The following is a 453,447-nucleotide window of genomic DNA, read 5'->3' on the forward strand; positions in this document are numbered from 1 at the left end:
TCGGCAGGCAGTTCCAGCACTTCGAAGTCGTCTTCCAGGCGGGCCTTCCAGTAGTCGATCTGCGCCTGCATCTGCCCCTCGGCCAGCCACTTGCGCTGCCAGGCGGCGAAGTCGGCGTACTGCACCGGCAGCGGCTCGACGGCTTGCGCCTGGCCCGTGGCGGCGGCGTTGTAGGCGGCGGCGAACTCGCGCACCAGCAGGCTCATCGACCAGCCATCGGAGACGATATGGTGCAAGGTCAATGACAGCAGGTGCTCCTGCGCATGCACCTTGAACAGCCGTGCGCGCAGCAGCGGGCCGTGCTCCAGGTCGAACGGGACGAAGGCTTCGGCTTCCAGCTTGCGCATCTGCGCGGCGTGGTCCTGGCCGCTGAGGTCTTCGAAACCGATCGGTACCGTGGCAGCCGGCAGGATGCGCTGCCAAGGCAGGCCGTCGGCCTCGACGAAAACAGTGCGCAACGATTCGTGGCGGGTTACCAAGGCATCCAGCGCAGCCTGCACGGCGCAGTGGTCGAGGTGGCCCTGCATGCGCACGGCCATCGGCGTGTTGTAGGCCAGGCTTTCGGGGTTGAGCTTCCAGAACAGCCACTGGCGGTTTTGCGAGCGGGACACCGGCAGGGGTTGCTGGCGATCGAGGATCTCGATGTCCAGGCCTGCGCCCTGCTCGCCTTCGGCCACTGCCTGGGCAAAGGCCTGCAGGTCGACGGTGTCGAACAGGCTGCGCAGCGGGATATCCACGCCCAGCTGCTTGCGTATCCGCGATATTGCCTGGGTGGCCAGCAGCGAATGGCCGCCAAGGACAAAGAAGTTGTCACCCAGGCCTACCTGCGGTACTTGCAGGACTTGCGCCCAGATCTGTGCCAATTGCGTTTGCAGCGGGGTCTGCGGCGCTTGATAGGCCACCTGGGTGGCGGCGGGTTCCGGCAGCGCCTTGACGTCGACCTTGCCGTTGACCGTGACCGGCAGGTGCTCCAGCACCATCAGGTGGGTCGGCACCATGTGCTCGGGCAGCAGGCTCTTGAGGCTGGCGCGGATCGATTCCTGCCAGGCCAGGCTGTCGGCCGGCATCTGGCTGGGCACCAGCCAGGCAGCCAGTTGCAGTTGCGGCGCCTGGCCATGCACGCGCACCAGGGCATTGGCGACACCGCCCAGGGCACGCAGCTGGTTTTCGATTTCGGCCAGTTCCACGCGATAGCCACGGACCTTGACCTGGCCATCCATGCGCCCGGCGAACTGCAGGTCGCTGCCTTGGCGAACCCAGTCACCGCTGCGGTACAGGCGCTGGCCGTGGCCGTTCGGGTCGGGAACGAAGCGCTCGGCGGTGAGTGCCGGGCGGTTCAGGTAGCCACGGGCCAGGCCGGCGCCACCGATGTACAGCTCGCCCTTGGCTTTGGCCGGCAGGGGTTGCAGGCAGCGGTCGAGCACCGCGACGCGGGTGTTGGCCAGTGGCTGGCCGAGGCTGGCCTGCCCGTTCAGTTCGGCGACCAGCACACCGACGGTGGTCTCGGTCGGGCCGTAGTGGTTGAACACCTTGAGCGCCGGGGCCAGGTTGCGGACCTTGCCCAGCAGGCTCGGGCTGATGGCCTCGCCGCCGAGCACCAGGCACTGGGCCGGCAGCGCCGAGCGGCCAGCCACCAACATGGCCTCCAGGTGCGACGGTACGATCTTCAGCGCGTCTACCTGGTGCTCGGTCAGGTAGGCGGCGAAGCCTTCGGCATCCAGCACCTGCTCGCGTAGCAGCAAATGCAGGGTGTGGCCGCCGCACAAGGCGCCGAACAGCATGGTGTGGCCGAGGTCGGCAGCCGGGGTCGAGACCTGGGCCATGCTGCGGATACGCTCGAGCGGCAGGCGCGCGGCGATGCCTTCGACGTAGTTGGCCAGGGCGCCGTGGCTGATCGCCACGCCCTTGGGCTGGCCGGTGGTGCCGGAGGTGTAGATCACGTAGGCCAGGTTGGCCGGCGCCGGGGCGATGCGGGCGGCGCTGCCGCTGCCGGTTTGCGCCCAGTCCAGGCGCTGCACGCCCTCGGGCAGTTCGGCCTGCCAGTTACCGGGCGCCAGTACAAGGCGCGTACCGCTGTCGGCGAGCATGTAGGCCAAGCGTTCGGCCGGCTGCTCGGGCTCCAGTGGCAGGTAGGCGCCACCGGCCTTGAGCACGCCGAGGATACTGGCGAGCATGCCGACACTGCGGTCGGCCAGCACGCCGACCAGTGTGTCCGGCCCTGCTCCGGCTTCCACCAGCCGGCCTGCAATTGCTTCGGCGCGGGCATCGAGTTCGGCGAAGCTGGCCTGCTCGCCCGCAGCCATCACCGCCGTGCGTTCGGGGTGGCGGCTGGCGGCCGAGGCAAAACGCTGGTGAACCAGCAGCGTTGCGTCAGCCTGCGCAGGCGCGCCAATGGCAGGGGCCAGGCCTGGCAATGGCAGCTCGCCGACTGCGCCACCCGCTTCGTCGGCCAATGCCTGCACCAGGGCCAGCCACTGCTCGCCAAGGGCTTCGACGGTGGCCGTATCGAACACGTCGGTCGCATAGGTGAACGCTGCGTGCAGTTGCCCCGCTCGCTCATGGGTGTCCAGCGCCAGGTCGAAGCGGGCGCTGTGCTTTGCCAGGTTGACCGGCGCCAGGTGCAAACCGGAGCGGGTCTCGATGGCCTGCACATCCGCCACCTGCGCCTGGTGGTTGAACAGCACACGGAACAGCGGGCTCTCGCTGCTGCGCGGCAGGTCCAGGGCTTCTACCAGTTGCTCGAACGGCAGGTCCTGGTGGCTTTGCGCGCCTAGGGCGGTTTCGCGCACGCGCTGGAGCAGGCCGGTGATGTCCAGCAGTGGGTCGATTTCGGTGTGCAATACCTGGGTATTGATGAAGCAGCCGATCAGCCCTTGGCTTTCGGCGCGGTTGCGGTTGGCGATGGGCACGCCGACACGGATCGCCGACTGGCCGCTGTAGCGCTGCAGTAGCAGCTTGAAGGCGGCCAGCAGGACCATGAACAGGGTGACGTTATGCTTGCGTGCCAGGCCGCGCAGCCGTTCGACGACATCCGCGGCGATGGGGAACTCGTGACGCGCGCCACGATAGCTGGGGCGGCCCTCGCGGCTGCGGTCCAGTGGCAGCTCCAGCGGCGAATGGTCATCGCCCAGGCGCGCCTGCCAGTAGGCCAGCTGGCGCTCCTGCTCACCGGCCTGGAGCCAGCTGCGCTGCCACAGGGCGTAGTCGCGGTACTGGATCGGCAGCGGTTCCAGGCGGGCTTCGCTGCCGGCCACGGCGGCGTCGTACAGGTGCAGGAATTCGTCGATCAGCACGTTCATCGACCAGCCGTCGGCGACGATGTGGTGCAGGGTGAGCAGCAGTATGTGCTCCTCTGCCGCCAGTTGCAGCAGGCGCACACGCAGCAGCGGGCCGCTGGCCAGGTCGAAGGGGGCCAGGGCTTCGGCTTCGGCGATGGTTTCGATGGCGGCCTGACGGGCGCCCTCGTCCAGGCCGGCCAGGGCATCCTGGTGCAGCTGCAACGGGGCGGCGCTGGCCTCGACCTGCTGGCGCACGTCATCGCCGTCGGCGACGAAGCGGGTGCGCAGGGTTTCGTGGCGGGCCACCAGGGCATCGAAGGCGTGCTGCAGGGCGGCCAGATCCAGCGAGCCATTCAGGCGCACGGCCATGGGCAGGTTATACGCCGCGCCTTGCGGGTCGAGCTGCCAGAGGAACCACATGCGCCGCTGGGCGTACGACAGCTGGTCACGCTCGGCCACCTCTACCCCGGGCGCAATCGGCAGCACGGAAAAATCCATGCCCTCGCCCTGCAGCGCCTTGAGGAACAGGCGGCGCTTGTCGGGGCTGAGTTCGATGAAGCGGCGGGCGAGCTTGAGCGTTTGGTCGGCATTCATGTCGAGCGGTGTCCTGGCAGTCGAGCGGTAACTGTCAGACGAAGGTGTGGGGGGGTGATTTAGTGTGTATGGCACCGGCTGCGCCGGTGATCGCCGGCAAGCCAGCTCCCACACCGACCGCGCTGGGAGATTGCCCAGATCTTCGGGTTGCACAGTCACATAGGGAACAAGGTTCGAGAGGGTGTCACATTCACTGTGGGAGCGGGCGCGCCCGCGAAGGGCCTAACGCGGTGTATGGCACCGGCTACGCCGGTGTTCGCGGGCGCGCCCGCTCCCACAGAGCCCCGCTAAATCAATGACTTATGTGTTGTTCTATGGAGCGGGCATGCCCGCTAAGAGACCGGCATTGCCATCAATAAAATAACGTAGTCCAAATCTCTATCCCTTGTAGGACTCTTCCTAAACCCCCGCCACCCCGAAAATACCCGCCAACCGCCTGCTAGGTTCCTGGCTTCCACCTGAAAAAGAGGCGAGCCATGAGCATGCGCATGAACATCTTCGGCCGATACCAAGGCCTGGACGGCGACGAAACCACCACAGGCGCCATCTGCATTGCCAGCCAAGCGAGGGGCCGTGTGCATGGCAGCAACTGGCTACTTCAAGGCGACCCGACCACACCCTGCCCGCTATGTGGACAAACGGGCACCATCGTCGAGGGCGAAGTCCGCTGGCGGCAGGATGGTATTCCCACGGCTCTGGACGGAGCACTGGTGCAATGCGGGTGCCCACAGGGCAGCAATCGCCTGGTTGCAAGTGGGTACGCACCTCCGGCTTCGCGCGGGGCACCCGCATCTGAGCCTGTTCGTGAGGCACCAGCACACGCCCAGACGCGTAACACAATAAGAAGTACCTATCAGCCTGAGGCGGTTCAGCCCTCGCCCATTCCTCAAGGCATGGAACCCGGCTTCTACATCGTTCCGCGCTGCATGTCATACCAGGAAGTCCTGGCAGAGCTGGGCGCGCCGCAGGCCAACCTGCCTCGGTCAATTCTGGAGCGGCTGAATCCGACCTATCAGCAGGGGTTCAAGGCGGGCGAGATCTTTGTCATTGGCGATGGTTACAGTCGCCCGGCCTGCACCCGTGAAGAGCAATATGCGATGAGTGCGGCTAAACAGGCGCGAGAGGACTTGGCAGATCTCACGCCGGAAGAAGCTGACTTCATGATGCGTCACTTGCCTGAAATAGCAGGTTTGTTGAGCAGTACCAGCTTGGCAATGGGAGTGAGCGGCGCCATGATGGCTCAGGCGCTAGATGATCTTAGCGCGACGTTGCGCAAGATCGAAGAGCTGCACCAGCATCAGTTTTCCAAGCATGGACATCTACGTAGTCCGGAGTTTTTTGCTGAACGTAGAAAGCTACTCGGACAATTGGATGCGCAACTGAAGATGGGCTTTCTTAACAAGCACATGAACCTCGGAAGCCATGACAGATTACGGGGCGACTTAGGCATTTCCTCAAAAAGCCTAGTACATCACTGGAGCAAGGCTGGAGCACCCGGGGGCATCCGTGGATATTCAACGCATCTGGACAAGTTGACACGTTTATCTAACTACCTAAAAAAAGGTGGATATGTAGGGCTGGCGATCGGTGGTGGATCGTCTTGGCTGAAAACTCAAGAGGTATGTAGATCAGGCAATTCTCAATCATGCAGAAAAATAAGATTCACTGAGATAGGCAACTTTTCAGGAGGACTAGCAGTAGGTGCCGCTGCGGGAGTAGCTGGAAAAGCGATAGCAGGCTTTGCCTGCGTGAGCCTTGGGCCCATAAGTGGAGCAGCATGTGCCATTGCAGTCGTCGGTGCTAGTTCGTACGCCGGGAGCGTAGCTGGCATGAGCATGGGCGAGTACATAGGGGAAGAGCTCTATGAATTAACCGAACATGAATGAATTTCTGGAGTCTCTCTGGGGTCTGGGATTTCTGGCCATGCCTTTCGCACTCTCTTTAGCAGGACTGTCAATGACAGCGCAACTCGCTTACCTGCCTAACTACCGGAATATCCAGCACGCCTTGAGTAGAAGTGAATGTTTGAAACGAGCTACGCATTGGTGGGGAGAACGTAGTTTTTATTCAAGGGTATCAGTCGTAGCCACACTGAGCGGAATCGCGCTAGACCCCGAATTCTTCTTGAAAAGAGGACTTCTCGATCAAAATGATGCTTCTAGTTTTCCAACCAACTTAAAAACCAAAATGCGTATTGCATTCTGTTTATTGCTAGCAGCATTTGCCTGGGCAGTGTTAGCCGCCGTACTGATCAAACTGAAGCGCATGCAATTCTGGAGTTAACTCGACCGAAGCATAGCCCATGGGAGAGGCCGAGTGCTGCAAGGGAACATACAGCAGCGATAGACAGCTGTATGTTCCCTTGCAGCACCAAGGCTCTGTGTAAAAAGTCTTGAGACGAAGGTAAGGCAAAGCAAGCACAGCCGAGGAACGGACTGGTGCAGTCATAGGGGCATTACCACAACAAAACATGTAGTCCAAATCCCTATTCCTTGTAGGCCCCTTCCTAAATCCCTTCCACCCCGAAAATACCCGCCAACAGCCTGCTAGGTTCCTGGCTTCCACCTTAAAAAGAGGCGAGCCATGAGCATGCGCATGAACATCTTCGGCCGATACCAAGGCCTGGACGGTGACGAAACCACCACAGGCGCCATCTGCATTGCCAGCCAAGCCAGGGGCCGTGTGCATGGCCGCAACTGGCTGCTTCAAGGCGAGCCGACTAGACCCTGCCCGCTATGTGGACAAGCGGGCACCATCGTCGAGGGCATTGCAGGCATGGGCGGCGGCGAAGAATTAGGTGAAGTAATCTTCGAGGTCTTTTAAGATGATTGATCATCTGGACATAAAATTAAGGCTATTTATAGTAGCCTCACCTTTCTGCCTCGGCTTGACCGCACTTGCAATGGACTTTCACATTGCAATTTCTCAGCAATATAAACAAATGGTCACAGCACTTCACCGAAGCCCATGTCTTTCATACGCCATAACCCTTTGGGGAGAGAAAGGCATACGTTCAAGAATGCTGGTGATTTTCATGGTAGCAGGCGCCATCACTTTCCCAATTTCAAGTATTCGCAGAGGCCTACTTGACAAAGAAGATTATGAGCAATTCCCCAAGCCATTGAAAACCAAAATAGTTATCGCATCATGGTTAAGCACAACCGGATTCACTTGGCTAGTCATAAACTACTTCATTATTTAGCCACAACAGAGACAACGCAATGCACCATCTGAGAGTTCGCCAAACAATAGGCAGTCAATGTATGCGAAGGTGATGCGTGCGGGCTGCAAAATTCACAAATAACTTGGGCAAATGTTATGTGGTTAATTGCTTGCTGGATGCCTATGGCCGCGCTCTTTGGATTCTTGTCAGGTTACGCACCATTCACGAAATAACTCGATCAGCCAGACCTTGCTTGCTGGAACCTGCCCCAGATGAACCCATTCCCACAGGAGTTGTGCATACCCTGAGGCATGCACAATCCCTGTAGGAGCGGCTTTAGCCGCGAAAGGGCCAGCCCAGCCAATACAAGGATCAGCGCAGCAAACCCAACTCGGCATCATCCAGCAGCGCCTTGGCCATGGCTGCGAAGTAATGCGAAGCCCAGAGCATCTGCTGATCGCCATCCATCAAGCCGGTCAGTGACAAGTCGCGAGCATAGCCCATCAGTTCCGAGGCTTGCTCCCGGGCGCTGCGGCAGGGGATGCCCTCAGCGATACGGAACAGCGGATGGGTTTGGCCTTCGCCTTGGTAGAAGTAGGTAACGCCGGGGGTGGTTTTGGTTTCGTTTGTCATGGGTTCTCCTGAATGTAACGACAAACCCTGAAATGCTTACTACAGGTTTCCACACCCGATCGCTGAACCGTCAGCGACGGGCACAGCCTAGAGAGCGGGATTTGCAGGAACAATCAGACGCATGTCGACAGAGGTTGTAGGATATTTCGCAGGGGTGGAGTTGCCAGTCCCGAGGCGTAGGAAGAGTCTGGGATTGTTGTAGGTTGCTGGGGGCATGTCTTGAGAATGCATCTGGGCTGACAGGTGTTCGCCATAACCCTTTCAGTGCCTATGAGATCGAGCGCCGCCCGCGCGGCGCTTCGCGGGACAAGCCCGCTCCCACATTTGTTGCAACGTGCCGAACCTGTCAGGCCATGGTTGCCAGCCTTGGTGGGTTGACTGGATTTCTGAGTTGGCATTGCTGCCGCATCACCTGTCTCAAGCCATGCACCCAGGCTGACAACGCCTCTCCCACAGGCATGGCCACGTTGCAACAAATGTGGGAGCGGGCTTGTCCCGCGAAGCGCCGCGCGGGCGGCGCTCGATCTCACAGACACCACACCTCTCAAGGCAGGCACATGGCAGCCCTCACTCCCGAATCAGCCCAACCCCTCGCTATACCCCTGCGCCATCGCCACCACCACCTTGCGCTTGCCGGTAAACGGCGACCGCGCATGCGCCGCAAGCATGTTGTCCAGCATCAGCACATCGTTTGCCTGCCACGGAAAGCTGATGGTGCATTCGTCCAGCACCCCGCGCACTTCATCGAGCAGCGAATCCTCGACGGTAGTACCGTCGCCGTAATACACGTTACGCGGCAGGTCCTCTTCCTCGACGATGTCCATCAACGACTCGCGCACTTCTGGCTGCAGGTTCGACACATGGAACAGGTGCGCCTGGTTGAACCACACATCCTCCCCGGTCACCGGATGGCGCGCCACCACCTGGCAGCGCTGGCGGGTGCGCAATTCGCCATCATCCTTCCAGATGCACTCGATGGCATGCGCCCGGCAATAGGCCTCGACCTGGCGCGGGTCTTCAGTGTTGAACACCTGCGACCACTCCACATCAAGGCCGTTGCCGTAGTTGCGCACGTACATCAGCCCCTTCTCCACCAGCCGCTCACGAATGCGCACCGGCATGCGCCGGTACACCTCGCGGCTGTCGGCAATCGGCGTCTCGCCACCGGTCTCGGCGGGGATCACGCTGTAGAACCAGATTTTCATTGGCCATTCCAGGGTATAGGCCTGCTCGTTGTGCAGGGGGATGCTCTGGTGCGCCGGGTACTCGGTGGAGGTGTACACGCCCTTGGTCACGTTGCTGCGCGGGGTGGAGCCAAACTCGTAGTTGAGCAGCGGGTGACCGAAAGAAGCAGCGAACTGGCGGAAAGCTTCGGCACCACCCACCTCGAAGCCGCGAAACAGAATACCGCCAGCCTGCAGCAGGTGCCGGTCCACCAGCGGCTGCAACTCGGCAAAGGCTTCCAGCAGGTCGAGACCCGGCTCCGGCGCGCGCACCAGCAGCGGCAGGTTGCCGCGTGCAGCGTCCAGGGGTTCGATCGCAAAGCTCAGCAGTTCACTCATGTCCGGTCACCTCAGGCCAGGGCCGCATAGGCGGCGAAATCGGGATGTGCGCCATGGCGGCGCCTGACTGAATGAACGAGCGGGCGCCAGGGAAATTCAGCTGGGCCGTACGCACAGGTAAAGCCGGCGCGCGCCGGTTCGTCTGAACGATGTGCACCCTTCTATCGCCCAGGAACCGTACATGACTCGCCAGCTTCTGCTCCTCGCCCTGCTCGCCGTGGCCCCTGCCGCGTGGTCGGCAGAGCCATGCGCCGTGGAAATCCATGGCACCGACCAGATGACCTTCGACAAGGCCGCCATCACCGTGCCCAAGGCCTGCGCCGTGTTCACCGTCACGCTCACCCACCCTGGCGACATGCCGAAGAACGTGATGGGCCACAACTGGGTGCTGAGTACCCAGGCCGACATGCAAGGCGTGCTCGACGACGGCCAGAAAGCCGGCGAGGCACTGGACTACGTGAAGCCCGGCGACACCCGGGTGATCGCCCACACCCGCCTGATCGGCGGCGGTGAAACAGACAGCATCAGCCTCGACGTCCGGTCGCTGAAGGCAGGTACCGCGTACAGCTTCTACTGCTCGTTCCCGTTCCACGGCACCTTGATGAAAGGCTCCCTGACCCTCGGCAGCTGACCCGCCCCCACCTCACCAGCGAGATCACGCTTCATGAAAACCTCCTCCCCCGGGGCCATCCGCGAATTGCTGGGCCTGCTGAAACCCTACCGCCCGGCGGTAATCGTCTCGGTGCTGCTGGGCATGCTCGGCGGCCTGGCCGTGACCGCCCTGCTGGCCACCGTCAACCAGGGCCTGCATGCCGCTGGCGGCATGAGCCAGGGCGTGATCCTGGCCTTCGCCGGCCTGTGCGTGCTGGCCTTGGTCAGCAGCGTGGCGGCCGACAGCGGTACCAACTACGTTGGGCAGAAAGTCATCGCCAGGCTGCGCAAGGACCTCGGCGCCAAGGTGCTGTCAGCGCCGATCGAGCAGATCGAGCGCTACCGCACCCATCGCCTGATCCCGGTGCTGACCCGCGACGTCGACACCATCAGCGACTTTGCCTTCGCCTTCGCCCCGCTGGCCATCTCGCTCACCACCGTGACTGGCTGCATGGCCTACCTGGCCTGGCTGTCGTGGCCGATCTTCCTCATCACCCTGGCGGCCATCGGCATTGGCAGTGGCATCCAGTACGTGGCCAGGCAGAAAGGCGTGGCCGGCTTCAACGCCGCCCGCGATGCCGAAGACAACCTGCAGAAGCACTACTCGGCCATCGCCGAGGGCGCCAAGGAGCTGCGCATCGACCGCCGCCGCCGCCACGCCATGCTGACCCGTAACATCCAGGGCACCGCCGACTTCATCGCCAACACCCATATCCGCGCCATCAACATCTTCGTCGCGGCCAAGAGCCTGGGGTCGATGCTGTTCTTCGTGGTCATCGGCCTGACCCTGGCCCTGCAATCGCTATGGCCGAGCAACGACCCGGCGGTGATGAGCGGCTTCGTGCTGGTGCTGCTGTACATGAAAGGCCCGCTGGAAACCTTGATCGGCAACCTGCCGATCCTCGGCCGCGCCCAGGTGGCGTTCCGCCGCATTGCCGACCTGTCCGAGCGCTTCTCCTCGCCCGAGCCGCACCTGCTGCTGGAGCCGCCGGTCAAGCGCACCGCCCCGGCCAGCGCGCACCTGGAACTGCACAACGTCGAGTACGCCTACCCGCCGGTGGACGGCAACGAGCCGTTCCGCGTGGGGCCGGTGAACCTGAGCATCGAACCGGGCGAGATCCTGTTCATCGTCGGTGAGAACGGCTGCGGCAAGACTTCGCTGATCAAGCTGCTGCTCGGCCTATACACCCCGCAACGCGGCGAAGTGCGCCTGAACGGCAAGGCCGTCGGCCCGGAGGGGCTGGATGACTATCGCCAGCTGTTCACCACGGTGTTCGCCGACTACTACCTGTTCGACGACCTGCCCGAGCATGAACACAGCCTGCCCAGTGATGCCACGCGCTACCTCGAGCGGCTGGAGATCGCCCACAAGGTGAGCGTACGCGACGGTGCCTTTACCACCACCGACCTGTCGACCGGCCAGCGCAAGCGCCTGGCACTGGTCAATGCCTGGCTGGACGGGCGACCGGTGCTGGTGTTCGACGAATGGGCGGCGGACCAGGACCCGACCTTCCGCCGGGTGTTCTACACCGAGCTGCTGCCGGACCTGAAGCGTTTGGGCAAGACCATCATCGTGATTTCGCATGATGACCGGTATTTCGATACGGCGGACAAGGTGGTGCACCTTAGCCGGGGGAAAGTGGTGGAGGCGTTGGAGCCGGCTTGAGACAGCAAAGGGGGGGCTGCGCGCCCCTCATCCACCACAATCTATAATCGTTCTATAGTCTGTCTATAATTCCCTATAAACACCGCGCCTCTCAGATCTATAATGCCTCTATAATCAATCTATAATCGACTATAAATTGAAACGGAGGGGCCGAGATGCCTGAAACTGTCTATTACCGCCCGGCGCTTGCGTCCCGCCTGTCGAAATTGATCCTGCAAGTCGCCGTGGGTAGCGCAGCAAGCTCTGGTGTGTTTCTCGCTGCGCCACGACGTACCGGGAAATCCACCTTTGCCCGCGAAGACCTGCGCCCGGCCCTCGAAACAGCCGGGGCCATTGTGCTGTATGCCGATCTGTGGAAAGACCTGACCAAGGATCCCGGGCAAGTCATCGTAGAAGCGGTGCGTGAGGCGGTCGGGCGTAACGAAGGCTTCATCACGCGGCTGGCAAAGTCATCTGGCATGGAGAAGGTCACTGTCGGCGGCCTGAATTTCAGCGTGGACAAGATCGGGCTGGGGCAAGATGTCGACCTGACCACCGCCCTGGCGGCGCTCTCCGATGAGTCCCGCAAGATCATCGTGCTGATCATCGACGAAGCACAGCATGCAATCACGACCGAGCAAGGAATAGCGGCGCTGTTCGCCCTCAAGGCAGCCAGAGACGAACTCAACAGTTCGAAGCACCATGGCTTGCGCATCGTCTGCACCGGTTCAAACCGGGACAAGCTGGCCATGCTGCGCAGCAGCAAGGACCAGGCGTTCTTCGGCGCCTCCATGGTGCAGTTCCCGACCCTGGACCAGGACTTCATCGACTGGCTGTGCGCCAATATCGACCTGCCATGCGCACTCGATTCAACGGAGGTGTTTCAGCTCTTCAAGGAAAGCGGCTATCGCCCAGAGCTATTGGGTGCGGCCGCGGATGAAATCCGCTTCGACTTCGGCATTGAACCCGAGGCCATTCCGGCACGGTTCAGAGAGCTTGTCCAGGCACAAGCCAATGACTTGAACGCAAACCTGAAAAAGGTGATCCACAGCCTCACGCCTATCCAGGCTGCGGTTCTACGTGTCATGTGCGCAAAGGGGAACGACTACGCGCCGTTCGAGGCCCCGACCATGGCACTGTACGCCAAAGCGATGGAACAGGCTGGCGTGGATGCGAGCGAAGTGAAGGCCGAGGTACCGGGGGTGCAGCAAGCGCTTATCGCCTTGCAGGACAAGAATCTGGTGTGGAAAGCATCGCGGGGGGTGTACGCGGTAGATGAACAGGTGATAGTCGATATCGTGCGAGCGGACGGTTTGCTGGAAGGTCTTGCCTGAGTGGTTTTCTGAGAGGACGCCGGGGGCGCTTTGCGCCCCTATCGCGACACAAGGCCGCTCCTACAGGAGTACTCGATCACCTGTAGGAGCGGCCTTGTGTCGCGATGGGCTGCAAGGCAGCCCCAACAGGCAGAAATCAGAACAGCCAGTGATACAACAGGTACACCACCACCGCCGCCAGCACCGGCCGCAGCACGCGGTAGGCCTTGGGGTTGGCGCGCTTGAACTGCTTGACCTGGCTACTGATCCGGTTGCTGAAGCGCTTGCTCCAGGCGTAGGCCTGGTTGATCCCGCCCACACGCTCGTCGTCGGTGTTCTGCGGCGCGGTGGCACGGCCGAGGAAGGCGCTGACCTGGCGGTTGATGCGGGTCATCAGTGGGCTGCTCAGCGGGCGTTCGATGTCGCAGAACAGGATCACCCGGGTAACGTCGGTCTCGTTCTTGACCCAGTGCACGTAGGTTTCATCGAACATCACGTCCTCACCGTCACGCCAGGCATATTCCTCGCCATCGACGTAGATGCGGCAAGCATCGGAGTTGGGGGTGGACAGGCCCAGGTGGTAGCGCAGGGAACCGGCGAACGGGTCGCGGTGCGGGTTCAGGTGGCTGCCGCCGGGCAACAGGGCGAACATCGCGCCCTTGACGTTGGGGATGCTGCTGACCAACTCGACAGTACGCGGGCACAGGGTTTCGGCAGAAGGCAACGGTTTGTCGTACCACTTCAGGTAAAAGCGCTTCCAGCCTTTCTTGAAGAACGAACCGAAGCCTGCGTCGTTATCCTTCTCGGCGGCGCGGATGTAACCTTCGTCGAACAGGCGCATGGCCTCTTCGCGGATTTCCTGCCAGTTGTCCTTCAGCACATCCAGCTCGGGGAAGCGCTGGCGGTCCAGGTAGGGCTTGGACGGTACGCCGGAAAACAGGTACATCAGGCTGTTATAAGGGGCGAACAGCGCCGAATGGTTGACGAACTGGCGCAACACCGGCAAGCGAGCCTTGCCGCGCAGGTGCACGAACAGCACGCTGCCAAAAAACACCAGCAAGACACCCGCCTTGGCTGCAAAGGAAAAGGTCATGCTTTCACTCCTTGAGGAAGAAACAGGGCCATTCGCCCTGCTCTCCGATAAATCATCCTGCCATCATAAACTGATGCCGCCGGGGTAAAAACAGCCTGGGCGGCAACTCAATCATGAAGATTTTGCAATAAACCAAGCCGCCAAACGTTGCGCCGGATCAGCGGCAAGGCCATTACTGCTGGTTTTCCTGCTCGCTGAACAGGTCGCTGAACAGCATGCTCGACAGGTAGCGCTCGCCGGAGTCCGGCAGAATCACGACGATGGTCTTACCCTGCATTTCCGGCTTTTCGGCCAGGCGCACGGCCGCTGCCATCGCCGCACCACAGGAAATGCCACAGAGGATGCCCTCTTCCTGCATCAGGCGGATGGCCATGGCCTTGGACTCTTCGTCGGTCACCGTTTCCACCTGGTCGACGATCGACAGGTCGAGGTTCTTCGGCACGAAGCCGGCGCCGATGCCCTGGATCTTGTGCGGGCTGGGCTTGAGCTCTTCGCCGGCCAGGGTCTGGCTGATAAGCGGCGAGGCCACTGGTTCCACCGCCACCGACAGGATCGCCTTGCCCTGCGTGTGCTTGATGTAGCGCGAAACACCGGTGATGGTGCCGCCGGTGCCGACCCCAGCCACCAGCACGTCGACCGCGCCGTCGGTGTCGTTCCAGATTTCCGGGCCGGTGGTTTTTTCGTGGATCGCCGGGTTGGCCGGGTTTTCGAACTGGCCCGGCAGGAAGTACTGGGCCGGGTCGGAGGCGACGATTTCGTTGGCTTTCTCGATGGCGCCCTTCATGCCCTTGGCCGGGTCGGTCAGCACCAGCTCGGCCCCCAGCGCCTTCAGCACCTTGCGGCGCTCCAGGCTCATGGACGCGGGCATGGTCAGCATCAGTTTGTAGCCACGGGCTGCGGCGACGAAGGCCAGGCCGATGCCGGTGTTGCCCGAGGTCGGTTCGACGATGGTCATGCCCGGCTTGAGCTTGCCGCTGCTTTCGGCGTCCCAGACCATGTTCGCGCCGATGCGACATTTGACCGAATAGCCCGGGTTACGCCCTTCGATCTTGGCCAGGATGGTCACGCCGCGCGGGGCAATGCGGTTGATCTGCACCAGCGGCGTGTTACCGATGGAATGGGCGTTGTCTGCAAAGATACGGCTCATGGCAGGGGTCCTTGGCATGAAAAAAAGCAGGGAAAGACCTCAAGGGTAAGCCCGCACCGGTGGCCCGTAAAGCCTGTTCGAACTCACGCGGACTCGTTGCGGTCAACCGCATATCCTGCGTTGGAGACACTTCGATGAGAGCCCGTTATCGCTGGCCGTTGATCGGCCTGGCCAGCCTGATCGTGCTGTTGCTGGTGCTGCACCTGGCCCTGCCCTATCTGGTGCGCGACTACCTCAATGACAAACTGGCCGACATGGGCGACTACCGTGGCCAGGTGGCCGATGTGGACCTGGCCTGGTGGCGCGGTGCATACCAGATCAACGGGCTGAAGATCGTCAAGACCACCGGCAAGGTGCCGGTACCGTTTCTCGATGCACCGCTGATCGACCTGTCGGTGAGCTGGCACGCCCTTTGGTACGACCGCGCAGTGGTTGCCGAAGTCATATTCGACCGGCCGGAACTCAACTTCGTCGATGGCGGCAACAAACAGAACTCGCAGACCGGTCAGGGCACCGACTGGCGCCAGCAACTGGAAAAACTGCTGCCGATCACCCTGAACGAGGTTCGCATCGACAACGGCGTGCTGACTTTCCGCAACTTCAACTCCAAACCACCAGTCAACCTCAAGGCCACTCAGCTCGATGCGAGTATTCGCAACCTCACCAACATTCGTGACGAAAAGGGCCGACGTGATGCCAGCTTCGATGGCACGGCGCTGATCGTAGGCGACGCCAAGGTGGAAAGTCGCGCCACCTTCGACCCGTTCAGCGATTTCGACGACTTCGAGTTCCGCCTGCGCGCCACGGGTATCGAGCTGCGCAAGCTCAATGACTTCGCCAGCGCCTACGGCAAGTTCGATTTCAATGCCGGGCACGGCGATGTGGTGATAGAGGCCGAGGCGACCAACGGGCGATTGAACGGGTACATCAAGCCACTGTTGCGGGATGTGGATGTGTTCGACTGGCAGCAGGATGTGCAGGAGAAGGACAAAGGCTTCTTCCGCTCGGTCTGGGAAGCGCTGGTAGGTGCAACCGAGACAGTATTGAAGAACCAGCCGAAGAACCAGTTCGCGACCCGGGTAGAGCTCAGCGGCAGCGTGCACAAACAGGATATCAGCGCCTTCGAGGCGTTTCTGCAGATACTGCGCAACGGGTTCATCGAGGCGTTCAATGCGCGGTATGAGCGTGATGCGCCGGATTCCGACTAGGATCGAGTGACGGGGCATTCAGGGACTGAATACCTGGTCTGCGTTTCCAGTCGGCGAACCCCGCGTTATAGTCGGTGACAAATCGAAAATATGTGCTGCCTGTGCTGGCCTCTTCGCGGGTAAACCCGCTCCCACAGGTATTCCACAAACCTCAGAAAAGGTGGGGTAACTGTGGGAGCGGGTTTACCCGCGAAAGGGCCGGTGCAGGCTTCCAGCAGAGGACAGACCCATGAAGTTCGAAGGCACCCGCGACTACGTCGCCACAGACGACCTGAAACTGGCGGTAAACGCGGCCATCACCCTCGAACGCCCCTTGCTGGTCAAGGGCGAACCCGGCACCGGCAAGACCATGCTCGCCGAGCAGCTGGCAGCCTCGTTCGGTGCGCGCCTGATCACCTGGCACATCAAGTCCACCACCAAGGCCCACCAGGGCCTCTACGAGTACGACGCGGTCAGCCGTCTGCGTGACTCCCAGCTGGGCGTGGACAAGGTCCACGACGTGCGCAACTACCTGAAAAAGGGCAAGCTGTGGGAAGCCTTCGAGGCCGAGGAACGGGTCATCCTGCTGATCGACGAAATCGACAAGGCCGACATCGAGTTCCCCAACGACCTGCTGCAAGAACTCGACAAGATGGAGTTCTACGTTTACGAAATCGACGAGACCATCAAGGCCAGACAGCGCCCGATCATCATCATCACCTCCAACAACGAAAAGGAGCTGCCGGACGCCTTCCTGCGCCGCTGCTTCTTCCACTACATCGCCTTCCCCGACCGCACCACCCTGCAGCAGATCGTCGACGTGCACTACCCGAACATCAGCCAGTCGCTGGTCAGCGAGGCGTTGGACGTGTTCTTCGACGTGCGCAAGGTACCAGGCCTGAAGAAAAAGCCGTCCACCTCCGAACTGGTCGATTGGCTCAAGCTGCTGATGGCCGACAACATCGGTGAAGCGGTGCTGCGCGAACGCGACCCGACCAAGGCCATTCCACCGCTGGCCGGCGCGCTGGTGAAGAACGAGCAGGACGTACAACTGCTCGAGCGCCTGGCCTTCATGAGCCGGCGCGGCAACCGCTGACAGGAGCCGGGCCATGCTGCTCAACCTGTTCAATGAAATGCGCGCGGCCAAGGTGCCGGTGTCGGTACGCGAACTGCTCGACCTGCACCAGGCCCTGCAAAAGCGCGTGGTGTTCGCCGACATGGACGAGTTCTACTACCTCGCCCGCGCCATCCTGGTGAAGGACGAGCGCCACTTCGACAAGTTCGACCGGGCCTTCGCCGCCTACTTCAAGGGCCTGGAGAACCTCGACCGGCACATCGAGGCGCTGATCCCCGAAGACTGGCTGCGCAAGGAATTCGAGCGTTCGCTGACCGACGAGGAACGCGCGCAGATCCAGTCGCTGGGTGGCCTGGACAAGCTGATCGAGGAGTTCAAGAAGCGCCTCGAAGAGCAGAAGGAACGTCACGCCGGCGGCAACAAGTGGATCGGCACCGGCGGCACCAGCCCGTTCGGTTCGGGCGGCTTCAACCCCGAGGGCATCCGCGTGGGCGAGGCCGGCAAGCGCCAGGGCAAGGCGGTGAAGGTGTGGGACCAGCGCGAATACAAGAACCTGGACGACCAGGTGGAGCTGGGCACGCGCAACATCAAGCTGGCTTTGCGCCGGCTGCGCAAGTTCGCCCGTGAAGGCGCCGCCGAAGAGCTGGACATCGACGGCACCATCGACCACACCGCGCGGGATGCCGGGCTGCTGAACATCCAGATGCGCCCCGAGCGGCGCAACACGGTGAAGCTGCTGTTGCTGTTCGACATCGGTGGTTCGATGGACGCCCACGTCAAGGTCTGCGAAGAACTGTTCTCGGCGTGCAAGACCGAGTTCAAGCACCTGGAGTACTACTACTTCCACAACTTCGTGTACGAGTCGGTGTGGAAAAACAACCTGCGCCGCACCTCGGAGCGCTATTCCACCTTCGACCTGCTGCACAGGTACGGCGATGACTACAAGGTTGTGTTCGTTGGCGATGCGGCCATGGCGCCCTACGAGATTACCCAGCCGGGGGGCAGCGTGGAGCACTGGAACGAAGAGGCCGGGTATGTGTGGATGCAGCGTTTCATGGAGAAATTCAGGAAGATCATCTGGATCAACCCGTACCCGAAGCAGGCCTGGGACTACACCGCATCGACCCACCTGGTGCGGGACTTGATCGAGGACAAGATGTACCCGCTGACCTTGCAGGGGTTGGAGGAAGGGATGCGTTACTTGTCCAAGTGATTTTGCCAGTGCCGGCTCTTTCGCGGGTCAACCCGCTCCTACAGGTCCCGCACAGGCCTCCCGGCTTGCGCCGTACCTGTAGGAGCGGGTTTACCCGCGAAGAGGCCGGCTGCCTTATCGCCAACGGTCCAGGTAAGCCTGCTGCTCCCGCCACGCCTCATCCTGCACCACCGCCCGGAACCGCACCACCGCGCCCGGCATGCACTGCGCCAGTTGCGCCAGCGCCAGCGGCGTCAATGCCCCCAGCCGCGGATAACCGCCAATGGTCTGCCGGTCATTGAGCAACACGATCGGCTGCCCATCCGGCGGCACCTGTACCGCCCCGAGCGGAATCCCCTCGGAAATCATCGGCGCGCCCTGGTAGACCAACTGCGGCCCCAGCAGGCGGATGCCCATGCGGTCGGCACGGCTGTCCAGCGTCCACTCGCGGTTGAACGCCTCGAACAGGCTGGTACCGCTGAAGTCACCGATCTGTGCGCCGATCACCAGGTCAAGTACAGGCTTTTGTGGGTACTGTGGCCGCAGCGCTTCGGGTACCTCACGCAGGGTCGGCGAAGTGCCTGAGAATGCCAGAACCTGGCCTTTGCCAAGCCCAGAACCCTGACCATCGATACCGCCAAGTTCTTCCCGCACAACGGTGGCACAACTGCCCAGCACATCCTCGCCGAGGAACCCGCCAGGCGCCGCCAGATACGCTCGCACGCCCTGCTTCGGCTGCTTCAGGGTCAACCGCTGGCCCTTGACCAACGCAAAGCTGCGCCAGGGCGCCAGCGGCTGATCATCGACACGCGCATCCAGGTCGGCACCGGCCAGGGCCAGCACACAATCCTGCTCGGCGACCACACAGAAACCACCTAGCGCCACCTCGACCACCGGCGCCGCCAACGGGTTGCCCAGCAGCCAGTTGGCCCAGTGCATCGCCACCCAGTCCAGCGCCCCGCCCTGGGTCACGCCCAAATGGCGTACGCCAAAACGCCCAGCATCCTGTAATTGGCACAGCGGAGTACTGGCCTCGATCTTCAACTGCTTCATGCTTGTGCCTCCACATCACCGCCCAACGCCACGAAGTCGCTGCGCGAAACCGGCACGAAGCGCACCCGGTCACCGGGTTGCAACAGGCTGTAGCCCTCGCGTTCACGGTCGAACAGGCGCACCGGGGTACGCCCGATCAGGTTCCAGCCACCCGGCGATACCGCTGGATAGGCCGCCGTCTGGCGCTCGGCAATGCCGACGCTGCCGGCCGCCACGCGCTTGCGCGGGGTGCTAAGGCGCGGGCTGGCCAGGCGTTCGTCCACCAGACCCATGAAGCCGAAACCGGGGGCGAAACCCAGGGCGAACACCGGGTACTCGCGCTCGCTGTGCAAGCGGACCACCTCTGCTTCACTCAAGCCACTGCGGGCCGCCAACACCGGCAGCTCCGGGCCGACGCTGGCGTCGTACCACACCGGGATCTCATGGCGGCGGCCACCGCTGCCCGTGTCTGGCTGCAAGCCCTCCAGCGCACGGATGATCAGTGCCCTCGCCTCACCCGGTGGCAGGTCGAACTGCACCATCAGCGTGGTGTAGGACGGCACCAGGTCCAGCAAGTGCTTGCCGAACGTCGCGTGCAAGCGCTGGCTGGCGGCAAGCATCCACGGCATGTTGCCCTCGTCGATACCATCGAACAGGCGCACCATCAGGCTGTCGATGGCCACGACTTCAATACGGGGTTTCATCGCGACTCCAGGGCATCGAGAGCCTGGCGAATCTGCCGCACAGCCGCCACCGAACTGTCGTTGTCACCGTGTACGCACAGGGTACTGGCTGCAAGCCTCAGTGCACTGCCATCGTCCGCGACGAGCGTATCGCCGCGGGCCAGGCGCACGGCCTGCTCCACCACCAGCGCCGGGTCGTGGTGCACAGCGCCGGGCAGGCGACGCGACACCAGATGGCCGCTGGCGGTGTAGGCGCGATCGGCGAATGCTTCGAACCACAGCGGCACGCCAATCTCATCTCCCAGGGCCTGGGCGGCGCGGTTGTCGGCGGTGGCCATCAGCATCAGCGGCAGGTCTGCGCCATAGGCCGCCACAGCCTCCAGTACGGTGCGCAGCTTGAGCGGGTCGGCCATCATGTCGTTGTACAGCGCACCATGGGGTTTCACGTAGGCCACGCGGCCGCCCAACACTTTGCAGATGCCGTCCAGCGCACCGATCTGGTAATGCAGCAGGTCGCGGATTTCCTCCGGGCTGCAGGCCATGGAGCGGCGGCCGAAGCCGACCAGGTCCGGGTAGGCCGGGTGCGCGCCGATGGTCACCCCGTGCTCCAGCGCCAGGGCCACGGTGCGGCGCATGATGCCGGGGTCGCCGGCGTGGTAGCCGCAGGCGATGTTGGCGCAATCGATGTAAGGCATGACTTCGGCATCCAGGCCCATGCGCCAGCTGCCGAAACTCTCGCCCATGTCGCAATTGAGTAGCAGGCGTTCCACTGCACGGCCTCCGTTGTCGTTGTTCATATGCCTACCTTAACGCGCCTGCAGCTGTTTGCCGCGGGTTTCCGGCAGGCTCAGCGCCGCCACGATCACCACCCCGTAGGACACGGCGGAGAACACGCCGATACCCAGGCCCAGCGGTACTTTCTGGCCGAGCACGCCGATCAGCAGCGGGAACAGTGCCGCGATGACCTTGCCGATGTTGTAGCAGAAGCCCTGCCCCGAACCACGGATACGCGTGGGGAACAGTTCGGTGAGGAACGCGCCCATGCCGCTGAAGATACCCGAGGCGAAGAAGCCCAGCGGGAAGCCCAGCCACAGCATCACGCCGTCGCTGACCTGCATTTGCGTATACAGCAGCACGATGACGAACGAGCCCACGGCGAACAGGATGAAGTTTTTCTTGCGCCCCAGCAGGTCGGACAGGTACGCACTGACCACATAGCCGACATAGGAGCCGACGATCACCATGGCCAGATAGCCACCGGTACCCAGCACGCTCAGGCCGCGCTCGTTCTTGAGGAAGGTCGGCAGCCAAGAGGTAATGGCGTAGTAGCCGCCCAGTGCGCCGGTGGTCAGCAGGGAAGCCCGCACGGTGGTCCAGAGCATCCCCGGGGCAAAGATTTCGTAGAACTGCGCAGGTGCCTCGGCGTTTTCCACCGACTTGGCCTCGCGATATACCTCGGGGTCCTTGACCAGGCGGCGGACAAAGATCACGAAGATCGCCGGTACCAGGCCTAGCAGGAACAGCGCGCGCCAGGCCTGCTCTGCCGGCAGCCAGGAGAACAGCAGCGCGTAGAGGATGGCGGTGAGGCCCCAGCCAAGGGCCCAGCCGGACTGCACCATGCCCACCGCCTTGCCACGGTCCTGGGCGCGGATCACCTCGCCGATCAGCACCGCGCCGGCGGTCCACTCACCGCCAAAGCCGAAGCCCATCAGGGTACGGGCGATCAGCAGCTGTTCGTAGTTCTGGGCGAAGCCGCAGAGGAAGGTGAAGAAGGCAAACCACACCACCGTCAGTTGCAGGGTGCGCACGCGGCCAATGCGGTCGGAGAGAATGCCGGCCACCCAGCCACCCACGGCCGAGGCGATCAAGGTGCTAGTGTGGATCAACCCGGCTTCGGTGGTGGTGATGCCCCACAGCATGATCAGCGTCGGAATGACGAAGCTGAGCATCTGTGTGTCCATGCCGTCCAGGCCGTAGCCGATCTTGCAGCTCCAGAACGTCCGGCGCTGCTGTGAGTCGATGTCGCGATACCAGGCGAAGGGCCCGGACGAAGATGGGGAGCTGACCTGCTGCTGCACGCCGGTGGGGTTCATGCTTGCCTCGGCTTGTTGGTATTGTTTTATGGGCGACAATGAGTCGCGGCCTGGCTGCCATTGTTCAGACGCCGCGCCATTTGCGTCCAACGAGAAAAACCGCCGGTCTGGAACAAGAAAAACTGATCATGAACCTTCGCTTCCTCGAAACCTTCGTCTGGGTCGCCCGGCTCAAGAGCTTCCGCCTGACCGCGGAAAAGCTGTTCACTACCCAGGCCTCGGTTTCCAGCCGCATCGCCGCGTTGGAGGCCGACCTGGGCGTGAAGCTGCTGCTGCGCGACTCACGTGGCGTCAGCCTGACCCCGGAAGGCGGCAAGGTGCTGGAATATGCCGAGCGCATGCTGGAAACCGCCAAGGCCATGAAGCAGTCGCTGGACAGCGACCGGGCCAAGGTCGGGCGCATCCGTATCGGGGTGATGGACACGGTGATCCACACCTGGATGAGCGCACTGGTGGCGGAGCTGACCGAGCGTTACCCGCAGGTGGAGATCGAACTGGTGGCCGACACCGCGCTGAACCTTCGCGAGCAATTGCAGAAGGGCTTTCTCGACGTGATCCTGCAGACCGACCTGCTGCGCGAGCAATCGATCCGCAGCCTGGACCTGGCGCGCTACCCGATGGGTTGGGTGGTGGCCGCCGGCTCGCACCAGCACCGCGACTATGCCTCGCTGGCCGAGCTTGGGCGGGAACGCATCATCACCTTCTCGAAGAACTCGCGGCCGCACCAGGAAGTGCTGAGCCTGCTGCAGGGCGCGGGGGCCGAAACGCCACGGCTGAACTGCGTGAACTCGGTGGCGGCGATTACCCGGCTGTTGCGTGACGGTTTTGGCATTGGTGCGTTGCCACCGGCGCTGGTGGATGCCGAGTTGAGCCGGGGTGAGCTGGTATTGCTGCAGGGGCTGCAACCGCCGCCGAGCCTGGAGCTAGTGGTGGCCTGGCAGACCGGGGTGGCGTTGGTGGATGAAGTGGTCGGGGTTTGCCGGCAGGTGCTGGAGCGGTATGCGCGGGATGTGGGTGGGCAGCGGATTGTGTTGGTCTGACAGATTTGCAGTGTTTGTGCTGGCCTCTTCGCGGGTAAACCCGCTCCCACAGAGTCACCACAGGGCTTGAGGGCTGCGCAGTACCTGTGGGAGCGGGTTCACCCGCGAAAGGGCCGGCACAGGCACAGCAAAAATCAGCGCCAGCTCTCTTTCACCGCCCCACGCCGCCCGCCCAGGATCACCCAGCCAATCGCCAGCAACAGGCTCTCGACCACGAATGCCAGCACAAACCCTGCACCAAGCCCCCAGCCAACCGCCTCGGGCACCAGCAGGATCTGGTAGCTGTAGCCATTGAGGGTTTCTTCGCGCAACTGCGGGTCGGCCTGTACCAGCACGTGCCAGGTACGTTGCGCCCATGGCGCTTGCAGCGCCTGCCATTCGTTTTCCAGCAGTTCGTTGCGGATCATCAGGCTTTCAATGCTGTTGGCATCACTGTTGAACACTGGGTCGTCGCTGCTGCGGTAATGCCGCAGCAGCGCCTGCAGGTCGCCATTGAAGAAACGTTCGGCGGTCTGCCGGAAGCCGTCGAGCGCCTCGCGGGATTCGAACAGGTGCGCCTCGACCCGCTGGCTGTAGTCCTTCACCAGCCCCGGGACCTGGATACCGGCCAGCAGGCCGAAGGTGAACAACAGCAACCGCAGGTAACTTCTGAACATGCCGCGTCCTTAGCTCTGGCCGTGCGCCACGCACTCGCCGTGCCGCCACAGGGCCCACTGACCCGGCTCGTAACGCTGCCAGGTCTCGTTCTCGGTCAGGGCCTCGGTGGCGATCACCGTGACCACGTCGTTAGGGGTGGTTTCGGTGTGAAAATCGACGATCAGGTCGACGTCCTTCAACCGCGCCGCACCAAAAGGTGCCCGGCGGGTAATGTGCACCAGCTTGGTTGAACAGAAGCAGAATAGCCAGTCGCCGTCGCTGAGCATGCAGTTGAACACGCCCTGGCCGCGGTAGCCGGCACAGGCTTCGACCAGCACCGGCAGCAGCTGTTCCACCGGAACGGGCTCGGGGAAGGCGCTGCGGATGCGGTTGAGCAGGTCGCAGAAGGCCGCCTCGCTGTCGGTATCGCCCACCGGCCGGTAGAAACTGGCCTGGCCCTTGAAGTCGCCCAGCTGGCCGTTGTGCGCGAAGCACCAGTTGCGGCCCCACATCTCTCGCACGAACGGGTGGGTGTTGGACAGGCATACCTTGCCGACGTTGGCCTGGCGGATATGGCCAATGACCACTTCGCTCTTGATCGGGTAACGCTGCACCAGGTTGGCCACTTCCGACTCGCTGCTGGCAGCCGGGTCCTGGAAAAGGCGCAGGCCACGGCCTTCGTAGAAGCCGATGCCCCAGCCGTCACGGTGCGGGCCGGTACGACCGCCGCGCTGCATCAGGCCGGTGAAGCTGAAGACGATATCGGTGGGGACGTTGGCACTCATGCCCAGCAGTTCGCACATAGGCGTGTCTCCGCTTACAGACGGGGCTCGACCCGGCCGCTGCCGCGGGAGACGGCTGGGGCGACAGGGGGTGGCGCATCACGGTAACGGTCGCGGCGCTCTGCGGTCAGCGGGGCCTGGGCGCCAAGCTGGTCATCTTCGGCAGCCTGGCGCTGGGCAGCGGCCTCGACCTGCGCGCGGCGCTCGCGGGCGCGTTTCTCCAGCGGAAAGCGCAGCAGCACGAAGAGGAAATACAGGGAAAACGCGCCCATGCCGTACATGGCGAAGTCGGAAACCGCGCGCCAGGCGTTGTTGCCGACCTTGAAGGCGACGTCGAGGGCGGTGATGGCAATCGCCGGGGCGAAGCTGTCCTTGACCGGGTCGACGATGGTCGGGGTCAGCAGCAGCACCGCCAGCACCACCCGCAGCGGTTCGCGCAGCCAGCGCCACATCCAGCCGGTGAGCTTGAAGCCCACCATCAGGCAGCCCAGGGCGGCAACGGCGTAAAGGCCCCAGGCGAGGGTGTAGTCGTTCTCGGTCATGGTGTTCGTGCAAGCCAGGCAAAGAGATGCCTATGATAAACACTTTTCCGGGCGCAGACAGCGTTTGCCTGTGCCGGCCTCTTCGCGGGCTTGCCCGCAAGGAGGCCGGCACAGGCAACCCCAATCAAGAGATCCTCAATGCCAACCAAGCCCCAACCCCCGATTGCCCACCAGGCCCAGGCCACCGACCCGTACGCCTGGCTGCAACAGCGTGACACCCCCGAGGTGCTTGCCTACCTGCAGGCCGAAAACGCCTACCAGGAAGCCTGCCTGGCCGACCAGGCGCCGCTGCGCGAACAACTGTTCGAAGAGATCAAGGGCCGCATCCTGGAAACCGACCTGTCGCTGCCGGCGCCCTGGGGCCCCTACCTGTACTACACCCGTACCACCGCGGGCGACGAGTACCCGCGCCACTATCGCTGCCCGCGCCCGGCCGACGACTCCAACACGGTCGATGAAAGCCAGGAGCAACTGCTGCTCGACCCCAACGCCCTGGCCAATGGCGGTTTCCTGTCCCTCGGCGCGTTCAACGTCAGCCCTGACCACCGCCTGCTGGCCTACAGCCTGGACACCAGCGGCGACGAAATCTTCACCCTGTACGTGAAGGACTTGGCCAGTGGCAGCGTCACTACCCTGCCCTTCGACGACTGCGACGGCAGCCTGACCTGGGCCAACGATAGCCAGACGCTGTTCTTCGCCGAACTGGACGACACCCACCGCCCGTGGCGCCTGCGTCGCCACACCCTGGGCAACGACGGCGCGCAGACCGTGTTCGAGGAGCCCGATGGGCGCTTCTTCCTGCACTGCTACCGCACCAGTTCCGAACGCCAGCTAGTGCTGCTGCTCAACAGCAAGACCACCAGCGAAGCCTGGGTGCTGGACGCGGAAACCCCGCAGGCACCGTTCACCTGCCTGGCGCCACGGGTCGAAGGCCACGAGTACTTCCCCGACCACGGCCAGCTCGACGGCCAGTGGCGCTGGTTCATCCGCACCAACCAGGACGGCATCAACTTCGCCCTGTACCACGCCCCGGTCGCACCAGTGCCCAGCCGTGAGCAATGGCAGGTGCTGGTAGCGCACCGCGACGCGATCATGCTCGAAGGCCTCAGCCTGAATGCCGGCGCGCTGACCCTGAGCCTGCGCGAAGGCGGCCTGCCGATCATCGAGGTACGCCCGCAGGGCCTGGCCCCCTACCGCGTCGAACTGCCCGACGCGGCCTACAGCCTGTACGTGCAGGACAGCCTGGAATTCGCCAGCCCACGCCTGCGCCTGCGCTATGAAGCCCTCAACCGCCCGGCCCAGGTACGCCAGCTGGAGCTGGCCAGCGGTGCCCAGGCGGTGCTCAAGCAAACCCCGGTGCTGGGGCCGTTCGATGCCGACGACTATGTCAGCGAGCGCCTGTGGGCTACCGCAGCGGACGGCACCCGGGTGCCGATCAGTCTGGTGCGCCGCCGACAGGACCTGGGCCAGACCGTGCCGCTGTACCTGTATGGCTACGGCGCCTATGGCGAAAGCCTCGACCCGTGGTTCTCGCACGCGCGCCTGAGCCTGCTGGAGCGCGGCGTGGCCTTTGCCATCGCTCATGTGCGTGGTGGTGGCGAACTGGGCGAAGCCTGGTACCGCGCCGGCAAGCAGGAGCACAAGCACAACACCTTCAGCGACTTCATCGCCTGTGCCGAGCACCTGATCGCCGAGGGTGTCACGGCTGCCGACCGCCTGGCCATCAGTGGCGGCAGCGCCGGTGGCCTGCTGATGGGCGCGGTGCTCAACCTGCGCCCCGAGCTGTTCCGCTGTGCGATTGCCGAAGTGCCGTTCGTCGACGTGCTCAACACCATGCTCGACCCCGAGCTGCCGCTGACCGTGACCGAGTACGACGAATGGGGTAACCCTGAGGAGCCGGAGGTGTATGAGCGGATCAAGGCCTATGCACCGTACGAGAACGTGAAAGAACAGGCCTACCCGGCGATGCTGGTGGTGGCGGGCTACAACGACAGCCGCGTGCAGTACTGGGAAGCGGCCAAGTGGGTGGCGCGGCTGCGCACGCGAAAGACCGACGATAACCTGCTGCTGCTCAAGACCGAGATGGGGGCTGGGCATGGCGGGATGAGCGGGCGGTATCAGGGGCTCAAGGATGTGGCCCTTGAGTACGCGTTCGTGTTCGGCGAGCTAGGTCTGGCTTGAGAGAGCCGGGGGCGCTTTGCGCCCCTTTCGCGACACAAGGCCGCTCCTACAGGGATAGCGCATGTCCTGAATCCTGCGCGATCCCTGTAGGAGCGGCCTTGTGTCGCGATGGGCTGCAAAGCAGCCCCAAAATCCCACAGCCAACACGGCCCATTCAGTCAATCATCCTGCACCGGCTGCTTCGGCGGGTCCTGGCGCAACCCCGGCAATGGCTGGTCTTTCGGCGGCCCGGGCACGGGCATCGGCGGTAACAGTGGCGCCCCCGGCTGGCTGTCATAGGCCTTGGGCGGCGTACTCGGGGTAATCTGCGGATATGGCGTGGGCGTAGGCGTACCCGGTGCACCGGGCACCGGCGTGCTCAACCGGGGTGGCGTGCTGGCAGCTTCGGCCATGGACAGGCCGGCCAACAACAGCACAACGAGGATCGCGCGAAACATCAGCAACCTCCTGTCGGGAACCTTCCTACAGGCTACGCCTAAATCAAAGCTTTCGCCTGTCCGCCTGCCCCGCAAGCGCGCTAGACTCAGCGCATAACCGTCATTTGCCTGATCAGAACAAAGGAAACACCATGAGCTCCACCTCTTCCGCCGCCGCCACCGCGCGCCTGGACCGCATCCTGGCCGATGCCAAGCGCGACAAGGAAATGGGCTACCGTGACAAGGCCCTGAAAATGTACCCGCACGTCTGCGGCCGCTGCGCCCGCGAGTTCTCCGGCAAGCGCCTGAGCGAGCTGACCGTGCACCACCGCGACCACAACCACGACAACAACCCGCAGGACGGCTCCAACTGGGAGCTGCTGTGCCTGTACTGCCACGACAACGAGCACTCGCGCTATACCGACCAGCAGTACTTCAGCGAAGGCTCCACCAGCACCCCGAGCATCGCCAAGGCCACCCACAACCCGTTCGCCGGGCTGGCGGGCATGCTGAAGAAAGACTGACCATCGATTCACCGCCCCGCTGCTACCGGGCAGCCCGTATAATCGCGCTTTTTTTCGCGAAGGGCCCCGGTACGTGGCAAACAAACGATACAGCTGCATCGGCCTGTTCAACCCCAAGTCAGCAGAAAACGTCGGCTCGGTGATGCGCGCCGCGGGTTGCTATGGCGTCAATTCGGTGTTCTACACCGGCAAACGCTACGAGCGTGCCCGTGACTTCGTCACCGACACCAAGCGCGTGCACTACGACATCCCGCTGATCGGCATCGATGACCTGCAGCGCATCATCCCGCTGGGCTGCACGCCGGTGGCCGTGGAGTTGGTGGAAGGCGCGCGGCCATTGCCGGAATACACCCACCCGGATCGGGCCATCTACATCTTCGGGCCGGAAGACGGCAGCCTCAGTGCCGATGTGCGGGCATGGTGCGAAGAGACCATCTACATTCCGACCGAGGGCTGCATGAACCTCGCAGCGACGGTGAATGTGGTGCTGTATGACCGCATGGCCAAGGGGCTGAATACCCGTTCGGGGCCCAGGTTCAAATAGCCGACTGAACGATGGCGGCGGCCGACAGGTCACCTGCATACACTTCAGACGGAGACCTTGCCATGCTTGATATCCATTCGGCAGCGACATCGCAAGACAAGAACGTTCACGGCCTGGAGCGCGCCAGTTCGCTGGCTGGCGGCGCGTTGATGGTCAGCAAGGGGCTGCGCCACGGCGGCCTGGTCGGGTTGTTGCAGATCGCAGTTGGCGGCTTGGCACTGGCTCGGGGCTTCAGCGGGCATTGTGCGACCAAGGCCTGGTGGCAGCGGCACCGGCAGGAGTATCACCGCTTGCGTTCGGACATCGAGCGCAGTGCTGCGGAACTGGAGGCGTTGAAGGCCAGTGCCGAGGCGGCGACGCGCGGGGTGACGGTAACCGGGAAGGATCCGTTGGCCAGTTGATTTTGCACCGCCTGTGCCGGCCCTTTCGCGGGTAAACCCGCTCCCACAGGATCACCAAGGCTTCGGCCTCTTCGCCGTACCTGTGGGAGCGGGTTTACCCGCGAAGAGGCTGGCACAGGTACAGAAATGGCTAGCGCAACGCCTTGCTCTGCAACACCTCTGAGCGCCGCCCCAGCACGTTCTCGCTGATCTGCACGAAGTCTTCGGTGCTGACGCTGGGCAGGCGCATCAACCCGCGTGCGACATCGTCCAGCGAGCGTTTGGCCTGGGTGTGGATGCGGATTTCCTTGTCCAGCGCTTGCAACAGCATCACTCCGCGCGCCACCTGCGCCGGGGTGGCATGCTCGCCCTTGAGCCGGGTGACCTTGGCGCCCTGCTTGCTCAGGCGCGCCTGCCAAGCCTCGTAACGGTCGTCACTCACCCCGCCCGAGCGGCGCAGCAACTCGCTGGCATAGTAGTCGTTCAGGCTTTCCACCAGCCAGTCACTGCCATCGCGCCCATGGATCTGCGCAAACAGTTGCACCACTTCGCGCAGCAACGGGCTGCTGCCATTCTCGCTGACCACCGGCCGGGCACTGTGCAGGTACAACGAGCCCTGCGCGGCGGTCGCCCCACGCCACATGCCGTCGCGAGCGCCGACCAACAGCAGCTTCGGCGGGTTGCGCGGGAAAACCGCCTGCAATTGCGGCCAGACAAAGGTCAGCATGGTCAGGTTGTCCATGCGCCGCATACCCTGCCCCACCGGTGCGGCCACGGTGACCTCGGTTTCGCCCAGGCGGGCGCGGCGGCTGCCCAGGTCGCCGGCGAGCATCCAGCCTGTGGGGCGGTCGAACAGGCGCGAAACGTTGTCGATGCGGAACTTGTCCTTGCCGATGCGCGGCCAGGAGGTCTCAATGCTCTTCCAGCCCTCCGGCAGGTCGAACGCCAGCCGCGCCACCAGTTCGGTGCCATCCTGCTGGTCGAGGCGCGCAGGCGGCACCAGCTGGTCGCCCAGGAACAGCGCCCAATGCGGGGTGATGCGCGATGAATAGGCGCCGCTGCCGCGTTTCTGGTCCAGTTGCACGCGGTAGCTGAGGCTGGTCTTGCCGGCCGCCGGTTGCCACACGCCGCGCTGGCCCTGCAGTTGCCATTGGCCATCAGCCTGGAAGCCGCTGTAGGCCCCAGCCTTGCCCAGATCGAAATCCAGACTGCGCACGGCACTGCCTTCGGCCAAGGTTAGGCGGACCTCCGCCTGGCCGCTGGCTGGCAACAGGCGCACCTGATAGTCGAGGTCGACCTTTTTCGCCCAGGCCGGCGAACTGGCCATCAGGCCAAACAGCAACAACAGCTGGCAACGCATACAGAAACTCCTTGTTTCCCCGTGGCAGCGGGCCGCGCCGGTCAGCTGGCGCGGAAGATCAGGTGGTCTTCCCAGTCGTCTTCGTGCACATCGTGTTCACTGAGCATGCGCCCCGACTGGGAAATGCGCTGTTCATGGACCTGCTGGCGATCGCCGCAGACCAGGTGGTGCCAAGCCGGCAGGTCCTTGCCCTCACTGACCAGGCGGTAGCCGCAGGTACTCGGCAGCCACTTGAACTGGTCGGCCTTGCCCGGGGTGAGTTGTATGCAGTCAGGTACCTGGGCGAAACGGTTGGGGTAATCGCTGCACTGACAGGTGTGCAGATCCAGCAGTTTGCAGGCGATGCGCGTGTAATAGACGCTGTTGTCGTCCTCGTCCTCGAGCTTTTGCAGGCAGCAAAGGCCGCAACCGTCACACAGCGACTCCCACTCTTGCGGGCTGAGTTGTTCGAGGGTCTTGCGCCGCCAGAACGGCGCGTTTTCAGCGATCATGACACGGGTTTCCTGCATTCATCTTGGGGCCACGGCGCGCGGCGGCGCCAGTCTAGAGCCTGGCCTTCGGCAAAGCCAGACCGCTTGTCAGTCGCGACGCGACGCAGTAGCGTGCGCGTTTACCGCCCTTTTGCAGGAGCCGCCATGAGCGCCAACCCCCGCATTGCCGATTACGCCATCAACGAGCAGTTCATCAACCGCTGGTCGCCACGTGCCTTCACCGCCGAGCCGATCAGCGAAGAAACCTTGCTGAGCTTCCTCGAAGCTGCACGCTGGGCGCCGTCGGCGAACAACTCGCAACCTTGGCGCTTCCTCTATGCCCGCCGTGACACGCCGAACTGGGAGCGTTACCTGAACCTGCTGGTGCCGGCCAACCGCAGCTGGGCGCAACAGGCATCGGCGCTGGTGCTGGTGATTTCCAAGACCACCTACGCCGCCCCGGGCGCCACGGAAGAAAAGCCGGCGCTGTGGCACACCTTCGACACCGGCTCCGCCTGGGGGCACCTGGCCCTGCAAGCCAGCATCAGCGGCTGGCATACCCATGGCATGGCCGGTTTCGACCAGGAGCTGGCGCGTCAGGAGTTGAAGGTTCCTGAAGGCTACGTGCTACATGCCATGGTGGCGATCGGCAAGCTGGGCGACAAGGCCAGCCTGAACGAAGCGCTGCAGGCGCGTGAAGTCCCGAGCCCGCGCAAGCCACTGAGCGAGCTGGCTGCCGAGGGTGATTTCAGCCTGTAAGCCTTGCATTGGCTGTACCGGCCCTTTCGCAGCACAAGGCTGCTCCTACAGCACAGTGAAAAAAACCTGTAGGAGCAGCCTTGTGCTGCGAAGAGGCCGGTACAGGCACTACAAAATCAATAGCCCCGGGCGAAGTCCACTTCTCCTCGCAACCCCTGCCCTGCCGTGAACGCCCGCACATTCTCGACAAACAACCGCACCATCGCCGTCGGCGAGGTGGGTGCCGAGCTGTGCCCGGTCAGCAGCAAGCCCCACGCCGTCCAGAACGGGTGTTGCCTGGGCAACGGCTCCTGCCGGCAGACATCGATCACCGCCCCCGCCAGGTGCCCTTCCTTCAGCGCCTCGACCAGGTCAGCGTCGACCACCGCCGCCCCACGCCCGGCATTGATGAACAGCGCCGTGGGCTGGAAGCACTTGAACAGTGCCGCGTCATACAGGTCGTGGGTGGCCGGGGTATCCGGCAGCAGGTTGAGCACGTAGTCGACCTGGCCAACCATGCGCGGCAGGTCGGCCAACGCCACTACCTCGACGAACGGCGCCTGCTCGCGGGCGCTGCTGGCAACGCCATACAGCACCACGCCAAACGCCTGCAGGAACTCGGCCACCCGCTGGCCAATGTCGCCAGTGCCGACGATCAGCACCTTGCGCCCTTCCAGGGTCCGCCCCTGGCGGTCGTCCCAACGACGCTCGACCTGGCTGACCAGCCGCGACAGCACCTCGCGCTCATGGCCGAGCATGTAGGTGAGCATGTACTCGGCCATCACCTGGCCAAAGATGCCCACGGCGCGGGTCAGGCGATAGTCGCGCGGCAGGCCCTCGGCCAGCAGCGGGGTGATACCGGCCCAGGTGGACTGCATCCAGCCCGGCTTGTGGCCCTGGCGCAGCAGGCTCGCCAGCAGGTCCGGCTGGCCCAGCCACACCGGGCACTGTGGCGCCTGGCGTGCCAGTTCGGCGGAGTCGCCGCTGGTCAGGACTTCCAGCTCAGGCGCGGCTGCGCGCAAGATCTCGGCGTATCGAGCATGATCATGCTCAGCAATCAGTACTCGCATGATCAGGCAGGGTCGTTACGGCGCAGCAACTCTTCGGGCAGGTGCTCGATGTAGTCGTCCTCCGGCGGCGGCATCTGCAGGTGGTAACCCTGGTTGTCGAGGTTTTCCAGCACCTTGGCGATATCCTCGCGGGCCAGCTTGCGCTCGGGGGTCAGCACCAGGTCGAAGGCGTGCACGGGGGTGCCGAAGAACGGCAGCAGGCCTTCGGGCACGCGCTCCAGGCCGTCGGCCTTGAGCACGTACAGGTACATTTCGTTCTTGCGGGGGCTCTTGTAGATAGAGCAAATGCGTTTCATCGGGTCTCTCCGGCGCCTGCCAGGCTGTCCAGCAGGGCCTGGCCCATGCGCTCACGGCGCCAGCCGCGCAGCGAATCGGGCAATTGATAGGGGCCATTGGGGTAGCCGCTCTTGAGCAGCGCTTCCAGGGCTTTCTTGCGCAGCATTAGCTCGGGGGCAATGCCCAGGCGCTCACCTTCGGCCTGGCCGATGGCACGCAGCTGCTTGAGGATACCTGCGGCCTCGATCGGCAAAGGCTCGGGCAAGGCCTGTGGCCATTGCTCGGCTGGCAGGCTGGCGGCACGCTTGATCAGCTGGATGAGGAACTCACCGTCCTGACGAATGGTGCGCGGATGCATCTCGTCGATCTTGGCCAGCGCCGACAGGTTGCTCGGCTGGCTCTTGGCCATGGGCCACAGCGAGTGCTCCTTGAGGATGCGATTGCGCGGTACGTCGCGGTTGCGCGCTTCACGCTCGCGCCAGGCACACAGCTCACGCAGCACTGCCAGTTGCTGGGGGGCCAGCTTCCAGGCCAGCTTGACGTCGCGGTACAGGCTTTCGGGCTCGACCTCGCGGCGCAATGCGGCCACCAGCTCGGCGCCGTCCTCCAGCACCCAGGCGTACTTGTCGTCACTCAGGCGCGGGCGCAACACGGTGAACAGCTCGGCCAAGTGCACGGCATCCTCGGCGGCATAGCTGACCTGGGTTTCCGAGAGCGGGCGCTGCAGCCAGTCGGAGCGGGTTTCGCCCTTGGGCAGGTCGATCCCCAGCACTTCCTGCACCAGGCGCGAATAGCCCATGGAGAAGCCCAGGTTCAGGTAGCCGGCGGCCAGTTGGGTGTCGAACAGCGGCTGTGGCAGCTTGCCGGTCAGGCGCAGCAGCACTTCGAGGTCTTCGCTGCAGGCGTGCAGCACCTTGACCACGCCGCTGTCATCCAGCAGTTCGGCCAGGGGTTGCCAGTCGCCGATCAGCAACGGGTCGATCAGGAAGGCACGCTTTCCGTCGCCGATCTGGATAAGCCCGGCTTTCGGGTAGAAGGTGTCGACCCGCATAAATTCGGTGTCGACGGCGACAAAGGGCAGCTGATGCCAGTCGCGGCAGTGTTCGGCCAGGCTCTGGTCGTCACGGATCCAGTGTATTTCGATGGCCACGAGGCTCTCCCACTAACATTGGCGCGCAGTATATACGGCGCGGGCACTGCTGGTGAAACCTGCGCCATCCCTGGAATGGATAAACGGTGCAGTCAGACTCAGCGCTTGGCCGCCAGCCACGGCCGGCAGCTGGCGAACATGTCCAGCGATTGCTGGTAGACCTCGGTACGCACCTGCAACAGGCCGAGCATCGAGTGGAACAGGTTGTCCTGCGACAGCGGCGCATCGCTGAGCTTGGCCAGGCAATCGGTGTCGACGCCGAAGTCCTCCTTGTAGCTGTCGGAGAACCAGGTCAGCAACGGCACGTGCTTCTGCTGCTCGGGGGCGATGGCGTAAGGCGTGCCGTGCAGGAACAGGTTGTACTCACCCAGCGACTCGCCATGGTCGGACAGGTAGATCATCGCCGTGTCGACCTTGTCCTGCTTGCTGCGCAGGGTATCGATCAGCGAGGCCAGCACCTTGTCGGTATAGGCCAGGGTGTTGTCGTAACCGTTGACGATTTCCTGTTCGCTGCACTGGTCCAGCGCGTTGCTCTGGCACACCGGGGCAAAGCGCTGGTCGGCGCCGGGGTAGCGCTTGAAGTATTCAGGCCCGTGGCTGCCCATCTGGTGCAGCACCAGCACGGTGTCCTTGTCGAGGTTGTCGATCAGCTCACCCAGGCCCTGCAGCAGGATCTGGTCATGGCATTCACCATCAGCGCACAACTGCGGGTCCTTGAGTTTGCTGACGTCGATAAACTGCACGCGATCGCAGGTACCCTTGCAGCCCGATTGATTGTCACGCCACTGCACCGCCAGGCCGGTCCGCTGGAGGATGTCCAGCAACCCTTCGCGGTTCTTCGCCACGCGGGCATCGTAGTCCTTACGCTTCATGCCAGAGAACATGCACGGCACCGAAACGGCGGTTTCCGTGCCGCAGGAGTGAACATCGGAGAACGCCAGCAGGCCCTGCTCCCTGGCAAGGTTCGGTGTGGTATCGCGGTTGTAGCCGAGCACGCCGAAGTGATCTGCCCGCGCACTTTCACCCACAACCAGCACAGTCAGCGACTTGCGTTCATGCTTTTGCCAGGCAGCGTCACGCTTGGCATCTTCGCCGTAATGCTGGAAGGGCCGTGATGCGGTACCAACGCGCTCGCTGACATAGCCGATGGAGGCACCCACGATATTGCTGGGGGTGAGCATCAGGCGCAGTTCGTGGTGGTTGCGAAACAGCGACGAAAGGCCCTGGTAGTTGACCAGTGCCACCGAGCCCAGGGCCACCACGCAGGCACCGCCAACCACCAGCTTGCCGAGCAGTTCACGGTGCCAGGCGCGATAGGCGATCGGCGCCTTCCACAACAGCAGCGAAGGCACTACACCGAGGCCCAGGATATACAAGGCAAACTTCAACGAAAGCAGGTCACGCACTTCCGCCACGTTGGTTTCCGCAATATTGCGGAACATGCCCGCGTCAATAAGTACGCCGTACTGGTTCATGAAGTAAGCCACACCCGCGCCACTCATGAACAACACGATAAGTATTGGCTTCAATACATAACGGAAGGCGAACAACGTGAGGATCAGGTTGAACGCGAACAGCATCAGCACGGCAAACGCCAGGCTCAGCCAAAGCCCCGGCAAACCGGGCGGCACGACCTGTTCGAGATGCTGCCAGAGGAAGACATTGAAGCCTATCAGCAGGTAAAGGCTGGCCAGCAGCGTGACCCATTCAGTCCGCAGGGATTTGAAGTTGAGCATCAGTGTTCGCAATCAAGAGTGATTATCAGCCCGAGGGCCTGCGCGGCACCGGGGAAACTTGGCTGAACTCTAGAAAGCGTGCCATCAATATTTTGTGAAAAAGACGCCAACAAATTCGTGAGCAGGCGCCTTTTTTACATTAAAAGAAGTTCATTCAGCGCTTGTTCAGCCTGCCAGGCGTTCCTTGGCGTACGGCTCGCGGTCGATGTCCAGCACTTCCACGCACAGCTGGATGTCCAGCCCAGGTTGCTTGGGGATGGCCTCACGCAGCACATCCAGCAGGCTGGCGGACAGTTGCTTCTTCACCTCGGGCGAGCGCCCGCTGAGGATGGCCAGGCGCACATGGGCAAAGGCACGCTCGCCCGGCGCAGTGCCCACTCGATAGTGCTTGAAGGCTTCGGCGCGGCTTTTGATATCGGCCTCGTCGGCGAACTGGCCACTGCCGACCAGGGCATGGTTCAGGCGCAGCAGCAGGACGTCGACATTCAGCTCACGCAGGTTGTCGCTGTATTCCAGGTTCAGGTGAGGCATGGCGCAGGTTCCGGGTCACGGGGGAGATGCGACAGCCTACCCCAGTCCCCTACCTGCGCAAAGACGACTATCCTCAAAGGTCAGAACCATCCGCCAACCCCGACAGAGGTGAAGAAATGCCAGTTCCGCATGATCTGCTCGCTGACCTGCACGTTACCGCTGATGCATTCCAGGCGCTCATGGACAAGGACCAGACGCTGCACTCACTGCACAAGGAATACAACGCAAAAGACAAAGAGGTGGTCGCTGCCGAAGGCAACGGCACCAACGACGAAACCGTCAACCGCCTGCGCAAGGAGCGCTTGCTGATCAAGGACAAGATCGAACGGATCATTCATCCGCCCAAATCCTGACAGGAATTCATTGAATCCACCGGCCTCTTCGCGGGTGAACCCGCTCCCACAGGTACAGCGCCAGACCTGAAGGCAGCGGAGTTCCTGTGGGAGCGGGTTTACCCGCGAAGAGGCCAGCAGCCCTCACATGGCAGCCGCAGCCTTCAACGCCCCATCCAGGTCGTCGACCAGGTCGCGATAATCCTCGATCCCCACCGACAACCGCAGCAGGTTCTCGCTGATCCCCATCACGCCCTTCTGCTCCGGGCTCAGCGAGCAGTGCGACATGCTCCAGGAGTGGTTGATCATGCTTTCCACCCCGCCCAGCGAGTCGGCCAGCACGAAGATCTGCAGCGCCTCCACCAGGCGGTTGAGCGCGGCGCGGTCGCCCTTGACCTTCATCGCCACCACCGCCCCGCCACTGCGCATCTGCCGTTTGCACAGCTCATGCTGCGGGTGGCTCTCCAGCCCCGGGTAATACACCTGCTCGATCTGCGCGTGGCTTTCGAGGAAGCGCGCCACCTGCAGGGCATTGGCACACTGGCGCTCCATGCGCACATCCAGGGTCTTCAGACCGCGCAGGGCCAGGTAGCAGTCGAACGGCCCCTGCACTGCGCCAATCGCCATGCTGATGCGGCGCAGGCGCGCCAACAGCGCATCATTGGCAGCTACGACCACGCCACCGGTGAGGTCGGAGTGGCCGCCGATGTACTTGCTGGCCGAGTGCATCACCAGGTCCACGCCCAGGGAGATCGGGCGCTGGTTCCACGGCGAGCAGAAGGTGTTGTCGATGCAAGTGAGGATGCCCCGTGCCTTGGCCAGGTCGCACACCGCCTTGATGTCGACCAGGTGCAGCAACGGGTTGGTCGGCGATTCGATCCAGATCAGCTGGGTTTCCGGCTTGATGGCGGCGGCCACCGCCTCGAGGTCGTTGAGGTCGACGTAGGTGGTGGTCAGGCCCGAGGTGCGGCTGCGGTAGTCTTCCATGATGCGGAAGGTACCGCCGTACACGCCGTTCATCACCACCACGTGGGCATCCTTGGGCAGCAGCTCCAGCACGGTGGCGGTGGCGTTCACGCCCGAGGCGCAGGCGACCGCGCCAACGCCCTCTTCCAGGGCGGCGACACAGGTTTCATAGGCATGCCGGGTGGGGTTGCCGACGCGGCTGTAGGAGTATTCCGGTTTGTCGTCCAGGCTGCTCTTGGTGAACGAGCTGGCGGTGACGATCGCCGGGAAAATAGCGTTATCGGCGACGCTGAACTGCTCACCGGCGTGAATGGTACGGGTGGCGAAATTGCGCGGCTTGTCGGACATGGTCAGGCCCATTGGCAGAGTGAAAGCTGCAACTATCGCACAACCCAAATCTTCTAGCCTTGGGGTAATCTGTGAAATATTTTTCTCCACGGCCCACGCGCGATATGGACAGCTTCGACCAGCACATTCTCACCCTGCTTCAGCGCGACGCCTCGATCTCGCTCAAGGACCTGGCCGAGGCCGTCAACCTCTCCACCACGCCGTGCTGGAAGCGGGTCAGGCGCCTGGAAGAAGACGGCTACATTGTCGGCCGTGTCGCCCTGCTCGACCCGGAACGGCTGGGGCTGGGGCTGACGGTGTTCGTCCAGCTCAAGACCCAGCGCCACGACAGCGCCTGGCTGGAGCAGTTTGCCGCGACCGTGACCGGGTTCGAGGAAGTGATGGAGTTCTACCGCATGTCGGGGGACTGGGATTACATGCTGCGGGTGGTGGTGGGGGATATTGCGGCGTATGACCGGTTTTATAAAAAGCTGATCACCAGTACTGATGGGCTGTCGAACATCACTTCCAGTTTTGCCATGGAGCAGATGAAGTACACCACGGCCTACCCGGTGCATCGTTCCTGATCGGTGCTGGATTCTTCGCGGGCTTGCCCGCGAAGAGGCCAGCACAGGCAACCGATCAATCCGCGGCAAGCACCGCCGCAATCCGGTTCCCCGCCTTGGCTTTCTCGACCTTGATCGCCACGAACTTCGAGGTCGGGGTATAGGTCCCCTCGCCATAGCTTTCCAGCGGCACCAGCGGGTTGGTCTCAGGGTAGTACGCCGCCGCCTGCCCCTCGGGCACGTCATACGCCACCAGGCGGAAGCCCGACACCCGCCGCTCCACGCCATCTTCCCACAGCGACACCAGGTCCACATGCTCGCCCGGCTCGAAGCCCATCCGGCGGATGTCCACCTCGTTGACGAACACCACTTCACGCAGACCGAACACCCCACGATAACGGTCATCCAGGCCATACAGAGTGGTGTTGTACTGGTCATGCGAACGCAGGGTCTGCAGGATCAGGTCGGGCTTGTCACCGCGCGCCAGCACCTTGGCATTCACCAGTTGCTCCGGCAGCCGGTGCGGGCTGAAGCGCGCCTTGCCTGTGGCCGTGCGCCAGGTACGGTCGGCGGCATTGTTGCCCAGGTGGAAGCCGCCCGGGTGCTGCAGGCGCTCGTTGAAATCGGTAAAGCCGGGGATCACATCGGCAATCATGCTGCGGATGCGGCCGTAGTCGGCAACAGCGTACTCCCAGTCGATCGGCTGCTTGCCCAGGGTCGCCTGGGCCATGCCGGCGATGATCCACGGCTCCGAGCGCAGGTGCGGCGAGCGCGGGCGCAGCTGGCCGTGGGAGATGTGCACCATGCTGAAGGTGTCCTCCACGGTCACGCCTTGCGGCCCGCTGGCCTGCATGTCGATTTCGGTACGGCCCAGGCACGGCAGGATCAACGCATCGCGGCCAGTGACCAGGTGCGAGCGGTTGAGCTTGGTGGAAATCTGCACGGTCAGCGCGCAATTGCGCATGGCCGCATGAGTGCGCGGCGTATCCGGCGTGGCCTGGGCAAAGTTGCCGCCCAGGCCGATGAACACCTTGGCCCGCCCCTCTTCCATGGCCTTGATCGCCAGCACGGCGTTGTGCCCGTGGGCACGCGGCACGCGGAACCGGAAGCGTTTTTCGATGGCATCGAGCAGCGCCGACCCGGGCTTCTCGTCGATGCCCATGGTGCGGTCGCCCTGCACGTTGCTGTGGCCGCGCACCGGTGACAGGCCGGCACCGGGCTTGCCGACGTTGCCGCGCAGCAGCTGCAGGTTGACGATTTCCTGAACGGTCGGCACCGAGTGGCGGTGCTGGGTGACGCCCATGGCCCAGCACATGATCACCCGTTCGGCCTTGCGGTACATGCGCGCGGCCAGTTCGATCTCGGCCTGGGTCAGGCCCGACTGCTCGACGATGTGCTCCCAGGGCGTGGCATCCACGGTTTCCAGGTATGCGTCGATGCCACTGGTGTGCTCGGCGATGAAGGCATGGTCGAACACCGCCGGTTCGCCATTGGCCTGGGCTTCGCGTTCCCACTGCAGCAAGTACTTGGCAATGCCGCGCATCACTGCCATGTCGCCGCCCAGAGCCGGGCGGAAGTAGGCCGTGTTGGTTGGTTCGGAGCCATTGCTGAGCATCTCGAACGGGTGCTGGGGGTGCTGGAAGCGCTCCAGGCCGCGCTCCTTGAGCGGGTTGAAGCAAACCACCTGGGCACCACGCTTCACCGCTTCACGCAGCGGTTCGAGCATGCGCGGGTGGTTGGTGCCGGGGTTCTGGCCGATGACGAAGATGGCATCGGCCAGTTCCAGATCGTGGAACACCACGGTGCCCTTGCCAACGCCGAGGGTCTCCGACATGCCCACGCCGCTGGCTTCATGGCACATGTTCGAGCAGTCGGGGAAGTTGTTGGTGCCGTAGGCGCGGACGAACAGTTGGTAGAGGAACGCCGCCTCGTTGCTGGCCCGGCCCGAGGTGTAGAACTCGGCCTGGTCGGGCGATTCGAGTGCGCGCAAGTGTTGCGCAACCAGCGCAAAGGCTTCTTCCCAGCTGGTTTCGACATAGTGGTCGGTGGCCGCGTCGTAGCGCATCGGGTGGGTCAGGCGGCCCTGGTACTCCAGCCAGTAGTCGGTCTGCTCGGCCAGCGCACTGACGCTGTACCTGGCGAAGAATGCCGGGTCCACCGAGCGGCCGGTGGCTTCCCAGTTGACTGCCTTGGCGCCGTTCTCGCAGAACTTGACCATGTCGTTTTCCGGCGACTCGCCCCAGGCGCAGCCGGGGCAGTCGAAGCCGCCGTTCTGGTTGGTCTTGAGCATGGCCCGCAGGTTCTTGAAGGCATTGTCGCTGCCCAGCCAGCTCTTGGTCACGCTCTTGAGCGCCCCCCAGCCGGCGGCGGCGCCTTTGTAGTCCCTGATATGTTGGTCCTGGCTCATGCGATGAATCCTCACGCTTCGATGCTTTTTTTCAGCCTATGGAGCGTGGGGTAGAGCCGTCCAATCGAAAGATCTTACGGGGTGATAGGCGGTTTCGATCATGGGCTGGAACCGCGCCACGGCCTTCGCGGGTGAACCCGCTCCCACAGGCCCCCCACAGGTTTCGAGCCCTGCGCTTTACCTGTGGGAGCGGGTTTACCCGCGAATTGGGCGACGCGGTCAACACTTTGAAATACGTGGCCTGCAGCCATGATAGAGGCCATCGATCAATCGGTCGGACAAAGCAATTTGACGGCCCTGCGCCCAAGTTATAGCTTGGATCGAGTCCCAATCCATTCGAGCGCGAACGTGGAACAGAACAGCCGGGCCCTGATCGACGGCTTCAACCGGAAAATCGACTACCTGCGGATGTCGGTCACCGACCGCTGCGACTTCCGTTGCGTGTACTGCATGGCCGAAGATATGCAGTTCCTGCCGCGCCAGCAAATCCTCAGCCTCGAGGAACTGCTCCAGGTGGCCGAGCGCTTCGTCGCCCTTGGTACCCGCAAGATCCGCCTGACCGGCGGCGAGCCGCTGGTGCGCCAGGGCATCGTCGACCTGTGCGGGCGCATCGCCGCCCTGCCCGGCCTGCGCGAGTTGTGCCTGACCAGCAACGGCTCGCAACTCGGGCGCCTGGCCCAACCGCTGTTCGACGCCGGTGTCACGCGCCTGAACATCAGCCTCGACAGCCTGGACGCCGAGCGCTTCAAGCAACTGACCCGCACCGGCGACTTGCACCAGGTGATCGCCGGCATCGACGCCGCCCGCCAGGCCGGTTTCAAGCGCACCAAGCTCAACTGTGTAGTCCTCAAAGGCCGCAACGACCACGAACTGGTCGACCTGGTGCGCTTTGCCATCGACCGCGAACTGGACATCACCTTCATCGAAGAAATGCCCTTGGGCGTGATCAGCGAACATGAACGCGGCGAGTCGTTCTGCTCCAGTGACGAAGTACGTGCGCTGCTGGCCGAGCAGTTCACATTGGTCGAATCGACCGAGTCGTCCCAGGGCCCCGCCCGCTACTGGCGCCTGGCCGAAGCCGCCAACACTCGGGTCGGCTTCATTTCGCCACACAGCCACAACTTCTGCGCCACCTGCAACCGCGTGCGCCTCACCGTCGAGGGCCGCCTGCTGCTGTGCCTGGGCAATGAACACTCGGTGGACCTGAAGCAGGTGCTGCGCGCCCACCCCGGCAACCCCGAACGCCTGGAAAAGGCCATTCGTGACTCCTTGCACCTCAAGCCCTACCGCCATCATTTCGAAGTCGGTGGCGACGTGCAGATCCTGCGTTTCATGAACATGACCGGCGGCTAGGCAGCCGTCTCTGGATTTCCATGATCGTCCACCCCACCCCCGATGTGCTGCGTGTGCTGTTCACCCTCAAGGGTTCGATCGTCAAGCGCATCGCCCTGCGTTGCCTGACGATCACCCTGCTGGCCGCGCTGATCGTGTTGGTCGAGCGGCATTTCCCGGCGTTTTTCTACCCGGTCAGCGCCACCCCGTTCACCTTGCTGGGCCTGTCACTGTCGATTTTCATGAGTTTTCGCAACAACGCCTGCTATGACCGCTGGTGGGAGGGGCGCAAGGCCTGGGGCAAGCTGATCATCGAAACCCGTTCGTTCGTGCGCGAAAGCCTGGTGATTACCGACGAAACCCTGCGTGCCGAACTGTTGCGCAGCCTGTGCGGCTTTGCCCATGCGCTGAATGCTCGGCTGCGCAGCGAGGACGAACTGGCCGCCGCCCGGCCCTGGCTGGCCCGGCCCGATGCAATCAGCCCGCACAACGTGTGCGACGCCATCCTGCGCGAAATCGGCGGGCACTGCTCGCGGCTGGCAACACAGCAGCAGATCAGTGACTGGCGCTACAGCCTGCTGGAGCAGCGTCTGGTGGGGCTGACCGAAGTGCAGGCTACCTGCGAGCGGATCAAGGGCACGCCGTTGCCGTTCCCCTACACGCTGCTGCTGCACCGCACCATCTACATCTTCTGCCTGTTGCTGCCGTTTGCCCTGGCCGAGCCGCTGGGCTGGCTGGCGCCGCTGTTCACCACCATCGTGGGGTACACGTTCTTCGGGCTGGATGCGATTGGCAACGAACTGGAAGACCCGTTCGGGCGCGATGAGAACGACCTGCCGACCGATGCCATGGTGCGGACCGTGGAGCGCGATGTGCTGGCGGGGTTGGGGGAGCAACAGCTACCGCCGGTGTTGTTGCCGGTGGACCATGTATTGAGCTGACTGAATGCAGTGGCCTGTGCCGGCCCTTTCGCGGGTAAACCCGCTCCTACAGGGCCCCCACAGGTTTCGAACCCTGCGCGATACCTGTGGGAGCGGGTTTACCCGCGAAGAGGCCGGTACAGGAGAAAACTCAGCCCCGGCTTGCACAGGCCTCGATCGGTTTCAGGTGCTTGACGAAGTTGCACGGCCGGTGCCGCGCATCCAGCTGCTCCGCCAGGATGCCCTCCCACGCCGTACGGCAGGCCCCGGTGGAGCCCGGCAGGCAGCACACCAACGTGCGGTTGGACAGCCCGGCCAGCGCCCGGCTCTGCACGGTCGAGGTGCCGATATCGAGAATCGACAGGGCCCGGAACAGTTCGCCAAAGCCATCGATGCGCTTGTCCAGCAGGCACTCGACCGCTTCCGGCGTGCTGTCACGCCCGGTAAAACCGGTACCGCCGGTGATCAGCACCACCTGCACCTGCTCGTCGGCAATCCAGGTGGCGACCTGGGCGCGGATCTTGTAAAGGTCGTCCTTGAGCAACGCCCGCGCCACCAGGCGGTGGCCGATCTCCACCGAGCGGCTGGCCAGCAGCTCACCGGAGGTGTCGTTGTCGTAGGTACGGGTGTCGCTGACAGTCAGCACGGCGATGTTGAGCGGTACGAAGACCGCATCGGGTTGGACGCGCACGGTGGGGCTCCTCGAGTGGCATTGCCGCCACGCTAGAGGCATGGCCCGGGGGCGTCCAATCGATATGGCGTACCGACTCATCAATGACATCTATCGCAGACGTGGGTTAAGGTCTGCATAACCCGATACCAGGCACCTCCATGGACATCAAGCAGCTCAAATTCCTCATCGCCCTCGACCAGACCCGCCACTTCGGCCAGGCGGCGGCGCTGTGCCATATCACCCAGCCGACGCTGTCCATGCGCCTGCGCAACCTGGAGGACGAGCTGGACCTGGTACTGGTCAAGCGCGGCCAGCGCTTCGAAGGTTTCACCGAAGCGGGCGAGCGAATCCTGGCCTGGGCCCGTACCCTGCTCGCCGCGCACGATGGCTTGCAGGCCGAAGCCGCCAGTTGCCGCGGCCAGGTGGTCGGCAGCCTGCGCCTGGGCACGGTGCCGCTGGCCAGCTTCAACCCCATGCACCTGCTGCTGCCGCTGCGTGAAAAATACCCCGAACTGCACTTCCAGATCAGCTCGCTAAGCTCGGAACAGGTGATCGACGGGCTCAGCCGCAACCAGCTCGACCTGGGCATCTGCTACCTGGACCAGGTCAACACCAGCTTCTTTGAAGTGATCGAACTTGGCACCACCACCATGGGCCTGCTGCACGATACCCGGCACTTCCAGTTCGCCAGCGACACCCTGCGCTGGGACGAGCTGGGCGACATTCCGCTGGGCCTGCTGAGCAAGGGCATGCACTACCGCCAGTCGCTGGACCTGAGTTTTCGCAGCCGTGGCCTGGAGCCGAATGCGGTACTGGAAAGCGACTCGAGCTTCCAGCTGATCCAGGCCATCAACACCGGCATGTGCTGTGCGGTCATGCCACTGGACTGCGGGCTGGAAGACCTGAGCGAGCACCTGCGCATCCTGCCGGTGGCCGACGCCGCCATCCACAGCCCGGTCGGCCTGCTGCTGCGCCGCAGCGAACCGCGTTCGGCAATTGCCGAGCAGTGCTTCGATGAGGCGCGGGCGCTGTTTCAGGCCAACTGAGTGCTGGTTGCCTGGCGGTACTGGCGCGGGGTGAAGCCGGTCAGTTGCTTGAACTGGCGGCTGAAGGCGCTGTGGTCGGTATAGCCGCAGCACATCGCCACTTCAGTGATCGGCAGTTCCGAATGCAGCAAACGGTGGGCGTGCTCCAGGCGTGCCTTGTGGATCATCTGCCGTGGCGTGAGGTGGAACACCCGCTTGCAGTAGCGCTCCAGCTGGGCCACGGAAATGCCAGCGATACGGGTCAGCTCGCCCATGCTGATCGGCTGGTGGAAATGCCGCCGGATATGCTCGTCCACCGCCGCCAGGCGCTGGTAGGCAGGATGGCTGTCGGCGGCTGACTGCAAGTCGACCGAGATGCCGACCAGGCCAATGATATCGCCGGCACGGTTGTACAGCGGGCGCTTGTGGGTCAGGCACCAGCCAGGCTCGCGGCTGCCGTAAAGATGCAGCTCCAGCTGGTCTTCCAGCACCAAACCCTCCTTGAGAACGCGACGGTCCTGCTCGGTGTAGCCGGGGCCCAGCTGTGCCGGGAACACTTCGGCGCTGGTCTTGCCCAGCAGCGGTTGCAGGCGCTTGAGGCCACAGCGCTGGACCAGGGTGTTGTTGGCCAGCACATAGCGGGCGGCCGGGTCCTTGATGAAGATCGCGGCGTTGGGGATGGCGTCGAGGATCGGCAGCAGCAGGGACACACCGGCGAGCAGGGCCTCGAGGTTGGCGGGGCGGTGCTGGTCGAGGGACTGGTACAGGGTTGCCAGGGGAGTGTCGGTCATCTGCTCTCTCTCGGTTTGCTGTGCCGGCCTCTTCGCGGGTAAACCCGCTCCTACAGGTACTGCGCAGCCCTCGAAGCTGCGGAGATACCTGTAGGAGCGGGTTTACCCGCGAAGAGGCCGGCACAGCAAGTAAATGTCTACAACCCTTATGCGTTAAGGCTTACAGCCTATCCACCACCCTTCCCTCATACCACTGCTTTTTCGCAACTGTGCCGATTTCGTCATCCCCCCTGCAGAAAAACATCAAGAACCGCCGCCCCGATCGGTCCACTCTATGCCCCACGCAAGCCGCCCCAAGTCCTACAAGAGCGCGGCCCAAAAAGCCGCATCTCGTGACATCAGACCTGCCTATCCAATAACCAACAAAAAGGCGAACCCATGTCAGGCAAATTCAAAAAACAGTTGTCATTGCTGGACCTCACCTTCATCGGCCTAGGCGCCATCTTCGGCTCCGGCTGGCTGTTCGCCGCCAGCCACGTCTCGGCCATCGCCGGCCCGGCCGGCATCCTGTCCTGGTTCCTTGGCGGCTTCGCCGTACTGTTGCTGGGCATCGTCTATTGCGAACTGGGCGCTGCCCTGCCGCGTGCCGGGGGCGTGGTGCGCTACCCGGTGTACTCCCACGGCCCGCTGCTGGGCTACTTGATGGGTTTTATCACCCTGATCGCCTTTTCCAGCCTGATCGCCATCGAAGTGGTCGCTTCGCGCCAATACGCCGCCGCCTGGTTCCCCGGGCTGACCAAGGCCGGCTCCAGCGACCCGACCGTGCTCGGCTGGCTGGTGCAGTTCGCCCTGCTGGGGCTGTTCTTCTTCCTCAACTACCGCAGCGTGAAAACCTTCGCCAAGGCCAACAACCTGGTCAGTGTGTTCAAGTTCATCGTGCCGTTGCTGGTGATCGGCGTGCTGTTCACCTTCTTCAAACCGGAAAACTTCGAGGTCCAGGGCTTTGCCCCGTTCGGTCTGTCCGGCGTTGAAATGGCGGTATCGGCCGGTGGCATCATCTTCGCCTACCTGGGCCTGACGCCGATCATTTCGGTGGCCAGCGAGGTGAAGAACCCGCAACGCACCATCCCCATCGCGCTGATCCTCTCGGTACTGCTGTCCACCGCGATCTACGCCCTGCTGCAACTGGCCTTCCTCGGCAGCGTGCCGACCGAAATGCTGAGCAACGGCTGGGCCGCGGTGACCAAGGAACTGGCCCTGCCCTATCGCGACATCGCCCTGGCCCTGGGTGTGGGCTGGCTGGCCTATCTGGTGGTGGCCGACGCGGTGATCTCGCCCAGCGGCTGCGGCAACATCTACATGAACGCCACCCCGCGCGTGGTCTATGGCTGGGCGCAGACCGGCACATTCTTCAAGTACTTCACCCGTATCGACGCCGAGTCCGGCATCCCGCGCCCGGCGCTGTGGCTGACCTTTGGCCTGTCGGTGTTCTGGACCCTGCCGTTCCCGTCCTGGGAAGCGCTGATCAACGTGGTTTCCGCCGCCCTGGTACTGAGCTACGCCGTGGCCCCGGTCACCGTCGCCGCCCTGCGCCGCAACGCCCCCGACATGCCGCGCCCGTTCCGGGTCAAGGGCATGGGCGTGCTCGGCCCGCTGTCATTCATCATCGCCGCGCTGATCGTGTACTGGTCGGGCTGGAAGACCGTGTCGTGGCTGCTGGCCCTGCAGATCGTGATGTTCGTGCTGTACCTGCTGTGTGGCCGCTTCGTGCCGACCCAGCACCTGTCGCTGGCCCAGCAAGTGCGCTCGTCGGCGTGGCTGATCGGCTTCTACGCGGTGACCATCCTGCTGTCGTGGCTGGGCAGCTTCGGCGGCCTGGGAGTACTCGGCCACCCGTTCGACACCGTGGTCGTGGCCGCTTGTGCGCTGGGCATCTACTACTGGGGCGCGGCCACCGGCGTGCCTGCCCACCTGGTGCGCCTTGAGGGCGAGGATGAAAGCGAAGCCTCCTCCGAAAGCTACCCAGGCCAGCGTCCTGCCGCCGTCGCCTCCTGACCCACTCTCGAATGGATATGCCCATGAAACACGTTCACGTCATCGACTCGCACACCGGCGGGGAACCAACCCGCCTGGTGATGAAAGGCTTCCCGCAACTGCATGGCCGCAGCATGGCCGAGCAGCGCGATGAACTGCGCGAGCTGCACGACCAGTGGCGCCGCGCCTGCCTGCTGGAGCCTCGCGGCAACGATGTGCTGGTCGGTGCACTGTACTGCCCACCGGTATCGGCCGACGCCACGTGCGGGGTGATCTTCTTCAACAACGCTGGCTACCTGAACATGTGCGGGCACGGCACCATCGGCCTGGTCGCCTCGCTGCAGCACCTGGGCCTGATCGCACCGGGCGTGCACAAGATCGATACCCCGGTCGGCCAGGTCAGCGCCACCCTGCATGAAGACGGCGCCATAACCGTCGGCAACGTGCCGTCCTACCGCTACCGCCAGCAAGTGCTGGTGGACGTGCCCGGCCATGGTCCGGTGCGCGGCGACATCGCCTGGGGTGGCAACTGGTTTTTCCTCGTCTCCGAACACGGCCAGCGCATCGAGCTGGGCAACCGCGAGGCGCTGACCGAATACACCTGGGCGATGCTCAAGGCCCTCAAAGCCCAGGGCATCACCGGTGAAAACGGTGCCCCCATCGACCACGTCGAACTGTTCGCCGACGACGCCAACGCCGACAGCCGCAACTTCGTGATGTGCCCCGGCAAGGCCTACGACCGCTCGCCCTGCGGCACGGGCACCAGCGCCAAGCTGGCCTGCCTGGCCGCCGACGGCAAGCTCGACGAAGGCCAGACCTGGGTACAGGCCAGTATCACCGGCAGCCAGTTCCAGGGCCGCTACGAGCGCGACGGCGAACGCATTCGCCCGTTCATCACCGGCCGCGCCTACATGACCGCCGACAGCACCCTGCTGATCGACGAACAGGACCCGTTCGCCTGGGGCATCTGACCCCGGCTATTTCCAAAAAAACGAATATCGCGAGGAGTGACAACAATGACCAACAACATCTTCACCGGCACCATGCCCGCCCTGATGACCCCCTGCACCGCCGAGCGCAAGCCGGACTTCGACGCCTTGGTACGCAAGGGCCGCGAACTGATCGAGGCCGGTATGAGCGCCGTGGTGTACTGCGGCTCGATGGGCGACTGGCCGCTGCTGACCGAAGCAGAGCGCCAGGAAGGCGTGGCGCGCCTGGTGGCCGCCGGCATCCCGACCATCGTCGGTACCGGCGCGGTGAACACCCGTGAAGCAGTATCTCACGCCGCCCACGCGGCCAAGGTTGGTGCCGCCGGCCTCATGGTCATCCCTCGCGTGCTCAGCCGCGGTGCCTCGCTGATTGCCCAGAAGCACCACTTCTCGGCCATCCTGGCAGCCGCACCGAAGCTGCCGGCGGTGATCTACAACAGCCCCTACTATGGCTTCGCCACCCGCGCCGACCTGTTCTTCGAACTGCGCAGCGAGTTCCCCAACCTGATCGGCTTCAAGGAGTTCGGCGGTGGCGCCGACCTGCGCTACGCCGCCGAGCACATCACCTCCAAGGATGACGACGTGACCCTGATGGTCGGCGTCGACACCCAGGTGGTACATGGTTTCGTCAACTGCAACGCCACCGGTGCCATCACCGGCATCGGCAACGCCCTGCCGCGTGAGGTGCTGCACCTGGTGAGCCTGAGCAAGCAGGCGGCCAAAGGTGATGCCAAGGCCCGCCGACTGGCGCGTGAACTGGAGGCGGCGCTGGCGGTGCTGTCGTCGTTCGATGAAGGCTGCGACCTGGTGCTCTACTACAAGCACCTGATGGTGCTGAACGGTGACAGCGAATACAGCCTGCACTTCAACGAGACCGACGTGCTGACCGACGCCCAGCGCAACTATGCCGAGCAGCAGTACGCGCTGTTCCGCAGCTGGTACGCCAGCTGGTCGGCTGAGCAGAACCTGGCCTGATCACCTGATTCCAGGCCGAGCCGCAGCCCCTGTGGGAGCGGGTTCACCCGCGAACACCGGCGAAGCCGGTGCCAGGCACCGAGTCGCCTGCTTCGCGGGTAAACCCGCTCCTACAAAGGCCGCGCTCTCTCTTGATATTGATTCCAAAGGAGGCTCCATGACCCTCACAGGCAACCTGCTGATCGGCCAGACGCCGGTAACCGGCAGCCGCGAAGCCATCCGTGGCATCGACCCGGCCACCGGCCAGACACTGGAACCGGCCTACCTCGGCGGCACCGGCGAACACGTGGCCCAGGCCTGCGCCCTGGCCTGGGCGGCGTTCGATGCCTACCGCGAAACCTCGCTCGAGCAACGGGCACAATTCCTCGAAACCATCGCCACGCAGATCGAAGCGCTGGGTGATGCCCTGATCGATCGCGCCGTGGCCGAAAGCGGCCTGCCAAAGGCGCGCATCCAGGGCGAACGTGGCCGCACCTGCACCCAGTTGCGCACCTTCGCACGTGTGGTGCGGGCTGGCGAATGGCTGGACGTGCGGGTCGACAATGCCCTGCCTGAGCGCCAGCCCCTGCCGCGTGCCGACCTGCGCCAGCGCCAGGTGGCCCTGGGGCCGGTGGCGGTATTCGGCGCCAGCAATTTCCCATTGGCCTTCTCGGTAGCCGGTGGCGACACCGCCTCGGCCCTGGCCGCCGGTTGCCCGGTGGTGGTCAAGGCCCACGGCGCCCACCCGGGCACCAGCGAGCTGGTCGGCCAGGCAGTCGCAAAGGCCGTGAAGCAATGCGGCTTGCCGGCCGGTGTGTTTTCGCTGTTGTACGGCTCCGGTCGTGAAGTGGGCATTGCGCTGGTCAGCGACCCGCGCATCAAGGCCGTTGGCTTTACCGGCTCGCGCAGCGGTGGCATTGCGCTGTGCCGGGCGGCCCAGGCCCGCCCCGAGCCGATCCCGGTGTACGCCGAAATGAGCTCGATCAACCCGGTGTTCCTGTTCGACACCGCCCTGCAGACCCGCGCCGAGGCACTGGCACAAGGCTTCGTCGCCTCGCTGACCCAGGGCGCCGGCCAGTTCTGCACCAACCCCGGCCTGGTGATTGCCCGCCAGGGGCCGGCGTTGCAGCATTTCATCGACGCCGCCAGCGAACACGTGCGCCAGGCTGCGGCGCAGACCATGCTCACCCCGGGCATCTTCAGTGCCTACCAGGCCGGTGTCGGCGCCCTGGCCGCAAACGCCAATGCCCAGGCCGCCGCCAGTGGCCAGGCCGGGCAAGGCCCCAACCAGTGCCAGGCGCAGCTGTTCGTGACCCAGGCCGAAGCGTTCCTCGCCGACCCGGCGTTGCAGGCCGAAGTCTTCGGCGCGGCGTCGCTGGTGGTGGCCTGCGCCAACGATGAGCAAATGCGCCAGGTGGCCGAGCATCTGGAAGGCCAACTGACCGCCACCCTGCAACTGGACGATGCCGACATCGACAGCGCCCGCGCCCTGCTGCCGACCCTTGAGCGCAAGGCTGGCCGCATCCTGGTCAATGGCTGGCCGACCGGTGTAGAGGTATGCGACGCGATGGTCCACGGCGGGCCGTTCCCGGCCACCTCCGATGCCCGCACCACTTCGGTGGGCACGGCGGCGATCCTGCGCTTCCTGCGCCCGGTGTGCTACCAGGACTTCCCCGATGCCCTGCTGCCGCAGGCACTGAAACACGGCAACCCGCTGCAGCTTCGGCGCCTGCTCGACGGTAAACGGGAAGGCTGAGCATGGTCGAAACCGCTGAAACCGATATCGCCGTGGTCGGCGCCGGCATTGTCGGCGTCGCCTGTGCCCTGCAACTGGCCCGCCAAGGCCGCCGGGTAACCCTGGTCGACCGCCAGGCACCCGGTCGAGGCGCGTCCTACGGCAACGCCGGGCACCTGGCCACCGAGCAGGTATTCCCGATTGCCGACCTGTCGATTCTCAAACGCCTGCCGCGCATGTTGCTGGACCCGATGGGCCCGTTGCGCCTGGACTGGAAGTACCTGCCCAAGGCCATGCCGTGGTTCACCCGCCTGCTGCTCAACCTGCGCCCTGGCCCGTTCCAGCGCAGCGTGGCCGGCATCCGCTCGTTGAACGAAGGCAGCCTGGGTGCCTGGCAGCGGCTGCTGGGCTCGATCGGGCGCGGCGAACTGTTTCAGGAAGATGGCTCGCTGCTGGTGTTCGAGCGGCCGGAGTCGCGCCAGGCCCTGGAGGCCTTGCGCGCGCGCATGCAACAGCAGGCGGTGGCGGTGGACTTCTGGTCGGCCGACACTGTGCGCGAGGCAGCGCCGCAACTGAGCCCGTCGTTGCTGGGTGGGCTGTTCTTCCCACGTACCGGGCACTTCATCGACCCCTACCGGGTGGTGTGCGAACTGTTCGAAGCGGCCAAGGCCAGTGGCGTGCGTTTTGTCCAGGCGCAGGTCGATGGCGGGCGGCTGCACAGCGGCGGGGTCAGGCTGGCCAGCGATCAGGGCACGCTCGATGCCCGCCAGGTGCTGATCAGTTGTGGTGCGCATTCCGCGCGGTTGACCGCCACACTGACAGGCAAGCAGGTGCCGCTGGACACCGAGCGCGGCTACCACCTGATGTTGCCTGGCGAGCATCAGCGTTTGCCGTTTGCAGTCACATCGCTGGAGCGCAAGTTCATCATGACGCCCATGGCCGAAGGCCTGCGCCTGGCCGGCACGGTGGAGTTCGCCGGGCTGGACGCGCCGCCGAGCATGCAGCGGGCTTGGCAGTTGCACCGGTTGAGCAAAGGGTTGTTCAGGAGGGACCTGAGTGTTGAGGGAGCGACGCCTTGGATGGGCTTCCGGCCTTCATTGCCAGATTCGTTACCGGTGATCGACCGGGTGTGTGATGGGCGGGTTTTGTTGGCATTCGGGCATCAGCACCTGGGTTTGACCCAGGCGGCGGTGACAGCGGAATGGGTGGGGCGGTTGGCTGACAGGGAGAGTGGGGCTGATATGGCGGCTTACCGGTTGGACCGGTTTTAGCCTGTGCTGGCCTCTTCGCGGGTGAACCCGCTCCCACAGGGATCGCGCAGGCCTTGAGGGCAGTGGAGATCCTGTGGGAGCGGGTTTACCCGCGAATGGGCTGCAAAGCAGCCCCCTTCATGCCTCAGCGATAACGCTCGAGCCAGTGCGCATACGGTGCAGGCAAGGTCCAGGAGGCTTTCTCCACGCCCAACTCCTTGGCCGCAAAGTAAGCCCAGTGCGGGTCTGCCAGGTGCGCACGCCCTACCGATACCAGGTCCAGCTGATTGGCTTGCAGCGCTGCTTCCGCCAGTTTCGGAGTACCAAAACCCCACGCCGAGGTTACCGGCAGCTTCGCCTCACGACGCACGCGCTCGGCAATCGGCCCCATGAACGCCGGGCCCCACGGGATATTGGTGTCGGGAATGGTGAAGCCGACACTCACGCTCAGCAGGTCGAGGCCGCCAGCCTTGAAACGGCGCGCCAGTTCGATCGACTCTTCCAGCGTCTGCTCATCCCGGCCGTCGTACTCCAGCACACCAAAACGCGCGGTCAGGGGCAGGTTCTCTGGCCATACCTCACGTACCGCTGCCAGGGTTTCCAGCAGGAAGCGGCTGCGGTTGTCGAAGCTGCCACCGTAGGCGTCGGTACGCTTGTTGGAGTGCTCGGAGAAGAAACTCTGGCCCAGGTAACCATGGGCAAAGTGCAGCTCGATCCACTCGAAACCGGCATCGCGCGCACGGCGGGCGGCATCGACGAAGTCCTGCTTGACCCGGGCGATGTCGTCCAGGGTCATCTCGCGCGGCACTCGTGGCAGGTGCGCGCCGAAGGCGATGGCGGACGGGGCAATGGTTTCCCAGCCGCGAGCGTCGTCGGCGGCAATGTGGTCGTCACCCTCCCACGGGCGGTTGGCGCTGGCCTTGCGCCCGGCGTGGGCAATCTGGATACCCGGCACGGAACCGGCGGCCTTGATTGCCTGCACCACCGGCACGAAAGCCTGGGCGTGGGCATCGCTCCAGATGCCGGCGCAACCGGGGGTGATGCGCCCTTCCGGTGCCACGGCAGTGGCCTCGACCACCAGCAAGCCGGCACCGCCACGGGCCAGGCCGGCCAGGTGCACGTGGTGCCAGTCGTTGATCATGCCGTCCTCGGCCATGTATTGGCACATCGGTGGAATGGCAATGCGGTTGCGCAGGGTGACGTCCTTGAGGGTATACGGTTCGAACAAAGCGGACATGGGCAAGCTCCCGGGCTATCTGATTACGATTGTTCGATCATAATCGAACTATGGCAATTAATGATAGCCCCGTTATCATGACGACCATGCGAGCCTATCAACATCCCAATTCTGAAGACCTCACCCTGGAACGCCTGCTCTATGCCCTGAGCGACCCGGTGCGCCTGGGTATCGTGCGCCACCTGGCGGGCGTGGCCGAAGCCAGCTGTGGCGAGCTGGATGGCGGCCGGCCGAAGTCGAGCATGTCCCACCATTTTCGCGTGCTGCGTGATGCGGGGTTGGTGCATACCCGCAATGTGGGGACTACCCACATGAATTCGTTGCGTAGCGAGATGCTGGGGGAGCGGTTTCCCGGGCTGCTGGACTGCATTCTGCGGCAGCAGTGATTTTCCTGTGCCGGCCTCTTCGCGGGTAAACCCGCTCCTACAGGGTAATCACTGTCTTCAAGACCTGTGCGATCTCTGTGGGAGCGGGTTTACCCGCGAAAGGGCCAGAACAGGCAAAATCAATCTTCTTTCTTGCCCAGGGCAAACCGGCATACCTGCCCTCCCCTGAGCATGCACTCCTCATGGCTCACCTCGGCCCCACCCAAGGCCCCGATCAGCGCCAGGTCCAGCTCGCACACCACCGGGTGAGCCTTGGCCAGGTGATGGAACACGCAATTGTGCGCAACGATCTGCGGCTCGCCCCCCGAGCGGAAGAACACCTGTGCCTCGTACCCGGCATTGTTCATGTGCTCGACGATGCGTGCCTCATCCACCACTTGGTGCTCCAGGTCCGCCGCCAGCTTGCGCCCCAGCTGGCGCATCAGCGCCAGCAACGCCTCCTGCCCCAGCAAGCCGGCCACTTCCGCAATCAGCAGGTTGGCCAGCAACGGGTACTGCCGCGGGAACAGTTCGCGGGCCTGTTCGGTCAGCTCGTGCAGCTGCTCCGGGCGTCGCCCGGTGGGCCGGGTAGCGCCACGCTTGACCAGGCCGTCGCGCTCCAGCGCTGCCAGGTGCTGGCGCACCGCCGTGCGGGTGATTGCCAGGGCCTGCGCCAGGTCGTCGATGCTCATGCCGGCCGGCTGGAGCAGCAACGCATGGAGCAGGTCCTGTTGGGTACGGCCCAGGCCTTCGAGCATCAGAATTTGTCCGGGAACTGTTTGACCAACGCCGCAGCCAGAGCATCGGACAGGGTCAGGATATGCTCGCGCATCATCGCCCAGGTGCGCGCCTCGCCTACGTAGTCAGCGGCCGCCAACTGGTCGATCTGGGCCACGTGGTGTCCGCCGTGGGCGCTGAGCAGCGTCAGCAGGGTCGGCTCGGGCAGGTTCGGGTTGGCCTTGGCCAGAAACGCGGCGATGGCCTTGGCATTGCTGGTCAGCTCGTTGACCGCGGCTTGCTGGCCTTTTTTGTCCTTGGCCACGGTGGCGTCGCTGTAGTGCTTTATGGCGCCCCAGTGGCCGGCCAGCAGCTTCAGCAACTGATCGGCGGCAGGCTGGCCGTACAGCGGGGCAATGCTGTTGGCGATCCTGGTAGCGTCGGTGACCACTTCCTTGGCAGCGACTTCGGCCTCTTTGGCATTGCCGGCTTGATTGGCCACGGCATAGTTGCGCACCCAGAAGATGTGCTCGACCCAAAGGTCGCGCAGGGCCATGCGCGTGGTCATTGCAGCAGATTCGGCAGGTTTGGCGGCAGGGGTTTCGCTGGAGTAGGAGTAGCTTTGGCTCCATGCCGGCTGGGCGCACAGGGCGAGCAGCAGTAAGGCGGCAATCTTGATGTTCATGACGGCACCCTCCTGGAGGGGGATCGACTGACAAGATTAATTTAAGCATCAAAATATGTTTTTATTGGGGCTGAGCTGGGTTTCCGATCAGTGGTTTCCTGAGCTGGCCCCTTCGCAGCACAAGGCTGCTCCTACAGATACGGCGCCGTACCTGTAGGAGCAGCCTTGTGCTGCGAAGGGGCCGGACACAGGCAACAAAAAAGCCACGAGGTCTCCCCCGTGGCTTCTGTCACAACAATGGCCGCTTACAGCGCCATGTCGTTCTCAGGCTTGCTCTCGGCCGGCTGGCTCGGTGCAACAGTGGTGCCGACGCTTTCGTCGATCACCGGTGGCTTCTCGAGCTGCAGCACTTCAGCGGTGTAGTTCCACTCTTTCTGGGTGGCTGCCGCCGAGTCGTTCAGCTTGGTGCCGTAGCTTGGCACGATCTGCTTGATCTTGGCCTGCCACTCTGGGGTAGCGACCTTCTCCTTGAACACGGTTTCCAGCACGTTCAGCATGATCGGTGCAGCAGTCGAAGCACCTGGCGATGCACCCAGCAGGCCGGCAATGGTGCGGTCTTGCGAAGCGACCACCTCGGTGCCCAGCTTCAGCACGCCACCCTTCTCGGCATCACGCTTGATGATCTGCACGCGTTGGCCGGCCTGCCACAGGCGCCAGTCTTCCTTCTTGGCGTTCGGGAAGTAGGTACGCAGGGCTTCGAAGCGGTCGTCGTCAGACAGCATCAACTGGCCAGCGAGGTATTCCACCAGCGGGTACTGATCGATGCCGACCTTGGTCATCGGCCACACGTTGTGGGTGGTGGTGCTGCTCAGCAGGTCCAGGTACGAGCCGTTCTTCAGGAACTTGGTCGAGAAGGTGGCAAATGGGCCAAACAGGATCACGCGCTTGCCGTCCAGTACGCGGGTGTCCAGGTGCGGAACCGACATGGGTGGCGCACCGGTCGAGGCGATGCCGTAGGCCTTGGCCATGTGCTGCATGGCCACGGTCGGGTTCTCGGTCACCAGGAACGAGCCGCCTACTGGGAAGCCTGCGTATTCCTTGGCTTCAGGAATGCCCGACTTCTGCAGCAGCTTCAGCGCGCCGCCACCAGCACCGATGAACAGGAACTTGGCGTCGGTAGCCGATTCGCTACCGTCCTTCAGGTTCTTGTACTCAACGTGCCACGAGCCGTCCTTGTTGCGGGTGATGTCCTGCACTTCGCTGGACAGCTTCAGGTCGAAGTTTTCCTGGGTTTTCAGGTGGCCGACGAACTGGCGGGTGATCTCGCCGAAGTTGACGTCGGTGCCGATTGGCGTCCAGGTCACGGCCAGCTTCTGGTTCGGGTCGCGGCCTTCCATCATCAGCGGGACCCACTTGGCGATCTGCGCGTGGTCCTCGGAGTACTGCATCGGGCGGAACAGCGGGCTGGCCTGCAGCGCGTCGTAACGCTTCTTCAGGAACTTGATATTGTCATCGCCCCACACGAAGCTCATGTGCGGCGTGGTGTTGATGAACGAGTGCGGGTTCTTCAGCACGCCCTGGCGGACCTGCCACGACCAGAACTGGCGGGAGATCTGGAAGGCCTCGTTGATTTCGATGGCCTTGGCGATGTTGACGTTGCCGTCCTTGTCTTCCGGGGTGTAGTTCAGCTCGGCCAGCGCGGAGTGGCCGGTACCGGCGTTGTTCCAGCCGTTGGAGCTTTCTTCGGCCACGCCATCCAGGCGTTCGACCATTTCCATCGACCAGCTTGGCTCCAGCTCGTGCAGCCACACGGCCAGGGTCGAGCTCATGATGCCGCCGCCGACCAGCAGCACATCTACTTTCTTGGTTTCTGCGGCGTGCGCTTGCATGACGCTTGCAGCGACAGCCAGACCCAGCAAGGTCTTGCCAGCTTTCTTGAACATTGATCGATTCCAGTCAGGAGAACAGAGGGCGGGCCTGTGGCTGGCCCAGGTAAAGCATGTTCTGCAGCGCAGGCTTGTTGTTGATCATTGTTCAGCAGCCAGAGAACCAGAAAACGACTCGGCCTTTTGTCGAATTGACCGACAAGGCTGAATCGTTTTTCCGATTGTAACTTAAATGCCAGCACAAACAAATTGCCGGCCCGGGAGTCAAGGTGGCGGGTTGTCTCAGGCCTGTGCGCCCGTGTGGGAGCGGGCTTGCCCGAGAAAGGGGCGGCACAGGCCTGCGCAAATGCCATTCAAAAAACCGGTCACCCGATCGGAATTATTCGACTTACAGCCCCGCCCCACCGCTTTATCCTGCGCCCCAGACCCCGCCTCAATCCGATCAGAACAGGGCCGCCCATATGTCATTCAAACGCACCATCCACGCCGTCGACACCCACGCCGGCATCCCCATGCGCGTCATCACAGGCGGCGTACCGCACATACCCGGTGACAGCGTACACGCCAAGATGAAATGGCTCGAAACCAACGACGACCAGTTGCGCAAGCTGATGCTGCGTGAACCGCGCGGCTATCCGGCGCACTGCTGCAACATCATCGTCCCGCCAAGCCACCCCGAGGCCGACGCCGGCTACATCATCATGGAGCAGATAGAGTACCCGGTGATGTCCGGCAGCAATACCATCTCGGTGGCCACCGTGCTTTTGGAGATGGGCATGCTGCCGATGCAGGAGCCGCTCACCGAGCTGGTGCTGGAGGCCCCGGCCGGGCTGATCCGTATCAAGGCCCGATGCGAGGGCGGCAAGGTCAAGGCCGTCACCTTCCAGAACGTACCGGCGTTCGCCGCACACTTGGATGCCGAAATCGACGTACCGCACCTGGGCAAGGTGCGCGTGGACGTGGGCTGGGGCGGCATGTTCTATGTGATCGCCGACGTGCGCCAGTTCAAAGGCCTGCAACTGATCCCGCAGCACGGCGCCGAAATCGCCCGGGTATCGTCGATGATCCGCCAGGCGGCTATCGAGCAACTGCCGGTGGCACACCCCGACTACCCGGGCATCGGCATTACCATCTCGCAGCTATCCGGCCCCAGCGAAGACCCCAACGCCGACTGGAAGAACGCGGTGACCATGACCTGCGGCGAGTTCTCGTGGGACGACCCGGCCACCTGGACCGGGGCGCTGGACCGCTCCCCGTGCGGTACCGGCACCTCGGCGAAGATGGCCACCCTGCACGCCAAGGGCGAGCTGCCATTGCACCAGGACTTCCGCCATCAGGGCCTGCTCGGCAACATCTACACCGGCCGCCTGATCGATAAAACCAGCATCGGCGGCAACGAGGCCGTGGTACCAACCATCACCGGCAAAAGCTGGATCTACGGCCTGAACACCTTCGTGCTCGACCACGACGACCCGTTCCCCGAAGGCTTTACCATCGGTGATATCTGGGCCTGAACCCAGGCAGCGTTCAATGCACTGGTATCCGCGAGCCGGGCCTTCTGGCAAGACCTACATCTGAAGAGCCCACAAACAAAAACCCCCGGCCATGTAGATGACCGGGGGCCTTGGATCACGCCGCAAGCGTCGCGATCAGGGTACCGCCAAGATTACTGCTGCTGAGGCAGTTTATCGATCGGGCCGCAGCCACCGATGATCTTGGAGATGGAAACCGAAGGGTGGAACAGGTAGTCGTACGTGCAGTTTTTTGGCTGGTTGTAAACCTGGCCAGTGCAACCCGACAGCAGGGCAACACCCGAAACGACAGCAACGGCTACAGTAGCCTTGAACAGCTTTTTCATACTAAGTCCTTTAAATGAATCATCTTCGGCCATCGTCTGATGGCGCCGGGATGATACAGAACCCAGGCATCGGATCCAAGCCGCAAGGTGCACTGGCTAGTTGCACCTGTGCAACAATCGAGTGGCTCTGTATGAACTGTCCTAAGACATTACGGCTTTTTTACTCGACATTGCTGTGCGGCAGGCAATACTGCCGGCATTGTCCGCACGAGCTCAACTAATGCCGCTTCCAGCGTTGCGCTTCATAGCCTTCATTATTGGTGTATTCCTGATCACCTTGGCCGTCAGCATGGTAATCCCGATGCTGACACTGCTGCTGTACGACCGCAGCGATGATCTCGGCGCTTTCGTCTGGTCAAGCCTTATCGTGCTCTGCGCAGGCCTGGTCATGGTGGCCCGAGGCGCTCCCGGCGCACCGCAACTGCGCGCCAGGGACATGTACCTGCTTACAACGGCAAGCTGGGTTATCGTTTGCGCATTTGCGGCCTTGCCGATGGTGTTCATCCGGCACATCAGTTACACGGACGCGTTCTTCGAAACCATGTCAGGGATCACCACCACCGGCTCGACGGTACTGACCGGGCTGGACAATGCATCGCCCGGGTTGCTTATCTGGCGGTCTTTGCTGCACTGGCTGGGAGGCATCGGCTTTATCGGCATGGCTGTCGCGATCCTGCCCCTGCTGCGTGTAGGTGGCATGCGTCTGTTCCAGACCGAATCTTCGGATTGGTCAGACAAAGTGACACCCCGCTCGCATGTTGCGGCCAAGATGATCCTGATCATCTATGTGGGCCTGACAGTCTTGGGAACATGGGCGTTGTGGGCTGCCGGCATGACCCCGTTCGAAGCCATCAATCATTCGATGGCACTGATTTCAACCGGTGGTTTCTCTACCTCCGATGCCTCGCTGGGCCACTGGGGGCAGCCTGCGGTGCATTGGGTAGCCGTTGTCATCATGATCCTCGGCAGCCTCCCCTTCACCCTGTATGTGGCCACGCTGCGTGGCCATCGGCGCATCCTGTTCGATGACCATCAAGTCCGCGGTTTCATTGGCTTTCTCGTCTTCATCTGGCTCACGGTCGGAACCTGGCTCTGCTTGCACAGCGATCTGTCATGGTGGGATGCGTTCCGTATCGTGGCGGTCAACGTCACCTCCGTGGTGACCACCACGGGTATTGCCGTGGGCGACTACACGCTCTGGGGCAGCTTCGCCATCATGCTGTTCTTTTACCTGACGTTCGTCGGTGGCTGCTCGGGGTCTACCGCTGGAGGCCTGAAGATATTCCGTTTCCAGGTGGCCGCGGCCTTGCTTGTCAGCAGCCTGAAACAGTTGATCCATCCAAGGGCAACGATCTCGAAGAAATACAATGGGCACCCGATCGATGAAGAGATCGTGCGCTCACTGCTGACGTTTTCGTTCTTCTTCTCAGTCACCATCGCGGTCATCGCCCTTGGCCTCTCGCTGCTAGGGCTCGACTGGACAACGGCATTGAGCGGGGCCGCTACCGCCGTGTGCAACGTCGGCCCGGGGCTGGGAACGCTTATCGGTCCTGCGGGTAATTTCGCCTCGTTATCGGACGCTGCCAAATGGCTGCTAACTGTCGGCATGCTGCTTGGACGGCTCGAAATCCTGACCGTACTGGTACTCGTCTCTCCCGCTTTCTGGCGATTCTAGGCCAGAGGTTACCCGCCCATCTTCGCGCTCATTCACGGTCACGTCATAGCCTTGAGTAGCGGTTGTTCGGTAGACTACCGCACGGGTGCCAGCTGCACAGTGCAGTGGGGCAGGTTAAAGAACAGCGCAGGTCGGGCCGCCATGCGGGAGTACTTGCGCCTATGCAAAAAAAGGAATTGTCTCGCGCCCAGGAATTGGCCGAGCGTGCCTTCGCCAACCTTGAACGCTTTCTGCACATTGAAGCGGTCAGCGGCATCGTTCTACTGGTTGCAGCTATTGCTGCGCTTATCTGGGCCAACTCCCCGGCTGCCGAAAGCTACGACGCCCTTTGGCATACACCGTTGACGATCGGCGTGGGTTCGCTGATCTATTCGCAGTCGCTGCATTTCTGGATCAATGATGGCTTGATGACCATCTTCTTCCTTGTCGTGGGCATGGAGATCCGTCGCGAGATCCACGAGGGCGCACTGTCCAGCCTTCGGCAGGCCATGCTGCCCATGGCAGCCGCCATTGGCGGTGTAGCCGTACCCGCGCTCTTCTACCTGGGTTTTGGTCACGCTGCGGCGGAACAACAAGGCTGGGCCGTACCGACGGCTACGGATATCGCCTTTGCGGTAGGTGTCCTGGCGCTGCTCGGCAAGTCGATCCCGTCCAACGTCCGCGTGTTTCTGCTGGCCCTGGCCATCATCGATGACATCATCGCAGTGCTGATCATCGCGTTCTTCTATTCGGGCGGCCTCGATTACAGCGGTTTCGGGGTTGCGCTGATCGGCCTGCTGATGGTGATCGGGCTGCAGAAGATCGGAGTGGGTTCGGCCTACGCGTATATCATTCCCGGCTTTGTCACCTGGCTGGGCATCTTGTTGACCGGAGCCCACCCCACCCTCGCAGGCGTTGTGCTGGGCCTGATGACGCCAGTGGTCGCAATGCCGATGCGCGAGCGACCACTGGATGCAATCAGCCGATTCACCGGAGAGCTGCTGGGGCGCGCCAGGGCGCCCGAGCGCGATGCCAGCGACCTCATGGACCCGTTGAAGCGCCTGCGCCTGGCCCAGCGCGAACTGGTGCCGCCAGTGGTGCGCATGCAAGGCACCCTGCACCCTTGGGTAGCCTTCGGCATCATGCCGGTGTTTGCCTTGGCCAATGCCGGGGTAAATCTTTCGGGTGTCGATCTGTCCGCCGAAGCCCCACAGTGGGTCATGATTGCCGTCGCTGTCGCCCTGGTGGTTGGCAAACCCCTGGGTATCGTCAGCGTCAGCTGGCTGATGGTGCGCCTGGGCTGGTGCGCACTTCCTGCCGGGGTAAGCTGGCGCAGCGTGACCCTCGTCGGGCTGCTGGCAGGCATCGGTTTCACCATGTCGATCTTCATTGCCAATCTCGCCTTCGTCGACCCAGGCGCGCTGGGGGCCGCGAAACTTGGCGTGTTGTCCGCTTCGGTAACTGCGGCACTGCTTGGCCTGGCCTGGGGTGCACTCAGCATCCGTAAAGCGTCCGCCATGACCAAAGCAGGTTCGACAACCTAGAAAAACTGACGGGCGATCCACTTGTGCCAGACCTGCGGATCGCCCCTCCTGGCACGGCTACAACCTGGGTCGGGTAGGCCTGTTCGGCAAAACACGCCATACTCACGGCTTTCCAGGTCAGCCACGTGTGCACAATGCCCGAATCTGCCAGCCCTGAGCCTTCCTTCATCCGCCGCGCACGATGGCGAGAATGGCGCCAGCGACTGGCTTTCTGGATCGGTGCGCTTCTGGTGGGGCTTGTTGCGTTGGCATTCGCCTGGCTTGCCGATGCGGCGTTCGCTTCGTTCAAGCACCTTCTGGAATGGGCCCCGTGGTCGCCGTTACTCGTCACTCCACTTGGTTTCGCCCTCCTGGCCTACCTGACTCAACGATGGTTTGAAAGCGCCAGGGGCAGCGGTATACCCCAAGTCATTGCAGCCTTGGACATGTCTTCTGGCCGCCTGCGCGCCCGGCTGCTCTCGCTTCCCGTGGCTGCCGCTCGCATGACCCTGACGCTGGGTGCCCTGCTGGTCGGAGGGTCGGTCGGCCGGGAAGGCCCGACCGTCCACATCGGCGCTGCAGTGCTCTATACCTTCGGTCGACGTTTGGGTCTGCACGGCCGCCGCACCATCGCAGGCTTGATACTCGCCGGTGGGGCAGCAGGCATTGCGGCAGCCTTCAACACACCCTTGGCCGGGGTGGTGTTTGCCATTGAGGAATTGAGCCGCACGTTCGAACAACGCTTCAGTGGCCTGGTGCTAACGGCGGTGCTGATTGGGGGAGTCGTCACTCTGGGGTTGATGGGGCATTACGCCTATTTTGGAGAAATCAGCGGCCGGATGCCCGAGGGTTGGGGCTGGAGCGTCGTTCCCGCCTGCGCACTCCTGGGCGGATTGCTTGGTGGTTTCTACGCCAGGCTGGTGCTGCCCACCGACAAGGGCATGCTCGGCCGGATATCTGCGGTACGCGGGCGCAACCCCGTGCGCTTCGCTGCAAGCTGTGGGCTACTACTGGCCACGTTGGGCCTGATCTCTGGCAATCACGTATTCGGCACCGGGTACGAAGAAACCCGTGCGTTGCTGGAAGGTGAGCCGATCACGGATTCAAGCTTTCTGCTGTGGAAGTTTCTGGCCAATGTGGTCTCCTATCTCTCCGGGGTCCCTGGCGGGCTATTTTCGCCCTCGCTCAGCATCGGTGCTGCATTCGCGCTTCTGCTGGGCTTGCTACCAGATGTTGATCCTCAGGCATGCGCCCTGCTAGGAATGGGCGCATACCTGGCCGGGGTGACACGCTCACCGCTAACCGCCTCGGTCATCGTGCTCGAGCTGACACACAGCCCGGATCTGGCCATTCCCATGCTGGCGGCAACACTGATGGCATCAGCCATTTCTGGATGGGTGTCTCCGGCTTCTCTCTACCATGCCCTGGCGACGCAGATTACCGATAAGCTACATTCGTCGGCATCCTCCTCCACAGAACCCGCCAGCGTCCAGCCGACCGCTACTGAAAAAACTTGAGCAGCATCCATCCCCCCATGCAGAACATGACCAGATTTTCGGTAAGCGAAACTGCCCCGAGGGGAACCTTGCTGTTACCCCCTACACAGGCGCAGGTAAGCTCACGCTTCTGAATGTAAACGGCATAAAATACCGAAACCGCTCCCCCGCCTCCGAGCATCAGCGCCAACGGCCCGGACAACCACGCAAGCACCCCGGCAACCATCAGCAAGCCCACCAGCGCCTCGCCGTAGGGGTAAAGATAGGCATAAGGTACCCAGCGCCGAGCAAGCAGATCGTAGCCAAGGAACATATTGCTGAATGACTCGACGTCCTGAAGTTTGAGCATGGCTAGCAAAAACATGGTGATGGCCAGGAAGCCCTGTATCAGCCAAGGTGTGAAAAGCGTACCGTACGTCACCAGGGCCAAGGCGCTGGCCAACAGGAATGCAGCAACAAACACCGCCAGCACCGGACGGTAAGGGCTTCCTTTCGCGCTGCCTTTTCCAAGGTGCTGTCGTAACTCGTCATAGCCACCAATGTGTTGCTGGCCAATCCAGATCTGGGGCGTCGAATCAACATTTGACTTCTGCTTGAACTTCTCCGTTTCCTCCCGACTGGTGAGCCAATTATCCTCCACTGTATAGCCTGCCTTATTTAACAGATACTTCGACTTCGATCCAAATGGACAAAGATGCTCTGGCATGACCATGCGATAAAGTTCTGCTCTTTTTTTCACCTTGAGTTTTCTCCACCCTTCGCGGCGTGCTCACGAGTTTCGTGGTGCGGCACGTAGCCAAGATCTGGTCAGGTAACTCCAATTGCATCTGCAAGTAAGATTACGGACCGCTGTTCGGTAGAGCGGCTATCGGGATAGCACGTTTGGATCGATCGCCAGCAGTCCGATGAATGGCGCATAGCTGTAAGGGTGTACAACGCTTACAGCCATGCGCATCTAGCGCTTGCTTGCCATCACCCTGGAAATGACGTCAATAACCCGGTAAGCAAGACGCCCATCATGGCGCAAATCAAATGGCCATCATTTCAGAAGCGACTAATACTAAAGACTGATGTCAAGGTTTTGGGAGAGATTCGCATGCTACCGAGATACGTTATCGTCCCAGCTATACCCATTGAGAAAGAGATATTTCGCATCGGCTCCCGCTTTTACGCAGAGACTGTTCCTGGCGGCTTCGACATATATGACAATCAGAAAAAGGAACGTTTAAAGCCAACTTTCCCAACACGAGAGGCGGCAGAAATGGAATGTAAGAAAGAGAACTCCTGACAAAGGTTTGCACCTTAGTGGAGGGCTGAGCAAGAACGACGCAAGGAGTTTAACCCAGAAACGAAAAATCCCCGCAGACGCCAATCTGCGGGGCTTCATCTTGTATGGCGGAGAGATAGGGATTTGAACCCGCCCGAGGATCTCAATAGGCCTCCGGAGGCCAGCATAAACGGCTATTCTGGAGTTGTCGGATGGCCTGCATAGGCCTAAGACGCCCTAGGATTTGCCCTAATTGTGCCCTAAGAATTTATCACCCCTGGAGCATACGCATGAATGACCAAGCAAATTTTCTACGCAAGTCTAGCAGCGTAGAACGCTTGCAGTGACAGAGGAGGTTTAATTCGTCCGCCAAGAACTTCGAAAAGCTTACCTGACTTCAGAGACGAGGGCACCGATATGGCACGTCCGCCCGCCGCTTTTCTGCGGGAGTTAGTTTCCTCCAAAGCTCTGAGTAATATTACTTGGAAAAACCATAATTCATATTTCCCCCTAACCCATCTTCCCGAGCTAGACAAATCAAGAATCCGACGCCACTTAAGCATACCGGACACACTGGGAAGCTTACCGTTTGATGACACTTTCTTCTTAAACTCTTTGAAACCATCCTTGGTCACTTTAGGATCCCCCCCAACAAAGTAAACTATATCTTTGAGACCAGTAGTATTTCTCAAATTAGGCTTACAACCTTCTTCGCTAGCCGCCAAAATCCAGCTTACGAGGGATCGCACCTCAACATGGAACTTGCGAAGCCCTGTCTCGATATAGTTTTCTATCCGCGCAAATTCAGGATCAGCGCGAGAAACTCTCAACACATCCATGAGCAACACCCTAGCCGCCTCTGCTGACGTGAGCTCATTCTCCACCGAATAACTATCTGTTAGGTAGGTATACTGATCCAAAGCAGCCTGCGTCCCTAGATAGTCATCGTAGTCACGATCAATAAAGAAAAGGCAACCATCCAATAAATACCCATCCGACTTAATAGAGTCTCTTACCTCAACCACATTACCCTTACCACCGCAATCATAAATATGCACCTCCTTGCCAGCAATTATGCGCCTTGCTTCAGGCATATAAAATAGACTATCTTCCTCCCCTTCGAAAAAGAAATGAAATGTTTCCTGACGAGGATCATATAGAATTCTAAATTGATGCAACGCTACAATATCAGACTTCGCTTCCTCTGCTAGGTAAGTGGCGTAATCCTCCATATCACTCACCTCCAACAGACGCAGAGGTTTTTAAACGAAGATCAATCGCCGAGCCTTTCAATTCATTTTGATAAATAAACGGACTGTGAGTAACCGAAAATATAAAGCTACAACGAGGTGATTTGAGAATATCCGTCAGAAATCTTTTTTGCCATGGCACAGAAAGTGAAAGCTCAGGCTCATCGATGATGACAATCTGCCCCTCCGCATCATCCAAATATAGATGAGAGAAAAGAGACACAACTTGCTTTTCACCGGATGAAAGCATACTCAGCTCAAGTGGACGACCCGCTTCGTCAATGATCTCGACAGTAAACTTTGTATCATCATAAACCAGCTCTTTCCCCGGCCGCAGATATGCATTACACACATCAACGAATGCAATTATCTCTTTCTCTTGAAGTGATATATCAGCACTAGCACTCATCAAGCGCGAAAAATAGTGAGCCAAGTACAGATCATTGACTTCGAGGTCGAGACGCCGTTTTCCTTGCATATCGAGAATTTTAGTTCGGAGAAGATTTTTTTCTTCAGCCGACAGCACTTGCTCACTCACCCTGCCTAGAATCACAGCAAGAGCGTTCTCATCCAAATCGGAAATCTGAGAAGGTGAGTATTGATCCGCGGTTCCTCTAATAACGTCACGCAGATATAATCCGGACAAATCATTAAACTGAGCTAACGAGTAGTCACGCAGAAAACGAGTTTTCGAATCAATATTAGACTTCACGTCTTCCATGCCAAAGCTAACAAGATCTACATAGTGACTTGCGGATCTAGCGACTTTGAAGGGAGACGAACTACTCCCCGTTGCCCTGACACGCTCGTCCAAATCAGGAAAAATATCACGCAGGTCCTTTTCAATACGCCTATATGTTGGCAAATATAGTGTCCTGCCAGGCATTTTTGCGGCTAATTTTTTATCCACGTCCCCACGGGGTGATGCAAACAATTCTTCGTCACCCAGATTCGAAAGTCGCCGACGAATCGAAAATTGCAGTTGTCGCATTTCATCGGGCGCCACTCCCAAGTATGCAGCAATCTCATTTCGTTTTTTCGACGTGAGTCTTGGGCTGACCATTTCCTCAATCAGCCCAACACTACGAAGCCGATCTAGCAGAATAGCCACTCGGGAATGGGGATTTATATCACGAAAAACCTTATCCAATTGGGATAGGCCCAAGATATCTGCACGAAGAGCTCTTATTTCCTCCTCACCAAACCACAGTGCAACCTCGGTAAAATCATACTCACCTAGTCGAGCCCACTGCCTTGATATAAAAAAGTAAAAAATATTTGTAACGCAGCTTTTACCAATTCCATTTGGGCCAACTAAAATTAGAGCGTCTGACCCCAAGGGTAAATCCACATCGCGACTACCAAAAAGACCTTTAACTTGAAACCTCGTAGGCTTTTCCACGTTCCCTTCCTTGCGTCGTTTCTTCAATCGTATTTTCTGAAAGGTATGCAGCTCAATCCAGCCTACCCCCACCTTTCGGTGACGATATCACATTGTCATCACGAGTTGTGGAGGTGCCCGAGTAGCCCTGATGCGGCCCGCCTTGATCGCCTTGTGTACAAAAGACGGCTGGAAGCCTCGGCTGCACTGACTCACCCATCAACCAAGGGAAGAGATTTGAGCCCTTACGCGATACCTCAGCAGCCTGCCGTAAGCCAGTAGAACCAGATATGCTAACGCCATCGGTAGGTCCGCTTAGGCCTAAAGCGCTATTTGACTTGCCCTAAACTTTCCCTACCGAACTTAGACCCCGCCTGTAGCGTAGTTACGGATGAGTGAGCTTCCAACACAGCACACATTCTTGAGCTGCTGCTCTTCACGCATATCGTCATGAGAGCAGCGCTGGAAGAGCTGTCTCTCTGGGTATCAACACGTACTTACTAGCTGGCCCTACATCTCCGTCGAAGTAGTGCGCTGGTTTCAATATTTACAACTAGAAAAGCTGCTGCAGCTCTGAAGGCTGCCAGTTCATGATCACGAGTTCGCCGGTCACCTCCGCCTTGCACTGCCGCTGGTTCGTGTTGCTGTAGCGGATAGCCGAGGTAAGTCACGCCATCAGGGAGCTCTTCCGGTTTGATCAGGCCCAGGTCAACACGGCGGGTATTCAACTGCTTGAGTACCGCATCGTTACTCTGGAAGGCATCCTGCGCCTCCGCGCTCAGTACCGCGACGTTGACCGAACGGCCAGAGTCCTTGGCGATCAGGCGCCGCCATTGACGCATGTTGGCGATAGGATCGGACCCGGCAGCGTTCCAGCGGCCACTGGCCAAGGCGACCTTGTGAGTGTCTTCCATCAGGAAGTCGATGGTGTCATCAACCCCATCCCCAACCACACGGATTCGGCCAGTAGTCAGCGCCTGAGAGCACATCCATTCCTCGCGACGAATGATCTCGCCCTCAAGCTCCACCAGGTCACGGCCAAGCCGCTCGCCTGCTCGTTCAAGTGCGGTGCGCGTCGAGAACGGGGTTTCACCTGCCCCACGCTTCAGGATCTGCTCTGCCCGGGTGACACGCTTGGGCTGAATGTAAGGTGGCTGGTAGGTGGACGAGGCGAAGCCAGCACGCTGCGACACACTGCCAGGGAGGGTTGGGTGAACAAAGGGCGCCATCTTGCGCTGCCCCTTCACGATGTCGATTGTCACGGTTTCACACCCAGTTGCGCGAAAGCCCAGCCAGTGCAACAAGCGCGGAGGTGGCGGCATGACGACCAAAGCCCCCCGAAGCTGCCTTGTGCACGGCCCTTCTGGCTGCGGCAAGACTACCAATGCTCAGGCCATCGCGAAGGCACTCGGCCTGCGCGACGTCCTAGATAACTGGACACCGGGCAAGCCCGCTCCACTGCTCAATACGCTGGTATTGAGCAGTGAGTGCGATCCGATCTGGCATTTCAAAGCCCGTGCAATGACCTTCGACCAGGCGATGCAGATCGCACGTCAACAGGGGACAGTTGTATGACAGCTGCCCAACAGATCGTCATTGCCGAAGCGCAGCAGCAGCCCCTCCCCTTTTCACGTGATCTGTACCAGCGGGAGGCCGCATGAGCCCGCACCACCATGATTGGTACATGAGCGAGGCCGACGACGGCGGCCTGTATCACTGCCGGAAGTGCAGGCGGACCCATGATGGCTCAGTCCCAGAAGCTCACGGCTGTCCGGTGTCAAACGCCGAGCACAATGCAGCCGCTTGGCTCGGCCAGGCCGGGCTGTATCGCACTCGGTTTGACGCCGTGCGCAATTTCGAGCAGTCCGTCACGCCGGTATCCGCCAACGAACTGTTTGAGCTGGCCAGCAAACAGGTTCTCAGCCAGCTCAACGAGATCGAACGCCTGGATCGCCAAACGGCACGCGAGGTGCAGCTATGAACGACACCAATCGAATGGTTAGCGTGCCCAGTGAGTTACTGGAGCAAGCTCTTGACGCAGCAGCAGCTGTTGGCATGCAGGACGTAGCTGCCGAGCTGGATCGCATCCTAACTTCAACAACTGCAGAATCCGCCGAGCTAGTCAACGTGCTGCCAACAGTGGCTGTCGAGGGCGACCAACTGGTTATCCGCATCACCACCGAGTGCCTTTGGCACGCAGTCACTTGCGCACCGGAATGGCCGGTCGACTACAAGGGCGATCCGATCAGCATCCAGCACGGTACCTTATTGATACAGGAAATCATCCACGAACTGCAGCGTGAGGACGAGCAAGGAACCAACCAGATGCACCGTTTGCTTGACCAAGCCGCGCTGGACGCTATCAACAATGGCAGCGAGCCGGTGAGTTATGACTGATCGCATCCGCCCCCCCATGGCCTCACACAGCCTCGACCTTCCCGCCATCTGCGATGTGTGCGGCAAAGGCAGGTCGACGCGGCGACACCAGCGGTGCAGCCGAATCCGGCAACAGCGCGAGAGCGGCAAATGGGAATCGTACATGGCCAATGTGGCCGGGAAAAATCGTAAGCAGGCGCAGCACATGCGACCACTTCGGTAAGTCGGAGACTACTCAATGGCAAAGCCACAAGTTAAACCCATCCACGAAGCAAACAAACAGCCGACCGAAGCGGTTCAACTTCTCATCACCCCTGCCGTATGGATTCGGAAGGAGTTGTTATTCCCGGTCTTCGGATTGAGCACTGAGGCCGTACGCAAATATCGCGACCGTGGAATCTGGCTGGAAGAGAAACAATGGCGTACCGACCCAGCCAACGTCATTGTCTACAACCGTGTTGAAATCGAAAATTGGATGGCCGGCCGTCCATGAGTGTGAAACTCCCTGCAGGTGTCGACTCCCTACCAACGGGCGTCGACATCAATGGCAACCTCCTTCGGATCGCCTTCATGTACGAAGGTGAACGCCGCCGCGAGCCTCTACGCAATGTCGCAAAGATCAACAAAACTGCCATCGCCTATGCGGATAACAAGCGCAGAACCATTCTTGCCGAGATTAAGGAAAACCGCTTCGACTATGCGGCGCACTTTCCCGACTCGGTTTGGCTTAAGGCTAGACAAGAACTACCGAACGAGCCCGCCAAAAGAACTGTAGACGAAGGGATAGCCCAGTGGCTTGACGTTGACAAGGTCAAAAAAGCCCACAGTACGTATATAAACTATAAGAGCAAGTCCGAACACGTCAGGAAAAAGTTTACCGGCAGAACAATCGCAAGCATCCCCAAGAGCGAACTTGAATTATTCCAAGCCGAGCTACTTACAAATGGCCTCAAACCGTAAACCGTAAACCGTAAACCGTAAACCGTAAACCGTAAACCGTAAACCGTAAACCGTAAACCGTAAACCGTAAACCGTAAACGACATTTTCACAATAATAAGGGGGGTGTGGGGGGATGCGTTCAGCGATGAGATCATCAAGCTGAACCCTTTGGAGCGAATCGAGAATATCCAATCTGACAGCGATAGCGAATTTGCCGACCCATTCACCAGGAGCGAGATCGAGCGGATAGCCACCGCCGATCCGGAGCGAATGGCAGACAGCCGGATGATCGTCTTCAACTGTTGGGCCGGGCTGTCTCTGTCCAAATTGATTGCGGCCGGTGTAGAGGACGTCGACCTGGTGGCCGGCACTCTGACAATCCGGCGCGCCCTGGTCGCTGGGGAATTCAAGGTACCGAAGGAACGCTCGCGCATTCGAACGGTGGAGCTGATCGCGCCGGCCCTGGAGCTGCTGACCATGATCGTGGCGGACGCAAAGGATGCCGAACCTACGCACATCACTGTTGTGCAGCGAGACAACATCACGAAGAAGCATGAGCGTGTCCGCTTCCTATTCCGCAGCTCCACTAGCGGCCTGCTATGGAACGGCAAGACCGTCAGCAATTGGTTCACCTCCCACCTTGAGAAAGCAGGCATTCGCCATCGAGGTGCCAACCAGGCACGTCATACGTTCGCGAGCCAAGCACTGTCGAGCTACGTCCCGATTGAATGGGTCGCCCGCCAACTTGGCCACAGCGACACGACCATGGTGCGTAAGCACTACGGCCGCTGGATCTCTAAAGACACCAAAAGCATGGCGGATATTGTCTCCCGGATGATGGGATTTGCACTCACTTAGGGCTGCTCTGGATCAGCTGTCTCACGGGAAGAAATCTCACTTATCAACTGCTTCAAAGATTCTTCAGTATGAAAAGGCGGAGGCAACCGTTTAAGGAAGCCTTCCTCCAAAATATCAAAGTCAATTACTGGAAAGCCTTTTGCCTCGAAATAACCATCCAAAGCATTTTCAACCTCCAACACTGCTGCGTAAATCGAACCAATAACATCATCAATACACTTTAGGGCCTGTTCCGTCCGCCTATAAACCGCAAGAATCCTACCAGGCTCCACAACAGAAACCACTCGTGGGAAATCCACTTTAAAATTTCTACCTAAACTTGATGAATTCAAAGTATCGCGATAACCTGAATATGTCCTATTGCGACCCTTCATGTTATCAAACAATGCTTCATAATTATGACTGGCATTTAAAACAGCATGCACAGCAGTTTTAGCCTTCACTGCCAACAAATAATCTAAAATCTCAAGACCGACAACACCAGTCTCTTTTGCTGTTTCAGGCAGTTCAAGAACAGCAAGAAACCTAAACTCATGATCCTTGAACTTGTCAATTGAATTCTTCTTTATTGCTAGCAAATACTGAATTCTTCTGAGAAACTCCAGCTTTGTCATTGAAAGAATTCGATAGCCATCTCGAACCTCCTTACTTTTCTCCTTATACCCTTGGAAATAAAAAGCCGCATACGCACCTGCGATAGCACCTCCAAAACCTGTGGAGGCCGGCCCAACAACGTCCTTTAGTAAAGAAATTGTATTCTTATCGAGCCATGCCGCAGCATCGGGGGAAAAAGAAAGAAACACTAACGAAAACTGGAGAGCTAAATATAGCCCAGAAAAACCCCTATGAAGACATTCCACATATATACACCTTAGACCTGTGTCCTTTCAATCGAGTGCATGTAATTGCAACTTCACGCGCGACGAGAACAGTCTATAAACCGATCAGTAATCTATTCAACGCTGCCCTAGGCTGAGATCCACCACCGAGGCGCCATCCGGGCTCGCCCTAAGTTTGCGTGCCAAGCAAGATCGAGCTAGGGACCGTTTGAGCGGGTTGCCCGCGTACTCGGCCACAGGTATACAACCACAGTGAGCAAGCACTGCGGCCGCCAATGTCTAAGGACACCAAGAGCCTAGCTGTGATGGTCTCGAATATGATTGGACTTCTAATCAGTAGGCCCCAGTGATTAAATCCTCGGAGCCATACAGATCAAATCATTGAGCCAAGAGAACTATACAGGCACCCTCATGGTTCTCGATGATTTTACCAGCCTGAGAGTTGGCAAACGTGTGCATATAGGCATGATGCACAGTCAGTACTAGCTCCTGTAGGTCTTGGTCATCCTCGAGCTTTTCGACTTTCAGCCCGAAGCCTATTGCATCTTCGATGTGGAAATGGCGAGAGTGTGTTTTGGTTCCAGCATGATCATTGAGTGCCGCGACAATTCGATCAGCTTTTTCCACTGCGTGAGAATCGTCTTTGAACATTCCGGAAATCAACCACCCCTTGACGATCGCACCAGCCAACTCAATCGCCTTTTCGCACTCGCCCAAAAACGAAGGATGGTATTTGCTTACCACCGTTTGCCAAATCGGGGTTGTTGCCGGATCTGCCTTAACAGCCTCAATTGCTTTCTCAAACTCTTCTAAGACGCCATAAGCCGGGATACCACCAAACTGAGGATCGAACGGCCCTATATTAGATTGCTTACCCATCACTATGGGAGAGCAGGCGCATGCGATCATCGTGCCGGCAGACATGGATATCTGCGGAATAATTGCACGTATGTCCGTCCCGAACATTTGGCGCAAATAATGGACTATTGACTCAGCCGCCGATAAATCCCCACCAGGAGTGTGAAGTATCAAGTCCAATCCACGGTCGCGGTCAAGCCCATGAATAGCATTCATCAAGCCATTTTTGTCATCATCATTGACATGACCAAAAGCGTAGCCTGGCTTTTGCAGAAAGCCCGAATAATAAGCGATGACATTACGCTGCGTTTTTTGCTGCAACAAGCCCAGATATTTCTTTCTTACAATATCAATACCGCTTTGACCACCTTGCTGGGCAACGATGATTTCTTCTAAAACTTGAGTCCAATTTGGCATGTCATCATCCATAAAAAAGCCCGGAAAACCGGGCTTTCAAACAACAAGATAATTACTTGTTGTCGACTTTCTTGATTACGTTATTCGCAGAGGTGTTAGACGAATAACTAACATTCACGTCAGTCAGGATCGAGCATTTTTTGAACTGACGAGCGTAGGCCATAGCACCAGGGTACTGCGTACCAGGGTGGGGATTCACGCCCAAAAGTGCGAAACCGGCTTCGAAATCAGTGCGATTGGTCTGCATGCTCTGCTCCAGTGAGGTTCCCACCACGGGAACCCCGAAAAATTGGGTCGGTATGCTAGCAAAACGATAGCTGTGTTGAAAGCTTACCCATCAATTCCATCGAAAAAGGCGACGAACGTAGGTACGACCGCCATGTCCCTCGAAACGTTCCACGCCGTGAAACATATCGATAGGCAGAATGTAGCCGAAGCGGTGCCACTACGCCATAGTAATTTATGCCACTAATCGAAGGATCAATAGGTAGCCGAAGAGACCTTAGAAAGCCTGAAACCAATGGCCCCTACGATGGCCCTGCAGCATCCGGGATGACGACATCTGTCTCAACGCAAGGGCTGTAGCCACTACCCTATAAAAAGCGGCCTAGCGCGCCCTACAGCGTCCTAAAGAGGCCTCTATTTGCCCTAATAATGCCCTAAGCCAATAGGCTGAAACGACAAAGCCCCCGAAAACTTTAACGTTTTCGGGGGCTTCGCTTACTTCGCGTATGGCGGAGAGATAGGGATTTGAACCCTAGGTACTGTTGCCAGTACAACGGATTTCGAATCCGTCCCGTTCGACCACTCCGGCATCTCTCCAATGCCGCGCATCATACCAGCGTTCTTTTAAAACGCAAACCTTTTTTTAAAAAAAATCGCGTGGTATCAGGCGCTTGCGTGAACGCACCGCTTACAGCGGCACGCCCAGGCGCTTGGCAACTTCTTCGTAGGCTTCGATAACGTCGCCCAGGCCCTGACGGAAGCGGTCCTTGTCCATCTTCTTGCGGGTCTCTTTGTCCCACAGGCGGCAGCCGTCCGGGCTGAACTCGTCACCCAGCACGATCTGGCCATGGAATACGCCGAATTCCAGCTTGAAGTCGACCAGCAGCAGGCCGGCGTCATCGAACAGCTTGCTCAGCACTTCGTTGACTTTCAGCGACAGCTTTTTCATTTCGGCCAGCTGCTCGGCAGTGCCCCAGCCGAACGCGACAACGTGGGATTCGTTGATGAAGGGGTCGCCCTTCTCGTCGTTCTTCAGGAACAGTTCGAAGGTGGACGGCTCCAGCTTGATGCCCTCCTCCACGCCCAGGCGCTTGACCAGGCTGCCGGCGGCGTAGTTGCGCACCACGCACTCGACCGGGATCATGTCCAGCTTCTTCACCAGGCACTCGTTGTCGCCCAGCAGCTTGTCGAACTGGGTCGGCACACCGGCTTCTTCCAGTTTCTGCATGATGAAGGCGTTGAACTTGTTGTTCACCATGCCTTTACGGTCGAGCTGTTCGATGCGCTTGCCGTCGAACGCCGAAGTGTCGTTACGGAACAGCAGGATCAAGCGGTCGGCGTCGTCGGTCTTGTAAACCGATTTGGCCTTGCCGCGGTAGAGTTCGTCGCGTTTTTCCATGATTGGGCTCCGCTTGCTTGAGGTGTTGGGCTAGGCGATTTCGCGCCAGTCGAGCCCGTGTTCCTGATTCGCCACCTGGAGCCAGTCCGGGTCGCACCCAAGGGTGTCGACGAAGCACTGGCGAGCCAAGTGTGGCAGGTTGTTCTTGCTGCTGAGGTGGGCCAGCACCAGGTGTTGCAGGTTGCTCCAGCCCAACTCGTGCACCAGGCGCGCGGCCTGGTGATTGTTCAAATGTCCTTGCATGCCACCCACCCGCTGCTTCAGGAAGGCCGGGTAGTGACCGCGTGCCAGCAGGTCGCGGCAGTGGTTGGCCTCGATCAGCAGCGCATCGAGGCGCTGGTAACGCTCCAGCAGCAGCGCGTCGTATGAGCCCAGGTCGGTCAGCATGCCGAAGCGCCGCTGGCCGTCACTGACCACATACTGCAGCGGCTCGTAGGCGTCGTGCTCGACCCGCGCCGCGGTCACTTCCAGGCTGCCGATACGCAGGCTTTGGCCACAAGCGAGAAAACCGGCCACCTCCACCGGCTTGCGCATGCCGCGCAAGGTCCCCTGGCTGAGGTAGACCGGTACATTGTAGCGCCGTGACAGCAAGCCGACCCCATGCACGTGGTCGGCATGTTCGTGGGTGACCAGTACCGCACTGAGCTGGGCCGCCGACACGCCGAGCAGCGCCAGGCGCCGCTCGGTCTCACGCAGGGAGAACCCGCAATCGACCAGGATGAACGTGTCACCACTGGCGATCAGCGTGCCGTTTCCCTGGCTGCCGCTTCCGAGTACCGCGAAGCGCACTTAGCCCAGGTGGTCCTGAATGGCGCTCAGCACGCGGCGGGCGACATCGGCCGGGGCCACGGTGTTGATGTTCTTCTCGACCGTGACCTGCACGCTCTCACCCACCTTGCTCAGGCGAACCTGGTAGCGCTCGGCACGGGCTTCACGCTCTTCCTTGGTCGGTTCGCTGCCGAACATGCGGCCGAAGAAGCCAGGCTGGTTCTGCTTGTCTTCAGGCTTTTCAGACAGGTTGATGTAGTACAGGCCCAGGCTGCGGTTGATGTCCTCGACACGCCACTCGCCACCCTGCTCCAGGGCACGACCCACGCTGGACCAGGCGCGGTCCAGGTCGGCGCCCAGGTACAGCACCGGGTTGCCGCTGCCGTCTTCGCTCAGGCTGACGCGGCTTGGCGCGTCGAAATCGCGCGCGGCCAGCAGCGATACCGAACCGCCCTTCTCGGCGCTGCGGTTCATGCTGGCAAGCATTTCGTCGACCAGCAGGGCATCGGCACCGGTGTTGCTGGAGGTGGACGGGAAATCGGGCTCGGCAGTGCTGCCAGCAGGCCGCTCGACGCTGACCACATACACCTCGGAGGTGTTGCGCTGCACGCCAGGCTCCATGCGTACACGCACGCGCACTTCGCTGTCAGCGCTGCTGGCAGTGCTGGCCAGGCGCTGGCCGAGCGAAGCCGACAGTTCGTCGAAACGCTGCCAGGTGGTGTTGAATTCACCGGTCTGCGGGCGCTCTTCGGCGATGCGGAAGCCATTGTCCTCGAAGAACTGGCGAGCCACCGGCCATACCTCGGCCGGCGAATGCTGGGCCAGCACCCAACGGCTGCTGCCGCTGCGCTGCAGGCTGTAGTCGGTAACCTGGGCGGCGCCACCGGTCATCGGTTGCGGCCGCGGCACCTCGAACTCACCGGTGGCGCTGTCGTCGGCGACGTTGCGCGGGATCGGCAGCAGCGGGTCAAGGCGCTTGACGTTGCTGGCGTCCGGCGGCAGCTGCATCGGCGCAGTCGGGCGCGCCTGCAGGTAATCGCTGCCGCGGTCGCGGAAATAGCCATCCTCGCCCCACAGCCAGCCACACCCACTGGTGCTGGAAATGATCAGGGCAAGGGCGGAAAGACCAGCCAGTCGCTTCATGCGGTGTACTTCCTCTTAAACCAGTACGCCGGACTGGCGCAAGGCAGTACGGACTTTTTCGTGGCAGCCTTCGCTCAGCCAGGTCAGCGGCAGGCGAATGCCTTTTTGCATCAGGCCCATCTCGACGAGCGCCCATTTCACCGGGATCGGGTTGGCTTCGCAGAACAGGTCCTTGTGCAGCGGCATGAGTTTTTCGTTGATTGCGCGGGCCTTCTCGGCATTGCCCGCAAGGGCGGCCTCGCACAGGTCGGCCATTTCGCGCGGAGCGACGTTGGCGGTGACGGAGATGTTGCCTTTGCCGCCCATCAGGATCAGCTCGACGGCGGTCGGGTCATCGCCGGACAGGACGATGAAGTCCTTGTCGACGCCATCCAGGATGGCCTTGGCACGGGCCAGGTCGCCGGTGGCTTCCTTGATGCCGATGATGTTCTTGACCTTCGACAGGCGGATCACGGTATCGGCCTGCATGTCGCAGGAGGTGCGGCCGGGTACGTTGTAGAGAATCTGCGGGATGTCGACGGCTTCGGCGATGTGCTTGAAGTGCTGGTACAGGCCTTCTTGCGTCGGCTTGTTGTAGTACGGTACCACCAGCAGGCAGGCGTCGGCGCCGGCATTCTTGGCGTTCTGGGTCAGGTGCACGGCTTCAGCAGTGGCGTTGGCACCAGTGCCGGCGATGACCGGGATCGGTTTGTTGCTGCGCTTGACGCGCTCGACAACGTGCTTGATGACCAGGATGTGTTCTTCGACATCCAGCGTGGCGGACTCACCGGTTGTGCCGACAGCGACAATCGCGTGGGTGCCGTTTTCCAGGTGGAAGTCTACAAGTTTGTCGAGGCTGCCCCAGTCCACACGCCCTTGTGCATCCATGGGTGTGACCAATGCCACCATACTGCCCGCAATCATGTAACTGCTCCTGCCGGAAAAAGAGAGCGGTAATGGTACTGGGGGCATCGGCCTTGCACAAGCGAAGCAGGCGGGCGGAGCATTCCCCTCGGCGCCTTATTTCGCTACCCTTGATGCTTTGATCGGTGCAGCGCGGCCCGCCGGGCCGTCGACCTTGCTCCCCGCCAGCGTCCACGACCTCGCATGCGAGCCCCGGGCCCTGCCGACAGGAGGCTTTCGCCCGTCCTGTGCCGACCGCTCATCGCTTTAGGAATGCTGCATGTCCACCCCCACCGTCCGCGAACAATTCCTTGTCATCAGTGCCCTGGGCCCGAACCCCATGGAGCTGGCCAACGTCCTCAGCCGCGCTGCGTTCGAGAACCGCTGCGCGGTGGTTACCTCGCGCCTGAGCCGCCACGGCGAGACCAGCGCCCTGGTACTGCAGGTTGGTGGCAGCTGGGACGCCCTGGCACGCCTCGAAGCCATGCTGCCGGGCCTGGGCAAGAAGCACGGCCTGACCCTGGACGTGGTGCGCAGCGCCGACCAGGAAGTGCGCCCGCAGGCCCTGCCCTACGTGGCCTACGTCAGCGCCGCCTACCGGCCGGACATCATCAACGAGCTGTGCCAGTTCTTCCTCGACCACCGCGTCGAGCTGGAAGCCATGACCTGCGATACCTACCTGGCACCGCAGACCGGCAGCAGCATGCTCAACGCCCAGTTCACCGTGATTCTGCCGGCCGGCACCCAGATCAGCTGGCTGCGTGACCAGTTCCTGGACTTTGCCGATGCCCTGAACCTCGATGCGCTGATCGAGCCATGGCGTCCACAGAACCCAATGTAAGGAAACCGACCATGGCTGTAGCACTCGACCAACCCGTTGCCGACTTCCAGGCCCAGGCCACCAGCGGGCAAACCGTCAGCCAGGCCGAGCTCAAGGGCCGGCAGGTGGTGGTGTACTTCTACCCGAAGGACAGCACCCCGGGCTGCACCACCGAGGGCCAGGGTTTCCGTGACCAGCACGATGCCTTTGCCGCAGCCAACACCGTGGTGTTCGGCGTGTCGCGCGATGGCATCAAGTCGCACGAGAACTTCAAGGCCAAGCAAGGCTTCCCGTTCGAACTGATCAGCGACAAGGACGAAGCCCTGTGCCAGCTGTTCGATGTGATCAAGCTGAAGAAGCTGTATGGCAAGGAATACATGGGCGTTGACCGCAGCACCTTCCTGATCGACAAGGACGGTGTGCTGCGCCACGAATGGCGCGGAGTGAAGGTGCCCGGGCATGTGGACGCAGTACTGGCTGCTGCCCAGGCGCTGAACAAGGCTTGAGATTGATGGGGCTGCTTTGCAGCCCATTCGCAGCACAAGGCTGCTCCTACAAGGGTTTGCGCGGTATCTGTAGGAGCAGCCTTGTGCTGCGAATGGGCCGCAAAGCGGCCCCAATTGCATTCAGAGCATCGGCGAAACACTAGGCTCCTGCCGCGGCCAGGCATCCAGCACGGCCTTGATCAAGGTCGCCAGCGGGATGGCAAAGAAGATCCCCCAGAACCCCCACAACCCGCCAAACAGCAACACCGCGCAGATGATGGCCACCGGGTGCAGGCTCACCGCCTCGGAGAACAGCAGCGGCACCAGCACGTTGCCGTCCAGCGCCTGGATGATCGCGTACACCGTCATCAGGAAGATGAACTGGTCACCCCAGCCCCACTGGAACAGTGCGATCAACGTCACCGGCACGGTCACCACAACCGCACCCACGTAAGGCACCACCACCGACAGCCCCACCAGCAGCGCCAGCAACGCGGCGTAGTTGAGCCCCAGGCTGATGAAGGCGATGTAGGTAGCAATGCCGCAGATCAGGATCTCGATGCCCTTGCCGCGGATGTAGTTGGCGATCTGCCGGTTCATCTCGCTGCCCACCCGGTTCAGCAGGCTGCGCTGACGTGGCAGGTAGCCGCTGACCCAACGGCCGATCAGTTCGCGGTCCTTGAGAAAGAAAAACACCAGGATCGGCACCAGCACCAGATAGATCATGGCGTTGACCAGCAGCGGCAGGCTCGATAGCGAGAAGGTCAGTGCCCACTGGCCGAATTTGCCGATTTCTCCGCGCACCGACTCGATGGCATGCAGCACCTGTTCGTCCGACACCAGGTGCGGATAGCGCTCGGGCAGCAGCAACAGCAGCGACTGCCACTTGCCGAGCATGCCCGGCAGCTCGTTGAACAGGGTGATCAACTGGTGCCAAAGCAGTGGTACCAGCACCAGCATGAACACCGCCAGCGCGCCCATGAACAGGGCGAACACCAGCATCACCGCCAACCGGGTGGGTACCCGCAAGCGCTCCAGGGCATTGACCAGCCCCTGCATCAGAAACGCCAGCACCATGCCAGCCAGCACCGGCGCAAGCATGCCACCCAGGGTGAGTACCGCAGTAAAAGCCAGGAACAACAGGACCGCCAGCACCACCGCTTCCTCATCGGAGAAGTAGCGCTGCATCCAGTCGCGAAGCACTTTGAACATTGACGATCCTTGGAAAGACTCAGGCCTTGCGTAGCCAGTAAGTGTAGGTACCGGCCTCGGCCGTTTCCCGCAGCAGGGTATGACCGGCCAACTGGGCGAAAGTGCGGAAGTCGCGCTGGGAGCCGGCGTCGGTGGCGATTACCTTGAGCACCGCGCCGCTGGCCAGGCGGTTGAGCTCCATCTTGGCCTTCAGCAGCGGCAAAGGGCAATTCAGCCCGCTGGCGTCCAGTTCGGCGTCACAGGTCAGGGTTTCACTCATTGCGTGGCTCTCCAAAGGCATTGCCGGGCTGTATCTGGATTTGGCCGGCTAGGATAGCGCCACTGGTCGCCAACGTGTGAGCCCGCTACAGTAGGTATCTTTGACCGACGCGAGCTTCATGCATGAATCTACTGCGCCCTACCCTGCTGACGCTGGCCTGCCTGTTGGCCCTTCCCGGCCATGCTGACGACCTGCCATCACTGGGTGATGCCAGTTCCGCGATCGTCTCGCCGCAACAGGAGCACCAGCTCGGCCGTGCCTGGCTGAGCCTGCTGCGCGGCCAGGTCAACCAGCTCAACGACCCGCAGCTGAAGGACTACGTCGAAACCAGCGTGTACCGCCTGGCCGAAACCAGCCAGCTGCAGGACCGCCGCCTGGAATTCATCCTCATCGATAGCCGCGAGCTCAACGCCTTTGCCGCCCCCGGCGGCATCGTCGGGGTAAACGGCGGGCTGTTCCTCAACGCCCAGACCGAAGGCGAGTACGCCTCGGTACTGGCCCACGAACTGGCGCACTTGTCGCAACGCCACTTCGCCCGCGGCGTCGAGGCCCAGCAGCGCATGCAACTGCCGATGATGGCGGCGCTGCTGGCCGGTATCGTGCTGGCGGCCGGTGGCGGCGGTGATGCCGGTATCGGTGTGATCGCCGGCACCCAGGCGGCGGCGATCCAGGAACAGCGGCGCTTCTCGCGGCAGAACGAACAGGAAGCCGACCGCATCGGCATCCAGAATCTGGAAAAGGCCGGCTACGACCCGCGCAACATGCCGACCATGTTCGAGCGCCTGGCCCGGCAGTACCGCTACGACGCCAAGCCGCCGGAATTCCTGCTGACCCACCCGGTAACCGAGTCGCGTATCGCCGACACCCGCAACCGTGCCGAGCAGGCTCCCAAGGGCGGCGTCGAGGACAGCATGCGCTACCAGTTGATCCGTGCCCGGGTGGCGCTTACCTACGAAGGCACCCCGGGGCTGGCGGCCAAACGCTTCCGCGCCCAGCTGGACGAGGACCCCAAGCTGGACGCCGCGCGTTACGGCCTGGCCCTGGCGCAGATCAAGGGCGGCCAGCTGAACGAGGCGCGTGAACTGCTCAAGCCGCTGCTGGCCAAGGCCCCCAACGACATTACCTACAACCTGGCGCAGATCGATCTGGACATCACCAACAACCGCCTGGCGGATGCGCAGCAGCGTGCTGAACGCATGCAGGGGCTGTATCCGGGCAACTACCCGCTGAAGCAGGTGCGTGCCGATCTGCTGGTGAAGCTGAACAAGCCCGCCGAGGCGGAAAAGGTGCTGAACGAACTGGTGAAGAGCCGGCCGGATGACCCGGACGTGTGGTACGACATGGCCGAAGTGCGGGGCCTTTCGGGCAATACGATTGGCTTGCACCGGGCGCGGGCCGAGTACTTCACCCTGGTGGGCGATTTCGACCAGGCGATCCAGCAGCTGGATTACGCCAAGCGCCGGTCGGGTGGGAACTTCCCGCTGGCAGCACAGATTGACCAGCGCCAGCGCGAGATCATGGAGCAGCAGCGCATGGTTCAGGAAATGATGGGGCGCTGAATATTGAGGGAGCGCTTCGCGCTCCATTCGCAGCACAAGGCTGCTCCTACAAGGGAATGTGATCTCTTGTAGGAGCAGCCTTGTGCTGCGAATGGGCCGCAGAGCGGCCCCAGCAATCTCAGGCGTTACCGGACAACTTCAGGCGCGCTGCCTGGGTAAAGTCCAGCATCCGGTTCAACGGCTTGATCGCCTTCGGCACCAGCGCCGGGTCGACAAAGATCTCGTTCGTGCCATTACGCAGGCAATCCAGCACACGCTCCAGGGTGTTCATCGCCATCCACGGGCAGTGCGCGCAACTGCGGCATGCCGCGCCGTTACCGGCGGTGGGGGCTTCGACGAACTCCTTGTCCGGGCACAGCTGCTGCATCTTGTAGAAGATGCCGCGGTCGGTGGCAACGATGAAGGTCTTGTTCGGCAGGGTCTGGGCAGCCTTGATCAGCTGGCTGGTGGAGCCCACCGCGTCGGCCAGCTCGATCACCGCTTCAGGCGACTCGGGGTGCACCAGAATCGCCGCATCCGGGTACAGCGCCTTCATGTCGGCCAACTGGCGTGACTTGAACTCTTCGTGAACGATGCAGGCACCGTCCCACAGCAGCATGTCGGCACCGGTTTGCTTCTGGATGTAGCGCCCCAGGTGCTGGTCCGGGCCCCAGATGATGGTTTCGCCGTTGTCCATCAGGCTTTCGACGATTTCCAGCGCGCAGCTCGAGGTCACCACCCAGTCGGCGCGGGCCTTCACGGCAGCGGAAGTGTTGGCGTAGACCACCACGGTACGCTCGGGGTGCTGGTCGCAGAAGGCCGAGAACTCTTCTACCGGGCAGCCCAGGTCGAGCGAGCAGGTGGCCTCCAGGGTAGGCATCAGCACGCGTTTTTCAGGAGTGAGGATTTTCGCCGTCTCGCCCATGAAGCGCACGCCGGCAACGATCACGGTTTCGGCCGGGTGGTTCTTGCCGAAGCGGGCCATTTCCAGCGAGTCGGACACGCAGCCGCCGGTTTCTTCGGCCAGCGCCTGGATGACCGGATCGCAGTAATAGTGGGCGACCAGCACGGCGTTCTGGGCCTTGAGCTCGGCAGCGATGGCCGCACGGTATTCGGCCTCCTGCTCGGCTGTCAGCGGGTTTGGCTGCTTGGCGTCGAGGTGGGCCTGAACCAACAGGCGTTCGGAAATCTGGGTCATGATCGCTGGACCTGCAGGCGCGTGCGCGCGTCAAATCGAGTGTATCACCCGGCCCTGACAGATCGGCTAAGGGTGCCGGACGGCACAAAGGCCACCACGGCCCTCTGAGGGCGCGGATTATTATCGGAGGCCGAAGGCTACAGACAATCCAGCGAATTCTAAAGTGGTTTTTGTGTTGCCTGCTCTGGCCCTTTCGCGGGTGAACCCGCTCCCACAGAGTCTGCCAAACTCCTGTGGGAGCGGGTTTACCCGCGAAGAGGCCGGTACAGGCTTTCGATCAGCCCTGCGGCGACAGGGCCGCCAGGTGCGAGGCCATGAGCATCGCGAACTCTTCCACGGTCATCTTCTTGCCGTTGAAGTCGACCATGCCGTCGGCATAGTGCAGGCTGCTCACCACATCATTGCCCTGCACGGTGGCCATGCCACTCTGAAGCGCCATCATGCCGACCATTTCCCCGGCCTGGCTCGATTGCATGGCAATGGCCTGGGCGTCGCTCTGGCCATCCAGCAGTGCCTGCAAGGTTGCCAGGTCACCGATCATCGGCTTGGACAGCGACAGCTTGCTCTTCACCTCGGTGATCAGTTGCTTGCTCAACTGGTCAGGCGGCAGGTCGAAGCTGGCCGGGGCGGCGAAGCCCATCGACAGGTCGAAGCGGCTTTCACCATTGGCAGTCCTGAACGACAGGTTTTCCACCGCCACCCGGGGCTTGGCAGCCAGCAGTTTCTGCAGCTCGCCCTGGAACCTGGCCTTCTCCTCATCGTCCATCTGGATTTCCGGCACCGGCTGGCCAGCGGCAGCTGCGGCCTCGAATTCCGGCAGGTGCGCCTGGTACCACGTCGACAACGCCTGTAGCGCCGGCGCGTTGACCGACGTGATGCTCACCGCCATCTGCGCCTTGCCCACCGCACGGCCATCCCAGGTGATATCCCCGACCTTGTACTCCACCCGGCCACCCACGGTATCCGGGCCCTCAAGGGTTTGCAGGGCGTTCTGCTCCAGCCCCTTGACCACCAGCACCTGCTGTTTCGGCCCCAGGGTGACCTTGGTTTCGGCCAGCGCCAGGTCGACGTTGCCCACGTAGATGGCCTCGTGCGCGGTGGCCGCCAGCTGGCCGCCGACCTTCAGCCCATTGAGCTCGAAGGTGGCAGGCGGCTGGTCATCGCGTACCAGTTTCATCACGAACCGATCGGCCTGGCCGTGGAAGCTCGAGGCCTTGCCTTCCTGGTCACCACTGACTTGCAGTTGCATGCCCGAGAAGTCGAGGCTGTTGCCATCCGCTTCGTCGAGCTTGACCGGGGCCAGGTGCACCTGGCTGACCACATTGCCGTCGTAGCCCAGGCTGGTCTGTGCGCTGACCGGGGCCTGCTCGCCCGCTGCGGCGAACCATGCCGCGGTGGCGTCGTCCTTCTGCAGCGTGCTGTTGCTGACTGCCAGCACCGGCATCAGCTTCAGTGCCTTTACCCGCGACCAGGGGAACGGGCCGTGCTCGATCTGGTCGGTCACGCCAACGTCGAAACTCACCACTTCGCCTTCGCCCAGGTTGATATCGCGGGCCTTGAGCCGGTACTGGGCGGTACTACTGAAGAAATGCTGCTCCAGCGATACCCGTTCGATGCTCATGCTGCCACCGGTACTCACCAGGGCCTTCTTGAGTTCCGCGTTGCTGCGGACCAGGGCGTTGTCCAGCTCCGCAGGCAGCTGCTTGCCGGTGTACCAGGCGCCAGCGGTGGTTGCGACGGCGATGGCGATAGCCAGGCCGGAAAGGATGCCAACTGATTTCTTCATGAATAGAACCGATTGCTGTCCATATGGGCTTCGTAGGCGGCCAAGGGCCACACAGGACGCCAAGAGTACCACTGCCGCCCAGCCCTGGCGCTGGCCAGGCTCGATAAATCCGGTTTTTGGGAAACGCCTGACAGACCTGCCAAGGGAGACCGGCATTCGTTAATTTTTGCGAACACCAAAATTGATCATAACCGCGAAAAAACGCGCAAAAACCGAACAAAACCCCACTTTAATCGATAAATACTTCAATCCAGCAACATCTTGTCATGTTTAACTTGACACCAAGCTACCCATCGTTTTTTATTTTCACCACTTTGCGCGCTCCCCCGCGCCCCCGCTGCTCCAACAATAAAGGTGAACAACATGGAGCCCACCCGCTCGCCCTTGCCGCATGCGCAGTACACCGTGCCCGCCGTTTACGCCCAGCCGCAGGAGCCATGCCAGCATGCAGCCTGACCACAGCGCTTCCGGCAACGGCCAACTCCGTAAAACCCTGCGTCTCTGGCACGTGATCATCATCGGTCTGGCCTACCTGACCCCGATGACCGTGTTCGACACCTTCGGTATCGTTTCCGGGATTACTGCCGGCCACGTACCCAGCGCCTACATCCTGGCACTGGCCGGGATCCTGTTCACCGCCGTGAGCTATGGCACCCTGGTAAGGCGCTTCCCGCAGTCGGGCTCGGCCTACACCTACACCCAGCGCGCGATCAACCCGCACGTCGGCTTCCTGGTCGGCTGGTCGTCGTTGCTGGACTACCTGCTGCTGCCAATGGTCAACGCCTTGCTGGCCAAGCTGTACCTTTCGGCCATGTTCCCGGAAGTACCGGAGTGGATGTGGGTGGCCGGCTTCGTCACCCTGATCAGCCTGATCAACATGCGCAGCGTGAACCTGGTGGCGCACTTCAACCTGCTGTTCGTGGCCGTGCAGGTGGCGATCATCGCCGTGTTCATCTACCTGTGCGTGCGCGGCCTGGACCAGGGTGAAGGGCTAGGTACCGCCTGGAGCCTGCTGCCGTTCGCCGACAATCAGACCCAGCTCAGCGCCCTGGCCGCCGGTGCGACCATCCTGTGCTTCTCTTTCCTCGGCTTCGACGCGGTGACCTGCCTGTCCGAAGAAACCCGCGACCCGGGCAAGACCATCCCTCGCGCGATCTTCCTCACCGCCCTGATTGGCGGCCTGGTGTTCATCACCGTGTCGTACTTCATCCAGGCCTACTTCCCGACCATGTCCCGTTTCCACGACCAGGAAGCGGCACTGCCGGAAATCGCCCTGTACGTCGGCGGCAAGCTGTTCCAGTCGATCTTCATCGCCTGCACCGTGATCAACACCATCGCCTCGGGCCTGGCCTCGCAGACCAGCGTATCGCGCCTGCTGTACGTGATGGGCCGCGACAATGTGATCCCGGCCAGCCTGTTCGCCCGCCTGCACTCGCGTTACAAGACGCCAGTGCTGAATATTGCGGTGGTGGGGCTGATTTCGCTGTCGGCGATCTTCTTCGACCTGGTCACCGCCACCTCGATCATCAACTTCGGTGCGCTGGTCGCGTTCAGCTTCGTCAACCTGTCGGTGATCAACCACTGCTACCTGCGCGAAGGCAAACGCCAGGGCCTGGCCAACCAGCTGACATACCTGGTGGCACCCACCATCGGCTTCTGCATCATCGTATCGCTGTGGCTGGACCTGAACGCACACTCGCTGCTGTTCGGTGGCGTCTGGGCACTGCTCGGCCTGCTGTACCTGGCCTGGCTGACCAAAGCCTTCAGGGACTCCCCACCCAACTACATCGCTGAATGACCCATGCTGCCGACAACGCCCGCGCCTGATCGCGGGCGTTGCATTTGCTCGAAAAGGAAAGCCCTCATGCCGCTGCGTCGCCTCTCCATCCAGTGGAAGATCACCCTGCTCACCGGCCTCTGCCTGCTGGCCATCGTCGCCCTGCTGGTAACCACATCGCTGGCCCAGGCGCGGCGCAGCGCGGCATTGGTCAACCAGGCCAATACCGAAATGCTCGACAGCAGCGCACGCCTGCGCCTGCAGGCCCATGCCGAAACCCAGGCCCTGCGCATCCAGCGCTATTTCATGGACGCCTACCAGTACGGCAATGGCTTTGCCCGCCTGGTGCAGGTGCTCAAGGCTCGTGGCGGCAACGACCTGCGCGCCGAACTGACGCGCCAGGCCCGCGCCAGCCTGGCCGGCAACCCGGATGTGATCGGCCTGTACCTGGTGTTCCAGCCCAACGCACTGGACCCGGACAGCCAGTACCTCGGCCAGGATGCAATGGGCAGCAATGAGAGCGGGCGCTTCTCGCTGTACTGGTCACAACCCAGCCCCGGCACCCTGGAGCTTGAAGCCATGCCGGAATCGATGCTCGGAGACGCCAGCATCGGCAGCAACGGGGTAGCGAAGAACCGCTGGCTGACCTGCCCGCAGGACACCGCCAGAACCTGCATGCTCGAGCCATATCTCGACGAGGTGAATGGCCGCCAGGTACTGATGACCAGCATCGCCCTGCCGCTGCTGGAGCACGGCAAGGTGGTCGGCGTGGTCGGTCTGGACATCGGCCTGGCCAACCTGCAGCAGTTGAGCGTGGACGGCCGCCGGGAGCTGTTCGACGGCCAGGGCCAGGTCAGTATCGCCAGCGCAGCCGGTTTGCTGGCCGGCAACAGCCGCGACGACAGCAAGCTCGGCGAGCCGATGGACAAGGCGGTAGCCGACGGCCTGCTACGTGTTGCCCACCCGTTCACGCCAATCCCTGATGCAGCCCCTTGGCAGGTATTGCTGGAACTGCCGGAAAGTGTGCTGCAGGCGCCTGCCGTCGCCCTCAACCAGCGCCTGGATGCGCACAACCACAGCGCCAACCTCACCAGCCTGCTGGTTGGCCTGGGCGCTGCGGTAGTCGGTTTGCTGCTGGTGTGGCTGACCGCACGCGGGGTGACCCGGCCAATCCTGGCCGTGGCCGCGCGCCTGGAAGACATCGCCAGCGGCGAAGGCGACCTTACCCGCCGCCTGGACTACGCCCGCCAGGACGAACTGGGCCAGCTTACCGGTTGGTTCAACCGCTTTCTCGACAAGCTGCAGCCAGTCATAGCCCAGGTCAAAGGCTCACTGCAGGAAGCCCGCGGCACCGCCGACCAGTCGGCAGCCATCGCCAGCCAGACCAGCAGCGGCATGCAGCAACAGCACCGCGAAATCGAACAGGTGGCCACCGCCGCCAATGAAATGAGCGCCACCGCCCTGGATGTCGCCCATAACGCCTCGCAGGCGGCCCAGGCCGCACGCGCTGCCGACCAAGCCAGCCGCGAGGGCCTGCAGCTGATCGACAGCACCCGGCAGGGCATCGACCGCCTGGCCGCTGGCATGAACACCGCCATGGACGAGGCGCGCGCGCTGGAAGGCCGCAGCGGGCAGATCGGATCGGTGCTGGAAGTGATCCGCACCATTGCCGAGCAGACCAACCTGCTGGCGCTCAACGCCGCCATCGAAGCCGCCCGTGCAGGCGAAGCCGGGCGTGGTTTTGCCGTGGTGGCAGATGAAGTGCGTGGTCTGGCCCAGCGTACCCAGTTGTCGGTGGAAGAAATTCGCCAGGTCATCGAAGGCTTGCAGCAAGGCACCCAGGATGTGGTGGGCGCCATGCACGAAGGCCAGCGCCAGGCCCAGGACAGCGCCGCGCGGATGGAACAGGCGCTGCCGGCGCTACAACGTATTGGCGAGGCAGTGGCAGTGATCAGCGACATGAACCTGCAGATTGCCTCGGCGGCTGAAGAGCAGAGCGCCGTAGCCGAAGAGGTGAACCGCAATGTGGCCGGCATTCGCGATGTGACCGAATCGCTGGCAGGCCAGGCCGATGAGTCAGCGCGGATCAGCCAGGCCCTGAACCGGCTGGCCAACCAGCAGCAGGCGCTGATGGAGCAGTTCCGCGTCTAACCTGTCAGGGCCTCTTCGCGGGTAAACCCGCTCCCACAAGGCCCGGCGCTGCCTTCAAGGTCAAAGCATAACCCTGTGGGAGCGGGTTTACCCGCGAAGAGGCCAGCACATACAACATAGCAGCAGGGCTATTTACCGAGCACAATCATGCAAACCCCAACCAGATCTTCCTTCTTCGACATCACCAGCGAACAGGGCCTGTTACGCACCTCGATCGCCGTCACCCTGTTCATCGCCGTCATCGGCATCGCCTTCGGCCTGGCCTCCGGCTCGTTCTCCATCGTGTTCGACGGCGTCTATTCGCTGGTCGATGCCAGCATGAGCGGGCTGTCGCTGGTGGTGGTCAGGCTGATTACCGCGCACACCACCAGCGTGCAGATGTCACGCAAGTTGCGTGAGCGCTTCACGATGGTGCTGGCGCTCAACGGCATCCTGCTCAGCGGCGTGGCCATCTATGCGCTGATCAACGCCGTCAGCAGCCTGCTGCAAGGCGGGCGCCACCTGGAGTTCGGCATCGCCATGGTCTACGCGGTGCTGACCGTGATCGCCTGCGTGACCATCGCTGCTGTCGAGGCCCGCGCCAACCGCAAGCTGGGCTCGGACTTCGTGCGCATGGACGTCAAGGGCTGGGTGATGTCGGCCAGCATTACCGCCGCGCTGCTGATCGCCTTCTGCTTTGGCTATGCGGTGCAAGGCACATCGCTGGAGTGGGTGTCGCCGTATATCGACCCGGCGGTGCTGGCGCTGGTCTGCCTGGTGATCGTGCCGTTGCCGATGTCGGTGGTGCGCCAGGCCATGTCGGAAATTTTCCTGGTGACCCCTGGCGACCTCAAGCTGCACGTGGATGAAGTCGCCAAGGCCTTCGTCGCACGCCATGGGTTGCAGTCGTACCGCGCCTATGTGGCCAAGGTCGGGCGCTCGCGGGAGATCGAACTGTATTTCATCGTGCCGAAGGCCATGGCCGCGAAAACCATTGATGAATGGGATGCGTGGCGCAACGAGATCGGTGATGCCGTGGGTGGTGAAGGGCCGGACCGCTGGCTGACGGTGGTGTTTACCGGGGATCCCGAGTGGGCTGAGTAAGCTGGGGGCGCTTTGCGCCCCTTTCGCCGGCAAGCCAGCTCCCACCTCGACCGCATTAGCCCCAAGTCATGCGCAAGCCCTGGGAGAGCTGGCTTGCCTGCGATGAGGCCAGTACAAGCAGCCGAAAACGAAAAAGCCCGCCACCGTTGCCGGTAGCGGGCTTTGACGTACTGCATTTGGTGGGTCGTGTAGGATTCGAACCTACGACCAATTGGTTAAAAGACAATTGGGATCTAGGCCGATAATTCCACCTAGGGAGGGGTTTTCAGCACCATTCCGCGCCTAGGCACGCAGCCTCTAATGAAATCCACATTAGAGGCATGGCAATGACACATCCGAAGAAAGCAAAACGAGCAGGTAAGGTTTCAACCAAAGGCGGCACCGGTAAATCCACCGGCTCCACCAATCTGGGGGCATTCACAGCAGACGCTGGGTTGCGCACCCTCCTCATCGATCTGGACCCCGTCCAGCCTTCCGCATCCTCCTATTTCCCCCTGGAGTACACTGCCCCGGGCGGCATTTTCGAGCTGCTGTCGTACAACGAGACCGACCCGGCCAAGATCATCTCCCGCACGTCGATCAAGAATCTCGACGTCATCATTTCGAACGATGCCAACAACCAGCTCAACAACCTCATACTGCAGGCGCCTGATGGCAGACTGCGACTAGCCAACCTGATGTCGGCTTTCGATGCCGATTACGATCTCATCCTCTTTGACACCCAGGGCGCCCGCTCTGCGATGCTGGAGATGGTCGTTCTTGCATCTGATATCATCCTCTCCCCCCTCCCCCCGAACATGTTGGCCGCGCGCGAATTCAGCCGTGGAACCATCCATATGATGGATGGCCTGCGCAGTTACGCTCGTCTCGGCCTCACCATTCCCCACATCAACATCATCATCAACGGCCTGGATGAAACTGCTGACGCGCGCGAGATCCACCGCACCGTCCGTGAAATCTTCGACGGGAACCCAGACTACACCGTCCTGCAATCGATCATTCCAGATGCCGTCATCTTCAAGAAAGCCGCGAGCCAAGGCGTGCCGGCGCATCGGCTTGAATATCGTCAACCTTCGAACCGTAAGTCGCCGGCGGCGCTGAACATCATCCGCAGCTTGGCGATCGAGGCCTTCCCTGAGTGGACGGACCGCTTCGAGGCAATGACCGAAGAGCGTGTAGCCCAAATCGTCAAAGAAGGGCGCTGAGATGGCCAAGAGACCCATCGTCATCACCGATGCCAGCGACATCACTACCGAACTGGTTCTGCAACTCGGGAGAACGCACTCCGCCAAGGACCTTCGCAGCGTCCAAACCCGGCTCACCTCCATCGCAGGTGATCTGCGCAAGTTCGGGTATCACTGGAATAAAGAGTCTGGGCTACTCGGAAAACTCGGAGAGCACCTGACCGATGCTCAACGGCAGCTTCTGCTCGACGCATCGCGCCTGGTTGAATCCATCGGCAACAACGTTACTCATGCCAAGGAAAAACTTGTTCGGACCGAGAAGGACACGAAACGCCGGCAAGATGCCCGTGATGCACTGGCGAAGCAGCTCGTTGCGCGTACATTCCCCTTGCCCACCGAAACCCATGAAGAACGGCTCGAGACGATCAAGGCTGCACTCATCCTGAATCGTGCACGACAGTTCCATACCTCCTACAACCCATCTGAATTCAACCTCTACGTCAGGAGCGATCTGAAGACGCCTGATCGACTCTACGGGGCCTCACCTGAGCAACACCGGGTCGGGAATATCCAAACACTCCGTTACTTCATGATCAGCGACCTGACCAGCCACCTTGCTTATGACGATGGTTCGTCGGTTGAGGAACGTCTGCGACTCCTGCAGGAGAAAGTGGCCGAAGCTGTTGGCCTGGCTGCCTTGACAGCAGACGAACGCGAGACCCTGCGCCTGTGGAAAGAGGCTCTCTCCCCCGATGGGGCGAAGCAGGAGGGCCAAGCATGAACAACGTCAGCCAACAGCAGCTCGACCTTCTCTGGCACACCTTGGGTCTGTCCGCCGAAAACAGACACCGGCGCACAGTTAGCCGCAATTACTTTCTCACAAGCCCAGGTTGCAGCGATGCACGACAGCTCGACGTGCTCGTCGCAGCAGGGCTCATGTCGTGCGGAAAGCCTCCAGCTTTTTGTCCCCAGGATGAAGTTGTTTATCGCGCTACGAGTCAGGGCCAGCACTTCGCAGAGACCAGCCTCCCTCCGCTACCAAAACTCACTCGGTATGACGAGTTTCTGGATGCAGACAGCGGGCTTGAGTTTCACGAATGGCTCGGGATCGAAAAACCCACGATTGAGCATCGTTGTAAGTCATTCGGCTACAGCGAAGTGGGCAGCCTGATCTCTATAGAGTCCGGCTGTCGCATGAGCTCAAGCCGTGCTACGGGCGAGTGGTGCAAGACCAAGAAAGACGCCAAGGCCAGTTACAAAGCGGCCTTAGCGGCTTCGAAGGCTCATCGCGCGGAGGCTGCATGATGAATCCTGCCTCTATTTCCCAGTTCGCTGGCACGCTTTGCCTGTACCTCATGAACTGCTCTGTGGCACTGGCGACCGCCTATGGCTTGGGTTCGATCTTCAAAGCCCCGCTCGCCGAAATCGCTCTGCAGGGTTCGGTCTACTCGGCCTATGCGCTCGGCACGGTCGGGACGCTGAATCTCCTGGTGCTGATCGCATCAGCTATGCGTGGACAACCTCGCCAACTTGGGGAGGGCTCCTGATGGACAAGCAGAAGATCCTCGACAAAGTCACCAAGCTGATGGCCTTGGCCAACAGCCCAGGGGCAAACACGAACGAGGCAGCAATCGCATTGCGCCAGGCCCGCTCGCTCATGGCCCAGTACAACATCGACGCAGACGAACTGCGGGCCAGCCAAGTTCTTGAAGCAAGTATCCCCACGGGCACACGTCGATCCCCAGCGGATTGGTTGCATGCCCTCGCCGGAACATGTGCAGCCGCATTCGACTGCAGCCACCTCTCTTACTACCACCCATTGAAGGGTTACTGCTTCAAGTTCCTGGGCAAGGGTATCGGTCCGGATCTGGCTGCCTATGCCTACAGCAGCCTCGTCCTGCAGTTACAGAAAGCACGTCGCGAGCATGTCTCGCAGCAGAAACGGTGCCAGCTGAAGACCAAACGACGCCGCGGCCAACTGTTTGCGGAGGGTTGGATTGGAGCAGTGGCCTACAAAGTTCGAGAGTTCGCGGGTGACCTGGCTCCGGAGATCAAGGCTGAGATCACGGCCTACTTGACCGTGCATCACCCTGACTTGAAGCAAAGCGACATCACGCCAAGCGAAGCCAAAGGCCACGATCGTAGCTCTCTGTACGCAGGTATTCGGCAAGGCCGGCATGCTCAGCTCCACCACGGAGTTGGCCGCACCGAACAGCCTGGCATTTCCCACGGGGGTGCCAGATGACCGACCTGAGCTATTCACCTCCTCACTCCATGGAGGCGGAACAGGGCGTCCTGGGCGGGCTGATGCTGGACAACGAAGCCTGGGATCTCGTCGGTGACCTACTGCAGGCAGATGACTTCTTTCGGGGCGAACACAGGCTGATTTTCACCGCTATCCAAGAACTGTCAGAGAAAAACAGCCCTTTCGACGTGGTCACGATTTTCGAGCAGATGGCCGTCCCCGAGGAGGTTGGAGGACTTTCCTACCTGGCAGAGCTGGCCAAGAACACCCCGTCTGTAGCGAATATCCAATCGTATGCGGAGATCGTGCGTAATCGCGCACACCTTCGTCGCATCATGTCCCTGTGTTTCCAGGGGACACGGGATGCAGCTGAACTTGCTGCTGACGCGGCGGAGGTTCAGGACACGCTCGAGCAGAAGCTGTTCGCGCTGGGCGAAGGTCGCGTTGTACGTGAATTCGCCAACATGAACGAGGCACTGCTCTCTGTCGTCGACAAGATCGACGCGAATTTCAACGGTCATGTGACCGTAACGGGGGTGCCAACAGGCATCACCGATCTCGATGAAATGACGCGCGGCCTGCAGCCAGCAGACCTGATCATCGTCGGCGCGCGCCCATCCATGGGCAAGACCTCGTTCTGCTTGAGCATCGTAGATGCCGCGCTGAACAGTAAGCCTGACGAGATCGTGCTGGTTTTCAGCATGGAGATGCCTACCGAGGCCCTCATCTACCGAATGCTGGCAATTTTGGGCCACATCGACCTGAGCAGGCTCCTGTCCGGTCAGTTGCAGGACGAGGACTGGCCCAAACTCTCCGCCGCCGTGCATCGCATGAGCGCATACGGCAACCGTCTGGTCATCGATGACAGTGCAAACCTCACTCCTGCTGCGATGCGCGCCAAGGTTCGACGCGCTAGCCGGCGCTTTGGGAGGCCCTGCTTGATCATGGCGGATTACCTGCAACTCATGCGCTGCCCTGGGCAAGAGAACCGGGCCAATGAGATCAGCGAGATATCTCGTTCCCTCAAGGGAATCGCGAAGGAATTCAACTGCCCCTTCGTAGCTCTTTCTCAGCTCAACCGGGCTCTGGAGCAACGTCAGAACAAACGACCAGTCAACGCCGATCTGCGCGACAGCGGAGCGATCGAGCAAGACGCCGACATCATCCTCTTCGTGTACCGAGACGAGGTGTACAACGAAAACACCGAGTTCAAGGGGATTGCCGAGCTGATTATCGGCAAACAACGCCAAGGGCCTACGGGCTATGTACGCGCAGCCTTTATCGCCAACCAAACTCGCTTCGCAAACCTCACTGCTGACCATTGGCAAGGAGCTGCCGCATGACGCTCACAGAATCCCATCTGATTACGCATGGCTGCCTTAACTGTGGCCGGCACTTCGCGCTTCATCAGGTACGGCAGGTGCATCCTGCTGAGCATACCCCTGAAGGTGAGGCAGAGGTTCTGGTATGCCCGGTCTGCGGCAGCTATGACCCCGTTCCTCTCTCGGAGGTGCCCAATGCAGGCTGAGCAGATCTACCCTTCGATCCCTGCAATCGCAAACACCGACCAATCGGCCTTGGCATTCGCGCACCAGTCTGGCGTAAACGCGGTTTGGCTGGATGCTCTCAGCCAGGTTGTCTCACGGCTCACCCAGTTCGGTGAAACCACGGTGCCTGTTGAGCTGAATGAGGCTCTGCAAGAGCTTGCACAGCTGCAGTACGTCGAGCTGGAAAGCCATGATGCTGGAACGCTGGCAGCGACCCTCCTTGGCCAACCAGCCCTGCTGACCAATTACTTCTGGTCAGTATGGGTACCAAGGCACCTCCTGAGCTGCGGTCTGAAGGTTGCAGTAACCCCCCATCTGACCAGCTCCGTGGACGAGGCTCATCACTGCACCGTGGTCTTCCGGATTCCTGGATCGCGCGAGACTGCACGTGAGTTCCTCACCGACCTGGCCACCCAATATCCGGGCTGCACCCCGGAAATCGTGGCCATCCAAGCGGGTGATGCACTTTGCCCGAAGGAGGCCGGATCCAATGCGTAACCTTCTTCGCGGCGCCCACGACAGTGTCCGCCGGCTTGCTGAGTTTGCCCTCTCCGAGGGCTGGACTCTCTCCAGGTCCAATAGCGGCCACCTGAAGTTCAGCAAGTCCGGCTTCGCACCGATTTTCACTTCCTGCACACCTAGCGACCACCGTTCCGAGCGCAACACCCGGGCGTTGCTTCGACGTGCGGAAGTCCAAAACAGCTCCTCGCGGGGGATTCAATAATGCCGATCCGACACGTAATTATTCACCAGCTCGACAAGCAGCCCGACGGCAGCCCCGCCGTCCTTCATGCCCGTGACACTGAGCTCCCACCGTCCGATGCTATCGTGAGTCTCCAGGGCGACCTGAACGACAGCTACAACGCCAAGCAAGGCAAAGCGTGGGGCTTCTTCCATGGGGAGTCGGGTGCGTACCCATTCAGCGGTTGGCTGAAACAGTACCTGGAGGAGCAGCAAGACTTCACCAGCTTCAGCCGTGTGTCTGTCGAACACCTGCAGAAACTGCTTGAAGAGGTCAACCTGTCCACCGGTGGCCACGTGTTCTTCAGCCATTACCAACAAGGCTTGACTGAGTACTTGATGATCGCTGTCCTCCAGCAGGTCGAAACCGTCAGCCTGGACGGTGATCTTAATGTTGTAGCCTCTCGCTACCTGGACACCAGCAACTTCTCCTGCGCGGCCCGGATCAACCTGAGCGAGTGGCGCAACAACCCTAACTCGAAGCAGTACATTTCCTTCGTTAAAGGCAAAAACGGCAGGAAGAGTTCGGACTACTTCCGCGACTTCATCGGGTGCCAAGAAGGCGTCGACGGGCCAGGTGAAACCCGCACGCTTCTCAAGGCATTCACCGACTACGTCGAGAAAGAGGATCTCCCAGAAGAAAGCGCCCGGGAGAAAACCCACGCGCTGCTCGACTATGCCACCACCCAAACGAAGCTGGGGCAGCCCCTCTCTCTTCAAGAGCTGTCCCAGACTCTCGATGAAGACCGCCCTCAGGCGTTTTACGACCACATCCGCAATAGCGACTACGGCCTATCCCCTGAGATCCCGGCCGATAAGCGCACACTCAACCAGTTCCGCCGTTTCACCGGCCGCGCCGAAGGTCTGTCGATCAGCTTTGAGGCGCACCTGCTCGGTTCCAACGTCACCTACGACGCCGACACCGGCTCGCTGACGATCAAGAACCTGCCCACTCAGCTCACCGACCAACTCAAACGCCGCCAGTAAGGAGAACCACCATGAACGCAACCAATTCCCGTACCGCTGACAAGTTCGTGGTTCGCCTGCCGAATGGCATGCGTGAACAAGTGGCAGAAGTCGCCCGCAAGAACCATCGTTCCATGAACAGCGAAATCATCGATCGCCTCGAGCAATCGCTACTCAACGGTCAATTTGAGCCGGCGCAGAAAGCCCAGGGCGACGGCGCCAACGCAGAGGAGTTGAGATCCGAGCTGACCCGCGCATACCGGATCATCGATCGCCTGTTGCAAAATGCTGTTCCAACTCAAGACGACATTCAGGAAGTGCTGCACCTGGTTCGCCACTCTCCTCTGGCTCACCCGCACGTTGCTGCGGTAGGAGCTTGAGATGGCCGCTACAGACCTCAAAGCCAAGCTTCTCGCTCCAGGCTTCACCCCTACAGGCACCACCGCGGCCATGAGTGACCCTATCGCGGACACCCCATTGGTGCTGACTGTCGAGCAGGTCCTCCCTTGGGAGGATAACCCTCGTACCACTCGCAACCCACGATACGATGAACTCAAGGAGTCGATCCGCCACCGTGGCCTCGACACCCCTCCGCCTGTAACACGCAGACCTGGAGAGGAAAAATACCGGATCCGCAACGGTGGGAACACGCGAATCACAATTCTGAAGGAGCTGTTCCAGGAAACTGGCGACGAAAGGTTTCAGAGGATTAATGTTCTGTTCCGCCCATGGGATCAGATCCGAGGCGAGATCGTGATGCTCACCGGTCACCTGGCCGAGGATCTCAAAGGTGAGCTCAAATTCATCGAGAGAGCTGTCGCGGTGGGTCGAGCGAAGGCGCTTTATGAGGAGGAAAGCGGCGAGACCATTTCCCAGCGCGAGCTCGCTCGACGCCTATCTAAAGATGGGTACCCTATTTCTCAGTCCCATATCAGCAGGATGCTGGATACCCTGCAATTTTTGCTGCCTGCAGTGCCTGGTTTGCTCTACTCCGGTCTCGGTATCGACCGGATCACGAAAATAATCGCGCTGAGAAAATCTGCATTGGCTTGCTGGGACAAGCATTACAGCAATGAAGGCGTTGACTTCGAAATGCTGTTCCAGGACGTCCTTGCCCAGTTCGAGGGAGAAGCGGAAGAATTCCTGTTCCAGCGCTTCCAGGACGAGCTCATCGGCACGATGAAAAAATCGCTGCAGCTCGGCTACGAGGACATTCTGCTGGAGATTACCCAGCAGCAGGATAAGCTCCGTCGCTCAACGCCAGTGGTAGAAGTGCCGAGTACCGGCAAGTCCAGTAATCATCCCGCCAGTCTTTTGGGTACTGGTACAGCTTCACCGGTACCGGTACCGGCATCGCAACAGCTACCTGAAGCTACTGGGAGTTCGCCGAAGCCTTCTCAGCCTCCCCACCAGCCAGCTGCTCCAATGCCGGGAGCTTCGCTCACACCAGAGCAAGAGCAGGAACGGATTGCAGGGCATATCGCGTCCCCAACGAACCTCAGCCAGCGGGTGATCGAGACAAAAGCGAAGGTTGCCGCCCTCAGCGGGGAAACGCTGCCCGATTTCAACTCGAACTGCCTGGTCGCCATCCCCGTGCAAGCCGGCGGACTGCACCCCATTACCGACCTCTGGTACATCGAGCGTCAGATTGACCAACCTGGCGAGTTGCGCAACCAGGTAGCCCAACTGGCCGTGGAGATCCTCGAATCTGTCAACGGCCCTGGCGATATCCAGGTAATCGATGGAGGGATCGGGTTCAAGTACAAACAGCCGGAGACCGAAGTTGAAGTCACTGCAACAGCTCAACATACGCTGACACTGCTTCAGTCATTGAGCGGTGCGATGGCTATCGCACTCAAGATGCTGAACGAGCAACCAAACCCTGCCAGTGCATTGGGCGAATTTGAGTTTGCTGCCGGCCTGGGCCAACTGCTGCTGGGCCAACCTCTGGGTGCTGAGCAGGCACCAGGTGACGAAGGTCGTTTGAGTGACGGTGCGCTGGTCAAGTTATTCCGCATCATTCGGCTGGCTCGACGCCTGATCGACTTGGAAATCGAAGAGTTCAAACGGTCCTCGCCAGTCCAGGACAACTGAACACTCGATGAGATGAATGGGAGGGAGTCTCAATGTCCAAGTCAACACTTAACGAAGCGGTTCTCTCACAGCTGCTTGACCTCATGCGTAACGGTCAACTTCAGCGCTGTGTAGAGATGGGAGTTGAACCAGAGGTGCTGGGCCAGATCCAGCACCCAACAGTCCTCAGTTTGCTCCGCAATACCCCTGTTTCATGGGTCAACGTGTCAATCAACAGCTCAATGATCCTCAAGCTGCTGACCGGCGCCGCGCGTACAGAAGAGGAAACTCGGCTTATCGAGCGCGCGATCCGGCTGGGGGCCACGACCAGCTTGCTCGGCAAGTTCTTCGGGCTCACACCTCAAGAGATAGCCTTGCAGCGTACCGTCATTGGGGTGCGTGCCCCACGCGGTCGATGGCCAGAGCTCTCTGAAGATCAGGATCACCATATTTGGCATCGCTGGACCAAGTTGATGGATGAGCACCGCGTCGAGCTCGAGGACAGCTTGGCCATGCTCGACGTGGCCATGCTGGTTGCCGAGGAGCTGAGCACGGACGGTCTCACGCTTGCGCAGATCTGGTCACGGATCACTCAGTGGGTCGAACAAGGCTTGTATCCAGGCAGCACTGAACGCTCCCGAGTCACTGAGCGACGACAGCTCACCCTTTTGGATGAGGGCGGCCTACGTCATGTCGATGAAAGCGGCACCGCCTCTATCCATCCTGGAGAAGGCGATCAGAGAAGATGAAGCTCACACGGTTCCCGATTTCCACGCTCCTAGATTCGGCCTCGGGGCAACTCGAGGCCCATGTGCAGAAGAAGAGAGCTGAGGACACCGCCCCTACTGCAGCGCCTGCTACACCCTACTCCGGGATAATTTTCAGCGGAAATCCGCATGAAACGGTCCCGCGTAAACTCCTACTCGACAATCGGTTGACCCCCTTGGAACGCAATTGCTGGCAAGTCTTTCGACTGCTGGTCAATGAAGATGGAATCACGGCTTTCCCCACCTATGACCAACTGCGGCCCTACCTCGGCATGAATCCAGGTAAACACGCCTCTAGAGAAACCGTGGCAAAAGCCTTGACGGTGCTCCGTCTGACCCGCTGGTTAAGCCTGGGCCGGACGGTGCGGAATGAGATCAACGGCCAGGTTCAGGGGAACGTCTACCTCCTACACGACGAGCCTGTCACGCCGGCGGAGGCCCTGGAGTTCGACAAGGACTATATGACCTTGCTGATGCAATCCATGGAGCATCAGAACAAAGCGATCAAGGACATCGCGGCAATTACCTGGAGAGAATTCACCAGCGATCCAGACGTTGGGCGACGACTTCCCTCGCGCATTGACACGATTAGCGATCGACTGAACGCCCAGACCTGGGCAGTTGAAACCAAACAAAATGCACTGCCTGCGCCTGAGTTCGGAATCCGAACTCAGCAAGACTTAGCCGTGGATGGACTGAGTTCGGAATCCGAACTCAGTACGAACTCAGCGAAACAGGGGGCCCTCCCCCTCAGTTCGGATTCCGAACTCAGCCTGAAACCACTGAGTTCACCCTCAGTTCGGATTCCGAACTCAGCTAGTACGTATACAAATACAGACAAGTCTGTATCTAAAAGCTCTGTACAACCGCGCGAGAGTGCAGGTGTGAACTGGTTACTTGCCCTAGATCTCCTCAAGCCAGAGGACCGTGTGAAGGCACGTGAGATCATGGGGCCGGTACCGGAGAATCTCCGAGAGGCGGTGATCAACCAGTGGAAGCATCGCTGTACTAGCGGGAGTGTCGCCAAGCCCCTCGCGTACCTGACGAGCCTTGCAGGCAAGGCCATACGGGGTGACTTCAACGCAGAGTGGAGCCCTACAGCGCCTGCTGCAACTCCGACGTCATCGCCAGCGGCCAGCGTGGTAGCACGGCCCACTCAGCCCGCCGTTCCCAAGCCGGCACCGACAGCGACTGCGATGCAGACAGCAAATTCCGCGCTGACCTCGCTGCAGGCCCTGCTTGACCCTCGACGCCGCGTGGAGCCCACCGATGAGTGATTGGATGGGTTCTACGATCACCCTGGGATTTGCCTCTGTTGTGATTGGTATGCTGGCGGGCCGCGTTTGTACCTGGGGCGCTTGCTGCCTACCTGCACTCCTCAAGCGCCAATGGCAGCGGGATGCACGGGAACTGCTGGGGCTGGATTCAGAGAAACATTCCGACCTTCAACCGGCCAGAACCCCTTCGCGAGTAATCTGGACCGCGCAGATTAGCTGCGCTGCGTTGTCACTCGTGGTGACAATGCATTTTGGGCCAACTATGCAGGCCTTCTGTGCCCTGCTGTTTACCTGGATGCTTCTGGCTTTGAGCTTGATCGACAGTGAGCACCACCTACTGCCGGATTCGCTGGTAATACCAGGACTCTGGGCCGGCTTAGTCCTCAACTCCTTCGGACTGTTCACGGTACTGCAGGACGCTCTTTGGGGGTGTGTCGTTGGCTTTGGCTTCTTCTGGTCTGTGAGTCAACTAACCGGACTAATCACTGGCCGAGAAAGCATCGGTAGAGGCGACATTAAGCTGTTGGCATTGATGGGTGCGTGGGGTGGCCTACAGGTACTTGGCTGGACTGTAGTTTGCTCTCTGCTAGGTGCAGGTCTAGCCGCAATGCTTCTCATACTCCTGGGAAAGCGATCTACCGACGCAAGAATTCCATTTGGTCCGTTCATCTCCGCCGCAGGCTGGAGCGCATTTGTGATTCTAACTCATTGATTAATAACCCATGGACCATTAGTCGAGTGATGCGGCCCGCATCATTCACCGGCATCGACACCGGCGCGAGCCAGGTCGAGTGGTTCCACCGGAATCCCCTGATAGTGAGGCCCGCATCATTCACTGGCACCGACACCGGCGCGAGCCAGGTCGAGTGGTTCCACTGGAACCACCTGACAGTGATGCGGCCCGCATCATTCACCGGCACCGGCACCGCCGTGAGCCAGGTCGAGTGATTCCACTGGAATCGCCTGATAGTGATGCGGCCCGCATCACTCACCTGATTCGACACCGGCGCCGAGGCCGGGTCGAGTGGTTCCACCAGAATCCCCTGATAGTGATGCGGCCCGCATCATTCACTGGCACCGGCACCGGCGCGAGCCGGGTCGAGTGGTTCCACCAGAATCCCCTGATAGTGATGCGGCCCGCATCATTCACTGGCACCGGCACCGGCGCGAGCCAGGTCGAGTGGTTCCACTGGAACCACCTGACAGTGATGCGGCCCGCATCATTCACCGGCACCGACACCGGCGCGAGCCAGGTCGAGTGATTCCACTGGAATCGCCTGATAGTGATGCGGCCCGCATCACTCACCTGATTCGACACCGGCGCCGAGGCCGGGTCGAGTGGTTCCACCAGAATCCCCTGATAGTGATGCGGCCCGCATCATTCACTGGCACCGGCACCGGCGCGAGCCAGGTCGAGTGGTTCCACTGGAACCACCTGACAGTGATGCGGCCCGCATCATTCACCGGCACCGGCACCGCCGTGAGCCCGATCGAGTGTTGTCACCGGCACCACCTGGGAGTGTTGCGGCCCGCAACACCAGGATGGTGTGCGCCGACTATGACAAATCCAGCACCCCGGGTTCTTCATTTATTACTGCGCGCCCAACAGCCTAAAAGCAGCATGGACATCGTTCACCCACCTTATATAAGGAAACCATGTCCATGGCTGACAACTATCAGCTCAACATCGGCTCCCTCAGGAGCCAGGTCCAGCTGACTCTCCACACCCACCATGCTGCCCGAATCTGGCTGGGCCGCCAGAAGACCGATGACAAACACAGCATCCTCGGGCTGGCGGGCTTCTGCCTCAAGATCAACCAGATCGACCGTGGAGCGGCCCAGGACGACCCATACTCGGACTGGTGGATGATCAGGATCGAAGAGAAGATTCAGGAAGTGGACGATGCCCTGAAGGCCATCGACAGCCGCCTGGATGAAGTGATGGCCCAGTTGCCCAAGGCGCTCGAAATCGGTGAGAACCTCTCCATTCAACCGCTGAAGCTGCCACTCTTCATTTCCAACCCGCTGGGCTTCAAGGGCGTCCATCTACTGACTCAATACGACGAAGTCGTCCGCCGCATCCTGCTGGCTCAGCACGTCGCCATGATCGGCCGCCGCGATGGCGAGATCTGGATAGACGAGGGTGCTCACCTGCTGCGCAGTCTTTTTGGACTGGCCCAGCTCCATCGATTCTCCGGTGCATCGCGTGACGACTTCGCCGCCAACAATGCACGGGCTGAAAACGCGCGCGAGATGTACAAGCGCTACGGCGACATCCCCCAGGACATCCTGGAAGGCACCCGCAGGTCGAACTTTGCCCCGCCCATCCGCCGTGGTTCCGCAGACCCGGTCGAGGATCTGGATGACGATCTCGAAGGCGAGGCCTGATCCTGATGCGTTTGGACCCCCAACCCATGGAGGCCCTGCAACAGGGTGCCTTCAAACCGCTGCAACAGGGTGCCTATCAGGCGCTGCAACAGAGTGCCTCACTAAAAGGCCTTTTAAAGCCCTTTAAAGGTAAGGGGGAGCTGATCCAGTTGGCGGAGCATTGCGCATCGCTGGAGGCAGGGTTGCGCGCCATTACCCAGGAAGTGCTGGCCCAGGTCCGTCAACATCCATTCGCCCTGCTGCCCGTCAGGCTCATCGAGCAAAACACAGCGGCTGGCACAACCTTTCTTCGCTGGCAAAGCGTGCAAGGTCGGCGCATGGGTGTCGGCGTATGGGCCCAGATGATCCACGCCCCCAAAACACCAACCCACTTGCTGCAGGACCTGTTTGCCCTGGAGCAACACCGAATCACCCTGAACATGCAGATCAGCCTCATCCACTCAATCGGCAAACAGGCCGCCGAGTGCGCAGAAAAAATGGGGCAGGCCGAGGCCGAATATCAGGCTCGACTGCAGCAGGTCATGAACCCACCTCAACACTGAACGGAGATACACCATGGGTACACCAGTAGTTTGGGAAGGCAACGTCGGCAACGCTGCCGAGCACCGGTCGTTCGCCAACGGCAACAAAGATCCGCGGCACATGCTGCGACTCAATGTGATGTTCGACAACTCGATCCCTGATGGCCAGGGTGGCTACAAGGATCGTGGTGGCTTCTGGGCCAACGTCGAATGGTGGCACCAGGATGCCGAGCGGTTCGCAGCGCTGTTCCAGAAGGGCATGCGCGTTGTGGTGATTGGCCGCGCGATCATGGACAGCTGGACGGATAAACAAAGTGGCCAGGAGGTGTCTGCGCTCAAGGTCGAAGCCAGCCGGATCGCGATTCTTCCACATCGCATCGAGCACGTATCTCTGTCTGGCGGCGGCGGCGGTCAGCGTCCGACCAACCAACCGCAGGGTCAGGCGCGCAGTCAGACCAGCGGTGGCCAGGCTCAAAACGTGCCTCAGCCGAGCCCCGAGGACATGCGCCACTACGGCGAAGGCTTTGACGACGACATCCCTCTGTAGCCCCCCCTTAATTTGGCGCGCCACATCGCGAAGCTCCTGGTGACAAGGATGTCACTACGAGCTACCCCTCCCTTCGATGAAGCTTCGCCGTAGAAACCCAACTACATCTTGGCAGGCATTTTTCAGGCGCCGTTCGTGAAGTTGCCGATGACAAGGACAGCGCCTCGCCACCTATTTCCGCTTCGAGGTAACGTCCCGTGCACCACGACTACCCGGAATATCCATCCGTCAAAGCGACGGTAGACTCCTCGCGCTACATGGAAGCCGTACATGCTCTCGAAGGCGTTCCCCAGGTCTTTTGCGACGGCGAAACCATCCTCCTGCCCGAGGCTGAGGTGAAGGCCATCGAAATGCTTCGCTCCCAGTTCAAGGCCACCTTTGAGTATGGGCAGGCCGAGGAGTATCAGTTTGCGACCAAGGCCCGGGATGCAGGAGTGACGGCTGAGCTCCTGCGACTTGGGCAGGCAGTTTGCGACATCACAGGCCAACACGCTGAGGTGATGGTTCGTGCCGCATTGGAGGACCCCAGCGCGACGCTGCTGGCTTGGTCGGCACTCTACCGCTCAAGCATGATTCCCCACTAGGTCTGGCACACGGGCATTGGTGTGGGGCCTAATTTTTCCGCCGCCATTCGTGAAGTTTCTGGGAGCCAGAACAGATCGACGCGACCGCCCACTCGACACTTGGCGTCAGATGCCACACAACTCCTGGCGGCCAGAACCTACTGCCCAGGGTCGCGCGCCTCGGGAAGCTCCCGCAACCAGGACGGCAAGTCGTGGCCGAAGGGGCGCTGCAAGCAGCGCTTGCCCAGGTCAGGAGGCGGTTGAAATCGTCGCATTGGCAAATTACCATTTCCTGAAGGCATCTCCACCCTACAGCTGCTAACGTGTTTAAAAATTAGCTACTGGAGTCGAAAAAAGCGCCTTGTCGCGAGGCTTCCGGTATCAAGAATGTTTGAGGCGTGATCTGCCCGGCAGGTGCAGGGGCACTGATGAGGAGCATTCGATGCAGCATGTAGTGGCCCAGGAGCGAAAAGCGGATAGGCGCCAGTTCAACAACCCCCATCCTGCGGTGGAGGCTGCCGGAGTGGAAGCCGCCGAGAAAGGGCTGCCCGTGTATGCTTGTCCCTACAAGCACCCCGCCATGTTGGCCTCTTGGCTTAAAGGGTACAATCGAGCCCAGCAGCTCATCCTCAGCCTCTGACCTCTTGCTCTTACAGCCTCCAGCTTGCGGTGGCCTTCACAGCCAACCTGCTGATTTTGTCTTGACACCCCTCCGCCTTCTCCCTAGAATCACCGCCCAATCGCGCCTGAACCTCTGGTGCTGGCTTTGTCCAGTATTATGTTTGGGCCTTCTTTTATCTGGAACATGGATGTTGCAGCAGCTAGCCCCTCCTAAGCCATTCAAAAATTATTCCGAACTGGTTGAGCTACTGATTACCAGAGGCATGCTCGTACCTGACCCCAACCGAGCAGAACGGAAGATTTCACAGATCGGCTATTATCGGCTCAGTGGTTACTGGCAGCCCGCGCGCGACTTTGATAGGGACGAGCAACAGAATGTCCTTATCTGCCAAGTAACACGCAAACCGCGTAGAAAAAGCAATTTTCTACCTGACACAACCTTCAATGACGCCGTCGATCTTTATCTTTTTGATAAGAAACTTAGACAACTCATGCTTGACGCGATTGAACGGATTGAGATCCAGGTCAGGACTGTAATTGCTCACGAGGTTGGCTACCACTCACCAATGGCGTATACGGACTCGCAGTTCATTCGCCCTAAACAGACCGAAGACTGGAATGACCGCAAAACTAACCAAAAACGAAATACTTGGTTAGAGTGGCAAAAACGCCAAAAAAATCTGTTGGATCGTAGCCAAGAAGACTCCATTGAATGGCATAGACGCGCGCACAAAGCTATTCCGTTCTGGGTAGCTGTGGAGGCATGGGATTTTGGTACACTATCGAAATACTTCGAAATCCTCAAAGGCAACCATCAAAATCGCATTGCGGCTCGACTAGGTATTAGTGATACCCACGTGCTAACTCAGTGGCTACGAGAGATAAATACCTTGCGCAACAGGTGCGCACATCATACTCGTATTTGGAACCAAGTAGCGGCCAACCCGCTCTCCGTTCTTGACAACCCTTATTTTCAAAACCTGGCGCTTGACCAAAATGCCCGATCTCGAATATTCGGGCTAATCAGCGTCATCTGGCTGCTTGTTCAACGCTTGGGGCCAAGTTCAAGCTGGATAAAACAGGTCGCAGATCTACTCGACTCTAAGCCCTCCTTGCCTGGTTGCCAATTCTCCTCACTTGGGCTTCCAGAAGCTGGATTCCCCAGGAAGCTCTTTGGAATCTGATCAAGGAGACTAAATTGCACCACTCCTCATCACGCAATTCATAAAAGCAATCCCAACGAATTCCCGCCCTTTCAGTTGACCATTTCGCGTTGTGCCGCCTCCGGCCGGCGGCAAGAGTGCGCTCTGTTCGAACTGTTCAGGGTCACCTTATGAAACTCATGATCATCGAGGCACCGGGCAAGCTGAAGAAGCTAGGGCCCATGATGAAGAAGATCCGGCCTGGCGAGCAATGGACGGTTGTAGCCACTGGTGGCCACATCCGAGACCTCCCTGAAAAGGGGATGGACGAGACGATGATCACCACTGGGGTGCTCAAGAACCTCCGGCCGGTGTACGAGATGCTGCCCAAGAGTGCCCGCAACGTCAGCACGATCCGCAAGGCGCTAAAGGACGCCACCGAGGTTTATATTGCCACTGACCCGGATCGCGAAGGTGAAAGCATCGCCTGGCACATTCAGCAGGCGCTGCGCATCAGCGAGTACAAGCGCGTCACCTTCAATGAAATCACACAGAATCGTGTGCGGGAGGGTTTGGCTAACCCCCGCAAGATCGACGGCCAGCTCGTTGCTTCACAACAGTGCCGTAGGGTGCTCGACCGCTTGGTGGGCTACCCCGTCACTCAGGAGCTGCGCCGAGTCATGGGGCAACCCACGTCTGCGGGCCGTGTACAGTCACCTGCGCTCTACCTGGTTGTACTGCGCGAACGGGAGATCCGCAACTTCAAGGTCATCCACCACTTCGGCGCAGAACTGACCTTCAGGGACGAAGCTTCCAGCTTGGCCTGGACTGCCGCATGGCAGCCGGTGCCGGATTTTGCCAGCAAAGAACACCCTTACGTCCAGGACGGCACGCTCGCCGCCCGGGTCGCCGCCACCCGTGCAGTTATCGTGGAATCGTGCGAAGACGGCAAGAAGCGGCGTCCGCCGCCCGCACCGTTCATTTCGTCCACTTTGCAGCAAGCCGCCAGCGTGGCGTTGAAGTGGGACCCCGACAAGACGATGCAGATTGCGCAACGCCTGTACGAGCAGGGTGTCATCACATACCACCGGACGGACAACCCCAACCTGGCCGATGAGGCCATGCCTGACATCCAGGCTGTCGCACGACGCCAGGGGCTCGACGTTGTAGACGAACGCCGGACGTTCAAGGCAGCAGACAGCGCACAGGAAGGTCACCCTGCGATCGCGCCAACCGCTTGGGATGATGAGGTTGCGGGAGAGTCTTCCGATGAACAGGCGCTGTACAAGCTCATTCGGATCCGCGCACTGGCCAGCCAGCTCGCCGATGCCATCTACGACGTGCGTACCGCAAAGTTGCTGGCCAAGGGGCCGGATCAAAGGCCGCTGCGCTTCGCTGCGACGGGTAGCTCGGTAGCCTATCTCGGCTGGATGAAGCTCCTGCAGCAAGACGACACGGATGAGGAGTCGACCGACCTGCCCAAAAATCCAGTGCCGGCGCTGCAACCTAAGCAGATCCTCAACGTACTCCAGGGCGAGGTGTTGAACCAGAAGACCAAACCGCCAGGGCGCTTTACTAAGGCCAGCTTGATCAAGGAACTGGAGCGTCGTGGGATTGGCAGGCCCAGCACCTTCTCCGCGATCGTTAAAAACATCACCAGCAAGGGCCTGGTCGTCGAGGAAAAGCGCAAGCTGGTACCAGGACCGCTGGGAGAGGCTACCGTCGCCCAGCTGGAAGGCCGATTCAGCTTCCTCGAGCTGGCTTTCACGAGCACGCTGGAGAAGGACTTGGATCGAATCGCCCGCGGTGAGGATAGGTACGGCCCTGTGGTCGCCAAGTTCTACGAGCACCTCCAGAGTGAGCTGGAAAGCCTCCGACAGGCGCCCACAGTGGCGATGAAGGCGCGGTCGCCTGAATCCTCATCGGGCGCCCAGGACGGCTACTCCTGCGGCAAGTGCGGGATGCCTCTCGCGCGCCGACAGAAGCGCGGCGATGGCGGTTACGACTTCTGGGGATGCACCGGGTTCAAAGCGAACAACTGCCGCGTGAGCTACCCCACAGTGGGCGACAAACCTGATATGACCAAGCCCAGGGGCATGTAGGCGAAATGTTTCGAAGGCGGTAATCCATTTCTCCTGTAGCAGGTTTCCCCCAACTGCCAATCTGCTCGCTCTTACGGGTGCGGGTAGGCGCACCTTGAATGATGACGAGTTGACTACTCATCCTCCCGGAGGTGCTTGTGGCCCGTTCCAAGAAAGTCATTGACCGGTTGAAGGCCGAGCAGGCGGACAATCCGAAGGTCCCTCATTATGAATCCCGGCCAGGCGAGTCGTGCTGGCCGTTACAACCTGACGACATCAAAACCGCTGGGTACTGGAAGCAGGAACGCAGACGTGTGCCGAAGGGCTCAGAGCCTGCGGCGTACGTAATCAGTGGCCAGGGAGGGTCGCTTCATGGCTCAGTACTCTTAACCCGATGGGTGCCTGCCTACCACCTGGACCAGACTGTGCCGATGAAGTCCAAGAGCGCGGACGCCAATTGAAACGGCCACGCCTCCTCAATAGCCAACCAGTGTTGCTCGAAGCCGCCGTATTCGACGGCTACGACATGGGCATCCTCATGCCTTACATTGAAGGCGCAAACAAGGTCATGTTCGCACGGAGCGGGTTCTTCATTCGCCGCAGTGATCACCCGCTCTGCCGCTACTGGCGCGTGCCCAAGGCCAAGCTCATCGACGAGCTGGACCTGGTGTACCACCAGCTGATCGAGCTGGCCGGTGGCAAGGTCACTGAGTCATGGCAGGCCTTCCGCCAGAAGATCGAGAGCGCGCTGGCCAACCCACGCCGGGACGCGTTCATCTCGGGAATGCTACTGCGAATTGCCCCGCTCGCCGACGGCGGTGTGCTGCTGTCCGGAGATTATCATCCTGGAGTAGTTGCAGTGGCCCGCCGGATGCGGGGAGTGTTCCTGGGCAAATCCAGCTCGTGGCGAGTCAACGCCACCGCCGAAATCCTGCGCAGCAACCTGGTCCTGGAGCTCGGTCTTGTGGAGGAGCAGTTCGAGATCCTGGACGTGGTACAGGAGCTCCTGGGCGATGGCTCTGTGGTTCCAGCAGCAGACATTCCACGCATCAGCCTGGGCGGTGCTCCTCAGGAACCCTCGACAGCCGCCAGCGGTGAGGAGAGCTCCAACGACATCTACCTCGCTGCCGTCTCGCCGATTGAACGCACCGAGTTCTCAGATGCCACGATCGCCCAGGCCCTGGTCGGCTATTCCCTGCTCGATCACCAGCCTGCTGGCATCGCTCACCTGCTCCAGCGCACCAGCGCACTGCTGGCTGATGATATGGGCCTCGGCAAGACGCGCCAGGCCATTATCGCGGCGCATATCAGTGCAGCCGGTCGCCCGATCCTGGTGGTGACCCTTTCCTCGTTGCTGATCAACTGGCAGCGCGAAATCCTGGCGGTCTACCCCGACGCGACAGTCGCTGTGCAGAAGCACGACCCGCTGGTCCAATGGATGCTGATCAATTACGAGCGTCTCGGCGACTACGTGCTGCTGGCTGAGCATTACCACGTTCTAGTGGTCGACGAGGCGCACCAGTTGAAGGAGCCGACTGCCGAGCGTACACGCCATGGCTTCGATATCGCAGCCAAGGTGCCGAATCGCTATCTGCTGACAGGCACGCCTGTCCTCAATCGCGAGACAGAGCTGCACACCCTGCTACGTCTATCGGGGCACCCGGTCGGCCAGTTGCCCCTCAGCGATTTCTGCGAACGCTTCGCCGGCAGCCCAGAGTTCCGGCAAAACCTCCGGGCAGAACTGGGCGACTGGATGCTTCGCCGGCGCAAAGACGTTCTGCCCGGGCTCAAGGGTAAGCACCGGCAGTTGCTGCCCGTGGCGATGGGGGTGGAGGAGCGGAAGAAGTACGACAGCATTCGCCTCGAGGACAGGCCCATCTTTGCCAGGCTCGGCGCGCTTCGCCATTACCTGGAACAGGTGAAGGTCAGAGTCGCTATGGACCTGCTGGGCGAGCTGGACCCCGAAGACAAGGTCATCCTGTTCTGCGAGTTCAAACCCACCGTCGCGCGCCTCAAGGAGCTGTGCGATGCAGCCGGTATCGGGAACGTCACCCTGGTCGGCAGTGACACACTCACCAAACGCCAGAAGGCGATCGACAAGTTCCAGGGCGACCCCGACTGCAGGGCTTTCATCTGCACCACCCAAGCCGCCGGTACCGGCAACAACCTCACGGCCGCCAACTACGTCTTCTTCCTGGGCCTGCCCTGGACACCCGGACAACAGGATCAGGCCGAGGACCGGGCGTACCGGAATGGTCAGCTCAGGACGGTGATCGTGAAGATCCCCCTCGTGGAGAACAGCATCGATCAGCAGCTCTGGCAGATGCTCTTAGCGAAGCGCCAAGTCAGCTTGGAGCTCATTGAGCCGGAAGAGCAGCAGGACGCGCTGGCCAAGGCAATGCTTGCAGCGACTATCCAATAAGTAGGATCGCTTGGGAATCACAGTTTGAGCTCATGAATGATATAGCTCCGAAACTTAACCCTTTCAACGCGAACCCAATGACTACTACCAACCTAAATCCTTGGAAAACAGGCCGATGCATTGCTGCCAAACATGGGCCATCAGATTATACCGGCGTCTCTCTGTAACTTGGCGATATAGGAGTTCAACGCCTTAGCAAATACTGGCAGGGTCTCATTCACAAAAACCCAATCAAAAGTCAGTAAGGCGCTGGTCCATCCTACGCTGTAGATAACCCCATCCTCACCGATTTCTTTGTCCCCATGAGTCATGTTGAAGCTTTCGTGATCAAAGTGGGCACCATGCTTGTCTCTGTATCCCTTCGCGGCCTCTAGAAACTCATAAAACTTGACTTTAACGTCACCTGAGAAGGCCTCAGAAATCACCTCAGCGACAATCGGCTCCCAAAACGATTTCTTATTTCCCGCAATAACCCCGGGTTTACCCCAACCAGAATTAAAAATAGTGCACAACTTTATAATGATTTCTTCTGTGATTAATTCATCAATAAGGTGAACATCGTGAACATCAGGAAACAAGGAGCCATGCTCTGATTCAAAACTATCTAATGCCTCGCCCTCAAGTCGCAGACCAGTTTTTAATCTGCGACGTTCCTGATCATACAGCTCAGTAATATTTTTTGGCCTTCCAGTTCTGCAGAAGCGGTCTACTCGTTGCATAAGCGCCAGGAGATCCAAAACCCTAGCCAGTGCTATTTGCCACAAATACAACCTACCTAGTGTTTCTTTCATGGTTATCTTTTTTAATTTGGTATTGAAGCGGACATGATCGCCGACCTGGGCGGTGATGAAATGCACTTTAGGCCAAGAGATACTCTCAGCGATAGGCCGATCAGCCTTACGCCAAGAAAATCATGCCCCCCTGGCCGCTGCCGAGGGCACCCAAGACAACCCGTTGCACGAACTCATCAGCCCACCGGAAAAATCTGGTCCTGCGAGATATTGATTTCCAGCTGCGCGGAAAGCTATCGGCTGTCACCGTTGCCTTCAATGACTACAGGGGGCCTCATGATCAGGCAGTTGACCACTCTCTCGCTCGCCGCACTCGTTGCGGGTTGTGCGATTCAGAAGGCTGAGCAGCCGCCGAAGCCGGCGTTCGATAGCAGCCGCAATCCCGAATGGCTGTCTCCGGACATCTACCCGAACGGAGCAAGTCCGGAGAAGGAACCCGTCGTTCGGTATGGCCGCTACACCTTGGTGAGCACCCAACCCGACGCGAGCCAGCGCGACCTGATGGCACAGATCATCGACGTGACCATCCCATCGAGCATGAACCCCAGCGTTCGGGACGCCATGCTCTACGTGGTCGACCGGTCAGGTTACGCCCTCTGCCCGCCCAGCTCGCAACACGTCAACATCCTGTACACCCGACCTCTGCCAGCAGCCCAGTACAAGCTCGGCCCAATGACTCTGCGAAACACCCTGCAGGTCCTCGCGGGCCCGGCCTGGCAGGTGAAAGTCGATGAGGTGAACCGTCAGGTGTGCTTCGTGCTTCGCCCCGGTTACCAATTGCCAACCCCGTCGACGCCGGCAGGCCAACTCTACGCCGACAAAGCGCGGGCTCCTGGAACCAGCCCCGCCACACCAGCCTCGACGCCAGGCGTAGTCGTCGCCGCAGTGCCTACTCCCGCCCCCATCTCCACGACTACACCCGCTGTCGCAGCCCCAGCGGCAGTGGCTCCCGCGCTCCCCCCAATGGCACCCGCCAAGGATGGCTCTATCCCGGCTGCGATGGTAACCACCGCGGCTAAACCTTCGACACCTGCGTCCCCAGCACCGAATGCGCCCAACCAACTTGCAGCATCCAAGCCAGCGGCTGCCGTGACCACTACAGCAGTGGTGGCCCCGGCCATCGAGGTCAAGCCCGCCACACCACCCCGGCCGCTGCCCCAAGTATGGACGGCCGAAGTTGGATCAACCCTGCGCGATACCGTTGAAGAATGGGCCAAAAAAGCCCGGTGGCGGGTGATCTGGGCCCAGGAAGACCTCAACTATCCGATCGAGGCACCGCTGCACTTCGAAGGCCCGTTCCAGGAAGCCATTAAGCAGCTGTTCCCGCTCTACGACAATGCCCCGCGATCCTTCGTCGTCGACGGTAGCGAAGGCTCCCAGAGCGTCTTGTACGTCGCTGAGAGGAAGAAGAAATGAACAAGTTTTCTTGGGTCCGCTGGGCATTGACCCCGATCGCCTTGGCCCTGCTGAGCAGCTGTGCCGTGCAACGGGTTAATGAGTCGTTCGACCGAGCAGAGTTCCAGGGCCGCACGGCTGGCCAGTACACCAAGTTCCTGCAGAACCAGCAGCCACAACAAAACCGCGACACGGTCGTTTTCAGCAACAAGCCCTGGGTTTCCACTGAGCCGCTGGTGACCAGGCGCGGGCTCCCGTTCAGCCTGGACCGTGACATTGCCTATCGGCCTGCAGGCCCAGTGTCGATCACCGACGTGGCTCAGCTGATCACCAAGGAAACCGGGCTGCAGGTCATTGTAGCGCCTGACGCATTGAACCCCGGGATCCTCTCCTCGAAGTCTGCCGGCACTACCGCTCGCGGCGCCGCTCAGGCTGTACCTGATCCAGACAGCCTAGCGGGTCTTCTGCCAAATGGCATGGCGGGGGCAATGCCTGGCAGCGCAAGCTCATTCGACTTGGGCCTCGGCAGCGGAGGACTGATCTCCGGCCTGAACTACAACGGCAAAACCTCCGGGCTGCTTAACCAGGCCACCTCACGCCTGGGGCTGTCGTGGCACTTCGACCCTGAGCTGCAGGGCGTGCGCATTACCTACTTCGACACCCGCACCTTCGACGTCTGGACATTCGGCGACGAGTTGGAGATCGAGAGTACCGTCAAGTCGGGCCTGCTGACCTCCACCGGCAACGGCGACTCGGGCTCTTCGACATCTTCGGGGGGAGCCACGGGTGAATCCGGCAGCAACCAGAGCACCAAGTCGACGTACAAAACCTCACTGATGAGCGACATCGAGAGCAACGTCAAGGCCATGCTCAGCATGCAGCCTCCAGGGCGGCTGTATCTCTCTCGCTCTACCGGCACGCTCACCGTCAGCGACCGGCCGGAGGTGCTGAATCGAATTTCGGCCTACCTGAAAGATACCAACCGCAGCATCACTCGACAGGTGCTGTTCAACGTCAAGGTCTACGAGGTTAACTTCAGCGACAGCGACCAGACGGCTGTCAACTGGAGCGCTGTCTACAAGTCCATCTCCGGGAAATGGGGCTTCGGCCTGAGCAACACCGTCGCCGGCATCAGTTCCGAGGCGATCTCTGCCAGCGGCAGCATTCTGGATACGTCCAGCTCTCCGTGGGCAGGCTCCAAGGCCGTCGTGCAAGCCCTGTCAGAACAGGGGCGCGTCTCCGAAGTGCGCTCGCCATCGGTGACCACGCTGAACCTGCAGCCGGCACCGATCCAGATCGGCAACGTCCAAAGCTATGTCGCCTCCAGCTCGACCACCACCACCGCTTCCGTCGGTTCCAGCACCGCACTGACACCGGCGACGATCACCAGTGGCTTCAACATGATGCTGCTGCCCAAGCTCCTGGACAAAGAAAACATGCTGCTGATGATCACCCTCAGCATCAGCAGCAAGCCAATCTTCAAGGACTTCGAGAGCAACGACTCCAAGGTCCAGACCACGGACTACGACACCAAGAACGTGGCGCCCAAGGTCCGTCTGCGCAGCGGTGAGACACTGATTCTGACTGGGTTCGACGAGAACGGGGATGACGCCCGTAAATCCGGCGTTGGCAGTCCTAGCTTCTTTGGCTTGGGCGGTGGGCGAACCCGCTCGACGTCCCACAGCGCCCTGGTGGTACTGGTGACACCAATCGTCCTCCCGGACAACCTGTAAGTGGCGGCGCTCATGAACACCGATACACACAAACCTTCGAGCCGGGTGCAGACCATCCAGCACCGGGGGCGTGTCTTCGTCACTGGCATGCTCTGGACGCCCCTGGGCAACATGACCAGCTACATGAAGGAAGCCCGTCAGTATGGCCATGAGCACGGCCTGGACATCGTGGCTATCCGAAGAACGTCGCTCATGATCCAGGCGGGCTTTGTTTCCCGCTCCGCTGACGTTCACAAAGGCATGTACTCGCTGGCTGCGACCTTGGCTGGCCAGCTCGGTGATTCATGGATTGCTGCCTGGGCCGTCGACGCCGATCAAGATCGCTATGCCATCGTCGCTGTCCATGAGGGCAGGATCATCCCGGGTTGCGACCTGATTGCCACGGCATCGGAAGTCCGTAAACGGGTGTTGCAGCAACGCAGTCGCGGCATCCAGTTTGAGCGAGAGTTCTTACCAACCGAGTTTGGCATGGGCGGCGACCTCATCGACATCGATGAGCTGCTCCAGCCGTCCCGGCTCAAGCGTGAATACCGGCTGCGTCCACTCGTGTTCGGTATGTCCAAGCCTGAGCTGGCTCAGTTGCTCCTGGTGGCCCTCTTGATCGGTGGAGGGCTACTGGCCTGGTCACAATGGAAATCCCATCAGGCAGAGATCGCGCGTCAAGCTGCCATCGAGGCGGAGAAGAAACGCCTCGAGGAGCTGGCCGAGCTGCAGAGGCAAACAGGCACGGAACAACCCATCCAGGCGCTGGAGCACCCCTGGGCGAAACAGCCCTCGGTCACCGATTTCGTTGAGGCCTGCAGCAGGTTCATGAACCGATTGCCGCTGAGTATCCGCGGCTGGCCCTTCATGGAGGCAAAGTGCAACAGTTCACAGGTTATTGCGACCTACGAACGCGCAGGTAACAGCACCGCTCACGAGTTCACGATGGCTGTCGCAGAACTCTTCTCTATCCGCCCGGAGTTCATCAATCAGGGTAAGACCGGGCTGCTGAAATTCGACATTTCCCTTGATGCTGCCGGTGACGACGCCCTCATTGAGGCCAGAGATGCTCTGGAGAATTTGACCAGTTGGTTCCATGGTTTCTCTCAGGAACCGCAGTTGCAACCGATCCCCGTTGTTACGCCTCAGGAACCTGCTCTGCCAGGTCAACCCACGCCACCTCCGCCGCCGCCTCCCCAGTGGCAGCAGTACCAGCTGTCGTACACCTCTGGCGTGCTGCCCTACGACTCCTTCAATGGCGCTCCAACCCAAGGGCTGCGCCTGCAGGAGATCAAGACCGAATACAAGGCCGACCACCTGATCTGGTCAGTCACAGGAGTCCTGTATGCGAAATAACTTCAGCCTGATCCTGCTCACGCTCTGGATGCCAATTGCCGGAGCACAGACAGCGACAGATCTCTCAGCCATCAGCGTCGGCGAGCTCGGCAAGGTGCAGAGCGAAACCATCTTGTTCAAGGCAAAAGCCGAACGCGCGAAGGCAGAGCTCGAGGCAAACGGCACACTACCTAGCCCCCCCCAGCCAGTGACGCAGTTTCCTACTGTCGGGCTCACTCCCGCCATGACGGCTACATCCTCAGGGCCGCGCCAATCGGCATTGCCGGTGGTGAAAGAAATCAGCGGCTCCGGACAGAAATTACGGGCAAGCCTGATCTACAGCGACGGCAGCGAGCTTGACGCCAAGCCTGGCAGCGAGCTGCCGAACGGTTTCCGGGTCCAACAGATCACGCTCGATGGGGTCGTGCTGACCAAGGAGGGAAAGCGATACCCACTTGGATTCGGTAACCGGGTGGTATCTCAGCCACAACAGAGCCTCCCCGGCCTCCTGCCCGGCCAACCCTGAGGAGTATTGACCATGACCGAGCTATCCGCAGAGCCCGTCGATCTTGAGCCTGCCGAACTGACTTTGGCGCCGTTGCCAGTGGCGGTACTGACCGCCCCAGGCGGCCCTCATGCGATTAAGGAAGACTTGCGCCAGGTCCTGGCCATGACCGCCGATGGGAAGCTGTACATCTCTCCCCAACACGTCAGTGACCCCTACGTGATGGCATTCATGGACCAGCTTGAGCACAAAGGCATTGACTACGAAGTGGTCTTAGCCTCGATGACTGAGATCAAGACGCTGTATCAAGCCTCGGCGTCGAGGGGCATGAAGGCACTTGTCGAAACCCAGCGCCAAGCCCAGGTGGTGGAGTTCATGGGGGACGCCCACCGGCGCGGCGCCAGTGATGTTCACATCGTCGTTTCGCACGATGTCACCCGGATCAAGTATCGGCTGTATGGGGTCCTTCAGGAGGTACGCCAGGAAAAGAGCGACGTAGGGCGTGAATTCTGCGCTGCTCTGTACAACAGCATGTGCGATGTTTCTGGCGATTACTACCAGCCCCACATCGCTCAGGATGCCCGCGTCAGCCGTAAGTTTGTCGACCAACTGGGCTTGTACGGCGCTCGGGTTGCAACCCGGCCGCTGGTGGATGGCCCGCTGATGGTGATGCGTCTGCTGTACGACGATACCTCCAAGCAGAGCTTCGAAGAGCTCGGCTTCCTGCCTCAGCAGATCGAGCACTTCAGAAGACTGCGGAGCCTGCCTTACGGACTTAACCTGATTACTGGCCCAACAGGATCCGGAAAATCCAAGACCCTGCAGGTCAATCTCAACGCGCTGTATGACGAGACTGGTGGCTCCAGGCACATCCTCACGCTCGAGCATCCCCCTGAGTATCCGCTCAAGGCTAACCAGTCACCGATTTACGCCGGCGAGACTTGGGGTGACGGTATTACCAATGCCGTACGGCTTGACCCAGATGTCCTCATGTACGGTGAGTTGCGCGACCTGGCGTCAGCCCAGGCGGCGTACACCGGCGCCATGACTGGTCACCAGAGCTGGTCAACCCTGCACACGAACAACGTGATCGCCACCATCCAGCGCCTGATTGACATGGGCGTGGCTGATTACCTGGTCACCGATCCACTGCTGACCACTGGGATCGCTAACCAGTCATTAGTGCCGGTGCTCTGCCCTGCTTGCCGCATCCCGCTGCGTGAGCATAACCACGGCATCAGCAAGGATCTCTTCGCCCGGCTGAAGCAGCTGCAGATCGTCGACCAAGTCAATCTGGTCGGTGAAGGTTGTAGCAAGTGCAGGAACCTTGGGGTCGTCGATCGCACCGTTATCGCCGAAACCTTGCTGACCAACGTCAAGCTCATGGATACGTTCACCAAGCGCGGTGCAAGCGCTGCGCGCAGGTACTGGGTCAACGAGATGGGTGGCATCACCAAGATCGCCCACGGGATCATGAAAGTCACCAGCGGGATAGTAGACCCACGCGATGCCGAGCTCTTCGCTGGGCCGCTCGACTTCGACAGGCAGCTGATGGAGCAATCCGATGTTTGAATTGCTTCAGGACTTCTGGACAGGTGTACGGGAGGCCGCCCAGGGCTGGGCGGTCACCTTCTATGCAAAGCAGTTTGGGAAGAACGAGCGAATCCAGTTCTACGAGAGCCTGATGGGCGTCCTGGAGGACGGTATCCCGATCGAAGAAGCACTGGAGACCGTTGCCAAGGCGTTCAGCAATGACGGTAAAACGATGCATCCCGTGTCAGTCATTTGTGGTCAGGTGGCGATGCTAGTGCGGGGAGGAAAATCTCTCGCCGACGCCTGCAGGAGCCATTTGCCATATGACGAGGCTTCCCTGGTCGATACCGGGGAGAAAACCGGCAACCTTGTGGAGGCTTTCCGGGACTGCGTTCGGCTCATCGAGGCCCGCCAACGCATTTCTCGCCTGGTTGTCTCCGTCGTAGCGCTTCCATCGATTACCTGGAGCCTCATGGGGGCGCTGCTGTATGTCATCGCCACCTGGATGGTGCCGTCGATGGCTCAGCGGCAAGATCCAGAGCTGTGGACCGGCATCCCAAGTCTGCTCTATGTAATTTCCAAGGTAGTCACGAACTACGGACTTCTGATCGTTGCAGTCGTGCTGACCCTGGTCGTCGTCTCGTTCGTGACCCTCCCATACTTCTGCGGCCTGCAGGTTCGACCGAACAGCCCGGTTTGGAAAACGCAGCTCAGCTTGCTACTGCAGACCACCAGGCTGCGGCTCGAAGGCATTCCCCCCTGGTCAATCTACAAAGTCCTGCACGGCTCAATCTTCCTGCTGAACATGTCAGTGATGCTCCGCGCCGGGGTGGGCCAACTGAGTGCGCTCAGCATTCTCAGCCGGAGCGCCTCTCCCTGGCTGCGAGAAAGGATCGACGCCATCAACTACGGCGTCAGTTCGGGTAAAGACTTCGGTACAGCACTCAAATTAGCCGGGCACCAGTTCCCGGATCCGATGGCCATCCATTTCCTGCAGGTCTTGGCCACACGCCAAAGTTTCGCCGCATCGATGGAGAGGTTCGCCAATCGCTGGCTCGAGCAAATGCTCAAGCGGGTGGAAACGGTCTCGAAGTCCCTTACAGCCCTATCCGCAGTAATCATGGGCCTGCTCATGATCTTCGTGATGGTCGGCATCTTCCAGCTGGCCATAGGCCTGATGGACTCAATCCAACACTAAGCACACAGCCCAGAGGCAACCAATGACACTCTCTACCCCAAAAAACCAACGTGGCTTCCTGTCCATCGACGGCGTGATGTGGATCATGCTCATTACCATCGCCTTAGGTTTCATCGCCTGGATCGGCTACAAGATGCTGGGGAGTTCCGATGCCGCTGTAGAGCAAAGCAACATCACCACCATCATCACCAACGCCAAAAAGCTGAAGGGATCTTCTGGATATGGCACATCGGGGACTAATCTCGTGCCTTCGCTGATCGCTATCGACGGAACCGGCTCAATGGGCGTTTCGGGCACCACCCTGACCAACCAGTGGAACGGCGCCGTCACGCTTGTGAGCAATGGCATGACCTTCACCCTCTCCGAGAGCAACGTCCCCAAAGCGGCTTGCATCACGCTGACCACCAAGATCGCCAAGGACAAGCAGACCACCACCGCCATCAATGGTGGCTCGGCAACCAGTGGCGAGGTCCTTCCCGCCGCCGCTACAACAAGCTGCTCCAACGAAATGAACTCGATCTCCTGGACTACTTACTGAAGGCTGCCAGCGTGAGCTTGATTGCAGATGCTGAGTTCGTGGACCTCTATCTTGGCCATGATTTTGCCGATGTGAAGGGGCTGGCAGGTCAGCCCCGCAAGGCCGCCGCTCCTCCGGAGTGGTTGACCGAGATCCAGGAACTGAGGGCGCGGTGTCTGCATCAGTACGAGACAACACGTGAGCCTGAATTCGCCCTCGTGTTAGAGGATCGCGTGCTCTTGCGAGTGACGTACAACCTGGACGTCTTCACTAAGCCGTTTTTTGTGCTGAATCGGTCAAGAGCAACCATCATCCCTCTCGAGGATCTTGGGTTACCGGACCATATTTACGAGTGCCTGCTCGCCGAAGAAACCCGGGGCCTGGTGTACTTCGCTGGTGAGATGGGCACCGGCAAGACCAGCAGTGCTGCCTCGGCGGTGAAGGCCCGCCTGACATCACGCGGCGGCCTGGGCCTGACTGTAGAAGACCCGCCGGAAACGCTCCTCCAAGGCGAACATGGCTCTGGCCGCTGCATCCAGTTGCCGGTTTCCCGTATGCAAGGCGGCTATTCAGAAACGCTGATACGCGCTCTTCGAACTCGCGCTGACCTCATCCTGGTCGGTGAAGTTCGAGACACGGCCACTGCCGCTGAAGTCATCAAAGCATCCATCAATGGCCATCTCATTTTCTCCACTGGGCACGGCGGCAGCATCGGGAGCTCCATCCAGCGCCTGGCTGTACTTGCCGAGCCCATCATGCCGAATGCCCTGGAGGTGCTCTCACAGGGGCTGACTGTGGTCATTCACCAAACCCTCCTCCGTCCAGACCACGGACAGCCGCGACTCACACTCCAAACGCTGTCACTGACCCTGGATGACGCGCCGTCCATCCGCGAGAAGATCCGCAGCGGACATCTTCAGATGATCGAGCAAGACATCGTCACCCAATCGAACAGGAGTCTCTGGCATGGCCAGTAAACGCGGGCAGGCTGGATTTTTTACCATTGATGGCCTGTTCGGCCTGATAGTGATGAGCATCATGCTGTCTCTCGCGGGTTGGTGGATGCTCAATTACGGCAACCAGCAGGACTACCGGATCGCCGCGGAACACCAGCGGACTGTCGCTGACGCTTTTGCCAAGTACCTCAAGGACAACTACTCCGTGGTGCTCAGCAATGCTGGCCCGACTACGCCTGTCCAGGTCACCGTAGACATGATGCAAAACACCAAATATCTGCCGGCGGGCTTCAGCTCGACCAATAGCTTCGGCCAGACCATCGTCGGCCTGGCCAGGCGCCTCAACGCTAACCAGCTCGAGGCCATTGTGGTGACCACCGGTGGCCAGGTCATCCCGGAACTCGGCATTCGGACCATCGCTGAGCATCTTGGCGGGCCGGGCGGATTCATATCGTCACTCAAGCCCGGAGTCATCCAGGGTGTGCGAGGTGGATGGGAAGTGGCGCTCAGCAACTACGGCATCAACCCTGGGCAGGGACATACCGCGAGCGCGCTCTTCTTGATGGACGGCGAGCTGGCCAACGACTACCTCTACCGCAACGCTGTCCCAGGCCACCCTGAATACAACCGGATGAACACCGCGATCGATATGGGTGGCAACGACATCAACAATGCCCGCGCGGTCACCGCGACGAGCGACATCACCAGTAAGGACGGCTGGTTCAGAAGCCAGAACGACACTGGGTGGGTGAACGAGAAGTGGGGGGGCGGCATCTACCAAGCTGATGCAGACTGGGTCAGGGTTCTTAACGACAAGGGCCTGTTGACAGGCGGAAAAATCCGCGGCGGGACACTGCAGGCGGACGGACGTGTGACAGTTGGGGAGTATCTGGATATCGAGAGCACCGCTGTTGAAGGACAGGCGTGCCCGAAGATCGGCATCCAGTCGAAAAACAACCTGGGCGCGCCCCTTACCTGCCAGTGCCTCACACCTTCTTGCCAATCCGGGGTGTGGCGTTCAGCTGGCGGTGGAAAGGTTCTTACTGGATTTATCACCCACGGCCAGCAAATCCCTCTTCCAAGCGGCAGTACCCAAGATAGCTGTACTTGGTCGGCTTCCGATGCGTCAAACCCTCACCCTGCCCCGAGACCCGATTATGCTGGCGGTAATTACGCTTACGCTGATAGCAATCGGATCGTAACCTGTGGCTTCTATGACAAAGGTGCATTCAACCCAGGCGGTGCATGTAGCTATGTGATCGCATGTAACTAGACGCCTGAAGCTGCTACTAGGATCGCACGCATCGCGCGTACATACTTTGCCCTCTTGGGTATGAGCTATCAGCAGTTGATAGATACCAGAAACCATCAGCCCCTATGTAAATCTTCCCCCAATAACTATCGTAGTTATTCAAAGAAGCCATGCTGATCAGGGTGGGAAAGCAGAATCCTTCAGTGCTCGCAATCATGCGGACTGTTTGTTGGTAGCCGGCAATGTATTCGGCGGTCAGCTCAAATTTTGCTGCAGCCTGCCGCCACGCACCGGATTGGCAAACCTGTTAAGGCTTGCTGCAAGAGTAAGTTAGGCATGGATTACAGCCACCTATCTGGACACCTCCGATCAGGTTTGGAACCAGTCCCGTCGGGCAGCTATATCCACCGGTAAATCTATTCACGTACTGCCCGGTTATCCCAGTCATAAAGCCAGAACCTACACCATCTGCAGAACCGCCCGATTTCCACACCCCGGATTGGCAAACCTATTGGACACAAAAGAATGGAACTGCTGCTCCACCTGAAGCTATATCTAAGGCTGCGTCACTGAGGCGGAAAGTGAAGGCCGCTGCCGAGCCCCATTCACTAGTCCAGTAATAGACTCCATTATTGAGCCCCATTGATCTCAAAATGTGCATTTCCGACAGGCTTGCCAAATGCCATTTCTCACCCTTGGAACCGCAAACTTGGTTGGCGGCATACCAGGTGTTTGCTGGACTAACTTCATGTTTAAGTTTTCTATCACCACTGCCAGCCCACACCCCGGATTGGCAAGATGGTTACTTTTGGCAAACGTGATACCAATAGTATGGAGTTGCACCTGCGTAACTGAAACCTGTGAGGTTTGAGGAAAATCCCAACGGACAACTACATGCACCTGTTTGGGGGTTGGCAATACCACATCCTGATTCGGTCATTGACCCAACTCCTGTATATGCTCCCCCAAACCTTGCCGACACTGCTTTCCAAGCACCGGATTGGCAAGATGGTTATGCGTTACGTCGAACTGCTTGCCTGGCCTTGTAGTTTTAATAAGTTGTTCAAGTGTTGGTCTAGTGACGAAATTTGGTCGGAATCGGCCAAGCCTCGAGAAATCTGTCGCAAAGTCTCTAATGCTTTAGCAGACTCTGCAACAGCCTCAGAGTGTTCTTTGGTCGCCAACTGCTCAAGAAGAGCATGCTGTGAGCTCAAGCTGGAAATAGTGGCCTTGATGAAAACGAGAAAATCCAAACTATTCATCTCACCACTCCCTTATCGATGAGGTTATTGGTAGGTCTTTAACCCCAACCGTGTACCCATAGAAATTGTAATGGGTAAGGACCCCTGCATTCGCCACAGCACAGCTGACGCTACTGCCACAGAACACGTATCCGAAACCACCGCATACATTGGACCGACACTTGATGGTTCCAGAAAACAGACTACCCGTTACGCTACCGGTGCCGCTGTACCCAGTATTGCCGTTAATGCCGATTTGCCATCCGCCAAGCTCGCCCGAGCCGGCGGCTGTCCACACACCGGATTGGCAATAGGATTGCCCCAAGATGCCCAATCCACAAGGCCTGGGCAATCTCAAGACATCACCTAATCACCGCAAAAAAGTGTGAGCCCCATCTGAGGGGCAATTCTGGCTCAACGGGTCGAGCATGATTATTTCGCCCTCGTTAACCTGCTCCAGATACTGATCAGGAGCTGGAATAGGCTCCTTGTCCCTTAACGACACCATCAGATGACGTAGCAGCGCATCTTCCGCCACTCGCTTTGCCAACTCTGCAGTACCCCCAGCGCCTTGTACACCATCGAAGTCGAGCACCCGCACGGTGACGCCGCTGGGTGTTTCCGAAACGACAGCAGGATACGGCACCAGGTGATTGATGATCACCTGCTGGCCACGGTGCTTGTTCCCCTCAAGCTTTTTCACCAATCGGGACGCTTTCAAGTGGGTGTACCTCTTCAACATCGCCAGGCTCTTGTGACCACTGATCGCAGCAATTTCCATAATGTCGAGTGTGCCGAGCTCGAAGAGGCGCGAGCAGGCTTCATGCCGGAGGTCGTGGAAATGAAGGTCCTTGATGTCCAGCCGTTGCAGCATGATGCGCCAGGCCGACTTCAACCCATTAGCGGTATAGCCAAACACCTTGCCCTTCGTCCGTGCCCCGAGCTGGATCAACGCATCACGAGCTTTGAGGCTCAGGGGCACATCCCTCTTCGGGGCGAATAGAGAAAACGGAAAAAATCGTACGCTAAGGTTTTCCGGGCAGCCTTAGCGGCCGAAACTTCCCGTCCTCCAGCCTGCGGCTCTGCCGCCAGACATAATCGCCGGTCAGATTGATGTGCTCCCACCCCAGCGGCGACAGGTATTGCAGCAGCTCACCATCCACCGACTTCCCCGCATCGCCCATCGCCTGGGTGGCGCGCTCCAAGTACACCGTGTTCCACAACACGATGGCGGCCGTCACCAGGTTGAGGCCACTGGCCCGGTAGCGCTGCTGCTCGAAGCTCCGATCCCTGATCTCGCCGAGGCGGTTGAAGAACACCGCCCTGGCCAGGGAGTTGCGGGCTTCGCCCTTGTTCAGTCCAGCATGCACGCGCCGGCGCAGCTCGACGCTTTGCAACCAATCGAGGATGAAAAGCGTGCGCTCGATCCGGCCCAGCTCGCGCAGGGCCACGGCCAGGCCGTTCTGGCGCGGATAGCTGCCGAGCTTGCGCAGCATCAGCGAGGCGGTGACCGTGCCCTGCTTGATCGAGCTGGCCAGGCGCAGGATGTCGTCCCAATGGGCGCGGACGTGCTTGATGTTCAGGGTGCCGCCAACCATTGGGCGCAATGTCGGGTAGTCCTGGACGCTATTCGGAACATACAGCTTGGTTTCTCCGAGGTCGCGGATGCGCGGTGCGAAGCGGAAGCCCAGCAGGTGCATCAGGGCGAAGACATGATCGGTGAAGCCAGCCGTGTCAGTGTAGTGCTCCTCGATCCGCAAGTCGGACTCGTGGTACAGCAGACCGTCGAGCACATAGGTAGAGTCGCGCACGCCGACATTCACCACGCGGGTGCTGAACGGTGCGTACTGGTCGGAGATGTGGGTGTAGAACAGCCGCCCCGGCTCGCTGCCGTACTTCGGGTTGACGTGGCCGGTGCTTTCGCCTCGACCACCCGCCCGGAAGCGCTGGCCATCGGAAGAAGAGGTCGTGCCGTCGCCCCAGTGAGCGGCGAAGGTATGACGGTACTGGTGGTTGACCAGCTCGGCCAGGGCCGCCGAGTAGGTTTCGTCTCGGATGTGCCAGGCTTGCAGCCAGGACAGCTTGGCGTAGGTCAGGCCGGGGCTCGACTCGGCCATCTTGGTCAGCCCGAGGTTGATTGCATCGCCCAGGATCGCTGACAGCAGCAATGTCCGGTCTTTGGCCTCGGCACCGTCCTTCAGGTGTGTGAAGTGGCGGCTGAAGCCCGTCCAGTCGTCCACGTCCATCAGCAGTTCGGTGATCTTGATGCGCGGCAGCAAATGGCTGGTCTGGTCGATCAGCGCCTGCGCGGTATTGGGCACCGCGGAATCCAGCGGGGTGATCTTCAGCCCGGACTCGGTGAGGATGGCATCGGGCAGCTCGTTGTCCTTGGCCAGGCGGGTGACGGTGGCCAGCTGCTCGTCCAGCAGCTGCAAGCGCTCTTCCAGGTACTGGTTGCTGTTCGGGTTGATCGCCAGGGGCAGAGCCTGCGCATGCTTGAGCGCGGCGAACCTCTCTGCCGGCAGCAGGTAGTCGTCGAAGTCGCGGAACTGCCGCGAGCCCTTGACCCAGATGTCACCGGAGCGCAGCGCGTTCTTCAGCTCGGACAGGGCGCAGATTTCGTAGAAGCGCCGGTCGAGGCCTTCCGGGGTTATCACTAGCGGCTTCCAGCGCGGCTTGATGAAGGCGGTGGGCGCATCGGCCGGCACCTTGCGCAGGTTGTAGGCGTTCATCTCGCTCAGGGTCTGCACGGCTGCCAGCACGCCTTGCGCAGCCGGGGCAGCGCGCAGTTCCAGCACCTCCAGCAAGGCCGGCGTGTAACGGCGCAGAGTGGCGAAGTTCTCGCCGACCAGGTGCAGATGGTCGAAGCCTTCCGGCCGGGCCAGCAGCTCGGCCTCGCTGACGCTCTCGGTGAACTCGTCCCAGGGAATCACCGCCTCAATGGCGGCATAGGGATCGCTACCGCTTTCCTTGGCTTCCAGCAGAGCCTGGCCGATCTTCGAGTACAGGCGCACCTTGTCGTTGATCGCCTTGCCCTGCTTCTGGAACTGCTGCTGATGCTTGTGCTTCGCGCTGCTGAACAGCTTGACCAGGATACGGTCGTGCAGATCGACCAACTCATCAATCACCGTCGCGGTGCTCTCCAGCACCACGGCGGCCAGGGTCGCGTAGCGTCGCTGCGGCTCGAACTTGCCGAGGTCTTTGGGCGTCATCTGCCCACCCTCGCGGGCCAGCTTGAGCAGGCGGTTCTGGTGGATGTGTCGGCCCAGGCCTTCGGGCAAGTCCACCAGCTGAAATGTCTTCAGCCGCTCGATGTGTTCGAGCATGTGGCGGGAGTTCGGTTTCAGCGGTGCCTGTCGCAGCCAGGTCAACCAGGTGATGCTGCTGCCGGCCTTGAGCTTCAACAGCTCGTCCAGCTTGGCCCGATGCGAGTCCGTGAGTGGTTCGACCAGGGCGCGGTAGACTCGGCGATTGGCCCGCGCAATGGCCTCCGAACAAGCTCGATCAATTACGCTCAACGCCGGCAGAATGCGCCGCTTCTGTCGCAGGCTCTCCAGGGCCTGACCGGCCAGCAGTAAGCCCTTGTCGGTCTGCTGGGCCAACTCGGTCAGCTCGCGCACCAGGGCGCGGAAGTCGGACAGGCCGAACGGGGCCAGTTGTAGGTAGGTGCGCAGTTCCTGGGCGTGCTCGCGGCGAGTCACGTCGCGTTCGCCGTACTTCAACCAACTCGCCGGGTCGGCCTGAACTTGCTTGGCCACCCACTGGATGACCGGCTCGGGCGGCTCGCTGTCGGTGCCCAACGCATAGCCGGGGTAGCGCAGCAGGCTGAGCTGCACCGCGAAGCCCAGGCGGTTGGCGTCGCCGCGCCGCTGGCGGATCAGCGACAGGTCGGAGTCGTTGAAGGTGTAGTAGCGGATCAGGTCATCCTGGCTTTCCGGCAACGCAAGCAAGGTGTCGCGCTCCGTAGCCGAGAGAATCGAGCGACGCGGCATGGTTCAGTCGTCCTTGCGAAGGTACTGATAGAGGGTTTCTCGGCTGATGCCGAACTCGCGGGCGAGCTGCGCCTTCGGCTCGCCCGCAGCGGCCCGCTGCCGCAGCGTGATGGCTTGCTCGTCGGAGAGGGCTTTCTTGCGGCCCCGGTAGGCACCGCGCTGCTTGGCCAGGGCGATGCCCTCGCGCTGCCGCTCGCGAATCAGGGCGCGCTCAAACTCGGCAAAGGCCCCCATGACCGACAGCATCAGGTTGGCCATCGGCGAGTCCTCGCCGGTGAACACCAGGCCTTCCTTCAAGAACTCGATGCGCACACCGCGCTGGGTCAGCTTCTGCACCAGGCGGCGCAAATCATCGAGGTTTCGTGCCAGGCGATCCATGCTGTGCACCACCACGGTGTCGCCTTCGCGAACGAAACCGAGCATGGCCTCCAGCTGGGGACGCTGGGTGTCCTTGCCCGAGGCTTTGTCGGTGAACAGCTTGCCGACCTCGACCTGTTCAAGTTGGCGTTCCGGGTTCTGGTCGAAGCTGCTGACCCGGACGTAACCGATGCGTTGTCCCTGCAAGATGCCTCCATGGGCTGGATGGGCGGCAGGGCTTGCGTTGGTTTTTGGTTCCATTGCGCCCGAAGCCTTGAATTTGTCAGGCTGAAATCTATGACCTTGGCAAGCATGTGTCAAAGAATGTGAAAGCGGACTCTATTCTGACGGCGTGATGCGCCTTGCCTGACATCCAGTTAGGTGTCACTTTCAGAAGGCGACAGCACGAAATATCAAAAGTCGACCGCACGGTCTTTTCTGACGTTGGAGTCGCCTCAGAAAACGGAAAATAAAGCACGCTAAGGCGTAGTTCCCTCGGGCTACACCGCGTCCGCACTGCGCGGTTCTTTCTTCCCTTGCAGTGACGCAATCAGCGGGCAGGAAACGTTCCCCTTCCGCGCATGGCAGGCGCACACCAAATCAGACAGCACGGCCTCCATGCGCGCCAGGTCAGCCATCCTCTCGCGCACGTCCTTGAGCTTGTGCTCGGCCAGGCTGCTGGCTTCCTCGCAATGGGTGCCATCCTCCAGCCGCAGCAGCTCGGCGATCTCATCCAGGCTGAAGCCCAACCGCTGGGCTGATTTCACGAAGCGCACCCGCGTTACATCCGTCTCGCCATAGCGGCGAATGCTGCCGTAAGGCTTGTCCGGTTCCGGGAGCAAGCCCTTGCGCTGATAGAACCGGATGGTCTCCACATTGACCCCGGCCGTCCTGGCGAAAACGCCAATGGTCAGGTTCTCCAAATTGTTTTCCATATCGCTTGACTCCGTACATAACTACGGAAGTAAGCTTAAGCTATCCAATTCAGATTCGAAAGGACAAACGTATGTCTGAACCTCAAAACGGGCGCGGCGCGCTCTTCACTGGCGGGCTGGCCGCCATCCTCGCCTCGGCTTGCTGCCTCGGGCCGCTGGTTCTGATCGCCTTGGGGTTCAGCGGCGCTTGGATCGGCAACTTGACGGTGTTGGAACCCTATCGCCCCATCTTTATCGGCGTGGCGCTGGTGGCGTTGTTCTTCGCCTGGCGGCGCATCTACCGGCCGTCAGCCGCCTGCAAACCGGGTGAGGTTTGCGCGATTCCCCAAGTGCGAGCTACTTACAAGCTCATTTTCTGGGGCGTGGCCGTGCTGGTTTTGGTCGCGCTCGGATTTCCCTACGTCGTGCCATTTTTCTATTGATCACAGGAGTTCACCATGAAAAAGCTGCTTTCCGCCCTTGCCCTCGCTGCCGTTGTTGCCCCCGTGTGGGCCGCCACCCAGACCGTTACGCTGTCCGTACCGGGCATGACCTGCTCGGCCTGTCCGATCACTGTCAAGAAGGCGATTTCCAAGGTCGATGGCGTCAGTAAAGTTGACGTGACCTTCGAGACGCGCGAAGCGGTGGTCACCTTCGATGATGCCAAGACCAGCGTGCAGAAACTGACCAAGGCTACCGAGGATGCGGGCTACCCATCATCAGTCAAGAACTGATCATGAAAGACCCGAAGACACTGCTGCGGGTCAGCATCATTGGCACAACCCTCGTGGCGCTGTGTTGCTTCACCCCTGTTCTGGTCATTTTGCTCGGTGTGGTCGGCTTGTCCGCGCTGACCGGCTATCTGGACTATGTGCTGCTGCCTGCGCTGGCGATTTTCATCGGCTTGACCATCTACGCCATCCAACGAAAACGCCAAGCCGATGCCTGCTGCACCCCGAAATTCAATGGAGTAAAAAAATGACCGAAATCACCGTGAATGGCATGACCTGCACATCCTGCGCCACCCATGTCAAAGATGCTTTGGAAAAGATTCCCGGCGTGAATGCCGCTGTGGTGTCCTATCCAGAAAGCCGCGCGCAAGTCATGGCAGACACCGCCGTGAGCCACAACCAACTGCTGGCCGCCATCGCCGCATTGGGTTATCAAGGCTCGATCCGGGTTGGTGATTTCAAAGATGAACCAAAAATCCGTGATGCACTTGAGGGCGCCGGTTTGCATATCGCCATCATTGGCAGCGGCGGGGCCGCGATGGCGGCGGCGCTGAAGGCCGTCGAGCAAGGCGCGACGGTCACGCTGATCGAACGCGGCACCATCGGCGGCACCTGCGTCAATATCGGCTGTGTGCCGTCCAAGATCATGATCCGCGCTGCCCATATTGCCCATCTGCGCCGGGAAAGTCCGTTCGACGGCGGTATTGCGGCAACTGTGCCTGCGATTGACCGCAGCAAACTGCTGGCCCAGCAGCAGGCCCGTGTCGATGAACTGCGGCACGCCAAATACGAAGGCATCCTGGACGGCAATCCAGCCATCACCGTTTTGCACGGTGAAGCGCGTTTCAAGGACGACCAGAGCCTGGTCGTCCGTTTGAACGAGGGTGGCGAGCGCGAGGTAACGTTCGACCGCTGCCTGGTCGCCACCGGTGCCAGTCCGGCCGTGCCGCCGATTCCGGGCCTGAAAGAGTCACCCTACTGGACTTCCACCGAAGCGCTTGTCAGCGACACCATTCCCGCACGCCTGGCCGTGATCGGTTCGTCGGTGGTGGCGTTGGAACTGGCGCAAGCCTTTGCCCGGCTCGGCAGCCAGGTCACGATCCTGGCACGCGGCACCTTGTTCTTCCGGGAAGACCCGGCCATCGGCGAGGCCGTGACAGCCGCTTTCCGCGCCGAGGGCATCGAGGTGCTGGAGCACACGCAAGCCAGCCAGGTCGCCCATGTGAACGGCGAATTCGTGCTGACCACCGGACACGGTGAATTGCGCGCTGACAAGTTGCTGGTTGCCACCGGTCGGGCACCGAATACGCGCAGCCTCGCGCTGGACGCGGCGGGGGTCACTGTCAATGCGCAAGGGGCCATCGTTATCGACCAAGGCATGCGCACGAGCAACCCGAACATCTACGCGGCCGGCGACTGCACCGACCAGCCGCAGTTCGTCTACGTGGCAGCGGCCGCCGGCACCCGTGCCGCGATCAACATGACCGGCGGCGACGCAGCCCTCAATCTGACCGCGATGCCGGCAGTGGTGTTCACCGACCCGCAAGTCGCCACCGTGGGCTACAGCGAGGCGGAAGCGCACCACGATGGCATCGAGACCGACAGTCGCACGCTGACACTCGACAACGTTCCGCGAGCGCTTGCCAACTTCGACACACGCGGCTTCATCAAGCTGGTCATCGAGGAAGGTAGCGGACGGCTCATCGGCGTGCAGGCGGTGGCCCCGGAAGCGGGCGAACTGATCCAGACGGCGGTGCTCGCCATCCGCAACCGCATGACGGTGCAGGAACTGGCCGACCAGTTGTTCCCCTACCTGACAATGGTCGAGGGGTTGAAGCTTGCGGCGCAGACCTTCAACAAGGACGTGAAGCAGCTTTCCTGCTGCGCTGGATAAAAAAAGGAGGTTTTCAATGAGCGCCTACACCGTGTCCCGGCTGGCCCTTGATGCCGGGGTGAGCGTGCATATCGTGCGCGACTACCTGCTGCGCGGATTGCTGCGTCCGGTGGCGTGCACCCCGGGCGGCTATGGCCTGTTCGATGATGCCGCCTTGCAACGGCTGTGCTTCGTGCGGGCGGCCTTCGAGGCGGGCATCGGCCTGGACGCGCTGGCGCGGCTGTGCCGGGCGCTGGATGCTGCGGACGGCGATGAAGCGGCCGCGCAGCTTGCCGTTCTGCGCCAGTTCGTCGAGCGTCGGCGCGAAGCGTTGGCCGATCTGGAGGTGCAGTTGGCCACCATGCCGACCGAGCCGGCACAGCACGCGGAGAGTCTGCCATGAACAGCCCCGAGCGCTTGCCGTCCGAGACGCACAAACCGATCACCGGCTACCTGTGGGGCGCGCTGGCCGTGCTCACCTGTCCCTGCCATTTGCCGATTCTCGCCATTGTGCTGGCCGGCACGACGGCCGGCGCGTTCATCGGAGAGTACTGGGGTATCGCAGCCCTCACGCTGACCGGTTTGTTCGTCCTGTCTGTGACACGACTGCTGCGGGCCTTCAAAGATCGATCATGAGCGCTTCCCATTGAGACAAACCACGCTGTCGCTACGTTGCCTCATGCCGGCATCAAATTCGGCTGAGTAGCTTCTCGCCATCTGGACGTAGCTCACCCTTGGGTGAAACATGCCGATACAGGGTCTGCCGCGTGACGCCAAGTTCCTGGCACAGGTCGCCGACCTTGGTCTCTGGCTGACCCATTGCCGCCATCGCCAGCCGCAGCTTGGCGGCGGTCATCTTGAACGGCCGGCCGCCTTTCCGCCCGCGCGCGCGGGCCGAGGCTAGGCCGGCAATCGTGCGCTCCGCGATCAACTCGCGCTCGAACTCGGCCAGGGCGGCGAAGATGCCAAAGACCAGCTTGCCGGCGGCGGTCGTGGTGTCGATGGCCGCGCCGTGCCCGGTTAATACCTTCAAGCCGATGCCGCGCCCAGTCAGGTCGTGCACGGTGTTGATGAGATGTCGCAGGTCGCGTCCGAGCCGATCCAGTTTCCACACGACCAGTGTGTCGCCAGTTCGCAACGCCTTCAGGCAGCTCGTCAAGCCGGGCCGATCCTCGCGCATGCCGGATGCCTGATCCTCGTAAAGATGTACTGGATCGACCCCGGCGGCAATCAGCGCGTCGCGCTGCAAATCGGTAGCCTGGGAGCCGTCCGCCTTCGATACCCGCATGTAGCCTATCAGCATGTCGTACCTGTCACATATACGTTCGATTATGTGACAGTGTGAGCCAGAAAGTTCTCGCCGTCAAAAACTGTCACTTAACCCGTCATTTAGTCTAAGACCTGCAAACGGCCATTCAGGCTCGTAATGTGACAAAAACTCCGGCGGGATGCCCTCCTTGGTGAACGTGGCGCGCAAACGTTCCAGGGATTCGGGGTCGCGTCGCCCGTAGGACGCCAGTGTGAACAGCAAGCGGGCCGTCTCCGGGTTGTGTCGCGCTTCAATGATGGCCTCATCGATGGCCTGGGCTGCTCGTTGCCAGTGGTTGATGGGTTCCGGCTTCGGCACCTTCGCCGGCAGGCCGTTGGTGAAACCAGTGTGCGGCTCCGTCTGAAACAGCGCGGCCTGTTCCCCGCGCGGGATCAGCGCCTTTGACTCGATCAGCGTGATGGCGGTGGCCGCCGCCTCCAGCATCTGCCACTGCACCGCCGGGGCCAGAATCTCGTAGGGACGCCACAGACTCTGCCCGGCGCGCAGCGGATGGCCGCAGCGCTCCCAGACATGGCGGATGCTCGCCGAGCAACTGCCGCAGTGCGAGAGCGGCGTGTTCAGCTCATCAAGCAGGGTGCGCAGCAGCCGGAACCACAAGCCGGCGTGGACACGCCGACGCGGCAGCTCCACAAAACCCGTCGTCAGCGCCTGCCAGGTGCGCCGGTCCATGCAGGCGATTGCGTCATCGGCAGGGCGCGGCGCAGCATCGGCGATTTCCCACTGAAGATACCGGCCGGGCATGCCCCAGTAGGACTCCAGCCAGCAGCCATGCTGCGGGCAGCTCAGCATCAAGGGGAGCTGCCAGACGAGTAGCACAGCTTGATTCGTTGGATCGTTCAGACACTGCGGACACGCCCGGCGAATCGTCTGGCTCGGTAGCCAGGCACGCCAGCGAGTGATGGACCGCACCTTGCGGGTGCGCTTGGGCAGGAGCACCGCGCATTGGAATGTATAGGTTTCCAAGGCTGCTGGTACCGAATCGTCGAGACTGTCGAGCAGCCACGGCACCCAGCCTGCAAGACTCATGCTGCGCAACCGCTCCAGCTCGACGCCACTGCGCTGGCAGAGCGCCGTCAGCAACGACAAGGATGGTGCGGTATCCAGGTCATCAAGTTGGCTGTGACCAAGATCGTGGGCCAGCAGCTCGTGCACGTCCATCTGGTAGCAGGCGGCGACCCGGTTGAGCCATGAGGACAGGGCTTCGCCTTCCTTGGGTGCCGGATGCAGCGGCCAGCGCGGCGCGGACTTCACATCAGTTCCCGCTCGAACTGTCGCCGCCGCTCACTGGGGCCGATGTAGTCGGCCATGCTGAGCGTGCGGTGGTTGATCGCTTCCTCGCCACTCTCCACGGCGGCGACGGCCGCCGCCACCAGCAGATGTGCAAGCTCGCCGATGGTGCCTTCGCTCCGGGTGAGCAGGTAGCGGGCCATGTCCAGCGTGGCAATCGGGGATGGCCGCCGTAGCGGGAGTGACGCCGCGAAGCTGGCCAGCAGCGAGCAGCAGTCCTCATTGGCCTCCCACGGCGGCAGCAGCATCGGCTCGAAGCGGTTTTCCAACTGATCGTCCGAACGGATGGCCAGGTACGCCTCGCGCGTGCCGACCCCGACCAGGGGGATACGCAGCTCGTTGCCGAGGAAGCGCAGCAGGTTGAGGAACTCGCGCCGGTTAACGCTGTTGCCAGCCAGTACATTGTGCAGTTCGTCGATCACCAGCATGCGCACGCCGACCTTGCGCAGCAGGGCCAGCGCCAGTTGCTCCATTTCCGGCAGCCGTGGGCGCGGGCGCAGCGGCGCGCCCATCGCAGCCAGCAGCGCGACATAGAAGCGGATCACCGATGGCTCTGACGGCATCTGCACGACCAGCACCGGGATATGTTCTTGGTCAGCGTCGGTGCCGACCGGGTGCGCCCGCCGGAATTTCTCGACGATCATCGACTTGCCGTTGTTGGTGGGGCCGACCAGCAGCAGGTTTGGCATGCGTTGCTTGTTCGGCCACGCATACAGAGTTTCCAGCCGGTTCAGCGCCTCGACCGCGCGCGGGTAGCCGATCCAGCGGTCGGCGCGAATGCGCTGGATGCGCTCGTCTGCCGGCAGCCTGGCCAAACCCTGTGCCGCTGGCAGCAGGTGGGACAGGTCAATGACGGGATATTCGTCCACGGCTACCACTCCTCGATCTGATCGAACGGTTTGGCCGGCGGCAGGTTGTCTGCCTGCGGGTCAGCCATGTCCACATCCGGCGGTATGGGCTTGGCCGGTGGCTCCGACGTCTTGAGGTGCTGGCGGCGATCAGCGTCGCGCCGCGCCTTGCGCGTGGCCTTCTGGGCGGTGGTCACGATCTCGCGCATCTGCCCGATCATGCGGAACAGCGCCGACTCGTCCACCTGCTCGCGCCCGAGCTGACGCAATTTGGCCAGCGCCTGGCGTTGTTCCCAGAGGGTGACGGCCGGATGGGACAAGGTGCGGTAGTGGATCTCCAGATAGTGCTGACCTTCCGGTTCCAGTACCCAGATGCGGCTGATGTCGCGCGGATCGCGCCGGATCAGGAAGGCGGGCAAGCGCTCGCGCCGGGCAATCCACGGCTTGAGGGCGTCGGCGTAGTAGTGGATGTGGTCGATGACAAAGCCGGTGCGGGTCAGGGTGCGGCGGATCACCGGCAGGAAATCGACCAAAAACGCGGTGGGGCGGGTAACGACGGCCGGGACGCCAACGCGCTCCACGGCCTCGGCCCAGCGCGCGGCCGGCGGCTGGAGCAGGCCGTTGTGCACGGAGCCGTGATAGGTGCCTACCGCCAACGCGAGCCAGCGCTCCAGCTCGCGCAGCGTCAGGGTGGCCATCTTCTCGGAATCGTACTCGCCGCGCTGGCCGGGATTGGAGAAGGTCGTCCCCGGTAATTCGTCGTGGATCATCTGCATCGCCGTGCCGATGATCCGTTCCACGATGCCGCCGTAGTGCGGCTGGCCTGGTGGGCGATAGTCCAGCCGGATGCCATGCTGTTCGCAGCCACGGCGCAGCGCTTCGCTTTTGAACTCGGCCGCGTTGTCCAGATAGAGCAGCCTGGGCTTGCCGCTCATCGGCCAGTCCATTTCCACATTCAGCCCTTCCAGCCAGGGCCGCTTGTCGCAGGCGGCATGCGCGAGGCATAGGCCGACCGAGACGGCGGACGGCGCTTCCAGCGTGACCACCATGCCGAGTACGCAGCGCGTGAACACGTCGATGGCGAGGGTCAAATATGGGCGGCCAATCGGTTGCCGGTCGCGCTCGTCGACCACGATCAGGTCGATGACGGTGTGGTCGATCTGCACCTGTTCCAGCGGCATGGTGACTTCGGGCGGAATGCCACCCGCGCCTTGCAAGGGACGGGCAGCGTCCTGCCCGCCCCGGCTGCGGGCTATTTTCGCCGGGTGTAGTCCGGCAATCCGCTGGGCCACGGTGTTGCGCGCCGGCACCGGCAGCTTCTGGGTTTTGCACGCCTGCGCGACTTCGCGGTGGAACGCCGCCAGGCTGCGTTTCTGCTTGGTCAGGAAGCGCTTTTGCAGCAGCTCGCGGATGATGCGCTCGACCGGTTCCGGCAAGCGCCCCTTGCCTTTGCCGCCGCCGGATCGGCCGGGCGTCAGGTCTGTTACCAGGCCAGTACCCTGCCGGGCGCGACGGATCAGGACATATACCTGTCGCCGGGACAGGCCCAGCGCTTGGGCTGCCTCATCGGCGGCTTCATGCCCGACCACCTCAAGCGCTGCCAGTGGCCCGATGATTTCCGTCCGGTGCCGGGCTTGCGCCCATGCCTCGTCGGGCAGGGTGGCCACGCCTTGCGCGGCAATCGGTGGAGTGTCTGATGTCATGCCCAAACCTCGCTTTGGTGCACACGAGTATTGAGCATAGTCGAGATTGGTGCAGACGACTCCTGATATTGGGCTGTCAGGAGCCGTATGCACACCAGGCGTTACATCCAGTCAGATGGTGCGGTCGTCTTCTGAAAACGACAGAGCCATTCCTCGATAGAGTTCGGCAAAACCTTGGTTTTCCCGAACTAACCAGACGCCACAAGGGTTTGCGGGCAGGCGCTGGGCTTAAGTGCACTTTCTGTTCCGTTGCTCCCCAAACCCCGATATCACCCAGGTCGACAAACTGCTGCACGGTAACGAGAACGTCGTCTGCGCCGATGCCGGCTACACCGGCGTCGAAAAGCGCCCCGAACATGCGGGCCGCGAAGTGATCTGGCAGGTCGCAGCACGCCGCAGCACCTACAAGAAGCTCGATAAACGCAGCGCCCTGTACAAAGCCAAGCGCAAGATCGAGAAGGCCAAGGCACAAGTGCGAGCGAAGGTCGAGCACCCGTTTCGAGTGATCAAGCGCCAGTTCGGTTACGTGAAGGTGCGCTTCCGTGGCCTGGCCAAGAACACCGCTCAGCTGGTGACGCTGTTCGCGCTGTCGAACCTATGGATGGCGCGCCGACATTTGCTGACTACCGCAGGAAAGGTGCACCTGTAATGCGGAAAATGGCTGCTGCGAGGTGCTCGCGGCGGCCAAAAACGGAGAACTGAGCGGGTTACCTGGTCGATTTTGATCGACGGCCCGCTTTCAAAAGCAGCAAGGGCTGAAGTCGACCGGAAATACAGGGTTACTTCAGACCTTCCCTTATTGAGATAGGACGGCCGTTTATTATTCAGCTGTGGTCACTGGCCGTTTCCTATCATTGCTGCCGAAAACTAACCGGAGCATGAGTAACTCATTACGATTCTGAAAGGTTGCCCGGCCTATGCCGGGCAACGCAACAACTCAGCTTTCGTCCAACCCCCATATCCAGTGGGCATCGATCAACAGCGACAGATGGGTGCGCAGCGTATCCGCGTGGGCCTGCAGGGCGCTGGTAGACGATGCGACGGCTTGCCGGCGAGCCAGCAACAACGACTGCAGATCCACCTCGCCCAGTTCGTAGGCACGCTGCATCTGTGCTTCGTTCTGGGTCATGGCAGCGGCGCCATCCTTCGCGATCAGGTAGCTCTCGTAAGCACCTGAAGCCAGTTCGACGTCACGGGCAATCCCGGCTTCCAGCTCGCGTTTGGCCAGGTCGACATCCTCGCGAGCCGCATTCTCCTGGGCCAGCGCCTGGCTGTAGCGAGCACTGCGCGACCCGCTGGGGATCGGCATGCTGAAGCTGACACCGTAGATGCGCTCACGGTTGCCCTGCTCGGAGGCGGTGAATACCCCCAACGTAGGATCCGGCACCCTGTCAGCCTTCGCCCGGGCCGATTGCCCCTGATTTCTCAGCAGAGAGGCTTCGACCCGACGCAGCACATCGCTTTCGGCCAGGATCCGCTCGCGCCAGGTGTCGTACTGACCGAGTTCGGCCGAAGGAATGGGCAGATCAACCACTTTGCGCTCGATGCCAGGGAAGCGCCGCGACAGTGTTGCCCAGCTCGCAGCGGCTTTTATCTTGGCTTCGTTGCCTTGTCGCAGTTGCTCGGCCACTTCCGCCTTGACCAGGCTTACATCCAGCTTAGAGGCGTCACCCGCACGGTTGCGTTTTTCCGCCGCCGCCAGGCTTTCCTTGGCTGAGGCCAGGCCTTTATTGGCGATGGTGAGCGCGTGCTCCGACACCAGCCAATCCAGCCACAGGGTCATCAGTTCCCGCGCGGCTTCATGACGGACTTCGCCATAGGTGGCATCTGCCAATCGCAGCGTTGCCGAACTGATGTCCTGGTCGGCACTGGCCTTGCCAGGCAGGCGCACCGTGCGCTCGATACCCACGTTCCATTCGTTGTAGTTGGGGCCAGCGTCGGTACGCCGTTGCTGGCCGATTGCCGTGGCCGTCCATTCATAAGGCGAACGCCGGATGATGCCAGCCTCCAGCATGGCGGCATCCATGCTGGAGCGTGCCGAGGCCACGCGGGGATCGGCGTTGAGCAGCGACACCACCAGCGGCTTGGGCAGAATGTTTGCCGGAGCGGCAGGTTGCGCCACGGCCGTGCCACACACACTGATCAGCAGAGCCAGGGGAACAAGGCGCTTCATCACACGAACTCCCCAAAGTTACTGACCTGGACCGTCCAATAGCGCAGCCCGGTATTTGGAAACTCCTCCTTGAGGGATTGCAGCACCTCCGTGAGTTGCTGCCGTTCCACCACGAGTTGGATCTGCACAGCCTTGGCCCGCCCCATGACACGCTCCATCGGATTGAGTGCCGCGGTGGACAGCCCGTGCGCCGCAACCGGTGTGCTGGTGAAGATCTGGTTCCCCGTCACGACCAGGAGGTGGTCGATGAGCTTCTCCTCCAAGCTTGGGGTGCAGAGCAGCGTCAACCAGGTATCAGGCATCTTTGGCCTCCTTTTTCGCGTGGGCGAATCGCAGATAGAGAATCGGGAGCAACATGAGGGTGAGCGCGGTGACGGTGATCAAACCGCCGATCACCACGATGGCCAACGGCCGCTGGATCTCGGAGCCGGGCCCGGTAGCGAACAACAGTGGGACCAGACCGAAGGCGGTGATCGAGGCGGTCATCAGTACCGGGCGTAACCGGCGACGGGCACCCTGGAGCACCACTTCCCGCAGTGGCAGGCCTTCGCCATGCAACTGGTTGAAGTAACTGACCAGCACGATGCCGTTGAGCACCGCGATACCCAACAAAGCGATGAACCCCACCGACGCTGGCACCGAGAGGTACTCGCCAGTGACCCACAGCGCGACGATGCCGCCCACCAGGGCGAAGGGGATGTTGCTGAGGATAAGCAACGCCTGGCGCACGGAGCCGAAGGTCGAGAACAGCAGGACGAAGATCAGACCAAGCGCCACGGGAACGACGATGGACAGCCGGGCAGCCGCACGCTGCTGGTTCTCGAACTGGCCGCCCCAGCTGATGCGATAGCCGTTGGGCAGTTCCACCTGCTGAGCCACCAGCGCCTTGGCCTCCTCGACGAAGCCGACCAGGTCACGACCGCTGACGTTGGCGATCACCACGCTGTAGCGGCTGCCCATTTCCCGGTCGATCTTCACCGGGCCATCGGCACGCTCCAGTCTCGCCACGCTGCTCAGCGGAATGGTCTGGCCATCCGGCGTGGTGATCCGCACCGCGTTGAAGTCCGCCGGCGACGTGCGCACCGACTCGTCCGAGCGAATGAGGATCGGCGTGCGCTGGTTGCCTTCGATCACCAGGCCGGCCTGCTGGCCTTCGATCTGCACGCGCAGTGCATCCTGGATGGCCTCGACGCTCAGGCCGAAACGGCCAGCCTGCAGCCGGTCGATCTCCACGCGCAGATACTGCACACCGTCGTTCTGCACGGTGTAGACGTCCTGGTTGCCCTGCACAGTCTTGAGCAGCGACTCGATCTTGCCGCCCAGTTGGCTCAGGGTGCCCAGGTCAGGGCCATAGATCTTCACGGCGAGGTCGCCGCGCACACCGATGATCATCTCGGAGACGCGCATCTCGATGGGCTGGGTAAAGCTGTAGCCGATACCCGGCATTGGATCGAGCACCTTGCGGACCTCGTCCATCAGCTCTTCCTTGGTGTCCATCCGCCATTCGCTCATGGGCTTGAGCAGCAGGTAGGTATCGGTCTGGTTCAGGCCCATGGGATCAAGACCGATCTCGTCGGAACCGGCCCGCGCCACGATGCCCCGGATCTCCGGGACCGCTGCCATCAGCGCGGTCTGGATCTTCTTGTCCAGCTCGGCCGTCTGTTCGAGGCTGACCGATGGCAGTTTCTCGATACCCACGATCAGGTCGCCTTCATCCATGGTCGGCATGAAGGTCTTGCCCACCTGGGTGTAGACCAGGCCAGCGACGACCAACATGGCGCCAGCGATGATCGCGATCAGTTTCTGCCGGCCAAGCCCCCACTCCAGCACCGGGCCATAGATGCCCAGCAGCTTGCGGGCAAGCCAGGGGTCTTCGTGCTTGACCTCGCGCAGCAGGTAGGAGGACAGCACGGGGATCACGGTCAGCGACAGCAGCAACGATCCCGCCAGAGCGAAGACGATGGTCAGCGCCACCGGGACGAAGAACTTGCCTTCGAGGTCCTGCAGGGTGAGCAGCGGCAGGAACACCGTGATGATGATCAGGATGCCGGACGTCACCGGTACCGCGACCTCGCGCACCGCCCGGTAGATGATGTGCAGACGCGGCAGCTTGCCACCGGAAGGATCGGTGGCCAGACGCTGGACGATGTTCTCGACCACCACCACCGCGGCATCCACCAACATGCCGATGGCAATGGCCAGCCCTCCCAGACTCATCAGGTTGGCGGACATGCCGACGAAGCGCATCAGGATGAAGGTGATCAACGCCGCCAGCGGAAGTACCAGGGCAACCGTCAGCGCTGCGCGAACGTTGCCGAGGAACAGGGCCAGCAACACGATGACCAACACGGTGGCCTCGATCAGCGCCTTGGACACAGCCCCTACCGCTTTATCGACCAGCGACGAGCGATCGTAGAAGCTGGTGATGGTGATGCCTTTCGGTAGTGTGGCCTCCAGTTCCTTGAGCTTCAGTTGCACACCGGCGACCACTTGGCGGGCGTTGGCGCCAGCCAGGCCGAGCACCAGGCCTTGCACAGCCTCGCCCTTGCCATCCTGGGTCACCACGCCGTAGCGGGTCAGGGTGCCAAGGCGAACCTCGGCCAGGTCGCCAACCCGCACCGGGCTGGAGCTGTTGGAATTGACCACAACGGCCCGCAGGTCATCCAGGGTGCGGATGCTGCCCTCGCTGCGTACCAGCAGGACTTCGTCACCTTCACCCAGTCGGCCGGCACCGTCGTTACGGTTGTTGGTGTTGACCGCGTTGGTCAGCTGCTCAAGGCTCACGCCGCTGGCAGCCATGCGGATGGGATCTGGCAGTACCTCGAAGGTCCTGACCTGGCCACCGAGGGAGTTCACATCCGCCACGCCAGGTACGGTACGCAGCGCCGGCCGGATCACCCAGTCGAGCAGGCTGCGACGTTCGACCAGAGACAAGGTTGTACCGTCCACCGTGAACATAAACATCTCGCCCAGCGGTGTGGTGATCGGCGCCATGCCGCCACTGATGCCGTCCGGCAGGCTGTCGCTCAGGTTGCCGAGACGCTCGGAAACCTGTTGCCGCGCCCAGTAGATGTCAGTGCCATCCTGAAAATCGATGGTGACATCGACCAGGCCGTACTTGGTGACCGAGCGCAGGATCTTGGTCTTGGGAATACCGAGCATTTCCACTTCGATCGGCACGGCAATCCGGCTTTCAACTTCTTCCGGGGTCATCCCCGGTGCCTTCATGATCACCTTGACCTGGGTGCTGGCCACATCAGGGAAGGCATCGATGGGCAGCCCACGGTAGGCATACCAGCCCGCGCCGGTCAGCAACAGCGTCGCCAGCACCATGAACAGGCGCTGGGACAAAGAGAATTGGATAAGACGGCTCAGCATCACTCACCGTCCTCTTCAAGCCAGGCGCCTTTCAGCGCAATCACGCCGGCGACGGCAACCTGGTCCTGTTCGCTGATGTTGCCCTGGACACGGACCAGTTGCCCCGCGCTGGCTTCGACCTTGACCGGGCGGGCTTCAAAACCGTCGGGCGTGCGGACGAACACCACGGAGTCGGTCTTGTTGCGAGCGACGGCAGACAGAGGGATGTCCCAGGATTTGCCAGCGGCCTGAACCGGGATCTCCACGGTGACGAGCTCGCCGGGACGCAGGGCGCCGTTGGCATTTTCGATTTCGGCGCGCAGCACCACGAACTGGCTGGTAGCCGAGAGGGTCGGGCTCAGGTTGATGACACGCCCATTAATGCCCTTGTCGACCACCGTTACGCCCGCGCCCGGCTGAATGCCAATACTGGCCGCGGCCGGAATCTGCACGTCCAGCCACAGCGCATCGACCTGGGTGATGTTCAGCAGCGACGTGGCACCGTCGACCCGCTGGCCGGGCCGGACCGAGATGTTGCTGACAATGCCGTCCTGAACGGCGCTGAGGGTGATCCTGTCGGAAGGAATCCCGGAGCGGATGACCTGCTCGATCATGGCCGGGGTCATTCCCGCCAGGGCCAGTTCGGCCTTGGTCTGCACCAGAGTCGCTTCCGCTTCCTTCAGCGTTGCCTGGGCTTCCTGCGCCCGACGCTGCGGAATGATGCCCTCATCGAACAGCTTCTGTTCCCGGGTGTAGGCCTGCCGGGCCAGCGTGGCGCGGGCAGATGCCTGCAACAGCTGGAGCTGGAGCTGGCTCATCGCCGGACTGGACAGGCGCACGACCGGCTCGCCTTTGCGAACGGCCTGGTACTCGCCCACCAGCAGTTGCACCACCACACCTTCAAGTGGGGAACTGACGATCTGCTCCGCTTTCGGAGGCACGACAACCTGGCCGGGATATCGCGTGCTGACCGTCTGTTTCATGCTTTGCACAGCAGACGTCTTGATACCCAGCGCTTGAATCTGTTCATTGGCGACAGAGAACTTCTCAGCACTCATGGCAGGCCCTGAAATAATAAAAGCGATGGCGAAAGAGAGCCCCTTTACACTGCGCAGATAATGTTCGTTATTCATCGAAAGTTCCCCGTGAAGCGCCATGACATGGGCATGCTTTAGACCTGTCTTTGAGGATTTTTAAATCGCAAGGCGAGCGCGGTCGCAGGACACACATGAGTAACCCACTCGTCTGCTGCACCCTTTGCATGGAAGGAGATTGTCGTAGACTCCTCTACAGGTTCGATTCTAGAGGGGGGTGACTATCAGGAACGTTACCGCTGAATTACAAATTTGAAGGATTCCACCTCCCTCCTGATTTTCGTTTTAAGGATTCTCCGATCAAGTCAGCACAGGCCATCTGACCTGTGCTGAAATAGCCCTCCGTCCAACTGCCTTCTACAAGTCCGCCATCCCATGAGTCAGATGAGCTTTTCCGATTTCGAGTACGCCGGCAAGCGCAAGCAAACCCGTCGCGAGCGTTTCCTGGCCGAGATGGAACAGGTGGTACCGTGGAGTGGACTGGTGGCGTTGATCGAGCCTCACTACCCAAAGGCTGGCGGTGGCCGCAAGCCTTATCCTCTGGAAACCATGCTGCGCATTCACCTGCTGCAGAATTGGTTCTCTTTGAGCGATCCCGCCATGGAAGAGGCGCTGTACGAGATCACTTCGATGCGCCAGTTCGCTCGTCTGACGCTCAGCGCTCCGATCCCCGAAGACACGACGATCATGAACTTCCGGCACCTGCTGGAGAAGCATCAGTTGGCAGCCGGCATTCTGGAAACCATCAACAATTACCTGCAAGACAAGGGCCTGTCGTTGCGCCAGGGCACCATTGTCGACGCGACCATCATCCACGCGCCCAGTTCGACCAAGAACAAGGAAGGCAAGCGCGATCCTGAAATGCATCAAACGAAGAAGGGCAACCAGTACTATTTCGGCATGAAGGCCCACATCGGCGCGGATGCTGAATCGGGTCTGGTGCATCACGTTCATGGCACCGCCGCGAACGTAGCTGACGTGACGGAGGTCGCTCAGCTATTGCATGGCGAAGAGAATGTCGTGTGTGCGGATGCGGGTTACACAGGCGTGGAAAAGCGGCCAGAACACGAGGGACGGCAGGTGATATGGCAGGTCGCTGCCCGCCGCAGCACCTACAAACACTTGAGCAAACGCAGCGTGCTCTACCAAGCCAAGCGCAAGATCGAAAAGGCCAAGGCGCAAGTGCGTGCGAAGGTGGAGCACCCGTTCCGGGTGATCAAACGCCAGTTCGGCTATGTAAAGACTCGTTTTCGCGGCTTGGCCAAGAACACGGCGCAACTGACCACGCTGTTTGCCCTGTCGAATCTGTGGATGGTGCGCCGGCAATTATTGCCTGCTGCGGGAGAGGTGCGCCCGTGAGTCCGGATAACCAAGGCTTTGCCTTGGTTATCCAATAATCAGCGACTGAAAAGCGGGCTTTTCGGCATCCCTAAGCCGCCCATTTCCGACTGATGAGCAACTTGTTCGGAGTTTCCTTAAGATTGATTCATCGATGATCACCATGCTGGTTCGGTGCATGAGGCAATGACACTTCAAGAAATAAATGAATATTTTTTTATTTGACACCCGAATACTTTTTTAATTTGAGATAAACAAATAATGCGTGTTCTAGTAGTGGAAGACGAAGCCAAAACTGCCGAATACCTTCAGCAAGGGCTTACCGAAAGTGGCTATATCGTTGACCGGGCAAGTAATGGTGTCGATGCGCTGCACCTGTTCCAGCACAACACCTACGGCCTGGTCATCCTGGATGTGAACCTGCCCAAGGTGGACGGCTGGGACGTGCTCGACACGATCCGCAAGACCAGTCGGGTTCGCATCATCATGCTGACCGGTCGTGGCCGCCTGCACGACAAGCTGAAGGGCCTGGACGGCGGCGCCGACGACTATCTAGTGAAGCCGTTCGAGTTTCCGGAACTGCTTGCCCGCATCCGCTCGCTGCAGCGGCGTGGCGACAAGGTGGTGGACCACCCGACCTTGCGGGTCGCAGACCTTGAGCTGGATCCGGGTCGCCACCGCGCGTTCCGGGGTGACCTGCGCGTCGAGCTGACTACCAAGGAATTCGCCCTGTTGCGCCTGCTCATGAGCCACCCAGGGGAAGCCCTGACCCGCTCGCAGATCATTTCCCTGGTCTGGGACATGAACTTCGACTGCGATACCAACGTGATCGACGTGGCGATCCGGCGCCTGCGCGCCAAGATCGACGATCCGTTCGAGAACAAACTTATCCACACCCTGCGCGGTGTGGGCTATGTGATCGAGGAGCGTTCATGAAGCGCTTCAGCCTGGCCGCCAGGTTGGGACTCAAAGTCGGCTTGATGAGCGTGATACTGCTGGTGCTGCTCTCTATCGTGGGCTACCTGATGCTCGGCCAGGCGCTGGAGCGCACGGCGCAAAGCAGCCTGATCACCAAGATGGGTGGCATGGCCCATAACCTATCGACCGTCGCGGATCTGTCCGAGGTCACCGCAGACTCCCACCAGTTGGTCGACCTTGCGATGGGCCACAACAACCTGTTCGTCAGCATTTTCGATACGGCAAACAGCCGAATCCCCCTGCTGACCATCGGCTCGAAAAAGATAACCACCGAACTCACCAGCTTTCCTGCCAACGATCAAGTGGAGTTCTACGAGTGGAACAACGAACTGGGCATGCCCATGCTCAGCGTTTCCCAGCTCATGCGTCTGGCTGACGGTACCCAGGTCGGTGTGTACATGACCGTGGATGAATCCTCCGATGCCGAATTGCTCCGGGCGATGCTGAGCTGGGCCCTGATGGCGTCACCCTTCATCCTGGCGCTGATCATGGTCGTGGCCTGGTGGACGGTACGCCGGGGCTTGCTGCCGCTTACGCGCTTTCTGAAAGTCGCGTCGAAGATCTCCACCGACAACATGCAGCATCGGCTGCCTACCGACCGCTTGCCGATCGAACTGCTGGAGCTCGCGGACGGCATCAACTTTATGCTGCACCGCCTGGACGGTGGCGTGCAGCAGCTATCGCAGTTCTCGGACGACCTGTCCCACGAGTTGCGTGCTCCGCTCACTAACCTGATGGGCAAAGCACAGGTGGCCCTGTCACGACCACGCAGCTCGGAGGAGTACCGTGAGGTGCTGGAATCCTGCGCCGAGGAGCTGGATCGCATGAAAAGCATGGTGGCCGACATGCTTTTCCTGGCACATGTCAGCCAGCCTGCAGCCTTGGTGCAATTCGAGACGGTGGCACTGGTCGACGAGGTGCAGAGGGTCAGTGACTTGTTCAGCCTGAGTGCCGAAGAGAGCGGCGTTCGGCTCGATGTGTCAGGCAGTGTCGATGTGATCCAAGGCAATCGCCTGATGATTCAACGGGCAGTGTCCAATTTGCTCTCCAACGCCATTCGCTACTGCCCACAAGGGCAGGCTGTAGTGGTGAAGGTTCACCGTGAGCAGGAGCACATCAGGCTCAGCGTAGGCAATCCAGGCCAAGGTATTCCGGAAGAGCACCTGCCTCATCTGTTCGAACGCTTCTATCGGGTCGACAAAGGGCGTGCGCGCAGCGAGGGAGGCACAGGCCTCGGGCTTGCCATCGTGCGATCGATCATGAGCCTGCACCAAGGCGTGGCGAAGGTAGAAATAACGGGCTCGGGCTTTACCTGGTTCCACCTGAGTTTTCCGGTGAACCGTCTCTGAGCCCAAGGCGTCTTTCAACATTGTAATTCGCGCCTCACGTTGTCGTCAGAGACGCTTCTTTAAGCTTCAGGGGTATCGAAAATCTCACGATCCATTGAGATCCAAACCCCTGGAGTTTCTGAAAATGCGACTGACCCAAGCGCTTCTCATCGGTGTACTGGCTGTTGGTGTGACGACACCGGTATTTGCCGAAGATGGCTACGACCGCTCGATCGAATTCAACAAGAAATTCCGCGAGGACCAGAAACGCCTCTGGGGTGAAAAAGACACCGCAGACAAAGCCAAACCGGCAGAGACCAAAGAAAAGGAAAACGCTAAAAGCCCATCCTAGGCTCATGGATGTGCTGTTTCTCTACTTCCTCCTTCCCCCTCGATCTTGAGGCAGGCGCTTGACCGCCTGCCCCGGATCACCCTCAAGCGGCATCCTCCTCAACGCATCGACAGCTGGACAGCCAGCCCCGCCAGTGCACTCATCACCAGCACCTGGATCACACCGCGCTTGAAGTAGAACAGGGCAATAGCGGCGGCCGCGGCGATAAGTGCGGAGGCCCACTCGAATCCTCCCCCAAAGCCGTTGGGCCAGAGCACGTGGTAACCGAAGAACAACGCCAGATTCAGGATCACACCTACCACGGCGGCGGTGATCCCGGTCAGCGGCGCTGTGAACTTCAGTTCGTTGTGCGTCGACTCCACCAGCGGACCGCCGGCAAGGATGAACAGGAACGAGGGCAGGAAGGTGAACCAGGTGACCAGCACAGCCGCCACCGCGCCCGCCAGGAACGGATGGTCGGTGCCGAACATCGGGTGGATGTAGCTGCCAATGAAGCCGACGAAAGTCACCACCATGATCAACGGCCCCGGCGTTGTTTCCCCCAAGGCCAGGCCGTCGATCATCTGCGTGGGCGACAGCCAGCCGTAGTGACCGACCGCACCTTGGTAGACATAGGGCAACACCGCGTAGGCACCGCCGAAGGTGAGCAACGCAGCCTTGGTGAAGAACCACCCCATCTGGGTCAGAGTGCCTTGCCAGCCGAAGATGACGGTCAGCAACCCCATGGGGAGCATCCATAGCGCCGCACCGATCAGGATCAGCTTGAGCAGATAGCTCCAGCGGAAACGGGCATGCGCGGGTGGCGGTGTATCGTCATCGATCAGCGCAGGCCCGTAACTGGCCTTCCCGGAGCCATGCTTGCCAGCGGTCACGAACTTGTCCGGCAGCACTTTTCCGCCGATGTAGCCCAGCACGGCAGCGGCCAGAACGATCAGCGGGAACGGGACGTTCAGGGCAAAAATGGCGACGAAGGATGCTGCGGCGATCGCCCATAGCCAGCCATTCTTCAATGCCCGGGAACCGATGCGGTGCGACGCATGAACGACGATCGCGGTGACCGCCGGCTTGATGCCATAGAAGATCCCGGCAACCACCGGAACGTTGCCGAACTCGATATAGACCCACGACAGCCCGATCAGGATGAACAGCGACGGCAGCACGAACAGCCCGCCAGCAATCACCCCGCCCCAGGTCCGGTGCATCAACCAACCGATGTAGGTCGCGAGCTGCTGGGCCTCGGGCCCGGGCAGCAACATGCAGTAGTTCAGGGCATGCAGAAAGCGCTTCTCGCTGATCCAGCGGCGACGCTCCACCAACTCCTGGTGGAGGATGGAGATCTGTCCTGCCGGCCCGCCAAAGCTGATGAAGCCGATCTTCAGCCAGAACAGCAACGCTTCGAACAAGCCCACCGGGGTCGCTGGCTTGAGGGGGGCTTCGCCCGTGGCCAGCGTCGTCGTTTCAGCCATGACCGTTTTCCTCGTTGGCAAAGGCCGCCAGCAGCCCGTCGAAGATGCCGTTTGCCGCTGCCATCAGTTGGTTGTCATCGGTAATGCTCTCGCGCAGGCCCGCCAGGACACGCTCGATGCCGGACGCTTCCGCAGGCTGGCTGCCACCGACATCGAGGTAGTGAACCAGCGCGGCGATGCGTGAAAGGCCTGGAGCCTGCAGCACGAAGCTGTCGATCAGGGTTTCGAAGGTGACGCGGTGCCCGACATGGCTGAACGCGGCGCCATCGAAGTCAAAGCCCAGTGCATCGGCGGGGCAGTCGCTCGGGGATTCCAGCCAGAGGATTTCCGCGCCGCTGTCGATGAAGCGCTGGATGAGCCAGGCACAGGCCAGCCGGTCGACCCAGGGACGTCGACGGGTTGCCCAGCGACGCCCCTGGTAATGACTGTGGTCCAGCAGCGTGACGGGATGATCCTGAATGTGCGGTTCATCAGGTGAGAGGGCACGGCTGATTGCCGTCTCCAGCGCTTCCAGCGCGGTCTCCGTCTGCTGCTTCGCAACGCCGGGGAAGAAGTCGATCAGGGCCAACTGGGCGAAGCTCTTGCGCAGTTTTCTGACCTGGCGAGCGACCTGCAGGGCGTTCTCGGGAAGCAGTCCCTCCCTGCACGCGGCGACTTCGTCGCGCAGCTTGCTGTACTCCTCACTCCGGTCGAACAGGCCGGCGAAGCGAGTTTCTTCGTCCGGGAATGCCAGCAGAAACGCAGTGCCGCCGCTGACCGTCACATCGCGCTCCACGGACTCGAACGCCTCGCGGCCCGCGTCCTGCTCAGGCAACAGGTACACACCGTCGCGCAGCACGGCAGCGCCGCAAGCCTTCAACGCCCGCCAGGCACGCATACGTTCGGTCGCGTTGGCCGTGGGGAGTGCCAACACAAGAAGAAGCCAATTTTTCATGTAGAGAATCAAACATAAAATGTATGAATCTCTACTTTAGCTCTGTTCTCAGGAAAATGCACTGCCGGGATGAGGGTTCGATTCACTCACGTTGACCGTATCCCCCCAGGGGGGATACGCTAGAAACATGAATCACCCGCACTACCCGGAGGTAGCGCATGCTATCCGTTCTAAAAAATCGTACTTATCGACACCTCTTTCTGGCCCAGGTGATCGCCCTGGTGGGCACTGGTCTGGCGACGGTTGCCCTCGGGCTTCTGGCATTCGACCTGGCCGGCGCCCAGGCGGGAGCTGTATTGGGTACCGCGCTCGCCATCAAGATGGCGGCTTACATCGGCGTTGCACCGGTTGCCGCCGCGTTCGCCGAGCATCTGCCGCGCAAGGCGATGCTGGTCACCCTCGATCTGGTCAGGGCAGCGGTCGCGCTGATGCTGCCCTTCGTCACCGAGATCTGGCAGGTGTACGTGCTGATTTTCGTGCTGCAGTCGGCCTCTGCGGCGTTTACGCCAACCTTCCAGGCCACCATCCCTGACATCCTGCCGGATGAGCGCGAGTACACCCGGGCGCTTTCCCTTTCGCGCCTGGCCTATGACCTGGAAAGCGTGATCAGTCCGATGCTGGCCGCGCTGTTGCTTACGGTGGTCAGCTTCCACAGCCTGTTCGCGGGCACGGTGGTGGGCTTCCTGGTGTCCGCCGCGATGGTCGGTACCGTGGTGCTGCCCCTGGCGGCACGAGGACCCAAACGCAGCATCTATGAACGCACCACCAAGGGCATGCGGATTTTCCTGCGCACCCCGCGGCTGCGTGGCCTTCTTGCACTGAACCTGACGATCGCAGCCGCCAGCGCCATGGTCATCGTCAACACCGTGGTACTGGTGCAATCCAAGTTCGCGCTGCCCCAGAGCTCTACCGCCATGGCCTTGATGGCCTTCGGCGGTGGCTCGATGGTGGTCGCCCTGATGCTGCCCAAGCTGCTGGAACGACTGGACGATCGCAAGGCGATGCTGGCCGGCGGTGCCGTGCTGGTAGCCGGTTTGATCCTGGGTACCTTCGTCTCCAGTTACCCGGCGCTGATCCTGTTGTGGCTGGTGTTGGGTGCCGGCTACTCCCTGGCACAGACACCGTCCGGACGCATTCTGCGGCGCTCGTCCTCAGCCCAGGATCGACCTGCGCTGTTCGCCGCCCAGTTCGCCCTTTCACACGCCTGCTGGCTGATCACCTACCCGCTCGCGGGATGGTTGGGGGCAAGCGTCAGCCTGACGGCTTCGTTCATCGGACTGAGTCTGGTTGCCGCCGTAGCCTGGCTGGTGAGCAAGCGGATCTGGCGCCCGGAGTATGAGGAAGACGTGGTAGCGCACAATCACGATGACCTGCCGGAAGACCACCCGCACGTGGCCAACGGCAATGCGCATGCGCACTCGTTCGTCATCGATGACGATCACCGGAAATGGCCAAAGCCATAAAGCCCGCGTTGCACGGGTTCTATCGATGATCTTCGCGTAATCCAGAAAGAAACAGGGCCGCTTTAGCGGCCCTGTTTGCATCACTCGTGCGAGTGGCCGTGACCCGCATCGCCAGACTTCGATTCGGTATCAGTACCACCGCAGGCAGCCAACAGGCCGAGGAAGCTCAGCACAACGAGCGATTTGAGGATTTTGGTAGTCATCTTCAGCTATTCCAATTGAGATCAAAAAGTCGGGGCGAACAACAGGTTCGCCCCGGCGGGATTACTTCTTCACGTTCAGGTAGTCGCCAGTCGTGTTCAGCACGATGGTGACATCGGCGTTGGTGCGGTTACGCCAGAACCAGCCATGGGTGCCATCGAACAGCGCGGTCAGGTCGCCCTTGTCGCCTTTCACCTGACGCCCTTTGCTGTAGCTGTGGAAATCGCCTTGGGCGGCGTTGTAGATCTCACCGTGGGTGTCGTGGTTGACCGGGCCGGATGCGGTCCATTCATAGCTCACAGTGCTGCCCTTGAGCATTTCCAGCTTGATCTCCCGACCTTCGCCTGGCGTCAGGGTTACGGTGACCTGATCGGACTTGGCGTTGGCAGCAGGTTTGCTGGATACGGGAGCCGCGGGCTGAGGGGCTGCTGCCACTTGCTGTACGGGTGGCGCTACCGGTGCAGGTGCCGGTGCAGCAGCAACGACAGGAGCTGGGGCCGGAGCAGCTGCCGCTTTCGACGCAGCCTCGTCAGCCAAAGCCTCGGCAGCGAGGGTGATCTTGATCTCGCCCATTTGCGTCAGGCCCATGGCGCGGCCCAGGCCGGTCGGGTCGACCGCGTATTCCGAAGGCATCACCACGGTGACCAGCAGGCCCATGGCGACAGCCAGGGCAATGACGGTGGAACGAACGAGTTGGCGGCTGCTCGGCAATTCGCTTGCCGATGGGAGTGGAGAATTGAACATGATCAGGAGTCCTTAAGCGGTCAGAAACAGGCCGGAGATCTGGTAACCCATCAACAGGAAACCAGCACTCATCATTGCGACGTTGGCGGTATAGGCATGACGCCAGAAGCTTGGGGTCTGCCTCCAGAAGCCCATCAGGATCAGAATGGCGCTCAACGCCATCAGCTGACCGATCTCCACCCCTACGTTGAAGGCGATCAGGTTGGGGATCAGCCCATCGGGAGAGATCTCGTATTCCTGGATCTTGGTTGCCAGGCCGAAGCCGTGCAGCAGGCCGAAAATCAGCGTGGCGGCCTTGGTGTTCGGCTGATAGCCGAACCAGCGCTGGAAGGCGCCCAGGTTATCCAGGGCCTTGTACACCACCGAGAAACCGATGATTGCGTCGATGACGTACGAGCTGATGCTGACTTCCGTCAGCACGCCGATCAGCAGCGTCACCGAATGGCCGACCGCAAACAGCGTGACGTACAGGCCGACATCCTTCAGCCGGTAGAGGAAGAAGATGACGCCGAACAGGAACAGCAGATGGTCGTATCCCGTGACCATGTGCTTGGCGCCCATGTAGATGAAGGGGATCAGCATGACCCCGGTGCTTTCCTGGATGAAGCCCTTGTCACCCTCGGCCACGGCATGGGCCAGAGCTTCTGGCATGCCGATGAACAGCGAGGCGACGAGCAGGAACAGCAGATACAACAGGTGGCGTGAACGCATGGCGAACAGGCCCCCACCCTTTAGGGAGTGCGAATGCATGGATCAATCCTTTCTTGCAGTGATTGTTGGCCGCAGAGCGGCCTTGGTCAGGAAGCAAGCACAGGACGGGGTGGGCGTTCGATACGGAAGATGGGGGGCCAAGGCACGGAATCGCCCAGCATGGCCAGGTGTACCGAGGCTTCGAAATGACTGGAGAAGTGGATTGCAGCTGGTATCTGAGGCGTTTCGTGCTGGTGATCGGGCGTCAGGGGGGAGTGGTAGTGATCAGAGCACTGCGCACAACTCAGGGACGAGTCGTGGGAGTGATCATGAGTCAGGCTCTGGGCGCTCTTTGCCGTGATTTGCGAGAGGACGGAAAGTGAATAGGCATGACCGGTCCAGGCCAGCAGAAAGGCCATTGCCAAAGCCACGATCATGGTCGCTGAAAGAAAACGACGAGACATCCCAATGCTTATCCGGTTGAAACACGGTGTGAAATAGCGCGTTTGACCCAACCCCCCCAGGGGGATAGCATGCAGAGCGTAAAGTATCGCCGTCTGAGACTCAAGTCATGTCAGAACACGTTCACGACCAACCGCATGGTCACGCTCATACCCACCAGACTCACGACGCCATCATCAAACGCCTCAAGCGAGCGGACGGCCACCTGCGCAGCATCATCACCATGATCGATGAAGGACGTGAATGCGTGGACATCGCCCAGCAGCTCCATGCTGTTGAAAAGGCCGTGTGCCAGGCGAAGCGGACACTGATCCAGGACCACATCGACCATTGCCTGGAAGACTCGGTGACAGCCCTGAGCAAGGGCGACCGTTCGGCACTGGACGAATTCAAGCAAATCACCAAATACCTGTAGGCACGGTGCTCGGTTGTTGAATGTTTGAGTACGGCGGTTACCTCGGCCTGTTTCTGGCTGCATTCGGCGCGGCAACCCTGCTGCCCATGCAATCGGAGGCAGTGCTGGGCGGACTGCTGATATCCGAGCGTTTTTCCACAGCCATCCTGCTGGTGGTGGCCACCACAGGCAACGTACTCGGATCGGTTGTGAACTGGCTGCTGGGACGAGGTATCGAGGCTTATCGCGAAAAGCGCTGGTTTCCGGTAAAGCAAGCGGCCTTCGAAAAAGCCAAAGCCTCCTATGAACGTTACGGGTACTGGTCGCTGCTGCTCAGTTGGGTACCCATCATTGGAGACCCGCTAACCGTGATCGCCGGCGTGATGAAAGAGCCGCTCTGGCGGTTCGTCCTGATCGTCACGCTCGCCAAGGGCGGACGGTATCTGGTCCTTGCGATTCTCATCCTGGAGAACCTGAGTTGAGCGCGTACGAATCACCACCTTCGCGGGTTGAACGACACAACGGACAGGACCTCATCAAGTGGATCGCCCTGCTCACGATGGTGCTCGACCACATGCGTCTGGCATGGCCATCACTGGATAACCTGTTCATTCTGGGACGCCTCTCGTTCCCGCTGTTTTGCCTGGCGATCGCCGTGAATGTCTGTCGAACGGAAGTTGGCGCGTTGTTCACTCGCAGCAATGGCCGCTACCTAAGGAAGGTCTGAAGTAACCCTGTATTTCCGGTCGACTTCAGCCCTTGCTGCTTTTGAAAGCGGGCCGTCGATCAAAATCGACCAGGTAACCCGCTCAGTTCTCCGTTTTTGGCCGCCGCGAGCACCTCGCAGCAGCCATTTTCCGCATTAGGGGGCATGCCGAGATAAGGCAAAAATTAGGACATTCGTTCTGTAACCTGCTGTATCTAAAGGATTAACTTTGAGAGGCGCTGCTCAGTAGTGGCGGCTAAATATTGATCAATTATCTATGCCGAGATAATTGCAGATAATTCCCGCCGTCCGTACCCAGCGCGAGTTCATAAGATTGGAGAAATGCCGAGTTAGAGGGCCTGCGAACAGCTTTGGTCGAGGCTTTGCGCTTCGACGCATAACGGCTGCTTAGTACTGGGGGCTCTCCCAGAAGCGACAAAGGCGGCCTCAACGAGACCGCCTCAAACCAAGTTTCATCACCGGTACACGCACCCGGGAGAGGAAGCTCTTGGGCAGGTTTCAATAATAACACCGATCAAAGCGTCACTGCCAAAGCCCTCTCGCACTGCCGAGTAGCCTTCAGATAGTGTTCATTCGCTCTCTCTCGAAGCTACGGTGCGGATGGTTCGAGACCATCATGCGCAAACTCGGGGCCAAGATGACATTATCAAATGGCCAATTATCCTGGAGGCAGTTATGGAAAGGCTCCGCGAAAAACTGGATTTGCCGAGAGGCCACTACTATCTGCACGTCGCCGTACTGGCGGGCCTGCCGGTGTCGTTGATCTCCGATTTGGCAAGCGAGTTGGAGCGATCGCCAGCGCAGATCGCGCAGTGGATCACTGCGTCCCCCGGCAGTGCCGTGATGTCTATACAGGCTGGTGAGGTGTTCTGTCGTCTTATCGAGATCCTCGATGCGCTATTGGAGCTGTACGATGGGGATCTAGGAGGTGCGCTCCACTGGCTAACGGCACCGAATGTCGTGCTGTCCAATGAGAGGCCGGTCGAGGGGGTTTGGGGAGCAACGGAACAGAAAGTGCACTTAAGCCCAGCGCCTGCCCGCAAACCCTTGTGGCGTCTGGTTAGTTCGGGAAAACCATCGTTTTGTCGAACCATTGCATCGCCCTTTGTGATTGGCGTATAAACACACAAACACCTATTAGCGGAGAACGCTATGAATACCATTCGCTGGAATGTCGCCGTCTCGGCCGACACCGACCAGTCGCTTCGGATGTTTCTGGCCAGCCAGGGCGGCGGCCGTAAGGGCGACCTGTCGCGCTTCATCGAAGAAGCGGTACGGGCACACATCCTGGAGCTGAGCGCTGAGCAGGCCAAGGCCGCTAACGCCCATCTGAGTGAGGCAGAATTGACCAACGCGGTTGACGAAGCGCTCGACTGGGCACGTAAGCGCTGATGCGGGTCGTGTTGGATACCAACATCCTGTTCAGCGCCCTGATCTCGCCACATGGCGCGCCCGATGCGATCTACCGTGCCTGGCGGGCGGCGCGTTTCGAGGTGGTGACCTCGCGGATGCAACTCGATGAAATTCGTCGAGCCAGCCGCTATCCCAAGCTTCAGGCCATCCTACAGCCCGCCAAGGTGGGCGCCATGATCAATAACCTGCAACGGGCTGTGGTACTGGAGCGCCTGACCATCGAGGTCGAAGCCGATGATCCGGATGACTCGTTTTTGCTGGCCATGGCCTTGGCGGGCGATGCGGACTACCTGGTAACCGGTGATCGCCGCGCCGGCCTGCTGCAACGCGGGCACATCGAACGCACGCGGATCGTCACGCCCGCCGTGTTCTGCGTCGAGGTGCTGTGATCAATGCCGGTCGGTTTTCTGACTCAAGAGCAACGCGACGGTTTTGGCCGCTATGTTGATTCGCCCAGCCGTGAAGAGCTGGAACGTTACTTCCACCTGAGCGATGAAGACCGTGAAGCCATCCAGGTGCTGCGGGGTAGCCATAACCGTCTGGGTTATGCCGTTCTGCTGACCACCGTCCGCTTCGTTGGCGTTCTGCCGGACAAGCCCGCCGCCGTGCCGGTGGAAGTCCTGCAGGTGCTTTGCCGACAACTGGCGATTCCAGACCCCGACTGCCTCCAGCGCTATAGCGATCATCGCCGCTGGATACATGCCACCGATATTCAGAACCGCTTTGGCTATCGTCATTTCACCGATCCGGGCATCGGCTTTCGCTTGAGCCGCTGGCTGTATGCCCTCTGCTGGACGGGCACCGACCGGCCGGGAGTGCTGTTTGAGCGAGCCACCTCGTGGCTGTTCACACAGAAAGTCCTCCTGCCTGGTGTGTCTCAACTAGAGCGCTTTATCGCCCAGTTGCGCAGTCGGGTCGAAGAACGCCTCTGGTTTACGCTGGGCCGCAGCGTGACTGAGGAACAGCGATTGCAACTGCAAGACTTGCTGACGGTGGCCGAAGGCAACCGCAGCTCCCGGCTGGATCAATTGCGCTCCGGCCCGGTCATGGTCAGTGGCCCCGCGTTGATTCGGGCACTGCGCCGGCTCGATGACGTGCGCGGCATCGGCATCACCTTGCCGGCGGCGGCGCACATCCCTCCCAGCCGTATCGCCGCCCTGGCCCGCTTCGCCAACACGGCCAAGGTCACCGCGATTAATCGGCTGCCGGCGTCGCGGCGGATGGCGACACTGGTGGCCTTCGCACTCTGCCTGGAGGCGACTGCGCACGACGACGCACTGGAAGTCCTGGAGGCCTTGCTGCGCGACCTGTTCAGCAACGCGGAGAAGGCCGACAAGAAAGCCCGCATGCGCAGCCTGAAAGACCTGGATCGGTCGGCCGCGACGCTCGCCGCCGCGTGCAAGGTCGTGCTGGACAGCTCGATCAGCGATGACAACGTGCGCGCCCGGCTGTTCAACGACCTGCCGAGGACCACCCTGGAAAAGGCCCTGGAAGAGGTCAACGCGCTGATCCGCCCGGTAGATGACGTCTATTTTCTTGCATTGGAAGCGCGCTACCGCAGCGTGCGCCGCTTCCTGCCCGACCTGCTCAAGCACATCCGCTTCGGCTTCAGCCCGGCCGGCAAGGGCGTGGCGGCTAGTCTGGAGTGGCTGCAACTGAACCTGCCGCGCCGGAAGCCAGAGGATGACGCGCCGCAGGAGATCGTGGCCAAGGCTTGGCAGAAGCACATCACCCGCGAAGATGGCTCCCTCGACATGGGTGCCTATGTGTTCTGCACGCTCGATGCGCTGCGCACGGCCCTGCGCCGCCGCGATGTCTTCGTCTCGCCCAGTTGGCGCTATGCCGACCCGCGCCTTGGCCTGCTCGACGGTGCCGAATGGCTGGCGGCGCGACCGATCATCTGCCGGTCACTGGGCCTGACCATCGACGCCAAAACCACCCTGGACGCCTTGTCCGTCGAGCTGGATGCAACCTGGCTGGCAGTAGCCGCGCGCCTGCCCGACAACCCGGCGATTCAACTGAGCGAGAACACCGAGGGCAAGACCGAACTGTCGCTCGGGGCGCTGGACAAGCTGGACGAGCCCTGCTCGTTGCTGCAACTGCGGGCGGCCGTGTCTGACCTGATGCCGCGTGTCGATCTGCCGGAAATCCTCTTGGAAATCGCCGCCCGCACTGGCTTTTCCGAGGCCTTCACCCATGTCTCCGAACGCAATGCACGCGCCGACAACCTGGTCACCAGCCTCTGCGCGGTGCTGTTGGGCGGGGCCTGCAACACCGGCCTGGAGCCCTTGATCCGCACCGACAACCCGGCGCTGCGCCGTGACCGGCTGTCCTGGGTCAGCCAGAATTATATCCGCGACGACACCCTGTCAGCGGCTAACGCCATCCTGGTCGGAGCGCAAAGCCAACTGGAACTGGCCCAAGTCTGGGGTGGCGGCGAGGTCGCCTCCGCCGATGGCATGCGCTTCGTCGTACCGGTGCGCACCGTGCATGCCGGCCCCAATCCGAAGTATTTCGGCACCGGCCGGGGTGTCACCTGGTACAACCTGATTTCCGACCAATTCTCCGGCCTCAACGCCATCACCGTGCCCGGCACGCTGCGCGACAGCCTGGTGTTGCTGGCGGTCGTGCTGGAACAGCAGACCGAGTTGCAGCCGACGCAAATCATGACCGACACCGGGGCCTACAGCGATGTGGTGTTCGGGCTCTTCCGCCTACTTGGCTACCACTTCAGTCCGCGGCTGGCCGATGTCGGCGGTACCCGCTTCTGGCGCACGCGCCCGGACGCGGACTACGGCAAGCTCAACGGGCTGGCCCGCCAGTCGGTCAAACTCGACCTGATCGCCGAGCACTGGGACGACCTGCTGCGCCTGGCCGGCTCGCTCAAACTCGGCCGGGTGCCGGCGACTGGCATCATGCGCACGCTGCAAACGGGAGATAGACCCACCCGGCTGGCCCAGGCGCTGGCCGAATTCGGGCGGATCGAAAAGACTCTGCACACGTTGACCTATATCGACGACGAGTCCAAGCGCCGCGCCACCCTGACCCAGTTGAACCGAGGCGAAGGCCGGCACAGCCTGGCCCGCGCCGTGTTCCACGGCAAACGCGGCGAGCTCCGCCAGCGCTACCGCGAAGGCCAGGAAGACCAGCTCGGTGCTCTGGGCCTGGTGGTGAACATCATCGTGCTGTGGAACACCCTCTACATGACGGCGGCCGTGGAACGGCTCAAGCAGCACGGCTATCCAGTGCTGGAAGAGGATTTGGCCCGGCTATCGCCGCTGATCTACGAGCACATCAACATGCTCGGGCGGTATTCCTTTGCGGTACCGGAAGAAGTTGCGCGCGGCGAGCTGCGGCCACTGCGTAATCCAGACGACGACCTGTGATCCCCCTAAACGCTATGAGCAACACCCAAGCTGCTGCTGGATCGGCGGGCACTTCACCGAGCCGAACGAACAGAAAACGCAGCAATCCCCTGGGTTGGGGCGCAGCAGCGCCTTGCAGTTGCTGCACTCGTAATAGAACTGGCAGGCGTCCGTGGGCATGGTTTCCGGCTTGGCGAAGCCGCAGCGCGGGCAAGTCAGCACGGACTCAAGGACAATGGCGCTCATCGTGACCTCACTTCTGCACTGTGGAGGGGTATCCCGCGTTCGCGGTCGCCTCAGTCAGTGCCTCGGGCTGGGCCTTATCGGGATCGTAGGTGACGGTCGCCGTCTTCTGGTCGAAATTGACCTGGACGTCACTCACGCCGGACACCTTCTCCAGCGACTTCTTGACCGTGATCGGACAGAGTCCGCACGTCATGTTCTGCACGTCGAGCGTGACGGTTTTCGGGGGAGCCGCCAGCGCCACGAAGGGCAAGGCGAAAAGCACGGCGATCAGCAGTTTGCGCATGGTTAATCTCCTTCAGTAGAACAGCGGGGCGAGCCACGGCACGGCCAATAGGCCGAGCAGCAGCACGCTGACGATCCAGAACACGAGTCGCTGTCGCACGAGCGTGCGCGGATCGGCGCAGGGTGTACCTGGCGTACAAACCTGTGGCACCAGGTAGAGCTTGCGGAATGCCAATCCCAGGAACAGTAGAGTCAACCCGATGAAGAGGGGGCGTAGTGGCTCCATCATGGTCAGAGCGCCCACCCACGTACCGCCGACACCGAGTGCCAACAGCACCAGTGGCCCGACACAGCACACCGACGCACCGATGGCGGTCAGCGAACTCGCGACCAGCGAGCCTTTCCCGGTGAGTTGCATCCCCATTCCCATCTCCTGAGCCTGATTGCCTAGGTGCTATTCTAAACTCCGTACCAAAGTACGGAATCAAGGAGAAAGTGATGGCCACAGAGCTGACCATTGGCAAGCTGGCAGACGCCGCCGGGGTGAACGTCGAGACGATCCGCTACTACCAGCGACGCGGGCTGCTGGATGAACCAGCCAAACCCTTGGGTGGCCATCGGCGCTATCCGGTGGACATGGTGAAGCGACTGCGTTTCATCAAGCGGGCTCAGGCGCTGGGTTTCACGCTCTCGGAAGTCGGTGGACTGCTGACGCTGGATGAGTCGTGCGCCTGTGCCGAAACGCGAGCACGGGCTGCACGCAAGCTCGCGTTGATCGAGCAGAAGATGGCCGACTTGGTCGTCATGCAGCAACTGTTAGGCGAACTGGTGCAGCAATGTGATGCGGGAGACGGCGGAACGATCTGCCCGATCATCGAGGCACTGATCAGAGAGTAATGCCTGGCGGGTGAGCTGGAGATCGGAAAGCCCCTTTACGGTGGGATTCAGAGCTTACGTTGGTTTTTGGTTCCATTGCTCCCCAAACCCCAAGATCACCGAACTGCTGCTGGAGGTGGACGAATGGACGGGCTTCACTCGGCATTTCGCGCATCTGAAATCGGGCGACCCGGCCAAAGACAAGAACCTGTTGCTGACCACGATCCTCGCCGACGCGATCAACCTGGGCCTGACCAAGATGGCGGAGTCTTGCCCCGGCACGACCTACGCCAAGCTGGCTTGGCTGCAAGCCTGGCACATCCGCGACGAAACCTACGGGGCGGCGCTGGCCGATCTGGTCAACGCACAGTTCCGCCATCCCTTCGCCGAGCACTGGGGCGACGGCACCACCTCATCGTCGGACGGCCAGAACTTCCGCACCGGCAGCAAGGCCGAGAGCACCGGCCACATCAACCCGAAATACGGGAGCAGCCCAGGGCGGACGTTCTACACCCACATTTCTGACCAGTACGCGCCATTTCACACCAAGGTCGTGAACGTCGGCGTGCGCGATTCGACCTACGTGCTCGACGGCCTGCTGTACCACGAGTCCGACTTGCGGATCGAGGAGCATTACACCGACACGGCGGGCTTCACCGATCACGTCTTCGCCCTGATGCACCTCCTGGGCTTCCGCTTCGCGCCGCGCATCCGCGACCTGGGCGACACCAAGCTCTACATCCCGAAGGGCGACGCCGCCTATGACGCGCTGAAACCCATGATCGGCGGCACGCTCAACATCAAGCACGTCCGCGCCCATTGGGACGAAATCCTGCGGCTGGCCACCTCGATCAAGCAGGGCACGGTGACGGCCTCCCTGATGCTCCGAAAGCTCGGCAGCTACCCACGCCAGAACGGCCTGGCCGTGGCGCTCCGCGAGCTGGGCCGCATCGAGCGCACGCTGTTCATCCTGGACTGGCTGCAAAGCGTGGAACTGCGCCGCCGCGTGCATGCCGGCCTGAACAAGGGCGAGGCGCGCAATGCGCTGGCCAGGGCAGTGTTTTTCAACCGCCTGGGTGAAATCCGCGACCGCAGTTTCGAGCAGCAGCGCTACCGGGCTAGCGGCCTCAATCTGGTAACGGCTGCCGTCGTGTTGTGGAACACGGTCTATCTGGAACGGGCTGCGCACGCGCTGCGTGGCAACGGCCATGCCGTTGATGACGCGCTGTTGCAGTACCTGTCGCCGCTCGGTTGGGAGCACATCAACCTCACCGGCGATTACCTCTGGCGCAGCAGCGCCAAGATCGGCGCGGGCAAGTTCAGGCCGCTACGACCGCTGCAACCGGCTTAGCGTGCTTTATTTTCCGTTTTCTGAGGCGACCCCCTTCATCGCGAATTGCACCGCCCAAGACGATCTGCACTGAAATCAATACTTTCTGATGCCTCTTGATTAGAGATGCCAGCCATAATCATCTCATCGCCAACGCATACGGCGTTCGGCAGCCAACACACTCTCACTCACTACTGGAAGCTCAGACATGAAAACCATAGGCATTGAAAACTCGAAGTCCAGCGTACAGGCCCACTTAACGCTTGGAACCAAAACTATGGGGCTAGGTATCTATGGCGCGTACTTGGCTCTCGCTATTATTTACTTCTGGTTCGGCGGCATGAAATTTACCCACTACGAGGCCGAGGGCCTGGTTCCACTGGTGAGCAACAGCCCGCTTTTGGGATGGGTGTATAGCATTTTTTCGGTCGACATGTTCTCCAGCCTGCTCGGCATACTAGAGATTTCGATCGGCACTCTGATCGCAGGCCGCATGCTGTCGCCCAAACTATCCGTGGTAGGAGGCGCTCTGTCTGCAGGCCTGTTCTTCACAACCCTTAGCTTTATGTTTTCCACTCCGGGCGTCATTGAGCCTAGTTTAGGGTTTCCGGCGATTTCCGTTGCGCCAGGTCAGTTTCTGCTTAAAGACTTAGGGTTGCTTGCTGTTTCGATATTTGTGGCAGGCCATTCGCTGGTTGAACTGGAAAAACGTAAAATTAATGCATAATTTTTTCAATGGCTTAAGGCAGTAATGCCTTAGGCCTTTTTGCCATCATTTTCCCCCGCCAGATCTTTCAACCAGTCACGAGGGCTCAACCCCGTCTTGCGTCTAAATGCGCGAGACAGCGCCGAAGGACTTTCGTAGCCGACTTGAGCTGCAATCAGCGTAATCGAGCGCCCTTCTCGCATCAGCTTCTGAGCCAGGCTAACTCGCCAACTCAACAAATAATCAGCAGGCGTCTGTCCGATGACACTCTTGAAATGCACGGCATACGCAGCGCGTGACATATTTGACTCACTGGCCAGCTCTGCTATTGACCAGGCATGTTCCGGGGAGTTGTGCATCTGTAAAAGCGATCGGGCAAGCCGCATGTCGGCCAGTCCAGCCATCATTCCGGTGCGCAACTGGTGATGATCGAGCAGGTAACGGAGCAACAGAATGATTAGGAGCTCAAATAAGCGCTCAAGCGCGGCTTCCCTTCCACAATGCACATTTGCCGCCTCGGCAAACATCCACTCCAACGTGTCTGCCAGCATGGGCAGATCATCGAGTGCGAGCACCAAACAGTCCGGTAATGAAGCCGACAAAGGATTATCAATTCCGCCCTCAAACTCCATGGAAGCACACAACAACTTTGCGCCATCGGACTCACCCGCAAACAATTGATGCTTGGCGGGGCGTGGCATAAAAATCAAGCTAGGGCGAGTGAGCTGCAAATCCTTGCGATCGGGACCAAGCAACGTCACGCTGCCGGCCTGAAGCAGATGGATATAACCTCGCCGCTCGGCGCCATCGTAAGATGCAGAGCCGCATAGGTCGCCGTCATAGAACAGATTGGCCCGCACGCCGAACCGCGAGAGCAAATTAGACAAACGATCCATTGGCCGATCCTTGACGAGTCAGAACGCACAGACCATACCATTGTTGCCGCTGACCGAAAACTGACCCAGTAGAGGCTGTTCTGCCGACTGAAAACTGACCCAGGTGTTCAACTGCTTCTGCTCAATTTTTGAGCAGGAGAACACAGGGTGATCAGTATGGAAATGATGGGCAAAATTCGCCGGATGTATTTCCGCGACAAGCTGTCGCTGCATGAGATAGCCAAGCGCACCGGGTTGGCGCGCAACACGATTCGCAAGTGGGTCAGAGCACCTGAGGCCAAGCCGCCGGTCTACCAACGCCGCGCGATCTTCAACAAACTCAGCCCTTTTCACGCCACGCTGGAGCAGGCGCTAAAAGCCGATTCGCTGCGGCCCAAGCAACAGCGGCGCAGTGCCAAGGCGCTGTTGGCGCAAATCAAAGCCGAAGGTTATGACGGTGGCTACAGCCAGCTCACCGCGTTTATCCGTGCCTGGCGAGGGGGACAGGGCAAGGCGTCGCAGGCCTTTGTGCCGCTGACCTTTGCTCTTGGCGAGGCGTTTCAGTTTGACTGGAGCGAGGAAGGCTTGCTGGTCGGCGGCATTTACCGGCGTATGCAGGTGGCACATCTGAAGCTGTGTGCCAGCCGTGCGTTCTGGCTTGTGGCGTATCCGAGCCAGGGCCATGAGATGTTATTTGACGCCCATACACGCTCGTTCGGCTCCTTGGGCGGCGTGCCGCGCCGGGGCATCTACGACAACATGAAGACCGCCGTCGACAAGGTCAATAAGGGCAAAGGCCGGGCGGTGAATGCGCGCTTTGCGGTGATGTGCGCGCATTACCTGTTCGATCCGGACTTCTGCAACGTCGCCGCTGGTTGGGAAAAGGGCATCGTTGAAAAGAACGTGCAAGACAGCCGCAGGCGTATCTGGCTAGACGCCCAGGACTGCCAGTTTCACTCCTTCGAGGAACTCAATGCCTGGCTGGGCCAGCGCTGCCGCGCGCTTTGGAACGAGCTGACGCACCCTCAATACAGCGGGCTGAGTGTGGCCGAAGTGCTGGAGTTGGAGCGCGCTGAACTGATGCCTGTGCCAGCGCCATTCGACGGTTACGTCGAGCGGCCTGCGCGGGTCTCCAGCACCTGCCTGGTCAGCGTCGGGCGCAACCGCTACTCGGTGCCGTGTGAGTATGCGGGTAAGTGGGTCAGCAGCCGTTTGTATCCGACGCGAATCGAGGTGGTGGCTGACGACGCGCTGATCGCCAGCCATGTCCGCTTGCTGGATCGCGACCAGGTCAGCTATGACTGGCAGCACTACCTCCCGCTGATCGAACGCAAGCCCGGTGCGCTGCGCAACGGCGCGCCCTTTGCTGATCTGCCGGCGCCGCTGCGTCAGCTTAAGCACGGTCTGGGGCGTCATGCCGGCGGTGACCGGATCATGGCGCAAGTTCTGGCTGCCGTACCGGTCGCCGGGCTCGATGCGGTGCTGGTGGCTGTTGAGCTGGTACTGGAAAGCGGCAGCCTGAGCGCCGAACACATCCTCAATGTCGTGGCGCGCCTGGCCGCGACCGAACCACCACCCAGCGTCGAAACCCACTTGTCGCTCAAGGAAGCCCCCGTCGCTAACACGGCGCGCTACGACCGCCTGCGTGGCCAGACCGAGGAGATCGGTCATGCGTGATTTGATGGCGGAACTCAAGGAGCTGCGCCTGCACGGCATGGCCACGGCCTGGGCGGAGTTGACTGCGCAGGGTGAGTCGAACACAGCCTCGTCCAAGTGGCTGCTCGAACACCTGCTGGAACAAGAGCACACAGATCGCGCCATGCGCTCGGTGAGCCACCAGATGAACATGGCCAAGCTGCCGATGCACCGCGACCTGGCCGGCTTCGACTTCAGCGCCTCCAGCGCAGACGCTCGTTTGATCAGCGAACTGGCCAGTCTGGCCTTTACCGACACCGCGCAGAACGTGGTGCTGATCGGTGGGCCTGGCACCGGTAAAACCCACCTGGCCACTGCGCTGGCCGTGTCCGGCATCACCCGGCACGGCAAGCGCGTGCGCTTCTACTCCACGGTCGATCTGGTCAATCTGCTGGAGCGCGAAAAGCACGACGGCAAAGCCGGGCGGATCGCCCAAGCTCTGCTGCGCATGGATCTGGTCATCCTCGACGAACTGGGTTATCTGCCCTTCAGCCAGGCCGGCGGTGCGTTGCTGTTTCACCTGCTATCCAAGCTGTACGAACACACCAGCGTGGTGATCACCACCAACCTGAGCTTCGCCGAATGGTCGAGCGTGTTCGGCGACGCCAAGATGACCACCGCCCTGCTGGATCGGCTGACCCACCACTGCCACATCGTCGAAACCGGTAACGAGTCCTATCGCCTGCAACACAGTAGCTTGGCGGCCCAGGCCAAGATCAAATCACGGGAGCGAAAGCGTAAGGGCGGCCAGGAACCGGAGGACGATGAGCCGTTCTGATTTCATGGCGACGACGGCCTGCTACATGGCTGCGTGTGGCAGGTCTTAAACAACTGAACTGGGCTAGCGAAGGAGTGGGGGCAACAGCAGCTGCGCTGGTAGACTTATCCACAGTTGCTGGTAACAAAATCAGCAATCCGCCCTGGGTCAAATTTCAATCGGCAGGGTGGGTCAATTTTCCATCAGCGCCAACAACCACCCTTCTGGGAGTGGTGCTCAATGTGCTGTTGGCCTGGCCGGATTGCTGCTTCCGATCGGAGATGGTCAAACATCCTCGCACCCGAGACACGCTAGCCTTTGTGCCGGCGCTCTTCGGCGACGATGAACTGATGCCCAAGGAGCAGGCGCTGCTGAACCTATGCCTCGAGGAGAAAGCGAAAGGCCGCAAGGTCCTTGCATACACCGTCTACAGCGGGACGCGCGATACCACGTCCAGGCTGAAGAAGGTCCTCGAGCAGGCCGGTCTGCGCGTTGCGGTACTGCGGGCCACGGTTGAAACGGCTCGGCGCGAGGACTGGATCCTCGACCAGGTCGACCGCGGTATCGACGTGCTGCTCACCAACCCGGAGCTGGTCAAGACCGGGCTGGACCTGCTGGACTTCCCAACCATCGCGTTCCTGCAGACGGGGTACAACGTGTACACCCTACAGCAAGCCGCGCGGCGGTCGTGGAGGATTGGGCAGAAACATCCGGTCCGCGTGATTTTCTTCGGCTACGCCGGCAGCTCGCAGATTACCTGCCTGCAACTGATGGCCAAGAAGATCGCGGTGGCGCAGAGCACTTCGGGCGATGTACCGGAATCCGGGCTCGACTCACTGAACCAGGATGGGGACTCTGTTGAAATGGCTCTTGCTAGACAGCTTATAGCTACATGAAAAAAGGGCCACCAATCGGTGGCCTTTTTCCCTGAATGCTATTACTCCGATTCGTAACCGAAGCCACGACAAATCTCCCACACTGCGAGAAACGGAGTTAACATCTGATAACCAAACATCACTTCTTGTTGGCCAGTTTCATATAGATAACAAACATATTCAGTATACACTTCCCTCAAGAGCCCAGTAGTATGCGCCTCCAAATTGTGTGTAAATACCGCATCCACCATACTCGTCTTGAACCCATACCAATCCGGCAGTCCAGTTTCGACATGTATTGATCGCGAATCATTCAGAAGGCAGAACTCCAGCTGATCGCGGACGGCTCGAATCAAACGACCGGTAAAGTCACTTTCCATCGTCTCAAGCCAGTTAAAGCGCTGACCGTCTTTGGTTAGCTGGTTATAAATTAACTGAACTTCAGTCAGCCTCCCGGGTGCAGATCTTCCCCCTATCTCATCATCCTCAGCATACGTTCTCACCGAAGAAAATGGATTCATTGCCGCCACAACAATCATATTAGGATAGGGGAATAGACCCGCGATCTCGCTCCACTTCTGAGAGGCATAAACTATAGAATGGAACCCTTTGGACTCTAAAACCTGCGCAATAGAGTTGCTTATTTGATTCAGCGCATCTTTTGCGTACTGCGGAGGCTCGCTATATTCAGAGTCTATCCAGCCTTTAATCAGCGGAAACGACATGGTCACACAGGTCATGGAGTGATCATTGAATACGTTATTCTCGAACCATTTGTAGTAATTCTCATCAGGGTAAAATACATTAAGACAATAGCGCCCATCCTGACAAGAAGGAATAAGAGATACAATGTTCTTCTTATTCAGCAATAGCTCTTGAACGTATGCATCCTTTACCGTTCTGGTCTCCATCGGCGCAACCAACACAGTGGTGATTGCCGTCTCGTTAACTCCAGGAAATATCGAGCAGAAGTGATTTGCATAGGCTAAGAGTTCAGTAAAAGCTTGGCGTTCGGTTTGCTGCGACTTTTTCAACTCGATGATAGTGATGCCCGTAGACTCTGAGCACCCAAAAAGATCCACGCGAGTCGGATGAGGACCATTTTTTTCAAGCCGTAGCTCCTTAGCCGTTAAGACCAATTCTTCCAGCTGATCCAGAATTTCATTTATGGCACGTTCAACCTTTCGGCGTAGCAAGAAATGAAGCGGTGGAAATTCTTCGCCGTACCACTCCACCGGCTCCCTCCGCCCTGCAATCAAAGAGGAAAAATCTTCTCTATGGTTATTGAATATATAATCCCTGAATGCATTCTCACTTATATTCAGCATAGCAACCTCTTCGATGTAGTCAAAGCGGCGGGCTAACGGAAGAATAGACTGGCGTACTGCGATCGCAAGCTTCACCAGTTAGCTCCTCAACCATCCGATTTTTGGCATCTACCCAGCCTTGGAATACTGTACTACGCTCGTGAATCAAAGGGTGATTTGCGATTGAGGCCGCTATTAAATACGCGATGGCCTGCCCTGCCTCAACGCAGACAAACAAGGCGTGGTTGACTTGCCAGCTATTTTCTCCGTACACGCTAGTAAGCTCAAACCCATGCAAACCTTCTCCAACCGACCCGGAGTCAGACAGATGACCAATCACAGACTTGGTGTTAGGGTGCGCACCAAAATCTATTGAGGCCTCGTAATACCCCCAGACATAATCGGCCATCACCGGATCACTGCACTTTAAAATATCCACAGCTTTTTTAGCAGTAAATACATTCCGACACCTCTTTACAGCATTATCCGACGAATGTCTTTCAAGCCAAACATCAGCCTTGGTAGCGTCATTTGCTATGAGATAAGCGTAACAGGCAGACTCTAACGCAGCTCTAACTATTGGAAAAACGCAAACAACATGCCCAGACAAGGCCTCTCTAATCCCAGCCAGAAGCATGGTATATGCATTTATCATAAGCAAGTTTGCTGTCGGCTCTTGTGAGAGCGGAATAGAGAAAATCTCATCGTGAAAAATATCATCCATCTCAGCAATCAAATGCATGAGCTCAGGGGCTTCATTTGCGTGAGCCTGGGTATTTTCCAGTGTGGCAACCAAGTAATCGCGGACCCTACCAACCTTTATTTTCAATCGATCACCTTGCATATTTACAGATATGTGTATTTTGTCCGACTTTACCCAAAACGGTTAAACCGGTTTTATCAGCTCCGGCCCCTGATTGCGAACATTCCCGACCTGTTTGCTCACTGGGAACCATTGAAAGTCGGTACTATGCCGGCAGCCTGTTTGGACTATTTCTGCCAGCCGTTCAGTTGTTATGCCTGGATCAATCCATTCTCGGGCAAGCTCAGGAGTAAGCACTAACGGCTTACGATCATGGATATCCACCAAACCTTCATCAGCCGCAGCAGTCACGATAACGAAGCCACTGCGTTCATCTGGTTCCAGCCCTGGATGAACCTCGGCCAACGCCGCGAAAAACAATGACCTACCGTCCGCCGCTTGGATGTAGTAAGGCTGCTTGCGCTTCGGATCTGCAACATCGGGTATCCACTCGAACCACCCATTGGCCGGCGCCAAGGCTCGGCCATTCGGCCAAAGCGACTTGAAGAACTTCCCTGTCATCACCGTCTCGGCCCGCGCATTGATCGGGTCGACCCTCTTCCCCTTCGCCCAGAAAGGCGACCATCCCCACTTCACCCGATCGACGTTCAGTCCTCCCGGGGCGGGCCTTATCACCTCCACGCGAGTAGAAGGCGCCACGTTGTAACGGTTGATCCGCTCATGGTCATATCCGTTGATGACCACCAGATCGAGGGCCAACTGCCGCAGGTAGTCGTCCATGCTCTCGTAGATCGAGTACCTCCCACACATACCCACCTCGCTCGTTTGTCGGCTGCCAGGCATCCGCGCATTGACGTAGGAACGCTCTGACAGTTTACTGTATAAATATACAGATATCCTTTTGAGTTGATCTGCCATGACCATCACCTTCCTGGGCGCGCCGACGGGCGGCCTTATGCTGCTGCCGGTGTACTCCTTCCGTGTGCCGGCCGGGTTCCCTTCGCCAGCGGCGGATCACCTGGAGCGTCACATCTCCCTCGACGAGCTGTTCGACCTGCGTGCACCTCACGTGTATCTGGTGCAGGTGGAGGGCGACAGCATGCAGGGCGCCGGGATCTTCTCGGGCGATCTTCTCATCGTAGACCGCAGTAGGGAGGCCGAGCACGGCGATATCGTGATCGCCGCGATCAACACCGAGCCCGTCTGCAAACGCCTTTATCGTCGCGACGGCGTGCTGGTCCTGCAATCGGAGAATCCAGCCTACCCCCCGCGCCACGTTATGGAAGGCGACGACCTAGTCATCTGGGGTGTGGTTCGCTACAGCGTGCGCGATCATGCCCAGTGACCACCAGGTGTTCGCGCTGATCGACTGCAACTCGTTCTATGCGAGCTGCGAGCGCGTGTTCCGGCCGGATCTGGCCAAGACGCCCATCGTGGTGCTGAGCAACAACGACGGCTGTGTAATCGCCAGGTCATACGACGCCAAGCCGTACGTGAAGATGGGCGAGCCCTATTTCCAGGCCAAGGAGAAGTTGCGGCGGCATGGCATCGTGGCATTTTCGTCCAACTATGCGCTGTATGGCGACATGAGCGAGCGGGTTATGTCGCTGATCGAATCGATGGTGCCTGCGGCCGAGGTCTACTCGATCGATGAATGCTTCGCTGATCTCACTGGCGTGCAGGGGAGTCTGACCCAATTCGGCCGGGAGGTACGCGCCAAGGTGCTGCGCTGCACTGGCATCCCTGTCGGTGTGGGGATCGCCCGAACCAAGACTCTGGCGAAGCTCGCCAACCACACCGCGAAGCGGCTGCAGGCGCATACGGGTGGGGTGGTCGACATCACTGATGATTTCAAGCGCGACTGGGTACTGCGCAACACTGAGGTGAAAGAGGTCTGGGGCATTGGCCGGCGGATGACGGCACACCTCGAGGCGATGGGCATCTGCAGGGCCATGGACCTAGCGAAGGCAGATCCGCGGATGCTGCGTGACAAGTTCAGCGTGGTGGTGGAAAAGACAGCGCGCGAGCTCGCCGGCACGCCGTGCCTCGAACTGGATGAGGCTGATCCGCCGAAGAAGGAGATCTGCTGCAGCCGGATGTTCGGTAAGAAAATGACCGAACTGACACCAATCAAGCAGGCGGTAGCGACCTATGCAGCGCGAGCAGCCGAAAAGCTGCGCGCCCAGGGATCGGTGTGCAAGCGCATGCGAGTGTCGATCCGCACAGGCATGTTCAATCCCAACGAACTGCATTTGGCGAAAGGGGCGCTGGTTGAACTGCCTTACCCCACGAGCGACACTCTATTGCTCACGCGGGCAGCGACTGAGGCTGTGGAGAAGGTCTACCAGGACGGGTACCGCTACAGCAAAGCCGAGGTGCTGCTGCTCGATCTACGGCAACCAGGTGAATTCACTGACGATCTGTTCGCGTCAACGCAGCCAGTTGCCTGCGATCGCCTGATGTCGGTTATGGATGGCATAAACCTTCGGTACGGCAAAGGCACACTGAGGTCTGCCAACGTCCCCCGAAGCCCAGAGTGGGGTATGCGTCGAGAGCTCTTGAGCCAGTCGTTCACAACAAGGTTGGATGAGCTGTGGCGGGTTTACTGTAAGTGAATAACTAGTTAAGGTCTGGGAGAGCACACGCGCATACTTAATTGGCATTGCCAACTGGATAAATTAGCATCCAGTGTATATGCTCTCAAAAAATTCATCACCAACACGGCATACTAGATCAATAAGGAATTCCATGAAACTTCCAGGGCGAAATGAACGTTGCTGGTGCAAATCTGGGAAGAAGTTTAAACACTGCCACCTAGACATTGATCGCCAACCACCTGTAGCAGCACACACTGTCTTGCAAACCCTTGGCTCTTTCAAGAAAAATAAAAAATGTAGCGTACCGCAATCATTGCAGCACGAGTGCTCAGGCGGGATAATAAATGCCCACACCGTCTCAAAAAGCTCATCTCTGAAGGCGATAGCTAGAAACGGGCACGTATTAAAAATATCGATAGAACTAAAAGTTAATATCCCGCCAAAAATAAAATTGAGCGAGGTGGGTATAAATAGCGCCTCGACTTTTACAGGCTTCTGTGCCAGCCATGATAAAAAATTATTCTCAACAATCGAAGACCAACCGTTCAAGCCTGTACCATCACACTGCTTCCTGATTATGTACAGAGGCATTTCCAGAGAGATCTTCAGCAAAGAGTACGCCTCAAAAACCTTTGATTTCATGAGGATCCTAGACAGGGGAAAGAGCCTGGCTGAACAGGTCGTAATCCAGAATGCATCAGCCTTACTCGGGAATAATAACTCCTTAACAACAAGCGACCTAAAACACATAAAATCAAAGCTAGACACTATGTTAGTCACGGGCGACTACAGCGACTTAAACTACGCCGTATTCACACTTGAATCCCCACCACCGATAATGGGAAGTGCTATAGTTGGCCCGACATTCGACTTTGATGGATATGAAGCCCAGAAGATAACAAGCATTCCTGGCGACATGCCGGACTACATGACCATTAATTCATTCGCTAGTGACGGCAAAGGCTTCATTGTTTTATCCTGGCTTTCAGAACACTCTTTGACCTGCAACAAACTGATAAGACAATTCTTGGACAAGAAACTAACAGCCGACAGCCTGGCGGCCTTTATGGTGTTACTAATAGAGAACTTCTACATTTCACCAAGCTGGTGGGAATCACTGGATAACGGCACACAAGCCCTGATAAAAAATATGTACTCGCAAGGTGTAGAAACCCACACCGATGGCAACTCGATAAACATCGACCGCCCACTGCACTTCCCTGCAATAATAAATGTATCAATGAACCCCACGCTTTAGATCCAGCCATCATAAACTGAGCAGATGGAACCCGCGGCTGCCAGGACTTTGAAGGATCGGCGTATTCCATGATGCTCATTGTGAGCGCACGAGGGCGGCAGAGGGCGCTGGACTGTACGAGGGGCTTTTCAGTCCCGGCGCTCGCCAACAGAGGGTTTGCCCTTCGACATCGATCGAGAAATTCCACGCCGGCGGGCTAAGTATTTTCTGCTGAATCAGGATCATGGTTGCGCGAGGGTGTACTCGGCTTCGAGAGGACACCCATGAAACTGCCGATCCGAAAACACCTGCCCCTTGCTATGGGCCTGCTCATCCTGGGCGCCATCATCGCGTTCCAGCAGTACCAGCTGTCGACTCTGTCTCGCGCCGTGAATGGAGCAGCAGAAAAAGTCTCGATCGATGCACTCCAGAACAGGGTGAGCGCGATCGACGATCGGCTCGACAATGTGTCAGGCAAACCCCTGGTCACGATGGAAGACTTCCGTATAAGCCAGCAAGCGCTCTCGAGCCGGATCGATGCTGTGCAGGCCACAGCATCGCAGGCCCACGAGGCTGCAGCTGAAGCCACTCGCTCTTCCGCGACTGCGGGCGATCTCCTAGTACTGAAAGCCGACCTTGAGTCGCTCGACGGCAAACTGCAGAAAATGAGCAAGCCTCAGGCTCAGGCGACTGCACCAGCCCCCAAAACCTCCTCCAAACCGAAGGCGAAGCCCGCACCGGTTAAAGCCCCACCAATCCCGCAAGATCCTCCGCCCTTTCAGATGGTCGGCCTCGAATACCGAGGCGGAGAGCGTTTCCTGTCTGTTGCCCCCACTGGTAGCACGCGGCTGAGCCAGATCTACCTGATTCGGCCTGGCGAAGTGGTCAGCGGCAGCAACTGGCGCCTCAGGGCTGTAGATGAACGGACCGCAACCTTCGACGCCGGCGGAACAACCCGAACCCTGAGCATCCAGCCATGAGTAAAGCACCATGAATCTACCGATCGTTCGAGCCATCGCCTGCGCCTGCGCGTTTACCGCAATTGGCATTGAGGCCGCGCCGCTTCCTTCCGCCGCTGGAGGGGCCGCCTCCAGTGTTCAACAGCTCACCAGCGAAAGCACCCTGTCCCAGAACAAGCTCGATGATAGAGCCGCGCAGGAGTGGGGACTGACCCCCAAGGAGTACGAACGATATCAAGAGGTAATGCAGGGACCCCGGGGGGTGTATTCGCCAGGGCTTGACCCTCTCACCGCGCTGGGAATCGAGGCCCGATCAGAGAGCGAACGACGCCGGTTCGCCGAGCTGCAGGTCCAAGCAGAGCGCCAACGAGTCGATCGGGAGCTCGCCTACCAGCGAGCCTACGACGAGGCGTACCAGCGCATGTTCCCAGGCATCAAAGCCATTGAGATTTCGACCACCCCTTCGGGCCAGGCCGGATCCGGGAGCGGCCCAGCTCTGGAGGGCAACGGGCGCATGGCACTCTTCGTCAAAGACGACTGCCTACCCTGTATCAACCAGGTCAAACGGCTGCAGGCGTCACAGACGCCGTTTGATCTGTATTTCGTCGGCAGCCAGCAAGACGATGAAAGGATCCGCCGCTGGGCAATTCTCGCGGGTATTGACCCGTCCAGCGTTAAAAGCCGTCTGATCACACTGAATCATGACCAGGGCCGCTGGGTTCGCCTCGGGCTCGGTGGCTCGCTGCCAGCCGCCGTAACACAGGTGAATGGATCATGGCGTCGTCAGTGAGCGGGTGGCGGCTCTACGTTCTGTCGGTGGTTCTGCTCGCCGGCAACGCATGGGGTGTAGAAGATCCGCCAGCAGCTTACAAGGCGATCGGCATCAGACACGGGGTCCCGCCCGTTGTGCTCTATTCGGTGGCACTGCAGGAAAGCGGGACGCGATTGCGCGGGCAGCTTGTGCCGTGGCCCTGGACGTTGAATGTTGCCGGAACCGGCTACCGCTTCGCCACACGAGCAGACGCTTGCCAAGCTCTGATGATAGCGATTGTTAAGGCTGGACCCGCTCGAGTCGACGTGGGGCTGGGACAAACAAATATTCGCTTCAACGGGCATCGCTACCGCTATCCCTGCGAAGGCCTGGATCCATACAAGAACCTGGCGGTGACCGCTCAGATCCTGGCTGAACAAAAGGCTAAGGGTGGAACCTGGATCGATGCTGCGGGGCGGTATCACCGCCCTGCCGGGGGGGCGCCGGCCGCGAAGTACCGTAGCTATTTCACGAAACATCTTAGCCGGGTCACCGGCATCAAATTCGAGGTAGTGACCCCATGACATATCCCCACGCCCGGCGATCACACGCCGTGCAGGCCCTGGCCCTCGCGATCGTGAGCAGCCTGGCTCTGCCCTGCAATGCTGATCAGCAAGCGGTGCTCACCGTGGTGGAGGACCGTGGCGGCTCATCCGCACTGTCCTACTACCAAGACATTGATCCCGAGCCTACGCACACCACCCCAGTTGTGACTGGCGTCCGGGCGGGCGGGGCATTTCCGGTGTCGACTCCAGAACTGAGCCCCGGCCCAGTACATGGACGAGTGATCAACGCAGCAGGTCTGCAGCCGATGTTCATCGTTGGGGATGATCCAACGTCGCAGGCCTGGCTCAAGCAGAAGCTGTCGGCACTTCAAGGCCTGCAGGCAGTAGGCCTTGCTGTGAATGTCAGCAACGCTGCACGACTGCAAGAGATCCGCCGCTGGGCACCTGGGTTGCAGGTGATGCCTGTACCTGCCAGCGATATTGCTGGTCGCCTGGGGCTGCAGCACTACCCGGTGCTGATCACAGCTACAACCCTTCAGCAGTGAGAACCGGGATGCGCCCAACACGACTATCGCCAGTGTTCACACTGATCATCAGCCATCCCCTACACCGGCCCGGCCGGGAGCAAATGATTGAGCAGGTTCGCCATGTGAGCGAGCTGTACGGTGCTCGCTTGACAGGAATCTCCGAGCTCAACGAACACGCATTCGCCCAGCGCCTGGCCGAACGGCTGACACCGGACCAGGTTGAGCAAGCGCGTGCGGAAGTCGACGCCATGACATACACCGCGAGGACCTGAGATGGCGACATACACCCTTGAATCTCTGCTCCGGCCGCCGGTAGAGCTTTTCACTACTGCGGTCTGCTATGTGGCAGCTTCGCTTTGCATTTGCGCGCCCTGGGCTTTTGCGCTGACCCCACTATTTGGAATTGTCGCCGCGCTGGGTTTTATCTACCTGGGCACCATTCGGCTGCTGCAGGCGCGGAGGGTCCTAAGGTATCAGGCGAACCTCAGGCGACTTCCCCACTACACCATGACCAGCGCTGAAATGCCGATCAGCAACGAGCGCCTGTTCATCGGACGCGGGTTCCGGTGGACTCAGAAGCACACACAGCGCCTGGCCGACACCTACCTCCCTCAGTTCGCGGCATACGTCGAACCGACGAACCTTTATGAACGGGCGCGCTGGCTGGAGGAACGCCTAGAGTTCGCCCCCTTCCCACTGAAACTGATCACAAAACTCACTGGTTGGGATTCCAACTGGAACCCCGCTCGGCCTCTCCCACCAGTGGGTGGCCTGCCCAGATTGCACGGGATCGAACCAGATGAGCAGAATGTCAGTCTCCCTCTGGGTGAGCGCGTGGGCCACACACTGGTCCTGGGCACCACACGGGTAGGCAAGACTCGCCTGGCGGAAGTGTTCATCACCCAGGACATTCGCCGAACGCATCGCCGCGGGCCGCGAGTCCGCATGGGGCGACGGAGCCAAACCTCCCATCGATGGAGCCGGCGCCGGCGAGTAGAGGAACAGGCCGACCACGAGGTCGTGATCGTTTTCGATCCGAAGGGCGATGCCGACCTGCTCAAGCGCATGTACGTCGAGTGCAAGCGCGCCGGGCGCCTCGACGAGTTCTACGTGTTTCATCTGGGATGGCCGGATATCTCCGCTCGCTACAACGCCATCGGCCGCTTCGGCCGAATCAGCGAGGTGGCCACTCGCATCGCTGGTCAGCTCTCCGGCGAGGGTAACTCTGCAGCATTTCGGGAGTTCGCTTGGCGGTTCGTCAATATCATCGCCCAGTCGCTTGTCGCGCTCGGCCGTCGCCCTGACTACGAGCAGATCCGCCGGCACGTCATCAATATCGACGAGCTGTTCATTGAGTACGCACAGAAGTACTTCGCTGAACATGATCCGAAGGCCTGGCAAACCATTGTCGAGCTTGAAGGCAAGATCGATCGCAAGAACCTGTCTTTCGCCATGAAAGACCGCCCGCTGCGCGTGGTGGCCATCGACATGTACCTGACCCAGAAGCGCATCAACGATTCGGTTATGGATGGCCTGCGCAGCGCTGTCCGCTACGACAAGACCTATTTCGACAAGATCGTCGCATCGTTGCTGCCACTCCTGGAAAAGCTCACCACTGGGCGTATCGCTGAACTGCTTGCCCCCGACTACCTGGACCTCGCCGATGAGCGTCCCATCTTCGACTGGATGCAAGTGATCCGAAAACGCGCCGTGGTATATGTTGGCCTCGATGCACTATCCGACACCGAAGTCAGTGCGGCCGTGGGCAACTCGATGTTCAGTGACTTGGTCTCTGTTGCAGGCCACATTTACAAGCACGGCATCGACGACGGCCTGCCGGGGCATATGGCTGGGGGCAAGGTACGCATCAACCTCCACGCTGACGAGTTCAACGAGCTCATCGGGGACGAATTCATCCCGATGGTGAATAAGGCCGGTGGTGCCGGCATCCAGGTCACCGCCTACACCCAGACGATGAGTGACATCGAAGCGAAGATCGGCTCGAAGGCGAAAGCCGGCCAGGTGATCGGTAACTTCAACAACCTATTCATGTTGCGTGTTCGAGAAACCGCGACCGCTGAGCTGCTGACCAACCAGCTACCAAAAGTGCAGATCTACAACAGCACGCCGGCGAGCAGCGCGAACGACTCGGTCAACGGCAAAACCGCGTTCACCTCAAGCTCGCACGACCAGGTGCAGCTGGCGAGTGTGCCGATGATTGAGCCGGCCCACGTGGTGGGACTGCCGAAGGGACAGGCCTTCGCGCTCATCGAAGGTGGGAATCTGTGGAAAATCCGCATGCCGCTCCCCGCGAACGACCCAGATGAGGTCATGCCCGGCAACCTGCAGGAGCTGGCCGCCGGCATGCGGCGATCGGCAGCGTCCTCGAACGATTGGTGGGAAGCCCCTGGCTATCAAGAGCTGAAATCAGCTTTGCCCGAAGACCTGGTTGAAGATTTCCGCCAGGTGGCCACCGATGATGCAGCTTGAGGTGTAGCCAATGGCAGATGACGTATCAAAGAAGGCCGAACAGCAGCAAGAGCGACAGGAATCGCTGTTCAGCAAGATCTTCTGGTTCCCGATTACCTTCATCGGCGTAATGTTCAGCTCGCTGTTCCTCGCCATCGTGGTCGACTGGGTATGCCTGTACTTCTTCTGGCCAGAGGCCGGGTGGCGGCACGGTCAGCAAATGCTGGTCAGCGAGGTCGGCTGGTTGTCCAAGGGGCTGGTCCATAGCGCTGTCGTCCAAGAACCCGGGCGCACCGCGACCTGGCTGGTCACTGAAGCTTACGACTGGCTGGTCGTGAAGACCGGGATGCTTAGCTGGGTCCAGAGCATGGAGTCGATCGCTCAAGCCGGTCCCCGTAACGAGCTGGACATGCGCTATTGGGCCGCGCAGAGCGTCACAACGGTACAGAACTATGCCCTGGCTGCCCTCTTTACCGTCCTGGTGTTTTGCGTCCGCCTGGTCGTGCTGCTGATGACGGTACCGCTTTTTGCCATGGCTGCACTCACAGGCCTGGTCGACGGGCTGGTGCGGCGAGACCTCCGTAAATTTGGTGCCGGCCGAGAGTCCAGCTACCTGTACCACAAGGCCCGGGCAACGATGTTGCCGTTGGCCATTTTCCCCTGGACTTTCTACTTGGCGCTCCCGATCAGCATCAGCCCACTGCTGGTACTACTCCCCTGCGCTGCCTTACTCGGGGTGTCCGTGAGCATTACGGCCGCGAGCTTCAAGAAGTATTTGTGAGGAAGAGAACGATGCAATGGACACACGAGCAGTCGCCAATCATCCAGTCGGAAGCCCCGAAACTCCTTATCCAGGCCGGCGCTGGCAGTGGCAAGACCACAACGCTGGTGGGCTACGCGCAACACCACACCCGTCTGCGGATTCTCTATCTCTGTTACAACAAGTCGGTCGAGATCGCCGCGCGTGGCCGATTTCCGCGCAACGTGGTGAACAAAACTGCGCACGGCCTGGCCTACGCCGTCTATGGCACACAGTTCAGCCATAAGCAGACCAACAACTTGCGACTGACCGATATCGCCCGAGCGCTTGATACGCAGGACTGGGAGCTGGTCAGGGACGTGCTAACCACCCTCAACAACTATATGGCCAGCGCCGACGACCTGATCGAGCGCTGCCACTTTCCACGGTTCCGTGACCGCCCGATGCTTACCTCCGCCCAGGAGCGCTACCTGAACCAGGCGCTGGTAGCAGCGATGAGCATCTGGAAGCGCATGACTGACCTGCAGGACACAGCGGTGCAGATCACGCATGACGGATACCTGAAGCTGTACCAGTTGAGCAAACCCGACCTGAGCCAGCGCTTCGACTGTGTCCTGCTCGATGAGGGACAGGACGTAAACCCCGTCATCGCTGACATTGTGCGCATTCAGCGTATTCGCAAGGTGGCCGTGGGTGATCGTCATCAGCAGATCTATCGCTTTCGAGGGGCGGAAGACGCTCTAAATGCCAGCTGGATGGCCGGGGCGGAGAAGCACTACCTGACCCAGAGCTTCAGATTTGGGCCTGCAGTCGCCCATGTCGCCAACATCATCCTGTCCTACAAGGGAGAAACCAGGAAGCTGCAGGGACTGGGCGAGAAGACATTGGTGAAGAAGGCGTTGCCGGCCGGGCTGCCGCACAGGACATACATTCATCGGACCGTTATCGGGGTGATTGAAAACGCACTGTGCCTGGTCACCGAGAAGCCCAAAATCTACTGGGTTGGCGGCATTGACAGCTATTCAGTACGCGACCTCGAGGATCTGTTCTATTTCAGTCGCCAACAGCGCGATCTGGTCCAGAACAAAAAGCTGCTCCGTGACTACCGAGACTATGGCCAGTACGTGGAAATCGCCGAGGTTAGCCAGGACAGCGAGATGATCCGGTCCATCAAGATCATCAACATGTATCCGGATCTGCCTCAGCGAATCTTGGCCCTGCGCTCATGCACCGTGGACCAAGAGCTGGATGCAACTATCACCCTCACCTCTGCCCACAAGTCGAAAGGCCTGGAGTGGGACTTCGTCGGGCTCTTCGACGACTTCACGTCGGACCCGCTCTCACCTGACATCGATCCAGGTCGACGAGATGATGAGTTGAACCTCCTGTACGTTGCCGTCACCCGGGCGATGAAGATCCTCGCCATCAACAGTCTGGTGCTGTCCATCATGGAACGCTACGTGGACGCTCTCGCCCCAGGAGCGCGTCAAGCGCGCGGCTGATTAAATAAAGGAGTCACTATGAGCAAGAAATTCGAACACCGCGCTGACTATGTCGCTATTCCATTCAAAAACGCGACTAGCGGCGCTTGGATATTTAAGAGCACAGAACAGACGCTTGAGCCCGATGTTGCGTCTCTTTTGGCAGAAGAGGAGCAACTGCAGAAGAAGATGCTCGAGCTCGGAGCCCAAGGCTGGGAACTCGTCAGCACCCAGCCAGTGTGCCGGGGCGAGATCAAAGTGGGCAATCAAAATGCCCAGGCCTGGTCCTACGGGTTCCCAATGCCGGTCGGATATCTGCTCTTTTTCAAGCGCGAGTCAGTAGCCTGACCAATCAGGCGCTTTAGGCTTCATGATCATGCCCTGGAAGGAGGGCCAACATGGCGTTGGCCCTCCTGACCATCTCGACCAGCTCCACTGAGCTCACCTCTCGTCGGTGCTGAAGCATCTCGGCGGCCAAAACCGCTTTGTCGTAGCAACCTTCATCTCGGAAACGGGCACCCAGAAAGTCCGATACCCAAGCTTCAAACACCGGCGAGTTGGTGGTTTTCCGCGGCATAAGACTCCCCCACAGATCAGTTTTTCCCGTATGCCTACTCCTTGGCTTAACTTCGGCTCATTGTAATCGGTCTGGGCCGTTCAATCGCCCTACCAAAGTGGATCAATCCACTTCACCAAAGCGTGACCGGCTTAGAGAAAAAATTCTACGGACCTCAGATAAGTATTTCTTGAGGCGCCCCTCCACCTGGTCTCGGCATTCTGACGCCCACAGTCAGTTGCCCCAGAGCCCAGCCGTGAACAAGCCATCCCTCCTCCTTGTATCTCCTCGCCGAATCCTGCTTGGCGCGCTGATCAGCGTCAGCGGCGGCTTTTCACTAATACCGAGCGCTCAGGCGGCCGGTGCATCAGAACAGGCCAACATCGAGGTGATGATCCGGCAGCTGAACGCGCTGGAGGACTCGGCGCGGCGCAGCGCCACGATCGCCAGCGAACCTGGCCAGCGCTACTACTTCGACTATGAACGTCTGGCTGGCGACATCCAGCGCGTTCGCCAGGGCCTGCAAGAATACCTGACCCCAAGTCGCGCACAGCCGCGAGATCCGGCAGAGCTGGCTGGGAAATACACCCTCACCGGCGGGCGGATGCCATGAGCATGAGCGGCACTCAAGTCGCAGCTTTCAACGCTGCAAGCGGGGTCACCCCCCAGGCCAGCACCGTGCTGTTCGTAGGCACCGTCATCGCACTGTCGACCCTGTGGGGTGCCTGGGCGCTGTACAGCATCTACCGGGGCTGGGCGACTCAGAACATCGACAGAAACATTGCAGCCGCGTCGACCGTCAAGGTCATCGTCCTGCTGCTGATCCTCGCCACACTCGTTCTCAGCTAGCCAAGGAGCTAACCGATGTCTATCCGCACCATCACCAAGTCACTCACCGGCGCCGCCGCATTGATTATGGGCCTGCACCCAATCATTGCCGCTGCCGCATTACCAGGAGCACAAGCCCCAACACGCGGCGAGGGAACCAGCTGGCTGCAAACCATCCAGAACTACGGTTACGACGGTTTCATGCTGATCGGTCTCTTCCTGCTCGGAGCCATGATGGTGGGGGTCGCCTCCCATGCCTACGGCGTTTACCACGATATCCATGAGGGCAAGAAAAAGTGGCGAGACCTGGGGCTCACCGCTGTGGTCGGGATCTGCCTGATCGGCGTCGGCATCTTCATGGTCACCAAAGCTACTGGCGTCCTCTAACTGGTGATGCGATATGGCTGAGACCACTTACCTGAAGGATGGAACGCTCGATTTCCTTCCCCACAACCTTAATAGGCAGCCCATCGTCATGGGAGGTCTCACTGCGGATGAAATGTGGGGAACGGTCGGTGCTTGTGGAGGGGCCGGCGTGATTCTGGGCATCCCCGTGTCGTTCTTGTTCGGCAACCCAGCTCTCTTCATCGCTTGCGCTCTTGTAGGTGGAGCTCTGGGCTTGACCGTGGCAAGCCGGATCCTCCGGAAGATGAAACGCGGCCGCCCGGATACATGGTTTTACCGCCAGCTCCAGTTCTACAAGGCTCAACACCTCCCCTTCCTCGGTGGCCCCCAGTTGGTCATCCGGAAGGGAGCGTGGACATGCCGTCGTACAGGAAAGTAGGAATCTTCATGAGTTTTCGAAAACGAGTGGATGCTCAGCAAGCACACATTCTCAGCTTGCGAATCGCGGTAATTGTGCTGGGCGCAGTCAGCCTGTTCGCGTTTTACGGCTGGCACAAAGCCCCCGAAGACCTGACCGTGCATGTGCCGCCGGACCTCCGCTCCGGCAGTACTCGCAAATGGTGGGAGGTGCCACCAGAAAACGTGTATGCCTTCGGGTTCTATATCTTCCAGCAGATGCAGCGCTGGGAGAAGAACGGGGACGACGACTACCAAGACAACATCGAGCGTCTGGCGTCCTACGTGACCCCTGGCTGCAAGGAGTACCTGCAGAAAGACTACGAGATGCGCCGTAACGCCGGTGAGCTGCGCCGCCGTGAACGGAATGTCTCAGAAATCCCGGGCCACGGGTTGACCGACCCTGGCGTGCTACGCGTGGAAGAAATCGGAATCAACGATTGGACAGTCAATCTGGATCTACTCGCTGACGAGTCGGTGAACGGCGAGCGGGTCAAGCGTGCAATGACGCGTTATCCACTGTCCATCGTCCGGGCCGACGTCAATCCAGAGAAAAATCCGTTCGGGTTGATGTGGAACTGCTATGCGTCCAACCCGCAGCGCATCGAGGTTGATCTGCAAGCAGCCGGGGTGAAACCATGAATCTGCGCGCGTGCCTCCTTGTTCTGGGCCTCTCTGCAGTTGCCAATGTGAAAGCGGTAGAGCTGCTGCTGTGGGACCGTATCCCCATGGCAATCCCGCTAATTGTCGGTCAAGAGCGCATTGTGTTCGTCGACCAGAACGTGCGGGTAGGCATGCCTCCGCAGCTTGTTGGCCAACTGCGGGTCCAGAGCACTGGCGGCGCCGTCTACCTGCTGGCCAGCCAAGAAATTCCACCGACCAGGCTGCAACTGCAGAATGTGGCCACTGGCGAGATCATGCTGGTGGATATTGCCGCGACACCAGCGGCAGAGGGCCAAGCCAAGCTCGAACCCGCGAAGATCGTCGCCGGCGCGGCCCCTTCTACCTACTACGGCGATACCACCTCGACGCGAGCTCCGACGAAGCGATCCGCGACGTCGGAGGAGGAGGAGGAGGATGTTCCGCCGGCACCGCGACATGAGACACCTGCGCCGGTGGCCCTGACCCGCTATGCGGCGCAAATGCTGTACGCCCCACTCCGGACCGTTGAGCCTGTCGCCGGCATCAGCCAGGTGCGTGTTGATCGAGCCCTGGACCTCAGCACCTTGTTGCCGGTATTACCGGTGGAAGCATCGGTGCTGGGGGCTTGGCGCCTCGACAACAGCTATGTCACGGCAGTCAAACTCAGAAACCTGAGTGCCCAGCAGTTGACGATGAATGCAACAGAGCTGATGGGCAACTTCTCCACGGCGACATTCCAGCACCCGTACCTCGGAGCTCGTGGAAATGCCAGCGATACCACCACGCTTTACCTGGTCACACAAGGAAAGGGGCTGAAAGAGGCCCTGCTGCCGTCTTCGGTCAGCCAAATTGATCCGAAAGCAGGAGGGCGCCGTGGGCAGTCTGAAAAGTAATCCACTCCTCAAGTACCTGCTCATCCCCGTGCTGATCGGCGCGCTCATCATCGTGTTCAAGGGGGGGAGTAAAAAAGAGGAGCCGAAGGCTCCTGAAGATAAACCGATCATCATCGGAGGCGACACCGCACGCAAGCTAGGGGTGGACGGTGATACTCCGGCCGACACCCTCCGCACGGTGGTCGCTGAAAGTCGGGAGGTGAAAGACCAGATCGCGAAGGTGCTGACCGACAACAAGGAACTGAAGGACCAGAATGCAGAGCTCCAGCTCCGGCTTTCGCGCATAGATCAGAATGTCGACAACAAGCTGAATGATGCGAAGGGCGAGCTGCAGGAGCAGGTGAAGAACCAAAGCGTGGGCCTGTTGGACCAGTTCCAGCGTCAGTTGGATAACCTATCGCAGAACCCAAATGCCGCTGGGCAGGACCTCCCCATTGGGCTCGGAGTGATGCCAGGTGACGGCGCGGGTTTCGACAAAGGGACGAAGTCCAATGGACTCGTATGGGTTGAACCCACCGATGCCACTGCCTTGGACGCTAGCGGTAAACCCCTTCAGCCCGGCTCCGCCCAGACGGCCAGTAGCTTCAATTTTCCCACCAGCTTTGGGAGCACCCTGGACAAAGGCCAAACAGTTCTCAGCGCGACGGCCCAGAACGTCGGCGCTGATTTGTCTCCCCAGGATGCCCGCAAGCAAGTACGCAAAGCCTATACCTTGCCCCAGAACTCGACCTTGATGGGGTCGGTGGCCATGTCGGCGCTCATTGGCCGCGTACCGATCGATGGAACAGTCAATGATCCCTTCCCTTTCAAGGTCCTGATCGGTCCGGACAACCTCACCGCAAACGGCATCGAGATACCTGACGTCGTCGGTGCTGTTGCCAGCGGTACCGCATCAGGCGACTGGACATTGTCCTGCGTGCGCGGGCAAGTCCGGAGCCTGACGTTCGTCTTCGCAGATGGCACGGTCCGATCGTTCCCTGCCCCGGCAGAAGAGGCCAACGGCAGCCAGAACAACAACCAGAACAGCAGCAACGGTAACGGGCAGCCAGCGATCCAGGGCGGACTCGGCTGGATCAGCGACTCCTACGGCATTCCTTGCATCTCCGGCGAGCGCCGATCCAACGCCAAGGAGTACTTGACCAACCAGTCCCTGGTGACGGCCGCGGGCGCCGGCATCGCCAAACTGTTGAAGGCTGATGAGCAAAATAGCTCCACTACCTTCAGCAGCGGAGGAACTTCATTCGGGACCACGGGCTCCTCGGGGAACTCCGCCATGGGCGCGATTCTGACCGGTGGGGTCAGCGACATCCGCTCCTGGATGAACAAGCTCTACGGCGAAGCTTTCGCCGCCGTGTACGTACAGCCCGGGGCGAAGGTCGCCGTCCACTTGGACCAGCAGCTCGCCATCGACTACGAGATCAAAGGCCGCAAGGTCGATTACAACGCCGGAGCCAACCATGTATCCGCAAACCTTGACTAAGCCCCGCCTGCAGGCCGGCGCCTGGCTCGTGCTCGCCCTCATTCTAGGCGGATGCACGACTGACAAAGACGAGCTGCTCCCCCACGGGGAAGCCAACATGATGGACGTGTGGCAACACGGCACGTCTGGCGGGAGCTCTGGCAGTTCCAACAGCAGAATGTTGCTGGATGCGCGCCAAGAGCTGCGCCGACCGCTCGATGAGGCTCAGGTGGCCCGCCAACAGGCAAGTGCTGACGCCTTCAACCGCACGCCCCAGAACGAAATTTACAGCCAGTTCAAGCGCCTCCCGAACCCTGATCTGGTGATGTACGTGTTCCCACACCTGGCTGGTACGGATCCAGTCCCAGTCCCGGGGTACACCACGGTGTTCCCGATGTATCAACGCGTGCAGTACGCCATGCCAGGCGAGCGGACGGAGGAGTACTGATGCAGTTCATAAGCAAATTGCTGGGCAAAGGCCCTGCAACGCCTATCGAGCCCGTGCTCGGCCAGCCGACAACCGATACCGACCTTGTCGACGACTATCCCGCAACAGCCAGTACTGTCATCAACGAAGAAGACCGCCAGGCTGCGAATGACCGGTACATAGCTCGCCTGGAGTCCATGGGCATCCCTTCACCCATCGACTGGCAAAACCCTAAACGTCGGCCGGCGACAAAAACTGACGTGGCGAGGATATACGAGGTCAACCCGTCGTTCGTGGACATGCTGCCATGGGCAGAATACCTGCCCGAGGAAGAGGCCATGCTCCTCGAGGATGGCATTTCCAGGGCGGCGTTTTTCGAGTTGATCCCGATCGGGACCGAGGGACGCTCCGACGACTGGCTTCAACAAGCTCGCGATGCGTTGCAAGGTGTCCTGCAGGACAGTTTCGACGAACTCGAGAGCTCTCACTGGGTAGTGCAGCTTTATGCCCAGGACGAAACGGACTGGACCGACTACCTGCAAAAACTCCAGGCCTACGTCCAGCCCCGGGCTGAGAACACGGATTTCACCAAGCTCTACCTCGCGCTGTTCCGCCACCACCTCGAGTCTATCTCCAAGCCAGGTGGATTGTTCGTCGACACGGCAGTCAGCAACCTCCCGTGGCGTGGTCAGACACGGAAAGTCCGCCTGGTGGTGTATCGCCGAGTAAAGAAACAGGACGTCGTGGTGCGCGGCCAGGAGCCTGCCGCCTACCTCAAAGCGATCTGCGACCGTCTTAAAGGATCCCTGGCCAACGCCGGCGTGACAACCAAACGCATGGATGGCCATGCGATCAAGCGTTGGCTCGTAGGCTGGTTCAATCCACACCCAGATCACCTGGGGTCGACTGAGCGCGATATCCGACGTTTCTACGAAGAGGTGTGCCAGCCAGCCCGCGAGTTGCAAGAGGGTGAGCTGCCGGTGGCGAGCGGCACCGACTTCTCAGAGAACTTGTTCTACAGAGAACCGCGCTCGGATATCGACAGCGGTCTCTGGTCGTTCGACGGCATGCCGCACCGGGTTGTGATGCTGGATCGCCTGAAAAATGCCCCCCTCACTGGGCATCTGACCGGTGAGACCAAGCAGGCCGACTCATTGAACTCGCTGTTCGACCGGCTGCCGGAGGATACCGTGTTGTGCATCACCATGGTGCCGACCCCGCAGGATCTGCTGGAAGGGCATCTCGAACAGCTATCCAGGAAGGCTATCGGGGATACCCAGGCGTCCAGTCACACCCGGGATGACGTTGAAACGGCGCGGTCCCTTCTCGGACGAAAGCACAAGCTCTACCGGGGAAGTGTCGCGTTTTTCCTCCGTGGTCAGAATAAAGCCGTGCTCGAGGAGCGCACGACTAGCTTGTGCAACGTGCTCCTCGGCGCCGGCATGCAACCAGTCCAGTCACAGGACGAGGTAGCTCCTCTAAACAGCTACCTGCGCTGGTTGCCATGCAACTTCGACCCGAATGAAAACCGCGCCTTGGATTGGTACACCCAGCTTATGTTCACCCAGCACATCGCCAATCTGGCTCCAGTCTGGGGGCGCTCCACTGGCACAGGTAACCCGGGCTTCACCCTTTCCAATCGAGGGGGGGCAGCGCTGACCTTCGATCCGCTGAACAAGCTCGACCGACAAATGAACGCGCACTTGTTCTTGTTCGGCCCCACCGGCGCGGGTAAATCTGCCACAGCCAACTACCTGATCATGCAGGCCATTGCGCTCTACCGCCCTCGACTCTTCATCATCGAGGCCGGCAACAGCTTCGGCCTGCTGGGCGATTTCGCCAAGCGGCTTGGCCTGACCGTCAACCGGGTACGGCTCGCTCCGGGTAGCGGCGTGAGCCTCGCCCCGTTCGTCGACGCCGTGCAGCTCGTAAAAAACAAGGACCAGGTCAAGGTCTTGGATGCCTCGGACGTGGATGCATCGGACCAGCACCTGACCGACGCACTGGCGGGGATGGAGGACGAACAGAGGGACATCCTGGGCGAGCTGGAGATCACAGCCCGCCTGATGATCACTGGCGGCGAATCGAAGGAGGATGCGCGACTCACTCGGGCCGACCGCAGTGCCATCCGGCAGTGCATCATCAACGCCGCCGAGCTGTGCGTAAGTAAAAACCGTCCGGTGTTGACTGAAGACATCAGCGCAGCGCTGCAGGCGATGGCCAGCGACGACAAGCTCCCTGAAAGCCGGCGCAACCGGTTCATGGAGATGGCCGAGGCCATGGGGATGTTCACCATGGGCACCGAGGCTGAGATGTTCAACCGTCCTGGTACCGCCTGGCCGGAAGCTGACATCACAATCGTCGACTTGGCCACCTACGCTCGTGAGGGCTATCAAGCCCAGATGGCCATCGCCTACATCTCCCTGCTGAACACCATCAACAACATCGCAGAGCGGGACCAGTTCAAAGGCCGACCACTCATTGCCTTCACCGACGAAGGCCACATCCCATTGAAGGTGCCACTGCTCTCCCCGTATTCGGTGAAGATCACCAAGATGTGGCGAAAACTAGGTGCCTGGTACTGGATGGCAACCCAGAACGTTGACGACATCCCTCCAGAAGCATCCGCCCTGCTGAACATGATCGAGTGGTGGATCTGCTTGAACATGCCGCCTGACGAGGTGGAGAAAATCGCGCGTTTTCGTGAGCTCACGCCGGCGCAGAAGACGATGATGCTCTCGGCACGAAAGGAAAACGGCAAGTTCACCGAGGGCATCGTCCTGGCCAAGCGGATCGAGATGCTGTTCCGTGTGGTGCCACCCAGCCTGTGCCTTGCTCTGGCCATGACCGAGCCAGAAGAAAAGCGGCAGCGTTACGAAACCATGCAGGCGCTCGGCTGCGATGAGCTACACGCAGCACTGCAGGTGGCCGCGGACCTGGACCACAAACGCGGTATCACTCCCTATCCCATCACCTTACCCGAATCAAAGAAGGCCGTGGAGCGCGTGGCATGAGAGTCATGAATACCCTGACCCAGAACATCATTGATAGCCTGACCCAGCTGCTCAAAGAGCCCGGGCACGACACACTCCAGTCATTGTCGGTTTGCGCACCAGTGCTCATTGACGAGCTGCAACAGATCAAAAATAACGCCCTCGATCGTCGCGACATCATTCCGCTGGTTCAGTCCGTGTTGGATGAGTGGCTGAAGGAGCACCCTCAGCCTGACGGAGCCATTCACGATCTACAGGCCGCCCTGCAGAAGCTCGGCCAGCCTGAGGTCCCCCCTCATGCTCGGGGGGATGAGCATGCGTAAGAACAGGCTCAAACTCATCGTGGTCGGCATCATCGCGATCACTGGCCTCGGCGCTGGCTGGCTGCTGGCAAAGAACAACAGCGCACGCCCCGCCGATGAGACCTGGTATTTCGGTCCGTCCAGTGCCCGCTGGGTGATCACGGAGTACGCCGATCTGGAATGCCCATACTGCAGGGCATACACGCCACAACTGAAGCGATGGGTGAGCGAGCAAGAGAACGTGAAGCTCGCTTGGCATCACTTCCCTCTCGATAGTCATGGCCCTGCAGCAGTATCAGAGGCAAGGCTCGTTCAATGCGCGGGTTCATTGGGCGGGGCTTCGGCGTTCTGGGAAGCGATCGACCAGGTCCTGCTGCGCACACGTGGCAATGGCCAGGGGCTCGCTGATGAGTTGGAGGTACCTGGCATCTCTGCAGAAGGTCTTTCCACTTGCGCGAGGACAAGACTGGATATCCGAGCAGCCATTGAACAGCAATTGGCTGTGGCCAAGGGCCGGGGCATTGCCGCTACCCCTACGATCGAGGTCACCGACAGTTTGACGGGGCACAGCATGCGCCTGGAAGGTCCCGTGGATAGCGCCACACTGCTGTCGGTCGTGGATGACCTCGCAGCCCAGGCCACTGCGAGCAAGGAGTAGCCAGGGTAATGATCAAGATCACGGTCTCCCGCATCGACAATAATGACGAAGAAAGCAATCTACCAAGCAGGTTCTTCCCAAGCGCAGGCTCTGGCCATGGATGGTTTCAGCTTGAGTCGACCGGGGAAGAATTCCCCTCACACGATGAGCTGAGCTGGGCTCTCCAGGAGTGGAACGACGACTGCGTGCTCATGGACTATGACGCGACCACAGGCAAAGGTCGGTTCGTAATAGTCGACTGGTATGCCCCAGCGCCCGGGACCGTGATCGAGCTGCAGCTCGATATGAACCTGGAAGAACTTGATCCAGGTGACGAGGAATGGTTCGACTAGTTCACATTCTTGTAACGACCTGAGATCCGAGGGGAACGGACTTCCCTTCGCCCAGTCTCTGTCGGTGTGATTGTGGAGGTGAACGGGATGATGGAACTACAAGGTTTCGCCAGTAGACACAGCTTTTTGAGTGTTCAACTTGAAAAGCTCTATCAGCAGCTATCCGACTCACACGATGCCGTCGGCTTGTCGGCCTCCGTGACGCAACTCAACAACGATATTTGTGAACTGCAGCGGGATGTCATGGAGGCAGTAATACTTCGAAACCGATCATCCGCCGCAGTGACTTGGGCATCAGCGACCGGATACCCACAACTCACTCACGCTCTCGACGATCATGAGGATCTGGAGGAAGTGTGATGGTCAGCGTGAAACTACCGGTGAGACCCTGACGCAGTTCCTGAGGCATCCAATAGGCAAACTGCACCAGCCACGCGCCATCCTGCAGGCGATGGGTCTCCTGCCGAAACTTCTCAACCGATGCCTCATCAATCCCAAGAATGGCCGCCACTTCTTGGTTGGTGGGTATGGCGTCCTTCACCAGCCTGCCTCCTTGCGTCAAACCGGTATAGAAAATACTCCAGTGCCACCTGAGCGCCATCAACCGCTTATCGGTTGGCGAGTTTATCGCTCTCAATCCAAGAATGAGCGCGTTTAAGGGCCCAGGTCATCGCAGCCGTCATAGTCTGCCCTTTGCAGTCCATATGGCCCTCTTCGAGCAAAAGCTTTCCATCCAGAGCATAGATACCGAGAAATAGCTGAGTCAGGTGCTCGCGAGAGACCCGCACCTGAATGTTAATGAGGGAGCCGTCGGCCATCCGCTCATCGAAGTTCCTGAAGTGCAGATCGGGATCCGCCCACTCCCAGAATACTTGTCCTCTTTTGCGCATGTCCGTTCCAGTGTAAGTGCTGATCCGGGCAGTATGGAGTCACCTCAACGAGTCTGCCAGACCGAAAACGCCTCGCTTACGCCCGTGTGGGGATTCACCGAGAAATCCAAGTACCGTCAGATATCTATTTCCTACTGCGCCTGGCGGGCCGATCCGTTTTCCTGTACCCGTCCCCACTTCAGGTGCAGCCTCATGTTCAATATCCCCCCGCCTTCATCGCGAGTGATCCCGTTGTTCGTCGCCGCGCTGGCCACCGGTACCGCGCATGCCGAGACCTGGGCCATCACAGACGCGGCGCACCCACTCACCTCCGTACCGGCAGATGTGCGTGTCATCAAGCTCGATGATCAACAGCGCATCGAGGAGCAGTTGTCCAGGAAGCTACCACCCAACCCGCACCAAGCCGCGCTCGCCGCTAGGCAACTAATGGGCACGCCGGCCGGAGCTGCCCTTATGCAACAGCTAGCTGCCGCTCAGCAGGGCAATGCCGATGCCTGGAGTGTTGGGGTCTCGAAGGTGCCGGCAGTCGTTGTCGATCGCCGGTTTGTGATCTACGGCCAACCCGACGTGGCTGCTGCCATTCAGGCAATCAACCAGGCAAGGGGACGATGATGAGACGAATCTCGCGACTCACCTTGGCTGGGCTTCTAACCTCGGCGCTACCTTTCTCAGCCTACGCGGCCATCAGCTCAGCGGCGATTCTCGCCTCCACCACCTCGCCTACCTGCTTGGAATACAAAGTAGTCGGCATCTGCTACTGGCTGCTCTGCACACCCGTTGGCTGCACGGTCAAAACCTCAACCAAAGTCCGGCACTACATTCCGGACGCAGTGGTATCCGCCTATGCCAACACAGGGGGGAATCCGTGGACAGAGGTAAGCCCCATGGGGGCGCCGAATGCGACGGCGCAAGCCGGTAATGATGGGACTACCAACCACAACGCCGAGAACAACATCACCAAGTTCAAGGAGGCTGACGTCATCGGCCACCCTGGAGCTGCGGTATTCAGCCGATTTGTAAGCTCTTTTGGCTATTCCTGCCACGGCGCGACGACCCCCTACGTGCCCTACATGCTCAGCACCCTGGACACCCTCGCATGGCGGTACGGGGTTCCCGAATCCGTCTATCCAGAGGCCCTGATCCCCGGCATGCGGGAGGTCGGTGGACTTCTCTCGGCCGACATGTGGGGGAGCGTCTACCCACGGAGCGGGTTCATCCACCAGGTCGACGACTTCAAGGCCGGTGCAGTCATCGCCCAGCGTGCCGGTGACATCACGACGCGGGTAGGACAACCCCACGTATACCTGCCTATGCGCTCCCTGCCGGAGCCTGGCTACTGGCCTGCCGGGGAACTGAAAGAAGGTGATGCCAGCACAGGCAAGTGGCAGGAGCTGACGCCAACCATCAGCCCTACCTGCGCCGTGTTCCCCTCCCCTGGCCCGAATGCCGATGCAGTCGACGAAGCCTATGCCTGGGCCCTGTGGCGGCCCTATTCATGCTGCCAGCGCAAAGGCCAGACCTTCCTGGGAAGCACTGACTTCCAATGAGATAAGACCTGGAGAGCTATATGAACAAATTTACCATCGCCATCATTCTCGCTACTGGCATGGGCAGTACCTGGTGTATGGCTGAGGCCGCCGACCCAATCAAGGTGGAGTCCCAGGGCAGCGTGATCGGGGACGACGTGCTCTACAGTATCGGCGGCGGCAGCGCTGTCCAGATGGGCAGCGCTGGCCAGATGGAAAGCATCACCGTCGGCGCCGGCTGGCAGAACAACCTGGTCTGCGGAAACATGGACCTCAGCAACACCCTGCAGAACCAGCTGAACGGCGCAACACAGGGCTTCCAACAGATCATGGGCAGCGTCATCCAGAACGCGACCGGCGCTGTCACGTCGTTGCCGGCACTGATCCTGCAGCGGGCAAATCCCGCCCTCTACAACCTGCTGACCAACGGGATCCTGCAGGCGCGCCTCGACTACGACCGATCGAAGGGAACCTGCAGGGCGATGGCCGAACGGATGGCCGACATTGCCGGCGGCCAGATGGGGTGGGGCAAGGTTGCCGAAGGTCAGAAGATGGGGCAAGCCCTGGCATCGAGCAACGATGCCGTGGCAGTGGTCGACAAGGTCGAGCAAGCACCAGGATCGAACGGCGTGACTTGGGTCGGCGGTAAACAGGCCGGTGGCAATGGGCAGCAGCCCATCAAAGTGGTTGGGGATGTTGCCAAAGCAGGCTACAACCTCCTCAACAATCGCGCAGCTCAGGACACCTCGAGCATCCCGCAGTCCAGCTGCTCCAATGGACTGGTATGCGGCAGTTGGGAGTCTCCGGCCGAAGCCGCCCAGTTCGCAAACCGGGTCCTGGGTGAACAGCAGCTACAGACCTGTGAAGGATGCACGACTACATCGACTCCGGGTGTGGGCTTGACCCCGCTGATCCAGGAAACATACGACAAGAAGCTCGCGGCCCTGCAGGAGCTCTTGAAGCCCGGGACCCAGATCACCTCCGAGAAGCTGCGTGAAGCAAGCAGTGACTCCCTCCCCATTACCCGCGGCGTAGTTACTGCCCTTCGTGACGAGCGGGATCAGGCGGTGTTGGCCTCCCGCCTGGCATCCGAGGTCGCCTTGGCTGATGTCCTGGAGAAAGGTCTGCTGCTGCAGCGCATGCTGATTACAGGCAGCAAGGAACCCAACGTGAATGCGAACAAGCTCGCCGTTGAGGCCACACTCGGCCAGGTCGACACGCTTCAGCAACTCATCACCAACCTCAAGACCGAGCTCGACATGCGGCAGCAGCTCGCCAACAACTCTCCGATGAAGATCATCGAGCGCAGCAAGTCGCGCGCCGAAAGTTCCCGCTCGATCTACGAAGCGGCGCCTGAACAGGATCGCCTGATTCAGCTGCAGAAGCCTGCCGGCAAGGAGTGACCATGGCGGAAGATGTCGAGAAAAAAGCCCACCCCCTCAAAGTCCTCCTGGGAGGCGTGTTATTGAGCGTGGTGATGCTGTTGCTGAGCGTGTTGCTCGGCGTCATCGCGGTCAATCATCTGGGCGTGTTCGACACCTGGTTGAAGTGGCGTGAGGGCAATTACCTGCCACTGTTGCTATGGCGACTCGCCCTCTATGGCAGCATCGTCTTCGCGTGGGTGAAGCTCAAGGCGCGTCTGCCTGGGAGCGACGAAGATCAGTCGTCCAAGGGGGTTCAGCGGATCGAGTTCCTGGTACTCCTGTTGTTCGTGATCATCGAGATCTCGAAGGCGCCAATCACCTGGTCGGAGGTCCTATGACGCTCTATACGAACGACTACCTCGAGTATTACCTCACCCTGGTAGGGTGGATCATCAACAACGGGATCTGGGACATGATTTCGGACACGGGCCTTTTCGCCCTGCCCTTTATCATCATCGTGGCCCGTGAGTGGATCAAAGTCCGAGGAGAAGGCGCTGACGAGGGCAACAAGGGGGTGCTGTCCCTGGCTCGCATTGAAACCCAGCTGTACGTTGGGTATGTGGTTGTTTCACTGTGTGCTGTGCCAGCCATCTCCGTGGGATTTGACACTCTGCAGTTCGACCAGGCGCGAGGGAAGCAGTGCCAGGTACTGACGCCGGCGCCCTCGGAGACAGGCTGGAACACCACCTTCAGCTCGTTGGCCGGCAAGAGCGCGAAGGTGCCGGTGTGGTGGGCGCTCGTACACGCGCTGTCCAAGGGGTTGAATAGCGGCGCTGTTGCAGCAATCCCCTGCGGTACAGATCTCAGGCAAATGCGCATGGAGGTCGACGCGATGAGGATCGGCAATCCTCTGCTCGCGCAGGAGGTGGCAGACTTCACCCATGATTGCTTCGGCCCTTCCCGCGCGCGCCTGTTCATGCGTCAGCCCGACATTGGGTCGATCGCCAAAGACCAGAAGGCCCTACAGGACCTGAACTGGATCGGGTCCCACTACCTGCTGAACACGGCTGGTTACTACGACACGGATTACTCCAGAACACCCCGTACATCCTGGCCGTATGACACGAAACGAGATGATGGCATGCCCCAGGTTACCGGTGGTGGTGGGTATCCCACTTGCAAACAGTGGTGGTCTGACGGGAACATCGGCCTGCGGGACCGACTGAAAGCCCAAGTCGATCCTAGTTTGCTGAACCAGTTCCTCGGGTGGGCAAAGTGGCTGTCCCAGGAGGAAGTCACCGACTCGATGATTCGCCAGCTCGTGTCGCCTTCTAGCCAGGTCAACGGCGACGTCTACACCGATTATGGTGGACAGGTCGATGGAACCGTCTGGAACGGCCTTGCACGTGCAGGCGGAACATTGGGGGTCGCCGTCGGGTCGCTGGCCTTCTTCCCGGCGATGGACATGGTGCGCCAAGCCTTACCGATGGTAGTGGCCTTCCTCAAGATGGCCATGGTCATCAGCATTCCACTGGTGCTGATAATCGGTGCGTATCAACTGAAAGTTGCCATGACCATGTCAGTAACAATGTTCGCGTTAATATTTGTAGACTTTTGGTTCCAACTGGCAAGATGGGTCGACAGCACAATCATCGACGTTTTGTATGGTTCGGGCTCACCACACCTATCCTTTGATCCAGTGATGGGCTTGAACACCACCACTCAAGACGCGATTCTGAACTTCGTCATGGGTTCGATGTTCATCATCCTCCCGACCTTCTGGATAGTTGCTCTCGGCTGGGCTGGAGTGCAAACAGGGACGATCCTTAACGGTCTAACCAAAGGAACCGACGCTGTAGGAAAAGCTGGCAGCGAAGGGGGACAAATGGCTCAGAAGGCAGTGAAGTCAATCGGTGGGCAGTAGCGTTGATAAAAGCTTGGTCCTTTACTGAGACCAAGCTTTTCAAGGAAGATCCCGATCAAGACCGTCAGTACGCTCGCCCCACATATTGAGAGGGCAGCCCATAACTCCGTCCCGACCATAGGGGGCTTCTTTATCCTCGGAGAACATATCAACCTTATCCAGGTCAGCTTTGGAAAGTGCGTACAGGCCGAGAGCAAGTGAAATGACCGTCAGCAGCACCGACATAAGCCAGCTTATCGAGTTGGCTAAAATGAGCGCAATTACCATGGCGAGGACTACCCGCTTAACCCAACGGACTGTCGGATTCAAGTCATGCATGCAGAAGCGCGCCACACCTCCCAGGGCCCGGCCTAAGCGGAAGGCAATCGAGTGTTTGGCGGCTGCAGTCATGATTCAATCTCCTTGCCCTATGAGAGCATCTTGCCATCAGATATACGACAGCTTTGGCATTTTCGCAAGGGGTATGGCATAAAACGCCATCACCACTCATCAGGTTCACATCCATGGCCACCCACAATGTCGTCGTTCCACAGCCAATGGAGCAGTCCATTGATGAACTAGTCAGCACGGGTCGTTACCAGAACTTCAGCGAGGTCGTGCGTGCAGGCATCCGGATGCTGCTTGAGCATGAAGCAGCTGAGGCAGCCAGACTCGAAGCGCTGCGCAACGCAACATCAGTGGGCATCATGCAGGTCGAAGCAGGCCAATACGATGAAATCGATCCGGCCAATCTGGCAGCCTACCTCAATAATCTTGGAAGACTGGCGGGCGAAAAGCATGAGTAGGGCCATGGTTCGCATGTCCCCCCAGGCATGCATCGACATCGCCGATACGCTTCGCTTCACTGAGGTGAGGCTCGGTCAGTCCGTCAGGAGTCGGTATCAAGACCTGCTACAGCAGACGTTCCTCGCCCTAGCTGAACAGCCGACGCCGGTAGACAGCAAAATGCGTGATGAGCTTTCCCCGGGCCTTCGTAGCCTGCATCTGTCATTCAACGTGCTGCAGATGACTGACGGCCGCGTGATTAGACCTCGACATATCGTGTTCTACCGAGCTGGGACAGATCAAATCGTTGAGATACTACGAGTCCTCCACGATGCTATGGAGGTCGCACAGAATTTGAAACACCTGCATCAGCAGTAAAGGGTAAATGGCTCAACAGAAAATGGGCTTGAATGGATAATGGAATGGATCACAAGGGTAAAAGCCTTACCTGAAAGGGCCCAAAAACTGAAAGGGCGTCAAGGAGTTAGTCGATGAGTTTCTTAGGGAAAATGGTCCGCCTTGCGACGGTACACCCCCCGTTCATAAACAGCATGAGCAAGGACTTTAGAGACGAAGCAAATGCAGCTTTCGCCGCAAAGCTTAAACGTAGCAAGTTATACATGATCGGGGCTAGGCCACGGACAGAGTTTGGCGATGTACGAATCGTCGACACAGTAAATGACATTGCCCGGATAGAAATTAAGTTAGCAGGAGAGACAGTTGACTGGGGCTATATTAATCTGCAAGCAAATGTACCCCTTGGGGGAGCGGTACATGCGGCCTGGGACGACCAAATAATTCAGATCGGACACAACCGTCCAGGTCCTGGTGAGAAGATGCACTCACACACCTGGTATACCCCCGATTCAGTATACTGGGAAAAATCTAGGGGGAACCCAAACTTACAAGGATTCAACAATCACGCCATTGTTTGCAACTACGACCTACTTTATGTTGGGATAGCAAACAAGCAGGATAGTTTCGAGCGACTGCTAAATAAAGCTCATCAAGGTCGTGTTGAGATCCTTACAGAAGAACAGATTCGCTACCCAACCCCATCGAATCGAGTTTCAGACGAAATCGTATTATTCTTCTTCGACATTGATCCACTTATTATTCAGACATGGGCGCCTGAGGATGAAATGGATGACATGGTTTTGGATATTAATAGCTCGCGCACTATAGCAGATGCCGAAAAAGCATTTGTTAGCCTACTGAAACCCGAGTACAACAATGTTCAATTCAAAGAGTATCCAAGAGGAAAGGATGGCCTTTACGGTTCGGGCTTCAACGTCTATCAATACGTAATATTTGAAAATTTCACTTTTAACACACCATCTGGAACGTTTAATGGCTCAAGAAACGAATTTGGGCTGGGTAGCTCCGGGCACACCATCGTCGTAGAGGGGGACAACGTGACCCTCTACCCTCCCGAATGATGGCCATCTGCCAAGAAATCCGTTCCCCTCGGAATTCGCTTTACCGTTGATGCCATCTTGGCATTAAGAGAAAAGCCCGCTCCATGCACACCCCATGGAGCACCCTATGCAACTCCTCTCCTGGTTGAGCCGCAAACCGGCTAAACCAACACCAGAAGCCTCACCACAGGGCTTCCATCTGCCGGCGAAGGCTACTGCTCTCCTGCAGAGCCCACTCCGTCAGCAGCTCCTGGAGAACATCTGGCGCCGGGCTTCGCTCTCACGAGCTCAGTTCAATACCCTCTACCTTAAACCGCTCGAGCGCTACGCTGAGCTGGTGCAGCTGCTCCCTGCCTCTGAAAACCATCACCATGCCCACCTTGGCGGACTCCTGGACCACGGCCTGGAGATCGTGGCCTATGCCCTAAAGATCCGGCAGACGCACCTTCTGCCAATAGGCGCTCCACCGGAGTCCCAATCCGCTCAAGCAGAAGCCTGGACTGCAGCGGCCGCCTACGGCGCGTTGCTACACGACTTGGGGAAGATCGCTGTTGACCTCCGCGTCGAGCTCGAAGATGGCCGCGCATGGCACCCATGGCACGGCCCGATCAACCGCCCCTACCGGTTCAAGTATGTGAAAGGTAGGGAGTACCAACTGCACGGGGCTGCTTCAGCTCTTGTGTACATGCAAGTCCTGGACACCGGAATCCTGGACTGGCTCAGCGGTTTCCCTGAATTATGGAAGCAACTGATCTACCTTCTCGCCGGCCAGTACGAGCACGCCGGCATCCTCGGCGAAATGGTGATCCAGGCGGATAAAGCTTCCGTTGCCCAGCAACTGGGAGGCAATCCTGAACGCGCGCTGGCGGCCCCAAAGCAATCGCTGCAGCGACAACTGGCCGACGGTCTGCGATTCCTGGTGCGAGAAAAACTCAAGCTCAATCAGCCAGATGGACCGGCAGATGGTTGGCTGACGCAAGATGCGCTTTGGCTGGTGAGTAAGCCAGCAGCAGACCAGCTCCGGGCATACTTGCTGACCCAGGGTATTGAGGGAGTGCCAACCTCCAATGCTCCGTTCTTCAACATGCTGCAGGACCAGGCAATCATCCAGACCAATGCCCAGGATAAGGCGATCTGGAAAGCCACCATCGATAACGGCCGCGGTTGGAAGAACAGCTTCACCTTCTTAAAGGTCTCGCCGGTACTCGTCTGGCCGAATCCGGACGAACGCCCCCCTCTATACGGTGGCAGCCTCACCCTGGACCAGGAACCGGAGACAGTCGCGCAGGCGGGCACCAGTGCGGAAACCGTCTGTGCGGTACCGGATGAGCCAGTCGCCCCCTCGGGCGATGCAACTCAACCGCCGGCACGACCTCGAGCCCTAGTCCAGCCAACTCCAACCGAAGGGATCCGATCATCTGAGCGCGAAGAATTACTGTCACTGTATAGTAATATCACTGCGCCATCAGAAGAGCTAAGTGCTAGCCCAGGCTCAGCAGCCGCCTCCCCTCCTCAGCAAGGACTCGAAGAGGTAGAGCCGGCTGACGATTCTCTAGCAGCCACAGCAAGGAATGCTGCAATAAAAGATGTCACCACCATGCCTACGAGTAGTTCGCTGGGAGGAGCTTTCATCGCCTGGCTCAAAGCCGGGGTCGCCTCCCACAAATTGATCATCAACGATACCAAGGCCCTGATTCACACCGTCGACGACACAGCAATGCTCGTTACCCCTGGGATCTTCAAGCGATATGTGCTTGAGCACCCGGAGCTTGAGAGGATCGTCGGTAAACCGGGGACAGCGGCCTGGCAGCATGTACAACGCGCATTTGAGAAAGAGAAGAGCCACCAGAAAACCAGCAAGCAGCTGAACATCTGGACCTACGATGTAGTAGGCCCACGGAAGACCACGCAGCTGAGGGGCTACTTGCTTCTTGATCCGAAGCTGATCTTTGCTGAGCAGCCCCTGAACAACCCAAGCTTGCGACGAGTGACGGAAGGGGCCGCTGAATGACGCCCCAGAAATTGCTCCGGGAATACCTCGTCGATCACGACCTCCGGCCTGCCAGCGCGAAAATCTACGGCGCGGCAATGAAGAAGCTGGAAAAGAACTTCGGTAACGCTGTTGATGTGGAGACCATCGATCGACGGGACGTCCTTGCCTTAAGGAACAAGCTGATTGAAGGAGGTCTGTCGAAGCGCAGCTGGAACACTTACTCCAATCACCTCCGAACAATATGGGGGTACGGCATCGAGTACGGGATTCTTCCCAACACCGATGTGAACCCATTCAAGAAGACGACGGTAATTGCACCGAAGCGACAGAGCAAAATCATTGCCGGCGAAGCGATCGTCCGTGCAAGGCGGTGGCTCAGAAGTCTTGCTGACCAGGAGGAGTCGACTGGGGACCGGGCCAGAATCACACCAGCGTGGTTCTGGCTGGCAACTTTCGAGATGTTCTACTACACCGGCATACGGCTGAATGCACTGCTATGCATCCGGCTCAAGGATGTGGACTGGGATCGACGGCTGGTTCTCGTCCGCGGCGAAACCGAAAAAACACACCGCGAGTTTCGCATTCCCATCATGGATGGGCTAGCGCCGCACATTCAGCGCCTCGTCGATGAAGCTCGTCGAGCGGGCTTTGCCGCCGATGACCAGCTGTTCAACGTCAATCGTTTCTCCCGCCATTACAAGCGGCATGAAATGAACTCGGACCAGGTCGAGGCGATGTACAAGAAGCTGATCATCAGGCTCGGGGTGCGGATGACTCCGCACCGGTTCAGGCACACGCTTGCAACCGATCTGATGAAGCAGCCGGAAAGAAACATCCACCTGACCAAGAACCTGCTGAACCATTCGAACATCGCAACCACTATGAGCTACATCGAAGCCGACTATGACCACATGCGAGACGTACTGCACGAGCGCAGCATGCAGCAGGGGGCATTGAGGCTTGTACGTCGGGTGGATGAATGTAGTGCACCAAATTCGCGTCCTGGTGAAAGCGGTACCCGCACAGAGCCTGGTCGACGAATAACGATCGAAGAAGATGATCAAGGAGGTGGCTGCTCGGCACCAGAACGTCTGCTGATTGAGTTCAGGCAGAGCTGTGCCAGTGCTTTGCTACCGCCCGAAGATCTCTTTCAACCAAGCCTTCTGTTCAGCCTGATGGCATCGACAACAGGGTCTACACCTTTTGCTCGATCTCATTCTGCTGTCGCAGGCACTGTGTACAACGCCCGTGCCTCCCCGAAGTTCTGAACCGACGAATGGCAATGAGCCACTACATGGTTAGCTGAAGCAGGGCAGATAGCACATAACTGTTCCAGGTCACTGGTGCTAGGAAACTGGCGCCATGCCTTTGGCTGCGCGTGTTTTGGAGACGTCGCGAAGCGAGGTTTCGCGGAGGTGAGCAGCCCGCAAATCCCCTAAGTCATTGAGTTTTTTGGCCCAGGAACGAAAAAGCCCGCCATAAGTGGCGGGCTATTCCATATTGACATCACGCCGAAGCGAGCCTAAGGTTCGCTCCAGACGGCTGCAAGACTAGACATGGCTGTGGCAAGCCCCCCTCTCTAGCACTCACGAACCGCTGTGAATAATGGTGGGTCGTGTAGGATTCGAACCTACGACCAATTGGTTAAAAGCCAACTGCTCTACCAACTGAGCTAACGACCCGTTGGATGGCGCGTATAATACTGATTTCTAACGGGAAATCAACACCCCATCAGACTTTTTTCAAAAGTACCGCGTCGGGTCTTCGACACCAGCTGCCTTGAAGCCGTCGGCACGCAGGCGGCAGCTGTCGCATTTGCCGCAGGCACGGCCGTCATCGTCGGCCTGGTAGCAGGAAACGGTCAGGCTGTAGTCCACGCCGCGGGCCATACCGGCCTGCACGATCTGCGCCTTGCTCATGTTCTGCAGCGGCGCTTGGATGCGGAAGCCCTGCCCTTCGACGCCGGCCTTGGTCGCCAGGTTGGCCATGCGCTCGAAGGCTTCGACGAACTCGGGGCGGCAATCGGGGTAGCCGGAGTAATCCACGGCATTCACACCAATGAAGATGTCACGGGCTTCCAGCACCTCTGCCCAGCCCAGGGCCAGGGACAGGAACACAGTGTTGCGCGCCGGCACGTAGGTGACCGGGATGCCTTCACCCGGGGTTTCCGGCACGTCGATGCTGCTGTCGGTCAATGCCGAGCCGCCGATGCCGTCCAGGTTCAGGCCAATCACCTTGTGCTCGACCACACCCAGGTCGCGGGCAACGCGGGCGGCGGCGTTCAGTTCGGCGCGGTGGCGCTGGCCGTAGTCGAAACTCATGGTGTAGCAGCTGTAGCCTTCGGCCTTGGCCATGGCAACCACGGTGGCCGAGTCCAGGCCGCCGGACAACAGGATTACTGCGCGTTTGTCGGTCATGTGTGCTTGCTCCTCAATCAACGTCCGGGTTCGTCGTTCCACAGCAGCTTGTGCAGCTGCAGCTGGAAGCGTACGGGCAGGTTGTCGGCGACGATCCAGTCCGCCAGCTCGCTGGCGTTCACCTGGTGGTGGCTGGGCGAGAACAACACCTCACCGGCACGCTCGGCCAGGTTGTACTGGATCAGCTTGGAGACCGCCCAGTCATAGTCCTCACGGGAACAGATGACGAACTTGACCTGGTCGTTGCGGGTCAGCTGCTCGATGTTCTCGTAGCGGTTACGGTGCGACTCTTCGGAGCCTGGGGTCTTCAGGTCGACCACGCGGCTGACGCGGGTGTCGGTGCCAGCAATATCCAGCGCGCCGCTGGTTTCCAGCGACACTTCGTAACCGGCGTCACACAGGCGCTGCAACAGCGGCAAGGCGTTGGGCTGGGCCAATGGCTCGCCGCCGGTGACGCAAACGTAGCGCGGCTTGAAGCCGGCGACCTGCTCAAGGATCGAATCGAGGGTGCGAACGGTGCCGCCACTGAAGGCATAGGCACTGTCACAGTACTGGCAGCGCAGGGGGCAACCGGTGAGGCGCACGAATACCGTGGGCAACCCAGCCGTTCGCGTTTCACCCTGCAAAGAGTAAAAGACTTCGGTGATGCGTAATGTGTCTTGCATGCTCGCCACGGGCGTGACAGCTAAACAGGCTGCCCGCCTCCGTCAGGCACTGTCGCGGACTCGACATAGCGTTATCCGCAGCAGCGTGTTTACGAAAAAAGGGCATTGATTCTAACGAAAAAACCCGCGACAAGCGCGGGTTTCTTTCAAGCGGTACTGCTTAGAGCTTCTGCAGGTCACGCTGGGCCAGTTGCGCGGCGGAGGTGCCGGGGTACTGGGTGATGACCTGCTGCAGGATACCCTTGACCTTGTCGGTGTGGCCCATGCGGCGCTCGACGTCGGCCAGCTTGTACAGCGAATCCGGCACCTTGCTGTGCTTCGGATACTTCTGGCTGACCTGGGCAAAGGCCTGGCTGGCAGCCGGCAGGTCGCCCTTGGCCAGGTTCACTTCACCCAGCCAGTACTGGGCATTGCCGGCGTACTGGCTGTTGGGATACTTGCGCAGGAAGGCGTTGAACGCCTGGCTGGCCTTGTCGAAGTCTTTCTGCTTGATCAGGTCGAAAGCGGCATCGTAGTAGAGCTTTTCTTTCGCCGGATCACCGGGCTCGCTACTGGCGGCCGGTTGTTGCGCAGCAGCACCTGCTGCTGCATCGGGGGCGGCATTGGATGCACCACCACCGGAGGAATTGTCAGGGGTCGCGGCAGGCGCGGCGCCACTGTTGATGCGACGGTCCAGGTCCTGGTAACGCTCCAGGTTTTCCTGCTTCATGCGCGACACATCGTTCTGCAGCTCTTCGATGATGCCTTGCTGGCGGGAAAGCTGATCCTGCATCTGTTGCAGCTGCATGAACAGCTGGCCCTGTGCAGAGGCAGGGGCCGAAGCCCCTGACCCGGCATAGGCGCCGCTCGTGCCATAACCCGCAGGCGGATAGCTGCCTGCGTTGTCATCAACTACAGGGACCTCAGCCCAGGCCGCGAGCGGCAGGCTGAGTGCGAGGACGGTTACTACACGGCGGCACATACGCATAAGAACTTACTTACGCAGTTCTACGCGACGGTTCTGAGCCCAGGACTGCTCGTCGTTGCCAGTGGCAACCGGACGCTCTTCACCGTAGGAGACCAGTTCCAGCTGAGCAGGGGAAACGCCCTGCAGAACCAGGTAACGCTGAACGGCCTTGGCACGACGCTCACCCAGAGCCATGTTGTACTCGCGGGTGCCGCGCTCGTCGGTGTTGCCTTCCAGGACAACGCGGTTGCCGTTGGCTTTCAGGTCCTTGGCGTGAACGTCCAGGGCGCGCATGGCTTCTGGCTTCAGGTCCGAGCTGTCGTATTCGAAGTAGAAGGTGGTGATTGCGCGCAGGGCAGCTTCTTCGCTCAGGGAGCCGTCAACAGCGCCAGTGTTGGCACCGTAGCCAGCGTTCGGATCTACAGCAGCGCCTTCGCCTGCGTTGTCACCGCCCTTCGAGGAGCAACCTACAGCTACGGCCATGGCCAGAGCCAGCGCAGCAAATTTACCAAACTTCAGCATTTCCATCGTGAAACTCCTAATGAAACCCCAGTGTGTTAAGCAAAAGTATTACGCCGCAATCAGTTCAGGTAAGGGGACCAGGACGGTTCTCTGACTTCGCCTTGAGCGGTAGGAAGTGGGAGCCTCACGCGGCCATTAAGCGACACGAGCATCAAGACTCCCCGGCCCTGCTGGCGGGTGGCGTAGATTAGCATGGTGCCGTTTGGCGCAACAGTGGGAGACTCATCAAGACTCGTTTCAGAGAGAATCTTTACACTTCCGCGCTGCAAATCCTGGGCCGCAACTTTGAAGTTGGTGAAGCCCTGCTGGCGATGGATCATCACCAGGGTCTTTTCGTCCGCCGACAGTTTCGGGTTGGCGTTGTAGTTACCCACGAAAGTTACACGCTCGGCACCACCGCCACCGACCGACTGCTTGTAGATCTGCGGCTTGCCGCCACGGTCGGAGGTGAAGTACAGGGTGTTGCCATCCTTGCCCCAGAACGGCTCGGTGTTGATGCCCGGGCCAGCGGTGACACGGCTGATCTGGCGCGAAGCCACGTTCATCACGTAGATGTCCGGGTTGCCGTCCTTCGACAGCACGAACGCCAGGCGCGTGCCATCCGGCGACCAGGCTGGCGCACCGTTCAGGCCTTCGAAGTTGGTGACCTGCTCGCGGCGACCGGTATCGATGTGCTGGACGAAGATGCGCGGACGCTTCTGCTCGAACGAGACATAGGCGATGCGCTTGCCATCCGGTGCAAAGCGTGGCGACAGGATCGGCTCGCGCGATTGCAGCAGGGTGACCGCACGTGCACCGTCATAGTCCGAACGCTGCAGGGTATAGCGGGTGTTGTTGGTGGAGAAGCGCTCGGCCGTCACGTACAGCATACGAGTGGAGAAAGCACCCTTGATGCCGGTGAGCTTCTCGAACGACTGGTCGGCAATGTAGTGCGCCATGTCGCGCAGCTGGTCGACGCTGCCCGCCACGCTACCGGTCAGCACTTGCTGCTCGGTGGCGACGTTGAACAGCGCGTACTGCACCTGCAGGCGACCGCCCGACGGCACGATGCTGCCAACCATCACGTACTGCGCACCCAGCGCTTTCCAGTCACGGAAGATCACTTCGCTGGCCTGCGACGGCTGGCTGATCATGTTCTGCCGCGGAATCGGCGAGTAGTAGCCGGAGTTGCGCAGGTCGTTGCCGATGATGTCGGCCATGTCTTCCGGCAGCACGCTGCCGCCTTGCAGACCGAACGGCACTACCGCGATCGGCGTGGCCCGGTCGCTGCCGCTGGTGACCAGGATGTTCTTTTCCTCTGCCACGGCCATGCCTGCCACGCAGCACAGCATGACCAGCAGTCCTCTCAGACGTTTAATCACAACGCTAGATCCTCAGGTGTAAATGTCATCTTGAACGAACGATATTGGTTGAAATCGCTCGGCTTCATACCCTGCATCTCGGTCAGACGACCGATGTTCTTCACTGCTGCCACCGCCGAGCTGTCGTACGGGCCGTCACCACTGGACCGGGCCACGCTGACGCTGGTGATGGTACCGTCCGGCAACATGTTGATCTGCAGGACCACCGTCATGCCCTTGCGCGCGGAAGGCGGACGAGCCCAGCCCTCGGCCGCGCGCATGCGGATCAGGTCGTCGAAGTCGCCGGCCACCTGGTCACCCTGCTCGTCGGCCAGCGCCTGCTGCCGTTCGGTGGTGTCGGACAACAGCTCGGCCAGGGCCTGGGCTTTCTTGTCTTCCGCCGCCTTGCGGGCCGCTTCCTGTGCCTTTTTCTTCTGGGCATCTGCAGCGGCCTTTTTCTTGGCCTCTTCAGCTGCCTTCTTCTTCGCTTCCTCGGCTACCGCTTTCTTCTTGGCGTCCTCGGCTGCTTTCTTCTTGGCCTCTTCGGCCGCCTTTTTCTTGGCGTCCTCGGCGGCTTGTTTCTTCGCCTCTTCAGCGGCCTCTTTCTTGGCCTCTTCTTCGGCTTTTTTCTTTTCTTCCTCGGCCTTTTTCTTGGCGATGTCGGCCTGCTGCTTCTCGGCAGCCTTCTTCGCCTCTTCGGCCTTCTTGGCTTCGGCGGCTTTCTTGGCCTCGGCGGCCTTGGCGGCCTCGGCAGCTGCCTCGGCTTTCTTGGCTTCGGCGGCCTCGCGGGCCTCCTCGGCCTTTTGAGCAGCGTCGGCTTTCTTTTGTTCCGCGGCCTTCACGGCCTCCTGCTCGACCTTCTTCTGTTCCAGCTGCTCGACTTCGGTCTGGCGCGAAGCGGTTTTCTTCGCTTCCCCGGCAATCTTCTGATTGGTCTGGGTGGTCGCCTGGCTCTTGGACTTGAGCTGGTACAGGGTAGCCTGGACGATCGGCTTGGATGGCGGCAGCTCAGGCGTCATGGCAAAACTGACGAACAGCAGGGCGAACACCAGCACATGCAGGCCGATGGCCCAGATACTGGGCCAGAAGTAGCTTTCCGAGGCGGATGGCTCTCGCTGTTGCATCAGGGCGCCTCGGTAATCAGGCCAACGTTACCGACACCGGCCTTCTGCAACCCGCCCATGGCACCCATGACCGCGCCATAGTCGACAGCCTTGTCGCCACGAATGAACACCTGGGTCTGCTTGCCCTGGTCACGGCCGGCGGCAATGATCTTGGTCACCGCGTCGGTCATGGCTGGCAAGGTCATGGCCTTGTCCATCTGCTTGTCGGTATCGACTTCGCTGCCGAGGTTCCAGTAGTAGGTCTTGTCGGCCTTGATGGAGATGGTGAGGATCTGGACGTTGTTGTCCTGCGGCAAGGCTTCACTGGAAACCTTGGGCAGGTCTACCTTGACGCCCTGGTTGAGCATGGGCGCCGTCACCATGAAGATGACCAGCAGTACCAGCATCACGTCGATGTAGGGCACCACGTTCATCTCGGCGACGGGCTTGCGTTTGTGGCGAACTCGGGCCATGGGCTTCTACCTGATTACTCTTCGCTGGTGTGCACTTTGCGGTGCAGGATCGCCTGGAACTCGTCGGCGAAGGTGTAGTAACGGCCGATCAGCACTTCGCTGCGCGCCGAGAAGCGGTTATAGGCGATGACCGCCGGAATTGCCGCGAACAGGCCGATGGCGGTGGCGATCAGCGCTTCGGCGATACCCGGGGCAACCGTGGCCAGGGTGGCCTGCTGGGCACTGGCCAGGCCGCGGAAGGAGTTCATGATGCCCCATACGGTACCGAACAGGCCGATGTACGGGCTGGTAGAACCGACGGTGGCCAGGAACGGCAGGCTCTGCTCGAGTTTTTCTTCCTCGCGCGAGATGGCTACGCGCATGGCACGGGCAACACCCTCCATGACCGCGTCCGGGTCAACGCCAGGCTGCTGGCGCAGGCGCGAGAATTCCTTGAAGCCGGCACGGAAGACCTGCTCGACACCGGAATCCGGGTCTGGGTTGCTGCCTGCCTGACGGTACAGCTTGGACAGGTCGATGCCCGACCAGAAGCGCTCCTCGAAGGCATCCAGCGCACGACGACCGGCGCGCAGCATGGTGCTGCGCTGGAAGATCATGACCCATGAGGTGACCGAGGCGGCCACCAGGGTCAGCATTACCAGCTGTACCAGCACACTGGCATTGCTGACCAGACTCCACATGGAGGTATGGTCGACGACGTTAGCTTCCACGCTTATTCTCCTGCATTCGATTGAGTACCCGAGCCGTCCGCCGCAAAGGCGTCACGCAGCTCCGGGGGTATGGCTCGGGGTTTGAAAGTGTCGGCGCGCACGGCGGCCACCAGGAACTGCCCTTCGCAGAGCAGCGTTTCATCCTTTTCCCGCCAGACCTGCTGCACGAAGCGCAGGCTGGCGCGATTGAGTTCAAGTACTTGCGCGGTCACCCGCAGCTCGTCGTCCAGCCGCGCCGGCGCGTGATAGCGCGCTTCGCTGGAGTGGACCACGAACAGCAGGTTGTCTTTGGCCAACTGCGCCTGGGAAAAGCCCAGGTGCCGCAGCCGCTCGGTACGCGCGCGCTCCATGAATTTCAGGTAATTGACGTAATACACCACGCCACCGGCATCGGTATCTTCGTAATAGACTCGACAACGGTGTGCGAACGGTTCCAGGCCATTTTGCGCGCGCATACTCTAGTGCTTACTCCTCAGCTTGCCAATCCGCTGTGGCAACTGTTTTTTCTTCATTAATGTCTTATTGCCAGCGCACCCTCGGCATGCCAGCGGTAGGACCACGAAAAGCCGTTTTCGATCTGTCACTCATCGCCCGTTTCGGAAAAATCCCCACCCTCCCCCAGGCGCCCGGGCACGTTCAGGCCGAAGTGCAGGTAGGCATGTCGGGTGACCACGCGGCCGCGCGGCGTGCGCATGATGTAGCCTTGCTGGATCAGGTACGGCTCGAGCACGTCCTCGATGGTGTGGCGCTCTTCACTGATGGCTGCCGCCAGGTTGTCCACGCCGACCGGGCCTCCGTCGAACTTCTCGATCATGGTCAGCAGCAAGCGGCGGTCGGAGTGGTCAAAACCGCGCTCGTCGACGTCCAGCAGGTTGAGCGCCATGTCGGCCACGGCCTTGGTGATCTGGCCCTTGCTGCGCACTTCGGCGTAGTCGCGCACGCGGCGCAGCAGGCGGTTGGCGATACGTGGCGTGCCACGGGCCCGGCGGGCGATCTCGTAGGCACCTTGGTCTTCGATAGCCAGGCCAAGGATGCCGGCCGAACGGCTGACGATGGTGGCCAGGTCCTTGTCGCTGTAGAACTCCAGGCGCTGGACGATACCGAAGCGGTCCCGCAGCGGGTTGGTGAGCATGCCGGCACGGGTGGTGGCACCGACCAGGGTGAACGGCGGCAGGTCCAGCTTGATCGAACGGGCCGCAGGCCCTTCGCCGATCATGATGTCGAGCTGGAAGTCCTCCATCGCCGGGTACAGCACCTCTTCGACGACCGGTGACAACCGGTGGATCTCGTCGATGAACAGCACGTCGTGCGGTTCGAGGTTGGTCAGCATGGCCGCGAGGTCGCCCGGGCGCTCGAGGATAGGCCCCGAAGTGCTCTTGACCGACACGCCCATTTCCTGGGCGATGATGTTGGCCAGGGTGGTCTTGCCCAGGCCGGGCGGGCCGAAGATCAGCGTGTGGTCGAGCGACTCGCTGCGGCCACGGGCGGCCTGGATGAACAGCGCCATCTGCTCGCGCACCACCGGCTGGCCGATGTACTCGTCCAGCCGCAGCGGGCGGATCGCACGGTCCTGGACTTCTTCACGGTCGCGGCCACTGGCGGCGATCAGGCGGTCGGCTTCGATCACTTGGTAATCATCCCTTTCAGGCTGCGACGAATCAGTTCCTCACTGCTCAGGCCGGCCTTGTCCTTGATCGCGGCGATTGCCTTGCTGGCTTCCTGCGGCTTGTAGCCCAGCGAAACCAGGGCGCTGACGGCATCGGCTTCGGCCGTGGATGCGCTGGCGACCGGCAGCGGCCCGTCGGAGACCAAGGTGAACATGGCCGGGGACGCTTCCCAAGCCTTGAAGCGGTCCTTGAGCTCGACCAGCAGGCGTTCGGCGGTCTTCTTGCCGACACCGGGCACGCGCACCAGAGCCGAGGTGTCCTGAGCCTGCACGCAGCGCACCAGCTCGTCCACTTCCAGCCCGGACATCAGCGCCAGGGCCAGCTTCGGCCCTACGCCATTCAGGCGGATGAGTTCGCGGAACAGTTCGCGCTCGCGCTTTTCGGCAAAACCGTAGAGCAGGTGAGCATCCTCGCGCACCACCAGGTGGGTGTGCACGGTTACGGGTTCGCCCACCTTGGGCAGACGGTACAGCGTGGTCATGGGAACTTCCAGTTCGTAACCTACGCCGTTGACGTCGATAATCAGGTGCGGCGGCTGTTTTTCCGCCAGGGTGCCGCGCAAACGTCCAATCACGTTCCGATCCTTCCTCTCGGGGAGCCGGTCAAAGACCGCTCAACCCTATCAGCAAATGCAGCGGGTGAACGCATCACCCGAACAAAATGTGTATCAGCGCATGAAGCGCCTACAGACGCAAGCGCCCGCCGCGCCGCCGTGCCGTGGCCAGGCCATGCGGCACCAGGCTGGAACGGGTGTGGGCGTGGCACAGGGCGATAGCCAGGGCGTCGGAAGCGTCGATCTGCGGCTTCTGCGTCAGTTTCAGCAGGTGCATGACCATCATCATCACCTGCTCCTTGTTCGCCCCACCGGTACCGGCTACAGCCTGCTTGACCTGGGTGGCGCTGTATTCGGCGATTTCCAGGCCGGCTTCGGCGGCGGCGACGATGGCTGCGCCACGGGCCTGGCCGAGCTTGAGCGCCGAGTCGGCGTTACGGGCCATGAACACCCGCTCGATGCCCATGGTTACCGGGCCGTGCTGGGCGATGATTTCACCCACGCCACGAAAAACGATCTGCAATCGCTCGTGCAGCTCGCCGCTGCCGGTGCGAATGCAGCCCGACGCCACGTATTCGCAACCACGGGCGGTCTGGCGTACCACGCCATAGCCGGTGATGCGCGAGCCGGGGTCGATACCAAGAATCAGAGTCATAGTGCCTGTCGAAAAATTGATGCATCTCTGCAAACTGTACCGGCCCTTTCGCGGGTAAACCCGCTCCCACAGGTACTGCACCGACTCTGAATGTGGTGCAGTACCTGTGGGAGCGGGTTTACCCGCGAAAGGGCCGGTACAGGCGCTGACAAACTTGAAGAACTGGCATGGATCGCCAGGACACCTTAGCCGAGGTTTTCCATGATCTCATCGGAAATCTGGGCATTGGAGTAGACGTTCTGCACGTCATCCAGGTCTTCGAGCATGTCGATCAGCTTGAGTACTTTCTCGGCACCGTCCTGGTCGAGTTCGGCGCTGGTGGTCGGCTGCATGACGATTTCCGCGTCAGCGGCCTTGAAGCCCGCCTCTTCCAGGGCATTGCGCACGGCGTAGAAGCTGTTGAACGAGGTGAACACGTCGAACGAGCCGTCGTCGTTGGCCACCACGTCGTCGGCATCGGCTTCCATCGCCGCTTCCATCAGCGCGTCTTCTTCCACGCCCGGAGCAAAGCTGATCTGCCCCTTGCGCTCGAACAGGTAGGCCACCGAACCGTCGGTGCCCAGGTTGCCACCACACTTGGTGAAGGCATGACGCACGGCGGCGGCAGTACGGTTGCGGTTGTCGGTCATGGCCTCGACCATGATCGCCACGCCACCCGGGCCGTAACCTTCGTAGCTGAGCTCTTCGACGTTGTCGCTTTCGTTGGTGCCGGCACCACGGGCTACGGCACGATCAATGATGTCGCGGCTCATGTTGGCACCCAGGGCCTTGTCCAGCGCCAAACGCAGGCGCGGGTTGGATGCCGGGTCAGCACCACCCTGCTTGGCAGCGACCGTCAGTTCACGGATCCACTTGGTGAAGATCTTGCCTCTCTTGGCATCCTGGCGCTCTTTGCGGTGCTTGATGTTCGCCCACTTGGAATGACCAGCCATAACGACTCCGAATCCTTTGAATCACAAACAGCCCCGCCCCTGTACGGGGCGGGACGGGAAATTGCCTGCGCCGAAACGCAAAGGCGCATCCATGTGGATGCGCCCGGGGACTGCTTACTCGACCTTGGTCTGTTCGCGCAGTCGGATGTGCAGCTCGCGCAGGGCCTTGGCGTCGACCAGGCCAGGGGCCTGGGTCATGACGCACGCGGCGCTCTGGGTTTTCGGGAAGGCGATCACTTCACGAATCGACTGGGCACCGGTCATCAGCATGACCAGGCGGTCCAGGCCGAAGGCCAGGCCACCGTGAGGCGGTGCACCGAACTTCAGGGCGTCGAGCAGGAAGCCGAACTTCTCTTCCTGTTCTGCCGCTTCGATGCCCAGCAGGCGGAACACGGCCTGTTGCATCTCTTTACGGTGGATACGGATCGAACCGCCACCCAGCTCGGTACCGTTCAGGACCATGTCGTAGGCACGGGACAGGGCCACGGCCGGGTTGGCCTCGAGCTCTTCCGGGGTGCACTTCGGCGCGGTGAACGGGTGGTGCAGCGCGGTGAAGCTGCCGTCCTCGTTCTCTTCGAACATCGGGAAGTCGACCACCCACATCGGTGCCCACTCGCAGGTCAGCAGCTCGAAGTCGTGGCCCAGGCGGATACGCAGCGCGCCCAGGGCTTCGCTGACCACCTTGAACTTGTCGGCACCAAAGAACACGATGTCGCCGTCAACGGCGCCAACGCGGTCGAGGATGGTGTTGAGGTTGGCCTCGGGGATGTTCTTGACTATCGGCGACTGCAGGCCTTCGACACCCTTGGCGCGCTCGTTGACCTTGATGTAGGCCAGGCCCTTGGCACCGTAGATACCCACGAACTTGGTGTACTCGTCGATCTTGCTGCGCGGCATGCTGGCGCCGCCAGGCAGGCGCAGGGCGGTAACGCGGCACTTCGGATCGTTGGCCGGGCCGGCGAACACCTTGAAGTCGACATCCTTGAGCTGGTCGGCAACGTCGACCAGTTCCAGCGGGATACGCAGGTCCGGTTTGTCAGAGCCGTAGCGGCGCATGGCTTCTTCGAAGGTCATGTGCGGGAATTCGCCGAATTCCAGGTCCAGCACTTCCTTGAACAGCTTGCGGATCATGCTTTCGGTCAGGCCCATGATCTCGCTTTCATCGAGGAAGCTGGTCTCGATGTCGATCTGGGTGAATTCCGGCTGGCGGTCGGCACGCAGGTCTTCGTCACGGAAGCACTTGGCGATCTGGTAGTAGCGATCGAAGCCAGCGACCATCAGCAACTGCTTGAACAGCTGCGGCGACTGCGGCAGGGCAAAGAAGCTGCCGGCATGAGTACGGCTAGGCACCAGGTAGTCACGCGCGCCTTCCGGGGTGGCACGGGTCAGGATCGGCGTCTCGACGTCAAGGAAGCCGTTTTCGTCGAGGAAGCGACGGATGCTGCTGGTGATACGCGAACGCAGGCGCAGCTTGTCGGCCATTTCCGGGCGACGCAGGTCGATGAAACGGTAGCGCAGGCGGGTTTCTTCGCCGACGTCGGAGTATTCGTTCAGCGGGAACGGTGGGGTTTCCGCTTCGTTGAGCACGTTCAGCTGGTAGCCGAGGATCTCGATGGCGCCGGAAGCCATGTTGGCATTCACCGCACCCTCAGGGCGCTTGCGGACCTTGCCGGTGATCTGCACGACGTATTCGCTGCGCACGCGGTCGGCAGCGGCGAAGGTTTCGGCGCGATCCGGGTCGAACACGACCTGGGCCATGCCTTCGCGGTCACGGATGTCGAGGAAGATCACCCCGCCGTGGTCGCGGCGACGATGGACCCAGCCGCAAAGGGTGACTTCCTGGCCGTCCAGGCTCTCGTTCAGTTGGCCGCAATAATGGCTGCGCATCATGATGGTGGTTTCGCTTCTCGTGATTCGTGTATTCGGTGGAGGCCTTGGCCGCCCGGAGAGGGCTAATACTGCAAGACCCGGTCACAGCATTCAACTCAGTCGGCCTTGTCGCCGCCTGCCAGATTCTTTTTCGCCCCGGTCTTGAAATCGGTTTCGTACCAACCGTTACCGCTCAGGCGGAAGCCTGGCACCGACAGCAGCTTCTTCAGCGCTGGCGCCTGGCAGGCCGGGCAATCGGTCAGCGGCGCGGCGCTGATCTTCTGCAGCACTTCCATGCGGTGCTCGCAGGATGCACATTGATAGTCATAAAGGGGCATGGGTGTCTCTCGTCAACCACAACGCTGGCTGCCGGGGCAGCAAAAAGCGGGATTATATATGGTTAACAAGCACTGCGCAGCCCGCCAGGCGATCAGCGCACACTTGGCGGGTCCAGCAGCCAGGCGACGCAGATCACCCGGATCAGCCCACTGAAGTTGCGCACCCCGCCTTGTCGCAGGTGCACCTCACGGTCCACATAGGACAGGACCGCACTGACCGAGCAGCGGTTGGCCGCGGCGATGCGCTCCAGGATACCCCAGTAGACGGCCTCCAGCCGCAGGCAGGTGGAAAAGCCGTTGAGCCGCACCGAGCGTGACACGGGCTGGGTCTGCAACATGTCGAAATCCGCCTTGAACGGGTCGATGCACTGTTTACCCGGCCAACGCCCCAGGCCAGCCACACGCTTGCTTGCTTGCGTCATGCGCCACACTTCCTCGTCACAGGTACTAGGTGGCCTATGAAACGCTGATGGGCGAACTTAAAGCAGCGGCAAAATCTTCCTGCACAAATTGCGCTGGGCCTGTAGGAGCGGCCTTGTGTCGCGATGGGCTGCGAAGCAGCCCCGGAAATTTGTGCAATGCGCTCAAACCGTGGGGCTGCTTCGCAGCCCATCGCGACACAAGGCCGCTCCTACAAGGGCCGGTACAGCGTTGGGTATCTACTTGCCGTCGAGCAGCACCCGCAGCATCCAGGCGGTTTTCTCGTGCACCTGCATGCGCTGGGTCAGCAAGTCGGCGGTCGGCTCGTCACTGACCTTGTCCACCACCGGGAAGATGCTGCGCGCGGTACGCACCACGGCTTCCTGGCCCTGCACCAGCTGGCGGATCATCTCGTCGGCATGCGGCACCCCTTCCTCCTCCTTGATCGAGGAGTGCCGCGCATAAAATGCATAGGACCCCGGTGCCGGGAAGCCCAGGGCGCGGATGCGCTCGGCAATCGAGTCGACCGCCAGCGCCAGTTCGTTGTACTGCTCTTCGAACATCAGGTGCAGGGTGCGGAACGACGGACCGGTGACGTTCCAGTGGAAGTTATGGGTTTTCAGATACAACACATAGGTATCCGACAACAGGCGGGACAGCCCATCGACGATGGACTTGCGATCTTCTTCACTGATACCGATATCAATTGCCATGAAGTTCCCCTTTCCATAAGGCGTGAGACCCAAGCGGGTGCCGACCACTGTAGCAACACTTGGTGTACGCCGCATGTGACATGGCGCAACACATCGCCCATCGGGGACAGCGGTTTGAGTAGCCTGCGGCTTTACTGTTAAATAGGCATGGTGCCACCCGTGCGGATTGCCATTTGCCGGGTGCATAGGCTGGCCTGCCGCGTGTTCGCGCTCTATACCTCATGCGCACCGTGCTGCCAGCTCTTCCTGTGATCGGCCTTATCAACTGTGAGCCAACCCCATGTTCAAGATCGTCCATCTGGTGACGGGCGTGGCAGCCTTGCTGCTATCGCTCATGCCCAGCCTGAAAACCGATGCGTTACCCTTCCTGCAACAACCCGACGCGGTCTACCTCGCCCTGCTCGGCCTGCTCAACCTCGTACTGGCCCCCGTCGTGCCACTGTACTACCGTGGCGCGCGGCAACAACTGCAGCATCTGGCCTGCGCCCTGCTGGTGGTGGCTGTGGTGCTGCAGACCCTGACACTGCTGGCCCGCCCGGAAATGGGCAACCTGGCCGCACTGGTCTGCGCAGCGCTGGCCGTGGCCGTGCACCTGGCCGTAGGCTTTGCCCGCAGCGCACGCAAGGCACGCGCCAGCCAGCATACCGCGCAGGATGCCGGCAATCGTGATACCGGCACCGTGAAATGGTTCAACACGTCCAAAGGCTTCGGCTTCATCTCCCGCGACTCGGGCGATGATATCTTCGTGCACTTTCGCGCCATTCGTGGCGAAGGCCACCGCATCCTGGTGGAAGGCCAGCGCGTGGAGTTTTCCGTGATGCACCGCGACAAGGGCCTGCAGGCCGAGGATGTGGTTGCGGTAACCCGCCGCTGATCCTTTCTGCAGAAACCATTCCTTGTGGGAGCGAGCATGCCGCACCCACAAGGTTTGTGTGCATCCAGCGGCATATGTGCTGCAGTTTCAGGTATCAATAATGAGGCGGCGGTGCCTCGTCCCCTTCGCTGCCATACTGGCCAACCATCTCTTCGTAACGCTTGATCAGCTCGGCCATCTGCAACTGCAGCCGCTCGATCACCCGGCCCTGCTCGACCACCACGTCATTCAATGCCTGGATGGTGTCATCCTGAAACGCCAGGCGGGTTTCCAGTTCGACCACTCGTGATTCAAGCGACATGTCAGGCCTCCTGGTAACCGGCGAGCTGCAGCCCACGCAGGCGCTGGCGGATGGCTTGCACCTGGTCGTCAGTGTACGCCGTCGCCGGGCACTTGCCCCACACCGGTGCCGGCCAGGCCGCGTCGTCGCGCATGCGCACGATCACGTGCATGTGCAACTGACTGACCACATTACCCAACGTAGCCACGTTCATCTTGTCGGCGCTGTAGCTGGCTTTCAGCGCTTCGGCCAGACCGGTGGTTTCCTGCCACAACTGCTGCTGCTCTGCAGCATCGAGCTCGAACACTTCGCTGATGCCAGCGCGCTTGGGCACCAGGATGAACCATGGATAGTTGGCATCCTTGCTCAGCAGCAACTGGCACAGCGCAAACTCCCCCAGCACCAGCGAATCCTGCTGCAAACGCGAATCGAGGACGAACACGGCAAATCTCCTTCTGGCAGAACCAACCCGCTTCACGCGGAAAACAGGCCTGCAAGGATACCCTGCACGTTCCCGGTAACACAGCGCTACTTTTCGCACCAAAATGAGGCTACCGATACCCCACGCCCCACACTTGTCACCCCACGGGTGACGCTGCATGAACAAGTTGCGGTAACACATTGACTTTCATGACAGCTTTTCAAAATTTAATGATTCTTGACTGTACTACTGCATCAGGCGGTTCGCGCCCCGTGTTTACGGCACTTTCCGACCCCCGGTAGCAGGTTTTGTGAAAATTTCATGAAGCGTTGTGAATTTTGAGCACGCTTGTTGCATTCCTTTCACGCCAAGTCGGCACGACATCTGCATCGGCGGGTGAACGCGACAAATAACAACAGCGACAGTGGTTACCAGGGAGTTTCCCAACCGGAATCGGTATTTACAGGTTCATTACGGTGAAAGAAGCAGCGCTGGTGTTGACGGCCCTTAAACCGGGGCGTGATTTGCGACATGGAACTACCTAGAAGCGACATGGTGAAAAAGTTCCGAAAAGGATGCTTATACCCATATCGCCAAGAACAGTCAGCGTGCTATACATTTTCGCCGACATAACAAGAAAGAGCTGCCCCATATAACTAGAACACTTGGACGCAGCGGTACTCTTCCTAAAAACCAAAGGAGCAAATCACGATGCGCGTGATGAAGTGGAGCATGATCGCCCTGGCCGTTGCGGCAGGGACCTCGCAGTTGGCATTGGCCTCTTCCCAGGACGAGTCCAAAGGTTTCATCGAAGACAGCAAGCTGAACGTCAAGACCCGCATGCTGTACTTCAGCCGTGACTTCCGTAACAACCCAGCCGGCACCCAGAGCCGTCGCGAAGAAACCGGCCTGGGCTTCCTCGGCACCTTCGAGTCCGGCTTCACCCAGGGCACCGTGGGTGTGGGTGTCGATGCCATCGGCATGCTCGGCCTGAAACTGGACAGCGGCAAGGGCCGCGCCGGTACCGGCCTGTTCCCTACCGGCTCTGACGGCCGTTCGCAGGATGACTACTCCAAAGCCGGCGGCGCGGTTAAATTCCGCATCTCCGACACCGTGCTGAAAGTGGGTGACCAGTTCACCGCTCTGCCGGTCTTCGCCACCGACGACAGCCGCCTGCTGCCTGAAATCGCCCAGGGCACCCTGATCACCAGCAACGAGATCGAGGGCCTGACCCTGCACGCTGGTCATTTCACCAGCCTGACCGCCCAGGAGCAGACCAACCGCGACAGCTTCGGCCTGAAGGAAGCCAACGTGGTAGGTGGTACCTACGCCTTCACCGACAACCTCAGCACCAGCCTGTACTACTCGAAGGTTGAAGACTACTGGCGCAAATACTACGCCAACGTCAACTGGGCACTGCCGATCTCGGACAAACAAGGCCTGGTGTTCGACTTCAACATCTATGACACCAAGAGCGAAGGCTCGGCCGAGTACCGCGCATTCGATGGCGACAAGCTGGACAACCGCGCGTTCAGCCTGTCGGGCGCCTACAACATCGGCGCTCACACCTTCACCCTGGCCTACCAGAAAGTCACCGGCGACGGCGACTATGGCTATGGCATCGACGGCGGCGGCACCATCTTCCTGGCCAACTCCGTGGCCCGTTCCGACTTCAACGCCGAAGACGAGAAGTCCTGGCAGGCTCGCTACGACCTGAACTTCGCCGAATACGGCATCCCGGGCCTGACCTTCATGACCCGTTATGTACGCGGTACCGACGCCAACGTCGCCGGCACCAGCAACGGCAAGGAATGGGAACGCGACGTCGACATCAAGTACGTGCTGCAGAGCGGCCCGGCAAAAGACCTGAGCTTCCGCGTGCGTCAAGCCACCTATCGCTCTTCCGATGGCGTCTACTACGATTCCCCATCGATCGACGAACTGCGCCTGATCGTGGAGTACCCGCTGAGCATCCTGTAAGCCTGGCTTGCAGTGCCCCGCACCTGAAAAAGCCCGGCGATCACGCCGGGCTTTTTCTTGGCTGACAAGCGTCACGCCCTGGGGCATCCTGTACGCCTTCGTTTCGCCCCCGTACAATGCGGGGTCATTTCAATGTCTTAGGCAATCGACACGGCTCACCATGCGCACCAGTCAATATTTGCTCGCCACCCAGAAAGAAACCCCTGCCGACGCAGTGGTCATCAGCCATCAGCTCATGCTGCGTGCCGGCATGATCCGCAAACTGGCCTCTGGCCTGTACACCTGGCTGCCGATGGGCTTGCGGGTTATGCGCAAGGTCGAGGCCGTGGTGCGTGAGGAAATGAACGCCGCCGGCGCCCTGGAAGTGCTGATGCCCAGCATCCAGCCCGCCGAACTGTGGCAGGAATCCGGCCGCTGGGAACAGTATGGCCCCGAGCTGCTGCGCCTGAAGGACCGCCACCAGCGCGACTTCTGCGTCGGCCCGACCCACGAGGAAGTGATCACCGACCTGGCCCGCAACGAGCTGTCCAGCTATAAACAGCTGCCGCTCAACATGTACCAGATCCAGACCAAGTTCCGTGACGAGATCCGCCCGCGCTTCGGCCTGATGCGCGGTCGCGAGTTCATCATGAAGGACGCCTACTCGTTCCATGCCGACCAGGCTTCCCTGCAGGAAACCTACGACCGCATGCACCAGGCGTATAGCAACGTGTTCACCCGCCTGGGCCTGGACTTCCGCCCGGTTCAGGCCGACACCGGCTCCATCGGTGGCAGCTATTCGCACGAGTTCCACGTACTGGCAGAGTCCGGCGAAGACGACGTGATCTTCAGCGACAGCTCCGACTACGCCGCCAACATCGAGAAGGCAGAGGCCATCCCGCGTGAAACCGTGCGCCCCGCCCCTACCGAGGAGCTGCGCCTGGTCGACACGCCGAACGCCAAGACAATCGCCCAGCTGGTGGAAAACTTCGGCCTGCCGATCGAGAAAACCGTCAAGACCCTGATCGTGCGCGGCGCCGAAGAAGGCAAGCTGGTAGCACTGATCGTGCGTGGCGACCATGAGCTCAACGAAATCAAGGCGGCCAAGCTGGAACAGGTTGCCGACCCACTGGTCATGGCCACCGACGCCGAACTGCGCGAGGCCATCGGTGCCGGCGCCGGCTCGCTCGGCCCGCTGAACCTGCCGCTGGAAATCGTCATTGACCGCTCGGTTGCCCTGATGAGCGACTTCGGCATTGGCGCCAACATCGACGACAAGCACTACTTCGGCGTGAACTGGGAGCGTGACCTGCCGGTTCCACAGGTCGCCGACCTGCGTAACGTGGTCGAAGGCGACCCGAGCCCGGACGGCCAGGGTACCCTGGTGATCAAGCGCGGCATCGAAGTGGGCCACATCTTCCAGCTCGGCACCAAGTACAGCGAGGCGCTGAAGTGCCAGGTGCTGGGCGAGAACGGCAAGCCGGTAACCCTGTCCATGGGCTGCTACGGCATCGGTGTGTCCCGCGTGGTCGCAGCCGCCATCGAGCAGAGCTACGACGACAAGGGCATCATCTGGAACGACGCCCTGGCCCCGTTCCAGATCGCTCTGGTACCGCTGCGCTACGAAACCGAGGTGGTTCGCGAGGCGACCGACAAGCTTTATGCCGAGCTGACCGCCGCCGGCTACGAAGTGCTGCTGGACGACCGTGACAAGAAGACCAGCCCAGGCATCAAGTTTGCCGACATGGAGCTGATCGGCATCCCGCACCGCATCGTCGTCAGCGATCGCGGCCTGGCCGAAGGCAACCTGGAGTACAAGCACCGCACCGAGCAAGACGCCCAGTCGTTGCCGCTCGATGAAGTGCTGACCTTCTTGCAGGCCCGCGTTCGCCGCTGATAACCAATGCACGAGTGATCATGTTCAAGCGAAGTACCTTTCCCCTGGGGGGCGCCGCACTGTGCGGCGCCCTGCTCGTCAGCGGCTGCGCCAACCAGTTGTCCCAGCGCAGCGACCACGAGGAGCGCGTCGAGCGCAAACTGCTCGAGCACACCCTGCAGATCGATGTCGGCGAGCCGAAGGTGATGGAGCTTCCGCAACGACGTGTGCGCGTGCATGAGCAGAAGCGCTTCGAAGTCACCGAATTCGAAGTCACCCGCAGCTATGACCGCTATACGCCTTACCAGCCCTGGCGGGAGATCTACGAGATCCCGCTGGGTGCGGTGGCCGTGGTGGCAGGCGTGGGTGCCAACGTGGTCAATGTCTTCGCCCTGGGCAACCTCCCGGAAAGCATCACCCACGACTGGCTCAGCTACGGCGTGGACGGGCTCAACCCGTTCATGAACGTGCCGTCCAACGGCCGTGCCCAGCAGAACCTGGCCGGGATCAGCGAAGTGCAGAAAGGCAAGCGCGAGGAATCTACCAGCGTGCCCTGGAGCGAACGCCTGGTCGAGGTCAAGGCCGGCAAGATGACCCACGAGCTGACCACCGACAGGAACGGCGTGCTACGCCTGAACCTGCTCGACAGCCCGTTCTCCGAGCAGAACCTCAACCACATCGGTACCCTGCACCTGCAGGTGCTGGACGAGGACAACGCGGTACGTGGCGATGCCAGCCTGCTGGTCAGCGCCACCCTGCGCAACAAACTGCTCGAGGCCCATGAACTGATCTTCGATGACCTCGAAGATGACGATGTCGGCCAATGGGTTCACCGGGTCAAGCGCTTGTCCGAACTCGGCCTGGAAGAAGAAGCCAGTGAAATGGAACAGAGCCTGATCGAACTGACCCGCAACGATCCGGAGTTGCAGCAGGAGTTTCTGCAGTCGCTGACCAAGGCCACTGGCCGGTTGGTGGCCGACCCGGGCGCGCAGTAACACGTTGGGGCTGCCATGCAGCCCCTTCATTTCGGCGGGAACAGCTCCAACTGCTCATGCGCCCCGCGCAAGTCGCGCAACCTCACGCCTATCCCCAGCAAGCGCACCGGCTTGCCACCACGGGCAAACGCCTGCCCCAGCAATTGTCGATAACTCTCCAGGTCCCTGCCCGCCCCCGCCTGCTCCATGGTGGTCTGGCTGAAGTCATGGAACTTGACCTTGACGAAGGGCTTTTCCGGCCGGTAACTGCTGTCCATGCGGGCGATACGCTCGTTCAGGCTCTCCAGAAGTTCGGGCAGCCGTGCCAGGCAACTGGCCAGGTCCGGCAGGTCGGTGTCGTAGGTGTTTTCCACGCTGACCGACTGCCGGCGACTGTCATTGTGCACGGCACGCTCATCGACACCCCGTGCCAGCCCCCACAAACGCTCGCCAAAGCTGCCGAACTCGCGCACCAGTGCCAGACGCGACCATTCGCGCAGCTCCAGGCAGGTTTCGATACCCAACCGCGCCAGCTTGTCTGCCGTTACCTTGCCCACCCCGTGCAACCTGGCCACCGGCAGGGCGGCGACGAATGCCTCCACTTCGCCCGGGGTAATCACGAACAGGCCATTGGGCTTGCGCCAGTCACTGGCGATCTTGGCCAGGAACTTGTTTGGCGCCACACCGGCCGAGACAGTGATATGCAGGGTGCGGGCGACACGGCGGCGGATATCCTCGGCAATGCGCGTGGCGCTGCCCGAGTACCACTGGCTGTCACTTACATCCAGGTAGGCCTCGTCCAGCGACAGCGGCTCGATCAGCTCGGTGTAGTCACGGAAGATCGTGTGGATTTCCCGCGAGGCTTCACGGTAGGCCTCGAAGCGCGGCTTGACGATCAGCAGGTCCGGGCACAGCTTCAGCGCGTGCCGCGACGACATGGCAGACCGCACGCCGTAGGCCCGCGCTTCATAGTTGCAGGTGGCGATCACCCCACGGCGGTCGGCCGAGCCCCCCACCGCCATGGGCCGCCCGGCCAGGCGCGGGTCGTCACGCATTTCGATCGCGGCATAGAAGCAATCGCAGTCGACGTGGATGATCTTGCGCAAGGACATGGATGACCGTCAGCACTGTAAATTCATACAGATAGTATCGCATGCGCCCTCGGGTATGCAGCCTGTGCGCGACATTGCTCGATAATCGGCCTGAAAGCCCCGTCGCGCCTGAGCTGCGAGCCATATACAGACGCTAAGAGTTTGAACAGGAAAGGTTTTTTCAGAAAAAAGCTTGACACCCGCGGGTAAATCCGTAGAATTCGATCTCACAGGCGCGGGATGGAGCAGCCTGGTAGCTCGTCGGGCTCATAACCCGAAGGTCGTCGGTTCAAATCCGGCTCCCGCAACCAGATTCGAGAAAAGGCCACTGTTAACCCAGTGGCCTTTTTCTTTGCGTCAAATAATGCGCTGATAGAAATTTCAAAAAAATCAACGACTAGCGCTTGACACCCATTCTGGAAACTGTAGAATGCGCACCACTGACGCGGGATGGAGCAGCCTGGTAGCTCGTCGGGCTCATAACCCGAAGGTCGTCGGTTCAAATCCGGCTCCCGCAACCATATTCGTCAGAACAAACCCCGCCTGTTTAACAGCAGCGCGGGGTTTGTTGCTTCTCCCCTCCTGCTTTTCGTCGCCCCCGATTCTCCCGTCCTCCAGCCAACCCGCAGGCTTGAGAGGTCATGCCCAGGATGAACTATCTTTAACCCTGCCAGGCCGCTGAAAGCGCTCGAGGCCGGAGTAACATTGGATACGTTTTTCCTAAGGGACTTTCACTTGGCCACACCTTTCCCTCACCTCGCGCTGCATGCCCGGGGCAATCCATGACTTCGCACAATCCCGAATCCCCGGTGCCGCTTGCCACAACGCTGCCTGGCGCCGCCCAACGTTTGCCCTTGCTGGAGCGTCTGAGCCGTTACCGCCAGCCCATCGGCCTGGTAGTTACCCTGGTGTTGTTCACCATGGCCTTGGTCGCCTGTCGCCACCTGTTGAGCGAGCTGGACATCTATGCCTTGCACGATGCCATGCTCAGCGTGCCTACCCAGTCGTTACTTGGCGCCTTGCTGGCAACTGTGCTCGGTTTCGTGATTCTGCTCGGTTACGAGTGGTCGGCCAGCCGCTATGCCGGCGTGAAACTGCCCGCGAGCAGCCTGGTGCTGGGCGGCTTCAGCGCTTTTGCCATAGGCAACGCCATCGGCCTGTCGATGCTTTCGGGCGGTTCGGTGCGCTATCGCCTGTATGCGCGCCAAGGGGTTGGCGCAGGTGAAGTTGCACGGATGACCGTTTTTGCCAGCCTGTCACTGGGCTGCGCGCTACCGCCCCTGGCCGCCTTGGCGACCTTGAGCGACCTGCCGGCGGCCTCGGCCGCACTGGGTTTGGCGCCAGGCTTGCTGGCGGGTATCGCCATAGCGGTGTTGCTGGTGTGCAGCGTGCTGGTGTTCGGCCTGTACCGCCGACGCCTGGCTGAACAGCCACTGGCCAACAACCTGCTGGTACAACTGGGCCGCCGCACGCTGCGCCTGCCGGGCGCACACCTGGCGGCCCTGCAATTGCTGATCACCGCACTGGATGTCGCCGCTGCCGCCACCGTGCTGTATCTGCTGCTGCCCGAAGCACCGCCATTCGGTGCCTTTATCCTGGTGTACCTGCTGGCCTTGGCCGCAGGTGTGCTCAGCCACGTACCGGGCGGCGTCGGGGTATTCGAAGCCATACTACTGGCGGCTTTTGCCGACCAACTTGGCGCGGCGCCGCTGGCAGCGGCACTGCTGCTGTATCGGCTGATCTACGTGGTGCTGCCGCTGCTGCTGGCCTGCGCGCTGCTGCTGGCCAACGAGGCCCGGCGCCTGCTGTTCGCGCAACAGGCTATCAAGGCCGCTTCCGGGCTGGCTGCACCGATCCTTTCGATCCTGGTCTTCCTGTCCGGGGTGGTGCTGCTGTTCTCCGGTGCCACGCCCGAAATCGACACCCGCCTGGAGCACATGGGTTTCCTGGTTCCGCACCGCCTGATCGATGCTTCGCATTTTGGCGCCAGCCTGATCGGCGTGCTGTGCCTGCTGCTGGCCCAAGGCCTGCGCCGGCGCCTGTCCGCCGCCTGGCTGCTGACCACCGTGCTGTTGCTGGTCGGTGCCCTGCTGTCGCTGCTCAAGGGCTTCGATTGGGAAGAGGCCTGCTTGCTGACCCTCACTGCCGCCCTGCTCGCTCTGTTCCGCCGTTCCTTCTACCGCCCCAGCCGTTTGCTCGAGTTGCCGTTCTCGCCGGTGTTTCTGGTAGCCAGCGCCTGTGTGGTCGGCGCATCGGTTTGGTTGTTGCTGTTCGCCTACCAGGATGTTCCCTACAGCCATCAGCTGTGGTGGCAGTTCACCCTCGATGCCGATGCCCCGCGTGGTCTGCGCGCCGCCATGGGCAGCGCCTTGCTGCTGGCGGCCGTGGCCCTGACCTGGCTGCTGCGTACCGCACCACCGGTGATCCACTTGCCTGACGAAGAAGAGCTGCTGCGTGCCAACCGCATTCTGCTGGCATCCGACCAGCCAGATGGCGGCCTGGCGCTGACCGGTGACAAGGCGCTGCTGTTCCACCCTGGCAACAACGCCTTCCTCATGTACGCCCGTCGCGGTCGCAGCTTGGTAGCCCTGTACGACCCGATCGGCCCGGCCCAGGAGCGCGCCGAGATGATCTGGCAGTTCCGTGACCTGTGCGACCTGCACCATGCCCGCCCGGTGTTCTATCAGGTGCGCGCCGAGAACCTGCCGTTCTACATGGACATCGGCCTGACTGCGCTGAAGCTGGGTGAAGAAGCCCGGGTCGACTTGCGCCGTTTCGATCTCGAAGCCAAGGGCAAGGAAATGAAGGACCTGCGCTACACCTGGAACCGTGGCGGCCGTGACGGCCTGAGCCTGGAAATCCACGAACCCGGGCATGCCCCGCTGGCAGAGCTGAAGGAAATTTCCGACGCCTGGCTTGGCGGCAAGAACGTGCGCGAGAAAGGCTTCTCGCTGGGGCGCTTCAGCCCTGAATACCTGCAGCATTTTCGCATTGCCCTGATCCGCTTCCAAGGCCGCCCGGTGGCTTTCGCCAACCTGCTGGAAACCCATGGCAAGGAACTGGCCAGCCTCGACCTTATGCGTGCGCACCCCGAGGCCCCGAAGCTGACCATGGAATTCATGATGATCGGCCTGATCTTGCACTACAAAAGCCATGACTACGCCCGCTTCAGCCTGGGCATGGTGCCGCTTTCCGGCCTGCAGCCACGGCGTGGGGCGCCCTTGACCCAACGCCTGGGCTCGATGGTGTTCCGCCGTGGCGAGCAGTTGTACAACTTCCAGGGGCTTCGACGCTTCAAGGACAAGTTCCAACCGGACTGGGAACCCCGTTACATGGCCGTGCCGGCCGGGCTCGACCCGCTGGTGGCACTGGCTGACACCGCCGCCCTGATCGCAGGCGGCCTGACTGGATTGGTGAAACGTTGATGACCCGACGCTTTTGGCTGTACCTGCTGGTTCCCCTGCTGTCGGCTGCCCTGGGAGGCGCGCTGGCGTTCTGGCTATGGACGCGCCCGGCTCCCGAGGCACGCCTGGAACAACTGAGCATCAATGACACCCGCATCACCCGTGTGACCCCAGCCGCGCACCCCAAGGCCCGGGTGGCCATCGGCGTACCCCAGGACCAGGCGCTGACCGACAGGCAGCTGCTGGACCTGGCCCAGGCTGGCGAAGCGCAACTGGTGCAGGTGATCCTGCCGCCCAATGACTGCAGCAAACAACAACAGGCCCTGGACCAGGCCTTGGGCCAGTTACCGGAGAAGCCGACCCTGGTTGCCGGTATCGGCCCTGGCGCCGCCCAGGCTTGGCGCTGGCTGGCCAGCCAGAACAACGACAAGGCGCGGGCGATTTCCGTGGGCTTCAGCCTGGAACAGCCGGGCTGCCAGACAGTGCTGCCGAAGTCGGCCGCCCACGGCCACTGGAACGTCGCCTGGAACGATAACCCGGATGACGCCAGCGCCGCCTTCGTGCGCGACCAGGCCAATGCCGAAACCAGCATCAGTGACTACGACATCCACCTGCCACAAGTGCTCAAGGCCCAACTGACCCAGGCCCTGGTCGGCCACGACGGCAACGCCCTGGCCATTCCGGTAGTCGAGGTGCCAGCCGGGCAGACCACCGACACGGTCACCCTGTTCCTTTCCGGTGATGGCGGCTGGCGAGACCTGGACCGCGACGTGGCCGGGGAAATGGCCAAGCTTGGTTACCCGGTGGTCGGCATCGACACGCTGCGCTACTACTGGCAACACAAGACCCCGGAACAAAGCGCCGCCGACCTGTCCGAGCTGATGCAGCACTACAGACAGAAGTGGGGCACCAAGCGCTTCGTGCTGACCGGCTATTCGTTCGGTGCCGACGTCCTGCCGGCGATCTACAACCGCCTGCCGGCCGAGGACCAGCAGCGTATCGACGCGGTGATGCTGCTGGCCTTTGCACGCAGCGGCAGCTTCGAGATCGAAGTCGAGGGCTGGCTGGGCAAGGAAGGCCAGGAAGCGCCAACCGGGCCGGAAATGGCCAAACTGCCGGCGTCCAAGGTGGTGTGTGTGTATGGCGTGGAAGAAACCGACGAGAGCGGTTGCACCGACAAGACTGCGGTGGGTGAACGCCTGAAGCTGCCGGGGGGGCACCACTTCGACGAAAACTACCCGGCACTGGCCAAGCGCCTGATCGGTGAGATCGAGACGCGCCAGGGCAAGTCGAGTGTGGCTGAGCAGAACTGATAAGGCTTGCGGCCCATTCGCGGGTAAACCCGCTCCCACAGGTACAGCGCAAGCTTTGAAAGCTATGCGCTCCCTGTGGGAGCGGGTACTGCCTTGAAATCTGTGTTGCCCCTCAGATCTCGACCTGGGTCCCCAGCTCGATCACCCGGTTCAGCGGCAGGTTGAAGAAGCGCAAGTTGCCGTTGGCATTCTTCAGCAGGAACGCGAACAGGTTGCCCCGCCAGCGCGACATCCCCTCCAGCCGTGAGGCGATCACGGTCTCGCGGCTGAGGAAGAAGGTGGTGCGCATCGGGCTGAAGTCCAGGTCTTCCAGGTGGCACAGCTTCAACGCCGCCGGCACGTCCGGTTCGTCCATGAAGCCGAAGTGCAGCAACACGCGGAAGAACCCATCGCCATAGGCCTCCACTTCAAAGCGCTCCTGTTCCGGCACGCGTGGCCGGTCCTCGCTGACCACCGTCAACAGCACCATCTGGCTGTGCAGCACCTGGTTATGCAGCATGTTGTGCAACAGCGCATGGGGCACCGCATCGGAGCGTGCCGTGAGGAACACCGCCGTGCCTTCGACCCGGTGCGGAGGCTGAATGCGGATACTGCTGATGAACAGCTGCAGCGGCAGCGCGCCTTCGTCGATGCGCTCCATCAGGATCTGCTTGCCACGCTTCCAGGTGCTCATCAACAGGAACAGCACAGCGCCGGCCAGGACCGGGAAGGCCCCGCCCTGGATGATCTTCGGCACGTTGGCGGCAAAGAACAGCCCATCCACCAACAGGAAACCCATCAGGATCGGCACCGCCAGCACCGGCGGCCACTTCCATAGCAGCAGCATCACCGCCGCAACCAGGATGGTGGTCATCAGCATGGTACCAGTCACAGCCACGCCGTATGCCGCCGCCAGGGCACCGGATGACTCGAAACCGAGCACCAGCAGTACCACGCCGACCATCAGTGTCCAGTTGATCGCACCGATATAGATCTGCCCTTGTTCATCGCTGGAAGTGTGCTGGATCTGCATGCGTGGGATGTAGCCCAGCTGAATGGCCTGGCGGGTCAGGGAGAACGCCCCCGAGATCACCGCCTGCGAAGCGATCACCGTGGCCATGGTAGCCAGGCCGACCATCGGCAGCAGTGCCCAGCCCGGCGCCAGCAGGTAGAACGGGTTACGTGCTGCATCCGGGTCCTGCAGCAGCAACGCGCCCTGGCCAAAGTAGTTGAGCACCAGCGCCGGCAGCACCAGGGCAAACCAGGCCCGAGCGATCGGCTTGCGGCCAAAGTGGCCCATGTCGGCGTACAGCGCCTCGGCACCGGTCAGCGCGAGGACCACCGCGCCGAGAATGGCAACGCCCATCCCGGGGTGAACCACGAAGAAGTTGACCGCCCAGGCCGGGTTGAAAGCCTTGAGCACTTCCGGGCTCTGCGATATGCCGTACACGCCCAGCGAGCCCAGCGCCAGGAACCAGGTGACCATGATCGGGCCAAACAGCTTGCCGATCTTCTCGGTGCCGTGCTTCTGCACCAGGAACAGCGCCACCAGGATCACCAGCGAAATCGGTACAACCCAGTGATCGATACCATCAAACGCCAGGCCCATGCCTTCCACCGCCGACAGCACCGACACCGCCGGCGTGATCATGCTGTCGCCATAGAACAGCGAAGCGCCGATCAACCCGCACACCACCATCAACGTACGCAACCTCGGGTAGGCCGCCGTGGCCCGCCGCGCCAGCGCGGTCAGCGCCATGGTGCCGCCCTCGCCCTGGTTGTCGGCGCGCAGGATGAACATCACGTACTTGAACGACACTACCCATAGCAGCGACCACAGGATCAGCGACAGGATCCCCAGCACGCCGTCATGGTTGACCGGCACTCCGTACCCGCCGCTGAAGACCTCCTTGAGGGTATACAACGGGCTGGTGCCGATATCGCCATAAACCACCCCGACCGCCGCCACGAGCAGGCTCAACGACCGCGTCGCACCCTGCTTCCCCTCGTGCCCGCCCTCGGCGTGACTGCTTGCCTGAACCATCGACCACTCCCGCAGACGGCCTTGCAAGGCCAGTAAAATTCCCGATGCGCCAGGTGATACTGATACCCCCGGCGCAATGGCGCGAAGCATAGCGCAGCGTTCGTCGCATTTCTGCTGGTCAAGCGACCCTGCGCTCGCTAGAATTGCGCACTTTTTGATCAGAGGCGCCAAAAGCGCCCGTCAAGATCGCCCCCGATTCCGGCCGGGCGACCTGCATTCAATACCGAGGTTAGTCATGTCCACCACGCCCGCCACCCCCAAGGTAGGTTTCGTAAGCCTGGGTTGCCCAAAAGCCCTGGTCGATTCCGAGCGCATCCTGACCCAGCTGCGCATGGAAGGCTATGAAGTCGTGCCCACCTACGAGGACGCCGACGTAGTGGTGGTCAACACCTGCGGCTTCATCGACAGCGCCAAGGCCGAGTCGTTGGAAGTGATCGGCGAAGCGATCAAGGAAAACGGCAAGGTCATCGTCACCGGCTGCATGGGTGTCGAGGAAGGCAGCATCCGTGACGTACACCCGAGCGTGCTGTCGGTCACCGGCCCGCAGCAGTACGAGCAGGTGGTCAACGCCGTGCACGAAGTGGTGCCACCACGCCAGGACCACAACCCGCTGATCGACCTGGTGCCACCGCAGGGCGTCAAGCTGACCCCGCGCCATTATGCGTACCTGAAGATCTCCGAAGGCTGCAACCACAGCTGCAGTTTCTGCATCATCCCGTCGATGCGCGGCAAACTGGTCAGCCGCCCGGTCGGCGAAGTGCTGAGCGAGGCCGAGCGCCTGGTCAAGGCCGGGGTCAAGGAGATCCTGGTGATTTCCCAGGACACCAGCGCCTACGGCGTCGACGTCAAGTACAAGACCGACTTCTGGAACGGCCGCCCGGTCAAGACCCGCATGCTCGAGCTGTGCGAAGCCCTGAGCAGCCTGGGTGCCTGGGTACGTCTGCACTACGTGTACCCGTACCCGAACGTCGACGACGTGATCCCGCTGATGGCCGCCGGCAAGATCCTGCCGTACCTGGATATCCCGTTCCAGCACGCCAGCCCGAAAGTGCTCAAGGCCATGAAGCGCCCAGCCTTCGAAGACCGCACCCTGGCACGTATCAAGAACTGGCGCGAGCAGTGCCCGGAGCTGGTGATTCGCTCCACCTTCATCGTCGGCTTCCCGGGCGAGACCGAGGAAGACTTCCAGTACCTGCTGGACTGGCTGACCGAAGCCCAGCTGGACCGCGTGGGCTGCTTCCAGTACTCGCCGGTGGAAGGCGCCCCGGCCAACGACCTGGGCCTGGAAGAAGTGCCGGACGACGTCAAGCAGGACCGCTGGGACCGCTTCATGGCCCACCAGCAGGCCATCAGCGCCGCCCGCCTGCAACTGCGCATCGGCAAGGAAATCGACGTGCTGATCGATGAAGTGGAAGAGCAAGGTTCGGTTGGCCGCAGCTTCTTCGATGCCCCGGAAATCGACGGCAGCGTGTTCATCGATGGCGACCACGGCTTCAAGCCGGGTGACAAGGTACGTTGCCGCGTGGTGGATGCCGACGAATACGACATGTGGGCTGAACCCATCTAACGCAGCAGCTAACTGAAAAGCCCCTGCCCCGCCATTCCCCACAAGGAACTCCCGGGCCAGGGGCTTTTTCGTCAGAACGCGTGAAAAAGCATCAGGCCGCCCTCTGCATCCGGGCTGGCATCCGAGAAGCCTTTGACTGCATAGAGTTGCACTTTCCACTGCTGGTTGAGCTTGTGTGTCAGGAACAGGGTAAGTTCCTTGATCTGCGCGCCCGTCGAGACGACTTTCTGCCGCCAGTCGTAGGAGGCACCCGCCGAAGTACCTGCACCCACGGGCATGGCGAAGCCGAGACTGGCAAATATCGGGTCGTCGAAATCACTGTCGGGCGGGTCGCCGAACTTCTTCCAGCCCAAGGTCGCGAAACCGGTCACCGGGCCAAAGGCCTTGGCGATGTCGACCTGGCCGGTGTAGTCGTATTCACCGGTGCCCAGGCACTGGTCTTCATCGGCAGTGGGGAATTTGACCTTGCCGATCAGGTCCAGCATCAGGCCACCGTCACTGCCGTCGAGCAGGGCGTAACCGGCGCTGGCAACCGTGTCTCCCAGCCCGCTTTCCACATCCCGGCAGCCACCGGGCAAGGGGTCACCATTCGGGCCCACTTCAGGGTTGGTGATGCGCAGCCAGGGCACAGTGACCTTGTAGGTCATTGGGCCGGTTTCATACTTGCCGACCACGGGGATGTACCAGATTTCCGAGGTTGTACCCGTGCCATAGTCGCCACTTGAATAGTCCATACCTATGGCGGCGCTGAAGGTATCGCCCAGGACCGACGCGCTGGCGCATGACAGCAAGCAGGCGAAAAGAGGGAGCGTGGGTCTCATCTGCACCTCGGTATCCCGGACGGGAAGGGTGATCGCACTTACCCAGCCTAGTTGCCTAATGCCCGGATCGCTCTGGATGCTCCACTTTTTCGGCTTTCTCTACTGTCTCGGGTCTTTCGACCTTTTCGACCTTCTCTACTTTCTCGACCTTCTCAACTTTTTCTACCTTCTCGACTTTCTCAGGCTTTTCGATCTTCTCGACCTTCTCGACCTTCTCGACTTTCTCAGGCTTTTCGATCTTCTCGACCTTTTCGGGCTTCTCGGCTTTCTCGATCTTCTCTACTTTTTCTACTTTCTCTACCTTTTCAACCTTCTCTGCTTTTTCAATTTTTTCCACCTTTTCGAGCTCGACCTTCTCTACCCGGTCAGAGCTTCCGCTATTGCTGCTCTCGGGTCGCTCCATGGTGTCGACATGTTCCGACTTTCCGGACTTGTCCACGCGTTCAGTACCGTCCCGACCACTGGAATCGTCAACACCGCCGCGCCCGCTGTGGTCATCACTGCTTTCAATGCGATCACTGGTCGCATCTCGTCCGCCGTGCCCGCTGCCACGCCCCGAATGCCCCCTGTCCGGGTTGTCGGCGCGGCCGTCATCGAACTCCACGCGGGTTGCCCGCAGCTCGTGCTTGCCATTGAACACCCCGCTCACCCGCACACGTTGATCGAGCGCCAATGCCGCGGGCTGCTTGCCGACGATCACGGTACCCTGCCCCAGCGTCACCTTGATGCCTGCCACCACCAGTTGTTGAGCGTGGCTGCGCTGTACCAGCCCCTCGATCACCGCCGTCTGCACACGGCCAGCAAAAGGCAGGCTCGGGTCTGGGCGGGTTTGCGCCACTTCCAGCTGGCGTCCGGTCCACTGCCCACGTACCAGCACTTCCCTCGCAGGTGCCACACGGGTTCCCAGCTTCAGCCCCTGGAGGCTGCCGGCACGGTCTACCGCACCGATGGCACTGGCTTCCCTGAGCCCCGGCGCCCGTTCGATACGGCTGGCTACCACTTCGCCCCTGGCATCGCGCAGGCCACTGACCCTGACCGGATCGCCCGGGCGCAACCCTTCAGCCACCCGCGCCCCTGCAGCTAGCCGCACAGGTTGGCCCATGACCCGCAGGGGGGCCGATGCATTGGGCAGTGCCGTCAGCGGCCCTTCGTAAACGTTGAGGATCGAGATGCGCCCTGCTTGCAGGCCGCGTTTGCCGGCAAATGCCTCAACCGCGACAACCTGGCCGATTGCCAGGTGAGCGCTACTGGCAGGCGCACCGTTTTCACTCACCGGTACGTCCTTGCCAAAGTGCACTTCCAGGCCATTGACGCAGATCGAGGCGAACCCGGTGATGGTGCCGACGATGCCCGTGCCACCGGTACCGCCCGGGCGCAGGATCGGTGCGCCGGTACCACCTGCCCCACCGTGATCGAAGAAGGTGCCGTCCACACCGTCGGCCACCGCACCGGTCCCACCCGTGCCGCCGGGACGCTGCGGCAGCGGCGCACCGGTGCCACCCACTCCGCCGTTTTCGCTGCGTACACCGGTACCACCGACACCGCCCGTCCTGGCCCCGGTACCACCAATACCGCCGGGAAACTGCAAGCCCGCCGCCCCCGCCATACCCACTTCGTCACGGCTGACACATACCGGTGCTGCGGCCACCTCGGCAGGCGCCACCAGGTTCAGCCCGAAACCCAGGACCAGTGTGACCACACTGAGGCAGCGCGTGAGGGAAGTCATGGGTCGGGTGTCTTCGACAAATCGGGGTCGGTAGTTTCAGTGTAGAAATAAAGCCCTACCGTGATGCGCTGACGTTGCTCGGCGCTGGGCACATCGGCATCTTCCAGGTCTGATGCAAGCCGGCTGAAAGCAAGCAGCATCTGCATGCCGTCCTTGTCCACCGCTGCACGCAAATGGTCGACGCTGGCCGGGCTCAAGGCGTCGTAGTGCACACTGCGTTCAAAGAACGGCTGGCCGTCCCCACTCAGGTTGTGCACTGCTGCGCAGGCATGGTCATGCAGGTTGTGCCCAAAGTACGCGGCCTTTTCGTCGAAGCCCTTCTGCGGCACGAATGCCTGGGCCTCCAGGTGGACACAGTCCTTGTCGTCGAGCCGGACGATACCCAGGCGCAACCACTCATCCAGCACCACCCGCCCGCGGATGTCGGTGCTGATCTTCGCCACCAGCGCATCGAAGGAACGATCGCCGCCAACGCTCGCCAGACGCGGCAACGGCAGCGCCTGGCCAGGCTCCGAGCAGAACGGCTTGCCAGTGGTCCACATATTGACCAACTGTGCACCTAACGTAATGTTTGCCGGCAGCGCGGCGAGCGATGTGCCCCCCTCGCTACGCAAACGCCGGACATCCTTGCGATGCACGCCCGTGAGGAGGCTGATGCGGCTGTCGGTCGGCACTGTACCGTCCAGGCGAAACTCGCGATGGGCCACATCGACGAACACTTCCTTGAGCAGGTCGGCGAACATCGTGTAGGTGACCCCTTTGCGCAGCATCAGGCGCACCAGAGGACGCATGACACGCCGCAGTGCGCTTAACATCGAAGGGGGGATGGTAGGCGATTGCATTGAGCGCATTCCTTGACAGATGAACCCAGTATACGACGCGGGAAAAGATCCCACACCAACTGTGACCATATCCCTGACGAGATGAGGGATAGTCGTCGGCGCTCATTGCATTCGCGTTGAGTGGGGCTGCCGTGTATCCGAACCTGGCCTCATACAGGCCCGCCCCGTGGGCGCTGCATGAGACCGTTCAGAGCCAGTCAGCTCCTGCTGTTGTCATCACCCGGTTCGCCACCCAGATGGTCGCCACGATCATCACCAGGTTCGCCACCAACGTGATTGCCGTGGTCATCGCCAGGCTCACCGCCAACATGATTGCCATGATCGTCCCCGGGCTCACCGCCAACGTGATTGCCATGATCGTCACCGGGCTCACCGCCAACGTGATTGCCGTGATCGTCCCCAGGCTCACCGCCAACGTGATTGCCATGATCGTCACCCGCTTCAGCGTGGTTGCCGCTGCGCCCAGAGTTCGAGGAGCCGTCATGGCCGCGTCCACTGTTGCCGGCATGGCCATCTCCATCCCCACCAGCGCCGTGGCCGCCGCCTTCACCGCCATGGCCGCCACCACCACCGCCGTGACCACCACCGCCACCACCGTGGCCACCGCCGCCGCCACCATGGCCTCCACCGCCACCACCGTGGCCACCGCCGCCACCACCGTGACCACCGCCGCCGCCACCATGGCCACCACCCCCCCCACCATGGCCACCGCCGCCACCTCCGTGACCGCCTCCACCACCACCATCCTTGGCGTAGGCGCTGGAGCCATTGGAAATCGAGTCAGGGACCAGAACGATGGAAGTCGACAGCACGCCAGCAACGGCAGCCGCCAATATCGCTTTTTTGAACAGCACATGGATTTGCATATTTCGTCTCCAGGTCGTCGCCGTGAGAAACGCCAAATCAAGCCGGGAATCCTGTGTCAGGTTCTTGCTTTTCAATCTGTGGGAATTTTTCCCACAGAAAATTAATAGACCGCCAAACCCCGAGATTCAAGCAGCGCACGGAGAAGCCGACCGGTGGTTGGCCTGCTATGTTTGCCTTATCGTCATGGAGGAACACCGGCATGCATTCGGTACTGACGCTGCAAACCCCGCGCTTGAGTGACTACGGCGAACTGGTACAGGTGTGGGAAGAATCGGTACGCGCCACCCACGACTTCCTGCCGGATTGCTACATCGTCTTGCTGCGCGACCAGGTGCTGCGTCGCTACCTCGATGCAGTGATGCTGATCTGCTGCAAGGACCGCCAGCGCATCTGCGGCTTCGCCGGGGTCGCCAACGGGCGCGTGGACATGCTGTTCGTCGCACCGGAGTACCGTGGCAAAGGGGTTGGCAAGCGCCTGCTGCACTATGCGATCGACGAACTGAATGCCGAGCGCCTGGACGTCAATGAACAGAACCCGCAAGCCTTGGGCTTCTACCTGCATGAGGGCTTCGAGGTGATCGGCCGTTCGGAAACCGACGGCCTGGGGCAACCCTACCCGCTGCTGCACATGCGCCTGCGCAAAACGGCGTAAATGACACAGATTCCCAGCCCCTCTGCCGCGCGGGCAGGTACAATGCAGGTCTTTCCCTGCCTTTGCGAATTGCCGTCATGTCCGAACCCGTCCGCCTGTCCAAACGCCTTATCGAGCAGCTTGGCTGCTCCCGCCGCGAGGCCGAGCTGTATATCGAGGGCGGCTGGGTCACGGTCGATGGCGTGGTGGTCGAGCAACCGCAGTTCAAGGTCGAGCAGCAGCGCGTCGAACTGCTGCCGGGTGCCCGTGCCGAAACGCTGGAACCGGTAACCCTGCTGCTGAACCAGCCGGCCAGCGTGGACAGCGAGACCGCCCGCGCCAGCATGAACATGAGCAACCTCAGCGAAGCCCACCGCGAAGGCGTGCGCGCACTGCACGGGCATTTTGCCCGGCAGGCCTGCGTGGCGCCGCTGGAGCGCGGTGCCAGCGGCCTGCAGGTATTCACCCAGGACTGGCGGGTAACCCGCAAGATCGACGCCGACCTGCGCCGCCTGGAACAGGAATTCATCGTTGAAGTGCGCGGCGAGACCACGCCCCAGGCGCTGGAACGCCTGGCGCGCGGCGCCACCCGCAATGACCGCGAGCTGCCTAAAGCCAAGGCCAGCTGGCAGAACGAGACCCACCTGCGCATGGCCCTGAAAAACCCGCAGCCCGGGCAGATCGCCGAGCTGTGCGCCTACCTGCGCCTGGAGCTGGTAGGCATGCGCCGCATTCGCCTGGGTGGCGTATCGATGGGCAAGTTGCCCCTGGGCCAGTGGCGCTACCTGGCCACTACCGAACGTTTCTAAGCAATACGCCGCGCCACAGGTGCGGCACCTGAACAGGATTCTGCAACAATGAACCACAACGACGTCCTGCGCAGCCTGCGCTACATGCTCAAGGTGAATGACGCCAAGATGGCCGAAATCATCGGGCTATCCGGCCTCGACGTGCATCCACTGGTGCTGGCCACCTACCTGAAGAAGGAGGACGAGGAAGGCTTCGTGCGTTGCCCGGAACGGGTCATGGCGCACTTTCTCGACGGCTTGGTGATCCACCGTCGCGGCAAGGATGACAGCCGCCCGCCGCAGCCGATCGAGCTGCCGGTAACCAACAACCTCATCCTCAAGAAGCTGCGGGTGGCCTTCGAGCTCAAGGAAGATGACCTGCATGCGATCCTCAAGTCGGTCAATTTCCCGGTCAGCAAGCCCGAGCTCAGCGCACTGTTCCGCAAGGCCGGCCATGACAACTACCGCCCGTGCGGCGACCAGTTGCTGCGCAACTTCCTCAAGGGCCTGACCCTGCGCGTGCGCGGCTGATTGGCCATGCAGCATACGGTTACCCCGGTCGGCATCATCCGCTCCTGTTTCAAGGAAAAGTTCGCCATCCCGCGCCAGCCGCAACTGGCGCCCGCCGCACGAGGCGTGCTCGAGCTGCTGCCGCCGTTCGACCAGGGCGATGCGGTCGAGGGGCTGGAACAGGTCAGCCATGTCTGGCTGCTGTTCCTGTTCCACCAGGCACTGGAAGACAAACCCCGCCTGAAGGTGCGGCCACCGCGCCTGGGTGGCAACAAGAGCATGGGTGTGTTCGCCACCCGCGCCACTCACCGGCCCAATGGCATCGGCCAGTCGGTGGTGCGCCTGGAAGGCATGGAGCCAGGGCGCCTGCTGCTGTCTGGGATCGACCTGCTCGACGGTACGCCGGTGCTGGATATCAAACCGTATGTGCCGTACGCCGATAGCATCCCTGGCGCCAGCAACCAGATGGCCAGCCAAGCGCCTGTCGCGATCGCCGTTCAGTGGGTCGACAACGCCCTGCCCCAGGCCCGCGAACATGCACTGCGCCTGGGTGAACCGCTGGTGGAGCTGATCGAGCAGTGCCTGGCGCAGGACCCACGGCCGGCCTACCAGATGCCGCCGGCCGAGCGGGTGTATGGGGTGAAGTTCTGGGATGTGCAGGTAAGGTGGCATTACCCGCAGTCGGACGTGATCCGGGTACTGGAGGTAGTGAAAGATTGAGGATCACAGGCCCGGCCCTATCGCCGGGCCTGAAAGCACAATAATCACCCACAAAAAAGGCGACCCTCTGGTCGCCTTTTTCGTTTTACCGCAACGCTATCAACGAGCCGGGCCTTCAGCCACGCCCAGGTCGTCGGTCGGACGGGTATCGACCAGCGGCGCACCACCGGAGGCCAGCTCCGATGCCAGCTTGTCGTTGTCCATTTCCTTCACCCACTTGGCCACGACCACGGTGGCAACGGCGTTGCCAACCAGGTTGGTCAGCGCGCGGGCTTCGGACATGAAGCGGTCGATGCCGAGGATCAGCGCCAGGCCGGCAACCGGCAGGTGGCCAACGGCCGACAGGGTGGCGGCCAGGACGATGAAGCCCGAACCGGTAACACCGGCAGCACCTTTGGAAGCCACCAACAGCACCAGCAGCAAGGTGATCTGGTGAGTGATGTCCATGGTGGTGTCAGTGGCCTGGGCGATGAACACCGCAGCCATGGTCAGGTAGATCGAGGTGCCATCGAGGTTGAACGAGTAACCGGTCGGGATCACCAGGCCAACCACCGACTTCTTCGCACCCAGGCGCTCCATCTTGGCCAGCATGCGTGGCAGGGCCGACTCCGAGGACGAAGTGCCCAGCACGATCAGCAGTTCTTCACGGATGTAGCGGATCAGCTTGAGGACACTGAAGCCGTGGGCGCGGCAGATACCGCCCAGCACCACCAGCACGAACAGCAGGCAGGTGATGTAGAAGCAGGCCATCAGGTAGCCCAGTTGCACCAGCGAGCCAACGCCGTACTGGCCGATGGTGAAGGCCATTGCACCGAAGGCACCGACCGGGGCCAGTTTCATGATCATGTTGATGATGTTGAACATGACATGGGCGAAGCGGTCGATCATGTCCAGCACCGGCTTGCCATAGCTGCCCAGGCGGTGCAGGGCGAAGCCGAACAGCACGGAGAACATCAGCACTTGCAGGATGTCGCCGTTGGCGAAGGCGCCGACCACGGTGTTCGGGATGACGTTAAGCAGGAAGCCGACAGTGGTCTGCTGCGCGCCGGCGGCGGCGTAGGCAGCCACGCTGCTGGCGTTCAAGGTGCTGACATCGATGTGCATGCCAGCGCCCGGCTTGACCACGTTGACAACGACGAGGCCGATGATCAGGGCGACCGTGGAGACGATTTCGAAGTACAGCAGCGCGTAGCCGCCGGTCTTGCCGACCGACTTCATGCTCTGCATGCCGGCGATGCCGCTGACCACGGTGCAGAAGATGATCGGGGCGATGACCATCTTGATCAGTTTGACGAAGCCGTCCCCCAAGGGTTTGAGGGCGACGCCCGTCTCCGGATAGTAGTGGCCGAGCAGGATACCGATGGTGATGGCGACCAACACCTGGACATACAGGGATTTGTACAGCGGCTGACGTGTCGTCATGGCTAATTTTCCTCAAGTGTGCCGGTTCACCCTTCCCAGGGCGATGGGGCACCTGAATCGCTAACCCTCCTGCACCCGGAGGGATTTGTCGTTGTGTTCGAGCTGCCTGGGCAGGCCTCTGCGAGGATCAATAGCAAGGGTGGTGCCAAAATGCCCACGAAGGGTGCAAGTGCCGTATTTGCGAGGGATAAACGCCCAACGACGGGGCGAATTGCCTGAGGAAGGCTGGCGGATTTCCGCCCGGTGGCGGGATTTGTACAGGGGCATTGGCGGGAATCCGCCCATTGTGGTTTGCCTGTGCCGGCCTCTTCGCGGGTAAACCTGCTCCCACAGGAACCGCACAGGTCTCGAGTGCAGTGCACCCCTGTGGGAGCGGGTTTACCCGCGAAGAGGCCGGCCAAGCCAGCAAATCACTCGAGGTTGAAGGTGATCCTGAACGCAGCCCCCCCCAGAGGAGAATCCCCCAGGCTCAGCTCGGCGTCATAGCTGTCGACGATATCCTTGACCACTGCCAGCCCGATCCCCTGCCCCGGGTGCTGGCTGTCCAGGCGCTCCCCACGCTCCAGAATCCGCTCACGCTGGTCCGCCGGCACCCCCGGTCCGTCGTCCTCGATGCACAAGGTCAACCGCCCAGGCGCCTGCTCCAGGCTCACGCGCACCTGGCCCAGGCTCAGGCGGTAGGCGTTCTCCAGCAGGTTGCCCAGCAGCTCCAGCAACGCGCCCTGCTCCATCGGCACCTGCGCCGCATCGGGCAGTTGCAGCGTCACGTCCACCCGCTTGTCCCGGTACACCTTGGCCAAGGTGCTGCACAGGCTTTCGAGCAACGGCCGCAGCAACACGCTGTGGCGCACCAGGCCGCTCTTGCGCAGGCTGGCGCGTTGCAACTGGTAGTCGATCTGCTGGCTCATGCGCTCGATCTGGCTCTGCAGCACGCGCGCCTGCTCGCGCTCGCCGCTACGCTGCTGCAGGCTTTCGCCCACCCCTTGCAACACCGCCAGCGGCGTCTTCAGGCTGTGCGCCAGGTCATCGAGCGAATCACGGTAGCGCTGACGCTGCTCGCGCTCGCTGCGCAACAGGCGGTTCAGCGAGCCGGTCAGACGCAGCAGCTCCCGTGGGTGTTCGCCGCTCAGGCCATCCCGCACTCCCGACTCCACGTCGTCCAGCTCGTGGCTGAGCCGGCGCAACGACCGCAAGCCCCAGGTCAAACCGGCCCACAGCAGCACCAGCAGCGCCAGCAAGGCCGCGCCAAAGCCCAGGTAGAGCTTTTCGCGCAGGCCATCAAGGGTGTGCTGGTACTCGCGCACAGGTTGCAAGGCAACGATGCTGTAGGCGGCGCTCTGGCCACCCAGCAGCTTGATCTCGACGTCGTACACAAAGAACTCTTCGCCGTCGGCCTGGTGAATGCGGGCGAATTCGTTGCCGCGGCCGTCGTAGCGCGGGCGGTAGTTGATGTTTTGCGCGGCGGTTGCCCGCGACTGCCAGACCAGCTTGCCGTCGCGGTCGAAGATATAGCCGAGCAAGCCGGTGTACGGCAGGTTGTAGCGCTCGTCCGGCAGCAGCGTCGGCATCTGCAGTTGGCCGTGTTCGATACGCGCTGCGGAAATCAGCGTGGTCACATCCGAGGCCAGGCGTTGTTCGATCGACTCCTGCAGGGCCAGGCTGAAGGCCTTCTGCAAGGCCGGCAGCAACGCCAGCATGAACAGCAGCGCCAGCACCGCGGCCGCCAGCATCAGGCGCACCCGCAGCGAACGGATCATCGGCAGCGCTCGGTGAACAGGTAGCCCAGGCCGCGCACGGTGTCGATCGGTTTGAAGCCGTGCTCGCCCTCAAGCTTGCGCCGCAAGCGGCCGACCAGCACTTCGATGACATTGGGGTCGCGTTCCTCGTCACCTGGGTACAGTTGCTCCATCAGGCGGTCCTTGGCCACCACCTGCTGGTGATGGCGCATGAGGTATTCGAGGATGCGGTATTCGTAGGCGGTCAGGGCCAGGGGCTGCTCGTCCAGCGTCGCCTGCTTGCGGTTGAGGTCGAGCACCAGCGGGCCGGCGGCAATGGTCGACTGGGTGAAGCCGCTGGAGCGGCGCAGCAGGGCGTTCAGGCGTGCCTCGAGTTCTTCGAACTGGAACGGCTTGACCAGGTAGTCGTCGGCACCGGCGGCCAGGCCCTCGACCTTGTCCTGCCAGTTGCCCCGGGCGGTGAGGATGAGAATGGGGAAGGTCTTGTCCTGGCTGCGCAGGCGCGTGATCAGTTCCAGCCCGCTGATGCCGGGCAGGCCCAGGTCGATGATGGCCAGGTCGAAGTGGTATTGCCCGGCCTGGTAAAGCGCCTCCTCGGCATCGGCGACCGCCTCGACCACATGGCCGCCTTCGCCCAGGCGGGTGTAGAGGTGATGGCGAAGCAGGGCTTCGTCCTCGACCACCAGCAGTTTCATGTGCAGCTCCTTGATATGTATTGCCTGTACCGGCCCTTTCGCGGGTAAACCCGCTCCCACAGGTACTGCACAGGTTTGAAGAACTGCGCGATCCCTGTGGGAGCGGGTTTACCCGCGAAGAGGCCGGTACAGGATAACCCGGCTCGCCCGTCAGAACTTGTAGCTTGCAGCCAGGTAGGTCTGCGCGCTGCTGGTCAGGCGCAGGGTGCCGTCCTTCGGCCCGCCGTGCGCACCCACTTCGGTGGCGGCATTGGTACGCAGGTAACGGTAGCCCAGTTCCACAGAAGCCTTGTCGGTGATGTCCTGGATCACGCCGGCCTGCAGGCCATAGGCGTAACCGTAGTCGGTATCCCGGCTGGCCCCCGGCGAGTCCTGGGTCAGCTTGGTCACGCCCAGGCTGCCGCCGCCGAACAGCTTGGTGGTATCGCCCACCGGCAGGAACAGGTCGTAGCTGCCCAGCAGGTTTTCCTGGCGCAGCTTCAGGCCGCTGTGGTCGCCCGAGACATTGTCGTAAGTCATGTAGTAGCGGCCCTGGTCATTGATCTTGCCCACTCGCACGCCCCAGGTGTCGTCCTTGCCGATGATGCCGTCGGCGTTGAGGTGGTCGGTGTTGCGCTGCAGCAGGCCGGACTTGCGAACCTTGTCGCTGGTCTGGCCGTAGGTCAGGCTGGCGAAGTTGTCGTCAGCGGCCTGTGCGGTGGTGATGCCAGCGGCGCAGACGGCCATGGCGGCAAGCAGGGTGTTGAAGGTTTTCATGGCTGGATACTCCAGTTGAGTGCGCTGTTTCGGTCTGGAAGCTAGAGTAAGCAGGGCACCCTGAACCGCGACTGAACCCTGGCTGAACCCCGGCTGAACGAACCGTTTGAAGAACAAGGAGTAGTGACCATGCGCGCCCTGCTGGCCTTGACCCTGATGTGCAGCGCCGCCCTCGCCCAAGCGGCGGTACAAACCCGCGAGATCCCCTACCAGGACGCCGACGGCAATCGCCTGGTCGGCTACTACGCCTATGACGACGCCATCGAAGGCAAGCGCCCCGGCATTGTCGTGGTGCATGAATGGTGGGGGCTGAACGACTATGCCAAGCGCCGCGCCCGCGACTTGGCAGCACTGGGCTACAACGCCCTGGCCATCGACATGTATGGCGACGGCAAGCAAACCGAGCACCCTGCCGACGCCAAGGCATTCATGACAGCAGCGATGAAAGACCCCAAGGCCGCGGAGCGGCGCTTCGATGCCGGTCTGGAGCTGCTCAAGCTGCAGCCCAATACCAACAAGCACCAGTTGGGGGCAGTGGGTTACTGCTTTGGCGGCAAGGTGGCGCTGGATGCCGCGCGGCGAGGGGAAAAGCTCGATGGCGTGGTGAGCTTCCACGCCCCGCTGGGCACGCAGACACCGGCCAGGCCGGGCGTGGTGCGGGCCGATATCCTGGTGGAGCATGGTGCGGCGGACACCCTGGTGACCGAGCAGCAGGTGGAAGCGTTCAAGGCGGAAATGGATGCAGCCAAGGTCAACTACCAGTTCGTCAGTATTCCCGGTGCCAAGCACGGGTTCAGCAACCCGGATTCGGACCGCATGGGGCACGGTGAACATGGTGGGCCGGATATTGCCTACAACAAGGCGGCGGACGAGAGCTCCTGGGCGGATATGCAAGCCTTCTTCAAGAAGGTGTTCAAGTAAGGATTGCCGGGGCCGATGTGGGAGCGGCCTTTCGCGACGCAAGGCCGCTCCCACAAGGATGCATTGCCACGCTGGCTCCCTTAGTGCCCGTACAGCTGGCACAATACCCCCATGAACACACTCCCCGCCTGCTGCACCCCGCTCCAGCACCACTGGCCCCTGCCCCGCCCACTACCCGGCGCGGTGCTGGTCAGTTGCTACTTCGACCCCACCCGCCTGGCACCCGACGACTTCCAGCGCGCCGGCGTCGTGCCAGGCGCCAGCCTGCAGCGTTCGGTGGCCAAGCGTCAGGCCGAGTACCTGGCTGGCCGGGCATGTGCCCGCGCCGCTCTGCAGCGCCTGGACGGCCGTGACTACGTGCCCGGCACCCACGAGGACCGCTCACCCATCTGGCCCGCCGGCATCCACGGCTCGATCACCCACGGTAAAGGCTGGGCTGCTGCCGTGGTTGCTGCCGAGGGCAGTTGCCGGGGCCTGGGCCTGGATCAGGAAGCATTGCTGGATGACCAGCGTGCCGAGCGGCTGATGGGCGAAATCCTCACCCCGCCCGAGCTCGAACGCCTCGACCGCCGCCAGCTCGGCCTTGCCGTCACCCTGACCTTCTCGCTGAAGGAAAGCCTGTTCAAGACGCTCTACCCGCTGACCCGCCAGCGCTTCTACTTCGAGCACGCCGAAGTGCTGGACTGGTCCGCCGACGGCCTGGCCCGCCTGCGCCTGCTCACCGACCTGTCGCCGCAGTGGCGGCATGGCGCCGAACTGCAGGGCCAGTTCTGCCTGCAGGACGGCCACCTGCTCAGCCTGGTCAGCGTCTGACCGTCACAGCGGTGCCTGCTGCCGTGGCCAGTTCAGGCTGAAGCAGGCGCCACCCAGCGCGGCGCTGCGCCCCACTGTGGCTCGGCCCGCGTGCCAGTAGATGATCCGCCGCACGATCGACAAGCCCAGGCCATGCCCGCCCGAAGCGCGGGTACGGCTGTCGTCGAGGCGGGTGAACGGTGTGAAGATACGGTCCCAGACGCCCTCGGGGATCCCCGGGCCGTCATCCTCCACATCGATGCGGCAGCGTTGCTGCCCCAACTGGTAGCTCAGGCGCACCTCGGCCTCGGCGTGGCGCATGGCGTTGCCCACCAGGTTCTGCAGCGCGCGGTGCAGGTAGCGCGGTTCAGCTTCGACCCAGGCGCCTCCGCCATCGGCACCCTGGCACTCACCGCGCACCACCCTTACCTCGGCACGCAACGGCGCGAGTTCTTCGATCACCCGGTCGAGCAAGGCGTCCAGGTCTACCCGCTCGAACTTCAGCGCCGGTGCGCCCTGCTCCAGGCGGGCGTAAGTAAGCATCTCGTCGACCAATTTGTCGAGGTCCTGGATATCGCCGTCCATACCCGCCAGGTGCTTGGCCCGGGCCTGCTCGGTGGTGGCACTTTCGATCATCTCCAGGCCAAAGCGCAGACGTGCCACTGGCGTGCGCAGCTCGTGGGAAACCGCCCGCACCAGTTCGCGCTGCATGGTCAGCGAGCGCTGCAGGTGCTCGGCCATGCCGTTGAAGGCCGCGGCCAGACGCCCCACCGAGTCGGCGCCGCCGGCCGGCACGCGGGTGTCCAGGCTGCCTTGGGCGATGCGCGTGGCGGCAATCTCCAGGCCCGACACGCGCCGCTCCAGTTGGCGTACCAGCAGGTAGACCACCAGGCCGATCAGGCACAGACCAAGAAAGGTTATCAGGATCAGCAACTGCGGCGGATAGGGGTTGAGCTGGTACAGCGGGCCGATTTCCAGTACCCAGGGCGAACCCGCCAGCCCGGCGAACACACGGATCGAGTCGCCATCCTTGCCCAGGGCCATAACCGTGTCGCCCTCCTCGACCCGGCGCCGCTGGTCATCGTCCAGGCTCACCCGCTCGATGCGCTGCAAGGCCACGCCAAAGCCGAAGCCCTTCTCTTTCTTGATCTGTGCCAGGCGCTGCTGCTGTTCGGTCACCGGGTAGCGCACCAGTTCGTCGGCCAGCAGATAGAGGGTGGCCCGCGCCAGTTGCTCGCTGATCTGTTTGATCTGCGCCACAAGCATCAGGTCTTCCTGGCCGACCTTGCGTAGCACCTCGGCCGCATGCGGGCCGGTCTTCTCGACCACCACCAGCCCGCGGTACAGGCGCGCCCGCTGGCCGCCATCGAGTGTGCGCGCGGTCATGGGCTGCAGCGCCAGTGGCACGCCGAGCAGGCGCTCCCAGATCAGCAGCGAGCGCTTGCGCTCGGTATCGTTCTGCAGCGCCAGGTTGTCGGCCATCAGGCTGAAGGTGCCCTGGGCCAGGCCTTCTCGGTGCTGGGCGGCACGCACTTCGTTGACCAAGTGCAGGCTGAGTACACCGAGCAGGGCCACCAGCACCAGCACGGCCAGCATGCCGCCATAGATACGCAGGAAGATCGAATTGTTCATGGGGCCTCGCCGACGAACAGGTAGCCCTTGCTGCGAAGGGTCTTGATCAGCCTTGGCTGGAGCGGGTCGTCGCCGATCTTTGGGCGGATCTTGGAAATGCGTATGTCGATGGAACGGTCCTGCCCGTCGTAGCCGACCCCACGTAGCGCGGTGAAGATCTGCTCGCGCGTCAGCACCCGGCCGGCGTTGCTGGCCAGCAGCCAGAGCAGGTCGAATTCGGCGCCGGTCAGCTCTATCAGCTGTTCGCCCAGGCGCGCCTCGCGCAGGCGATTGTCGATGCGCAGCGCGCCGAAGGCCAGATCCTGGCGCTTGCTGTCCGGTGCTTCGCTGCGCCGCAGCAGTGCCTGGATACGCGCCAGGAGGAGCCGTGGGCGTACGGGTTTGCAGACATAGTCATCGGCCCCAAGGTCCAGGCCCTGGACCTGGTCGAGTTCATCGCTGCGGGCGGTCAGCATGAGGATCGGGCCGGGGTACTGGCTGCGCACCCGACGACAGATGCTCAGACCGTCCTCGCCGGGCAGCATCAGGTCGAGAATGACCAGGTCAGGCTGGCTGTCGACGATGCGCCGCGCGGCGCGAGCGCCATCGCCCTCGACGCTGATTTCGTAGCCGTTGGCCTGCAGATACTCGGCGGTGAGCTCGGCCAGGCGCTGGTCGTCTTCGACAATGAGAATGCGGGGTGCGGGGTGGTCCATGGCTTGTGCCTTATCTTGTTGTTCTTTTGTTGCCTGTACCGGCCCCTTCGCAGCACAAGGCTGCTCCTACAAGGTATGGCGCTCCCCGGTAGGAGCAGCCTTGTGCTGCGAAGGGGTCGGTGCAGGCAACATAACCCTTTAACCAAAAGGCAACATCTGCTTCGGATACTACGTCCCGCCCCCGGGCACTGCCAACCTGCCAGCAGCCCCTCGACTGAACCGTTTTTTGTGATAGGGTTCGCGCCCGAAAAATTCTGCCCCGGGGCTGCAAGACGCAGAAAAATACTGCAAACCACTTGGCACAAGGCCTACAGCGAATACCCACCATTCACTCACAAAGTACGCACAAGTTATCCACAGGCGCTCGCCTTGCAAAGCCCCCGATACCGCATTATCTTGTATCCCGATCGCAGCGAACCACTAGATATAGGGTTTCGTGCAAAATCACACACAAAAGTCAACCCGCAAAATCAAGCGATTTTTCGGGTGAACTTCAAGTGATTCCAGCAGCCAAACCGCTCCTGCGGAGGCGACCGAGGCAAGCCCGCCAGGGCCTTGTTCGGGTATGGGTGTTGCAGGCCAGGCCTGGCATCCATCAGCAACAGTTTTTGGGCCCGGCCCAGAACCTTTGACTTCGGCCAGGGAGCGGCGAGCCATTGCCCCTTATTCCTGAGTCTGTCCCGAAGTTGGTACGCCCGCGCGGGCGGATGCGCATGCATTGCCCATCCCCGCCAGGCCATCGAGCAAGTGGACGGAACGGTGGGCGCCCAAAAGGCGCCTGAACAATATAGAAACTGTGGAGACACCCACCCATGCAAACCGACACAACTCGCGAGAACCCGCAGGCCAAGGTGCCGCAGGCCGCCGATTCCAACCAGGATCTGGCCGCCACCGCTCCCGGCCAACTGCGCGTGATCAAGCGTAACGGCACTGTCGTCCCCTACACCGACGACAAGATCACCGTGGCCATCACCAAGGCGTTCCTCGCAGTTGAAGGCGGCACCGCCGCCGCTTCGTCGCGCATCCACGACACCGTCGCGCGCCTGACCGAGCAGGTCACCGCCACGTTCAAGCGTCGCATGCCATCGGGTGGCACCATCCACATCGAAGAAATCCAGGACCAGGTCGAACTGGCCCTGATGCGCGCCGGCGAGCAGAAGGTCGCCCGTGACTACGTGATCTACCGTGAGCAGCGCGCCAAGGAGCGTGCCACCCGCGTCAACACCGAGTCCGTGGTCGAGCCGCACCCGAGCATTCGCATCACCCTGGCCGACGGCAGCCTGGCGCCGCTCGACATGGCCCGCCTGAACACCATTATCAGCGAAGCCTGCGAAGGCCTGGCCGAAGTCGATGGCGACCTGATCCAGCGCGATACCCTGAAGAACCTGTACGACGGCGTGGCCATCAAGGACGTCAACACTGCCCTGGTGATGACCGCCCGTACCCTGGTGGAGCGCGAGCCGAACTACTCGTTCGTGACCGCCCGCCTGCTGATGGACACCCTGCGTGCCGAAGGCCTGGGCTTCCTGAACGTGGCCGAGAGCGCCACCCACCACGAAATGGCCGACCTGTACGCCAAGGCCCTGCCGGCCTATGTCGAGAAAGGCGTCGAGTTCGAGCTGCTGGACCCGGCCCTGAAAGGCTACGACCTGGAGCGCCTGGGCAAGGCCATCGACCACGAGCGTGACCAGCAATTCACCTACCTGGGCCTGCAGACTCTGTACGACCGCTACTTCATCCACAAGGATGGCGTGCGCTTCGAGCTGCCACAGGTGTTCTTCATGCGTGTGGCCATGGGCCTGGCGCTGGAAGAGAAAGACAAAGAAGCCCGTGCCATCGAGTTCTACAACCTGTTGTCGTCCTTCGACTACATGGCCTCGACCCCGACCCTGTTCAACGCCGGCACCCTGCGCCCACAGCTGTCCAGCTGCTACCTGACCACCGTGCCGGACGACCTGTCGGGCATCTACCACGCGATCCACGACAACGCCATGCTGTCGAAATTCGCCGGTGGCCTGGGCAACGACTGGACCCCTGTGCGTGCATTGGGCTCCTACATCAAGGGCACCAACGGCAAATCCCAGGGCGTGGTTCCGTTCCTGAAAGTGGTCAACGACACCGCCGTTGCCGTCAACCAGGGTGGCAAGCGCAAGGGCGCCGTGTGTGCCTACCTGGAAACCTGGCACCTGGACATCGAAGAATTCATCGAGCTGCGCAAGAACACCGGTGATGACCGTCGTCGTACCCACGACATGAACACCGCCAACTGGATCCCTGACCTGTTCATGAAGCGTGTCTTCGATGACGGCAAGTGGACCCTGTTCTCGCCTTCGGAAGTGCCAGACCTGCACGACCTGACCGGCAAGGCCTTCGAAGAGCGCTACGAGTACTACGAAGCCCTGACCGAGTACAACAAGATCAAGGTGTTCAAGACCATCCAGGCCAAAGACCTGTGGCGCAAGATGCTGTCGATGCTGTTCGAGACCGGCCACCCGTGGCTGACCTTCAAGGACCCGTGCAACCTGCGTTCGCCGCAGCAGCACGTGGGCGTGGTCCACAGCTCGAACCTGTGCACCGAGATCACCCTGAACACCAACAAGGACGAGATCGCGGTCTGCAACCTGGGCTCGATCAACCTGCCGAACCACATCGTCGACGGCAAGCTGGATACCGCCAAGCTGCAACGCACCGTGAACACCGCCGTGCGCATGCTCGACAACGTGATCGACATCAACTACTACTCGGTGCCGCAAGCGCGTAACTCGAACTTCAAGCACCGCCCGGTCGGCCTGGGCATCATGGGCTTCCAGGATGCGCTGTACCTGCAGCACATTCCGTACGGCTCCGATGCTGCCGTCGAGTTCGCCGACAAGTCGATGGAAGCGGTCAGCTTCTACGCCATCCAGGCGTCCTGCGACCTGGCCGACGAGCGCGGTGCGTACGAGACCTTCCAGGGTTCGCTGTGGTCCAAGGGCATCCTGCCGCTGGATTCGCAACAGATCCTGATCGAGGCCCGTGGCGCCAAGTACATCGACGTCAACCTGGAAGAGTCCCTGGACTGGGCCCCGGTGCGCGAGCGCGTCAAGAAAGGTATTCGTAACTCGAACATCATGGCCATCGCGCCGACCGCGACCATCGCCAACATCACCGGCGTGTCGCAGTCCATCGAGCCGACCTACCAGAACCTGTACGTGAAATCGAACCTGTCGGGCGAGTTCACCGTGATCAACCCGTACCTGGTCCGCGACCTGAAGGCCCGTGGCCTGTGGGACTCGGTGATGATCAACGACCTGAAGTACTACGACGGTTCGGTGCAGCAGATCGAGCGTATCCCGCAAGAGCTGAAGGACCTGTACGCCACCGCGTTCGAAGTCGAGACCAAGTGGATCGTCGATGCCGCCTCGCGTCGCCAGAAGTGGATCGACCAGGCCCAGTCGCTGAACCTGTACATCGCCGGCGCCTCGGGCAAGAAGCTGGACGTTACCTACCGCATGGCCTGGTACCGTGGTCTGAAGACCACCTACTACCTCCGTGCCCTGGCCGCGACCAGCACCGAGAAGTCGACCATCAACACCGGCAAGCTCAACGCCGTTTCCAGCGGTGGCGACAGCGCCCCGGTCCAGGCAGCCGGCCCTGCGCCAGTGCCGAAGGCCTGCGCGATCGACGAGCCTGACTGCGAAGCCTGCCAGTAAGGCCAGGCCGAGGCTTCCTGCGGGAAGCCTCAACGCGTTTCCGCACCACTGCGGACCCTGTGGGAGCGGGTTCACCCGCGATGAGGCCGGCACTCCCGCCGCCTCTCCACAGCCAGACACAACAAGCCGTGGCTACAAAGCCGCGGCCAGCCCTTTTCGGGCACCTCAGATTTGCGTGCACCGCACCGCAACCAAGATCCACCGGCCATACTTGATAGATGGCCCTCAAGCAGGAGAATCTCACCATGCTGAGCTGGGACGAATTCGATAAAGAAGACGGCGAAGTAGCCGCCAAAGGCAACACCCCTGCGCAGGCCGCTGCCGCCGCCACCCTCGACAAACTCGACAGCGCCGGTGGTGCCGCCGCCCTGGAAGCCCGTGCCGCCACCGCCGACGACTCCGACGCCGTCAAACGCGCCAAGGCTGCCCTGAACGACCTCGACATCGCCGAAGGCCTGGCCGAGCTGGAAGGCTCCGGCGCCCGCGTGCGTGTTGACGAAAAGCGCATGATCAACTGCCGCGCCGACCTCAACCAGCTGGTACCGTTCAAGTACGACTGGGCTTGGCAGAAGTACCTGGACGGCTGCGCCAACCACTGGATGCCGCAAGAGGTCAACATGACCGCCGACATCGCCCTGTGGAAGAGCATGGACGGCCTGACCGAAGACGAGCGTCGCATCGTCATGCGCAACCTTGGCTTCTTCTCCACTGCCGACTCGCTGGTAGCCAACAACCTGGCCCTGGCCGTGTATCGCCTGATCACCAACCCGGAGTGCCGCCAGTACATCCTGCGCCAGGCCTTCGAAGAGGCGATCCACACCCACGCCTACCAGTACTGCATCGAGTCGCTGGGCATGGATGAAGGCGAGATCTTCAACATGTACCATGAGATCCCGTCGGTAGCGAAGAAAGCCGCCTGGGGCCTGAAGTACACCCGCGCCATCTCCGACCCGGAATTCAACACCGGCACCGTCGAAACCGACAAAGAGCTGCTGCGCAACCTGATCGCCTACTACTGCGTGCTGGAAGGCATCTTCTTCTACTGCGGCTTCACCCAGATCCTGTCCATGGGCCGCCGCAACAAGATGACCGGCGTGGCCGAGCAGTTCCAGTACATCCTGCGTGACGAGTCGATGCACCTGAACTTCGGTATCGACGTGATCAACCAGATCAAGATCGAGAACCCGCACCTGTGGGACGCGGCGATGAAGGAAGAAGCGACCCAGATGATCCTGCAAGGGACCCAGCTGGAGATCGAATACGCCCGTGACACCATGCCACGCGGCGTGCTGGGCATGAACGCAGCGATGATGGAAGACTACCTCAAGTTCATCGCCAACCGTCGCCTGACCCAGATTGGTCTGAAGGAAGAGTACCCAGGGACCACCAACCCGTTCCCTTGGATGAGCGAGATCATGGACTTGAAGAAAGAGAAGAACTTCTTCGAGACCCGTGTGATCGAGTATCAGACTGGTGGGGCGTTGAGCTGGGATTGATAATCCGAGCGAAGCATAGAGAAGGCTGCCGATTGGCAGCCTTTTTTATTGGCAGGAAAAAAGCCGAAGAGGAAGCTTCCTACAAGGTTCTCATTGTGACTTTTGTATCGTCGCGATAACGTCTGTTGGCGCTTAAGAACGCTCACGCAGCGGTATTCCGTTCCCGTTAGCAGCGGCTCTCCAATTCAGGATGGCCAATATGGACAGTTTCAATACACCTACCCTCTTCACCCGCCGCAACCGCCCCCTCCACACCCTCTGGCTCGAATCCCAAGCCTGGTTTTGCGCCCACGAACTCGGCCGGCTGAGTGGTCACTTCTACGACGAACACTGCATGCGCAAGCTAGACCCAGATCAGTACCGCTCCGTGCAGTTGCTGCGCTATGGCAAGTACCAGGAAACCACGATGGTCAGCGAGTCCGGGGCCTATACCTTGCTGGCGCATCACCATGTGCCGGAGAACCGGCATCTGCGTTGGTGGCTGACGCATGAGGTGGTGGCGGTGTTGCGTGATCGGCAGGCGGACGGGATGGAGGATGTCCCGCGACTGGGGCAGATGTGCTGGCCTGGGGGACAGAGCGCGACGTTGTTGTATTGGCAGAGTGAGCCTTGGGTGAGGATGCGGGATATGCCGGTGGTGCTGGCTGGGGAAGTGCAACAGCTGCCGCCGGTAGAGTAGCCGAAGTTGAGTTGGCGGGAGTGTGCGCAGCGGGCGTTGCGGTTGCATGGGGTTTAAGCGGCAGGTTTGCCGGGGCGGGCCTCTTCGCGGGTGAACCCGCTCCCACAGATAATGCGCTGGCTTCGAGCTCACGCTGTACCTGTGGGAGCGGCCGTGGCCGCGAACACCGGCGCAGCCGGTGCCATGCACCGCACCGGCTGCTTCGCGGGCTTGCCCGCTCCCACAGGTACTACGTTGGCTTCGGGTTCACGCTGTACCTGTGGGAGCGGCCGTGGCCGCGAACACCGGCGCAGCCGGTGCCATCCACTGCGTCGCCTGCTTCGCGGGCTTGCCCGCTCCCACAGGTACTGCGCTGGCTTCGGGATCACGCTGTACCTGTGGGAGCGGTCGTGGCCGCGAACACCGGCGCAGCCGGTGCCATACACCGCGCGGCGCACATTCATACAGAAGCCTCGCTACACCAGCAAAAATGTTACTTGGCAGCTTTCGCCGCCTGCCGGTTGGCCCTGCGAATGTCCCGGTAGCCCACCAGGCGCACGCGCATTTCCCGGTAGCGCTGGGTATTGATGACCAGCAAGGCCAGCAGCCCGAACAGCAAAACCGAGACGTAGCCGCCCATGTGCGGCCGGTAAGCGTAGCTCGGCAGCGCGGCCAACACGGCCAGCCCGTTCAGGCCGATCAGCCCCTGCACGCCCCATGCATAGCCCCGCACCATGGCGATATGCGAAGCGGCGCTCAGCGCCCCTGCCAGCGCCAGTGCCAGCACCGACAGCGACCGGTCCGGGCTGCGCAGCCAGGTGGAGAACACCAGTGAAACACTGCCGCCAATGGCGAAGCAGGACAGCAGGAACTCGGCGATGAAAACGCCGAAATAGCGGGAAAGAAATCTTTGCAGTTCCTGACCCTTTTGAAACTTCGATCCATTCATATGAGTGAGCACTGTCGTCCTTGAAAACCGTAGAGCGCGGCTAGCTTACCTTGACAATTGCGAATGAATAAACCATAAAACCCGACTTCGAAGTGCCTGCCAGCGCGATATCACTTTGGCACTTTATGTAAGTTTCGCACCTGTGCATATTAACAACTCCGCACAGGCACACGCCCTCCCCAGGGCCGATAGGAGATCGAATTCTGGTGAATGAATCGCCGTTGCTTTCAGCGCTGTTCCCGCAGGCCGGTTCTGGGGAACTGAAATGAAGCGTGTGTCCAAAGCCCTGCCGACGCTGCTGGCTGCAATCGCCCTGAATGCATGCGCGCAGGCGCCCGCCCCGTCATCGAATGCGGGGCCTGAAGTTATCCTTGCCGGGCACAAGCTTGCACTTGTGAACCACGAAGGTCGTTGCGCACTGCGCAGCTCCGATGCATCACTGCTAGAGTTGGACATGCCCTGGCCCTGCCAATTCAGCCCGGATAGGGATGGAGGCAAGCCTCGCGTGGAACAGTTCAATGGTGTGCAGATCATCATTGTCAGCCATGTGCAGCCAGCCCCGTCGCTGCCCGGAGGTTGCGATAGCCAGTACCAGGCTGTTCGCCAGGTGGGCAACCGCCTCGAGCCTTCCATCCTGGCACGTGGCGCCAGTTGCTCAAGCGGCCCTGTGGACCAGAAAAACTTCGTAGGGCTGTTCGGGTGGTAACCGAAATCGCTGACTAGCCGTCGCTACGCCAGGTCGTCCGCAAGCGCAAAGGGTGTTACCAGCCATGAAGAAAATCCTCTTGTCCCAACAAGATCGCGGCTTCGGCCAGATCGGTGGCGCGGCTTTGCTCAAGGACCTCTCCTTGTGGCCGAGAAACCCTGAAACCGGCATGTTGCTGACGCCCATCCTGACCCTGAGCGAGCACTTCCAACCGGCCATGTTCGTCCCACCAGGCATGGCCATCACGGTTTTCCTCGCCGTCGAGCAACATCAGGATGGCAGTTTCAGCCGCCCTCTCCAGCGTCGCTATACGGTCAATCAACAAGTCGAACTGCTGAACATCGTCAGCAGCGGCTTTGCCCGGGTCATCCTGCACGAACTCGCCAGCCAGCCGCTGGAGCCCGCCAATCCCCCCTTGCTGCTGGAGCGAGCGTTCATCGATTTCGAAGAAATGACTGACGAAGAGCATGACGAGGAACATCAGGATGAGGACAGCGGGATCGGCCTGAGCAAACCCAGCGGTAGGCCCTGCTGGATGCAGGACACGATCTACGAACCAATGCGCTACATGTTCATGATGCAACTGATAGATGCTGACGTGGCCGAAGCCAGCCCTCAGCATGCGGGGCTGTTCGGCGAAGGTATCGGCTATCTGTTCGTGGACATGCAGGCACGCCGTGGCAAGCAAGGCGACGACGCCGGTTTCTTCTTCATTCAGTTCGCCTGAATGACCAGCCAGGATCAAGGCCCGCCCATGAACATAGCTACGGCACGAATGGCAAGATCTCGGGGGCCTGGTATGAATATCTACCATTTAGACAACGCGCCAGCGCCCTGGGGAGACTGGGGCGCGGCACTGGTCCAGGGCATGATCGCCTGGGACGAAGATACCGATGTAGACAGCATCAAGCGGGCCGGCCCGTATACCCCGGCCGCCTACATACGTTCGGGTTCTCTGGTGCTCACCCAGCCGGTCAAGGAAGCCCTGGAAAAAAGCGGGCTGAAGGGGGTCGGGCGTTACGAGCACCTGGAGAAGACCCATATCGTGCACATCGACTGGCTGCACTGGGATACCAGCAAACCCATTACCGAATACCTCGATCTGGAAGGCGAGCCAACCTGGATCATCGATTCCCTGCCCCATGACCCTGAGCTTGCCGCACGTATGCCGGAGTACTGGCAGGCATTCGTGGTGGGCAAGCTCAACCTGCTCAAGGACCCGCAGCATGACCCTGCCGACCTCGGCCAGTATCTCAAGGTGCTCAAGGCCGACGAGCAAGCCGATTTATTCAAAGGGGATGTCTATCGTGGGTATTTCCTGAGCGAACGCGCCAAGGAGTGGCTGGAACAGCAGTGCCCAGGTTGCTTTACATTCACCCTGCTCGGTTGAATCAGTCCAGCTGCCGAGCCCTCAGCGCCTGCGCCAGCATGTCAATGAAGGCGCGGACCTTGGCCGAACCGTACTTGCTCTCCCGGTGCAGTATATGGATTGGCCACGGCGCCTCTTCGTATTCGGCAAGGATCACCTGCAACTGCCCACTGGCCACCTCATCCGCGACCTGATACGACAGCAGGCGGGCAATGCCCAACCCGCCGCTGGCGGCAGCGATTGCCCCGTCATTGCTGGTCACCATCAAGCGAGGCTTCATGCGCACCAGAGTCGGCTCATCGTTCACCCCGAAACGCCAGCCGGCTCGCGGCGACAGGTTGGTGGTGCCGATCACCGCATGCTCCGCCAGGTCGGACGGGTGCTTCGGCACGCCGTGGCGCGCCAGGTACTCGGGAGAGGCGCACAGCATGCGCCGGACCCTGCCCACCCGCAGTGCTTTGAGCCCGGAGTCGGGCAAGGGGCCGATACGAACGGCCACATCCATGCCCTCTTCGACCATGTTGACGATGCGGTCGAGGAAGTAGGCGGAAACGTCGACCTCGGGGTACTGCTGCAGGTAGTGGACGATGCACGGCATGACGAACTTCTTGCCGAACAGGATAGGCGCGGTGACGGCCAGGTCGCCCTTGGGCGTGGCGTTGATGCCGGCGGCGGCTTCGTTGGCCTCGTTGATGCTGGCGAGGATATGCCGGGTGTCTTCCAGGTAGCGGCCACCGGCTTCGGTCAGGCGTACGCTGCGGGTGGTGCGCAGCAGCAGCTTGACCCCCAGCTGATCCTCCAGGGCGCTGACGGCACGGGTGACCGCAGCTGGGGAGATGTCCAGGCGGCGGGCAGCGGCGGCGAAGCTTTCCAGCTCGCCTACGGCGACGAACACCTTCATCAGGTGGATCTGGTCCATGCGGGTTCCTGGGAGGCTATGAAGTGCCGGGATTATCTTTCATCTGGGCGTTTTGTGTTGCCTGTTCTGACCTCATCGCCGGCAAGCCAGCTCCCACAAGTACGGCGCAGCCCCGAGGCTTGTGCTATTCCTGTGGGAGATTGCCCAGCCCTTTGGGCTGCGCTTTCGCGCAGAGAACCAATATCGCTCGTCTGACGCGTCCTTTGTAGGAGCAGCCTTGTGCTGCGAAGAGGCCGGTACAGCCAATAGACAGGCTTTGTCAGCACCGGCCTCTTCGCAGCACAAGGCTGCTCCTACAGAACCTCGCCGAACCAATGAGTCATGTGTTGTTCTATGAGAGCTGGCTTGCCGGCGATGAGTCGGTAAAGGCATATCAGATATCCAGTACCAACGCCTGCCCTCCCTCCTCCACCCGCGCCGGTATCGCGCAACAGATTAGCGCAGTCCCACTTTCCGGCATTTCCGCCGGCGGATTCGGGTAATGCACCTGGCCACTGACCAACCGGGTCTTGCAGGTACCACACGACCCACCTCGGCAACTGAACTCCGGCGACAATCCGCGAGCCTCGGCCAGCTCCAGCAGCGTCCCGCTACCGGGCGCCCAGCGCGCTTCTTTCGCCGAAGCCGCAAAGTACACCGGCACCGGCTCACTGGCCGCGGACGGCTGTTGCAGGGTGGGCTGGTCATCGTCGGTGTGCCGCCGGAGCGTTGACGGGCCAAAGGCTTCGGCATGAATCCGCGCATCCGGCACATGCAGCCCGCGCAGCCCTTCATACAGGTCCTGGGTAAAACTGCCTGGGCCGCACAGGTAGAAATCGTAGTCGTCCAGCGCCAGCGTCGCCTTGACCTGCTCGATACCCAGCCGACCGGCAAACTCGTAATCACGCCCCGTCAGCGCATGCTCTTCCGGCTGGCTCAGGGCGCGGTACACGTGCAGCAGGCCGCCGGCCTGTTGCCGCAAACTTGCCAGTTCCTCACGGAACGGCAGGTCGGCCAGGCTGCGCGCACCATGGAACAGATGAATGCGCCGTGCCTGCCCCTTGCTCAACTGCTCGCGCAGCATTGCCAGTAACGGCGTGATACCCACACCCGCGCAGATCAGCACCAGCGGCCGCGTACTCTGCTGGTCCAGCGTGAAGCTGCCCATCGGCGAGCGCACGTTCAGCACATCGCCTGCCACGACGTGCTCATGCAGGTGCCGCGAGGCCCGACCCTGGGCTTTGACGCTGATGCGCAGGTAACCGTCGGAAGGCGCGCTGGACAGGCTGTAGGTGCGGATCAGCGCCGCCTCACCGTCGAGCTGGACTTGCACCGGAACATGCTGCCCGGGTGCAAAGGCCATCGCACTGCCAGCAGGAGGCTCAAGGTAGAACGAGCGGATATCACGGCTTTCCTGCTCCACCCGCAGCACACGCCAGGCCTGCCATTGGCGCTGCCGCTGGCGTTGCTGCAGGCGTATGTCGGCCTCGGCCCAGGTGCCGGTCATCAGGCTGGTCGGGGCGTACTCCTTGAAGGCCCAACGCAGGGAAACGGCAGCCGGGCGCCGCACCACCTGCTCGACCTCCAGCGTCCACAAGCGCTCGGCGCCTTCGAACGCCTGGATGGCGGGGCTGTCCAGCAGCAACTCGGCATGCCCGTATACCTGCAACACGTTGCCGTTGCTGAAATCGATGAATAGCAACCCTGCTTGCGGGTTCACCAGCAGGTTGCCCAAGGTGTTGAAGTGCAGGTTGCCAGCATAGTCGGGAATGGTCAGGCGGTTGCCTTCGACCTTGATGAACCCGGGCCGCCCGCCACGGTGGGAGACATCCACCGAACGCTGGCCGTCGACATGCTCGACATAGCTGGCGACAAAGAAGGTGTCGGCTGCCTGGATCATGCTGACAGCCGAGGCATCGAGTGTCGTCGCATCGACACGCCCTTGGGCGGGTTCCGCGACACGGGTGTAGTCACGCAGCTGGATATACTGCGGGCAGTTGCCGAACGACTGCTCCACAGTCACCTGCAGTTGCCCGTCGCCGGCCTGGTGGATCTGGCCGTTGAGGCGGTTGCGCCGGCGGGTATGCAATTCGATCCCCAGCAGGCCGACCGCCTGCCCGGCAGCCAGCCCCGGGGTGGCGGGATCGTCTGCTGGCAGTTGAGTGTCGATCGTCAGCTGGCGCGGGTCCGGCGAGCTGACGAAACCTTCCGGCCCTTCCAGCAGCGTTGCCCAGGGCCGCCCCAGTGCATCCACGCTGGCGGCGACCATGAACGGCAACTGGTGATAGAAAATACGATGCTGGTCGGGCATGTAGTCACGAATGACCTTCTGCCCGAACGCCTCCATGCGCTCCGCGACACCGGCTTTTTCTTGCAGGGTCTTCTCCCCCGCATGCCAGGGCGAGGAGTGGTGGTCCGGGTTCTGTTGCATGGCGGCGTTCCTCGCAGTGGCGGGATATCAGGCGCTGGTCTGCAGGCCGATCACGGTGCGTGGCATGGGCACGAAGCGCGGCAGCGCCTCGATCCGCGCCAGCCAGCTGCGTACGTTGGCATAGGGCTCCAGCGACACATTGCCCTCCGGTGCGTGGGCGATGTAGGAGTAGTTGGCGATATCGGCGATGGTGGGTGTGCTACCGGCCAGGAAGGGCGTTTTGGCCAGCTCGGCGTCGATCACCTTCAGCAGGGTATGGGCGCGGGTAATCACTTCGTCGGTGTTGAACGAGGCTCCGAACACCGTGACCAGACGCGCGGCAGCAGGACCGAAGGCCAACGGGCCGGCAGCGACCGACAGCCAGCGCTGGACGCGGGCGGCGGCAGCGGGTTCCTCAGGGAGCCAGGTGCCGTTGTCGTACTTCTTGGCCAGGTACACCAGGATGGCATTGGAGTCAGCGATCACCGTGCCGTTGTCGTCGATGACCGGGACCTGGCCGAACGGGTTGAGGGCCAGGAAGTCCGGCTGCTTGTGCGCGCCTTTGGCCAAGTCGACGAACACCAGCTCGGTGGGCAGGTTCAGCAGCGAAAGCATCAGCTCGATGCGATGGGCGTGGCCGGACTTGGGGAAGTTGTAAAGCTTGATCGGGTTCGACATGGGCTTGGCTCCTGATCAGCACCGGGGTGGGGCTGGTGGAGCACATGCTGCACCGGTTCGGCTGGCAGCAGAATCCGTGTGGCGGGGAAACCATAATTTCGCGGAGCGGAATAATGGAAGTATCCAGATCCGCGTATGCCCTGTGTAGGAGCGGTCCTATCGCGACACAAGGCCGCTCCTACAAACCGATATTGGCCGGTATTATCAAGGCAGGTGCAAGATCAGTGCAGCTTGTTGAAATACCGGAACAACCCACGCGCAGCCTCGATCACCTGCGGCACACAGGCCTGGATGTCCTCTTCGCTCATCTGGTCCAGCAGCTCGAAGTTGTCCTCCAGCCCATGCAGCGAAATGGCCTTGAGCAGTCGGTCCTGCTGCGGCGGCAGCTCGGCCCAGCCAGCGACCTGGGTGCCGCGCATATAGCCGAAGCACCATTCCTCCATCACGACCACCGTGCCTGCCTCGCCTTCACTTTCCTCGAACAGCGGCTCGAAGTGATCGACGTCGTCCCCCAACTCCTCCGCCACCTGGCTGGCATAGCGCAGCATCAATGCCGTATACGCCTCTTCATGCGCCGGCTTCTTGAATTTCGGCACCTTGCCGCCAGCCACCGCGGGCAGCCACTGTTCCGGGGTGACAGTGGTCGGTGAGCTGGCCAGTGCAGTGAAAAAGCCATTGAGCTCGGCCAGGTTGAGTACCGAGTAGTCATTGCCGTAGGTGATCAACAGGTCTTCGAGGCGGTCGAGTTCTTTTTCGCTGAGTGCGGGGAGCATGGGTGAACATCCTGGGAAGCAAAAGTGTGTGCACCCTAGCACAGCAACGCCAGAAGGGCTGCCCGCGCTTACAGCTTTGCGGGCAGATTGCTTAACGTGGCAACCAGCCATGCAGCAGTTGCTGCCTGCCAGTTCCGATCAACAGCCATAGCAGAATGCGACACTTGCGCGGACACAACTGCCCCGCCATATGTACCCCCTTGCTCTGCAGATCGATCTCGGCACCGGCAAAACCGTAAGAGGCCGTGGCTGTTGGGCCACTGCCTGTGCGGCTAGCAACAATCACTGGCAAGGTCGGCGCGAGATGGCCAAGCACTTCGGACCAGCTACCGGAAACGTGGCCGGCACCAAAACCGGCGATGACCAGCCCCTCGTAGCCCAGTGCCGCTGTAGCCTTCAACAACGCCGTATCTGCGTCCAGGCACGCTTCCAGCATTGCAACCCGGTGCCCGGTGCGATGCGGTAACGGCAGCACCTCTCGTGGGCCAGATGGCTGACGATATACCACAGCACCTTCCACAATATCGCCCAGCGCTCCGCACCCGGGCGATTCGAATGCAGCCATCGCGAGGCTTGCCGTCTTGCGAACCCTTGCAGCACAGTGGACCTGATCATTCATCAGTACCAGAACGCCGCGCCCACGGCTGCCCGGCGCCAGTGCAACCTGCGCCGCAGCCAGCAGGTTGGCCGGGCCGTCGTTGCCCGGCTGGCTGGCCGCGCGCATGGCACCGGTCATTACCAATGGCGCATCGAACGGCCAGAGCAGATCGAGGAAATACGCCGTTTCCTCGAGGCTGTCGGTACCTTGGGTCAGTATCACCGCGTGTGCTCCGCGAGCCACCTCGCCCCGGGCCCAGGCCAGCACCTCGAGCATCGCCGCAAAGCCCAGCGAGGCACTGGGGAGCAGACCCAAAGTGGCAGCTTCAAGCTGGGCCATCTCACGCAGTTGCGGCAACTCGGCCAGTTGTTCATCGCAGTCAAGCTTGGGCATCACCCCGCATTCGCTCGCACTTGCCCGCATGCTCACCGTCCCTCCAAGGCTGGCAATCGACAACTTGGGCAGGTTTGCATGCGCTTTCATACGCCACCTCCAGCAAGCAGCCCGACCAGCGGAACGATCGCCAGTGTGCTGATGGCCATCGACACTACATTGCCGATGTAACCATGCATGTAGGCCGGCAAGCGCTGACTGATGGCCACTGCCAACGGTGGCGCTACCAGCGCGCCCAGCACTGCACTGGCTACGACCACTTGCCAGTCTCCACCGTGGGTGAGCACAGCGGCAGGTACGATAGAGACGATGGGAATGTAAGTGGGGTACCAGCCTCGCGCCTGCCATTGGCGACGCCAGAACACGACTCCCACCAGTGATGCCAGCGCCTGCCCGGCAACCAGCGGTATCAGCAGCAGCGAACCGTAGACTGGCGCAGCGGGGGCCAGCATGTATGCCAGGAACACCCCCAACAGCAGCCCGAGGCTGGCCAGTTCATTACCAAAGAATGGCGCTTCGCTGAAATCGGCCAGTACACGCCGCAAGGTCCAGGCCACACCGTAGTCGGGCTGGGCCGCATCGGATTCAGGTGCGGCGGTCGGGTGGCTGGGCCGTACCCATGATGGAAAGCGCCAACACAGCATGAACGCAATCACGCTTGCCAGCGCCATGCCACCTACGTTGCCGACTACCACCGGCAACTGCAGGGGATAGCACAGGTAGTTGACCATCAACAGGCTGGCTGGTGTTACCAACAGCGCTCCCAGCAGTGCGCCAATGATGGTCACCTGCCAACCCGCACCAAACAACAGCACCATGGCTGCTGGCAAGGATACGAAAGCAACGAAGGTTGGTTGCCAGGTGCCACTGGCCAAGGTCCATCCCCACAACGCGTGACTGAGCAACAAGCCCAGCAGCGAACTGGTGAACACCCACGGCCATAGTCCGCTGCCGTAGCAGATGGCAAAGCCGTGCCAGCGATACCCATGCACATGGGCCCAATGCGCCAGGCAAGCTCCCAGTAGCAAGCCCAGGGCGGGCAACTCGTGCTTATAGAAGGCCACTTCGCTGATATCACCAACTATCCAGCGCAGGCGGCTTAGCGGCTGATCGAGCGTCGCGGCCAGTTGCATGTAGTCCGGCCATTGGCCCTGTACAAGGCTGGCTGCCAGCAGCACCAGCAGGCAGGCAAGGATCAACACCGACGAACGCTGCCGGTTGGGGAAGAGTAGCGTTTTCATGTGCAACTCCTCAGCGGGGCATAGGTGCATGAAGGCGATAGCCAAGCGTCGCATCGTAAAGGTCGGTGCGCCTGTCTCGCGGCAGGTCGTTGAGGCTGTTCCAGATCGGCGCCGAGCGGGCGCTGCTGAGGTCGACATCGGCGTAGAGAATGCCCTCCTCCTCTGCACTGGCCACCTCGCCGATGGGCCAGCCATTGGTACCGGCAATCAGTGAACAGCCCAGGAAGCGACCGCCCCGCTCGCTACCTATGCGATTGGCGGCAGCGATGTAAACGTTGTTGGCGTGTGCCGCCGTCATGGTCAGGTAGGACGCCATGCAGCGCCCTGATTCATCGAACAGTGGTGGTGGCGTCCATACCCAGTTGTTCAGGCTGCAGATGATGTCGGCGCCTTGCGCAGCCATCAGCCGCGGCACTTCCGGGAACCAGATATCCCAGCAGATCAGCAGGCCGATACGGCCGATCGGTGTCTCGAACACAGGGAAGCCCAGGTCGCCAGGGGTGAACCAGAGCTTTTCCTGGTTCCACAGATGGGCCTTGCGGTAATGCCCGAGCAAGCCTTGCGGACCGAACAGAACGGCACTGTCGAAAAGTTTCAGTCCCTCACGTTCGGCAAAACCCGCAGCCAGATATACCTGGTACTCCTTGGCGAAATCCGCCCAGGCTTTCAGGCTGCGCCCCTCCTCCAGCGTTTCGGCGTGGGCATAGGCCTCTGCACGCGTGTGGAAGGTGTAGCCGGTGTTGGCCAACTCGGGTAGCACGATCAGGTTGGCGCCTTCACGCGCCGCGCACCGGGCCAATGCCAGGCCCTTGCTCAGGTTGCCATCACAATGCTCCAGCCCGACCTGAGGGTCGTACTGGATGACAGCGATACGTACGGGGCTGACGGGCGTGCAATGTTCAGACATGGCGGCTTCCTTTTATGGTTGTTTTGGAAGGGCGCCAGTAAAGCGGGGTTGGGCGGGGGAGTGACAGTCGGGGAGTTCCTATGGGATCGAAGGACAAGAGAGGTGTTCCAGTAGGAAACTCCCTACAAAAACGCCCGGATGCAGCTATTTCCCAACTTGATAATGTGGGTAGTGGTTCAGGGTAAAGCCACCATTGAACGATGCCGATGTTCTGTTGCACAGGTTGATGACCACATCAAGCGCCGTGCGTAAACACGGCTCGGTCCAGCCGGCGTCAACAGAGAAGGACTCTCCAGCCAGATACAACCCTGAGCTGGCACTCAGATCACGGTTGTACTTCATCAAGCTCACTGCATCGTAATAGGTCCCAGCCCGATACAACTTTGCGCAACCAAGCGCGTTTCGATCAGTCATCCAACGCTGTATGCGAATGTTTCGGGTATCGATATAAGGCGATATGGGTTCAGCCACGTTGCTGCAGCTAAGGAGGATCCGATCGAGTTCCTTCACGCACTTGTCGCCCAGTTCTTCATCTGAGAACGCGGCCAGTTTCGTTGCATCGTCTTCCCAGGTGTAACTGAGCAGGATGCAGTCATCAGCGTAATGGTCGTTGTAGCGGTAGGCATAGACATCGTGAACGAAACTGTCAGTGACCAGGATTTGCGGAAAAGCTGGGTTACGGTCCAGGAAGCTCTTATTCAGCGGGGCATAGACCTTGCAGCTTGTCTCCCAGTGAGCATGCTTACAGGCATCCATGATCGTCTGCGGCAATATCTGACGGCTGAAACCGTCGAGGCGGATGTTGGTTTCGATCAGCCAGGAAGGAATGGTCAAGATCACGCTGTCGAAGTCTTCGTATTGGACGTTCCCCTGCACCGGATCACTGCAATGCCAACGGTATCCGACCCGTACGCGACCATCCTCCAGCTTTTGTAGGGAACAGACCGAAGTGTCAGTCAGTAACCCATCATCTCGTTGCAGCAGGTGGTCATACAGCGAGGAACCGCCCATCCCGACGTCCAGAAACATGAGGCTTTCGTCCATCGCCGCAAGCCCGATATAGGCTGGCCCCTGAAACATCAATCCTTTACTGTCAGGGACGCTGCTGGCTTCAAGATGGGGCGCAGCGTAAGGCACACCGTCCTGGTCAACACGCCCATGCACCAACTGCAAATGACTGCTGAAACCAAAGATTGCTGTACGCAGCGGGTAAAGGCAGCAGACGTCATAAAACGCTCCCCAGCTACCATCTCCAATACCGATTGCATAGAAGATGGCCGACTCGTCGCCACTCATGCCTAGCCCGCCAAAATCACCAGGGGTTGCGGGGTCCCAAGCAGTAAGAGCGGGTAAACGCACCAGATCTCTAAACGATATTCGATGATAGCGCTTGACGATCGCCGACCACATCGACTCCCAACCATAAGTGCCATAAACCGCAGCAATACGCTCGGCGAACTGCTCCGCAAAATGGCGCCATTTATCGTAGACCTGCTGAAGCATCGCAGAAGGGGGTGGTGTCGTTCCTTCGGGATTGCGCCAGACCAACAGCTCAGGGTCTCTCTCACCCTCTAATTGCCCGTCACGAAGATATATTCCAGTGGCATTCACCCAAGGTGTCCCTGGATTTGGAAAATTGGAAATTCGTAGCTCGAACAGCTTGGCGTAATAGGCCATAAGCGAACGCCCATCTTTTGGGGGCTCACCAGTCCTGTTGAAGAACGGCATGCGCATGGCCCCCATTTCAAAAGGGGTTACAGGCTGTTTGTGATTTCCTGCGTTACTCACCAGCGTGAGGTGGCGCCCACCCACACGCCGGGACTGCTCGATCAAGGTGATATGGGTAAAGCCGCAACGAAGCAATTCCCGGGCTGCAGTCAGCCCGGTAACACCAGCACCGACAATACAGATCCGGTGATCCGGCTGAGTGGCGTATGCAACTCCGCCCTCTTGTTCGAGTAGACGGCGATAATCAAAGCAAAGATCAGGAGGGTTAGGGTAACGCGCAGCCCATGGCTTTACGGACAGGGATGGCTCGATAGCCAGATCAGCAGGATGGTTGTGTGTTGAGCCGATGGTCATGGTCTCGTGTTCTCAATGAGTTGGGAACATGAGAATGATCAATCAAGATATGCGTGAGGAGGTTGTTAATTAGCACCAACTGGCCACCACAGGATCGGGAGATATCTGTGGTGGCCCGGTTGATGTCAATAAAGCCGTTACACCTTACACCGCCAGCGCGCGCTCACGCAGCTCGCTGTTGAGGATGCGGTCGTTCTCGCTGTAATCGACCGGGCAGTCGATCACGTGCACGCCCGGGGTCTTGATGCAGTGCTCCAGCAGCGGCAGCAGGCCTTCGGCGCTTTCCACGCGGTGGCCGTTGGCACCGTAGGCTTCGGCGTACTTGACGAAGTCCGGGTTGCCGTAGTCCAGGCCGAAATCGGTGAAGCCCATGTTCGCCTGCTTCCAGCGGATCATGCCGTAGCCGTCGTCACGCAGGATCACCACGGTGATGTGCATGCCCAGGCGTACCGCAGTCTCCAGCTCCTGGCTGTTCATCATGAAGCCGCCGTCGCCGCAAACTGAGATCACCGGGCGGTCCGGGTGCACCAGGTGCGCGGCCATGGCCGATGGCAGGCCGGCGCCCATGGTCGCCAGGGCGTTGTCCAGCAGCACGGTGTTCGGCTTGTGCGCCTTGTAGTTGCGGGCGAACCAGATCTTGTAGATGCCGTTGTCCAGGGCAACGATGCCTTCGGACGGCAGCACGCGACGGATGTCGGCGACCATGCGCTGCGGGTAGACCGGGAAGCGGTTGTCGTCTGCACCTTCGGCGATCTGTGCTTCGTTGGCTTCACGGATCGCCATCAGGCGGGTGAAGTCCCAGTGTGTGGTGTCGGTCAGCGCTTCGCTGATCTGCCATACGGCATTGGCGATATCGCCGATCACTTCAACCTGCGGGAAGTACACGGCATCGACTTCGGCGGAGCGGAAGTTGATGTGAATGACTTCGGTGCCGCCACGGACCATGAAGAACGGCGGCTTCTCGATCACGTCGTGGCCGATGTTGACGATCAGGTCGGCGGCTTCGACGGCGCGGTGCACGAAGTCACCCGACGACAGTGCGGCGTTGCCCAGGAAGCGCGGGTGGCGCTCGTCGACCACACCTTTGCCCATCTGGGTGGTGATGAACGGGATACCGGTCTTGTCGATCAGTTGCTTGAGGACCTTGGCGGTCATCTTGCGGTTGGCGCCGGCGCCGATCACCAGGATCGGGTTGCGAGCTTTCTGCAGTTTTTCCACGGCGGCTTCGATGGCCTTGTGCTCGGCCAGCGGGCGGCGGCTCAGGCTAGGCGGAATCGGCAGGCTTTCGGTCTGCTCGGCGGCGATGTCTTCCGGAAGCTCCAGGTGCACGGCACCCGGCTTCTCTTCTTCGGCCAGGCGGAAGGCTTCGCGCATACGGGCCGGGATGTTGTCGGCGGAGGCGAACTGGTGGGTGTACTTGGTGATGGGGTCCATCATGCCGCACACGTCGATGATCTGGAAGCGGCCCTGCTTGGACTTCTTGATCGGCTTCTGGCCGGTGATCATCATCATCGGCATGCCGCCCAGGTAGGCGTAGGCACTGGCGGTGACCAGGTTGGTAGCGCCAGGGCCGAGGGTCGACAGGCTGACGCCGGTCTTGCCGGTCAGGCGACCATAGGTGGCAGCCATGAAGCCTGCGGACTGCTCGTGGCGAGTCAGTACCAGCTTGATCTTCGACTTGCGCAGGGATTCCAGCAGATCGAGGTTTTCTTCACCGGGAATACCGAATACATACTCGACACCTTCGTTTTCCAGGCATTGCACAACGACATCGGCGGCCTTGGCCATCTTGCTTGCTACCTCAAGTGATGGGACGGTGGAAGTCCGGAAATGCGCAGCACGGTACGCTGGCATCGCTCAGCCCGGGGCCAGGAGTGCCCCGAACCAAAGTCTTGACGTAGGGTGGACGCGGGAAAGTCACGTGAATGTGACGGGAATATTTTCGCAGCCTGGGTATTTTGCGGTCGGGGTGGGAGCAGACGTATCGAGGCGTCGAACCGTCGCGAAACAGACGACGCGGTGTATGGCACCGGCTTCGCCGGTGTACGCGGGCGCGCCCGCTCCCACAGGGGCTGCGTATACCCGGGAGTTTTTGCACCACAAAGACAAAACCCCTACCTGCATACGCAGATAGGGGTTTTGCGAAATGAATCTTGACGATGACCTACTCTCACATGGGGAAACCCCACACTACCATCGGCGATGCATCGTTTCACTGCTGAGTTCGGGATGGGATCAGGTGGTTCCAATGCTCTATGGTCGTCAAGAAATTCTGTTGCCAGAATGTCCAGATGGACAGCCCAGCGAATTCGGATATGCGATATTTGTGATGTTGCGAACTTTCGGTTGCTTCGTCTTCACCACCGCAATCTGCGCTAGCAAATTGCTTGGGTGTTATATGGTCAAGCCTCACGGGCAATTAGTATTGGTTAGCTCAACGCCTCACAGCGCTTACACACCCAACCTATCAACGTCGTAGTCTTCGACGGCCCTTCAGGGGATTCAAGATCCCAGTGAGATCTCATCTTGAGGCAAGTTTCCCGCTTAGATGCTTTCAGCGGTTATCTCTTCCGAACATAGCTACCCGGCAATGCCACTGGCGTGACAACCGGAACACCAGAGGTTCGTCCACTCCGGTCCTCTCGTACTAGGAGCAGCCCCTCTCAAATCTCAAACGTCCACGGCAGATAGGGACCGAACTGTCTCACGACGTTCTAAACCCAGCTCGCGTACCACTTTAAATGGCGAACAGCCATACCCTTGGGACCGGCTTCAGCCCCAGGATGTGATGAGCCGACATCGAGGTGCCAAACACCGCCGTCGATATGAACTCTTGGGCGGTATCAGCCTGTTATCCCCGGAGTACCTTTTATCCGTTGAGCGATGGCCCTTCCATACAGAACCACCGGATCACTAAGACCTACTTTCGTACCTGCTCGACGTGTTTGTCTCGCAGTCAAGCGCGCTTTTGCCTTTATACTCTACGACCGATTTCCGACCGGTCTGAGCGCACCTTCGTACTCCTCCGTTACTCTTTGGGAGGAGACCGCCCCAGTCAAACTACCCACCATACACTGTCCTCGATCCGGATAACGGACCTGAGTTAGAACCTCAAAGTTGCCAGGGTGGTATTTCAAGGATGGCTCCATGAGAACTGGCGTCCCCACTTCAAAGCCTCCCACCTATCCTACACAAGCAAATTCAAAGTCCAGTGCAAAGCTATAGTAAAGGTTCACGGGGTCTTTCCGTCTAGCCGCGGATACACTGCATCTTCACAGCGATTTCAATTTCACTGAGTCTCGGGTGGAGACAGCGCCGCCATCGTTACGCCATTCGTGCAGGTCGGAACTTACCCGACAAGGAATTTCGCTACCTTAGGACCGTTATAGTTACGGCCGCCGTTTACCGGGGCTTCGATCAAGAGCTTCGCTTGCGCTAACCCCATCAATTAACCTTCCGGCACCGGGCAGGCGTCACACCCTATACGTCCACTTTCGTGTTTGCAGAGTGCTGTGTTTTTAATAAACAGTCGCAGCGGCCTGGTATCTTCGACCGGCATGGGCTTACGGAGCAAGTCCTTCACCCTCGCCGGCGCACCTTCTCCCGAAGTTACGGTGCCATTTTGCCTAGTTCCTTCACCCGAGTTCTCTCAAGCGCCTTGGTATTCTCTACCTAACCACCTGTGTCGGTTTGGGGTACGGTTCCCAGTTATCTGAAGCTTAGGAGCTTTTCTTGGAAGCATGGTATCAACCACTTCGTCGCCTAGAGGCAACTCGTCATCAGCTCTCGGCCTTGAAATCCCGGATTTGCCTAAGATTTCAGCCTACCACCTTAAACCTGGACAACCAACGCCAGGCTGGCCTAACCTTCTCCGTCCCTCCATCGCAATAACTGGAAGTACAGGAATATTAACCTGTTTTCCATCGACTACGCTTTTCAGCCTCGCCTTAGGGACCGACTAACCCTGCGTCGATTAACGTTGCGCAGGAAACCTTGGTCTTTCGGCGTGCGAGTTTTTCACTCGCATTGTCGTTACTCATGTCAGCATTCGCACTTCTGATACCTCCAGCAAGCTTCTCAACTCACCTTCACAGGCTTACAGAACGCTCCTCTACCGCGTCATCAAAGATGACACCCGTAGCTTCGGTGCATGGTTTGAGCCCCGTTACATCTTCCGCGCAGGCCGACTCGACTAGTGAGCTATTACGCTTTCTTTAAAGGGTGGCTGCTTCTAAGCCAACCTCCTAGCTGTCTAAGCCTTCCCACATCGTTTCCCACTTAACCATGACTTTGGGACCTTAGCTGACGGTCTGGGTTGTTTCCCTTTTCACGACGGACGTTAGCACCCGCCGTGTGTCTCCCATGCTCGGCACTTCCAGGTATTCGGAGTTTGCATCGGTTTGGTAAGTCGGGATGACCCCCTAGCCGAAACAGTGCTCTACCCCCTGGAGTGATACATGAGGCGCTACCTAAATAGCTTTCGAGGAGAACCAGCTATCTCCGAGCTTGATTAGCCTTTCACTCCGATCCACAGGTCATCCGCTAACTTTTCAACGGTAGTCGGTTCGGTCCTCCAGTCAGTGTTACCTAACCTTCAACCTGCCCATGGATAGATCGCCCGGTTTCGGGTCTATACCCAGCGACTAAACGCCCTATTAAGACTCGCTTTCGCTACGCCTCCCCTATTCGGTTAAGCTCGCCACTGAATATAAGTCGCTGACCCATTATACAAAAGGTACGCAGTCACCTAACAAAGTAGGCTCCCACTGCTTGTACGCATACGGTTTCAGGTTCTATTTCACTCCCCTCTCCGGGGTTCTTTTCGCCTTTCCCTCACGGTACTGGTTCACTATCGGTCAGTCAGTAGTATTTAGCCTTGGAGGATGGTCCCCCCATATTCAGACAAAGTTTCTCGTGCTCCGTCCTACTCGATTTCATTGACAAGAGATTTTCGTGTACGGGGCTATCACCCACTATGGCCGCACTTTCCAGAGCGTTCCACTAATCTCAAATCAACTTAAGGGCTGGTCCCCGTTCGCTCGCCACTACTAAGGGAATCTCGGTTGATTTCTTTTCCTCAGGGTACTTAGATGTTTCAGTTCCCCTGGTTCGCCTCTTGCACCTATGTATTCAGTACAAGATACTCAGCTTATGCTGAGTGGGTTCCCCCATTCAGAGATCTCTGGATCACAGTCTGTTTGCCGACTCCCCAAAGCTTATCGCAGGCTACCACGTCTTTCATCGCCTCTGACTGCCAAGGCATCCACCGTATGCGCTTCTTCACTTGACCATATAACCCCAAGCAATCTGGTTATACTGTGAAGACGACATTCGCCGAAAATTCGCATGTTGCTCTTTCGAGCAGAACTCACAAATTTTACCTTAGCCTGATTAACCAGCAGTGAAACTGGTCATCAGTCTATATCTATCACATATCCGAATTTTTAAAGAACGATCTGACAAAAGCCAGAAATCAACATTCGAACTGAATGTTCATTTCTAAGTTCTGACAAGCTACTGCGTACGGCGAAAGTGGTGGAGCCAAGCGGGATCGAACCGCTGACCTCCTGCGTGCAAGGCAGGCGCTCTCCCAGCTGAGCTATGGCCCCGTATTCTACGGCTGAACCATGTAATGGTAGGTCTGGGCAGATTTGAACTGCCGACCTCACCCTTATCAGGGGTGCGCTCTAACCAACTGAGCTACAGACCTATAACAGGGTCGCGTTACAGCATCGTCTTTTACAATGAATCAAGCAATTCGTGTGGGAGCTCATCAGCAGGCTGATGTCGTCGATTAAGGAGGTGATCCAGCCGCAGGTTCCCCTACGGCTACCTTGTTACGACTTCACCCCAGTCATGAATCACACCGTGGTAACCGTCCTCCCGAAGGTTAGACTAGCTACTTCTGGTGCAACCCACTCCCATGGTGTGACGGGCGGTGTGTACAAGGCCCGGGAACGTATTCACCGCGACATTCTGATTCGCGATTACTAGCGATTCCGACTTCACGCAGTCGAGTTGCAGACTGCGATCCGGACTACGATCGGTTTTGTGAGATTAGCTCCACCTCGCGGCTTGGCAACCCTCTGTACCGACCATTGTAGCACGTGTGTAGCCCAGGCCGTAAGGGCCATGATGACTTGACGTCATCCCCACCTTCCTCCGGTTTGTCACCGGCAGTCTCCTTAGAGTGCCCACCATAACGTGCTGGTAACTAAGGACAAGGGTTGCGCTCGTTACGGGACTTAACCCAACATCTCACGACACGAGCTGACGACAGCCATGCAGCACCTGTGTCAGAGTTCCCGAAGGCACCAATCCATCTCTGGAAAGTTCTCTGCATGTCAAGGCCTGGTAAGGTTCTTCGCGTTGCTTCGAATTAAACCACATGCTCCACCGCTTGTGCGGGCCCCCGTCAATTCATTTGAGTTTTAACCTTGCGGCCGTACTCCCCAGGCGGTCAACTTAATGCGTTAGCTGCGCCACTAAAATCTCAAGGATTCCAACGGCTAGTTGACATCGTTTACGGCGTGGACTACCAGGGTATCTAATCCTGTTTGCTCCCCACGCTTTCGCACCTCAGTGTCAGTATCAGTCCAGGTGGTCGCCTTCGCCACTGGTGTTCCTTCCTATATCTACGCATTTCACCGCTACACAGGAAATTCCACCACCCTCTACCGTACTCTAGCTCCCCAGTTTTGGATGCAGTTCCCAGGTTGAGCCCGGGGCTTTCACATCCAACTTAACGAACCACCTACGCGCGCTTTACGCCCAGTAATTCCGATTAACGCTTGCACCCTCTGTATTACCGCGGCTGCTGGCACAGAGTTAGCCGGTGCTTATTCTGTCGGTAACGTCAAAACAGCAAGGTATTAGCTTACTGCCCTTCCTCCCAACTTAAAGTGCTTTACAATCCGAAGACCTTCTTCACACACGCGGCATGGCTGGATCAGGCTTTCGCCCATTGTCCAATATTCCCCACTGCTGCCTCCCGTAGGAGTCTGGACCGTGTCTCAGTTCCAGTGTGACTGATCATCCTCTCAGACCAGTTACGGATCGTCGCCTTGGTGAGCCATTACCTCACCAACTAGCTAATCCGACCTAGGCTCATCTGATAGCGCAAGGCCCGAAGGTCCCCTGCTTTCTCCCGTAGGACGTATGCGGTATTAGCGTTCCTTTCGAAACGTTGTCCCCCACTACCAGGCAGATTCCTAGGCATTACTCACCCGTCCGCCGCTGAATCAAGGAGCAAGCTCCCTTCATCCGCTCGACTTGCATGTGTTAGGCCTGCCGCCAGCGTTCAATCTGAGCCATGATCAAACTCTTCAGTTCAATACTGCTTGGGTTTTTAAGAAACCCTAAACTTGGCTCAGCAATCTCAAATGACTATGTGATTTCTCGCATGGCCACTTGTGATGCTGATAATCTTTGTGACTATCAGTCCGTACTCACAAGCACCCACACGAATTGCTTGATTCGATTTGTTAAAGAGCGTTTGGTTAAGAGCGTTTCGCCTCAACCGAGGCGCGCATTCTACGCTTTCCTCATTTGCTGTCAAGCGTTTATTTTGAAGTTTTTTACAACCGGTTTCTTTCGAAACCTTTCAACTTCAACAACTTACCGCTTGCCTCGAAGCGTTCAACGCTGCGAGGAGGCGAATAATACGCGCTTTGAGATCAGAGTCAACACCTTGATCTGAAAAAACTTTCTGCCAGCGTTTTACCTTCGTCGGCAACTAATGAAAGCGCCGCGAATCTGTAGAGAAACACCACCCAACGGAGCGTAGCGGCCATGAGCGATGCGCAAAGCGAGAAAACCCCAGGCCTGTCGGCGGACGAGGAGCAGGAAGTAAGCCTTAACCAACCGCCCCGCGCGGCAGTGCTTCACGAGATCATTCGTTACCAGGGCGACCAGGAACTGGAACGAACACTCGCCGCACTGTGGTGGTCGGCACTGGCCGCAGGCTTGTCCATGGGGCTGTCGCTTATGGCCATGGGGCTGTTCTACGCACGCCTGCCGGAGGGGGACAGTGCCCAGGTTATCGCCAGCATCGGCTATAGCGCAGGCTTCCTTGCAGTGATACTGGCGCGTCAGCAGTTGTTCACCGAAAACACCCTGACCGCCGTGTTGCCGGTAATGACTGCCCCCACCCTGGCCAACTTCGGGCGCCTGCTGCGCCTTTGGAGCGTGGTACTGCTTGGCAACCTCGCCGGCACCTTGCTGGTGGCCTGGGTAATGCTGGAGCTGCCGATCTTCGACAGCAAGACCGACGTGGCTTTCCTGGAGGTTGGCCGCAAGGTCATGAAGAACGATGTCAGCCAGATGTTCGCCAAAGGCATCGTATCGGGGTGGATGATCGCCACAATGGTCTGGATGATCCCGTCGATGGAACATGCCAAGATCTGGATCATCCTGATGATCACCTATCTGATGGCCCTGGGCGATTTCACCCATATAGTGGTCGGCTCGGTCGAGGTGTCATATCTGGTCTGGGCCGGCGATGAAACCTGGAGCAGTTTCTGGCTGGAGTTCGCCCTGCCGACACTGGCGGGCAACATCATCGGCGGCAGTTTCATCTTCGGATTGATCAGCCATGCACAGGTGCGCAGCGACAGCGGCAAACCGCCCTCGCGGCTACTGAAAGAGAACCGGCCACCCTCAGCGCGCCGCAACAACGGCAACGAATGAACTTCAGCGTGCCGCTACCACGCGCTCCTTCGGCTGGCCCCGCTGACGCAAGGGCCGTGGCTGCCACCAGTTCTGCCCGGCGTGCGGAGAGTCAAGGCTGACCCGCTCCCCCATCTGCGGGGTGCTCAGGCGCACCTGTGCATGGTTGGCCAGCGCCAGGATGCGTTCGAACGGTTCCTGCCAACCATGGATGGACAGGTCGAAAGTGCCGTTGTGAATCGGTAACAGCCAACGCCCGCGTAAATCCAGATGGGCCTGCAGGCTCTGCTCCGGCTGCATGTGCACATCGGGCCAGGCGACGTTGTAGGCCCCGGTCTCGATCAAGGTCAGGTCGAACGGCCCGAAACGCTCGCCAATCTGCTTGAACCCATCGAAGTAGCCGGTATCGCCACTGAAGAATACCCGCACATCCTCGTCGACGATCACCCACGACGCCCACAAGGTACGGTTGCTGTCCAGCAGCCCACGCCCGGAAAAGTGCTGAGCCGGGGTGGCGACAAAGCGTACGCCCTCGACCTCGCTTTCCTGCCACCAGTCCAGCTGCCGCACCTTCGCCGGTGCCACGCCCCAGGTAATCAGCAGGTTGCCTACGCCCAGCGGGGCCAGGAACACACTTGTTCGCGGTGCAAGTTGGCGAATCGCCTGTTCGTCCAGATGATCGAAGTGATCGTGGGACAGTACCACCGCAGCCAATGGCGGCAATTGGTCCAGTGCCAAGGGTGGCGCATGGAAACGCAGCGGGCCGGCCCACTGCACTGGCGAGGCGCGCTCGGCGAACACCGGGTCGGTAATAAAGAAGCGCCCACGCAGCTTGAGCAATACCGTGGAATGGCCCAGGCGCCACAGGCTGCGGTCGGGCGCATCGAGCACCTGCTGGCGGGTCATGGGCTGGAGGCTGACCGGTGTGGCCGGCCGGGTTTGCGGCGGTTTGCGCAGGAACAGGTACTTGAGCCCGATGCGCAACTTCTTCAATACGCCATCCTGTGGCAACGACGCCTGGTTGTGAAAACGCCCTTCCCGCTGTGGCGCCGGCTCGCCGGCGGAGTTGACCAAAGGGACCATCAGCAACACTCCGAGCAACAGGAAAGCCTTCATGCTACCCCACAGTGATCGGATCAACCATGAATTGGCTTGTAAGGTCATTTTTCGTCGATGAAACACTGTTCAACAATATTCATGCGAGTTATGCGATAAACGGTGCTTCAGCAGAAGAACGATGATCAAGATGGATAAACGCAGCGGCAAAGGACTTTCATTCGCCAAACGCATCTACCTGCCGCGGGTCATCGGCCTGGGAATCGGCCTGTTCAGTGTCATGGCCGCCATGGCGCCGCTGTCACCGCCCACTTGGGCATGGCTGCTGGTGCTGTTCAACGGCCTGTTGTGGCCACATGTGGCCTACCTGTGGGCAGCCCGTTCGGCCACGCCCTACCAGGCAGAACAGCGCAACCTGGTTCTGGACTCCCTGATGGGTGGGTTCTGGACCGCCGCCATGCATTTCAATCCATTGCCCAGTGTGACTGTGCTTTCGATGATGACCATGAACAACGTCGCCGCCGGCGGCAAACGCATGGTCGTTCGCGGGATGCTGGCCCAGTTGGGCGGCATGCTCGTCGCCATATTGTTGCTGGGCCCTGGCCTGCAACTGAACGCCACGCCCCTGCAGGTCTATGCCTGCCTGCCGATGCTGACGCTCTACCCACTGGCGCTGGGCTGGGTCTGCTACCAGCTGGCGATCAAACTGGCCGACCACAAGCGCCGACTGAGTACACTGAGCCTCACCGACAGCCTGACCGGCCTGCTCAACCACGGTGCCTGGAAAGACCTGCTGCTGAAGTTCCAGGCCTGCCAGCAGCAAAAGGGGCACGCGGTGATTGCCCTGATCGACATCGACCACTTCAAGACCATCAACGACACGTTCGGTCACGTTGTCGGCGACTGTGTGCTGCGCCAACTCGGCGCCGAGCTGCGGCACAACCTACGCGAAGGCGACCAGGCCGGGCGCTACGGCGGTGACGAATTCTGCGTGATCTTGCCGGATACCAGCGAAGCCGAAGCGTGCCTGGCCATGGAGCGCCTGCGCGAGCGGGTCGCCAGCTACCGCAACCCGCAGTTGCCGCACCTGCGCATCAGCCTGAGCATCGGCCTTTCGGCATTCGAGGCCGACCTGGAGTCACCCGAGCACTGGCTCGAGCAGGCGGACAAAGCGCTGTATACCGCCAAGCATGCCGGGCGCGACCAGATCAATTTTGCCCGCAGCGACGCTGCAACGCTCAGGCTGGCCTATCCTGATTGAACCTCCTTCCTGACTAACTGGCGGGAGGCTGTCTGAAGGAGCCGCTCGCGCATGGCCAGGACCGCCAACCTTCCAACCGCCAGCCCCACCCCGCGCTTCCAGGTGCGTCGCTTGATTGCCGGCTTCAGCGCAGTTTTCGGCCTGGCTTGCCTGGTCATCGTCGGCGCCCTGTTCAATATCGCGGGTACTCTTGACCATCAGGAGCGCCAGCGCAGCGCCTCGCAGGCATCCAAGGCGCTGGAGCAACGGTTGCTCGCATCGCGCCAATTCCTGTCCAGCTACGCCGTATGGGATGCTGCCTTCGAACACCTGGCGGGGCAGGCCGACTGGAAATGGGCCTACGAAGAAAAGAACGTGGGCGAGTCGCTGTACAGCGCCAGCGGCTATGAGGGAGTGTTCGTGGTGGAGGACGCACGCACCACCTACGCCTTGTTCAGAGGCCAGCCTACCCAGGCGGCGGCCAATACCTATATCGATGCAGCGCTGCAGCCAATCATCGACCAGGCCCGGGCAGCGGCCATCCCCCGTGAACAGATCACCCGTTTCGTCCTGTTCAACGGTTGGCCGGCCGTGCTCAGTGCTGCGGCGGTGCGCCCGGACCGGGATGTCACCGAGAGCGAGGTCAGCCAGGCGCCGGTAATGCTGTTTGTCGACCAGCTCACCGAGGACAAGCTGGCGCAACTGAGCAGCGGTGCCGGCCTGACCGGCATGCACGTGGAGAAAAATGATGTGGGCGAGCACGGCCACCTGCGCATCGACCTCGGCGATACCGGCTACCACCTGTCCTGGAGCAGCCCGCTGCCAGGGCACCAGTTGCTGCGTGCTGTGTTGCCCCCGCTGTCGGGAGCCTTGCTGATACTTGGCCTGGTCATGCTCTACCTGTTCCGTCATGCCTTGCGCAGTTCGCGCGCGATCGACCTCACGCTCGCCCATCTTCAGCAGAGCAACCAGGCCCTGGAGGCCAGCGAACAGCGTTTTCGCGCGGTGGCTGAGTCGGCATCCGACTGGATCTGGGAAACCGATCGGCAGCAACGCCTCACCTATCTGTCACAACGTTTTGTCAACGTTACCGGTTACCCTGTGGGCGACTGGCTCGGCCACCCGCTCAATCAGTTGCTGGCCTGCGATACCACGCCGCTCTCGCCGTGGCTGGATGCCCTGGCCGCGGCCGACCCGCAACAGCTGGCCAACCTGCGCTGCACCTACCGCGACCAGAATGGCCAGAACCGCTACTGCCGCATTTCGGCCCGCGCCATCTGGTACGACGACAAGCCCGTCGGTTTTCGTGGCACCGCCAGTGACATCACCGACGAAGTCGATGCCCATGCACGCATCCAGCACCTGTCGCTGCACGACCCGCTGACCGGCCTGGCCAACCGCAACAAGCTAGCCCGCCACCTGGAACAGGCGCTGTTACGTGGGAGCGACTCGCCACCACTGACCTTGCTGCTGCTGGACCTGGACAACTTCAAGCCGATCAACGACTCTCTCGGCCATGCCGCCGGTGACGCGGTGCTGCAGGAGGTAGCGAACCGCCTGCGCGACACTACCCGCGACGGCGACCTGGTCGCGCGTTTGGGCGGCGACGAGTTCCTCCTGGTGCTCAGCGGCATGGACAACCGCAGCGAGATCGACCGTTTCTGTGCGCGCCTGATCAGCCTGCTGCAGCAACCGATCGCCTTCGATAGCCAGACCCTCCATGTTGGCGCCAGCATCGGAGTCGCCCAGACCCGTACCCAGGGCTTCGATGCCGGCGAGCTGATCCGCTGCGCCGATATCGCCCTGTACCAGGCCAAGGCCGACGGCAAGAGCACCTGGCGCTATTTCGCTGCCGAAATGAACCAGCAGATCCAGTACCGCCGCCAACTGGAGAACGACATGCGGCGAGCCCTGCGCAACCAGGAATTCGAGCTGCACTACCAGCCGCGCTACCGCCTCAGCGACCTGCGCATCGTCGCAGTCGAGGCCTTGCTGCGCTGGCAGCATCCGCAGGAAGGGTTGCTGGGGCCGGACACCTTCATTCCCTTGGCCGAACAGAGTGACATCATTGTCGCGCTGGGCCGCTGGGTGTTGCGCGAAGCCTGCCGCACTGCCCATGACTGGCCCGCCGATGTTCTGGTCTCTGTGAACCTGTCACCTGCGCAGTTCCAGCGCAGCGATGTGGTGGCGGATGTACGCGAGATCCTGCTGGAAACCGCTTTCCCCGCACAGCGCCTGGAGCTGGAAATTACCGAGAACGTGATGCTCAATGACATCGAAGGCGCGCTGGGCACCATGCTGTCGCTCAAGGAGCTGGGCGTTCGCCTGAACATGGACGACTTCGGCACCGGCTACTCGTCGCTGGGCTACTTGCGCACCTACCCGTTCGACAGCATCAAGATCGACAAACGCTTCATCGGCGGGCTGAACAACACCGCTGGCAGCGACCGTGCGGTGGTCCAGGCCATCATCAACCTGGGTGAAGCGATGGGGCTGACGGTGACGGCCGAAGGAGTGGAAAGCGAGCAGCAGCTCAGGGCACTGCAGAAGGACCGTTGCCATGAAGTGCAAGGCTATTACCTGAGCAGGCCTCTGAACAGTGCGGGGCTCGAGGCGTTGTTGCAGCAGGCATCCCAGCGCTCGGCGCCCTACCTGTAGCGTAAGTTTGAAAGCTTGCGCAGCCCGCTCCCACTGGGATTTTCAGCACAGCTGCTGCAAGCTGCGCTCAGCCACGATTTCCGGCAGGTCGCGCCGGCGCAGGTAGGTGCGCAGCGGTTCACCGATGTTCAAACGGTCATCCACATGCTGCTCCAGCAACAGCGCCAGCCGTTCGCGGCAAAGAGCCATGCGCTGCCCTTGCTCGGGCCGCCAGACAAACTCGCTGCAGGGCGTGATGCTGGCATCGGCCACGTCCATGCCGAAAGAATCTTCGGAAAAACGCACGATATGCACGCCGCGCTTGCCATGAAAACCGACGAAGCCCTTGAGCTGGTCGGCAGCGTTGCAGATGTCCTGTGAAGTGATGGCCATGACGTAACCTCGCAATGAAATCGGAAGATACGCACGCCAGGCGGGAAAGGGTTGCCTCTGCCGGGCAACTCGTGACTGGCAGCCTAACGCAAGCCATCACACAGGCGCCACGGTTTTCATCGATCAGCAACCACCGTCAACCTGTGAATGCAGCACCTCGCCCAACCATTGCATGAAGGCCTGCACCCGGCGTGGCACGTGCCGTTGCCGGGCATAAAGCAGTGATACGGGCATGGCCGGCGCCTGCCAGCCTTCCAGTACCGAAACCAGCTCACCGCGCTGCAGGTGCTCGGCCACGCCCACCGCCGGCACCTGGATCAGCCCCAGCCCGGCCAGGCAGGCCGCCGAGTAGGCCTCGGCATTGTTCACTGTGACCACGCCGGCCATGGCCTGGAAATGCAGTTCACCGTCCTGCAGAAATTCGAAACCGGCACTACGCCCCCCCAGGGTGCGCACGTAATGCACCAAGTGATGCTCGGCCAGGTCCTGCAGCGTGCGCGGCACGCCGTAGCGTGCAAGGTAGGCAGGGCTGGCACAGTTGCGCATGCTTAGTTGGCCGACCGGGCGCGCCACCACATCCAGGTCATGCAGGGCACCAATGCGCATCACGCAATCGAAGCCTTCACGCAGCAGGTCGACCTGGCGGTCGGTACAACTGAGCTCCACCTCCAGGCGCGGGAAGCGCTGCAAAAACTGCGGCAACGCCGGGATGATGACCCGCCGGGCCATCATTGTCGGCAGATCGACGCGCAGGCGCCCGGCCAGCTCGGCATCGTCGGCGCGGAACAAGCCCTCGATTTCGTCCATGCCCGACAGCAGGTCCTTGCTGCGCTCGTACAGCAAGACGCCATCCTGGGTCGCCTGTACCCGGCGGGTGGTGCGGTTGAACAGCTGCGTACCCAGTAAACGCTCGAGCGCCCTGACCTGCTCCGACACAGTCGAACGGGGCAGCCCCAAGCTCTCTGCAGCCAGGGTGAAACTGCTGACCTCGCAGACCCGAACAAAGGTGCGCAACAACTCCAGCTTGTTCAATTCAGCCCTCGTCTATCCGGTTTTACCGAACAGTATTTCCATATTCGCTGGATTTAACAGCACCACACCGACCAATAACCTGTGCTCATCAGCCCACCATGAGGTTTTCACCATGACCCGCAAGATTGCCCTGATCACTGGCGCCAGCCGCGGCCTGGGCCGCAACACCGCAGAACACCTGGCCGCACGCGGCATCGATGTCATCGGCACTTACCACAGCAAGGCGGAGGAAGCCCATGCCGTCGCCGCCCGGCTGGAGCAGGCCGGGGTCAAGGCCATCATGCTGCAACTGGACGTCAGCGACAGCGCCAGCTTTGCCGGTTTCGCCGAATGCCTCGGCGCAACCCTGCAGCAACACTTCGGCCGCGAGCGCTTCGACTTTCTGGTGAACAATGCCGGGATCGGATTGAACGTGCCATACACCGAAACCAGCGAGGCACAGTTCGACCAGTTGCTGAACATCCAGCTGAAAGGTCCGTTCTTCCTTACCCAGCGCCTGCTGCCGTTGCTGGTCGACAATGGCCGCATCGTCAACATTTCCACCGGCCTGGCGCGCTTTGCGCTACCGGGGTATGCCGCCTATGCCGCGATGAAGGGGGCGATGGAGGTGCTGACCCGCTATCAGGCCAAGGAACTGGGAGCACGTGGGATTCGTGTGAACATTCTGGCGCCGGGGGCGATCGAGACCGATTTTGGCGGCGGCGTGGTACGGGATAACCGACAGGTTAATGAATACATTGCCGGCAACACGGCGCTGGGGCGGGTGGGCTTGCCGGATGATATCGGGGCAGCGATTGCGCTGTTGCTGGAAGATGGCAACGGCTGGATCAACGGGCAACGGCTGGAGGTTTCGGGCGGGATGTTCCTCTGAATTCTGTTTTTCTGGGGCCGCTTTGCGGCCCATCGCGACGCAAGGCCGCTCCTACAAGAATGCGCAATCGCACGGGGAATACGCGATCGCCTGTAGGAGCGGCCTTGTGTCGCGATGGGCTGCTCAGCAGCCCCTTTGGCCCTCACGGCCGACTCTGCTCCTCATGCACCTGCACACTGGCCGTCATTCCCGCACTCAGGGTCACCCCCTCCGGCACCTGGTCCAGGCGAATCCTCACCGGTATCCGCTGCGCCAGGCGTACCCAGTTGAAGGTCGGCTCAACCTCCGGCAGCAACTGGCTGTCCGGGTTGCTGTTGCGGTCGGTGATACCACGGCTGATGCTTTCCACATGCCCTTGCATCGGTTCGCCCGCGCCCATCAGCCAGACCTTCACCGCATCCCCCACACGAATGCGTGGCAGCTTGGTTTCCTCGAAATAGGCCTGGATATAGAAGGTTGAATCGTCCACCAGGGCCATCACCGCCTCCCCGGTATTCACATAGTTGCCCTCGGCCAGGCGCAGGTTGGTGATATGCCCGCTGCGCGGCGCCCGCACTTCACTGCGCGCCAGGTTGATTTTGGCGACCTGCAATTGTGCCTCGGCCTCATGCAGCTCACCGCGGGCGATGGCCGCATTGATCTGGGCGTTTTCCCGCAATTCGGCACTGATCGCCTCCGGCCCAAGAGCGGTACGCCGGGCCGCTTCACGTTCGCGCAGGCGCAGCTGCTGGCTGCGGGTTTCGGTCACCGCGCTGGCTTGGTCGAAAGCCGCCTGGAAGCGTTCGCGGTCGATGCTCATCAGCAGGTCGCCGGCCTTGACCTGCTGATTGTCACGGGCCTTCAGCTCGCGCACCCAGCCAGACACATCGGGGGCGATCACCACCACATCGGCGCGCACACGGGCATCGCGGGTCCAGGGGGTGAGCATGTAGTACTGCCACAGCTGATAGCCGGCGAAGACGGCAAGGGCAACCACACACAAGGTGACCAGGGTACGTACGGCCACACGCATCGAAACACTCCTTTATAAAGCTCCCAGCAGTCGCACTACCAGGAACAACACACAAACGAACAACGCCGCATCGAACAGCGCTTCATGCCAGATCCAGCGCCCCAACGGCGTGGCCTGCACCACCAGACGCAACACGCCGGTAAGCACCAGCGCCATCAACACATAAACCAGGAAAGGGCTGAACAGCACGCCGCCCAATTCCCACTCACGCAACCCCATGGGATTCCTCCTGCCAACGGCACCACTTGCCCCAGCTTTTTTGCAGTTGCAGCACCGCCCCTTCGGCCAACCGCAGCGGATCGCTGGAGGGTAGACGGCGCAAGGCGCCAATGAACTGTTCGCTTGCGGCATCCAGGCTCTGTCCACGCCCTGGCGCCGGCCCTTTGGCCAGCACTGCCTCCACCTGCTGCAGGTATTCACGCTCGGCCCGTCCCAACGGGGCCTGGGCGACCGCCAGGCACATGCGCAAATGCACCAGTTCGTCACCGATATCCAGGCCGTGCAGGCCGTCGTCCCAGCGCTTGCGTTCGCTCTCGGGCAGGTCGCCGGCATGCCGCGCCAGTTGCATCAGGCGGTCGGCCATACGCCCGCCAAACCAGCTGTCGGCCCCGCGCAGGTCGCGCCGGGTCAGGCGCACCAAGTCATTCTGGGTCGCCGCCCGCAGGCGCTGGCCCAGCCAGGCCGGGTGGCGAAACACCAACAAGCGGAAGGCCATCACCGCTGCCGACACACCCACCAGCATGGCCAAGGCACTGTTGAGCATGGTGGCCACGCCGAACTGCATGGCGTTGAGCGGCGACACCAGCACAATGAAATGCAGGCAATAAGAAGTAGCCGTGGCCCCGGTCCTCGGGTGAGCCATGCCCAGCGCACCAAGAAACAGCGGTACCCCCATACCCAGGCAGAGCATGGCGAAGCTGCTCCATTGCGGCAGCAGAATTTGCCCGACCAGAAACGCCGCCGGTACTGCCAGGAGGATGCCGCGCAAAAAACTCAGGCCGATCTGCGCGCCATTCTCGCGGCTGGCGAACAGGCTGCAGACCACACAGGTCAGCACCAGGCCACCCGGTGCCGAAGGCCAGGTGGTGGCCAGCCAGAAACCACTCATCACCAGAAACGCCAGCGCACTGCGTGAGCCGAACAGCAAGGCCAGCGACCAGTCGCGGTGCGCAGCCAGGCCCTGAGACACATCCTTGGGCGCCCTGCCCGCCTCCACATCCTCCAGCGCCTGGCTGGCAGCCATGGCGTAATCCAGCAGCAGTGCCATGCGTGCCAGGCAAAAGTGCTCCGCCGGGCTGATCTGATCATCGTGGGCAGCATCCCAGATGCGCTGGCGTAGAAGCAAAAGGCTCGGCTGATCGGGCTTGCCCAACAGTGCGCGCACCTCCTCCAGCCAGGGCGCCAGGCGTTCGGCCTCGCCCTCATCAAGTTGCCGCCACTGGCGGCGCACCGAACGGGAAATGCGCAGCAGCACCATCAGTTTCTGGCTCAGGCCGCGAATGGCACGAGCGCGCTGGCGCCCGCGGTTGCCTTCGAACCAGGCGTGTTCGCGTTGGCTGTCGATGGCAACAATACGCCCCAGGCTTTCCAGCAGGCCTTTGCGCGCCTCGTCTTCACCGCCCAGCATGGCACTGGCGGCCTGCAGGCCGTTCTGCCAGGCCTGACGTGCCTGCCCGCCCAGTTGCTGCTCTACCCGCATGGGCCAGAGCAAGGCGCTGCTGGCGGTGGCACAGAAGATACCCAGGCAGATCTCGGTACAGCGCGCCACGGCCTGGTCGAACACCTGCAGTGGGTGATCGATGGCCGGCAGGGCAATGATCGCCGCCGTGTAGCCTGCCAACACGAAGGCATAGGCCCAGGCGCTGCGCAACTGTGTGGAGGCGGCGGTACACAGGGCCAGCCACAGGGCCAAGGTGAGCAGGAACAGACCGGGGGTCTGGGCAAACAGACCGATGAACAGCACCGACATAAACGTGCCGACCAGGGTGCCGGCCAGCCGCGCCAGGCCCTTCTGCACCACCATGCCTGACAACGGCTGGGCGACGATGAAAGCGGTCATCAGGGCCCAGGACGGTTGCTCCAGGCCCCAGCGCATCGCCAGCCACAGGGCCAGGCCGCCACCGAGCAGGGTCTTGATGGCGAACTTGAGGGCGAGGCTGCTGGGAGCGAACAGGGCCTGGAAGGTGATGGGCACGAGACGGACCTTGAGGGGATGGTCTTGTAGAAAGATAGACAATGATGGGAAGGATAAAGCGGAAACGATTAATTAGCTAGCTAATCATCTTTACAGGAGGTGCAGATCGTCCTGTCCCGGCCCTTTCGCAGCACAAGGCTGCTGCTACAGATACTGTGTAGGAGCAGCCTTGTGCTGCGAAAGGGCCGGGACAGGCAACACAAAAATTGCAGGCAAAAAAATGGGCGACCGAAGTCGCCCTAAATGCCTTGCGTGCTCGTGTACCCGGAAGGTCAGCGCGGTTTGCGCTTGTTCGAGTCCTTCCAGATGAAAATGCCCAGACCGGCAAAGAAGACGACCATCAACCCGACCGTTACCACTCCGGCGATAACCACGTTGTCGAAGAACATGCTGGCCTCCCCATTCGTTTGCCGTTGTCCGATGGGTGCAAGTTAACCAATGTGAGGGCGGGGAAAATTGATCGGTGTCAATGGTGCCCGGGGCCGGGCACGCGAGGCGGGTGCAGGGTTGACCTGCGTCAAGTTTCAGCGCTTCTTCGGCTTGCCCTTGGGCTTCTTTTTCTTGGCACTGTTCAACGGCAGGGCCTGCTCGAACGCATTGCGCATTTCGTTCAGGCGCTTTTCCTTGAGGTCGTGGACGCGCTTGGCGCGTTCGGCATCGAAATCGATGAGGTTGTCTTGGCTCATGGGTGGGCTCGACGATCAACTGAGACTTGCATGATGAAGCCAGGCGCTGGCGCTGACCAGCCCCGCGTCAGACTTCGATGTCCACCAGCAGCCCCTGGCGTACATGCTCGCCCATCAACGGCGCCACCGGCACGGTATTGTCGGCGTTGACCTCGTCACCCGGCATTGCACTGTAGCGTTCGTCGTCGCCCTTCTGCCGACGTTGCTGCTGGCGGCGCTGCTCGTCGCGCAGCAGCAGCGCCTGCTCCTGCGGGTCACGCTGCTGCTTGAGGTCGATGGCACTTTCACCGGATGCAGGCTGGGTCGGCACCACCGGCTTGATGTCGGGTGTCGGCTTGACCGGGTCCTGTTGCGAGGTCACCGGGGCGGCACTGAGCGGAATGATCGGTGGCAGCATGGACGTTCTCCTATGCCCCCTGTATCGGCAGGCGCGGGTTTACCTTGATGGCATGCACAACACTTATTCGGCTTCGTCGTCAGGGTTATCGTCGCTAGGTGGGCTGGCCTCGCTCCAGGGCCGCTTGTACACCTGCTGCCAGACCGCGTCCATGTGCTCGCGCAGCACCTGCGGTGCGGCCTTTAGCGAGGCGCTGTCCTCGCGCTCACCGCCGATCGGCTCTTCACCTGCCGGGGTGATCAGCGACTGACCGGTGATGCTGTAGCTGGCCTGCCCTTCGCGCATCTCGATGGCGATGTCGTGGGGGTCGATGCCACCGCCACAGAATGCGTGGCTGGCAACCGTCACCTCGGCGACGCCGTCCTTGTTCAGGTCGCCGACATCGCTGACGTCGTTATAGAAGTCCACATCCAGGTCCAGGCCCGGGCAGGTGGTTTCCTGTTCGATCTGCCAGCGCGCCTTGAAAGCGTCGTTTTCGGCCTTGCGCCCGTACAGCGTGGCCTTGAGTACCACCTTGTCGACTTCCTGCTCGCTTTCCGGGTCGCTGGCCTGGCCATCGCTGCGGCTCAACACCAGCAGGCCTTCACCGTCGCGGTCACGAAAGTGCACGCTCTTGATCGGCGTCTGCACGCCCAGCACCTCGAGCTGTTCGATCGGGATGGCGGGCAAGGTCTCGAAGTTTTTCTGCTCGCAGGCGGCCAGCAGCAACAGGCTGCCCACGGCCATCGAAGCGCTGATCCAGCGGTGCTTGGCAGACATGTTGATCCGGAGCCCTCGTCGGCAGCACGGTGGGGGACGATGAAGCGGCTAGACTGTTGCTACCTATCGCACTTCGGCACCTTTCGATGCGCTCGGCACTTTGGTCTGACCGGCCGATCCGTTAACATAACCGGCTTTTTCATCGCGGGAGTTCAGGCAGTATGGCGCAGCAGTATCAACCGGGGCAACGCTGGATCAGCGACAGCGAAGCCGAGCTCGGCCTGGGTACCATCCTGGCGCAGGATGGCCGCCTGTTGACCGTGCTCTACCCGGCCACTGGCGACACCCGCCAGTATTCCCTGCGCAATGCGCCGCTGACCCGCGTGCGCTTCTCGCCAGGTGACCAGATCACCCACTTCGAAGGCTGGAAGCTGACCGTGCGCGAGGTCGAGGACATCGACGGGCTGATGGTCTACCACGGCCTGGACGGGCAGAACCAGCCGCGCACCCTGCCGGAAACCCAGTTGTCGAACTTCATCCAGTTCCGCCTGGCCAGCGACCGCCTGTTCGCCGGGCAGATCGACCCGCTGTCGTGGTTCAGCCTGCGCTACAACACCCTGCAGCACACCAGCAAGCAGATGCAGTCGGCGCTGTGGGGCCTGGGCGGCTGCCGTGCCCAACCCATCGCCCACCAGTTGCACATCGCCCGCGAAGTCGCCGACCGCAGCGCGCCGCGCGTCTTGCTGGCCGACGAAGTGGGCCTGGGCAAAACCATCGAAGCCGGCCTGGTGATCCACCGCCAGCTGCTGTCTGGCCGCGCCAGCCGCGTACTGATCCTGGTACCGGAAAACCTCCAGCACCAGTGGCTGGTGGAAATGCGCCGCCGCTTCAACCTGCAGGTGGCCTTGTTCGACGCTGAGCGTTTCATCGAAAGCGATGCCAGCAACCCGTTCGAGGATGCCCAGCTGGCGCTGGTGGCCCTGGAGTGGCTGGTAGAAGACGAAAAGGCCCAGGACGCGCTGTTCGCCGCTGGCTGGGACCTGATGGTGGTGGACGAAGCTCACCACCTGGTCTGGCACGAAGACCAGGTCAGCGCCGAATACGGCCTGGTCGAACAGCTGGCCCAGGTGATCCCGGGCGTGCTGCTGCTCACCGCCACCCCCGAGCAGCTCGGCCAGGACAGTCACTTCGCCCGCCTGCGCCTGCTCGACCCCAACCGTTTCCACGACCTGGCCGCCTTCCGCGCCGAGAGTGAGCACTATCGCCCGGTGGCCGAAGCCGTACAGGAACTGCTCGACGAAGGCCGCCTGTCGCCCAAGGCCCACGCCACCATCCAGGGCTTCCTGGGTGCCGAAGGCGAAGCCTTGCTGGCTGCGGTCAGCGACGGCGATACCCAGGCCAGCGCGCGCCTGATCCGTGAGCTGCTCGACCGCCACGGCACCGGCCGCGTGCTGTTCCGTAACACCCGCGCGGCGATCCAGGGCTTCCCTGAGCGCCAGCTGCACCCTTACCCACTGGCGACGCCCGAGCAGTACCGCGACCTGCCAGCTGGCGAACATGCCGAGCTGTACCCGGAAGTCGCCTTCCAGGCCCAGGGCGAGGTGGCCGATGACGAGCGCTGGTGGCGTTTCGACCCGCGCGTCGACTGGCTGATCGACACCCTGAAGATGCTAAAGCGTACCAAGGTGCTGGTGATCTGTGCCCATGCCGAAACCGCGATGGACCTGGAGGACGCCCTGCGCGTGCGCTCCGGCATCCCGGCCTCGGTGTTCCATGAGGGCATGAGCATCCTCGAACGCGACCGCGCCGCCGCCTACTTCGCTGACGAAGAGTTCGGCGCGCAGGTGCTGATCTGCTCCGAGATCGGCAGTGAAGGCCGCAACTTCCAGTTTGCCCACCATCTGGTGATGTTCGACCTGCCGGCGCACCCCGACCTGCTCGAACAGCGCATCGGCCGCCTCGACCGTATCGGCCAGAAGCACACCATCCAGCTGCATATCCCGTACCTGCAGGACAGCCCGCAAGAGCGCCTGTTCCAGTGGTACCACGAAGGCCTCAACGCCTTCCTCAACACCTGCCCTACCGGCAACGCCCTGCAGCACCAGTTCGGCCCGCGCCTGCTGCCACTGCTTGAAGGTGGCGAAAGCAAGGCCTGGGAAGCCCTGGTGGCCGACGCCCGCAGCGAACGCGAACGCCTGGAAGCCGAACTGCATACCGGCCGTGACCGTCTGCTGGAGCTCAACTCCGGCGGTGCCGGCGAAGGCCAGGCGCTGGTCGAGGACATTCTCGAACAGGACGACCAGTTCGCCCTGCCGATCTACATGGAAACCCTGTTCGACGCCTTCGGCATCGACAGCGAAGACCATTCCGAGAACGCCCTGATCCTCAAGCCGAGCGAAAAGATGCTCGACGCCAGCTTCCCGCTGGGTGACGACGAAGGCGTTACCATCACCTACGACCGTGGCCAGGCGCTGTCGCGCGAGGACATGCAGTTCCTCACCTGGGAACACCCGATGGTACAAGGCGGCATGGACCTGGTGCTGTCCGGCTCGATGGGCAACACCGCTGTGGCGCTGATCAAGAACAAGGCGCTCAAACCTGGGACCGTGCTGCTTGAACTGCTGTTCGTCAGCGAGGTGGTGGCACCGCGCAGCCTGCAACTGGGGCGTTACCTGCCACCGGCGGCATTGCGCTGCCTGCTAGATGCCAACGGCAACGACCTGGCGTCCCGCGTGGCCTTCGAAACCCTCAACGACCAGCTGGAAAGCGTGCCACGCGCCAGCGCCAACAAGTTCGTCCAGGCCCAGCGTGACGTGCTGGCCCAGCGCATCGGCAGCGGCGAGGCCAAGGTCATGCCGGCCCACGTCGAGCGCGTGGCCGAGGCCCAGCGCCGCCTTACAGCGGAGGCCGACGAAGAACTGGCCCGTCTGGTCGCCCTGCAAGCGGTCAACCCGAGCGTGCGCGACAGCGAGATCGAAGCGCTGCGCAAGCAGCGCGAAGAGGGCTTGGCGATGCTGGAAAAGGCCGCCCTGCGCCTGGAAGCCATTCGCGTGCTGGTGGCTGGCTAGTCTTTCCCCGCACCCGTGTAGGAGCGGCCTTGTGTCGCGATGGGCTGCGCAGCAGCCCCAGAATTTTTGCGGTAGTGCAGAAATCTGGGGCTGCTGCGCAGCCCATCGCGACACAAGGCCGCTCCTACAAAATGCGAGCCGATATTCTTGGCGGCGATTGATTCCATAACCAAATCGTAGGAATCAATGTGCCATTAGTCAGGAAGGCTTAAACACCTCTTCCTATACTGCCTCTGGACAGTCTGCACAGGGTTTAGCGCAGACGAGTGAAAACTCGATCATGAGGCATTCCATGGAATGGCTTGGGCTGCAACTGTTCGCCGACCTGCCGGCAACCGGGCGCATCGTCATCGATTGCCGGCATGAACCGTTCCTGGTTCTGCTTGCCTACCTCGTCGCCTGTGCGGCCTGCTTCGCCACGCTGGACATGGCCGAGCGACAATCCCACAGCGAAGACCCCACCGCCCACCGCCCACCGACAATGGAACATGCTTGGTGCCTGCTGCCTGGCAGGAGGTATCTGGGCCATGCATTTCATCAGCATGCTGGCCTTCCAGGCGCCAGTGGAAGTGCACTACGACGCGTCCCTGACCATCCTTTCGCTGCTCATTGCACTGGCCGTCGCCTGGCTGGCCATGCACAGCCTCGACCGCAGCCAGATGCGCACAATCCATTACCTGCGAAGTGCAGTACTGATCGGCCTGGGCATCATCCTGATGCACTTCGTAGGCATGGCCGCCCTGGAAACCGGTGCCCGCCAGTACTACCAGACCGGCCTGCTGCTGGCCTCTGCCACCATTGCCCTGCTCACCAGCCTGACCGCGCTATACCTGGCCCGCTACTTCCGGCAGGGCAGCGGTACCTTGCACCAGGCCATGAAGTACGGCGCCAGCCTGCTGATGGCTGGTGGTATCGTTGCCACCCACTTCACCGCGATGTCGGCCATGACCCTGGTCATCCCGGCCGACACCGCCCTGCGCCTGCCGTCTGGCGACAACAGCCTGCAACTGGCGCTGGGCATCGGCTTCATCACCATGCTGATCAGTGCTGCCAGCATCAGTACCGCACTGGCCGACAAGAAGCTGCAAAGCAAGGAGCACGACCTGCGCCGGGTCAGCGTGCTGCTCAGCCAACTGGACCAGGCCCGCGCTTCGCTGCAGCAGGCCGCGCACTACGACGCCCTGACCAACCTGGTCAACCGCCGCGGTTTCAACCAGGTGTTCGCCGAACGCCTGGCCGAGCACCAGGCCACGGAAAGCCACCTGGCGGTGATGTTCCTCGACATCGACCATTTCAAGCGCATAAACGACAGCCTCGGTCACGACGCCGGCGACGAGCTGCTCAAAGTGATCGCCGGACACATCAAGGCCGCCACCCGAAACCGCGACCTGGTCGCACGCCTGGGCGGCGACGAGTTCTGCGTGGTCACCAGCCTCACCAACCGCGACGAAGCCCGCCACCTGGCCCAGCGCATCATGCAGAGGATGAAAGAGCCCATAAACCTGGGCGGCCGGCGCATGGTCATGACCACCAGCATCGGCATCAGCATCTTCCCCGACGACGGCACCACCGCCGAAGAGCTGCTCAAGCATGCAGACCTTGCCCTGTACCAGTCCAAGGGTAACGGGCGCAACAGCCTGAACTTCTTCAACGACAGCCTGAAGACCCAGGCCTCGATTGCTCTGCAACTGGAAGAGGAACTGCGGGTGGCGCTGCTCGAGGAGCATGGGCTATGCGTGCACTACCAGCCGATCTTCGACCTGCGCAGCAGGCAAGTGGCCAAACTGGAGGCCCTGGTGCGCTGGCAACACCCGCAACACGGCCTGCTCGGGCCCGATCGTTTTGTCGCCATCGCAGAGGCCAACGGGCTGATCATCGACCTCGATCTGTGGGTGCTGCGCCACGCCTGCGCCGACCTGGCCTATCTGCAGCGCCACGGTCATGGAAACCTCAAGGTCACGGTCAATTGTTCGGCCGTCACCCTCAGCCACGACGAACTGCCCAACGAAGTGGAAAAGGCGCTGTTCCACGCCGGGCTCGCACCCCGACAGCTGGAACTGGAAGTGACCGAGAACGCCTTGATGGGTGACATCCAGCGCACGGTAAACCTGCTTACGCGCATACGCGCCCTGGGCGTGGCGCTGTCGATCGATGACTTCGGCACCGGCTACTCGTCGCTGGCCTACCTCAAGCGCCTGCCGCTGGACGTGCTTAAGGTCGACCGCAGCTTCCTGCAGGATGTGCCGGGCAGCCAGAAGGATCGCGAAATTGTCCAGGCGATCATCGTCATGGCGCATACCCTGCATCTGCAGGTGGTCAGCGAGGGCGTGGAAACCGCCGAACAGCTGGCGTTTCTCCAAGCCCACGGCTGCGACTACCTGCAGGGCTACCTGCTGGCCCCCCCGGAGCCGCTGGCCGAACTACGCTCGCTACTGGAGCGGGTTCGGCACAAGGGCGGCGTGTTCAGCCCTTGCTGCGATACAGCTCAACCAGAGTCGCCGGATCCTTTTGCAGGTACCCCTGGCTTGCGTGCAGGCGCATCAATTGTGCGGCAAGGCCACTGAGCGGCGTCGCCGAGCCTTGCTCGCGGGAGAATTTGACCGCGCCATCGAGGTCCTTGAGCAGCGTGCGCACATGCCACTTGATCGGCTCGAAGCGGCTCTCGGCCATTTGCGGAGCGAGGATCTGCAACGGTCTGGAGTCGGCAAAACCGCCCGCCAGCGCTTCGGCGATCAGCGTCGCGTCGACACCGGACTGTTCAGCCAAGGCAACCACTTCGGCGATTACCAGAGCATTGCAGGCCACGATCATCTGGTTGCAGGCCTTGGTCACCTGGCCTGCGCCCACCGCGCCCATATGCGTCACGCGCTGGCCAAGTACCTGCAGTACCGGGCGCGCACGCTCCAGGTCTGCTGCCTCGCCACCGACCATGATCGCCAGGGTGCCGGCTTCGGCCCCGGGGGTGCCCCCGGACACTGGCGCGTCCAGCCAGGCCATGCCGCACAGCGCTGCCAGTTCGGCGGCCATTTCACGAGTGGCGGTTGGCTCCAGGCTGGAGAAATCGACCAGTAACTGGCCGCTGCGTCCGCCCTGGGCAATGCCTTGCTCGCCGAACACCACCTCGCGGACCACGGCCGTGTCGGCCAGGCACAGCAGCACCATGTCGCTGTCGCGGCACAGTTCGGCAGGGCTGCTGGCCAGGCGCGCGCCAGCCGCGACCAGTGCAGCGCACTTGTCCGGGCTGCGGTTCCATACCGTCAGCGGGTAACCCGCTGCCAGCAGGCGCCGACACATGGGCAGGCCCATCAGCCCGATGCCGGCGAATCCAAGCGAAGGTAGTTTTGAGTTCATCAATTACTCCGGACAAATTCGATATCGATCCGGGCCGCTTTGCGGCCTTCGCGGGCGCGCCCTCTCCCACAGCACCAGCGCTGGTCTGAAGAGCAACATCTGACCTGTGGGAGCGGGCATGCCCGCGAAGGGCTGCAAGGCAGCCCCCCATTACGCATCCCGTAAACTGTTACCGCCACGCCGAATTGTTACTTCCCTCTACCCGCCTTGAGCGCCTTCAAGCACCAAAACGGGGCTGCTGCGCATTTTCGCGCACCAAAAGCGATCATGCCTCTGTCGGGCGCTTTGCCTGAATCACGATGAACGGCGAAACCACCACCGCCCAGATCTCTGGATCGCGGCTTTGCAGGTCCAGGGCTTGCTCGGCGGTTACCGGACCAACAGTGCCATCACTACGCCACTTGGCGAAGATCTCGCTGCGATTCTCGGCCATCGCCTCGGCAACGGCAATCAGGTCGAGGCTCGGGTCGACCCAAATCAGGTCACCCTTGGCCCAGAAACGCTCCAGTGCTTTCCACTCGATGATTGCCGTCTCGCCAAGCAATTTGGCATAGAGGGTGCTTGTTTGATCAGTCATGGGTGGTTTCCGCAAAAATCGGCCAATAAAAAAGGTCGGCATTTTTGCAGAAAAACCCGGTTTCAAATATGTAATTTGGTCGATTGATCCCGAACTTGTGGGGCGGGGTCGCAGATGCAGGCAGTTTGATGGCGCCTTTCTGTATCTTTGTGTCGACCATGCGACAACCCAGGAAGCAGGCACTTTTCGACCGCTTTTCAAGCGCTCGAACAGCGCTCTACACTGTACCGGTACAGTTCCGGGACATGTTCCGGGGGAAGGTGGGCTTGCGCGTTGGCATGGCCACGCCGCAAATCCCGCCCGGTCTGTAGCCCTGGCCGCCAGGACTATAAGAATTACAACAGAATGAGTGGAGCACTATGATCAAGATTTCCAAGCTGTTCGCCGCAATGGTTCTGGCAGGGGTAGCCAGCCATTCGTTTGCCGCCGATACCATCAAGATCGGGATTGCAGGCCCTAAGACCGGCCCTGTGACCCAGTACGGCGACATGCAGTTCATCGGCGCAAAGCAAGCCATCAAGGATATCAACGCCGCGGGCGGCGTGGATGGCAAGATGCTCGAAGCCAAGGAATACGACGACGCCTGCGACCCTAAACAGGCCGTTGCAGTCGCCAACAAAGTGGTCAACGACGGCGTCAAGTTCGTCATCGGTCACCTGTGCTCCAGCTCCACCCAGCCTGCGTCCGACATCTACGAAGACGAAGGCGTGATCATGATCACCCCGGCCGCGACCTCCCCGGAAATCACCGCACGTGGCTACAAGCTGATCTTCCGCACCATCGGTCTGGACAGCGCCCAGGGCCCGGCTGCCGGCAACTACATCGCCGACCACGTCAAGCCGAAGGTTGTCGCCGTCCTGCACGACAAGCAACAGTACGGTGAAGGCATCGCCACCGCGGTCAAGCAGACCCTGGAAGGCAAAGGCACCAAGGTTGCCGTGTTCGAAGGCCTGAACGCCGGTGACAAGGACTTCTCCTCGATCATCCAGAAGCTCAAGCAGAACAACGTCGACTTCGTCTACTACGGCGGCTACCACCCAGAGCTGGGCCTGATCCTGCGCCAGGCTCAGGAAAAGGGCCTGAAAGCCAAGTTCATGGGCCCGGAAGGCGTGGGCAACGACTCCATCTCGCAGATCGCCCAGAACGCCTCCGAAGGCCTGCTGGTGACCCTGCCGAAGTCATTCGACGCGGACCCTGCGAACAAGAAGATCGTCGACGCCATCAAGGCTGACGGCAAGGACCCAAGCGGCCCGTTCGTGTTCCCGGCCTACTCGGCTGTCGAGCTGATCGCCCAGGGCATCAAGAAAGCCAAGTCCGAAGATGCCGACAAGGTGGCAGCCGCCATCCACGAAGGTACCTTCAAGACCCCGACCGGTGACCTGTCGTTCGACGACAAAGGCGACCTGAAAGACTTCAAGTTCGTGGTCTACGAATGGCACTTCGGCAAGCCGAAGACCGAAGTCTCCCCTCAGTAACTGCGTGACTAATAGCTGACCGTAGAAGCCCACTGTGCGAGCAGTGGGCTTTGTTTTACGAGGTTCATGGGCCTGATCCCCGCGATCCGGGGGCGGGCTCACCTGAAAATCTTAAAACCGTCACCCGCGGTTTCCTGGCCTACCCCCGCCAGCGAAATGCAAATCAGGTTTTTAGGAGCGCTGTAATGCCTGAGATCTACCATTTCTTCCAACAACTGGTTAATGGATTGACCATCGGCAGCACCTATGCCTTGATCGCCATCGGCTACACGATGGTGTACGGCATCATTGGCATGATCAACTTCGCCCACGGCGAGGTGTACATGATCGGTTCCTACGTGGCCTTCATCGCCCTGGCGGGCCTGGCCATGATGGGTATCCATTCGCTGCCTGTCCTGATGACCGTCGCCTTTGTCGCGACGATCTTCGTCACCAGTGCCTATGGCTACAGCATCGAACGGGTTGCCTACCGCCCCCTGCGCAACAGCAACCGCCTGATCCCGCTGATTTCCGCCATCGGCATGTCGATCTTCCTGCAGAACACCGTCCTGCTGTCGCAAGATTCCAAGGACAAGTCCATCCCCAACCTGATCCCCGGAAGCTTCTCGTTCGGGCCAGGCGGCGCCGAGGAAGTACTGATCAGCTACATGCAGATCCTGGTGTTCGTGGTCACCCTGGTGGCCATGACCTGCCTCACCCTGTTCATCTCCCGTTCCCGCCTGGGCCGCGCCTGCCGCGCCTGCGCCGAGGACATCAAGATGGCCAACCTGCTGGGCATCAACACCAACAACATCATCGCCCTCACCTTCGTCATCGGTGCCGCCCTGGCGGCGGTGGCGGCCGTGCTGCTGAGCATGCAGTACGGGGTGATCAACCCCAACGCCGGTTTCCTGGTGGGCCTGAAGGCCTTCACCGCGGCGGTGCTGGGTGGCATCGGCAGCATTCCGGGCGCCATGCTCGGCGGGCTGGTGCTGGGCGTGGCCGAAGCGTTCGGTGCCGATATCTTCGGCGACCAGTACAAGGACGTTGTGGCATTCGGCTTGTTGGTTCTCGTCCTGCTATTCCGGCCGACCGGCATCCTGGGCCGCCCGGAGGTTGAAAAAGTATGAACAGAAATCTCAAACAGGCGTTCTTCAGCGCCTTGCTGGTATGGGCCGTGGCATTCCCGGTACTGGGCCTGAAACTGAGCATCGATGGCATCAGCCTGGTAGTGCACAGCCAAGGTTCGTTCACCATCGGCATCATCGCAGTGTGTTCGGTGCTGATGTTCCTGCGCGTGCTGTTCGACAAGCAGTGGAGCTCGGTAATGGGCCGCCGCTCGGATCGCAAGCTGATCCCGCCGGCGGTCAGCAACTATCTGACCCTGCCGAAAACCCAGCGCTACGTGATCATGGGCCTGATCGTCGCGGCACTGGTGTGGCCGTTCTTCGGCTCGCGCGGCGCGGTCGACATTGCCACGCTGATCCTGATCTACGTGTTGCTGGGCCTGGGCCTGAACATCGTGGTCGGTTTGGCAGGCCTGCTCGACCTCGGTTACGTCGGCTTCTACGCCGTCGGTGCCTACAGCTACGCCATGCTCTCGCACTACTTGGGCTGGAGCTTCTGGGTATGCCTGCCGATCGCCGGCCTCATGGCCGCTACCTTCGGTTTCCTGCTCGGCTTCCCGGTGCTGCGCCTGCGCGGTGACTACCTGGCGATCGTGACCCTCGGCTTCGGCGAGATCATCCGCCTGTTCCTGCGTAACCTCACCGACTGGACCGGCGGCCCCAACGGCATCAGCAACATTCCCAAGCCGGAGTTCTTCGGCCTGACCTTCGAACGCCGTGCCGCCGAAGGCATGCAGACCTTCCATGAGTTCTTCGGGCTGGAATACAACTCGATCAACAAGGTCATCTTCCTCTATCTGGTGGCCCTGCTGCTGGCCCTGTTGGCGCTGTTCGTGATCAACCGCCTGCTGCGCATGCCGATCGGCCGCGCCTGGGAAGCCCTGCGCGAAGACGAGATCGCCTGCCGTGCTCTGGGCCTGAACCCGACCGTGATCAAGCTGTCGGCATTCACCCTGGGCGCCTGCTTCGCCGGTTTCGCCGGCAGCTTCTTCGCTGCGCGCCAGGGCCTGGTGACGCCGGAGTCGTTCACCTTCATCGAGTCGGCGATCATCCTCGCCATCGTCGTGCTCGGCGGCATGGGCTCACAACTGGGCGTGATCCTCGCGGCCATCGTGATGATCCTGCTGCCCGAGCTGATGCGTGAGTTCAGCGAATACCGGATGCTGATGTTCGGTGCGCTGATGGTGTTGATGATGATCTGGCGTCCGCAAGGCCTGCTGCCTATGCAACGTCCACACATGGAGCTGCGTCGATGAGCCGCGAAATTCTGCAAGTCAGCGGCCTGAGCATGCGCTTCGGCGGCTTGTTGGCGGTCAACGGCGTGGGCCTGACCGTCAAGGAAAAACAGGTGGTGGCACTGATCGGCCCGAACGGCGCCGGCAAGACCACCGTGTTCAACTGCCTGACCGGCTTCTACAAGCCCAGCGGCGGCACCATCCTGCTCGATGGCCAGCCGATCCAGGGCCTGGCCGGGCATCAGATCGCCCGCAAGGGCGTGGTGCGGACATTCCAGAACGTGCGCCTGTTCAAGGAAATGACCGCGCTGGAAAACCTGCTGATCGCCCAGCACCGCCACCTCAACACCAACTTCTTCGCCGGCCTGTTCAAGACCCCAAGCTTCCGCCGCAGCGAGAAGGAGGCCATGGAGCGCGCGCAGTACTGGCTGGAGAAGGTCAACCTGACCGAGTTCGCCAACCGTACCGCCGGCACCCTCGCCTACGGGCAGCAGCGCCGCCTGGAAATCGCCCGCTGCATGATGACCCAACCGCGCATCATCATGCTCGACGAACCGGCTGCGGGCCTGAACCCGAAGGAAACCGAAGACCTCAAGGCGCTGATCGCCTACCTGCGTGAGTCGCACAACGTCACCGTGCTGCTGATCGAGCACGACATGAAGCTGGTGATGAGCATTTCCGACCATATCGTGGTGATCAACCAGGGCACACCCCTGGCCCACGGCACACCGGAAGAGATCCGCGACAACCCTGATGTGATCAAAGCCTACCTGGGGGAAGCGTAAATGCTGAAGTTCGAGAACGTTTCCACCTTCTACGGCAAGATCCAGGCGCTGCACAGCGTCAATGTGGAGATCAACCAGGGCGAGATCGTCACCCTGATCGGCGCCAACGGCGCCGGCAAGTCGACCTTGCTGATGACCCTCTGCGGCTCGCCGCAGGCGCACAGCGGCAGCATCAAGTACCTGGGTGAAGAACTGGTCGGCCAGCCATCCTCGCACATCATGCGCAAGAGCATCGCGGTGGTACCGGAAGGCCGCCGCGTGTTCTCCCGCCTGACCGTCGAGGAAAACCTGGCGATGGGTGGCTTCTTCACCGACAAGGGCGATTACCAGGAGCAGCTGGACAAGGTGTTGCAGCTGTTCCCGCGCCTGAAGGAGCGTTATATCCAGCGTGGCGGCACCATGTCCGGTGGCGAGCAGCAGATGCTCGCCATTGGCCGGGCGCTGATGAGCAAGCCCAAGCTGCTGCTGCTCGACGAGCCATCGCTGGGTCTGGCGCCAATCATCATCCAGCAGATCTTCGACATCATCGAACAGCTACGCCGTGATGGCGTGACGGTGTTCCTGGTGGAACAGAACGCCAACCAGGCGCTGAAGATCGCTGACCGGGCGTATGTGCTGGAGAACGGCCGGGTGGTGATGCAGGGTACTGGGGAAGCACTGTTGACCGACCCGAAGGTGCGCGACGCGTACCTGGGGGGTTGACCGGGAAAAGGGCCATCTACTGGCCCTTTTTTCTACCTGTCAGAAATGTATTGCCTGTACTGGCCCTATCGCCGGCACAGGCAACCATTAACTTGTGATCCAGCGCCAGCCTGAGTAACGTGGCCTGCTTTCACGGCAAAGATCCCCGGAGCCCGCCCCATGCGCCTCACCCCCACCCTGCTGCTCACCGCCCTGCTGCCCCTGTTCGCCGGCTGCCAGCTCATGGCTGACGCCCCCAGCGACCCGAACATCGGCACTACGCGCATGCAGGGCGAGTTGCGTGCCGGCGGTGGCCAACTGCTGTTCAAGCCGTGTAGCGAAAACCGCACTTTCGTGATCAGCGACGTCGCCGCAACCGGCATCCTGCAGGAAGCCGCCAACCTCGCCAAGGACGCCAACGACAAACTGTTCGCCGACGTCCGTGGCCGCCTCACCGGCAGCAGACAGGCCAACAACGACGGCCAGCTTGAAGTTCGCCGCCTGTACCGCCTGGAACCTTCCACCCGCGCCTGTGAAGACCCCAACTTCAAGCAGCTGACCCTGCGCGCCAACGGCCATGAGCCGGAATGGGACATCAAGGCCAGCGGCAAAGGCATGGTGCTCAACCGCGTCGGCCAGGCCCCCCTGCCCCTGCCCTTTCTGGAAGAAGAAGTGCCCGGCGGCGGCCTGACCCTGACCAGCGAAGCCAACGGCCAGCACGTGGAGCTGTGGGTCGCGCCACAACGCTGTGTAGACACCGCCACCGGTGCCATCCACCACTTGCGTGCCGAACTGCGCATCGACGGCAAGACCCTGCTGGGCTGCGGTTACTATGGCGGTGCACGCGACAACTGATCGCCGGGCGCTTTTATCCTGCCAGTCGGGGCGGCGAACAGCTTATACTTGGCGGTTTGTGTAAAGCCGCCGGCCGCCCATGGCCGGGATACTGGACCCTGCCATGCTACGAATCACCGAACTGAAGCTGCCCCTGGACCATCCCGACGAAGCCCTGCGTGAAGCGATCGTCCAGCGCCTGGGCATCCGCGACGAGCAACTGCTCAGCTTCAACCTGTTCAAGCGCAGCTACGATGCGCGCAAGAAGAACAGCGAACTGCTGTTCATCTACACCATCGACCTGGAAGCCAGCAACGAAGCCGAGCTGCTCAGCAAGTTCGCCGACGATCGCAATATCGGCCCGGCGCCAGACGTAACCTACAAGTTCGTCGGCAAGGCCCCTGCCGATCTGCAGGAGCGCCCGATCGTGGTCGGCTTCGGCCCGTGCGGCATCTTCGCCGGCCTGTTGCTGGCACAGATGGGCTTCAAGCCGATCATCCTCGAGCGCGGCAAGGAAGTACGTCAGCGCACCAAGGACACCTGGGGCCTGTGGCGCAAGAGCGTGCTCAACCCCGAGTCCAACGTGCAGTTCGGCGAAGGCGGCGCCGGTACCTTCTCCGACGGCAAGCTGTACAGCCAGATCAAGGACCCGCAGCACCACGGCCGCAAGGTGCTGGAAGAGTTCGTCAAGGCCGGTGCGCCGGACGAGATCCTGTACATCAACAAACCGCACATCGGCACCTTCCGCCTCACCGGCATGGTCGAGCAGATGCGTCAGGACATGATTGCCCTCGGCGCCGAAGTGCGCTTCCAGCAGAAGGTCACCGACCTGCTGATCGAGGATGGGCAACTGACCGGCGTGGTGCTGGAGAGCGGCGAACAGCTGCACTCGCGCCATGTGGTGCTGGCGCTTGGCCACAGTGCTCGCGACACCTTCCGCATGCTGCACGCCAAAGGCGTGTACATGGAAGCCAAGCCGTTCTCGGTGGGCTTCCGTATCGAGCACCCGCAAACGCTGATCGACAAGGCTCGCCTGGGCAAGTACGCCGGTCACCCGAAACTCGGTGCCGCCGACTACAAACTGGTGTACCACGCCAAGAATGGCCGCTCGGTGTACAGCTTCTGCATGTGCCCGGGCGGCACCGTGGTCGCAGCAACCAGCGAGCCAGGTCGGGTGGTTACCAACGGCATGAGCCAGTACTCGCGTAACGAGCGCAACGCCAACTCCGGCATCGTCGTCGGCATCGACCCCGAGCGCGATTACCCGGGCGGCCCGCTGGCCGGCATCGAGCTGCAGGAACGCCTGGAAGCCCACGCCTACGTGATGGGCGGCAGCAACTACCAGGCCCCGGCACAGCTGGTGGGTGACTTCGTCGCCGGCCGGCCGTCGACTGCACTGGGCAGTGTCGAGCCGTCCTACAAACCGGGCGTGACCTTGGGCGACCTGGCGCCGAGCCTGCCGGACTTCGCCATCGAAGCCATTCGCGAGGCGCTGCCAGCGTTCGACCGGCAGATCAAGGGTTACAACCTGCATGATGCAGTGCTGACCGGGATCGAGACCCGCACCTCCTCGCCGCTGCGCATTACTCGCGGTGAGGACTTCCAGAGCCTGAACCTCAAGGGGCTGTTCCCGGCGGGTGAAGGGGCCGGGTATGCGGGCGGGATCCTGTCGGCGGGTGTCGATGGGATTCGCATCGCCGAGGCGGTGGCGCGGGATATGCTCGGCCTCTGAGCCTTTTACATGCCAGGGCCTCTTCGCGGGTAAACCCGCTCCCACAGGTACTGCACAGGTATTGAAGACTGTGAAGTACCTGTGGGAGCGGGTTTACCCGCGAAAGGGCCACTGCAGACATCAGAAAAATCCACAACAAACATCAGACTTCCCCTCCCAACTCCTTCCCCATCTGCGTCTAGGCTTTCCCGCAGCCCAGCCGGCAATACCATATAACAAAAACGAATATGGTTTTTGTTTGAAAGCATATTGCCAAAGGCTAGGGTGTACGCCCGTTCCATTGTCAACTGCTCATGGAGAGCCTATAACCCGTGCGTAGACTGTTCACCCGCTTCTTCCAGCTCGAAGCCGCCAGTGGCCTGTTGCTGATCGCTGCGGCCATCCTGGCCCTGGTAATCAACAACTCGCCGCTGTCCTACCTGTACAGCGGCCTGCTCGACGTTCCCGTCGCCGTTCAGGTCGGTGCGCTGCACATCGCCAAACCGCTGTTACTTTGGATCAACGACGGCCTGATGGCCCTGTTCTTCCTGCTGATCGGCCTGGAGGTCAAGCGCGAGGTGGTCGACGGCCACCTGTCCAAGCCCTCCCAAGTGATCCTGCCAGCCACCGCCGCCGTGGGCGGCATGGTGATACCGGCACTGATCTACTGGTTCATCAACCGTGACAACCCTGCCGCCATAGCCGGCTGGGCTATCCCCACAGCCACCGACATCGCCTTCGCCCTCGGCGTACTGGCCCTGCTGGGCAAGCGCGTGCCGGTGTCGCTGAAACTGTTCCTGATGACCCTGGCGATCATCGACGACCTGGGTGCGATCATCGTCATTGCCCTGTTCTACTCGGGCACCCTGTCGAGCATGTCGCTGCTGCTGGCTGCCGCCTGCCTGGTATTGCTGGTGTCGATGAATCGGCTTGGCGTGGTCAAGCTTGGGCCGTACATGGTCGTTGGCCTGATCCTGTGGGTCTGCGTGCTCAAGAGCGGCGTGCATGCCACCCTGGCCGGCGTCGCCCTGGCCCTGTGCATCCCGCTGCGCACGCGCCATGCCGAACGCTCACCACTGCTCGCCCTGGAACACGCCCTGCATCCTTGGGTTGCCTACGCCATCCTGCCGCTGTTCGCTTTCGCCAACGCCGGTGTATCGCTGGCAGGCATGACCGTAGAAAGCTTCACCCACCCGGTGCCACTGGGCATCGCCGTGGGGCTGCTGCTGGGCAAGACCGTGGGTGTCTTCGGCCTGACCTGGGTCGCGGTCAAGCTGCGCCTGGCCGCGCTGCCTGCAGGCGCCAGTTGGGGGCAATTGCTGGGTGTGGCGATACTTTGCGGTATCGGCTTCACCATGAGCCTGTTCGTCGGCTCGCTCGCCTTTGTGCCTGGCAGCAGTGATTACGCCGGGATGGACCGCATGGGTATTCTCACCGGCTCGTTCTTCGCCGCCGTGATCGGCTATGCGGTAACCGCCATGGCCAGCCGCAAGTCCAACGTCGGCTGACCTGGCCGCAGCATGAAAAAACCCCGACTGGCGAGCGCCATGTCGGGGTTTTGTCTTGTTGGGCTACGGTCAGTGCGTGACGCGGCTGGTGCCATCGACGGTCATGATGCGCACGCGGTCGCCAACGCGGAAGATCTCGTTCTGCTGCACGGCCTGCACATAGGCACGCATGCTGCCATCGTCCTCACGCACGGTGATTTCGACACCCTGGGTACGGGTCAGGCCCTCTTCGGCGGCGGAACCGGCCAGGCCACCGGCAACGGCACCGATCACGGCGGCGACGATGCTGCCACGGCCACCACCCACGGCGCTCCCGGCCACGCCACCGACGATGGCGCCAGCACCGCCACCGATCGGGGTCTTGGTGCCTTCGATCTTGACCGGACGCAGGGACTCGATAGTGCCCATGCGCACGGTTTGCACGCGGCGGGCCTCATCACGGGAGTAGCTGTCACCGGTCAGGCTCGAGGCACAGCCACCCAGCAACAGCGACATGGTGGTAAAGGTCGCCACCAGCAAAGCGGATTTACGCATGGGTAAGGTCTCCATAAGTCAGGTGCTCATTAGACGCTGCACGTTGACGGCTGTCACGGTACAAACGTAATAAAATTGTTTTCATTCAGCCAAGGGACAGCCTGCACGGCTGTGTCGAGGCCTTTCAAGTGAGACCAAGGATAGCCATGGATTACTTCATCGTCGTGGTCACCACCGTTGCGGGGCTGTATTTCCACTGGTGGCTGTATGTGCGCATGCGCCGCTGGATGGACCGTGACCTGGCGTTGTCGCTGGCAGGGTCGGACCCGGAAAAACGCGCGTATATGCTGCAAAGGCTGGAGCAGGCGCGGGTGGAGAAGGTGGGGCGCAAGCAGTTGGCGGGGTGGCTGGAGCGGGAAGCTGCGGGGTATCCTGGGTAGCCTGATGGAGTGCCGGGGCTGCTGCGCAGCCCCCGGAATCTCAGGGCGCCAACCGCTCCCGCAGCCATTGCCCATCTACCAGCCGGTAGTTCAGTCGGTCATGCAGGCGGCTGGCCCGCCCCTGCCAGAACTCGATGCGTTCAGGCAGCAAACGATACCCACCCCAATGTTCCGGGCAATGCGGCTGGGTGTCGGAAAAGCGCGCCTCAGTGGCCTTGACCAGCCCCTCCAGCTCCTCACGACCGGCAATCACTTGGCTCTGTGGCGAAGCCCAAGCCCCCAGGCGGCTACCCAGCGGGCGCACCTGGTAGTAGGCGTCAGACTCCTCGGGGGTGACCTTTTCCACCCGCCCTTCGATGCGCACCTGGCGCTCCAGCGCTGGCCAGAAGAAGGTCATGGCGGCGAAAGGGTTGACCAGCAGTTGCTGGCCCTTGGCACTATCGTAGTTGGTGAAGAAAGTGAAGCCACGCTCATCGAGCCCCTTCAGCAACAAGATACGGCAGTGCGGGCGGCCTTCACCGTCGACAGTGGCCAAGGTCATGGCGTTGGCTTCCACCGGCACCTGCTCGGTTTTCACCGCTTCGGCGAACCACTGGTGGAACAGGGCGAACGGCTCCCCCGGGGCCTGGGATTCGGCCAGGCCATCACGGGTGTAGTCGCGGCGCATATCGGCCAGGGATTGGGTCATTGCTGCGTTCCTTGACAATCAGTTGGTCTTCGCAGGGCTGTTGGCAGCTACTTTCTTTTCAGTGGTAGCTTTCTTGGCAACCGGCTTGGCCGGTGCAGCTTTTTTCTTGGCCGTGGTCTTGGCTGGCGCCTTGGCCTTGGCTTTGGTCACAGCCTTCTTCGCCACAGCCTTGGTGGCCGGCTTGCTGTCAGCAGGCTTGGCAGCAGGTGCTTTGACATCTTGCACCGCCACCATTGGCGCGCGCGCCGGGGCGGCTTGCTGGTACTTGGCCAGCAGGGCGACCATGGTGTTCTGCGGGGTCAACAGCATTTCCACACGGCGGTTCAGGGCACGGCCCTCGGCACTGTCGTTGGCGGCGCGCGGCATTTCCGAGCCCATGCCCTTGAGGTTCAGACGGTCACGCTGCAGGCCGCTGAGGCGGAAGATGGCCGACACCGAAGCGGCGCGCTCCAGGCTGAGCTTCTGGTTGGCGGCAGCGACACCGCTACTGTCGGCATGGCCGAGTACCAGCACGGCGGTCTTGGCATCGCCTTCGACAGTCTTGGCCACACGGGTGATCGGGCCCAGGGTCATCGGCAGCAGCATGTTCGGGCGATCGGGGTTGTACGAACTGTCCACCGGGATGGTTACGGCCAGCACGTTGTCACGACGCTCCAGCTCCAGCTTGCTGCCCTTGATCGCCTCACGCAGCTTTGGCTCGTACTCGTCCAGCCAGGCCTGGGTGGCCTTCTGGTCGACCTTCGGCACCACCGGCCCCTTGGCCTGCTTCTCTTCACCGCCGAACGGCCACCACCAACGGCTGGCGTTGTCGGACTTGGCGTCGGCCTTGGCCACATTTTCCGTGACGGCTTGCTTCACTTCCTGCTCGGCAACCTTGTCCGAACCGAAGGGCCACCAGCTCGAGGCGCTGTCCTTCGAGCCGTCCTGGGGGTGACTGGCGCAGCCGGTAACGGCGGTCAGGCACAGGGCGAGTGCTAAGGTTTTGTGTGAAGACATCAGCGATACACCATGAAATAGAAAGAAATTTTGCTTACGCCCTTCAGGCGTTGGCATTGAGGATAGTCAAAGGGCTGGGGCAATACCCGCATTACCCGATCAAAGGCAACTGGCAAGGACGCGTACCAGTTTCTGGGCTCGCGGGTCCATGAGCACATAAGGGCCAAGGGTATTGACCACGAAACCGAAGGCCACATCGTGTTCCGGGTCAGCGAAACCAACCGAGCCGCCGGCGCCTGGGTGGCCGAAGGCGCGGGCCCCGAGGCCGAACGTGGCATTGGCCACGTCTGGCTGGTCGAGCATGCAGCCCAGGCCAAAACGGGTCTGGGTGAGCAGAGTACGATCCTGGCCGAGGCTGTGCTCACGGGTGAGTTCGTCGAGCAGCTCTGATTCGAGCAGGCTACCGTCCAGCAGCCCGGCATAGAAGCCCGCCAGGCTGCGCGCATTGCCATGGCCGTTGGCGGCTGGCTGCTGCATGCGCCGCCACTCCGGCTTGTTGGTACTGGTCAGGATCGCCGGCGGGTTGGTGAAGGCGCGGGTCGACAGGGCCTCGGGCTCGCGCATGGTCACCTGCAGCAGGCGCTGAGCTGCAGCGTCCCCGGCGTTGCCCTTGCTACGGGCGATATGCGCTACGCGATGAAACTCATCGTCCGCCAGGCCGATATGAAAATCCAGCCCCAACGGCCGAGCGGTACGGGCCACGATCGAGTCGCCGGGGCCACGGCCGTCGGCACGGCGGATCAGCTCACCGATCAGCCAGCCGTAGGTAATGGCGGCATAGCCATGCTCGGTGCCGGGTGTCCACCAGGGCGTTTCGGCAGCCAGCGCATCGACCATGGCCTGCCAGTCATACAGTGCCTCGGCCGGCAGCAGCTCACGGATGGCCGGCAAGCCGGCGCGGTGGCTGAGCAGCTGGCGCAGGGTAATCGCCTGTTTGCCTGCCTGGGCGAACTCGGGCCAGTAGTTGGCCACCGGCGCATCAAGGGCCAGCTTGCCCTCGCCGACCAGTTGCAGGGCGGTGACAGCGGTGAAGGTCTTGGTGCAGGAGAACAGGTTGGCGATGGTATCGCTGTGCCAGGCCTGCTGGCCGTCCTTGTCGGCACTGCCGGCCCACAGGTCGACCACGGTTTCGCCACCAACCTGGATGCACAGCGCGGCACCACGCTCCTGGGGATCATCGAACAGCGCGGCAAAGGCTTCGCGCACTGCTTCGAACTTCAGCTCATAGTGACCCTGGATCTGCACCCGCTGTTCTCCGTACGACCAATTCCGAAAATGGTGTGCATTGTTTCAGTAGTTTGGCGTTTTGCAAACTGGCTTGGGCTGGGTGGTCACTGTGGGAGCGGCCTTGTGTCGCGATGGGCTGCGCAGCAGCCCCGGCAATTTATGCAGCGCCGCTGAATTCAGGGGACTGCTTCGCAGTCCTTTCGCGACGCAAGGCCGCTCCCACAAAAAGACCGCGTCGTCCTGGGCTAGGGCGCCGGTTTTTCCAGTTGGACGCGCAGCTGGCTCATTGCCTGGAAGTTGCTCTTGCGCACGGCATCGACAAACCCCGGGTATGGCATATCGGTGATCGCCACCAACCCTAGGTGACCGTTCTCGCCATCGAGCAGGCGGCCGCTGGCCGGCTGGTCGAGGTACTGGAACCAGTGCGCGCCAACGATCATCGGCTGCGCCAGGGCCGCCTTGAGGAAGTTGCCGTAGGCCGGGCCGCGGTCTTCTTCCCGCGCCACTTCCAGCGGCCCCGGCCAGAACGGCCCGCGATCGCGCGAGCCGAACTGGAACTCGGACACCAACACCGGCTTGTCCAGCTCGGCCAGGCGGGTGAAGTCGTAGCCGTCCTGCGGCTTCAGGGTATAGAAGTTGAAGCTGAGCACATCGCAGAACTCGGCGCAGGCCTTGACCGCCTCTGGCGTGCTGACGGCATAGCGGCCACCCAGCAGCAGGTGATTGGGCGCATGCCATTTCAGCGAGTCGGCAATGGTCTTGAAGTAGGTTTCGGCAAACACTTGCTGGAAATACTGGTAGTCACGCTCGATTTCCGGGTGCTCCGGGTCGGGCAACGGCGCCTCGAAGCCCGGATCTTCCATCAGTTCCCAGGCAGTCAGCTCGATGCCCCAGGCCTTGGACAGCCCTTCCTGGTTGCGGTACTTGTCGCGCAATTGCTTGAGGAAGGCACGCTTGGCCGGCACATCGGTAGTCAGGCGCAAGGTGCCGTAGGCCAGGCCATAACGCGCCTTGGGGTCGCTACCGGGTGCCGCCCAGGCCAGTTCGTTGTCGGCGAAATAGCCAATCAGCCAAGGGTCGTCACGGTGATCGCGGGCGGCAATGGCCACGGCACGCTCGGTGGCCATGGCAAAACGCGGGTCGAACGGGTCGGGCATCCTGCCCCACCAGTCCATGCCGGTACTGATGCTGGCGTAATCACCCACGATCGACAATGGCAAGGTGTACGGCATGCGCCTGGCCTGGCCGAGGGCCGGCTCGCTCCAGTTGCCAAGCGTATTGAAACCCCAGGCCTGCAGGCGGTCGAGCGCGTGCGCCTGCCAGCGAGCGGTATCCAGCGCCAATGGTGGGCAGCTTGCCGGCTGCCCCTCTACCGCGGGCGGGCAGGGTTTGCCATAGGTGCGCTGCAGGTTGGCGGCATAGAAATCGAACCAGCGCCCCTGTTTGAAGTTGCGCCCTTGCGACGAGGGGTTGCCATCGTCGTTGTTGCCATCACCATAGAATGCGGCCAGTGCATCCCCCTCAACCGGCAACCCCTTGAACATCCCCTCACGCCCGGCGACATAGGTACGCCCGCCATCCGCGGCGACGGCATTCACCCCCAGGGAATAGAACGGATGCCCCTCGGGCGTTACCAGGTACCAGCGGCCGTCACGCTTTTCGGTGCGGAAGAAGCCTTTGGCCTCGAACGCCGGCCCGGCCAGCAGGCCGCCGTACGCGTCCAGCTGCTGCTTGCCACGCTCTGCCAGCCAGCCTTTGAGCTGTTGCTGCTCGCGTACATCGGCCGCCTTGAGCTGCTCGTCATTGGTAACCTTTTCTGGCCAATGGCCGCGGGTGGACTGGCCATAGGCATCGATCAGCTCCTGGTAGGCCGCCTTGTATGCCTGGTCGTCATCCTGAATGCCCACCCGCTCGATCAGCAGGTTCTGCGCCACCTTGGGGTTGGGGATACTCAGGCTGACCGACGTCACCTGCTTGAGGTCGACCGCACCGGCGCTGCTGGTCAGCAGCAGGCGCTGGCCGCCATGGTTCCAGGGCATGGGCGGGCCGGCGCGCATGCCTTGGCTCAACGGCGAACTGGCCGTCAGCGGTACCATCACGGTTTGTGCAGGACCGGCCGGAAGGTCGATGCGGCTGGTCAACGTGCGCCCATCACTGCCCTGCACCAACACGTCCACGGTCAGCGCCCAATCCATCGCGCTTTGCAGGCGCAAGGTCAGGAACTGACCGCCGGACCAGTCCCACACACCGCTTTGCGGGCTCAGGCGCAGGGTCGGCCGCAGGGCCGGGTTGAACACCACGCGCCGCAACACTTCGCCTTCGGCCGTCTGCTCCGCGTTGTACTGCGGCATGCCGGCATCCTCGGTCGCCACATTGACCACCGAGGCCGGGCGCACGAAGCTGAAAAGCGTCTGCTGCCCAGCCAGCAACGGCGAGCTGAACAACAGGGCAAAAACGGCGGGCAGGGTACGGCGGACCATAAGGCTGGGGCTCTCCTTCAGGGCCCTCATGGCCCACGACTGAGTAATGGACAACGCGCCGGAGCAAGTGTGCTCCGGCGGTCAGGAAATCTCCCGCCGGAACGGCGGCAGCGCATTGAGAATAGCCTTGCCGTAGCGCTGGGTGACCAGGCGCCGGTCAAGCAAGGTGATAACACCGCGATCCTGTTCGGTTCGCAGCAGGCGGCCACAGGCCTGAATCAGCCGCAGCGAGGCGTCGGGCACGGCAATTTCCATGAACGGGTTGCCACCGCGAGCCTCGATCCACTCGGCCAACGCCGCTTCGACCGGGTCGTCGGGCACGGCGAAGGGAATCTTGGCGATCACCACGTGCTCGCAGTAGGCACCCGGCAGGTCGACACCCTCGGCAAAGCTGGCCAGGCCGAACAGCACGCTGTGCTGGCCGTCGTCGACCCGTGCCTTGTGCTTGTTCAGGGTTTCCTGCTTGGACAGGTTGCCTTGGATCAGCACTAGCTTGCGCCAGTCACGGTCCAGGCCATCGAACACGTCCTGCATCTGCTTGCGCGAGGAGAACAGCACCAGCGCGCCGCGGGCATCTTCGACGATGTTCGGCAGTTCGCGGATGATCGCTGCGGTATGCGCCGCCGCATCCCTCGGGTCGGCCTTGAGGTCGGGGACCCGCAGCAGGCCGGCATCGCCATGCACGAACGGGCTGGGCACCACGCAGGTGACCGCGTCACGCGGCAACCCCGAGCGCATGCGGAAGCGGTCGAACTTGCCCAGCGCAGTCAGCGTCGCCGAGGTCACCAGTGCGCCATGTGCCACGCTCCACAGGCTGCGGCGAAGCATTTCGGCGGCCAGGATGGGGCTGGCATTGACTTCGATGTCGAACAGCGCACCGCTCTCGGCCAGGGTCAGCCAACGGGCCATGGGTGGGCTGTCTTCCGGATCTTCGGCGGTAAAGGCCGTCCACAGTTCCCAGTTGCCCTGGGCACGGGTGACCAGGCTACCGAACAGCGGGTACCACTCCTCGGCCTGATGGCTGGCGATGCCGATGTTGACCTCACCGTCCATGCCCTCCTTGAGCAGGTCGGCCAGGCGGGTGAACAGGTCGTTGAGGCGAGCAAAGCCCTTTTTCAGCTCGATGCCCACTTCGCGAATCTGCTCCGGCACCACGCCGCCTTCGAAGCGGTAGCGCGGGCGCTCACGGCCTTCGTTGTCCTCGCTGGGGCGGAAGTCGGCAACCTGCTCGCACAGGGTGAACATGAACTGCTGCTGGGTGCGCACTTCCCGCGCTAGCTCCGGCACCTGTTCGATGTACTTGCCCAGATCACCGGGCAGCGGGTGCTGGGCCAGCAGCTTGGTCAGGTTCTTGGCGGTCTGCTCCAGCCAGTCGGCAGTGGAACGCAGGCGCGAATAGTGGGCGAAATGGCCGATAGCCTTATCCGGCAGGTGGTGGCCTTCGTCGAACACGTACATGGTGTCGCGCGGGTCGGGCAATACCGCGCCGCCGCCCAGGGCCAGGTCGGCCAGCACCATGTCGTGGTTGGTGACGATCACGTCGACCTTGCCCATGCCTTCGCGGGCCTTGTAGAACACGCACTGCTGGAAGTTCGGGCAATGACGGCCGGTACACTGGCTGTGGTCGGTGGTCAGGCGCGCCCAATCCTGGTCTTCCAGGGCTTCGGGCCAGCTGTCGCGGTCACCGTCCCAGCGATTGCCGGCAAGCTTCTCGATCATGCTGTTGAACAGCTTCTGGCTGCGCTCGTCGACTTCGATGTGAAAGCCTTCTTCCTCGAACAGCTGGGCGGTGGCCGACTGGGCGTGGCCCTCCTGCAGCAGGATGTCGAGCTTGGACAGGCACAGGTAGCGGCCACGGCCCTTGGCCAGGGCGAAGCTGAAGTTCAGCCCGCTGCTGCGCATCAGGTCGGGCAGGTCCTTGAAGACGATCTGCTCCTGCAGCGCCACGGTGGCGGTGGCGATCACCAAACGCTTGCCGGCGGCCTTGGCGGCCGGAATGGCAGCCAGGCTGTAGGCCACCGTCTTGCCGGTACCGGTGCCCGCCTCCACTGCCACCACGGCAGGCTCGCCGGCACGGCGGCCTTCTTCGTCGCAGGCGATGTCGCCGAGCACCTTGGCCACTTCGGCGATCATCAGGCGCTGGCCATAGCGCGGCTTGAGGCTCTTGGCTTCGAGAAAACGCGTATAGGCGCCCTGGATGGTGGCTTTGAGTTCGTTGCTGATCATGGTCTGCAGGCGCCCGGAGGGCTGGATATATTTTCAGTGTTTCGCATGGGGCGGCTATCATACCCCGCTATTGCCCTTTATGCCGCATGGAGATCCGGATGCTTGCCTTTGCCCTGCCCTACACACTGCATGTCCTGGCCGCCCTGGTGTGGGTCGGCGGCATGTTCTTCGCCTGGCTGGTGCTGCGCCCGGCAACGGTTGCAGCCCTTGAAGGGCCTGCCCGGCTGCGCTTGTGGGTGGAAGTTTTCCGACGCTTCTTCGGTTGGGTCTGGCTGGCCGTGGCGATTTTGGCGATAAGTGGTATCGGCATGTTGCACATGCGCTTCAGCGGCTTCGAGACTGCACCGAAATATGTGCAGGTAATGATCGGTGGGGGCATCGCCATGTTTGCCCTGTTCATGCGCATCCAGGCGCTGCTGCTGCCGGAGTTGAGGGCGGCTGTGCAGGCCGAGGACTGGCCGGCAGGTGCGGCAGTGCTGGGACGGATTCGGCGGATGGTGGGGATCAACCTGCTGCTCGGTCTGGCGGTGGTAGTCGTGGCCAGTTCGCGGCTGATGCTCTGACAGGATCTGCTCGGCCCCTGTAGGAGCGGCCTTGTGTCGCGATGGGCTGCGCAGCAGCCCCGGCAATTTGTGCGAAGGTGCTGAAATCTTGGGGCTGCTGCGCAGCCCATCGCGACACAAGGCCGCTCCTACAGGGGGGCGCGGCAAGGCTTCAGAGGCGCTGCAGAATCAGCTCACCTGCAGCGCCGGCCAACCCAGGTTGGCCCGGCTGCCCCGGCCGGCCGTTGGCGCCGGCGTCTGTGCGGTAAACCAGGCAACCCTTGCTAGCGCCGCCCTTGCCGGCCTTGCCAGCAGCCCCGGCCTTGCCCGGTGCGCCGCCGTCCAGGCGCACCACGATGCGTTCCTGCGGGAAGCCCTGCGGCACGCTCAGGCGGATGCGCCCACCCGGCGCGCCATCGTGCCCGTTGCCGCCGTCATCGCCGTTGGCACCGCGGCTGGCCTGGCCCCAGGTGCAGCCACCGGCCTGGCCGTTGGCGCCATCCAGCCCCACGTACCCCGGCGCACCGGCACCGCCACGGGCATCGATGGCCAGGCGCTCGGCATCCACTTCAGCCAGTTTCAGGTCCAGGCTGCGGCCTGACCGGGCTCCCCGCTGGTAAGTACCCGCCGCTCCCGGCGCACTGAATTCGCTACCCTCACCCAGCCGCGCACTGCGCGCCTCGATCAGCAACGGGCTATCGGAAGGTGCAATGGCGATACGCGCATCGCGCCCCAGCTCCAGCTGGTCAACCTTCAATTCCGCGAGCGTGGCAGGCAGCAGCAGGGTTGCGGCATCGGCGACACGCAACTGTGCCAGGTGCACGCTGGCAGACTTGTCGGGCAGGCGCAGCATGGAATTGGCAGCGACCTCCAGGCTTTCGGCCTGGGCCAGGGGAGCGGCCAACATGGCCAATAACATCAGATTACGCATTTCGCGGCGCCTCCTGCACACGGGGGATGGACATGACATGGAAGATACCCGTCAACAGGATCTGCAAACGATCGAACCAGCGGTGGCTGCGGCCGCGCAAGCTGCCATTGAAGAACAGCACTTCAAGCAGGTGCAGGCCCAGCAAGGTGATGCCGGCGGCGTTGATCAGCAGGTTGAAGGGCAAGGGTTGTGGCATGAACTGATTGAACAGCACCACCCCCCAGAAAGCGACAGTCAGGACCTTGCCCAAGCCCAGGATGAACTTCATATCCCGCCCCCATGGATTGTTGTTATGTCGAGACGGCCCGTTCGAGCGGGCCGTGCGACCAACATTAACTGCAATGCCCGGACAGGCGCCAGCACCACTCAGTTGAGGTGCAGTTCCACTCGTCGGTTGCGGGCACGGCCCTCCTCGCTTTCGTTGTCGGTGACCGGCTCACTCTCGCCGCGCCCCTGGCTGGTGACCTTGCCCGCCTCCAGCCCTTGGCCAATCAGGTAAACGGCCACGCTGCTGGCGCGGCGTTCGGAAAGTGCCTGGTTGTAGCTGTCGGAGCCGACGTTATCGGTATGCCCGATGACGCTTACCTTGGCCACCGTCGGTGAATCGAGTTTTGCCACCAGGCCTTGCAGGCGCTGCTGGGCCGCAGGGGTCAGCTCGGCGGAATCGAAGGCGAACATCACCGCGCCGTTGTCATCCAGAATGATCACCTCCGGCGAGGGTTCAGGTTCAGTGGCAGGCGGTGATGCGGGGTACACCTTCAACGGGCAACCCATGTGGTCGACCGCAGTGTTGGCGGGGGTATCTGGGCAACGATCGCGACGGTCGAAAATACCGTCACCATCTTCGTCGCCATCCTGGGCGTAACAGATCAGGCCCCCGGCGATGGCGCCAAGGGCACCGCCGCCAGCCGCCCAGCTCGAACTTTCGATGGCACCCAGGCCACCACCGACCAGGCCGCCGAGCAGGCTGCAGATGGGCCAGGTCCTCTGGTTGAGCGGCGCGCTGCCATCGCTGTGGGTGGCGCAGCCCGCTAGCAGGCTGGCAGCCACCAACAGCGGCAGCGCCGCCTTCGACGTCACACTCATGCTGAATGCTCCTGTGTCATTGGCCACGGGCGGCTGACCGCCGTGAAGACGCGCCCGTGCCACTGCTCAAGGCACGGACGCACGCCGGTCTACCGCTGGATCTTGATCTCGGTACGGCGGTTCATGGCACGCCCCTCGGCCGTGGCGTTGTCTGCCACCGGCTGGGTTTCACCAGCACCGACCACCGACACGAAGCTGCTGCGCGGCACACCGCTCTCGACCAGGTAATCGGTCACCGAGTGGGCACGGCGCTCGGACAGTTTCTGGTTGTAGCTGTCGGAGCCGACGCTATCGGTATGGCCGCTGACGCTCAGGCGGGCGGACGGTGCCTCCTGTTTCAGCCGCGTGGCAATGGTGTTGAGGCGCTCCTTGTCGCTGGCGGTCAGGCGCGCAGAGTCGAACTCGAAGTGCACATCGCGGATGACGATGACTTCTTCCTTCTGCACCACCACTTCCTCGACCACCGCGGCCGGCTCCGGCGGGCAGCCGTTGGCATCGACCTGCACACCGCGCGGGGTGCCTGGGCACTTGTCACGGCTGTCCGGCACACCGTCACCATCCTCGTCGCCATCGCCATGGGCCCAGCAATAGCCCGCCGCCAGGCCACCGCCCAGCAACGCGCCCCAACCAGCCCAGCTGGAGCTCTCGATGGCGCCCAGGGCAGCGCCGCTTACACCCCCGACGGCGGCACATTTCGGCCAGTCGGTCTTTTGCAAACCTGCACAACCAGTCAACACACTGGTGAGCAGAACCAGGGGTATCGCTGTGCGTACTATGCTCATTTCATTGCTTCTCCTAGGGGGAATCGGCATAAGGCCGATTTCAGGGAGTAAAGACCGAGCATCTGATCCCTGCCACCAATAAGCCACGACACAGTGACATGCCTCTTTGCCCGCACGCTGCGGCCCGCTAGTCTTGGATGACTTCAACGAGGATTGGCAATGACCGACGGTTTTTCCCAGCGCACCCCGCAGCAGGCCTTGGCGGCCCTGCTCGAGCGCTTCACTCCGCAACGCCTGCTGCTGGTGGGCACGCGCTTTCCGGCGCTGGACGCCTTCGCCCAGGCGCACCCACAGGTAACCATCGCCACGGCCGCCCCAGGCCCGCTGCCGGCCGAACTGGCAGCCCAGCGCTTTGACCTTGCGGTACTGGTGGACTGCCTGGAGCACCTGCCAAAACGCACCGGCCTGGAATTGCTCGGTGGCATTCGCAACCTCAATGCCAGCCGGGTCGCAGTGCTGGCCGACCTGGTCGCCTGTGGCTGGCAAGACACCGATTTCTTTGCCCTTGCCCTGTCGGCCAGCGAGAAATTCCGCCGTGACCAGCAGGTATTGAGCCTGTTCACCTATGATCTACATGACTACAAGCAGGTACCGGACTGGCTGAATGCCAAGTTCTGGGCCAACCCTGAAAATTTCGGCAAGTACTGGTGGTGATGATGAGTGTCTCGGTCTGCCCTTGTGGCAGTGGCAACCTGCTCGACGCCTGCTGCGGGCATTACCACGCCGGCACCCCGGCGCCGGATGCCCAGGCGCTGATGCGCTCACGCTACAGTGCCTACGTGCTGGGCCTGGTCGACTACCTGGTGGCCACCACCCTGCCGGCCCAGCAAGCCGGCCTGGACCGTGCCGCCATGGCCGCCTGGAGCGCCCAGAGCACCTGGCTGGGCCTGGAGGTGGAAAGCGCTGAGGTGCTGGGCGGCCAGCCGGAGCACGGTTTTGTCACCTTCACTGCACGTTGGCACGACCAGGAGGGTGACCATCAGCACCGCGAGCGCTCGGCATTCGTCCAGCACGCCGGGCGCTGGTACTTCATCGACCCCACGGTCGGGCTCAAGGCCGGGCGCAACGACCCCTGCCCCTGCGCCAGCGGTCAGAAGTTCAAGAAATGCTGCGCCAGTTACGTGGGTAGCTGACCATGATCGCCCGCACCCGCCCGCTGCTGCTCGCCACCCTGATGGCATGGCTTGCACTGCTCGCGGGCTGCGCCAGCTGGGGCGGTGACGACTGGCGCGAACCCGAGGTGCACCTGGTCGAGGTGGAGACAGTCAAGGCAAGGTTGCTGGAGCAGGAGTTCGTGCTGCATCTGCGAATCGACAACCCCAATGACAGCCGCCTGTTCATCCGCAACCTGTCGTATGCCATACGCCTCAATGACCTGTTGCTGGTGCAGGATGAAACCAGCGTGTGGCGCAGTGTCGGCGGGCATGCCCGGCGTACTTTCAAGATCACCGCACGGACCAACCTGTGGCAGCACCTGAAACCGCTGGCCAAGCTGCTGAAAAGCGAACAACCACTGCATTACAGCCTGCTGGGCGAGCTGGCGACCGGGTTGCTCATCCATCGGGACCTGCACTTGTCGCGCAGTGGTGAGATAATCCCCGGCGATTACAAACCGGAGTGACCCTGCAATGTCCCAGCAACCCCACGTTCATGGCCCTGACTGCAACCACGATCATGATCACCACCACGATCATGGCCATGTACACGGCCCGCACTGCAACCACGGCCACCAGGAGCCGGTACGCAACGCCCTGAAGGACGTTGGCCGTAACGACCCATGCCCGTGCGGTAGCCAGAAAAAGTTCAAGAAGTGCCACGGCGCCTGACCTGAACAGCACTCGCGCGTCCCTGCTGCGGGCCGCGCGGAGGGTAGCCGGGGTCTAACTGGCCCTGGCAGGCCCTGAAACCTTGCGCTGCAGCAACCCTGCGGTGGCCATGAGCAGCACGATGCAGAGGGCCATGCAAATGGCATTGGTGCCATCCCAGCCGACCGTACCCAGCAACAGCGATGGGCTGAATGCACCAACGGTCGCGAACACCGCAATGGCCAGATCGTTCTTCCCTTGCATCTGCATCGCTGCCGGGCTGTTTTGCAGCGTCTGCGCCAACAGCGCCCCACCGCCCACGTAGGTCAGGTTCCAACCCAGGCCCAGGGCTATCAGTGACAAGGTCATCATCGCGTAGCTGTGCGACCACATGTTCATGGCCGTGCAACCGATCAGCAGGCACAGGCCGAGACAGATGGTGGCCCTGATGCCGAGCTTGTGGATGATGGCGCCGGTGAAGAACGACGGCGCAAACATGGCAATCACATGCCATTGAATCGCCAGGCGAACGTCGGAAAAGTCCTCATGCATGTGTTTCATGTGCATGGACGCCTGGATCATCAGCAAATTCATGATGCCGTAGCCCAGCGCGGCCACCGCCATGGCCACGGCAACCACCGGGCTCAGCGGCTCGGCGGTCGTGCCAGCCGGTTTCGCTGCACGGTCGTTACTGGCGGTGCCGGTATCGCCGGGCAGGCAGGCCGCTGTCAGCAACGACATCACCGCCAGGCCGACAAAAGCGGCGTAGCACAGCGAAAACAGCGGATACCCACCAACGTCCCTCAGCCACTCGGTGAGCGCCGGCCCGACCACGGCAGCGATCACACCACCGGCCACCACCAGGGAAAGCGCCTTGGGCTTCAGGTTCTGGGCCAGATTATCGGTGGCCGCGAAGCGATTGAAGTTGGCAAACGCAATGTAGATGCCCAATGCCGAATGGCTGATCACCAGCGTCGGGAAGTGCTGGTACTGCACCGCCAGGTAACCACTGATGCCAGACACCGCCAAAGGGACCGAGCCCAACATGAAGGCGCGCTTGCGGCCAATGCGGCTCATCAGCCTGGAGACCGGATAGGTAGCCAGCATCAGGCAGAGGAACTGGAACCCATAGGGCACAGTGGACCATGTGGCGGCAGGCGCCAGCGCCGCCCCGACAATGGCCGCCATGGTCACGGACATGACCGCAGTCGTCAGGTTGATCGATTGCGCGGTGAAATACAGGTACGTGCGCCGTGGAAGGGGGCTCGACATGGCGTGTGCTCACGGTTGGTGGACGGGTGGAATTCGGCATTGGAAAGAGGCCGACAGGTGCATGGTGGCATCTGCCGCGCCCTGAAGCTCGAACAGTCGACGCGCTTTCCGGTTAACTGTTAGGCTGTTTTTTCTAACAGCTGCTGGACCCGCCATGCGCCCGCACAGCCTTCATGACCAGTTGAAACAGCGCCTCGAAGCCGGCGAATGGCTGCCTGGCCAGCGCATGCCGTCCATCCGCAAGCTGACGGCGGCGGTTGGCTGCAGCTACCACGATGTCGTCTCCAGCTATGCCCGATTGGTAAGCGAAGGTGTGTTGACCGCCATTCCTGGCCGCGGCTACTTCGTCGCCAGCCACACACGGCAAACCGGCACAGTGGATACGCCCGCAGGCATGGCCGACGACCCGCTGTTCAAGTTGCTGCAGGGGGGCCAGCACTACACCAAACTGGGCAGCGGCTGGCTACCACCCGCCTGGCGAGACACCGAGCTGCTGGCCAGGGCAATTCGGCGCACGGCACGCCTGGAGCAGAGTTCGCTGGCAGAATATGGCGACATCCAGGGCTACCTGCCCATGCGCAAGCAGTTGTGCGTGCACCTGAAACGCCTGACCCGTGTCGATGCCCGGCCAACTCAGTTGCTGACTACGCTGGGCGCCACACAAGCGCTGGACCTGGTGGCGCGGTTGTTGATCAAGCCAGGCGATCACGTGTTCGTCGACGAGCCCGGCAATGGCAACCTGATCAAGCTGATCCAGTTGGCCGGCGGCCATGTGGTCGGGGTGCGCCGAACCCAGGACGGACCGAGCGTGGAAGACATGAAGGAGCACCTGGCCAGGCACAAGGTCAAGGCATTCTTCTGCAACAGTACCTTCCACAACCCGACCGGCGGCAACATCACCCCGCGCAATGCCTTTAGCGTCCTGCGCCTGGCGGTGGAACATGACTTCTTCGTGGTCGAGGACGATGTCTACGGCGACTTCAGCCCGGGTGTGCGCCAGACCTTTGCCGAACTGGACGACCTTGAGCGGGTCATCTACATCGGCAGCTTCTCGAAATGCCTGTCCGCCTCATTGCGCGTGGGCTACATCGCCTGCTCGGCAGAGCTGATGGAGCCGCTGACACGCCTGAAGCTGCTGACCTGCGTGGCGGTACCGGCGTTTTGCGAGCGCTTCGTCAACACCATTTTGTCCGACGGCACCTATGCCCGGCACATGCAAGACCTGCAGCAGCGCCTGATCCGGCAGCAGGCGCAGACCCAGCAGTTGTTGCGGGCGCGTGGCTGGCAATTCGACATAACGCCCCAAGGTGGCATGTTCCTGTGGGTCTACCACCCCGAACTGGCCGACCTGAGGCCCTTCATGCGTCGCCTGGAACAGCACAAGGTGCTATTGATGCCAGGCTCGGCCTTCGCCGTCAGCCGTGACTATCAACGCCTTGCTCGCATCAATTGCACGCACTTTTCCGACGCCGTGGCCGAACATTTCAAGGTTTGAGTGAATGTCTTGATTTTTGAGGTGGCGCGCAAATCGAGCGCCGCCCGCGCGGCGCTTCGCAGCACAAGGCTGCTCCTACATCTGTTTCGGGCCAGTAATGCCTATGCCAGTGCACGCGACCGCCTTGTTCGTACAACGCGATATCGAGCCATGCGCCAAAGCGTTCGCGCACAAACCTCACAGGAATAATTGGCCCGAAACAAATGTAGGAGCAGCCTTGTGCTGCGAAGCGCCGCGCGGGCGGCGCTCGATCTCACAGGCACCGCACACCCCACGCCAAGCACAAAAAATAAACCGCCCAGGGACCTTGCACGGCGTCTGCGCGCTCACTACCTTAGCGCCTTTCGAAACCCGCCACGCCTTGCAGGAGCCCTTGTCATGGCCGCCCCCGCCTTTCCTCCATTCCGCCCGCGGTTCGCAACCGCTGCCACGCTGTTCGGCATGCTCGTGCTGGCCGGCTGCCAGACGGGCGGCTACCAGGACAGCGTGCCGCCGACCAGCGGTGTGCAGCCACTCAAGGGCCTGGCGCAGAACGTCTCGGTACGGCGCAACGCAATGGGCGCACCACTGATCGAAAGCAGCAGCTTCCATGACGCCCTGTTCAGCCTGGGCTATGTGCATGCCGGCGACCGCATCGAGCAGATGGTCGCCATGCGCCTGCTGGCCCAGGGCCGCCTGGCAGAACTGGCCGGCAGCGACGCGCTGGACATCGACCGCCTGATGCGCGCGGCCAACCTCAAGCAGAGCGCCACCCAGCAGTACGCCGACGCGTCGCCACGGCTCAAGCGCTTCTTCGAAGTGTATGCACGCGGGGTCAACGCCTACCTGTTCCGCTACCGCGACAAGCTGCCCGCCGGCCTGGCCAGCAGTGGCTACCGCCCCGAATACTGGAAGCCCGAGGACTCGGCACTGATCTTCAGCCTGTATGCGTTCAGCCAGTCGGTGAACCTGCAGGAAGAACTGAGCGCCCTGACCCTGGCGCAAAAAGCCGGCAGCGACAAGCTGGCCTGGCTGCTACCCGGCGCCCCGGACGAGCCGTTGGCCGAAGCCGAAGTGGACAAGCTCAAGGGCCTGAACCTGGCCAGCCAGTTGCCGGGGCTGCCAGCCCTGGCAGCCGCCAGCCAGAAGCTGGCCGACCTCGACCTTCTGGGCAGCCCGGGCTCGGCCAACCTGGCCCTGGCGCCGCAGCGCAGCCGCAGCGGCAAAAGCTTGCTGGCCAGCGACAGCCGAGCCGCCTGGGCCCTGAGCCCGGTGCAGATCCACACCGGCAAGTACCAGGTCGCCGGCCTGTCGTTGCCTGGCCTGCCGATCGTGCTGGCCGGCTACAACGGCAAGCTGGCCTGGAGCAGCAGCGCGGTCATGGCCGACAACCAGGATTTGTATCTGGAGCAACTGCGCTACCAGGGCAGCCAACTGAGCTACCTCGCCGACGGCAAATGGCTGCCGGCCCGCGCCCGTAGCGAAACCTTCTTCGTCCGCGGCCAGCGCCCGCTGCGCGAGGTGATGTACGACACCCGCCACGGCACCCTGCTGGCCCAGCCAGGCAATGCCAGCCTGGGCCTGGCGCTGAACCTGCCACAGTTCAAGGGCGACCGCAGCCTGGATGCGCTGTTCGACCTGACCCGTGCCAAGAGCGTGGAGCGTGCCTTCGACAGCACCCGTGAAGTGACCGCCGCCGCCCTCAACTTCGTCTTCGCCGAACCCGAGCACATCGGCTGGCAAGTCAGTGGCCGCTACCCCAACCGTCGCGAAGGCCAGGGCCTGCTGCCGTCGCCGGGCTGGGACGGGCGCTACGACTGGGACGGCTATGCCGACCCGATGCTGCACCCTTACGATCAGGACCCGCCCGCCGGCTGGATCGGCCACGCCAACCAGCGCAGCCTGCCGCGTGGCTATGGCATGCAGCTGTCCAGCACCTGGTACTACCCCGAGCGCGCCGAGCGCCTGGCCCAGCTGGCCGGCAATGGCCGCCACGACAGCCGCAGCCTGATGGCCCTGCAGAACGACCAGACCACCCTGCTGGCCGACAAGCTCAAGCAGATGTTCGACGCCCCGGGCATGGCCCAGCCGCTCAAGCAGGCGATCGATGCCCTGCCCGCCGCACAGCGTGACAAGGCCCGCGACGCGCTGGCCCGGCTCGAGGCCTTCGATGGCCGCCTGAGCCCGGTGTCGGCCGATGCCGCACTGTACGAACTGTTCCTCCAGGAAGTCGCCCGGCAAACCTTCCTCGATGACCTGGGCCCGGAATCCGGCCCGGCCTGGCAGGCTTTCGTCAGCAATGCGCGGTTGTCGTTCTCGGCGCAGGCCGACCACCTGCTGGGCCGCGACGACAGCCCGTTCTGGGATGACCGCAATACCCCGCAGAAAGAAGACAAGCCGGCCATTCTCGCCCGCAGCCTGGCGGGCGCTGTGGATGCCGGCACCGCGCAACTGGGCGCCGACCGCCGCGCCTGGCAGTGGGGCAAGCTGCACCAGTACCGCTGGCCGGCACCGGCCTATCATGGCCTGGGCGATGCCCTCGGTCGCTCGCCGCTGGCTGCCGGTGGCGACTTCACCACCCTGGCCCTGACGCCATATGCCTGGGGCAGCGAATTCGACACCCGCCTGCCGGCCTCGGCACGGATGATCGTCGACTTCGGCCAGGCCGAGCCGTTGCAGGTGCTGACCAGCAGCGGGCAGTCCGGCAACCCGGCCAGCAGGCATTACAGCGATGGGCTGGATGCCTGGTTCCAAGGGCGCTTCATGAGCCTGCCACTGCAGCAGCAGAACTTCGGGCGGGCGTATGGCAACCAGCGTTTGACGTTGGTGCCTGGGCGCTAGTGGAGCCTTTCCTGCTTACCGGCAGCCGCCCAGCTACCTAGCATCCTCGGTGCCGCACTGTTCCCGGACAGGTGCGGCACACTTTCCATCAAGAGGATGATGAACATGGCTACAGAAACCCTGAAAATTGAAATTTCCTGGCCTGATACGCTCAAAGTTCCAGCTGGCGCTACCATCAATGCACAACTTTGGGTGGGAAGCGCAATCGCCGACTACCGCATGATCAGCGACGGAGATGCCAGCGCCCCTGCGGTTTCTTCACCTGTCACCCTGGAAATCGCTTATGACACCGAGGACCTGCTGCCCGACAGCGTCGATACCACTTGGGATCACTTCCGTGCTTCGCCATATCTGATGCATGGCGGCAAACGCCTGAACATCGCCCGCGTCGCCAAGATCAGCATCGAAGAAGCCCGAAAATCGGGCTGGAAGGTCGCTATTTCCTGACGCGGGTCTGGCAGCCCTCGAGAGGGCTGCCTCACACATAGAACTTGTCGCAGGCCTCGACACTCTGACCTAGCAAGCCCTACTCCAGACGTTGAGCCATGGACCTCGTCATCGCCCGCCCCGAAGGCCTGTACTGCCCGCCCGGTGATTTCTACATCGACCCGTGGCGCCCCGTAGACCGCGCTGTTATTACCCATGGTCACGGCGACCATGCCCGCGTAGGCAACCGCCATTACCTCACCGCCGCCCCAGGCGCCGGCATCCTGCGCAGCCGCCTGGGCCAGGACATCGACCTGCAAACCCTGCCGTACGGCGAACGCCTGCTCCACCATGGCGTAACCCTGAGCCTGCACCCAGCCGGGCATGTACTGGGCTCGGCGCAAGTGCGCCTGGAGTACCAGGGCGAGGTCTGGGTCGCCTCCGGCGACTACAAAGTGGAGCCCGACGGCACCTGCACGCCGTTCGAACCGGTGCGCTGCCACACGTTCATAACCGAATCGACCTTCGGCTTGCCCATCTACCGTTGGCCCAGCCAGGGCGAGATCTTCACCGGCATCAATACCTGGTGGCGCGCCAATTGCGAACAGGGCAAAGCCAGCGTGCTGTTCTGCTATGCCTTCGGCAAGGCCCAGCGAATCCTCCATGGGCTGGACGCCAACATTGGTCCTGTCCTCGTGCATGGCGCTGTCGAACCACTCAACCGGGTGTACCGGGACGCTGGCGTCTACCTTCCGCAAACCCGCTATGTCGGCGATATCCCACGCAACGACCCGCTGCTGCGCCAGGCACTGGTCCTGGCACCGCCTTCGGCGGGTGGCAGCAGCTGGATGAGCCGTTTCGGCGACTACAGCGATGCCTTTGCCAGTGGCTGGATGCTGTTGCGCGGCACCCGCCGCCGGCGCGGGGTAGACCGAGGCTTCGTGCTCTCGGACCATGCCGATTGGCCGGGATTGCTCTGGGCCATCGGCCAGACCGGCGCAGAACGCGTGATGGTCACCCATGGCTCGGTCAATGTGCTGGTGCGCTACCTCATCGAACAAGGCCTTGATGCCCGCGCCTTCGTGACCGAGTACGGCGAGGAAGATGACGTGGTAGCCGCGGAGCCAGACGCATGAAAGCATTCGCCGAGCTGTACCTGAGGCTGGATGCGACTACCTCCAGCACTGCAAAGCTCACGGCGCTACGCGAGTATTTCAGCACCGCCCCGGCTGGGGATGCCGCCTGGGCGGTGTACTTCCTGGCTGGTGGCCGCCCTCGCCAACTGGTGCCTACACGCGTGCTGCGGGAGCTGGCCGGCAGGTTGGCGGGGCTGCCTGACTGGCTGTTCGAGGAATGCTACCAGGCCGTTGGCGACCTGGCCGAAACCATTTCCCTGCTGGTACCGGAAAGCCGCCACCCTGGCGACGATGGCCTCGCCCGCTGGGTCGAAGCCCATCTGCTGCCATTGCGCGGCCTGCCAGTCGAGGAGATCCAGCAACGCCTGCCGCCTCTTTGGGCCCAGCTGGACCGCCCCAGCCTGATGCTCTGCCTGAAACTCATCACTGGCAGCTTTCGCGTGGGCGTATCGAAGCTGTTGGTCACTCGCGCCCTCGCGCAACTGGCGGGGCTGGATGCCAAACGCGTGGCCCAGCGCCTGGTTGGCTACACCGACATCAGCCACCGCCCGACGGCAGCCAGCTATCAACGGCTGATAGCCCCGGAATCAGACGATGAACATAGCTTGCGTGGCGGCCAGCCCTACCCGTTTTTCCTGGCCCACCCCCTGCAGGTATCAACCGAACAGCTCGATATACTGCTCGGGCCGCCGAGCGAATGGCAAATCGAGTGGAAATGGGACGGCATTCGCGCCCAGGTGGTCAAGCGCGAAGGCCAGCTGTGGGTCTGGTCGCGCGGTGAGGAACTGGTCACCGAACGCTTCCCCGAATTGCACAGCCTGGCGCAGACGCTACCCGACGGTGTCGTGCTCGATGGCGAGATCCTGGTTTGGAAACCTGGTGGCTCAGCGGCTGAGCTGGCTGTGCAGCCATTTGCCCTGTTGCAGCAGCGCCTGGGACGCAAGACCTTGGGCAAGAAGCTGCTGAGCGACGCACCGGTCGTGCTGCAGGCCTACGACCTGCTGGAATGGCAAGGCGAGGACTGGCGCAGCCGCCCGCAGCATGCACGCCGCCAGCAGCTGGAGCAGGTACTTGAGCAGCACCCATTGGCCCCGGTATTGCTCTCGCCTCTGCTCGAAGGCCAGGACTGGGCCGACCTTGCCCGCCAGCGCGAACAGTCCCGCAGCCTGGGGGTGGAAGGGCTGATGCTGAAACAGCGAGAGGCGTTGTATGGCGTGGGGCGCACCAAGGACATGGGCACCTGGTGGAAATGGAAGATCGACCCGTTCAGCGTCGATGCCGTGCTGATCTATGCCCAGCGCGGCCACGGCCGGCGGGCCAGCTTGTACAGCGACTACACCTTCGCCGTGTGGGACGCGCCAGCCGGTACGCCGGGTCGGGCACTGGTCCCCTTTGCCAAGGCCTATTCAGGGCTCAGTGACGAAGAAATGCGCAAGGTCGACGCCATCATCCGCAAGACCACCGTTGAAACCTTCGGGCCGGTGCGCAGCGTGACGCCGAAGCTGGTGTTCGAGTTGGGCTTCGAGGGCATCGCCCTGTCCAGGAGGCACAAGAGCGGCATCGCCGTGCGCTTTCCGCGGATGCTGCGCTGGCGGCTGGACAAGCCAGTGGAAGAAGCGGATGACCTGGCTACATTGCAGGCGCTGCTGGCCTGAAACAATTTCTGGACCGTGCTGGCTTCTTCGCGGGTAAACCCGCTCCCACAGGTCATGCACAAAAGCTGAGTTTTGTGCGATCCCTGTGGGAGCGGGTTTACCCGCGAAGAAGCCTGCGCGGTGGCCAGGAGGGCACCGATGCAGGCGCAAGGCCAAAAACTGTGCTTCTATCTGTGTGCCGCCCCGTGTCGCAGACCGTTTTCGCCACGCACCCAGGACCACCATGCACCATTCAACTCACGACCTGCTCTCGCCCGTTCCGGGCATTACCCGCCAGTTGCACAGCTTCCACTTCGGACCTCGCGGTGGCGGCAAAGTCTATATTCAGGCCTCGCTGCATGCCGACGAGCTGCCCGGCATGCTGGTGGCCTGGCACCTCAAGCGCCGCCTGGGTGAACTGGAACAGCAAGGCCGCCTGCAGCGCGAGATCATCCTGGTGCCGGTGGCCAACCCGGTCGGCCTGGAACAGGTGCTGCTGGACGCGCCGCTGGGGCGTTTCGAACTGCAAAGCGGCGAGAACTTCAACCGTAACTTCGTCGACCTTTCCGACAGCATCGGCGACCAGATCGAAGAGCACCTGACCGACGACCCGGCACACAACCTCGCACTGATCCGCGAATACCTGCGCCGGGGGCTGGACGCACACCCGGCGCGCACACCGCTGCAGGCCCAACGCCTGATACTGCAGCGCCTGGCCTGCGATGCCGACATGGTGCTGGACCTGCACTGCGACTTCGAGGCGGTCGAGCACCTGTACACCACGCCAGACGCCTGGCCGCAGATCGAACCGCTGGCCCGCTACCTGGGTGCCCAGGCAAGCCTGCTGGCCACCGATTCGGGCGGGCAGTCGTTCGATGAATGCTTCAGCCTGGTGTGGTGGCAGTTGCAGCAACGCTTCGGCAAACGGTTCCCGATTCCGCTGGGCTGCTGCTCGGTCACCGTCGAGCTGCGCGGCCAGGCCGATGTCAGCCACGACCTGGCCAGCAAGGACTGCCAGGCGATTCTCGATTTCCTGACCCATGCGGGGGTCATCGAAGGCGCAAGCCCGGCCCTGCCCGACTTGCGCTGCCCAGCCACGCCGCTGGCCGCCGTCGAACCGGTGATAACGCCACTGGGCGGGCTGCTGGTGTACCACGCCCGGCCAGGCCAGCACCTGGAGGCGGGCCAGCTGATCGCTGAAGTCATCGACCCGCTCAACGACCGGGTGACGGCCATCCGCAACAGCCAGCCCGGCCTGCTGTATGCACGTAACGTACGGCGCATGGCTACCGCAGGCATGGTCATCGCCCACGTCGCAGGCGAGCAGGTGTGCCGCAGCGGCTATCTGCTGGCAAACTGATCCGGTAAAACCATTGCGCCTGGCTGGTTGTCTGTAGAAACACAGCCACCGAAGGACCCTATGCCCCATGCCCGCCGCCACCGACCTCGCCAAGGCCTGGTTCGCCAAGCGTGGCTGGAAGCCTTTCGCTTTCCAGCGCCGTGTCTGGGCCGCCGTGGAACGGGGCGAATCCGGCTTGCTGCATGCCAGTACCGGTGCCGGCAAGACCTACGCGGTATGGCTCGCCGCATTGAGGGCCTTCAAGGCCGAAGCCCAAGGACGTCATGCTGCACCCTTGCAGGTGGTGTGGGTTACCCCCATGCGAGCCTTGGCCGCCGACACCGCCCGCGCACTGCAGATGCCGCTGGACGACCTGGGCCTGCCCTGGAGCGTGGGCATTCGCAGCGGCGACACCGGCAGTGCCGAACGTGCCCGGCAAGCACGGCGCCTGCCCAGTGTACTGGTCACTACCCCTGAAAGCCTTACGCTGCTGTTGACCCGGGCACAAGCTCGCGAAGACTTCGCCACACTGCGGCTGGTAGTGGTGGACGAATGGCACGAACTACTGGGCAACAAGCGTGGGGTACAACTGCAACTGGCTTTGGCCCGCCTGCGCCACTGGCACTCGAGCCTGCCGACCTGGGGCCTGTCCGCGACCCTCGGCAATCTCCAACATGCGCTGGACGTATTGCAGCCACAAGGCGGCCTGCTGGTACAAGGCCGACAGGACAAGCAGTTGCAGATCGATACCCTGCTGCCAACGGCCATCGAGCGCTTCCCCTGGGCCGGGCACATGGGTTTGAAGATGCTCGATCAGGTCAGCCGGGAGATAGATGCCAGCACTAGTTGCCTTGTCTTCACCAACACTCGGGCGCAGGCCGAACTCTGGTACCAGGCCCTGCTCGAGGTACGCCCCGAGTGGGCCGGGCTGATTGCCTTGCACCATGCCTCACTGGCCCGCGATACCCGTGACTGGGTCGAGCGCAGCCTCAAGCAAGGCAACCTGAAGGCAGTGATCTGCACCTCCAGCCTGGACCTGGGGGTGGACTTCCTTCCCGTGGAGCGCGTACTGCAGATCGGTTCCGCCAAGGGCATTGCCCGTCTCGTGCAACGGGCCGGGCGCTCCGGCCATGCGCCGGGGCGGCGCTCCCGGGTTACTCTGGTGCCCACCCACAGCCTGGAACTGGTGGAAGCAGCCGCCGCCAGGCACGCCCTGGCAGCCGGGCACATCGAAGCCCGGCATTCGCCACGCTTGTGCATGGACGTGCTGGTGCAACACTTGGTAAGCATGGCTTTGGGCAGCGGCTTTCACCCGCAGCAGTTGCTGGCCGAAGTGCGCAGTACCTGGGCCTTCAGCGAATTGCGCGACAGCCAGTGGCAATGGGCGCTGGACTTCGTCTGCCATGGCGGCAGCTCACTCAGCGCCTACCCAGACTACCAGCGCGTCGAGCGCCAGCCCGACGGCACTTACAAGGTTGCCAGCGAACGTTTGGCACGTCGCCACCGCATGAGTATCGGTACCATCGTCAGCGACGCCAGCCTGCAGCTCAAGTACTGGAGCAAGGGTGGTGGGGGCAAGGCGCTGGGCAGCGTCGAAGAGGCGTTCATTGCCCGTTTGCGCCCTGGCGACACCTTGGTGTTCGGCGGGCGAGTGCTGGAACTGGTGCGCGTGGAAAACATGACGGCCTACGTACGCCGCAGTACCGCGCGCAAGGCAGCGGTTGCACGCTGGAATGGTGGCCGCATGCCGCTCTCCAGCGAACTGGCCGACGCACTGGTCGAGCAGCTCGGCGCAGCAACCCAAGGGCGCTTTCAAAGCCCGGAGATGCGTGCAGTACGCCCCCTGCTGGCCTTGCAGGCGCAATGGTCGGCGCTGCCCACCCCCGAAACGCTGCTGGCAGAAACCTTCAAGTCGCGCCAGGGTTGGCACCTGTTCCTGTATCCGTTCGCCGGGCGCATGGCCAACCTTGGCCTGGCCAACCTGATCGCCTGGCGGGTGAGCCGCGTGCAGCCGCTTTCGGTTTCGATTGCGGTCAATGACTACGGGTTCGAACTGCTCAGCCCGGGCAACGTGGACTGGGCCACACACCTTCCGCAGGCACTTGGTACCGAACACCTGCTGGATGATGTACTGGCCAGCCTCAACGCAGGAGAAATGGCGTTGCGTCGTTTTCGCGAGATCGCACAGATTGCCGGGTTGGTGTTTGGCGGGTATCCGGCGGCGCAGAAAAGCCTCAGGCAGATCCAGGCCTCCAGCGGCTTGTTTTATGAGGTATTTCGCAAGCATGACACCGGCAACCTGCTGCTGGCCCAGGCACGGGACGAGGTGCTGAATGAGGAACTGGAGATCGAGCGGTTGCACCGGCAATTGCTGAAGATGGGCCAGTTACAGCTGGAACTGCGATCACTCAAACGGCCCGGACCGTTGGCATTTGCCTTGCTGGTGGAAGGCATGCGCGAAACGTTGAGCACCGAGAGACTGGCGGACCGGATTGCGAGGATGGTCGCGGAGCTGAACAGTGCGGCGGACGCTACGGAATGACCAACCTTTTACCCATCGAACACCATGGCCAAGTGCTATGGCTGCTTTCGGACAAGGCCATCTACTGGCCAGCCCGTCATGCCCTGCTGGTGGCCGACCTGCACATCGGCAAGGCAGCAAGCTATCGCGCCTTGCACCAACCGGTACCGCGCGGCACCACCGAGGCGACACTCGCTCGCCTGGATGCATTGCTGGCAAGGCATGATTGCGAGCAACTGATCATTCTTGGCGATTTTCTGCATGCGCGCGCAGCGCAGGCACCGGCAACTTTGGCAACGCTGCAGGCCTGGCGAGAGCGCCACAGAACCCTGAAAATCGTGCTGATCCGCGGCAATCATGATCGAAACGCCGGTGACCCGCCCGCGTCACTCGGTATCGAAGTCGTGAGCGAACCCTGGCTGTTGGGACCCTTTGCGCTACAGCACGAACCCCGCCCCCACCCGACCCAACCGGTGTTGGCAGGGCACTTACACCCGGTATTCGTCCTGCGCGGCAAGGCTCGGCAACGCCTGCGATTGCCCTGCTTCCTGATCGATGGACAGGTCAGCCTGCTGCCGGCGTTCGGTGAATTTACCGGGGGTTGGGAAATTGCCCCCACGGGCGCCAGCCGGGTGTTCCTGACCGGTGCAGACCGCGTCTGGCCGCTCTAGCCCGGATCACTCAGGCTACAGGTGCCGGTGGAGGCTCGTCCGGCAGGGTCGGCTCGCCCGGCTCCATGGGTGGTGTTTCACCGGGCTCCGGCGGTTGCGGGGTATCCGGGTCAGGCTGGTGGGGCACGCCCCCCGCCTGCATCGGCAGCGGGTGTGCCAGCAGTGACCATGGTAGCAACCCGACGTGGTTGGGCTGCAGGCCTGCCAGCTTGGCACTGATTGCGGGGTGGAGTTTCATTGGCTGCTCCTGGCAAGGCCGCTACGCGTCATGCGTACCGGCGTTATCCAGTTGGAGTGCCAAAGGCGCGGGGAATTCCCCGCGCTTGTCGGCTCAGGTACGCGGCAGGGTGACGCCGCGCTGGCCCTGGTACTTGCCGCCACGGTCCTTGTACGACACTTCGCATTCTTCGTCGGACTGCAGGAACAGCATCTGGGCCACACCTTCGTTGGCGTAGATCTTCGCCGGCAGCGTGGTGGTATTGGAGAACTCCAGTGTCACATGGCCTTCCCACTCGGGCTCGAGCGGGGTGACATTGACGATGATGCCGCAACGGGCGTAGGTGCTCTTGCCCAGGCAGATGGTCAACACATCACGCGGAATGCGGAAATACTCGACGGTACGCGCCAGGGCGAAGGAGTTCGGCGGGATGATGCACACGTCGCTCTTGATGTCGACGAAACTGCCTGCATCGAAGTTCTTCGGGTCGACGGTGGCCGAGTTGATGTTGGTAAACACCTTGAATTCGTCGGCGCAGCGCACGTCGTAGCCGTAGCTGGAGACGCCGAAGGAGATCACCCGGCTGTCCTGTTCGCCGCGCACCTGGCGCTCGACGAACGGTTCGATCATGCCGTGTTCCTGCGCCATGCGGCGAATCCACTTGTCCGATTTGATGCTCATGGCGGGGTGTCCTGAAGAGTTGCGAGGTGAAAAATCGAGACGCGCATCTTACCGGTCCCGGCGCCCAGGTTAAAGTTCCATGCCTCATCCCGCGCCGGGCGGGGGCTTCAGCCGCCGTCGATCCGAATTTGCGTAAAGCGCCTTCTGACCATTGGCAGGTTGCGGAAAGTGGGGTAAGGTGGCGCCACTGTGCTGCACGTGACACCGAGAATCTCTAGTTTGATGCACGATCCTGATCGGCCCATCGCTGAATTTTCTGCTCTCTTTGCGCTCAGTCCCGGCCAGGGTTTTTCCTGACCGTTATCAAATTGTCCAAGGAGACAGAAAAATGTCCAACCGTCAATCCGGTGTTGTTAAGTGGTTCAACGATGAGAAAGGCTACGGCTTCATCACCCCTCAGTCGGGCGACGACCTGTTCGTGCACTTCAAAGCCATCCAAGCTGACGGCTTCAAAACCCTGAAAGAAGGCCAGGCTGTTACTTTCGTCGCTACCCGCGGCCAGAAAGGCATGCAGGCTGAAGAAGTTCAGATCGCCTAAGTCGATCGAAGCTTCCTAGCTTTCAAAAAACCCGCCTTCCGGCGGGTTTTTTTATGCCTGACCGAAAGACCGAGTCTGCCTCTTCGCGGGTAAACCCGCTCCCACAGGGACAGCGCGGTACTTGAAGTCTGCGCTGTACCTGTGGGAGCGGGTTTACCCGCGAAGCAGGCGACTCGGTCTGCCAGTCAATCTTCGCTGATGGTAATGCTAGGCATCGCCGGCGCAGCAGCTTCCTGCAGCACGATCCGCGCGCCCACCTGACGGGCCAGCTCCTGATAGACCATCGCAATCTGGCTTTCCGGCTCGGCGATCGCCGTCGGCTTGCCACTATCGGCCTGCTCGCGAATCAGCATCGACAGCGGCAACGACGCCAACAGGTCGACGCCATACTGGCTCGCCAGCTTCTCGCCACCGCCTTCGCCGAACAGGTGCTCGGCATGACCGCAGTTCGAGCAGATGTGCACGGCCATGTTCTCCACCACGCCCAGCACCGGGATGTTGACCTTGCGGAACATCTCCACGCCCTTCTTGGCATCCAGCAGGGCCAGGTCCTGCGGGGTGGTGACGATCACCGAACCGGCAACCGGTACCTTCTGCGCCAGGGTCAGCTGGATGTCACCGGTGCCCGGCGGCATGTCGATCACCAGGTAATCCAGGTCGTCCCAGGCAGTCTGGGTCACCAGCTGCAGCAGCGCGCCGGAAACCATAGGGCCACGCCATACCATCGGCGTGTTGTCGTCGGTAAGGAACGCCATGGACATGACTTCCACGCCATGGGCCTTGATCGGCACGAACCACTTCTGCTCGCGAATCTGCGGGCGGGTGCCTTCGGCGATGCCGAACATCACGCCCTGGCTGGGGCCATAGATATCGGCATCGAGAATACCCACCCGCGCGCCCTCGCGAGCCAGCGCCAGGGCCAGGTTGGCCGCGGTGGTCGACTTGCCCACACCGCCCTTGCCCGAGGCCACGGCGATGATGTTCTTGACGTTGGCCATTGCCGGCACCTGAGCCTGGGCCTTGTGCGCAGCCACCACGCAGTCGATCGACACCTGGGCACTGCTGACGCCCTCCAGGTTGCCGATGGCGGTCTGCAGCACCTGGGCCCAGCCGTTCTTGAACAGCCCTGCGGCATAACCCAGTTGCAATTGCACGCTGACCTGGCCGCCCTGGATATCGATTGCGCGCGCACAGCCGGCGCTGATCGGGTCCTGGTTCAGGTAGGGGTCGGTGTACTGGCGAAGCACGCCTTCGACGGCGGCACGGGTGACGGCACTCATGGAGACTCCCAATGGCAAACTGAATGTAAAACAGACGCCTATCCTAACCCGTCAATCGTCAGCAGATGCGCATGCGGGGTGAAATATCTTCGCCAGCCCTTTATAGTGGCCGATCAACCTCATTTTTACCCCGTCGCCAGATAAGTAGCCGAGCCACCATGTCCGAGCCACGTCAGATTCTCGTCACCAGCGCCTTGCCCTATGCCAACGGATCGATCCACCTTGGCCATATGCTCGAGTACATCCAGACAGACATGTGGGTCCGCTTCCAGAAGCTGCGCGGCAACCAGTGCATCTACGTCTGCGCCGACGACGCCCACGGTTCGGCCATCATGCTGCGCGCCGAGAAGGAAGGCATCACCCCGGAACAGCTGATCGCCAACGTCCAGGCCGAACACAGCAGCGACTTCGCCGACTTCCTGGTGGACTTCGACAACTTCCACTCCACCCACAGCGAAGAAAACCGCGAGCTGTCGGGCCTGATCTACGCGCGCCTGCGAGACGCCGGGCACATCGCCACCCGTTCGGTAACCCAGTATTTCGACCCGGAAAAGGGGATGTTCCTCGCCGACCGCTTCATCAAGGGCACCTGCCCCAAGTGCGCGGCCGAAGACCAGTACGGCGACAACTGCGAGAAATGCGGCGCCACCTACGCGCCCACCGAGCTGAAGAACCCCAAGTCGGCCATCTCTGGTGCCACCCCGGTATTGCGTGATTCCCAGCACTTCTTCTTCAAGCTGCCGGACTTCCAGGCCATGCTGCAACAGTGGACCCGTAGCGGCACGCTGCAGGACGCGGTAGCCAACAAGCTGGCCGAATGGCTGGACTCGGGCCTGCAGGAGTGGGACATCTCGCGCGACGCGCCGTACTTCGGCTTCGAGATCCCAGGCGAGCCAGGCAAGTACTTCTACGTGTGGCTGGATGCACCGATCGGCTACATGGCCAGCTTCAAGAACCTTTGTGCACGCCGCCCGGAGCTGGACTTCGACGCGTTCTGGAACGAAGGCTCCAAGGCCGAGCTGTACCACTTCATCGGCAAGGACATCGTCAACTTCCACGCCCTGTTCTGGCCAGCCATGCTCGAAGGCGCGGGCTTCCGCAAGCCGAGCGCGGTCAACGTGCACGGCTACCTGACCGTGAACGGCGCCAAGATGTCCAAGTCGCGCGGCACCTTCATCAAGGCCCGCACCTACCTCGACCACCTGCAGCCGGAATACCTGCGCTACTACTACGCCGCCAAGCTGGGCCGTGGCGTCGATGACCTGGACCTGAACCTCGAAGACTTCGTGCAGAAGGTCAACTCCGACCTGGTTGGCAAGGTGGTCAACATCGCCAGCCGCTGCGCCGGTTTCATCCACAAGGGCAATGAAGGCGTGATGGTGGCTGGCGATGCTGCACCGGAGCTGACCGAAGCCTTCCTGGCGGCCGCCCCGTCGATCGCCGACGCCTATGAAGGCCGCGACTTCGGCCGTGCCATGCGCGAAATCATGGCGCTGGCCGATCGCGCCAACGCCTGGATCGCTGACAAGGCCCCATGGTCGCTGGCCAAACAGGAAGGCAAGCAGGATGAAGTTCAGGCCATCTGCGCCCAAGGCATCAACCTGTTCCGTCAGCTGGTGATCTTCCTCAAGCCGGTGCTGCCGGTACTGGCTGCCGACGCCGAGGCCTTCCTCAACGTGGCACCACTGACCTGGAACGACCACCTGTCGCGCCTGGAAAACCACCAATTGAACCCGTTCAAGGCGCTGATGAGCCGCATCGAACCGGCCAAGGTCGAAGCCATGGTCGCCGCCAGCAAGGAAGACCTGCTGGCCGCCGAAGCCAAGGCCCCGGCCGGCAATGGCGAGCTGGCCAAGGACCCACTGTCGGCGGAAATCGAGTTCGACACCTTCGCTGCCGTCGACCTGCGCGTGGCGCTGATCGTCAAGGCCGAGGCCGTACCGGGCGCGGACAAGCTGCTGCAACTGACCCTGGACATCGGTGACGAGCGCCGCAACGTGTTTTCCGGCATCAAGTCGGCGTACCCCGACCCGTCCCAGCTGGAAGGCCGGCTGACCATGATGGTGGCCAACCTCAAGCCACGGAAGATGCGCTTTGGGGTGTCCGAAGGGATGGTCATGGCGGCCGGGCCTGGCGGTGAAGAGATCTACCTGCTGAGCCCGGACAGCGGTGCCAAGCCAGGCCAGCGCATCAAGTAACAAAACCTGCTGGACCTTGTGGGAGCGGGCGTGCCCGCGAAACTGACTACTCGGTGCATGGCACCGGCGTTTCCGGTGTTCGCGGGCACGCCCGCTCTCACAATGACTCCGGCACCTTGATGCCAAACCCGGACAATCGCCCCGATTCCCGGCTATCGTCATCTCATGAGCGACTACATCCTGGTCCTGATCAGCGCTGCGCTGGTCAATCACCTGTGCCTGCAACAACAGCCATTCCCAAGGCTGCACCTCCACGTGCACGGCCTCGCCTGCGCACTGTGCATTGCCTTGGGCGTGATCGGCGCACAACTACTGGTGCGCGGGGTGCTTGCCCCACTGCAAGCCCAGGACCTTGCCCTGTTCCTGTTGTTGCCCTGGCTGGCCGTGCTTGCCTGGGGCCTACCATGGCTACTGACAAGATGGCGCCCGAGCTGGCCGGTGACGCAACTGCCCGCGCTGCTGTTGAGCAACGCGGTAGTACTGGGCTTGACCCTGCAACAGGCAAGCGACGAAAGCACATGGCTCGCTACCTTGCTGCAAGGCCTGCTGGCCGGCGGCGGCTTCTGGCTGGCGTTGGTGCTGTTCGCCGACCTGCGCCAGCGCAGCGCTCATGCCGACGTCCCCGGGGCAATGCGCGGCCTGCCCATCGAACTGCTTGGGGCCGGAGTAATGGCCATGGCGTTTTCCGGCTTCAACGGGCTGTTCGCCCAATGACCGCCAAGCCCGACCCGCGGCTACGCACCAGCATGGGCCTGGTGTTGCTGGCCTGCGTACCTGGCCTGCTGGCGCTGTTCTGGCTGCATGGCTGGAGTTTGCTACTGAACCTGTTGCTGTGCGCAAGCACCGCGCTGCTGTGCGAGGCGCTGTTGCTTACCTTGCGAGCACAACCGCTGCGCACGGCGCTGAACGACGGCAGCGCGCTGGTGACCGCCGTGCTGCTGGCCGCCGCCCTGCCCACCTTGGCACCCTGGTGGTTGCCGGTGGTCGCTACCAGCGTTGCCATCGGCATCGGCAAGCAGGCCTTTGGCGGGGTTGGGCGCAACCTGTTCAACCCGGCCATGGTCGGCTACGCCTTCGTGCTGCTGAGCTTCCCGTTGCAGATGAGCCATTGGCCGGGGCCGGCACCAGGCCTGCTCGACAGCCTGCAGCTGGTGTTCGCCGGCGGCGAGCAGATCGATGCCTGGGCCAGGCCGACGCTGCTCGACGGCCTGCGCCACAACCGCAGCCTGACCATCGATGAACTGTTCGCCGGTCACCCGGGCTTCGGCAGCATCGGTGGACGGGGCAGCGAATGGGTCAACCTGGCGTTCCTGCTGGGCGGCCTGTTTCTGCTGCAACGCAAGGTTATTAGTTGGCATGTGCCGGTCGGTCTGCTGGCTGGGTTGTTCCTGTTCAGCCTGCTGGGCTGGAATGGCTCGGGCTCGGACTCCAACGGCTCCCCCCTGGTGCACCTGTTCTCCGGCTCGACCATGATGGCGGCGTTCTTCATTGCCACCGAACCGGTGTCCGGGCCCCGGCAGGAGTGGGCGAAGCTGGGTTTCGGCCTGGGGGCGGGCCTGCTGATCTATCTGATCCGCACCTGGGGTAGCTACCCGGACGGTACAGCGTTCGCCGTCCTGCTCATGAACCTCATGGCGCCGAGCCTCGAACGCCTGGCTCTGCAGCGCCAGCAGGTTGCCCGATGAAGCGCCTGGTACGTGATGTGGGTTTGTTGCTCCTGACCGGAGCACTGGCGCTGTCGACCACTTTGGCCTGGCGGCACTGGACCAGCGCAGCCATCGCCGACGCCGAGAAGCAACTGAATAGCCGCCAGCGGCTGGCGGTGTTGCCAGAAGGCAGTTACGACAACCAACCTTTGGACAGCCCGTTGCCCAGGCCCGCCGCACAGCGGCCAAACAGCCGCATCCTGGCAGCTTACCGGGCAACGCTGGCGGGTAAACCGGCCGCCGTCATACTGGTCACAAAGGCCCAGGGCTATGCCGGGCCTATCGTGCTGAGCGTGGCCATCGCAGCGGACGGCCGACTGATCGGCAGCCAGGTGGTCGAGCAACAGGAAAGCCCTGGGTTGGGTGCACGCCTGGGTGATGCGCAGCTGAACTGGCTGGGGCAATTTGCCAACCGTCAGCTGGGCGATCACTGGGCGCTGAAGCGCGACCAGGGCGACTTTGATCAGTTGGCCGGCGCAACCGTGACCTCACGTGCAGTGATCGTCGCGCTACAGGAAGCGCTGAGCTACTTCGATGAGCAGCGCAGCGTATTGCTGGAGGGCGCCACGCATGAATAGGCTCTACCTGCTCGGCGCAAGCCTGGTGCCTCTGCTGGGCGCCACCCGAACACTGAGCGACGGCGCCACCATAGGCGTGTGCGCAGTGCTGCTGAGCAGCCTTCACCAGCTATCAATGGCCCCCCTGCGCCGACGGTCTGTCACCTGGACCTATGTACTGGCCAGCCTGCTGGTTCTGGCGGCCCTGGCCAGTTGTTTGCAACTGGCACTGCGTGCCTGGCTGCTGCCACTGGCACTCTCCCTCGGCCACTATCCCGCACTGCTGTGCCTGCAATGCCTGGCCATTGACTACCTGCTGCCCGATCAAGGGCGCTGGCGCCTGCTCGCCGGCCACCTTTGCGCGCTGCTTGCCACATGCCTGCTGCTTGGTGCCAGCCGCCAATGGCTGGCCGACGGTATCGGCCTGCACCTGGCCAGCCTGGCCCCGGGCGCCTTGCTACTGCTCGGACTGCTGTTGGCCTTGTACAATTGCCTGCGTCCGGGCCCTGCCCAATCACGTCATCAAGGAAAGCTCTGATTTCATGAATGCCGCCAAACGCCTGGAGATCTTTCGCAGGCTGCACGAAGACAACCCCGACCCGAAGACCGAACTGGCGTACACCACCCCGTTCGAGTTGCTTGTCGCCGTGACACTGTCTGCGCAATCCACCGATGTCGGCGTCAACAAGGCCACCGCACGCCTGTTCCCGGTCGCCAACACCCCCGAGGCCATCTATGCGCTGGGCGTCGAAGGCCTGAGTGAGTACATCAAGACCATTGGCTTGTACAACAGCAAGGCGAAGAACGTTATCGAAGCCTGCCGGCTGCTGATCGAACGCCATGACAGCCAGGTCCCGCAGACTCGCGAAGCCCTGGAGGCGCTACCCGGCGTTGGCCGCAAGACCGCCAACGTAGTGCTCAACACAGCGTTCCGCCAGCCAACCATGGCGGTGGATACCCATATCTTCCGGGTCAGCAACCGTACGGGCATTGCGCCAGGCAAGACGGTGCTGGAAGTGGAGAAAAAGCTGATCAAGTTCGTACCAAAGGATTACCTGCTCGACGCCCACCACTGGCTGATCCTGCACGGGCGCTATGTGTGCCAGGCACGCAAGCCACGCTGCGGCAGTTGCCGGATTGAAGACTTGTGCGAGTACAAGCACAAGACCTCCGACGATTGAGTCGATAGCTCGAAACCACACACTGCGATTGAAAAAATCTTTTTTACCAGCGTCTGCTTTCTGGTTATAAGGACGGCCAATGGCCCCTTGGCTTGGAGCGACTCATGAGTAGCGATAAAGACGACCTGTCGATCGAAGATGATTTTGTTGCCGCAGATGACGAAGCGGAACCCCAGGTGGAAACCGCAAAGACCAACCTGAGCAAGCGCCGCACCATCGACAATATGCTGGAGGAAAGGCGCCTGCAGAAGCAGTTGGCCGACTTCGACTACGACCTGTAACCCTGGCAAAGCCTCCTGGCTGGAGGCTTTACGGCCTTGGCGATCAGCTCAACCCTTGCCGTTGCGCCAGCTCGATCAAGTCGACCAGCGACCGTGCATTGAGCTTGAGCAACAGGCGCGACTTGTAGGTACTGACCGTCTTGTTGCTGAGGAACATGCTGTCGGCAATTTCCTTGTTGGAACGCCCTCGCGCCAGCTGCTGCAACACGGTCATCTCCCGTGCCGAGAGGCGGTTGACCATGTCCGTCTCGCTCCCCCCCCTTCCACGTGATACATGCAGGGCCTGGTTGGGGAAGTAGCTGTAGCCCGACAGTACGGCCTTGATGGCGCTCAGCAGTTCGGTGAGTTCCTGCTGCTTGCACACATACCCCGCCGCCCCCGCCTGCATGCAGCGCATCGAGAAGTTGCCGGGGGCCTGCGATGTCAGCACCAGCACCTTGCTGCCCGGACTGAAAGCCGTCATGCGGGTGATTACTTCCAGGCCATCCAGCTTGGGGATACCGATATCGAGCACCACGATATCCGGCAGGTGTTGCCGTGTCAGTTGCAGCGCAGCCACTCCGTTGTCGGTTTCCGCCACGACGTCATACCCATGCCGCTCCATCAGCATGCGTACGGCCAGGCGTATGACCGGATGATCATCCACGATAAGCACTTTATTCATGCGATATCCATTCATTGCTTTTGCTTTGGCCCGCCAAGATAACCTACAGAGCGCCTGCTGGCGCGGTGATTTACCGGCGAAATATATGAACAGATGGAACCTACAACACTTACAGAAATTTCCTACACTCAACTGATGTACTTGTAACAATCAAATTCCCTGTTACCGAATGAACGGTATCACCGGCCTGTAAAAGTGCACCAGTTGAAAACCGGCCGATACCTCGGGAAATGTTCAATTCAAATGCCTGAACAGGCAACATCACCAGGATTTCGAGCGATTATTCTCACGGGAAACAATCCAGTCTTTAGTTGAGCAGCGCGGTAAGGCAAAGATATGCAAAATCGCTGGAGACGACCCATATGCACCAAGTACAACCTGTCGCCCCGCTGACGATCATTGCCATCTTCGCAGGGATTATCGAAGCCTCCGCTCTTGCCACATTGCCGTTTCTCAGCGAGTCCAGTCAAAAGCTCTATACTTGGTTCCTGGTGGGCTTCCCATTCTTCCTGACGGCACTGTTCTTCCTCACGCTCAACTTCAATTACAAGTCGTTCTACGACCCGTCGCCAAACAGGACGCCAAACGACAACACATCGACACCGAGTGATGTGGCCAAGCATGCAATGCCCGGTAGTACCGGCGAAGCGCTGCAGGGCGAGCCTGTCACGTTCATGTTTTCCGGCCCCGATGCCTATCGCATGATGGAGCAGCAATTGCTGTCCGCCCTCGCCCAACCGCCTCAGCAATCTCGCACCTGGCGCTTTTGCAACCTGGACAGACGCCAGTGCGCGCAACTATCGATCAGCGCGCTTGATGAACAGGTGGCAAACGACGGCCATTGATTCCACAGACAAAAAAAACCCCGGCCTGAGCCGGGGTTCTTGCCGCACATGACGGTAATCAGAGCAGCGAGCGGCCCTTGTTGGCAGCAATGCGCATACGCAGGGCGTTGAGCTTGATGAAGCCAGCTGCATCCGCCTGGTTGTAGGCGCCGCCATCTTCCTCGAAGGTAGCGATGTTGGCGTCGAACAGCGAGTCGTCCGACTTGCGGCCGACAACGGTGACGTTGCCCTTGTACAGCTTCAGGCGTACCACGCCGTTCACGTTGACCTGCGAAGCGTCGATCATCTGTTGCAGCATCAGACGCTCCGGGCTCCACCAGTAGCCGGTGTAGATCAGGCTGGCGTACTTCGGCATCAGCTCATCCTTAAGGTGAGCGACTTCGCGGTCCAGGGTGATCGACTCGATGGCACGGTGGGCCTTGAGCATGATGGTGCCACCAGGGGTCTCGTAGCAACCGCGCGACTTCATGCCGACGTAACGGTTCTCGACGATATCCAGACGGCCGATGCCATTGGCACCACCGATACGGTTCAGGTCGGCCAGGACGGTGGCCGGAGTCTTCTCGACACCGTCGATGGCAACGATGTCACCGTTGCGGTAGGTCAGCTCGATGTAGGTAGCCTGATCCGGGGCGTTCTCAGGCGAGACACTCCAGCGCCACATGTCTTCTTCGTGCTCGGTCCAGGTATCTTCCAGGACACCGCCTTCGTAGGAGATGTGCAGCAGGTTGGCGTCCATCGAGTACGGCGACTTCTTCTTGCCGTGGCGCTCGATCGGGATGCCGTGCTTCTCGGCGTAGTCCATCAGCTTCTCGCGGGACAGCAGGTCCCACTCACGCCATGGGGCGATTACCTTGACGCCTGGCTTCAGCGCGTAGGCACCCAGTTCGAAACGCACCTGGTCGTTGCCTTTGCCGGTGGCGCCGTGGGAAATGGCGTCGGCGCCGGTTTCGTTGGCAATTTCGATCAGGCGCTTGGCGATCAGCGGACGGGCGATGGAAGTACCCAGCAGGTACTCGCCCTCGTAGACGGTGTTGGCGCGGAACATCGGGAACACGAAATCACGCACGAATTCTTCGCGCAGGTCGTCGATGTAGATCTCTTTAACGCCCATTGCCTGGGCCTTGGCACGAGCCGGCTCGACCTCTTCGCCCTGCCCCAGGTCAGCGGTGAAGGTCACCACTTCGCAGTTGTAGGTATCCTGCAGCCACTTGAGAATCACCGAAGTATCAAGGCCGCCGGAATACGCCAGTACGACCTTTTTTACGTCCGCCATGCCATCACTCCACGGGGTTGTACGGAAAGGGATCGATTCTAACGACGTTACGGATAAATTTACAGTGGGGCGACAGCTTCTGACGACAAAGCGACAAGAAGTTTCGGAAGGGCGACTTACCGTCGGAAATTATGAAATGCCCTGTGGGAGCAGCCTTCAGGACTTGGCAGGTGTTGGCTCAGGGGCCTTTTCGACAGGCTTCTCAGCCGGCTTCTCGATGACCGCCACCCGATCCAGTTCGATATTCACCCGACGATTACGCGCCCGGTTGGCAGCACTGGTGTTCTTCGCCAATGGGTAACGCTCGCCATGGAAACGCACGGTAATCTGCTCTTCCGGAACGCCGTGGGCCTTGAGGTAGTCGGCTACCGCCAGTGCCCGGCGGCGCGACATGTCGCGATTGGTCAGGCGATTGCCACTGTTGTCGGAGTGGCCGTTGAGCTCTACATGGTTAACGGTAGGGTCAGCCTTGATGTAGTCGAGGATCACATCCAGCCGTGCCTTGGCCGCGCCATCCAGCTCGAAGCCTCCCCCGGGGAAGCCCACCTGGGTCTGACGCACCTGATCGTAGTTCATCGGCAGCAGCTTGCCGGCACAGGCCTGATAGTCGTTGTAGGCCTTGGCGAAGCTGACCGGCAGCACACGCACTTCCATCGGCCTGCCCGCCTCGCCGGCATAATTGCGTACCACCGTGCTGCGCCCATCGAGCAGGCCGTTGATCAGGCGACTGGCCTGGCCCTGGGACGAACTGAACAACACCCCGGTACGGGCCATGCGCACGCTGCCCAGATTGATATCGCTGCGCCCAGGCTGCCACGGCGCAGCAGCTGCCAGCAATGTGGCCGTGCCTGTCCCCAGTACGTTGCTGTCCGAGCGCAACTGGAACACCGGCTGCTCGCCCGCGCGGCGCACGAACTCGCCACTGCCGAAACCATCGATCGGCTGGATCAGCCGGCATTCGAACTGGTCACCCTCGACCTTCCAGGCAATGTTTTCCATGCGCGTCTGGAAGGTCAGCGCACCGGCCGGCAGGCTGGCGAACAGGGTCAACAGGGCTAGGTAACGCTGGCGCACGGGCGGCTCCACAAATTCTGACGGCTTACCTGCAGGCTATCGGACGCCTGGCGGAAAACTTGATAGCCGTGCTCCACCCAGGGTTTTCCGGTAGCATTGGGGCTTGAGTTCGACCCGCCTGGAATCCCCAATGTCCGATCGCCTGACCCTCCTGCGTCCCGACGACTGGCACATCCATCTGCGCGATGGTGCCGTCCTGCCCCACACCGTTGGCGATGTGGCGCGTACTTTCGCCCGTGCCATCATCATGCCCAACCTGGTTCCGCCGGTACGCAATGCCGTAGAGGCCGGCGCCTACCGTGAGCGCATCCTGGCCGCCCGCCCGGCTGGCAGCCGCTTCGAGCCGCTGATGGTGTTGTACCTCACCGACCGCACCAGCCCCGAGGACATCCGCGCGGCCAAGGCCAGCGGTTTCGTGTATGCCGCCAAGCTGTACCCTGCTGGCGCCACCACCAATTCCGACTCGGGCGTGACCAGCATCGACAACATCTTCCCGGCCATCGAGGCGCTGGCGGAAGTTGGTATGCCGCTACTGGTGCATGGCGAAGTGACCCGTAGCGAGATCGACGTGTTCGATCGCGAGAAGCGCTTCATCGACGAGCATATGCGCCGTGTGGTCGAGCGCTTCCCGACACTGAAGGTGGTGTTCGAGCACATCACCACCAGCGATGCCGCGCAGTTCGTCACCGAGGCCCCGGCCAACGTCGGCGCGACCATCACCGCGCAGCACCTGCTGTACAACCGCAACCACATGCTGGTTGGCGGCATTCGCCCGCACTTCTACTGCCTGCCGATCCTCAAGCGCAACACCCATCAGGTGGCGTTGCTGGATGCGGCCACCAGCGGCAACCCGAAGTTCTTCCTGGGTACCGACTCGGCCCCACACGCCCGACACGCCAAGGAAGCCGCCTGCGGTTGCGCCGGCTGCTACACCGCCTACGCAGCCATCGAGATGTACGCCGAAGCGTTCGAGCAGCGTAACGCGCTGGACAAGCTGGAAGGCTTTGCCAGCCTGCACGGCCCGGCGTTCTACGGCCTGCCGGCAAACACCGACACCATTACCTTGGTCCGCGAAGAATGGACCGCCCCGGATAGCCTGCCGTTTGGCGAGCAGACCGTGATCCCGCTGCGCGCCGGCGAAAAACTGCGCTGGCGCCTGCTGGAGGAAAACGCGTGAGCGAAGACCTCTACGAAGACGACCTCGACACCCAAGGCAGCAGCGGCTCGCGCCACCCGATGGCCGAGCGTTTCCGCGGCTATCTGCCGGTAGTGGTAGACGTTGAAACCGGCGGCTTCAACAGCGCTACCGATGCCCTGCTGGAAATTGCCGCAGTCACCATCGGCATGGACGAAAAGGGCTTCCTGTTCCCCGAGCACACCTACTTCCACCGCGTGGAGCCATTCGAGGGCGCCAACATCGAGGCGGCCGCGCTGGAATTCACCGGGATCAAGCTGGACCACCCGCTGCGTATGGCAGTCAGCGAAGAAAGTGCGCTGACCGACATCTTCCGTGGCGTACGCAAAGCGCTCAAGGCCAATGGTTGCAAGCGGGCGATCCTGGTCGGCCACAACAGCAGCTTTGACCTGGGCTTCCTCAATGCGGCGGTGACGCGCAATGACCTGAAGCGCAACCCGTTCCACCCGTTCTCCAGCTTCGACACCGCTACCCTGGCGGGCCTGGCTTATGGCCAGACCGTACTGGCGCGGGCCTGCCAGAGCGCCGACATCGACTTCGACGGGCGTGAGGCGCACTCGGCGCGCTATGACACCGAGAAGACGGCCGAGCTGTTCTGCGGCATCGTCAACCGCTGGAAAGAGATGGGCGGCTGGCGCGATTTCAACGATTGATCTGCAAAAGCGTTCGCGGGCATGCCCGCTCCCACAGGCACTGCAGTGGCCTCAGCCATTGTGCGATTCCTGTGGGAGCGGGCAAGCCTGCGAAGAGGCCGGCAAAGACGGCACAAAAAAACCGGCCACAAGGGCCGGTTTTTTCATGCACGCGGCAATTACAGCTTGCCAGCGTTCTCGCTCAGGTAGGCAGCAACGCCTTCCGGCGAAGCGTTCATGCCTTTGTCGCCTTTTTTCCAGTTGGCAGGGCAGACTTCGCCGTGCTCTTCGTGGAACTGCAGGGCGTCGACCAGGCGCAGCAGCTCGTCCATGTTGCGGCCCAGTGGCAGGTCGTTGACGATCTGCGAACGAACAACACCGTTGGTGTCGATCAGGAAGGCGCCACGGAAGGCTACGCCGCCTTCGGACTCGACGTCGTAGGCCTTGCAGATTTCGTGGGTCATGTCGGCAGCCAGGGTGTACTTGACCTGGCCGATACCGCCGTTGTTGACCGGGGTGTTACGCCAGGCGTTGTGGGTGAAGTGCGAGTCGATCGACACGCCGATCACTTCCACGTTGCGCGCCTGGAAGTCAGGGATGCGGTTGTCCAGGGCGATCAGCTCGGACGGGCAGACGAAGGTGAAGTCCAGCGGGTAGAAGAACACCAGGCCGTACTTGCCCTTGATGGCCGAAGCCAGGTTGAAGCTGTCGACGATCTCGCCATTGCCCAGCACGGCCGGAACGGTGAAATCGGGGGCTTTCTTACCAACGAGTACGCTCATTGTAATCTCCTGATGAGGGTGAAAAACCGTTTGCCGGGCCAGACGGGCTTGCCCGACATCCAACAAAGGCCGTCCATCATACACGGCTTCTGGTGACAGGCCGACTCCAACGACGAAGCAACCGCCGGTCGCTCAAGCACGGCCCTTTCAGAAACTCCTTTGACAAGCATTCTCATTAACATTAAGCTCCACTCCATCGAGCCCACCAACGATGGTCAGCCTTTATGTATGTGTGTCTTTGTGTCGGCGTTACCGACGGACAGATCCGCGATGCGATCTATGAAGGATGCTGCAGCTACAAGGAAGTGCGAGCCGCCACCAACGTCGCCAGCCAGTGCGGCAAATGTGCCTGCGTGGCCAAGCAGGTGGTCCGCGAGACCCTGACCGAGCTCCAGGTCAGCCAGGCAGCCCTGCCCTACCCCGTGGAATTTACCGCAGCCTGAAAACAAAGAATTCGAAGAACCGGACCTTGCGTCCGGTTTTTTTATGCTCGCAATTCAATAAGTTAGCGCTCCAACGCGGTTCACAAACATTCTTATTTACATTAATTTTCACTTATTATTCAAGAACTTAGGTTTGACACACCTAAGTATCGGGCTCAAACTTCAGTGTATTGGCACACTTCTACAGGGCAGGAACCCGACATGAAAGGCGACGTAAGCGTCATCCAGCATCTCAACAAGATCCTCGGAAACGAGCTGGTCGCGATCAACCAGTACTTCCTGCACGCACGCATGTACGAAGATTGGGGCCTGAACAAACTCGGCAAGCACGAGTACAAGGAATCCATCGACGAGATGAAGCACGCTGACAAACTGATCAAGCGTATTCTCTTCCTCGAAGGCATCCCCAACGTCCAGGACCTGGGCAAGCTGCTGATTGGCGAGCACACCAAAGAGATGCTCGAATGCGACCTGAAGATCGAACAGAAAGGCCTGGTCGACCTGAAAGCGGCCATCGCCCATTGCGAAACCGCTGGCGACTTTGGCTCGCGTGACATGCTCGAAGATATCCTCGAATCCGAGGAAGAACACATCGACTGGCTGGAAACCCAGCTGGGGCTGATCGACAAGATTGGTATCGAGAACTACCTGCAGTCGCAGATGGGCGAAGAATAAATATTCGCTCCATGAAAAAACCCGCGATCCGCGGGTTTTTTCATGCTTGTCGGAGAATCAGGCCTCGGAAGCCTTGGCCTTGGCAGCCGCTTCCTTGATCAGGGTCTGCAGCTCACCCTTCTCGAACATTTCCAGCATGATGTCGCTGCCGCCGACCAGTTCACCGGCTACCCACAGCTGCGGGAAGGTCGGCCAGTTGGCGTATTTTGGCAGGTTCGCACGGATTTCCGGGTTCTGCAGGATGTCGACGTAGGCGAACTTCTCGCCACAACCCATCACGGCCTGCGATGCACGCGCAGAGAAGCCACACTGCGGGGCATTCGGCGAGCCTTTCATGTAAAGCAGAATGGTGTTGTTGGCAATCTGCTCTTTGATCGTTTCGATGATATCCATGTAGCACCTCGGCTGAACTTTCCGACGCGGTCGTCGGCACGGTGACGCATTGTAACGGAAAGCCGAGCAGCATGCTCGGCCTTACCGTTCCTTACGCGGCCTCTACCTGCACGGGTACGCCATTGAGGGCGGCGTTGCCGGAAACCTGATCACGCAGGCGCTCATCGGTGAGGTCGTTGGCGCTCACGCCAGGTTGCGCCTGGGCGGTCTGCATGTGCACGCCTTGACGAGAGTGACCGAAGCCATGGGGCAGGCTGACTACACCGGGCATCATGTCATCGCAGGCCTGAACCTCGACTTCAAGATCCCCGGTACGCGAGCGGATACGAACTCGCTGGCCGTCCTGCAACTGACGATGCTGCAGGTCCTGCGGATGCATCAACAACTGATGGCGCGGTTTGCCTTTCACCAGTCGATGAAAGTTGTGCATCCATGAATTGTTGCTGCGTACATGGCGACGGCCGATCAGCAGCAGTTCGCCCGGCACCGGAGGGGCCTGTTGCGCCAGTCGCCCCAAGTCATCCAGCAGCACCTGGGGCGCCGCTTCAACGGCCTTGCTGGCAGTCGTCAGGCGCGCAGCGAGGTTGGCGCGCAATGGCCCCAGGTCGAGGCCATGCGGGTGCTCGTCCAGCGCTGCCAGCGACAGCTGCCAGGGTGTCGCGTCACCATAACGCCCCTTGCGCAGGGCCAGGTCGATCATCTGCGCCGGTGCCAAGGTCGGCTTCAACTCCAGCTCGGCACGTTTGGCGAACGCCTGTGCCAGCCCGACGAAAATCTCCCAGTCATGCAATGCCCCTTCGGGCTTGGCCAGGATCGCCCGGTTGAAGCGGGTCACGTTGCGCACGGCCAGCAAGTTGAATGTGCTGTCGTAATGGTCGTTTTCCAGCGCCGAGGTAGAGGGCAGGATCAGGTCGGCATGGCGGGTGGTTTCGTTGATGTACAGGTCAATGCTGAGCATGAACTCCAACCCGTCCAGCGCCACATCCAGCTGGCGGCCATTGGGCGTTGAGAGCACGGGGTTGCCAGCCACCGTCACCAGCGCACGCACCTGCCCTTCGCCGGGCGTCAGCATTTCCTCGGCCAAGGCCGCCACGGGCAGTTCGCCGCCGTACTCGGGCAAGCCCGACACCCGGCTCTGCCAGGCGTTGAAATGGCCACCCGAGGTGGTCGCCACCAGGTCGACGGCAGGCTCGGTGCACAACGCGCCGCCTTCACGGTCAAGGTTGCCGGTCACCAGGTTGATCAGTTGCACCAGCCAGTGGCAAAGGGTGCCGTAGGCTTGGGTCGAAACCCCCATGCGGCCGTAGCACACCGCCCTGTCGGCCGCGGCAAAGTCCCTTGCCAGCTGGCGAATGTCTGTCGCGGCAATGCCACAGTGCGCGCTCATGGCCTCCGCGCTGAACGGCGCGATCGCTTCGCGCACCTGCTGCAGGCCGACGACCGGCAAGTGCGAGCCGCGCGCCAGGCCTTCAGCGAACAGGGTATTGAGCAAGCCACACAACAAGGCGGCATCCCCTCCGGGGCGTATGAACAGGTGACTGTCGGCCATCGCCGCCGTTTCGCTGCGCCGCGGGTCCACCACCACCAGGCGCCCACCCCGGGCCTGCAGGGCTTTCAGGCGCTTTTCCACATCCGGCACGGTCATGATACTGCCGTTGGAGGCCAGCGGGTTGCCGCCAAGGATCAGCATGAAACCGGTCTGGTCGATGTCCGGGATCGGCAGCAGCAGGCCATGGCCGTACATCAGGTGGCTGACCAGGTGCTGCGGCAACTGGTCCACCGAGGTGGCAGAGAAGCGGTTGCGGGTTTTCAGCAGGCCCAGGAAGTAGTTGCTGTGGGTCATCAGGCCGTAGTTGTGCACGCTCGGGTTGCCTTGGTACACCGCCACGGCATTGCGCCCATGGGCCTGCTGGATCGCCCACAGCCTGTCGGCGGCCAGGGCAAAGGCCTCGTCCCAGCCGATGGCATGCCAGTGCTCGCCCACCCGCCTGTGCGGTTGGCGCAGGCGGTCGGGGTCGTTCTGGATGTCCTGCAGGGCCACGGCCTTGGGGCAGACATGGCCGCGGCTGAACGGGTCCTGGGGGTCGCCCTTGATCGAACTGATCAGCGCCCGCCCGTCGTCGTCATGGCTGACTTCAATGTTCAGCCCACAGATCGCTTCGCACAGGTGACAGGCACGGTGATGCAGGGTCTTGGTCATGGCCGCCTCTGCCTTGTTGTTGTGGAGGATGTGTAGAAGGTTGTCGAACATCGACTATGCGCCCAGCCCCCGCCACCGGCCAGCGCCCTTCGCGGCGTGAATCCACCGACATCAGGCACACGATTTGCGACAGCCATTTGCCAAATTGCCGGCAAGCCGTGTACAACCCTCTGTAGCAAATAAAAAACAGCACTGCCCGTCGGGAAAAGACACCCTTTGCAACACCCTTTGGTACTGGGCAGCTGTTTCCCCTCTTGGCTTCAGGCGACATTTACTTATAGTATTGCGCCTTTCCCTATTTCGTCCGCCCCCGTGCGGCTTACGCCGCAGGTCACTCCCGTTGTCAAAAAAAACCATACGGTCGACCTGCATACCGTTGCAGATAAGGTAGTCAATCATGAGCGCTAGGCACTTTCTCTCCCTGCTGGACTTCACCACCGACGAATTGCTCGGTGTGATCCGCCGCGGCATCGAGCTGAAGGACCTGCGCAAGCGAGGCGTGCTGTTCGAGCCCCTGAAGAACCGCGTGCTGGGCATGATCTTCGAAAAATCCTCGACCCGTACCCGCGTGTCGTTCGAGGCCGGCATGATCCAGCTCGGCGGCCAGGCCATCTTCCTGTCCCCACGCGACACCCAGCTGGGCCGTGGCGAGCCGATCGGCGATAGCGCCATCGTGCTGTCGAGCATGCTCGACGTGGTGATGATCCGTACCCACGCCCACAGCACTCTGACCGAATTTGCCGCCAACTCGCGTGTGCCGGTGATCAACGCGCTGTCCGACGAGTCGCACCCGTGCCAGCTGCTGGCCGACATGCAGACCTTCCTCGAACATCGCGGCTCGATCCAGGGCAAGACCGTGGCCTGGATCGGCGATGGCTTCAACATGTGCAACTCGTACATCGAGGCAGCCAGGCAGTTCGACTTCCAGCTGCGCATTGCCTGCCCGGAAGGCTACGAGCCGGACCCACGCTTCATGGCCATTGGTGGTGACCACGTGCAGATCGTGCGTGACCCGAAGGAAGCCGTGCGCGGCGCCCATCTGGTAACCACGGATGTCTGGACTTCCATGGGCCAGGAGGAGGAAACTGCACGGCGCCTGGCGCATTTCGCGCCTTACCAGGTCACCCGCGAACTGCTCGACCTGGCGGCACCCGACGCCCTGTTCATGCACTGCCTGCCAGCCCACCGTGGTGAGGAAATCAGCCATGACCTGCTCGACGACCCACGTTCGGTCGCCTGGGACCAGGCTGAAAACCGCCTGCATGCACAGAAGGCCCTTCTCGAATTCCTTGTAGAACCGGCTTACCACCACGCATGAGTCAACCCCTACTGCTCAACCTGCGCAACCTCGCCTGCGGCTATGGCGACCAGCGCATCGTTCAGAACCTCAATCTGCACCTGAACGCAGGCGACATCGGTTGCCTGCTGGGTTCATCCGGTTGCGGCAAGACCACCACCCTGCGCGCCATCGCCGGTTTCGAACCCGTGCACGATGGCGAGATCCAGTTGGCTGGCGAAGTCATTTCCCGGGCCGGTTTCACACTGGCCCCGGAAAAACGCCGCATCGGCATGGTGTTCCAGGATTACGCGCTGTTCCCGCACCTGACCGTGGCGCAGAACGTTGCCTTCGGCATCGCCAAGCACCCCCGCCAGGCCGAGGTCATCGAAGAGATGCTCGAGCTGGTCAAGCTGGGCGGTCTGGGCGGGCGCTACCCGCATGAACTGTCCGGCGGCCAGCAGCAACGGGTCGCCCTGGCCCGTGCACTGGCACCGGAGCCGCAACTGCTGCTGCTCGACGAGCCATTTTCCAACCTCGACGTAGAGCTGCGCCGGCGCCTGAGCCATGAGGTTCGCGACATTCTCAAGAGCCGCGGCACCAGCGCCATCCTGGTGACCCATGACCAGGAAGAAGCCTTTGCCGTCAGCGACCAGGTTGGCGTGTTCAAGGAAGGCCGCCTGGAGCAGTGGGACACGCCCTACAACCTTTACCACGAGCCGCAGACGCCGTTCGTGGCCAGCTTCATTGGCCAGGGGTATTTCATCCGTGGGCAGATGATCAGCCACGAGGCGGTCAATACCGAGCTGGGTGAATTACGCGGCAACCGTGCCTACATCATGGCGCCGGGCAGCTCGGTGGATGTGCTGCTGCGCCCTGACGATATCGTCCACGCACCGGGCAGTGCGCTGCAGGCGAACATCGTCGGCAAGAGCTTCCTTGGGGCATCGACCCTGTACCGCCTGCAATTGCCGACCGGCAGCCAGCTCGAAGCGATCTTCCCTAGCCATGACGACCGTCAGGTCGGTGAGGATGTGGGGATTGCGGTCAAGGCCGATCACCTGGTGCTGTTCCCGGTGCCGGGCAGCGTGGCGGCGCAGTTACCGCGGCAGGACAACGGCGTTCGCCGGTACAGCTCGGCGACCTGATTCGAAATTTTGGGGCCGCTCTGCGGCCCATCGCGGCACAAGGCCGCTCCTACAAGGGTACGTATTCCCCCTGTAGGAGCGGCCTTGTGCCGCGATGGGCTGCAAAGCAGCCCCAGAAATCTCAGCCCCGACCAATCCCGGCGAACTTGCCCTGGGTGTGCTCAGCCAGCACCACCGCCGCCAATTCCACCTCCAGCCCACGCCGCCCGGCGCTGACATGGATGGTTGCAAAGTTCTGCGCCGAGTCATCGATGAATGTGCGCAGGCGCTTCTTCTGCCCCAGCGGGCTGATCCCGCCCACCAGGTACCCCGTGGCTCGCTGCGCCGACGCCGGGTCGGCCATCTCGCACTTTTTCACTCCGGCAGCCTGGGCCAGGGCTTTGAGGTCGAGCGTACCCACCACAGGCACCACTGCTACCAGCAACTCACCTTTCTCGCTGCTCGCCAGCAAGGTCTTGAATACCTGCTGCGGGTCGAGACCGAGTTTCTCCGCCGCCTCCAGGCCATATGACGCCGATTTGGGGTCATGTTCGTAACTGTGCACACGATGCTCGGCACGGTGTTTCTTCAACAGGTCTAGGGCGGGGGTCATGCGGGGGCTCCGGTCGGGACAGCTCGGCGGCTACTTTAGGACAATTCCCACACCGCAGCCAGCGCACCGCAATTGCACGGCTCTAGTACGCGGATCCGCACCTGAAATCAGCATCCAGATCGTGACCAACCGTTCACTTTCGACCTTTGACATCAGCGTTTCTTGTCTATATTTTTTCGTTTCTGAATAAAATGGTGCACTTTTAAGGTGCATTTCCAACATCTGCCCGGGTCAACGGGGATAGACTCCGGGCTTTGCTGTCGAGCGCCACGCGCCTCACAACAAAAAAAACGAGGTCATACATGACGACTGCTCTACGCCAACCCACGCTTTCCAGCCAATGCCTGGCCGAGTTCCTGGGCACTGCACTGCTCATCTTTTTCGGTACCGGCTGCGTCGCCGCGCTCAAGGTCGCGGGCGCAAGCTTCGGCCTTTGGGAAATCAGTATCATCTGGGGCGTGGGCGTCAGCATGGCGATCTACCTCACCGCCGGTATTTCCGGCGCGCACCTGAACCCCGCGGTGAGCATCGCCCTCACCCTGTTCGCCGGCTTCGACAAGCGCAAGCTGCCCTTCTACATGCTGGCCCAGGTATGCGGCGCGTTCTGTGGCGCAGCGTTGGTCTACACCCTGTACAGCAACCTGTTCTTCGATTTCGAACAGGCCCACGCCATTTTGCGCGGTAGCGAAGCCAGCCTGGAACTGGCCTCGGTCTTCTCCACCTATCCGCACCCATCGCTGTCCACCGGCCAGGCGTTTCTGGTCGAGGTGATCATCACCGCCATCCTGATGGCCGTGATCATGGCCCTGACCGACGACAACAACGGCCTGCCGCGCGGCGCCATGGCCCCGCTGCTGATCGGCCTGCTGATCGCAGTGATCGGCAGCGCCATGGGCCCGTTGACCGGCTTTGCCATGAACCCGGCCCGCGATTTCGGGCCAAAACTCATGACCTTCCTGGCCGGTTGGGGCGAAATCGCCTTCACTGGCGGTCGGGACATGCCTTATTTCCTGGTTCCGGTGTTCGCACCGATCCTTGGCGCCTGCCTGGGTGCCGCGACCTATCGCGGCCTGATCGCACGCAACCTGCCAATGGCAGCCGCCGTGAACCCTGAGACAAATGACAATCGCCAGGGCGATACTCAAGTCAACTGACGCCGGCATCACGCCCAGCCCTGACCCCCTATTTTCGCAAGGCCTACGACCATGACAGACACCCAGGATAAGAACTACATCATCGCCCTGGACCAGGGCACCACCAGTTCGCGGGCCATTATTTTCGACCGCGACGCCAATGTGGTGGGGACCTCCCAGCGCGAGTTCGCCCAGCACTACCCGCAGGCGGGCTGGGTCGAGCACGACCCGATGGAAATCTTTGCCACGCAGAGCGCGACCATGGTCGAGGCCTTGGCCCAGGCGGGCATCAGCCACGCCCAGGTCGCCGCACTGGGTATCACCAACCAACGTGAAACCACCGTGGTGTGGGACAAGGAAACCGGCCGCCCGGTGTACAACGCCATCGTCTGGCAGTGCCGCCGCAGCACCGAGATCTGCGCCCAGCTCAAACGCGACGGCCATGAAGACTACATTCGCGAAACCACCGGCCTGGTCACCGACCCATACTTCTCCGGCACCAAGCTGAAGTGGATCCTCGACAATGTCGAGGGTGCCCGCGAACGCGCCGAGCGCGGCGAGCTGCTGTTCGGCACCATCGATACCTGGCTGATCTGGAAGTTCTCCGGCGGCAAGGTGCATGTCACCGATTACACCAACGCCTCGCGCACGCTGATGTTCAACATCCACAGCCTGCAGTGGGACGACAAGCTCCTGGAAATCCTCGGCATCCCACGGCAGATGCTGCCCGAGGTACGCCCTTCCTCCGAGGTCTACGGCCATACCAAGAGCGGTATCGCCATTGCCGGTATCGCCGGTGATCAGCAATCGGCACTGTTCGGCCAGATGTGCGTGGAACCGGGCCAGGCCAAGAACACCTATGGCACCGGCTGCTTCCTGCTGATGAACACCGGTGACCAGGCGGTGAAGTCATCCCATGGCCTGCTAACCACCATCGCCTGCGGCCCGCATGGTGAAGTGGCCTATGCGCTGGAGGGCGCCGTGTTCAATGGTGGTTCCACCGTGCAGTGGCTGCGTGACGAACTGAAGATCGTCAACGACGCACTGGATACCGAATACTTCGCCAGCAAGGTCAAGGACAGCAACGGCGTATACCTGGTGCCTGCCTTCACCGGCCTGGGTGCCCCGTACTGGGACCCGTATGCCCGTGGCGCACTGTTCGGCCTGACCCGTGGCGTGAAGGTGGACCACATCATCCGCGCCGCGCTGGAATCCATCGCCTACCAGACTCGCGACGTGCTTGACGCCATGCAGCAGGATTGCGGCCAGCGCCTGTCCGAGCTGCGCGTAGACGGTGGCGCAGTGGCCAACAACTTCCTCATGCAGTTCCAGGCCGACATCCTCGGCACCTGCGTAGAGCGGCCGAAGATGCGCGAAACCACGGCGCTGGGGGCGGCCTACCTGGCAGGCCTGGCCTGTGGCTTCTGGAGCGGCCTGGACGAACTGCGCGACAAGGCGATCATCGAGCGCGAGTTCAGCCCGCAGCTGGATGAAACGCAGAAAGAGAAGCTGTATGCCGGCTGGAAGAAGGCAGTCGACCGTACCCGTGACTGGGAAGATCACGAGGCCTGATCCTACCTGACAGGCGCTACACCACGTGTAGGAGCGGCCTTGTGTCGCGAAAGGGCCGCAAAGCGGCCCCAGGATTTTCGTGTCATTGCAAATGTTGCTGGGGCCGCTTCGCGGCCCTTTCGCGACACAAGGCCGCTCCTACAAAAAAGCGCCAGCGCAGGCCACAGAATCGATGCAGGGCATTTGTCCCCGCGACCGCCCCGATAGTCTACTGGTCGTAGTCCGCGTCCTACGGCATCATTGCAGCATTTGTCCGGCAGCCCCAAAGGACCGCCCATGAATCTGCCCCCTCGCCAACAACAAATCCTCGAACTGGTGCGCGAACGCGGTTACGTCAGTATCGAAGAAATGGCGCAGTTGTTCGTCGTCACACCGCAAACCATCCGCCGTGATATCAACCAGCTGGCCGAGCTCAATCTGCTACGTCGCTACCACGGGGGCGCGGCCTACGACTCGAGCATCGAGAACACCGCCTACGCCATGCGCGCCGATCAGATGCGCGACGAAAAGCAACGCATCGCCGAATCCGTGGCCCGGCAGATTCCCGACCATGCCTCGCTGTTCATCAACATCGGCACCACCACCGAATCCATCGCCCGGGCGCTGCTCAACCACAACCACCTGAAAGTCATCACCAACAACCTGCACGTGGCCGCGATCCTAGCCGCCAAGGACGATTTCGAAGTGCTGGTGGCAGGTGGCACGGTGCGCCGTGATGGCGGCGTCGTCGGCCAGGCCAGTGTCGACTTCATCAACCAGTTCAAGGTCGACTTCGCCCTGGTGGGCATCAGCGGCATCGACGAAGATGGCAGCCTGCTCGATTTCGATTACCAGGAAGTGCGGGTATCCCAGGCAATCATCGCCAATGCCCGACAAGTGATCCTTGCCGCCGACTCCAGCAAGTTCGGGCGCAACGCCATGGTGCGCATGGGCTCGATCAGCCTGGTCGACTGCCTGGTGACCGACCAGGCGCCAACCGCCGCCCTCACCCAGCTGCTGAACCAGTACAAGATCCGGCTTGAGGTGGTTTGAGGGCTGACAGGCGCATGCCGCAAGGTTTGTCGCGCCTGTGAGATCGAGCGTCGCCCACGCCGCGCTTGATCTCACAGGCGCGATACCTTTCAAACCGATCATCCAAAACTTTCGTAAATGTTCATTTCATTGTCATCTGATCAGTTTTTTCTATAAAGACTGACTGGCGACCAGCTTTCTGTTGCGCTAGTATTTTCGAAAACGAACATAAATGTTCATATTCGATGTGAACAGCACCAGGAGGCCTTGCCCGTGTCCCAGCCCGTTTCGTCCCAGCCCCCAGTCGCCGACTGCTATGACCTCGCCGTGATCGGCGGCGGCATCAATGGCGTGGGCATCGCTGCCGACGCCGCCGGGCGTGGCCTCAAGGTATTCCTCTGCGAAAAGGACGACCTGGCCCAGCACACCTCGTCGGCCAGCAGCAAACTGATCCACGGCGGCCTGCGCTACCTGGAGCACTACGAGTTCCGCCTGGTGCGTGAAGCACTGGCCGAGCGCGAAGTGCTGCTGGCCAAAGCCCCGCACATCGTCAAGCCGATGCGCTTCGTGCTGCCGCACCGCCCGCACTTGCGCCCTGCCTGGATGATTCGCGCCGGCCTGTTCCTCTACGATCACCTGGGCAAGCGCAAGCGCCTGGGTGCTTCGCGCAGCCTGCACTTCGGCCCGGGGTACCCGCTCAAGCCTGCGATCAGCCGTGGTTTCGAATACGCCGACTGTGCGGTGGACGATGCCCGCCTGGTAGTGCTGAATGCGATGGCCGCACGGGAAAAAGGTGCCCATATCCATACCCGCACCCGCTGCCTGCGCGCGGAGCGTGTGGATGGCCTGTGGCAAGTGGAGTTGCAGCACGCTGACGGCCGCCTGCAGACCATTCGCGCCCGTGCCCTGGTCAATGCCGCCGGGCCGTGGGTGGCCAGCTTCATCAAGGACGACCTCAAGCTCGATGCCCCCTACGGCATCCGCCTGATCCAGGGCAGCCACATCATCGTGCCGCGCATGTACGAAGGCGAACATGCCTACATCCTGCAGAACGAGGACCAGCGTATCGTCTTCTGCATCCCGTACCTGGAGCGTTTCACGCTGATCGGCACCACCGATCGCGAGTACAGCGGCGACCCCGCCAAAGTCGCGATCACCGAGCAGGAAACCGATTATCTGCTCAAGGTGGTCAACGCTCACTTCAACCACCAGATCAGCCGCAGCGACATCGTGCACACCTATTCCGGCGTGCGCCCACTGTGCAACGACGAATCGGACAATCCGTCCGCGGTCACCCGCGACTACACCCTGGCGCTGTCCGCCAGTGAAGGGCAGGCGCCGTTGCTGTCGGTATTCGGTGGCAAGCTGACCACCTACCGCAAACTGGCCGAATCGGCGATGGCCGAGCTCAAGCCGCACTTCCCACAGATGCGCGGCAGCTGGACCGCTGGCGCGCCGCTACCAGGTGGTGAGCAAATGACCACGGTGCAGGCTCTGGTAGATGCGGTGCTGGCGCGCTGTGGCTGGTTGCCGGTCGATATCGCCAGGCGCTGGGTGCTGACCTATGGCAGCCGTGTATGGCAGCTGCTGGAGGGCGTGCAAGGGCCGGAAGACCTGGGCCAGGCAATTGGTGGTGGGTTGTTCGCTCGAGAGGTGGACTACCTCGGCAGCAACGAATGGGCCTGCAGCGCTGAAGACATTCTCTGGCGCCGCACCAAGCTGGGCCTGTTCACCAGCGCGGGCGAACAACAGGTGCTTGCAGACTACCTGCAACGAGAGCAGCAGGCGCGAACCCAGGCAGCGTGACTCCCTGGCCCGCCCATACGCGCCAGGCGCAAGCGGGCCATTCGGCGCAGCAGTAACTACCGCCAAACCACATTATCGGCGTGATGCTCTGGGGTCTTTCAAACCCCGGAGAACATCACGTGCGACCCACCGAATACAACCCGTCCTATTCAGTCGACGCCCTGATCGCCCAGCAACTGCCTGACTGGTTGACCAGCGCCGACACAACGCACCTGCAAGCCTACGGCAAGGCCTTGGGTGCACAACAACAGGCAGCGGACAGGCTTCGCCATCTGCTCGAAAGAATCCCTCGCCTCGAAGACTTCGCCCTGCCCCTGCTCGAACGCGCGCTGCGTGAGCAGAGACTGGGGCATATCGACGCGCGACGGGGTCACGTGGTCGTGAGCGAAGAGTTCCAACTACCTTCGGCCGCAGAGCATTTCTACAAGCCGACCGTAATCCATAGCACACGACAAACCCTGCTGGCTGCCGCCCTGCATAACTTCGAAGCACACGAAGCTGAACCGTGGCTGTTGCGTAAAGCGCATCTGGAAAACGAGAAAGGCGAAAAGCTGGCCATGACCTTCGAGCAATTCGTTCGCCTGTGCCGCTCGCTGGATCTGGGCGGCAAGTATCAGGTGCTGCTCAAGACAGTGCTCGAACCCAAGGCTGGGCGGGGCCAGCCGGGCGATCAGGCGCGTACGACAATAAGGCACCTGTTTGAAACCGGCGTACGAACGCGCATGCAAGCAGCGGTTTACGAGGCCAGGTTCAAGCGGCAACTGGATGAGCGGGATCTGCTTCGGCTGCGGTCGATGCTGGAAACCCCTGCGCTCGCAACCTATGGCAAAGGCACGCTGACACCTCGCCAACTCTATCTGCTCGGCAAGTGCGTGACGGGGGTCATCACTCTCGAATGGCGCCCTGCCTTGGCTGCCGACATCGACGAGATCATCGTCTGGATACCCGATGCCCCCGGGCAAAGCCTGTGCTTTTACGACAGTTGGAACGATGTGTACAGCGACCTGGCCACTCGCCTCAAACAGCAGCCATTCCGCAGGTTTTTCAAGCGTTTCATCAAGGCGCGGGACACAAGCGCTTTCGACAAGGAACTTGCACAACGGCTGGTAGCGTCGCCTGGAGCAAAGAAACTGCAGCTCGACGGGCGAAACCTGCCCATAGAGGGGGATGTGTTCGCACATGTACGAGCGCTTTTGCTCGGACGAATGTTCGATGATGCAGCCTACCTGGCTGTGCCCACGGACGTCGAAGACCGCCTGAGCAGACATCAGCGCTTGCAGGGCATGCTCAGCGCCGGGTTGGACCTGCTGGGGCTGGCAGCTCTGGTCGTACCGGTATTGGGAGACCTGCTGCTGGTCGTCAGCGCGGCGCAATTGCTCGATGAAGTCTACGAAGGCTACCAGGACTGGCAGCTAGGTGATCGCCGAGGTGCACTGGAGCACTTGTTCAACGTAGCCCAGGGCCTGGCGACCACAGGCCTGACTGCAGGTGCGCTGCATACGCTGCGACGAATACCTTTTGTCGACAGGCTTGCGCCAACGGTGTTGCCCGGCCGCGGCGTAAGGCTGGCCAGAAACCTCCGCTACCTGCCTGCCGAGGAAGATGTCTCGGTATTATTGGAAGGCCTGCAAGGGGAGCACTTTGCCGACACGTTGTCAGACCATGGCCGGGTGCTTCTGCAGGTCACAGGCCTGTCCGTGGACCAGCTGCGCCGACTTTGCCTGGAGAACGCTCCACCACCCGCGCGGCTGCTAGACATCCACGACCGGATCAAGCTGCACCAGCAGGATCCGACCCTGAAAGGGCTGGCCTTCGAGCAGAAACTTCAGGCATGGCAAACACCGCTATCCATCGACCAGGCCAAGCTGATCGGCGCCTTTCGGGGGCTGTCGCCAAGGGGCGCCCAGGAAGTCATCGACCATGGCAGTAGCGCCCAGATAGAACAGTTGCATGCTTCCGGGCGGATACCACTGAGCATGGCGCAACATGCACGATGGTATGAACATGCCAGCCGTATCGACCGGGCTTGTCTCGGCTTGCGCCTACAGAACCTGGCCAACACCGATAGCGAAATACTGGCGCTACGCCTCATCGAGCGGGAAGCCCCGTGGCCAGACTCAGTACGGGTCGAATTACGCCACGGCGGCCTGGAGGGATTACAGATATTCGCCAGCCAGAGCGAGACCGCGCAGAAGGTACGCACCATTGTCAAAAATGAGCAAGGCTACGCCCTGGCTGGCGAAGAAACCCAGGGCAAGTCCTTGCTGGCAGCGCTCCTGCGGTGCCTGGACGACGAGCAGAAAACCCGGTTGGGGAACCGCAACCTGCAGCTCAGGGAACTGCGCGACAAACTGGCCATGGCAGCCGAACAGGATCGCGACTCCACGGCTGGCCTGCTCGACCTGCCCGGCATCCGCGCAACTGTCAGGCCGCCCCGGCGTTTCGCCGACGGCAGGCTGGCCTATACACTCAGCGGCGGTGGTGAAAGCAGCCAAAGCGCTATTCGCCGAGGGATCCATCAAATATTCCCCACACTCTCCGAACTGCAACTGGACGCTTACCTCGAAGCAGTCCGCCAGCGCGGGGAGAGCTTGTGGGACCATTACCAGGCGCTGCAACGCCAGCTTGCCGACCTGCGCGAAACACTTCGGGTCTGGCAGGCCGGTTGGCAATCTCCGATCGACGCCATTCGCAGACGCCGGGTAGCCGATACCCTTCGCCGCAGTTGGCGGCGCAAACTGGTGGACGGCAACGACCAATATGAACTGACCATAGACGGCGAGCACATCGATGCCTTGCCAGACCTGCCGGAGGGTGTGGAATACCGACACGTGCGCCGGCTGACGTTACGCAACATGCGCCTGCAGCAGATCGATGCGCGCTTCCTAAGGCTGTTCCCCAACGTCGTGGACCTGGACCTGAGCGGCAACCGGCTGACATTGGTTCCCGAGGGCATCGAGGGCCTCAGCCAGCTACGGCGCTTGAACCTGAGCAACAACCTGATTGCGATGGACGCAGCAGGTGGCAGCCGCCTGGCTCAGTTGCAGCGGCTGGATACCCTGATACTCAATTACAACCCCCTCAACGGCATGCCCGACCTCTCGGCCTTGCCACATGTGCGGGACCTGCGCCTGCGAGCAACGGGCCAGGCGGATATTGGCCTGGTCCACCAGAACGTAGCGCTACGCGCCCATATCGACTTGCGCGACAACAGAATCAGCGAGTTGCAGCGCGAGATGCGCGGCTTGCGCCTGCGCCTGCAAAGGCTGAACCTGCATGACAATCCGTTGAGCGAAGGCAGCATCGAGTATCTGGACGAAGCACAGGGTGCCAGCGAAACAGGCGCCCGAGGCAGCGCGTCGTATGCCCACGAGCCAATAGATGAAGAAACCCGTGCAACCTGGGTAGCGTCCAGAAACGAGCTCCTCCGTGCAGAACGGGAGGCAGCCTGGGACCGCCTGAGCGAGGAGCCGGGCTCTGGAGGCCTGTTCAGATTCCTGGCCGACTTTGCCCAGAGCGAAGACTTCGAGGCCCATCCGCGGCATTATCGACGCCGTCTCTGGCACATCCTCGAAGCCTGCGAAAACAATGAAGCGTTACGCGAGCAGTTGTTTCGCGAGGCCGACGGGCCGCGTACCTGCGAGGACCGCCTGTTGCTGCTGCTCAACCAGATGGAAGTGGGCGTGCTGGCCTTCCAGGGCATCGAAGGGGTGCCAGCGGAAATGAGAGAGAGCCACCTGCTGTATCTGGGCGGCCAGCTGCACCGCCTGGACCTGCTTGACGATATTGCCAACCGGCACATCCAGGCCCTGCGCGAAGCAGGACGCAGAGTAGATGAAATCGAAGTTCGGCTTTTCTATCGCCTGCGGCTGACGGGGCCACTTGACTTGCCAGCACCACCGGATGAGATGCACTTCGCATCATTCGCCCACGTGACAACGCGGGATCTGAACGCAGCAGAAATAGAAGTACTGCAAAGCTACAGCACCTTGTCGATGCTGGACGCGCTTGCAGGCCGCCCTTACTGGCAGAACTACCTGCGAGAAACCTATGCTGACCGTTTCGAGGCGACCGCAAGGCCTTATTACGAGCGAATGGAAGCGCTCGAGGCACGGGCCGTGGCCGGCCAGGAAGCGGGCTATGAAGACCAGGCCAGGGTTTTGATGCGCGAACTTGCCGCCGAGGAGTCAGTGCTGATACGCACCCTCACTACCGAGGCCTGGGCGCGCTGGAACCAGACGCCGAAAGAGCGGCTCATGCCCCACTGACCAGGCTGGCAGCACTGCGATCAGGCGCTGCATGGCAGCGGTCCTGATCGCTCGTGCATTGCGATGCAGGGCTGGCAAATCCGTTCGGATTTCCGAACGATTAACCGCTATTCATTCGGTATGGCGAATGAAACTTACCGTCACACGATGAAAGCAAAAGGTTGATTCCCAATGAATTCGAGGCGTTATGATCAATGCCAGAGCTTGGCACGACTCATGCTCTACACTTGGTAGCCGAATGCAATCGTTTATTTCTGTATTCGTTGAACGAAGAGTCCGCCAACGGCTCCATAAAAAAAACAAACACGTCGAGGAAAATTTGATGCGCATCGTTCGTCAATTGCTGGGCGCCGCCATCGCGGCCGCCGTGATCGCTTCGCCGGCCATGGCCGAAGAACTGACCGGCACCCTGAAGAAGATCAAGGAGTCGGGCACCATCACCCTGGGCCACCGCGACTCCTCCATCCCGTTTTCCTACCTGGCCGGCAAGCCCGAGCCCGTGGGCTACTCGCATGACATCCAGCTGGCTGTCGTCGACGCCCTGAAGAAGCAGCTGGGCACGGACATCAAGGTCCGCTACAACCTCGTCACCTCCCAGACCCGCATCCCGCTGGTGCAGAACGGCACCGTGGACCTCGAGTGCGGCTCCACCACCAACAACATCGAGCGCCAGCAGCAGGTCGGCTTCTCGGTCGGCATCTTCGAAGTCGGTACCCGCCTGCTGACCAAGGTCAAGGACGGTCAGCCGGCATACAAGGACTTCCCGGACCTGGCCGGCAAGAACGTGGTGACCACCGCCGGTACCACCTCCGAGCGCATCCTCAAGGCGATGAACGCCGACAAGCAGATGAAGATGAACGTGATTTCCGCCAAGGACCACGGTGAAGCCTTCAACATGCTCGAAAGCGGCCGCGCCGTGGCCTTCATGATGGACGACGCCCTGCTCGCCGGCGAAATGGCCAAGGCTCGCAAACCGTCGGACTGGGTCATCACCGGTACCCCGCAATCGTACGAAATCTACGGCTGCATGGTGCGCAAGGATGACGCGGCCTTCAAGAAAGCGGTCGATGACGCCATCGTCGGCTACTTCAAGTCGGGCGAAGTCAACAAGAGCTACGACAAATGGTTCCAGCAGCCAATCCCGCCAAAGGGCCTGAACCTGCAGTTCCCGATGAGCGACGAGCTGAAGAAACTGATCGCCGAGCCGACCGACAAGGCTGCGGACGAGAAGAAGTCCTGACTCTCAGATAGTGGCCTGGTGCTCAACAGTACCAATCAATACTGCAGGCCACTCATTAGTGTCTAACCTTTCATCCGAGGGCGCCAAGCGCTCTCGGATGCTCGAAGGTGCCCGTGAAACAATCGTCTGAGGGGAAATCCCGATGAATTACAACTGGGACTGGGGCGTGTTCTTCAAGTCCACCGGCGTGGGCAGCGAAACCTATCTGGACTGGTACGTCACCGGCCTGGGCTGGACCATCGCCATCGCCATCTCCGCCTGGGTCATCGCCTTGCTGCTGGGCTCGGTCCTCGGTGTCATGCGCACCGTGCCGAACCGTTTGGTATCGGGTATCGCCACCGCCTATGTGGAGCTGTTCCGCAACGTACCGCTGCTGGTGCAGCTGTTCATCTGGTACTTCCTGGTGCCAGACCTGCTGCCAGAAGGCCTGCAGGAATGGTTCAAGCAGGACCTCAACCCGACCACTTCGGCGCTGATCAGCGTGGTCATCTGCCTGGGCCTGTTCACTGCCGCCCGCGTGTGCGAGCAGGTGCGTACCGGCATCCAGGCGCTGCCCCGCGGCCAGGAAGCCGCCGCCCGCGCCATGGGCTTCAGCCTGTCGCAGATCTACACCAATGTGCTGCTGCCACAAGCCTACCGGATCATCATTCCGCCGCTCACCTCGGAATTCCTGAACGTGTTCAAGAACTCGTCGGTGGCGTCGCTGATCGGCCTGATGGAACTGCTGGCACAAACCAAGCAGACCGCTGAGTTCTCGGCGAACCTGTTCGAGGCCTTCACCTTGGCCACGCTGATCTACTTCACCCTGAACATGGGCCTGATGCTGCTGATGCGCATGGTCGAGAAGAAAGTCTCGGTGCCCGGCCTGATTTCCGTAGGGGGCAAATAAATGGACATGGATTTCAGCGAAATCATCCCGGCCCTGCCTGCCCTTTGGGAAGGCATGGTCATGACCCTGCAGCTGATGATAATGGGCGTGGTTGGCGGCATTGTACTGGGGACCATCCTGGCCCTGATGCGCCTGTCGTCGAGCAAGCTGCTGTCGAACGTGGCCGGCGCCTACGTCAACTACTTCCGCTCGATCCCGCTGCTGCTGGTAATCACCTGGTTCTACCTGGCGGTACCATTCGTGCTGCGCTGGATTACCGGCGAGGACACCCCGGTAGGTGCTTTCACCTCCTGCGTGGTGGCATTCATGATGTTCGAGGCCGCGTACTTCTGCGAAATCGTCCGCGCCGGCGTGCAGTCGATCTCCAAGGGCCAGATGGGCGCCGCCCAGGCCCTGGGCATGACCTACGGCCAGACCATGCGCCTTATCATCCTGCCCCAGGCCTTCCGAAAGATGACGCCACTGCTTTTGCAGCAGAGCATCATCCTGTTCCAGGACACCTCGCTGGTCTACACCGTGGGCCTGGTGGACTTCCTCAACTCGGCACGCTCCAACGGCGACATCATTGGGCGCTCCCATGAGTTCCTGATCTTCGCCGGTGTCGTGTACTTCCTCATCAGCTTCTCCGCTTCGTGGCTGGTCAAGCGCCTGCAAAAAAGGATCGCCGTATGATTTCCATCAAGAACGTAAACAAGTGGTACGGGGACTTCCAGGTACTGACCGACTGCAGCACCGAGGTCAAGAAGGGTGAAGTGGTGGTGGTCTGCGGCCCGTCGGGCTCGGGCAAGTCCACCCTGATCAAGTGCGTCAACGCCCTGGAGCCGTTCCAGAAAGGTGACATCGTGGTCGACGGCACCTCGATCGCCGACCCCAAGACCAACCTGCCCAAGCTGCGTTCGCGCGTTGGCATGGTGTTCCAGCACTTCGAGCTGTTCCCGCACCTGTCCATCACCGAGAACCTGACCATCGCCCAGCGCAAGGTGCTTGGCCGCAGCGAAGCAGAAGCGACCAAGAAGGGCCTGGCCCTGCTCGACCGCGTCGGCCTCGGTGCCCACGCCAAGAAGCACCCCGGCCAGCTGTCCGGCGGCCAACAGCAGCGCGTGGCCATCGCCCGCGCCCTGTCGATGGACCCGATCGTCATGCTGTTCGACGAACCGACCTCGGCCCTGGACCCGGAAATGGTCAACGAAGTACTGGACGTGATGGTCGAGCTGGCCCACGAAGGCATGACAATGATGTGCGTGACCCACGAAATGGGCTTTGCCCGCAAGGTGGCCAACCGCGTGATCTTCATGGACAAGGGCAACATCATCGAGGATTGCCAGAAGGAAGACTTCTTCGGCAACCCGAGTGCCCGCCACGAACGTACCCAGCACTTCCTCAGCAAGATCCTGCAACACTGATTTTGCTTCACTGAAGCGGTCGGCGCCGCTGCCCTTCGGGCAGCAGGCGCTGGTCGTGACAAGGCCACTGTGATGAAATGCGATCCTTCGCTTCTTCTCCCTGCCAAGCCTGCCGTGAAATCCCGCCTGCTCCGCCAATTGCTGTTACCGCCACTGATCATCCTGCTGATGGTCGGCCTGGGAATGGCTGGCTACCTGATCAGCGAGAGCAGCGGCATCCGCACCCTCAGCGAAAACGGCGAGCGCCAGCTGGAGCTGCACGCGCGCACGGTCGAGAGCGAAATCAGCAAGTACACCTACCTGCCGAGCCTGCTGGAGCTGGAAGACAGCGTCTCGCATCTGCTCACCGACCCTGACGGCGGCTCGCGGCAGACCGTCAACGAATACCTCGAAGGCCTGAACCGGCGCAGCCGCAGCCGGGCCATCTTCGTCCTCGACACCAACGGCCGTGTCCAGGCTACCAGCAACTGGCGCGATGCCGACTCGTTCCTCGGCGAGGACCTGTCGTTCCGGGCCTACTTCCAGACTGCCGTGCGCGGCGAACCCGGGCGTTTCTACGGTATCGGCAGTACAACCGGCGAGGCCGGCTATTACCTGGCCCACGGCCTGGAGGAACACGGCAAGATCATTGGCGTGGCGGTGATCAAAGTGCGCCTGGACACCCTCGAGGAGCGCTGGCAGCGTGCCCGCCTGGAGGCGTTCGTCAGCGACGAGAACGGCATCATCATTCTCTCCAGCGACCCTGCCCGGCGCCTGAAGTCGGTACGCCCGCTGACCCCGCAGATCAAGGAGCGCCTGGCTCGCAGCCTGCAGTACTACTGGTGGCCGCTGAACGAACTGCAGCCGCTGGCACGGGAGACCCTGGCCGATGGTGTGGAAAAGCTGACCTTCCCGGCCAACAGCGAAACCGCACAGGGCAAGGCCCGCGAAATGGCCTACCTGGCCCAGACCCGGCGCCTGGTCGACACGCCCTGGCATTTCACCCTGCTGACCCCGCTGCAGGACCTGCGCCGCGAATCCATGGTACAGGGCATCCTGGCAGGCGTGGCCTTTGCATTGCTGGCGATCCTCGGCATCGCCTGGAACGAACGGCGCAAGGTCATCGCCACTCGCCTGGCAGCCCGCGAGGCCCTGCAGGAAGCCAACAGCCAGCTGGAACGACGGATTACCGAACGCACGGCCGACCTGCGTGCCAGCAACGAACGCCTGAAGGGCCAGATTCGCGAGCGCCGGCATGCCGAGCAGACCCTGCGTCACGCCCAGGATGAACTGGTACAGGCTGGCAAGCTGGCCGCCATCGGGCAGATGTCCACCAGCATTGCCCACGAACTGAACCAACCGCTGGCCGCGCTGCGTACGTTGTCCGGCAACACCGTGCGCTTCCTCGAACGCGGGGCGCTGGAAACCGCCAGCACCAACCTGCGTACCATGAACGACCTGATCGACCGCATGGGCCGAATCACCGCCAGCCTGCGCTCGTTCGCCCGACGCAGCGACGACAGTGGCCAGGCTTCGCTGGCCAAGGCGGTGGACGCTACCTTGCAGGTGCTGGCCAACCGCATCAGCGCCTGCCACCTGCAGCTGCACAATCAGTTCGAGGACCAGCAGCTGGCCATCGACCAGACCCGCCTGGAGCAGATCCTGGTCAACCTGATCGGCAACGCCCTGGATGCCATGGCCGCCCAACCGCTGCCACAACTGTGGCTGGAAGGCGAGCTGCAGGGCGACAAGTACCGTTTGCAGGTGCGCGACAATGGCCACGGCATCGACGCCGAGGCGCGCAAGCACCTGTTCGAACCTTTCTTCACCACCAAACCGGGCGAACATGGCCTGGGCCTGGGCCTGACCCTGTCGGCGAGCCTTGCCGCCGCCGCCAAGGGCAGCCTCAACGTCGAGCACCCCGCCAGCGGCGGCACGGCCTTCGTCCTGGCCCTGCCCCTGGTCTCACCCCCTAGCGAATCGGCAGAGCACCCATGAACCAAGCGCCTCTTACCGTCCTGATCGTCGAAGACGACCCGCATGTGCTGCTCGGCTGCCAACAGGCGCTGGCCCTGGAAGACATCGCCTGTGAAGGTGTGGGCAGCGCCGAGCAGGCGCTGGAGCGCATCGGCGACGACTTCGCCGGCATCGTCGTCAGCGATATACGCCTGCCGGGCATCGATGGCCTGGAGCTGCTCAACCGCCTCAAGGCCCGCGACCGCAGCCTGCCGGTGGTACTGATCACCGGCCACGGCGATATCGACATGGCGGTGGGCGCCATGCGCAATGGCGCCTACGACTTCATGGAAAAACCCTTCTCCCCGGAGCGCCTGGTCGACGTGGTGCGCCGCGCCCTCGAACAGCGCGGGCTGTCGCGCGAAGTGGTGGCCCTGCGCCGCCAGTTGGCGGAGCAAAGCAGCCTGGAGAGGCGCATCATTGGCCGTTCGCCGGCCATGGAGCACCTGCGCGAGCTCATCGCCAACGTCGCCGATACCTCGGCCAACGTGCTGATCGAAGGCGAAACCGGTACCGGCAAGGAACTGGTCGCCCGCTGCCTGCACGACTTCAGCCATCGTCAGGGCCAGCCGTTCGTGGCACTGAACTGTGGCGGCCTGCCGGAAAACCTGTTCGAAAGCGAGATTTTCGGCCACGAGGCCAACGCCTTCACCGGTGCCGGCAAACGCCGCATCGGCAAGATCGAACATGCCAATGGCGGCACGCTGTTCCTCGACGAAGTGGAGAGCATGCCGATCAACCTGCAGATCAAGCTGTTGCGTGTGCTGCAGGAGCGCACCCTGGAGCGGCTGGGCTCGAACCAGAGCATTCCGGTGGACTGCCGGGTGATCGCCGCCACCAAGTCTGACCTGGATGCCATGGGCCAGAGTGGCCAGTTCCGCAGCGACCTGTATTACCGGCTGAACGTGGTGACACTGGAGCTGCCGCCGCTACGCGAGCGCCGCGAAGATATCCTGCAGCTGTTCGAACACTTCCTGCAGCAGTCGGCCCTGCGCTTCGACCGTGAAACACCTGCGCTGGACAGCCAGACCTTGTCGCGCCTGATGGCCCACGACTGGCCGGGCAACGTGCGTGAACTGCGCAACGTCGCCGAACGCTATGCCCTCGGCCTGCCTGCGTTCAAGAAAGGCCCCAGCGGTGGTGCCAGCCAAGGCTTGGGCTTTGCCGAGGCGGTGGAAGCGTTCGAGCGCAACCTGCTCAGCGATGCCCTGCAACGTACCGGTGGCAACCTGAGCCAGGCCAGCCAGGAGCTGGGCATGGCCAAGACCACGCTGTTCGACAAAGTGAAGAAATACGGCCTCGGCTGACCTCAACCCAACCTGGAAAGACAACGTGGACCTGGTATTCAAAGCTGCCCTGGGTGCTGGTGTGGTGGTGCTGCTGGCGGTGCTGTCGAAGACGCGCAATTACTACATCGCCGGGCTGGTGCCGCTGTTCCCCACCTTCGCCCTGATTGCCCACTACATTGTCGGCAAGGGGCGCAGCATTGCCGACCTGAAGACCACCATCCTGTTCGGCATGTGGTCGATCATTCCGTACTTCGTGTACCTGGCGACCTTGTATGTACTGGTCGACCGCATGCGCCTGGAGGCATCGCTGGCGTTGGCCACGGTGGCCTGGCTGATGGCGGCGACCGTGCTGGTGACCTTGTGGGTGCGGATGCACTGAGGCAGGTCGGCTGACGCGGTCCGTGTAGGAGCGGCCTTGTGTCGCGATGGGGCGCGTAGCGGCCCCCGATTTCAGCTTAGCCGCGAATATTGCCGGGGCCGCCTTGCGGCCCTTTCGCGACACAAGGCCGCTCCTACAGGGGATCGCATCAGCCTGGAAGCATGGAAATTCACAGCCCTGCGATATGCGTGACATCCTGCCGATGTGCCTGCAGGTAGGGCAACACCGCCCCCAGCAACGGCGCCTTGAACGGCTCCTGGAAGCGGTGCGCCAACCCCGGTATCAAGCGCAGCTGGCTGCCCTGGATATGCGCCGCCAGGTGCACGCCATGCATCACCGGCAGCAACGGATCGGCCGTGCCATGCACTACCAGGGTCGGCACCCGCAACTGGTTAAGCAACTCGACCCTGCTCGGCTCGGCCAGTATCGCCATGATCTGGCGCTTGGCCCCTTCAGGGTTGAACGCCCGGTCGTAGGCCACGGCCGCTTGCTGCAGCAAGGCCGCACGGTCGTCACGCACCTCGGGGCTACCCAGCGCCGCCAGCAGATCAGCCTGCTGCTCGATGGCCACTTCGCGGTTCGGCGCGCTGCGCCGGGCCAGCAACTGCACCAGCGCCGGATCCGGCGCCGGCAACCCCGCCGCCCCTGAACTGGACATGACCAGCGTCAGGCTGCGCACGCGCTCGGGCGCCATGGCAGCCAAGTGCTGGGCAATCATGCCGCCCATGCTAACCCCCAGCACATGAAACTGGCGCACGCCCAACGCATCCATCAAGCGCAGGCCATCGTCCGCCATGTCGGTCAGCGTATAGGGCGCAGCCACCGACAGGCCCAGCTTGTAGCGCAGCAGTTCGACCGTCAGGTTGGCCGTCGGTGGCAACTGGTTCCAGCGTGACAGGCCGACATCGCGGTTGTCATAGCGGATCACCCGAAAGCCCTGGCGGCACAACGCTTCGACCACGTCGTCCGGCCAGTGGATCAGTTGCCCGCCAAGGCCCATCACCAGCAGCAAGGCCGGGTCGCGTGGCGCACCGACGCTCTGGTAGACAAGGCTGACCGCGCCCAGCTCGGCCCGCTGCACCGGCGCGTGGGCGTCACAACGCTGTTCAGCGAAACTTGCAGGTACGCCGAATACAAAGAAAAGAAAAAGCCAAAAAGCCCGCATGAAAGAAACACCAGAATGCAGATCCCCAGTAGAGCGCGAGTCTGATGAATTCTGTTCGGGCGCGCTGCCACAGTTCAGTGACAGTTTGATGACTCCCGCCAGGCGGTGCGGCGGTACGCCCAGTCGACAGGCGCGGCAACATGAGGGAAACTCAACTCATTCCCTGTTTCCTCAAGTCCACACACCGGAGTCAGCTGTGCTGGAGATCCGTCACCTGAAAACCCTTCATGCCCTGCGCGAGGCCGACAGCCTGGTGGAGGCCGCCGAGCGCCTGCACCTGACCCAGTCGGCGCTGTCGCACCAGTTCAAGGAGCTGGAAGAGCGCCTGGGCCTGCCGCTGTTCGTGCGCAAGACCAAGCCGATCCGCTTCACCAGCGCCGGGTTGCGTCTGCTGCAACTGGCCGATGCCACCCTGCCGCTGCTGCGCGGCGCCGAACGTGACATCGCGCGCCTGGCCGGCGGCACCGCCGGTCGTCTGCACATGGCCATCGAATGCCACAGCTGCTTCCAGTGGCTGATGCCGACCATCGACCAGTTCCGTGACGCCTGGCCGGAGGTGGAGCTGGACCTGGCCTCCGGCTTTGCCTTCGCCCCACTGCCGGCCCTGGCCCGCGGCGACCTCGACCTGGTGGTGACCTCCGACCCGCTGGACCTGGCGGGCATCACCTACGTGCCGCTGTTCACCTACGAGGCGATGCTGGCGGTGGCCAACCAGCATCCGTTGGCCAGCAAGCCCTACATCGTGCCGCAGGACCTGCTCGACCAGACCCTCATCACCTACCCGGTGGAGCGCGACCGCCTGGACATCTTCACCCGCTTCCTGGAGCCAGCCGACATCGAGCCCGCCGCCGTGCGCACATCAGAGCTGACGGTGATGATGATGCAACTTGTGGCCAGCGGCCGTGGCGTGTGCGGCATGCCGCACTGGGCGCTGCACGAGTACAGTTCGCGCGGGTATGTGAAGGGCAAGCGCCTGGGTGAAAAAGGCCTGTTCGCCACGCTTTATGCCGCCGTGCGCACCGACATGCTCGATGCGCCATATATGCGCGACTTCTTGCTCACGGCCAAGGACACCTCGTTCGCCACCCTCGATGGCGTCAGCGCGGTGCGCTGACGGCCTGGCGGTATAGCGGCAGGATCAGGTCGCGGGTCAGGGGTGCCAGCTGCATGGCGGGTACCTGGTCTGCGGCCAGCCACACCACCTCCTCGATCTCCGCGGCCGGCAGCACGGCTGCGGCGCTGTCGACACGGAACAGTTCGGCCTGTACCTCGAAGCCCGGCTCGTTGGCGGCCGGGGCGCTGAACTGGCCCAGGTGCACGGCCTGGGCCGGGTCGATGTGCAGGCCCAGTTCCTCATGCAGCTCGCGCACCAGCGCCTGCACCGGGGTTTCGCCAGCATCGATCTTGCCGCCGGGCTGCATGAAAGCCTGGGTGCCGCGTTTGCGTACCAGCAGGGTTCGGCCTTGGGGATCGATCAGCAGGGCCGCGGCGATGCGGATGGTGTTGGGCATGGGGGCTCACCTGAAACAATGACCGGGGAGGATCCCATGGGGGTCATTGCCCTGACAAGGCCAGTGTCTCCTGTGCCGGCCTCTTCGCGGGTAAACCCGCTCCCACAGGTGCACCACAAGGTCAGAGAGCGGCGCAGTACCTGTGGGAGCGGGTTTACCCGCGAAGAGGCCGGCACAGGTCATAGCCGATCCGGCAGACGAACGGCCCCTTGCCAACCCGCCCCACACCCTCCATAACCAACACATGAACCTGCCCGCCAAACACCACCCGGTGCTCGAGCTGTTCCACCCCGCCGTGCGCACCTGGTTCCGTCGCCACTTCGCCACGGTGACCGATGCCCAGGCCCAGGCCTGGCCGTTGATCCATGCGGGCCAGTCGATGCTGCTGGCCGCACCGACCGGCTCGGGCAAGACCCTCAGTGCGTTCCTGGCCGTACTCGACGAACTGTTCCGCCAAGGCCTGGAGCACCAGGGCGAGCTACCAGCGCAAACCCAGGTGGTCTACGTTTCGCCACTCAAGGCGCTGTCCAACGATATCCGCCTGAACCTGCAAGCCCCGCTCGAAGGCATCAGCCAGGCCATCGCGGACCAGGGCCTGAACGCCCCGCGCATCACCACGGCCGTGCGCAGCGGCGACACTCCGCAGAAGGAGCGTGCCGCCATGCGCAAGCTGGCGCCGCACATCCTGGTGACCACCCCCGAATCGCTCTACGTGCTGATGGGCTCGGCTTCTGGCCGTAAAGGCCTGGCCAGCGTGCACACGGTAATCGTCGACGAAATCCATGCCCTGGCAGGCAACAAGCGCGGCGCCCACCTGGCACTGACCCTGGAGCGCCTGCAGGCCCTGTGCAACCGGCCGTTGCGGCGCATCGGCCTGTCGGCCACGCAACGCCCGGTCGAACGGGTGGCGCAATTTCTGGTCGGCAACGGCCGCCCCTGCGCAATCGTCGATGTCGGCCATGCTCGGCAGCGCGACCTGGCCATCGAGTTGCCGCCAGTGCCGCTGGGTGCAGTGATGGCCACCGATGTCTGGGGCCTGGTCTATGACCGCCTGGCCACCCTGGCGCGCGAACACCGCACCACTCTGGTGTTCGTCAACACCCGGCGACTGGCCGAGCGCATCACCCGCCACCTCAGCGACCGGCTGGGCAAGGAGGCGGTTGCCGCGCACCACGGCAGCCTGGCCAAGGAACTACGCCTGGATGCCGAACAACGCCTGAAGAATGGCCAGTTGCAGGTGCTGGTGGCCACTGCATCGCTGGAGCTGGGTATCGATATCGGCGACATCGATCTGGTCTGCCAGATCGCTTCACCAGGTTCGATAGCGGCCTTTCTGCAGCGGGTCGGCCGCGCCGGCCACCAGGTCGATGGCGTGCCAAAGGGCCGCTTGTTCCCGACCTCGCGCGATGACCTGATCGAATGCGTGGCCCTGCTCGACTGCATACGCCGGGGCGAGCTGGACGAGCTGCACATTCCACGGGCGCCGCTGGACGTGCTGGCCCAGCAGATCGTCGCCGAAGCCAGCAACCAGCCCTGGCACGAACAAGCCCTGTTCGACTGCCTGCGCCAGGCCACGCCCTATGCCGAACTCGACCAGCAACATTACCAGGCCCTGTTGCGCATGCTCACCGAGGGCTATAACGGCCGCCAGGGCGTGCGCAGTGCCTATCTGCACCGCGATGCGGTGAGCGGCACCCTGCGTGGCCGCCGCGGCAGCCAGCTGACCGCCCTGACCAGCGGCGGCACCATCCCCGACAACGCCGACTACGCCGTGCTGCTCGAACCGCAGGCGCTGAACATCGGCAGCGTCAACGAAGACTTCGCCGTGGAAAGCATCGCCGGCGACATCTTCCAGCTTGGCAATGCTTCCTATCGCATCCTGCGCGTCGAGCCGGGCCGGGTGCGGGTGGAGGATGCCCATGGCCTTCCACCGACCATTCCATTCTGGCTGGGCGAGGCGCCGGGGCGCAGCGACGAGCTGTCCGCCGCGGTGGCCCGGCTGCAGGCGCAGATCGACCAACAGCTGGCTGACAACAACCAGGCCGAGGTGCTGACATGGTTGCAGGCCACCTTCGAACTAGGTGAAGACGCCGCCGGCCAGTTGCTCGACTACCTGGCCCGCACCCGCGAAGTGCTGGGTGCCCTGCCCTCGCAGGACACGCTGGTGATGGAGCGCTTCTTCGATGAGTCCGGCGGTACCCAGTTGATCATCCATTCGCCCTACGGCAGCCGCATCAACCGCGCCTGGGGCCTGGCCCTGCGCAAGCGCTTCTGCCGCACCTTCAACTTCGAGTTGCAGGCGGCGGCCAGCGAGGACGCCATCGTGCTGTCGCTGTCCTCCAGCCACAGCTTCGAACTGGACGACGTGTGGCGTTACCTGAATAGCCGCAACGCCGAGTCGATCCTTGTCCAGGCACTGCTCGATGCGCCGCTGTTCGGCGTGCGCTGGCGCTGGAACGCCAGCGTGACCATGGCCTTGCCGCGCTTTGTCGGCGGTCGCAAGGTGGCGCCACAGATCCAGCGGATGAAGAGTGAAGACCTGATTGCCGCCGTGTTTCCCGACCAGATCGCCTGCCTGGAGAACATCGTCGGCGAGCGGCAGATTCCCGATCATCCGCTGGTCGAGCAAACCCTCGACGACTGCCTGCACGAGGCGATGGACAGCGAAGGCTGGCTAGCACTTTTGCGGCGCATGGAAAGCGGCACGGTACGCCTGCTGTGCCGCGATCTGCCCGCCCCTTCGCCGTTGGCGGCGGCCATCCTCAATGCTCGGCCATATGCCTTCCTGGATGACGCGCCACTGGAAGAGCGTCGCACGCAGGCAGTGCTCAACCGGCGCTGGAACGAGGTGCAGAACGGCGACGACCTGGGCGCGCTGGACGCCGATGCGATTGCCGCCGTGGCGGCCGAGGCCTGGCCGCAGCCGGGCAACGCCGACGAAATGCATGAAGCGTTGATGGGCCTGGGTGTCATCAGCCAGGACGAAGTGCAGGGCAATGCCGGCTGGGAGCTGCTGCTCAGACAATTGGCCAAGGCTGGCCGGGCCTTGCGCCTGGTGGATGAAAAACTGTGGCTGGCACGCGAGCGGTTGAGTCTGCTGCAGGTGCTGTATCCCGGCTCCCGGCTGGAACCTGCGTTGCAGGTACTGCCAGGCTTCGATCAGGCCATCGAGCCGGACATTCCGCTGGTCGAACTGTTGCGAGCCCGCCTGAGCGGCCATGGCCCGCTGACCCGCGCGCAGATTGCGGTAGCACTTGGCAAACCGCCGCAAGCCATCGAACAGGCCCTGGCCCGCCTGGAGGCCGAAGGCTATGTGCTGCGTGGGCATTTCAGCCCCGGCGCAAGCGAACTGCAGTGGTGCGAGCGCCATTTGCTGGCGCGCATCCACCGCTACACAGTCAAACGCCTGCGCCGGGAGATCGAGCCGGTCAGCCTGCAGGACTTAGTGCGCTTTCTGTTCGACTGGCAGCACCTGGCTGACGACACGCGCCTGCGCGGCCCACAAGCCGTGGCCGAGGTACTTGGCCAGTTGCAAGGGTTCCCGAGTGCAGCCGGAGCCTGGGAGGCCGAACTGCTGCCGGCACGTATCAAGGACTACAGCCCGCACTGGCTCGACGATGCCTGCCGTAGCGGGCAGTTTGCCTGGAGCCGGCTGGCGGCGACCGTGTCGAGCAACACCTTGTCGAGCACACCGCTGGTGCTGCTGCCGCGCGAGCATCTTGGGTTGTGGCGCAGCCTTGCCCCCGTACCCGCCCTGGATAGCCTCGGCGCACGAGCGCAACGCGTCCACGAGGTGCTGAACGCACATGGCGCGCTGTTCTTCGACGAGCTGGCACACGACGCCCACCTGCTGCCCAGCGAACTGGAGACGGCCTTGCAAGAGCTGGTAGGTGCAGGCCTGGTGGGGGCCGACAGCTTCACCGGCCTGCGCAGCCTGATCACCCCGGCGGCGAAACGCACATCGCGCAACAGCCGACGCGGCCACCCGCCGCTGTCCAGCAGCATGTCCCATGCCGGGCGCTGGGCCTTGCTGCGCAGGGGCACTGTAGACGACAGCCAGCGCCTGGAGCACATCGCCCGGGCCCTGCTACGGCGCTATGGCGTGGTGTGCTGGCGCCTGCTGGAGCGCGAAAGCGATGTGCTGCCGCCCTGGCGCGAACTGCTGCGCTGCTATCACCGGCTGGAAGCGCGTGGCGAGATTCGTGGCGGGCGCTTCATTGCCGGGCTGGCCGGCGAACAGTTCGCCTTGCCGGAGGCGGTGGGGCTGCTGCGGCAGGTGCGGCGGCGTGAATTGGACGGGGCATTGGTGGTGGTGAGTGCCAGTGACCCACTGAACCTGGTCGGGTCTTTGCTGCCGGGGGCAAAAGTGCCGGCGGTGAGCGGCAACCGCCTGCTGTACCGCGACGGGGTGCCAGTGGCGATGCGGGTGGCAGGGCACTATTCGTACCTGGTCGAAGCGCCGGCACAAGAGCAGGAAAGCTGGCGGCAGAAGCTGCTGCGCGACACTATCTGAATCCCTTGTTGCTGACTTCAGGGCATGCACAGCACCTGTAGGAGCAGCCTTGTGCTGCGAAGAGGCCATTATTGCCGAAGACAATCTGTTTCCCTATTGGCCTCTTCGCAGCACAAGGCTGCTCCTACAAAAGCCCGTGTTGGCCTGAAGACTATCGCCAGGCTCTGCGAGAATGATTTTCGCTACCCCGATTTTAATTTGCACAGCCGAGCAACTTGGCTATGGTCGGGGTTTGCCCCAGGCCCTGAGCCTGACCGCGCCATCGCAAGGACCCTGTATGAGCCTGTCACTTCTCAGTCGCTATGCCTTCTTCGCCGCCTGTGTGCTGTTCACCCTGGCGAGCCTGCCGTTCACCCACCACGAATGGCTGTGGCCGTTCACCCTGAGCACCGGAATCCTCAGCCTCATCGGTCTGTTCGACCTGTTGCAGCAACGCCACGCAGTACGCCGCAACTATCCGATCCTGGGCAACATCCGCTATCTGGTCGAGGCCATTCGCCCGGAAATTCGCCAGTACCTGCTGGAGGCGGACAGCGACGCCCTGCCGTTCTCCCGCGCCCAGCGCTCGCTGGTTTACGCAAGGGCGAAGAACGAAGCCTCGGACAAACCATTCGGCACCCTGATCGACGTGTACGAGTCCGGCTTCGAATTCATCGGCCACTCCATGCGCCCGGCGCCATTGGCCGACCCGGCAAGCTTCCGGGTCATCGTCGGCGGGCCGCAATGCAGCCAGCCATACTCAGCGTCGATCTTCAACATATCGGCGATGAGCTTTGGCTCGCTCAGCGCTAACGCCATCCGCGCGCTCAACCAAGGCGCCAAGCTGGGCAACTTCCACCATGACACCGGCGAAGGCAGCATCAGCCCCTATCACCGCGAGCATGGCGGCGACCTGGTCTGGGAACTGGGCAGCGGCTACTTCGGGTGCCGCACGCCAGACGGGCGCTTCGACCCCGAACGCTTTGCCGCCCAGGCACGCAGCCCGCAGGTGCGGATGATCGAAATCAAGATGAGCCAAGGCGCCAAGCCCGGCCATGGCGGCATCCTGCCCAAGCACAAGGTGACCCGGGAAATCGCCGAAACCCGTGGTGTGCTGATGGGCGAAGACTGCATATCGCCGTCGCGCCACAGCGCCTTCTCCACCCCCATCGAGATGATGCAGTTCATTGCCCAGCTGCGTGAGCTGTCTGGCGGCAAACCGGTAGGTTTCAAGTTCTGCCTGGGCCACCCGTGGGAGTTCATGGGCATCGCCAAGGCCATGCTGGAAACCGGCATCCTGCCCGACTTCATCGTCGTCGACGGCAAGGAAGGCGGCACCGGCGCGGCGCCGGTGGAGTTCACCGACCACATTGGCGTACCGCTGCGCGAAGGGTTGCTGTTCGTGCACAACACCCTGGTTGGCCTGAACCTGCGCGACAAGATCAAGCTGGGCGCCAGCGGCAAGATCGTCAGCGCGTTCGACATTGCCAGCGTGCTGGCCATTGGCGCTGATTGGGCCAACTCGGCGCGCGGCTTCATGTTCGCCATCGGCTGCATTCAGTCGCAGAGCTGCCACACCAACAAGTGCCCGACCGGTGTGGCCACGCAAGACCCTCTGCGCCAGCGTGCGCTGGTGGTGCCGGACAAAGCCCAGCGGGTGTTGAACTTCCACCACAATACCTTGCGTGCCCTGGCCGAAATGCTTGCGGCAGCGGGCCTGGAGCACCCGGCGCAGCTGGAAGCCAAGCACCTGGTACGGCGCATCTCGGCCACCGAGATCAAACTGTTCTCGCAGATGCATGTGTTCTTGAAGCCGGGTGAACTGCTGACTGGCGAGGTGAACGGGCAGTTCTATTCGCGCATGTGGCAATTGGCGCGGGCGGACAGCTTTGAACCGAACAGTGAAGTGGCGGCCTGATAGAACCCTGGGGCTGCTACGCAGCCCATCGCGACACAAGGCCGCTCCTACAGGCGACCGCGACCCATGCAGCTGGCTGCGGTCGCCTGTAGGAGCGGCCTTGTGTCGCGAAAGGGCCGCAAAGCGGCCCCAGCCATTTCAGATCAGGAAGCAGTACTGGCCACACCCTGCGCGTCTTTCGGCGCCAGGCGGAACGCGTAGTACAGCACCGTCAGCAGCACCAGGAACGCCGGGCCGATGTACAGCGCCACGCGGGTATCCTCGAAGTACGCCATCAGGCCGACCACCAGCACCAGGAAGGCCAGCGCCAGATACGAGCTCAACGGCCACAGCCACATGCGGTATTTCAGCGCCTTGCGTTCAGTGGAGCTCAGGCCGGCGCGGAACTTCAGTTGCGCCAGCAGGATCATCACCCAGGTCCAGATCGCGCCGAAGGTGGCGATCGAAGTCACCCAGACGAAGACCTTCTCCGGCACCAGGTAGTTGGCCAGCACGCCCAGCAGCAGCGCACCGATCGACAGCAGCAGCGCGTTGCGCGGCACGCCGTTCTTCGACGTACGGGCGAAGGCCGCCGGGGCCTGGCCGTTCTGCGCCAGGCTGTAGAGCATGCGCCCGGTGCTGAAGATGCCGCCGTTGCACGACGACAGCGCTGCAGTGATGACCACGAAGTTGATGATGCCGGCGGCGGTCTTGATGCCCAGGCGCTCGAAGGTCATGACGAACGGGCTGCCCTGGCTGCCGATTTCGCTCCAAGGGTAGATCGACAGGATCACGAACAGCGCACCGACATAGAACAGCAGAATGCGCCAGAACACCGAGCCGATGGCCTGCGGGATGGTCTTTTGCGGGTTGCGTGCTTCACCGGCGGTCAGGCCGATCATTTCCACGCCCAGGTAGGCGAACATGACCATTTGCAGCGACATCAGCACGCCGGTCACGCCATTGGGCATGAAGCCGCCGTTGCTCCAAAGGTTGGAAATACCCACTGCCACGCCGTCATTGCCGAAGCCAAAGGCAATGATGCCGATGCCGCCAAGGACCATGGCGATGATGGTGACGATCTTGATCAGGGCGAACCAGAACTCGAATTCACCAAAGGCCTTGACGGCCACCAGGTTGACCGCCCCCATGCTGCCCAGCGCCGCCAGGGCCCAGATCCAGCGTGGTACGTCGGGGAACCAGATGCCCATGTAGATGGCCACCGCGGTGATTTCGGCAACGCAGGTCACCAGCCACAGGAACCAGTAGTTCCAGCCGGTAAGGAAGCCCGCCAGCGGGCCTAGATAGTCCTGGGCATAACGGCTGAACGAGCCGGCGACAGGGTTGTGCACGGCCATTTCGCCAAGGGCGCGCATGATCACCAAGATGGCCAGGCCGCCGATGATATAGGACAACATGATGGCGGGGCCGGCCATTTCGATGGCCTTGGCCGAACCGAGGAAAAGACCGACACCGATACAGGCGCCCAGCGCCATCAGGCGGATGTGCCGTTCGCCCAGTTCACGTTTGAGCGGGCCGCCTTCAGCGGCCTGGCCGTGGGCAGAGTGGTTGCCGACTGGCATAGCAATACAACCTCATTTTGTTATTGGATTTGACCTTCGTGCAGCACCAGCCAGGCCGATAGGCGTGGCATTGGCTTGCCGAACTGGCCTTGTGGGCCGGCCCGAGTGCCGGAATAGAGCGCCCGGCGAGGCGAAGGGGGCGAGCAGTATAGGAAGACCCTTGCAGGTTTTTTCGCTGTATAAACAGGAATATTCAGCTAGATCTCTGGGGCCGCTTCGCACCCCATTCGCAGCACAAGGCTGCTCCTACAATGGATACGCATTCCCCTGTAGGAGCAGCCTTGTGCTGCGAATGGGGCGCGAAGCGGCCCCAAATCGCCCGGCCACCATAGCAACATCGCCGTATGAAGAAACCCACACCAAAGCCGCATAGCCCTACGCCACTCTTCTCCGTCTCTTACAAATTTTTCACCTGACCCGCTCAACGTCTAAGCTTCAGACAAGCAAGACGAAAATACCTGGCCGGATAGAAGACTATGGGCGCACTGTGGCAATCGGAACCAAGCAGAACGGAAGCACCCGAGATACCTCCGGCCGAGACGCCACAACCAAAGTCCCCCCGTCAGCGTCGGCTATGGTGGCGGCTGATCATCCTCATCCTGCTGGTGGCGCTGGTTGCCATCGGCTTCGCTGCATATGACGAATTCCGCACCTCCAACCTGCAGTCGCGGGAATTCAGCAAGCTGGCCAGCACCCTCACCTATTCGCTGCAACCAGGCCCCAGCGATGCCATCGTCTACCCCGGCGAAGGGCCGTTCGACAAACGCCTGGGCTACAGTGCCCTGGGCGAATTCCTGCCACGGCTGCTCAAGCGCGACTACCTGATCAGCGAGCAGGTGAAGTTCTCGCCGGCGTTGATGAACTACGTCGATCATGGGCTGTTCGCCCCCTATATCGAGAAAATCCAGGCTGGCCTGTCGATCACCGACTGCCGTGGCGACATGCTGTACCAGTACAACTACCCGCAACACTTGTACCCGGACTTTGCGGCGATCCCGCCGGTTATCGTCAACAGCCTGCTGTTCATCGAGAACCGCGACCTGCTCGACACCAAGGACCCGCGCAACAACCCGGCCGTGGACTGGCCGCGCTTCGCCAAGGCCGCCTACAGCCAGGTGGCCAAGTACCTGGCCCTGCCCGGCCAGTCCGCTGGCGGTAGCACCCTGGCCACGCAGCTTGAAAAGTACCGCCATTCACCGGACGGCCTGACCGTTTCCGGCGCCGAGAAGATCCGCCAGATGATTTCCGCCAGCGTGCGTGCCTATCAGGGCGGCCCTGATACAACCGAGGCGCGCCAGCGCATCGTGCGGGACTACCTCAACAGCGTGCCGCTGTCGGCAGTACCTGGGCATGGCGAAGTGCATGGCATGGCCGAAGGCCTGCGGGTGTGGTACGGCGCCGATTTCGACCAGGTCAACCAGGCCCTGAGTTCCACCGCCAGCGACCCTGAGAGCATGGCCGCACGCGGCCTGGCCCTGCGCCAGGTGCTGTCGTTGATGATTGCCCAGCGCCGGCCGTCGCACTACCTGTCCAAGGGGCGGCTCGAACTGGCCGAACTGACCGACGCGCACATCCGCGTGCTGGCCGCCAACAAGGTCATCGAGCAGCCACTGGCCGACGCTGCACTGGCCAGCAAGGCGGTATACCGCGACTGGGTGGCGCAACCGACCATCGTGCCGATCGTCACCAACAAGGGCATCAGCCTGGCACGCAACCGCCTGGCAGCCATGCTCAACCGCCCGCTGTACGATCTCGACCGGCTGGATGTGTCGGCCACCAGCACCCTGCAGTCCGACCTGCAGCTGCAGGTCAGCCAGTACCTGAAAAACCTTGCCGACCCTGAATTCGCGGCGCAGATCGGCCTGATCGGCGAACGCCTGCTCACCGCCAAGACCACCGATCAGGTGAGCTACAGCTTCACCTTGTTCGAGCGCACCGCCGACGGCTCGCGGGTGCGGGTGCAGACCGACAGCACCGACCAGCCATTCGACATCAACGAAGGCAGCAAGCTGGAGCTGGGTTCAACCGCCAAGTTGCGGGTGCTCACCACCTATCTGGAGATCATCGCCGAACTGCACGACAAATACGCCGGCAAGCCAGCCGCCGAGTTGAAGAAAGTCGAAGTCGCCGAGCTAGACCGCATCAGCCAGTGGTCGCTGGAATGGCTGGCGCAGAACAGCAAGAACCAGAGCCTGGACGCCATGCTCGATGCCGCGCTGGAACGCAAGTATTCGGCCAACACCGGCGAAGCCTTCTTCACCGGCGGCGGCATGCATGTGTTCAACAACTTCCGCAAGGAAGACAACAGCCGCAACCCAACCCTCAAGGATGCATTGCGCGAATCGATCAACCTGCCGTTCATCCGCCTGATGCGCGACCTGGTGCGCTACGTGACCTACCAGCAGCCGTACAACCGCGTGCCGCTGCTCAAGGACGACTCCGACCCGCGCCGCCAGGAATACCTGGCCCGTTTCGCCGACAAGGAAGGCACCAACTACCTGATGCGCTTCTGGAAGAAATACCAGCGCAAGACCTCGCAGCAGCGCCTGGACACCTTCCTCGACAGCATGCGCGTGACCCCGCAACGGTTGGCGGCCGTGCACCGCTATCTGTTCCCCGAGGCTAGCCAGGAAACCTTCAACGCCTTCGTCCGCGCCCACCTCAAGGGTGACAAGATCGTCCTGGGCAAACTGACCGATGGCCGCCTGTCGGAGATGTACGACGCCTATGGCCCGGGCAAGTACGACCTGCCCGACCAGGGCTATATCGCCAAGGTCCACCCACTGGACTTGTGGCTGCTGGGTTACCTGCTGAAGAACCCCGGTTCGACCTTGACCGAAATGGTCAATGCCAGCCGCTTCGAGCGCCAGGAGGTATATGGTTGGCTGTTCAAGAGCCGCCATCAGGGCGCCCGTGACAGCCGCATTCGCACCATGGTCGAAATCGAAGCGTTCCTCGACATTCACCAGCGCTGGAAGCGCGTGGGCTATCCATTCGACCACCTGGTACCCTCACTGGCCACCGCCATCGGCAGCTCGGGCGACCGCCCCGCCGCCCTTTCCGAGCTGGTCGGCATCATTCAGAACGACGGTGTGCGCCTGCCGACCTTGCGGATCGACACCCTGCACTTTGCAGCCAACACGCCTTACGAGACCAAGCTGGTCACCGACCCGGACCGGGGTGTGCGGATTCTGCCGGTCGAAGTGGCGCGCGCCCTCAAAGGCGCCATGTCGCAGGTGGTGGATGCGGGCACCGCACGGCGCATTTCCGGCAGTTTCAAGCTGCAGGACGGCACGCCACTGGTGATGGGCGGCAAGACCGGTACCGGTGACAACCGCATCGAAAGCTTTGGTGCTGGCGGCCGACTGATCGGCTCGCGCTCGCTGAACCGTACCGCTACCTTCGTGTTCTTCCTGGGCGACAACCATTTCGGCACCTTGACCGCATTCGTGCCGGGGCGCTCGGCAGAGGCCTTCAAGTTCACCTCGGCGCTGCCGGTGCAGGTGCTCAAGGGCATGGCTCCGATTCTCATGCCTTACCTGCAACCGGGTAATCCGAACGAGTGCAAGCCGCCGCAGGTTGCCGTGCATACAGCCACACCGCAAGGGGATACATCGAACGAATAGATGATAATCATCTGCAATTGAGGGCTTGTCTTTAGATATATCTTGAGTAATATCTTACGATATATCGCAAACGACGGAGCCCTGCCCCCATGCGCGAACATACCCCCCATGACCCCTTCGAGCGGCGCCCAGGTCGTGGCGAACGCGGCCCGCGCGTCTTCGCCCCCGGCGACCTCAAGCTGCTGATGCTGGCCCTGCTCGCCGAGCAGCCAGGCCACGGCTACGACCTGATCCGCCAGATCGAAAACCTGTTCGACGGCAGCTACAGCCCAAGCCCCGGGGTGATCTACCCCACCCTCAACTTCCTCGAGGAGGCCGAGCTGATCAGCGGCCAGGTGCAGGGCAGCAAACGCCTCTATGCCATTACCGAAGCCGGCCGCACCGCCCTGGCCGAACAGGCCGTCGCACTGGACGGCGTGCGCATGCGCATCGAAGTCAGCAAGCGCGCCCTGCGCGGCCACGACCGCCCACCAGAGATTCATGAAGCGGTCGGCAACCTGCGCCACGCACTGCACATGCACAGTGGCCGCTGGACACCGGAAGAAATCGAGCGGGTCCGTGAGCTGCTCAACCACACCGCCAAGGCCATCGCCTCCGGGCCGGCCGAACCTGTCCCGGAGACACCCCATGAGTGACACCATTCACCGCGTCAACCACGAAATCCGCCAACGCCACCTGCAGGTGCTGCGGGTCACCGAACTGACCCCGCGCATGCGCCGCATCACTCTCGGGGGTGCCGAGCTGCAAGGTTTCACCAGCGTGGGCAGCGACGACCATATCAAACTGCTGTTCGCCGAAACGCCGGAGCAACAACAAGCCATCGAGGCTCGCAACCTGGGCCGAGAAGGTGGCGCACGGCCTACCATGCGCGAATACACGCCACGGCGCATCGACCTGGTGGCCAATGAACTGGACATCGACTTCGTGCTGCACGGCGATGGCCCTGCATCCACCTGGGCCGCCCAGGCGGCACCCGGGCAAACCCTGGACATCGCCGGGCCGCGGGCTTCGATGGTGGTGCCGGACATCTTCGACAGCTACCTGCTGATCGGTGACGAAACTGCCATCCCGGCCATTGGCCGCCGCCTGGAGGAGTTGCCTGCGGGCCGTCAGGTGCTGGCGGTTATCCAGATCGAAGACGAGCAGGAACGCCAGCCACTGCCGAGCAAGGCACAGGTGGAGGTGATCTGGGTACGTCGCCAACTGGAAGACTTGCTGGCGCTGGTGAAGAACCTGACCTTGCCGCAAGGCCGGTTGTACGGCTGGGTAGCACTGGAAAAGGCCCTGACCCGCCAGGCCAAGGCACTGTTGCTGGAGAAAGGATTGCCTGAGGATGCGCTCAAGGCTGTGGCCTACTGGCGTGCCGACGGGACTGCTGAGGACGAATGATTGTTTATATTGCCTGCACTGGCCCTATCGCCGGCAAGCCGGCTCCCACAGGTACCCGCAGCGCTCAAGGGCTGCGCTGTCGTGCAGAGAACCAATATCGCACGTCTGACGCGTCCTTTGTAGGAGCAGCCTTGTGCTGCGAAGAGGCCGGTAGAGCCAATAGACAGGCTTTGTCAGCACCGGCCTCTTCGCAGCACAAGGCTGCTCCTACAGAACCTCGCCGAACCAATGAGTCATGTGTTGTTCTATGAGAGCTGGCTTGCCGGCGATAGGGCCAGTGCAGGTCAAGCCAATCTGTGCAGCCCCCGCCACCGATCCAGCCCCAGCAACACCAGCCCAATCCCCCAGAACCCCGCCAACACCCCCAGGGCATTGAGCATTACCTGCCCATACCCCAGGCTCGCCACGTCGATGAACGGGTAGGCATACACGCCAATCTCGCTCCCACGCCAAAGCGCGTAGGCAAAATACGTCGCCGGGTAAACCGCCCAGACCAGCAGATGCCATAGCCGCAACCTACCTTTGGGCACCTCGCACCACCAGTACAAGGCATATAGCACGGGCATCACATCGTGCAGCAACTCGTCCGCCAGCCATTGCCAGCCCTGCGGTTGCCACAAGTGACGCAAAAGCACGCTGTAGGCCAATGCCACCAGCACGATGCTGGCAGCCACTGCGGAACTCACCGAAGGCGACAGGAAAAAGCGTTTGGCACGGCCTTCCCGGCCAAACGCCGCATAACTGAGCACCGTTGCCACCAGGGTGTTGGTCAACACGGTGAAATACCCGAACACATTGATCAGGCCACCCACCAGGCTGGCCTGCTCCTGCCAGCGCGCCAGCAGCACCAGATACACCTGCACGGTCAGGCCGAACCAGCCCAGCACGGCCATGCCGGTCAGCCAGGGGCGACGCGGCATGTCAGGCCTGGCGCTGCAGCTTCACGTACAGCTGCTCGACCTTTTCCCGTGCCCACGGCGTCTTGCGCAGGAAGGTCAGGCTCGACTTGATGGTCGGGTTGCTTTTGAAGCAGCGCACATCGATGCGCTCGGCCAGGCCCTGCCATTGGTAGTGCGCCACCAGCTCGGTGAGGATCTGTTCGAGGGTCTTGCCGTGCAGCGCGTTGTGTTGGGCCGTGCTCATGCCAGTGCTCCGTAGGAAAGATGCGCACCTTACACGAGTGTAGTGGTGGGTGGGATCAGGTGAGTCAACAGAAAAACCGCTGGCCAGGCGCAAAACCTCTGTGCTGAAATAGAGATGTTATATTGTAACAATACAAAAGCATCTGCCAAGGAACGCCCCATCCCCATGCTGTACACACCGCTTCGCCTCTCTCCCCTCGCCGTCGCGCTCTGGCTTGCCGCACCACCCAGCCAAGCGGTTGAGCTCGAACCCCAGGTCATCACCGCCAACCCTTTGGGTAACAGCCAGCTGGCCGCCCCCAGCACCGTGCTCGAAGGCGACAACCTGCTGCAACAGCAGCACGGCAGCCTCGGTGAAACCCTGAACAAGCAGCCCGGAGTCGCCTCCACCTGGTTCGGCCCTGGCGCCAGTCGCCCGGTAATTCGTGGCCTGGATGGCGACCGCATTCGCATCCTGCGCAATGGCGTCGGCGCCCTCGACGCTTCATCACTGTCCTACGACCACGCCGTGCCGCTGGACCCGGTGACCGTCGACCGTGTCGAGATCGTCCGTGGCCCGGCCGCCCTGCTCTACGGCGGCAACGCCATCGGCGGCGTGGTCAATACCTTCGACAACCGCATCCCGGATACCCCCATCGAGGGCATCCACGGTGCCGGTGAACTGCGCTACGGCGGCGCCGATACCACCCGCAGCAGCGCTGGCAAGCTGGAGGCCGGCAACGGTGCCTTCGCCCTGCACCTGGATGCCAACAGCCGCCAGTTCAACGACCTGCGCATCCCCGGTTACGCGCGCAGTTCCAAGGTGCGCGATGCCGACGAACCCGGCAGCAAGCACCGCCTGGAAAACAGCGACGGCCGCCAGGACGGTGGCGCCCTGGGTGGCGCCTACCATTGGGACCACGGTTACGCCGGCCTGTCGTACAGCCGCTACGAAAGTAACTATGGCTCGGTGGCCGAGCCAGGTGTGCGCCTGGACATGAAGCAGGACCATTACGCCTTCGCCTCCGAGCTGCGCGACCTGGACAGCCCGCTCACTTCGATCAAGGTCGATGCCGGCTACACCGACTACGAGCATCGTGAAATCGAAGAAGGCGAGGTCCACACCACCTTCAGGAACAAGGGCTATGAAGCACGTATCGAAGCCCGCCACCAACCGCTCGGGCCGGTAGAAGGCGTGATCGGCGCCCAGGTCAGCCGTAACGAATTCTCCGCCTTGGGCGAGGAAGCCTTCGTCCCGCACACCGACACCGACAGCCTGGCGCTGTTCATGCTGGAGCAGTGGCAAGCCACCGAGCGCCTGAACCTGAGCCTGGGCGCACGCATGGAGCACACCCGGGTCGACCCGGATGCCAAAGGCAACGAGAACTTCGCCGACGCCGACAGCGCCAGCAGTTTCAACGCCTTCAGCCTGTCTTCCGGGGCGGTGTACCAGCTCGACCCGATCTGGTCGCTGGCCGCCAACCTCGGCTACACCGAGCGCGCCCCGACCTTCTACGAGCTGTATGCCAATGGTGCCCACGTGGCCACCGGAGCCTTTGAAGTCGGCGATGCCAGCCTGAACAAGGAAAAAGCCATTTCCGCCGACCTGGCCCTGCGTTTCGACAACGGCACCCACAAGGGCAGTGTCGGGGTGTTCTACAGCCACTTCCGCAACTACATCGGCCTGATCGGCACCGGCAACACCCGCGAGGGGCATGACCACGACCATGGCGAGGATGACCATGACCACGATCACGACCATGACGGTTTCCCGGAATACCAGTACCAGGGCGTGCGGGCGCGCTTCTATGGCATCGAGGCCCAGGACCGCTGGCAGCTGGCCGAGAACCGTTACGGCAGCTTCGCGTTGGAAGTGTCTGGTGACTACACCCGGGCCAAGAACCTGGACAGTGGCGAACCGCTGCCCCGCATCGCCCCGCTGCGCCTGAACAGCGGCCTGGTCTGGGAGCTGGACCGCTGGCAGGCGCGGGTCGACGTGCAACACGCTGCGTCTCAGCATCGCAAACCGGCCAACGAAACCAGCACTGATGGCTATACCACGCTAGGGGCCAGCGTTGGTTACCGCTTCGAAGTTGGCCAGAGCCAGTGGCTGGCGTTTGTGCGCGGCGAGAACCTGACTGACCAGACCGTGCGCTATGCCAGCTCGATCCTGCGCGACATCGCCCCGGCGCCGGGGCGTAGTGTGGAAGTGGGTCTGCGTACCACCTTCTGATTGCAAATCAGTATCTGTGGGAGCGGGCATGCCCGCGAAGAAACCGACGCGGTGGATGGCACCGGCTCCGCCGGTGTTCGCGGGCGCGCCCGCTCCCACAAAGAGCTCGCAAGCTCTGGACTGTTGCCATATCAGCAACAATCCACTGCGACAATTTGTCTTTTTTTCTTACAACTTCCCCTATATCCTCCCCGCCGCAAGCTGAATCGGTTCATCGAAACCATCTTGTCGCCATATTCATTGAGGGGCCCGCCCTTCGATGCGGCTGCCGTTTATTCAATAATCAAAAGATAGCGCTATCTCATGCTCCAACTGCCCAAAACCTGTTACATCGGCCTTGCCCTCAGCGCCCTGGCGGCTCCCAGCAGCGCCAGCGAGATGTTCGCCAGCGATTCGCCATGGATGCTCGGCGACTGGGGTGGCACCCGCAGCGAACTGCTGGAAAAAGGCTACGACTTCACCCTCGGCTACACCGGCGAGATGGGCAGCAACCTGCACGGTGGCTACGACCACGACCGCACCGCGCGCTACAGCGACCAGTTCACCTTCGGTAGCCACCTGGACCTGGAAAAGATCCTCGGCTGGAACGACACCGAATTCCAGCTGACCATTACCGAGCGCCACGGCGACAACATCAGCAACGACCGTATCAACGACCCGCGTGTCGGCGGCTTCACCTCGGCCCAGGAGGTCTGGGGCCGTGGCGAAACCTGGCGGCTGACGCAGATGTGGATCAAGCAGAAGTACTTCGATGGCGCACTGGATGTGAAATTCGGCCGTTTCGGCGAAGGCGAAGACTTCAACAGCTTCCCCTGCGACTTCCAGAACCTGGCCTTCTGCGGCTCGCAGGTAGGCAACTGGGTAGGTGGCATCTGGTACAACTGGCCGGTCAGCCAGTGGGCCCTGCGCGTCCGCTACAACCTCAGCGATGCGCTCTACGCCCAGGTCGGCGTGTACGAGCAGAACCCCTCCAACCTGGAGTCGGGCAACGGCTTCAAGCTCAGCGGCAGCGGCACCCAAGGCGCGGTAATGCCGATCGAACTGGTATGGAGCCCACAGGTCAATGGCCTGAAAGGGGAATATCGCGCCGGCTACTACTACAGTAATGCCAAGGCACAGGATGTTCTCAAGGACAGCAATGGCCAGCCGGCAGCCCTCAGCGGCGCCGCCTACCGCAGCAGTTCGAGCAAGCACGGCTTGTGGCTCGGCGCCCAGCAGCAGGTGACTTCGCTGGCGTCCGACCAGTCGCGTGGCCTGAGCCTGTTCGCCAACGCCACGGTGCACGACAAGAAGACCAATGCCATCGACAACTATGTTCAGGCAGGACTGGTATACAAAGGGCCATTCGACGCTCGCGCCAAGGACGACATCGGTTTCGCCCTCGCCCGCGTGCACGTCAACCCTGCCTATCGCAAGAACGCGCGTCTGGTCAACCAGGCCGCCGGCATCGACGACTATGACAACCCCGGTTTCCTGCCGGTACAGGACACCGAGTACAGCGCCGAGCTGTATTACGGCATCCACTTGGCCGACTGGCTCACGGTACGCCCCAACCTGCAGTACATCCGCCACCCGGGCGGGGTGTCGCAAGTCGATGGCGCCCTGATCGGCGGCCTGAAGATCCAGAGCAGTTTCTAACCCCTTTCTTGACCTGACGGAGAACCTACGATGAGCACTGAAGGTGCCAACAATGGAAGCCGCTGGCTACCGCGCCTGATCGGCGCGCTGCTGTTGCTGATGGGCCTGGCCCTGCTGGCTGGCGGCATCAAGCTGAGCCAGCTGGGCGGATCGCTGTACTACCTGATCGCCGGAATCGGCTTTGCCCTGTCGGGTATCCTGCTGCTGGCGCAACGCCGCATCGCCCTGGGCCTGTACGGCCTGGTACTGCTGGGCAGCACCGCATGGGCCCTGTTCGAAGTGGGCCTGGACTGGTGGCAACTGGTGCCACGCCTGGCCATCTGGTTTGCCATCGGCGTGGTCCTGCTGCTGCCTTGGGCGCGTCGCCCGCTGATCGGCCCGGCCAGCAAGGCCAACACTGCGCTGCTCGGCGTTGCAGTGGTAGCATCTGGCGCTTGTGCCCTGGGCAGCCAGTTCACCCACCCCGGTGAAGTGTTCGGCGAACTGGGCCGCGACAGCAGCGAAATGGCCAGCGCCGCCCCGGCCATGCCCGACGGTGAATGGCAGGCCTACGGCCGCACCGAGCACGGCGACCGCTATTCGCCACTGCGCCAGATCACCCCGCAGAACGCTTACCGCCTGGAAGAGGCCTGGCGCATCCGCACCGGTGACCTGCCGACCGAAAACGACCCTGTGGAGCTGACCAACCAGAACACCCCACTGAAGGTCAACGGCATGCTCTATGCCTGCACCGCGCATAGCCGCTTGCTGGCCCTGGACCCGGACACCGGCGCGGAAATCTGGCGCTTTGATCCACAGGTCAAGAGCCCCGTCGGCACCTTCAAAGGCTTTGCCCACATGACCTGCCGTGGCGTTTCGTATTATGACGAAAACCGTTACGTCAGCCGCGACGGCAGCCCGGCACCGAAAATTACCGACGCCGGCCAGGCCGTGGCCCAGGCCTGCCCTCGCCGCCTCTACCTGCCGACTGCGGACGCCCGCCTGATCGCCATCAATGCCGACAACGGCAAGGTCTGCGAAGGCTTCGCCAATCAGGGCGTGATCGACCTCACCACCGGCATCGGCCCGTTCACCGCTGGCGGCTACTACTCTACCTCGCCTGCCGCGATCACCCGCGATCTGGTAATCATCGGTGGCCATGTCACTGACAACGAGTCGACCAACGAGCCATCCGGCGTGATCCGCGCCTACGATGTGCACGATGGTCACCTGGTGTGGAACTGGGACAGCAACAACCCGGACGACACCCGGCCACTGGCCCCCGGCAAGATGTACAGCCGCAACTCGGCCAACATGTGGTCGATCGCCAGCGTCGATGAAGACCTCGGCATGATCTACCTGCCACTGGGCAACCAGACCCCGGACCAGTGGGGCGCCGACCGCACCCCGGGCGCCGAGAAGTACAGCGCCGGCGTGGTCGCACTCGACCTGGCCACCGGCAAGGCTCGCTGGAACTACCAGTTCACCCACCACGACCTGTGGGACATGGACGTCGGCAGCCAGCCGACCCTGGTCCACCTGAAGACCGACGATGGCGTGAAGCCGGCGATCATCGTGCCGACCAAGCAAGGCAGCCTGTACGTGCTCGACCGCCGCGACGGTACGCCGATCGTGCCGATCCGCGAGATCCCCACCCCTCAAGGTGCGGTGAAGGGTGACCACACCTCGCCGACCCAGGCCCGCTCCGACCTCAACCTGCTCGGCCCTGAGCTGACCGAACAGGCCATGTGGGGCGCCACGCCGTTCGACCAGATGCTGTGCCGCATCCAGTTCCGCGAACTGCGTTACGAAGGCCAATACACTCCACCGTCCGAGCAAGGCTCGCTGGTCTACCCGGGCAACGTCGGTGTGTTCAACTGGGGTAGCGTGTCGGTCGACCCGGTGCGCCAACTGCTGTTCACCTCGCCCAACTACATGGCCTTCGTGTCGAAGATGATCCCGCGTGAGCAGGTGGCCGAGGGCAGCAAGCGCGAAAGCGAGACCAGCGGCGTGCAGCCGAACACCGGCGCACCGTACGCAGTGACCATGCACCCGTTCATGTCGCCCCTGGGCGTACCGTGCCAGGCCCCGGCCTGGGGCTATGTCGCCGCCATCGACCTGTTCACCAACAAGGTGGTGTGGAAGCACAAGAACGGCACCACCCGCGACAGCACCCCGGTGCCGATCGGCCTGCCGGTTGGCGTGCCGAGCATGGGCGGTTCGATCGTCACCGCTGGTGGCGTCGGCTTCCTCAGCGGTACCCTGGACCAGTACCTGCGCGCCTATGACGTGAACAACGGCAAGGAACTGTGGAAAGCCCGCCTGCCCGCGGGTGGCCAGGCCACGCCGATGACCTACACCGGCAAGGATGGCAAGCAGTACGTGCTGGTGACTGCCGGCGGGCATGGCTCGCTGGGCACCAGAATGGGCGACTACATCATCGCTTACAAACTGGCTGAGTAATCCAGAGATGCGGCAGTGAACCTGCTGCCGCATTCGCGGGTAAACCCGCTCCCACAGGTACGGCGCTGCCCCCAAGTTCGGCGCCGTACCTGTGGGAGCGGGTTTACCCGCGAAAAGGCCGGTACAGGCATCACTCCTCTCTGCACCCTTCAACTACCATTGAAACCCATCCCCCCGCGCCCCATCTAAGCACCATAGTCATTCACGCAGGTGCCCCATGAGCGACCAGCAGGATTTCCCGGAACATCCCGACGAACACAGCGAAGTCGAACACACCACACCCCAGGCCGAAACCGGCCACGCCCTCGCCCTGCCCGGCCAGCAGCTGCCGGACAAGGTCTACGTGATCCCGATCCACAACCGTCCGTTCTTCCCGGCCCAGGTGCTGCCGGTCATCGTCAATGAAGACCCTTGGGCAGAAACCCTGGACTTGGTAGCCAAGTCGCCAGACCACAGCCTGGCCCTGTTCTTCATGGATACCCCGCCAGAAGACCACCGCCACTTCGATACCTCGGCGCTGCCGCAGTACGGCACGCTGGTAAAGGTGCACCACGCCAGCCGCGAAAACGGCAAGCTGCAGTTCGTCGCCCAGGGCCTCACCCGGGTACGCATCCGTACCTGGCTCAAGCACCACCGCCCGCCGTACCTTGTAGAGGTCGAATACCCGCGCCAGCCCGCCGAGCCGACCGACGAGGTCAAGGCCTATGGCATGGCGCTGATCAACGCGATCAAGGAACTGCTGCCACTCAACCCGCTGTACAGCGAAGAGCTGAAAAACTACCTCAACCGCTTCAGCCCCAACGACCCCTCGCCGCTCACCGACTTCGCCGCCGCCCTCACCTCGGCCACCGGCAACCAGTTGCAGGAAGTGCTCGACTGCGTCCCCATGCTCAAGCGCATGGAAAAGGTCCTGCCGATGCTGCGCAAGGAAGTCGAGGTGGCGCGCCTGCAGAACGAGATCTCGGCCGAAGTCAACCGGCAGATCGGCGAGCACCAGCGCGAGTTCTTCCTCAAGGAACAGCTCAAGGTCATACAGCAGGAACTGGGCCTGACAAAGGACGATCGTAGCGCCGACCTGGAGCAGTTCGAGCAGCGCCTCGAAGGCAAGACCCTGCCGGACCAGGCACGCAAGCGCATCGACGAAGAGATGGGCAAGCTGGCCATCCTCGAAACCGGCTCGCCCGAATACGCCGTCACCCGCAACTACCTGGACTGGGCAACCGCCCTGCCCTGGGGTGTGTACGGCAAGGACAAGCTCGACCTCAACCACGCGCGCAAGGTCCTCGACCAGCACCACGCCGGCCTCGATGACATCAAGGAGCGCATTCTCGAGTTCCTTGCCGTGGGCGCCTGGAAAGGCGAGATCAGCGGCTCGATCGTGCTGCTGGTGGGCCCGCCCGGGGTAGGCAAGACCAGCATCGGCAAATCCATCGCCGAATCGCTCGGCCGGCCGTTCTACCGCTTCAGTGTCGGCGGCATGCGTGACGAGGCCGAGATCAAGGGCCATCGCCGCACCTACATCGGCGCCCAGCCCGGCAAGCTGGTGCAGGCCCTGAAGGACGTCGAAGTGATGAACCCGGTGATCATGCTCGACGAGATCGACAAGATGGGCCAGAGCTATCAGGGCGACCCGGCTTCAGCGCTGCTGGAAACCCTGGACCCGGAGCAGAACGTCGACTTCCTCGACCACTACCTCGACCTGCGCCTGGACCTGTCCAAGGTGCTGTTCGTGTGCACCGCCAACACCCTGGACTCGATCCCCGGGCCGTTGCTCGACCGCATGGAAGTGATCCGCCTGTCCGGCTATATCACCGAAGAGAAACTGGCCATCGCCAAGCGCCACCTGTGGCCCAAGCAGCTGGAAAAGGCTGGCGTGGCCAAGACCAGCCTCGGCATCAGCGACAGCGCCCTGCGCGCGGTGATCGAAGGCTATGCCCGCGAAGCCGGGGTACGCCAATTGGAGAAACAACTGGGCAAGCTGGTGCGCAAGGCAGTGGTCAAGTTGCTGGACAACCCCGAAGCCAAGCTGAAGATCGGCACCAAGGACCTGGAAGCTGCGCTCGGCATGCCCGTGTTCCGCAGCGAGCAGGTGCTGGCCGGCAAAGGCGTGATCACCGGCCTGGCCTGGACCAGCATGGGCGGCGCCACGCTGCCGATCGAAGCCACCCGCATCCACAGCCTCAACCGCGGCTTCAAGCTGACCGGCAAGCTGGGTGAGGTGATGAAAGAGTCGGCCGAAATCGCCTATAGCTACGTCAGCTCCAACCTCAAGCAGTTTGGTGGTGACCCTGGTTTCTTCAACGAAGCGTTCATTCACCTGCACGTGCCCGAAGGCGCCACGCCCAAGGACGGCCCGAGTGCTGGTATCACCATGGCCAGCGCCCTGCTGTCGCTGGCCCGTGACCAGGCGCCGAAGAAAGGGGTGGCCATGACTGGCGAGCTGACCCTGACCGGGCAGGTACTGCCGATTGGCGGTGTGCGCGAGAAGGTGATTGCAGCACGGCGGCAGAAGATCTTCGAGCTGATCTTGCCGGAGCCTAACCGTGGGGACTATGAGGAACTGCCGGACTACCTGCGCGAAGGCCTGACCGTGCATTTCGCCAAGCGCTTTGCCGATGTAGCCAAAGTGCTGTTCTAGCCAGCACTGGCCTCTTCGCGGGTAAACCCGCTCCCACAGGGATAGCGCAGGGCTTGAGCCCAGTGAGATCACTGTGGGAGCGGGTTTACCCGCGAAAGGGCCGGCACAGGCAACACAAATCTCCTCGATCATCGGTTATCCTCAGGCCATCGCCAGCCTCCGGAGCCAACATGACCGCCCCTCGTCTGCTCGTTCCCCTGAGCTTCGCCCTGATTTCCGCCTGCGCTCAACAGCCTACGCAACCCGTCGAACTGGACGCAGAAAGCGAATGCCCGACACGCCTGCAGGTTGGCCAGGTGCTGACACTGACCCTGCCCAGCAACCCATCCACCGGCTATCGCTGGCGCGTCGAAAACCCCGCCGCCAATGTACTGCGCAGCCTTGGCCCGGAGGTGTACAGCGCTCCCGAGGAGGAAGACCTGGTCGGCAATGCCGGTGTCTCCACCTGGCGCTACCAGGCCAGTGGTACCGGCGATGGCCAGTTGGTGCTTGTGTACCAGCAGCCGTGGGCCGCAGATATTGCGCCCGTACAAACCTTCGACTGCAAGATCATCGTCCGCTAAAGGCCGCAGCTCCGTCCCGGGCAACCTGAACGGCCACTTGTTAGGGGCAGAGGCCCCTCGGCGCCCTGCCCCTGAAGCGCTGCCATGGCAAGAATCGCGGCCTTTGGCTAAAATGCGTCTCCGTTTCACCCTGTATCGAGCCCTCTCGTGAGCAAACAACCCGACCGCCTTTTCGCCCAGCCCCTGGAGCAAGTGCCCGACTTCGCCTTCAACGAGGATGTGGTGCGCGTGTTTCCGGACATGATCAAGCGCTCGGTGCCAGGCTACCCGACCATCGTCGAGAACCTCGGCGTGCTGGCCGCGCGCTTCGCCCAGCCGCACACCGCGCTGTACGACCTCGGTGCCTCGTTGGGTGCCGTTACCCAGTCGCTGCGCCGCCATGTGCGCAGTGATGGCTGCCGGGTGATTGCCGTGGACAACTCCACGGCGATGGTCGAGCGTTGCCGCCAGTACCTCACTGCCCAGGACTCGATGTTCCAGGAACTGCTGCCAGTGCAGGTGCTGGAAGCCGACATCCTGGCCCTGCCATTCGAGCCCGCCTCGGTGGTGGCGATGAACTTCACCCTGCAATTCGTCGCCCCCGACCAGCGTCTGGAACTGCTTGGCCGCATCCGCCAGGCGCTTTTGCCCGGTGGTGCGCTGATCCTCTCGGAAAAACTGCGCTTCGCCGATGCGGAACAGCAAGACCTGCTCAATGAACTGCACCTGGACTTCAAACGTGCCAATGGCTACAGCGAACTGGAAATTGCCCAGAAGCGCAGCGCCATCGAGAACGTGATGAAGCCCGACACCCTCGAAGCCCACCAGGCGCGCCTGCGCGCAGCCGGTTTCTCGAAGGTGGTGCCCTGGTTCCAATGCCTTAACTTCGCCTCGTTGATTGCCCTGCCATGATCGATCTGTCCCCCCTCGTCCGCCGCCTGGCGGGCACGCCCCTGGCTTCCTGGTCGCAAGGCCTGCAAGCGCAACTGGAAGCCAAAGTGGAGAAGGGCCACGGTGACCTCGACCGCTGGCGCGGTGCGCTGGAAGCCCTGCCCGCCCTACAGCCGAGCGAAGTCGACCTGGTCAACGGGCTGCGCCTGGACTGCGATTGCGACGACGCGACCCGCGCGCAGATGCATCAGGCACTGATGGGCCTGTCGCCTTGGCGCAAAGGCCCCTTCGACCTGTTCGGCGTGCATGTGGACACCGAATGGCGTTCGGACTGGAAATGGTCGCGGGTTGTCCCGCACCTGGACCTCAAGGGCAAGCGCGTGCTCGACGTGGGCTGCGGCAACGGCTACTACCAGTGGCGCATGCTCGGTGCCGGTGCCGACATGGTGATTGGCGTCGATCCCAACTGGCTGTTCTTCTGCCAGTTCCAGGCCGTCCAGCAATACCTGCCAGAGCTGCCCGCCTGGCACCTGCCGTTCGCCCTGGAAGACCTGCCGGCCAACCTTGAAGGTTTCGACACGGTATTTTCCATGGGGGTGTTCTATCACCGCCGCTCGCCCATCGAGCACTTGCTGGCGCTGAAGGACTGCCTGGTAAAAGGCGGGGAACTGGTGCTGGAAACCCTGGTGATCGAGGGTGACGAAAACCAGGTGCTGGTACCTGAGGACCGCTATGCACAGATGCGCAACGTCTGGTACCTGCCGTCGGTACCGGCCTTGGAGCGCTGGTTGCGCCGCGCCGGTTTCAGCGATGTGCGATGCGTCGACGTGAGCGTGACCAGCGTCGAGGAACAGCGCAGCACCGAGTGGATGCGCTACCAGTCGTTGGGCGACTTCCTTGACCCGAACGACCACAGCAAGACCATCGAAGGCCTGCCAGCTCCACGCCGCGCCACCCTGCTGGCACGCAAATGAAAAAGGCGCCCGGTTGGGCGCCTGAATATACCTGCGCCGAGGAGCTGTCGCGGCGCAGGTGGTGTTACCTCAATCCTTGGCCAACTCGCGGGCCTTCTCCTGTGCCTTGCGCTCACGCTCTGCGACGGCCTGTTGCTTGTCGTCGTACAGGCGCTGCTGGTCTTCGCGGAACGCTTGCCAGAATTGTTTCGAACGTTCCGCACCGCCCTCGGCGTGAACACTGGCGCTGCCCAGGGCAAGGGTGGCCAACAGCAGGAATTTGGTCAGGTTCATCGTGGTTGCCTCGTGATAACCGATCAGATGCGGCCATCCTAGCGAGGGCTAGCTAACGGCAAGGTGAGGCGGGGATTACAGTCTTGCAATGTGGCCCTGTGTTGTCTGTGCTGGCCCCTTCGCGGGTAAACCCGCTCCCACAGGAACTGCAGGGATTTCAGCGTCTGTGAAAATCCTGTGGGAGCGGGTTACCCGCGAAAGGGCCACAACAGACAGCCAGATAACAGCAGGATTACAAATCCGTTATCTGCGCCGCGCGCCTTTTCGCATGCCGTAACATCCTGCGCCTTGACCCTGATGCCACTACAGGGTCGAGAATCGCCCCCTTTCATCACACCGAGCCCACCCATGCGTCTACTGATCATCGAGGACGAACTGCGCACCGCCGACTACCTGCAGCAGGGCCTGCGCGAGAACGGCTACGTGGTCGACTGCGCCCACACCGGCACCGATGGCCTGCACCTGGCCCGGCAGCAGCCCTACGACCTGGTCATCCTCGACGTCAACCTGCCCGAGCTCGATGGCTGGACCGTGCTGCAGCGGCTGCGCGCCGAATCGGCCACGCGCATCATGATGCTGACCGCCCATGGCCGCCTGGCCGACCGGGTCAAGGGCCTGGACCTGGGTGCCGACGATTACCTGCTCAAGCCCTTCGAGTTCCCGGAGCTGCTGGCCCGCATCCGCAGCCTGCTGCGCCGCAACGACCAGCAATTGCAGCCCAGCACCCTGCGCGTCGCCGATCTGGAGCTGGACCCCGGCCGCCACCGCGCCTACCGCGCCGGGCAGCGTATCGACCTGACCGCCAAGGAATTCGCCCTGCTGCACCTGCTGATGCGTCAGACCGGCGAGGTGCTGTCGCGCACCCAGATCATCTCGCTGGTGTGGGACATGAACTTCGACTGCGACACCAATGTGGTCGAGGTTTCGATCCGTCGCCTGCGGGCCAAGATCGACGACCCGTTCGACAACAAGCTGATCCATACCCTGCGTGGCGTCGGCTACGTGCTCGAGGCACGCTTTTGAAAAACGCCAGCCTGTCACTGCGCCTGGGCCTGAGCGTGACGCTGATGGGCGCCGCACTGGTGCTGCTGCTGGCCTGCCTGGCCGTGTTCGCCCTCGATCACGAACTGGACAGCCGCGCACGCAAGGACCTGGCGCGCAAGATGCTGCAGGTCGAGCACAACCTGCGCGTCGACCTGCGTAGCGAAGACCTGGGCAGCCGCGCCCATCCCTTGCTCGACCTGGTGATGGGGCATGACAACCTCAGCCTCAGCGTGCTGGCCCTCGAAGGCCGCCATCCGCACCTGCTCAGCCTGGGGCCAGCGCTGGAATCACAGGTAGGCGATCTGCGCACCGATGCCCGTCTGGCCTTTCATGCGTGGCGCGACAGCAATGGCAACCAGATACTCACCGTGACCCAGCTGATGCGCCTGCGCGACGACACCCCGGTCAAGGTGATGATGTCGCTCAACCGCGCCGACGACAACGCCCTGCTGCAGGCCTATCTGCACTCCACCTTGCTCGCGCTGCCGTTGCTGCTGTTGCTGATCGGGGCCGGTGCCTGGTGGCTGATGCAGCGCGGCCTGAGGCCACTGCGGCACTTCCGGCGCATCGCCGGGCGGGTGTCGGCCCAGGACCTGCAACATCGCCTTCCCGCTACCGGCCTGCCGCTGGAACTGGCAGAGTTGGCCAGCAGCATCAACGTGATGCTCGACCGCCTCGATCAGGGCGTCAGCCAGCTGTCGCAGTTTTCCGATGATCTGGCCCATGAACTGCGCACACCGTTGAGCAACCTGATGGGCAAGGCGCAGGTGACGCTGGCCCGCGAACGGGACAACGCGAATTACCGCGAAGTGCTGGAAGACAGCATCGAAGAACTGACCCGGCTCAACCGCATCATCAATGACATGCTGTTTCTCGCCCAGGTCAGCCAACCCCAGGCCCAGGTCGCGCTCAAGCCCATGGCATTGGCCGACGAGACGGCGCGGGTTGTCGAGCTGTTTGCCTTCAGTGCCGAGCTGAAAGGGGTTGAGTTGCGTGTGCAAGGCTGGGGGACGGCGCAGGGTGATCGGCTGATGTTTCAGCGGGCACTGTCGAACCTGTTGAGCAATGCCATTCGGCACTGCCCGGATGGCAAGCCTGTAGAACTGCGCATCGAGCGCGTGGGCAGCGAAGTTCGGCTTTCGGTGGAAAACCAGGGGCCTGGTATTGCTGAAGAGCACCAGTCGCGCTTGTTCGAGCGATTTTACCGGGTAGGCTCGGGGCGCTCGCGGCTGGAGGGAGGGACCGGGTTGGGGCTGGCGATCGTGAAATCGATCATGCAGTTGCATGGCGGGCGGGTCGAGGTCAGCAGCAGGCCCTTGGGGCCTACCCGGTTTACCCTTGTGTTTCCTGCCGAGTAATACATCGCTTGTGCCGGCCTCTTCGCGGGTAAACCCGCTCCCACAGGGATTGCACAAGCCTCAAGGCCTGTGGGGTACCTGTGGGAGCGGGTTGACCCGCGAAGAGGCCGGTACAGGCGACCAACGATTAGCGCGAAGCCGCCACGATCAGCGCCTTCATCTCGGCCACAGCGGCCTTGAAGCCGACGAACAGCGCATGCGCCACCAGCGCATGACCGATGTTCAGCTCATTGATGCCCTTGATCGCCGCCACCGCCTCCACGTTGTGGTAGTGCAGCCCGTGGCCAGCATTGACGATCAACCCCTGCCCCACGCCAAACGCCACGCCATCGACGATACGCTTGAGCTCCTCGGCCACTTCGGTCGGGGTTTCGGCATCGGCGTAACGCCCGGTGTGCAGTTCGATGGCAGGCGCACCAACGCGACGCGACGCCTCGATCTGCCGCTCGTCGGCATCGATGAACAGCGACACTTCGGCACCAGTACGCGACAGGCGCTCAACCGCAGCCTTGATCCGTGCTTCCTGGCCCGCCACGTCAAGGCCGCCTTCGGTGGTCAGTTCCTGACGGGTTTCGGGTACCAGGCAGATGTGCGCCGGGCGGATCTTCTCGGCAAAGGCCATCATCTCTTCGGTGACGCCCATCTCGAAGTTCATGCGCGTCTGCAGCACGTCCTTCAGCAGCACCACATCTCGCTCCTGGATGTGCCGGCGGTCTTCACGCAGATGCACGGTGATGCCATCGGCGCCCGCTTCCTCGGCATCCAGGGCAGCCTTGACCGGATCGGGGTAACGCGTGCCCCTGGCCTGGCGCAGGGTCGCCACGTGGTCGATGTTTACGCCGAGAAGCATGCGGTTGCTGTGAGTCACGAAAGGCTCTCCTGAAGATTGAGCCCCACAGCATACGTCGTGATCAGCGCTTGCGAAACAGTTCCCGGCTGACCAGCGGTTTTGCCCCCAGATGAACCGCCAGTGCCTGGCGCATCAGGCGCTTGGCGGCGAGCAAGGCACCAGGGGCATCCCAGTCGGCTTCGGCCAGGGCCAGCAGTTCGGTGCCGCGGAACAGCCCGGGTTGCACCAGCTCGACCCGCTCCAGGCCGGCGTCCACACGCAAGCGGTACAGGCCTTCACCCGCGATCGGCTGGTCATTGACGTCGTGGTGCAACGAAAACGCGTAACCGAGCTCGTCCAGCAGCCGCCATTCGAAGGAGCGCAGCAGCGGCTCCAGCGGGCGACCGGCGGCCAAGGCCTGCAAGGTCAGGGTGTAGTGCTCGAACAGCGCCGGGAAAGGCGCTTCGGCGGGCAGCAGGCGCATGAGCAGTTCGTTGAGGTACAACCCGCTGAACAGGGCATCGCCATGCAGCCAGGCGGCGATGCCAGCGCTGTCCATGCGCCCGACATTCTTCAGCTCGCCACGCCCGCGCAGCTCCAGTTCCAGCGGCACGAACGGCCGCACCAGGCTGCCACCCTTGCCACGCGCACGGCGCAGCACGGCACGCATGCGGCCCTGCGGGGTGAAGAAGTCCACCAGCGCGCTGGTTTCCTTGTAGGCGCGGCTGTGCAGCACGTAGGCTGGCTGGCCGACAGGTTGTTCCATAAACGTTCTCTAAATGCCCCAGACAACTGTGGGAGCGGGTTTACCCGCGAATGCGATGGTGAACCCACTGACGCATTCGCGGGTAAACCCGCTCCCACAGAGTAACCTGAGCCGTCAGGCGAATTTACAGGTCGCCGTAGCCCAGCGAGCGCAGGGCGCGCTCGTCATCGGACCAGCCGCCTTTCACCTTGACCCACAGGTTGAGCATGACCTTGGAGTCGAACAGCACCTCCATGTCCTTGCGCGCCTCGGAGCCGATGCGCTTGATACGCTCGCCCTTGTCACCAATGATGATCTTCTTCTGGCCATCGCGCTCGACCAGGATCAGCGCGTGGATGTGCAGCACGTGGCCCTGCTGCTTGAATTCTTCAATTTCCACGGTGATCTGGTACGGCAATTCCGCACCCAGCTGGCGCATGATCTTTTCGCGCACCAGTTCGGCGGCCAAAAAGCGGCTGCTGCGGTCGGTGATCTGATCTTCGGGGAAGAAGTGCTCGTTCTCGGGCAGGTGCTTGGCGATCTGTGCTTCCAGCGCCTGCAGGTTGTGCCCCTGCTGCGCGGAGATAGGCATCACTTCGGCGTTCGGCAACTGCTCCTGGAGCCATTGCAGGTGCGGGATCAGTTCGGCCTTCTCTTCCATGCGGTCGGTCTTGTTGACCGCGATGATCAGTGGGCCCGTCACGTACTGCACGCGCTCCAGCACCAGTTGGTCCTCGTCGGTCCATTTGGTGCGGTCGACCACGAAGATCACCACGTCGACGTCCTTCAGGGCCGCCGAGGCATTGCGGTTCATGTAGCGGTTCAAGGCCTTGTCATTGGCCTTGTGCATACCGGGGGTATCGACGTAGATCGCCTGCACGTCACCCTCGGTCTTGATGCCGAGCATGTTGTGGCGGGTGGTCTGCGGCTTGCGCGAGGTGATCGCCAGCTTCTGGCCGAGGATGTGGTTGAGCAGGGTCGACTTGCCCACGTTCGGGCGGCCGACAATGGCCACGTAGCCGCAGCGGGTCGGGTTGCTATCAGTCATTGCCATTCTCCACGCCCAGGGCGATCAGTGCAGACGCGGCGGCGACTTGCTCGGCGATACGCCGGCTAACGCCCTGGCCACGGCTCTTGTTGTTCAGCAGCACCACTTCGCATTCGACGAAGAAGGTCCGGCAGTGCGGTTCGCCCTGGATATCCACCACTTCGTAACGCGGCAGCTCACAGCTGCGCGACTGCAGGAACTCCTGCAGGCGGGTTTTCGGGTCCTTGTTGGTATCGACCAGGGTCAGGCCTTCGAATTCATCGGCCAGCCAGGCCAGCACGCGCTCCCGGGCCGTTTCCATGTCGGCGTCCAGGTAGATGGCGCCAATCAGCGCCTCCAGGGCGTCGGCCAGGATCGACTCACGGCGGAAACCACCGCTCTTGAGCTCACCCGAGCCCAGGCGCAGGTGATCGCCCAGGTCGAAACCACGGGCCAGGCGGGCCAGGGTCTCACCCTTGACCAGGCGCGCGCGCAGGCGCGACAGCTGGCCTTCGCGGGCCTGCGGGAAGCGCTCGAACAGCGCTTCGCCGGCAACGAAGTTGAGAATGGCGTCACCGAGAAACTCCAGGCGCTCATTGTTGCGCCCGGCGTAGCTGCGATGGGTCAGTGCCAGGAGCATCTGGTCCTGGTTCTTGAAGGTATAACCGAGCTTTCGCTCCAGACGGGCAAGGGGAGCACTCATGCAGCCACCCGTTCGTTGTTCAACGCGTTGTTCAAATCAACATCCTGAAAGACTGTTTGGCTGTGGCCCGCCGCGATGTGCGACGAATCTCCCGATCCCTGAGAACACAGCCTATGTCAGAAATGCATTCGGCGCTGCCTGCAGGCCAGCGCCGATGGGTATCAATGGATCAGACCGACCCGCGACAGGTTGGGCAGGTGGCTGAGCTTGGGCTCTGGCCAGCTCATCCACACCGCGAAGGCCTTGCCGACGATGTTCCGGTCGGGAACCATGCCGTGCAGTTCCTTCGGGATGTTCGGGTCATCCCAGTAACGGCTGTCGTTGGAGTTGTCGCGGTTGTCGCCCATCATGAAGTAATGGCCTGCCGGCACGGTCCATTGCTGGTCCGGCGGCATGCGATAACGGCTCATTTCCTTGCGAATCAGGTGTTCGGCCTCGCCGAGCTTTTCCTTGTACAGCTCGGCGCTGCCCAAAGTGCCCGGCTCGGTGCCCACCAGTTGTTCGGCAATCGGCTGGCCGTTGACGAACAACCGCTTGTCGCTGGTGTAGCGCACCTGGTCGCCCGGCAGGCCGACCACACGCTTGATGTAGTTGACGTTAGGGTCGCTAGGGTAGCGGAACACCATCACATCACCGCGTTGCGGGTCACCCACCTCGATGACCTTCTTGTCGATCACCGGCAGGCGAATGCCGTACGAGAACTTGTTCACCAGGATGAAGTCGCCCACTTCCAGGGTCGGTTTCATCGACCCCGAAGGGATCTGGAACGGCTCGACCAGGAACGAACGCAGCACCAGCACGATGAACAGCACCGGGAAGAACGACTTGCCGTACTCGACCAGCAACGGCTCCTTGCCCAGGCGCTCGACCACCGCCATCTCGGGCTGGCTGACGCTGCCCTGGTAGTTGGCGATTGCCGCACGCCGGCGCGGGGCCAGGAACAGCAGGTCGATCAAGCCCAGCAGGCCGCAGACGAAGACGGCGATGACTAGCAACAGCGGGAAATTTAGCGACATAGGACCTAGCTATCCAACCTGAGCACGGCGAGGAAGGCTTCCTGTGGAATTTCCACGTTACCCACCTGTTTCATGCGTTTCTTACCGGCCTTCTGCTTCTCCAGCAGCTTCTTCTTACGGCTGACGTCGCCGCCGTAGCACTTGGCCAGTACGTTCTTTCTGAGCGCCTTGACGGTTGTCCGCGCAATGATCTGGCCGCCGATAGCTGCCTGGATCGCCACGTCGAACATCTGCCGAGGGATCAGTTCCTTCATCTTTTCGGTCAACGCACGGCCCTTGTAGGCCGCGTTGTCTCGGTGCACGATCAATGCCAGGGCATCGACCTTGTCGCCGTTGATCAGTACGTCCAGCTTGACCAGATTGGCCGACTGGTAGCGATCGAAATGATAGTCCAGCGAAGCATAGCCGCGGCTGGTGGACTTGAGGCGGTCGAAGAAGTCCAGCACCACTTCGTTCATCGGCAGGTCGTAGCGCACCTGCACCTGGCTACCGAGGAACTGCATGTCGCGCTGCACGCCACGCTTCTCGATGCACAGGGTGATGACGTTGCCCAGGTGCTCCTGCGGCACCAGGATGGTGGCGGTGACGATCGGCTCGCGGAAATCGGCGACCGCCGAGACGTCCGGCAGCTTCGACGGGTTGTCGACGGTGATGGTCTCGCCGGTTTTCAGTTCCAGCTCATAGATCACGCTTGGCGCGGTGGTGATCAGGTCCAGGTCGTATTCGCGCTCCAGGCGCTCCTGGATGATCTCCATGTGCAGCATGCCGAGGAAGCCGCAACGGAAGCCGAAGCCCAGGGCGTCGGAGCTTTCCGGCATGTATTGCAGCGACGAGTCGTTCAGGGTCAGCTTCTGCAGCGCATCGCGGAAGTCCTCGAAGTCGTCGGAGCTGACCGGGAACAGGCCGGCGTAGACCTGCGGCTGAATCTTCTTGAAGCCTGGCAGCACTTCGACCTCAGGGGTCGCGGACAGGGTCAGGGTGTCACCGACCGGGGCACCGTGGATGTCCTTGATGCTGGCGATGATGAAGCCCACTTCGCCGGCCTTCAGGTCGGCGGTCTGGGTGTGCTTCGGGGTAAACACGCCCACGCTGTCGACCAGGTGCACCTTGCCGGTGGACTTGACCAGGATCTTGTCGCCTTTCTTGACGCGACCGTGTCGCACGCGCACCAGCGAGACCACGCCCAGGTAGTTGTCGAACCAGGAGTCGATGATCAGCGCCTGCAGCGGCGCCTCGATATCGCCTTCCGGCGCGGGAATGGTCTGCACCAGGCGCTCGAGCACCTCGTCCACGCCCATGCCGCTCTTGGCACTGCAGGCCACGGCGTCGGTGGCGTCGATGCCGATGATCTTCTCGATCTCGTCCTTGACGCGATCCGGATCGGCCTGGGGCAGGTCCATCTTGTTCAGTACCGGCATGACTTCAAGGCCCTGCTCGATGGCGGTATAGCAGTTGGCCACGGACTGGGCCTCGACGCCCTGGCCGGCATCCACCACCAGCAGTGCGCCCTCACAGGCCGCCAGCGAACGCGAGACTTCGTAGGTGAAGTCGACGTGGCCAGGAGTATCGATGAAGTTCAGCTGGTAGACCTTGCCGTCCTGCGCCTTGTAGTTGAGCGTGACGCTGTGGGCCTTGATGGTGATACCGCGCTCACGCTCCAGGTCCATGGAATCGAGCACCTGGGCTTCCATCTCGCGTGCCGACAGGCCACCGCACATCTGGATGAAACGGTCGGCCAGCGTCGACTTGCCATGGTCGATGTGGGCGATGATGGAGAAATTGCGGATATGACTCAAATCACTCACGGGTCAACACTCGAAAAGGCTGCGAGCCGGACGCCCGCCGAAAAATAGCCGGGAATTGTACCTTAAGCCGCAGCAGGCCGCCACGCCATCCAGCCGTTGGTGAACATGGTTGCCTGACAGAGGTGCTACCTGACATTTCTGCCAGTACTCACCGCATCGGGAGTCGACCATCCTTGCCAATCTCTCGACCAAGGTGACCAGCATGCCCGAACAACACATGACACCGGGGGATTACGACCCTGCATTTGGAATGAATGGCAGGGCCGAGCTCCCTTCGTTCCATGGCGCTTCAATAGGCCGAAACCTGACTGGCATGGCGCTACAAGGGAGCAGCCTGCTTGTCAGCGCGCTTGCCTTTGACTCCTCCGGGGGGCGTCATTTTGCCCTGACCCGCTTTACCGCAAACGGTTCAGTTGACAACGACTTTGCACAGGGCGGCGTGATCGTTGGCCGTTACGTGATTGACGAGCATGCATCGACTGAAGCGCTAACGGTACTGGCTGACCAAAGCTTCACAGTGCTGGGATGGAGTGCCCCTACCTCGAACCTGCTGGCAAAGCCCAGGCTCACCTGTTACGACCGCGATGGCCGAGGAGGTGAACACCAGCTCCTGAGCGTGCCGCCGGATATGGGCATGGTGATTGGTAGCGGTCGCCTTACAAGCGATGGGCCATACCTCATGGTTTCCCTGAACCTCCAAAAGGCTCAAGGCGCGCGTGCCACGATGGCCAGGGTGTACCTGCGGGAACACTCCGGCCAGCCAGCAGCAGGGCTTCAGGAATTCATCGATATTCTACCGGACGCAGGCCAAATTGCTGTCGCCGGAATCGTCCAGTTGCCTGACGGGTTCGTGGTCAGCGGAACCCGCTCGCAGCAGGGGCAGCCCGCAGAAAGCTTTCTCGCTCGCTACCGCCACGACGGCGAGCTGGATTCAGCCTTCGGTGAAGGCGGCACAGTGTATTTCCGGGCTGCGGGTTTCGCTACCGAACTCAACGCGCTGCTAGCCAGGCCGGAAGGACAGCTGCTGGTCGCCGGTAAAGCGACAAACGGAGACAATTCATCACAAGCATTGCTCTGGCAGTTCGATGCCAGTGGCGCGAAGGACCCGACATTTAACGGCGGTGCACCGATCCTGGACGACTCAGGTCTTAAAGATTGGTGTGCAGTGGCCATCGATAGGCAACATCGGCTGTTTGCGTTCGGCCTGGGCAGGAGCCTGGAAAACCGTCGCTATCTTGCGGATGGCTCCATTGATACATCCTTCCGACCGATCAATGATCTTGTTGGCATACCCGATGCCATGACTTGCCTGGACAACGGGCAGCGCACTGTGATCGGTTTCAACTCAACCGCAGTTGCTGGATACCTCGGCACGTTGATGTCCATTTTCAACTGAGCCCCCCCTGAATGACAAAGCCCGGCGCTCACGCACCGGGCTTGTCAAGCCGGCCAATGCCTGCGAAGGCAACTACACCTTATTCAGCCAGCTTGAAGGTAATGAAGCTGGCACGGCCCTGACGCAGTACGCGCATCGACACCGAACGGTTCTTCGGCAGTTCCTTGGCGATTTCGGTGAATTCCTTGGCCGAACCGATAGCCTGGTTGTTCAGGTGACTGATCACATCACCCGGACGCAGGCCGATCATCGCGGCCGGGCCATCCTGAACTTCCTTGATGACCACACCACCCTTGAGTTCGAGGGCTTTCTTCTGTTCGGCGGTCAGGTCGGCAACCGAGACGCCCAGGCGGTTGCTGCTACGCTCGGCGCTGCCTTCGGCGCCGGTACTGATGTCGGCATCTTCGTCGGGCAGTGCGCCAACGCTGATGTCGAGGTTCTGGCGCTTGCCGTTGCGGATGATCTCCAGCTTGGCCTTTTCGCCATCCTTGAGGCTGCCGACCAGATGCGGCAGGTCGGCCGACATGATGATCGGCTGGCCGTTCATACTCAGGATCACGTCACCCACCTGCAGGCCGCCCTTGGCTGCAGGGCCGTTTTCCAGCACCTGGGCCACCAGGGCACCGGCCGGCTTGTCCAGGCCGAACGATTCAGCCAGGTCCTTGTTGACCTCCTGGATCACCACGCCCAGCCAGCCGCGGCTGACCTTGCCGTCTTTCTTCAGCTGATTGGAGACATCGATCGCCACATCGATCGGGATGGCGAACGACAGGCCCATGAAACCACCGGAACGGGTGAATATCTGCGAGTTGATACCCACTACTTCGCCATTCATGTTGAACAGCGGGCCGCCGGAGTTGCCGGGGTTGATGGCCACGTCCGTCTGGATGAACGGTACGTAGGTGTCATTGGGCAGGGTACGGCCTTTGGCACTGACGATACCTTTGGTCACCGAATGGTCGAAGCCGAACGGCGAACCGATGGCCAGCACCCACTCGCCCACCTTGAGCTTCTCGGAATCACCCAGCTTGACGGTCGGCAGGTTCTTGCCCTCGACCTTGAGCAGGGCCACGTCGGTGCGCGGGTCGGTGCCGACCAGTTTGGCCTGCAGCTCGCTGCGGTCCGACAGGCGGACGATGATCTCGTCGGCATCGGCTACCACGTGGTTGTTGGTCAGTACGTAGCCATCACTGGAAATGATGAAGCCCGAACCCAGCGACTGGGCCTCGCGCTGGCGGTCGCCACGCGGTGAGCGCGGTTGCTGCGGCATGTTGCGCTCGAAGAACTCGCGGAACATCGGCGGCAGGCCTTCCAGGTCGGGCATCTGCCCGGCGGCCATGCGGCGGTCCGGCAGTTTCTGCTTGGTACTGATGTTGACCACGGCTGGCGAGGCCTGCTCGACCAGGGTAGTGAAGTCCGGCAGGGCTTCCTCGGCCTGGGCGCTGAGCACCTGGCCGAGCATCAGCACGGCGGCGAACATCGATAGGTAGGATTTCAAGCGTGGTATTGACATACGGCTCCCGTCACAACGAGCGGTAGTTTAGAAAGGCCTCTGCACAAAACAGGAAAGGCCAGGCTCCTAGAAGCCTGACCTATAGAAAATTTGCCGATGGATTGCAAATGACAATGCTTTAATTTCATTTCAGCGGCATGTCCGCACACCTTGGCATGGCCTGCACGCCATGCCCGCAAATGCACGCCATCACTGGCGCGCCTGGCCATCCTGGGGGCGCATCGACAGCGCCACACGCTCTGCGGTACCCAGCGGAATCTCGCCGACCACAGTGACCATGACCTTGCCTTTGGGCGTGTTCAGCCTACGCGAGACCGCCGAGGTCGGGCCAAGCTGGGTGCGCATGTCGGTCCCGCCCTCATCCTTTACCGGCTCGAGGAACACCGAGAAGCGCGCCAGGCCATCGTCATACATCAGGCTGCTGACCGTGCTGTCATTCTTGGGGTCGCGGCGTACCGAGCTGTTGACCAGCTCGAAGCCGGGCGGCAGCCAGTCCGATCGCCAGCCGGCGACCGTGTCATTGGCGGCAGCAGCCACATGCTGCACCGGCTTGCATGCAGCACTGGCGCGCAGGTCATCATCGCTGGGTGCGTCAGTATCGAGACGGGTCATCTGGAAGCGCTCCAGCAACTGCCCCTTGTCGTTGATCATCAACGAGCGCAGCGGCAGGCCAGTAGTGCGGTCCAGGTGCAATTCGAAGGCATAGCGGTGCTGGTCGCGCGGGGTGAGCGTCACGATCACGGCATCGCGCCCGGCGACCCGTGACTTGCCCGCCACGCTCAAGTCATACCAGCCCATCAGTTTCAGCGGATCAAGTACACGCTGCGTAGTGTTCGGGGGCGTCGTCACTCCACTGACCAAGGCCCCGCTGACGCACTCCACCTTGCCATCCACGCGCACGATCTCCTGAGCGGCACCATCAAGCTGCAACAGCCGCTCGCTGACCTTGCCGTCGTCGACCCTGTGCCAGATATCGTGGGAAGAGAAACTGCCGTTCCGTTCGTAGACAAAAGAGCCTTGGTAGCTCTGCTTTTGCTCGGCCTGTGCCAGCTTGCTCAGCCACTCGCTCGCCTCGGGCGAAGAATTGGCCGCCAATGCTGGCACCGTCACGCAGCTGCCAATCAGCAGCGACAGGAGAGGTAGCGCGCGCATGATCCTCCTTACTTAACGGTTTTCCAGGCTGGCGGCGCGGGCATACGGCAATGCGGTTTCAGTGCCCTTGAGCGCAGATTCCTGGGCATGCTGGCGCAGGTAGCCTGGCAGACGCTGGTCCCAGCCGGCCTGGTTCTGCAGCACGCCGTTGGCCATCGGCCCGGTCGGTTGCTCATTGCTCTCACTATAGCCTGCCAAAACGGCAGGGCCTTGTGCTTGTGGCACACTCAGGCCTTGCTGGGCAGGTTGCTGGGCAGCAAGCTCGGCGCCAGTGATCTCGTCCTGGTTGTACATGCGCACACCGGCCAGCACGGCTACGGTGACCGAGGCAGCTACCGCAAGGCGGCCAATGCTGCGCCATGGCCCTTTCTTGGCCTTGGCCGGCACGGCTTCGTCAGCCAGCGCTGCAGACACCGCCGAGGCGATATCCAGATTGGGCAGCAGCAGCTCCTTGTGCATGGCTGCGCGGGCAACCTGGTAACGCGACCAGGTGGCACGGGTTTCAGCATCGTCTACGGCGTTCAACACACGACGCAGTTCAAGCTCGTCCGCTTCGTTATCCATCACCGCGGACAGCGATTCCTGCAAAGCTTCACGACTCATGGCGGTTCCTCTCTTGGCTGTCGCCGCTGTCTCAGGTTTCCTGCAGCAAAGGTTGCAGGGCTTTGTCTATTGCCTCCCGAGCGCGGAAGATTCGAGAGCGCACGGTACCCACCGGACATTGCATGACACTGGCAATGTCTTCGTAACTCAGCCCGTCGAACTCGCGCAGGGTCAGCGCCGTGCGCAGGTCTTCAGGCAGTTGCTGGATGGTGCGATGGACAGTGCCTTCGATTTCATCCCGCAACAACGAGCGCTCTGGGGACTCGAGATCCTTGAGACCATGATCGCCGTCGTAAAACTCCGCATCCTCGGAGCTCACATCACTGTCTGGCGGCCGTCTTCCACGGGACACCAGGTAGTTCTTCGCCGTGTTGATGGCGATGCGGTACAGCCACGTATAGAACGCACTGTCTCCGCGGAAGTTGCCAAGCGCACGGTAGGCCTTGATGAAGGCTTCCTGTGCTACATCCTGGGCCTCGTGGGTGTCGTGAACGAACCGCACGATCAACCCGAGAATCTTGTGCTGATACTTCAGCACCAACAGATCGAACGCTCGCCTGTCACCACGCTGAACGCGCTCGACAAGCTGCTGATCCTCTTCCTGGGTTAGCATGAACACTCCTCAGTGAACTCGAAGGAGCGTTGCATCAGCCATCGTTCAGGCTTGCAACCATAGACTCGGGCTTTGCGCAAAAGTTCTCCCCTCCAAGCAAGTTTCCTGCAGCCCTTGGTCGGCTTGCACGAAAGACGCGGCACGGTCACGGCCGGCTACGTCGATAATCAGGTTTCGAGTACGCAGGGACAGCCCGGACAGGCCTGCCGCCCTGCGTCGCCGCGGCAAGTTGTGGCGCGTGGGCAGCCTTCATAGGATTTCCGGCCATGTCGGAAAGTTCCCACAAAGGTTGTCGCGACCAGGCAAGTGCCATGGAAATTGGCCACCCGGGGCTGCTATAAAGGCAACCCGACCAGCTTTTACGATAGTTTCACAATGCCATCGGCGCGTGACTATTGTGCCGCGCCCCTTCCAAAGAATACTAGTGTCCCGACATGAGCCAACAATTCCAACATGATGTCCTGGTGATCGGCAGCGGTGCCGCCGGTCTCAGCCTGGCACTGAACCTCCCCAGCCACCTTCGAGTCGCCGTACTCAGCAAGGGCGACCTGGCCAACGGCTCGACCTTCTGGGCCCAGGGCGGTGTCGCGGCGGTGCTGGACAATACCGATACCGTGCAGTCGCATGTCGAGGACACCCTCAATGCCGGCGGCGGCCTTTGCCATGAAGACGCCGTGCGCTTTACCGTCGAGCACAGCCGCGAGGCCATCGAGTGGCTGATCGAGCAAGGCGTGCCCTTTACCCGCGACGAGCACTACAGCGTCGACGACGGCGGCTTCGAGTTCCACCTGACCCGCGAAGGCGGCCATAGCCACCGGCGCATCATCCACGCCGCCGACGCCACCGGCGCAGCCATCTTCACCACGCTGCTGGAGCAGGCCCGCAAACGCCCGAATATCCAGTTGCTGGAGCAGCGCGTGGCGGTCGACCTGATCACCGAACGCCGCCTCGGCCTGCCCGGCGAGCGCTGCCTGGGTGCCTACGTGCTCGACCGCAACACCGGCGAGGTGGACACCTTCGGTGCGCGCTTCACCGTGCTGGCCACTGGCGGTGCGGCCAAGGTGTACCTGTATACCAGCAATCCCGACGGTGCCTGCGGCGACGGCATCGCCATGGCTTGGCGGGCTGGCTGCCGGGTGGCGAACCTGGAGTTCAACCAGTTTCACCCGACTTGCCTGTACCACCCACAGGCCAAGAGCTTCCTGATCACCGAAGCCCTGCGTGGCGAAGGTGCCCTGCTGCGCCTGCCCAATGGCGAACGCTTCATGCCACGCTTCGACCCGCGCGAAGAACTGGCGCCGCGCGACATCGTGGCCCGCGCCATCGACCACGAGATGAAGCGCCTGGGCGTGGACTGCGTATACCTGGATATCACCCACAAGCCGGTCGACTTCATCAAGAGCCACTTTCCCACCGTGTACGAGCGCTGCCTGGCCTTCGGCATCGACATCACCCGTCAGCCGATCCCGGTGGTGCCAGCGGCGCACTACACCTGCGGAGGGGTGATGGTCGACGACCGCGGCCACACCGACGTGCCGGGCCTGTATGCCATTGGCGAAACCAGCTTCACTGGCCTGCACGGCGCCAACCGCATGGCCAGCAACTCGCTGCTGGAATGCTTCGTCTATGGCCGTGCCGCCGCCGCCGACATCCAGGCGCACCTGGATGAGGTGACCATGCCCAAGGCCCTGCCCGGCTGGGACGCCAGTCAGGTAACCGATTCGGACGAGGACGTGATCATTGCGCACAACTGGGACGAACTGCGGCGCTTCATGTGGGACTACGTCGGCATCGTGCGAACCAGCAAGCGCCTTCAGCGAGCGCAGCACCGCATTCGCCTGCTGCTGGACGAAATCGACGAGTTCTACAGCAACTACAAAGTCAGCCGCGACCTGATCGAATTGCGCAACCTGGCGCAGGTGGCCGAGTTGATGATCCTGTCGGCCATGCAGCGCAAGGAAAGCCGCGGACTGCATTACACCCTGGATTACCCGGGGATGCTGGACGAGGCCAAGGACACCATCCTTAGTCCGATCTAAGTCCGGCCCCTGGCGCGGCATTTCAGCGCCTGCGAGATCGAGCGCCGCCCGCGCGGCGCTTCGCAGCACAAGGCTGCTCCTACATCTGTTTCGGGCCAGTAACGCCTGTGCCTGCGCACGCGACCGCCTTGTTTGCCCGACACGATATCGAGGCGTACGCCAGGGGCCGCGTGCCGCGCTCACAGGAATAACTGGCCCGAAACAAACGGTAGGAGCAGCCTTGTGCTGCGAAGCGCCGCGCGGGCGGCGCTCGATCTCGCAGGCGCTGAAGCTGCCACGACGAACACCTGTCAGCCCTGACTCGCCCCCACCCCTGCCCACCTGCGCCGGCTGAATTTCAACCGCACCCGCAAGCGCCTGTGCTCATCAGCCCCCAGCGCATCACGCGGCACACATTGGCTCTCCCCTAACCAGCGCCCCGCCCGCACAAAGCGCAACACCACCAGCGCCGGCAACGCCACGCTGTCCCGGCACAAGCGCACCGGCTGCCAGCCACGGGCACGGCTGAACACCTGCCAGCCGCGCACATCACGGCGCAGGCCGACAACGGCATGCTCATGCGTCAGCAGAATACGTCGGGGAATGGCCCAGCCAGCGTGGGCAATACAGGCGGCGACAACAGCAAGGGCCGACCACCCGGGCAGCGGGCTCGCCCATACGGCGAACCACGCCAGTACCTGGCAACCCAGGTAGGCCGCCAGCAGCAGGCGCGAGCCTTGCCAGCGGCACTCGAAGCACTCACTTGGGCTGGACACGGTCCAGGATGATGCGGACCATGCGCTGCAGCTCCGGGTCTTCGGACTCGGTACGCTCCATGAACCAGCCGAACATGTCCTGATCCTCGCAGCTCAACAGACGCACGTAGAGTTCGCGGTCGGTTTCGTTGAGCGTGGGGTAGACTTCCTGGGTGAAAGGCACCAGCAGTACGTCCAGTTCCAGCATGCCGCGGCGGCTGTGCCAGAAAAGCCGGTTGAGTTCAGTTTGTTCGACCATGGGGCCCTCCTCGAATGGCCCGCCAGTATACAGCCAGGCGAGCGAAGCGACACCGGGCGTTGGTCTAGTCAACTACCTATTTTGTTACCGGCGTTCTATGATGGCCGCCAGTCTTTAGCCACCGCGATGACCCATGGCCGATTCCGCTTTCTTCTGCCCCCTGTCCCACGAGGGCATCCTCGCCGTCCGCGGCTCCGATGCAGGCAAGTTCCTGCAAGGCCAGCTGACCTGCAACATCAACTACCTCAGCCCGGAACACGCCAGCCTCGGCGCCCGCTGCATGGTCAAGGGGCGCATGCAGTCGAGTTTCCGCATCCTGCCCGAAGGCAACGGCTACCTGCTGGCCATGGCCAGCGAGCTGCTCGACGCCCAGCTGGCCGACCTCAAGAAGTACGCCGTGTTCTCCAAGGCCACGCTGACCGATGAAAGCGCTGCCTGGGCACGCTTCGGCCTGCAAGGCGGCGATGCGGCGCTGCAGGCCCTGGGGCTCGATGTGCCTGCGGCAGCCGGTAGCACCGTGCGCCACGACGGGTTGATCGCCATCGCCGTGTCCGCCGACCGCGTGGAACTGTGGGTACCGGCAGACAACGCCGACCGCGTTCGCCAGGCGCTGGCCACCGCGCTGCCCGAAGGCAGCCTGGACGACTGGCTGCTGGGGCAGATTCGCGCCGGTATAGGCCAGGTCATGGGACCGACCCGCGAGCTGTTCATCCCGCAGATGATCAACCTGCAGGCCGTCGACGGCGTCAGCTTCAAGAAAGGCTGCTACACCGGTCAGGAAATCGTTGCCCGCATGCAGTACCTGGGCAAGCTCAAGCGCCGCCAGTACCGCCTGGCACTGGACCAGCAGGCCATTCCGGCCCCGGGCGTCGAGATCTTCTCGCCTACCCATGGTTCGTCGGTCGGTGAGGTGGTCATTGCTGCCAGCAACGGCACAGGCTGCGAACTGCTCGCGGTGCTAAGCGCCGAAGCGGTGGAAGACGACAACCTGCACCTGGGCAGCCTCGAAGGCCCACGCCTGCAGGTGTTGACCCTGCCCTACGAACTGGACCGCGACCGGGAAATCCAGCGCTGACCAGCCTGCCCCGCCTACATGGCGGGGCCGCACCACCACTGCGGTAGACACGCCCATGAACAAGCTGGCCGAGATGGTTCAAGCACAGTTGCTCGATGCCATCGAAAAGGATGACCTGGTCCTGCCGACCCTGCCCGAGGTTGCCTTGAGCATCCGCGAGGCGGCGGAAGACAGCGAGATCAGCGTAGCGGCCCTGAGCAAGGTGATCGGTCGCGATGCGGCCCTTTCAGCGCGCCTGATCAAAGTCGTCAACAGCCCGCTGCTGCGCGCGGCGGTCGAGGTCACCGACCTGCACACTGCCATCACGCGGCTGGGCATCAACTACAGCTGCAACCTGGCCATTGGCCTGGTGATCGAGCAGATTTTCCACGCACGGGCGCCGGCTGTGGAGCAGAAGTTACGCGATATCTGGGCCAACAGCCTGGATGTTGCGGGCATCAGCTACGAAATCTGCCGGCGCTTTACACAACTCAAACCCGACCAGGCCACCCTTGGCGGGCTGGTCAACCAGATTGGCGCGCTGCCGGTACTGATCTACGCCGAAGAGCACAACGAACTGCTGTCCGACCCGGTGTGCCTACACTACGTGATCGAACAGATCCAGCCAGTGCTCGGCGACAAGATCCTCAAGGCCTGGGAGTTTCCGGAGCAACTGGTCAACCTGCCGAGCCAGGTGCAGGACCTGGACCGGCAGACTGACAAGATCGACTACATCGACATCGTGCAGATCGCCCGCTGCATCAGCCAGCGAGGCCGCCACCGACCGCTGGCGGCACTGCCGGCATACCGCCATCTGGGCCTTCCGTACGGCACCGAGCTTGAAGTGGGTGAACTGATCGAGGCGCGGAGCATGTTGCGCTGACCGGTGTCAGCCTGTTCGGCCCTCTTCGCGGGCAAACCCGCTCCTACAGGGACCGCGCCGCTGCTGAAGGCTGCGCTGTACCTGTGGGAGCGGGTTCACCCGAGAAAGGGCCGGTACAGGCAACACATCAATCCGCGATAAAACTCACCCGCACCCGCAACCCGCCCTTCGCACCGTCATGCAGGCTCACCTGTGCCAGGTGCGCCCGGCAGATCTCGCCGACAATCGCCAAGCCAAGCCCACTGCCCTGCGCACTGCGCCGGTAGAAGCGCTCGAATACCCGCTCACGCTCGGCCTCGGGAATCCCCGGTCCGTCATCCTCCACCTCCAGTACCGCCGGCGCCAGCACTCGCAAGATCACGTTGCCGCCAGCCGGCGTATGCGCCAAGGCATTGTCCACCAGGTTGCTCAACAGTTCGTTGAGCAGCGTCGGCTCCCCCTTCAGCCACACCGGCGCCTCGGCCTCCAGGGCCAGCGCCACCCCGCGCTTGTGCGCCAGCGGTGCCATGGCCATGCCCAGCTCACGAGCCAACTGGCTCAGGTCCAGGCGCTGCGCGCCGCCTTCTGCAATCGCGCGCGCACCGTTCTCGACCCGCGCCAGCGACAGCAGCTGGTTGGCCAGATGGGTCAGGCGGTCAGTGCCCTGGGCCGCGGACTCCAGTGTCTGCCGCCACTCCTGCGGCTCGCCCGAACGCAGGCCCAGTTCGACACGTGCCTTCAGCGCGGCCAGTGGCGTGCGCAACTCGTGGGCAGCGTCCGCGATGAACTGCGCCTGGCGCTCGAACTGGCCGCGCAAACGCTCGGTGAAATGGTTCAAAGCCCGCACCAGCGGGCCCAGCTCCCGCTGCACTTGCACCACCGGCAAGGCCCTCAGGTCGTCCGGCTGGCGCTCTTCCACCGCCGTGCGCAGGCGCTCCAGCGGCCGCAACGCGGCACTCACGGCAAACCACACCATCACCAGCGCGCCCAGCGCCAGCATCCCCAGGCGCAGCAGGGTATCGGCCATCAGGCCACGGGCCATGCGCACCCGCGCTTCCTCGGTCTCGGCCACACGGATTTCCGCCATGCCGTTCATGTTCGGCTCGCTCACCGGCTTCAGCAGGCTGACCACGCGCACGTCCTGGCCCAGGTAGGTGGCGTTGTAGAACCGCGCCAGCGCCGGGTAGTCGTCGGTACGCGGCGTGCCCGGCGGCGGTGCTGGCAGGTTCTCGTAGCCGGAAATCAGCCGCTGCTGGATGTCCAGCACCTGGTAGTAGATGCGCCCGGCACTGTCGTAGGCGAAGGTGTCCAGGGCCACGTAGGGCACATCCGCGCTCAGCGAACCGTCACGCTGGGACAGGCCTGCGGCAATGGTCCTTGCCGAGGCCAGCAGGGTCCGGTCGTAGGCAGTATCGGCGGCCTCGCGGCCGTTCCAGTAGGCGCTCAGGCCGCTGGCCAGCATCAGCACCACCAGCAGCAAGGCCAGGTTGCCGAGCAAGCGCCCGCGCAGGCTGCCGTTGTCACGCATCGCGGTGCTCGAGCAGATAGCCCAGGCCACGGAAGGTGACGATGGCCACCGGGTGGCCGTCGAGCTTCTTGCGCAGGCGGTGTATGTAGATTTCGATGGCATCGGGGCTGGCCTCTTCGTCCAGGCCGAACACCTGGGCGGCCAGTTGCTCCTTGCTCATCACCCGGCCCGGTCGGGCGATCAGCGCTTCCAGTACGCTCTGTTCGCGCGAGGTCAGGGTCAGGTTTTCGCCACCCAGGGCGAAGCGCCGGGTGTCCAGGTCGTACACCAGCGGCCCGCAGCGTTGCTGGCGCTCGCCACCGAGCACGCTGCGCCGCAACAGGGCCTTGACCCGCGCTTCCAGCTCGGTCAGCTCGAACGGCTTGGCCAGGTAGTCGTCAGCGCCCAGGTTCAGCCCATGAACCCGGTCCCTGACGTCGCTACGCGCGGTCAGCATCAGCACCGGCAGGGTCTTGCCACGGCTGCGCAGGCGCGCCAGCACCTCGAAGCCGTCCATGCGCGGCAAGCCGACATCCAGCACGGCCACGGCGTACTCCTCGCTGGCCAGGGCCAGGTCGGCGGCCACGCCGTCATGCAACACATCAACGGTCAGGCCATGGCTTTTCAAGGCCTGGGCCACGCTTTCAGCCAGTTGCAGGTGGTCTTCGACCAGCAGCACACGCATCGGATTCTCCCTGCTCGGGTGGGACGGTGGCGCGGAGTGTACCGCTGTCGGCAGGCCTGTGAAGCCCTGTCGACAAACCTTTCACGCTGAAAGGTTAGCGAAAGGTTGGTTACCTAGCATCGCACCACGGTCGCCCTACGCGCCGAAAAAAAGCACCAGCAAGGTGCAACGAATAAGAACAATAAACGGAGCCATCAGTGATGCTGTCATCGCAGCCGCAGGCGTTCGCGCCTACCCGTTCCTTTGCCGCACGCCCCTCCGCCATCGTCAGCGCCCTTGCGCTTGCCGGTGTCGCGCCGATGAGCCAGGCCGCCTTCTTCGAAGACAGCACGGCCACCTTCGAAACCCGCAACATGTACTTCAACCGCGACTTCCGCGACGGCACCAGTGCGCAGCAATCCAAGCGCGACGAGTGGGCCCAGGGCTTCATGCTCAACTTCGAGTCTGGCTACACCGATGGCACCGTGGGCTTCGGCCTGGATGCGCTGGGCATGCTCGGCATCAAGCTCGACTCCAGCCCCGACCGCACCGACACCGGCCTGCTGCCGACGCACGATGACGGCAAGGCCGCCGACGAGTACTCCAAGCTCGGCCTGACCGGCAAGGTGAAGGTGTCGCAGACCGAACTGAAGATCGGCACGCTGATCCCCGAACTGCCGACCCTGCAGCCCAACGATGGGCGCATCCTGCCGCAAACCTTCGAAGGCGGCCTGCTCACCTCGAAGGAGGTCAAGGGCCTGACCTTGACCGGAGGCCGACTGGACAAGGCCAAGGACCGCAACGACACCAACTGGGAAGACCTGGCCCTGAACAACAAGAACGGCCGCTTCGGTGGCTCGTTCAGCGCCGACAACCTGGACCTGGCCGGCCTCGACTACCAGTTCACCGATCGCATCACCGGCAGCTACCACTTTGCCCAGCTCGACGATATCTACCGCCAGCACTTCATCGGCATGGTCGCCACCCAGCCATGGGGCCCGGGCACCTTCGGCGCCGACCTGCGCCTGGCCGTGAGTGACGACGCCGGCGCCGCCAAGGCCGGCAACATCGACAACACCACCGTCAACGGCATGCTCAGCTACGCCCTGGGCGGGCACAAGGTCAGCGCCGCCTGGCAGCAATTGTCAGGCGACAGCGCCTTCCCGTACGTCGATGGTGCCGACCCGTACCTGGTCAACTTCGTCCAGATCAACGACTTCGCAGGCGCCGACGAGCGCTCCTGGCAGGCGCGCTACGACTACAACTTCGCCGCGCTTGGCGTGCCCGGCCTGACCTTCATGACCCGCTACATCAGCGGCGACAACGTCAGCCGCGCCGCCGGTGGCGAGGGCAAGGAGTGGGAACGCGATACCGAAATGAAGTACGTGGTACAAAGCGGCCCGTTGAAGAACGTCGCCGTGCGCCTGCGCAACGCCACCTTCCGCTCCAACTTCGCCCGCGACGCGGACGAGGTGCGGCTGCTGGTGAGCTACAGCGTGGCGCTGTGGTAACCCCATAGCGATAACTTGATAACAACAACGCTCACGGAGAAAGACGATGACCTACTCACTGCGCCGCCTCGTCCTCGCTACCGGCTGCCTGCTGCTGGCCGGCAACGCCCTCGCTGCCGAACCGAAACGCCCAGAATGCATTGCCCCCGCCTCACCCGGCGGCGGCTTCGACCTGACCTGCAAACTGGTGCAGAGCGCCCTGGTGCAGGAAAAAATCCTCACCAAGCCGATGCGCGTCACCTACATGCCCGGCGGTGTTGGTGCGGTGGCCTACAACGCCGTGGTCGCCCAGCGTCCGGCCGATGCCGGCACCCTGGTGGCCTGGTCCAGCGGTTCGCTGCTGAACCTGGCCCAGGGCAAGTTCGGCCGCTTCGACGAGAACGCGGTGAAATGGCTGGCCGCCGTCGGCACCAGCTATGGCGCCATCGCAGTGAAAAGCGACTCGCCCTACAAAACCCTCGACGACTTGGTCGCGGCGTTGAAGAAAGACCCGAGCAAGGTGGTGATCGGCTCCGGCGGTACCGTCGGCAGCCAGGACTGGATGCAGACCGCCCTGATTGCCAAGGCCGCCGGCATCAACCCGCGTGACCTGCGCTACGTCGCCCTGGAAGGTGGCGGCGAGATCGCCACGGCGTTGCTGGGCGGACATATCCAGGTAGGCTCGACCGACATCTCCGACTCCATGCCGCACATTCAGAGCGGCAACATGCGCATCCTCGCGGTGTTCTCGGAAAAGCGCCTGGACGAGCCCGAGATGAAAGACATCCCCACCGCCAAGGAACAGGGTTACGACATCGTCTGGCCAGTGGTACGCGGCTTCTACCTGGGGCCAAAGGTGAGCGACGAGGAATACGCCTGGTGGAAGCAGTCATTCGACAAGATGCTGGCTTCGGAAGACTTCGCCAAGTTGCGTGACCAGCGCGAACTGTTCCCGTTCGCCATGACCGGTGCAGAGCTGGATGGCTATGTGAAGAAGCAAGTGGCTGACTACAAGACACTGGCCAGGGAGTTTGGCCTGATCCAGTAACACGCCAACGCCCTTTCACCGACCCTGTGGGAGCGGGCGCGCCCGCGAAGAAGACACCGCGGTGCCTGGCACCGGCGTTGCCGGTGTTCGCGGGCATGCCCGCTCCCATAGGGTCCGTGCTCAATGAGGACTCTCTGATGATCCTGCAACGCATCTTCGCCCTGGCCCTGCTGGCGGTGTGCGCCGCCCTGGCCGTTATGGCCTGGCCTTACCAGGCGGCGTTTTCCTATGAACCGGTGGGCCCGCGCGCCTACCCGCTGTTGACGCTCGGCCTGCTCGGCCTGGGCCTGCTGTACCTGGTGTTCCGCCCCACCCCCATCGTGCGCAAGGACGACGAACCGGAACTGGACCGCGAGACCCTGATCAAGATCGCCGCCTGCGTCGGCCTGCTGATCGTGTTCGCCAGCACCTTCGAAGCCCTGGGCTTCATCCTCAGCGCCATCCTGGTCGGCGTGCCCATGGCCCGCCTGTACGGCGGCCGCTGGCTGCACAGCGCCATCGTGGTGGCGGGCATGAGCCTGTTTCTCTACTGGCTGTTCGACCGCGTGATGGACGTGCCCCTGCCCCTTGGCCTGCTGAGCGTACTGGAGAACTGACACATGGATACCTTGAGCTACCTGGGCCAGGGCTTCGGCGTCGCCCTGTCCCCCTACAACCTGGTCACCGCCCTCACCGGCACGCTGATCGGTACCGTGGTCGGCCTGCTGCCGGGCTTGGGCCCGATCAACGGCGTGGCCTTGCTGATTCCCATCGCCTTCGCCCTCGGCCTGCCGCCGGAATCGGCGCTGATCCTGCTGGCAGCGGTGTACCTGGGCTGCGAGTACGGCGGACGCATCAGTTCGATCCTGCTGAACATCCCCGGCGAAGCCTCGACCGTGATGACCACTCTCGATGGCTACCCGATGGCCCGCAATGGTCTGGCTGGCGTAGCGCTGTCGCTGTCGGCCTGGAGTTCGTTCATCGGTGCGCTGATCGCCACCTGCGGCATGGTGCTGTTCGCACCGCTGCTGGCGAAATGGGCAATCGCCTTCGGCCCGGCGGAGTACTTCGTGCTGATGGTGTTCGCCATCGTCGCCCTCGGCGGCATGGCCGGCGACAAGCCGCTGAAAACCTTCATTGCCGCTTTGATCGGCCTGTTCCTGTCGGCAGTCGGCATCGATGCCAACAGTGGCGTGTACCGCTTCACCGGCGACAGCGTGCACCTGGCCGACGGCATCCAGTTCGTGGTACTGGTGCTGGGCCTGTTCTCCATCAGCGAAATCCTCCTGCTGCTGGAAAAGACCCACCATGGCCACCAGGCAGTCAAAGCCACCGGCCGCATGCTGTTCAACTTCAAGGAAGCGGCCTCGGTGTTCGTGGTCAACATCCGCTGCGGCCTGCTTGGCTTCATCATGGGTGTGCTGCCTGGTGCCGGTGCAACACTGGCCAGCGCCGTGGCCTACATGACCGAAAAACGCCTGGCGGGCGACAAGGGCAAGTTCGGCAAGGGCGACGCCCGCGGCCTGGCCGCACCGGAAACCGCCATCGGCGCCTCCTGCTGTGGCGCCCTGGTACCGATGCTGACCCTGGGCGTACCTGGCTCGGGCACCACCGCGGTGATGATCGGCGCGCTGACCTTGTACAACATCACCCCAGGCCCGCTGTTGTTCGAACAGCAGCCAGACATCGTCTGGGGCCTGATCGCCTCGCTGTTCGTCGCCAACATCATGCTGGTGATCCTCAACATCCCGATGATCCGCATCTTCACCCGCATCCTCGCCGTGCCAAACTGGGCGCTGGTACCGGTGATCGCCATCATCACCGCGATCGGCGTTTACGCCGTGCATGCCACTACCTTCGACCTGTTCCTGATGGTCGGTATCGGCATCATGGGCTATATCCTGCGCAAGCTGGACTTCCCGCTGTCGCCGATCCTGCTCGGTTTCATCCTCGGTGGCTTGATGGAGCAGAACCTGCGCCGGGCGCTGTCGATCTCCAACGGCGAACTGGGCATCCTCTGGTCGAGCCCGATCAGCATGTCGGTATGGGTACTGACCATTTGCATGCTGACCCTGCCGCTGCTGCGCATCTGGCGCAAACGCAGCCTGCAGCGCCGGGCGATGGCCGATGCCTGATCGCTCGTTGCCGTTGTTTGTCGCGACCGGGCTGGTCGGCCTTGCTGGCGGTTTTGCCGCCAGCAAGGTCGGCTGGCCTTTGCCGTGGATGGTCGGCTCGTTGCTGGCGATCATCCTGGTGCGCTGCCTGACACCCTGGCAACTGCCGGAAATCCCCAATGGCCGCAAATGCGGGCAATGCATCATCGGTATCGGCATTGGCCTGCACTTCACCCCGGCGGTGATCGAGCAGGTGGCCAGCCATTTCGCACTGATCTTCTTCGGCGCGCTGTTCACCACCTTGTCCAGCGTGATCAGCGTATGGCTGCTGCGGCGCACCGGTGAAGACCGTGCCACGGCGTTCTTCGCCAGCATGCCGGGCGGTTCGGGGGAGATGGTCAACCTTGGCGCCCGCAATGGCGCAGTGCTCAGCCAGGTGGCGGCGGCGCAAAGCCTGCGCGTACTGGCGGTGGTACTGTGCGTGCCGGCGCTGTTCAAGTTCCTGCTGGGTGACGGGGTACCGCTGAATCACACCGGCAGTGTGAGCTGGGGCTGGCTGGCGCTGATTACACCGCTGGGCGTTGCCGTCGCCCTGCTGTGGCAGCGCTTGCGCCAGCCCAACCCGTGGTTGTTCGGGCCATTATTGGTCGCAGCCACCGTGAGCCTGGCGGGCGACCTGCAGATAACCCTGCCCAATGGCGCCAGCCAGATCGGCCAGTGGTTGATCGGCAGCGGCCTGGCCTGCCACTTCAACCGCGCGTTCTTCCGCCGCGCACCGTCGTTCCTGGGCCGCACCCTGGTGGCCACGGCGTTGTGCATGGCGATTGCCGGCAGTGCCGCATGGGTGCTGAGCATGATGACCGCGCTGGATCTGCGTTCGCTGACATTGGGGATGATGCCGGGCGGAATTGCCGAGATGAGCCTGACGGCGGAGACCCTGCAGCTGTCGGTGCCGCTGGTGACGGCGCTGCAGGTGATGCGCTTGTTGTTTGTGCTGTTTCTGGCAGAGCCGTTGTTCCGGGTGTGGAACGCAACCCCGGAATGACTGTGACGGCCTCTTCGCGGGTAAACCCGCTCCCACAGGGACCACACAAGCCCTGAGGGTAGTGCAGAACCTGTGGGAGCGGGTTCACCCGCGAAGAAGGCAACGCGACATTTCAGGCCTTTACAAGGGTGGCAATGCCCAGTTGATCGGCGCCAGCCCGCGCTGCTCGAGGAAACTGTTGGCCCGGCTGAAATGCCCGCACCCCAGGAACCCACGGTAAGCCGACAACGGTGATGGATGCACCGATTTCAGCACCAGGTGCTTGGTCCCGTCGATCAGCTTCTGCTTGCTTTGCGCATGCGAGCCCCACAGCAGGAACACCACGTTCGGGCACTGCTCGCTAACCACCTGGATGACCCGGTCGGTAAAGAACTCCCAGCCCTTCTTGGCATGCGACGCGGCATTGGCGCGCTCCACGGTCATGGTCGTGTTGAGCAACAGCACACCCTGCTCGGCCCAGCTCTGCAGGTAGCCATGACTGGCAATCGGGATGTTCAGGTCGCGCTGCAGCTCCTTGTAGATGTTGACCAGCGACGGTGGCGTGGCCACACCCGGCTGCACCGAGAAGCACAGGCCATGCGCCTGGCCCGGCCCGTGGTAAGGGTCCTGGCCAAGGATGACCACCTTCACCTGGTCCAGCGGCGTCGAGTTGAGCGCATTGAAGATCAACGGCCCTGGCGGGTAGATCTCTTTGCCGGCGGCGTACTCGCTGCGCAGGAACTCGCGCAACTGATGCATGTAGGGCTGGTCGAATTCCGCGCGCAAGGCGGCCTTCCAGCTGGGTTCGAGTTTGATGCGATCGTCGTCAGTCATGGGGCCTTCCATAAACAATGGCGCGACACTAGGTAAGCCCTTCCCGCTTGTCAAACGATCCGACCGACGACCGGCATGTTCGGCCAGGCAAGCCATACTTGGGCGATGACTTGCGCGAGGTAGTCCATGGCCATTCATTGCGAGGTACTCACCGGCGCCGATGGCGCCCGCATCGGCATCGCCACCCTGGATGCGCCCAAGGCGCTCAATGCGCTGAGCCTGCCGATGATCGAGGTATTGGGCGAACAGTTGCACGCCTGGGCTCGCGACCCGGGGATTGTCTGCGTGCTGCTGCGCGGCAACGGTGCCAAGGCCTTCTGTGCCGGCGGTGATGTGCGTGCGCTGGTACAAGCCTGCCGCGACCACCCTGGTAGCGTACCCCCGCTGGCCGCCACCTTCTTCGCCGCCGAATACCGCCTGGACTTTGCCCTGCACACCTATCCCAAGCCGTTGCTGTGCTGGGGGCACGGGCATGTGCTGGGTGGTGGCATGGGCCTGCTGCAGGGCGCCAATGTGCGTATTGTCACCCCCAGCAGTCGGCTGGCCATGCCGGAAATCAGCATCGGCCTGTATCCGGATGTAGGCGCCAGCTGGTTCCTTGCCCGCCTGCCGGGCAAGCTGGGGTTGTTCCTCGGCCTGACGGGTGCGCCGATCAATGCCCACGACGCCCTGGACCTGGGCCTGGCCGACCGATTTCTGGGCGAGTACCAGCAAGAGGCGCTGATCGAGGAACTGCTGCAACTGAACTGGCAGGAACAGACCGCTCTGCAACTGAACAGCCTGCTCAAGGCCGAACAGCACCGCGTCTGCGCCGAGTTGCCCGAGGCCCAGTGGCTACCAAGGCGACAGGTGATCGATCAGTTGCTCGACGTGGCCGACGCAGCTGCCGCCTGGCGTGCGCTGGAGGGGCTCAAGCATCACGGCGACCCGCTGCTGGCAGATGCCGGCCAACGGTTGCATGAAGGTTGCCCACTGACCGCACACCTGGTGTGGGAACAGATCCGTCGGGCACAGCACCTGTCGTTGGCGCAGGTGTTCCAGATGGAATACAACATGAGCCTGAACTGCTGCCGCCACCCGGAATTCAGCGAAGGCGTGCGTGCGCGCCTGCTGGACAAGGACAACCAGCCGCACTGGCACTGGCCCGATGTGGCGCAAGTACCGGCGGCGGTGGTGGAGGCGCATTTTGCCAAGGTGTGGGAGGGGCGGCATCCGCTGGCGGATCTCGGGTAGCTTCGAGAAGTTGGGGCTGCATTGCAGCCCATCGCGACACAAGGCCGCGCCCACAGGTACAGCGATGGTTTCCAATGCTGCGCCGTACCTGTGGGAGCGGCCTTGCGTCGCGAAAGGGGCGCAACGCGCCCCCGGTTTTCAATTCACCTACCGCTGCCAGTTCCCCCCTTGCCCGTGCCCACGCCGCCCATCCCCGCGTCGGTCACTATCCCCCCGCCCGCTGGAGTGCCAACGGTCATTCTGCTGATAGCGCTGGCTGCCATCGCGATAATCATGACGATCCCGGTCGCGCCCATAGTCATACCGCTGGCGGTTGCCATAGTCGTTGCGTGGGTTGCCATACCATTGCTTCATCCCCGGCTGCGGATGAGACCGGTAGTGAGGCGCGGGCGCCGAGCGGTAGTAGTAGCGTGGCGCAGGCTGATAGTAATAACGGGGCTGCGGCGCTACGTAATAGCGGTCATAGCGGTAATAATCCGGTGACACATAACGGTCGGAGTAGTAGTGGTCCGATCGGTAATAGCCCCCGCTCTCGTAGTACGGAACGCAGGCGGAAGTCATCAGCCCCAGCAGGGCGATCAACAGGATTCGATAGGACATGGCGGCCTCCTGGACCGCTGGAGTGCCCGAACAGCGGCGCTGGCGAGCGTCGATGCGAAATGCGATCATCGACACTGAATAAGACAGTGCCGCCAAGGTGCAGTGCCATTTCTGCAACAATTTGATACAGGTGAATGGCAGCCATGCCCGACAACCAGCACTGCCCCGCTTGTGGCGCCCTCAACCAGTGCAGCTTGGCCGATCCGCGCCGAGCCACCCAGGCCTGCTGGTGTTACAGCGTGACCATCGACCCTGCCGTGCTCAAAGCCCTGCCCGCCGAGCTGCGCGACAAAGCCTGCCTGTGCCCGCGCTGCGCCGCCGTCGAAGAACAACTTCGCTCCCCCGCTTCCGACTGACCGTTTGCCATGCGCCTCGACCGTTTCCTCGCCAACCTGCCCAGCCACAACCGCCAGCAAGTCCGTCTGATGCTGGCGCAACGCCGTGTGCGGGTGGATGGCCAAGTGGTCAGCGACCCACTGGCCGAAGTGCGCGAATTCAGCCGCGTGGAGCTGGACGACCAGCTGCTGCAGGCTGGCCGCCCGGCACGCTACCTGATGTTGCACAAGCCCGCAGGCTGCGTCAGCGCCACCCAGGACCCGCAACACCGCACCGTGCTCGACCTGCTGCCAGCCGGTTTGCGTGAGGACCTGCACATTGCCGGGCGGCTGGACTTCAACACTACGGGCTTGATGATCCTGACCAACGATGGCCAATGGTCACGCCGGCTTACCCAGCCCGCGACCAAGCTGCCCAAGCACTACCTGGTGCAAACCGAGGACGAGATTGGCGAGCACTATGTGGCCAAGTTCCTCGAGGGCTTCTACTTCGCTTTCGAAGACCTCACCACCCTGCCCGCCCAGCTGAACATCCTCGGGCCGCGCCAGGCACGGCTGTCGATCATCGAAGGGCGCTATCACCAGGTGAAGCGCATGTTCGGCCATTTCGACAACAAGGTGGTGGGGTTGCATCGGGAGAGCATGGGGGCGATCCGGCTTGACCCGGGGTTAGCGCCTGGGGCGTTTCGTGAGCTGACGGCGGATGAAATAGCGACGGTCTAATCAGCCTGTACCGGCCTCTTCGCGGGCACGCCCGCTCCCACAGGTACACCACAGGCCTCCGGGCTGGTGTGAACCCTGTGGGAGCGGGCGAGCCCGCGAAGAGGCCGGACCAGACAGATCAGGGGTCGTCATACGACCGCTCAGCGACAAAAGTCACATTTTCCCCCGAACGGCACTTGCGGGATTCCCGACCCACTGCTTGAATCCAAATCGTCAGTCTGCATGTGACTACCAAGTCACGACCGCAGTCGAAGACACTTTTTGCCGGCCACCCAGGGCCTCGATGCCTTGGGGCACGGCGAATTGCCCGCCAAAAACAATACCGTCGACGCACGTGCCAAGGATCGACACAGGGCCCCCCGGTTTCTCTTCAGGCAAATGCCTACCTGTCATAAAGAACGTGCACCCTAGGTGACGCGAATACCCTTTTTGCGCCAGGAGTCGATGACATGAGGCCAGAAATCGCTGTACTTGATATCCAAGGTCAGTATCGGGTTTACACGGAGTTCTATCGCGCGGATGCGGCCGAGAATACGATCATCCTGATCAATGGCTCGCTTGCCACCACGGCCTCGTTCGCCCAGACGGTACGTAACCTGCACCCGCAGTTCAACGTTGTACTGTTCGACCAGCCATACGCTGGCAAATCCAAGCCGCACAATCGCCAGGAACGCTTTATCAGCAAGGAGACCGAAGCGCATATTCTCCTCGAGCTGATCGAGCACTTCCAGGCAGACCACGTGATGTCGTTCTCGTGGGGTGGCGCAAGTACGCTGCTGGCGCTGGCGCACCAGCCGCGGGGCGTGAAGAAGGCAGTGGTGAGTTCGTTCTCACCGGTGATCAACGAACCGATGCGCGACTACCTGGACCGTGGTTGCCAGTACCTGGCCGCCTGCGACCGTTATCAGGTCGGCAATTTGATCAACGACACCATCGGCAAACACCTGCCGTCACTGTTCAAGCGCTTCAACTACCGCCATGTCAGCAGCCTGGACAGCCACGAGTATGCGCAGATGCACTTCCACATCAACGAGGTGCTGCAACATGACCTGGGGCGGGCGCTGGATGGTGCACGCAATATCGACATCCCGGTACTTTTCATCAATGGTGACCGCGACGAGTACACCACGGTCGAAGATGCGCGGCAGTTCAGCAAGCACGTGGGCCGAAGCCACTTCAGCGTGATCCGCGATGCAGGCCACTTCCTGGATATGGAACACAAGGCCGCTTGCGAGGACACTCGCAGTGTCATGCTGGGGTTCCTGAAGCCAACCGTGCGTGAACCTCGTCAACGTTACCAGCCTGTAAAACAGGGGCAGCATGCATTGGCCATCTGAGCAACTCGGCGTCCTGTGGCTCAAACCCGCAAACCATAGGGCGCCGACAAGCTTTTTAATAACTTGGGCTTCTAATTCGTTGAGGGTTCTGGTAAAAAGTGCTGCGCAAACGCGGGTATAGTTTAGTGGTAAAACGAAAGCTTCCCAAGCTTTAGTTGAGGGTTCGATTCCCTCTACCCGCTCCACATCGCATTCCCGCATGGCGTTCCAGCAACGTCATCGCTGTCAAAAGGAGCCCAGGCTCCTTTTTTCGTTTCTCCCCCCTCCCTTTGACCTGCCCCATGGCCATTTGCCTGCCGATCCGCTTCAATGCGTGGATGGATTCGTGAAGCATTTCGAAAGGACGACGCATGTTTCTCTCCCGCTGGCTACCGGGCCTTGCCAACCTGCTGCACTACCGCCGCGAGTGGTTCCACGCCGACCTGCAGGCCGGCCTCTCGGTGGCGGCGATCCAGATTCCCATTGCCATCGCCTACGCGCAGATCGTCGGCCTGCCGCCGCAGTACGGCCTGTATGCCTGTGTGCTGCCGATGATGGTCTATGCCCTGATCGGAAGCTCGCGCCAGCTGATGGTCGGCCCAGACGCCGCTACCTGCGCGATGATCGCCGGCGCCGTGGCGCCGTTGGCCATGGGCGAGCCGCACCGGATTGCCGAGCTGTCGGTGATCGTCACCTTGCTGGTCGGAGTAATGCTGATCGCGGCTGGGGTGGCCCGGGCCGGGTTCATCGCCAGCTTCTTCTCGCGGCCGATCCTGATCGGTTATCTCAACGGTATCGGCCTGAGCCTGATCGCCGGGCAGTTGTCCAAGGTGGTGGGGTTCAAGATCGAGGGCGACGGTTTCATCCTCAGCCTGATCAACTTCTTCCAGCGCCTGGGCGAAATCCACTGGGTGACGCTGCTCATCGGCATCGCCGCACTGGGCCTGCTGATCTGGCTGCCACGACGCTACCCCAAGCTGCCTGCGGCGCTAACTGTAGTGGCGCTGTTCATGCTGCTGGTCGGCCTGCTCGGCCTTGACCGCTTTGGCGTCGCCATTCTCGGCCCGGTACCTGCCGGCATCCCGCAGCTGGCCTGGCCACACAGTAACCTGGCAGAAATGAAAAGCCTGCTGCGCGACGCCCTGGGTATCGCCACCGTCAGCTTCTGCAGCGCCATGCTCACCGCACGCAGCTTTGCCGCCCGGCACGGCTACGCGATCAACGCCAACCACGAATTTGTCGCCCTGGGCGTAAGCAACCTGGCTGCCGGGGTTTCCCAGGGCTTTGCCATCAGTGGTGCAGACTCGCGCACTGCGGTCAACGACATGGTCGGTGGCAAGAGCCAACTGGTGGGCATCATCGCAGCACTGGTCATCGCCCTGATCCTGTTGTTCTTCACCGCGCCGATGGCGTGGATCCCGCAGGCCGCGCTGGGTGCCGTGCTGCTGATGGCAGGCTGGGGGCTGATCGACATCAAGTCGCTGAAGCATATCCGCCGCCTGAGCCGCTTCGAGTTCTGGCTGTGCCTGCTGACCACGGTCGGTGTGCTGAGCCTGGGCGTGCTGCCCGGCATCGTGTTTGCCGTGACCCTGGCGATCCTGCGCCTGCTGTACAGCATCTATCAGCCCACCGACGCAGTGCTGGGCTGGCTGCCCGGCACCGAAGGCCAGGTGGACATCCGCAAACACAAGGATGCCCGCACCGTGCCAGGCCTGGTGGTGTACCGCTTCGACGACGCGATCCTGTTCTTCAACGCCGACTACTTCAAGATGCGCCTGCTCGAAGCGGTGCAGAGCCAGGAACGGCCCAGGGCCGTGCTGTTCGATGCCGAAGCGGTAACCAGCATCGACGTCAGCGGAATCGCCGCCCTGCGCGAAGTGCGCGACACCCTGGCCGCGCAGGGCATCTTCTTCGCCATCGCCCGCGCCCGCGGCACCTTTCTGCGCATGCTGGTGCGCTCGGGGATGGCCCGGGAGATGGAGGACAAACTGCTGTTCGGCTCGGTGCGGGCGGGCATTCGCGCCTATCGGGTTTGGCGTAACAGGAGTCGCGTTGAGCAACGGGCTGAACAAGGTTGAAGCATTGCGTCGTTGCTACTGGCCATATCGCCAGCAAGCCGGCTCCCACAGGTACTGCACTGCTCTCAAGGCCTGTGGCGAACCGTGGGAGCTGGCTTGCCGGCGATAGGGCCAGTACAGGCTGCACAAAGCAGTTGCCTGGACACCAACCCTCGCACACTTTGCATGACATGCTAAAGTCGCCCCCGTTCCCGCTCCACCCAACGGACCCCAGCATGCCCGCACTAGACGCCACCCTCCCCCCCTGGCCGGAACTCGCCGCCCGCCACCCTTGCGACGCCCTGCTGCTGGGCAACGGCGCCAGCCGCGTGCTGTGGAAGCCGTTCGGCTACTTCTCGCTGTTCGAGGAAGCGCAACGTGCCGGGCGCAAGAAAGGCCTGGCCGTCAGCGACCAGGCACTGTTCAAGTCACTGGGTACGGAACTGTTCGAGCCGGTGCTCAGCGCCCTCAACACCACCGTGCGCACCAACGCCGCGCTGGCCATCAACTCCACCGCGCCGCTGAACCGCTACTATTCGATCAAGGAAGCGCTGATCCACGCCGTACGCACAGTGCACCTGCCGTGGCCACTCATGCCGGCCACGACCCTGGCAACCCTCAACCAGGCCCTGCGCGGCTACCGCAGCGTCTACACCAGCAACTACGACCTGCTGCTACCGTGGGCCGTGCAACACGCCCCGCAGGGTTTCGCCGAACTGTTCGACGAGCAAGGCTTCTTCGACGTGCGCCGCACCAACGGCGAAGGTACGCGGGTACTGCACCTGCATGGCGGCCTGCACCTGCTCAAGCTGCCCGACGGCACCACCCGCCAACGCAGCGCCGACAGCGCCGAACTGCTCGATGGTTTTGCCGTGAACATCCCGGGCGAAGTGCCGCTGTTCGTCAACGAAGACCGCAGCGACGAGAAGCTGCGCGCCATCCGCAACTCTGACTACCTGGGCTGGTGCCTGGGGCAACTGGCGCGGGAAAGCCAGGGGCTATGCCTGTTCGGGCTGCACCTGGACAGCAGTGACCAGCATCTGCTCGAAGCCATCCGACAGGCCCGGCCGAAGCATCTGTCGATTGCCATACGGCCATTGAGCGAGGCATCGGTGATCAACCAGAAGCAGCATTTTGTCGACAGGTTCGGGGATATGCCGGGGACAGTGCTGCACTTCTTTGATGCCAGTACGCATCCGTTGGGGCCAGCAGCGTTGGCTATTGAAGCACCGCTCACCCACAGGTGAAGTGGACCGCCGGCAAGCCAGCTCCCATAGAACAACACATGACTCATTGGTTCTGCGAGGTTCTGTAGGAGCAGCCTTGTGCTGCGAAGAGGCCGGTACTGACAAAGCCTGTCTGTTGCTTGTACCGGCCTCTTCGCAGCACAAGGCTGCTCCTACAAAGGCCGCGTCAGACGAGCGATATTTGTTCTCTGCGCGACAGCGCAGCCCAAAAGGGCTGGGCAATCTCCCACAGGGATCGCGCAACTCCTGAATTCTGCGCGGTACCCGTGGGAGCCGGCTTGCCGGCGATGGGCTGCGTAGCAGCCCCGTTTACGCTATCTGACAGGCATCAGCGCTTGCCCGCAGAACCCCATCAAGGCGCCGACGCGGTTGTCACCTGCACGGCCGGGCCAACTGCAACCGGCTCGGGCATCGCTACATCGCCGCCCAGCTGGCGGATTTGCCGAATCTGCTGGACCCTGTTCAGGTTTTCCCAGGCGACGGGGTAGTGCCCCGGCGACAACTCGATCGCGCTGCGGAAGAACTGCTCGGCCACATCCAGCTTACCTTCCACCAGGCAGACATAGCCGACATCATTGCTGGCCTCGGCACGCTTTTCGACCTGTTCGAAGGCAGACACAGCCTCCTCATAGCGCCCCATGCGAGCCAGCAGCAGTCCATAGTTGCGCCACAGCGGCTTGTAGGTGCCGTCGTAGCTCACCCCACGCTTGTACCTGAGTTCAGCTTCAGACCATTGCCCGGCCATGTAGTAGGAATACCCCAGGCTGTTCTGCACCAACGCCGAACGTGGATCGATGAGTTCGGCCAGGCGGTAGTAGGTTTGCGCCTCGGCGAAGTTGTCGGCCAGATCCGCCAACACCCCCAGCCCGTTATAGGCCTTGAGCGGTGACTTGCCGTCGACCCTGAGCGCAGCCGCCCCTGTCTGGCTGTTGGCCGGGTCCTTGACGAAGCGTTTCTGATCCACGGCAACTGCTTTCAACAGCATTGCCTTGGCCTGCTCATGTTTACGCATGGACAGGTTCAGCAGGCCCATTTCCGTCAGGGCATCGGGGTTATCAGGTGCCTTGCCCAGTACCTCGGTGAAGGCCATCTCGGCAAGCTGGTTATTGCCGCGCTCGCGGTGAATACGGCCAACCCAGACCAGGGCTTCATAACGTTCGGGCTCCAGCTCAAGGACGCGCAGGTACTGGTACAGTGCCTGGTCCAGGTCACCGGCCTGGTAAGCCATCGCGGCCATCTGCATTGCCTGGTCGGGCGAGTTGCTCTGCGACTGCACCTGATAGAGCACCGAATTGCCACCGGAGTAGACAGAACGCACCCCATTCAGGTCAGGCCCCGTGCTCTGGCACCCCGAAAGCACGGCTATCATGGTCAACAGCAAACTGATCCTGTTCATGTCATGGATTCCCGAACGTTCTAAGTATCCCGATGATCACCGGGCCGATGGCAACCAGAAAAAAGCTTGGCCACAAACAGAAAATTAGCGGAAAAACCAGCTTCGTTCCGATTTTCGCGCCCATTTCTTCTGCGGCCTGCATGCGCCGGTCACGAAACTCCTCGGCATAGATGCGCAAGGTAGCCGCTACACTGGTGCCGAAGCGGATGCTTTGGGCCAACAGGCTGACCAGGCCCTGAATGTCTTCCAGGCCAGTGCGATCTGCCAGTTGCCTGAGCGCTTCGGTACTGGAAATGCCGGCGCGGATCTGCGCATTGACCAACGCCAGCTCCTCGGCCAGTTCGGCTTGGCTGACCGCCATTTCTTCGGCCACTCGTTCGATAGCCTGGGGTAACGCCAGACCCGACTCTACGCAAACCACCATCAGGTCCAGGGCATCGGGAAAGGCCGCGCGCAACCGGCCCTGCCGAGCATTCTTGCGCTTGTCGATGTACACAGCCGGCAGCAGCCATCCGACGGCAGCGCCCATGGCTACCAGTCCCATGATCTTGAGCGGGGAAAGATTGGGAACCAGCGGCAGTATCAACAACGAGATACCCATCAGCATCAACGGCAGCAGCAAACGCACCGCCCAGTACACCTGTACCGCTGAAGCCGAGCCGTATCCAGCATGGGTCAACAGGGCTCGGGTGGCTGACACTTGCCCCTCCGTAGACGGGGTAACGCGCCGACCTACACGCTCCAGTAGAAGCTGCAGGCTTCCTGGCGGCTCCCGACCGGCCGCGGCGCTGGAGTGGTCACGCTTGATCAATGCAAGACGGCGTTGCAGTGGGCTCTGCAGCCCCAGCACCAGCAACGTCACGGTAATAACCGCAATGACCGTGCTCATCCCGATCGCACCAACGATCAGCAGGCGTGCCAATGCCTCACTGTCCGTCACCCCACTCAACAAACCGAGCAAATAGTCCATGACCGACGCCCCCGTGCGAGAACTGCCTAGATCTGGATACGAATGATTTTACGAATCCAGAAAATCCCCACCAACATGGAGCCAAAAGCCCCCATGACCAACATTTGCCCAGTGGGATCCTTGATCAGCAACGTCAGATAGTCCGGGCTGGTAATAATGATCGCTGCCGCCAACAGGAAGGGTATGGCCACCAACACCCAAGCCGACATTCGCCCTTCGGCCGACATTGTCTTGATCTTGCGCTGAAACCGGAAACGCCCGCGTATCAAATTGCTCAGCCGTTCCAGTACTTCCGTCAGGTTGCCGCCAGTCTCACGGTGAATGAGGATCGAGGTGACCAGCATCATCACCGTCATGCTTGGCATCCGCTCCAGAAGGCCAAGCATGGCCCTGCGTACATCATTACCGTAGTTGATATCGGCGAAAGTCAGACCGAATTCATGCGCAACAGGTCCCTTGTGTTCATCTGCCACCAAACGCAGGGTTTCATTGAAGGGGTGCCCGGCGCGCAACGCCCGGCACATGGCTTCCAGCGCATCGGGCAAGCCCTCCTCGAACTTGGCGAAACGCCTGCCACGGTCATGGGAGATTTTCAGCAGTGGCAGCCAGAACGCCACGAACGCTGCCGCCAGCGCCAGCCACCAGTAAGGGAAGAACATCCAGGCCAGCATCCCGGCAGCCGCTGCCAGAGCCAACCCCAGCAGCAGTACCCGATAGGCCCGGTACTCATGGCCGGCCTGCTCGATCAGTTGCGTCAGCGTCGCCATGAAGGGCAATTGCTCGAGCCGCGCCTCCAGCGGCGACAAGCGCGTCAGGTATTTCTGCCGCAGCACGGTCTGCATGTTCGGCAGATGACTTGCTCGCTCCAGGAGCACAAGTCGGCTGCGGATACGCTTGCGTACCTTGCCCGCCTCGCCGAACACCGGGACCACCAGGCCTTGGCTGAGAAGAAACACGGCAACGAACACCATGCCAAGAAATATCAGGATGTATTCACCAGGTATCTGGCTCATGATTGACGAGCCTCCATCCATTCAGGCCTGAACATCGACAAAGGCAACTCGATCCCGCGCTTGGCCAAGGCATCGCGAAAGGCCGGGACCATGCCACTTGGCCGAAAGTCACCAAGTACCTGGCCCTGCTCGCCCACACCACTGCGAACAAAAGAGAAGATCTCGGTCATCGTGATGATTTCACCCTCCATGCCGTTGATCTCCTGCACACTGACCAACCGCCGCTTGCCGTCTTCCTGCCGCTCCAGCTGGATCACCACATCGATGGCCGATGCGATCTGTTGACGCATGGCCTTGATCGGGAACGTGGCACCAGACATCAAGACCATGTTCTCGACCCGGCCCAACGCATCGCGCGCGGTATTGGCGTGGATCGTGGTCAACGAGCCATCGTGGCCGGTGTTCATCGCCGTCAGCATGTCCAGCGCCTCGGCGCCGCGCACCTCACCGATCACGATACGGTCCGGGCGCATCCGCAGGCTGTTGCGCACCAGCTCACGCTGGCCCACCTCGCCACGCCCCTCGATGTTCGCAGGCCGCGTTTCCAGGCGCACCACATGCGGCTGCTGCAGTTGCAGCTCGGCCGAGTCCTCGATGGTGACGATGCGCTCGTTATGGGGAATGAAACTGGACAGCACATTGAGCATGGTGGTCTTGCCGCAGCCGGTGCCGCCGGAGATCAGCACGTTCAGCCGCCCCCGCACGATCGCCTTGAGCAGCAACGCGATGGCCGGGGTCAGGGCGCCCGCCTGGATCAGGCTGTCGACGTTGAGCAGGTCCACCGCAAAGCGGCGTATCGAGATACTTGGCCCGTCGATGGCCAGCGGCGGGATGATCGCATTGACCCGTGAACCATCCTTGAGCCGCGCATCTACCAACGGCGAAGACTCGTCGATACGCCGGCCCAGGCTGGAGACGATGCGGTCGATGATGTTCAGCAGGTGCTGATCATCGCGAAAACGCACATCGGTTCGCTGCAACTTGCCGAACCGTTCGACGTACACCGAGTCATGGCCGTTGACCAGAATGTCGGACACCGTATGGTCGGCCAGCAGCGGCTCCAGCGGGCCAAGGCCAAGCACTTCGTCAGTGATCTGCTTGATGATCAACTGGCGGCTGGCAGAGCTCACCGGCGCCGAATGCTCGTCAAGCAGACGCTGGCAGATATCGCGGATCTGCCGCACGGCCTCGGCCTGCTCGAGCGAGTCGAGCAAGGACAGGTCCATGACCTTGAGCAGTTGCGCATAGGTTTTTTCCCGCCACTCGGCTTCCACCGATGTGACCTGGCTTTTCGTTTCAAACAGAACATCCGGTGCCGAATGTTCCCACGCCATCAGCGCCTCTGCCGGGTCCTTAGCGCCGCCACCCTGCTTCGACGGCGTCGATGCCTCGGGGGTGACTGCCTGTTTGCGCAAACGGTTACGGAAATCGCTAAGCATGGTTCACCCCCGAAAAACACGTTTGAAGGCGCGTTTGAACAGTCCGCTGTCTGTGGCCACCTGCTTGCCCACCAATTCCTCGGCCAGCCCACGCAGCGCTTGGGTGATCGCCGAGCGAGGTGCTTGCAGGCCTAATGGCACACCTGTGTTCTGGCTCTGATTGATAACGCTGAAGTCATTCGGCAGTTTCACGATATTGGTGCAACGCAGCGCCTCGCCGATATCCTTGAGGCTGACCGGCGCCGCCTTGTCGTAGCGGTTGACCACCACCTCCAGCTGATTGCCGCGTACGCCCAGGTCATCGCGCAGAATGCGCGCCAGGGAACTGGCGTCGCGCAGGTGGTTGACGCTCTGCTGCATCACGACGTACACCCGGTCGGCCTGCTCCAGCACCGAGGCGGTGATGTGATCGATCTGCCGCGGCAAGTCCGCCACAACCCAGTCATAGTTGGCCCGCGCCAGCTGCAGCAGCGCATCGAGCTGTTCGGCCTGGACATCCTGCGGCAGGCACAGCTCATTGGCGCGGCTGCCAAGCACATGCAAGGACGGGCTGAAATGGCTGCAGAAACCGCGCAGTGCAACACCATCCATTTCTTTTATCTGCTGCAACACGTCCAGCTGGCTGTGCGACTGCGCCACATCCAGATGATGCGACACGCTGCCAAACTGCAGGTCCAGGTCAAGCAGCAGCGCGTTGCCCTTGAGGCTGAGCTGATGCGCCAGGTTACAGGCCAGCACCGTGCCGCCGGAGCCACCCTTGGCATTCATCACCGCAACCAGTTTGCCTGTTGCCGTGCTGTTGGTCTGGGTTTCCATGACCATACGGTTCAAGGCAGCGATGAGCTCCGTGGCAACGATAGGCTCCGGCAGAAAATCGCGCGCACCGGCCTGCATCGCCAGGCGCATGCCTTCCCGATCATCCAGCAGGCCACACACCAACAGCGGCGGGCGCTCATGGGCCGGGCGTTGCAACAGGGCCGCCAGTTCCTCACGCCACAGCTGGCCAACGCGCAGCAGCAGGAAATCGGGCATCCGATCCAACCCATAAAGCGGGTCGCAATGCCCATTGCTCACCTGACGAACATTCACCTCCAGACCGGCGATGCGCTGACAGATTTCTTGCAGCTGGCGCAAGGCCAAGGCGTCGGAGCTGCTGATCAACAGACGCATCCCGGGTTTGATGGAGGTAGCGGATACGGAAGATTCCCTAAGATTCAGCATGGCGTGATCTCCGGTACGACATCCGCCTCGGTATGACGCCCGAGGCTCTCTCGAGGTAAGGTCGCCTTGAATACTGGCAGGGTAATGGGCACCCCAAAACCTGGAATAAACAGGCTGAATTGAAAGTTCTGCAGCGTCAGCTGCACATAGCGGACGGCGGCAAACCCGGTGGCACTTATCAGATCACCGGGGTTGGCGACCTGTGCACCGTTCTTGTCCAGGTAACGCAGGGTCAGGTCCGAGGTGTCCAGGCCGGCCAGCAGGGTGCTGGCACCACTGTCGCCCGCACTGTTGAATATGGCCCTGCGCAGCACCACTGGATCGCTGATATTGCACACCGCAGCCAGGCGTGCGCCACGCCGCACGGACTCATTCAAGACGTTCACGGTGTAGTACAGCCGGCCTATTTCCAGCACCCCGAACAGCAGCGTGAACATCAACGCACTGACAATGGCGAACTCCACCACGTAAACGCCCTGCATGCTTCTGCGCTTCATCACAGTGCCCTCATCACGGTGGTAGCGACCAACGGGAAGTTCAACGCGGTGCCATTGCCGATAAAGGCCGGAATGCCGTTGGCGATCAGCGGGGAAAAGACCGCGCTGATGGTCACCTGCACGTGGTCGTTGGTACCCGCCACCTTGGCAACCTGCACGGTGGTATTGGCCGGCATCCCGGTCAGGCTGCAGGGCGGTGCGGAAGGTGCACCGTACACTGCCACTTTCTTGGTCATGCACTCGAGGTCGGCGCTAACCTCGACCTTGCCAAGGGTCGAGTTCCAGGCCTGGCTGGCGACGAAGCGCGCGGCATCACGGCTGCCCTGCAGCAGGCTGTTGTACTGGTAAAGCATTCGGCCGAATTCGCCGAAGGCCAGCAAGGTCAGGAGCAACAGCGGCAGGGTGATGGTGAATTCGACGATTGCCACCCCTTGCTGACGCTGCGCACGCTTGAGCCGATAGAGTTCCATGACGCGCTCCTAGGAGTCGGTGCTCGGTGTGCCACTGCCACTGATAAAGGTTTTGTACAGCTGGATGATCTGCGGGCCGGAATCGTCCTGCGGCGTAGGCCCGGGCACACCGTCGCCTTCACATTGCTTGACGAACTGGCCGAATATCTGCGAATCCCCACCCGAGTTGTCGGCCGGCTGCACCACGAAGAAACAACCGAAACCGATGACCGGAATCGACGAGGCTCCCGAGTTCTTGCCGGAGCAGTCCCCCACCACGATCTTCAACATGCGCCGCTCGAAAACCCCGTTCGACTGGCACCCCGCCCCCCCGCCGGCGACACATGCGGCGGTCTGCGCGGCATAGTCGTTGTAGTCGAACAGCGGTGTACCGCCAGCAGACAGGTTGCCATTGCTCGAAGTGACGACGTGCCCCTGCTGCTCCACCTGGTGAGGCGTGGTCTTGTCGTTGTACTTCATCACTGGGTTGCTGTAGGTCGTCACCAGGTCGGGTGGATAATCCGAACTCTTCAACGACCCGGAGTACTCGCCGAATCGGGTATTCAGACCTTTGACGGACGGGCCAACCGTGTTGCCAGGCTTGGTGTCCACGTTGTCACCGACATTGCGGCAAACCGAACCGCCGCCGGCCATCAGGTCGCCAACGGTCTTGCCACCAGCGCCGAAATCGAGCAGCTGGAAGTTGCCCGGGCCAATCGGGTCGCTGTTCTTGGCAGCCGATTTCAAGACCTCCAGGTCACCAAAGCGATACCCCCAGAACATGCCTGTATCCGGGTTGTATTGAGCCGGGTTGCCACAGACCAGCAGTGGTGCAAGATCACAGGGGCTGGTCGGACTCGGTCCGGCGGTGGCAATTGCCGTCACTTGCTTGGCTCCCAATGTGCCGGTACCGAGTGACTGGGCAAAACTCCAGAAAAAACCAGCCAGTGAATAGTTCGCTACCGAGACCCGTACATAGGTGGCATTGGTCGGCCCCGGGTAGGAGAAAGGCCCATAGACGTTGTCTGCGAGCTCCACCACAGCGAACCCGCCAAGGTTGCCGCCGATTGCGGTCAACAGTTCGTTGTTGCCAGCGGCCTTGGCATTTTCGTTCAGGGTAAAGAGCGCGGCATCACGCGCGGTGCTGGCGGCACTGGCAGTGCCCATTACCTGGCTCAGGGTCTTGGCACCACCAAGGGCGGCGGCGTCCACGGCATTCTGCAGTCGGGTCTTGTTCAACAGCATGTGACCACCATCGAGCACCAACGCGGCCATCATCAGAATTGCCAACAGGGCGATCACGATAATGACAGTCACTGCCCCCCGCTGTTGGCCTGGCGGCGCGGTGAACATCCGTTGGGCTCGAGGAGTCATTGTCACGCCCTCAATCAGCGAGTTGAGTCGGAGACTTGAATCTGGATCGGCTGACCGATCTGCTGCGCATCACCAGTCGTCCCCCGGTAGCTATTGATCACCTTCTCCAGCAAAGGCCCGTCAGAGCCAGCGGCCGGCACTTCAGTGCCTGGGTTCGCGGCTACCTGCTTGTCGGCAATCTGCTGGTAGGTGGTCTGGTAGACGCTGTAGCCCAGCGGGCCAACGCGCCCTTCGTCGTACGACATGCAACCCGACAACCCCGACAGCAGCGCGCAACACACGATCATGCTTCTCATGCTGGTTCTCTCCGATCAATTCAGGTCATGGCCAAAGTTGCCACCGCTGACACCGAGGCTGACGGGCACCGCGCGCCCCGGCTCACTGCCCTTGGTCTTGCCGAGCAGGTAGAAGTCCAGGTCACTGGGCTCGACGAACTTCTCGGTGGGCAGGCGCACCGCCTTGGCATCCACAGGCTTGGCGAGGTGCGGCGTCACCAGGATCACCAGTTCGGTTTCACCGTTGATGAACGATTGGCTGCGGAACAGGTGCCCGAGTATCGGCAAGTCCCCCAGACCCGGGAAACGGCTGACGAAATCGCGAGTGTTTTCGCTGATCAAGCCGGCGATGGCAATGGTCTGGCCATTGCCCAGTTCGACCGTGGACTCTGCGCTGCGCTTGGTCAGCGACGGAATAACCTGGGAAACTCCATCGCCCAGGATGCTGCTGAGACCCGTGTCGAGTACCAGCGAGTTAGCGTTGGAAAGCTCGCTCACCGAGACATTCAGGTTGAGGTTGATACGCCCGGAGTCGAGCACCACCGGCAGGAACTTCACGCCGACACCGAATTCCTTGTATTCGATGGTGATGCCATCATCCTCGGTGATCGGCACCGGGAACTCGCCACCGGAAATGAACTCCGCCTGCTGGCCGGTCAGCGTGGTGAGGGTGGGCTCGGCCAGCACCTTGGCCGAACCATTGTCCTTGGACGCCTCCAGCACCACGTTGAAGAGGAAATCGTCGGACAGGAACTGTGCGAACAAGCCTTTGCCACCACCAATCAGCGAACCTGGCGAAAGGATCGAACCTCCGCCTGGAGTCAGGCCCAGGCCTTGACCATTGTTGAACCCGCCACCACTCCAGTTGCCGGATGAGCCAAGGGCATTGAAGCGCACGTTGAGGTTCTTGATCAGGCTGCGCTGCATCTCGGCCACTTTCACTTCCAGCATCACCTGCTGGCTGCCACCGACGCTGAGCAGGTTGATCACCTCCAGCGACTGGGCTGGTGCCGCCTCGGCGGCTTCACCCTTGCCTTGCACCACACTCGAGGTCTGCGCGGCATAGGTCTTGGCCACTTTCATCGCTGTGTCCATGGCCGCGGCGCTGCGCACCTGACCACGCAGTACCAACGCGCCTTGTGCGCTGAACACCTCGATGTTCTCCTCGGGCAGCAGCTGGTGCAGTTTGGTCTTGAGCCCGGTGAGGTCATGCACGACCTCCACATCCATGGTCTCGATCAAGCGGTTGTTGCTGTCCCACAGCAATACGTTGGTAGTGCCGAGGGAACGGCCGAGCAGGTAGAGCTGGGTCGGGCTGGTGATCAGGATATCGGCGATATCCGGGTTGCCGACCGAGATTTTCCTCACCGGCGTACGAGCGCTGATCGTCCGCGACTTGTAGATGGGCACCTGGACCATATTGGTGCTGGCCGCCGACATGGCGCTGTATCCCGATCCCGGTTCTGCAGCCTGCGTCACACCGACGAACAGCAGTTGCGTACCCAGCCCGCACAACAGGTACATCCCTAGTCTCTGCAAAGTATTCATGCACAACTCCTTGCGAGGTATTCTTGTTCCTGCCGAACGTTAGCCATTCGGACGCCTGCCGCCTTAAAACCTTGCTTTCGCTACTTCAACTTCAGTCCCCCGGATAATGGTGACCGCGCCTACTCCACCGTTACCCTTTGCCACCGGTTTTGGTTGGGGTTTGGCTACTGGCGGCGCAGCCTGGACCGGTGCGGCAGCGGCAACGGCTTGCGGTTGCTTCTGAGCATCCAGCGGGTTACGCAGGGCCAGTTGCAATTTCCCTTCCGATTGCGCCTTGACCAGTACCTCGGCCTCTTTGGCCGACATTTCCAGGGTCACGGCACGCACCACTACAGGTTGTGTCTTGTCCGTCCCCGCCGTCTGGTCCACTGCCAGCACGCGCAAGTCCTGGAGAATGGTCCTGGACTCTGAGTCATTACTGCTACCGTCGCTGCGCTTGGTCGCCAGTACATCAACCCGATTGCCCGGCAACAGGAACCCACCCACCCCGACCACGTCATCCACACGCACTGAAATGGCTCGTTTGTCGGGGGCGATCAACGAGGCCAGGGTACTGCCACCCAGGTGCTCAGCCACACGTGCGCTGCGCAGCACGTCGCCGCGCAGCAGGGCGAAGGTGGCGATCTTGCCAATCACCTTTTCATTGCTGTCGAAGGCATCGTCAGGCACCGCATCCTTGGGCATGCGCACAATGGCGACCTGCTGGGCCTCGATCATCTGCCCGAACGGGATTTCCACTGTGGCCACCACTACGTTCTTCATCTTGTCATCCGGGGCCGCGTTGAGCCGGCCATCAAGCCAGTTGTTGGCCATCAAGGCGGCACCGAGCCCCAGGGTCAGGGAAACGGCAATGAGGATCAGCGTACGGGCACTCATGTCTGCATCTCCTTATCCAAGGAAGTCGATCTGGACGAAGTAGCTACGCCAGGCCCAATCCAGCTCCTGCGGCGACAGCGCCCCCTCGCCCCCCAGGTAACGCTGGCGGTCGAGCGCCATGCTCAGCAGGTCGCGCGGGTGGCAGGGCACCAGCGGCACGCCTTCGGCCTCGTACAGCGCCTGTAGCGCATGGCGCAACAGCGACGGGTCGTAAGCCAGGCCCAGGCGCTCGCACTCCTGGCGCCAGATACGTTCGTATTCATCGACCTTCAGGTAGCTGAACTGCAGCTTGTAGCCGATGCGCCGCAAGAAGGCTTCGTCGGCCAGCTCCAGGGGATTCAGGTTGGTGGAGAACACCAGCACCAGATCGAACGGCAGTTCGCAATGGCGCCCGCCACCCAGGTTGAGGAAGTCGCGCTTCTCTTCCATCGGCACGATCCAGCGGTTGAGCAGTTCGGCCGGGGCCATGCGCTGGCGCCCCATGTCGTCGATGATGAACAGTCCGTTGCTGGCCTTGAGTTGCAGGGAGGCCTGATATTGACGGGTACTGGGATCGAAGCGGACGTCCAGTTGCTCCATGCCCAACTCACCGCCAGTGATCACAACCGGGCGTTTGCAGCGCACCAGCCGGCGATCGATGCCTTCGTTCAGCAACAGGCTGGTGGGTTGACTCTCCTCCTCCAGGCGTTGATGCACCTGGGGGTCATACACCTCGATGACCGACTCGTTGATCTCGATGGCATGGGGTACCCAGATGGACTCGGCGAACAGGCGAATCAACCGGCTGCTGACGTAGGTCTTGCCGGTGCCTGCGGGTCCGTAAATCATGATCGCGCGCCCGGAGTTCAACGCTACGCCCAGTTGATCGAGCATGCTCTCCGAGAGCACAACGCCAGCGAAGGCCGCATGCATGTCCTGCGTACTGATGCGGCCATGGTGGATGGTCTGCAGCTTGAGCAGGTCACGGTAGGCACTTACCGGGAAGGGTGCCGCGCCAATGTAGCCGCTGCGCGCCAGTGCATCCCGGGCGGTACCGCGGCCGCGCTCGGTCAAGCCGTATCGCAGCACCTGCCCCCCCGTTTGCACACCGACCTGGCCCAGCACTTCAACGCGACCATCCTTGCGCAGAAAGGCCAGCACTTCTTCTACCACCGCACCGGTCAGTGCCAGGCGCTCGACCAAACGCGACAGGTCCAGCGTACCGGCATCGTGCAGGTGCTTGCACAGCAAATCACCGAGAAAGCTTTCCGCCAGGCCAGTCTCACGTACTGTACGTGGCTGAGGTGCCAGGCTCTGCACTGCGTCCTTGTCACAGGTGCAGACACCATTGTCTCTTAGTGCGTACATGGTTAGCCTCCAAGGCTATTGGCCTAGCGGTAGCCCAAACAGGCTGACAAGGGTTCCAGACAGGATCGCGACTGAATAAGGGAAAGGCTTGGCTGCAACTTCATCCGTCGCCGGCGCCAAGTAGGCCCGCGCACTCAACATCAACCAGTAGCGTTGTAACGTCTGTTGCAACTGGCCGCGTATGAGCACTATCAGGATCCCAAACACACCACCGGCTATCAGGCTAAAGAGTGCTGCCGAAAGTACGTCGTACGGTGTAAGAAAGGCACCGACCATGGCCATCAACTTGACGTCTCCAGCAGCCATCCCCCCCAGCGCGTACATCGGCAAAAATATCGCGAAACCAATAAGCATACTCAGCACGCCATCCCCCAACCCGGCGAGTCCTGCGGAGTAAACCTGGCCCACCACCCCCAAACCCACCCCCAGTAATATCAAGGTGTTGGGAATGCGGTGGCGACGAAGGTCTCCCACCACCGCGATCCCCAGCAGCCCTAGCAGCACGACAATGGCGAACAGATATTCTGTGGACATTGCTGCATCCTCGTGGGGGCTGGATTATTAGTTAGCCCAAATCCTCGACCCTGCTGACCTTGCTCAAGGCGTCGTTGTGCCGTTTATTGCATTTTTCAAAGCGGTGATTCTGGTACCAACAGCTGTACCCAAATCAGTAAAAGCAGTAACTACGGCAAGGGCAATCAATCCACCAGCCACCGCATATTCCACAATGGTCAGGCCATCTTCGTCTTTGACGAACTTCATTACCGAAGTCTTGATAGTTTGCAGTGTCATTTCGCTCACCTCGCTAAGGACATTATTTTTCTTCCCAGGCAGTGGTGTTTTGCACTACCTGTTGCGAATCCTAGTCAGAGGGTGACAGCAGTGGTTAGGAGATTTTTGCGAATCGCTAGGACTTTTTTGCGGCCATTAGCCAGCATCAAAGAGGGGACGCGGCCACCAGAAAAACAGGCAGGAATCCCGAATATGAGAAGCACTTTCGTACGCATTTGCAGCCGACTCAGGAAAAGTTCCGGCACGTTAGTCCAAAGCCGACAAACGGTCGTCATACATCAGAACGTGACGAAAAACGGAACGTTAAGTCACGATGTCTAACCCGGGCACAAAGCCGCTGCTGTTGTGGTTCGATCTGACACGCGATCATTCCACCGAAGCGCTGATGGCACAGTTCAGTCATGTCTGCGATTGCAAACTGGCGAAGGCCGTGGCGCATTCCGAACGCCAGCAGGCAGACATGATCTGCATGCATTTCGATCGTCCCGACACGCTCAACCTCAACCTGCTGCTGGAAGTGAAACGCAACTCACCGTCCATACCGATCACCATGTTCACCGTGCAGCACTCCGAAGAGCTGGCTGTCTGGGCCATGCGTTCGCGGGTCTGGGAGTATCTGGTATTGCCGCTGACAAGCGGTGAGAAAAGTCGCTACATCGATGTCCTGAAGCAGCTTTGCGACATACGCCGCGCCAGCAAGACCTCAGGCAATGCGCAGCGCATCGACCACCTTCCCTCTTTGCCGGACAGCATTCGCCTGACCGGCGAACACCACAAGCACCAGGCGCTCAGCAAGGTCATGCCATACATCGACCAGCATTTTCGCGAATGCATCGACCAAAAGGACATCGCACAGCGCTGCGGCATGACCACGGCCCGCTTCAGCCGCCTGTTCAAGGAAGTCAACGGCGTTGGGTTTCTGGATTACATCCTGAGCAAGCGCATGAACCTGGCCATGGACCTGCTCGTCAACAGCCAGATGCCGATTACCAGCATCGGCTATGAGGCCGGCTTCAAGGACCCATCCTACTTCGCCCGTGCCTTCAAGCAGGTCAGCAACTGCACACCCAGCGAATACCGACATGCCCGCCAGCTCGGAGCGCCGGTCAGCGAAACCGAGGCTCTGAAAGGTCCAGATGCGCCACTGATGGATAACGTGTTACCGAGTGCGGCATTTCACAAGAGCCGCTGAAGAATCACACGCCAGGCAGCAACCCATCCGCACGCAACAGCGTCTCCAGGCAATGCTCCTTCACCCCATAGAACGCCTTGAGCTGCCCGATCTTCTCCAGCAACGCGCCGTTGTCCCCTGCCTGGCGCCGCTTCACCGCAAGAATCATCTTGTTCTTGTTGGTGTGCTCCAGCGAAATGAACTCGAACACCTTGGTCTCGTACCCGCAGGCTTCAAGGTACAGCGCGCGCAGGCTGTCGGTCAGCATTTCGGCCTGCTGGCCCATGTGCAGGCCGTACTGCAGCATCGGTTGCAACAACCCCGGGCTGTGCAGTTGCGGGCGGATCTGCTTGTGGCAGCACGGCGAGCACATGATGATCGCGGCGTTGCAGCGGATGCCGGTGTGGATGGCGTAGTCGGTGGCGATGTCGCAGGCATGCAGGGCAATCATCACTTCGATGGCCTCGGGCACCACGCTACGCACGTCACCACACTGGAACTCCAGGCCCGGGTGCTCCAGACGCAAGGCGGCGGCGTTGCACAGGTCGACCATGTCCTGGCGCAGCTCGACGCCCGTTACCTGTGCTTCGCGGCCCAGGCTATTGCGCAGGTAGTCGTGCATGGCAAAGGTCAGGTAGCCCTTGCCTGAGCCGAAGTCGGCCACCCGTAGCGCCTGCTCCGCCGGCACCGGTGCACTGGCCAGGGCGTGGTCGAAGACTTCGATGAACTTGTTGATCTGCTTCCACTTGCGCGACATCGACGGGATCAGCGCGCCTTGTGCGTCAGTAACGCCGAGGTCACGCAGGAACGGCCGTGAAAGCTCCAGATAGCGCTTCTTCTCGCGGTCATGGCCGCTGCTACTGGCAGCTTCGCGTGGCGCCTGTGCGCCGTGGCGCTGGAGCATAGGCTTGCCCTTCTTGCTGAAGGTCAACTGCACTTCACCGTCGGCATCGAACAAGTGCGCGTTGCGGAAGCTGTCCGGTAGCAGCTCGGCGACCAGCGCCTGTGCCTGCTCCAGCGCCAGATTGCGGGTGATGTCGCGGGTCTGGTGGCGATAGACCAGCGACAGGCACGGCTGGCCCTTGACCTGCAGCGGCTTGGCAATGATCCGTTGCAGGGTCTGGTCGGCACCGACATGGCGCGCCAATACCAGTTTGACCAGGGTATTGCCATGCAGGGCGGCGTTCAGCAGGTCGAGAAACTGGGTGCGCGCATCCGGCGCGGATGGGGCAGAAGAACTGGCGGACATGGAAAAACGGTGCCTCGGGTAGCGGGGAGCGCATGGCGCAATGCACGCATTCTACAGGGTGGCTAACTTCCTGTGGGAGATCGCCCAGTCCTTTGGGCTGCGCTGTCGCGTAGGGAGCTGAATTCGCAAGCGGTACGCGTACCCTGTGGGAGCGGCTTTAGCCGCGAAGGATCCAACGCGGTGCATGGCCCCGGCTGCGCCGGTGTTCGCGGCTAAAGCCGCTCCTACAGGGGGCGCGTCAAGCCATCGGGGTTCGGCTCAATCGAGAATCACCAACCGGTTGGGCAACTCGTTACGTGCATGGGTAGGCGGCACATGTTCGCTGAGCAGTTCGCCGCACGCTTCTATGCACTCGACAAACCCCTGCAAGGTGCGGCCCTGGCGTACCTGTTCGGCAAGGCGGGCGACGATGGCCGCGCGGGCGGTGGCATCCAGATGGCGCTCGATACCGCGGTCGACCAGGATCTCCACATGCCGCTCTGCCTCGCTGACGAAGATCAGTACACCCGTGGCACCAGCAGTGCGCTGCAGGTTCTGTTCGCGAAACTGCTGGCGGGCCAGGCGCGAAGCACGCCAGCGGCGCAGGGCCCGGGGGATCAGCCAGCCGGCCAGGCGCGGGCTGCGCAGCAGCAGGCACAAGCCTACGAACAGCAGCACATTGGCCACCAGCAAGCCACGCACTCCGGGCCAACCCAGCAGCCAGTGCAACAGGGCCGGCACGGCCAGCGCCAGCACGGCGGCCCAGAACAACGGCCAGTAGGCGTAGTCATCGGCCCGGCGGGCCAGCACCGTCACCAGTTCGGCATCGGTGCGCCGTTCGGCACGGGCAATGGCTTCGGCGATCTGGCGCTGATGGTATTCGTCGAGGGGGGTCATGCCATCGGTCTCTTGAGCGTTCTTATAGTTGTTGTCCCGGCATTCGGGGCTTCATCCGCAGGCGACATATTCAGGCATAATCCGCCGCTGGAAGAAATGCCTGCAAATCGTACAACAATAGCCGCCTGAAAACTTCGGCCGCGCGCGTATCACCGTGGATACGGCACAGGCCTCACAACGGAATTGATGATGAAACTGTCTTTGCTGGGCCTGGCCATGGGCCTTGCCAGTCAGGCGGCACTCGCCGCCCCCTCCGCCCCGCCCCTGCAGGACAAGCAGGCGTTCATCGACCATCTGATCAGCCAGATGACCGAAGCCGAGAAGATCGGCCAACTGCGCCTGATCAGTATCGGGCCGGAAATGCCCAAGGATAAGATCCGCGAGGAAATTGCCGCCGGGCGCATCGGCGGTACCTTCAACTCACGCACGGCCCCCGAGAACCGCCCCATGCAGGACGCGGCGATGCGTAGCCGGCTGAAGATTCCGATGTTCTTCGCCTACGACACCGTCCACGGCGAACGCACCATTTTCCCGATCGGCCTGGGCATGGCCGCGACCTGGGACATGGACGCCGTCGCCAAGGTCGGCCGCACCGCCGCCATCGAAGCCGCGGCCGACGCCCTGGACATGACCTTCGCACCGATGGTCGACATCGCCCGCGACCCGCGCTGGGGCCGCACCAGTGAAGGCTTCGGCGAGGATACCTACCTGACCTCGAAGATCGGCCAGGTGATGGTCCGCTCGTTCCAGGGCAGCAGCCCGGCCAACCCCGACAGCATCATGGCCATCGTCAAGCACTTCGCCCTGTATGGCGCGGTGGAAGGCGGGCGCGACTACAACACGGTCGATATGAGCCTGCCGAAAATGTACAACGACTACCTGCCACCCTACCGCGCCGCGCTCGACGCTGGTGCCGGCGGGGTGATGGTGGCGCTGAACTCGATCAACGGCGTGCCGGCCACCTCCAATACCTGGCTGATGAACGACCTGCTGCGCAAGGAGTGGGGCTTCAAGGGCGTGACCATCAGCGACCACGGCGCCATCCAGGAGCTGATCCGCCATGGCGTCGCCCGCGACGGGCGCGAAGCCGCCAAGCTGGCGATCAAGGCCGGCATCGACATGAGCATGAACGACACCCTGTACGGCGAAGAGCTGCCAGGCCTGCTGAAGTCTGGCGAAGTGACCCAGGCCGAACTGGACCAGGCAGTGCGCGAAGTACTGGGCGCCAAGTACGACATGGGCCTGTTCAAGGACCCGTACGTGCGCATCGGCAAGGCCGAAACCGACCTGAAGGACTACTACGGCAACGACCGCCTGCACCGCGACGCCGCGCGTGACGTGGCGCGCCGCAGCCTGGTACTGCTGGAAAACCACAACCAGACCCTGCCGCTGAAAAAGGCCGGCACCATCGCCCTGGTCGGCCCGCTGGCCGATGCCCCGATCGACATGATGGGCAGCTGGGCTGCCGACGGCAAACCGGTGCACTCGGTGACCGTGCGCGAAGGCCTGCGCCGCGCCGTGGAGGGCAAGGCCAAGCTGGTCTACGCCAAAGGTTCCAACGTCACCGGCGACAAGGCGATGTTCGATTACCTGAACTTCCTCAACTTCGATGCCCCGGAAATCGTCGACGATCCGCGCCCGCCTGCGGTGCTGATCGACGAGGCGGTGAAGGCGGCGAAGCAGTCCGATGTGGTGGTGGCAGTGGTCGGCGAATCCCGCGGCATGTCCCACGAGTCGTCGAGCCGTACCACCCTGGAAATCCCGGCCAGCCAGCGGGAGCTGATCAAGGCCCTGAAGGCCACCGGCAAGCCGCTGGTGCTGGTGCTGATGAACGGCCGCCCACTGTCGATTGCCTGGGAACGCGAGCAGGCCGACGCCATCCTGGAAACCTGGTTCGCCGGTACCGAAGGCGGCAACGCGATCGCCGACGTACTGTTCGGCGATTACAACCCGTCCGGCAAGCTGGCCATCACCTTCCCGCGTTCGGTCGGGCAGATCCCGATGTACTACAACCACACCCGTATTGGCCGGCCCTTCACACCGGGCAAGCCGGGCAACTACACCTCGCAGTACTTCGAAGAGCCCAATGGCCCGCTGTACCCGTTCGGCTATGGCCTGAGCTACAGCAGCTTCGAGCTGTCGGGGCTGAAGCTGTCGAACAAGGATCTCAAGCGTGGCGACACGCTGGAAGCCAAGGTGACGGTGAAGAACACCGGCAAGGTGGCAGGCGAGACCGTGGTGCAGCTGTACCTGCAGGATGTATCGGCATCGATGAGCCGCCCGGTGAAGGAACTGAAGAACTTCCAGAAGCTGATGCTCAAGCCTGGCGAATCGCGCACGTTGAGCTTCCGCATCAGCGAAGAAGACCTGAAGTTCTACAATGGCCAACTGCAGCGGGTTGCCGAGCCAGGGGAATTCAATGTCCAGGTCGGCCTGGATTCCCAGGCGGTGCAACAGCAGAGCTTTGAACTGCTGTAACTGACAGGTTATGCCTGTACCGGCCCCTTCGCGGGCTTGCCCGCTCCCACAGGTAATGCACAGGTCCATCGGGCTGTGAATCTTCTGTGGGAGCGGGCAAGCCCGCGAATAGGCCAGCCCTGATACCCCATTTATCCGGATCCGCCCCATGCCCTTTTCCGTTCGCGCCCTGCGTCTGGGGCTGATCTCCCTGCTGATCGTGCTGGGCACCGCCCTCAGCGCCGGCTGGGCCATGCACCAGGCCAAGCGCCAGGCCATGGAAGCCGACGCCCAGCGTGCCAGCCAGCAGTTGGGCCTGTACGCCAATGCCCTGCACACGCTGATCGACCGCTACCGCGCCCTGCCCGCCGTGCTGGCGCTGGACCCGGAACTGATCGCCGCCCTGCGCGGCCCGGTCAGCGAACCGATGCAGGACGCCCTGAACCGCAAGCTCGAACGCATCAACGGCGCTGCCAACTCCTCCACCCTCGAACTGCTCGACCGCACCGGCCTGGCCATCGCCGCCAGCAACTGGCGGCTGCCCAGCAGCTATGTGGGCTCCAACTACGGTTTCCGCCCATACTTCAAGCAAACCCGCAGCCAAGGCAGTGGCCGCTTCTACGCAGTGGGTGTGACCAGTGGCGTGCCGGGCTATTTCCTCGCCAGCGCGGTGAACGACGAGCATGGCCGCTTCCTCGGCGCCATGGTGGTGAAGCTGGAGTTCCCCGAACTGGAGCGCGAGTGGCGCCAGGGCAGCGACATCCTGCTGGTCAGCGATGCCCGTGGCATCACCTTCATCGCCAACCAGGACGGCTGGCGCTACCGTGAGCTGCAGCCGCTCAATGGTGCCGACCGTGCCGAACTGGCCGAAACCCGTCAGTACGACAAGCAACCGCTGGTGCCGCTGCAGCACCAGGTGCTGACCCGCTTTGCCGCCAACAGCACCCTCAGCCGCGTGCAAGGCCCGGAGGGTAGCGCCGAGTACCTGTGGGAAAGCCTGCCGCTGGAAAGTGAAAACTGGACCTTGCATCTGCTGCGCAAGCCGCAGGTGGCCGCCGACGGTCGCAATGCCGCCCTCGGCGCCGCCGCCGTGTGGCTGAGCCTGGTGTTCGCTGCGCTGTTCGTCAGCCAGCGCCTGCGCCTTGCCCGCCTGCGCCAGCGTAGCCGGGAGGAGCTCAAGCGCCAGGTCGAGGAACGCACCCGTGAGCTGCGCACCGCCCAGGAGGGGCTGGTGCAATCGGCCAAGCTGGCGGCGCTTGGGCAGATGTCGGCGGCCATGGCCCATGAAATCAACCAGCCGCTGACCACCCAGCGCATGCAGCTGGAAACCCTGCGTCTGCTGCTCGACCATGGCCGATATGACGAAGCACGCCAGGCACTGGAGCCGCTGGAGCAGATGCTCACGCGCATGGCCGCGCTCACCAGTCACCTGAAAACCTTCGCCCGCAACAGCCCGGTCGGCCTGCGCGAACGCCTCGACCTGGCCACCGTGGTCGACCAGGCACTGCACCTGCTGGAGGCGCGTATTCGCAGCGAAGAAGTGGAGGTAGCCCTGTACCTGGCGCGCCCGGCCTGGGTGCGCGGCGA

General features: G+C 61.6%; 421 protein-coding genes, 7 tRNA genes, 3 rRNA genes and 8 pseudogenes (2 of these 439 cut by a window edge). 244 read left to right on the forward strand and 195 right to left on the reverse strand.

The window, feature by feature from the left end; all coding sequences use genetic code 11:
* Positions 1–3,872 carry the 5' portion of a non-ribosomal peptide synthetase gene (locus E5221_RS20805; protein WP_247846381.1) on the reverse strand. 2,593 nt of this gene lie to the left of the window's left edge, so only the first 3,872 of its 6,465 coding nucleotides appear in the window; the start codon lies at positions 3,870–3,872; its stop codon lies off the left edge, out of view.
* 476 nt (positions 3,873–4,348) lie between these two features.
* Between E5221_RS20805 and E5221_RS20810 the strand changes: the two genes are divergently transcribed.
* From E5221_RS20810 to E5221_RS20825, 4 genes are all read left to right on the forward strand, one after another.
* Positions 4,349–5,758: a PAAR domain-containing protein gene (locus E5221_RS20810; RefSeq protein ID WP_247846382.1), complete on the forward strand. Its 1,410-nt coding sequence runs from the start codon at positions 4,349–4,351 to the stop codon at positions 5,756–5,758.
* Positions 5,751–6,155, forward strand: a complete 405-nt coding sequence (locus E5221_RS20815) for a hypothetical protein (protein WP_144084442.1) — start codon at positions 5,751–5,753, stop codon at positions 6,153–6,155. Before E5221_RS20810 ends, E5221_RS20815 begins: the two co-directional genes overlap by 8 nt.
* A gap of 300 nt (positions 6,156–6,455) precedes the next feature.
* Positions 6,456–6,695 (forward strand): hypothetical protein, encoded by a 240-nt coding sequence (locus E5221_RS20820; protein WP_061552654.1) that lies wholly within the window; start codon positions 6,456–6,458, stop codon positions 6,693–6,695.
* 1 nt (position 6,696) lies between these two features.
* Positions 6,697–7,074 carry a hypothetical protein gene (locus E5221_RS20825; RefSeq protein WP_013973740.1) on the forward strand — a complete coding sequence of 126 codons (378 nt, stop codon included), beginning with the start codon at positions 6,697–6,699 and terminating at the stop codon, positions 7,072–7,074.
* Positions 7,075–7,407: 333 nt separating this feature from the next.
* Here E5221_RS20825 and E5221_RS20830 read toward each other — a convergent pair whose 3' ends face one another.
* Together E5221_RS20830 and E5221_RS20835 are read right to left on the reverse strand one after the other, a co-directional pair.
* Positions 7,408–7,668 (reverse strand): DUF3077 domain-containing protein, encoded by a 261-nt coding sequence (locus tag E5221_RS20830; RefSeq protein WP_247846383.1) that lies wholly within the window; start codon positions 7,666–7,668, stop codon positions 7,408–7,410.
* Positions 7,669–8,246: 578 nt separating this feature from the next.
* Complete coding sequence (locus tag E5221_RS20835) at positions 8,247–9,230, reverse strand: TauD/TfdA family dioxygenase (RefSeq protein ID WP_247846385.1); 984 nt, start codon at positions 9,228–9,230, stop codon at positions 8,247–8,249.
* A gap of 181 nt (positions 9,231–9,411) precedes the next feature.
* On the opposite strand from E5221_RS20835, the gene azu reads away from it, so the two are divergent.
* The 3 genes from azu (at position 9,412) to E5221_RS20850 (ending at position 12,860) form a co-directional block, all read left to right on the forward strand.
* Positions 9,412–9,861, forward strand: coding sequence for an azurin (gene azu, locus E5221_RS20840; RefSeq protein ID WP_025340201.1), 450 nt, complete (start codon positions 9,412–9,414; stop codon positions 9,859–9,861).
* Between the two features lie 33 nt (positions 9,862–9,894).
* Entirely contained in the window at positions 9,895–11,547 is a 1,653-nt protein-coding gene (locus E5221_RS20845; RefSeq protein ID WP_015271335.1) for a cyclic peptide export ABC transporter, read from the forward strand.
* Positions 11,548–11,702: 155 nt separating this feature from the next.
* Positions 11,703–12,860: an ATP-binding protein gene (locus E5221_RS20850; RefSeq protein WP_247846386.1), complete on the forward strand. Its 1,158-nt coding sequence runs from the start codon at positions 11,703–11,705 to the stop codon at positions 12,858–12,860.
* 136 nt (positions 12,861–12,996) lie between these two features.
* Here E5221_RS20850 and E5221_RS20855 read toward each other — a convergent pair whose 3' ends face one another.
* Positions 12,997–13,932, reverse strand: coding sequence for an aspartyl/asparaginyl beta-hydroxylase domain-containing protein (locus E5221_RS20855; protein ID WP_015271337.1), 936 nt, complete (start codon positions 13,930–13,932; stop codon positions 12,997–12,999).
* Between the two features lie 172 nt (positions 13,933–14,104).
* A complete protein-coding gene (gene cysK, locus E5221_RS20860; RefSeq protein WP_247846388.1) occupies positions 14,105–15,079 on the reverse strand; it encodes a cysteine synthase A in 975 nt (324 codons plus the stop codon).
* A 134-nt stretch (positions 15,080–15,213) separates the two neighbouring features.
* On the opposite strand from cysK, the gene E5221_RS20865 reads away from it, so the two are divergent.
* The 3 genes from E5221_RS20865 (at position 15,214) to E5221_RS20875 (ending at position 18,554) form a co-directional block, all read left to right on the forward strand.
* On the forward strand, positions 15,214–16,287 hold the full coding sequence (locus tag E5221_RS20865; protein WP_247846389.1) for a DUF748 domain-containing protein: 1,074 nt from the start codon (positions 15,214–15,216) through the stop codon (positions 16,285–16,287).
* A 229-nt stretch (positions 16,288–16,516) separates the two neighbouring features.
* A complete protein-coding gene (locus E5221_RS20870; protein ID WP_013973748.1) occupies positions 16,517–17,362 on the forward strand; it encodes a MoxR family ATPase in 846 nt (281 codons plus the stop codon).
* Between the two features lie 13 nt (positions 17,363–17,375).
* A complete protein-coding gene (locus E5221_RS20875) occupies positions 17,376–18,554 on the forward strand; it encodes a VWA domain-containing protein (protein WP_247846390.1) in 1,179 nt (392 codons plus the stop codon).
* Positions 18,555–18,668: 114 nt separating this feature from the next.
* On the opposite strand, the gene E5221_RS20880 is transcribed toward E5221_RS20875, so the two are convergent.
* From E5221_RS20880 to E5221_RS20895, 4 genes are read right to left on the reverse strand one after another with little or no spacing between them, the layout of a single operon-like run.
* Entirely contained in the window at positions 18,669–19,586 is a 918-nt protein-coding gene (locus tag E5221_RS20880) for a biotin-dependent carboxyltransferase family protein (protein ID WP_061552659.1), read from the reverse strand.
* On the reverse strand, positions 19,583–20,269 hold the full coding sequence (pxpB, locus tag E5221_RS20885) for a 5-oxoprolinase subunit PxpB (RefSeq protein ID WP_061552660.1): 687 nt from the start codon (positions 20,267–20,269) through the stop codon (positions 19,583–19,585). Before pxpB ends, E5221_RS20880 begins: the two co-directional genes overlap by 4 nt.
* Positions 20,266–21,045 carry a 5-oxoprolinase subunit PxpA gene (locus E5221_RS20890; protein ID WP_054573769.1) on the reverse strand — a complete coding sequence of 260 codons (780 nt, stop codon included), beginning with the start codon at positions 21,043–21,045 and terminating at the stop codon, positions 20,266–20,268. Before E5221_RS20890 ends, pxpB begins: the two co-directional genes overlap by 4 nt.
* Positions 21,046–21,054: 9 nt before the next feature.
* Positions 21,055–22,341, reverse strand: coding sequence for an MFS transporter (locus E5221_RS20895; RefSeq protein ID WP_247846391.1), 1,287 nt, complete (start codon positions 22,339–22,341; stop codon positions 21,055–21,057).
* Between the two features lie 128 nt (positions 22,342–22,469).
* On the opposite strand from E5221_RS20895, the gene E5221_RS20900 reads away from it, so the two are divergent.
* Positions 22,470–23,381: a LysR family transcriptional regulator gene (locus tag E5221_RS20900; RefSeq protein ID WP_054573767.1), complete on the forward strand. Its 912-nt coding sequence runs from the start codon at positions 22,470–22,472 to the stop codon at positions 23,379–23,381.
* A gap of 134 nt (positions 23,382–23,515) precedes the next feature.
* Here the strand turns inward: E5221_RS20900 and E5221_RS20905 are convergent, their stop codons facing one another.
* From E5221_RS20905 to E5221_RS20915, 3 genes are read right to left on the reverse strand one after another with little or no spacing between them, the layout of a single operon-like run.
* Positions 23,516–24,037: a DUF2937 family protein gene (locus E5221_RS20905; protein WP_003259551.1), complete on the reverse strand. Its 522-nt coding sequence runs from the start codon at positions 24,035–24,037 to the stop codon at positions 23,516–23,518.
* Between the two features lie 9 nt (positions 24,038–24,046).
* Positions 24,047–24,820, reverse strand: coding sequence for a class II glutamine amidotransferase (locus E5221_RS20910; RefSeq protein WP_013973756.1), 774 nt, complete (start codon positions 24,818–24,820; stop codon positions 24,047–24,049).
* A 14-nt stretch (positions 24,821–24,834) separates the two neighbouring features.
* Positions 24,835–25,341 (reverse strand): MFS transporter, encoded by a 507-nt coding sequence (locus tag E5221_RS20915; RefSeq protein WP_247846392.1) that lies wholly within the window; start codon positions 25,339–25,341, stop codon positions 24,835–24,837.
* Between the two features lie 138 nt (positions 25,342–25,479).
* Between E5221_RS20915 and E5221_RS20920 the strand changes: the two genes are divergently transcribed.
* Positions 25,480–27,522, forward strand: coding sequence for a S9 family peptidase (locus tag E5221_RS20920; RefSeq protein WP_247846393.1), 2,043 nt, complete (start codon positions 25,480–25,482; stop codon positions 27,520–27,522).
* 158 nt (positions 27,523–27,680) lie between these two features.
* Here E5221_RS20920 and E5221_RS20925 read toward each other — a convergent pair whose 3' ends face one another.
* Positions 27,681–27,959: a hypothetical protein gene (locus E5221_RS20925; protein WP_247846394.1), complete on the reverse strand. Its 279-nt coding sequence runs from the start codon at positions 27,957–27,959 to the stop codon at positions 27,681–27,683.
* 131 nt (positions 27,960–28,090) lie between these two features.
* On the opposite strand from E5221_RS20925, the gene E5221_RS20930 reads away from it, so the two are divergent.
* The 3 genes from E5221_RS20930 (at position 28,091) to E5221_RS20940 (ending at position 29,407) form a co-directional block, all read left to right on the forward strand.
* On the forward strand, positions 28,091–28,462 hold the full coding sequence (locus E5221_RS20930) for a YajD family HNH nuclease (RefSeq protein WP_003259546.1): 372 nt from the start codon (positions 28,091–28,093) through the stop codon (positions 28,460–28,462).
* Positions 28,463–28,535: 73 nt separating this feature from the next.
* Positions 28,536–29,006, forward strand: coding sequence for an RNA methyltransferase (locus E5221_RS20935; protein ID WP_015271348.1), 471 nt, complete (start codon positions 28,536–28,538; stop codon positions 29,004–29,006).
* 62 nt (positions 29,007–29,068) lie between these two features.
* Positions 29,069–29,407 carry a DUF2892 domain-containing protein gene (locus E5221_RS20940; RefSeq protein ID WP_013973761.1) on the forward strand — a complete coding sequence of 113 codons (339 nt, stop codon included), beginning with the start codon at positions 29,069–29,071 and terminating at the stop codon, positions 29,405–29,407.
* Positions 29,408–29,537: 130 nt separating this feature from the next.
* Here E5221_RS20940 and E5221_RS20945 read toward each other — a convergent pair whose 3' ends face one another.
* Together E5221_RS20945 and E5221_RS20950 are read right to left on the reverse strand one after the other, a co-directional pair.
* The gene (locus tag E5221_RS20945) at positions 29,538–30,746 is read right to left on the reverse strand and encodes a hypothetical protein (RefSeq protein WP_039613992.1); all 1,209 of its coding nucleotides are present in this window, start codon (positions 30,744–30,746) and stop codon (positions 29,538–29,540) included.
* 41 nt (positions 30,747–30,787) lie between these two features.
* The gene (locus E5221_RS20950; protein WP_025340222.1) at positions 30,788–31,237 is read right to left on the reverse strand and encodes a YcgN family cysteine cluster protein; all 450 of its coding nucleotides are present in this window, start codon (positions 31,235–31,237) and stop codon (positions 30,788–30,790) included.
* A 144-nt stretch (positions 31,238–31,381) separates the two neighbouring features.
* Here E5221_RS20950 and E5221_RS20955 point away from each other — a divergent pair, with 144 nt between their 5' ends.
* Positions 31,382–31,975 carry a nitroreductase family protein gene (locus E5221_RS20955; RefSeq protein ID WP_013973765.1) on the forward strand — a complete coding sequence of 198 codons (594 nt, stop codon included), beginning with the start codon at positions 31,382–31,384 and terminating at the stop codon, positions 31,973–31,975.
* A gap of 116 nt (positions 31,976–32,091) precedes the next feature.
* Here E5221_RS20955 and E5221_RS20960 read toward each other — a convergent pair whose 3' ends face one another.
* The 5 genes from E5221_RS20960 to E5221_RS20980 form a co-directional block, all read right to left on the reverse strand.
* The gene (locus E5221_RS20960; protein WP_247846395.1) at positions 32,092–33,024 is read right to left on the reverse strand and encodes a D-2-hydroxyacid dehydrogenase; all 933 of its coding nucleotides are present in this window, start codon (positions 33,022–33,024) and stop codon (positions 32,092–32,094) included.
* Between the two features lie 2 nt (positions 33,025–33,026).
* Positions 33,027–33,320: a YcgL domain-containing protein gene (locus E5221_RS20965; RefSeq protein WP_015271354.1), complete on the reverse strand. Its 294-nt coding sequence runs from the start codon at positions 33,318–33,320 to the stop codon at positions 33,027–33,029.
* Positions 33,317–34,450, reverse strand: a complete 1,134-nt coding sequence (gene rnd / locus E5221_RS20970) for a ribonuclease D (RefSeq protein WP_247846396.1) — start codon at positions 34,448–34,450, stop codon at positions 33,317–33,319. The genes E5221_RS20965 and rnd overlap by 4 nt, the downstream gene beginning before the upstream one ends.
* 98 nt (positions 34,451–34,548) lie before the next feature.
* Positions 34,549–36,186 carry a phosphoethanolamine--lipid A transferase gene (locus tag E5221_RS20975; RefSeq protein ID WP_137137663.1) on the reverse strand — a complete coding sequence of 546 codons (1,638 nt, stop codon included), beginning with the start codon at positions 36,184–36,186 and terminating at the stop codon, positions 34,549–34,551.
* Positions 36,187–36,351: 165 nt separating this feature from the next.
* Positions 36,352–36,717, reverse strand: coding sequence for a 5-carboxymethyl-2-hydroxymuconate Delta-isomerase (locus tag E5221_RS20980; RefSeq protein WP_039613987.1), 366 nt, complete (start codon positions 36,715–36,717; stop codon positions 36,352–36,354).
* A gap of 116 nt (positions 36,718–36,833) precedes the next feature.
* On the opposite strand from E5221_RS20980, the gene E5221_RS20985 reads away from it, so the two are divergent.
* Positions 36,834–37,070, forward strand: coding sequence for a YdcH family protein (locus E5221_RS20985; RefSeq protein ID WP_003259536.1), 237 nt, complete (start codon positions 36,834–36,836; stop codon positions 37,068–37,070).
* A 123-nt stretch (positions 37,071–37,193) separates the two neighbouring features.
* Here E5221_RS20985 and E5221_RS20990 read toward each other — a convergent pair whose 3' ends face one another.
* Positions 37,194–38,375, reverse strand: coding sequence for an aminotransferase class I/II-fold pyridoxal phosphate-dependent enzyme (locus E5221_RS20990; protein WP_247846398.1), 1,182 nt, complete (start codon positions 38,373–38,375; stop codon positions 37,194–37,196).
* Positions 38,376–38,467: 92 nt separating this feature from the next.
* Between E5221_RS20990 and E5221_RS20995 the strand changes: the two genes are divergently transcribed.
* The gene (locus E5221_RS20995) at positions 38,468–38,929 is read left to right on the forward strand and encodes an Lrp/AsnC family transcriptional regulator (RefSeq protein WP_038410090.1); all 462 of its coding nucleotides are present in this window, start codon (positions 38,468–38,470) and stop codon (positions 38,927–38,929) included.
* A 55-nt stretch (positions 38,930–38,984) separates the two neighbouring features.
* On the opposite strand, the gene E5221_RS21000 is transcribed toward E5221_RS20995, so the two are convergent.
* Positions 38,985–41,315, reverse strand: coding sequence for an FdhF/YdeP family oxidoreductase (locus E5221_RS21000; protein ID WP_247846399.1), 2,331 nt, complete (start codon positions 41,313–41,315; stop codon positions 38,985–38,987).
* Positions 41,316–41,663: 348 nt separating this feature from the next.
* Here E5221_RS21000 and moaA point away from each other — a divergent pair, with 348 nt between their 5' ends.
* Together moaA and E5221_RS21010 are read left to right on the forward strand one after the other, a co-directional pair.
* Positions 41,664–42,668: a GTP 3',8-cyclase MoaA gene (gene moaA / locus E5221_RS21005; RefSeq protein ID WP_039613983.1), complete on the forward strand. Its 1,005-nt coding sequence runs from the start codon at positions 41,664–41,666 to the stop codon at positions 42,666–42,668.
* Between the two features lie 20 nt (positions 42,669–42,688).
* Positions 42,689–43,588: a bestrophin family protein gene (locus tag E5221_RS21010; protein ID WP_015271362.1), complete on the forward strand. Its 900-nt coding sequence runs from the start codon at positions 42,689–42,691 to the stop codon at positions 43,586–43,588.
* Positions 43,589–43,718: 130 nt separating this feature from the next.
* Here the strand turns inward: E5221_RS21010 and moaB are convergent, their stop codons facing one another.
* A complete protein-coding gene (gene moaB, locus E5221_RS21015; RefSeq protein WP_003259533.1) occupies positions 43,719–44,258 on the reverse strand; it encodes a molybdenum cofactor biosynthesis protein B in 540 nt (179 codons plus the stop codon).
* A 140-nt stretch (positions 44,259–44,398) separates the two neighbouring features.
* Here moaB and E5221_RS21020 point away from each other — a divergent pair, with 140 nt between their 5' ends.
* A complete protein-coding gene (locus tag E5221_RS21020) occupies positions 44,399–45,286 on the forward strand; it encodes a LysR family transcriptional regulator (RefSeq protein WP_015271363.1) in 888 nt (295 codons plus the stop codon).
* Here E5221_RS21020 and E5221_RS21025 read toward each other — a convergent pair.
* Complete coding sequence (locus E5221_RS21025) at positions 45,274–46,056, reverse strand: AraC family transcriptional regulator (RefSeq protein ID WP_247846401.1); 783 nt, start codon at positions 46,054–46,056, stop codon at positions 45,274–45,276. The genes E5221_RS21020 and E5221_RS21025 overlap by 13 nt on opposite strands.
* A 378-nt stretch (positions 46,057–46,434) precedes the next feature.
* Here E5221_RS21025 and E5221_RS21030 point away from each other — a divergent pair, with 378 nt between their 5' ends.
* From E5221_RS21030 to E5221_RS21050, 5 genes are all read left to right on the forward strand, one after another.
* A complete protein-coding gene (locus E5221_RS21030; protein ID WP_013973778.1) occupies positions 46,435–48,051 on the forward strand; it encodes an APC family permease in 1,617 nt (538 codons plus the stop codon).
* 23 nt (positions 48,052–48,074) lie between these two features.
* A complete protein-coding gene (locus E5221_RS21035) occupies positions 48,075–49,001 on the forward strand; it encodes a 4-hydroxyproline epimerase (RefSeq protein ID WP_247846402.1) in 927 nt (308 codons plus the stop codon).
* 45 nt (positions 49,002–49,046) lie between these two features.
* Positions 49,047–49,994, forward strand: a complete 948-nt coding sequence (locus tag E5221_RS21040) for a dihydrodipicolinate synthase family protein (RefSeq protein WP_013973780.1) — start codon at positions 49,047–49,049, stop codon at positions 49,992–49,994.
* A 157-nt stretch (positions 49,995–50,151) separates the two neighbouring features.
* Positions 50,152–51,729: an aldehyde dehydrogenase (NADP(+)) gene (locus tag E5221_RS21045; protein ID WP_247846403.1), complete on the forward strand. Its 1,578-nt coding sequence runs from the start codon at positions 50,152–50,154 to the stop codon at positions 51,727–51,729.
* Between the two features lie 2 nt (positions 51,730–51,731).
* Positions 51,732–52,979 carry an FAD-dependent oxidoreductase gene (locus tag E5221_RS21050; RefSeq protein ID WP_039613977.1) on the forward strand — a complete coding sequence of 416 codons (1,248 nt, stop codon included), beginning with the start codon at positions 51,732–51,734 and terminating at the stop codon, positions 52,977–52,979.
* 124 nt (positions 52,980–53,103) lie between these two features.
* On the opposite strand, the gene xenA is transcribed toward E5221_RS21050, so the two are convergent.
* Positions 53,104–54,195 carry a xenobiotic reductase XenA gene (xenA, locus tag E5221_RS21055; protein ID WP_024087583.1) on the reverse strand — a complete coding sequence of 364 codons (1,092 nt, stop codon included), beginning with the start codon at positions 54,193–54,195 and terminating at the stop codon, positions 53,104–53,106.
* A gap of 50 nt (positions 54,196–54,245) precedes the next feature.
* Between xenA and E5221_RS21060 the strand changes: the two genes are divergently transcribed.
* Positions 54,246–54,581: a helix-turn-helix domain-containing protein gene (locus E5221_RS21060; RefSeq protein ID WP_003259528.1), complete on the forward strand. Its 336-nt coding sequence runs from the start codon at positions 54,246–54,248 to the stop codon at positions 54,579–54,581.
* A gap of 119 nt (positions 54,582–54,700) precedes the next feature.
* Here the strand turns inward: E5221_RS21060 and E5221_RS21065 are convergent, their stop codons facing one another.
* The 3 genes from E5221_RS21065 to mqo form a co-directional block, all read right to left on the reverse strand.
* Positions 54,701–55,318, reverse strand: a complete 618-nt coding sequence (locus E5221_RS21065) for a MarR family transcriptional regulator (RefSeq protein ID WP_013973785.1) — start codon at positions 55,316–55,318, stop codon at positions 54,701–54,703.
* Entirely contained in the window at positions 55,318–55,962 is a 645-nt protein-coding gene (locus tag E5221_RS21070; RefSeq protein WP_013973786.1) for a hypothetical protein, read from the reverse strand. The genes E5221_RS21065 and E5221_RS21070 overlap by 1 nt, the downstream gene beginning before the upstream one ends.
* Before the next feature lie 245 nt (positions 55,963–56,207).
* Positions 56,208–57,845: a malate dehydrogenase (quinone) gene (gene mqo, locus E5221_RS21075; protein WP_247846405.1), complete on the reverse strand. Its 1,638-nt coding sequence runs from the start codon at positions 57,843–57,845 to the stop codon at positions 56,208–56,210.
* Positions 57,846–58,249: 404 nt separating this feature from the next.
* Between mqo and E5221_RS21080 the strand changes: the two genes are divergently transcribed.
* Positions 58,250–59,302, forward strand: a complete 1,053-nt coding sequence (locus E5221_RS21080; protein ID WP_061552680.1) for a proline racemase family protein — start codon at positions 58,250–58,252, stop codon at positions 59,300–59,302.
* Positions 59,303–59,454: 152 nt separating this feature from the next.
* Here the strand turns inward: E5221_RS21080 and E5221_RS21085 are convergent, their stop codons facing one another.
* Positions 59,455–59,646, reverse strand: a complete 192-nt coding sequence (locus E5221_RS21085; RefSeq protein ID WP_003254720.1) for a YhfL family protein — start codon at positions 59,644–59,646, stop codon at positions 59,455–59,457.
* Between the two features lie 220 nt (positions 59,647–59,866).
* On the opposite strand from E5221_RS21085, the gene E5221_RS21090 reads away from it, so the two are divergent.
* The 3 genes from E5221_RS21090 to E5221_RS21100 all read left to right on the forward strand — a co-directional run bounded on the left by E5221_RS21090 (position 59,867) and on the right by E5221_RS21100 (position 64,340).
* The gene (locus E5221_RS21090; RefSeq protein WP_023660685.1) at positions 59,867–61,321 is read left to right on the forward strand and encodes a TrkH family potassium uptake protein; all 1,455 of its coding nucleotides are present in this window, start codon (positions 59,867–59,869) and stop codon (positions 61,319–61,321) included.
* A 161-nt stretch (positions 61,322–61,482) separates the two neighbouring features.
* Positions 61,483–62,844: a Na+/H+ antiporter NhaA gene (gene nhaA / locus E5221_RS21095; protein WP_247846407.1), complete on the forward strand. Its 1,362-nt coding sequence runs from the start codon at positions 61,483–61,485 to the stop codon at positions 62,842–62,844.
* A 134-nt stretch (positions 62,845–62,978) separates the two neighbouring features.
* Positions 62,979–64,340 (forward strand): chloride channel protein, encoded by a 1,362-nt coding sequence (locus E5221_RS21100; RefSeq protein WP_247846409.1) that lies wholly within the window; start codon positions 62,979–62,981, stop codon positions 64,338–64,340.
* Here the strand turns inward: E5221_RS21100 and E5221_RS21105 are convergent.
* On the reverse strand, positions 64,324–65,058 hold the full coding sequence (locus tag E5221_RS21105) for a MauE/DoxX family redox-associated membrane protein (protein ID WP_247846411.1): 735 nt from the start codon (positions 65,056–65,058) through the stop codon (positions 64,324–64,326). The two genes, E5221_RS21100 and E5221_RS21105, sit on opposite strands and share 17 nt — an antisense overlap.
* Before the next feature lie 357 nt (positions 65,059–65,415).
* On the opposite strand from E5221_RS21105, the gene E5221_RS21110 reads away from it, so the two are divergent.
* Positions 65,416–65,607: a hypothetical protein gene (locus E5221_RS21110; RefSeq protein ID WP_247847757.1), complete on the forward strand. Its 192-nt coding sequence runs from the start codon at positions 65,416–65,418 to the stop codon at positions 65,605–65,607.
* Between the two features lie 290 nt (positions 65,608–65,897).
* On the opposite strand, the gene E5221_RS21115 is transcribed toward E5221_RS21110, so the two are convergent.
* From E5221_RS21115 to E5221_RS21130, 4 genes and pseudogenes are all read right to left on the reverse strand, one after another.
* Positions 65,898–66,818, reverse strand: a complete 921-nt coding sequence (locus tag E5221_RS21115; RefSeq protein ID WP_247846412.1) for a DUF4435 domain-containing protein — start codon at positions 66,816–66,818, stop codon at positions 65,898–65,900.
* Between the two features lies 1 nt (position 66,819).
* Positions 66,820–68,238 carry an AAA family ATPase gene (locus E5221_RS21120; protein ID WP_247846414.1) on the reverse strand — a complete coding sequence of 473 codons (1,419 nt, stop codon included), beginning with the start codon at positions 68,236–68,238 and terminating at the stop codon, positions 66,820–66,822.
* A 532-nt stretch (positions 68,239–68,770) separates the two neighbouring features.
* Positions 68,771–68,872: pseudogene (locus E5221_RS21125) on the reverse strand (DNA adenine methylase); the annotation flags it as partial.
* 43 nt (positions 68,873–68,915) lie between these two features.
* Positions 68,916–69,539: pseudogene (locus tag E5221_RS21130) on the reverse strand (major capsid protein); the annotation flags it as partial.
* Here E5221_RS21130 and E5221_RS21135 point away from each other — a divergent pair.
* The 7 genes from E5221_RS21135 to E5221_RS21165 all read left to right on the forward strand — a co-directional run bounded on the left by E5221_RS21135 (position 69,538) and on the right by E5221_RS21165 (position 72,391).
* Positions 69,538–69,792, forward strand: a complete 255-nt coding sequence (locus E5221_RS21135; RefSeq protein WP_197864569.1) for an AAA family ATPase — start codon at positions 69,538–69,540, stop codon at positions 69,790–69,792. The pseudogene E5221_RS21130 and the gene E5221_RS21135 overlap by 2 nt on opposite strands.
* Positions 69,793–69,874: 82 nt before the next feature.
* Positions 69,875–70,198 (forward strand): hypothetical protein, encoded by a 324-nt coding sequence (locus tag E5221_RS21140; protein ID WP_247846416.1) that lies wholly within the window; start codon positions 69,875–69,877, stop codon positions 70,196–70,198.
* Positions 70,195–70,614: a hypothetical protein gene (locus E5221_RS21145; RefSeq protein ID WP_247846418.1), complete on the forward strand. Its 420-nt coding sequence runs from the start codon at positions 70,195–70,197 to the stop codon at positions 70,612–70,614. The genes E5221_RS21140 and E5221_RS21145 overlap by 4 nt, the downstream gene beginning before the upstream one ends.
* The gene (locus tag E5221_RS21150; protein ID WP_247846419.1) at positions 70,607–70,816 is read left to right on the forward strand and encodes a hypothetical protein; all 210 of its coding nucleotides are present in this window, start codon (positions 70,607–70,609) and stop codon (positions 70,814–70,816) included. Before E5221_RS21145 ends, E5221_RS21150 begins: the two co-directional genes overlap by 8 nt.
* 15 nt (positions 70,817–70,831) lie before the next feature.
* Positions 70,832–71,086, forward strand: coding sequence for a hypothetical protein (locus E5221_RS21155; protein ID WP_033741372.1), 255 nt, complete (start codon positions 70,832–70,834; stop codon positions 71,084–71,086).
* Entirely contained in the window at positions 71,083–71,553 is a 471-nt protein-coding gene (locus E5221_RS21160; protein WP_247846420.1) for a DUF3596 domain-containing protein, read from the forward strand. Before E5221_RS21155 ends, E5221_RS21160 begins: the two co-directional genes overlap by 4 nt.
* A gap of 148 nt (positions 71,554–71,701) precedes the next feature.
* Positions 71,702–72,391, forward strand: coding sequence for a tyrosine-type recombinase/integrase (locus tag E5221_RS21165; RefSeq protein ID WP_247846422.1), 690 nt, complete (start codon positions 71,702–71,704; stop codon positions 72,389–72,391).
* Here E5221_RS21165 and E5221_RS21170 read toward each other — a convergent pair.
* The 8 genes from E5221_RS21170 to dapA all read right to left on the reverse strand — a co-directional run bounded on the left by E5221_RS21170 (position 72,388) and on the right by dapA (position 78,943).
* Positions 72,388–73,251, reverse strand: a complete 864-nt coding sequence (locus E5221_RS21170; protein WP_247846423.1) for a hypothetical protein — start codon at positions 73,249–73,251, stop codon at positions 72,388–72,390. The two genes, E5221_RS21165 and E5221_RS21170, sit on opposite strands and share 4 nt — an antisense overlap.
* Before the next feature lie 357 nt (positions 73,252–73,608).
* Positions 73,609–74,505 (reverse strand): S49 family peptidase, encoded by an 897-nt coding sequence (locus E5221_RS21175; RefSeq protein WP_247846425.1) that lies wholly within the window; start codon positions 74,503–74,505, stop codon positions 73,609–73,611.
* A 52-nt stretch (positions 74,506–74,557) separates the two neighbouring features.
* A complete protein-coding gene (locus E5221_RS21180; RefSeq protein ID WP_247846426.1) occupies positions 74,558–74,752 on the reverse strand; it encodes a hypothetical protein in 195 nt (64 codons plus the stop codon).
* Between the two features lie 485 nt (positions 74,753–75,237).
* A tRNA-Ser gene (locus tag E5221_RS21185) sits at positions 75,238–75,327 on the reverse strand.
* Between the two features lie 91 nt (positions 75,328–75,418).
* Positions 75,419–76,129 carry a phosphoribosylaminoimidazolesuccinocarboxamide synthase gene (gene purC / locus E5221_RS21190; RefSeq protein ID WP_004375217.1) on the reverse strand — a complete coding sequence of 237 codons (711 nt, stop codon included), beginning with the start codon at positions 76,127–76,129 and terminating at the stop codon, positions 75,419–75,421.
* 30 nt (positions 76,130–76,159) lie between these two features.
* Complete coding sequence (locus E5221_RS21195) at positions 76,160–76,918, reverse strand: MBL fold metallo-hydrolase (protein WP_039613970.1); 759 nt, start codon at positions 76,916–76,918, stop codon at positions 76,160–76,162.
* Positions 76,919–78,040, reverse strand: coding sequence for an outer membrane protein assembly factor BamC (gene bamC, locus E5221_RS21200; RefSeq protein WP_004375223.1), 1,122 nt, complete (start codon positions 78,038–78,040; stop codon positions 76,919–76,921). It abuts the gene before it with no gap.
* Between the two features lie 15 nt (positions 78,041–78,055).
* Positions 78,056–78,943: a 4-hydroxy-tetrahydrodipicolinate synthase gene (gene dapA / locus E5221_RS21205; RefSeq protein WP_247846427.1), complete on the reverse strand. Its 888-nt coding sequence runs from the start codon at positions 78,941–78,943 to the stop codon at positions 78,056–78,058.
* Between the two features lie 259 nt (positions 78,944–79,202).
* Here dapA and E5221_RS21210 point away from each other — a divergent pair, with 259 nt between their 5' ends.
* Positions 79,203–79,763, forward strand: coding sequence for a glycine cleavage system protein R (locus E5221_RS21210; protein ID WP_013973793.1), 561 nt, complete (start codon positions 79,203–79,205; stop codon positions 79,761–79,763).
* Positions 79,764–79,774: 11 nt separating this feature from the next.
* On the forward strand, positions 79,775–80,248 hold the full coding sequence (locus E5221_RS21215) for a peroxiredoxin (RefSeq protein WP_247846429.1): 474 nt from the start codon (positions 79,775–79,777) through the stop codon (positions 80,246–80,248).
* A 120-nt stretch (positions 80,249–80,368) separates the two neighbouring features.
* On the opposite strand, the gene E5221_RS21220 is transcribed toward E5221_RS21215, so the two are convergent.
* Both E5221_RS21220 and E5221_RS21225 read right to left on the reverse strand, forming a co-directional pair.
* Complete coding sequence (locus E5221_RS21220; protein WP_247846430.1) at positions 80,369–81,439, reverse strand: AI-2E family transporter; 1,071 nt, start codon at positions 81,437–81,439, stop codon at positions 80,369–80,371.
* Between the two features lie 19 nt (positions 81,440–81,458).
* On the reverse strand, positions 81,459–81,698 hold the full coding sequence (locus E5221_RS21225; protein WP_004375233.1) for a sulfurtransferase TusA family protein: 240 nt from the start codon (positions 81,696–81,698) through the stop codon (positions 81,459–81,461).
* A 122-nt stretch (positions 81,699–81,820) separates the two neighbouring features.
* Here E5221_RS21225 and E5221_RS21230 point away from each other — a divergent pair, with 122 nt between their 5' ends.
* The gene (locus E5221_RS21230; RefSeq protein ID WP_025340255.1) at positions 81,821–83,257 is read left to right on the forward strand and encodes a M48 family metalloprotease; all 1,437 of its coding nucleotides are present in this window, start codon (positions 81,821–81,823) and stop codon (positions 83,255–83,257) included.
* A gap of 118 nt (positions 83,258–83,375) precedes the next feature.
* Here the strand turns inward: E5221_RS21230 and nadA are convergent, their stop codons facing one another.
* Together nadA and E5221_RS21240 are read right to left on the reverse strand one after the other, a co-directional pair.
* On the reverse strand, positions 83,376–84,434 hold the full coding sequence (gene nadA / locus E5221_RS21235) for a quinolinate synthase NadA (RefSeq protein ID WP_003254747.1): 1,059 nt from the start codon (positions 84,432–84,434) through the stop codon (positions 83,376–83,378).
* A gap of 277 nt (positions 84,435–84,711) precedes the next feature.
* Complete coding sequence (locus tag E5221_RS21240) at positions 84,712–86,220, reverse strand: YdgA family protein (RefSeq protein ID WP_247846432.1); 1,509 nt, start codon at positions 86,218–86,220, stop codon at positions 84,712–84,714.
* A gap of 445 nt (positions 86,221–86,665) precedes the next feature.
* Here E5221_RS21240 and E5221_RS21245 point away from each other — a divergent pair, with 445 nt between their 5' ends.
* The 16 genes from E5221_RS21245 (at position 86,666) to E5221_RS21320 (ending at position 102,031) form a co-directional block, all read left to right on the forward strand.
* Positions 86,666–88,018, forward strand: coding sequence for an APC family permease (locus E5221_RS21245; protein ID WP_015271464.1), 1,353 nt, complete (start codon positions 86,666–86,668; stop codon positions 88,016–88,018).
* Positions 88,019–88,084: 66 nt separating this feature from the next.
* Positions 88,085–90,148 (forward strand): methyl-accepting chemotaxis protein McpU, encoded by a 2,064-nt coding sequence (mcpU, locus tag E5221_RS21250; protein WP_247846434.1) that lies wholly within the window; start codon positions 88,085–88,087, stop codon positions 90,146–90,148.
* 147 nt (positions 90,149–90,295) lie between these two features.
* Positions 90,296–91,231, forward strand: coding sequence for a cation transporter (locus E5221_RS21255; protein WP_247846435.1), 936 nt, complete (start codon positions 90,296–90,298; stop codon positions 91,229–91,231).
* A gap of 326 nt (positions 91,232–91,557) precedes the next feature.
* Positions 91,558–92,436 carry a ParA family protein gene (locus tag E5221_RS21260; RefSeq protein ID WP_023628762.1) on the forward strand — a complete coding sequence of 293 codons (879 nt, stop codon included), beginning with the start codon at positions 91,558–91,560 and terminating at the stop codon, positions 92,434–92,436.
* A 1-nt stretch (position 92,437) separates the two neighbouring features.
* A complete protein-coding gene (locus E5221_RS21265) occupies positions 92,438–93,196 on the forward strand; it encodes a hypothetical protein (RefSeq protein WP_023628763.1) in 759 nt (252 codons plus the stop codon).
* Complete coding sequence (locus E5221_RS21270; protein WP_023628764.1) at positions 93,193–93,720, forward strand: hypothetical protein; 528 nt, start codon at positions 93,193–93,195, stop codon at positions 93,718–93,720. The genes E5221_RS21265 and E5221_RS21270 overlap by 4 nt, the downstream gene beginning before the upstream one ends.
* Complete coding sequence (locus tag E5221_RS21275; RefSeq protein WP_023628765.1) at positions 93,717–93,962, forward strand: hypothetical protein; 246 nt, start codon at positions 93,717–93,719, stop codon at positions 93,960–93,962. The genes E5221_RS21270 and E5221_RS21275 overlap by 4 nt, the downstream gene beginning before the upstream one ends.
* Entirely contained in the window at positions 93,962–94,660 is a 699-nt protein-coding gene (locus E5221_RS21280) for a DUF2786 domain-containing protein (RefSeq protein WP_023628766.1), read from the forward strand. Before E5221_RS21275 ends, E5221_RS21280 begins: the two co-directional genes overlap by 1 nt.
* On the forward strand, positions 94,657–96,003 hold the full coding sequence (gene dnaB, locus E5221_RS21285; protein ID WP_028692976.1) for a replicative DNA helicase: 1,347 nt from the start codon (positions 94,657–94,659) through the stop codon (positions 96,001–96,003). The genes E5221_RS21280 and dnaB overlap by 4 nt, the downstream gene beginning before the upstream one ends.
* A 174-nt stretch (positions 96,004–96,177) precedes the next feature.
* The gene (locus E5221_RS21290; protein ID WP_028692975.1) at positions 96,178–96,705 is read left to right on the forward strand and encodes a hypothetical protein; all 528 of its coding nucleotides are present in this window, start codon (positions 96,178–96,180) and stop codon (positions 96,703–96,705) included.
* Complete coding sequence (locus E5221_RS21295; RefSeq protein WP_023628768.1) at positions 96,698–96,931, forward strand: hypothetical protein; 234 nt, start codon at positions 96,698–96,700, stop codon at positions 96,929–96,931. Before E5221_RS21290 ends, E5221_RS21295 begins: the two co-directional genes overlap by 8 nt.
* On the forward strand, positions 96,931–97,935 hold the full coding sequence (gene yejK, locus E5221_RS21300; protein ID WP_023628769.1) for a nucleoid-associated protein YejK: 1,005 nt from the start codon (positions 96,931–96,933) through the stop codon (positions 97,933–97,935). The genes E5221_RS21295 and yejK overlap by 1 nt, the downstream gene beginning before the upstream one ends.
* Positions 97,936–97,946: 11 nt before the next feature.
* Positions 97,947–98,294: an Arc family DNA-binding protein gene (locus E5221_RS21305; RefSeq protein WP_023628770.1), complete on the forward strand. Its 348-nt coding sequence runs from the start codon at positions 97,947–97,949 to the stop codon at positions 98,292–98,294.
* Between the two features lies 1 nt (position 98,295).
* Complete coding sequence (locus E5221_RS21310; protein ID WP_023628771.1) at positions 98,296–100,008, forward strand: ParB family protein; 1,713 nt, start codon at positions 98,296–98,298, stop codon at positions 100,006–100,008.
* A 32-nt stretch (positions 100,009–100,040) separates the two neighbouring features.
* Entirely contained in the window at positions 100,041–100,736 is a 696-nt protein-coding gene (locus E5221_RS21315; RefSeq protein WP_023628772.1) for a DUF2857 domain-containing protein, read from the forward strand.
* Positions 100,733–102,031, forward strand: a complete 1,299-nt coding sequence (locus tag E5221_RS21320; protein ID WP_023628773.1) for an STY4528 family pathogenicity island replication protein — start codon at positions 100,733–100,735, stop codon at positions 102,029–102,031. The genes E5221_RS21315 and E5221_RS21320 overlap by 4 nt, the downstream gene beginning before the upstream one ends.
* Before the next feature lie 665 nt (positions 102,032–102,696).
* On the opposite strand, the gene E5221_RS21325 is transcribed toward E5221_RS21320, so the two are convergent.
* Together E5221_RS21325 and E5221_RS21330 are read right to left on the reverse strand one after the other, a co-directional pair.
* On the reverse strand, positions 102,697–103,065 hold the full coding sequence (locus E5221_RS21325) for a hypothetical protein (protein WP_143524245.1): 369 nt from the start codon (positions 103,063–103,065) through the stop codon (positions 102,697–102,699).
* Entirely contained in the window at positions 103,020–103,379 is a 360-nt protein-coding gene (locus tag E5221_RS21330; protein ID WP_123902454.1) for a hypothetical protein, read from the reverse strand. The genes E5221_RS21325 and E5221_RS21330 overlap by 46 nt, the downstream gene beginning before the upstream one ends.
* Before the next feature lie 314 nt (positions 103,380–103,693).
* Here E5221_RS21330 and E5221_RS21335 point away from each other — a divergent pair, with 314 nt between their 5' ends.
* The 8 genes from E5221_RS21335 (at position 103,694) to E5221_RS21370 (ending at position 112,316) form a co-directional block, all read left to right on the forward strand.
* On the forward strand, positions 103,694–104,419 hold the full coding sequence (locus tag E5221_RS21335; protein WP_023628776.1) for a PFL_4669 family integrating conjugative element protein: 726 nt from the start codon (positions 103,694–103,696) through the stop codon (positions 104,417–104,419).
* A gap of 26 nt (positions 104,420–104,445) precedes the next feature.
* Positions 104,446–104,961 carry a DUF3158 family protein gene (locus tag E5221_RS21340; RefSeq protein WP_230852995.1) on the forward strand — a complete coding sequence of 172 codons (516 nt, stop codon included), beginning with the start codon at positions 104,446–104,448 and terminating at the stop codon, positions 104,959–104,961.
* 13 nt (positions 104,962–104,974) lie between these two features.
* Positions 104,975–105,487: a single-stranded DNA-binding protein gene (locus E5221_RS21345; protein WP_023628778.1), complete on the forward strand. Its 513-nt coding sequence runs from the start codon at positions 104,975–104,977 to the stop codon at positions 105,485–105,487.
* Positions 105,488–105,684: 197 nt separating this feature from the next.
* A complete protein-coding gene (locus E5221_RS21350; protein WP_023628779.1) occupies positions 105,685–106,071 on the forward strand; it encodes a hypothetical protein in 387 nt (128 codons plus the stop codon).
* A 421-nt stretch (positions 106,072–106,492) separates the two neighbouring features.
* Positions 106,493–106,690 (forward strand): CrpP family ICE-associated protein, encoded by a 198-nt coding sequence (locus E5221_RS21355; RefSeq protein WP_023628780.1) that lies wholly within the window; start codon positions 106,493–106,495, stop codon positions 106,688–106,690.
* A gap of 169 nt (positions 106,691–106,859) precedes the next feature.
* Complete coding sequence (locus tag E5221_RS21360) at positions 106,860–107,855, forward strand: Abi family protein (RefSeq protein ID WP_023628781.1); 996 nt, start codon at positions 106,860–106,862, stop codon at positions 107,853–107,855.
* Positions 107,856–108,004: 149 nt separating this feature from the next.
* Positions 108,005–109,915 (forward strand): type I DNA topoisomerase, encoded by a 1,911-nt coding sequence (gene topA, locus E5221_RS21365; protein ID WP_023628782.1) that lies wholly within the window; start codon positions 108,005–108,007, stop codon positions 109,913–109,915.
* 436 nt (positions 109,916–110,351) lie between these two features.
* Positions 110,352–112,316 carry a DEAD/DEAH box helicase gene (locus E5221_RS21370; RefSeq protein WP_023628784.1) on the forward strand — a complete coding sequence of 655 codons (1,965 nt, stop codon included), beginning with the start codon at positions 110,352–110,354 and terminating at the stop codon, positions 112,314–112,316.
* Between the two features lie 140 nt (positions 112,317–112,456).
* Here E5221_RS21370 and E5221_RS21375 read toward each other — a convergent pair whose 3' ends face one another.
* Positions 112,457–113,107: a hypothetical protein gene (locus E5221_RS21375; protein WP_023628785.1), complete on the reverse strand. Its 651-nt coding sequence runs from the start codon at positions 113,105–113,107 to the stop codon at positions 112,457–112,459.
* A gap of 276 nt (positions 113,108–113,383) precedes the next feature.
* Between E5221_RS21375 and E5221_RS21380 the strand changes: the two genes are divergently transcribed.
* From E5221_RS21380 to pilV, 9 genes are read left to right on the forward strand one after another with little or no spacing between them, the layout of a single operon-like run.
* Positions 113,384–114,523, forward strand: a complete 1,140-nt coding sequence (locus E5221_RS21380; RefSeq protein WP_038707446.1) for a TcpQ domain-containing protein — start codon at positions 113,384–113,386, stop codon at positions 114,521–114,523.
* On the forward strand, positions 114,520–116,235 hold the full coding sequence (locus E5221_RS21385; RefSeq protein WP_023628786.1) for a PilN family type IVB pilus formation outer membrane protein: 1,716 nt from the start codon (positions 114,520–114,522) through the stop codon (positions 116,233–116,235). The genes E5221_RS21380 and E5221_RS21385 overlap by 4 nt, the downstream gene beginning before the upstream one ends.
* 12 nt (positions 116,236–116,247) lie before the next feature.
* Entirely contained in the window at positions 116,248–117,573 is a 1,326-nt protein-coding gene (gene pilO2 / locus E5221_RS21390; RefSeq protein ID WP_028692969.1) for a type 4b pilus protein PilO2, read from the forward strand.
* On the forward strand, positions 117,563–118,078 hold the full coding sequence (gene pilP / locus E5221_RS21395; protein WP_023628942.1) for a type IV pilus biogenesis protein PilP: 516 nt from the start codon (positions 117,563–117,565) through the stop codon (positions 118,076–118,078). The genes pilO2 and pilP overlap by 11 nt, the downstream gene beginning before the upstream one ends.
* A 12-nt stretch (positions 118,079–118,090) precedes the next feature.
* Positions 118,091–119,629: an ATPase, T2SS/T4P/T4SS family gene (locus E5221_RS21400; RefSeq protein ID WP_023628941.1), complete on the forward strand. Its 1,539-nt coding sequence runs from the start codon at positions 118,091–118,093 to the stop codon at positions 119,627–119,629.
* The gene (locus E5221_RS21405; protein WP_023628940.1) at positions 119,622–120,788 is read left to right on the forward strand and encodes a type II secretion system F family protein; all 1,167 of its coding nucleotides are present in this window, start codon (positions 119,622–119,624) and stop codon (positions 120,786–120,788) included. The genes E5221_RS21400 and E5221_RS21405 overlap by 8 nt, the downstream gene beginning before the upstream one ends.
* 22 nt (positions 120,789–120,810) lie before the next feature.
* On the forward strand, positions 120,811–121,326 hold the full coding sequence (locus tag E5221_RS21410; RefSeq protein ID WP_023628939.1) for a type 4 pilus major pilin: 516 nt from the start codon (positions 120,811–120,813) through the stop codon (positions 121,324–121,326).
* A gap of 11 nt (positions 121,327–121,337) precedes the next feature.
* The gene (locus E5221_RS21415) at positions 121,338–122,282 is read left to right on the forward strand and encodes an ATPase, T2SS/T4P/T4SS family (protein ID WP_023628938.1); all 945 of its coding nucleotides are present in this window, start codon (positions 121,338–121,340) and stop codon (positions 122,280–122,282) included.
* Complete coding sequence (gene pilV / locus E5221_RS21420) at positions 122,272–123,534, forward strand: shufflon system plasmid conjugative transfer pilus tip adhesin PilV (RefSeq protein WP_023628937.1); 1,263 nt, start codon at positions 122,272–122,274, stop codon at positions 123,532–123,534. Before E5221_RS21415 ends, pilV begins: the two co-directional genes overlap by 11 nt.
* A gap of 998 nt (positions 123,535–124,532) precedes the next feature.
* On the opposite strand, the gene E5221_RS21425 is transcribed toward pilV, so the two are convergent.
* From E5221_RS21425 to merR (E5221_RS21445), 5 genes and pseudogenes are all read right to left on the reverse strand, one after another.
* Positions 124,533–124,775, reverse strand: coding sequence for a hypothetical protein (locus E5221_RS21425; protein WP_038705588.1), 243 nt, complete (start codon positions 124,773–124,775; stop codon positions 124,533–124,535).
* Positions 124,776–125,124: 349 nt separating this feature from the next.
* A pseudogene (locus E5221_RS21430) lies at positions 125,125–125,745 on the reverse strand (site-specific integrase); the annotation flags it as partial.
* 34 nt (positions 125,746–125,779) lie between these two features.
* Positions 125,780–128,746 (reverse strand): Tn3 family transposase, encoded by a 2,967-nt coding sequence (locus tag E5221_RS21435; RefSeq protein WP_003090772.1) that lies wholly within the window; start codon positions 128,744–128,746, stop codon positions 125,780–125,782.
* Between the two features lie 3 nt (positions 128,747–128,749).
* A complete protein-coding gene (locus tag E5221_RS21440; RefSeq protein ID WP_003090771.1) occupies positions 128,750–129,310 on the reverse strand; it encodes a recombinase family protein in 561 nt (186 codons plus the stop codon).
* A gap of 293 nt (positions 129,311–129,603) precedes the next feature.
* A complete protein-coding gene (gene merR, locus E5221_RS21445) occupies positions 129,604–130,038 on the reverse strand; it encodes an Hg(II)-responsive transcriptional regulator (protein WP_000429838.1) in 435 nt (144 codons plus the stop codon).
* Between the two features lie 71 nt (positions 130,039–130,109).
* On the opposite strand from merR (E5221_RS21445), the gene merT reads away from it, so the two are divergent.
* From merT to merE, 6 genes are read left to right on the forward strand one after another with little or no spacing between them, the layout of a single operon-like run.
* Entirely contained in the window at positions 130,110–130,460 is a 351-nt protein-coding gene (gene merT, locus E5221_RS21450) for a mercuric ion transporter MerT (RefSeq protein ID WP_001294667.1), read from the forward strand.
* A 15-nt stretch (positions 130,461–130,475) separates the two neighbouring features.
* Positions 130,476–130,751 carry a mercury resistance system periplasmic binding protein MerP gene (merP, locus tag E5221_RS21455; RefSeq protein ID WP_000735441.1) on the forward strand — a complete coding sequence of 92 codons (276 nt, stop codon included), beginning with the start codon at positions 130,476–130,478 and terminating at the stop codon, positions 130,749–130,751.
* A gap of 2 nt (positions 130,752–130,753) precedes the next feature.
* On the forward strand, positions 130,754–130,999 hold the full coding sequence (merF, locus tag E5221_RS21460; protein ID WP_000654684.1) for a mercury resistance system transport protein MerF: 246 nt from the start codon (positions 130,754–130,756) through the stop codon (positions 130,997–130,999).
* A complete protein-coding gene (gene merA, locus E5221_RS21465) occupies positions 130,996–132,642 on the forward strand; it encodes a mercury(II) reductase (RefSeq protein WP_023628935.1) in 1,647 nt (548 codons plus the stop codon). Before merF ends, merA begins: the two co-directional genes overlap by 4 nt.
* A gap of 16 nt (positions 132,643–132,658) precedes the next feature.
* A complete protein-coding gene (gene merD / locus E5221_RS21470; protein WP_003465059.1) occupies positions 132,659–133,024 on the forward strand; it encodes a mercury resistance co-regulator MerD in 366 nt (121 codons plus the stop codon).
* Positions 133,021–133,257, forward strand: a complete 237-nt coding sequence (gene merE / locus E5221_RS21475; protein ID WP_001087809.1) for a broad-spectrum mercury transporter MerE — start codon at positions 133,021–133,023, stop codon at positions 133,255–133,257. Before merD ends, merE begins: the two co-directional genes overlap by 4 nt.
* 52 nt (positions 133,258–133,309) lie before the next feature.
* Here the strand turns inward: merE and E5221_RS21480 are convergent, their stop codons facing one another.
* From E5221_RS21480 to E5221_RS21495, 4 genes are read right to left on the reverse strand one after another with little or no spacing between them, the layout of a single operon-like run.
* Positions 133,310–133,924, reverse strand: coding sequence for a recombinase family protein (locus E5221_RS21480; RefSeq protein WP_000904941.1), 615 nt, complete (start codon positions 133,922–133,924; stop codon positions 133,310–133,312).
* Positions 133,925–133,984: 60 nt separating this feature from the next.
* A complete protein-coding gene (locus E5221_RS21485; RefSeq protein WP_003465063.1) occupies positions 133,985–135,202 on the reverse strand; it encodes a TniQ family protein in 1,218 nt (405 codons plus the stop codon).
* On the reverse strand, positions 135,199–136,107 hold the full coding sequence (locus E5221_RS21490; RefSeq protein ID WP_003465065.1) for a TniB family NTP-binding protein: 909 nt from the start codon (positions 136,105–136,107) through the stop codon (positions 135,199–135,201). Before E5221_RS21490 ends, E5221_RS21485 begins: the two co-directional genes overlap by 4 nt.
* 2 nt (positions 136,108–136,109) lie before the next feature.
* Positions 136,110–137,789, reverse strand: a complete 1,680-nt coding sequence (locus E5221_RS21495) for a DDE-type integrase/transposase/recombinase (RefSeq protein ID WP_003465068.1) — start codon at positions 137,787–137,789, stop codon at positions 136,110–136,112.
* 265 nt (positions 137,790–138,054) lie between these two features.
* Here E5221_RS21495 and E5221_RS21500 point away from each other — a divergent pair.
* Positions 138,055–138,438, forward strand: a pseudogene (locus E5221_RS21500) (transposase); the annotation flags it as partial.
* Between the two features lie 288 nt (positions 138,439–138,726).
* Here the strand turns inward: E5221_RS21500 and E5221_RS21505 are convergent.
* Genes E5221_RS21505 through E5221_RS21520 form a run of 4 tightly spaced genes read right to left on the reverse strand, consistent with a single transcriptional unit; the run spans position 138,727 to position 144,452 of the window.
* A complete protein-coding gene (locus E5221_RS21505; RefSeq protein ID WP_003089075.1) occupies positions 138,727–139,962 on the reverse strand; it encodes a TolC family protein in 1,236 nt (411 codons plus the stop codon).
* Positions 139,962–140,264 carry a DUF3240 family protein gene (locus E5221_RS21510; protein WP_003288512.1) on the reverse strand — a complete coding sequence of 101 codons (303 nt, stop codon included), beginning with the start codon at positions 140,262–140,264 and terminating at the stop codon, positions 139,962–139,964. Before E5221_RS21510 ends, E5221_RS21505 begins: the two co-directional genes overlap by 1 nt.
* Positions 140,257–143,340, reverse strand: a complete 3,084-nt coding sequence (locus E5221_RS21515; RefSeq protein ID WP_003089077.1) for a CusA/CzcA family heavy metal efflux RND transporter — start codon at positions 143,338–143,340, stop codon at positions 140,257–140,259. Before E5221_RS21515 ends, E5221_RS21510 begins: the two co-directional genes overlap by 8 nt.
* Positions 143,340–144,452, reverse strand: a complete 1,113-nt coding sequence (locus E5221_RS21520; RefSeq protein ID WP_023628708.1) for an efflux RND transporter periplasmic adaptor subunit — start codon at positions 144,450–144,452, stop codon at positions 143,340–143,342. Before E5221_RS21520 ends, E5221_RS21515 begins: the two co-directional genes overlap by 1 nt.
* Positions 144,453–144,788: 336 nt before the next feature.
* Here E5221_RS21520 and E5221_RS21525 point away from each other — a divergent pair, with 336 nt between their 5' ends.
* From E5221_RS21525 to E5221_RS21540, 4 genes are all read left to right on the forward strand, one after another.
* Complete coding sequence (locus E5221_RS21525; RefSeq protein WP_013973047.1) at positions 144,789–145,772, forward strand: IS5-like element IS2000 family transposase; 984 nt, start codon at positions 144,789–144,791, stop codon at positions 145,770–145,772.
* A gap of 240 nt (positions 145,773–146,012) precedes the next feature.
* A complete protein-coding gene (locus tag E5221_RS21530) occupies positions 146,013–146,687 on the forward strand; it encodes a heavy metal response regulator transcription factor (RefSeq protein WP_003288515.1) in 675 nt (224 codons plus the stop codon).
* On the forward strand, positions 146,684–148,078 hold the full coding sequence (locus E5221_RS21535; RefSeq protein ID WP_003089080.1) for a heavy metal sensor histidine kinase: 1,395 nt from the start codon (positions 146,684–146,686) through the stop codon (positions 148,076–148,078). Before E5221_RS21530 ends, E5221_RS21535 begins: the two co-directional genes overlap by 4 nt.
* A gap of 124 nt (positions 148,079–148,202) precedes the next feature.
* Positions 148,203–148,409 carry a hypothetical protein gene (locus E5221_RS21540; protein ID WP_003089081.1) on the forward strand — a complete coding sequence of 69 codons (207 nt, stop codon included), beginning with the start codon at positions 148,203–148,205 and terminating at the stop codon, positions 148,407–148,409.
* A 98-nt stretch (positions 148,410–148,507) separates the two neighbouring features.
* Here the strand turns inward: E5221_RS21540 and chrA are convergent, their stop codons facing one another.
* Together chrA and E5221_RS21550 are read right to left on the reverse strand one after the other, a co-directional pair.
* Positions 148,508–149,875, reverse strand: a complete 1,368-nt coding sequence (gene chrA, locus E5221_RS21545; protein ID WP_016713063.1) for a chromate efflux transporter — start codon at positions 149,873–149,875, stop codon at positions 148,508–148,510.
* A complete protein-coding gene (locus tag E5221_RS21550; RefSeq protein WP_023095846.1) occupies positions 149,868–150,809 on the reverse strand; it encodes a chromate resistance protein ChrB domain-containing protein in 942 nt (313 codons plus the stop codon). Before E5221_RS21550 ends, chrA begins: the two co-directional genes overlap by 8 nt.
* Before the next feature lie 158 nt (positions 150,810–150,967).
* Here E5221_RS21550 and E5221_RS21555 point away from each other — a divergent pair, with 158 nt between their 5' ends.
* Positions 150,968–152,272: an MFS transporter gene (locus E5221_RS21555; protein WP_003089087.1), complete on the forward strand. Its 1,305-nt coding sequence runs from the start codon at positions 150,968–150,970 to the stop codon at positions 152,270–152,272.
* A gap of 80 nt (positions 152,273–152,352) precedes the next feature.
* On the opposite strand, the gene E5221_RS28840 is transcribed toward E5221_RS21555, so the two are convergent.
* The 3 genes from E5221_RS28840 to E5221_RS21565 all read right to left on the reverse strand — a co-directional run bounded on the left by E5221_RS28840 (position 152,353) and on the right by E5221_RS21565 (position 153,967).
* On the reverse strand, positions 152,353–152,475 hold the full coding sequence (locus tag E5221_RS28840) for a hypothetical protein (protein WP_016713062.1): 123 nt from the start codon (positions 152,473–152,475) through the stop codon (positions 152,353–152,355).
* Positions 152,476–152,536: 61 nt separating this feature from the next.
* On the reverse strand, positions 152,537–153,217 hold the full coding sequence (locus tag E5221_RS21560; protein ID WP_003089089.1) for a hypothetical protein: 681 nt from the start codon (positions 153,215–153,217) through the stop codon (positions 152,537–152,539).
* A gap of 12 nt (positions 153,218–153,229) precedes the next feature.
* Positions 153,230–153,967, reverse strand: coding sequence for a HupE/UreJ family protein (locus tag E5221_RS21565; RefSeq protein ID WP_003089091.1), 738 nt, complete (start codon positions 153,965–153,967; stop codon positions 153,230–153,232).
* Between the two features lie 511 nt (positions 153,968–154,478).
* Here E5221_RS21565 and E5221_RS21570 point away from each other — a divergent pair.
* The 7 genes and pseudogenes from E5221_RS21570 (at position 154,479) to E5221_RS21600 (ending at position 160,289) form a co-directional block, all read left to right on the forward strand.
* Positions 154,479–154,784, forward strand: coding sequence for a metal-sensing transcriptional repressor (locus tag E5221_RS21570; protein ID WP_003089094.1), 306 nt, complete (start codon positions 154,479–154,481; stop codon positions 154,782–154,784).
* A 20-nt stretch (positions 154,785–154,804) separates the two neighbouring features.
* Entirely contained in the window at positions 154,805–155,245 is a 441-nt protein-coding gene (locus E5221_RS21575) for a YqaA family protein (RefSeq protein WP_003089095.1), read from the forward strand.
* A pseudogene (locus E5221_RS21580) lies at positions 155,242–155,478 on the forward strand (TraX family protein); the annotation flags it as partial. The gene E5221_RS21575 and the pseudogene E5221_RS21580, both read left to right, overlap by 4 nt.
* 687 nt (positions 155,479–156,165) lie before the next feature.
* A complete protein-coding gene (locus E5221_RS21585) occupies positions 156,166–156,612 on the forward strand; it encodes a hypothetical protein (protein WP_003288519.1) in 447 nt (148 codons plus the stop codon).
* Between the two features lie 30 nt (positions 156,613–156,642).
* Positions 156,643–156,882: a ribbon-helix-helix domain-containing protein gene (locus E5221_RS21590; RefSeq protein WP_003089107.1), complete on the forward strand. Its 240-nt coding sequence runs from the start codon at positions 156,643–156,645 to the stop codon at positions 156,880–156,882.
* Positions 156,882–157,292, forward strand: a complete 411-nt coding sequence (locus tag E5221_RS21595; RefSeq protein ID WP_003150546.1) for a putative toxin-antitoxin system toxin component, PIN family — start codon at positions 156,882–156,884, stop codon at positions 157,290–157,292. Before E5221_RS21590 ends, E5221_RS21595 begins: the two co-directional genes overlap by 1 nt.
* Positions 157,293–157,295: 3 nt before the next feature.
* Positions 157,296–160,289: a Tn3 family transposase gene (locus tag E5221_RS21600; protein WP_003089110.1), complete on the forward strand. Its 2,994-nt coding sequence runs from the start codon at positions 157,296–157,298 to the stop codon at positions 160,287–160,289.
* Positions 160,290–160,301: 12 nt separating this feature from the next.
* Here the strand turns inward: E5221_RS21600 and E5221_RS21605 are convergent, their stop codons facing one another.
* The 3 genes from E5221_RS21605 to E5221_RS21615 are packed head-to-tail and all read right to left on the reverse strand — an operon-like array spanning position 160,302 to position 161,160.
* Complete coding sequence (locus E5221_RS21605; protein ID WP_003089113.1) at positions 160,302–160,514, reverse strand: GDCCVxC domain-containing (seleno)protein; 213 nt, start codon at positions 160,512–160,514, stop codon at positions 160,302–160,304.
* Positions 160,515–160,521: 7 nt separating this feature from the next.
* Positions 160,522–160,797, reverse strand: coding sequence for a mercury resistance system periplasmic binding protein MerP (gene merP, locus E5221_RS21610; protein ID WP_003150552.1), 276 nt, complete (start codon positions 160,795–160,797; stop codon positions 160,522–160,524).
* A 12-nt stretch (positions 160,798–160,809) separates the two neighbouring features.
* On the reverse strand, positions 160,810–161,160 hold the full coding sequence (locus tag E5221_RS21615; RefSeq protein ID WP_003089115.1) for a mercuric transporter MerT family protein: 351 nt from the start codon (positions 161,158–161,160) through the stop codon (positions 160,810–160,812).
* A 74-nt stretch (positions 161,161–161,234) separates the two neighbouring features.
* Here E5221_RS21615 and merR (E5221_RS21620) point away from each other — a divergent pair, with 74 nt between their 5' ends.
* The 3 genes and pseudogenes from merR (E5221_RS21620) (at position 161,235) to E5221_RS21630 (ending at position 163,669) form a co-directional block, all read left to right on the forward strand.
* Complete coding sequence (gene merR, locus E5221_RS21620; protein WP_003089120.1) at positions 161,235–161,633, forward strand: Hg(II)-responsive transcriptional regulator; 399 nt, start codon at positions 161,235–161,237, stop codon at positions 161,631–161,633.
* An 82-nt stretch (positions 161,634–161,715) separates the two neighbouring features.
* Positions 161,716–162,963, forward strand: a pseudogene (locus E5221_RS21625) (Tn3 family transposase); the annotation flags it as partial.
* A 187-nt stretch (positions 162,964–163,150) separates the two neighbouring features.
* On the forward strand, positions 163,151–163,669 hold the full coding sequence (locus tag E5221_RS21630) for a DUF417 family protein (RefSeq protein WP_003464991.1): 519 nt from the start codon (positions 163,151–163,153) through the stop codon (positions 163,667–163,669).
* Between the two features lie 29 nt (positions 163,670–163,698).
* On the opposite strand, the gene E5221_RS21635 is transcribed toward E5221_RS21630, so the two are convergent.
* Positions 163,699–164,544: an AraC family transcriptional regulator gene (locus E5221_RS21635; RefSeq protein ID WP_003464995.1), complete on the reverse strand. Its 846-nt coding sequence runs from the start codon at positions 164,542–164,544 to the stop codon at positions 163,699–163,701.
* A gap of 156 nt (positions 164,545–164,700) precedes the next feature.
* On the opposite strand from E5221_RS21635, the gene istA reads away from it, so the two are divergent.
* The 3 genes and pseudogenes from istA to E5221_RS21650 all read left to right on the forward strand — a co-directional run.
* Positions 164,701–166,200 carry an IS21-like element ISPst3 family transposase gene (gene istA / locus E5221_RS21640; RefSeq protein ID WP_024012635.1) on the forward strand — a complete coding sequence of 500 codons (1,500 nt, stop codon included), beginning with the start codon at positions 164,701–164,703 and terminating at the stop codon, positions 166,198–166,200.
* Positions 166,193–166,996 carry an IS21-like element ISPst3 family helper ATPase IstB gene (istB, locus tag E5221_RS21645; RefSeq protein WP_010454871.1) on the forward strand — a complete coding sequence of 268 codons (804 nt, stop codon included), beginning with the start codon at positions 166,193–166,195 and terminating at the stop codon, positions 166,994–166,996. The genes istA and istB overlap by 8 nt, the downstream gene beginning before the upstream one ends.
* A gap of 194 nt (positions 166,997–167,190) precedes the next feature.
* Positions 167,191–167,871, forward strand: a pseudogene (locus tag E5221_RS21650) (helicase-related protein); the annotation flags it as partial.
* A 41-nt stretch (positions 167,872–167,912) separates the two neighbouring features.
* Here E5221_RS21650 and E5221_RS21655 read toward each other — a convergent pair.
* From E5221_RS21655 to E5221_RS21665, 3 genes are read right to left on the reverse strand one after another with little or no spacing between them, the layout of a single operon-like run.
* A complete protein-coding gene (locus E5221_RS21655; RefSeq protein ID WP_028692963.1) occupies positions 167,913–169,253 on the reverse strand; it encodes a hypothetical protein in 1,341 nt (446 codons plus the stop codon).
* The gene (locus E5221_RS21660; RefSeq protein WP_081011201.1) at positions 169,198–169,986 is read right to left on the reverse strand and encodes a hypothetical protein; all 789 of its coding nucleotides are present in this window, start codon (positions 169,984–169,986) and stop codon (positions 169,198–169,200) included. Before E5221_RS21660 ends, E5221_RS21655 begins: the two co-directional genes overlap by 56 nt.
* A 57-nt stretch (positions 169,987–170,043) precedes the next feature.
* Complete coding sequence (locus tag E5221_RS21665) at positions 170,044–170,730, reverse strand: SOS response-associated peptidase family protein (RefSeq protein WP_028692962.1); 687 nt, start codon at positions 170,728–170,730, stop codon at positions 170,044–170,046.
* 106 nt (positions 170,731–170,836) lie between these two features.
* On the opposite strand from E5221_RS21665, the gene E5221_RS21670 reads away from it, so the two are divergent.
* From E5221_RS21670 to E5221_RS21785, 24 genes are all read left to right on the forward strand, one after another.
* Positions 170,837–171,265, forward strand: a complete 429-nt coding sequence (locus E5221_RS21670; RefSeq protein ID WP_028692961.1) for a S24 family peptidase — start codon at positions 170,837–170,839, stop codon at positions 171,263–171,265.
* Positions 171,255–172,535 (forward strand): translesion error-prone DNA polymerase V subunit UmuC, encoded by a 1,281-nt coding sequence (gene umuC / locus E5221_RS21675; RefSeq protein WP_023628655.1) that lies wholly within the window; start codon positions 171,255–171,257, stop codon positions 172,533–172,535. Before E5221_RS21670 ends, umuC begins: the two co-directional genes overlap by 11 nt.
* 133 nt (positions 172,536–172,668) lie before the next feature.
* The gene (locus E5221_RS21680) at positions 172,669–173,775 is read left to right on the forward strand and encodes an SEC-C domain-containing protein (protein ID WP_023628656.1); all 1,107 of its coding nucleotides are present in this window, start codon (positions 172,669–172,671) and stop codon (positions 173,773–173,775) included.
* Positions 173,776–174,038: 263 nt separating this feature from the next.
* The gene (locus E5221_RS21685; protein WP_028690565.1) at positions 174,039–174,734 is read left to right on the forward strand and encodes a hypothetical protein; all 696 of its coding nucleotides are present in this window, start codon (positions 174,039–174,041) and stop codon (positions 174,732–174,734) included.
* A gap of 10 nt (positions 174,735–174,744) precedes the next feature.
* Positions 174,745–175,503, forward strand: a complete 759-nt coding sequence (locus E5221_RS21690; RefSeq protein ID WP_023628657.1) for a TIGR03759 family integrating conjugative element protein — start codon at positions 174,745–174,747, stop codon at positions 175,501–175,503.
* Positions 175,488–176,048 carry a hypothetical protein gene (locus E5221_RS21695; protein ID WP_023628658.1) on the forward strand — a complete coding sequence of 187 codons (561 nt, stop codon included), beginning with the start codon at positions 175,488–175,490 and terminating at the stop codon, positions 176,046–176,048. Before E5221_RS21690 ends, E5221_RS21695 begins: the two co-directional genes overlap by 16 nt.
* Complete coding sequence (locus E5221_RS21700; protein WP_051555665.1) at positions 176,045–176,575, forward strand: integrating conjugative element protein; 531 nt, start codon at positions 176,045–176,047, stop codon at positions 176,573–176,575. The genes E5221_RS21695 and E5221_RS21700 overlap by 4 nt, the downstream gene beginning before the upstream one ends.
* 83 nt (positions 176,576–176,658) lie before the next feature.
* The gene (locus E5221_RS21705) at positions 176,659–176,829 is read left to right on the forward strand and encodes a hypothetical protein (protein WP_152955717.1); all 171 of its coding nucleotides are present in this window, start codon (positions 176,659–176,661) and stop codon (positions 176,827–176,829) included.
* 1 nt (position 176,830) lies between these two features.
* On the forward strand, positions 176,831–179,047 hold the full coding sequence (gene traD / locus E5221_RS21710; RefSeq protein ID WP_028690567.1) for a type IV conjugative transfer system coupling protein TraD: 2,217 nt from the start codon (positions 176,831–176,833) through the stop codon (positions 179,045–179,047).
* A 10-nt stretch (positions 179,048–179,057) separates the two neighbouring features.
* Positions 179,058–179,807, forward strand: a complete 750-nt coding sequence (locus E5221_RS21715) for a TIGR03747 family integrating conjugative element membrane protein (RefSeq protein ID WP_023628661.1) — start codon at positions 179,058–179,060, stop codon at positions 179,805–179,807.
* A gap of 11 nt (positions 179,808–179,818) precedes the next feature.
* On the forward strand, positions 179,819–181,288 hold the full coding sequence (locus E5221_RS21720; RefSeq protein ID WP_023628662.1) for a UvrD-helicase domain-containing protein: 1,470 nt from the start codon (positions 179,819–179,821) through the stop codon (positions 181,286–181,288).
* Between the two features lie 18 nt (positions 181,289–181,306).
* Positions 181,307–181,615, forward strand: a complete 309-nt coding sequence (locus tag E5221_RS21725) for a hypothetical protein (protein WP_023628663.1) — start codon at positions 181,307–181,309, stop codon at positions 181,613–181,615.
* A 503-nt stretch (positions 181,616–182,118) separates the two neighbouring features.
* Positions 182,119–182,436, forward strand: a complete 318-nt coding sequence (locus E5221_RS21730; protein ID WP_028690570.1) for an RAQPRD family integrative conjugative element protein — start codon at positions 182,119–182,121, stop codon at positions 182,434–182,436.
* Entirely contained in the window at positions 182,433–182,672 is a 240-nt protein-coding gene (locus tag E5221_RS21735) for a TIGR03758 family integrating conjugative element protein (protein ID WP_023628666.1), read from the forward strand. The genes E5221_RS21730 and E5221_RS21735 overlap by 4 nt, the downstream gene beginning before the upstream one ends.
* 66 nt (positions 182,673–182,738) lie before the next feature.
* Complete coding sequence (locus E5221_RS21740) at positions 182,739–183,038, forward strand: TIGR03745 family integrating conjugative element membrane protein (protein ID WP_230852930.1); 300 nt, start codon at positions 182,739–182,741, stop codon at positions 183,036–183,038.
* Positions 183,039–183,051: 13 nt separating this feature from the next.
* On the forward strand, positions 183,052–183,435 hold the full coding sequence (locus tag E5221_RS21745; RefSeq protein ID WP_023628668.1) for a TIGR03750 family conjugal transfer protein: 384 nt from the start codon (positions 183,052–183,054) through the stop codon (positions 183,433–183,435).
* Positions 183,436–183,443: 8 nt separating this feature from the next.
* Positions 183,444–184,094, forward strand: a complete 651-nt coding sequence (locus E5221_RS21750) for a PFL_4703 family integrating conjugative element protein (protein ID WP_023628669.1) — start codon at positions 183,444–183,446, stop codon at positions 184,092–184,094.
* Positions 184,091–184,987, forward strand: a complete 897-nt coding sequence (locus E5221_RS21755) for a TIGR03749 family integrating conjugative element protein (protein WP_023628670.1) — start codon at positions 184,091–184,093, stop codon at positions 184,985–184,987. Before E5221_RS21750 ends, E5221_RS21755 begins: the two co-directional genes overlap by 4 nt.
* Positions 184,968–186,467, forward strand: coding sequence for a TIGR03752 family integrating conjugative element protein (locus E5221_RS21760; protein WP_023628671.1), 1,500 nt, complete (start codon positions 184,968–184,970; stop codon positions 186,465–186,467). The genes E5221_RS21755 and E5221_RS21760 overlap by 20 nt, the downstream gene beginning before the upstream one ends.
* Positions 186,445–186,894: a TIGR03751 family conjugal transfer lipoprotein gene (locus E5221_RS21765; protein WP_023628672.1), complete on the forward strand. Its 450-nt coding sequence runs from the start codon at positions 186,445–186,447 to the stop codon at positions 186,892–186,894. Before E5221_RS21760 ends, E5221_RS21765 begins: the two co-directional genes overlap by 23 nt.
* A gap of 176 nt (positions 186,895–187,070) precedes the next feature.
* Positions 187,071–189,887: a conjugative transfer ATPase gene (locus E5221_RS21770; RefSeq protein WP_081011205.1), complete on the forward strand. Its 2,817-nt coding sequence runs from the start codon at positions 187,071–187,073 to the stop codon at positions 189,885–189,887.
* Complete coding sequence (locus tag E5221_RS21775) at positions 189,884–190,189, forward strand: hypothetical protein (protein ID WP_023628673.1); 306 nt, start codon at positions 189,884–189,886, stop codon at positions 190,187–190,189. The genes E5221_RS21770 and E5221_RS21775 overlap by 4 nt, the downstream gene beginning before the upstream one ends.
* Entirely contained in the window at positions 190,182–190,826 is a 645-nt protein-coding gene (locus E5221_RS21780; protein WP_052062247.1) for a thioredoxin domain-containing protein, read from the forward strand. The genes E5221_RS21775 and E5221_RS21780 overlap by 8 nt, the downstream gene beginning before the upstream one ends.
* Positions 190,827–190,834: 8 nt before the next feature.
* Entirely contained in the window at positions 190,835–191,158 is a 324-nt protein-coding gene (locus E5221_RS21785) for a hypothetical protein (RefSeq protein ID WP_023628675.1), read from the forward strand.
* A 316-nt stretch (positions 191,159–191,474) separates the two neighbouring features.
* On the opposite strand, the gene E5221_RS21790 is transcribed toward E5221_RS21785, so the two are convergent.
* Both E5221_RS21790 and E5221_RS21795 read right to left on the reverse strand, forming a co-directional pair.
* Entirely contained in the window at positions 191,475–191,699 is a 225-nt protein-coding gene (locus E5221_RS21790) for a hypothetical protein (RefSeq protein ID WP_038705586.1), read from the reverse strand.
* A gap of 67 nt (positions 191,700–191,766) precedes the next feature.
* A complete protein-coding gene (locus tag E5221_RS21795; protein ID WP_023628677.1) occupies positions 191,767–192,048 on the reverse strand; it encodes a hypothetical protein in 282 nt (93 codons plus the stop codon).
* Positions 192,049–192,240: 192 nt separating this feature from the next.
* Between E5221_RS21795 and E5221_RS21800 the strand changes: the two genes are divergently transcribed.
* Genes E5221_RS21800 through E5221_RS21820 form a run of 5 tightly spaced genes read left to right on the forward strand, consistent with a single transcriptional unit; the run spans position 192,241 to position 196,862 of the window.
* A complete protein-coding gene (locus tag E5221_RS21800; RefSeq protein ID WP_023628678.1) occupies positions 192,241–192,660 on the forward strand; it encodes a TIGR03757 family integrating conjugative element protein in 420 nt (139 codons plus the stop codon).
* A complete protein-coding gene (locus E5221_RS21805; RefSeq protein ID WP_038707443.1) occupies positions 192,660–193,595 on the forward strand; it encodes a TIGR03756 family integrating conjugative element protein in 936 nt (311 codons plus the stop codon). Before E5221_RS21800 ends, E5221_RS21805 begins: the two co-directional genes overlap by 1 nt.
* Before the next feature lie 59 nt (positions 193,596–193,654).
* The gene (locus E5221_RS21810) at positions 193,655–194,977 is read left to right on the forward strand and encodes an integrating conjugative element protein (RefSeq protein WP_230852929.1); all 1,323 of its coding nucleotides are present in this window, start codon (positions 193,655–193,657) and stop codon (positions 194,975–194,977) included.
* Between the two features lie 2 nt (positions 194,978–194,979).
* Positions 194,980–195,336, forward strand: a complete 357-nt coding sequence (locus E5221_RS21815) for a hypothetical protein (protein ID WP_023628681.1) — start codon at positions 194,980–194,982, stop codon at positions 195,334–195,336.
* Entirely contained in the window at positions 195,333–196,862 is a 1,530-nt protein-coding gene (locus tag E5221_RS21820) for a conjugal transfer protein TraG N-terminal domain-containing protein (protein WP_023628682.1), read from the forward strand. Before E5221_RS21815 ends, E5221_RS21820 begins: the two co-directional genes overlap by 4 nt.
* A gap of 39 nt (positions 196,863–196,901) precedes the next feature.
* On the opposite strand, the gene E5221_RS21825 is transcribed toward E5221_RS21820, so the two are convergent.
* Positions 196,902–197,252, reverse strand: a complete 351-nt coding sequence (locus E5221_RS21825; RefSeq protein ID WP_023628683.1) for a hypothetical protein — start codon at positions 197,250–197,252, stop codon at positions 196,902–196,904.
* Between the two features lie 113 nt (positions 197,253–197,365).
* On the opposite strand from E5221_RS21825, the gene E5221_RS21830 reads away from it, so the two are divergent.
* The 5 genes from E5221_RS21830 (at position 197,366) to E5221_RS21850 (ending at position 202,306) form a co-directional block, all read left to right on the forward strand.
* A complete protein-coding gene (locus E5221_RS21830) occupies positions 197,366–197,647 on the forward strand; it encodes a type II toxin-antitoxin system ParD family antitoxin (protein WP_023628684.1) in 282 nt (93 codons plus the stop codon).
* Between the two features lie 13 nt (positions 197,648–197,660).
* Complete coding sequence (locus tag E5221_RS21835) at positions 197,661–198,005, forward strand: type II toxin-antitoxin system RelE/ParE family toxin (protein ID WP_232244444.1); 345 nt, start codon at positions 197,661–197,663, stop codon at positions 198,003–198,005.
* A 113-nt stretch (positions 198,006–198,118) separates the two neighbouring features.
* On the forward strand, positions 198,119–199,066 hold the full coding sequence (locus E5221_RS21840) for a hypothetical protein (RefSeq protein ID WP_023628686.1): 948 nt from the start codon (positions 198,119–198,121) through the stop codon (positions 199,064–199,066).
* 94 nt (positions 199,067–199,160) lie between these two features.
* Positions 199,161–201,056 (forward strand): MobH family relaxase, encoded by a 1,896-nt coding sequence (mobH, locus tag E5221_RS21845; RefSeq protein WP_028690576.1) that lies wholly within the window; start codon positions 199,161–199,163, stop codon positions 201,054–201,056.
* Positions 201,053–202,306: a site-specific integrase gene (locus tag E5221_RS21850; protein ID WP_023628688.1), complete on the forward strand. Its 1,254-nt coding sequence runs from the start codon at positions 201,053–201,055 to the stop codon at positions 202,304–202,306. Before mobH ends, E5221_RS21850 begins: the two co-directional genes overlap by 4 nt.
* 338 nt (positions 202,307–202,644) lie before the next feature.
* Here E5221_RS21850 and E5221_RS21855 read toward each other — a convergent pair.
* The 18 genes from E5221_RS21855 to E5221_RS21940 all read right to left on the reverse strand — a co-directional run bounded on the left by E5221_RS21855 (position 202,645) and on the right by E5221_RS21940 (position 216,361).
* A tRNA-Lys gene (locus E5221_RS21855) sits at positions 202,645–202,720 on the reverse strand.
* 60 nt (positions 202,721–202,780) lie between these two features.
* The gene (gene queC, locus E5221_RS21860; RefSeq protein ID WP_013973801.1) at positions 202,781–203,455 is read right to left on the reverse strand and encodes a 7-cyano-7-deazaguanine synthase QueC; all 675 of its coding nucleotides are present in this window, start codon (positions 203,453–203,455) and stop codon (positions 202,781–202,783) included.
* A 17-nt stretch (positions 203,456–203,472) separates the two neighbouring features.
* On the reverse strand, positions 203,473–204,120 hold the full coding sequence (queE, locus tag E5221_RS21865) for a 7-carboxy-7-deazaguanine synthase QueE (protein ID WP_015271468.1): 648 nt from the start codon (positions 204,118–204,120) through the stop codon (positions 203,473–203,475).
* Positions 204,121–204,280: 160 nt separating this feature from the next.
* Positions 204,281–205,087, reverse strand: a complete 807-nt coding sequence (gene ybgF, locus E5221_RS21870) for a tol-pal system protein YbgF (RefSeq protein ID WP_004375252.1) — start codon at positions 205,085–205,087, stop codon at positions 204,281–204,283.
* A 6-nt stretch (positions 205,088–205,093) separates the two neighbouring features.
* Positions 205,094–205,594 carry a peptidoglycan-associated lipoprotein Pal gene (pal, locus tag E5221_RS21875; RefSeq protein WP_003254755.1) on the reverse strand — a complete coding sequence of 167 codons (501 nt, stop codon included), beginning with the start codon at positions 205,592–205,594 and terminating at the stop codon, positions 205,094–205,096.
* Between the two features lie 53 nt (positions 205,595–205,647).
* Positions 205,648–206,919, reverse strand: a complete 1,272-nt coding sequence (tolB, locus tag E5221_RS21880; RefSeq protein WP_038408273.1) for a Tol-Pal system beta propeller repeat protein TolB — start codon at positions 206,917–206,919, stop codon at positions 205,648–205,650.
* A 26-nt stretch (positions 206,920–206,945) separates the two neighbouring features.
* Positions 206,946–208,052: a cell envelope integrity protein TolA gene (gene tolA, locus E5221_RS21885; protein WP_013973804.1), complete on the reverse strand. Its 1,107-nt coding sequence runs from the start codon at positions 208,050–208,052 to the stop codon at positions 206,946–206,948.
* Complete coding sequence (tolR, locus tag E5221_RS21890) at positions 208,052–208,504, reverse strand: protein TolR (protein WP_003254760.1); 453 nt, start codon at positions 208,502–208,504, stop codon at positions 208,052–208,054. The genes tolA and tolR overlap by 1 nt, the downstream gene beginning before the upstream one ends.
* A gap of 14 nt (positions 208,505–208,518) precedes the next feature.
* Positions 208,519–209,214 carry a protein TolQ gene (gene tolQ, locus E5221_RS21895; protein WP_015271471.1) on the reverse strand — a complete coding sequence of 232 codons (696 nt, stop codon included), beginning with the start codon at positions 209,212–209,214 and terminating at the stop codon, positions 208,519–208,521.
* A gap of 2 nt (positions 209,215–209,216) precedes the next feature.
* Positions 209,217–209,669: a tol-pal system-associated acyl-CoA thioesterase gene (gene ybgC, locus E5221_RS21900; RefSeq protein WP_123085787.1), complete on the reverse strand. Its 453-nt coding sequence runs from the start codon at positions 209,667–209,669 to the stop codon at positions 209,217–209,219.
* A 125-nt stretch (positions 209,670–209,794) separates the two neighbouring features.
* Positions 209,795–210,841 carry a Holliday junction branch migration DNA helicase RuvB gene (gene ruvB, locus E5221_RS21905; protein WP_061551556.1) on the reverse strand — a complete coding sequence of 349 codons (1,047 nt, stop codon included), beginning with the start codon at positions 210,839–210,841 and terminating at the stop codon, positions 209,795–209,797.
* Complete coding sequence (gene ruvA, locus E5221_RS21910; protein WP_247846440.1) at positions 210,838–211,455, reverse strand: Holliday junction branch migration protein RuvA; 618 nt, start codon at positions 211,453–211,455, stop codon at positions 210,838–210,840. The genes ruvB and ruvA overlap by 4 nt, the downstream gene beginning before the upstream one ends.
* 109 nt (positions 211,456–211,564) lie before the next feature.
* Positions 211,565–212,089: a crossover junction endodeoxyribonuclease RuvC gene (ruvC, locus tag E5221_RS21915; RefSeq protein WP_004375291.1), complete on the reverse strand. Its 525-nt coding sequence runs from the start codon at positions 212,087–212,089 to the stop codon at positions 211,565–211,567.
* A gap of 185 nt (positions 212,090–212,274) precedes the next feature.
* Entirely contained in the window at positions 212,275–213,021 is a 747-nt protein-coding gene (locus E5221_RS21920) for a YebC/PmpR family DNA-binding transcriptional regulator (RefSeq protein ID WP_013973810.1), read from the reverse strand.
* A gap of 114 nt (positions 213,022–213,135) precedes the next feature.
* Positions 213,136–214,911 carry an aspartate--tRNA ligase gene (aspS, locus tag E5221_RS21925; RefSeq protein ID WP_023661313.1) on the reverse strand — a complete coding sequence of 592 codons (1,776 nt, stop codon included), beginning with the start codon at positions 214,909–214,911 and terminating at the stop codon, positions 213,136–213,138.
* A gap of 95 nt (positions 214,912–215,006) precedes the next feature.
* The gene (locus E5221_RS21930; RefSeq protein ID WP_003254776.1) at positions 215,007–215,228 is read right to left on the reverse strand and encodes a zinc ribbon domain-containing protein; all 222 of its coding nucleotides are present in this window, start codon (positions 215,226–215,228) and stop codon (positions 215,007–215,009) included.
* Positions 215,229–215,320: 92 nt separating this feature from the next.
* The gene (locus E5221_RS21935; protein ID WP_039613964.1) at positions 215,321–215,650 is read right to left on the reverse strand and encodes a ribbon-helix-helix domain-containing protein; all 330 of its coding nucleotides are present in this window, start codon (positions 215,648–215,650) and stop codon (positions 215,321–215,323) included.
* 237 nt (positions 215,651–215,887) lie between these two features.
* On the reverse strand, positions 215,888–216,361 hold the full coding sequence (locus tag E5221_RS21940; RefSeq protein ID WP_013973814.1) for a Dps family protein: 474 nt from the start codon (positions 216,359–216,361) through the stop codon (positions 215,888–215,890).
* 280 nt (positions 216,362–216,641) lie between these two features.
* Between E5221_RS21940 and E5221_RS28845 the strand changes: the two genes are divergently transcribed.
* Positions 216,642–217,235, forward strand: coding sequence for a cold shock domain-containing protein (locus E5221_RS28845; RefSeq protein ID WP_039613963.1), 594 nt, complete (start codon positions 216,642–216,644; stop codon positions 217,233–217,235).
* Between the two features lie 94 nt (positions 217,236–217,329).
* Here the strand turns inward: E5221_RS28845 and E5221_RS21950 are convergent, their stop codons facing one another.
* Together E5221_RS21950 and E5221_RS21955 are read right to left on the reverse strand one after the other, a co-directional pair.
* Complete coding sequence (locus tag E5221_RS21950; RefSeq protein WP_061551555.1) at positions 217,330–217,536, reverse strand: SlyX family protein; 207 nt, start codon at positions 217,534–217,536, stop codon at positions 217,330–217,332.
* 1 nt (position 217,537) lies between these two features.
* Positions 217,538–217,957 (reverse strand): HIT domain-containing protein, encoded by a 420-nt coding sequence (locus tag E5221_RS21955; protein WP_039613962.1) that lies wholly within the window; start codon positions 217,955–217,957, stop codon positions 217,538–217,540.
* Positions 217,958–218,647: 690 nt separating this feature from the next.
* Here E5221_RS21955 and E5221_RS21960 point away from each other — a divergent pair.
* From E5221_RS21960 to E5221_RS21970, 3 genes are all read left to right on the forward strand, one after another.
* A complete protein-coding gene (locus tag E5221_RS21960; protein ID WP_013973818.1) occupies positions 218,648–219,916 on the forward strand; it encodes an OprD family porin in 1,269 nt (422 codons plus the stop codon).
* A gap of 160 nt (positions 219,917–220,076) precedes the next feature.
* Positions 220,077–221,792 (forward strand): proline--tRNA ligase, encoded by a 1,716-nt coding sequence (locus tag E5221_RS21965; RefSeq protein ID WP_003257369.1) that lies wholly within the window; start codon positions 220,077–220,079, stop codon positions 221,790–221,792.
* Positions 221,793–221,812: 20 nt separating this feature from the next.
* The gene (locus tag E5221_RS21970) at positions 221,813–222,766 is read left to right on the forward strand and encodes a hypothetical protein (protein WP_247846442.1); all 954 of its coding nucleotides are present in this window, start codon (positions 221,813–221,815) and stop codon (positions 222,764–222,766) included.
* A gap of 26 nt (positions 222,767–222,792) precedes the next feature.
* On the opposite strand, the gene dinB is transcribed toward E5221_RS21970, so the two are convergent.
* Positions 222,793–223,851: a DNA polymerase IV gene (dinB, locus tag E5221_RS21975; protein WP_247847758.1), complete on the reverse strand. Its 1,059-nt coding sequence runs from the start codon at positions 223,849–223,851 to the stop codon at positions 222,793–222,795.
* A gap of 219 nt (positions 223,852–224,070) precedes the next feature.
* On the opposite strand from dinB, the gene E5221_RS21980 reads away from it, so the two are divergent.
* The 4 genes from E5221_RS21980 (at position 224,071) to E5221_RS21995 (ending at position 228,553) form a co-directional block, all read left to right on the forward strand.
* Positions 224,071–224,147, forward strand: a tRNA-Met gene (locus E5221_RS21980).
* Positions 224,148–224,280: 133 nt separating this feature from the next.
* Positions 224,281–224,357, forward strand: a tRNA-Met gene (locus E5221_RS21985).
* 261 nt (positions 224,358–224,618) lie between these two features.
* Complete coding sequence (gene mprF / locus E5221_RS21990; protein ID WP_247846443.1) at positions 224,619–227,261, forward strand: bifunctional lysylphosphatidylglycerol flippase/synthetase MprF; 2,643 nt, start codon at positions 224,619–224,621, stop codon at positions 227,259–227,261.
* A complete protein-coding gene (locus E5221_RS21995) occupies positions 227,261–228,553 on the forward strand; it encodes an AcvB/VirJ family lysyl-phosphatidylglycerol hydrolase (protein WP_247846445.1) in 1,293 nt (430 codons plus the stop codon). Before mprF ends, E5221_RS21995 begins: the two co-directional genes overlap by 1 nt.
* A 112-nt stretch (positions 228,554–228,665) precedes the next feature.
* On the opposite strand, the gene E5221_RS22000 is transcribed toward E5221_RS21995, so the two are convergent.
* The gene (locus tag E5221_RS22000; protein WP_247846446.1) at positions 228,666–230,576 is read right to left on the reverse strand and encodes a potassium transporter Kup; all 1,911 of its coding nucleotides are present in this window, start codon (positions 230,574–230,576) and stop codon (positions 228,666–228,668) included.
* Positions 230,577–230,811: 235 nt separating this feature from the next.
* Here E5221_RS22000 and rimO point away from each other — a divergent pair, with 235 nt between their 5' ends.
* Positions 230,812–232,143 carry a 30S ribosomal protein S12 methylthiotransferase RimO gene (gene rimO / locus E5221_RS22005; protein WP_013973825.1) on the forward strand — a complete coding sequence of 444 codons (1,332 nt, stop codon included), beginning with the start codon at positions 230,812–230,814 and terminating at the stop codon, positions 232,141–232,143.
* A gap of 71 nt (positions 232,144–232,214) precedes the next feature.
* On the opposite strand, the gene E5221_RS22010 is transcribed toward rimO, so the two are convergent.
* The 4 genes from E5221_RS22010 to E5221_RS22025 form a co-directional block, all read right to left on the reverse strand.
* Complete coding sequence (locus tag E5221_RS22010; RefSeq protein ID WP_247846448.1) at positions 232,215–232,964, reverse strand: hypothetical protein; 750 nt, start codon at positions 232,962–232,964, stop codon at positions 232,215–232,217.
* A 55-nt stretch (positions 232,965–233,019) separates the two neighbouring features.
* Complete coding sequence (locus E5221_RS22015; protein WP_247846449.1) at positions 233,020–234,690, reverse strand: DUF5666 domain-containing protein; 1,671 nt, start codon at positions 234,688–234,690, stop codon at positions 233,020–233,022.
* On the reverse strand, positions 234,687–235,532 hold the full coding sequence (locus tag E5221_RS22020; protein ID WP_182329232.1) for a DUF6502 family protein: 846 nt from the start codon (positions 235,530–235,532) through the stop codon (positions 234,687–234,689). Before E5221_RS22020 ends, E5221_RS22015 begins: the two co-directional genes overlap by 4 nt.
* Before the next feature lie 197 nt (positions 235,533–235,729).
* Positions 235,730–236,398: a hypothetical protein gene (locus E5221_RS22025; protein ID WP_247846450.1), complete on the reverse strand. Its 669-nt coding sequence runs from the start codon at positions 236,396–236,398 to the stop codon at positions 235,730–235,732.
* A gap of 200 nt (positions 236,399–236,598) precedes the next feature.
* Between E5221_RS22025 and E5221_RS22030 the strand changes: the two genes are divergently transcribed.
* The 4 genes from E5221_RS22030 to tsaA all read left to right on the forward strand — a co-directional run bounded on the left by E5221_RS22030 (position 236,599) and on the right by tsaA (position 239,048).
* Positions 236,599–237,051 (forward strand): GNAT family N-acetyltransferase, encoded by a 453-nt coding sequence (locus tag E5221_RS22030; RefSeq protein ID WP_247846452.1) that lies wholly within the window; start codon positions 236,599–236,601, stop codon positions 237,049–237,051.
* 77 nt (positions 237,052–237,128) lie between these two features.
* On the forward strand, positions 237,129–237,839 hold the full coding sequence (locus E5221_RS22035) for an rRNA pseudouridine synthase (RefSeq protein WP_013973831.1): 711 nt from the start codon (positions 237,129–237,131) through the stop codon (positions 237,837–237,839).
* Between the two features lie 48 nt (positions 237,840–237,887).
* Positions 237,888–238,349, forward strand: a complete 462-nt coding sequence (locus E5221_RS22040; RefSeq protein WP_013973832.1) for a DUF1456 family protein — start codon at positions 237,888–237,890, stop codon at positions 238,347–238,349.
* Positions 238,350–238,355: 6 nt separating this feature from the next.
* Positions 238,356–239,048: a tRNA (N6-threonylcarbamoyladenosine(37)-N6)-methyltransferase TrmO gene (gene tsaA, locus E5221_RS22045; RefSeq protein WP_182329236.1), complete on the forward strand. Its 693-nt coding sequence runs from the start codon at positions 238,356–238,358 to the stop codon at positions 239,046–239,048.
* Between the two features lie 99 nt (positions 239,049–239,147).
* Here tsaA and E5221_RS22050 read toward each other — a convergent pair whose 3' ends face one another.
* The 4 genes from E5221_RS22050 to E5221_RS22065 all read right to left on the reverse strand — a co-directional run bounded on the left by E5221_RS22050 (position 239,148) and on the right by E5221_RS22065 (position 243,657).
* Positions 239,148–240,470 (reverse strand): dicarboxylate/amino acid:cation symporter, encoded by a 1,323-nt coding sequence (locus tag E5221_RS22050; protein ID WP_013973834.1) that lies wholly within the window; start codon positions 240,468–240,470, stop codon positions 239,148–239,150.
* A gap of 410 nt (positions 240,471–240,880) precedes the next feature.
* The gene (locus E5221_RS22055) at positions 240,881–242,227 is read right to left on the reverse strand and encodes an ATP-binding protein (RefSeq protein ID WP_061551547.1); all 1,347 of its coding nucleotides are present in this window, start codon (positions 242,225–242,227) and stop codon (positions 240,881–240,883) included.
* Positions 242,224–242,901: a response regulator gene (locus tag E5221_RS22060; protein ID WP_004375868.1), complete on the reverse strand. Its 678-nt coding sequence runs from the start codon at positions 242,899–242,901 to the stop codon at positions 242,224–242,226. Before E5221_RS22060 ends, E5221_RS22055 begins: the two co-directional genes overlap by 4 nt.
* Positions 242,902–243,051: 150 nt before the next feature.
* The gene (locus tag E5221_RS22065) at positions 243,052–243,657 is read right to left on the reverse strand and encodes an outer membrane beta-barrel protein (RefSeq protein WP_013973837.1); all 606 of its coding nucleotides are present in this window, start codon (positions 243,655–243,657) and stop codon (positions 243,052–243,054) included.
* 129 nt (positions 243,658–243,786) lie between these two features.
* Between E5221_RS22065 and E5221_RS22070 the strand changes: the two genes are divergently transcribed.
* Together E5221_RS22070 and E5221_RS22075 are read left to right on the forward strand one after the other, a co-directional pair.
* Positions 243,787–244,578, forward strand: a complete 792-nt coding sequence (locus E5221_RS22070) for a dienelactone hydrolase family protein (RefSeq protein ID WP_031324533.1) — start codon at positions 243,787–243,789, stop codon at positions 244,576–244,578.
* Between the two features lie 111 nt (positions 244,579–244,689).
* Entirely contained in the window at positions 244,690–245,391 is a 702-nt protein-coding gene (locus tag E5221_RS22075) for a 4'-phosphopantetheinyl transferase superfamily protein (RefSeq protein WP_247846453.1), read from the forward strand.
* A gap of 3 nt (positions 245,392–245,394) precedes the next feature.
* Here the strand turns inward: E5221_RS22075 and E5221_RS22080 are convergent, their stop codons facing one another.
* Together E5221_RS22080 and E5221_RS22085 are read right to left on the reverse strand one after the other, a co-directional pair.
* Positions 245,395–247,002 carry an ATP-binding protein gene (locus E5221_RS22080; protein ID WP_061551544.1) on the reverse strand — a complete coding sequence of 536 codons (1,608 nt, stop codon included), beginning with the start codon at positions 247,000–247,002 and terminating at the stop codon, positions 245,395–245,397.
* Positions 246,999–247,697, reverse strand: coding sequence for a response regulator transcription factor (locus E5221_RS22085; RefSeq protein ID WP_015271498.1), 699 nt, complete (start codon positions 247,695–247,697; stop codon positions 246,999–247,001). The genes E5221_RS22080 and E5221_RS22085 overlap by 4 nt, the downstream gene beginning before the upstream one ends.
* A gap of 812 nt (positions 247,698–248,509) precedes the next feature.
* Between E5221_RS22085 and E5221_RS22090 the strand changes: the two genes are divergently transcribed.
* From E5221_RS22090 to E5221_RS22100, 3 genes are all read left to right on the forward strand, one after another.
* Positions 248,510–251,389 carry a ribonucleoside-diphosphate reductase subunit alpha gene (locus E5221_RS22090; RefSeq protein WP_013973842.1) on the forward strand — a complete coding sequence of 960 codons (2,880 nt, stop codon included), beginning with the start codon at positions 248,510–248,512 and terminating at the stop codon, positions 251,387–251,389.
* 245 nt (positions 251,390–251,634) lie between these two features.
* Complete coding sequence (locus tag E5221_RS22095) at positions 251,635–252,885, forward strand: ribonucleotide-diphosphate reductase subunit beta (RefSeq protein WP_024087598.1); 1,251 nt, start codon at positions 251,635–251,637, stop codon at positions 252,883–252,885.
* Between the two features lie 199 nt (positions 252,886–253,084).
* Positions 253,085–253,564 carry a Bro-N domain-containing protein gene (locus E5221_RS22100; RefSeq protein WP_247846455.1) on the forward strand — a complete coding sequence of 160 codons (480 nt, stop codon included), beginning with the start codon at positions 253,085–253,087 and terminating at the stop codon, positions 253,562–253,564.
* A 472-nt stretch (positions 253,565–254,036) separates the two neighbouring features.
* Here E5221_RS22100 and E5221_RS22105 read toward each other — a convergent pair whose 3' ends face one another.
* On the reverse strand, positions 254,037–254,492 hold the full coding sequence (locus E5221_RS22105) for a hypothetical protein (RefSeq protein WP_247846457.1): 456 nt from the start codon (positions 254,490–254,492) through the stop codon (positions 254,037–254,039).
* A gap of 505 nt (positions 254,493–254,997) precedes the next feature.
* Here E5221_RS22105 and E5221_RS22110 point away from each other — a divergent pair.
* From E5221_RS22110 to E5221_RS22120, 3 genes are all read left to right on the forward strand, one after another.
* Positions 254,998–255,198 (forward strand): hypothetical protein, encoded by a 201-nt coding sequence (locus tag E5221_RS22110; RefSeq protein WP_061551561.1) that lies wholly within the window; start codon positions 254,998–255,000, stop codon positions 255,196–255,198.
* Between the two features lie 79 nt (positions 255,199–255,277).
* On the forward strand, positions 255,278–255,925 hold the full coding sequence (locus E5221_RS22115) for a hypothetical protein (RefSeq protein WP_247846458.1): 648 nt from the start codon (positions 255,278–255,280) through the stop codon (positions 255,923–255,925).
* 72 nt (positions 255,926–255,997) lie between these two features.
* On the forward strand, positions 255,998–256,588 hold the full coding sequence (locus E5221_RS22120) for a hypothetical protein (protein WP_177342390.1): 591 nt from the start codon (positions 255,998–256,000) through the stop codon (positions 256,586–256,588).
* 1 nt (position 256,589) lies between these two features.
* On the opposite strand, the gene E5221_RS22125 is transcribed toward E5221_RS22120, so the two are convergent.
* From E5221_RS22125 to E5221_RS22190, 14 genes are all read right to left on the reverse strand, one after another.
* Complete coding sequence (locus E5221_RS22125) at positions 256,590–257,486, reverse strand: LysR family transcriptional regulator (RefSeq protein ID WP_182329240.1); 897 nt, start codon at positions 257,484–257,486, stop codon at positions 256,590–256,592.
* A gap of 373 nt (positions 257,487–257,859) precedes the next feature.
* Positions 257,860–259,896, reverse strand: coding sequence for a pyridoxamine 5'-phosphate oxidase family protein (locus E5221_RS22130; protein WP_247846460.1), 2,037 nt, complete (start codon positions 259,894–259,896; stop codon positions 257,860–257,862).
* 27 nt (positions 259,897–259,923) lie between these two features.
* The gene (locus tag E5221_RS22135; RefSeq protein WP_015271508.1) at positions 259,924–260,553 is read right to left on the reverse strand and encodes a glutathione S-transferase; all 630 of its coding nucleotides are present in this window, start codon (positions 260,551–260,553) and stop codon (positions 259,924–259,926) included.
* Positions 260,554–260,774: 221 nt separating this feature from the next.
* Positions 260,775–261,326, reverse strand: a complete 552-nt coding sequence (locus E5221_RS22140; RefSeq protein ID WP_061551537.1) for a UPF0149 family protein — start codon at positions 261,324–261,326, stop codon at positions 260,775–260,777.
* A gap of 91 nt (positions 261,327–261,417) precedes the next feature.
* Positions 261,418–262,407 carry an asparaginase gene (locus tag E5221_RS22145; RefSeq protein WP_061551536.1) on the reverse strand — a complete coding sequence of 330 codons (990 nt, stop codon included), beginning with the start codon at positions 262,405–262,407 and terminating at the stop codon, positions 261,418–261,420.
* A complete protein-coding gene (locus tag E5221_RS22150; protein ID WP_247846462.1) occupies positions 262,404–263,558 on the reverse strand; it encodes a hypothetical protein in 1,155 nt (384 codons plus the stop codon). Before E5221_RS22150 ends, E5221_RS22145 begins: the two co-directional genes overlap by 4 nt.
* Before the next feature lie 10 nt (positions 263,559–263,568).
* A complete protein-coding gene (locus E5221_RS22155; protein WP_024087631.1) occupies positions 263,569–264,465 on the reverse strand; it encodes a nitrilase family protein in 897 nt (298 codons plus the stop codon).
* Between the two features lie 144 nt (positions 264,466–264,609).
* A complete protein-coding gene (locus tag E5221_RS22160; protein WP_247846463.1) occupies positions 264,610–266,547 on the reverse strand; it encodes an FAD-dependent oxidoreductase in 1,938 nt (645 codons plus the stop codon).
* Positions 266,548–266,691: 144 nt separating this feature from the next.
* Positions 266,692–268,335, reverse strand: a complete 1,644-nt coding sequence (locus E5221_RS22165; protein WP_039613940.1) for an acetolactate synthase large subunit — start codon at positions 268,333–268,335, stop codon at positions 266,692–266,694.
* Between the two features lie 363 nt (positions 268,336–268,698).
* Positions 268,699–268,814: ribosomal RNA gene (gene rrf, locus E5221_RS22170) — 5S ribosomal RNA — on the reverse strand.
* 131 nt (positions 268,815–268,945) lie between these two features.
* Positions 268,946–271,837 (reverse strand): 23S ribosomal RNA (locus tag E5221_RS22175).
* A gap of 243 nt (positions 271,838–272,080) precedes the next feature.
* Positions 272,081–272,156: transfer RNA gene (locus E5221_RS22180), tRNA-Ala, on the reverse strand.
* 24 nt (positions 272,157–272,180) lie between these two features.
* Positions 272,181–272,257 (reverse strand) — tRNA-Ile (locus E5221_RS22185).
* 85 nt (positions 272,258–272,342) lie between these two features.
* Positions 272,343–273,879, reverse strand: a 16S ribosomal RNA gene (locus E5221_RS22190).
* Together the 16S, 23S and 5S rRNA genes with 2 tRNA genes alongside form the textbook arrangement of a ribosomal RNA operon.
* A 459-nt stretch (positions 273,880–274,338) precedes the next feature.
* Between E5221_RS22190 and E5221_RS22195 the strand changes: the two genes are divergently transcribed.
* Positions 274,339–275,235: a formate/nitrite transporter family protein gene (locus E5221_RS22195; RefSeq protein WP_061550325.1), complete on the forward strand. Its 897-nt coding sequence runs from the start codon at positions 274,339–274,341 to the stop codon at positions 275,233–275,235.
* Positions 275,236–275,238: 3 nt separating this feature from the next.
* On the opposite strand, the gene E5221_RS22200 is transcribed toward E5221_RS22195, so the two are convergent.
* Positions 275,239–276,330, reverse strand: a complete 1,092-nt coding sequence (locus tag E5221_RS22200) for an MBL fold metallo-hydrolase (RefSeq protein WP_182329063.1) — start codon at positions 276,328–276,330, stop codon at positions 275,239–275,241.
* Positions 276,331–276,460: 130 nt separating this feature from the next.
* On the opposite strand from E5221_RS22200, the gene E5221_RS22205 reads away from it, so the two are divergent.
* Positions 276,461–277,531 carry a diguanylate cyclase gene (locus E5221_RS22205; RefSeq protein WP_247847759.1) on the forward strand — a complete coding sequence of 357 codons (1,071 nt, stop codon included), beginning with the start codon at positions 276,461–276,463 and terminating at the stop codon, positions 277,529–277,531.
* Between the two features lie 51 nt (positions 277,532–277,582).
* Complete coding sequence (locus tag E5221_RS22210) at positions 277,583–280,168, forward strand: EAL domain-containing protein (protein WP_061550327.1); 2,586 nt, start codon at positions 277,583–277,585, stop codon at positions 280,166–280,168.
* A gap of 42 nt (positions 280,169–280,210) precedes the next feature.
* On the opposite strand, the gene E5221_RS22215 is transcribed toward E5221_RS22210, so the two are convergent.
* Complete coding sequence (locus E5221_RS22215) at positions 280,211–280,540, reverse strand: DUF2025 family protein (protein ID WP_025340341.1); 330 nt, start codon at positions 280,538–280,540, stop codon at positions 280,211–280,213.
* A gap of 123 nt (positions 280,541–280,663) precedes the next feature.
* Positions 280,664–281,572: a LysR family transcriptional regulator gene (locus E5221_RS22220; RefSeq protein ID WP_061550328.1), complete on the reverse strand. Its 909-nt coding sequence runs from the start codon at positions 281,570–281,572 to the stop codon at positions 280,664–280,666.
* 112 nt (positions 281,573–281,684) lie between these two features.
* On the opposite strand from E5221_RS22220, the gene E5221_RS22225 reads away from it, so the two are divergent.
* A complete protein-coding gene (locus tag E5221_RS22225) occupies positions 281,685–282,443 on the forward strand; it encodes an SDR family oxidoreductase (protein ID WP_013973908.1) in 759 nt (252 codons plus the stop codon).
* Between the two features lie 142 nt (positions 282,444–282,585).
* On the opposite strand, the gene E5221_RS22230 is transcribed toward E5221_RS22225, so the two are convergent.
* The 7 genes from E5221_RS22230 to E5221_RS22255 all read right to left on the reverse strand — a co-directional run bounded on the left by E5221_RS22230 (position 282,586) and on the right by E5221_RS22255 (position 287,491).
* Positions 282,586–283,455 carry an HlyD family secretion protein gene (locus tag E5221_RS22230; protein ID WP_247846465.1) on the reverse strand — a complete coding sequence of 290 codons (870 nt, stop codon included), beginning with the start codon at positions 283,453–283,455 and terminating at the stop codon, positions 282,586–282,588.
* Positions 283,456–283,467: 12 nt separating this feature from the next.
* On the reverse strand, positions 283,468–283,674 hold the full coding sequence (locus E5221_RS22235; protein WP_013973910.1) for a DUF1656 domain-containing protein: 207 nt from the start codon (positions 283,672–283,674) through the stop codon (positions 283,468–283,470).
* Positions 283,661–285,649, reverse strand: a complete 1,989-nt coding sequence (locus E5221_RS22240; protein ID WP_247846466.1) for an FUSC family protein — start codon at positions 285,647–285,649, stop codon at positions 283,661–283,663. The genes E5221_RS22235 and E5221_RS22240 overlap by 14 nt, the downstream gene beginning before the upstream one ends.
* 272 nt (positions 285,650–285,921) lie before the next feature.
* Complete coding sequence (ccoM, locus tag E5221_RS28850) at positions 285,922–286,038, reverse strand: cytochrome c oxidase subunit CcoM (RefSeq protein ID WP_025340347.1); 117 nt, start codon at positions 286,036–286,038, stop codon at positions 285,922–285,924.
* Between the two features lie 135 nt (positions 286,039–286,173).
* Complete coding sequence (locus E5221_RS22245) at positions 286,174–286,335, reverse strand: hypothetical protein (RefSeq protein ID WP_003258944.1); 162 nt, start codon at positions 286,333–286,335, stop codon at positions 286,174–286,176.
* A gap of 67 nt (positions 286,336–286,402) precedes the next feature.
* Positions 286,403–286,732: a hypothetical protein gene (locus E5221_RS22250; RefSeq protein ID WP_003258942.1), complete on the reverse strand. Its 330-nt coding sequence runs from the start codon at positions 286,730–286,732 to the stop codon at positions 286,403–286,405.
* Between the two features lie 63 nt (positions 286,733–286,795).
* Positions 286,796–287,491, reverse strand: a complete 696-nt coding sequence (locus tag E5221_RS22255) for a hypothetical protein (RefSeq protein ID WP_247846468.1) — start codon at positions 287,489–287,491, stop codon at positions 286,796–286,798.
* Between the two features lie 161 nt (positions 287,492–287,652).
* On the opposite strand from E5221_RS22255, the gene rapA reads away from it, so the two are divergent.
* Together rapA and E5221_RS22265 are read left to right on the forward strand one after the other, a co-directional pair.
* Complete coding sequence (gene rapA / locus E5221_RS22260) at positions 287,653–290,499, forward strand: RNA polymerase-associated protein RapA (protein WP_061550331.1); 2,847 nt, start codon at positions 287,653–287,655, stop codon at positions 290,497–290,499.
* Between the two features lie 292 nt (positions 290,500–290,791).
* Positions 290,792–293,063, forward strand: a pseudogene (locus tag E5221_RS22265) (bifunctional diguanylate cyclase/phosphodiesterase).
* Here the strand turns inward: E5221_RS22265 and E5221_RS22270 are convergent.
* Both E5221_RS22270 and E5221_RS22275 read right to left on the reverse strand, forming a co-directional pair.
* Positions 292,963–293,850 (reverse strand): NAD(P)-dependent oxidoreductase, encoded by an 888-nt coding sequence (locus E5221_RS22270; protein ID WP_003258940.1) that lies wholly within the window; start codon positions 293,848–293,850, stop codon positions 292,963–292,965. The pseudogene E5221_RS22265 and the gene E5221_RS22270 sit on opposite strands and share 101 nt — an antisense overlap.
* Positions 293,851–294,115: 265 nt before the next feature.
* Positions 294,116–294,427 carry a DUF2288 domain-containing protein gene (locus tag E5221_RS22275; RefSeq protein ID WP_003258939.1) on the reverse strand — a complete coding sequence of 104 codons (312 nt, stop codon included), beginning with the start codon at positions 294,425–294,427 and terminating at the stop codon, positions 294,116–294,118.
* 359 nt (positions 294,428–294,786) lie between these two features.
* On the opposite strand from E5221_RS22275, the gene E5221_RS22280 reads away from it, so the two are divergent.
* The 8 genes from E5221_RS22280 (at position 294,787) to nhaA (E5221_RS22315) (ending at position 303,762) form a co-directional block, all read left to right on the forward strand.
* The gene (locus E5221_RS22280; RefSeq protein WP_015271528.1) at positions 294,787–295,902 is read left to right on the forward strand and encodes a branched-chain amino acid ABC transporter substrate-binding protein; all 1,116 of its coding nucleotides are present in this window, start codon (positions 294,787–294,789) and stop codon (positions 295,900–295,902) included.
* 185 nt (positions 295,903–296,087) lie between these two features.
* Positions 296,088–297,011 carry a high-affinity branched-chain amino acid ABC transporter permease LivH gene (gene livH / locus E5221_RS22285; protein ID WP_013973918.1) on the forward strand — a complete coding sequence of 308 codons (924 nt, stop codon included), beginning with the start codon at positions 296,088–296,090 and terminating at the stop codon, positions 297,009–297,011.
* Positions 297,008–298,264 (forward strand): high-affinity branched-chain amino acid ABC transporter permease LivM, encoded by a 1,257-nt coding sequence (locus E5221_RS22290; RefSeq protein WP_015271529.1) that lies wholly within the window; start codon positions 297,008–297,010, stop codon positions 298,262–298,264. Before livH ends, E5221_RS22290 begins: the two co-directional genes overlap by 4 nt.
* On the forward strand, positions 298,261–299,028 hold the full coding sequence (livG, locus tag E5221_RS22295) for a high-affinity branched-chain amino acid ABC transporter ATP-binding protein LivG (RefSeq protein WP_013973920.1): 768 nt from the start codon (positions 298,261–298,263) through the stop codon (positions 299,026–299,028). Before E5221_RS22290 ends, livG begins: the two co-directional genes overlap by 4 nt.
* The gene (locus E5221_RS22300; RefSeq protein WP_013973921.1) at positions 299,029–299,730 is read left to right on the forward strand and encodes an ATP-binding cassette domain-containing protein; all 702 of its coding nucleotides are present in this window, start codon (positions 299,029–299,031) and stop codon (positions 299,728–299,730) included.
* A 159-nt stretch (positions 299,731–299,889) separates the two neighbouring features.
* Positions 299,890–300,564, forward strand: a complete 675-nt coding sequence (locus tag E5221_RS22305; RefSeq protein WP_247846470.1) for a hypothetical protein — start codon at positions 299,890–299,892, stop codon at positions 300,562–300,564.
* 103 nt (positions 300,565–300,667) lie between these two features.
* Complete coding sequence (locus E5221_RS22310) at positions 300,668–302,275, forward strand: NAD(P)/FAD-dependent oxidoreductase (protein ID WP_015271531.1); 1,608 nt, start codon at positions 300,668–300,670, stop codon at positions 302,273–302,275.
* Between the two features lie 311 nt (positions 302,276–302,586).
* Positions 302,587–303,762, forward strand: a complete 1,176-nt coding sequence (gene nhaA / locus E5221_RS22315; RefSeq protein WP_123084198.1) for a Na+/H+ antiporter NhaA — start codon at positions 302,587–302,589, stop codon at positions 303,760–303,762.
* A 69-nt stretch (positions 303,763–303,831) separates the two neighbouring features.
* On the opposite strand, the gene E5221_RS22320 is transcribed toward nhaA (E5221_RS22315), so the two are convergent.
* On the reverse strand, positions 303,832–304,296 hold the full coding sequence (locus tag E5221_RS22320) for a glycine zipper 2TM domain-containing protein (protein ID WP_013973925.1): 465 nt from the start codon (positions 304,294–304,296) through the stop codon (positions 303,832–303,834).
* Between the two features lie 146 nt (positions 304,297–304,442).
* Between E5221_RS22320 and E5221_RS22325 the strand changes: the two genes are divergently transcribed.
* The gene (locus tag E5221_RS22325) at positions 304,443–304,676 is read left to right on the forward strand and encodes a hypothetical protein (protein ID WP_013973926.1); all 234 of its coding nucleotides are present in this window, start codon (positions 304,443–304,445) and stop codon (positions 304,674–304,676) included.
* Positions 304,677–304,716: 40 nt separating this feature from the next.
* On the opposite strand, the gene pdxH is transcribed toward E5221_RS22325, so the two are convergent.
* From pdxH to dinG, 5 genes are all read right to left on the reverse strand, one after another.
* Positions 304,717–305,364 (reverse strand): pyridoxamine 5'-phosphate oxidase, encoded by a 648-nt coding sequence (pdxH, locus tag E5221_RS22330; protein ID WP_013973927.1) that lies wholly within the window; start codon positions 305,362–305,364, stop codon positions 304,717–304,719.
* Positions 305,365–305,382: 18 nt separating this feature from the next.
* Positions 305,383–306,360 carry an OmpA family protein gene (locus E5221_RS22335; protein ID WP_182329057.1) on the reverse strand — a complete coding sequence of 326 codons (978 nt, stop codon included), beginning with the start codon at positions 306,358–306,360 and terminating at the stop codon, positions 305,383–305,385.
* A gap of 99 nt (positions 306,361–306,459) precedes the next feature.
* Positions 306,460–307,605 (reverse strand): serine hydrolase domain-containing protein, encoded by a 1,146-nt coding sequence (locus E5221_RS22340; protein ID WP_182329056.1) that lies wholly within the window; start codon positions 307,603–307,605, stop codon positions 306,460–306,462.
* Between the two features lie 227 nt (positions 307,606–307,832).
* Positions 307,833–310,067, reverse strand: coding sequence for a beta-galactosidase (locus tag E5221_RS22345; protein WP_247846472.1), 2,235 nt, complete (start codon positions 310,065–310,067; stop codon positions 307,833–307,835).
* An 81-nt stretch (positions 310,068–310,148) separates the two neighbouring features.
* Positions 310,149–312,293 carry an ATP-dependent DNA helicase DinG gene (dinG, locus tag E5221_RS22350; RefSeq protein ID WP_013973931.1) on the reverse strand — a complete coding sequence of 715 codons (2,145 nt, stop codon included), beginning with the start codon at positions 312,291–312,293 and terminating at the stop codon, positions 310,149–310,151.
* Between the two features lie 98 nt (positions 312,294–312,391).
* On the opposite strand from dinG, the gene E5221_RS22355 reads away from it, so the two are divergent.
* Positions 312,392–312,856, forward strand: coding sequence for a CopD family protein (locus E5221_RS22355; protein ID WP_061550340.1), 465 nt, complete (start codon positions 312,392–312,394; stop codon positions 312,854–312,856).
* Positions 312,857–313,007: 151 nt separating this feature from the next.
* Here the strand turns inward: E5221_RS22355 and E5221_RS22360 are convergent, their stop codons facing one another.
* From E5221_RS22360 to E5221_RS22375, 4 genes are all read right to left on the reverse strand, one after another.
* Positions 313,008–313,766, reverse strand: a complete 759-nt coding sequence (locus E5221_RS22360) for a hypothetical protein (RefSeq protein WP_024087646.1) — start codon at positions 313,764–313,766, stop codon at positions 313,008–313,010.
* Positions 313,759–314,034, reverse strand: a complete 276-nt coding sequence (locus E5221_RS22365) for a DUF1145 domain-containing protein (protein WP_013973933.1) — start codon at positions 314,032–314,034, stop codon at positions 313,759–313,761. Before E5221_RS22365 ends, E5221_RS22360 begins: the two co-directional genes overlap by 8 nt.
* A 98-nt stretch (positions 314,035–314,132) precedes the next feature.
* Positions 314,133–314,852: an OmpA family protein gene (locus E5221_RS22370; RefSeq protein ID WP_061550341.1), complete on the reverse strand. Its 720-nt coding sequence runs from the start codon at positions 314,850–314,852 to the stop codon at positions 314,133–314,135.
* Positions 314,853–314,941: 89 nt separating this feature from the next.
* Positions 314,942–315,634 carry an OmpA family protein gene (locus E5221_RS22375; protein WP_003258902.1) on the reverse strand — a complete coding sequence of 231 codons (693 nt, stop codon included), beginning with the start codon at positions 315,632–315,634 and terminating at the stop codon, positions 314,942–314,944.
* A 159-nt stretch (positions 315,635–315,793) separates the two neighbouring features.
* Here E5221_RS22375 and E5221_RS22380 point away from each other — a divergent pair, with 159 nt between their 5' ends.
* The 4 genes from E5221_RS22380 to E5221_RS22395 are packed head-to-tail and all read left to right on the forward strand — an operon-like array spanning position 315,794 to position 317,460.
* On the forward strand, positions 315,794–316,288 hold the full coding sequence (locus E5221_RS22380; protein WP_003258904.1) for a DUF6231 family protein: 495 nt from the start codon (positions 315,794–315,796) through the stop codon (positions 316,286–316,288).
* A gap of 2 nt (positions 316,289–316,290) precedes the next feature.
* Complete coding sequence (locus E5221_RS22385) at positions 316,291–316,767, forward strand: YchJ family protein (RefSeq protein WP_015271542.1); 477 nt, start codon at positions 316,291–316,293, stop codon at positions 316,765–316,767.
* Positions 316,768–316,769: 2 nt separating this feature from the next.
* A complete protein-coding gene (locus E5221_RS22390) occupies positions 316,770–317,255 on the forward strand; it encodes an LEA type 2 family protein (protein WP_061550342.1) in 486 nt (161 codons plus the stop codon).
* A 7-nt stretch (positions 317,256–317,262) separates the two neighbouring features.
* Entirely contained in the window at positions 317,263–317,460 is a 198-nt protein-coding gene (locus E5221_RS22395) for an SEC-C metal-binding domain-containing protein (RefSeq protein ID WP_003258907.1), read from the forward strand.
* 54 nt (positions 317,461–317,514) lie between these two features.
* Here E5221_RS22395 and E5221_RS22400 read toward each other — a convergent pair whose 3' ends face one another.
* Entirely contained in the window at positions 317,515–318,711 is a 1,197-nt protein-coding gene (locus E5221_RS22400; protein WP_054573725.1) for an MFS transporter, read from the reverse strand.
* Positions 318,712–318,865: 154 nt separating this feature from the next.
* On the opposite strand from E5221_RS22400, the gene E5221_RS22405 reads away from it, so the two are divergent.
* From E5221_RS22405 to pdeM, 8 genes are all read left to right on the forward strand, one after another.
* Positions 318,866–320,206 (forward strand): PLP-dependent aminotransferase family protein, encoded by a 1,341-nt coding sequence (locus E5221_RS22405; RefSeq protein WP_061550343.1) that lies wholly within the window; start codon positions 318,866–318,868, stop codon positions 320,204–320,206.
* Positions 320,207–320,584: 378 nt separating this feature from the next.
* A complete protein-coding gene (locus tag E5221_RS22410) occupies positions 320,585–323,026 on the forward strand; it encodes a penicillin acylase family protein (RefSeq protein WP_247846474.1) in 2,442 nt (813 codons plus the stop codon).
* Positions 323,027–323,131: 105 nt separating this feature from the next.
* The gene (locus tag E5221_RS22415; protein ID WP_061550345.1) at positions 323,132–323,473 is read left to right on the forward strand and encodes a hypothetical protein; all 342 of its coding nucleotides are present in this window, start codon (positions 323,132–323,134) and stop codon (positions 323,471–323,473) included.
* Positions 323,474–323,571: 98 nt separating this feature from the next.
* On the forward strand, positions 323,572–324,588 hold the full coding sequence (locus E5221_RS22420; RefSeq protein ID WP_061550346.1) for a ligase-associated DNA damage response exonuclease: 1,017 nt from the start codon (positions 323,572–323,574) through the stop codon (positions 324,586–324,588).
* Positions 324,585–326,243 (forward strand): ATP-dependent DNA ligase, encoded by a 1,659-nt coding sequence (locus tag E5221_RS22425; protein ID WP_061550347.1) that lies wholly within the window; start codon positions 324,585–324,587, stop codon positions 326,241–326,243. Before E5221_RS22420 ends, E5221_RS22425 begins: the two co-directional genes overlap by 4 nt.
* Positions 326,244–326,466: 223 nt before the next feature.
* Positions 326,467–327,582, forward strand: coding sequence for a succinylglutamate desuccinylase/aspartoacylase family protein (locus E5221_RS22430; RefSeq protein ID WP_247846476.1), 1,116 nt, complete (start codon positions 326,467–326,469; stop codon positions 327,580–327,582).
* 67 nt (positions 327,583–327,649) lie between these two features.
* A complete protein-coding gene (locus tag E5221_RS22435) occupies positions 327,650–330,103 on the forward strand; it encodes a ligase-associated DNA damage response DEXH box helicase (RefSeq protein ID WP_247846478.1) in 2,454 nt (817 codons plus the stop codon).
* A complete protein-coding gene (gene pdeM, locus E5221_RS22440; RefSeq protein WP_247846480.1) occupies positions 330,100–330,753 on the forward strand; it encodes a ligase-associated DNA damage response endonuclease PdeM in 654 nt (217 codons plus the stop codon). Before E5221_RS22435 ends, pdeM begins: the two co-directional genes overlap by 4 nt.
* Before the next feature lie 10 nt (positions 330,754–330,763).
* Here pdeM and E5221_RS22445 read toward each other — a convergent pair whose 3' ends face one another.
* Together E5221_RS22445 and dcd are read right to left on the reverse strand one after the other, a co-directional pair.
* Complete coding sequence (locus E5221_RS22445; protein WP_003254918.1) at positions 330,764–330,991, reverse strand: hypothetical protein; 228 nt, start codon at positions 330,989–330,991, stop codon at positions 330,764–330,766.
* Between the two features lie 93 nt (positions 330,992–331,084).
* Positions 331,085–331,651: a dCTP deaminase gene (gene dcd, locus E5221_RS22450; protein WP_003258001.1), complete on the reverse strand. Its 567-nt coding sequence runs from the start codon at positions 331,649–331,651 to the stop codon at positions 331,085–331,087.
* Between the two features lie 328 nt (positions 331,652–331,979).
* On the opposite strand from dcd, the gene E5221_RS22455 reads away from it, so the two are divergent.
* Complete coding sequence (locus E5221_RS22455; protein WP_003254922.1) at positions 331,980–332,189, forward strand: cold-shock protein; 210 nt, start codon at positions 331,980–331,982, stop codon at positions 332,187–332,189.
* A 185-nt stretch (positions 332,190–332,374) separates the two neighbouring features.
* Here the strand turns inward: E5221_RS22455 and apbC are convergent, their stop codons facing one another.
* Positions 332,375–333,469 (reverse strand): iron-sulfur cluster carrier protein ApbC, encoded by a 1,095-nt coding sequence (gene apbC / locus E5221_RS22460; protein ID WP_247846482.1) that lies wholly within the window; start codon positions 333,467–333,469, stop codon positions 332,375–332,377.
* Positions 333,470–333,627: 158 nt separating this feature from the next.
* Between apbC and metG the strand changes: the two genes are divergently transcribed.
* The 7 genes from metG to E5221_RS22495 all read left to right on the forward strand — a co-directional run bounded on the left by metG (position 333,628) and on the right by E5221_RS22495 (position 339,392).
* Positions 333,628–335,667, forward strand: coding sequence for a methionine--tRNA ligase (metG, locus tag E5221_RS22465; RefSeq protein ID WP_015271555.1), 2,040 nt, complete (start codon positions 333,628–333,630; stop codon positions 335,665–335,667).
* Between the two features lie 165 nt (positions 335,668–335,832).
* Positions 335,833–336,381, forward strand: coding sequence for an Rnf-Nqr domain containing protein (locus E5221_RS22470; RefSeq protein ID WP_039614751.1), 549 nt, complete (start codon positions 335,833–335,835; stop codon positions 336,379–336,381).
* Positions 336,378–337,352, forward strand: coding sequence for an RnfABCDGE type electron transport complex subunit D (locus tag E5221_RS22475; protein ID WP_247846483.1), 975 nt, complete (start codon positions 336,378–336,380; stop codon positions 337,350–337,352). Before E5221_RS22470 ends, E5221_RS22475 begins: the two co-directional genes overlap by 4 nt.
* Complete coding sequence (locus E5221_RS22480; protein ID WP_123084184.1) at positions 337,349–337,951, forward strand: RnfABCDGE type electron transport complex subunit G; 603 nt, start codon at positions 337,349–337,351, stop codon at positions 337,949–337,951. The genes E5221_RS22475 and E5221_RS22480 overlap by 4 nt, the downstream gene beginning before the upstream one ends.
* Positions 337,944–338,468 (forward strand): NADH:quinone oxidoreductase, encoded by a 525-nt coding sequence (locus E5221_RS22485; RefSeq protein ID WP_247846485.1) that lies wholly within the window; start codon positions 337,944–337,946, stop codon positions 338,466–338,468. Before E5221_RS22480 ends, E5221_RS22485 begins: the two co-directional genes overlap by 8 nt.
* Positions 338,469–338,472: 4 nt before the next feature.
* A complete protein-coding gene (gene nth / locus E5221_RS22490; RefSeq protein WP_013973953.1) occupies positions 338,473–339,111 on the forward strand; it encodes an endonuclease III in 639 nt (212 codons plus the stop codon).
* Between the two features lie 104 nt (positions 339,112–339,215).
* Positions 339,216–339,392, forward strand: a complete 177-nt coding sequence (locus E5221_RS22495; protein ID WP_003258006.1) for a hypothetical protein — start codon at positions 339,216–339,218, stop codon at positions 339,390–339,392.
* Positions 339,393–339,435: 43 nt separating this feature from the next.
* On the opposite strand, the gene E5221_RS22500 is transcribed toward E5221_RS22495, so the two are convergent.
* Positions 339,436–340,056, reverse strand: a complete 621-nt coding sequence (locus E5221_RS22500; RefSeq protein ID WP_015271559.1) for a response regulator transcription factor — start codon at positions 340,054–340,056, stop codon at positions 339,436–339,438.
* A 362-nt stretch (positions 340,057–340,418) separates the two neighbouring features.
* On the opposite strand from E5221_RS22500, the gene E5221_RS22505 reads away from it, so the two are divergent.
* On the forward strand, positions 340,419–340,901 hold the full coding sequence (locus tag E5221_RS22505; protein WP_003258008.1) for a hypothetical protein: 483 nt from the start codon (positions 340,419–340,421) through the stop codon (positions 340,899–340,901).
* A 58-nt stretch (positions 340,902–340,959) separates the two neighbouring features.
* On the opposite strand, the gene E5221_RS22510 is transcribed toward E5221_RS22505, so the two are convergent.
* The gene (locus E5221_RS22510; RefSeq protein ID WP_013973956.1) at positions 340,960–342,177 is read right to left on the reverse strand and encodes an argininosuccinate synthase; all 1,218 of its coding nucleotides are present in this window, start codon (positions 342,175–342,177) and stop codon (positions 340,960–340,962) included.
* Between the two features lie 156 nt (positions 342,178–342,333).
* Positions 342,334–343,251, reverse strand: a complete 918-nt coding sequence (locus E5221_RS22515) for an OmpA family protein (RefSeq protein WP_061550353.1) — start codon at positions 343,249–343,251, stop codon at positions 342,334–342,336.
* A 130-nt stretch (positions 343,252–343,381) separates the two neighbouring features.
* On the opposite strand from E5221_RS22515, the gene pyrC reads away from it, so the two are divergent.
* Positions 343,382–344,428, forward strand: a complete 1,047-nt coding sequence (pyrC, locus tag E5221_RS22520) for a dihydroorotase (RefSeq protein ID WP_061550354.1) — start codon at positions 343,382–343,384, stop codon at positions 344,426–344,428.
* Positions 344,425–345,099 (forward strand): ribonuclease T, encoded by a 675-nt coding sequence (rnt, locus tag E5221_RS22525; RefSeq protein ID WP_003258010.1) that lies wholly within the window; start codon positions 344,425–344,427, stop codon positions 345,097–345,099. Before pyrC ends, rnt begins: the two co-directional genes overlap by 4 nt.
* Before the next feature lie 158 nt (positions 345,100–345,257).
* On the opposite strand, the gene E5221_RS22530 is transcribed toward rnt, so the two are convergent.
* The gene (locus tag E5221_RS22530; RefSeq protein WP_003254945.1) at positions 345,258–345,860 is read right to left on the reverse strand and encodes a peroxiredoxin; all 603 of its coding nucleotides are present in this window, start codon (positions 345,858–345,860) and stop codon (positions 345,258–345,260) included.
* A gap of 224 nt (positions 345,861–346,084) precedes the next feature.
* Here E5221_RS22530 and E5221_RS22535 point away from each other — a divergent pair, with 224 nt between their 5' ends.
* Together E5221_RS22535 and bfr are read left to right on the forward strand one after the other, a co-directional pair.
* Positions 346,085–346,303 (forward strand): bacterioferritin-associated ferredoxin, encoded by a 219-nt coding sequence (locus E5221_RS22535; RefSeq protein WP_003254947.1) that lies wholly within the window; start codon positions 346,085–346,087, stop codon positions 346,301–346,303.
* 201 nt (positions 346,304–346,504) lie between these two features.
* Positions 346,505–346,978, forward strand: a complete 474-nt coding sequence (gene bfr / locus E5221_RS22540; RefSeq protein WP_003258014.1) for a bacterioferritin — start codon at positions 346,505–346,507, stop codon at positions 346,976–346,978.
* A 57-nt stretch (positions 346,979–347,035) separates the two neighbouring features.
* Here the strand turns inward: bfr and grxD are convergent, their stop codons facing one another.
* Positions 347,036–347,371, reverse strand: a complete 336-nt coding sequence (grxD, locus tag E5221_RS22545) for a Grx4 family monothiol glutaredoxin (RefSeq protein ID WP_003254949.1) — start codon at positions 347,369–347,371, stop codon at positions 347,036–347,038.
* Between the two features lie 91 nt (positions 347,372–347,462).
* Entirely contained in the window at positions 347,463–349,571 is a 2,109-nt protein-coding gene (locus tag E5221_RS22550) for a molybdopterin oxidoreductase family protein (protein ID WP_182329046.1), read from the reverse strand.
* A gap of 397 nt (positions 349,572–349,968) precedes the next feature.
* On the opposite strand from E5221_RS22550, the gene argF reads away from it, so the two are divergent.
* Both argF and E5221_RS22560 read left to right on the forward strand, forming a co-directional pair.
* Entirely contained in the window at positions 349,969–350,889 is a 921-nt protein-coding gene (argF, locus tag E5221_RS22555; RefSeq protein ID WP_013973960.1) for an ornithine carbamoyltransferase, read from the forward strand.
* Positions 350,886–351,995 (forward strand): ABC transporter ATP-binding protein, encoded by a 1,110-nt coding sequence (locus E5221_RS22560; RefSeq protein WP_023661843.1) that lies wholly within the window; start codon positions 350,886–350,888, stop codon positions 351,993–351,995. The genes argF and E5221_RS22560 overlap by 4 nt, the downstream gene beginning before the upstream one ends.
* 121 nt (positions 351,996–352,116) lie before the next feature.
* On the opposite strand, the gene ybaK is transcribed toward E5221_RS22560, so the two are convergent.
* Positions 352,117–352,587, reverse strand: coding sequence for a Cys-tRNA(Pro) deacylase (gene ybaK, locus E5221_RS22565; RefSeq protein WP_013973962.1), 471 nt, complete (start codon positions 352,585–352,587; stop codon positions 352,117–352,119).
* A 302-nt stretch (positions 352,588–352,889) separates the two neighbouring features.
* Here ybaK and E5221_RS22570 point away from each other — a divergent pair, with 302 nt between their 5' ends.
* From E5221_RS22570 to E5221_RS22625, 12 genes are all read left to right on the forward strand, one after another.
* A complete protein-coding gene (locus tag E5221_RS22570; protein WP_247846487.1) occupies positions 352,890–353,741 on the forward strand; it encodes an MIP/aquaporin family protein in 852 nt (283 codons plus the stop codon).
* Between the two features lie 51 nt (positions 353,742–353,792).
* Positions 353,793–355,292, forward strand: coding sequence for a glycerol kinase GlpK (gene glpK / locus E5221_RS22575; protein ID WP_247846489.1), 1,500 nt, complete (start codon positions 353,793–353,795; stop codon positions 355,290–355,292).
* 276 nt (positions 355,293–355,568) lie between these two features.
* Positions 355,569–356,324, forward strand: a complete 756-nt coding sequence (gene glpR, locus E5221_RS22580) for a DNA-binding transcriptional repressor GlpR (RefSeq protein ID WP_247846491.1) — start codon at positions 355,569–355,571, stop codon at positions 356,322–356,324.
* A 252-nt stretch (positions 356,325–356,576) separates the two neighbouring features.
* Positions 356,577–358,109 carry a glycerol-3-phosphate dehydrogenase gene (glpD, locus tag E5221_RS22585; RefSeq protein ID WP_247846492.1) on the forward strand — a complete coding sequence of 511 codons (1,533 nt, stop codon included), beginning with the start codon at positions 356,577–356,579 and terminating at the stop codon, positions 358,107–358,109.
* Between the two features lie 119 nt (positions 358,110–358,228).
* Positions 358,229–362,377 (forward strand): NEL-type E3 ubiquitin ligase domain-containing protein, encoded by a 4,149-nt coding sequence (locus E5221_RS22590; RefSeq protein ID WP_247846493.1) that lies wholly within the window; start codon positions 358,229–358,231, stop codon positions 362,375–362,377.
* A gap of 322 nt (positions 362,378–362,699) precedes the next feature.
* The gene (locus E5221_RS22595; RefSeq protein WP_061550358.1) at positions 362,700–363,617 is read left to right on the forward strand and encodes a glutamate/aspartate ABC transporter substrate-binding protein; all 918 of its coding nucleotides are present in this window, start codon (positions 362,700–362,702) and stop codon (positions 363,615–363,617) included.
* 142 nt (positions 363,618–363,759) lie between these two features.
* Positions 363,760–364,506, forward strand: a complete 747-nt coding sequence (locus E5221_RS22600; protein WP_015271574.1) for an amino acid ABC transporter permease — start codon at positions 363,760–363,762, stop codon at positions 364,504–364,506.
* Entirely contained in the window at positions 364,507–365,178 is a 672-nt protein-coding gene (locus E5221_RS22605; protein WP_013973970.1) for an ABC transporter permease subunit, read from the forward strand.
* Entirely contained in the window at positions 365,175–365,909 is a 735-nt protein-coding gene (locus E5221_RS22610; protein ID WP_003258023.1) for an amino acid ABC transporter ATP-binding protein, read from the forward strand. The genes E5221_RS22605 and E5221_RS22610 overlap by 4 nt, the downstream gene beginning before the upstream one ends.
* 72 nt (positions 365,910–365,981) lie before the next feature.
* Complete coding sequence (locus E5221_RS22615) at positions 365,982–367,886, forward strand: ATP-binding protein (RefSeq protein WP_044047147.1); 1,905 nt, start codon at positions 365,982–365,984, stop codon at positions 367,884–367,886.
* On the forward strand, positions 367,883–369,211 hold the full coding sequence (locus E5221_RS22620) for a sigma-54 dependent transcriptional regulator (RefSeq protein ID WP_282189717.1): 1,329 nt from the start codon (positions 367,883–367,885) through the stop codon (positions 369,209–369,211). The genes E5221_RS22615 and E5221_RS22620 overlap by 4 nt, the downstream gene beginning before the upstream one ends.
* A 25-nt stretch (positions 369,212–369,236) precedes the next feature.
* On the forward strand, positions 369,237–369,572 hold the full coding sequence (locus E5221_RS22625) for a GlpM family protein (RefSeq protein WP_013973973.1): 336 nt from the start codon (positions 369,237–369,239) through the stop codon (positions 369,570–369,572).
* 169 nt (positions 369,573–369,741) lie between these two features.
* On the opposite strand, the gene E5221_RS22630 is transcribed toward E5221_RS22625, so the two are convergent.
* Positions 369,742–370,737 carry an alpha/beta hydrolase gene (locus E5221_RS22630; RefSeq protein WP_039613718.1) on the reverse strand — a complete coding sequence of 332 codons (996 nt, stop codon included), beginning with the start codon at positions 370,735–370,737 and terminating at the stop codon, positions 369,742–369,744.
* Positions 370,738–370,933: 196 nt separating this feature from the next.
* On the opposite strand from E5221_RS22630, the gene metR reads away from it, so the two are divergent.
* The gene (gene metR, locus E5221_RS22635; RefSeq protein ID WP_003258025.1) at positions 370,934–371,851 is read left to right on the forward strand and encodes a transcriptional regulator MetR; all 918 of its coding nucleotides are present in this window, start codon (positions 370,934–370,936) and stop codon (positions 371,849–371,851) included.
* Here metR and E5221_RS22640 read toward each other — a convergent pair.
* Entirely contained in the window at positions 371,835–372,248 is a 414-nt protein-coding gene (locus E5221_RS22640) for an NUDIX domain-containing protein (RefSeq protein WP_013973975.1), read from the reverse strand. The genes metR and E5221_RS22640 overlap by 17 nt on opposite strands.
* Before the next feature lie 244 nt (positions 372,249–372,492).
* Here E5221_RS22640 and E5221_RS22645 point away from each other — a divergent pair, with 244 nt between their 5' ends.
* Together E5221_RS22645 and E5221_RS22650 are read left to right on the forward strand one after the other, a co-directional pair.
* A complete protein-coding gene (locus E5221_RS22645; protein ID WP_247846494.1) occupies positions 372,493–376,761 on the forward strand; it encodes a DEAD/DEAH box helicase in 4,269 nt (1,422 codons plus the stop codon).
* A gap of 277 nt (positions 376,762–377,038) precedes the next feature.
* On the forward strand, positions 377,039–378,658 hold the full coding sequence (locus E5221_RS22650; RefSeq protein ID WP_015271581.1) for an FMN-binding glutamate synthase family protein: 1,620 nt from the start codon (positions 377,039–377,041) through the stop codon (positions 378,656–378,658).
* 143 nt (positions 378,659–378,801) lie between these two features.
* Here the strand turns inward: E5221_RS22650 and E5221_RS22655 are convergent, their stop codons facing one another.
* Complete coding sequence (locus E5221_RS22655) at positions 378,802–380,220, reverse strand: amino acid permease (RefSeq protein WP_013973978.1); 1,419 nt, start codon at positions 380,218–380,220, stop codon at positions 378,802–378,804.
* Positions 380,221–380,696: 476 nt separating this feature from the next.
* Between E5221_RS22655 and E5221_RS22660 the strand changes: the two genes are divergently transcribed.
* The 3 genes from E5221_RS22660 to E5221_RS22670 all read left to right on the forward strand — a co-directional run bounded on the left by E5221_RS22660 (position 380,697) and on the right by E5221_RS22670 (position 385,235).
* Positions 380,697–383,846 (forward strand): transglycosylase domain-containing protein, encoded by a 3,150-nt coding sequence (locus tag E5221_RS22660; RefSeq protein WP_247846495.1) that lies wholly within the window; start codon positions 380,697–380,699, stop codon positions 383,844–383,846.
* A gap of 89 nt (positions 383,847–383,935) precedes the next feature.
* On the forward strand, positions 383,936–384,481 hold the full coding sequence (locus E5221_RS22665; RefSeq protein ID WP_247846496.1) for a PadR family transcriptional regulator: 546 nt from the start codon (positions 383,936–383,938) through the stop codon (positions 384,479–384,481).
* Positions 384,474–385,235 (forward strand): siderophore-interacting protein, encoded by a 762-nt coding sequence (locus tag E5221_RS22670; RefSeq protein WP_182329040.1) that lies wholly within the window; start codon positions 384,474–384,476, stop codon positions 385,233–385,235. The genes E5221_RS22665 and E5221_RS22670 overlap by 8 nt, the downstream gene beginning before the upstream one ends.
* A 284-nt stretch (positions 385,236–385,519) precedes the next feature.
* On the opposite strand, the gene E5221_RS22675 is transcribed toward E5221_RS22670, so the two are convergent.
* Positions 385,520–386,155, reverse strand: coding sequence for a Pr6Pr family membrane protein (locus E5221_RS22675; protein WP_182329039.1), 636 nt, complete (start codon positions 386,153–386,155; stop codon positions 385,520–385,522).
* Between the two features lies 1 nt (position 386,156).
* Positions 386,157–386,378, reverse strand: a complete 222-nt coding sequence (locus tag E5221_RS22680; RefSeq protein ID WP_003252112.1) for a VF530 family protein — start codon at positions 386,376–386,378, stop codon at positions 386,157–386,159.
* 165 nt (positions 386,379–386,543) lie between these two features.
* On the opposite strand from E5221_RS22680, the gene E5221_RS22685 reads away from it, so the two are divergent.
* The 7 genes from E5221_RS22685 to cmoB all read left to right on the forward strand — a co-directional run bounded on the left by E5221_RS22685 (position 386,544) and on the right by cmoB (position 397,714).
* Positions 386,544–388,589, forward strand: a complete 2,046-nt coding sequence (locus E5221_RS22685; protein WP_247846497.1) for a TonB-dependent receptor — start codon at positions 386,544–386,546, stop codon at positions 388,587–388,589.
* A gap of 303 nt (positions 388,590–388,892) precedes the next feature.
* Complete coding sequence (locus E5221_RS22690; protein WP_013973984.1) at positions 388,893–390,227, forward strand: carbohydrate porin; 1,335 nt, start codon at positions 388,893–388,895, stop codon at positions 390,225–390,227.
* Between the two features lie 30 nt (positions 390,228–390,257).
* A complete protein-coding gene (locus E5221_RS22695) occupies positions 390,258–392,669 on the forward strand; it encodes a glucose/quinate/shikimate family membrane-bound PQQ-dependent dehydrogenase (protein WP_247846498.1) in 2,412 nt (803 codons plus the stop codon).
* A gap of 217 nt (positions 392,670–392,886) precedes the next feature.
* Positions 392,887–395,307 carry an endopeptidase La gene (lon, locus tag E5221_RS22700; protein WP_061550368.1) on the forward strand — a complete coding sequence of 807 codons (2,421 nt, stop codon included), beginning with the start codon at positions 392,887–392,889 and terminating at the stop codon, positions 395,305–395,307.
* Positions 395,308–395,477: 170 nt separating this feature from the next.
* Entirely contained in the window at positions 395,478–395,870 is a 393-nt protein-coding gene (locus E5221_RS22705) for a protease inhibitor I42 family protein (RefSeq protein ID WP_013973987.1), read from the forward strand.
* Positions 395,871–396,017: 147 nt separating this feature from the next.
* Positions 396,018–396,761: a carboxy-S-adenosyl-L-methionine synthase CmoA gene (gene cmoA / locus E5221_RS22710; RefSeq protein WP_247846499.1), complete on the forward strand. Its 744-nt coding sequence runs from the start codon at positions 396,018–396,020 to the stop codon at positions 396,759–396,761.
* On the forward strand, positions 396,758–397,714 hold the full coding sequence (gene cmoB, locus E5221_RS22715) for a tRNA 5-methoxyuridine(34)/uridine 5-oxyacetic acid(34) synthase CmoB (protein WP_247846500.1): 957 nt from the start codon (positions 396,758–396,760) through the stop codon (positions 397,712–397,714). Before cmoA ends, cmoB begins: the two co-directional genes overlap by 4 nt.
* 69 nt (positions 397,715–397,783) lie before the next feature.
* Here the strand turns inward: cmoB and E5221_RS22720 are convergent, their stop codons facing one another.
* Positions 397,784–397,987, reverse strand: a complete 204-nt coding sequence (locus E5221_RS22720) for a hypothetical protein (protein ID WP_013973990.1) — start codon at positions 397,985–397,987, stop codon at positions 397,784–397,786.
* Positions 397,988–398,335: 348 nt separating this feature from the next.
* On the opposite strand from E5221_RS22720, the gene E5221_RS22725 reads away from it, so the two are divergent.
* Positions 398,336–399,010, forward strand: a complete 675-nt coding sequence (locus E5221_RS22725) for a heavy metal response regulator transcription factor (protein ID WP_003258489.1) — start codon at positions 398,336–398,338, stop codon at positions 399,008–399,010.
* Entirely contained in the window at positions 399,007–400,389 is a 1,383-nt protein-coding gene (locus E5221_RS22730) for a heavy metal sensor histidine kinase (RefSeq protein WP_024087674.1), read from the forward strand. The genes E5221_RS22725 and E5221_RS22730 overlap by 4 nt, the downstream gene beginning before the upstream one ends.
* A gap of 127 nt (positions 400,390–400,516) precedes the next feature.
* Here the strand turns inward: E5221_RS22730 and pdxJ are convergent, their stop codons facing one another.
* The 6 genes from pdxJ to lepA all read right to left on the reverse strand — a co-directional run bounded on the left by pdxJ (position 400,517) and on the right by lepA (position 406,514).
* Positions 400,517–401,257, reverse strand: coding sequence for a pyridoxine 5'-phosphate synthase (pdxJ, locus tag E5221_RS22735; RefSeq protein WP_015271593.1), 741 nt, complete (start codon positions 401,255–401,257; stop codon positions 400,517–400,519).
* A 43-nt stretch (positions 401,258–401,300) separates the two neighbouring features.
* Entirely contained in the window at positions 401,301–401,984 is a 684-nt protein-coding gene (gene recO, locus E5221_RS22740; protein WP_013973993.1) for a DNA repair protein RecO, read from the reverse strand.
* Between the two features lie 124 nt (positions 401,985–402,108).
* Entirely contained in the window at positions 402,109–403,011 is a 903-nt protein-coding gene (gene era / locus E5221_RS22745) for a GTPase Era (protein ID WP_015271595.1), read from the reverse strand.
* The gene (rnc, locus tag E5221_RS22750; RefSeq protein ID WP_003258487.1) at positions 403,004–403,693 is read right to left on the reverse strand and encodes a ribonuclease III; all 690 of its coding nucleotides are present in this window, start codon (positions 403,691–403,693) and stop codon (positions 403,004–403,006) included. The genes era and rnc overlap by 8 nt, the downstream gene beginning before the upstream one ends.
* A gap of 161 nt (positions 403,694–403,854) precedes the next feature.
* Positions 403,855–404,709: a signal peptidase I gene (lepB, locus tag E5221_RS22755; protein ID WP_003258486.1), complete on the reverse strand. Its 855-nt coding sequence runs from the start codon at positions 404,707–404,709 to the stop codon at positions 403,855–403,857.
* A 5-nt stretch (positions 404,710–404,714) separates the two neighbouring features.
* A complete protein-coding gene (lepA, locus tag E5221_RS22760; RefSeq protein ID WP_013973995.1) occupies positions 404,715–406,514 on the reverse strand; it encodes a translation elongation factor 4 in 1,800 nt (599 codons plus the stop codon).
* Between the two features lie 202 nt (positions 406,515–406,716).
* Here lepA and E5221_RS22765 point away from each other — a divergent pair, with 202 nt between their 5' ends.
* Positions 406,717–407,910 carry a hypothetical protein gene (locus tag E5221_RS22765; protein WP_247846501.1) on the forward strand — a complete coding sequence of 398 codons (1,194 nt, stop codon included), beginning with the start codon at positions 406,717–406,719 and terminating at the stop codon, positions 407,908–407,910.
* 79 nt (positions 407,911–407,989) lie between these two features.
* Here the strand turns inward: E5221_RS22765 and E5221_RS22770 are convergent, their stop codons facing one another.
* From E5221_RS22770 to rpoE, 4 genes are all read right to left on the reverse strand, one after another.
* Positions 407,990–409,423 carry a DegQ family serine endoprotease gene (locus E5221_RS22770; protein WP_196184455.1) on the reverse strand — a complete coding sequence of 478 codons (1,434 nt, stop codon included), beginning with the start codon at positions 409,421–409,423 and terminating at the stop codon, positions 407,990–407,992.
* Positions 409,424–409,612: 189 nt separating this feature from the next.
* Positions 409,613–410,575, reverse strand: coding sequence for a MucB/RseB C-terminal domain-containing protein (locus tag E5221_RS22775; RefSeq protein WP_247846502.1), 963 nt, complete (start codon positions 410,573–410,575; stop codon positions 409,613–409,615).
* Between the two features lie 12 nt (positions 410,576–410,587).
* Positions 410,588–411,178, reverse strand: a complete 591-nt coding sequence (locus tag E5221_RS22780) for an RseA family anti-sigma factor (protein ID WP_247846503.1) — start codon at positions 411,176–411,178, stop codon at positions 410,588–410,590.
* 31 nt (positions 411,179–411,209) lie between these two features.
* Complete coding sequence (gene rpoE / locus E5221_RS22785) at positions 411,210–411,791, reverse strand: RNA polymerase sigma factor RpoE (protein ID WP_003252049.1); 582 nt, start codon at positions 411,789–411,791, stop codon at positions 411,210–411,212.
* Between the two features lie 434 nt (positions 411,792–412,225).
* Here rpoE and nadB point away from each other — a divergent pair, with 434 nt between their 5' ends.
* Positions 412,226–413,830, forward strand: a complete 1,605-nt coding sequence (gene nadB, locus E5221_RS22790) for an L-aspartate oxidase (protein ID WP_013974000.1) — start codon at positions 412,226–412,228, stop codon at positions 413,828–413,830.
* A gap of 290 nt (positions 413,831–414,120) precedes the next feature.
* Here nadB and E5221_RS22795 read toward each other — a convergent pair whose 3' ends face one another.
* The gene (locus E5221_RS22795) at positions 414,121–414,585 is read right to left on the reverse strand and encodes a protein YgfX (protein WP_100412747.1); all 465 of its coding nucleotides are present in this window, start codon (positions 414,583–414,585) and stop codon (positions 414,121–414,123) included.
* A complete protein-coding gene (locus E5221_RS22800) occupies positions 414,569–414,823 on the reverse strand; it encodes a succinate dehydrogenase assembly factor 2 (RefSeq protein ID WP_003252043.1) in 255 nt (84 codons plus the stop codon). The genes E5221_RS22795 and E5221_RS22800 overlap by 17 nt, the downstream gene beginning before the upstream one ends.
* Before the next feature lie 133 nt (positions 414,824–414,956).
* Between E5221_RS22800 and E5221_RS22805 the strand changes: the two genes are divergently transcribed.
* Positions 414,957–415,898: a folate-binding protein YgfZ gene (locus E5221_RS22805; RefSeq protein ID WP_039613736.1), complete on the forward strand. Its 942-nt coding sequence runs from the start codon at positions 414,957–414,959 to the stop codon at positions 415,896–415,898.
* Positions 415,899–415,953: 55 nt separating this feature from the next.
* Entirely contained in the window at positions 415,954–416,760 is an 807-nt protein-coding gene (locus E5221_RS22810) for an HDOD domain-containing protein (RefSeq protein WP_015271603.1), read from the forward strand.
* Between the two features lie 127 nt (positions 416,761–416,887).
* On the opposite strand, the gene E5221_RS22815 is transcribed toward E5221_RS22810, so the two are convergent.
* Together E5221_RS22815 and E5221_RS22820 are read right to left on the reverse strand one after the other, a co-directional pair.
* Positions 416,888–418,267: a sensor histidine kinase gene (locus E5221_RS22815; RefSeq protein ID WP_041505629.1), complete on the reverse strand. Its 1,380-nt coding sequence runs from the start codon at positions 418,265–418,267 to the stop codon at positions 416,888–416,890.
* On the reverse strand, positions 418,260–418,931 hold the full coding sequence (locus E5221_RS22820) for a response regulator (RefSeq protein ID WP_247846504.1): 672 nt from the start codon (positions 418,929–418,931) through the stop codon (positions 418,260–418,262). The genes E5221_RS22815 and E5221_RS22820 overlap by 8 nt, the downstream gene beginning before the upstream one ends.
* 200 nt (positions 418,932–419,131) lie before the next feature.
* On the opposite strand from E5221_RS22820, the gene E5221_RS22825 reads away from it, so the two are divergent.
* The 5 genes from E5221_RS22825 (at position 419,132) to E5221_RS22845 (ending at position 424,586) form a co-directional block, all read left to right on the forward strand.
* Complete coding sequence (locus E5221_RS22825) at positions 419,132–420,421, forward strand: OprD family porin (protein WP_247847761.1); 1,290 nt, start codon at positions 419,132–419,134, stop codon at positions 420,419–420,421.
* Between the two features lie 46 nt (positions 420,422–420,467).
* Entirely contained in the window at positions 420,468–421,448 is a 981-nt protein-coding gene (locus tag E5221_RS22830) for a tripartite tricarboxylate transporter substrate binding protein (protein WP_013974007.1), read from the forward strand.
* A 137-nt stretch (positions 421,449–421,585) separates the two neighbouring features.
* On the forward strand, positions 421,586–422,044 hold the full coding sequence (locus E5221_RS22835; RefSeq protein ID WP_015271606.1) for a tripartite tricarboxylate transporter TctB family protein: 459 nt from the start codon (positions 421,586–421,588) through the stop codon (positions 422,042–422,044).
* A gap of 3 nt (positions 422,045–422,047) precedes the next feature.
* Positions 422,048–423,562, forward strand: coding sequence for a tripartite tricarboxylate transporter permease (locus E5221_RS22840; protein ID WP_013974009.1), 1,515 nt, complete (start codon positions 422,048–422,050; stop codon positions 423,560–423,562).
* Positions 423,555–424,586 carry an AbrB family transcriptional regulator gene (locus tag E5221_RS22845; protein WP_247846505.1) on the forward strand — a complete coding sequence of 344 codons (1,032 nt, stop codon included), beginning with the start codon at positions 423,555–423,557 and terminating at the stop codon, positions 424,584–424,586. The genes E5221_RS22840 and E5221_RS22845 overlap by 8 nt, the downstream gene beginning before the upstream one ends.
* Positions 424,587–424,706: 120 nt before the next feature.
* Here E5221_RS22845 and ung read toward each other — a convergent pair whose 3' ends face one another.
* On the reverse strand, positions 424,707–425,399 hold the full coding sequence (gene ung, locus E5221_RS22850) for a uracil-DNA glycosylase (RefSeq protein WP_024087682.1): 693 nt from the start codon (positions 425,397–425,399) through the stop codon (positions 424,707–424,709).
* A gap of 126 nt (positions 425,400–425,525) precedes the next feature.
* On the opposite strand from ung, the gene E5221_RS22855 reads away from it, so the two are divergent.
* A complete protein-coding gene (locus E5221_RS22855; protein ID WP_247846506.1) occupies positions 425,526–426,632 on the forward strand; it encodes an enoyl-CoA hydratase/isomerase family protein in 1,107 nt (368 codons plus the stop codon).
* 147 nt (positions 426,633–426,779) lie between these two features.
* Here E5221_RS22855 and E5221_RS22860 read toward each other — a convergent pair whose 3' ends face one another.
* On the reverse strand, positions 426,780–427,232 hold the full coding sequence (locus E5221_RS22860) for a hypothetical protein (protein WP_247846507.1): 453 nt from the start codon (positions 427,230–427,232) through the stop codon (positions 426,780–426,782).
* Positions 427,233–427,375: 143 nt separating this feature from the next.
* Here E5221_RS22860 and E5221_RS22865 point away from each other — a divergent pair, with 143 nt between their 5' ends.
* From E5221_RS22865 to E5221_RS22890, 6 genes are all read left to right on the forward strand, one after another.
* Positions 427,376–427,588, forward strand: a complete 213-nt coding sequence (locus E5221_RS22865; protein ID WP_039613741.1) for a cysteine-rich CWC family protein — start codon at positions 427,376–427,378, stop codon at positions 427,586–427,588.
* Between the two features lie 9 nt (positions 427,589–427,597).
* Positions 427,598–428,290, forward strand: a complete 693-nt coding sequence (locus E5221_RS22870) for a pseudouridine synthase (protein ID WP_013974015.1) — start codon at positions 427,598–427,600, stop codon at positions 428,288–428,290.
* A 449-nt stretch (positions 428,291–428,739) separates the two neighbouring features.
* The gene (gene phaG, locus E5221_RS22875) at positions 428,740–429,627 is read left to right on the forward strand and encodes a (R)-3-hydroxydecanoyl-ACP:CoA transacylase (protein WP_023662324.1); all 888 of its coding nucleotides are present in this window, start codon (positions 428,740–428,742) and stop codon (positions 429,625–429,627) included.
* 111 nt (positions 429,628–429,738) lie between these two features.
* Positions 429,739–429,812 (forward strand) — tRNA-Gly (locus E5221_RS22880).
* A gap of 165 nt (positions 429,813–429,977) precedes the next feature.
* The gene (locus E5221_RS22885; protein ID WP_247846508.1) at positions 429,978–431,684 is read left to right on the forward strand and encodes a sulfate permease; all 1,707 of its coding nucleotides are present in this window, start codon (positions 429,978–429,980) and stop codon (positions 431,682–431,684) included.
* Positions 431,685–431,899: 215 nt separating this feature from the next.
* The gene (locus E5221_RS22890) at positions 431,900–432,910 is read left to right on the forward strand and encodes a DUF4917 family protein (RefSeq protein ID WP_182329026.1); all 1,011 of its coding nucleotides are present in this window, start codon (positions 431,900–431,902) and stop codon (positions 432,908–432,910) included.
* A 352-nt stretch (positions 432,911–433,262) separates the two neighbouring features.
* Here E5221_RS22890 and E5221_RS22895 read toward each other — a convergent pair whose 3' ends face one another.
* The 14 genes from E5221_RS22895 to E5221_RS22960 all read right to left on the reverse strand — a co-directional run bounded on the left by E5221_RS22895 (position 433,263) and on the right by E5221_RS22960 (position 446,107).
* On the reverse strand, positions 433,263–434,306 hold the full coding sequence (locus tag E5221_RS22895; protein WP_039613745.1) for a tetratricopeptide repeat protein: 1,044 nt from the start codon (positions 434,304–434,306) through the stop codon (positions 433,263–433,265).
* Between the two features lies 1 nt (position 434,307).
* Positions 434,308–435,276 (reverse strand): type II secretion system F family protein, encoded by a 969-nt coding sequence (locus E5221_RS22900; protein ID WP_061550380.1) that lies wholly within the window; start codon positions 435,274–435,276, stop codon positions 434,308–434,310.
* A gap of 26 nt (positions 435,277–435,302) precedes the next feature.
* Positions 435,303–436,289, reverse strand: a complete 987-nt coding sequence (locus E5221_RS22905; RefSeq protein ID WP_039613747.1) for a type II secretion system F family protein — start codon at positions 436,287–436,289, stop codon at positions 435,303–435,305.
* On the reverse strand, positions 436,286–437,728 hold the full coding sequence (locus E5221_RS22910; protein ID WP_039613748.1) for a CpaF family protein: 1,443 nt from the start codon (positions 437,726–437,728) through the stop codon (positions 436,286–436,288). The genes E5221_RS22905 and E5221_RS22910 overlap by 4 nt, the downstream gene beginning before the upstream one ends.
* Before the next feature lie 3 nt (positions 437,729–437,731).
* On the reverse strand, positions 437,732–438,949 hold the full coding sequence (locus tag E5221_RS22915; protein ID WP_061550381.1) for an AAA family ATPase: 1,218 nt from the start codon (positions 438,947–438,949) through the stop codon (positions 437,732–437,734).
* The gene (locus E5221_RS22920) at positions 438,943–439,446 is read right to left on the reverse strand and encodes a TadE family protein (RefSeq protein ID WP_061550382.1); all 504 of its coding nucleotides are present in this window, start codon (positions 439,444–439,446) and stop codon (positions 438,943–438,945) included. The genes E5221_RS22915 and E5221_RS22920 overlap by 7 nt, the downstream gene beginning before the upstream one ends.
* Complete coding sequence (locus tag E5221_RS22925; RefSeq protein ID WP_039613750.1) at positions 439,446–439,916, reverse strand: TadE/TadG family type IV pilus assembly protein; 471 nt, start codon at positions 439,914–439,916, stop codon at positions 439,446–439,448. The genes E5221_RS22920 and E5221_RS22925 overlap by 1 nt, the downstream gene beginning before the upstream one ends.
* 9 nt (positions 439,917–439,925) lie before the next feature.
* The gene (locus E5221_RS22930) at positions 439,926–441,269 is read right to left on the reverse strand and encodes a TadE/TadG family type IV pilus assembly protein (protein ID WP_061550383.1); all 1,344 of its coding nucleotides are present in this window, start codon (positions 441,267–441,269) and stop codon (positions 439,926–439,928) included.
* A 14-nt stretch (positions 441,270–441,283) separates the two neighbouring features.
* The gene (locus E5221_RS22935) at positions 441,284–441,565 is read right to left on the reverse strand and encodes a hypothetical protein (RefSeq protein WP_061550384.1); all 282 of its coding nucleotides are present in this window, start codon (positions 441,563–441,565) and stop codon (positions 441,284–441,286) included.
* Between the two features lie 15 nt (positions 441,566–441,580).
* Positions 441,581–443,068, reverse strand: coding sequence for a type II and III secretion system protein family protein (locus E5221_RS22940; RefSeq protein WP_061550385.1), 1,488 nt, complete (start codon positions 443,066–443,068; stop codon positions 441,581–441,583).
* Positions 443,069–443,155: 87 nt separating this feature from the next.
* Positions 443,156–443,968, reverse strand: a complete 813-nt coding sequence (cpaB, locus tag E5221_RS22945; RefSeq protein ID WP_061550386.1) for a Flp pilus assembly protein CpaB — start codon at positions 443,966–443,968, stop codon at positions 443,156–443,158.
* A gap of 12 nt (positions 443,969–443,980) precedes the next feature.
* Positions 443,981–445,315, reverse strand: coding sequence for a hypothetical protein (locus E5221_RS22950; RefSeq protein WP_061550387.1), 1,335 nt, complete (start codon positions 445,313–445,315; stop codon positions 443,981–443,983).
* Positions 445,316–445,330: 15 nt separating this feature from the next.
* Positions 445,331–445,849: a prepilin peptidase gene (locus E5221_RS22955; protein ID WP_247846510.1), complete on the reverse strand. Its 519-nt coding sequence runs from the start codon at positions 445,847–445,849 to the stop codon at positions 445,331–445,333.
* A gap of 63 nt (positions 445,850–445,912) precedes the next feature.
* Positions 445,913–446,107: a Flp family type IVb pilin gene (locus E5221_RS22960; protein ID WP_247846511.1), complete on the reverse strand. Its 195-nt coding sequence runs from the start codon at positions 446,105–446,107 to the stop codon at positions 445,913–445,915.
* A gap of 313 nt (positions 446,108–446,420) precedes the next feature.
* Here E5221_RS22960 and E5221_RS22965 point away from each other — a divergent pair, with 313 nt between their 5' ends.
* Positions 446,421–447,299, forward strand: coding sequence for a DNA-binding response regulator (locus E5221_RS22965; RefSeq protein WP_247846512.1), 879 nt, complete (start codon positions 446,421–446,423; stop codon positions 447,297–447,299).
* Between the two features lie 4 nt (positions 447,300–447,303).
* Here E5221_RS22965 and E5221_RS22970 read toward each other — a convergent pair whose 3' ends face one another.
* Together E5221_RS22970 and E5221_RS22975 are read right to left on the reverse strand one after the other, a co-directional pair.
* The gene (locus E5221_RS22970) at positions 447,304–448,527 is read right to left on the reverse strand and encodes an SAM-dependent methyltransferase (protein WP_061550390.1); all 1,224 of its coding nucleotides are present in this window, start codon (positions 448,525–448,527) and stop codon (positions 447,304–447,306) included.
* 258 nt (positions 448,528–448,785) lie between these two features.
* Positions 448,786–449,403 carry a TPM domain-containing protein gene (locus E5221_RS22975; protein ID WP_013974020.1) on the reverse strand — a complete coding sequence of 206 codons (618 nt, stop codon included), beginning with the start codon at positions 449,401–449,403 and terminating at the stop codon, positions 448,786–448,788.
* A gap of 186 nt (positions 449,404–449,589) precedes the next feature.
* On the opposite strand from E5221_RS22975, the gene bglX reads away from it, so the two are divergent.
* Positions 449,590–451,881 carry a beta-glucosidase BglX gene (gene bglX, locus E5221_RS22980; RefSeq protein WP_039613760.1) on the forward strand — a complete coding sequence of 764 codons (2,292 nt, stop codon included), beginning with the start codon at positions 449,590–449,592 and terminating at the stop codon, positions 451,879–451,881.
* A 148-nt stretch (positions 451,882–452,029) separates the two neighbouring features.
* On the forward strand, positions 452,030–453,447 hold the 5' portion of the coding sequence (locus E5221_RS22985; protein ID WP_024087686.1) for an ATP-binding protein. Its footprint extends 340 nt past the window's final position; only the first 1,418 of its 1,758 coding nucleotides appear in the window; it begins with the start codon at positions 452,030–452,032; its stop codon lies beyond the right edge, outside the window.

Source organism: Pseudomonas sp. A2 (assembly GCF_023100865.1).
Classification (GTDB): Bacteria; Pseudomonadota; Gammaproteobacteria; order Pseudomonadales; family Pseudomonadaceae; genus Aquipseudomonas; species Aquipseudomonas asiatica.

What these genes read in the sequence shown, in the direction of transcription:
- E5221_RS21505 (WP_003089075.1), bottom strand. Translation starts at nt 139,962, where the DNA reads ATGAAGCGCCTTGTTCCCCTGGCTCTGCTGATCAGTGTGTGTGGCACG.
- E5221_RS22640 (WP_013973975.1), bottom strand. Translation starts at nt 372,248, where the DNA reads ATGCCCAACACCATCCGCATCGCCGCGGCCCTGCTGATCGATCCCCAA.
- E5221_RS20830 (WP_247846383.1), bottom strand. Translation starts at nt 7,668, where the DNA reads ATGACAAACGAAACCAAAACCACCCCCGGCGTTACCTACTTCTACCAA.
- E5221_RS21060 (WP_003259528.1), top strand. Translation starts at nt 54,246, where the DNA reads ATGGCAATTAATGATAGCCCCGTTATCATGACGACCATGCGAGCCTAT.
- E5221_RS20985 (WP_003259536.1), top strand. Translation starts at nt 36,834, where the DNA reads ATGCCAGTTCCGCATGATCTGCTCGCTGACCTGCACGTTACCGCTGAT.
- E5221_RS22910 (WP_039613748.1), bottom strand. Translation starts at nt 437,728, where the DNA reads ATGCTTAGCGATTTCCGTAACCGTTTGCGCAAACAGGCAGTCACCCCC.
- E5221_RS22325 (WP_013973926.1), top strand. Translation starts at nt 304,443, where the DNA reads ATGGATTACTTCATCGTCGTGGTCACCACCGTTGCGGGGCTGTATTTC.
- topA (WP_023628782.1), top strand. Translation starts at nt 108,005, where the DNA reads ATGAAACTCATGATCATCGAGGCACCGGGCAAGCTGAAGAAGCTAGGG.
- E5221_RS22140 (WP_061551537.1), bottom strand. Translation starts at nt 261,326, where the DNA reads ATGCTCCCCGCACTCAGCGAAAAAGAACTCGACCGCCTCGAAGACCTG.
- E5221_RS21810 (WP_230852929.1), top strand. Translation starts at nt 193,655, where the DNA reads ATGGGCAGTACCTGGTGTATGGCTGAGGCCGCCGACCCAATCAAGGTG.
- nadB (WP_013974000.1), top strand. Translation starts at nt 412,226, where the DNA reads ATGAGCCAACAATTCCAACATGATGTCCTGGTGATCGGCAGCGGTGCC.
- E5221_RS21715 (WP_023628661.1), top strand. Translation starts at nt 179,058, where the DNA reads ATGGCAGATGACGTATCAAAGAAGGCCGAACAGCAGCAAGAGCGACAG.
- merP (WP_003150552.1), bottom strand. Translation starts at nt 160,797, where the DNA reads ATGCGCAAACTGCTGATCGCCGTGCTTTTCGCCTTGCCCTTCGTGGCG.
- E5221_RS22030 (WP_247846452.1), top strand. Translation starts at nt 236,599, where the DNA reads ATGCATTCGGTACTGACGCTGCAAACCCCGCGCTTGAGTGACTACGGC.
- E5221_RS21705 (WP_152955717.1), top strand. Translation starts at nt 176,659, where the DNA reads ATGATTGAGCAGGTTCGCCATGTGAGCGAGCTGTACGGTGCTCGCTTG.
- E5221_RS22935 (WP_061550384.1), bottom strand. Translation starts at nt 441,565, where the DNA reads ATGAGAAGCATGATCGTGTGTTGCGCGCTGCTGTCGGGGTTGTCGGGT.
- E5221_RS21495 (WP_003465068.1), bottom strand. Translation starts at nt 137,789, where the DNA reads ATGACATCAGACACTCCACCGATTGCCGCGCAAGGCGTGGCCACCCTG.
- E5221_RS21805 (WP_038707443.1), top strand. Translation starts at nt 192,660, where the DNA reads ATGAGACGAATCTCGCGACTCACCTTGGCTGGGCTTCTAACCTCGGCG.
- E5221_RS22975 (WP_013974020.1), bottom strand. Translation starts at nt 449,403, where the DNA reads ATGACCCCCCTCGACGAATACCATCAGCGCCAGATCGCCGAAGCCATT.
- E5221_RS22290 (WP_015271529.1), top strand. Translation starts at nt 297,008, where the DNA reads ATGAACAGAAATCTCAAACAGGCGTTCTTCAGCGCCTTGCTGGTATGG.
- E5221_RS21340 (WP_230852995.1), top strand. Translation starts at nt 104,446, where the DNA reads ATGGAGGCCCTGCAACAGGGTGCCTTCAAACCGCTGCAACAGGGTGCC.
- E5221_RS21265 (WP_023628763.1), top strand. Translation starts at nt 92,438, where the DNA reads ATGGCCAAGAGACCCATCGTCATCACCGATGCCAGCGACATCACTACC.
- pilP (WP_023628942.1), top strand. Translation starts at nt 117,563, where the DNA reads ATGCGAAATAACTTCAGCCTGATCCTGCTCACGCTCTGGATGCCAATT.
- ybgF (WP_004375252.1), bottom strand. Translation starts at nt 205,087, where the DNA reads ATGCGTATGTGCCGCCGTGTAGTAACCGTCCTCGCACTCAGCCTGCCG.
- E5221_RS28845 (WP_039613963.1), top strand. Translation starts at nt 216,642, where the DNA reads ATGTTCAAGATCGTCCATCTGGTGACGGGCGTGGCAGCCTTGCTGCTA.
- E5221_RS22040 (WP_013973832.1), top strand. Translation starts at nt 237,888, where the DNA reads ATGAACCACAACGACGTCCTGCGCAGCCTGCGCTACATGCTCAAGGTG.
- E5221_RS22890 (WP_182329026.1), top strand. Translation starts at nt 431,900, where the DNA reads ATGCCCGCACTAGACGCCACCCTCCCCCCCTGGCCGGAACTCGCCGCC.
- E5221_RS21965 (WP_003257369.1), top strand. Translation starts at nt 220,077, where the DNA reads ATGCGCACCAGTCAATATTTGCTCGCCACCCAGAAAGAAACCCCTGCC.
- mprF (WP_247846443.1), top strand. Translation starts at nt 224,619, where the DNA reads ATGACTTCGCACAATCCCGAATCCCCGGTGCCGCTTGCCACAACGCTG.
- E5221_RS22225 (WP_013973908.1), top strand. Translation starts at nt 281,685, where the DNA reads ATGACCCGCAAGATTGCCCTGATCACTGGCGCCAGCCGCGGCCTGGGC.
- E5221_RS21695 (WP_023628658.1), top strand. Translation starts at nt 175,488, where the DNA reads ATGGCGTCGTCAGTGAGCGGGTGGCGGCTCTACGTTCTGTCGGTGGTT.
- E5221_RS22060 (WP_004375868.1), bottom strand. Translation starts at nt 242,901, where the DNA reads ATGAAACTGCTGGTGGTCGAGGACGAAGCCCTGCTTCGCCATCACCTC.
- E5221_RS22075 (WP_247846453.1), top strand. Translation starts at nt 244,690, where the DNA reads ATGAACACACTCCCCGCCTGCTGCACCCCGCTCCAGCACCACTGGCCC.
- E5221_RS22205 (WP_247847759.1), top strand. Translation starts at nt 276,461, where the DNA reads ATGGATAAACGCAGCGGCAAAGGACTTTCATTCGCCAAACGCATCTAC.
- E5221_RS21850 (WP_023628688.1), top strand. Translation starts at nt 201,053, where the DNA reads ATGACGCCCCAGAAATTGCTCCGGGAATACCTCGTCGATCACGACCTC.
- E5221_RS22085 (WP_015271498.1), bottom strand. Translation starts at nt 247,697, where the DNA reads ATGGACCACCCCGCACCCCGCATTCTCATTGTCGAAGACGACCAGCGC.
- E5221_RS22815 (WP_041505629.1), bottom strand. Translation starts at nt 418,267, where the DNA reads ATGCGTGACAACGGCAGCCTGCGCGGGCGCTTGCTCGGCAACCTGGCC.
- E5221_RS22560 (WP_023661843.1), top strand. Translation starts at nt 350,886, where the DNA reads ATGAGTCAACCCCTACTGCTCAACCTGCGCAACCTCGCCTGCGGCTAT.
- E5221_RS21155 (WP_033741372.1), top strand. Translation starts at nt 70,832, where the DNA reads ATGGCAAAGCCACAAGTTAAACCCATCCACGAAGCAAACAAACAGCCG.
- pilV (WP_023628937.1), top strand. Translation starts at nt 122,272, where the DNA reads ATGGCCAGTAAACGCGGGCAGGCTGGATTTTTTACCATTGATGGCCTG.
- E5221_RS21240 (WP_247846432.1), bottom strand. Translation starts at nt 86,220, where the DNA reads ATGAAGAAATCAGTTGGCATCCTTTCCGGCCTGGCTATCGCCATCGCC.
- pal (WP_003254755.1), bottom strand. Translation starts at nt 205,594, where the DNA reads ATGGAAATGCTGAAGTTTGGTAAATTTGCTGCGCTGGCTCTGGCCATG.
- E5221_RS22310 (WP_015271531.1), top strand. Translation starts at nt 300,668, where the DNA reads ATGCTACGAATCACCGAACTGAAGCTGCCCCTGGACCATCCCGACGAA.
- E5221_RS22670 (WP_182329040.1), top strand. Translation starts at nt 384,474, where the DNA reads ATGAGTGACACCATTCACCGCGTCAACCACGAAATCCGCCAACGCCAC.
- E5221_RS20855 (WP_015271337.1), bottom strand. Translation starts at nt 13,932, where the DNA reads ATGACCTTTTCCTTTGCAGCCAAGGCGGGTGTCTTGCTGGTGTTTTTT.
- E5221_RS21510 (WP_003288512.1), bottom strand. Translation starts at nt 140,264, where the DNA reads ATGCCTGATACCTGGTTGACGCTGCTCTGCACCCCAAGCTTGGAGGAG.
- E5221_RS20990 (WP_247846398.1), bottom strand. Translation starts at nt 38,375, where the DNA reads ATGGGCCTGACCATGTCCGACAAGCCGCGCAATTTCGCCACCCGTACC.
- E5221_RS21665 (WP_028692962.1), bottom strand. Translation starts at nt 170,730, where the DNA reads ATGTGTGGGAGGTACTCGATCTACGAGAGCATGGACGACTACCTGCGG.
- E5221_RS20820 (WP_061552654.1), top strand. Translation starts at nt 6,456, where the DNA reads ATGAGCATGCGCATGAACATCTTCGGCCGATACCAAGGCCTGGACGGT.
- ruvC (WP_004375291.1), bottom strand. Translation starts at nt 212,089, where the DNA reads ATGACTCTGATTCTTGGTATCGACCCCGGCTCGCGCATCACCGGCTAT.
- E5221_RS22905 (WP_039613747.1), bottom strand. Translation starts at nt 436,289, where the DNA reads ATGAGCCAGATACCTGGTGAATACATCCTGATATTTCTTGGCATGGTG.
- cpaB (WP_061550386.1), bottom strand. Translation starts at nt 443,968, where the DNA reads ATGAGTGCCCGTACGCTGATCCTCATTGCCGTTTCCCTGACCCTGGGG.
- E5221_RS21525 (WP_013973047.1), top strand. Translation starts at nt 144,789, where the DNA reads ATGAGTCAGATGAGCTTTTCCGATTTCGAGTACGCCGGCAAGCGCAAG.
- E5221_RS20870 (WP_013973748.1), top strand. Translation starts at nt 16,517, where the DNA reads ATGAAGTTCGAAGGCACCCGCGACTACGTCGCCACAGACGACCTGAAA.
- E5221_RS21970 (WP_247846442.1), top strand. Translation starts at nt 221,813, where the DNA reads ATGTTCAAGCGAAGTACCTTTCCCCTGGGGGGCGCCGCACTGTGCGGC.
- lepB (WP_003258486.1), bottom strand. Translation starts at nt 404,709, where the DNA reads ATGTCGCTAAATTTCCCGCTGTTGCTAGTCATCGCCGTCTTCGTCTGC.
- E5221_RS21385 (WP_023628786.1), top strand. Translation starts at nt 114,520, where the DNA reads ATGAACAAGTTTTCTTGGGTCCGCTGGGCATTGACCCCGATCGCCTTG.
- E5221_RS22610 (WP_003258023.1), top strand. Translation starts at nt 365,175, where the DNA reads ATGATTTCCATCAAGAACGTAAACAAGTGGTACGGGGACTTCCAGGTA.
- E5221_RS22480 (WP_123084184.1), top strand. Translation starts at nt 337,349, where the DNA reads ATGAAGCGCCTGGTACGTGATGTGGGTTTGTTGCTCCTGACCGGAGCA.
- E5221_RS22165 (WP_039613940.1), bottom strand. Translation starts at nt 268,335, where the DNA reads ATGGCCAAGGCCGCCGATGTCGTTGTGCAATGCCTGGAAAACGAAGGT.
- E5221_RS22120 (WP_177342390.1), top strand. Translation starts at nt 255,998, where the DNA reads ATGAATATCTACCATTTAGACAACGCGCCAGCGCCCTGGGGAGACTGG.
- E5221_RS22125 (WP_182329240.1), bottom strand. Translation starts at nt 257,486, where the DNA reads ATGGACCAGATCCACCTGATGAAGGTGTTCGTCGCCGTAGGCGAGCTG.
- E5221_RS21745 (WP_023628668.1), top strand. Translation starts at nt 183,052, where the DNA reads ATGGCTGAGACCACTTACCTGAAGGATGGAACGCTCGATTTCCTTCCC.
- E5221_RS22300 (WP_013973921.1), top strand. Translation starts at nt 299,029, where the DNA reads ATGCTGAAGTTCGAGAACGTTTCCACCTTCTACGGCAAGATCCAGGCG.
- E5221_RS20980 (WP_039613987.1), bottom strand. Translation starts at nt 36,717, where the DNA reads ATGCCTCACCTGAACCTGGAATACAGCGACAACCTGCGTGAGCTGAAT.
- E5221_RS21815 (WP_023628681.1), top strand. Translation starts at nt 194,980, where the DNA reads ATGGCGGAAGATGTCGAGAAAAAAGCCCACCCCCTCAAAGTCCTCCTG.
- E5221_RS21405 (WP_023628940.1), top strand. Translation starts at nt 119,622, where the DNA reads ATGTTTGAATTGCTTCAGGACTTCTGGACAGGTGTACGGGAGGCCGCC.
- E5221_RS22860 (WP_247846507.1), bottom strand. Translation starts at nt 427,232, where the DNA reads ATGTCCTATCGAATCCTGTTGATCGCCCTGCTGGGGCTGATGACTTCC.
- E5221_RS21090 (WP_023660685.1), top strand. Translation starts at nt 59,867, where the DNA reads ATGCCGCTTCCAGCGTTGCGCTTCATAGCCTTCATTATTGGTGTATTC.
- E5221_RS22320 (WP_013973925.1), bottom strand. Translation starts at nt 304,296, where the DNA reads ATGCGTAAATCCGCTTTGCTGGTGGCGACCTTTACCACCATGTCGCTG.
- E5221_RS21245 (WP_015271464.1), top strand. Translation starts at nt 86,666, where the DNA reads ATGCAGCCTGACCACAGCGCTTCCGGCAACGGCCAACTCCGTAAAACC.
- E5221_RS20835 (WP_247846385.1), bottom strand. Translation starts at nt 9,230, where the DNA reads ATGAGTGAACTGCTGAGCTTTGCGATCGAACCCCTGGACGCTGCACGC.
- pxpB (WP_061552660.1), bottom strand. Translation starts at nt 20,269, where the DNA reads ATGAAACCCCGTATTGAAGTCGTGGCCATCGACAGCCTGATGGTGCGC.
- E5221_RS22895 (WP_039613745.1), bottom strand. Translation starts at nt 434,306, where the DNA reads ATGAACAGGATCAGTTTGCTGTTGACCATGATAGCCGTGCTTTCGGGG.
- E5221_RS21070 (WP_013973786.1), bottom strand. Translation starts at nt 55,962, where the DNA reads ATGAACATCAAGATTGCCGCCTTACTGCTGCTCGCCCTGTGCGCCCAG.
- E5221_RS22835 (WP_015271606.1), top strand. Translation starts at nt 421,586, where the DNA reads ATGATCCTGCAACGCATCTTCGCCCTGGCCCTGCTGGCGGTGTGCGCC.
- tolB (WP_038408273.1), bottom strand. Translation starts at nt 206,919, where the DNA reads ATGCTGTGCTGCGTGGCAGGCATGGCCGTGGCAGAGGAAAAGAACATC.
- E5221_RS21835 (WP_232244444.1), top strand. Translation starts at nt 197,661, where the DNA reads ATGTCCCCCCAGGCATGCATCGACATCGCCGATACGCTTCGCTTCACT.
- cmoB (WP_247846500.1), top strand. Translation starts at nt 396,758, where the DNA reads ATGATCGATCTGTCCCCCCTCGTCCGCCGCCTGGCGGGCACGCCCCTG.
- E5221_RS22370 (WP_061550341.1), bottom strand. Translation starts at nt 314,852, where the DNA reads ATGAGTGTGACGTCGAAGGCGGCGCTGCCGCTGTTGGTGGCTGCCAGC.
- E5221_RS21770 (WP_081011205.1), top strand. Translation starts at nt 187,071, where the DNA reads ATGGGCATCCCTTCACCCATCGACTGGCAAAACCCTAAACGTCGGCCG.
- E5221_RS20975 (WP_137137663.1), bottom strand. Translation starts at nt 36,186, where the DNA reads ATGCTCAACTTCAAATCCCTGCGGACTGAATGGGTCACGCTGCTGGCC.
- E5221_RS22435 (WP_247846478.1), top strand. Translation starts at nt 327,650, where the DNA reads ATGCCCGCCGCCACCGACCTCGCCAAGGCCTGGTTCGCCAAGCGTGGC.
- E5221_RS21540 (WP_003089081.1), top strand. Translation starts at nt 148,203, where the DNA reads ATGCGACTGACCCAAGCGCTTCTCATCGGTGTACTGGCTGTTGGTGTG.
- metG (WP_015271555.1), top strand. Translation starts at nt 333,628, where the DNA reads ATGTCCGAGCCACGTCAGATTCTCGTCACCAGCGCCTTGCCCTATGCC.
- E5221_RS22015 (WP_247846449.1), bottom strand. Translation starts at nt 234,690, where the DNA reads ATGACTTCCCTCACGCGCTGCCTCAGTGTGGTCACACTGGTCCTGGGT.
- E5221_RS22475 (WP_247846483.1), top strand. Translation starts at nt 336,378, where the DNA reads ATGACCGCCAAGCCCGACCCGCGGCTACGCACCAGCATGGGCCTGGTG.
- E5221_RS22200 (WP_182329063.1), bottom strand. Translation starts at nt 276,330, where the DNA reads ATGAAGGCTTTCCTGTTGCTCGGAGTGTTGCTGATGGTCCCTTTGGTC.
- E5221_RS22550 (WP_182329046.1), bottom strand. Translation starts at nt 349,571, where the DNA reads ATGACCAAGACCCTGCATCACCGTGCCTGTCACCTGTGCGAAGCGATC.
- argF (WP_013973960.1), top strand. Translation starts at nt 349,969, where the DNA reads ATGAGCGCTAGGCACTTTCTCTCCCTGCTGGACTTCACCACCGACGAA.
- merR (WP_003089120.1), top strand. Translation starts at nt 161,235, where the DNA reads ATGGCCACAGAGCTGACCATTGGCAAGCTGGCAGACGCCGCCGGGGTG.
- pilO2 (WP_028692969.1), top strand. Translation starts at nt 116,248, where the DNA reads ATGAACACCGATACACACAAACCTTCGAGCCGGGTGCAGACCATCCAG.
- E5221_RS22965 (WP_247846512.1), top strand. Translation starts at nt 446,421, where the DNA reads ATGTCTAACCCGGGCACAAAGCCGCTGCTGTTGTGGTTCGATCTGACA.
- E5221_RS21735 (WP_023628666.1), top strand. Translation starts at nt 182,433, where the DNA reads ATGAGCATGAGCGGCACTCAAGTCGCAGCTTTCAACGCTGCAAGCGGG.
- E5221_RS21480 (WP_000904941.1), bottom strand. Translation starts at nt 133,924, where the DNA reads ATGCTGATAGGCTACATGCGGGTATCGAAGGCGGACGGCTCCCAGGCT.
- E5221_RS22375 (WP_003258902.1), bottom strand. Translation starts at nt 315,634, where the DNA reads ATGAGCATAGTACGCACAGCGATACCCCTGGTTCTGCTCACCAGTGTG.
- E5221_RS20915 (WP_247846392.1), bottom strand. Translation starts at nt 25,341, where the DNA reads ATGACCGAGAACGACTACACCCTCGCCTGGGGCCTTTACGCCGTTGCC.
- E5221_RS21830 (WP_023628684.1), top strand. Translation starts at nt 197,366, where the DNA reads ATGGCCACCCACAATGTCGTCGTTCCACAGCCAATGGAGCAGTCCATT.
- pyrC (WP_061550354.1), top strand. Translation starts at nt 343,382, where the DNA reads ATGTCCGATCGCCTGACCCTCCTGCGTCCCGACGACTGGCACATCCAT.
- E5221_RS22720 (WP_013973990.1), bottom strand. Translation starts at nt 397,987, where the DNA reads ATGAACCTGACCAAATTCCTGCTGTTGGCCACCCTTGCCCTGGGCAGC.
- aspS (WP_023661313.1), bottom strand. Translation starts at nt 214,911, where the DNA reads ATGATGCGCAGCCATTATTGCGGCCAACTGAACGAGAGCCTGGACGGC.
- mqo (WP_247846405.1), bottom strand. Translation starts at nt 57,845, where the DNA reads ATGTTCAAGAAAGCTGGCAAGACCTTGCTGGGTCTGGCTGTCGCTGCA.
- E5221_RS21180 (WP_247846426.1), bottom strand. Translation starts at nt 74,752, where the DNA reads ATGCAGACCAATCGCACTGATTTCGAAGCCGGTTTCGCACTTTTGGGC.
- E5221_RS22445 (WP_003254918.1), bottom strand. Translation starts at nt 330,991, where the DNA reads ATGAAACTCCACCCCGCAATCAGTGCCAAGCTGGCAGGCCTGCAGCCC.
- E5221_RS20920 (WP_247846393.1), top strand. Translation starts at nt 25,480, where the DNA reads ATGCCAACCAAGCCCCAACCCCCGATTGCCCACCAGGCCCAGGCCACC.
- E5221_RS21080 (WP_061552680.1), top strand. Translation starts at nt 58,250, where the DNA reads ATGTCATTCAAACGCACCATCCACGCCGTCGACACCCACGCCGGCATC.
- E5221_RS20895 (WP_247846391.1), bottom strand. Translation starts at nt 22,341, where the DNA reads ATGAACCCCACCGGCGTGCAGCAGCAGGTCAGCTCCCCATCTTCGTCC.
- E5221_RS22690 (WP_013973984.1), top strand. Translation starts at nt 388,893, where the DNA reads ATGCTCCAACTGCCCAAAACCTGTTACATCGGCCTTGCCCTCAGCGCC.
- E5221_RS22255 (WP_247846468.1), bottom strand. Translation starts at nt 287,491, where the DNA reads ATGTCTGCCAAGCACCGCTGGATCAGCGCTTCGATGGCCGTGGGCAGC.
- E5221_RS21320 (WP_023628773.1), top strand. Translation starts at nt 100,733, where the DNA reads ATGAAGCTCACACGGTTCCCGATTTCCACGCTCCTAGATTCGGCCTCG.
- dinG (WP_013973931.1), bottom strand. Translation starts at nt 312,293, where the DNA reads ATGATCAGCAACGAACTCAAAGCCACCATCCAGGGCGCCTATACGCGT.
- E5221_RS22210 (WP_061550327.1), top strand. Translation starts at nt 277,583, where the DNA reads ATGGCCAGGACCGCCAACCTTCCAACCGCCAGCCCCACCCCGCGCTTC.
- E5221_RS22685 (WP_247846497.1), top strand. Translation starts at nt 386,544, where the DNA reads ATGCTGTACACACCGCTTCGCCTCTCTCCCCTCGCCGTCGCGCTCTGG.
- E5221_RS21630 (WP_003464991.1), top strand. Translation starts at nt 163,151, where the DNA reads ATGAAAACCATAGGCATTGAAAACTCGAAGTCCAGCGTACAGGCCCAC.
- queE (WP_015271468.1), bottom strand. Translation starts at nt 204,120, where the DNA reads ATGCAAGACACATTACGCATCACCGAAGTCTTTTACTCTTTGCAGGGT.
- E5221_RS22600 (WP_015271574.1), top strand. Translation starts at nt 363,760, where the DNA reads ATGAATTACAACTGGGACTGGGGCGTGTTCTTCAAGTCCACCGGCGTG.
- E5221_RS21930 (WP_003254776.1), bottom strand. Translation starts at nt 215,228, where the DNA reads ATGCCCCTTTATGACTATCAATGTGCATCCTGCGAGCACCGCATGGAA.
- merA (WP_023628935.1), top strand. Translation starts at nt 130,996, where the DNA reads ATGACCGAAATCACCGTGAATGGCATGACCTGCACATCCTGCGCCACC.
- glpR (WP_247846491.1), top strand. Translation starts at nt 355,569, where the DNA reads ATGAATCTGCCCCCTCGCCAACAACAAATCCTCGAACTGGTGCGCGAA.
- E5221_RS22470 (WP_039614751.1), top strand. Translation starts at nt 335,833, where the DNA reads ATGAGCGACTACATCCTGGTCCTGATCAGCGCTGCGCTGGTCAATCAC.
- E5221_RS22095 (WP_024087598.1), top strand. Translation starts at nt 251,635, where the DNA reads ATGCTGAGCTGGGACGAATTCGATAAAGAAGACGGCGAAGTAGCCGCC.
- E5221_RS22940 (WP_061550385.1), bottom strand. Translation starts at nt 443,068, where the DNA reads ATGTACCTGTTGTGCGGGCTGGGTACGCAACTGCTGTTCGTCGGTGTG.
- E5221_RS22725 (WP_003258489.1), top strand. Translation starts at nt 398,336, where the DNA reads ATGCGTCTACTGATCATCGAGGACGAACTGCGCACCGCCGACTACCTG.
- E5221_RS21375 (WP_023628785.1), bottom strand. Translation starts at nt 113,107, where the DNA reads ATGAAAGAAACACTAGGTAGGTTGTATTTGTGGCAAATAGCACTGGCT.
- xenA (WP_024087583.1), bottom strand. Translation starts at nt 54,195, where the DNA reads ATGTCCGCTTTGTTCGAACCGTATACCCTCAAGGACGTCACCCTGCGC.
- E5221_RS21800 (WP_023628678.1), top strand. Translation starts at nt 192,241, where the DNA reads ATGTTCAATATCCCCCCGCCTTCATCGCGAGTGATCCCGTTGTTCGTC.
- E5221_RS22510 (WP_013973956.1), bottom strand. Translation starts at nt 342,177, where the DNA reads ATGGCGGACGTAAAAAAGGTCGTACTGGCGTATTCCGGCGGCCTTGAT.
- E5221_RS21210 (WP_013973793.1), top strand. Translation starts at nt 79,203, where the DNA reads ATGTCCACCCCCACCGTCCGCGAACAATTCCTTGTCATCAGTGCCCTG.
- E5221_RS22840 (WP_013974009.1), top strand. Translation starts at nt 422,048, where the DNA reads ATGGATACCTTGAGCTACCTGGGCCAGGGCTTCGGCGTCGCCCTGTCC.
- E5221_RS21255 (WP_247846435.1), top strand. Translation starts at nt 90,296, where the DNA reads ATGCAAACCCCAACCAGATCTTCCTTCTTCGACATCACCAGCGAACAG.
- nadA (WP_003254747.1), bottom strand. Translation starts at nt 84,434, where the DNA reads ATGACCCAGATTTCCGAACGCCTGTTGGTTCAGGCCCACCTCGACGCC.
- E5221_RS20945 (WP_039613992.1), bottom strand. Translation starts at nt 30,746, where the DNA reads ATGCGTTGCCAGCTGTTGTTGCTGTTTGGCCTGATGGCCAGTTCGCCG.
- E5221_RS22675 (WP_182329039.1), bottom strand. Translation starts at nt 386,155, where the DNA reads ATGCCGCGTCGCCCCTGGCTGACCGGCATGGCCGTGCTGGGCTGGTTC.
- E5221_RS21820 (WP_023628682.1), top strand. Translation starts at nt 195,333, where the DNA reads ATGACGCTCTATACGAACGACTACCTCGAGTATTACCTCACCCTGGTA.
- E5221_RS21615 (WP_003089115.1), bottom strand. Translation starts at nt 161,160, where the DNA reads ATGGGGATGCAACTCACCGGGAAAGGCTCGCTGGTCGCGAGTTCGCTG.
- E5221_RS22105 (WP_247846457.1), bottom strand. Translation starts at nt 254,492, where the DNA reads ATGAATGGATCGAAGTTTCAAAAGGGTCAGGAACTGCAAAGATTTCTT.
- E5221_RS21785 (WP_023628675.1), top strand. Translation starts at nt 190,835, where the DNA reads ATGATCAAGATCACGGTCTCCCGCATCGACAATAATGACGAAGAAAGC.
- cysK (WP_247846388.1), bottom strand. Translation starts at nt 15,079, where the DNA reads ATGAGCCGTATCTTTGCAGACAACGCCCATTCCATCGGTAACACGCCG.
- E5221_RS22070 (WP_031324533.1), top strand. Translation starts at nt 243,787, where the DNA reads ATGCGCGCCCTGCTGGCCTTGACCCTGATGTGCAGCGCCGCCCTCGCC.
- E5221_RS22135 (WP_015271508.1), bottom strand. Translation starts at nt 260,553, where the DNA reads ATGTCGAACCCGATCAAGCTTTACAACTTCCCCAAGTCCGGCCACGCC.
- E5221_RS22495 (WP_003258006.1), top strand. Translation starts at nt 339,216, where the DNA reads ATGAGTAGCGATAAAGACGACCTGTCGATCGAAGATGATTTTGTTGCC.
- E5221_RS22810 (WP_015271603.1), top strand. Translation starts at nt 415,954, where the DNA reads ATGAACAAGCTGGCCGAGATGGTTCAAGCACAGTTGCTCGATGCCATC.
- E5221_RS22615 (WP_044047147.1), top strand. Translation starts at nt 365,982, where the DNA reads ATGAAATGCGATCCTTCGCTTCTTCTCCCTGCCAAGCCTGCCGTGAAA.
- E5221_RS21595 (WP_003150546.1), top strand. Translation starts at nt 156,882, where the DNA reads ATGCGGGTCGTGTTGGATACCAACATCCTGTTCAGCGCCCTGATCTCG.
- E5221_RS22010 (WP_247846448.1), bottom strand. Translation starts at nt 232,964, where the DNA reads ATGAGACCCACGCTCCCTCTTTTCGCCTGCTTGCTGTCATGCGCCAGC.
- E5221_RS21685 (WP_028690565.1), top strand. Translation starts at nt 174,039, where the DNA reads ATGAAACTGCCGATCCGAAAACACCTGCCCCTTGCTATGGGCCTGCTC.
- E5221_RS20890 (WP_054573769.1), bottom strand. Translation starts at nt 21,045, where the DNA reads ATGAACAACGACAACGGAGGCCGTGCAGTGGAACGCCTGCTACTCAAT.
- E5221_RS21295 (WP_023628768.1), top strand. Translation starts at nt 96,698, where the DNA reads ATGCGTAACCTTCTTCGCGGCGCCCACGACAGTGTCCGCCGGCTTGCT.
- E5221_RS22925 (WP_039613750.1), bottom strand. Translation starts at nt 439,916, where the DNA reads ATGGAACTCTATCGGCTCAAGCGTGCGCAGCGTCAGCAAGGGGTGGCA.
- E5221_RS21220 (WP_247846430.1), bottom strand. Translation starts at nt 81,439, where the DNA reads ATGTTCAAAGTGCTTCGCGACTGGATGCAGCGCTACTTCTCCGATGAG.
- ybgC (WP_123085787.1), bottom strand. Translation starts at nt 209,669, where the DNA reads ATGCGCGCGCAAAATGGCCTGGAACCGTTCGCACACCGTTGTCGAGTC.
- tolR (WP_003254760.1), bottom strand. Translation starts at nt 208,504, where the DNA reads ATGGCCCGAGTTCGCCACAAACGCAAGCCCGTCGCCGAGATGAACGTG.
- E5221_RS21085 (WP_003254720.1), bottom strand. Translation starts at nt 59,646, where the DNA reads ATGAAAAAGCTGTTCAAGGCTACTGTAGCCGTTGCTGTCGTTTCGGGT.
- mobH (WP_028690576.1), top strand. Translation starts at nt 199,161, where the DNA reads ATGGAGCACCCTATGCAACTCCTCTCCTGGTTGAGCCGCAAACCGGCT.
- E5221_RS20905 (WP_003259551.1), bottom strand. Translation starts at nt 24,037, where the DNA reads ATGTTCAGAAGTTACCTGCGGTTGCTGTTGTTCACCTTCGGCCTGCTG.
- ung (WP_024087682.1), bottom strand. Translation starts at nt 425,399, where the DNA reads ATGACTGACGACGATCGCATCAAACTCGAACCCAGCTGGAAGGCCGCC.
- E5221_RS22765 (WP_247846501.1), top strand. Translation starts at nt 406,717, where the DNA reads ATGCCCGAACAACACATGACACCGGGGGATTACGACCCTGCATTTGGA.
- bamC (WP_004375223.1), bottom strand. Translation starts at nt 78,040, where the DNA reads ATGAAGCGACTGGCTGGTCTTTCCGCCCTTGCCCTGATCATTTCCAGC.
- E5221_RS22655 (WP_013973978.1), bottom strand. Translation starts at nt 380,220, where the DNA reads ATGCCAGTCGGCAACCACTCTGCCCACGGCCAGGCCGCTGAAGGCGGC.
- E5221_RS21515 (WP_003089077.1), bottom strand. Translation starts at nt 143,340, where the DNA reads ATGCTGAGCCGTCTTATCCAATTCTCTTTGTCCCAGCGCCTGTTCATG.
- E5221_RS21035 (WP_247846402.1), top strand. Translation starts at nt 48,075, where the DNA reads ATGAAACACGTTCACGTCATCGACTCGCACACCGGCGGGGAACCAACC.
- E5221_RS22800 (WP_003252043.1), bottom strand. Translation starts at nt 414,823, where the DNA reads ATGGTCGAACAAACTGAACTCAACCGGCTTTTCTGGCACAGCCGCCGC.
- ybaK (WP_013973962.1), bottom strand. Translation starts at nt 352,587, where the DNA reads ATGACCCCCGCCCTAGACCTGTTGAAGAAACACCGTGCCGAGCATCGT.
- E5221_RS21045 (WP_247846403.1), top strand. Translation starts at nt 50,152, where the DNA reads ATGACCCTCACAGGCAACCTGCTGATCGGCCAGACGCCGGTAACCGGC.
- merR (WP_000429838.1), bottom strand. Translation starts at nt 130,038, where the DNA reads ATGGAAAACAATTTGGAGAACCTGACCATTGGCGTTTTCGCCAGGACG.
- E5221_RS21725 (WP_023628663.1), top strand. Translation starts at nt 181,307, where the DNA reads ATGAGCAAGAAATTCGAACACCGCGCTGACTATGTCGCTATTCCATTC.
- E5221_RS21600 (WP_003089110.1), top strand. Translation starts at nt 157,296, where the DNA reads ATGCCGGTCGGTTTTCTGACTCAAGAGCAACGCGACGGTTTTGGCCGC.
- E5221_RS22630 (WP_039613718.1), bottom strand. Translation starts at nt 370,737, where the DNA reads ATGCGGGCTTTTTGGCTTTTTCTTTTCTTTGTATTCGGCGTACCTGCA.
- bglX (WP_039613760.1), top strand. Translation starts at nt 449,590, where the DNA reads ATGATGAAACTGTCTTTGCTGGGCCTGGCCATGGGCCTTGCCAGTCAG.
- grxD (WP_003254949.1), bottom strand. Translation starts at nt 347,371, where the DNA reads ATGGATATCATCGAAACGATCAAAGAGCAGATTGCCAACAACACCATT.
- E5221_RS20880 (WP_061552659.1), bottom strand. Translation starts at nt 19,586, where the DNA reads ATGAAGCAGTTGAAGATCGAGGCCAGTACTCCGCTGTGCCAATTACAG.
- E5221_RS21135 (WP_197864569.1), top strand. Translation starts at nt 69,538, where the DNA reads ATGACGACCAAAGCCCCCCGAAGCTGCCTTGTGCACGGCCCTTCTGGC.
- E5221_RS21215 (WP_247846429.1), top strand. Translation starts at nt 79,775, where the DNA reads ATGGCTGTAGCACTCGACCAACCCGTTGCCGACTTCCAGGCCCAGGCC.
- E5221_RS22825 (WP_247847761.1), top strand. Translation starts at nt 419,132, where the DNA reads ATGCTGTCATCGCAGCCGCAGGCGTTCGCGCCTACCCGTTCCTTTGCC.
- E5221_RS21960 (WP_013973818.1), top strand. Translation starts at nt 218,648, where the DNA reads ATGCGCGTGATGAAGTGGAGCATGATCGCCCTGGCCGTTGCGGCAGGG.
- E5221_RS22930 (WP_061550383.1), bottom strand. Translation starts at nt 441,269, where the DNA reads ATGACTCCTCGAGCCCAACGGATGTTCACCGCGCCGCCAGGCCAACAG.
- E5221_RS21335 (WP_023628776.1), top strand. Translation starts at nt 103,694, where the DNA reads ATGGCTGACAACTATCAGCTCAACATCGGCTCCCTCAGGAGCCAGGTC.
- E5221_RS21110 (WP_247847757.1), top strand. Translation starts at nt 65,416, where the DNA reads ATGCTACCGAGATACGTTATCGTCCCAGCTATACCCATTGAGAAAGAG.
- E5221_RS21950 (WP_061551555.1), bottom strand. Translation starts at nt 217,536, where the DNA reads ATGTCGCTTGAATCACGAGTGGTCGAACTGGAAACCCGCCTGGCGTTT.
- E5221_RS22215 (WP_025340341.1), bottom strand. Translation starts at nt 280,540, where the DNA reads ATGGCCATCACTTCACAGGACATCTGCAACGCTGCCGACCAGCTCAAG.
- E5221_RS22065 (WP_013973837.1), bottom strand. Translation starts at nt 243,657, where the DNA reads ATGAAAACCTTCAACACCCTGCTTGCCGCCATGGCCGTCTGCGCCGCT.
- rnc (WP_003258487.1), bottom strand. Translation starts at nt 403,693, where the DNA reads ATGAGTGCTCCCCTTGCCCGTCTGGAGCGAAAGCTCGGTTATACCTTC.
- E5221_RS20845 (WP_015271335.1), top strand. Translation starts at nt 9,895, where the DNA reads ATGAAAACCTCCTCCCCCGGGGCCATCCGCGAATTGCTGGGCCTGCTG.
- nhaA (WP_247846407.1), top strand. Translation starts at nt 61,483, where the DNA reads ATGCAAAAAAAGGAATTGTCTCGCGCCCAGGAATTGGCCGAGCGTGCC.
- E5221_RS21680 (WP_023628656.1), top strand. Translation starts at nt 172,669, where the DNA reads ATGAAACTTCCAGGGCGAAATGAACGTTGCTGGTGCAAATCTGGGAAG.
- E5221_RS22420 (WP_061550346.1), top strand. Translation starts at nt 323,572, where the DNA reads ATGGACCTCGTCATCGCCCGCCCCGAAGGCCTGTACTGCCCGCCCGGT.
- E5221_RS20900 (WP_054573767.1), top strand. Translation starts at nt 22,470, where the DNA reads ATGAACCTTCGCTTCCTCGAAACCTTCGTCTGGGTCGCCCGGCTCAAG.
- E5221_RS22820 (WP_247846504.1), bottom strand. Translation starts at nt 418,931, where the DNA reads ATGCGTGTGCTGCTGGTCGAAGACCACCTGCAACTGGCTGAAAGCGTG.
- E5221_RS22830 (WP_013974007.1), top strand. Translation starts at nt 420,468, where the DNA reads ATGACCTACTCACTGCGCCGCCTCGTCCTCGCTACCGGCTGCCTGCTG.
- E5221_RS22530 (WP_003254945.1), bottom strand. Translation starts at nt 345,860, where the DNA reads ATGAGCGTACTCGTTGGTAAGAAAGCCCCCGATTTCACCGTTCCGGCC.
- E5221_RS21995 (WP_247846445.1), top strand. Translation starts at nt 227,261, where the DNA reads ATGACCCGACGCTTTTGGCTGTACCTGCTGGTTCCCCTGCTGTCGGCT.
- E5221_RS22395 (WP_003258907.1), top strand. Translation starts at nt 317,263, where the DNA reads ATGTCCCAGCAACCCCACGTTCATGGCCCTGACTGCAACCACGATCAT.
- E5221_RS21560 (WP_003089089.1), bottom strand. Translation starts at nt 153,217, where the DNA reads ATGTTCAATTCTCCACTCCCATCGGCAAGCGAATTGCCGAGCAGCCGC.
- istB (WP_010454871.1), top strand. Translation starts at nt 166,193, where the DNA reads ATGCGTGATTTGATGGCGGAACTCAAGGAGCTGCGCCTGCACGGCATG.
- yejK (WP_023628769.1), top strand. Translation starts at nt 96,931, where the DNA reads ATGCCGATCCGACACGTAATTATTCACCAGCTCGACAAGCAGCCCGAC.
- E5221_RS22335 (WP_182329057.1), bottom strand. Translation starts at nt 306,360, where the DNA reads ATGTCTTCACACAAAACCTTAGCACTCGCCCTGTGCCTGACCGCCGTT.
- E5221_RS22050 (WP_013973834.1), bottom strand. Translation starts at nt 240,470, where the DNA reads ATGACGACACGTCAGCCGCTGTACAAATCCCTGTATGTCCAGGTGTTG.
- E5221_RS22400 (WP_054573725.1), bottom strand. Translation starts at nt 318,711, where the DNA reads ATGTCGAGCCCCCTTCCACGGCGCACGTACCTGTATTTCACCGCGCAA.
- E5221_RS20960 (WP_247846395.1), bottom strand. Translation starts at nt 33,024, where the DNA reads ATGCGAGTACTGATTGCTGAGCATGATCATGCTCGATACGCCGAGATC.
- E5221_RS21565 (WP_003089091.1), bottom strand. Translation starts at nt 153,967, where the DNA reads ATGCATTCGCACTCCCTAAAGGGTGGGGGCCTGTTCGCCATGCGTTCA.
- E5221_RS21555 (WP_003089087.1), top strand. Translation starts at nt 150,968, where the DNA reads ATGCTATCCGTTCTAAAAAATCGTACTTATCGACACCTCTTTCTGGCC.
- E5221_RS22665 (WP_247846496.1), top strand. Translation starts at nt 383,936, where the DNA reads ATGCGCGAACATACCCCCCATGACCCCTTCGAGCGGCGCCCAGGTCGT.
- E5221_RS28840 (WP_016713062.1), bottom strand. Translation starts at nt 152,475, where the DNA reads ATGACTACCAAAATCCTCAAATCGCTCGTTGTGCTGAGCTTCCTCGGC.
- E5221_RS21380 (WP_038707446.1), top strand. Translation starts at nt 113,384, where the DNA reads ATGATCAGGCAGTTGACCACTCTCTCGCTCGCCGCACTCGTTGCGGGT.
- E5221_RS22695 (WP_247846498.1), top strand. Translation starts at nt 390,258, where the DNA reads ATGAGCACTGAAGGTGCCAACAATGGAAGCCGCTGGCTACCGCGCCTG.
- E5221_RS22250 (WP_003258942.1), bottom strand. Translation starts at nt 286,732, where the DNA reads ATGCTGCCACCGATCATTCCGCTCAGTGCCGCCCCGGTGACCTCGCAA.
- lon (WP_061550368.1), top strand. Translation starts at nt 392,887, where the DNA reads ATGAGCGACCAGCAGGATTTCCCGGAACATCCCGACGAACACAGCGAA.
- E5221_RS21175 (WP_247846425.1), bottom strand. Translation starts at nt 74,505, where the DNA reads ATGCCAAATTGGACTCAAGTTTTAGAAGAAATCATCGTTGCCCAGCAA.
- E5221_RS21605 (WP_003089113.1), bottom strand. Translation starts at nt 160,514, where the DNA reads ATGAGCGCCATTGTCCTTGAGTCCGTGCTGACTTGCCCGCGCTGCGGC.
- E5221_RS22280 (WP_015271528.1), top strand. Translation starts at nt 294,787, where the DNA reads ATGATCAAGATTTCCAAGCTGTTCGCCGCAATGGTTCTGGCAGGGGTA.
- phaG (WP_023662324.1), top strand. Translation starts at nt 428,740, where the DNA reads ATGAGGCCAGAAATCGCTGTACTTGATATCCAAGGTCAGTATCGGGTT.
- umuC (WP_023628655.1), top strand. Translation starts at nt 171,255, where the DNA reads ATGCCCAGTGACCACCAGGTGTTCGCGCTGATCGACTGCAACTCGTTC.
- E5221_RS21530 (WP_003288515.1), top strand. Translation starts at nt 146,013, where the DNA reads ATGCGTGTTCTAGTAGTGGAAGACGAAGCCAAAACTGCCGAATACCTT.
- E5221_RS22660 (WP_247846495.1), top strand. Translation starts at nt 380,697, where the DNA reads ATGGGCGCACTGTGGCAATCGGAACCAAGCAGAACGGAAGCACCCGAG.
- tsaA (WP_182329236.1), top strand. Translation starts at nt 238,356, where the DNA reads ATGCAGCATACGGTTACCCCGGTCGGCATCATCCGCTCCTGTTTCAAG.
- apbC (WP_247846482.1), bottom strand. Translation starts at nt 333,469, where the DNA reads ATGAGTGCCGTCACCCGTGCCGCCGTCGAAGGCGTGCTTCGCCAGTAC.
- era (WP_015271595.1), bottom strand. Translation starts at nt 403,011, where the DNA reads ATGACTGATAGCAACCCGACCCGCTGCGGCTACGTGGCCATTGTCGGC.
- pdxH (WP_013973927.1), bottom strand. Translation starts at nt 305,364, where the DNA reads ATGACCCAATCCCTGGCCGATATGCGCCGCGACTACACCCGTGATGGC.
- E5221_RS20940 (WP_013973761.1), top strand. Translation starts at nt 29,069, where the DNA reads ATGCTTGATATCCATTCGGCAGCGACATCGCAAGACAAGAACGTTCAC.
- E5221_RS21670 (WP_028692961.1), top strand. Translation starts at nt 170,837, where the DNA reads ATGACCATCACCTTCCTGGGCGCGCCGACGGGCGGCCTTATGCTGCTG.
- E5221_RS21100 (WP_247846409.1), top strand. Translation starts at nt 62,979, where the DNA reads ATGCCCGAATCTGCCAGCCCTGAGCCTTCCTTCATCCGCCGCGCACGA.
- E5221_RS22090 (WP_013973842.1), top strand. Translation starts at nt 248,510, where the DNA reads ATGCAAACCGACACAACTCGCGAGAACCCGCAGGCCAAGGTGCCGCAG.
- E5221_RS22865 (WP_039613741.1), top strand. Translation starts at nt 427,376, where the DNA reads ATGCCCGACAACCAGCACTGCCCCGCTTGTGGCGCCCTCAACCAGTGC.
- E5221_RS22920 (WP_061550382.1), bottom strand. Translation starts at nt 439,446, where the DNA reads ATGAAGCGCAGAAGCATGCAGGGCGTTTACGTGGTGGAGTTCGCCATT.
- E5221_RS21160 (WP_247846420.1), top strand. Translation starts at nt 71,083, where the DNA reads ATGAGTGTGAAACTCCCTGCAGGTGTCGACTCCCTACCAACGGGCGTC.
- E5221_RS21520 (WP_023628708.1), bottom strand. Translation starts at nt 144,452, where the DNA reads ATGAATAACGAACATTATCTGCGCAGTGTAAAGGGGCTCTCTTTCGCC.
- E5221_RS21290 (WP_028692975.1), top strand. Translation starts at nt 96,178, where the DNA reads ATGCAGGCTGAGCAGATCTACCCTTCGATCCCTGCAATCGCAAACACC.
- E5221_RS21750 (WP_023628669.1), top strand. Translation starts at nt 183,444, where the DNA reads ATGAGTTTTCGAAAACGAGTGGATGCTCAGCAAGCACACATTCTCAGC.
- E5221_RS21920 (WP_013973810.1), bottom strand. Translation starts at nt 213,021, where the DNA reads ATGGCTGGTCATTCCAAGTGGGCGAACATCAAGCACCGCAAAGAGCGC.
- E5221_RS22780 (WP_247846503.1), bottom strand. Translation starts at nt 411,178, where the DNA reads ATGAGTCGTGAAGCTTTGCAGGAATCGCTGTCCGCGGTGATGGATAAC.
- pdeM (WP_247846480.1), top strand. Translation starts at nt 330,100, where the DNA reads ATGACCAACCTTTTACCCATCGAACACCATGGCCAAGTGCTATGGCTG.
- queC (WP_013973801.1), bottom strand. Translation starts at nt 203,455, where the DNA reads ATGACCGACAAACGCGCAGTAATCCTGTTGTCCGGCGGCCTGGACTCG.
- E5221_RS21575 (WP_003089095.1), top strand. Translation starts at nt 154,805, where the DNA reads ATGTTTGAGTACGGCGGTTACCTCGGCCTGTTTCTGGCTGCATTCGGC.
- E5221_RS21050 (WP_039613977.1), top strand. Translation starts at nt 51,732, where the DNA reads ATGGTCGAAACCGCTGAAACCGATATCGCCGTGGTCGGCGCCGGCATT.
- E5221_RS22080 (WP_061551544.1), bottom strand. Translation starts at nt 247,002, where the DNA reads ATGAACAATTCGATCTTCCTGCGTATCTATGGCGGCATGCTGGCCGTG.
- E5221_RS22000 (WP_247846446.1), bottom strand. Translation starts at nt 230,576, where the DNA reads ATGGTTCAGGCAAGCAGTCACGCCGAGGGCGGGCACGAGGGGAAGCAG.
- E5221_RS21355 (WP_023628780.1), top strand. Translation starts at nt 106,493, where the DNA reads ATGCAGCATGTAGTGGCCCAGGAGCGAAAAGCGGATAGGCGCCAGTTC.
- istA (WP_024012635.1), top strand. Translation starts at nt 164,701, where the DNA reads ATGGAAATGATGGGCAAAATTCGCCGGATGTATTTCCGCGACAAGCTG.
- E5221_RS22870 (WP_013974015.1), top strand. Translation starts at nt 427,598, where the DNA reads ATGCGCCTCGACCGTTTCCTCGCCAACCTGCCCAGCCACAACCGCCAG.
- E5221_RS20965 (WP_015271354.1), bottom strand. Translation starts at nt 33,320, where the DNA reads ATGAAACGCATTTGCTCTATCTACAAGAGCCCCCGCAAGAACGAAATG.
- E5221_RS22705 (WP_013973987.1), top strand. Translation starts at nt 395,478, where the DNA reads ATGACCGCCCCTCGTCTGCTCGTTCCCCTGAGCTTCGCCCTGATTTCC.
- E5221_RS21040 (WP_013973780.1), top strand. Translation starts at nt 49,047, where the DNA reads ATGACCAACAACATCTTCACCGGCACCATGCCCGCCCTGATGACCCCC.
- merF (WP_000654684.1), top strand. Translation starts at nt 130,754, where the DNA reads ATGAAAGACCCGAAGACACTGCTGCGGGTCAGCATCATTGGCACAACC.
- E5221_RS22410 (WP_247846474.1), top strand. Translation starts at nt 320,585, where the DNA reads ATGGCCGCCCCCGCCTTTCCTCCATTCCGCCCGCGGTTCGCAACCGCT.
- E5221_RS22195 (WP_061550325.1), top strand. Translation starts at nt 274,339, where the DNA reads ATGAGCGATGCGCAAAGCGAGAAAACCCCAGGCCTGTCGGCGGACGAG.
- merT (WP_001294667.1), top strand. Translation starts at nt 130,110, where the DNA reads ATGTCTGAACCTCAAAACGGGCGCGGCGCGCTCTTCACTGGCGGGCTG.
- E5221_RS22100 (WP_247846455.1), top strand. Translation starts at nt 253,085, where the DNA reads ATGGACAGTTTCAATACACCTACCCTCTTCACCCGCCGCAACCGCCCC.
- E5221_RS21020 (WP_015271363.1), top strand. Translation starts at nt 44,399, where the DNA reads ATGGACATCAAGCAGCTCAAATTCCTCATCGCCCTCGACCAGACCCGC.
- E5221_RS21425 (WP_038705588.1), bottom strand. Translation starts at nt 124,775, where the DNA reads ATGAATAGTTTGGATTTTCTCGTTTTCATCAAGGCCACTATTTCCAGC.
- E5221_RS22155 (WP_024087631.1), bottom strand. Translation starts at nt 264,465, where the DNA reads ATGTCTGAACATTGCACGCCCGTCAGCCCCGTACGTATCGCTGTCATC.
- E5221_RS20825 (WP_013973740.1), top strand. Translation starts at nt 6,697, where the DNA reads ATGATTGATCATCTGGACATAAAATTAAGGCTATTTATAGTAGCCTCA.
- E5221_RS20925 (WP_247846394.1), bottom strand. Translation starts at nt 27,959, where the DNA reads ATGTTTCGCGCGATCCTCGTTGTGCTGTTGTTGGCCGGCCTGTCCATG.
- E5221_RS22885 (WP_247846508.1), top strand. Translation starts at nt 429,978, where the DNA reads ATGTTTCTCTCCCGCTGGCTACCGGGCCTTGCCAACCTGCTGCACTAC.
- E5221_RS22900 (WP_061550380.1), bottom strand. Translation starts at nt 435,276, where the DNA reads ATGGACTATTTGCTCGGTTTGTTGAGTGGGGTGACGGACAGTGAGGCA.
- E5221_RS22160 (WP_247846463.1), bottom strand. Translation starts at nt 266,547, where the DNA reads ATGACCATCGGCTCAACACACAACCATCCTGCTGATCTGGCTATCGAG.
- E5221_RS20850 (WP_247846386.1), top strand. Translation starts at nt 11,703, where the DNA reads ATGCCTGAAACTGTCTATTACCGCCCGGCGCTTGCGTCCCGCCTGTCG.
- E5221_RS20810 (WP_247846382.1), top strand. Translation starts at nt 4,349, where the DNA reads ATGAGCATGCGCATGAACATCTTCGGCCGATACCAAGGCCTGGACGGC.
- E5221_RS22020 (WP_182329232.1), bottom strand. Translation starts at nt 235,532, where the DNA reads ATGCAATCGCCTACCATCCCCCCTTCGATGTTAAGCGCACTGCGGCGT.
- E5221_RS21720 (WP_023628662.1), top strand. Translation starts at nt 179,819, where the DNA reads ATGCAATGGACACACGAGCAGTCGCCAATCATCCAGTCGGAAGCCCCG.
- E5221_RS21270 (WP_023628764.1), top strand. Translation starts at nt 93,193, where the DNA reads ATGAACAACGTCAGCCAACAGCAGCTCGACCTTCTCTGGCACACCTTG.
- purC (WP_004375217.1), bottom strand. Translation starts at nt 76,129, where the DNA reads ATGGAAAAACGCGACGAACTCTACCGCGGCAAGGCCAAATCGGTTTAC.
- E5221_RS22245 (WP_003258944.1), bottom strand. Translation starts at nt 286,335, where the DNA reads ATGAGCCAAGACAACCTCATCGATTTCGATGCCGAACGCGCCAAGCGC.
- E5221_RS22645 (WP_247846494.1), top strand. Translation starts at nt 372,493, where the DNA reads ATGAACCTGCCCGCCAAACACCACCCGGTGCTCGAGCTGTTCCACCCC.
- E5221_RS21360 (WP_023628781.1), top strand. Translation starts at nt 106,860, where the DNA reads ATGTTGCAGCAGCTAGCCCCTCCTAAGCCATTCAAAAATTATTCCGAA.
- E5221_RS21065 (WP_013973785.1), bottom strand. Translation starts at nt 55,318, where the DNA reads ATGCTCGAAGGCCTGGGCCGTACCCAACAGGACCTGCTCCATGCGTTG.
- E5221_RS20955 (WP_013973765.1), top strand. Translation starts at nt 31,382, where the DNA reads ATGAGCGCCAACCCCCGCATTGCCGATTACGCCATCAACGAGCAGTTC.
- E5221_RS21280 (WP_023628766.1), top strand. Translation starts at nt 93,962, where the DNA reads ATGGACAAGCAGAAGATCCTCGACAAAGTCACCAAGCTGATGGCCTTG.
- E5221_RS22845 (WP_247846505.1), top strand. Translation starts at nt 423,555, where the DNA reads ATGCCTGATCGCTCGTTGCCGTTGTTTGTCGCGACCGGGCTGGTCGGC.
- E5221_RS21935 (WP_039613964.1), bottom strand. Translation starts at nt 215,650, where the DNA reads ATGACGCAAGCAAGCAAGCGTGTGGCTGGCCTGGGGCGTTGGCCGGGT.
- rpoE (WP_003252049.1), bottom strand. Translation starts at nt 411,791, where the DNA reads ATGCTAACCCAGGAAGAGGATCAGCAGCTTGTCGAGCGCGTTCAGCGT.
- E5221_RS21345 (WP_023628778.1), top strand. Translation starts at nt 104,975, where the DNA reads ATGGGTACACCAGTAGTTTGGGAAGGCAACGTCGGCAACGCTGCCGAG.
- E5221_RS21585 (WP_003288519.1), top strand. Translation starts at nt 156,166, where the DNA reads ATGGAAAGGCTCCGCGAAAAACTGGATTTGCCGAGAGGCCACTACTAT.
- E5221_RS22775 (WP_247846502.1), bottom strand. Translation starts at nt 410,575, where the DNA reads ATGCGCGCGCTACCTCTCCTGTCGCTGCTGATTGGCAGCTGCGTGACG.
- E5221_RS22960 (WP_247846511.1), bottom strand. Translation starts at nt 446,107, where the DNA reads ATGACACTGCAAACTATCAAGACTTCGGTAATGAAGTTCGTCAAAGAC.
- E5221_RS22570 (WP_247846487.1), top strand. Translation starts at nt 352,890, where the DNA reads ATGACGACTGCTCTACGCCAACCCACGCTTTCCAGCCAATGCCTGGCC.
- E5221_RS22025 (WP_247846450.1), bottom strand. Translation starts at nt 236,398, where the DNA reads ATGCAAATCCATGTGCTGTTCAAAAAAGCGATATTGGCGGCTGCCGTT.
- mcpU (WP_247846434.1), top strand. Translation starts at nt 88,085, where the DNA reads ATGCCGCTGCGTCGCCTCTCCATCCAGTGGAAGATCACCCTGCTCACC.
- E5221_RS21690 (WP_023628657.1), top strand. Translation starts at nt 174,745, where the DNA reads ATGAATCTACCGATCGTTCGAGCCATCGCCTGCGCCTGCGCGTTTACC.
- E5221_RS22365 (WP_013973933.1), bottom strand. Translation starts at nt 314,034, where the DNA reads ATGAAGTTCATCCTGGGCTTGGGCAAGGTCCTGACTGTCGCTTTCTGG.
- glpK (WP_247846489.1), top strand. Translation starts at nt 353,793, where the DNA reads ATGACAGACACCCAGGATAAGAACTACATCATCGCCCTGGACCAGGGC.
- merD (WP_003465059.1), top strand. Translation starts at nt 132,659, where the DNA reads ATGAGCGCCTACACCGTGTCCCGGCTGGCCCTTGATGCCGGGGTGAGC.
- E5221_RS22605 (WP_013973970.1), top strand. Translation starts at nt 364,507, where the DNA reads ATGGACATGGATTTCAGCGAAATCATCCCGGCCCTGCCTGCCCTTTGG.
- E5221_RS21570 (WP_003089094.1), top strand. Translation starts at nt 154,479, where the DNA reads ATGTCAGAACACGTTCACGACCAACCGCATGGTCACGCTCATACCCAC.
- E5221_RS22950 (WP_061550387.1), bottom strand. Translation starts at nt 445,315, where the DNA reads ATGTACGCACTAAGAGACAATGGTGTCTGCACCTGTGACAAGGACGCA.
- dapA (WP_247846427.1), bottom strand. Translation starts at nt 78,943, where the DNA reads ATGATTGCGGGCAGTATGGTGGCATTGGTCACACCCATGGATGCACAA.
- recO (WP_013973993.1), bottom strand. Translation starts at nt 401,984, where the DNA reads ATGGAACAACCTGTCGGCCAGCCAGCCTACGTGCTGCACAGCCGCGCC.
- E5221_RS21435 (WP_003090772.1), bottom strand. Translation starts at nt 128,746, where the DNA reads ATGCCGCGTCGCTCGATTCTCTCGGCTACGGAGCGCGACACCTTGCTT.
- E5221_RS21825 (WP_023628683.1), bottom strand. Translation starts at nt 197,252, where the DNA reads ATGACTGCAGCCGCCAAACACTCGATTGCCTTCCGCTTAGGCCGGGCC.
- E5221_RS22360 (WP_024087646.1), bottom strand. Translation starts at nt 313,766, where the DNA reads ATGCGTAATCTGATGTTATTGGCCATGTTGGCCGCTCCCCTGGCCCAG.
- E5221_RS22150 (WP_247846462.1), bottom strand. Translation starts at nt 263,558, where the DNA reads ATGAAAACGCTACTCTTCCCCAACCGGCAGCGTTCGTCGGTGTTGATC.
- E5221_RS22430 (WP_247846476.1), top strand. Translation starts at nt 326,467, where the DNA reads ATGCACCATTCAACTCACGACCTGCTCTCGCCCGTTCCGGGCATTACC.
- E5221_RS21400 (WP_023628941.1), top strand. Translation starts at nt 118,091, where the DNA reads ATGACCGAGCTATCCGCAGAGCCCGTCGATCTTGAGCCTGCCGAACTG.
- E5221_RS21775 (WP_023628673.1), top strand. Translation starts at nt 189,884, where the DNA reads ATGAGAGTCATGAATACCCTGACCCAGAACATCATTGATAGCCTGACC.
- E5221_RS22505 (WP_003258008.1), top strand. Translation starts at nt 340,419, where the DNA reads ATGCACCAAGTACAACCTGTCGCCCCGCTGACGATCATTGCCATCTTC.
- E5221_RS22380 (WP_003258904.1), top strand. Translation starts at nt 315,794, where the DNA reads ATGACCGACGGTTTTTCCCAGCGCACCCCGCAGCAGGCCTTGGCGGCC.
- E5221_RS21025 (WP_247846401.1), bottom strand. Translation starts at nt 46,056, where the DNA reads ATGACCGACACTCCCCTGGCAACCCTGTACCAGTCCCTCGACCAGCAC.
- E5221_RS22970 (WP_061550390.1), bottom strand. Translation starts at nt 448,527, where the DNA reads ATGTCCGCCAGTTCTTCTGCCCCATCCGCGCCGGATGCGCGCACCCAG.
- livH (WP_013973918.1), top strand. Translation starts at nt 296,088, where the DNA reads ATGCCTGAGATCTACCATTTCTTCCAACAACTGGTTAATGGATTGACC.
- E5221_RS22390 (WP_061550342.1), top strand. Translation starts at nt 316,770, where the DNA reads ATGATCGCCCGCACCCGCCCGCTGCTGCTCGCCACCCTGATGGCATGG.
- tolA (WP_013973804.1), bottom strand. Translation starts at nt 208,052, where the DNA reads ATGCAACAGCGAGAGCCATCCGCCTCGGAAAGCTACTTCTGGCCCAGT.
- E5221_RS22270 (WP_003258940.1), bottom strand. Translation starts at nt 293,850, where the DNA reads ATGAACTCAAAACTACCTTCGCTTGGATTCGCCGGCATCGGGCTGATG.
- E5221_RS20815 (WP_144084442.1), top strand. Translation starts at nt 5,751, where the DNA reads ATGAATGAATTTCTGGAGTCTCTCTGGGGTCTGGGATTTCTGGCCATG.
- E5221_RS21150 (WP_247846419.1), top strand. Translation starts at nt 70,607, where the DNA reads ATGACTGATCGCATCCGCCCCCCCATGGCCTCACACAGCCTCGACCTT.
- traD (WP_028690567.1), top strand. Translation starts at nt 176,831, where the DNA reads ATGGCGACATACACCCTTGAATCTCTGCTCCGGCCGCCGGTAGAGCTT.
- E5221_RS21275 (WP_023628765.1), top strand. Translation starts at nt 93,717, where the DNA reads ATGATGAATCCTGCCTCTATTTCCCAGTTCGCTGGCACGCTTTGCCTG.
- E5221_RS21550 (WP_023095846.1), bottom strand. Translation starts at nt 150,809, where the DNA reads ATGAAAAATTGGCTTCTTCTTGTGTTGGCACTCCCCACGGCCAACGCG.
- E5221_RS21795 (WP_023628677.1), bottom strand. Translation starts at nt 192,048, where the DNA reads ATGCGCAAAAGAGGACAAGTATTCTGGGAGTGGGCGGATCCCGATCTG.
- E5221_RS20950 (WP_025340222.1), bottom strand. Translation starts at nt 31,237, where the DNA reads ATGATCGCTGAAAACGCGCCGTTCTGGCGGCGCAAGACCCTCGAACAA.
- E5221_RS22955 (WP_247846510.1), bottom strand. Translation starts at nt 445,849, where the DNA reads ATGTCCACAGAATATCTGTTCGCCATTGTCGTGCTGCTAGGGCTGCTG.
- E5221_RS20865 (WP_247846389.1), top strand. Translation starts at nt 15,214, where the DNA reads ATGAGAGCCCGTTATCGCTGGCCGTTGATCGGCCTGGCCAGCCTGATC.
- E5221_RS21310 (WP_023628771.1), top strand. Translation starts at nt 98,296, where the DNA reads ATGGCCGCTACAGACCTCAAAGCCAAGCTTCTCGCTCCAGGCTTCACC.
- E5221_RS21010 (WP_015271362.1), top strand. Translation starts at nt 42,689, where the DNA reads ATGATCGTCCACCCCACCCCCGATGTGCTGCGTGTGCTGTTCACCCTC.
- E5221_RS22130 (WP_247846460.1), bottom strand. Translation starts at nt 259,896, where the DNA reads ATGCAACAGAACCCGGACCACCACTCCTCGCCCTGGCATGCGGGGGAG.
- E5221_RS21765 (WP_023628672.1), top strand. Translation starts at nt 186,445, where the DNA reads ATGTATCCGCAAACCTTGACTAAGCCCCGCCTGCAGGCCGGCGCCTGG.
- E5221_RS22620 (WP_282189717.1), top strand. Translation starts at nt 367,883, where the DNA reads ATGAACCAAGCGCCTCTTACCGTCCTGATCGTCGAAGACGACCCGCAT.
- dcd (WP_003258001.1), bottom strand. Translation starts at nt 331,651, where the DNA reads ATGAGCATCAAATCGGACAAGTGGATTCGCCGCATGGCGCAGGAACAC.
- E5221_RS22055 (WP_061551547.1), bottom strand. Translation starts at nt 242,227, where the DNA reads ATGATCCGTTCGCTGCGGGTGCGCCTGATGCTGGCGGCCGCGGTGCTG.
- E5221_RS21315 (WP_023628772.1), top strand. Translation starts at nt 100,041, where the DNA reads ATGTCCAAGTCAACACTTAACGAAGCGGTTCTCTCACAGCTGCTTGAC.
- E5221_RS22805 (WP_039613736.1), top strand. Translation starts at nt 414,957, where the DNA reads ATGGCCGATTCCGCTTTCTTCTGCCCCCTGTCCCACGAGGGCATCCTC.
- E5221_RS21780 (WP_052062247.1), top strand. Translation starts at nt 190,182, where the DNA reads ATGCGTAAGAACAGGCTCAAACTCATCGTGGTCGGCATCATCGCGATC.
- E5221_RS21740 (WP_230852930.1), top strand. Translation starts at nt 182,739, where the DNA reads ATGGGCCTGCACCCAATCATTGCCGCTGCCGCATTACCAGGAGCACAA.
- E5221_RS21535 (WP_003089080.1), top strand. Translation starts at nt 146,684, where the DNA reads ATGAAGCGCTTCAGCCTGGCCGCCAGGTTGGGACTCAAAGTCGGCTTG.
- E5221_RS22345 (WP_247846472.1), bottom strand. Translation starts at nt 310,067, where the DNA reads ATGGTCCGCCGTACCCTGCCCGCCGTTTTTGCCCTGTTGTTCAGCTCG.
- E5221_RS21230 (WP_025340255.1), top strand. Translation starts at nt 81,821, where the DNA reads ATGAATCTACTGCGCCCTACCCTGCTGACGCTGGCCTGCCTGTTGGCC.
- E5221_RS22455 (WP_003254922.1), top strand. Translation starts at nt 331,980, where the DNA reads ATGTCCAACCGTCAATCCGGTGTTGTTAAGTGGTTCAACGATGAGAAA.
- E5221_RS21030 (WP_013973778.1), top strand. Translation starts at nt 46,435, where the DNA reads ATGTCAGGCAAATTCAAAAAACAGTTGTCATTGCTGGACCTCACCTTC.
- E5221_RS20995 (WP_038410090.1), top strand. Translation starts at nt 38,468, where the DNA reads ATGGACAGCTTCGACCAGCACATTCTCACCCTGCTTCAGCGCGACGCC.
- E5221_RS22235 (WP_013973910.1), bottom strand. Translation starts at nt 283,674, where the DNA reads ATGGGGTTGCGTGAGTGGGAATTGGGCGGCGTGCTGTTCAGCCCTTTC.
- E5221_RS21635 (WP_003464995.1), bottom strand. Translation starts at nt 164,544, where the DNA reads ATGGATCGTTTGTCTAATTTGCTCTCGCGGTTCGGCGTGCGGGCCAAT.
- E5221_RS22500 (WP_015271559.1), bottom strand. Translation starts at nt 340,056, where the DNA reads ATGAATAAAGTGCTTATCGTGGATGATCATCCGGTCATACGCCTGGCC.
- E5221_RS21410 (WP_023628939.1), top strand. Translation starts at nt 120,811, where the DNA reads ATGACACTCTCTACCCCAAAAAACCAACGTGGCTTCCTGTCCATCGAC.
- E5221_RS21940 (WP_013973814.1), bottom strand. Translation starts at nt 216,361, where the DNA reads ATGGCAATTGATATCGGTATCAGTGAAGAAGATCGCAAGTCCATCGTC.
- E5221_RS22425 (WP_061550347.1), top strand. Translation starts at nt 324,585, where the DNA reads ATGAAAGCATTCGCCGAGCTGTACCTGAGGCTGGATGCGACTACCTCC.
- E5221_RS21115 (WP_247846412.1), bottom strand. Translation starts at nt 66,818, where the DNA reads ATGGAGGATTACGCCACTTACCTAGCAGAGGAAGCGAAGTCTGATATT.
- E5221_RS21305 (WP_023628770.1), top strand. Translation starts at nt 97,947, where the DNA reads ATGAACGCAACCAATTCCCGTACCGCTGACAAGTTCGTGGTTCGCCTG.
- E5221_RS22145 (WP_061551536.1), bottom strand. Translation starts at nt 262,407, where the DNA reads ATGAAAGCGCATGCAAACCTGCCCAAGTTGTCGATTGCCAGCCTTGGA.
- E5221_RS22405 (WP_061550343.1), top strand. Translation starts at nt 318,866, where the DNA reads ATGCGCCCGCACAGCCTTCATGACCAGTTGAAACAGCGCCTCGAAGCC.
- E5221_RS22650 (WP_015271581.1), top strand. Translation starts at nt 377,039, where the DNA reads ATGAGCCTGTCACTTCTCAGTCGCTATGCCTTCTTCGCCGCCTGTGTG.
- nth (WP_013973953.1), top strand. Translation starts at nt 338,473, where the DNA reads ATGAATGCCGCCAAACGCCTGGAGATCTTTCGCAGGCTGCACGAAGAC.
- E5221_RS22385 (WP_015271542.1), top strand. Translation starts at nt 316,291, where the DNA reads ATGAGTGTCTCGGTCTGCCCTTGTGGCAGTGGCAACCTGCTCGACGCC.
- azu (WP_025340201.1), top strand. Translation starts at nt 9,412, where the DNA reads ATGACTCGCCAGCTTCTGCTCCTCGCCCTGCTCGCCGTGGCCCCTGCC.
- E5221_RS22035 (WP_013973831.1), top strand. Translation starts at nt 237,129, where the DNA reads ATGTCCGAACCCGTCCGCCTGTCCAAACGCCTTATCGAGCAGCTTGGC.
- E5221_RS20930 (WP_003259546.1), top strand. Translation starts at nt 28,091, where the DNA reads ATGAGCTCCACCTCTTCCGCCGCCGCCACCGCGCGCCTGGACCGCATC.
- E5221_RS21755 (WP_023628670.1), top strand. Translation starts at nt 184,091, where the DNA reads ATGAATCTGCGCGCGTGCCTCCTTGTTCTGGGCCTCTCTGCAGTTGCC.
- E5221_RS22915 (WP_061550381.1), bottom strand. Translation starts at nt 438,949, where the DNA reads ATGCTGAATCTTAGGGAATCTTCCGTATCCGCTACCTCCATCAAACCC.
- E5221_RS20875 (WP_247846390.1), top strand. Translation starts at nt 17,376, where the DNA reads ATGCTGCTCAACCTGTTCAATGAAATGCGCGCGGCCAAGGTGCCGGTG.
- E5221_RS21260 (WP_023628762.1), top strand. Translation starts at nt 91,558, where the DNA reads ATGACACATCCGAAGAAAGCAAAACGAGCAGGTAAGGTTTCAACCAAA.
- rimO (WP_013973825.1), top strand. Translation starts at nt 230,812, where the DNA reads ATGTCCACCACGCCCGCCACCCCCAAGGTAGGTTTCGTAAGCCTGGGT.
- E5221_RS21000 (WP_247846399.1), bottom strand. Translation starts at nt 41,315, where the DNA reads ATGAGCCAGGACCAACATATCAGGGACTACAAAGGCGCCGCCGCCGGC.
- merP (WP_000735441.1), top strand. Translation starts at nt 130,476, where the DNA reads ATGAAAAAGCTGCTTTCCGCCCTTGCCCTCGCTGCCGTTGTTGCCCCC.
- E5221_RS21225 (WP_004375233.1), bottom strand. Translation starts at nt 81,698, where the DNA reads ATGAGTGAAACCCTGACCTGTGACGCCGAACTGGACGCCAGCGGGCTG.
- E5221_RS22595 (WP_061550358.1), top strand. Translation starts at nt 362,700, where the DNA reads ATGCGCATCGTTCGTCAATTGCTGGGCGCCGCCATCGCGGCCGCCGTG.
- E5221_RS21590 (WP_003089107.1), top strand. Translation starts at nt 156,643, where the DNA reads ATGAATACCATTCGCTGGAATGTCGCCGTCTCGGCCGACACCGACCAG.
- E5221_RS22305 (WP_247846470.1), top strand. Translation starts at nt 299,890, where the DNA reads ATGCGCCTCACCCCCACCCTGCTGCTCACCGCCCTGCTGCCCCTGTTC.
- livG (WP_013973920.1), top strand. Translation starts at nt 298,261, where the DNA reads ATGAGCCGCGAAATTCTGCAAGTCAGCGGCCTGAGCATGCGCTTCGGC.
- rapA (WP_061550331.1), top strand. Translation starts at nt 287,653, where the DNA reads ATGGCGCAGCAGTATCAACCGGGGCAACGCTGGATCAGCGACAGCGAA.
- E5221_RS20910 (WP_013973756.1), bottom strand. Translation starts at nt 24,820, where the DNA reads ATGTGCGAACTGCTGGGCATGAGTGCCAACGTCCCCACCGATATCGTC.
- E5221_RS21145 (WP_247846418.1), top strand. Translation starts at nt 70,195, where the DNA reads ATGAACGACACCAATCGAATGGTTAGCGTGCCCAGTGAGTTACTGGAG.
- E5221_RS21700 (WP_051555665.1), top strand. Translation starts at nt 176,045, where the DNA reads ATGACATATCCCCACGCCCGGCGATCACACGCCGTGCAGGCCCTGGCC.
- bfr (WP_003258014.1), top strand. Translation starts at nt 346,505, where the DNA reads ATGAAAGGCGACGTAAGCGTCATCCAGCATCTCAACAAGATCCTCGGA.
- E5221_RS22415 (WP_061550345.1), top strand. Translation starts at nt 323,132, where the DNA reads ATGGCTACAGAAACCCTGAAAATTGAAATTTCCTGGCCTGATACGCTC.
- E5221_RS22230 (WP_247846465.1), bottom strand. Translation starts at nt 283,455, where the DNA reads ATGCGTGTGGCCGTACGTACCCTGGTCACCTTGTGTGTGGTTGCCCTT.
- dnaB (WP_028692976.1), top strand. Translation starts at nt 94,657, where the DNA reads ATGACCGACCTGAGCTATTCACCTCCTCACTCCATGGAGGCGGAACAG.
- E5221_RS21840 (WP_023628686.1), top strand. Translation starts at nt 198,119, where the DNA reads ATGAGTTTCTTAGGGAAAATGGTCCGCCTTGCGACGGTACACCCCCCG.
- E5221_RS22355 (WP_061550340.1), top strand. Translation starts at nt 312,392, where the DNA reads ATGCTTGCCTTTGCCCTGCCCTACACACTGCATGTCCTGGCCGCCCTG.
- ccoM (WP_025340347.1), bottom strand. Translation starts at nt 286,038, where the DNA reads ATGTTCTTCGACAACGTGGTTATCGCCGGAGTGGTAACGGTCGGGTTG.
- E5221_RS22485 (WP_247846485.1), top strand. Translation starts at nt 337,944, where the DNA reads ATGAATAGGCTCTACCTGCTCGGCGCAAGCCTGGTGCCTCTGCTGGGC.
- E5221_RS22535 (WP_003254947.1), top strand. Translation starts at nt 346,085, where the DNA reads ATGTATGTGTGTCTTTGTGTCGGCGTTACCGACGGACAGATCCGCGAT.
- E5221_RS21140 (WP_247846416.1), top strand. Translation starts at nt 69,875, where the DNA reads ATGAGCCCGCACCACCATGATTGGTACATGAGCGAGGCCGACGACGGC.
- E5221_RS22770 (WP_196184455.1), bottom strand. Translation starts at nt 409,423, where the DNA reads ATGTCAATACCACGCTTGAAATCCTACCTATCGATGTTCGCCGCCGTG.
- chrA (WP_016713063.1), bottom strand. Translation starts at nt 149,875, where the DNA reads ATGGCTGAAACGACGACGCTGGCCACGGGCGAAGCCCCCCTCAAGCCA.
- E5221_RS22275 (WP_003258939.1), bottom strand. Translation starts at nt 294,427, where the DNA reads ATGACTGATCAAACAAGCACCCTCTATGCCAAATTGCTTGGCGAGACG.
- merE (WP_001087809.1), top strand. Translation starts at nt 133,021, where the DNA reads ATGAACAGCCCCGAGCGCTTGCCGTCCGAGACGCACAAACCGATCACC.
- E5221_RS22680 (WP_003252112.1), bottom strand. Translation starts at nt 386,378, where the DNA reads ATGAGCACGGCCCAACACAACGCGCTGCACGGCAAGACCCTCGAACAG.
- E5221_RS22855 (WP_247846506.1), top strand. Translation starts at nt 425,526, where the DNA reads ATGGCCATTCATTGCGAGGTACTCACCGGCGCCGATGGCGCCCGCATC.